A 461,373-nucleotide genomic window follows, 5' to 3' on the forward strand; every position below is an offset into this window, starting at 1 on the left:
ACTGAAGATTTCGCTGGATGTCACTGAGATTCGAGTTTTCTTCACCGTCTGATTCATGAACCAGCACCTGTGTCGACGCCTGGTAGGTCGGTGAAATGACCTTAAATTGCACAAAACCCATAATAAGGGTGACGCCGATTGTGATGAGCAGAATCAGCACGAATCTGTGTCTGACAATCGCATATAATTCTTTGAAACTCATATTCTCATTCATGTATTCATAGCCTTCAGCCTTCCCGCGGCTGGCTTCCCGCGCCCCTTTCTGTTAATGATTGGATTATAAAAGAAAACGTTATTATTTAAAAATTGCAAAATAAGCCAATAAGTTCTCTTTAGAGAACAAAATCATGATTTTCCTCTAATTTACTGCACTTCCCTTATTATTTTAAATTTTATAAAGAACGAAAAATTCCTTATAATGAACGAAATAACGACAGGAATAGAGGAGAATTTCATATTATGATTGGAAGAATTATCCGTTTGTACCGTAAAAGAAAAGGCTATTCTATTAATCAGCTGGCTGTTGAGTCAGGCGTATCCAAATCCTATTTAAGCAAGATTGAAAGAGGCGTTCACACGAATCCGTCCGTTCAATTTTTAAAAAAAGTTTCTGCCACACTGGAAGTTGAATTAACAGAATTATTTGACGCAGAAACAATGATGTATGAAAAAATCAGCGGCGGTGAAGAAGAATGGCGCGTACATTTAGTGCAAGCCGTACAAGCCGGGATGGAAAAGGAAGAATTGTTCACTTTTACGAACAGACTCAAGAAAGAACAGCCTGAAACTGCCTCTTACCGCAACCGCAAACTGACGGAATCCAATATAGAAGAATGGAAAGCGCTGATGGCGGAGGCAAGAGAAATCGGCTTGTCTGTCCATGAAGTCAAATCCTTTTTAAAAACAAAGGGAAGATGATGATCGGTTAAAGGGCTAACGTTCGCATCTATAGGGGAAATCTGTTTATAATGGGGGAAAAAGGGAGAGAACACAATGACTCATCAAATAGTAACGACTCAATACGGCAAAGTAAAAGGCACAACGGAAAACGGCGTACATAAGTGGAAAGGCATCCCCTATGCCAAGCCGCCTGTCGGACAATGGCGTTTTAAAGCACCTGAGCCGCCTGAAGTGTGGGAAGATGTGCTTGATGCCACAGCGTACGGCTCTATTTGCCCGCAGCCGTCTGATTTGCTGTCACTTTCGTATACTGAGCTGCCCCGCCAGTCCGAGGATTGCTTGTATGTCAATGTATTTGCGCCTGACACCCCAAGTAAAAATCTTCCTGTCATGGTGTGGATTCACGGAGGCGCTTTTTATCTAGGAGCGGGCAGTGAGCCATTGTATGACGGATCAAAACTTGCGGCACAGGGAGAAGTCATTGTCGTTACATTGAACTATCGGCTGGGGCCGTTTGGCTTTTTGCACTTGTCTTCATTTAATGAGGCGTATTCTGATAACCTTGGGCTTTTAGACCAAGCCGCCGCGCTGAAATGGGTGCGAGAGAATATTTCAGCGTTTGGCGGTGATCCCGATAACGTAACAGTATTTGGAGAATCCGCCGGCGGGATGAGCATTGCCGCGCTGCTTGCTATGCCTGCGGCAAAAGGCCTGTTCCAGAAAGCAATCATGGAAAGCGGCGCTTCTCGAACGATGACGAAAGAACAAGCGGCGAGCACCTCGGCAGCCTTTTTACAGGTCCTTGGGATTAACGAGGGCCAACTGGATAAATTGCATACGGTTTCTGCGGAAGATTTGCTAAAAGCGGCTGATCAGCTTCGGATTGCAGAAAAAGAAAATATCTTTCAGCTGTTCTTCCAGCCCGCCCTTGATCCGAAAACGCTGCCTGAAGAACCAGAAAAAGCGATCGCAGAAGGGGCTGCTTCCGGTATTCCGCTATTAATTGGAACAACCCGTGATGAAGGATATTTATTTTTCACCCCGGATTCAGACGTTCATTCTCAGGAAACGCTTGATGCAGCGCTCGAGTATTTACTAGGGAAGCCGCTGGCAGAGAAAGTTGCCGATTTGTATCCGCGTTCTCTGGAAAGCCAAATTCATATGATGACTGATTTATTATTTTGGCGCCCTGCCGTCGCCTATGCATCCGCACAGTCTCATTACGCCCCTGTCTGGATGTACAGGTTCGATTGGCACCCGAAGAAGCCGCCGTACAATAAAGCGTTTCACGCATTAGAGCTTCCTTTTGTCTTTGGAAATCTGGACGGATTGGAACGAATGGCAAAAGCGGAGATTACGGATGAGGTGAAACAGCTTTCTCACACGATACAATCAGCGTGGATCACGTTCGCCAAAACAGGAAACCCAAGCACCGAAGCTGTGAATTGGCCTGCGTATCATGAAGAAACGAGAGAGACGCTGATTTTAGACTCAGAGATTACGATCGAAAACGATCCCGAATCTGAAAAAAGGCAGAAGCTATTCCCTTCAAAAGGAGAATAAATATGGGGAAAACAGGATACATTGGTGCTGCCATTGTTGTGGCAGCTTGTATCATTATTTTGTCGGCCGTGGTATGTTTACGGGACACAGTCTATTACCAGCCTATGCGCTGGACTGGCATCATACTGTTTTTCGCGGGAATTGTGATGGTTCCCGCATACTCAGCAAAAAGAAAACCCGGAAAAGAGAAGTAATTCTCTTTTCCGGGTTTTTATGTTTATTATAATCTTCCCGCGCGAATATCGTCTGTCATTCCCTCATAAGGAGCCTTCGAAATCACTTCTTCGTTGTCGACTCCTTCATTTTTCAGAAATGTAATTTCCGCAAATTCAGGTACAACGTATTTTGGATACGTTTCATATTTTTCGCGGGATTCTTTCATCAAATCAATGTGGTCATTTTGGTAGCAAACCGTAATTTCAGGATGTTCATGCACCCATTTCGGGAAGAAAATAATGCCATGCATGCGTTTTTCATTTGGCATAAAGTTTAATGAAACATCCGTGCCAGTCGGCTCTGTCCAAGACACTTTATATACGCCTTCTGTCAGTTTGACAATATTCACTTCCTGATCTCGAACCCAGCGTCCGGCAACCATTCCGCTATGAATTCTATAATCAATTGTATGGTCGTTTTTAATATAAATCTCGTATTCCCATCCGTTTTCATACGTATAAATCATGTGGCTTCCGATAAAGTTTTCCATCTTACACACTCTCCTTAGTCTTTTACTGTACTTCATAAATGTCTAGTAGAACGTAATCAGGGGTTCTTTCTGCGGAACCGATAAACAAGCGGTCATGGAGCCATTGATAGACTTCACTGCCTGTTTCAAACGTCGGTACCGTACGAAAATAAACATGCTCCGGTTCAATAATTTCCCCGGCTGCCGCTTGTTTTCGAAACGGCTTGCTGACTTGCCGTATTCCATTGTTTTCAATGTAAATCAGTTCATGATCTGCTGTTTCAATCACATACCTGGCAGATAAATCTGTTCTGCCGTTAGCGCGAATCATTTGTGAATCGGCACCGCCCGGCAAAATACGTCCCTTTACTTCCCCGGTTATTGTTCCCGAACGAATCGGAATGAATCATCTCAGTCCCAGGCTTGTCTCACCAATCGTGATAGGCGGATCAACCTTGATTTCTAAAGAGGCGAATGGTTTTAAAACCGGCTTCTTCACGAGAACCACCTCACCTTCAGAAAAAATCATGTAACTATTTACATGTTCACTTTAACACCATTGCAGTTAACTGTCAAACAATAGGAACATAAAAAAACAAGGACTGTTTGAAGACAGTCCTTGTCTGAAGCTAGCTTTGATAAGCAAGATATGTGCTGACAGTGCTTTTGGCAAGACAGGCAGAGGAATCTATAATCGGAATCTCACTTTGAATATGATCTAACACCGCATTTAAATCCGTGCAGGCTGAAATGATGATGTCTGCATGCTGACTGATTTCTTCATATAGCGTCTGCCACAATGCTTGTGTATGCTGCATATGATTTGGCTGTTTGATTGCGGCGATAAGCTGGTTCACAGCCTGCTGCCAATGGTCCTTGTGAATAACTTCTTGTCCATTTCCCTTCAGAACTTTTTGGTAGATGGCGGATTGGATGGTTGGCTCTGTTCCTAAAACCACCGCTTTTTTTGCGGGATGCGGAATCTCTTTTATCGTTTCCTCAACAATATGCAACATAGGAACTGACAATGCCTGCTGAATCTCTTCATAGTAGACATGCGCCGTATTACAAGGCAGCGCAATGAAATCCACGCCTGTTTTCTCGAGCTTTACCGCTCCGTCGATAATCGCTTTTTTCATCTCGTCATGGTCAATTGGACGATCTGCATAGAAGGGCGTCGGGCATGAATAGATCATCATGTGCGGATAGTCAATATCGTTTGAAGCCCCATACAGCTTCTGACAGTAATCAATCACCTTATCAATAAACGGCGAGGTCGATTTCGGCCCCATTCCGGCTAATATTCCGATCATCAAATTCATTCCTTTCTACTTCGTACGGACCGCTTCTTCCTCTGAGCCATCCTCATAGAGGATAAAGCTTTTCGCAGCATCCTCACCTAATGTAAACTCGACTTCAACAGACAATGCTCGCAGAAAGAAACGGGTTTCCGAGGAAGGAAATAACTCCAGTCTCAGCTGTCCGGCGATCTCCAAATAAAGCCGTTCATTCTCGGTTGTCACCTGTGCAGCCGTCCCATCCTGCAACAGGTAGCTGCCAACATAGCGGCTGTATATCGCCGTATCAATTGCTTTTTTCTTTTTATCAGCAGGACGTTCCGGGACATCATATGGCTGGCCAAATAGAATATGTTCCGCCGCCTTCAGAATCGCTTGTTCATATTCAGTATCCTCTTCCTTATTACTCAAATAGATCAGCGTTTTACGATGATCGATATATCGGATCATCATCGTCGAATAGCCGGGCCATCCTCCGCTGTGGCTGACAATCCGCCCTTTTTCAGGACTGTTTTGCAGCACCCAGCCAAAGCCATAATCAATTGTTTCTCCATTGTTGAGGCGCACTGGAGAAAACGCAGATTCCTTAGAAGCCTTGCTGATGAAATCGTCCTGATATAAAGCCTGATCAAATCGAAACAAATCGCTTGTGACAGAGTTAACCGTCCCATCTCCCTGTATGCCATCGAGATACACAACATAGTTCGTTTCCTCCAGCTCATCAGGGAGGACGTATGTTTCGGAATGTACATCATACACATATCCATATGCATAATGATCAATTCGCTCAGGCGAAAGCCTCCTGTTATACACTCTTGTTTCATTCATGCCTGCCGGTAAAAAAATACTTGTTTTTATAAAATCCGCATAGCTCATGCCAGATGCTTTTTCAATGATAACCGCCAGCAGCACATACCCCGTATTGCTGTACATCCAGCCTTCATTCGGTTCAAAATAACCAGATAGCCCCTCATTCATCAGCATATCGACAATATCCTGATTCACCGCAATCTTGTGTGAATCCCAATTGGCAAAAAACCATCCCATATAATCAGGAAGCCCTGACGTATGGTTCAATAAATGCCGAATCGTTACGCCCTGATACGGAAAACCGGGCAGCCAGCGATCCACTTTATCCTCATAGCCAAGAATCCCCTTCTCCTCCAGCAAGATGATTCCCAATGCTGTAAAAGGCTTTGACAAAGACGCTAACTCAAACAAAGAGTTGGTTTTCAACGGGCGTTTTTCCGTCATTTCCGCATAGCCAAAAGAGTGGTGATATAAAATATCGCCACCCTCCGCAGCCAGAACCGTCCCGTTAAACTGATGTTTTTCGCCTAATGTCTCAAATAACGTCTGAAGATGCTTTCTTTTATTCTGCTTCATTCCTCCACCTCCCATATCTCTGTACGTTACTAACCTACTAACGTTTCAAATATTTTGAAAAATCCTTCAGTTAGAGATCCTTTTTAACCCATCACATATACCTGCCGTTCACTATTATTTAGTGAAATGAGATATTATGATATTTTCTGAATTGTGATTAAAAAGGCAACTTTATGCCCATGCAACAGAAACTATAAAAAATACAGAGAATGAAAAGAAACAGATAGATTTTTTAGTTCTTTAGGCCCGTAGTCTGCAAATCCTTTTATGATTTTCTATCAAACAAAAGAGGAAAATAGACCAGTTGCAATCCAAACGAGAGTCTAATAGAATGAGGTCGAAAAGTAAATCGCGCGGGTTTGTTACTGATAAAGCAGGCAAGACCTAAAATGTGTAAAGGGCAAAGTGTATACTTTGGCGTCACCCCTTACATATTTTAGGTCTTTTTTTATTGTGCGTAACTAACTTGCCATCTTCAAACAGGAGGGCTGGAAGAAGCAGACCGCTAACACAGTACATAAAAAAGGAGACATGAACGATGAACATCAAAAAGTTTGCAAAACAAGCAACAGTATTAACCTTTACTACCGCACTGCTGGCAGGAGGCGCAACTCAAGCGTTTGCGAAAGAAACGAACCAAAAGCCATATAAGGAAACATACGGCATTTCCCATATTACACGCCATGATATGCTGCAAATCCCTGAACAGCAAAAAAATGAAAAATATCAAGTTCCTGAATTCGATTCGTCCACAATTAAAAATATCTCTTCTGCAAAAGGCCTGGACGTTTGGGACAGCTGGCCATTACAAAACGCTGACGGCACTGTCGCAAACTATCACGGCTACCACATCGTCTTTGCATTAGCCGGAGATCCTAAAAATGCGGATGACACATCGATTTACATGTTCTATCAAAAAGTCGGCGAAACTTCTATTGACAGCTGGAAAAACGCTGGCCGCGTCTTTAAAGACAGCGACAAATTCGATGCAAATGATTCTATCCTAAAAGACCAAACACAAGAATGGTCAGGTTCAGCCACATTTACATCTGACGGAAAAATCCGTTTATTCTACACTGATTTCTCCGGTAAACATTACGGCAAACAAACACTGACAACTGCACAAGTTAACGTATCAGCATCAGACAGCTCTTTGAACATCAACGGTGTAGAGGATTATAAATCAATCTTTGACGGTGACGGAAAAACGTATCAAAATGTACAGCAGTTCATCGATGAAGGCAACTACAGCTCAGGCGACAACCATACGCTGAGAGATCCTCACTACGTAGAAGATAAAGGCCACAAATACTTAGTATTTGAAGCAAACACTGGAACTGAAGATGGCTACCAAGGCGAAGAATCTTTATTTAACAAAGCATACTATGGCAAAAGCACATCATTCTTCCGTCAAGAAAGTCAAAAACTTCTGCAAAGCGATAAAAAACGCACGGCTGAGTTAGCAAACGGCGCTCTCGGTATGATTGAGCTAAACGATGATTACACACTGAAAAAAGTGATGAAACCGCTGATTGCATCTAACACAGTAACAGATGAAATTGAACGCGCGAACGTCTTTAAAATGAACGGCAAATGGTACCTGTTCACTGACTCCCGCGGATCAAAAATGACGATTGACGGCATTACGTCTAACGATATTTACATGCTTGGTTATGTTTCTAATTCTTTAACTGGCCCATACAAGCCGCTGAACAAAACTGGCCTTGTGTTAAAAATGGATCTTGATCCTAACGATGTAACCTTTACTTACTCACACTTCGCTGTACCTCAAGCGAAAGGAAACAATGTCGTGATTACAAGCTATATGACAAACAGAGGATTCTACGCAGACAAACAATCAACGTTTGCGCCAAGCTTCCTGCTGAACATCAAAGGCAAGAAAACATCTGTTGTCAAAGACAGCATCCTTGAACAAGGACAATTAACAGTTAACAAATAAAAACGCAAAAGAAAATGCCGATATCCTATTGGCATTTTCTTTTATTTCTTATCAACATAAAGGTGAATCCCATATGAACTATATAAAAGCAGGCAAATGGCTAACCGTATTCCTAACCTTTTTAGGAATATTGCTGTTTATCGACTTATTTCCAAAAGAAGAACATGACCAAAAAACAAAATCAAAACAGAAGCCGGACTACCGGGCGGCATATCATTTTACGACGCCGGATAAATGGAAAAATGACCCTCAAAAACCGATCTATTTTGATGGCAAGTATCATTATTTCTATCTATATAACCGGGATTACCCAAAAGGCAACGGCACAGAATGGCGCCATGCCGTCTCAGAGGATTTGGTGCACTGGACCGATGAAGGCGTGGCGATTCCGAAATATACAAACCCGGACGGTGATATTTGGACCGGTTCCGTCGTGGTGGATAAAGAGAACACAGCCGGCTTCGGGAAAAATGCGCTTGTCGCGATTGTGACACAGCCCTCAGCCAAAGACAAAAAACAGGAACAATATTTGTGGTACAGCACAGATAAGGGAAAATCATTCAAATTCTACAGTGGCAACCCCGTTATGCCTAATCCGGGCACAGACGATTTCAGAGATCCGAAAGTCATATGGGATGACCAAGATAACAAATGGGTCATGGTCATGGCTGAAGGATCAAAAATCGGCTTTTATGAATCCGATAATCTTAAGGACTGGCATTACACAAGCGGATTCTTCCCAGAACAGGCGGGAATGGTGGAATGTCCCGACCTCTACATGATGCGGGCAAGCGACGGAACGAATAAGTGGGTTCTCGGTGCCAGCGCGAATGGCAAACCGTGGGGCAAACCAAATACGTACGCCTACTGGACCGGAAGCTTCGACGGAAAAGAATTCAAAGCGGATCAGACTGAAGCCCAATGGCTTGACTATGGCTTCGACTGGTATGGCGGTGTGACGTTCGAAGACAGCAAAAGCACAGATCCATTAGAAAAGCGGTATGCGCTTGCCTGGATGAACAATTGGGATTATGCCAACAACACCCCGACAATGAAGAACGGCTTTAACGGCACAGATTCTGTCATACGCGAACTCCGGCTGAAGGAGCAGGATGGAACATACAGCCTCGTCTCACAGCCGATTGAAGCTTTGGAGCAGCTGACTGTTTCAACTGACGAAATAGAGGATCAGGATGTGAACGGATCAAAAACATTGTCGATAACAGGTGATACGTACCAGCTTGATACGGATCTTTCTTGGTCAGAGCTAAAGAATGCAGGCGTCAGGCTCAGAGAATCAGAAGACCAAAAACGCCATATTGATGTCGGCATTTTCGCTGAAGGCGGCTATGCTTATGTCAATAGAGCAGCCACAAATCAGCCTGACAAAAGCAATACCTATGTCGAAAGCAAAGCTCCTTATGATGTAAACAAACGTAAGGTGCATTTGAAAATACTTGTCGATAAAACAACGATAGAAGTATTTGTTGGCGACGGGAAAACCGTTTTTTCAAATGAAGTCTTCCCAAAGCCTGAAGATAAAGGAATTACCCTTTATTCTGACGGCGGCACAGCCTCCTTCAAAAATATAACAGTGAAACACTTTGATTCGATTCATGAATAAAAACAGGGGCGGCGCAGGCTGCCCCTGTTTTTTTATTAGGAGCGGTATTCTCTGTTACATATTGGGCATTGTAAGGAATATAAGGCTGGTTTCAAAGGAGGAAGCGAATGTCTAAACAAGGAAATTTTCAAAAATCAATGTCGCTGTTTGATCTGATTTTGATTGGGATGGGAGCCATCTTTGGATCAGCGTGGCTGTTCGCTGTCAGTAATGTCGCTTCAAAAGCAGGGCCCTCCGGCGCTTTTTCCTGGATCCTCGGAGGAGCCATTATTTTGTTAATCGGGCTTGTATATGCGGAGCTCGGAGCCGCTCTGCCCCGTACCGGAGGCATCATTCGATACCCCGTTTATTCACATGGCCACCTTGTCGGCTACTTAATTTCGTTTGTCACGATTGTCGCTTATACAAGCTTGATTTCAATTGAAGTGACAGCTGTGCGCCAGTATGTGGCCTATTGGTTTCCCGGCCTGACCATTAAAGGGTCTGATTCGCCTACCATTTCCGGCTGGATCTTGCAGTTTGCCCTATTATGCTTGTTTTTCCTGCTGAATTATTGGAGCGTCAAAACCTTCGCTAAGGCGAATTTCATCATATCGATTTTTAAATATATTGTGCCGATTACCATCATTATTGTGCTGATCTTTCATTTTCAGCCGGAGAATTTATCCGTTCAAGGATTTGCACCGTTTGGATTTACAGGTATTCAGGCTGCCATCTCGACAGGCGGCGTCATGTTTGCGTATCTCGGCCTGCATCCGATTGTATCTGTAGCAGGTGAAGTCCAAAATCCAAAACGCAATATCCCGATCGCTTTAATCATTTGCATCATCGTTTCAACCATCATTTATACTGTTTTGCAGGTCACCTTTATTGGTGCAATCCCGACAGAAACACTGAAACATGGCTGGCCGGCAATTGGCCGGGAGTTCTCATTGCCGTTTAAGGATATTGCGGTCATGCTCGGGTTAGGCTGGCTTGCAACGCTTGTCATTTTAGACGCCATTCTGTCTCCCGGAGGAAACGGGAATATCTTTATGAATACGACATCCCGCCTTGTTTACGCCTGGGCGCGTAACGGCACATTATTTGGCATATTCTCAAAGGTCAATAAAGATACGGGGACACCCCGCGCTTCGCTTTGGCTTTCGTTTGCCCTGTCCATTTTCTGGACACTTCCCTTTCCTTCGTGGAACGCGCTCGTCAATGTCTGTTCAGTCGCGCTCATTCTTTCATATGCGATTGCACCCATTTCTTCAGCTGCGCTGAGGGTCAACGCGAAGGACTTAAACAGGCCGTTTTATTTAAAGGGAATGAGCATTATCGGGCCGCTTTCCTTTATATTTACAGCGTTTATCGTGTACTGGTCAGGATGGAAAACAGTCTCCTGGCTGCTCGGTTCACAACTCGTGATGTTTTTGATCTATCTCTGTTTCAGCAAATATACGCCTAAAGAAGATGTCAGCCTTGCTCAGCAGCTGAAATCAGCCTGGTGGCTTATCGGGTTTTATATTATGATGCTGATCTTTTCCTACATCGGTTCTTTCGGACATGGTTTAGGGATTATCAGCAATCCCGTCGACCTCATTTTAGTCGCGATCGGCTCACTTGCGATTTATTACTGGGCAAAGTATACCGGGCTCCCAAAAGCCGCCATTGATTATGATAAATAAAGAAGCAAGAGGTTTTCTTGCTTCTTTATTCTTTACAAACAAACATACACGCGATAAAATGAATGAGAGTCAGTCATTACTGGAGGTGTTCCTCATGCCAAAACAAACATCGGGTAAATACGAAAAAATATTGCAGGCGGCCATAGAAGTCATTTCTGAAAAAGGCCTCGACAAAGCTTCTATTTCTGATATTGTCAAAAAGGCCGGCACTGCCCAAGGAACATTCTATTTGTATTTTTCATCTAAAAATGCCCTCATACCGGCCATTGCAGAAAATCTCCTCACCCATACACTTGATCAAATCAAAGGTAGGCTCCATGGGGACGAGGATTTTTGGACCGTTTTAGATATATTAATTGATGAGACATTTCTCATTACAGAACGCCATAAGGATATTATTGTCCTCTGTTATTCCGGGCTTGCGATCGACCACTCCATGGAAAAATGGGAGACGATCTATCAGCCTTATTATTCCTGGCTTGAAAAAATCATCAACAAGGCCATTGCAAACCATGAGGTAACGGAAGGAATCAATTCAAAATGGACGGCCAGAACGATTATCAACTTGGTCGAGAATACTGCGGAACGATTCTATATCGGATTTGAACAAGATGAAAATGTTGAAGTGTATAAAAAGGAAATTTTCACTTTCTTAAAACGGAGCTTAGGTACTGCTTAAAAAATGACTGGGTAACACCGCTCATTTTTTAATGCCCTAAAAATGACTGACGTTCATTCATAAAATAGAGAGGTGTTTCATTTGAATTGGGTTCTTGTTTTTATTGCAGGGCTTTTAGAGGTTGTTTGGGCCTCTTCCCTCAAACATGCCGATTCGCTTTTGGATTGGATCATCATTTTTATCTTAATCGCGGTCAGCTTTATCCTGTTGATCCGCTCTTATCAAAAAATCCCGATGGCCGCGGCGTACACTGTGTTTGTGGGAATCGGAACCGTCGGAACATATCTGACTGGAATTGTTCTGGGCGAATCCTTCTCAGCAGCCCAAATGTTCTTTTTAGCTTTATTGCTGGCTGGCATTTTAGGAATGAAATTATTTACGAAAGAAAGCAAATCTCAGCCGGGAGGTGAAAAATAATGGCATGGTTTTTATTAGTGATTGCCGGCATAGAAGAAATTATAGCTGCCATTGCCATGAAATATATAGACGGAACAAGAAAAAAATGGCCGATCATTGTGATGACTGTTGGATTCGGCTTATCCTTTTACTGCCTGTCCCAAGCGATGATCGTCCTGCCTGCCGGAGTCGCATATGCCGTCTGGACTGGCATTGGAAGCATTGGTGTTTCGGCGGTCGGGCTCATCTGGTTTAAGGAGCGGTTTCAGCTTTCACAGGTGATTTCACTTTGCCTTATCCTAGCCGGCGTCATCGGCCTGCGTCTTACGTCATCTTCATAAAATCAAGGCATATACAGCTGTATATGCCTTTGCCATTAAGCTTCGTGATGTTTTTGAAGATGAAGCGGCGGCGGGATGAGCCAGCCTTTGTTTTTTAGCAGCCTTAAGTATTTTGCGCCGGTTGCCGCTTTCGACATATGAAATTGCCCAAACATCATGGCAATATCCTCACGAATCGATTGCCCCATCATTTTGCTGCATGTCACAAGACCTGCAGCATTTTCTGCTGCCGCGGAAGCCGCCACATCCGGATCGAGAAACCGTGCACCAGGCGGAATATCGTTAAGATCTGCTGTCGGCGGTTCAGGAGAAGCCGGCGGCAGCGCCACCCCGTTTTCTTTCAGGATCGTGCTGACCTGTTTGATTTCATCTTGGCATTTCTCAATAGACTCACGAAGCAGCTTCTTCAGGTCGTCATCACCGACATGATTCAATAGCATTTGGTAATTGCCGACCATTTTATTGCCCGCCATCACATAACTCCACAAGCCGAATACCTCACCGTAATGCATCGGTTCATCCTGCGGATTTCCGCTTAAAATACCCATGCTCATTCTCCTCCCATATTCAATATTGCACATTTCATAACGTGCCCAAGCGGAGGAACATTTATGTTTCAGCGGAAAAGATTTATGAAATGAAACAAAACAAAAAAGACAAGAGTGGCAAGTTGCCAAACCATTGTCTTTCCTGTTGTTTGATTGGACGCACTGAAGGGATTCGCACCCCGACAGACAAGATACCGGAAACCATTCAAGTGCTTTTTAGTATGAGTCATTGATTCTGTCTTTAATAAACTTTAACGAGATGGCGGGATGCTTTGCGGAAAACGAAATACATTTTCGGGGTCATATTTCGCCTTTATTTCTCGAAGCCGCGCAAAGTTTGCGCCATAATATTCTTTTCCGAAGTTTTCAATGTTTTGATCTGGAACATTAACATATGAACCTGCTACATATGGTTGCATCAGCTGACGCACTCTTTCAACTGATGCAAGATTTGAATCTTCTTGTGATTTATTTTTCCAACTAGCCGTCCATTCCGTATAAAATAATGGATGGCGCCAAAAAAAGGCAGTTTCGTCTTTAGGGACTCTGCTTATAGCACCACCCCAATTGATAAAAAAGAAATTGGCTTCTGTTCCAGTAGCATCTTCCAAAAATTTTCTCATGATTGAAATGGGTTCGTCAGACCAAAAATCATGACCCCATGCCGAGGAGAATTTAACACTCTGATCATTTCTGCCAGGGATGGGTTCGTCAGGGTCTAAGAAATCTATAGCATCTGGATAGTATAATGTTTTGATATCTGCTTCTGTTGGAGTTCCCGCATGTAATAAAGGTTTTAATAATCGAATCAATTCAGTTTTCGAACCGAGGAAAATTCCTTCTGCATGACACAAACCATTTATTTTGCTGTAAATTTCAAGGTAGCATCCTAATCGTTCATCTACAAACGGAGCCCATTTCTGCCAAGCTTTAAATACCGTTTCTAATTGTTCCCACGGCCAGATAATATTGAAGACGGTTGCAGTTTTAGGGGCACGATGAACTTTGAATGTATATTGGGTATTATATCCAAAGTTACCTCCTCCTCCGCCTCTAGAAGCCCATAGCAAATCCTCATTGTGAGATTGATCTGCGTGAATAATCCTTCCTTTTGCATCTACCGTTTTCAGCGCGAGAAGGTTATCACTTATAAGGCCAATCGATCGTGAGAGTACACCAAATCCGCCGCCCATCGTAATTCCCCCGATTCCAACTGTTGGGCTATCTCCAAACGGAGCCATAAAACCGTCTCGAGCTAATCCCTTTACAAGCGGGCCAACGGGAATACCAGTTTGAACGGTTGCAATAGCGTTTTCTTCATCTAAGAAAACTTTATTCATGTCACTCACATCAATAACAATTCCTCCACTTACTACTGAAAGGTTCTTATCTAAAGCATGGCGACCGCTTCTGACACGTAAGGGCACTTTATTCTCACGAGCCCATTTAATGGCATTACTTACATCGTATGAATTTTGCGCAAAAACAAAGACAAGAGGATAGACATCCACATAAGGGTTCCAATTCTTAATAGCCTCTGTATAGCCGGGGTCTCCTTTGAAGATTACACGCCCTGTCAACTGTGTTGATCCCATATATTATTTCACTCCCAAAGAAATTCGATTCAGATACTAAAATATGCAGGAGCTGGATAATCGCATAGACAAATGATCTACGAACTATAAATATAATACGCTAAGGCCTTTTTCGTCGGTGAGGTCTGCTGAGAAACATTTTTCAAACAATTTTGAGCAAACTTCCTGTCCAATCCTCCAACAAGCGTTTTTTCTTATCGTTTTTAGGAGCAGTGTCCAGTTTTTTTCGGAGTGAATATTCGTTTAGGCCAAAAGAAAAGAGAGATGAAGAAGTGTTTAGTACCAGAGGTATACATCCATACAACAGACTCTAGATCATCATATACTGAATGTATGTAGAAAGGAGACATCAGCTTTGGCAAAATATCGGATTATGACCTTTGACGGCGGCGGTACCTTAGGTGCTTTAAGTTTACAACTATTAAACAGATTGGCTAGGCAAAACCCGAAGTTAATTAGTCGAACCCATGTATTTTCGGGAAATTCAATCGGTTCATTTACTGCCCTTGCATTAGCAAGCGGAAGATCTCCGAGGGAAACACTTCAGTATTTTGAGGATGAAATCCTACCCGCATTCAGCATTTCCCGGCCAGGCGGACCTGTTTTCAACCAACAATTACCCTATTCCGGTTTTATTAAAGCGGTAAGAAATTTTTTCCCAGCAGATCTTCAACTTATAGATTTAAGAAAACGAATTGTTGTCCCATCATTCAAATTATACTCTCAAAAACTGGACCGTTGGACTCCTGTCTTATTTCACAATTTTCCCGGCTCTCCCTATTTAAATGAAAAAGTGAGTGATGTCATACTGCGGAGCAGCGGTGCTCCCGCGACGCAACGCGCCTATCAAAACTATGTGGACGGATATGTAGTAGCAACGAATCCCAGTACAGCCAGTATCGCGTTTGCAGTTGGTAAAGCCAACGTGCCATTGGATCAAATTGCGGTATTGTCCATCGGAACAGGTGAAGCCCCGACTCGGTTAAGAAGAGATACGAGGGGATGGGGAATGGTAAGTGCAGATAACATACGTCCCGAAAATCTGAAGAACCTTCCTCCAAATTGGGGAGTCCTTTTGGACAGGTCGCCTAATGAACCTTTACTGCCATTTCTTCAGATGATTGCTGGCGGTAATGGGTACTATGAATCCATGGTCAGTGCGAATCTTCTGGGAGATCGTTTTTTCCGGTTAGATCCGCGGATTCCGAACTTCTCCAAAACGGACCCTGCCGTCGTTCCCGCTGTCATTGAAATTGCGAACAAAACAAACTTACAGCCTGCGAATCAATTTATAGAGAAGAACTGGGGGAGCAAATAATTATTTATTTTAAATCAATTCTCGCTTATACAATTTTGTCCGAGAGAAGATTCTCAAAATAAATACAGGCAATGGGTAGAACCGGATTTTTTTAAAGGTTTGTTAATCACAAGCTAATAAGATGAATGAAAAAATCAATTCATACTTCTTCTTTTGAAAGTGAGGGTTCAAACTAAAGAATGTAATTGAAATGTTACTCTAAGGTATGCAATTCCCTTTTTCACACAAAAAAAGACAAGAGCGGCAAATCGCCAAACCCTTGTCTTTCCTGTTGTTCTATTGGACGCGCTCGGAGGGATTCGAACCCCCGACAGACGTGGTACCGGAAACCACCGCTCTATCCAACTGAGCTACGAGCGCATATAGACTGCGTTATGAGAACGTCAGCACAACTAATTATACGATAATTCCTTTCAAATAACAACCCTCTATTTCGAGAGGCCGTTTTTTAAATAGACAAAGCATCTTAATTGGCAATCTGACATACGATGGTTTGAACCCCTGTATTTTTGGGGAAAATGGGAAAAAGAGACGACTTTGCATATCAGGCCAGCTTTTTGTTTGACCTTTATTGACCAAAAATGTATCATGTAACTACATACTTACCTAAAAGGTGAAGGAGGAGCATTATGAATTTAATACCTACAGTCATTGAACAAACGAACCGCGGGGAAAGAGCGTATGACATTTATTCTCGTCTATTAAAGGATCGTATCATCATGCTTGGATCTGCGATTGATGACAACGTTGCGAACTCCATCGTGTCACAGCTTTTATTCTTAGCAGCAGAAGACCCTGAAAAAGAAATTTCTCTTTACATCAACAGCCCGGGCGGCTCTATTACAGCCGGTATGGCGATCTATGATACCATGCAGTTTATTAAGCCGAAGGTATCTACAATTTGTATCGGTATGGCTGCGTCAATGGGCGCGTTCCTGCTTGCAGCCGGCGAAAAAGGCAAACGCTATGCGCTTCCAAACAGTGAAGTCATGATTCACCAGCCTCTTGGCGGTGCGCAAGGTCAAGCGACAGAAATTGAAATTGCTGCGAAACGCATTCTCTTGCTTCGCGACAAATTAAACAAAGTCCTAGCTGAACGTACTGGCCAGCCGCTTGAAGTGATCGAACGCGACACAGACCGTGATAACTTCAAGTCTGCTGAAGAAGCGCTTGAATACGGCCTGATTGACAAAATTTTGACTCACACAGAAGACAAAAAGTAATAACACAACCTGCAAGAGCTGCGTCTCTTGCAGGTTTTTTTCATTTCAAGGAATTGACTCCCTTATTCTATACTGCTCCCATTCCTCATGTAACAGCTCAAGCGTCAAATCACTCGTCTGCCTCACAACCAGATCAGCACCAAGCATCGGCTGTCCTTGACCGACACCAACCGCAAACATCCCCGCAGATTTGATTGCAGAAATGCCTGCTTCTGCGTCTTCTATTGCCGCGCAATCAGCAGGGGAAACATCGAGCATCGCTGCAGCTGTTAAAAAGATGTCAGGATCAGGCTTCCCCTTCGCAAGAGTCGTCGGATCAACAATGGCATGAAAATCATCGATAATTGCCAAGCGTCTTAAAATCTTAGGAGCATTGCGACTTGAAGATGCTAACCCGATTTTTATATTTTCGTTTTTCAATTGACATAGAAGCCTGCCAATCCCCGGTAAAAGATCTTCCGGCGTCAATTTGCTGATCAGCATTTGATAATCGCGATTTTTCCGATGCATAAGCTCTTGTTTCTCCGCATTTGTATACTTTGTTTCCGCCCCGCCAAAGATCAATATGCTTTCAAGTGACTCTTCTCTGCTGATTCCTTTTAGCCTTTCATTCATGTCTCTGTCAAAAGGGATATCGATTTGTTCTGCGATGTGCTTCCAAGCGAGAAAATGATATTCAGCAGTATCTGTTATCACTCCGTCTAAATCAAAAATGACCGCTTTCATATACTAATGCCCATCACAGCTTCATAAGGTTTGAGGCTAATACTCTTTAAGTCAGCCCGCTCCTGCGGATAGTTTGAAATTAGCACTTTCCAACGCTCATGAATCAGTTCTGGAGGCGCTTCGAACAGAGCCTTTTCTTCCGATAAATTCACAACGACAAGAAGCTTTTCCCCTCGATATTCTCGAAGGTAAGAAAAGACCTGCGGATCATTCTCCTGCAACAGCTGATAATCGCCATATATCATAATCTTATATTGCTTTCGTAATTGAATGAGCTTCTGATAGTAAAAGAAAATCGAATCTTGATCTTCCAAAGACTCTTTCACATTGATATCTTGATAGCGGGAATTTACCGGTATCCACGGGTCTCCGGCTGTGAATCCCGCATGTTTTCCGGCATCCCACTGCATCGGTGTTCTCGCATGATCCCTTCCTTTTATCATCACGGCTTTGACAAACTCTTTTTCTGACATCGTTTTGTTTTCGACGACTAGTTCACGATATGCATTCTTTATTTCAAGATCATCATACATCTCCAGCGGCATATCGCTGTTGACCATGCCGATTTCTTCTCCCTGGTAAATAAACGGCGTTCCTTTCATGCCGTGCAGAACCGTTGCAAATGCCTTCGCACATTCCTTACGCAGTTTCCTGTCATTGCCCCAGCGGGAAATAACCCTCGGCTGGTCATGGTTCTCAAAATAAAGGGTATTCCAGCCGACATTCATTAACCCGGTCTGCCACCTTGTCATCGTCTTTTTTAAAGCAATCAAATCAAACGGCTTGATCTGCCATTTCCCATTTGGCGAGTTTTGTTCTTTATCAATATCCATATGTTCAAATGTAAAGATCATATTCAGCTCTTGCCTGCTTGCATCTGTGTACTTTTTCGCCTCTTCAATATCAGAGCCGTTTGCCTCTCCGACTGTCATGCAGTCGTAATGAGAAAGCACTTCCCTGTTCATCTCTTGAATAAACTCATGAAGACGTGGGCCGTTAGAGTGATAACGGCCGACAATATAGCTGCGGCTGTGATCCGTTTCGTAGTCCGGAAAATCGGTGTATTTAGAAATAGAGCCAATCACATCCATCCGCCAGCCGTCAACGCCTCTATCCATCCAGAATCTCATTACATCATAAACTTCCCGGCGAACGGCTTCGTTTTCCCAATTTAAATCAGGCTGTTTTTTCGAAAAGTAGTGCAAATAATACTGCCCTGTTCCTTCATCGTATGTCCACGCTGAGCCTGAAAAGATCGATCCCCAATTATTCGGCTCTGAGCCGTCCGGTTTAGGATCTTTCCAAAGATAATAATCCCGGTAAGGATTGTCCTTCGACTTGCGGCTTTCAGCAAACCAAGCATGCTCATCTGATGTGTGGTTCACGACCAAATCCATGACGATTTTCATTCCGCGTTTATGGACTTCATCAATCAGCTGAAACATATCTTCATTTGTCCCAAACTTTTCGTACATGTTTTTGTAATCGCTGATATCATATCCGTTGTCATCCTGCGGGGAATCAAATACCGGGGAGAGCCAGATGACATCCGCCCCGAGGTTTTTGATGTAATCCAGCTTTTGAATCACACCTTGCAAATCTCCGAATCCATCTCCATTGGCATCATAAAAACTGCGCGGGTAAATTTGATAAACGACAGCTTCTTTCCACCATTCACTCATTAGGCGTTCTCCTTTCACATCGTCCCTGTAGGACAACCGGTTCCTCATAAACGTTCATGTGCAGCGGCTCGCCTTTTACAAGCTCAAAAATAACGCGCTTTTCGTCAACCGTCACATTGATTAATCGATTTCGATAATTGATGTTGAATGAATATTCGTCCCATTCTTTCGGCAAAAACGGAGCAAATGACAGCGTCTCATTCGCGGTGCGCATGCCTGCAAAGCCATGAACGATTGCCAGCCAGCTACCCGTCATTGAAGTAATATGCAAGCCTTCTTCCGTATCATGATTGTAATTATCAAGATCAAGCCTTGCTGTGCGCTTATATAATTCGAGCGCTTTCTTTTCCAGCTTGAGTTCGGCTGCGAGAATCGCATGGACAGAGGGCGATAGGCTTGATTCATGAACAGTCATCGGCTCATAAAATTCAAAATTTCGCCGTTTTTCTTCCATTGTAAAACGGTCATTAAAAAGATAAATGCCTTGGAGAACATCTGCCTGCTTAATAAAATTGGAGCGGAGAATCTTGTCCCATGACCAATTCTGGTAAAGAGGCCGTTCCGCTGGATCTAATTCGTCAACTGTTTGCAGGTCTTTGTCCAAGAACGTGTCATGCTGAACGAAAATTTGCAGTTCTTCACTAAATGGATAGTACATGTGCTGGATGATTTCTCTCCAGACTTCCAATTCTACTTCCTGCACATCCAGATGGCGGCGTTTCTCCGCTGAGATACTTTCGAGACTTTGTAGAGTATACTCCAACGTCCAAGCCGCAATGACATTCGTATACCAATTGTTGTTAACGTTGTTTTCGTATTCATTCGGCCCTGTGACGCCATGGATCATATACTTATTTTTTCGTTTCGAGAAGTGAACACGGTCGGCCCAAAATCTGCTGACTGCCACAAGTACGTCTATCCCGTATTCTTCCATATAGTTACGGTCGCCTGTATAATTGATATAATTGTAGATCGCATAACAGATCGCGCCATTGCGGTGAATTTCTTCAAAGGTGATTTCCCATTCGTTGTGGCATTCATCACCTGTGAACGTCACCATCGGATAAAGTGCCCCCTTCATCCCCAATTTTGCAGCGTTTCGTTTGGCAGCCTCCAACTGATGATAGCGATACAAAAGCAGGTTTTTCGTCACCTCCGGCTCGGCTGTCGCCAAATACATCGGAACGGCGTACGCCTCAGTATCCCAATATGCGGCACCTCCATATTTCTCGCCAGTAAATCCTTTCGGCCCGATATTCAAACGGGCATCGCCCCCGTAATATGTCGAGAATAACTGAAAGATATTGTAGCGGATTCCTTGTTGAAGCTCCTCATCTCCTTTAATCTCAATGTCCGCTTTTGCCCATCTTTCCTTCCATCGATCAGTGTGCCTCCGTTTTGCATCTTCATAGCCGTTCTCTACCACATCCGCCAAAAGCTCCTTGGCTTTCGATAAAAGCTCTTCCTCCCGAAAATCACGGGAAGTCGTGACAATCACAAACTTTTTCAATGATGCCTTCGTTTGATAACTGTAGCGATTCTCGACATACATTTCAGTCGTTTTAAAGCTTTCATGGACAAAACCCTCCGTCTCGTTTGCCATTGCGGCTAATACCGTGAAGCGCGGTGTTCCAAATGGATTTTCGATCGTTTTTGCCGCTAAATGGCCGCTGTGAGAATCAGCACCTTTCGCTTCCTCCTGCCAAAACTGTTCTTGGTAGTTAGAATCTTCATTTGCCACATTTCCATCCAGGTAAGGAACAAGCGTAATGACAGCATCTCCCGTCAAGCACTCCGCTTCATAATGAATCGCACAGAGTTCTTTTACAGCAAGGCTAAGAAACCGCTCTGACCTGATTCTGACGGTTTTATCTTGAATGCGGACAACAGCGCTTCGCCGCAGAATCCCCTCTTTCATATTGAGTTCTACCTCAAATAATTCGATTGGGTTTTGATGGAGATCGATTTTTTCACCGTCAACATATAGGCCTATGCCCATAAAGTTCATCGCATTGATCACTTTTCCGAAATATTCTGGATACCCGTTTTTCCACCAGCCTACTCGCGTTTTGTCGGGGAACCACACGCCTGCAATATATGTGCCTTGGTGACTGTCGCCTGAATAGCCTTCTTCAAAATTCCCTCTGACCCCCATATAGCCATTGGCAAGAGACGTCAGGCTTTCCAGCAGCCGTGTATGCTCCTTATTAAATGTATTTGTTTTGATTTTCCATTCATCAATCTCAAATAACCGCTGATTTATCATCATTTCCTCCCGAATGTAAGTTTCCATTATCACGGCGGGTTTTGGTCAAATATCTAAATGCAAAAGAGATCATCAAAGTAACGCCACACGAATGGATCATCAATACAGTAATCAAATCAAAATGAACCATGCCGATAGCAGCTGCCGCAAATGCCGGCAGTGCTGATGCGCAAATCGCTATAGAGGCCGCTTCCTTGAATGATGCAATAGAGACCATGTTTGATATTTTTGTGATCCAGAGGCCACCTGCAAGAACAAACGTTAACAAAAGCTGGATCATAGAAACCACCGTATATGCCAGCATCATGATCATCGGCTTATACTGTGCCAACCACAATGTATCGATCAAGACCTCTACATCATGGACGTTTGGTTTCTCGAGCTTAACGTCCATTTTCGCATAGCCAACAGAAAACCCCGTTTCGTTTTGATCGGTGATCACCAGTTGATCAGGTTGAAATATGATGGCGTTTTCAAATCCAGTTACTTTCAATCGCCCATTTTCACCGCTTGTCTCATATTCATGCTTCATATCGACTGCCATCACATTCTGCCCATCTTCAATCCTCTCAGAGCTCTTCCCGCCTGTTAGTTTTCCGTTCCTGATTTGAAAACCCTGCAATTGATCAGCAAATTGATCATTAACTCCTTGAATCGCTGACGGCATGAAAGATGAAACGCTGAAGCGATCCATTTTCACAAACGAAACCGCTAACGGCGCCATTAAGCAGGCCGTTAAAAACAGAAAGAGAAAAGAGAGCTGCAGCCAGCTGAAGGTATTCCCATAGCGGCAAACACCTGATGGGGATGCAGCCGCCTTCAGGCAGCGGATGATAAAGCTTTTATTCTCCAGATTCTTCATTGGCATTACCCCTTTGTTCCGCCGGCTGTCAAACCGGACACAAAGTTCTTTTGGAGAAAAAAGAATAGAACGCATATCGGCAGTGCGGCTAGTATGGCACCGGCTGCAAATAGAGCTACTTTTTGCTGCTGCGGATTAGAAATAAAGGATTGTAATCCTACAGCGATGGTCAGCCTTTCCGGTGAGCGAAGCAGAAATTTCGTCAGCAAATAGTCGCCAAACGGTGCCATAAACGCCCAAAGCGCTTGTACCGCGAGCATTGGCTTAACAAGCGGTAGAACAATTGAAGCGAAAATCCTCAGATGTCCCGCTCCGTCAATTCGCGCGGCTTCATCAATTTCTCTCGGCACAGTATCAAAATAACCTTTCATCAGCCACGTGTTCATCGGAATTCCGCCGCCGATATAGATCGCTGTTAAAAACCAGTATTGATCGAGTGCGCCTATTAGCATCGCCAAGACATAAAAAGCAGTCAGCGCCGCCATTGTCGGCACCATTTGAATGATTAAAAAGAATATCAGGCTCTTTTTTCTGCCTGCAAACCGATAGCGGCTGTACGAGTACCCGGCAAGTGTCACAATCGTAACCTGCAAAACCATGACCGATAGCGCGATGACAAGTGTATTGCTGTACCAATTGAGATAAAGCGTTTCGTCAAATAGCCGCTTAAAATGATCCAATGTCCAAGAACCCGAAAAATCGAGCTGAAAAGCCGCCGAATTCCCCACACGGAAGGCTGATGATGCCGTAATCAGCAACGGATATATAATGACAATACTTAAAAGCGTCAAAAATAAATACGTACAGATTTTATTAAGCATTCTGGCAGTGCTCGCGTTCACCTACATAACCTCCTCATTGCCAAAAGCATTCGATTTTTTGAAAGCAATCAGTGAAATTCCAATGACAATGAAAGAAATTAACAGTGTCACAGCCGCCGCAACGGAATATTGGGGTGATGTGCCTGTTGTCAGTTTATAAATCCACGAAATTAAGATATCGGTCGATCCGGCCCCGGCTCCCGCACTGCCTGGCCCTCCCTCATTAAATAAATAGATGATCGAGAAATTATTGAAATTAAACGTATACTGAGTAATCATCACGGGTGCTGTGGCAAATAAAATCATCGGGAATGTAATATGCCGAAAACGCTGAATAAAAGTGGCCCCGTCAATCTTTGCCGCTTCATACAATTCACCTGGAATCGCCTGAAGCACTCCCGTTACCATGACATATATATATGGAAAGCCGAGCCACGTTTGAATCATAATGAGGGCTGTCTTTGTCCAGAAAGGATCGGTCTTCCACGCGATCGCAGGCAGCTCGACAAACGGCAGGTGATTGAATAATGGTATCACCTGTGCATTCACCGCTCCTATGCTGTCGTTAAACATGTTGGAAAAACTCATGATTGTAATAAACGCCGGAACAGCCCATGGAAATAAGAAAATCATTCGAAATATCCGCTTGCCTTTTATAAAATCCTGATTGACGAAAAGTGCCGTCACAATACCTAAAATGATTTGCAGCGTTGTTGCACAGATTGTCCAGATAACCGTCCAGCCCAGTACATTCACAAATGTTTCACGATAGGAGCCAAGGAAAAAAATATTTAAGAAATTTTTAAACCCGACCCAGTCAATCAGACGATTAGGCGGAATATGATAAAAATCATAGTTTGTTAATGCAACAAACAGAGTCACCAAAACCGGAAAAATAATCACAAACACCATCATGATATATGCCGGCAGTGTAAATAGATACGGAAAACCTTTATCGCCCGCATGACAGATCATATCCTTGGCTGTTGTATTGACTTCCAAACCCGCCGCTTTCATAGCGGCGGTCTTACGTGAATCATGAATATTAAAGATATAGAACATGAGGAAAATCATTGTCACGATCAATTGCAGCGTGCCTTCAATCAGCATAAACAGCGAGTGATCTTCACCGGGAACACTTCCCAATGTCATCAATCCGGTTAGCGCCTGTATACCGAAAACGCATAATTCAAAAGCAAACAAGCCTGTGATGGCAAGAAATAAGAGCCCCTTTGACAACTGCTGATTCGCAATCTGCCCAAGTCCTGGAATGATCGATAAAAGCCCTGCCTTTCGTTTTTGCTTTGTAAGTGTGTGATGTTTATTCATTTTTCCGCCCTCTATTCTTCCGGACGCTATCCCGCCGTTTTATTTCACATACTTTTCTTTAATATTTTCCTTTATGACGTTTACAGCATCATTCGCTGATGTTTGTGTCGATTTTTTTCCTGAAGCTGCATCAAAAATTAAACTTTCCGCTCCTGTCCATACTTCAGCCATTTCCGGAATATTTGGAGTCGGCGTTGCTGTTTCATATTGTTTAATCACAGCTGACGTCAGTTCATTCTTTTGCTCATCGGCTTTCTTCCTTGCAGCCGTGTTGGCCGGAACTTCGTTTGTATCCTCATAAAAAGCGTAAGCATTGGCATCATTTGCAGCATACTCAAGCCATTTTTCAGCCAGCTCGGGCTCTTTTGTATATTTCGAGGCAACCCAGCCCTTCCCGCCAGCAAAAGGGGCGTATTCTTCTCCATTTGGCAATGTCGGAATGGGAGCCGCTCCGTAGTTCAATTTAGCCTCTTTATAGTTGGCAGCTGACCAAGGACCGCCAATGATCGCAGCCGCTTTGCCTTCTAAAAACATCTGCTGAATAAAGTCGTCTGCGCTTGAATTGTCTTGCATTCCTTTCGGCCAATATGTCTCAAACCATTTCTCCGCATATTTCACCGCTTCTACAGCCCCTTTATTGTTCAGGCCGATGTCCCCGGAATCTGTGCCGTTTTTTCCAAACACATATCCGCCGTATCCAGCCAATAAGCCGTACGACATATAAAAGTCAGTCCATTTTGCTAAAAATCCGGTTGATTTTCCTTTTTCCGAAGCAAACGCGAATCGAGGATCTTCCGTTAACTTTTCAAGGTCTTTAAATGTTTTTGGCGCTGTTTTTAAAAGATCTTTGTTGTAATACAAAATAAGTGTCTCAATGACTAGCGGCATTCCGTACACTTTGCCGTCAACTGTCACCTGCTGCATTTCTTTATCACCAAAGCTTTTTGTGTTAGATGGCTTAATATCAAGTAAATGTCCTTGTTGTCCCAAACCGCCGATCCGGTCATATGCAGCAAGCATAACATCAGGCGCATTACCCGCCGGGCCATCAAGAGGAAGCGCTTCTAACTGTTCGAACATTTGCTTTTCAACAATTTTTACTGTGACATCATTTTCTTTTTCGAACTTTGTTTTTATGCTTTCAATGTATTCTTTATACGTTTCTTCGACAGACACAGTCAGCACCTTTTTGCCATCAGAGCTTGCTGGATTTTTTGAACTTGAGCAGGCGGCAAGGCCGATTGCCAGGAATGATGCCGCCAATATGGCGAACCCCTTTTTTAAAAGAACCATCTCTTTTCCTCCTTCTATTTACGAAACTATAACAATTGTATTGTCCTATAGAAAGCGGTTACAACAACTTTCGATTTGTTACCGATAACAGAATGTTATACAGGGGCGGCAGCACTCAAAATCAAAAATTCTCCCGGCTGAACGGCAATGACATCGTGATGCTGTAGCGGCTGCTCTGTCCATGCATCACAGATTTTCTTATTCCTATCAATATTCAACTCTCGTAAACTGACGTGTTGAACCACATTCCCTTGATTAAAGAAATAAATCAGTATTTTTTCATCAAGAGTCCGCGAAAAGCTAATGAAATCATTTTTGTCGTCCAGCAGATTCCACTCAAGATGTCCTTCAGTCAATAAAGTGTTTTCCTGCTTGCGTAAAGCAATTAACCGTTTCATAAATTGCAGCATGTCTTGGTTTTGCTTCTCTTTTTCCCAAACCATACATTTCCGGCATAATGGATCATTTTCGCCGTTCAGCCCGATTTCCGTTCCGTAATAAATGCATGGTGAGCCTGTCTGGGCAAACATAAAGGCCAGCAACGCGCGTGCTTTCTTCTCATCATTGCGGCATCTGGTCAAAAGGCGCTTTGTATCATGGCTATCCAGTAAATTAAACATCACCTCATTGGCCTGCTTCATTCCATTCATCAAATGTGCATTGACACGGTGAGCCATACGTGAAGCTGAGATCGTCTGGTCAGCAAAGTATTCAATCATAGGCTCTGTAAAAGGGTAATTCATCGCCGCATGAAATTCATCCCCTCTAAGCCAGGGTTCGGCAGAATGCCAGATCTCACCTAAAATATAAACATCAGGCTTTTCAGTAGATACAGCCTGCCTAAATGTCTTCCAAAAAACGTGATCCACTTCATTTGCGACATCCAAACGCCAGCCGTCAATGTCAAATTCGCGAATCCAGTACAAAGCAATATCAAGCAAATATTTCTGCACCTCGGGATTAGCCGTGTTTAGCTTCGGCATATCAGCTGTAAAAGCAAATCTGTCATAATTGTCGTCTGTGACGGGAAAAGAGTGAATATGGAACCAGTCCTTATAGCGGGATTGATCTCCGTTTTTGACGACATCCTGCCATTGCGGAGACGCGCTTCCTATATGGTTAAAAACCGCATCAAGCATAATTCTCATCCCCCGCTGATGCAGCTGGCTGACCAATGTACGAAAAAGCTCAGGATCCCCGAAATGCGGATCAATAGAAAAGTAATCCAGCGTGTCGTATTTATGATTAGAAGGCGCGGAAAAGATCGGTGTCAGATAAATGCCGTTCACCCCTAAATCCTCTAAATAATCAAGCTTGTCAACAATTCCTTGTAAATCCCCTCCAAAAAAATCATTGACGTCCGGGTCCTTGCTCCCCCACGGCAATGCATTCTTCGGTGACAAGTCTTCTCTTCCATTTGCAAAACGCTCCGGAAAAATTTGATACCAAACCGTTGACTTGACCCATTCAGGCGCTTGAAATGTATCAGCCTCGTGAACAAACGGAAATTTAAAGTAATAATGAATCGTTTCCAGTGTTTTTTCGTTATAAGGGCATACACCCGAACTTCCGAAAAAGATGTCTTCATGATCGTCTGTTACAACAAACGCATATTGTAAACGCCTAAATGGCGGCACCACTTCAGCAAACCAATAGTCATGCATTTCTGTAGCAGCAATTTTCCTCATCGGCTGCTCGTTTGCCGACCATTTGCCGTCGTTGTACTCATAGGGATCACCCCAAATGAATCGAATGTGATCTGCATCACCTTTTTTCGTCCGAATCTTGATATGCACAGTCCGCCCATCATAAGAATAAGCATCTGTGCTGAATGGCTGGTGATGAATCGCTGCATATTCCATCATGTTTCCCCCTTTGATTTCCGTTTTATTGAAGCCGGCTCATAGTTTGAAAGTATCATGATGAAATTGTGGGAACAATCCTTTTCACCCTGTTACCGATAACAGAATAAGGCGCTTACAGCGTTGATTCTCGTACAATTAACTCTGGTTCAAAAAATAGACTTCCTTGTGCAGCGCCGTCTTCATTCATTTTTTTCAGCAACATTTTCGCACAGGCTTCCCCCATTTCAACAACAGGCTGTCTGACCGTAGTCAAGCGCGGCGAGGAGATGCGATCAAGAAACACACCGTCATTCCCGGTAACCGCAACGTCTTCTGGAATTCGCTTTCCAAGGGATTGCGCCGCACGAATGACGCCGAGCGCGATTCGATCAGATGCGCAGACAAATGCGGCCTGATTGTCCATGGATTTCAGCAGTTCTCTTGCAAGGCATTCACTTTTCTTAGAACTGTTGTCGATCCGAAACATATTCGATTTTTTAAAGCTTTTATTCATCGCCCGTATATACCCCTGTTCTCTTGCACGTTCGAAAGGCTCATCTAAATCAATGCCAAAAAAGACAACTTCCCGCTCCCCCAGCCCCATAACATGGCGGGTTGCCATAAAAGTGCCTTTCTCGTTATTCACATCGATAAAGTCATAGCCCATTTCATTTTGTCCAAATACGACGAGCGGCTTCTCAAAAGCTTTTATTACACCTTCAAAATCGTTCTTTCTCAAGCCGGTGGCAATAATGCCGTCACATTGGCCAATATTAAGAGAATTTCTTGTCACAAGCTGGAGAGCATAGTGATTGCGATCCAGCTCCCTGCTGATTCCTGTCAGCAGGTTCATGTAATATGGTTCTGTCGTATCCATTTCCTCAAGTATCAATAGTTTCACAACCTGTGTTCTGTTTTGCACGAGCGCTCTCGCCGCATAATTAGGGATGTAATTCAGCTCTTTCATCGCAGAATGAACAAGCTTTTTCAATTCATCCGTCACCGTCTCAGGGTGATTGATCACTCGTGATACCGTCATTTTCGAAACATTTGCTTTTTTCGCCACATCTGACAATGTTGCCATTTTCATCCCCTCCTTATCTGTGCTTATTATCCAAACTAGTGATAAAGTCCTCTATTACTGCTAAATATACGATGCAGGCCAAAGAGAAATAAAAAAGAGATTTCCCTTAAGGAAACCTCACTTTGTTAAAAACACTCGATTTTTCATGGATTCATACGCTAGGTGGCAGACTCATTCTCTCCACTTCCATCAGAAAATCTCTTTTTTAAATTTCTGTCCACTTTTTTTCTAAAATCGGATAAGAATAATTTTGCATTTGCTCAATTAACTCATCCGGCCGTGACGAGCTGTGAATCAGTTTTAGGTGCGATTCGTTAGAAAACCCTTCTTGAATGCTGTATTTCACCATTTTCATCATTGGTTCAAAATATCCGTTTACATTGTACAGTCCAATTGGCTTTTGGTGGATGCCGATCTGTGCCCAGCACAGCACTTCAAATAATTCTTCATATGTACCGAAGCCGCCCGGCATCGAGATAAAGCCGTCCGCCAGCTCGCTCATTTTAGCCTTTCGTTCATGCATCCCGTTTACTTCAATCAGCTCAGTCAGATTCTGATGGACAACCTCCCCGCTGAACAAACCGCTCGGCATGACCCCGATTGCAGTTCCGCCGTTTTCCATAATCGCGTCAGCAATCGTGCCCATCAAGCCTACGCGGGAGCCCCCATAGACAAGGCCGATTCCCTGCTCAGCCATATACACGCCAAGCTCTGCCGCTTTTCTTTTATACGCTTCATTTCCCCCAGGGTTTGATCCCGCAAATACACAAATGGTTTTCATCTTGTCATCTCCGCATCTATATATCGTGTTAAACATTCAAAAACACACTATATATTGTCCCATCTTCATGTGATAATATCAATATGAAATACATAAAGAATGCAGGAGTGATGAGGTTGCAGCTGGCTGATGCAGAAAAATGGATGAAAGAGTTTTACGAAAAAAGAGGCTGGACAGAATACGGACCTTTTATTCGCGTCGGCTTTTTAATGGAGGAAGCCGGAGAACTGGCCCGGGCTGTCAGGGCGTATGAAATCGGCAGAGACCGGCCGGATGAGAAAGAATCGTCACGCGCTGAGCAAAAACAAGAATTGATTGAAGAAATGGGAGATGTCATCGGAAATATCGCCATTCTTGCTGATATGTATGGTGTCTCTTTAGAAGACGTCATGAAGGCCCACCAAGAAAAACTGACAAAACGATTTGAGCATGCATAAAAAAGCGGCCGCGATGGCCGCTTTTTTTAACCTGTGATTTCATCATGGTGATCAAAGAAATGCTGCTTTCCTATTTTGTGAAAAAGGCCTGTTTTATGCAGTAGCTCCTTCGGCTGCGATTGCAATCCTACAATCATCAGCTTTCCATTGTGGCGTTTAATTCGATTCATAATGTTCCCAAGCACCGCTTCAGCTGACGTATCCATATAGTGCACCTTATTCATGAGCAGAATAAGGGTTTTCGGTTTTTTCTGTACATGCTCCAGCAATGACGATTCAAGGGAATCAATTGATCCGAAAAACAGCGGCCCTTCTATGGCATACATGCTGACAGATGGATCTTCTCTCTTCGCCAGAACAGGATGCGTTTCCTGATTGTGGATGCGGGTCGCTTCGCTCATTCTTCTGATAAAGAACACGAATGCAAGCAGCAATCCGGTTGCCACACCGATGATTAAGTCAAACAGAACCGTAAGGGCGAAGGTCGCCGCCAAAATAAAGGAATCAGCATTTTTCAGTCTCAGCATGTTTGCGACTTCCTTGCGCTCACTCATATTCCATGCGACCACCATGAGAATCGGTGCCATACTGGCGAGCGGCACATGGGACGCATAAGGCGCAAATACAAGCAGGACAAGGAGAACGACTACGCCGTGAACGACGCCGGAAACTGGGGAAACCGCTCCGTTTTTTATATTGGTCGCCGTTCTCGCAATCGCTCCTGTAGCCGGGATTCCGCCAAACAGGGGCGCTGCCATATTCGCAATCCCCTGGCCGACAAGCTCCTTGTTGCTGTCATGCTTTGAGCCCTTCATGTTATCAGCGACCATTGCGGACAAAATCGACTCAAGTCCTCCAAGAAGCGCGATGACAAGCGCAGCCGGAAACAGCATAACCATTTTATCCAAAGTAAGCTCAGGAAACTGAAATTCCGGCAAATGGCGGGGGATTTCTCCATAAGTTGACCCGATCGTTGCCATGCGGTCAGGGAAAAAGACAACCGCGACCACTGTGGAAATAAGAAGCGCCAACAAAGCGCCCGGCACTTTAGGCATCACCTTGGCGGATACAAGCAAAATGACGAGCCCGATCACAGCTGTCAAAATGGCATACACGTTAAAGGTGCCGAGCTGCTGCACAATTTCAAACATGTTGTGATGAAAGTTCTCATGTTTTTCAACATTTCTCAATCCGAGAAAATTAGCGATTTGTTCCGTAAAGATCAGCACGGCAATTCCGGCTGTAAAACCGACGATAACGGGTTTGGGCACGAATTTCATTATTTTTCCGAGCTTAAACAGCCCAAACAGTACCAGCATCACTCCTGCCATAAACCCCGCAATCAGCAGATTTTCCAAGCCGTACTGCATGATAATGCCGAATAAAATCGGGACAAAGGCGCCCGTCGGACCGCCAATCTGATATTTTGATCCTCCAAACAAAGAAATACAAATCCCTGCTATAACAACAGTGTATAGCCCATATTCAGGCTCGACTCCCGAGGCAATGGCAAACGCCATTCCTAAAGGAATTGCCACGACACCTACTACGATACCTGCAATCAAGTCTTTCTGAAATTTCTGCAAATTGTATCCCTTGAATCTCCCTGAGAATCGCATATTTTGTTATAACCTCCCTTATGAGTGATTGTTTATAAGCTCAGTTTCATAACCGTTAATGACCACATCAAGTTTTCCTGTTTCAGGGTGAATGACAAGCCCGTGAACCGGCACTTTTTTCGGAAGCAGCGGATGGTTCTTAATCATGTTCACACTGTGGGAAACGCTTTCTTCCACGCTGTGAAAACCAGTCAGCCACGTTTTCAAATCGAGTCCGGCACTCGTCAGCAAATTCAGGCAGCTATCCTCCACCCCGCGTTCCTTTGCTTTCTCAAGAATCGAGGACGCATTCAGCCCTGACATTCCGCATTCATGATGGCCGACAATGCATACCTCTTCAGCCTGCAATTCATAAATCGCGACCAGTATGCTTCGCATCACGCTTCCAAATGGGTGAGAAACGATGGCTCCCGCGTTTTTTACAATTTTAGCATCACCGTTTTTAAGCCCCATTGCTTGCGGAAGAAGTTCTGTAAGCCTTGTATCCATACAGGTGACAATGACGAGCTTTTTCGAAGGAAACTTTGTCGTTTTGTACGGTTCATACTTCTTCTCACTGACAAACCGCTGATTGTGTTCCAAAATTGATGTTAAAGAAACCATTTGATTCATCTCCCATCCATATGATTTTGCAAGCCTTCTTACCCAGCTTACAGTAAGGAATTATAGCATAGGAATAAGCCAAGAAAAGGTTTTCAAAAAAAGACACTATAATTGGACTGTAGAATCAAAACATAAACATTTATATCTTTCAAAGATAATAAAATTTATATTTAATGCATCCTATAATCCGGCTGCAGTTCGTATATCGATGATTTGTCTGACAAAAAATATGGGTGAATTCTGATAATTAAAAAACTTTTTTAAGCAGATTTAGCTGTTCGATCTTCATTTTAAGTTCAAAAGAACCAGAAATTAAAAAAACGCAGCTATATTTTTAACATCTATTTATTTTCGATATAATGAATTAGACAACAGCCATAAAGGGGGAGCCTTGTTGAAACCATTTGTATTTATCACAAAACCGATTCCTGAAGAGATTGAAGCATTCATCGGTGAACATTGCCGTTATGAAGTATGGCAGGAGGATACGCTTCCGAGTGACGTGCTATTTGAAAAATTAAAAGAAGCGGAGGGGCTTTTAACATCAGGGACGTCCGGACCGTCAATCAATCGTGAGTTGCTGGAACACGCGCCTAAGCTCAAAGTGGTCAGCAACCAATCAGTAGGCTACGATAACTTCGATATAGAAGCAATGAAAGAAAGAGGAGTCGTCGGGACTCATACACCTTATACACTGGATGACACAGTTGCAGATCTGGCTTTTTCACTGATTCTGTCTTCCGCCAGACGTGTTGCCGAACTGGACCGTTTTGTCAGAGCAGGAAAATGGGGAACCGTGGAAGAGGAAGCGCTTTTCGGAATTGATGTTCATCATCAAACGTTAGGCATTATCGGCATGGGCAGAATTGGAGAACAAGCAGCGAGACGCGCCAAATTTGGTTTTGATATGGAAGTGCTTTATCATAACCGACATCGCAAACAAGAAACAGAAGACAGCATCGGCGTTAAGTATGCAGAGCTTGATACATTGCTGGAGCAATCTGATTTTATTCTTCTCATTACGCCGCTGACTGATGAAACCTATCACATGATAGGAGAACGCGAATTTAAGTTGATGAAGAATTCAGCAATTTTCGTCAATATTTCCCGGGGAAAGACAGTTGATGAAAAAGCACTGATTCGCGCTCTTCAGGAAGGCTGGATCAGGGGAGCCGGCTTAGATGTATACGAAAAAGAGCCTGTCACCCAAGATAATCCGCTCCTGCAGCTGGATAATGTCACGCTGCTTCCTCATATCGGTTCAGCAACAGCTAAAGTGCGCTTCAACATGTGCAAACAGGCCGCCGAAAATATGCTCGCAGCGATCCAAGGGCAAACACCGAAAAATCTTACAAGAGAATTTCAATAAATCAAAAATCCGGTCTGATAACAGACCGGATTTCATATTACATACGCTGAAGAACAGCACGCTTATAAATATGACGGGTGACGATATAATAAAGAGCCTGGAATACAAAATAAATGAAGATGACAATTACGGCCTCAAGAAATAAATTGGAATTCAGCATATTACTTAACGCTGCATACGCAAAGCCCGCGTGAATCGTACCTGCGATAAATGGGATGAAGAATAAAAATCCTATTTGCTTTCCAAGGATCGAGTGAATCTCTTTGTCCGTAACCCCTATCCTCTTTAACGCTAACACCTGCACTCCCGTATCTTCTATTTCCGTAAACATCCGCAAATACAGCATGCTTCCTTGCACGATAAAAAACAGCACGCTGACAAACAGACCAATAAACAGCATTAATGCAACTCCCTGCTTCACAATTTGATAACTAGGAGCACGTGTTTGAAAATCAGATGTATGTTCTTTCGGCACCATGTTTTCAAGCTTTTCAGAGACATCCACCGTCTCCTGCCAATGCTCAAGCTCATAACCTACCATTCTCATCTGTTCCTTCAGCGGCACATCCTGTGACAGACTGTCAAAGCTCTTTTCGCTGACAACCAATAAACGGCTGACTCCATCGACAGACATCAATATCCCTTTGTTTTGCTGCTTTTTCATGACATAGGAAAGGGTTTTTCCTGACTTCATATGAAATGCTGCTGTTTCCCCTTCTCCAAATGTGTCTTTCACCATCATTTGAAAAGAAACATTAATAAATGCTTCATTTTCTTGTAAATGAATAACTGGGAACCCTTTTTCCTTTGCGACTTGATTATAGACTTTTTCTGAAATCAGCAAAGCTTCAGCTTCCATCTTCTTATTTCCATACGGCAAGTCTGACTGAAAAGTGACAGGAATCCCTGTGGCATCCACCTTATACGTGATAACAGCATGAGCTTTTTTCAATGTATTCTCAGCCGTCTCAGGCTTCATGACCTGAAAGCGGGAAGCATCCTTTTCCACCCAGGAAACAGACTGAGGAATGCTTTGCTCCTCCTGCCTTTGTAAATCGGAATAAAACATATAGATGACACCTGTAGCTGTTAGTATGACCGCTGTAATGACAGAGGTTAAAAACAGCATGCGTGCATGATCCTTCAGCCTGAATATCATGTTGGAACGCACAATGATATTTGTGCCTTTGTAGAAGCTGTGTTTCTTTCGGTACAGCATGCGGAAAAATGCCACACTGCTTTGGGTAAAAAAGAAATACGTGCCAATTAACACTAAAATCAAAATTGGAAAAACCCGAAACATCATGTCAATTGCATTGGCTGTTGCAGATAGATAATAACCGCTGCCAAGACATAGCAAAGACAATACAGTGAGCCATTTCGAATAAACTGGCAAACTTTTCGGCTTTTTGGCTGATTTAATCAGTTCAATGATTTCCAGCTTCCGAATCCGTCCCAGTGATAAAATGAGCAGCGTCTGAAACAGGATGAGAAAGCCGGCAATTGTCATCACAAACGCTTTCGGCACAATGGCAAACGAAATCGGCACCTTCACGCTGAGCATCCATGTCATGATCATAAAAAACAGTTTTGAAAATAACAGGCCTGCTCCAATGCCGGCCGCAATCGCCGCAAGAGAAATAAGTGACTGCTCATAATAAATCATCTTGCGAAGCTGCTGCTTTGATGTGCCAAACAGTGTCAGCAGCCCAAACTCTTTCTTTCTTGCCTGCAAAAACGCTGAATTGGAATATGTGATGAAAAATATACAAAACACAATGATGACGACAAGAGCTGCGCTCAAGCATGTTTTGACAAGGCTTCCTCCATATATATTGTCTTCATTGACATCAGGATGAAAAATAAATGATGTGAAGACAAAAAACACCGAAACGGCAAACACACAGCTTAAAAAGTAGGCCACATACCGTTGCAGATTCCCAAGAATGTTTTTACGGGCGATAGTTCTCAAATTCATGAAAATCGCCTCCCAACACACTCAAGGTATCCAATATACTTTGATAAAACACCTGCCTGTTTGTTCCTCTGTGAATCTCTGAAAAGAAACGTCCGTCTTTAATAAAAACAATCCGTTTACAGAAACTTGCTGCTGTGGCATCATGCGTAACCAACAAAATCGTCGCTTCCTTTTCCTCATTCAGCTGAGCCAGTGTGTTCATCACTTGCTTTGCCGATTTTGAGTCGAGGTTTCCTGTCGGTTCATCGGCAAGAATGAGCGCCGGATTGTGAATAATCGCTCTGGCACAAGCTGCCCGCTGCTGCTGTCCGCCCGACACCTCATATGTGCGGTGATCGAGAATATGCTTTATTTGCAGCGTATCCGCCAGTTCATCCAATCGAGCTTCCATTTCTCTCAGCTTTACCTTATCCAATGCGAGCGGCAAGAGAATATTTTCACGAATCGTCAGCGTATCAAGCAGATTAAAATCCTGAAAGACGAAGCCGAGTTCTCTTCTGCGAAACAAAGCCAGCTCTTGGTCCTTTAACGTTTTCGGCTGAATGCCGTTGATCATCATCTCGCCCTGGGTCGGCTTATCAATGGTAGCCAGCAAATTCAAAAGCGTGGTTTTTCCGCTTCCCGACGGCCCCATAATCCCGACAAATTCTCCTTTTGACACACTGAGATCAAAGGCGCTGAGCGCTTGGTATGATATTGTTCCTTTATTTGAATAGTATGTTTTCGATAGGTTCGTTGTTTGCAACACGTTCATGTTCTGCTCCTCCTTTTTCTTTATTATAAAAAGGAAGTCAGCATCCTCCCATCGAACTTTCTTGCAATTCCGCTCCCCAATCTTACAATGCTGTCACATTCACGAGGGTGTCACTTGAAAACACGATGGTCATCACAGTGCCAGCCCCTTCTTTTGATTCCGCATACAGCTTATGGCCGAGACGGCTGCACACCTGTTTTGCTAAATAAAGGCCCATTCCAGTTGCCTCTTTCATGGTTCGTCCGTTTTCTCCGGTAAAAAACGCGTCAAAAATCCGCGGCAGATCCTGCGGCGGTATGCCGATTCCTTCGTCGGCAACCGACAAGCGCGTCTCATGTCCCTGTGTTTCAATCCGGATTGTAATAGGGTCTCCCACACCTTGCTTTGAATATTTTAAGGCGTTGAAAAGGATTTGCTCAACAACAAAGGAAAGCCACTTTTGATCACTGGAAATCTGAACGGCATTTGGCGGCACATGTAATGTTGGAAAAAGGCGCCGCTTGATAAACTGACGTTTTTCCTGATTGATCAGTGAACGAACCATTTCTGCCAAATCAAAGGTTTGCGGCTTTACATCAAATGCAAATTCCTCCAGCCGGGCCGTTTGCAGCATCATATCAAGACCGTGGCGAAATCTCTCATTCTCATCCTCCAGCTCCTCTAAAAACGTCGGAAAAGAGGATGAGGTTCCGTTTTTTCCTTCCTGAATCATTAAGGATATGACAGATACCGGTGTTTTCATATGGTGGACCCATTGGTTGGTGAAGGTGTAATGCTGTTTTTGCTGATTGATATATTGTGAGAGCCTGCTTTCGTATTGCTGCCCGAGTGCGTTGATCATCTTCGTCCAAAGCGCTTGCTCTCCTGTTCTTGGCTTTCTGGCTTTCAAAGACTGTCCGATGTCATTCGAAGAAGAGGCTTGTTCTGCAAGCTTTTTAACATATGTGAGAAAGGAAAATTGCCGAACATAATCAGCAGCAAAACCTGCGGCTAAAAGAGTACCGGGCAAAATCCATATGTACATCATATTTTCTTTGGAAGGTTCTGCGCCGCTCTCTACAATGCTTAAATACGCAATCAGCATGGCGGACCCTATCCCTAATAATGAAAATAGAATAATGGCTAAGCGGTCGATGAGATAAGTCTTTAACATTCCGCTTCATCCTTCCGATTGACTTGAAATTGATAACCTTGTCCTCTGATTGTGGAAATGCAATCTGTCAGTCCTGCATTCTCCAGTTTTCTCCGCAGCCGATTGACATTGACCGTTAACGTATTGTCATCGACAAAATCAACGTCATCCCATAACGCCTCCAATAGTTCATCACGAGAGACAATTTTTTTATGCTCCCTCACAAAAATCGAGAGAAGCTGGAATTCTTTTTGGGAAAACAAAATCCGGACGCTGTTCCATTCGGCCTCATTCTGATCAGGATAAATCGTCAGCCCGCCAAGCTCCACTATTCTAGATTCCTGCGGCAAAGAGGGCGAATATTCACCATATGTGCGGCGCAGGACGCTTTTGATTTTGGCCATCACTACCTCTAGATGGAACGGCTTTGTGATATAATCATCGCCGCCATTTTCAATCGCCATTACCTGATTCAGCTCATCGGTCCGTGCCGATATAAAGATAATCGGCGCATTGGAAATGGTACGGATTTGCCTGCACCAATAAAACCCGTCAAAAAAAGGCAGGTTGATATCAAGCAGCACAAGATCAGGCTTCATTTCTGCAAATTCCAATTTTATATCATTCAGCTGTTCAGCAATTTTCACTTCATATCCGTATTTTTGAAGATGACCGCCCAGCAAAGAAGCAATCCGCTCATCATCTTCCACAAGCAAAATCCGATACACGTTGATCCCCCTTATATGTACATCACGATGATTTTTCTAGAAGATTCCAAAATTATTATAGCATGTGCGGAATAGTAAATCGGTCTTTTTCTTTTTGTTATGATAGAATGATAAAGGTAAAATTTTCATAATAGGCAGGTGTCGTGATGAAGAAAATCATGCTGTTTCTGGCAATGACGTCAATTCTTTCAGCATGTCAGCCCAACTATACCGGGAAATACATAGAAATTGGGGATACACTAACTGACTATACCAAAGAGTGCTTTAAAGAGAATGAAATTCCTTATAAATACGAAAAGGGAAAACTGTATATCCCAGAAGACGCATTTGATACAGCAATCTACACTTGTTCATAAGAAAAAGCTTGCAGATAACCTGCAAGCTTTTCACGTTACAAAAAATGAGTATTTAATTTCTCTTCAAATCCTGAAGGGCCGATGTCGCTTTTTTGAATGTTACCGCCGTTTTCATAAATCGTAAAATGGCGCTCTGACATGACCATCCTTCCGCTCGGCGTCAGCTTTGAGGCAAGCAGGGATTTGTTAAAAGGAGATTTTTCATGAGAGTGAATGATGTCCTTCATGTTATCTAAATCACCGAGATCACTCTCTTCAAGGGTAAAGGCGTACCCAATTTGCCAGCCTTCTCCTTTGTCCATCAGCAGAACATAGCTGCCCTTTTCTGTCTCTTCCTTTTTGATTCGGAATGACCCGACTGGTGACTGTACCGTTTCTCCGGAAAGCGGTATCGGCTGGAGCGCCAGGTTGATGCCGAAGCCGATATCAACGAGGTAATCGCCGTTTTCCGCAGACAGCCATACAGCAGCATGCGTCCCTTCTAGTGCCCATCCCTCTTGATCGCCTGCATAAACCGTTCCTCGAATGAGCTTCACATGAAACCCGGCCTCACGCAAGACAAAATAAAGGAAACCATTTAGATCGTAGCATAGGCCGCCGTGCTGATCTTTGAGCAGACGTCGCCATAGCTCTTCTTTTGTGATCTTATAATTCTCTTTTGCAAGTACGGCACGGTTTTCGAATGGAAAACGGTATGCCATTGCTTTAAGAAAAAGGGGAAGATCGCCGAAGCTGACATGGTCTTTCTCCCAGCCGATTTTCTGAAAGCAGTCTTTTAGAAAGTCACTCATTTTTATCACCTAAACTTCTTCTTGAACGTAAGCAGCCAGCTTCTCCAGCGCCTCTTGTTCATCTTCTCCCTGGGCAATCAAGGTAACCTCAGTGCCTGTGCTTACCGCAAGGCTCATCAGCCCCATGATGCTTTTGGCGTTTACTTTTTTCCCATCCTTCTCAAGAAACACATCTGACGTAAACCGGTTTGCTTCTTGTACAAACAAAGCAGCAGGACGTGCTTGCAGTCCTGTCTTTAATCGAACTTCCACTTTCTGTTGAACCATAAGATCTCCCCTTTTCTTTACGGTTATTTTAAAGTGACGGTTTGCCCTGTCCGCAGCTGTTCTGCGATTTCGTCAAGTTTTCTCAGCCTGTGATTGATCCCTGATTTGCTGATTTTCCCGCTTGCTACCATTTCCCCTAGCTCTTTCAGCGTCACTTCCTGATAATCAATCCGCAGCTGCGCAATTTCCCGAAGTTTTTCAGGCAGCGCCTCCAGGCCGATTCTTTCATCGATGTATTTAATATTTTCCACCTGTCTCAGCGATGCGCCGATCGTTTTGTTTAAGTTGGCTGTTTCACAATTGACGAGGCGGTTGACCGAATTTCTCATGTCCCGAACGATTCTGACATCCTCAAATCGCAGAAGCGAATTGTGAGCGCCAATTACGTTCAGAAACTCTGTAATCTTTTCAGCCTCTTTTAAATAGGTAATATAGCCTTTTTTCCGTTCAAGCGTTTTGCTGTTTAACTGAAACTCATTTAACAGGTCACATAATGAATCGTTATGCTCCTTATAAAGAGAGAAGATTTCTAAATGATACGAGGAGGTTTCCGGGTTATTGACCGAACCTCCTGCCAAAAATGCTCCTCTCATATAAGAACGCTTGCAGCATCTCTTTTTGACCAGCTCTTTCGAAATACTTCGTTCAAACACAAAATTCTCCCCGAGTATTTTTAAATCCTCTAAGATCGCTTTTGCATTTTCTGAAAAACGCACAATATAGACGTTATTCTTTTTCAGCCGCATTTTCTTTCTGACCAGCAGCTCGACCGACACATCATATTGTTTTTTCAGCAATGTATAGATGCGGCGGGCAATCGCCGCGTTTTCGGTTTGAACATCGAGTACGAGATGGCGGTTTGTAAATGATAAAGCTCCATTCATCCGAATGAGTGCAGACAGCTCGGCATTAATGCAGCAGTCCTTCACTTCCAGATTCGTTAATTCTTTTTTTGTTTCTGATGCAAATGACATATAGCCACCTCATTTCAAGGCTTCATTCTTTCAGTAAATCAACAAGAAGAGAGGCCACTTTATGTGTATCGTGACGTATTACGTCATTTTTATACGTTACAATTTGATCTCTGATGACTTCAAGCCCCATCGCTTTCAGCTCTTCGATATCAAAATCAACAGGACGCGCCGATTCCATTTCGTACTTACGTTTTATTTCGTCGGGAATGTCTTCACTGTTCACTAATATCGTATCAATAAAACCACAGCCCATATGCTGATTGAGCGCTTTCACATGATCAGCAGCGGTGTAATGGAGCGTTTCGCCGGGCTGAGTCATCACGTTGCAAATGTATACTTTTTTCGCCGGCGCCTTTATCACTTCTTCCCCGATTTTTGGGACGAGCAAATTGGGAAGAATGCTGGTATAGAGGCTTCCCGGGCCGATAATAATCAAATCCGCTTCCCTGATTACGTCTATTGTTTCCGGCAGCGGATCAATCTGTTCAGGCGTGAGAAAAACACGCTTAATGCGCTGTCCGTATTCTGGGATCGTTGACTCGCCTGAGACCACGCGGCCATCTTCCATCTCAGCATGCAAAACGACACTGGCATTGGCAGCCGGCAAAACCTTTCCTCTTACATTCAGCACCTTGCTCATTTCTGTGACAGCGTGAAAAAAATCACCGGTTATATTTGTCATCGCTGCCAAAATCAAATTCCCGAGAGAATGGCCTGTTAAGTCATTCCCTTTATTGAAGCGGTGCTGAAAAAGATCTTCAACAAGCGGCTCCACATCGGATAAAGCGGCAAGCACATTTCTGATGTCTCCGGGAGGCGGAATTTTCAGTTCATTCCGCAGACGGCCAGAGCTCCCCCCATCATCGGCAACTGTTACAATGGCCGTGATGTCAACGGGTTTATGCTTTAGGCCCCGAAGCAATACAGAAAGACCTGTACCGCCGCCAAAGATTGCGATTTTCGGCTTTTGTCCCATCTTATTTCCGGCTTCTCTTTTCAATGTCCCGGTGAGTAACATGAGTATAGTAATCCTTTTTGAAATAATCAGCTAAATTCTCGGCTAATGTCACAGAGCGGTGCTGGCCCCCTGTGCAGCCGATCGCAATGACAACCTGGCTTTTTCCTTCTCTTTTGTAAGATGGAAGCATAAAGCTCAGCAGATCAATTAATTTCTCATTGAACTTTTGCGTTTCATTCCACTTCATGACGTAAGAGGAAACCTCTTTATCCTTGCCAGTCAGCGGCCGCATGCTTTCGATATAGTACGGATTCGGCAAAAATCTGACATCAAAGACGAGATCTGCATCAATTGGAATACCGTATTTAAAACCAAATGACATCACATTTACGGTAAATGTCTCTCCTTGGTTTGTCGCAAAGTGCTTCACGATTTTTTCACGCAAATCACGCGGCTTCATGTCAGACGTATCGTAAATGATTTGAGAGCGGCCTTTTAATTCCTCAAGCAGCTCTCGTTCTAGCGCGATGCCTTCAAGCGGCAGGCCAGTCGCTGCCAGCGGATGCGAGCGTCTCGTTTCTTTATATCTTGTGACGAGAATGGAATCCTTCGCGTCCAGGAATAAAATTCGCGGTGTGATCCACGGATTTTCGGCCATTTCATCCAGCGCTTCAATCAGCCGGTCAAAAAATTCGCGGCCGCGCAAATCCATCACGAGCGCAACTTTGCTCATTTTCGAATTTGATTCCTTCATCAGCTCTAAAAACTTCGGAAGCAATGAAGGCGGAAGATTATCGACGCAGAAATAGCCGAGATCTTCAAAGCTTTGGATCGCGACAGTTTTCCCCGCTCCCGACATTCCAGTTATAATGACAAGCTGAATATCATGTGATTCACTAACACTCATCTTTCTCCCCCCTGACTTGTCTTTCTATTTGATGTGCTGCGGGTCTAAACGATAACTGAGCAGCTCAAATTCCGGTGTATACGTAAATGTGCCGTGCAGCAGCCCTTGTCCCTTCATCATAAAATCAAGGATATGGCCGTCTCCAGGGGCCATAGGCAGGTTCTGAATGTCATTGACATCGTGCCACTGCAGTTTGCCTTCCTCTGATTCTGATACATTTTGTCCTGTATATGAATCAGCGACAAACGTAAACATCATCCACTCGGAGACAATGTGGTCACCGTCTTTAATAATAAAGGTAAAAACGCCTTTTAATTGAGGATTTATGATATAGATACCAGTCTCTTCTCTGTACTCTCTGATGACGGAGTCTCTGACTGATTCTCCGCTCTCCATCTTGCCTCCCGGCGCGACCCACCATCCGCGTCTCGGCTTTTGAAGCAGAAGAACTTTGTCATCCGTCTGAAGCACACAATTTGTCACTCTTTGCAAGTACGTCACCTAACCTTCGTCCTGTCATCGTCTCTTTATTATACCGCTTCAAGATGCCTCCCACAATGAAGAGACATTGACAATCTTTTCTTCTATTTTACAGCATATTCATTCCTTAATTCAGATGATTTTGCTGTAACTGGAATTCTCTTTTATTTATGGACAAAAAAAGGACACGGATAACTGGAGAATCCGTGCCAAAAAAGTGTATTCATTATAAAAAGGGGGTCAATTACTTTATTAATCATAACCGAAAAGCATTACACATGTGTTACAGCGGAATTAAAACCCAGTAACGTAATGTGAAACTCGTATGACAGCCCTTTTTATTTTAAGGTTTTCAGCGTTTCTTGGAGCTCTTCGACATAATGTTGTACGCTTTGTGCCGCAATGCTTCCGTCTCCTGTAGCCGTTACGATTTGGCGCAGTGATTTTTCGCGGATGTCTCCGGCAGCGAAAATCCCTTCAACCTTAGTTTCCATGCGGTCGTTTGTTTCGATATAGCCTTCTTCATTCGTAATGCCCAGGTTTTCAAACGGTTTAGACAGAGGAAGCATGCCGATGTAAATGAATACGCCGTCTGTTTTGAATTCACTTTCTTCACCGGTTACCGTATCGACAAGCGTTACGTTACCGACTTTGCCGTTTTCCTCATGAATTTCCTTCACAGTTTTGTTCCATAGGAAGTCAACTTTTTCATTATCAAATGCTCTCGCTTGAAGAATACTTTGAGCACGGAGTTTATCACGTCTGTGAACAATCGTTACTTTTGAAGCGAAACGAGTCAGATATACGCCTTCTTCAACCGCGGAATCTCCGCCGCCAACAACGACAAGTTCTTTGCCTTTAAAGAAAGCGCCGTCACATACTGCACAATAAGATACACCGCGTCCGCCCAATTCTTTTTCGCCAGGCACGCCGATTTTTTTATATTCCGCACCTGCAGCAATGATGACAGCACGGGCTTTATATTCCTTTGAACCAGCTTTGACTACTTTGTACTCTTTGCCGTCAATGACCTCTTTAATATCGCCATAAGCGTATTCAGCGCCGAATTTTTTCGCGTGTTCAAACATTTTGTTAGAAAGCTCAGGCCCAAGGATACTTTCGAATCCAGGATAGTTTTCTACATCTTCCGTATTGGCCATTTGTCCGCCAGGAATTCCTCTTTCAATCATTAATGTCGATAAATTCGCTCTTGATGTGTATACAGCGGCCGTCATCCCAGCAGGGCCCGCGCCGATTATAATCACGTCATAAATTTTTTCTTCTGACACACTATTCACTCCTTAAACCATCTTTTCAAGTTTGGGCTCTTTCTTATAAGATAAGAATCCCCATCAAACGTATTCCTTACCCATATCCTATAAAATCTCATGGTGATACGCTATTTTTTTGCTCAACACGATTAAATGTATTCGAAAAGGGTATATGTTAATAAAGAAAGAGCCTTCTGTTTATAGAAGGCCCTTGTCATATTTATTATTGAACAACACGTCTTACAACACCTTTAAATGCTGCTTTCCAGTAAGGATTGCTCATAGAGTCAACAGATACGCCATGAGATGTATTGTCGTTTAGGAAAGTACCGTTTCCTAAGTAGATTCCTACGTGTCCATTTGTTTTGTAAGTGTCAAAGAACACAAGGTCTCCGCGTTTCATTTCAGACGCGCTGACAGCTTGTCCTCTGCCAACTAACGTATCAGTTGTTGTTCCGCCTACAGGTCCAAGGTTAACACCTGCAGAAGCGTATGCCCAGCGTACGAATGATGAGCAGTCAAAAATACGGTTGTTGATATCAGACTGAGTGCGTCCGCCGCCAAACTTGTACGGAGATTGTCCTACAATGCTTGAACCAACGCTGATCGCGCCTTCAATTCCGCCAGAGTTGCTGATAACAGTGCCGCCTGAATTGCTGTTTGAGCCGCTGCTCTTCTTAGAAGATGAGCCGTTTGACGAACTGTTTGATGAACCGTTAGAAGAATTGTCTGAAGAATTGTCTGAAGAATCATCAGATGAGCTTGCTTTTGATGATTCAGTTGTCGCCGTTTGACTGTCATCTGTTTGTGTTTCATCAGATGCTTTTTGTGCTTCTTCCTGCTTTTTGATCAAAGCAGCCGCTGCTTCTTGTTCTTTTTTGATGCGTGCTTGTTCAGCTTCAGTATTTGCTTTTTGATTTGCAAGTTCAGACGCCTCTGATTTTAATTCAGAAATCGCTTTAGCCGTTTTCTTTTGGCTTGCTTTTGCTTCGTCGAAAAGCTTGTCTTTTTCATTAAGCTGTTTATCAAGGTCTTTTTGCATTGTTTCTAATTTAGCCAAGGCAGCTTGAACTTCTTTCAGCTTGTCATTCAAATCCGCTTCAGAATCTTCGAGCTTCGCTTTATCCTGCTCTTGCTGTTTGATTAAATCTTTGTCTGCGTCCACAATAGATGAAACCGCAGTCGCACGAGAGATAAAGTCACCAAAGCTTGTTGATCCTAAAAGAACATCTATGTATCCTTGAGATCCGCCGCTTTCCTGTAAAGAACGAACGCGTTTTTTCAGGATTTCATTGCGTTTTTCGATGCGTGCTTCAGTTTCTTTAATCTCTTTTTTCAGTTTTTTGATTTCTTCTTTTGTTTTATCGTTTTCTTCTTTTTTATCTTCAATCTTGTTGCTTGTATCAAGCGCCTTATCGTTAATGTCTTTCAGTTCTTTTTCAATCTTTGATTGATTTTCCTGAAGCTCGGTTAATTCTTTTTCCTTCGCTTCAATGCTGGAAGCAACCTCAGATTGCTTGCTTTCGATTTTTTGTTTCTTTTCATCTAATGTTTCCGCCGATGCAGTTTTACTTGTAAATGGGATCAAAAAACTGCTTGTCCCGATGACGGAAGCCAAACCAAGTGTAATTAAACTCTTTCTCACTTTTTATATCCTCCCTTTTACTGTGAACCTGTCCTCATTTGGAATCGTATTTTGAACATCAAGTTTCGTTCCTCATACTCTACGAGGAATGATGGTTGTTTATGGTTAATTATTCTGTGCATCTCTTATTCTGGTTGTATAGCGTTTATTTCACATCATATGTAAAAAACACTAATTCCTTATGTACGAGAATCATTATACCATCAAGTTTCGACAAATTAGCGATAAATTTTATTACATTTATGTTTCAAACAGATGTCAAGTCACACATCATTTGTCATTTTTCTTAAGCGTGTAAAAAAACTGTCGATATTATTTTCTTAATATAATCTATCTAACAAAAAAAGAGTCGATTAAATAAATCAACTCTTTAAAATTTACTATTCTAGAATATCATCAATATATTTCATATATTTCGTCAAAGTTGCCGGAGAGATGCCGAATCGGGCCGCTGTGTCTTTTTTCGTGTCTTGCTTGCCATGGGCTTCTTTCCAAATATAACAGATGGCTGCTGCCCAGCCTTTCTCATTCTTCAACGGAGCAGCTGCACGAATTTGCTGGATGACATGAAAAACCCAGCAGCTCATGACTTCTGTTTTCATCTCTTCTTTTTCAGCTTGCTCTAATAGTTTGACCGTTTGATAAGCGAAAAGTGCATCCTCTGAAACGTCAGCAGCCGCAGAATCTCCATTCAGAAGCAGCTTTACAAAATGAGTTTCAAAAGGAGCGGTAATTCTCTTTGAGCGTATCACCGCTTCAAGATGCTCTGTTTCTCCCTTTGTGCTGCTGATATAATAGGCTGCGAGTCGCTGCTCCACAGATGAAGGAAGAGCTTCCCTCCGCTCAATCCAAGGCGCCGGGCGGTCTTCGCCGGGATATTGCGACTCGACTTTTCTCCAGATCGTCTCGGCAAAGTCGGTATGTCCCGTAAAATAAGCAGAGCAGGAAAGCCAGTAAAAGAAGGTGTCGTCACCCTCAAAGCCGGTTTTATATAATGATTTGAGCCATTTATATCCGATCTCGTAGCGGCCGACAAGCGCCAAAGTAGCACCCAATTTATAACGCTGCTCCAATAGCATCGGATAGACATTGGAGAGCTGATCACTCAATTCCGCCACTTTTTCGTCTTCTCTTTCATAATAGTAGAAAACGAGAAGATTGCATAAGGCGTGAAGATTTCCTTCATTATGAGAAAGCACTTCATAAGCGGTTTGCTTCGCTTTTACAACGTTTCCTGAATAGAAATAGGCAAGCGCGAGATTGTTGTATGCTGACCAAAGCTCCGGATATTCAGTTGTGATTTCCTCAAGCGCCGCAACCGCTTCAGCAAGCTGGCCGCTTTCCAGCAATGACTTTGCCCGATCCTGTTTCACCAGCAGTTCATCCTGATCATACAACGAATCCTCAATGCCGTCGTCTCCTAAATCGAGCAAATCAAGCAGACTATCGTTTTCTTCGGCGAATTCACCATCCGGGTCCGCATCAGAATAAGCGGCCGCTTCTTTATAAGCTTCCTGGAAGAGCCCCAGATGGGCAAAGTTATTCGCTTTAAAGTAATGGCACTCCGGCATTTCGGCCTCCAGATTTGCCATGATATAGTCAAGAAGATCGTTCGACTCTTGATACTGGCCCATTTCCGAATAAATGACCGCAAGCTGTGAAAGCATCTCTGAATCCTCCGGCTCCAAATGAACCGCGCGCTGAATCAGTTTGCTTGCCCGTTTTAGATTGCGCTCTTTATACGCTTTCAAGCCTTTATGAAAAAAATATTGTCCATCTTGAAGCAGCTGGACAATTTGTGCGTGATTTTTATGTTCAGAAGTGTGTTTTCCCACAACTACCCTCCGTTTTATACAATATTACCGTCAGTAGTATACCATAAATCGTAAGCCCCTCAATAGTTCAAAAGGAAGGATTGGGAAAATCCCTCCTCTTTTTTATTGGCTGATTCGACCAAAATTTACCCGGCTTTGTTTTCTAAGTCCGCATTCATTTTCAGCTGCTGTTCAGCAAAATCCCGGTAAAGGCCATGGGAAGCCATTAACTCATGGTGTGTTCCACGACCGGTAATTTCCCCTTTTTCAACAAACAAAAGCTGGTCCGCATCTACAACGGTAGATAGGCGGTGAGCGATAACAATCGTTGTGCGGCCCTCCATCAGCACCTCCAGCGCCTGCTGAACTGATTTTTCAGATTGGCTGTCGAGACTTGAGGTAGCTTCATCGAGCATAAGAATGCTTGGGTTACGGAGAAGCGCTCTCGCAATCGCGATTCTTTGCCTTTGTCCGCCTGACAGCATAATGCCGCGTTCGCCCACTTCTGTATCAAACTGATTCGGCAGCTCCTTTATAAAATTGAGCGCATATGCCATCTCCGCGGCTTTTTCGATCTCAGCATCCGTCACATCTCGTTCTAACCCGTAGCAAATATTTTCTCTGATTGTCCCGGACATTAACGGGCTTTCCTGTGATACATACCCGATATGCTCCCTCCACGATTCAAGCGAGTAAGTATCGACCGGCTCGTCCCCCAGCCGAATGGTCCCTGCAGTCGGAGAATAAAAGCGTTCAAGCAGCTTAAACAGCGTCGTTTTTCCCCCGCCGCTCGGACCGACGATCGCTGTCACTTTCCCTGCTTCAATGACGGCGCTGACCTCTTTTAAGATCAGCTGATCAGGCTTATATCCAAAAGACACGCGATCAAGCTGGATAGGCAGATGTGCATTTTCAATTTGTTTTCCTGTCACTGTATCTTCCTCTTCCTCTGCCAAAATCTCAATCATTCGTTCTGTTGCACCGATTGATTTTTGCAGCTGTGTGAAAAACGTTGTAATCTGGCCCATCGGCATAATAATTTGAAACAAATATAAAATAAAAGCCACGAGCGCTCCGGCTGTGAGCTCGCCTGATGAGACCTGCATGCCGCCATATCCGATCACTGCGACAAGCGCTGCCATTAACACGAGTGAAATAAGCGGGCCGACAAGCGATTGAACCTTGGCTTCACGAACGCCAAGCTTAAATAATGAGGAAATCCCCATCTTCCCGCGCCCATATTCGACATCCTCCGCATTTGAAGCCTTAACAAGTCTGATTTCCGGGAGAATTTGATTAAGCAGGCCTGTAAAACGAGCCGTTTCATCTTGCGTTTCCCGTGAAATGGAGAACATTTTCCGTCCAATCGGCACCAAAATAAGAGCGGCCAGCGGAACGACCACTAACACAAGCAGTGTCAGCTTCCAGTTCATAATAAACAAGATTGTCAATGATCCAATGACAGAAATGATGCCTGTAATAAATCCGCTGATATGGGTTGTAATCAATTCTTTGACCACCATCGTATCGTTCGTTACACGGCTGACTGTTTCTCCGGAAGCATTTGTATCGAAATAAGAGACAGGCAGCTTAATTAATTTCTTCCATAATAACTCCCGCAGCCCGGAAATGATTTTTTGTCCATTATAGTTAAGCGCATAGGTGGCATAAGCGCTTAAACCCGCCTGAACGAAAAACACCAGCGCGATCAAACCGATTTGCGTGCCTGACAGATTTGACATAGAAAAACCATCGACAAGCTGCTTCGTTAATAATGGAATGAGCAGGCTGACCAGCGTGGTTACTACACTGAGGGCAAGCGCAAAGGCGAGCTTTCCATAAGAAGGATTGGTCCGTCTTACTAAGGCAAAAAAGGGTTTCAATTTACTTTTAGATTTTTGTTTCTTGGTTGGCATATATTTTCCTCCTGTTTCAGCGTTCAGAAAGGTGAAAAGTCATAGCAAAAGGATGATTTTTACTCTTTCTCAATCATATCAATGGAGAAAGACTTTTTCAGTATATTTTTGCCGTGATCAAAATAAAAATCTCCCACTCATTGTTTGAATAGGAGATTTTTGTGTTAGACATCTTTCACTGGCTTCTTTTTTCTGTAAGTCAATGTTACATCCTGCTGTCGCAGGTCTTCTATTATCATTTTGTACCGATCAACTTTTGCGGTATGTTCTTCTTTTATCATCTGAAGGGCAGCTTTTCGTTTTTCGCTATTAGACTCAAGCTCTTTTTTTATTTTTTTTACAATCAACCCTTTTTGCCCTTTGATTTCCTCTTTTAATGAAGACTCAAATTTCTTTGTCAGGCTGAGAAAGTCGTTGATCGGTTGATTGAGGGTGCCCGCTTTCCCCTTCATTTCATCTTGGGTAAGAAACATATAGGTCGTTGATACAATTTCTGTTTCACTTTCTGAAAATAAGGAAGTCACTCTTCATATTCCTCCTAAGACTGAAAATCAAATAACTGAGAAATCATTTCTTCTTTTTCAAACAGCTTTTCAATACTCTCGCGGATATTTTTGATAAAATCTCTTTTTTCTGTTGTCTGTTTTTTTAATTCAGCAACAATTCCATCATTTGCAGGAAGCGCACCTGTGTGGAATGATTCATGAACTGAGATTTTCTCCAATTTATCGAATGTGTGGCTGAAACCAGCTGCAAGCCGGAATTGAAGATCGAAGGCATAATGCGAAGGGTTTTCTTCCATATGATGAATAGCCGTGATGATCGCCTGCTTTTTGTCTATGAAGTCTTCATCGATTTCCTGACTGTAAACCTTCTGGTACTTAGAAATCGCATCTTCCATATCTTCAACGATTTTCATACCGTTTTGATAGATTCTGACAGCGGATGAGAGATTGACTTGAATCGTTTCTCCCGAGCCACTCTTCCCTGTAAAATAAATATCGGAGCCTTTATAGCTGAAGCCTTTTTCCTTTGACAAGGCGTTGAGCATTTGAACGATGCTGTGGCCGTCGACGATAAGTTTTAGTGCGTCTTTTGTTTCTGTGTCGAGTGTTTTCAATGAGGACAGAATTGATTTTACATAGTCCACTATTTCACCAACGTCTTTTAAAGCTTGCATAAATTGGCCATGTTTTAGATGGTCTATGAAATGTTCGTACCGTGACTCTATGCCTCGCATACTCGCATTAATATTCGTTAATTCTTTTTTGATGACTTTCTTTTGCGTTTCATCAATATAACCATTTTCAGCTAACTGATCTACGACCGGTCCGCTGTTTCTCAACAAGGTATGAAGAAAACCTAAAAACGACGGCAGTTCCTCTTTTATTCGGCCATACATTTGCTTAACATCATCAAAATGCTCATATAGGACACTTACTTTCTTTAAAGCGCCGTCTGTGTTTTTCACTTTTTCAATCAGGTCTATGTCTATCCCGCTGGCTGCCTTTATAAAACCGTTCAAGCCGTCTTTTTCATAGTCATCCTTATATTTTTGAAGGAATTTTTGAATTGACCTCACATCTTCGTCAGGAACCCCATCCATAATGTTTCGGATGCCTTTTACACTTGTATTTGTATCTGCCATCTTCACATCACCGAATGTAATAAAATCGGCCTTGCCGCTGACTCCATACAGCGGGTCATCTTTTGAGATGCGCTGAGTGATGTTTGTTGTTACGCCTTTGTCTTCATAATATTTTTGGATTTCTTTTTTTAACTTTTCTGGCGGGATGGAATCTATATCTTCATATTTATAACTAAATTTCCTAATAACATATCTATATAAACTTTCATCAGTTTCAAGTAATTGATCAATATTGACTTGAGCTCCATTTACCCCATAAACTTCATCATATTCTCCATCAATCAATTGCACCATAACTTGGTTATTATTTGCAAGTGAATGTCCTAAGGCGAATGTTTTTAAATCCTCAGAGTTACCTGCTGCTTTCTTTGCTTTGTTAGTAAACTCCTTTGTAGCCTCATACTGACTATGATCAATTCCTAAAAAAAGACCAAAAAAGTTATATGACCAATCCTTATTATCGGCACTACCTTCTGAAATAATCTGAAGCTGATCAATATGTTTTTTCTCATCTATTATATGGATTGCCGTTCCATCGTAACCTGATTCTCTGGTCGAACTTTGTATACTTGTATTCTGATTTACAAGTTCATTGGAGGTGTAAATTTCAATTTTCATATTCTCAGGAAGATCGTGGTGGGTTTCCTCTTTATAAATTCTGCGTATATCTGCTTCGAAATCCTTCTTAGCTTTCTTAACTTCACTCGCAATAGTTGAGGCAAACTTTTGTTTATAGTCATATTCTAAATCAATTAACCTTAACTTTACGTTCTCATTCTCAAATACATTTTTATTTCCCATCTTATTTCTCCTTTTTATCTATTAAAAAGGTGATAGAATTAATTAATTTCTCAACTTTATTTTTAGCCTTTTCTTCATCTAAGGAGCATGGTTGATTTTCATTTTTGCATCCAAGGGTAAAGGCGTATTCTACTCCTAGGTTATCTTCCTCTGTAGACTTAACATATCCAAAATAACTGTATGAATAATTATATTTTCTATCAATATCGTCAAAGATGTCTTTTTTCTTGGCAGTGTAAATATCCGTTTTCTTTTTGCTGCTTTTTTTGTATTCGCCTTTATAATCATTTTTTCCACTAACAATATCTAGCATTGTCTTAGGTTCATTCGCAAAACTTTCTTCTTTGTAATATGTTACATGGCCATCAAACATTACATTGGTGTCTTTATCATAACTATTAAATCCAATACTTTCTTTGTTTTTCCCGGTTAACGATGATCTTCTTGATAGATACTTTCCATCCTCCGGAAACAACATCCTAAACCCTTTCAGCTTAGATTCCAGCAAATAATATCCTGGTTCCTCTTCTTTTGTTGACACCATGTACTCTCTCGTTTTCTCGTCCTGAAACGCAGGTACTTGAGGCAGATCCTTGGGATCCATGTCTTTTGGTTTTACCGCTTCTGTTTTATTGTCATTTGTGCTGTTTTTATCATTGTCATTCATACTGCATCCTCCTGTCAGGGCAAGTAATAAGCTGAAGCAAATAAAGATGATCTTTTTCATTACGAACCTCCACGGGTTTTGTGAGAATAGTATTCTATTTTTATATCAAAAATAATTCTATTGACCTGGTTAAGAGATGATTATTTCATCCTTTTTCATGTTACATCATGGCGGAATTTGGATAAATAGGAAATGAGACTCGGTTTTGATCTCCTTTTATTAACTAATCATATATAACACCCAATATAAATCTAAATACCTATTACTTTTTTCACAAAACAAAAAGAGCCGTATCATCCGGCTCTTTACTCTTCAATCTCAGAATGGCGTTTTTTCAATACGTCAAGCACATCATCCAGCGGCAGGGATTGTTCTCTGAGCAGGACAAGCAGGTGATACAGCAGGTCTGCCGCTTCCCATTTGAGTTCCTCATGATCCCGGTTTTTCGCGGCGATGATGACTTCGGATGCTTCTTCTCCGACTTTTTTCAAAATCTTATCGACGCCTTCACGGAAGAGGTACGTGGTGTAAGCTCCTTCAGGCATTTCCGCTTGGCGTTCCGCGATCACCCGCTCCAGTTCGTTCATGATGCCGAATCGGTCCGCGGCCTGTTCTTCTGTTTGTTCCTTTGTAAAACAGCTGTAGCTGCCAGTGTGGCATGCCGGGCCTGACGGTTCTACGAGTACGAGCAGCGCGTCTTGATCGCAGTCATACCGGATACCTTTGACGGCTTGCGTGTTCCCTGAGGTTTCTCCTTTATGCCATAACGCTTGGCGTGAGCGGCTGTAAAACCATGTTTCCTTCGTTTCCAGCGTTTTTTCGTACGATTCCTTGTTCATATACGCAAGTGTCAGCACTTCTTTGCTTGCCGCATCCTGCACGATAGCAGGAATTAATCCGTCCTCGTTAAAACGCAGTTCATCTGCCTGTTTCATCTCACATTCACCCCGTACTCTTTCAAGTATGATTTCACTTCTTTAATCGATGTTTCTTTATAATGAAAAATTGAGGCGGCCAGCGCGGCGTCGGCTTCTCCTTTTGTAAAAGCCTCAAGCATATGCTGTGCGTTTCCCGCGCCTCCCGAAGCGATAACAGGGACGGGGACAGCTTCGGAAACAAGCTTTGTCAGCGTGTGGTCGAAACCTTTTTTCTCACCGTCGGAGTCCATGCTTGTCAGCAATATTTCTCCTGCCCCGCGTTTGACGCCTTCTTTTGCCCACGCGGTGACCTCCCAATCTGTTTTCTTTCTGCCGCCGTGCGTGTAGACCTTATATGTGTCAGATTCTTTGTCATACTTGGCATCAATGGCAAGTACGATGCATTGAGAACCGAAAAACTCGGCTCCTTCTGTAATCAGCTCAGGGCGGAGAACAGCTGCCGTGTTCACCGACACTTTGTCCGCTCCGGCACGCAGTATCGTTTTCATATCGCTGAGCTGATTGATGCCGCCGCCGACTGTAAACGGAATGGCAAGCTTCGCGGCAACCTGCTCCACAACGTCAACCATCGTCTTTCGTCCTTCGTGCGAGGCGGAGATATCAAGAAAAACAAGTTCATCCGCACCTTCCCGGTCGTACACTTCGGCGAGTTCAACTGGGTCACCGGCATCCTTCAATTCGAGAAATTGAATTCCTTTGACAACGCGTCCTTCTTTGACATCAAGGCATGGGATAATCCGTTTTGTGATCATTTGCGCTTCACCCTTTCAAGCGCCTCACTCAGCGTAAACTGATTGGTATACAGCGCTTTTCCGATGATCGCTCCAGAGACGCCGTCCGCCTCATTGCGGGCGAGAGCTTCGAGATCCGCGACGGAGCTGACTCCGCCGGAAGCGATCACCGATTTCCCCGTTTCCTTAGCAAGCTCGACCGTGCTTTTAACATTGGGGCCTGACAGCATTCCATCTGTCGCGATGTCAGTAAAAATAAAGACTTCCGCACCTTCATTGGCTAGCTCTTTGCCCAGTTCAGTTGCCTTAAGGGTTGATGTTTCAAGCCATCCCTCTGTTGAAACAAAACCGTTTCTCGCATCCAGTCCGATTGCAATTTTCTCGCCATATTGTTTCAGCATTTTTTTGACAAACGGAGGGTTAGAAACTGCTGAGCTTCCCAGGATCACCCGCTCGACTCCTGCTGATAAATATTCATAGACGTCATTTTCAGAACGGATCCCACCGCCGATTTCGACTTTCAGGTTCAGCTTTTGCGCAATCTCAATCACATGGCGGTCATTCACTCTTTTCCCTTCTTTGGCCCCGTCGAGATCAACGAGATGGATCCATTCGGCACCCTCTTTCTCAAATAACTCAGCCATGTCGTACGGTGAATCGCCATATATCGTTTCCTTATTATAATCCCCTTGAACAAGGCGAACACATTTGCCGTTTCTCATATCAATTGCCGGATATAATGTAAAAGCACTCATTTTTTCACCTTCTGTTCTGCTGCCATTTTCGTAAATTGGGTTAAAATAGACATACCGACCGTGCTGCTTTTTTCCGGATGAAATTGGGCGCCGAAGACGTTTCTTTTTCCGACTACAGCAGGCACTCGTACACCATAATCGGCGCTTGCCAGAAGCGCGTTCTCCTCCATCCCGTCAATGTAATAGGAATGAACGAAGTAAGCGTAGCCTTGTTCTGTTTTAGTCAGCAGCGGAGATTCATTATGAAAAGAAAGACGATTCCAGCCCATATGCGGAACCTTCAGCTTGTTTCCTTTTTCATCTTCTGCTTTCAGCCTGACTGCTTTTCCTTTTAACAGCCCGAGTCCTGAAGCGGTGCCGTTTTCTTCGCTTTCTTCAAATAAAAGCTGCATGCCGAGGCAGATCCCGAGAAGCAGCCTTCCCTCTGAGACCATATCGTGAATCAATTGATCAAGCTTCGTGTAGCCCAAATTGTCCATCGCGTCTCCAAATGAACCGACTCCCGGCAAAATGAAAGCATCAGCTTCTTTCAGCTCCTCCGGCTTTTCAGAAACAAAATACGGCACGCCGACACGTTCAAGCGCCTTTGAGACACTGTATAAATTCCCCATTCCGTAATCTATCACGCCGATCATTTACAGCATCCCTTTCGTTGACGGTATTCCTTTAACTCGCGGATCGATCGTTGTCGCTTCATCAAGCGCACGTCCCAGTGCTTTAAAAACGGCTTCAATCATGTGGTGGGTATTTGTTCCATAATGAACGATGACGTGCAGGTTCATTCGAGCTTCGAGCGCCAGCTTCCACAAAAATTCATGTACAAGCTCCGTATCGAAAGTTCCGACTTTAGCAGCCGGGAAATCAGCGCGCATTTCTAAGTGCGGCCGGTTGCTTAAATCAATCACAACTTGAGCAAGTGCCTCATCCATCGGCACAAACGCCGATCCGTAGCGTTTGATTCCTTTTTTATCGCCCAACGCTTCGAGCAGCGCCTGCCCTAAGCAGATGCCGATATCTTCAGTCGTGTGGTGATCATCTATATCAACATCGCCTTTTGCGTTAATGGAAAGATCAAATTGGCCGTGTTTCGTGAATAAATCCAACATATGTGTCATAAACGGCACATCTGTTTTAATATCCGCTTGTCCTCCGCCGTCTATTGTAAATGCCAGCTCAATATCTGTTTCGTTTGTTTTCCTGACGCGTTCCGCTTTTCTCATTTAGAAATCCTCCGTTCTCTCGCTTCAATTGATCTGGCATGGGCTTCTAACCCTTCCAGTCTGGCAAAAGCCGCGATGCTTTCGGCATGTTCTTCAAAGGCTGATTGACTGTAAGAAATAATGCTCGATTTCTTTTGAAAATCAGTTACGTTTAATGGACTTGAAAATCTGGCTGTTCCGTTTGTCGGAAGCACATGGTTCGGTCCGGCAAAATAATCACCGACAGGCTCAGGGCTGTATCTGCCTAAGAAAATTGCACCCGCATGTTTGATACTGCCAAGCAAAGCTTCCGGAGACTGTGTTATGATTTCTAAATGCTCTGGCGCGAGTGTATTGACAGTCTCAATCGCTTCTACCATTGTTTCCGCCACATATATACAACCGTAATCTCTCACTGAAGCTTCCGCTATTTCTCTTCGCGGCAAGGTTTCCAGCTGCTTATTCACCTCGGCTGAAACCGTCTCGGCCAGCGCCATGGAATCTGTGACAAACACACATGAGCTAAGCTTATCGTGTTCCGCCTGTGACAGCAGATCGGCTGCAATTTCGCTCGGAATCGCTGTTTCATCAGCCAGCACGACGATTTCACTCGGTCCGGCAATCATATCGATATCGACATCGCCGAACACTTCTCGTTTGGCAAGCGCGACATAAATGTTGCCCGGACCCGTGATTTTATCCACCGGCTCAATGGTTTCTGTTCCGTATGCTAACGCCGCAATCGCCTGAGCGCCGCCCATTTTGTAAATGTCTTTTATGCCCAGCTCGGCTGCAGCAACCAAAACTCCAGGAGACAGCAGACCGTCTTTTCCCGGAGGCGTGACGAGAACGATTCTTTCAACGCCCGCTACGAGCGCCGGAATCACATTCATCAAAACAGATGAAGGATATGCGGCCGTTCCCCCCGGCACATATACACCGGCGGAATCCAGCGCCGTCACTTTCTGCCCCAGCATTGTGCCGTCCTTTCTGTGATAAAACCAGGAGGATTGCAGCTGTCTTTCGTGATATTCCCTAATATTTTCGATTGCCTGCCTAATCACCTGAAGAAGACGTGAATCCAGTGAGGTGTATGCCTCCTCAAATTCTTCTTTTGTGACCAGCGGGCTGTCTATTTCGATGCAGTCAAATTTCGCCGTGTAGCTGCGAACCGCCTGATCACCGTTTGCTTTAACATCTTCAATAATGGACCGGACCGTCTTTCTTTGCTCTTCCGTTCCGGCATCGATGGAACGCTTGAGAGAAAGCCGTTCCGCTCCGCTGATGGTTTTGATCTTCATTTTGCCGTCTCTCCTTCCACAACGAGAGATAGGCGGGATGCCATTTCGTCAATCACATCGTCTTTCATGCGATAGCTTACCGGGTTGACAATAAAGCGAGAGGTAATGTCACAAATGTGCTCCGTTTCAACAAGCCCATTTTCTTTCAGCGTCTGTCCTGTGGAAACAATGTCCACTATCCGATCTGCAAGCCCAATGAGCGGAGCCAGTTCAATTGAACCGTTGAGCTTAATAATCTCGACTTGTTCTCCCTGCTCTCTGAAATAACTGGAAGCCACATTCGGATACTTTGTCGCGATTCTTGGCGCTACTCCGCTCCAGTCTGTATTCGGAAGTCCGGCGACAGCTAAGTGGCATTTGCTGATGTTTAAATCCAGTACCTCATACACATCGCGTTCCTCCTCCAGCATGACATCCTTGCCCGCAATTCCGACGTCTGCCACGCCATGCTCCACATACGTGGTTACGTCCATCGGCTTCGCTAATATAAACCGAAGATTTTCCTCCGGCACATCGATGATCAGTTTTCTCGAATCTTCAAACTCCTCAGGGAGCCTGTAGCCTGCCTGCCTCAGCAGCCCTGCCGCTTCTTCAAATATCCGGCCCTTTGGCATCGCCATTGTGAGTAACTTACCCATTTTGCTCTTCCTTTCTGGCACCGATAAAATAAGTGACGTTTGCAAAAGATTTTGTCATCTGGTCGATATTTTCTATTCCCGATAAATCTTGAAGAACCACTTTGTTCCCTTTCATGCGTTCTTCATTCGCATAAGCGATGGCTTGCGCCCGCTGCTCTTTGCTGAAAATAACAGCGTCTATTTCACAAGGTTCGTCCTTCATATGAAGGGCTTCAATCAGCCGGTCGATCCGAAGCCCGAAGCCTGTTGCCGGTGCAGGTGAATCAAAATGGCCCAGCAGCTTGTTGTAACGGCCGCCGCTTCCAATGACAAAACCGACATTCTCGGCGTACACTTCAAATAAAATCCCTGTGTAATAGCTCATGTGGCTGACCATATTCAGATCCAGGCGGACATTTTCCGTACATCCGTAATCCTCAAGAATGTCCCACAGCGCCTTCAGCTCATCAACCACGCTTTTTCCTTGCGCAGAATCGACGATTTCCTCGGCACGTCCGCATACTTCTATACCGCCCCGCAGTTCAAGGAGCTCAAGCAGCCTGCTTTTATCAATGGAGGAAAGCGGGAGAGACTTGACATGCTCTCTGTAGCCGACGTAGTTCTTTTCATATAAGAACCTCCGCAGCACATCAGCTCGTTCAACGTTTCCGAGCACCTCAACAAACAAAGCATCCGCAATGCCGGCATGGCCAATTGCAATTTTAAAGGATGCCAGCCCAGCGTTTTTTAATGCCCCGACGACTAAAGCAATGACCTCCGCATCCGCGCTCGTCGTGCCGTCACCGATTAACTCCACTCCGACCTGCTCGAACTCAGCCGGACGTCCGCCTTCACGCTCCTGAGCCCTGAATACATTTGCCGCATAGCCGACTCTTAGCGGATGACCGTGTTTCAGAAGCTTCGATGCCGCCACCCTTGCAATCGGCCCCGTCATATCCGGGCGAAGCACCAATGTCTTGCCGTCCTGATCAAGTAGCTTAAACAGCTGCTGCTCTTCAATTGCTGACTGGACGCCAACGGTATCGTAAAACTCCAGTGTCGGCGTTTCCATAAATTGATATCCCCATTTATCAATCAAATCGGTTAACGATCGTCTCACCTTTTTTTTCGTTTCGTATAAACCGGGCAGTGTATCTCTCATGCCGTGCGGTTTTTCAAACATAAACATCAACCCGAGCACCTCCGCTGTTATCTTATGAAGGAAAATTCCGAATCCTTTAGTTCGCTAATATGATAATATGTTAGCAGATGAAAGAATGAAAATCAACGCTTAACTTCAGTAAGGATATTTTTAGTTCAAATATCCTTCTCCTCATTATGAAAAAATCATGAATAATGTATTAAAGGTACGTAATATCTCAAATTCTTTATGTTTGGCATGCTATAATACAAATCAAATAGAGAACAAGGAGATAAAGATGAAAACACTGCGAACTCTATGTGTCCTGATGATTCTTTCAGGCGTTATTTTTTTCGGACTTAAAATAGATGCAAAAGATATAGATATTCCTTTTTTGAACAGCCTTAAAAAAGTGGTTTCTGATAGCGATACAGACTCAGCTGCGAATAGCAAAAAGGAGCTGAAGGGAAGCGCAAAACCGCTGGATGTCATCCTTTACAATCAAATGGACGCACCCCGGCTCTATAACGGCTGTGAAGTAACAAGCCTTGCGATGGTGCTGAATTATGCGGGATACGACGTGACAAAAAATACCCTGGCAAATCAGGTTGCCACAGTGCCTTTGACATACAGCAGCGGATTAAAGGGTGATCCGAATGACGGATTTGTCGGGGATATGGCGAATGGCCCTGGTCTCGGTGTCTACCATCGACCGATCTATCAGCTGGCGAAAACCTATGCGGGAGACAAAGTGTCTGATCTGACTGGAAAAAGTATTTCCGCTGTTTATCAGCAGCTTGAAAAAGGCAATCCAGTTTGGGTTATTACGACAGCCAACTTTACGCCAGTTGACAACATGCAGACATGGAAAACGCCAAACGGAACGATAGAAATTACGTACAGCGAACACAGCGTCGCCGTTACGGGATATGATGATAAATATGTGTATCTCAATGATCCGTATGGCTATAAAAACAGAAAAACCGATAGAACAAGCTTTGAAAAAGCGTGGAAACAAATGGGCAGCCAGGCCGTGGTTATTCAAAAGTAAACACCTGAAGCCTCACTATGCTCTATTCTGAGCAAATACGACAATATTCATGCTTTTTGTATCAATCGGTAAGATCGATTCATTTTCCATTTTTCACCCAAAATTGTCTTTACTTTCAGGCTGTCTGTTTTTATGATTAAAGCAGATTCAGCCTTGCCCCGATCTATGCGAGAGAAGCCGGTGCAAGTCGCTGACGCTTCTCTTGCAAAAAATGAAAGATATCCGGGGAGGATTTATCATTGAAAAAAATCGTGTCTATCCTATTTATGTTCGGTTTGGTTATGGGTTTCAGCCAGTTTCAGCCATCAACCGTTTTTGCAGCTGACAAAGTGGTGCACGAAACAATTATCGTACCAAAAAATACAACATATGACGGGAAAGGACAGCGGTTTGTGGCAGGGAAAGAATTAGGTGACGGAAGCCAGTCAGAAAACCAAGACCCTGTTTTTCGTGTGGAGGATGGAGCAACCCTGAAAAATGTGGTGCTTGGTGCACCTGCAGCTGATGGCGTGCACACTTATGGAAACGTTAACATTCAGAATGTGAAATGGGAAGATGTTGGTGAGGATGCGTTAACGGTGAAGAAGGAAGGAAAAGTGACGATCGACGGCGGTTCTGCTCAAAAAGCGTCAGATAAGATATTCCAAATCAATAAAGCCAGTACCTTCACAGTGAAAAATTTCACGGCGGATAATGGCGGGAAGTTCATTAGACAGCTTGGTGGTTCAACCTTCCACGTTGATGTGATCATCGACAAGTGCACCATCACAAACATGAAGGAAGCGATATTCCGGACGGACAGCAAAACAAGCACGGTCAGAATGACAAATACACGCTACTCTAATGTCGGTCAAAAATGGATTGGTGTTCAGCATATTTACGAAAACAACAACACTCAATTTTAACAAAAAAAGTCCGCTGATGTTATTCAGCGGACTTTTTCAATCTTTCTTGCATTTCTTCCTTCGTATAGATGATCCTCATCGGATTTCCGCCGACAAATGCCCCGTCAGGCACATCCTTATGGACAAGCGTTCCGGCGGACACAACTGCGCCATCTCCTATTTTCACCCCGGGCAGAATGGTCGTGTTGGCACCAATCATCACTTCGTCCCCGATCAGAACTTTGCCGATCCGGTATTCGTGAATCAAATACTCATGGGCCAGAATGGTCGTATTGTACCCGATGATTGTATTTGTTCCGACTGAGATCTTTTCCGGAAACATGATATCTGGCATCACCATGAGGGCAAAGGATGTCTGTTTTCCAACCTTCATCCGCAGAAATGTGCGGTACAGCCAGTTTTTCATCCCTATAAACGGCGTATATCTCGCAATTTGAATGACAATGAAATTTTTGACGACCTTTAAAAAAGGTACCGTTTGATAGACATGCCACAGTGAGTTGGCCCCCGAGACCGGATGACGATCTGTTTTTCTCACAGATTACTTCACTCCAACGATTTGTAATAGATCACTCATTTTCTCAAGCATAAAATCCGGCTCATGCTTCGCCAGCATTTCCGGCCCTTTAATCGTCCATGCGACTCCTGCCGTTTTTGTACCGGCGTTTTTCCCTGCCAGCACATCATGGTAATTATCACCGACCATAATGGCTTCCGCCGGCTCGCTTCCTAGCTGTTTCAGCGCTAACAGCACAGGCTCGGGATCAGGCTTTGCATTCGTCACATCATCAAGGGTGACAACTGTTTCAAAGAATTCGCCGATTCCCGTGAGCTTGAGGCCCATATTGACAGTATCTCTTAATTTTGTTGTCACAATTCCTAATGTAAAGCCGGCTTTTTTTAATGCATCCAGGGTCTCATATACCGTTTCATATTCAGTGACGAGTGAATCATGCATGTCATGATTGTACGCTCTGTACATAGCGATCATATCCTCGCATTTATCAGGGTCCATCGAAGAGAACGTATCAAAAAGAGACGGCCCGATAAATGCAAGGACATCTTCTCGTTTATACTTGCTCGGATAATAATGCTCCAGTGTATGCAAAAAGGACGCGATAATTAATTCATTCGTATTAATAAGCGTTCCGTCTAAATCAAACAGAATCGTCGTTACTTGTTTGTCACTCATATTGCTTCCTTTCCAACCGCTGAGGGTTTCCATTTTTTCCACGTGTGCGCAATAGCCATTGTCAGCAGAACTGCTGTGGTGACACGAATCAAAAGAAGCGGCCAGACCGGTATGCCAAGCGGAATAAAGACAAGTGTATCTTCCACGACCGCGTGGCAGGCAACGAGAAATATAAATGCCAATGTCATGTCCCGCTTGCTCACGCCGTCATCCTCGACAGCTTTGATCATGACACCCGCTCCGTAGGCCAGACCAATCGTCAGTCCCGTCACCATCGTCATAGACGTATTTTTATTCATGCCAAGCAGCTGCGTAAACGGCGACAGCCACCTGGAAAACCGATAAAGCCAGCCTAAATCTCTTAAAAACTGGATGATAATCATCAGCGGGATCACTATTGCCGCCAGCTGCAAAACACCAAGTCCGGCTTTCGTTAATGCTTCTGCCAACATTCCTAGCCAGCTGTCTGGCGCCGCGCTCTTCGCAGCGATAAAACCGTACTGCGCCGTTTCCTTTCCGCCATGCCAAATGAGGTTGATGACGATGGCTGACACAGCGGCCAAACCGATGCGCACGGCCAATATGACGCCAATTCTGATACCAACCTTTGCGGCAACTGTCGATTCGATAATCAAGTTATGACAGAAAGAAAGCATAACAGCTAAAATAAAGACTTCTTTCACAGATAAATCCAATGTTAAAATCCCGGCAATTCCCGCATACAGATTCAGCATATTTCCCAGTACAAGCGGAATGGCCGCTTCACCAGAAAGCCCGAAGAGACCCATTACCGGTGTGATCAGCCGTACAAGCCAATCCATGACAGGGGTATGCTGGAGCAAAGTGACCAATAGCGTTACCGGGAAAATCACTTTACCCAGCGTCCATGTTGTTTGAAAACCTGCTGCAAGACCGGCCAGAAAGATCTTCTTCATCCCTCATCCCCCTTTGTTGACGTCTACTCCGCGTACCGCTCCTTCGAGTATCCCTTGACGCGTCTGAAGATGATGGCTGCCACAGCCAAAACAATCAATACGATTGAAATCACCTGAGCGATGCGAAGTGAATCAGTCAGCATTAAGCTGTCAGTCCGCATTCCTTCAATAAAGTATCTTCCGATTGAATACCAAATGATATAGATCAAGAACATCTCGCCTCTACGCAAATTCGCTCTGCGCAGCAGCAGTAAAACAATGACGCCGACAAAGCTCCATAGTGATTCATATAAAAAAGTAGGATGATAATATTGCCCATTGATATACATTTGATTGATGATAAATTCAGGCAGGTGCAGGTTTTCTAAAAAGGCTCTGCTGACAGCCTCGCCGTGCGCTTCCTGATTCATGAAGTTCCCCCAGCGGCCGATCGCCTGGCCGAGCAAAATGCTGGGCGCGGCAATATCCGCAAGCTTCCAGAACGAAAGGTTTTTCACTCTCGAAAACACATAACCCGTTAAAATGGCGCCGATTAATCCGCCATGAATGGCAATGCCGCCCTTCCAAATCTTAATGATTTCTCCCGGATGTGCCGCATAATAGTCCCATTCAAAGGCAACATAATAAATTCGTGCGCAAATAATCGCAATTGGAATGGCAAACAGGACAAGATCAATAAACGTATCTTTCTGCAGCCCCCGTTTTTCACTTTCCCTCATCGCTATCCACAGCCCGAGCAAAGCGCCGAGACCGATAATGATTCCGTACCAGTGGACGGCTAACGGCCCCAGCTGAAATGCTATCGGATTGAGTGGTTCTATCGCTTCATTCATTTAACGCCAACTCCTATTCTTCTTGTTCACCGTCTTCAATGACGTCCGCCAGCTTGTTGGTAAATTGTTCAGCGGCATTCAGCCCCATCCGCTTCAATCTGAAGTTCATTGCTGCCACTTCGATGATGACTGCAAGATTTCGGCCTGGGCGGACGGGAATCGTCAGTTTTGTAATTTCTGTATCAATGATTTTCATGGTCTCTTCCTCAAGTCCGAGCCGGTCGTATTGCTTGCCCTGCTCCCAGAGTTCAAGATTCATGACAATCGTGATTCGTTTATTGCTTCTGACCGCGCCAGCGCCAAATAGCGTCATCACATTGATAATGCCAAGGCCCCTGATCTCAAGAAGGTGCTCAATTAATTCCGGAGCGTTTCCCACAAGAGTATCCTGATCCTCCTGCCGTATTTCAACGCAATCATCGGCAACAAGGCGATGCCCTCTTTTCACAAGCTCTAGCGCTGTTTCGCTTTTTCCGACGCCGCTTTTTCCTGTGATCAGCACGCCGACACCATATATATCGACAAGAACGCCATGAATTGCTGTGGTAGGCGCCAGCCTGCTCTCAAGGAAGTTGGTTAAACGGCTTGACAGTCTTGTCGTTTTCAGCGGCGATCTGAGGACAGGCACCCCATTTTTCTCGGAGGCGTCAATCAGCTCCTGCGGGATGGGCATATCTCTAGAAAGAATAATAGCTGGTGTTACATCAGTGCACAGAGAATCCATTCGCTGCTTTTTCTCCTCTTCAGGAAGCTGTTCAAAGAAAGAAAGCTCTGTTTTTCCGAGAAGCTGCACGCGCTCCCTCGGGTAATATGTAAAATATCCGGCAATTTCAATACCTGGTCTTGATAGGTCACTCATTGTAATCGGGCGGTTAATTCCTTCTTCTCCGCTGATTAATTCCAAATTGAACTGTTCCATTACGTCTTTTGTGCGAACCTTTGCCACGATATGTTCCTCCTGTTCCGGGCTGCCCCGAGCTTGCTCACAATACTTTCATTTTATCACTTTCGGGCTTGAACCTAAAACAGATTTTATAAAAGGGGGGAAAACACCTCAGCTGGTCTAGATCACTAGTCTGAAAAAGAGTAAAATAAAGGTATTCAAATTCCAGAAAGGCGGATCATCTATGGCAGAGAGTCTTCTTATCAAAGACATTGCGATCGTGACAGAAAATGAAGTAATCAAAAACGGCTATGTCGGAATCAATGACGGAAAAATCAGCACAGTTTCAACAGAACGGCCCAAGGAGCCATATTCAAAAGAGATTCAAGCACCTGCGGATTCCGTTTTGCTTCCCGGCATGATTGACATTCATATCCACGGCGGCTATGGCGCAGATACAATGGATGCTAGCTTTTCCACGCTCGACATCATGTCGTCAAGACTGCCCGAAGAAGGCACGACGAGCTTTTTAGCCACAACGATTACCCAAGAGCATGGGAACATTTCTCAAGCTTTGGTGAACGCAAGAGAGTGGAAAGCGGCTGAAGAGTCCTCTTTATTAGGTGCAGAACTGCTCGGCATTCATTTAGAGGGCCCCTTTGTTTCGCCTAAAAGAGCCGGAGCGCAGCCAAAGGAGTGGATTAGGCCTTCGGATGTTGAGCTTTTCAAAAAGTGGCAGCAGGAGGCGGGCGGACTGATCAAAATTGTTACACTTGCGCCGGAGGAGGATCAGCATTTTGAACTGATCCGCCATTTGAAAGACGAATCGATTATCGCATCCATGGGGCACACGGATGCCGATTCCGCATTGCTGTCGGATGCCGCAAAAGCAGGGGCGAGCCATATGACTCATCTGTACAACGCGATGAGCCCGTTTCATCACCGAGAGCCCGGAGTGATCGGAACGGCGCTGGCCCATGATGGGTTTGTGACAGAGCTTATCGCCGATGGCATTCACTCCCATCCTTTAGCTGCAAAGCTTGCTTTTTTGGCGAAAGGCAGCAGCAAGCTCATTTTAATTACCGATTCCATGAGGGCAAAAGGACTGAAAGACGGCGTATATGAGTTCGGCGGCCAAAGTGTGACGGTAAGAGGACGAACAGCACTTCTTTCAGACGGAACCCTTGCCGGTTCGATCCTCAAAATGAACGAAGGCGCACGGCATATGCGTGAGTTTACAAATTGCTCTTGGACGGATATAGCTAATATAACTTCTGAAAACGCGGCCAAACAGCTGGGCATCTTTGACCGAAAAGGCAGTGTGACTGTGGGAAAAGATGCAGATTTGGTGATTGTCAGCAGTGATTGCGAGGTGATTCTCACCATTTGCCGCGGAAACATTGCATTTATATCCAAGGAGGCTGACCAGATATGAAAGTAATGGAATGTCAAACGTATGAAGAGCTAAGCCAAATAGCAGCCAGAATAACGGCAGATACAATCAAAGAAAAACCTGATGCTGTTCTCGGTTTAGCGACGGGCGGCACACCGGAAGGCACGTATCGCCAGCTGATCCGCCTGCACCAAACTGAGAATCTCTCATTTCAAAACATCACTACAGTTAATTTGGATGAGTACGCCGGACTTTCAAGCGATGACCCGAACAGCTATCACTTCTATATGAACGACCGTTTTTTTCAGCATATCGACAGCAAGCCTAGCCGGCATTTTATTCCGAATGGAAATGCAGACGATTTGGAGGCCGAATGCAGACGGTATGAACAGCTAGTCGATTCCCTCGGCGACACTGACATTCAGCTTCTCGGCATCGGCCGAAACGGACACATCGGCTTTAACGAACCGGGAACGTCTTTCAAGTCGCGAACTCATGTTGTGACATTAAATGAGCAAACCCGCCAAGCGAATGCCAGATATTTTCCCTCCATAGACAGCGTGCCGAAAAAAGCACTGACAATGGGAATTCAAACGATACTCTCAAGCAAGCGCATTCTGCTGCTTATTTCTGGAAAAAGCAAAGCGGAAGCTGTTCGTAAGCTGTTAGAAGGAAACATAAGCGAAGATTTTCCCGCATCTGCTTTGCACCTGCATTCCGATGTTACGGTTTTGATTGATCGTGAAGCCGCGTCATTAAGACCTTGAAAGGAACATGCTGACTTATGAATATCAATAAACAATCGCCTATTCCGATTTACTATCAGATTATGGAGCAATTAAAAACCCAAATTAAGAACGGAGAGCTGCAGCCGGATATGCCTCTTCCTTCTGAGCGCGAATATGCCGAACAATTCGGGATCAGCCGGATGACAGTTCGCCAGGCGCTTTCTAATTTAGTTAATGAAGGCTTGCTCTATCGCCTGAAAGGGCGGGGCACCTTTGTCAGCAAGCCAAAAATGGAACAAGCACTTCAAGGGCTGACAAGCTTTACCGAGGATATGAAAAGCCGCGGGATGACACCGGGCAGCAGGCTCATTGATTATCAGCTTATTGATTCAACTGAGGAGCTCGCGGCTATATTAGGCTGCGGGCACCCCTCCTCTATCCATAAAATCACTCGGGTGCGGCTGGCAAATGATATTCCGATGGCGATTGAGTCCTCACATATTCCGTTTGAGCTTGCGGGTGAATTGAACGAATCGCATTTTCAGTCGTCGATCTATGATCATATTGAAAGGTACAACAGCATACCGATTTCCCGTGCAAAACAGGAGCTTGAGCCAAGCGCTGCCACCACGGAAGAAGCGAATATTCTTGGTATTCAAAAGGGAGCGCCTGTCCTATTAATTAAACGAACAACATATCTGCAGAACGGAACTGCTTTTGAGCATGCAAAATCCGTATACAGAGGCGACCGTTATACATTTGTCCACTATATGGATCGTCTTTCATAAAAAAAGCCTCCAACCCTTTTTAAGGATTGGAGACATGGCGAAAATCAAACTGGTCTGGTGCCGGACGATATGTTTCTTTTTTCGTCTTGAACTTCCAGATCGGTGATTTCGTTTTGCCGTTAAAACTGTCTTCCACTATAATGTACCAATAATAAACAGACTGCGGTTCAAGATGATCCCAGCGGAATTCAGCTGTGTCCCCGCTCTTCACTTGCTCCCGTTTTCCGAGCTCTTCATTGGTATATACGTTACATTCAAAATAATCGGTTTCCACCTTTTTGATTCTTGGCTTCAAATCAAGCGAAAGGGAAAATTCATCCTTGTTGCCATAGGTATCCGTATCATAGTAGTTCTTATCCTTTACATACGGAGAGTACGTCGATACGTGCACCATGTCATTGGCTTGGTCAAATTGAAGCAAACGCAAATACCCTTGGCCGCCTTCTGGCCCGCCCTGATAATCGGCCAGCATTTGATGCACAAGACGATCCGGTTTCCCATCACCATCATCATCCAGCTCATCTGTTTTTCTCATCGCACTATGATAATGCCCGCTCAACACCATCACGACATTCGGGTTCGGCTTTACGATTTCTTTGAATATTTTCTCTCCGATTGGGCTTCTGTTTCCGCTGACCAGCAAATACTCATGAAAAGCTAAAATGGCCATCCGGTCAGGATGCTTCTTCAGCACCTGATTCATCCACGCGATGTCTTCATCCGTAATGCCCCATCCCATGTACAGCATGATATAATCATTGCCGTTGCTAGAAATCAGGTCATAATGTCCGCGGTTATTTTTATAGGAACCGCCATAATGAAATTTTTTATCAAAACGATCGCTGCCAAAATATTTGCCAAACGCCCTGTAGGAGCCGTCCTTATGTCCGACATCGTGATTGCCGGCCAGCACGCCGTAAGGAATTCCGCTCTTATCCAGAACGGACATTGACCGATCAGCGTTTTTCCACTGTCTGATATCGGCGGAATCATCTACAATATCACCCGTGTGGAACACATATTTGATATTGAGCTGCTTTTGATTATCTTTTATCCATTCGGTCTGTTTATCAAAAATATGCGGATAGCTTTCGGCGTAATACTGTGTATCAGACATCCAGACAAATGTGTACATATCCTTCGCAGGAGGAATTTCATCCTGTACAATCACATTCATTTTCGACTCCCGTACAAAATCGGCGGCAATCACAGACGCTTTCAGCGTAAACGGTTTGTCATCCTTCGCGACGAAGCTGTCAACAGGCTGCCATTCGTTTGTCCGATAATTCCAAGCATACATCGTCACCTTTCTCCCCGGCAAAGAACTGCCCTTCCAGACTGATTCTGCCAGATCATTCTCATCAATTGATGGATCAACCGTCACTTCAAAGCGATGATAAGGGAAAAGCTCTTTGTTTTCTGTCGATACTGTTTTTCCATCAGCAGCTGATACCCGCTCCAATTCTTTATTCGTAAATGGGGTCTCCCTTTCCGGCACAAAGCTTTTCGGCGGTTCAGTCAGTGACGCGTGCTTAAATATTTTCACATGATTGCGCGCTGTATATTGAAATCCCCTATAAAAACCAACATCCATGGCATCATTCGTCGGATCTTTCACCCGTACAGAAAGCTTGGCCTTATGCGTGTCGGCTTCGCTGTCTATAACCTCCGGCTGGTCCGGATGCTCTCGTTCGGTTTTAAATATCCTCTCAATCACTGTTTTATTGCCCGCGAGATCCGTTGCTGTCACTTTTAGAGAATGTTTTCCCGGCAAAAGGTCAGAAGATGACGTATGATATGGGAGTGTAATGCTTTCTCCATCTAACGACGCCTCCGCTTCCTCAATTCTGCTCCATTTATCATACATATCCGCCTGCAGGATAAGGTTTCCTTTATACGTTTGCCCCTCGGTGATATTCGGCTCAATGTGAGGTCCTGAATTATCTACCCGTACAACCAGGCTGACATTTTCCTTCCCGTCGCTTGCTTGAATATGGTGAGCGCCTTCAGAAAGCTTTGATGTATCCCACTCCAGCAGCTGTGATGTAAATAGTCCGTCAGGCAGATTGAACTGAAATTGCCAGCTTTTATTCGAGCGCTGATTATCGCCAATAAAGAGTTCCTTCTCAGGAGACACCCTCTGATCTCTGATCACCGTTCCATCCGATAACACCAATCGGGCGTTTTTGACTAAGAAGTCATCACGGTTTTCAGCCGTATCAAACGGAGACACCTTCGAACCTGAACGTATCGTAATACGCTGCAGCTGCTTCCCTTTCCGAAGCAGTGTCTCTGGCAATGGAACAGAATAGGTGCGGTATTTATTTGTTGTATCATCGAACACCTTCAGCACTTTGCCTTCCATCGTTACCGCGTTTTTAAAATAAAGGTTCGTTTTCCTCGTATCGAATGCAAAATATACTTCTTTTTCCATCGCGGGCTCTGTCACTTGTTTTTTCCCGTCAATCCATAGCTTAATGCTGTCAGCTCGCCCTTCTGTCGTGGCTTTGAGAAATTGAGTTCCCGACAGCGTGTCTCTGTTTTCAATATTCATCCGCAGACCGTGCGCCTTGCTTGTTTGTTTAATATCAATCATTTTGACCGGCGTTCTCGCTTCATTGATCCCGTCCCCGGCCGCCACATAATACTCTAGCTGATCCTTCCCGATCAATTCAGGCGAATACACAATATAATGGAAGAGATTATCGTTGCGGTCTTTTTCAGCAAGAATTCGCTTAAACGGTTTGTTCTCATCCGTCCGGTAGTAAAAGGCCACTGTTTTCACTAGGCTTCGGTCCCGTATGTCAGCCCGCAGCTCAATGCTTTCAGCAGGGCGGACAGGCTTGCGGTCAGTCAAATCCTCAATGACCGGCTTTTCTTTATCGAGCTTGATTTTCCGTTTCTGGTCGGGCACCTGTGCCTGTAATACGGTTCCGGGAGACGGATTCTTTTCCCCGATTGAAATGTTCAGAAGTTCTGCTGTTCCGTTCAGTGGATACTTATAAAGCACTGATGACAGCCGGCGCAGCGCATGTTTCCGATAATGCGCAACCGAAATGTCCTTTCCTGTATTCGTTGATATCACAACGGCCCGCGGCCTCGTATTGGCCATACCCTCTGTCTCGTCTATCACCGCAAGATTTTTTCCTTCTTTTAGTTGTGTCTGATAATAACGATTGAAATCCGCTGACGTCAATTCTGGATGCCCGGCAGGCTTCAGCCAGACGACAAACGTTTCGCCGGATGGTATCAAGATCCTTTCATCAGGTCTCCAAATCAGATCGGAGTCAGGCCCTTCTTTTGGGTAGCGGTAACGGATATGGTAGTCTTTAAAATCAATCGTTCTGTCAGTCGTATTAAAAATCTCAATAAATTCATAACCGTCTGCGCGTCCTATATTCTTCGTATCAACCGCCAGCTCTGTGATCAGAAGCTCCGGAATATGGGCAAGGTCAGCCTGGTATCCTTCAAGCTTCAGTTTCTTCGTCTCCGACTCAACCCGCTGCTTCCCATTCGACATCACAATGTAATACTCAAGCTCGCTGTTCCAAATCAAACGTTTCGGAATTTGTGCCAAAAACTTGCGGACCGCTCCGGGGGTCGGGTCCATCGGCACCATTTTGTAGCCCAGCTCATTACTTTGTTTATAAAAAAGAAAGGCGGAAAATGCTTGATACGAATTATCGCGAACTTGAGCCTCAATCATTAGATTGCTTCTCATTTCAGCTTTCACATCAATTTGAGGAGGATTTTCAAGCAAGGGTATGTAATGAGGCGTTTGAAATAGTTCCTGCTGTACAACAGGAAAAGCTTTCGATTCATGATGGCCGCCAGACAAAACGGAAAGAAAAGACAGTAATATAGAAGCAATAACCGTGTATTTCCTCATCAAAGCACCTCCCTTTTCATGTATTTTGCGTCTGAACAGGGAAGCTTATGAGTTCATTTTTGTGCATAAAGAACAAAAAAACGTCTGTCTCTTGAAAATTCCACTATTACCCAGTAAACTAAGGATAGTTAACCAGTTAACAATTAAATCAGAGAGGCAAATTGATGGACAACAGCATTCATGATGAATTATTTCAAGCTATACAACAATTCGCATTAAAAAGGGATAAACGCGTCTGGCAAAAGGTGCAGATACCATCCATTGGCATATCCTCACAACATCACGATCACCTCAAAAAAGACTGGACTTTGACCCAGCTTCACATTGTTTCCTGCATACATACCAGCCAAAATGTGAACAACAGCTTCTTAGCATCCCGTTTACACATCTCAAAAGCCGCTGTTTCAAAAGCGGTTCATGCTTTGTTGAAACACAATATCATTACAGTGACAAAAAAGCCTGGCAACAAAAAAGAAATTTTTTATACGCTAACTGATAGCGGCAGAAAATTGGCGGCATTACATGAACAGCTTCATGAGAAAGCAAAGGAGCAATATAAACAGCTTTTCAATGAATTTTCAATTGATGATTTAAAAACAGTGACTGCGTTTTTCAACTTGTGGATCAAATATATGTAAAAAGAGTCTCACCCGCATGGGAGAGACCTTTGGAATTCTATTATGCCCCGTCAAACGCAACGAGAAGTGAAACAGGTCCGCGTGTATACAGACCGGACTCAGCATAACAAAAATCTTCCTCTAATCTGATATTCCGCATCTTATCCAGCACAATATTAGCTACAATTTCGATTTCGTTTTTGGCAAAAGCTGCTCCTACACAGTTATGAATGCCGGATCCGAAAGCGAGATGCCGGGCGGCGCCGCTAAAAGCGCTCTTGATACCAAGATCTTCCCGATGAATATTAAACACGTCAGGCTGTTCAAATGCTTCAGGGTCCCGGTTAGCCGCACCGATCATACAAAAAACAATCGTATCTTTTTTGATTTCCATACCGCCGACCACTGTATCTTGGGACAGCTGCCGCGGAATCAGCTGAACCGGCGGTTTATAACGCAATGTCTCCGCAATGGCTCTCGGAACTAACGAACGGTCAGCCAAAACATCATTCATCTGCTCAGGATTGTTGAGCAAATGGTAGATCATCAGTGCCAGCGTCTTATCAGCCGGTTCCGTTGCGGCTAACAGCACATTAAGAATCAGTGCGAGTATATCCTTGTCCGACAGCGCCATGCCTTCATATTCAGAAGTACATAGGATCGAAATTAAATCTGATCCCGGATTGACGCGACGTTCTTTAATGACCGGCATCAAGTATTGGGAAAGCTGTTCGCTGCACCATAACGAATGTGCCCGCGCTTCAGGAGATTGAGAGATACTCGTGATAAAATCGGCAACTCCGCTGTGCCACTCAGAGATTTTTTCATGGTCTCTTTTATCCAGCCCGAGCATGTCCATCGTGACGCACACCGCAAACGTCTTTCCAAAATCATTGACGAGATCACTTTTCCCTCTTTCAAGATAAGGCGCTAACAAGTTTTCTGCATTTTGTTTAATCAATGGAGACAGATGATCCAGTGCGTCACCGATAAAGCTTCTCACTACAATTCTTCTTTTGGCAGAGTGTTCTTTTCCATGCATTTGGGCCAGCACAGGGCCTCGCATGACTGGTTCGGCACGCTCAACAAGTGATTTCGTCGTGAAGATATCCGGATGCTGAAGGATATAGCGGACATCATGATAGCGGCTGATAAAATAACTGTCTATCGACTCTTCATAATGAACCGGATCTTCCTCCCGCAGTTGTGAAAAATAAGCATATGGATTGTTTTGAAATTGATCAGAAAGCACACTAAACAATTTAATCGATTGGCTCATGTTTTACTCCCCCTATCATCCTTCAGATGTGATCCGTTTCTCAGAAAGCATCTGCGCCATTTCCTGTACAATGAGATACCCTTGATTCGGCCGCATACAAATAGAAAATTCATGGTTACTGATCTTCTCACCCAGCTTCCACGGACGATGATAAGCAAGGAGTGTCTCTTCCACCTCTAAAATATCCGGAGCTCCGATAAAAAACGGCAGCTCAGCTATGACATATTCCACAGCCAAATTCAGCATATCCTCACTGACTTCTTCCATCATCAAACTGACGCCCCGCGCACGCCCGATTATCGCTTCACGAGACATGTCCAAACAAGCATGTCGAAAATGAGGCTGCTCAAAAAATGCATGTTCAACTTCTTGTCTCAACAGCTGGTAGGCTTTGTTATCTATAAAATCAGAAAATGTATGAATCGCCTTCGGATCCCCGCCATGAGCCACAAGGGCTCTTTCTGCAAATCTCCTGTTTCGTGATACCTCTTTCCTTACTTTTCGTTCAGCCTTTCCTCTCGGAGTTCCAAGCGCTTCTAGAAGATTAGCCGCCTCATGCCCTGCAAGTAAAACTGAAACGCTTTTAAATTGAGCTTTCGCCCATCCAATTAATCTGTAAATATAATCCTCTGAAAACCTGCTGTTAAATGGGCTGATCCCCACCAAAACATGCCTGCGCCGTTCAAATATTTCTCTGCAGTTTTCTGTTAATGCCTCAGCAATAAAATGCACAGACCTTCTTTCCGTTACCATTCCGGTCATCTCATTCACCCCTAAAACTTATCCCGCTTTAAGTCATCACCCTCAAATACAAGATGGAATAGCTAGAACAACTGAACAAGACGAATGGCAGGCATCACTTAAAGTTTCCAAATGTTTTTTAAGATTTTAATAATCATTTTCAATACCCATATCATGATAAATGTTTACTAGTAAACATTAGTCATTTTATCCCTTTTCCTTCCAAACGTCAATATGATCTGTGCCCAAATATTTGAAAATAAATGTAAACATCACATTTTCCACACACTTTTTACACGCATATTCAGCATGACATATCAACAAATAGTCTAAACACCAACAATTGACAACGAAAACAAGAAAAGATAAAATAAAATTGTTCACCAGTAAACGATTTGTTTTATTGTTTCATCGTAAACTATTATTCCTAAGAAAGAAGGTAGCCTATGTCTGATTTGACAAAACAGATGATATACGACATATACGTGAGACTGCTGCACCTTAATGAACAAAAAGCGAACACTTCACTTCAGCAATTTTTTAAGGAGGCCGCAGAAGAGGATGTAGCTGAAATTCCCAAAAATATGACAAGCATTCACGTCATTGACTGCATCGGCCAGCATGAACCCATTAATAATGCCGGAATTGCCAGAAAAATGAACTTATCGAAAGCGAATGTAACGAAAATCAGCACAAAACTGATCAAGGAAGAATTCATTAACAGCTATCAGCTGACAGATAACAAAAAAGAAGTTTATTTTAAATTAACCCGTAAAGGCAGACGGATTTTCGACTTACATGAGAAACTGCATAAAAAAAAGGAGCTGGCTTTTTACCAATTCCTCGATTCATTTTCACAAGAAGAACAAAAGGCTGTATTGAAGTTTCTAGAGCAGTTGACGTCAACACTTGAAGCAGAACAAACCGATGGGACTCCAGACAAACCTGTAAAGTAAACAAAAAGGCGGTGTACACTTTGGCTCATACAAAATCAAAGGCAGTATTGATCTTATACACTGTTTGCTTCAGTGCATTTTTTGCATCTTTAAGCCAGAACATTTATTCACCTATTCTTCCGATCATTAAAGAATCATTCCATGTTTCCACAGCTATGGTGAACCTGTCAGTCTCAGTTTTTATGATTGTGACAGCAATAATGCAAATTATATTAGGAGCGATCATTGATTTTAAAGGCGCTCGGATCGTCTTGATTACCGGTATTCTGGCAACGGCAGCAGCCAGCATCGGCTGTGCGGTGACTACTGACTTTACCTTGTTTCTGATATTCAGAATGATACAGGCAGCCGGTTCCGCAGCACTGCCTCTTATTGCTGCCACAACGATCGGACAGCTGTTTACAGGAAATGAACGCGGGAGTGCAATGGGAACGTATCAAATGCTCCTGTCTGTCGCACCGGCTATTGCTCCAGTTCTAGGAGGATTCATAGGCGGAGCAGCCGGATACGAAGGGATTTTTTGGATACTTGCGGCCATCTCTATCGTTTTGCTGGTGACAAACAGCATCACCTTTCCTAAAGATTCTCCAACTGAATCTATGCAGCAAGCCAAAGGCAATGTGTTCGCTCATTATAAATCAATATTTACAAATCGAACAGGGAACGTCATTTTGACTTTAAGTTTTGTTCTCTTTTTCATTTATTTTGCAGTAATTGTCTACCTCCCAATATTGCTGACAGAGCATTACCATATAGATGTGGGTATAGCAGGACTGTTATATTTGCCGCTGGCGCTGAGCACGATTGCAGGTACGTTTCTGTTTAAAAGAATACAGGCAAAAATCGGGCTGCACACCTTGTTTATCGGAAGCAATGTGATTGCCGCCTGCAGCATCATTTTATTTGCTGTTACACATTCCGTTTCTCTCGTTCTCATGGCTCTGACGCTGGCACTGTTTGGCATCTCGATGGGGGTTATTCCTCCCTTGTACTCTACAATGATTACTAATGAATTTGAGCACAACAGAGGGAGTGCAATCGGAATGTTTAACTTTATCCGATATACAGGCATGGCAGCAGGTCCGATGGTATCTGCCTACTTGCTCACAATGATGCCGTCTGCCATGTCCTTTAGCCTCCTAGGCCTTGGATTTGCCGCATTGAGCTTTTGCCTTCTTCCGCCAATGTTTTCGCCGCAGAAGCGCACGAAACAAAAAAAGCACCACATGTAAAAAAGCTGCCTTTGCGGGCAGCTTTTTTTATTTTTTTCTAAGCGGCTCTAAAATGCCTTTTTGAATCAGCAAATGGAAGACCGACAGGATAACGGATGCCCATATCGCTGTGCCGAAGCCGTCGATTTGAAAGCTGTCACCCATAATGGACGCGGTCATCATAAGCGTGATGGCGTTAATCACAAACAAGAAGAGTCCAAGCGTCACCATGGTGACCGGCAGTGTAAATATAATTAAAAGCGGTTTAATCAGCACGTTTAAGATCGATAAAATGAGGCTGGCGATAATCGCTGCCCCAATGCTGCTGATATGGATGGAGTCAATATATCCATCAATGACGATTAATAACAATGCATTGACTAAAATGCTGACTGCCCATTTTACCATGTCATTTCATATCCCTTTCTGACGGGACGATAAAAATCCAAATGATATAAATGAGCAAAACCGGCAAGACACTTGTCATAATGGCTAAGATGACAGTTATGACTCTGAGGAGTGATGCGTCCCAATTGAAATATTCCGCGAGACCTCCGATAACACCGGCGATTTTCTTATTTTTTTCTGAGCGATAAAGCTTATTCATTCGATCACCTCTGTGAGTACTTTAGTTTGATGGCGCCTGTTAGTGATTCTGAGAAGACGGTGATGTTTTGATCATGTGCCTGATTTGAAGTGAACATCATTTCTTTTTGAATCGTATCATTTTTTTCCTTCAGCATCTCTACATCCATTAATTCATGGGACAGCGTACCAAGATTGCTTTTCAGCTCTGCCTTCACTGCGAGATCGTCCGGAATTGCAAGCTCTACATTTCCAGTCGTTGTTTTTGCATAAATGGAGCGGCAGTCTGATTCTGTTACGTTAATCGCAATATTTCCGTTAAAGCTTTGAACGTCAATGGATTCGCTTTTCCCTCGGAGATCGATCAATCCGTTAATGGTTTCCGCTTCTATCGTACCGCAGCTGTGGCTTGCGAGCTTAATTTGCCCGTTGGCCGTTTCAGCTATGGCTTTTTCGGCTGTTAAATACGAGAACGACAGCACGCCGTTTGTCGTTTTCGCTGAGAACTCTTTTACATGTAAATGTTCCCCTCTGACTGGACCGTTAAACAGCTTCACCCGAATCTTATCATACTCCTTCTGAGGAATATACAAAGTGACATTCGTTTTCATCGTCTTTTTCTCAGTACGGATAAAAAACTTATTACCTTTGATTTCACATTCAATATGCTGAAGAAATGCGTGTCTCGCCGCATCCTGGCTGTCAGCGCGATATACCTTCGCCTGGCATTCCGCTCTGATATCGTCATCTTCCCAAGGGACGATATTTACGCTGCCATTGGCAATTTGCAGCTCAACACTGGAAAAGTCAGTATCTTTAAATTGAAAAATGTGCTGAACATCATACGCATGGCCAAAGTTTAAATCAAGGTCAACTTCCTTGACCTTTTTCACAGCAGAATCAATCCAGTCAAACAGCTTGGCTCCTAAAGACGGTTTGCCGCTTTCTTTTTTTGCCGTTGTAAATGGCTCTTCCTCGTCATGAACGTGAACTGAGAGCGCTGTGATTTTCTCTTCTTTTTCCTTGTAGTCGCTGTCAAGCTTTTCAATCAGTGTCAAAGCTTCTTGTGCTGTAAGCTTTCCTTCCTCAACAAGCTTAAGGATTCGTTCCTTTTCTTGCTTCATTACGATCTCCTCCCCATTGTCTACTTATGCTGCACGCAGGACCTTAATGCCCTGAATCACATTCCAAATGATAATGCCAATGACAACTAAGAAATAAATAACCGCTCCCCCGATGATTACAAATACAGGAAGCAAGCTGTCTCCATCAATCGCAACGGCTCCGCCAAGTAAAGCAATAAAAAGGAACAGCCAGCCGACAAACGGAACAATGTGAGAAATAAGAGAGCGTATCGCATGGCGTTTTGTTTCTTTCTCATTTACAACAAAATATGCGACAATCGGCACAATGATTGGCGCAATGAACACACTGAAATAACAAAGTGATGCAATAATAGCTTGATTACGGTTCAATTCATTCCACACTCCTATTGTGAATTGTCCATGACAAAAGATCAGGGACGTTTTACTTATTTATACGTTTAAAATCTCTTCAGGTTTCAAATTCATTCTTTAGACATGCTCCGATTTACGGAAATTGGATTTTAAAAAGTTTTAGAAGTAGAATCTTCCGGCTATACCGATTACAATATGTAAAAAGCTTACGGCAACCAAGGAGGCTGGACAAGCAATGGAGAAAGATCCCAGTGACTATACAGTAACACAAGAATCAGTGTTAAAGCTGATTCAGGAACAAAAAAGAATGAATCGTGAAATGATCACCGAGCTTGAGCAGATTCACGGACCCTTCCCGATCTCTCACGATATCCAATATATAAAAGTGCTGCTCGACAGCAGCAACACACATATTGTTCAAGATTTAATGAGTGTAAGTAAGCAGCTGTATAAGAAGACTTTGTAATTGCGGAAAACATATCATTCATTATAACTGAAACAAAGCTAAAGGTTAGATGACAATATCTTGCCTTTTTTGTTTTGAAAAAACAAGTGATTCCCTGGCTGTCACAAAATGATTGTAACAAAAAAAGCCTGCCGGCACATCCAGTTAATGGACTCTGTCGGCAAGCTGTAACTATCAGAAAGAGATAGCCGTTCAAAATTAACGTAACAATTGAAGCACGTTTTGCGGCTGTTGGTTTGCTTGAGCAAGCATCGCTTGAGAAGCTTGAGAAGGAATGTTGTTCTTTGTGAACTCGCTCATTTCTTTCGCCATGTCAACGTCACGGATACGGGACTCAGCAGCTGTCAGGTTTTCAGAAGAAGCACCAAGGTTGTTGATTGTGTGCTCTAGACGGTTTTGTACCGCACCAAGTTTAGCACGTTGGTTTGAGACATTGTTGATTGCAGTATCAATACTTTCAAGTTGTGTATCAAAAGGAGTATTAGCAAAATCTGTTACATTAAGTGCGTTTACTCCTAAAGCAGTTGATGACATGCTGTCAATGTTAACTGTAAGCTGCTGGCCAGCATTTGCTCCAATTTGGAAAGTGAAACCATCAGTTTCAGTACCATCTAATAACTTTTTGCCGTTGAATTCAGTACGATTTGAAATGCCATCAACTTCCTCAATAAGCGCATCCATTTCATCTTTAATTGCACCAAGATCTTCTGCTTGTTGTGTACCTGTGTTTCCTGCTTGAACAGTAAGTTCACTTCTAAACCTATTATGCCGTAAAGAAAAAGCTTGCCTGCTAAGCCCAAGGATGGACTTGCCGACAAGCTGTCCCCTCTTAACAGAGGGTTTTAAGATGTAGCTGTTTCTTTTGCTTTCAAGAGCGATTTCATGCGTGTTTTGTCACGTTCGATAACAGGCTTTAAATAACGGCCTGTATACGATTCTTCAACTTCAGTGATTTCCTCAGGCGTTCCAGACGCGACAATGGTTCCGCCTCCGGCTCCGCCTTCCGGGCCCAAATCCACAATGTAATCGGCCGTCTTAATGATATCAAGATTGTGCTCAATAACCAGTACAGTGTCTCCGTTGTCTACCAACCGTTGCAGCACGACAAGAAGCCTGGCGATATCGTCGACATGCAAACCTGTCGTCGGCTCATCTAAAATGTAGAGCGTACGTCCGGTTGAGCGTTTGTGCAGCTCTGACGCGAGCTTCACGCGCTGCGCTTCTCCGCCTGACAAGGTCGTCGCCGGCTGGCCGAGCGTAATATAACCTAAACCAACATCATAAAGGGTTTGGAGCTTGCGTTTGATTTTCGGGATATTTTCAAAGAAAGAAAGAGCATCTTCAACCGTCATATCAAGCACATCAGAGATGCTTTTTCCTTTGTACGTCACTTCAAGCGTTTCACGGTTATAGCGTTTGCCGTGACACACCTCGCATGGAACGTATACGTCAGGAAGGAAGTGCATTTCAATTTTAATAATCCCGTCTCCGCGGCAGGCTTCACATCGTCCGCCCTTCACGTTGAAGCTGAAACGGCCTTTTTTATAGCCGCGGACCTTCGCTTCATTTGTCTGCGCGAATACATCACGAATGTCATCAAATACACCGGTGTATGTCGCAGGGTTGGATCTCGGCGTTCTTCCGATTGGCGCCTGGTCAATGTCAATGACTTTATCTAAATGATCCAAACCTTTAATCTCTTTATGGCTGCCGGGCTTCGCTTTCGCTTTATGAAGCTTTTGCGCCAGCGCCTTATGCAAAATTTCATTAACGAGTGTACTCTTTCCTGAACCGGAAACACCTGTAACTGCTGTAAACGTCCCAAGCGGGAACTTGGCATTCACTTTTTTCAGGTTGTTTTCTGATGCACCTTTAATTTCAATGTAACGTCCGTCCGGCTTTCTTCTTTCAGGAGGCAATGGGATAAACTTTTTCCCTGATAAATAGCTGCCCGTTAATGAATTTGGATCTTCCATCACTTCTTCCGGCGTACCCGCAGATATCACCTGTCCGCCGTGAATGCCGGCTCCCGGTCCAATATCTATTAAATAATCTGCTGCCATCATCGTGTCCTCATCATGTTCGACAACAATCAGCGTGTTCCCGAGGTCTCTCATATTTTTCAGAGCGCTGATCAAGCGGTCGTTATCACGCTGATGCAGACCGATAGACGGCTCATCTAAAATATAAAGCACACCGGATAAACGCGAGCCAATTTGAGTCGCCAGCCTGATGCGCTGCGCCTCTCCTCCGGACAATGTACCCGCTGCCCTGCTCAATGTCAGGTAATCGAGGCCGACTTTGTCCAGAAAGCTTAAGCGCTCCACAATTTCGCGCAAAATCAAATTGGCGATCTGCATATCCTTCTCAGAAAGGGTAAGATCTTTAAAGAAGGCAAGTGCGTCGGCGACAGACAGCTCGGTAATTTTCCCAATGTGGCGGCCGTCAATCAGTACGGCAAGCGCCTCTTTCTTTAACCGATAGCCTTTGCACGTCGGACAAGACTTCTGAGACATATACTGCTCCATTTGCTCACGTATGAAATCGGAGCCTGTCTCCTTATAGCGTCTTTCAATGTTGCGCAATACGCCTTCAAATTGAATTTCACCTTCGCGGATTTGTCCAAAATCATTTTCATATCGGAAATAAATCAGGTCATCCCCGCTGCCGTACAGCACTTTATCCAGTTGATGCTTCGGCAAATCTTTGACCGGCACATCCATATCAATCCCGTAGTGGGTGCAGACTGCCTCAAGCAGCTGAGGATAATATTGTGAGCTGATCGGTGTCCAAGGGGCGACCGCATTCTCCTTCAATGACAAATCTTGATTGGGGATGACAAGATCGGCATCCACTTCAAGCTTCATTCCGAGACCGTCACACGTCGGACACGCCCCGAACGGACTGTTAAACGAAAACAGACGCGGCTCAAGCTCACCAATTGAAAATCCGCAGTGCGGACAGGCATGATGCTCGCTGAACATCAGCTCTTCCTCACCGATGACATCGATCATAACCCGTCCTTCACCTAAACGAAGCGCCGTTTCCAATGAATCTGACAGCCGGGCTGCCACGCCTTCTTTCACGACAATCCGGTCAATGACTACCTCAATGGAATGCTTCTTGTTCTTTTCTAATTCGATATCGTCGGAAAGCTCAGCCATCTCGCCGTCAATTCTGACTCTGACATAGCCTTGTTTCCTAATCTGTTCAAGCACTTTGACATGAGCGCCTTTTCGGCCCGAGACAATCGGCGCCAGCACCTGAAGCTTCGTCCGTTCCGGGTATTCCAGAATTCTGTCCACCATTTGCTCGATGGTCTGGGATGTAATCTCAATTCCGTGTTCCGGACAATGAGGCTTCCCTACTCTCGCATATAAAAGACGCAGATAATCATAAATCTCAGTTACCGTACCGACAGTAGACCTCGGATTGCGGCTCGTTGTTTTCTGATCAATGCTGATGGCGGGAGAGAGCCCCTCAATTGCATCCACATCCGGCTTATCCATTTGCCCTAAAAACTGGCGGGCATAGGCAGACAGCGACTCGACATACCGTCTCTGTCCTTCAGCATATATCGTGTCAAAGGCAAGGGAGGATTTACCTGATCCGGACAAACCCGTGACAACGACAAGCTGATCTCTCGGAATCGTTACATCTATATTTTTCAGGTTATGCGCCCTGGCTCCCTTCACCTCTATCCGATCCATAGCCATTTGTTCATCATCCTTCCGCTTTTAGCTCTAAAAGTAAATCGCGAAGCTCCGCGGCTCTCTCAAAGTCAAGCGCCTTGGCGGCTTCCTTCATTTCATGCTCCATCTGTTCAACGACTTTCTGGCGTTCTTTCTTCGTCATTTTCGACAGCTTCGGCGCGGCTTTTGTTTTGTATTCCGCTTTATCCTCAGCTGCTACTGTGGCACGAATGACATCGCGAATTTCTTTATTTATCGTTTTCGGCGTAATGCCGTGCTCTTCGTTAAACCGCTCCTGCTGCTCGCGGCGGCGTTTTGTTTCATTAATCGCAATTTCCATAGACTTCGTTATTTTATCGGCGTACATAATGACGCGGCCTTCCGCATTTCTCGCTGCCCGTCCGATGGTCTGGATCAGCGACCGCTCCGAACGAAGGAAACCTTCCTTATCCGCATCCAAAATCGCAACAAGGGATACTTCGGGAATGTCCAAACCTTCCCTCAGCAGGTTGATGCCGACAAGCACATCGTACTTGCCAAGGCGCAGGTCGCGGATAATTTCAATCCGTTCAAGCGTCTTGATCTCAGAATGCAGATAGTTTACTTTAATGCCGATTTCCTTTAAATAATCGGTCAGATCCTCTGACATCTTCTTCGTCAAAGTTGTCACAAGCACCCGTTCATTCCGCTCGATTCTTGCTTGAATTTCGCCGATCAAGTCGTCAATCTGACCTTCGATTGGACGGACGTCAATAAGCGGGTCAAGAAGCCCCGTCGGACGAATGATCTGTTCGACCATTTCATCTGTATGTTCAATCTCGTACGGCCCTGGTGTTGCTGATACATACACGATATTGTGCATATGCTTTTCAAATTCCTCAAAACGAAGCGGACGGTTATCAAGCGCTGATGGAAGCCGGAAGCCGTGATCCACGAGCACCTGTTTCCGCGCCTGGTCTCCGTTAAACATGCCGCGCACCTGAGGAATTGTCACATGCGACTCATCCACCACGATCATAAAATCGTCTGGGAAATAATCAAGAAGCGTATACGGCGTTGAACCTGGAGGCCGCAGAGTCAAATGTCTTGAATAGTTCTCGATGCCGGAGCAGAAACCCATTTCACGCATCATTTCAAGATCATATCTTGTCCGCTGCTCTAAACGCTGCGCTTCAAGGAGCTTTCCGTTTTCATGCATGACCTTCAGCTGCTCCTCAAGCTCCTTCTCGATATTTTGAATCGCCTTCTCCATTTTCTCGGCCCGCGTTACGAAGTGGGATGCCGGGAAAATCGCAACATGATCTCGGTCGCCGAGAATTTCTCCTGTCAGCGCATCTACTTCCCGAATCCGTTCGATTTCGTCACCGAAAAATTCAACTCTGACACAATGCTCATCACGGGATGCCGGAAAGATTTCCACTACATCCCCGCGCACACGAAATGTACCGCGCTGAAAGTCGATATCGTTGCGGGCATATTGGATGTCTACAAGTTTTCTGAGCAGCTCGTTGCGCTCAATTTCCATTTCAGTCCGCAGTGACACGACCATTTCCCGGTATTCCTCAGGCGAACCGAGGCCGTATATACAAGACACACTCGCAATAATAATGACATCTCTGCGCTCAAACAAAGCTGATGTGGCGGAGTGTCTCAGTTTATCAATTTCATCATTAATACTAGCGTCTTTCTCTATAAATGTATCCGTTTGAGGCACATACGCCTCCGGCTGATAATAATCATAGTAGCTGACAAAATACTCGACAGCATTGTTCGGAAAAAATTCCTTGAACTCACTGTAAAGCTGTCCAGCAAGGGTTTTGTTATGGGCAATCACGAGAGTCGGCTTATTGACTTCTTTAATCAAATTGGACACCGTAAATGTTTTCCCAGTTCCTGTTGCACCCAGCAGAGTCTGATGCTTCTTGCCCTCCTGAATTCCTTTCACAAGCTTTTCAATGGCTTTCGGCTGATCTCCCTGGGGCTGATATTTCGAGACTAACTCAAAGCGATCTTTCACAAAAATAAGCCTCCGTTTCTTTAACGAAATCTTCCTATAGATATAGTAACACAATGGAAAGCAAAATCACTAAAAATACGAACTAAAGTTCGGTGGTTTTTTATTTCCAGCTGTTTTTGTGTATAAAAAACCTGCTTTTAAAACGTAAAAGCAGGTATTCAGTCTTTATATTCATTATGTCCGATTTATTCTTCTTTTTTCTCTGCAGCTTTTTTGGCCATATACAGTCCGCCAGCCACAAGAGACACAACATCCAATCCTACAATAAAATACGTTTCTGTATAGCCTTTTAAATAAGAGGCAAACAGCAATGCAGCTGTTAAAGCGATCGCCACATAATGATTAAAGGTGACTCTAGTAAATAGAACAACAAGCATAAAAGGGAAAAACAATGCAAAAACGGCTTTTGTAATCAACAAAAACCCTCCTCAGGGATTCTTCATCTGATCTGATTATAGTAAAAAATGAAGAATCGGACAATCGTGCATTCGCTCCCTCTACTTACACCATACCCCTTTTCAGCCAAAATCAATCACCATATTTGCATTTTGGTGCCGGTCAAAACTTATTCCATGGTGCCGCTGTTCTAATCAGCGGCACTTTTTTTATTACATCATCAAGTCCGCCGCCAGATTCCGAGAATAAAAGAAAATAGGCATACAGTACCAGTACGGCCGCATTTTTCAGGATAATATAACCAACTTAACTATTCATTTTATTTAGGACTTTCTGCGTTTGACAGCATTTTCCTGAAAACCTACAATTAAATGATAGTGTTTACTATCATTTTTTAAACACAGGCTCCGCAATAAAAAGACTAGAGAGAAAAACAAAATGAATGAAGAAAAGAGGGGTTTCAAATATGTATTCTGTTTTATTTCGCCAGGCAGAAGAGTCCAGCCAGCTGGCTGGAGCAAAAGGAATGAATTTGATTAAATTGACCAAACACGGTCTTCCTGTTCCGGACGGGTTTATTATTCAAACGAATGCGCTCGCACGTTTTATGGAGGACAACCAGCTTCAAGAGACTAGTGAAAACGTCGAAGGCGGGATCATTTCCGGAACATTTTCGGATGAGCTGAAAGATGAGCTGACTAGTTCCTTTTATAAGCTTAGAGAATCATATCGATCCGTAGCCGTGCGTTCTTCGTCTGCTTCGGAAGATTTAGAAGGCGCCTCATTCGCGGGTCAATATGAAACCTACTTAAATATCAAAACAGAGGAAGAGTTTCTGGCTAAAGTGAAAGAATGCTGGGCCTCATTTTTTTCTGGGCGGGTCAGCAGCTATAAGAAAAAAATGAACAATCAAATCGCAGAGCCGTTAATGGGAATAGTCGTTCAGGGGCTGATCGATTCAGAAATGTCAGGTGTTATCTTCAGCCGCAACCCTGTTACCCATGATGATAGAGAGCTTTTAATCAGCGCCAGCTACGGGTTGGGTGAAGCTGTTGTTTCAGGAAATGTTACCCCAGACACGTTCATTGTTAATAAATCTTCGTTTGAGATTCAGAAAGAAATAGGTGCAAAGGAAATCTACATGGAGTCTGCGGCAGAAGGAATTGCTGAAAAAGAAACGAGTGAAGACATGCGCAGCCGTTTTTGCCTTACAGATGAACAAGTGATTGAATTGGCTGAAATCACAAAAAAAACCGAAGACCTGTACGGATATCCTGTTGATATAGAATTTGGAATTGCTGATCATCAAATATACCTTCTGCAAGCTCGCCCGATTACAACCATTGATCAGGACAAAAAAGCGGCAGAAGAAAAACGCAGCTTCATGATTACCGACACTGATATGAATGATTTCTGGCTTAACATGGAGTCTAATATTGAAGGTCCGGTGAGTCCGTTATTTTCATCCTTCATCGTGCCGGCATTGGAATATGGCTTGAAGAAGAGCATGCAAAAGTTTCCGATTGGTGTAGTTGTTGATGAAGTAAAACTTTATCGCGGACATATTTATTCCAAAAACCAAGGCGGACAGCAGCCTCCTTCTGAAGACTGCGGCAAAGAGCTTTTCCCGATTTTATCGGAGCATATGTATGACATCATCAATCACACATACCTCCCTTTTTACCGGACACTGGACCAGCTCGCACAAACTGAGCATACCGCAGAAAGCGCACTGGAAGCTTTTCAAAAACTAAAGGCCTTTTATCTCACGGCTTATGAAGAGCACTTTAATATCGTTTTCCCGCAAATCCTTTTAACAAACAAACTGCAAGCGATGTATCAGGACATTCAAGGAGAGTCCGAAAACGCTCATTTTTACGAGATGCTGACAGGAAAAATGAACAAATCACTGGAAACGGACCGTTGCTTATGGCTATTTTCTGTGGAAGTTCAGGAGAACCCGAACCTTCTGGCCATTTTTGAAAACAACAAGCCTGAACAGCTCCAGGAGAAATTGGAACAAACAGATGAGGGAAGACACTTCCTGAAGAACGTCCATGAATTCTTGCAAGAATACGGATGGAGATCTGTTAAAAGTCATGATCTGATTGAACAAATCTGGGTGGAAAATCCGTATTTCGCTCTGGCCAATATTCAAAATTATGTCCGTAATGGCTATCATTTTGACAATGAATTTCAGAAAACAAAAGAAAAACGAGAGAAATTATACAATGAATTCTTGGAAAGCATAGAAGATCCCGGTTTACGCACCGAATTTGACCGCTATTATCAATGGACACTGAACTCTGCAAATATAAAAGATGATCACCACTTTTATATTGACGCCATGCTGGATGCCAAGGCGAGAATCTTTCTGCTGAAGATAGGTGAATTGCTGGCGGAAAACGGTGTCATTCAAGATCGGGAGGACCTTTGGTTCTTATATGACGACGAAGTGGAACAAGCGCTTCTTCACCCTGTATCCCTGCAAGAAAAGGCTGAAAAACGCAGACAGATTTTTCATGAGTATGAGCTGGCCCAAGCCCCGGCCTACCTCGGCACCCCGACAAAAGAACAGCTCAAAGCAGCTGAAGAAATTGTCGGCGCTGTGATAGAGGATGAAAAAAACACAGAGAATCATATTTTTGGCATTGCGGCATCAAGCGGCATTGCGACAGGTCCGGTGAAAATCATTCGGGACGCCAATGAATTTTCTCAATTCGCGCCTGGAGACGTACTCGTTTGCAAGATGACCACACCGCTATGGACCAGCCTGTTTCAAGACGCCAAAGCGATTATTACAGACACAGGCGGCATTTTGTCTCACGCTGCGATTATTGCCCGTGAATACGGCATTCCAGCCGTTCTCGGCACACGCACGGCAACCGAAAGACTGCGAGACGGTGACATCATCACTGTTGACGGAAGCAGCGGCAAAATCACAGTTGTCAGCCGGTCCTGATGCGTCCCCCTCTTTCTTATACAAGCGGGGCGGGTGTATACTTGTCCTGCCAGTATATTCGTGAGGTGAAACGTATTGAGACCGACAAACAAGAGAATCCTTGATGCTGCCATGCAGCTGCTCGTCAAAAAAGGATATCGCGCAACGACTACAAAAGAAATTGCAGAAAAAGCAAATGTAAGTGAAGCGACGATTTTCAGGAACTTTAAAAACAAACAAGGACTAGTTGAGGCTTTGCTTTCTCAGCATTCTTCAAACAGAGGCAGCATTTTGGAACAAACAGAAGGGGATTTGTACAAAGACCTGCTTCATATCGGAACCTGTCTCTTGGAGGAGCTCGAACATAGAAAAGATATCATTAAAATCAGCTTTCGTGAACCGGCCATGTTTCAGGATGTCATTAACCACGTCACTGAATATCCCCAATCTATGAAACAGCTATTGGTTGATTATCTCAAAACGATGGGTGAGAAAGGGGTTATTCAGACAGGAAATGAAGCGGAACATGCCGACGTGTTCATGTCGATTATCTTCGGTTATTTCATTCACCGTCTCCACTTAGGAGACCGGGTCATATCAATGCCCCAGGAAAAAATGCTGGAGCATAGCACAGCTCTATTTGTCAAAGGAATTTCTGCTGATTAACTCCTTGGCATAATAAAAAGGAGGATCCCAATGAGCTCAAGAAAAGAATGGGCGCTGATCGTCTCGCTATTATTGGGGGCCATTCTGGTTCCCATTAACTCAACGATGATCGCGGTCGCGCTCTCATCTATTTCCCATACGTATAACGAGTCCATCGCAAGCATCACTTGGGTGGTTACCGTTTATTTAATCGTGATGGCAGTCACACAGCCGATTGCAGGAAAGCTCGGTGACATGTACGGCAATAAAACAATGTACTTATGGGGAGTCGGCCTTTTTCTAATCGCATCTCTAGGCTGCGCCCTTTCACCGAGTCTGCTCCTGTTAATTGTCTTTCGGGCATTGCAGGCTGTCGGCGGGGCATTGCTTACGCCAAACAGCATTGCCATTATCCGGCATGTTGTTTCTGAAAAACGCCTACCGAAAGTGTTTGGATTTTTCGGACTGGGCGCGGGACTTGGTGCAGCACTCGGGCCTTTTATCGGCTCTATACTGATTGACAGCTTCAGCTGGCATTCGATTTTTTGGGTCAACATCCCGTTCCTCGCCATTGCTTTATTTACGGCATTAACGATGTTTCCTCAATATAAAGAAAATAAATCTGACGCGCCGCTGGATATCATCGGCTCTCTCTTGCTTGCAGGCAGCATCGTTTCCATTATCCTGCTGACGAAAAATGAGGCTCCATGGGGATATACTGTATACAGTGTATTGATACTTCTTTTTGTTCCGCTTTTTTTCAGAAGAGAAAAACGTACCCAGCACCCCATCATTGACTTTGCACTGTTTAAAAGCTCAACCTTTACAAATGCGAATCTATCAGTCTTGTTAAGCAATTTGATGATGTATGCCGTCTTATTGATTATGCCGTTATTTATGACGAACCAATTTGGGCTTAATACATCTAACAGCGGGATGGCGCTTTCTGTATTTTCGATCTTCATGTCAGCCAGCAACTGGGTGGGCGCGCAGCTCCATCACAAATGGGGAGCCAAAAAAATCATTTTTCTTTCATTTGCCATGATGGCTGGTGCGAATCTATTATTTTTGCTGTTAAGCAGCTCGCATTCTGTCTTGTTCCTCATGCTCTCTCTTATCCTTGGCGGGCTCGCTTCCGGAGTCGGTCTGACCAGCATGCAGGTTTCATCCCTTGCCACAGTAGACCCCGGTATGTCAGGAGTGGCATCTGGGATTTTCTCGACCTTCCGTTATTTCGGAAGCATCATTTCATCAGCCTTAATTGGCCTGATTTCGGGATATCACACCCTATTTATGATTCTCTTTGCTGTATCCATCATCGGCGTTTTTGTTTCATTGGGCATCAAATCTGATGAAACGGCACGGATAGAAAAAAACTCAGCGTAACACAAAACAGCCCGGCATCGCATCATCCTGCGGTGCCGGGCTGCCTTTTATGATCCCGAAGCGACTGCTTCGTCTTCACGGTCATCCTTTACGAAGAGGATGCCCAATTCATGATGTTCTCCTTCATAAGAAGCTCGCTGGTCAAAACGAATTTCTCCATTCAAACCGATAATTTCAAGCTTTACATATGCACGGTTATGCTGAAGCGCTTCATAGAAATCAGAAACGTTCTTAACCGGTATGCCATTGACTTTCGTTATGATTTCCCCGATTTTCAATTCCAGATCCTCAGCCGGCGTATTGGGGATAATCCCAAGCACCATTAAGCCCTGATCCCTTTTCGAGAAATAAAACGGAGCCGCGTTATCATTCACTCTTTGCTTTATGGACAGAAAAATACGCCCTAACAAAGCGGTACAGACCGCTGCACCCGCAAGCGGCGTCCACAGTAAGCTCGCTGCACCGAGAACTGCGACGGCAAGACCGAGAATACAAACGCGTTTCGCTGTGATCCTTATACTCGTTTCAGGCAGCGATCCCTGTACCCTTTGTCCAAATCCGACAAAGTAAGGAATCCATAGAAAATGGAATGAGCCGCCGGGAACCGTAAACACGGGCCACCAGCTAAGGTGCGATTCTAAACCATTACCGGGCACGAGAAGGAACAGCGGCAAAAGCCAAACCCGGTTTGCCAGCTGCTGTCCGATCGGCAAACCGCGGCTGCTTACGACAAGTGCCGGTGATGTTCTCACATGCGCAGAACGATAAGCAACCGCTCCTTCAGTGATAATCAGCAAACCTAGAAACACAGCCACAGCCGGCCAAACAACTGCAAATCCTTGCGGAAATCTCTCCAGAAAGGGCTCCGCCTGATATATTTGCAGTCCAAAACCTATCAGCATACTCACACTGACGATATATGCAGCAGACATCCAGTTTGCGCGAAGAGTGAACGCTGCCGCTGCAGTGATAACGGCAATAATCGCAAGTAAACCGAGAGGAATCGATATTCCGAGTCCACCTAAAATAACTGACAAAAGAAGACCTGGAATCAGTCCCTTTGTATATGTAAATTTCAGATCATCATAAATATCTGCTATTCTTGTATGAAAGGTTTTTCGTTCCCGTTTGATTCTTACATAGCCGAAAGCCAAGGTTATGATGATAAAAAACCAGAAAAGCGGGTGTAAGAAGAACAAGCCCGCGCTTTTTAACAGTTCAATTCCCCATTGAACAGACACTATCTCTCACCGCCTCAAGCCAAACATGTTACTCATATTCTATCAAATATTAAATGGCTTGGATATCCTCAGGAGAGTTTATCTCTCTTGCGTCATCCACAGCGTGACATTCGATAGTGAAAAATCCTTTAAATAGTGGTTTACATCCACATCCAATAACCCGCTGATTAGATGCATCGACCTTTTTATATCTGTCAGATTAATTCCTAATCGCTTATGGTTTTTCATTAAGTAGTTAAAATAATGTTTGGCGCATTCCTCATTAATGTCATTTACTGATTCGACATTGGTGTAATTGACCAAATATCTGCTGAACAGCATAAGAAGACTTAGTGCTTTTGTAGCTGAAAATGTTACGTCTTGTGTTCTGTCTTTTAATTGTTCCACTAATTCATAATATTTTTTTTCACGCACAATACTTGCCCTCTTCAATTGTGAACCCCCATTTTCTTTATACAGATAAGCACGGGCCAGTATAAGCAGCAGTACTGGAGTGCTAACAAGCATTCTCGCTAACGTTACTCTTTAAATACCTGTCGTTCAGCTGCCATTAACCTGATTACTGTTCTTTTTAGAACCTTCTTATATTGTATGAAGTAAACAAAGACTAGGCAACTTGCAAAAGTTTCATTTTAAATGCATATTAACTCGTTAGAAAGTCTCTCTCATATATTGATATCGGGTAATAACAGTCCTTTATAAATGTTTATTTGTGAAAATTTTTTTAATTTCTTGTCAAAAACTCATTTTTTATGTGACTTATGATCCATAATCTCTTTAAGCACAAAGAAACAGGAGATGAAATACCATCTCCTTTAATTGACAAATAATGATTTCAATGCTGTTTGAAGCTGCAAATCATTTTTTTCATCTGATTTTTTCTTTTCTATCTGCTGATTTAATGTCTCTGCAGTGCGAGTGTCGATCACACCGGTTTTATTCAGCTTGTTTTGATCCTGAAAAGCCATAACCGCTTTTTTCATGTCTTTGCTGAAATAGCCATCCTCACGTCCCGGATCAAAGCTGAGACCTTTTAACAATACCTGCGCATGCTTGACGTCTTCATTGTTCATGTCCACTTTAAGCGGCTCTTTCAGCTGTAAGGGCCCGGCGGAAAAATAATCGGGCTGCTTAATCGCAATGGTCGGTTCAATTCCTTTCTTATGAATCCAGTTTCCATTTGGCGTCAGCCACTTGTAAAGCGTTAATTTGATGTTGCTGCCGTCCCCCATTGGCACAGCCTGTTGAACCGTTCCCTTTCCAAAAGACGTATCGCCTACAACATCATAATGGCCAGCTTCCTTTAATGCGCCGGCAAGAATTTCTGATGCAGAGGCACTTCCTTTATCCGTAATCACATTGACAGGGTACGCTTTTTTATGGGTCAATGTTGAAAAATAACGTTTTTTATCTCCATTGCGTTCAGCAATCTGAATATACGGCTGATCCTTTGTAACGAAATGCTTAAGAATTTCTTCCACACTTTGAAGATATCCACCCGGGTTGCCGCGTACATCAATGACAAGTCCTTCTATTTCTTTTTTCTCAAGCTCCCTCAGCGCTTTTGCAAAATCCTCTGCGGTGTGCTCAGAAAAAGTAGAGATGGCAATATATCCGACAGAATGCCCCTGTACTTTTTTCTCTGATGCAAAAACCGTTTCGAGCGGAATCTCAGCTCTCTTGATCCGGAATGACAACTGCTTCTTCGTTCCAGGCCGCTGAATCTTCATTGAAACGCTGGACCCTTTTTTTCCTCTTATTTTTAACACAGCGTGGTTTAAATCCTTGCCGGCCATCGATTCTCCATTGATGCTGATAATTTCATCATTAGGCTTCAACCCGGCTTTTTCCGCTGGCGATTTCTTGAATGGAGAAACAATAATAATTTTGCCGTCTTCCATTCCAACCTCAGCCCCGATGCCTTCAAATGAGGAATCAAGAGAATCAGAAAATTGCTTAGCTGTCTGCTTGTCCATGTAAACAGAATAAGGATCATTTAGCGTAGACAGCATTCCCTGGATGGCTCCCTCGAGCAGCTTTTCTCTATCTACTTTTTCTACGTACTCATTCGAAATTAACTCATACGCTTTTTCGATTTTGTCCATAGCTTTATCCCGTTCAGAGTCAGCTTGTGCCGTCGCGGGAACTGCTGCAGTCTGGGGCTTATCCATCTCAAGCAGGTTGATTCCCGCATATACACCGGCGCCTCCGAACAGCATGCTCCCTGCTGCTATCACAGCCATTATTTTTTGATTCATCCTTTACTCCTCCTGTATGCCAGACTGTCTTTACCAAAACCTAGAGATAGTATATGTAAAGGATGGAGATTTCATGTAATCATAGAAGAAAAAGAAGGCAAATGAAAAGCCGTCCCGAAAACGGAACGGCTTTTTCACTTTATACTCGCAGAAACTTGCGGATGGAAGTCAGACTTCCCCATACTCCAATTACTGCGCCGATTGCAATCAGCACTAGCGAAACTTGGAATACAAATGGATTATAAGGAAGAAGAGAGACAAATGATCCTTGAACCTTTGGAACGACCCATCCGATGACGTATTGGTAAGTGCTCAGCACCAGTGCAATCGGAATCACAGAACCGAATACGCCTAGCAGCAATCCTTCAAGGAAAAACGGCCAGCGGATAAACCAGTTTGTCGCGCCGACAAGCTTCATGATTTCAATTTCTTTTCTTCTTGCGAAAATTGTAATTTTAATGGTGTTGGAAATTAAGAACATCGCCGTAAATACCAGGCCGATAATTAACGCGATTCCGATGTTGCGGGAAACGCCGACCACTTTAAACAAACGGCTGACCTCTTCTTTTCCATAAGTGACTTTATAAACATGATCCATTTTTTCGATCTTTTTCGCCACGTTCGGCGTATCATGCGGATCTGTCGTTTTGACGACAAACGCATCATTAAGCGGGTTTTCCTGATCCTTCATTGTCAGGGATTTTCCGCTGTCACCAAAACTGTCAACCAGCTGGTCAAGCTCTTTTTCTTTAGATGAAAAAGTGACACTCTGAATGCCCTTCAGTTCCTTAATATCGTTCTGAAGCTTGTCCTGTGCCTTCTGATCTGCAGTCAGATCAATCAGCACTTTGATTTCGACTTGTTTTTCTGCATTCGTGGCCATGTTATTCAAATTCAGCATAATCACTAAAAACACGCCGACTAAAATCAGCGTAACGGTTACAGCACTAATGGATGCAAATGTCATCCATGTGTTTCTCCCGAGAGATTTAAAACTCTCACGCAAGTGGCGCCCGAGAATTTTAATCATATGAACCATACTCCCCTCTTGACTCATCACGCACAATGATACCATCTTCGATTGCAATGACACGTTTCTTCATGGTGTTTACGATTTCTTTATTATGTGTCGCCATCACGACTGTTGTCCCGCGGTTGTTAATTTCCTCCAGCGTCTTCATGACTTCCCAGGACGTATCCGGATCAAGGTTTCCTGTCGGTTCATCAGCAATGACAACATCAGGGTTGTTCACAATTGATCTGGCAATAGATACACGCTGCTGCTCCCCGCCTGAAAGCTGGTCAGGAAATTGTCGCGCTTTATGCTTCAGCTGCACGAGATCAAGCACTTCAAGCACCCGTTTCTTAATGACAGACGGCTGTTCTCCAATCACTTCAAGGGCAAATGCCACATTTTCAAAAACAGTAAGTTTCGGAAGAAGCTTGAAATCCTGAAAGACAACACCTATTTTGCGGCGCACGAAAGGAATCTCTTTTTCTTTAATTGTCGCGAGATCTTTATGATTGATTAAAATTTGTCCTTTTGTCGGTTTTTCTTCTCTGTAAATCATTTTAATAAAAGTAGATTTACCTGCTCCGCTCGGACCAACAACATACACAAACTCGCCGGGATGAATGGTAACAGAAATCCCATTGAGTGCTTTTACGCCGTTCGGATAGGCTTTATATACTTCCTTCATCTCTATCATGAAATCACCTAATCTTTTATATCATTTTATCTATCACACGGTCATACTCTTCGAATGCATTCGACAATTTATGACCCATTCATTTGTAAAAAGATGAAAAATCTGAAAGTTCCCTTTTTCAATACACTTCATTATACGTCAAATTTAGACATAATACTATTACAGTTTCTTTTCATTCATATTGTCAAGGCATAAAAACATCCTTGCCAGCACTCGGCAAGGATGTTTTTATCTTACTTTTTTTCTGACAGCCATTTGGCAATAACAGCGGCTTCGTTATCATCTACAAGCCCCTTTGGCATATTGCCGCGGCCGTTTTTAATAATGCTTTCAATTTTGTGTTCATCGTATTTGCCTCCGACCTCTTGGAGATTAGGCCCTGACACACCTTCTAAATCCTTGCCGTGGCAGCCTACGCAGCTTTGCTGATATAATTCTTCCCCTTCAGATGCAGTGGCTTCCGTCTTGCTGCCAGTGTCTGTCTTCTCTTCTTTTGCATCGTTTGATCCGCAGGCAGCCAACAGAACAGAAAGCGCAAATCCAATCATTAGTATCGATAACTTTGATTTCATGTTGAGAAGCACAACTCCTTTACGATCTCTTCCATATTATAACCTCGTTTAAGCGCGTTTGAAACCCTCGCCCAGCACCTCGCTCGCGTCTGCTACAATTACAAAAGCTGACTCATCAATCTGTTTGACGATTTGTTTCAATTTGGTGAATTCAGTTTGCCCAACCACGCACATTAAAATCGGACGGTCATCGTCAGTATATCCGCCGACTGCAGAAATTTTTGTCACGCCTCTGTCAATCTTCTGTAAGACAGCCTCCTTGACAGCCTGCTCCTGCTTTGTAATGATGAGCGCCATTTTTGAACGATTAAAGCCGACTTGCACAACATCAATGGTTTTGCTGGACACATAGACGCCAAGCATGGCATATAAGCCTTGCTCAATATTAAATACAATCATAGCCGTAACAACGATCATTCCGTCAATGATGGCGAGACACTTCCCCAATGACAGACCGGAGTACTTATGAATGATCTGTGCAGCCAAGGCTGTACCTCCCGTCGAACCTTTCCCTAAGTACACAATACCAATTCCGATACCTATCCCGACACCGCCAAAAATCGCCGCCAGGAGTTCATGATGAGTGGCGGGCTGAATATCCCTTGTCAGAAACACTACTAGCGGCAAAAACACAGAACCTGCAAGCGTCTTTAGTCCAAATTTCCCGCCGAGCAAAATGACGCCAGCAATAAATAAAGGGATATTAATAATCCACTGTACATACGCTGCTTCAAAACCATATGATTGTAAAATCGTACTGATCCCGCTGACCCCGCCGGCGGCAATCTTATTCGGAAGCAAAAATACATTAAAGGACACGGCCGTAATCGCTGCTCCTATCAATATGTATACATAATCCCGCAAAATCCACAATGTTTTATTCCGTACGTCCATCATATATCCTCCGTTTCTTCCAATGCTCTCCGATAGCATTTTAATCCTTCCCTGATTAGATGTAAATAACACCCAAATACAGTGGTAATATGCTAAAGCAGCAGTGAAATCAAGGATATAAGAAATAAAAAAACACACCCGTATGCATCAGGTGTGTTTTTCAGCTTATGAAAGCTTAGAACGCAGGTAGGCATCAATAAACGTATCAATGTCACCATCCATTACAGCTTGAACGTTCCCCATTTCTGTATTGGTCCGATGGTCTTTTACCATGGAATACGGATGGAATACATAAGAACGGATTTGGCTGCCCCAGCCGATTTCTTTTTGTTCACCGCGAATTTCATCCAGCTCTGCCTGCTGCTCTTCAATTCTGCGCTGATACAGCTTGGCCTTCAGCATTTTCATGGCTCTTTCACGGTTTTTAATTTGTGAGCGCTCCGTTTGGCATGTCACAACTACGTTCGTCGGCAAGTGAGTAATCCGAACGGCTGAATCCGTCGTATTGACGTGCTGTCCGCCCGCGCCGCTTGCACGGTACGTGTCAACTTTAATATCCTCCGTACGAATATCAATATCAATTTCATCGTTAAATTCAGGCATGACTTCACATGAAACGAAAGATGTGTGGCGGCGGCCTGATGAATCAAATGGTGAGATCCGCACAAGACGATGAACACCTTTTTCTGCTTTGAGATACCCGTAAGCGTTGTGTCCTTTGATGAGCAATGTCACTGACTTGATTCCCGCCTCGTCACCTGGAAGGTAATCGAGAGTCTCTACTTTAAAGCCGCGGCGCTCTCCCCATCTTGTATACATTCTAAGAAGCATAGAGCCCCAGTCCTGTGACTCTGTACCGCCAGCACCAGGGTGCAGTTCTAAAATCGCGTTATTTTTATCATACGGCTCGCTGAGAAGAAGCTGAAGCTCAAACTCATTGAACTCTTTTGTTAATGACTTTAGTTCTTTTTCAAGCTCAAGCTGGAGATCAGTGTCCGGCTCTTCTTTCAAAAGATCATGAGTCATTTGTAATTCTTCGTGGGATTCATTCAATTTTTTATACGAATTGACATAATCCTTTAAACCGTTTGCTTCATTTATAACCGTTTGAGCTTTTTGCTGATCATTCCAGAATTCCGGATCAGCCATTTGTTCATCTAGCTCAGCAATGCGGGCCTCCTTTGATTCGAGGTCAAAGAGACCCCCTAAAGTCCGCTAAACGAGAAGCCATATTTTCGAGCTCTGCTCTAATTTCTGATAATTCCATTTCATTCACCTCATTAAAAGATCCGCAGGCGCCTGCAGGCGCCGCGGTCAGTAAACTTGCCGGGGCGAACTATTCAGTACGGCCGCAGCAATTTTTATATTTTTTCCCGCTTCCGCAGTGGCATGGGGCATTTCGTCCGATATCAACCACTTTGCGAACCGGTGCTTTCTTTGCTTTTTTGTTATCGTCGCCTTCTTGCGGCTGATGAGCTGTTGTTTGACCTTGTACAACCTCTTCACGCTCCAGATTGTTTTCAATCTCAGCTTTCATCACAAATTTTGCGACTTCGTCCTCAATTGATTCAATCATATGCTCAAACATCGCAAAACCTTCCATTTGATACTCACGAAGCGGGTTCGTCTGCGCGTAAGCACGAAGGTGAATCCCTTGGCGGAGCTGATCCATCGCATCAATATGATCCATCCATTTAGAATCAACGGCACGAAGAACGATAACTTTTTCGAATTCGCGCATTTGCTCTTTGCCGAATTGCTCTTCCTTCTCATTATATTTTGTGATGATGCGATCCATAATGAGCTCAAGCATTTCATCCGGTTCTTTGCCGAAGATATCGCTCTTCTCAAGTGCACCTTCATCAAGATAAGTTGTGTTGATAAGATCAACTAGACCGTCAAGCTTCCACTCCTCAGGAAGCTCTTCTCTTGGCGTATAGGCTGCAATTGCGCGTTCGAGAGAAGACTTGATCATATTTTCAACGATTTCACGCAGGTTTTCAGAGTCAATGACTTCAAAGCGCTGCTTATAAATGACCTCACGCTGCTGGCGGAGAACATCATCATATTGCAGAAGCTGTTTACGCGAATCGAAGTTATTGCCTTCGACGCGTTTTTGAGACGATTCAACCGCGCGAGATACCATTTTGCTTTGGATTGGAGTAGAGTCGTCCATGCCGAAGCGGTCAAGCATCGCCATTGTCCGCTCAGCTCCGAATCTGCGCATCAATTCATCTTCCATAGAAAGATAAAATTGAGTAATCCCCGGGTCTCCCTGACGTCCGGAACGACCTCGAAGCTGATTGTCAATCCGGCGTGATTCATGTCGTTCTGTTCCGACTACAGCGAGCCCGCCAAGCTCTTTTACACCTTCGCCAAGCTTAATGTCCGTTCCGCGCCCCGCCATGTTAGTCGCAATCGTAACTGCGCCTTTTTGGCCGGCCTCTTCAATGATCTGCGCTTCACGTTCATGGTTTTTGGCATTTAACACTTGATGCGGAATTCCTTTGTTTTTAAGCAGCTTAGAAATCAATTCAGATGTTTCAACGGCAACCGTACCGACTAGAACAGGCTGTCCCGTCATGTAACGCTGTGCGACATCCTCCGCAACTGCCTTAAACTTTCCTTCCATCGTGCGGTAAATTAAATCCGGGCGGTCATCACGGACAACAGGCCTGTTGGTAGGGATCGTGACAACCTGCATGTTGTAGATGTTGCGGAATTCTTCTTCCTCTGTCTTAGCTGTACCCGTCATACCGGCAAGTTTTTCGTACATTCGGAAGTAGTTTTGGAACGTAATCGTCGCCAAGGTCATGCTTTCGTTTTGAATCTCAAGCCCTTCCTTTGCTTCAATCGCTTGGTGAAGCCCCTCACTGTAGCGGCGGCCTTTCATCAGACGTCCCGTGAAGGAATCAACAATAACAACCTGTCCGTCTTCCACTACATAGTCAACGTCCTTTTGCATCGCAACGTGAGCTTTTAAGGCCTGGTTGATATGGTGGTTGAGCGCGACATGCTTCACATCAAAGAGGTTATCGATGCCGAATGCTTTTTCCGCCTTCGTCATTCCTTCTTCAGTAAGCTGTACAGCTTTTGTTTTGATATCGTACGTGTAATCCTTCTCCGCTTTTAACGTGCGGACAAAAGCATTTGCCTGTACGTACAGCTTAGTGGATTTTGCAGCTTGTCCAGAAATGATAAGCGGTGTTCTTGCTTCATCAATTAAAATAGAGTCAACTTCATCTATTACCGCAAAATGAAGCGGGCGCTGAACCATCTGCTCTTTATAAAGAACCATATTGTCACGCAAATAGTCGAAGCCAAGCTCGTTGTTTGTGGAGTAAGTAATATCAGCGGCATAAGCTTCCCGTTTTTCGTCTTTTGACATTGAGTTTAAATTCAAACCGACAGTCAAACCGAGAAACTCGAAAATTTTCCCCATTTGCTCAGCGTCACGGCTTGCCAAGTATTCGTTGACAGTCACGACGTGTACGCCTTTACCGGTTAACGCATTTAAATAAACAGGCAGGGTAGACGTTAATGTTTTCCCTTCCCCTGTTTTCATTTCCGCTATATTTCCGTCATGAAGCGCCACGCCCCCCATGAGCTGGACTTTAAACGGAAACATGCCTGTTACGCGGCGTGAAGCTTCTCGAACAACAGCGAAAGCTTCAACAAGAAGATCATCCGTTGTCGCCCCTTTTTCAAGACGCTCTTTAAATTCAATTGTTTTATGTTTCAATGCGTCGTCAGAGAGATTTTCATAGTCTCCGCGAATCGCATCAATATCGTTAGCAATTTTTTCGTATCTATTCAGCGTACGTTTTGTTGGATCAAACATTTTATTTAAAATTCCAAGCATTTATAACGCTCCTCTATCATCACACGCCTATTTTAGAGGCATGTATAAATAATTTACTAGTCCATGTATACCTCTCATTATCATATCATACCTTTTGTTATTTCCAAAGAATTTGCAAATAAGAAAAACAAAAACCTTCCGCGGACATCACGGAAGGCTTCTCTTCATTATTCAGTCGGTTCAATTAAGCCATATTTCCCGTCATTTCTGCGGTACACGACATTTGTAAGGTTTGTTTCCGCATTTGTGAAAACAAAGAAATTATGGCCGAGCATATTCATTTGCAAGATCGCTTCTTCACTATCCATCGGCTTTAAATTAAAGCGTTTCTGACGGACGATGTCCAAGCTCTCCTCCTCTTCTATGTCATCCTGAACCGCAATATCTGTATCAGAGCCAAGACCGTTTGCCAATAAATATTTTGGAGAGCCCTGCTCACGGAATTTACGGTTTACTTTCGTTTTATGCTTACGGATTTGACGTTCCAGTTTGTTTGTTGCGAGATCAATTGCGTTGTACATATCCTCGTTATGCACCTCGGACCGAAGCGCCAGATCTGTCATCGGAATCGTAACCTCAACCTTAGACTCCTTGTCATTGTAAAACTTCAAGTTGACGTTCACATCAGCATCCACGCTATGGTCAAAATAGCGCTCCAGCTTGCCGATCTTCCTCTCGACATGATCCTTTAACGCGGGTGTCACTTCAATATTTTCTCCTCTGATGTTATAGTTCATCAAAGAACGCCTCCCTTTTATTAAGGATATGTATCTATTTCTCTTTTACCCTTTACAATTCCTGCTGAAACATAAATCTTTTGTGAAAATTCAGTGAACTTTGTCGAATTTTGTTTGTATTTGCTCTGTTATTGGCGGTTCGGAGGTATATGTATATGCTGATTGAACGAAACAAATACCTCACACACGCCTAATTGATTAAAAAGGGTTCCATACATTGATGAATAGACAGCATCCATTTTCTATAATGAATCAGAAAATGTTCCTTTAAATACTCACAGAACTCATGAGAGGGAAAAGAGAAAGAGACCAATTGATCAAACTCCGCAAAAATTTGGTCAAATGCTTTCACACAAATTTCAGCACACCGCGAATCCATAATGAAGAGAAGTGTTGAATGTGTTGAATCCAAATAAAAAAAGGCTTGGATCAGATCTTGGTAGATCCGATCCCCTTCTGTTTTTGATAAATTCTCTTCAGCCTCTATCAAATAACACAACCCCTCTTCGATGGTAAAAAGAAGATGATAATAAGCTGATAAAAGCGTATAATCTTCAATGCTCTTCAAGGCACTCACCTATTTACGCTTGTCATAATATGTGCCGTCAATCGTAATGTTGTTATAAGGGTTTAAATACGTCGTATGCATCACACGTTTTCTTTTCATCTGCTGAAGTTCTGTTGCGATTGACTGCTTCAGTCTTTCCATTTCCTTCACAATCAGCTGATCCCATGTCAAAATAAGTTTCATCTGCTTTCGCTCTTCTTCTGAAAGCGGCAGAGATATCTCCTGAATCAGTTCAGACCGTGTAGCCACAAAGTCTTCAATTTGCTTTAAAAGTTCATCGCTTTCCGGCGTATTTTGTATGTGTGACAGCATACTCTTCGTCTCAGTGTATAGTTGATCTATATTATTCATGCGATCCCGCCTGATCCGTGCCGGTCCTTCCGCTCACTTTGAATGGCTTGTTTCCAAGCATCGCGAAAATCTGTTACATAACCTTCAACCTCAGCCAGCATGCCCGTATCATTTTTGATATTTGCCTGTACCAATCTGCGATACATATAATCGTACATCGCACCCATAGAAGCGGAAAGCTCTATGTTACGGTTAAGTGTAAAATTTAATTCCTGAATAATATTTTGCGCTTTAATCAGATTTTCATTTTTACGTTCCATATCATCATTCTCAATGGCCTGAGCGGCAAGTCTTATAAATTTCAAACAGCCATTATACAGCATAAGCGTCAGCTCCCCGGGTGTAGCCGTATTCACTGAATTTTGCTGATAGGCTGTATATGGATTTTGGATCGCCATGTGTCATCCTCCAAATTACATTTATTGTACAAGAAGCTGTGATAAATAGGACGCTTGTTCGTTCATTTTTTGAATCGCAGAATCCATTGCACTGAATTTTGAATAATAGCGGTTTTCTATGGTATTCAATCTGTCCTGCATATCAGTTATTTCAGTACTTATCGAGTTTAAATTTTTTCCAATGGAATAGCTACTAGCTCCCATTGTCGAGTTCCCAGCTTTAGCTTCAATACTTTTCACAGTACTTCTAAGTGTATTAGTAATCCGCTTCATAATACCTTTATCGCTATAGTTACTATCATTTGTTCCACTTGTAAAAAGATTAGCAACTCCTTGAGGATCTTCTGCTATTTTTGCTTTCAATTTCTCTTCGTTAATCTCTAAGTGCCCTCGCAGTTGGTAAGCACTTGAAGTTGTGATGCCAAATTCAGTTAATTGATAGGTTTTCCCATCCGCATTCACTTGAGTATAAAAGTCAGTCCGCATTTGGTTCGTGCCAGTGCTGATGCTTGAATCGTTTCTCAGCAATCCGCTTTTCGCCTTCTCCTCCCAGAGCTCTACCTCTTTATCGGACATGGCTTCTTTTTGTTCACTCGTGAGTGGCGTATAGTCTCGGTATTTTTCTTCTTTCAGCTTTTCATTCAGGCTGTCAACCAGTTCATTGTATTTATCTACAAACTCTTTGATTTGGTTATAAATCCCATCAACATCAGTAGAAACAGATGTGGTAACAGGGCCTGTGGCTGCAGTTGTATTTTTAATCGAATAAGTAACACCATTCACCGTGAAATTGTTTGTCAGCTTCTCCATTTCAAAGCCGTTGATTGTGACTTTGGCATTTGTGCCTTCTTTGTAAGCAGTAAGCTTATTATCAGCATCCAAAGAAAAACCAAGCTGACCGGACATAAAGTCAGCTGTAGCAGAGTCTGCTGCCTGTATGCTTCCTCCTGCACCTGTTGCTTTAGAAGAAAACGCAATCGTTTCTACGTACTCTGTACCATTCCAAATTTTATCTTTAAATGCTGATACTCCTAGATCTGAGCTGTTAAGTTTAGAAATCACATTATCAATCGTATCGGCACTCGTCACACTAATGTTCACTGTTTTTGCTGTTGTTTCGCCAGGCGCAACAACGTTAAATGCCAAATTGTAATCGCCTTGTGTGTATCCCGTATAATTGTTTGCCTTATACGTTGCTGCAGTTGCCAAGCTCGCCACTTCAACAGTAGACGAAGAATTTGGCGCACTTACGCTTCCTGTAGCAGTTAACACAGACTCATTAGAGCTTGTCACAGTTTTGCTCTGATACGTGCTCGGATATGTCAACGTATTTTTAGACATATAATCTTGCAATTCTTTTATTTTTGAGTTTACTTCACGATAGCTGTCACGCTGCCATTCAAGAGTCTGCTTTTTTTGTGTCAGCTTATCAAGCGGCGCTCTTTCTGTCTGCATCAGCTTTGATACGATATCATCTATATCCATTCCTGACGCCAGACCTGTTATTCTTGTGACCATCTCAAACCACTCCTATTCTACTTTTTTTCATCTACAAATAACCCAAGAAATTCAGTCATAGCCGCATAAAAATCAAGCCACCGTTTTGGTGGAATTTCGCGGATCACTTCATTTGTAGAGTCCTCTATTACCTTTACATAGTATTCATTTAACTTGTCATGAAGCTCGAACTTCAGATGAACTTGCGAAGGTTCCAAAAGCTTGTTCATTTCCCCCACCATTTCAGCAAGATTGGTATATGAAACTTGATGAACAGGAACCTCGTTATCATTATCTTTCTGATTATGTATTTGAGTATCATAACGATCCCAAACAGGTTGTAACGTAGTGAGCCTTTCAATGTTCAATTGATCATCCCCTATGCCCCAATCTATCGTTTATATCGACTAAGTCGAGATAAGATTACACATATTTTTGGAAAAAAATCTTCTGTTTTAGATTTCTTGTATGGAAATACATTTATAAAAAGTTAGTGGAGAATCCGGTTATTATATCATGAGTTAGTGACAGGATGAGGAATGATTAGGAGATAGAAATTTAAATTAAAAGACCCTGGCAACGCCAAGGTCTTTTTTAAAATTAACGTAATAATTGAAGTACGTTTTGCGGCTGTTGGTTTGCTTGAGCAAGCATAGCTTGAGAAGCCTGAGAAAGAATGTTGTTCTTTGTGAATTCGCTCATCTCTTTAGCCATGTCAACGTCACGGATACGAGACTCAGCAGCTGTCAAGTTTTCACCAGAAGCGCTTAAGTTGTTAATTGTGTGCTCTAGACGATTTTGTACCGCACCAAGCTTAGCACGTTGAGAAGAAACTTGGTTGATCGCTTCATCAACAACTTTCAATTGAGCATCGAAACCGATATCAGCAGTATCTGCTGCATTATCTGCGAATTTTGTTACGTCAAGATCATTAACTGAATGAAGAGCTGCAATTGAACCATCAGCTTCTTTAATTCCAAGAGCGTCAGCACCCATATCCTCAATATTTACAGAGATTTGCTGTGTAGCATTTGCTCCGATTTGGAATACCAAGTTCTTTTGATTTGCAGGAGTAGCTGTGTCAACTTTGTAAGTGCCATCGAGCAATTTCTTACCATTGAATTCTGTACGATTTGAAATACCATCGATTTCATCTGTTAAAGCTGAAATTTCATCTTGAATAGATTGCAAATCAGTTGCTTTGTCCTGAGTTCCAGTGTTTCCAGCTTGAACAACTAGCTCACGAACACGTTGAAGGATCGCATGAGTTTCAGTTAATGCACCCTCAGCTGTTTGGATAAGAGAGATTCCGTCTTGAGAGTTTTTAGAAGCCATTTCAAGACCTCTGATTTGTCCTCTCATTTTTTCAGAGATCGCAAGACCTGCTGCGTCATCTCCCGCACGGTTGATGCGAAGACCTGAAGAAAGTTTCTCCATGTTCTTTTGGCTCGCACTGTTGTTTGAAGACAAACGGTTCAGTGTGTTAAGCGCTGCAATATTGTGGTTAATTCTCATTGTTTTGTTCCTCCCTGAATATGTTGTTAAGGCACGTCCTTGTGCCCTTATTTTGTAACTGGCTGAGTCTTTTGCGCCTCCTCCCGGCTACATCATTAATATCGGATTGTCTCTGATTTTGTTAATACAAAAATAAAAAAATCCTCACTTTTTTTGTGAGGATAATGCGGAGATCACATCGCTGGATAACGCTGCTGCACGGTTATTTTCTTCCTGAATGGTCAAGTAAATTTCTTTCCTGTGAATATCAATATGCTTTGGGGCGTCAATTCCAAGCTTCACTTGATCCCCTTCAACCGCAATCACTTTTACTTCAATATCAGCACCTATTTGAATCGCTTCGTTTATTTTCCGCGATAAAACTAGCATGATTCTCCTCCAATCGGATGCTTTGTCGTATATGAGGAGTCGTGTAAAACGACTTGCTTAGCCATCATGTTCTTGCGATTCACAATAATGGGAGCCAATAAATTCGCAGTAGACTTTTCAAATGGCTCTGCCATAGTCAATATTGTCATGACTTCTACGTCTTGAATATTATCGATATCCAAAAGTTCAGCAGTTGATTCATCAAGATCAAATTCATAATTCTTAAAAAAGATAAACGGACTTACGACGATAAACGCAAGATTTTCTGAAGTGACGGACTGCAGTGCCACGAATGGAGAGTCTTCTGAAAGCGGAAGTATGACGAACTGTTTTTCTTCTAAAAAGCCTGGAATCCCGCTTTCAAAAAGAATGATTTGTTCTTCTTTTATGTTCATTTGGCCATGGTACTTCGTATGAATGATCATTGTTCACGATCCTTTTCTTTTTACTTTTCGGGTGATTCTTTCGGGTATTCTACATCTATATTTAAATCAGGGTATTGAAGCATGTCAACCTTAACATTTCCTGGCGTATATTCAACAATTGGCTTATGCGGCTCAGCCTGAATAACAGGCTTTCGCGGCGTAATCTGCACATCAAGCTGTGACGGAGTATATTGTATTTTCACCCTCGAAAGAGAAGGAGCATAATTTTCGCCTAATTGAATTTGGTGCATTTCAGAGTTCCTCCTTGCTTGTGAAGCGATTGGGTTCCCCTTATTTTCAATCTTCATAAGCTCGTCGCCTTCTTCTGCAGTGCGTGCTATTCCCTCCATTACATCCTCATGCCCTTGTTGGGCGGCTTCTTCAATTCTCTTGAAAACATGCTTTCTGTCTAATTCTTCCCATGCTTGTGTCTGGTCAATCGTGAGTTTTCCAGGTGTCACCGATATTTCCATTTCCGCACTCGGCTGTTCGATCTCTAGATCAGCTTGAGGCTGCTCCATTTTTAAGCTGGCAGGCGTCGTTGTTAAACCAATTTTTCCTTGAACACTATGCATAATCAATCTGGGAATCTGCATCACTCTACCTCCTGAACTATAAAAAAAGCGAACTCCTAAGAGCCGCTTACTTTAAAAAGTCAATCAATGTAGGCTGAACAATTTGCGCATTAACGGCCAGAGTAGCCCTGTGCACACTTTGCTGCGCAATAAATTCAGTTATTACTTCTTCCAGTTCTACATCTTCATTGTCTGATAACACTTTGGTAGCTGTTTCTTCTTGCGCTGACAGTCTTGTATTAACCAGTTCAAGACGATTATATCTCGCTCCAAGATCAGATCGTTCAGCGCTCATGCCGTCAGAAAAATGATCAATATCATTTAAAACACTGTCCATGCCATCTAGCGAACCAGAATTTAGTGCTTTCTCAAAAGAATCAAGCATTTCAAATACATTCTGCCCGCTTTCAGAAGTGCCTCCAAAAGCTGACTTTGGATCTGAATTCACTTTCAATGACATATTATTTGATATATTGACTACGACATCAGCTGTATCAGAAATTGTATAAGTTCCGTCTCCGTTATCTGTAACCGGAGGCTTATCTGAATTTGTGCCATTAAAGATATATCTGCCGTTCACTTGTGTATTCGCAATATTTAAAAGCTGTTCCTTTAACTGCTTTACCTCTACGCCAATCGCTTGCCGCTCCGGCTCGCCGTTTGTATCATTTTGAGCTTCAACCGCTAATTCTCTGACCTTTGACAAGATGTCAATTCCTTCTGTAATGTTTGTTTCTGTGTTTTCGAGCCAGGTAAAGGCTTGAGAAGCATTGCTTTTGTACTGCTGCACTTGAGACAGTTGCGTATTATACTTTAAGCTTTTCATTGCTACTACAGGATCGTCGGAAGCTTTTGAGATTTTTTTTCCTGAAGAAATCTGCGACTGGAGTTTATCCAGCTTCGAGTAGCTTGAACCGATATATCTCAGTGAGTTTTGCTGTATCATGCCTTGTGTTACTCTCATGTGACTCTACCTACCTTCCTCCAACACCCATGCCGTTGATCACTTTATCAAGCAATTCGTCTTGTAAAGTCACCATTCTTGCAGCTGCATTGTATGCGTGTTGGAATTGAATCATATTCGTCATTTCTTCGTCTAAAGAAACTGCGCTCATTTGCTGACGGTTTATGTCAGCATCATTCAGCTGTGTTTCTGTATTAGACGCCAGTCGATTAGCCTCTTGAGCTTCGATCCCTAGCTCGCCAATCAGACCCGCATAATAATCTAAAACACTAGTTTCTTTACCGTTAATGGTTATTTTACCGGTTAAAACATTTGCTAATTTTGTAGCATTTGCGTTATCGTTGGCTGCGCCAGTCAGTGAGAAAGCAATGTTTGCGCCTTTTGAATCTATTATGCTGTCAGCCACTTTGATCTTGCCCGCCGCGCCCTTGGCAGGTTCAGTTTCACCGCCAGTAAAATCAAAAAAGTCTCCGCCTTGTTCACCGCTCTTGGTCACACCATTTCTGTGCACTTCATTGAAAGCTTTCGCGAATTCAAGCGCCATATTGTCAAGATCAGAAAGCATTTCCGGGTATACGCCCTTTTCTTGGCCATCTGCTGTTATATACCCATAAGACTCTATAAACCCTAAAAGGGATCCCTTGCTGCTAAAGGACTCCGCCTGTACAGCTGTATCCCCGATTGAAATACTTGATACTAACCCAGTTTCATTATCATAGTTGGCTGCAAGTTCTGAAACCTCGTAATTTTTACCGTCCAAAACAGTTCCTAGCGACTGTTTATTTTTATCAAGGATTTCAATTGATACAGTTCCTTCAGCAGATGCAAGTGCATTCCCGCCTGATTTGTTGTAGCTGACTTTGATATCAACCATTGAGGATAATTTATCGATCAGCAAATCTCGCTGGTCATATAAGCCATTCGGAAGAAGCCCGACCGGCTCTACTTGTGCAATTTGCTTATTTAAACTGTTTAACTGAGAAAGCAGAGAATTGACATCCAACACAGTTGTATTTAGCTCTGCTTTTAAATTCGATTGGACATTTGTAAGTGATTCAGAAATATAATTAAACGTTTCAGCTACAGCTTGTCCTTTTCGAGCAACAACAGAACGTGCACTTTCTTCATTTGTATTATTCGATAATTCCTGCAGGGAATTCCAAAACGAATTGAGCACACTGTTCAAGCCGCTGTCATCCGTTTCATTTAAAACGCCTTCCATTTGGGACAGCGCTTTTGCCTTCGTGTCATAGTATCCGGCACTGTTGTTTTGAAGACGGTATTGGTAGTCAAGAAAGATATCTCTTATTCTCTCAACTGATTTTCCTTGAACGCCCGTACCCATTTGTCCCGCTGTTTTTTCTGCATTTTTAGATACAGCAGGGAAATAGTCAGTTGCCTCCAATGAGACCCGCTGTCTTGTATAACCATCAGTATTGGCATTTGCCACGTTATTTGCAGTAGTGCTTAACGCTGCCTGCTGAGCGCTTAACGCCCGCCTTGCAGTTTCAAGCCCCATAAAGGTAGATGTCATTTTCTGAATTCCTTTCTGCTAAGCTTTTGAATCAAACAGTTTCATTTTGCTACTTTTCGGCAGCTCAGCTTTAATTGATTTGCTGTAATTGAAGTTATTTTCCTTAGGAACCAGCATATCGTACGAAATAGAGATGAATTGCAGCGCGTCTCTTGTCAGCTGCCTATTCATCTCATTTACTTTTTTCAGACGTCCGAGAACTTGAGAAAGAGATTCGTATAGTTGTTCCAGCTCTTCCTTTTCACTGCCTGAGGTTTTGGCGATACATGCGGAAATAGTATTATTTTCGCTATATCCGAGAAAGGCCGAAGTTGTTTTGATCCGGTCATCTTCTGTCTGCGTGATTGCTTGAATATATTTTTGCTCTTTTGTCAAAATGTTAGAAAGCTCTTTTGTTTTGCCGGCTTTGAGCGCTTCCGTCTTTTCTTCAGACAGCGTGAGCAGGTGCTCATGCAGAACGCAAAGTCGCTTCAATTGTTCAATAATTGCCTTCGCTGACATGGGCTTTCTCCTTTTTTATTGCTTTTTATAAAAATTAATCATATTTTTCGCAATATGATTTGCGTCTACTTTGTATGACCCGTTTTCAATTTGCGCTTTAAGCTGCGCAATTTTTTCCTGTCGTGAACCAGTGACTGCGTCGGATGCATGTTGCATTTCTTTAGCCTGTGATGAAATTTCAATTTTATCTTGAGGCTGTGCAACAGTTTTTTGCACCGCTTGCTTATCATAATTTTTTTGATATGGATTAACGGATTGTGTTCCAAATTGATTGATTTTCATAGGATTCCTCTCGCTTTCCGTTGCAGTCTTTAAACAATCTTAACCCTTTTATCGACTGCGTTTTCAGTTAGTTTAGGGAATCAGCTGTTTTTGGTATTATAGGCATAGTATGTGTCTTTTTTACTATTTTCTTTCTCGATTTTCAGAGCATCCTCGTGGTTCAAATGATCCATTTGATCCTTAATATCAGACTGGCAAGCCTTGCAGAACTTGCCTTCTCTAATCGATGTCCCGCACCTTTCACAAGGGTATGCCAAATTAGGAAGATGAGTGATCTGAATTCGCTTCTGCCTGATGAATTTCAATATCAGCTCTTCTTCCACACCTGTTTCCTCAGTTATCCGGCTCAAAGTTGATTGCCGGTTTTCCTGTTTTCTTAAAAATTTATAGACAGTCTCAAATGATTTTTCTTCTTCCTTAATACACGCCTGACATACGGTTTGCAGCTTTGTTTTTAAAAATAAAGCATTGCATTTCGGACAATTAGCCAGTTCTCCCATCTTTTTTTCTCCTTATTAGATAATATGCCTGTGTCAATTTCTAGTGATTATATCGGCATAAAAACAGAATCATTTAGCTTCTGATCAAGGTAAAAGATGACACTGAAGCGGCTTTTCCTTTTTCTAATAAGCAGCGGGCTGCGAAGTGCAAGGTGGCGCCTGTTGTATAAAGATCGTCTATTAAAATGATATTCATACCTTCTGCTGAATTATTTTTTGTATCAAAAATGCACTCTGACAGCAGGCGTTCTGTTTTCTTTTTCTTTGACTGTTTCTCATTATTCAGGCGAATGAGGGGATGGTGGGAAGGCCGGTCTAAACATTCTGCCAAGAGATGTGCCTGGTTAAATCCGCGCTCTTCTTCCCGTTCCTTGCTCAGCGGAATAGGTACAAGAACAAAATGCTTATCGGGGTAAACCTTAGAAAAGGTTGAAGAAAAATCACTTTTAAATGCATTTATGATTTCTGCATCTCCTCTAAATTTAAAACGGGAGAGCGTTTCTTTCATCATATCATTATATGTGTAAACTGAACGGTTTTGACGCAATAGCAAACTGTCTCTGATCCTTGTTCTCCACACCTCGCAATCCCTGCATACGGCATGAACAGATTGAGGTCTGCCGCACAGGGGGCAGATATGTCCTGTGATTTTCTTTAATTTGCTTCTGCAAGAATAACAAACCTTTTCATCAGGCTTTAGTAAAAAAAGGGCTCTCCATGTAACATCTTGAGAAAATTGCGAATCACATAATAAACAGATCAGTTTATGAATGCCTCCTCCTGCTTCGTTTGACATAAATCGCTTGGACTCTCTGAAACTACTGCAGCAGATTCAGCCAAAATGACAAGCATTGCTGTGTTTTTTTGTTTATCTACCAGCTCAGCTTTCGTATATGCGATCTTTTTAAAATCAGTAACGTAGGATGGACTCACTTTGTTTAAAGAAAGTGCCAATACATCGTTTTGGCATACTTGGCAAGTACAGGCCATATGAAGCTGGTCCATATATCGGTCGAGCAGTTCTTTCATTACGATTTCTTTTGAATTGACAAGCATTTTTACAGCTCCTCATCATCGGTTATATGAGTATACTGTACCACGTTTTCAAATAATGGCTAGTCTGTACATTCAACTTTTGCTGCCAATTCATTCATTTCTTTTATATGCTTTCTTGCATCGAGCATACTCTTTGTTTTGCCGAAGTGAAAGTAAATGACATCGCCGTCCGCATATTCTTTATGCCGGCCGGTTCTTCCTGCAATTTGAACAAGTGCGCTTTCCGTAAAGATAGACGATTCCGCTCCTAGTACACCCGTTTGCACCTTGGGGACTGTGACGCCTCTTTCCAGTATTGTTGTTGTGATTAATAGATCGAGCTGACCATCTCTGAATTGCTGCACTTTCTCCTTTCTATGCTTGTCTTCCGCGTGCACAGATGCGGTTCGGCAATGAACACCTTTAAAGCACGCAGCAGCCTTTTCCAGAATAGAAACGGAAGGAACGAATAAAAAAACAGGCCTCCCTTCTTTTACATGAAACTCTATCCATCTTTTCACCGCTGGCGGAATTTTATTTCGGTTTAATTTCTTCTTCCAGTTTCCACACCATACAAAGCGCGGTTCGGGTAAAGGTTTCCGGTGGTGTCTTGCGGGGATGCGAACTGAATGTAACTGTCCGTTCAGTGCTTTTCTTTTTAATTCTTTAGGAGGTGTTGCACTTAAATAAACGAGGGTGCTGTTTTTCTTTCTTGCTTTTTGAACAGCGAATTGAAGGGTTTGATCAGCAGAATATGGAAAAGCGTCAACTTCATCAATGATCATAACATCGATTGCATCTTTATATCGCAAAAGCTGATGCGTAGTGGAAATCATAAGCGGAGATAGCCGCCCTTTGTCATCGCTTCCTCCGTAAAGCGCTGAAATGTCAGCACCCTGAAAGGCAGCCTTGAGTCTTGGAGCAAGCTCTAATACAACATCGGTGCGAGGTGTTGCAATACATACACGCAGTCCTTGATTTAACGCTGATTCTATACCAGGAAACAGCATTTCTGTTTTGCCAGCGCCGCAAACCGCCCAGATGAGGAGCTCTTCTTTTTTTGATATTGCTTCAATTAAAACATTGGCGGCTTTTTGCTGTCCGCTTGAAAGCTTGCCATCCCATGTCAGCTTAATAGACTTCCAGTTTGATTCATTTTCCTCTTTCCATGAATATAAAGGAACCTCCTCACTCACTCTGCCCATCATGACACAGGAACGGCAATACAGCTTATTCTTTCCAGATGAGTGATAAAAAGAAAAATACCGCTGATCAGTTTGTCCGCACCTATTACATCTATATCTCCGTTTATTTATGGATATAGAATTTTCAGCAGTGATATATCCATTCTTGATATGCCATTCAATCATCTCATCGGAAAATGAGAGCTCAGTCCTGAGCAAATGACGGCTTCGAAGCGTCTGCTGCAATTCTTTTGAAAAGGAACTGTTTTTTTCAACTGGCACATTCACATAGCACGCCTCCTTTCGAAACAGTATGCCTGAATGAATATTTTCTGTCCAACTATTAAAATAAGAATATAAAAAAATCTCCGCTCTAAAAACGGAGATTTGGCCTTATTTAAAACACCAGCAAATTCCTAACGCACCTTCACCCAAATGAGTGCCGATTACCGCGCCAAAATAGCTGTTATAAAATTCAACATGAGGATATTTTGCAGAAAGCTCTTCAATGATTTTCGCTGCTTCTTCCTCTCGATTAGCGTGGATAACAGCAGCTCGCATAGGCAACCCTTTACTCGCATCTTCGTCTAAAAGCTCATAAATTCGCGAAATTGCTTTTTTACGTGTGCGAATCTTCTCAAAAGGCACAATTACCTTATTGTCAAAATGAAGGATAGGCTTTACCTTTAGAAGACTACCAATGAAGGCTTGGGCGCTGCTTAATCGCCCGCCGCGCTGAAGATGGGCTAAGTCATCTACCATAAAATAAGCTCGAACTGTTTTTTTCATTTCTTCCAGTTCTTTTATAATATCTTCCGGCGATGATGCTCCGTTTTTGATTAATTCAGCAGCTTTAAGGGCATAAAAGCCTTGAGCCAAGCAGCTGATCTCTGAGTCAAATGGATACACATCAATATTGTCGACCATCGAATCAGCCGCTGCTGCACTGCTGAATGTTCCGCTGATCCCGCTGGAAAGATGGATACTGATAACCGCATCATAAGACTTGCCAAGCTCTTCATACAACGCAACCAGCTCGCCGATTGGCGGCTGAGAAGTCGTCGGGAGCTCATTATGTTTTTTCACTTCTTCATAAAAGCTTTTCCAGTCCAACTCAATTTCTTCACGGTAAGTCTCCTCCCTAAAAACAACCTGGAGAGGGATCATATGTATCTGATGTTGTTCACGCATTTCTTTCGGAATATATGCCGTGCTGTCTGTTACGACTGCAATATTCATAGCTTCGATACCTGCCTTATTGCTTTATAACTCTATTGTAAGGGAAACGGCAGCCTAAAAAAAGACCTGCCTAGTAAAAGGCAAGTCTCCTATTATACTATCTCATTTCTACCCAGCCATTTTTAATGGCGACCACAACGGCTTGCGTCCGGTCGTTTACATTCATTTTTTGTAAAATATTGCTGACATGGTTTTTAACGGTTTTCTCACTGATAAACAATGATTCACCAATACCGCGGTTGCTTTTTCCGTCTGCAAGCATCTGCAGCACTTCACATTCCCGCCTAGTTAAAATATGTAATGGTCTGCGGATTTCAGGGTAAACCTCATGTTGAGGGTGTGCAGAAACTCCGCTTGTTGCAAGGCGGCGGAATTCGTTAACGAGGTTGTGAGTAACCTTCGGATGGAGGTAAGATCCGCCCTCAGCCACTACTTTAACCGCTTCAATTAATGTATCAGCATCCATCTCTTTCAGCAGATAACCTCTTGCACCTGTTTTCAGGGCATGTGTTACATAATTTTCGTCATCGTGAATTGATAGAATAATTACTTTAGATTCAGGATACAGCTCTACAAGCTGTTTTGTAGCTTCCACACCATTTACGTTTGGCATATTGATATCCATGATCACAACATCAGGATGATAGTGCTCAACAATACGAGCCGCTTCGTCCCCGTCATCACCTTCGGCTACCACTTCAAAGGTAGGTTCAAAATCCAATATCCGTTTAACACCTTCACGAAATAACTGATGGTCGTCGATAATAACAATGTTTACTTTAGTCACAAGCCACGCCTCCTTGTATTATTGTTCTATATACTCTAGCATTCGGTCAATATGCCTTTTGGCTCTATTTTACAAATCATAGTCAAAGAGATAACGGAACCTTAATCATAATAAATGTCCCAAGACCTATTTTCGAATCTATTGTCATCGTTCCTTCCAATAAATCTACTCTTTCTTTCATGCCCAGCAAGCCGAATGATTTGTTTTTCTTCTCTTTCGCTTCCTTCAGGTCGAACCCTTTACCGTTATCTTTTATCATTAAAATCACAAAATCCTTTGTGATCTCAACTTTGACTGTAATTTCTTCAGATTCAGAATGCTTTAGCGCATTAGACACAGCTTCCTGTGCGAGCCTGAAGAGCGCAACCTCAAACTGAGGCGCTAGCCTCTGATCCTCTGTTTCTCCAATGCACTGAAAATGTATTTTGACCTTCCCGTTATATTCCTCGGTTGTATATAGATATTTTCTTAAAGTTGGAATCAGGCCTAGGTCATCAAGGGCCATCGGTCTTAAATCATATATAATCCTTCTCACTTCGTAAAGGGCATTCCGAACATTTTGGCGGAGATTTTTAATTTCTTGGAATCCGTCCTCTGCGCCCCGGTCACGGAAAATCCGCTCGATTAATTCCGATCTCATCATAACATTCGCCAGCATTTGAGCGGGTCCGTCATGGATTTCTCTTGAGACTCTTTTTCGCTCTTCTTCCTGCGCCTCAATAATTCTTAAGCCGAAATCCTGTTTTGCCTGAGCATCAGCAAGAAGCAGTCCAACTTCGCGCAAATCCTGATTCAAGTAGTTGAGCACAACTGTAATTTGGCTTACTAATGATTCTGACCGCTCAATGATTTCCTGAAGCCCTAGCAATCTGCGCTCCAAATCGTCCCGCCGTTCGCGCAATTGCTTCTCACGCTGCTGGATCATCGTCAATTCTACCTGCAGCTTATGGGCTTTTTCATAAGCATTGCGGATTTCCTCTTCACTGAATCTATGAAAATTACGGCTGACCTCGGATAAACGGTTTCTCGCATGGCGAGTTTGCACTTCAAGTTTATCGCCAAGCTCAATCACTTCATACACCTGCTGTTTAATTTGTTTCAGTTCTTCGACCAGCTGTTCATACTGCTGGCGTGACTGCTCCCCGATTTGAAAAACCTCGTCCTTGCTCCCGTCAACGGTTTTCAGCATCTTCATCAAAATAGAATCCAGCACTTTGGAATCCATCTTTGTTTTATTCATAATTTCCCTCCGTCACGGCGTTGTCATATATTTTTATTATAAATGTAATTGATCTGCAAATTATGTCGAATTATAATGAAAGAATGCGTATATTCTAGAAAAAAACATTTTTATATACTATCTACTCTTTATGATACCAAAATACGCACAAAAATTCTAAAGACTGTACGAATTTGTATAGGCAGTCTTTTATGCTTAGCAGGAGGGTCAGCTAGCATGCTGCACAGCTATTTTACTGTGAAAGAAGCGGGAGAACACGAGATTGTTATAGAAAAATCGCGTTTTATCTGTCATTTAAGCCGTGTTTCTACCGAACAAGAGGCACAGGAATTTATACAGAAAATAAAGAAACAGCACTGGAATGCGACTCATAATTGCTCGGCTTATGTTATTGGCGAGAATGATCATATCCAAAAAGCCAATGATGACGGGGAACCAAGCGGTACAGCGGGAGTGCCGATGCTCGAGGTTTTAAAAAAACGCAGGCTGAAGGATACTTGCGCCGTCGTTACACGCTACTTCGGAGGCATTAAGCTTGGTGCTGGCGGATTAATTCGCGCTTATGGGAAATCAGTGTCTGAAGGATTAAATCATATAGGTGTTGTAGAACGGAAGCTTATGCGAATCATGCATACTTCTGCAGATTACACATGGCTTGGCAAGATTGAAAATGAATTAAGGGAGTCACAATTTCTGTTAAAGGAAATCCATTATTCAGAAAATGTTGAATTCGAAACATACGTGGAAGAAAAAGAAACCAACGCTTTTTCTGAATGGATGACAGAACTGACAAATGGAAAGAGTGATATTAAAGAGGGAGAGTTGACGTATCTTGAAAAAGCCGTCAATCACATAAAGGAGACTGAATAATGGCTGAACGCGTTAGAGTGCGTGTGCGAAAAAAGAAAAAGAGCAAACGTAGGAAAATTTTAAAAAGAATAATGTTATTGTTCGCCCTTGCACTATTGGTAGTTGTAGGGCTTGGCGGGTATAAACTTTATAAAACCATTAACGCTGCGGATGAATCGTACGATGCCCTATCCCGCGGGAATAAATCAAATCTTCGCAACGAAGTTGTAGACATGAAGAAAAAACCATTTTCTATTTTATTTATGGGAATAGAGGATTACGCGACTAAAGGACAAAAAGGGAGATCAGACTCTCTTATTGTTGTTACCCTGGATCCCAAAAATAAAACCATGAAAATGCTGAGCATTCCGCGTGACACACGTGTGCAATTAGCTGGTGACACAACGGGAAGCAAGACGAAGATCAATGCCGCTTACAGCAAAGGCGGTAAAGATGAAACAGTTGAAACTGTTGAAAACTTCTTGCAAATCCCGATCGATAAATATGTCACAGTTGATTTTGACGGATTTAAAGATGTGATTAATGAAGTCGGCGGTATTGATGTTGACGTGCCTTTCGATTTCGATGAAAAAAGTGATGTAGACGAAAGCAAACGGATTTACTTCAAAAAAGGCGAGATGCATTTGAACGGCGAAGAAGCCTTAGCATATGCCCGGATGAGAAAACAGGATAAACGCGGAGACTTTGGCCGTAATGACAGACAAAAACAAATCTTAAACGCGCTGATTGACCGCATGTCAAGTGCAAGCAACATTGCTAAAATTGATAAAATCGCAGAAAAAGCCAGCGAAAACGTTGAAACCAATATTCGCATTACTGAAGGTTTAGCGCTTCAGCAGATTTACAGCGGCTTTACCAGCAAAAAAATCGACACATTGAGCATTACAGGTTCTGATTTGTATTTAGGGCCTAACAACACATATTACTTTGAACCTGATGCTACAAATCTCGAGAAAGTCAGAAAAACGCTTCAAGAGCATTTAGATTATACTCCTGATACAAGCACTGGCACTTCCGGTACCGAAGACGGGACTGACAGCTCAAGCAGTTCTGGCAGCACTGGCAGCACTGGCACAACAACTGACGGGACGACGAACGGAAGCAGCTATTCGAATGACAGCAGCACAAGCTCAAACAACAGTACAACGAATTCAACAACTGATTCATCCTATTAAAAAATGCCCGGTCCTTTTAGAGGATCGGGCATTTTTGCGCAGAAAAAAACTCCGGCACATAAGCCGGAGTTTTTAATTCCTTTTCACCAGCCGTTTATAAAACTTTGTAAACGGCTTAAATTTTTCATTCACGAGTCCTGTCACTTCTGCTATGATTTGCATAAAAATAATCAAAATGAAGATAATAAACAAAGAAAGCCAAATTGTGGCACTTTTAAGTACAATCGCACTGATACTGAAAATAAATCCAATTAAATAAATAACTAAGACCGACATCCGATGTGAAAGGCCAAAGGCCATCAGTCTATGGTGAATATGCGACTTATCAGGCGCTGAAATCGGCTGTTTGTTTAATATTCTTCTGATGATAGCAAATGTTGTATCAAAAATCGGTACGCCTAATATAATAATCGGGATAACGATACTGAACAATGTGACACTTTTATACAGGCCTAATAATGAAAGAATCGAGATACTATACCCTAAAAACAGTGATCCCGTATCTCCCATAAAGATTTTTGCCGGATGGAAGTTGTAAAACAAAAACCCCAGCGTGCTGGCAATAACGACTAATGAGAGTGACAGAATGAGCACTTTTCCGCCGGATAGCGCCATGACAGCAATCGTTGACAGGCCGATAACAGAAAGACCGGCAGCAAGGCCATCCAATCCATCAATCAGGTTAATTGCGTTCGTGATGCCGACAATCCATAATACCGTCAGCGGATAAGCCATCCATCCTAACTCAAATCGTTCTGTTAAAAAAGGTACTGAGAAAAAGTCCATTTTTAAGCCAGTGCTTACAATCATAATGGCTACACCTAATTGAATCAAAAACTTAACTTTTGCACTTAATTGATATTTATCGTCAAGAATACCTAACACAATAATGATGAATGCTCCGACTGTAATTGCCGTCATCCTTGTTTCTGTGTAAATACCGGATGCAAGCACGCCTGCAACCACCCCGATAAATATGGCCAGCCCGCCCATGCGGGGCATGATTTTGTCATGTACTTTTCGATTGCTGGGCTGGTCAACTGCACCTATTTTAATCGCAATCCTTTTTACGATTGGGGTTATGATTAAAACTGTCAGCAGCGAGACAATAAACGCAACAACAATGCGAATCATGCGTTCGTCAAGCATAAAGAAGTCTCCTTTGGAATTAAATGAAGTCTTTATTTATATAGAGAACCGTTCCTTCCATTATACCTTCTCCTTAGTTATTATAACAAGCTTCATCAAAAAGAAACACGTATAATCAAAAAACGCGCATCCCAATTTATAGGACTACGCATGTTTTTGAATCCCTGTATATTTCATAATTTGTCTAAATAAGCAATTCCAATCTTGTGTCCGGGCGATGTTTCGGCGCATTTCTTTATAGGTCTCGTCTCCGTTTTGACCGAGAACTTTTTCACAAGCGGCTATAAAATCAATCGGATGATCGCCCTCTACATATTCGTATACATACGGCTTTTGCATTTTTGAGGTTGACGGAAGATTAGTGCCTACAACAGGTTTTCCTGCCGCTAAAAATTCAAATAGTTTCAGCGGAAACACAGCTTGATTATACGGTGATTGTTTATATGGCATAATGCCAATGTCGATAAGCTCCATATAATGAGGCACTTCTTTTGGATCTGCCGGACCGGTCCATATGACATTGGGAAGCCTCAGCAGCTCTTGAAACGAAACATCACCATTGGTGGCATCCGGGCCAACCCATAAAAATGTCCAATCAGGCTTTTGCAGTGCCGCTTCTTTAATCATTTTAAAATCGAGCTTCGGTTTAATCCCGCCAATAAAACCTAACACTATTCCTTCTCTCCCCTGCAGTATACTGCGATCGGGAGCTTGTTTATTTGCAGAAAACAGCTCATACTCCACACCGTTTTCCACAGTATGAACCTTTTCTCGTCCTGCAGTCAGTTTTTTGTCTACTTCCTTGTGAAGATAATCTGATGAACAGGTTATTGAATCTGCTCGTTGTATAATTCTCAGCTCTGCCGATTTAATGACTTTTCGCCGGAATTCAGACAGCAGATTTGATCGGCCGCTGATCGGCGCAGCCCATAGGTCACTGCAGTCATAAATGACCTGATCCCAAGAATACAGCGAAGACAGCAGCGGGAATCCGGGAAACGTGTACCATAAACAGCAGCGTTCACCGTTTGCAGAAGCAGGTGTAAGCTCATCGAGTAATGGGGAGAGCTTATGTCTGTAAAAGACATCTGTATATCGTCCGAAACGAAACATTTTTTTCTGCAGCAGGTCTTTGACAGCGAATTGCCTGATGCCAGAATGGACTTCCTGAAACTCTTTCCCTTGGGCACGCGGAGCCGGACATACCCAAATAACTTCCTTCGTTTCCTCCTGAGCAGCTAAAAATTCTGCCAGCCGGTGCCTTCTGTATCTCAATTGGTCTTTTCCCCATTCAGCAGTGGCAACGATGACATGAATGATTGCTTCTTTTGTTTCCACCTTCATCACCTTTTCTCTCTGTTTGCAGCTATAATCTTTTTTTCACCGCGTTTTTTGCATATTGAACAAAACACCATGTTGCTTTCATAAAATGAAGCCGTTCGATCTCCCTGTAGACAAACCACGTTTTTTTCGCAGCCTTCCATTTGTTGCTGGAAATTGAATTATTGACAAGCCGATATTCAGCCAGGCATTCATTCATTCCATAGGCAGTAAATCCTTTTTTTAAAAGAGACAGCCATGTGGCTAAGTCCTGTCTCGTTCTGATATTCGGCATTTGGATCTGTCCCGTTTGCTCCCTGTCAATCATCACCGTCAAGCAGCCGATAATTGTATTTTTCAGGGCGTCATCGTACGTCAGGCTTTCCGGCGCATGAATAAATTTATCGAGCGGGGTCCCGTCCTGCGCCATTAAGCTGTAGCCCGTGAAAGAGAACGCACAGGAGCGCTCCATCATAAACTCAAGCTGCTTTTCCAGTTTGTCTTTTTTCCATTTGTCATCACTGTCCAAAAATGCTACGTAGCGCCCTTGAGCGCGTTCCAACGCTTTGTTGCGAGCAACCGCAGCTCCGGAGTTCTCTTCCAGATACACCACATGAATTCTTTCGTCTATTTTTTCATACTGCTGTAAAATGTCGCGGGTCCCATCCGTTGAGCAATCATCCACGATAATCATTTCCCAATGAGGATGGCTCTGATCTAATACCGAATGAACCGTGTCTTCAATATAGTCACGCGCATTATAGGAAGGTGTAATGACAGATACGAGAGGTTTCCAATTGGTCATGATCACATCTCCATCGTATGATTTTAAAAGGATTCTCTGAAAAATTCAGGAATGACAACGAACATAAAGGCAATCGTAAGGCCAATCATAACGCCGAGAACTGCTTTCTTTTTCGGAGACATACCGCCGCCTGCTGTCTCACTTACGGTTTCGGAATCAGTAACACTTGCCGCTTTCAGGTTAAGCTGTGTGTTTTTGAGTTCATATAAAAATCTCTCTTTATCCACTTTGGAATCCTCGCTCACCGACTCGCCTTCAAGCGCGTCTATGCTGCTGCGGATGACGGCTTCTCTTTCTGCATACAGCTTTTGATCGTTTTTGAGGAAGGTGGAGGATATGGCGTTTAAGACAGATTCCGTTCTATCCTTATCCTCGTCACTATAGCTTAAAGTCAGTAACGATTTGGATTCCGTATTGATTGTAAGCTTCTCTTTGATCTCTGCTACATCTTCATCCTTTTCATCAGGAAGCGCCTCCTTCAAAAAGGAGTCGCTCTTTAATAGAAGCGGAATCTCTTCTGTGCTGTTATAAACCGGATGATCATAGCTCCCCACAGCCAAAGTATCTTCAGCTGTATAGCTCTTTTGATCAGCGATCTGTGACGGCAGGATATACCCCGCCGCACCTAATATAATTGGCACCGCTATGATCCAAATGATATTTTTTTTTATGCGACGGGCTATTCTTATCAATATATCGTTCATATAAGTCTCCCTGCTTTTTGTAGTCTGTTTATCTGTACATCGGCTCAGGCATTTGTCTGGATCGCCTTAACACATTCACGGCGGCGATGACGAGCGCCATAAACACCCAATGGAAAAATAAATTTGAAACAGAGCTTGGGCTGATACTTGATACCAGGAAACTGACCATAGCGGTAATAAGTCCTTCTGTGATCAGTTTTGACTGATTTTCTAATTTTCTTTCATAAAACTTGTAAAGCACCCATATGAGGTAGGCATAAACGGACAAATATCCCAGCATGATGAACAAACCAAAATTAGCAAGAATTTCAACAAGCCAGTTATGCACCTCTGCCACATTGTCAGTATCATATACAGCATAATGCTCAAGATAATAGGATACATTTCCTGCCCCGACTCCGAATCCGTATGAATCAAGGAAAAAATGCCAAGCGTTTTTCAGCAGATTTGCCCGAGCCACATTTGATGGAAGCCTGTCATGAAATGAATGCAGCGTCTGCGGGGCCAGAAACAGCTCCCAAAACTTTGAATAGATTTTGCTGGCGAAAAGAACTGCGAAAAGAGCAATTCCCGCCGCCGACAGCCATATAGCCATTCTCTTTAAAACAGGCGGCAATACAATGAAGATGTAGACAGCAATACCTGCAAAAATGCCCAGAAGGCTGGCTCTTGAACCAGTGGCAAAAATTAAATACAACGCACAGAGCGAGAGCACAAGGCCAATTGCCTTGATGTATCCATTCTTAATGTTTTTCATCATCGTGATGTAAAAAAAGAAGCTGATGGATAAAAAGGTCGCAAAGTCATTTTGATTAAAAAAGACCGATGTCGGATAATGCTGCTTGTACTCCGGTCCGCTGTACAATGTGGAACTCGCAAGATGATGGTGGGTGATATGATTGTAAAAACCAATGATCATCAGAAATACCGTCATCACCAGCCAAATGGCATAAACAATCATCAGCCGCTCCATTTTTTGCACGTACATGACAATAAGATAAATGAAGAAGATCCCCATTGCCAATAAGGCTAAATACTTGAGGCCAACTGTTACCGACTTGGCCCACAGCAGAGAAACAAGGCCATATATAAACCAAAAGGCGAAAAAGAGTAAAATCCCTTTTACTTGCAGCCCATGCCATCTTTCAATATGGGTTCGATTCCGAACCATGCCGAAAATATGAAGGCAACCCGCTGCAATGAGCAGAAGCCGGTAAAGGAACAAACTGAAAAATCCAAGATGAATGGCAAAAAATGCATTATTTAAAAAAGTGCAGGCGATCAAAATATAGATTACAGCCATAAAGAGCCGTTCTTTTGTTGTAAATGCGGTTGCAAGCGTCAGTAAAAACAGGCCAATTGCCAACACCGCAAGCACAGCAGCCATCTGCATGAAACCTATATCTTTATGGATGGCTCCCAGCAATAGGACGACTCCAAATATAGCAGCGGCCAGTAACGCTAGCGTATGGACCGCTGATCGTTTGATACTCACATGTTTAACCCCTTTCCTGATGTTTCAGGAGCCGGCGGCCGAGCCTAGCAGCCGGCAGCTTCAACCAAGTAACACTTTTTCTTTTTATAAATTGACGCTTCCCAAGTCTTTAGCCAATTCTTCAAGCGGCAAGCCCGGAAAATACTTGTCAGAGGGTTCCGTTCCCCGAACAGCGGGACGGCCGATAGAGTGATAAATGTATCCGGCTGCCTGCATCTCTTCAAGTGAAAATAAATTTCTGCCGTCAATGATGACTGGCTGTTTTAAGAGGGTTTTCACTTTTACAAGCTCCATTTCTTTCACTTCCGGCCAATCCGTTAAAATCAGGCATGCATCAGTGTCTTCCATCGCAGCATACACATCTGTGTAATACTCGACCTGTTCGCCAAGGATCGCTGAAGCTTCAGGAATAGCAATCGGATCGTATGCTTTTACATGGGCGCCCAGCTGCTGCAGCATTGGGATAATATCAAGCGCTGGAGCGGATCTCACATCGTTCGTATTCGGTTTGAAGGCTAATCCCAGGACTGAAATGGTTCTCCCTTTGACGCTTCCCATAACAGTCAAAAGTTTATCTACAATATGAACACGCTGCTTTTCGTTCGTTTCAATGACAGCTTCGATGAGCTTGAATGGATAGCCTGCCGATTTTGCGATTTGAAGCAGCGCGGTTGTATCCTTTGGAAAACATGAACCGCCGAATCCAATACCAGCTTTAAGGAACTTTCTGCCGATACGGCTGTCAAGACCAACACCATCAGCAACTTTTGAAACGTCTGCGCCGACTCGCTCACAAATGTTTGCGATATCGTTGATAAAGGAAATCTTTGTCGCCAGAAATGCATTCGCGGCGTATTTAATCATTTCTGCACTTTCTAGGTTTGTTTTAATGACAGGAGCATGGAATGGCTGATGAAGTTCCTCAATGATGGCAGCGGCTTTATGACTTGTTGAACCAATCACGGCACGCTCCATATTCATCGTGTCATGAATCGCTGACCCTTCCCGAAGGAATTCAGGGTTAGATACAACATCAAATGAGTATCTCCCCTTTGAGGCTTTTTGAACGATAGATTGCACCAGTTTCCCTGTTCCAACCGGGACTGTGCTTTTATTTACGATCACTTTGTAGCCGTTAAGATGCTCACCGATTGTTTTCGCCGCCGCTTTGACGTACGTTAAATCAGCTTCACCTGTTTTGGACATAGGCGTTCCGACTGCAATATAAATAATATCTGAGGCCCGAATGGCAGACGGGATATCGTTCGTAAAGGTCAGGCGCTGATCCAGCACATTTTTTTCAACTAAGTCTGCAAGCCCTGGTTCATAGATTGGGATTACCCCATTTTTCAGGCTTCTGATTTTTGATTCATCGATATCACAGCAAACAACTTTATTGCCGATCTCCGCAAAGCAAGTGCCTGATACGAGTCCTACATAACCTGTTCCAATGACAGCTATTTTTTTCACAGCGCTCAACCCTCTCCTGTAAAATGATCTTCCAATTTATAATGGTCGCAGTGTCTTACGATTAAACGGACGTTTTCGTGACCGTCTGATACTGATGATGCAAGGCCTTGGCGTTTTTTCCTGCGTCAAATTGAGCCTGCACGGTTTCATACAAGTCATCTGCTACTTCCGGCTTCCATATTTGCTCATGTTCGTACCGAGTGATCGCTTCCGCCAAGGCTTGAGCGGATTTCGGTTTAATCAGCAGATGTTGGTGCTTTCCGAATAAAGACGACACTCCGCCAACATCCGTACAAATAACAGGAACCCTTAGCGCCAGCGCCTCAATCACAACAGTCGGCATCCCCTCACTGTAAGAAGGAAGTACGAATAGATCTGCCGCAAGTAAATAGTCTCTTACCTGATGATTCGGGACTTGGCCTGTGACGATATGCCCCTTCTGCGTCAGCGTCGATTTTGCGGGACCATCCCCGACAAAGACTGCCTTAGGAGAGTCCTGCAGCGATTCGATCGCTTCAGACAGTTCAAAAATGCCTTTCTCTCTGACCAGCCGGCCGACATAGACAGCCAGACGCTGATCGAGCGGGAGTCCGAGTCTTTTTCTGATTTCCTCTTTCGTCTCCTCATTCCCCTGAAAACGGCTGAGCTGTATGCCGATTGGCAAAACCGAGCTGTCAAAGCCCGAAAGCTTTTTGGCTTCTTCCTGAAGCTTGTGGCTGACTGCTAAAACAACTGACGCAGAACCTACGGCACGCTTGAAGGCTTTAAACGCACCTTTGCTGTAATGCGGATAGACATTCACATCACTGCCATGCAAGGTCAGGACATAAGGAATTTGCGCTGACTCTGACACGACTGCCGCAGCCCCGCCCGATGGCATGGCAAAATGCGCATGGATCAGATCCGGATATAGGTCGCGCTGTTTCATTGTTTTTAAAACGGCTGATGCGATTCTCCGATGAGGCTGCGCCCACTTCAGCTGGCCGGGAACTGCCCGATAGAAAGGCCGGTAAACCGGTATCCCCTTTCTAATCTCATACTCCGGTCTGACATCCTTTTTTCGATATGTCTTTTTCAGCATGCGGACAGGTGCTGAATGAAAAGGCCGTGGGCATATCACAGTGATATCAAGCCCGAGTTTTTGCAGCTCTTGCACCTGTGTCTCATGAAACACACCCTCTCCGGGTTTCATACTGCTCGGATATACGCTTGTGATCCACAAAATCTTCATGACAAACGTCCTTTTCTTAGTAGTTTGCTTTTCGTTTGAGGGTACGCTTTTACCAAAAGAAAGAGATAGCACAGCGCCCCAGCCGCAACTGAAATGGCCAGCCGCATTTCTGCCTGCATACTGAAGTGTTCGGTACTGAGGCTTACACCAAACGCGATGATGCCCATCGCCGCAGTAATCAGAAATGGCTTCATAATCGACTGGAAATAAGCTGAAAGGTTAAGCTTGATGACATATGCCAAAAGCCAGCGCCCAATCAGGAAATTAACAACGCTGATAATGGCATACACCCATGCGACTGTCAGCAGGCTTCCCGTCTGTACAGCTGCAAACAGTGATAATCCGTACAGCAGCAGCACGCCGGAATCCCAATAAAACGCTAAGTCAGCTCTTCCTTTAGCCAGCAACACAGATCCATTTGGATTCATGAGCACTCTTAGTATTCCGACAATCGCAAGAACATTTAGGATCGGAACAGCAGCAAGCCATTTTTCTCCGAAAACCGCTGTGATAAAGGCGTCTGACACAGACACGAGCCCGATTAACAGCGGAAACGAAACAAGCGCCAGCATTTTTGTCATATTCAGAAAGCCTTCTCTGATCACGCTGTTTTCATATTTGTTTTTTGCGAAAATAGGGAATGCCACCCGTGTGACAATCGGATTGATCTTCAAAACCGGAATGGTGACAATCTGATAAGCGAGGTTATAAATCCCCAATGCTTCAGCACCAATAAACCGGCCGATCAAAATCATGTCGATATTTGCTCCCAGCCTGTTCACAAGACGGGATGAAAGCTGAAAGGCTCCAAAAGAAAAGAAATCCTTCATGCCTCTCAAATCAAAAACAAAAGCAGGATGCCACTTTTTTCGGTATACAGCCCAATATAAAATCCCTTTACTGGACTGCAGCAGGACTTGAGAAATCACGTACGCCAAAATCGCATCCATCATAAAAACCGCTATCGCTAAATATCCGAATGACAATACATTTGAAAAAATCTCTATTTTGCTTAACGTATTAAAATGCAGCTGCTTTTGCAGCATATACTGATATTGCTGTCCAATTGGCGCGATCAAAAACATAATCGCCAGAATCCGAACCAGAAACACCAGCTCTTCTCTTTGATAAAATCCCGCAATGACAGGACTGCTCACATATAAAAGAACAAACAGCAAAACGCCCGTCATAATGTTAAGCCAATACAATGTTGACAGCTGGCGCTCCGTCGCGTCGTCTCTCTGAATTAATGCTGCGCCAAAACCCATATCGAGCACAATCTGGGCGAAAACTGTAACCGTTGTGATCATGCCGACAAGCCCAAATTCTGTTAAGGTCATCATATTTCCAAGCAGGGCAAACTGAACAATTTGTATGATTGTAATACACATGGTTGAAATACTTGTCCACTTTGCACCGCTCATGATTTGTTTTGTAATACTTGGCATCATATTCCCTACTTCTTTTTAAGCTCAGATTGATGGTGAATAATGGAATCCCGTTTTATCTTGCACCATCACCCGTCCAAACTACTTTACAAGTTTTTAACATAATTTTTAATTCTAAAGTGAAAGTCAGATTGCGAATGTAATATAAATCAAATATCAGCTTTTCCTTCGGCGTCATATCGTAACCGCCGTTCACCTGAGCCCAGCCGCTCAATCCCGGTTTAACAGCCAGACGCTGTGTAAAGCCTGGAATCTCATTCTGGAATTTTTCCGTAAATACGGGCCGTTCCGGACGAGGGCCAATCATACTCATATCGCCTTTCAGCACATTAAACAGCTGAGGAAGCTCGTCAATTCTCGTTCTTCTGATAAAAGCTCCGATCCTTGTCACCCGCGGATCTTGCTTCTGTGCCCAAACCGCCCCAGACTTCTCGGCATCTATTTTCATGGAACGAAGCTTATAAAGCTTAAATGGCTTCCCGCCTTTCCCTACGCGTTCCTGCGTATAAATGGCAGGCCCCGGCGTCTCCAAACAAATCAAAATTGAAAATACCGCAATCATTGGCAGCGCAATCGCCAATCCAATGAGCGCAAACCAAATATCCATTACGCGCTTTATTGCCAAATAACGAGCCGTCTTTTCAGATAATGTAAAAGAATGTATTTGTTGAACTGAGAATTCACGACTCACATTCATGCTTTTCTCTGCACTCACTGACACACACCTCACGATTTGTTTGGGATGTTATGATGACCTATGCCAGTCAGTTTAGCAGACGGATGTTAATTGGATGTAAATGGTATGTTAAGAAGTGTGAATTACGTGTTTTTTCTGATAAATGTTGTTAATACTCTTTTACTATTTTATATACAAGTCCTATTTGTTTTAATCATTTCATATAAAAAAGAGACAAATCTGTGATTAGATTTGTCTCTTTCGATTATCTGTAATAAGATACTGTGCCGTCATGAATAGCTTGTGCAGCTTTATCTTTATAAACCGCTTGCTTCAATTTACTTGCATCTGATGCATTAGTGATAAAGGCAGTTTCAACTAAAACACTCGGCATTTTAGAATATTTAATAACATAGAAAGCAGCTGTTTTTACTCCCCGGTCTCTCGTTCCAAGATTAGCCGCTAACTTTGGTTGAATTTGTTCAGCCAGTCTCTTGCTATTTGCAGCTTGATATGTTGTATCGTAGTACGTCTCACTTCCATTTGGTGATGAGCTATCATTAGCATTTGCATGTATACTGAGAAATAAATCTGCTTGTGCAGAAGCTGCTTTATTTACTCTCTCCTGTAAAGAATAAAAAGTATCATTAGATCTTGACAGTACTGGAAGAGCACCTGAAGCATTTAGCTTTGTATTGACTCTTTTCGCTATATCAAGGTTGACTTCTTTCTCAAGGAGTCCATTGCCGATTGCTCCTGAATCTTGATCACCGTGACCCGGATCAATAAAGATTGTTTCACCTACAACTGGATTCTTTAGCTGATTAGCAACCTTTGTGCTTACGGCAGGAGTGTTTCCGATAATCATAAAGTTTGACATGTTTTTACTTCCAATAATTTTACGGGCTCCTGTAGATAAATTTTCACCATTTGTAAGAATAAGAGATTGCTTCTTCTTAGCTGCCAGTGTAGCTCCTGCAATAGAGTCAGGGTAGCTGAATCCATTGCTTACATATACGGTGCTTGTTGATAAATTAAGTTTTTGTACGATATTTGCAGCAAGCTCATATCTGTTTGAACCGCTAATTCTTGTAGGAGAAGGTAACTTGTTGTATACCGTATTGCTGATACTTCCAGTGCCTCCTACAACAACGGTACTCGAAATTCCCTTATCTTTTATCACAGACGTAGTCGCACTATTTATAGATGTTTTATTTGTAAAAAGAATTGGATACCCGTTTTTCGCTGCATAAGGGATGACGGCCGGAGCGTCTGCATATAAGAAGCCGTTCAAAATAACAGCTTTTGAAGTCGCACCCATCGCTTTTGCCACCCGTGCAGCCGTATCATAACGGTTGCTTCCTGCAATTCGTTTAATACTTATCCCCAAGCTTTTAATCTGGTTAGCAGTGTTAGAAGAAACAGCAGGTGTTCCGCCTACAATAATTACATTTTTAGTCTGCATCTCTTTCAATCTTGTTTTCGTTTCATATGAAAGCTTATCAGAATTAGTGTAAAGCAATGGCGCATTCTTCTGGTAAGCAAGAGGTGCTGCTGAAATAGCATCTGCATAGGAACTCCCACCAACAATTACAGCTGTACTTGCTGTTGAATACATTTGCTTTGATATTTGTACAGCAGTGCCGTATCTATTGCTTCCCCCAACTCTTTTCACTGAGTTATCGGCCAAAGCTGTTGGCACAAAAAGTATGAGCCCCAGAAAACACATTGTTAGGACTTTTATATAAGAACGCAATTGATTTCCTCCTTAAATGGCGTTATATCCTAAAATAATCAATAACTTGTCAGAGTTGTACCTGGATAGTAAAATTTCAAAATTGAACTATATGAATCTCCAGCTTCTGCTCTTGCTTTTGCTCCATATTGACTCATTCCGATCCCGTGACCATATCCTTTACCGCTGATTGTGTACTTTGAAGTATCTTTTTTTACAGTCACATAAGTACTTTTAAATACAGTCGCTCCAATCATTGTTCTTAACTCACTTGTTGGTACACTAATGGTTGTAATTTTGCTCAAGTTATAGGAGCCAGTACTGCTTTTAACAAAATACTTCACTTTCATCGATGCTGTTTTTGCACGCTGCCCTTGTGTCGTTCCACTAAAGCTTAAATCGTCAATACTTGCAATTTTGACAGAATCAGCGCTTGTTTCTTTATTTTTCAAGATCCAGTTCTTAACTCCGGAAAGTCTTGCAGAATCAGTTTCAGTCGCTGAAGACCACCAAGAAGAAGGCTTCGTTAAGTCCAAAGATTTCGTATCTAGCTGTTGTTTTGACAAAGTAAGCGTCCAGCCTATTTGAGGATCCTTTGTATCTTTTTTTGCAATCAAGTAAGGTACACTTGACGACCACACTTCATTACTAGCTTCTGTGTAACCACCATTACTGGAAGAATAAGCTGCAGTTATAAGAGATCCATTATATTTCAGAACTTTCCCCTTCGTTTGCTCTACCGCTTTATTGGTATTCGAATTCCAACTGTAGCCACCATAAACTTGAAAAGCGGTTGTATCAGGTACAGTAGTTCCTGTTTTTGTTATTGAGTAGGTTCTTGCAGCGACAGTCTGTGCTTTAAGAGCCTCAAGTGACCAGCTAGCAGGCATTTCATTCGGAATTACTCCTTTTAAGTAATCCTCAAATGGAATATTCTCATTTACCGGTCGGATATATTTAGTAGACTCAATAGAGAAATTAACCGTGCCAAGATACTGCTTTCCATCAAGACTAATTCTGTTTGAAGTAGAATAGTTTTCTGGTTTAATTCTTAGGGAGTTTCCGTAAGTTTTGATGTTTTCAAGGTTTAATTTTCCGCTGTTGATTTTTAGATTATAGGTGCCACCGTCAGCTAAATAAAATTCATCAGCAAGTGAATTCTCAACTTCAGCAGAAATTGAACTGGTACTTCCAATAAAGTCGTATGCATATGTGGCTTTATCTTTCGTTATACTTTTAGCCGCAGCCGGAACGCTATCTTGTTTAACAAATAAAATTTGGCTGTTTTTCTTCGAGGCAAGCGAAGCGCCTATCAATACGTCTGCATATTTTGTCCCGTTCGTCATTACGACTTTATCAGCCTTCAACTTTAGTTGCTTAATTATATTTGCCGTAAGTTCATATCTGGTTGATCCAGGAATCCTTTGCACAGTTGAAGTTTTTTTAATTTGGTTTTCTACACTATCACTGACGCTAAATGAACTGCCTATAATGATGACTTGTTTTGGCAAATCATAATCCGGAAGCTTGTCTTTCTCTGTAAGCAAAATAGGGTATCCGTGTGCTGCTGCATATGGAGCAATGGCTAAAGCGTCTTGAAATACTCTTCCGGTTACAACGATCGCTTTATCATAGCTGCCCATTTGCTTTGCAATATTTTCTGATAAGACATATCTATTTTTTCCGCTTATCCTTTTCACAGCGCCATATGATTTCAGCTTGTTTTCTACGTCTTTTGAAATGCTTCGCGCTCCCCCAATGATTAAAATATTATCAGGGTTAAACTTAGCAATTTGTCTTTCAGTAGTTTTTGTTAACGTGTCAGGCTGAGTAAATAAAACTGGTGCGTTCAGTTTTTTCGCCAATGGAATAACAGGCAATGCATCAATAAAAATATCTCGGTTCACCAATATCACTGTATTAGGATTTTTCCACTGGCTGTTGGATGCAAGAGTCGCAGTTTCGTATCGTGAAGCGCCTGCAAAACGATCCGTAACAGCAACATTATCTCCAGTTACTTTATAAAATCCTGTTGGCGATAGACTGATGCTAGATTTATTTCCAATATAATTTAACAATTTAACTGAGATGTTTGAGTCTGCTGCAAAAGAAACTGATGGAATCAATAATAAGATTGCAGCAAGTGAACACACTATCAATTGTTTGCAAGATTTCAAAATTTCAGGTTCCTCCCTATATCTTAGTTGGCACGTTCAATATCTTTTAACAGAAGCTGACCCTCATCATTTTTTTCATATGTAATCGTGACCTTATCTCCACTGTTAAACTTATCAAGATCACTTGTCGATTCTTCAGTGATATCAAGACTAACCGGCTCATTATCTACTGTTACTTCTATTGTATGAGTATCAGCTAACCCTACATAAGTACCTTCTTTTGTTTCAATGTTACTGTCTGGCGATACATCTTCACCTTGACTCTTTTGACTATTAACCCCGCAACCCGAAAGAAGCAATATAAAGAACAGTAAAGCAATAAATTTTTTCATTTTTTTCACCTCATTATATTTTATCGTCAACCTATTTTATATTTTAAAGAAAAATTAAGAAACAATGAAACTTTTTTTTATAAAAAACGACTATTTTAGGATTTCATTCTTGTATTAAATAGAGTTGTATTTATTGGAAATTTAACTCATAATGAAAGTAATTTAACAGACGAGGTGCAAAGGATGAGAAACGAACGCAGAAAAAAGAAAAAAACTTTATTACTGACAATTTTAACGATAATCGGACTTCTTGTACTCGGAACTGGCGGCTATGCATACTACTTATGGCATAAAGCAGCTTCAACCGTGGCAAGTATTCATGAAAGCATTGATAAATCTAAAAAGAGGGATAAAGAGGTCAGTATCAATAAAAAAGATCCTTTTTCCGTCTTAATCATGGGTGTGGATGAACGCGACGGCGATAAGGGCCGTGCCGATACGCTCATTTATATGACCGTTAACCCAAAAACGAATACAACCGACATGGTCAGCATTCCGCGTGACACGTATACAAAAATTATCGGAAAAGGCACAATGGATAAAATCAACCATTCATACGCTTTCGGCGGCACACAGATGACGGTAGACACTGTTGAGAACTTCCTCGATGTTCCGGTTGATTATTTTGTGAAAGTGAACATGGAAAGCTTTAGAGACGTTGTTGATACACTTGGCGGCATTACAGTTAACAGCACATTCGCGTTCAGTTATGACGGTTATTCGTTCGGCAAAGGAGAAATCACGCTGAACGGAAAAGAAGCGCTCGCTTATACCCGGATGAGAAAAGAAGATCCGAGAGGCGACTTCGGACGCCAGGACCGCCAGCGCCAAGTCATCCAAGGTATTATTAATAAAGGCGCTAATATTTCTTCCATCACGAAATTCGGAGATATGTTTAAAGTTGTTGAAAATAATGTGAAAACGAACTTGACCTTCGATAACATGTGGGATATCCAGTCCGATTACAAAGGTGCGCGGAAACATATTAAACAGCACGAACTAAAAGGTACAGGCACGAAAATCAATGGAATTTACTACTACCAAGCTGATGAAAGCGCCCTTTCCGATATTACAAAAGAGCTGAAGGAAAGCCTCGAAAAGTAAAACAAAAAGAAGCTTCGCACAATGTGCAAAGCTTCTTTTTTATTTGCCTGTAAATGAATCCGGTTGTTCTTTTCGATACCCGTAATGAAACAGCAATTCTTCCACAATCCGGCGGGAAGCCTCTCCATCTCCATACGGATTAGAAGCCTGGGACATTTTCTTGTACTCATCAGGATCAGTTAACAGCTGTTTTGCAAGCTGATAAATGTTTTCCTCATCCGTACCTGCAAGTTTCAGCGTTCCCGCTTCCACTCCTTCAGGCCGTTCCGTCGTATCACGCAGAACAAGAACCGGTTTCCCGAGAGATGGGGCTTCCTCCTGCACGCCGCCCGAATCGGTCAATATAAAATGCGATTTCGCTGCAAAGTTATGGAAATCGATCACCTCTAAAGGTTCAATCAGATGCACTCTGTCAGAATCACCAAAATGCTTATGAGCCGCTTCCCGGACAACAGGATTCAGGTGCACAGGGTAAACGACTTGTACATCTTCAAATTCCCCTACAATTCTGCGGATGGCCTTAAACATGTTTTCCATTGGCTCACCCAAATTTTCCCGGCGGTGAGCGGTCAAGAGAATCATTTTATCCTCACCCACCTGATCGAGAACAGGATGTGAGTAACCATCCCTAACCGTTGTGTTGAGTGCGTCAATCGCTGTATTGCCCGTTACAAAAATAGAGTCGGCCTTTTTGTTTTCTTTTAATAAATTGTCTTTCGCCTGGCCTGTCGGAGCAAAATGCAAATCAGCAATCGCCCCTGTCATCTGTCGATTGAGCTCTTCCGGAAACGGGGAATACTTATTCCCTGTACGGAGCCCCGCCTCCACATGACCGACAGCAATTTGATGGTAAAAAGCGGCTAGGCTTCCGGCAAACGTCGTCGTCGTATCACCATGGACAAGCACAATATCGGGTTTGATATCTTTAAACAACTCATCCAATCTTACAAGTGCGTTAGACGTAATCTCTGCCAGTGTCTGCCGCTCCTTCATAATGTTCAAATCGAAGTCAGGCTTGATGTGAAACGCATCTAACACCTGATCGAGCATCTGTCTGTGCTGTGCAGTTACCGTTACATAGGAATCTATTTCAGGATATTTTTTCAATTCAAGCACAAGCGGTGCCATCTTGATCGCTTCAGGCCTGGTCCCGAAAACGGTCATCACTTTTAGTTTTTTCATATTTGTCACCTGGTTTTCTGCTATAGTAAATAAATTCATACTACATATTCTACATGAAAATGCATCATTTTAAATCATTTCATTCTTGATTCAAATAAAATGATATAAGTTTTAATATTAAGGATAAAGCTTGTTTAAAAATGGTTTATCCGATATCATAAAAATGTGTAAAAACATATTGAAAAGGGTAAATAGAGAATAGTTTAACCATAAATTTTTTCGATCATAAGGAAGGTGCCTTTTAAATGAAAAAAGTACGTAAAGCCATAATTCCAGCAGCAGGCTTAGGAACACGTTTTCTTCCGGCTACGAAAGCAATGCCGAAAGAAATGCTTCCTATCGTTGATAAACCTACCATTCAATACATAATTGAAGAAGCTGTTGAAGCCGGTATTGAAGATATTATTATCGTAACAGGAAAAAGCAAGCGTGCGATTGAGGATCATTTTGATTACTCTCCTGAGCTTGAAAGAAACCTAGAAGAAAAAGGAAAAACTGAGCTGCTTGAAAAAGTGAAAAAGGCTTCTAACCTGGCTGACATTCACTATATCCGCCAAAAAGAACCTAAAGGTCTCGGACATGCTGTCTGGTGCGCACGCAACTTTATCGGCGATGAGCCGTTTGCGGTACTGCTTGGTGACGATATTGTTCAGGCTGAAACTCCAGGGTTGCGCCAATTAATGGATGAATATGAAAAAACACTTTCTTCTATTATCGGTGTTCAGCAGGTGCCCGAAGAAGAAACACACCGCTACGGCATTATTGACCCGCTGACAAGTGAAGGCCGCCGTTATCAGGTGAAAAACTTCGTTGAAAAACCGCCTAAAGGCACAGCACCTTCTAATCTTGCCATCTTAGGCCGTTACGTATTCACGCCTGAGATCTTCATGTATTTAGAAGAGCAGCAGGTTGGCGCCGGCGGAGAAATTCAGCTCACAGACGCCATTCAAAAGCTGAATGAAATTCAAAGAGTGTTTGCTTACGATTTTGAAGGCAAGCGTTATGATGTTGGTGAAAAGCTCGGCTTTATCACAACAACTCTTGAATTTGCGATGCAGGATAAAGAGCTTCGCGATCAGCTCGTTCCATTTATGGAAGGTTTACTAAACAAAGAAGAAATCTAAACAAAAAGGCTATTGGACATTCATCCAATAGCCTTTTTTTATTTCAACATCAAAGTCAATGTATGCTCTTCATTATCAACTGCGAAGACCTGATCAACGGCCTGCCGCAAAAATTAATAATCCCAGACAAACACACTGATTGTAGAGTTAAACAAACTAAATGAAAACATAAATACAAACATGCAGATTAAATAGTAAATATCTTGTATTCAATGCAAGCTAAGTAAACACCACTTGCTAAAAGAACAATGACTAAACAACCAGCATTACAAAATAATTAAATAAATTTGAAGCAATTACAACAGAAGGCAGTGAACTGTCGGAAAGTTCATTTTGGCTACCATATTAATCCCTTTAACTACGCTGTTGGATTTATCAAGAATTGTCGGGCTAATAGAAAACCACGGAATCAAACCAGCCAGCATTCAAACGATAAAAGGCACTTCTCCGATACCTGTTATGACCAGCTTACTGTTGCGCATCCCAAATACAAACCAGTACGCCATCATTAGAATAAGGGGATTTAAAACCTGCCATAATACACCAAAATAATTGATTTTTTGGATCTTTCGGTTAAAGAAATTTAAAAGTACCAGTGAATATTGTAACAAATGTTGAGTTTTTTTCACTTTTAAAAAGTAAAGAGAAGTCTCGCAGAACTTCTCCCAACATTTGAAGTGTCAATATAAAACAAACCAACCTCATTTAGCAACTTTATTATTATCTAATTCCAAAATAGCATTATAAATACGATTCCTATTATTTTTATCAGTATATGCAAAAAAGTTATCTACTCTTTTTCTATACTTATCTTCCATACGACTATTGTTTTTCATATAATAGATAACTTTATCCACTAAGCTATTATGATTTTCTAATACATCACCAAACCCCATTTTTTTATAATCATAATAATCAAGTTTAAAATGGTATGACTTTTCGTATTGATAATAAATAACAGGTTTTTTCTCATATGCAAAATCAAACGCAACAGATGAAAAATCAGTAATCATTATATTAGAAGAATTAAATAGCATTTGATAGCTGCTGTTATAGTCGGCAAACTCCACATAATCATGCTTTTCAAAGTCTACAATCTGTTGCTGAATATCTGGGTGAGGAAAAAAAGTTATTTTATAATTATTTTTCTTAGCAAATTCGATTAGCCGTTCATCATTAATCAAAGCATTATACCTAGAAAAATATTCACTATCTTTAAATTTCGGGTTGTACGGTCTTACTCCTTTTGCCTGATCTTTCGGTAATACAATATCTTTTCTCCAAGTCGGCATTATTAGAAGTTGCTTTTCTCCCTCACTCTTCTTAAGATTATCGTATCTCGGAAATCCACCCAACAAAATATTCTCTTTTTTATAGTTGTAATTCCCTTTCACAATAGACCGATATTCAGGTTTGGCAGAAGTGACTAATAATTTGATATTCTTGTTGTATTTGTTTAACCATTCAGAATGATCTGCCATTGTTATTCCGTGCTGTAAAAAGATAAACTCAAAGTTAAATAAATCTCTAAAATAAATCTCCATATTAAAAAATGGATTTACAACCCATATATCTGCATGTGTCGATATTACTTTGGAAGAGGATAAGGTTAAAATTTTATGTCTAAAAGATCTGTATGGTATGACCTTTCCATATTTTTTGATTCTGTCGTAATCCTTGCTATCTTTTTTTATTATAAAGTATTTTTTTACCCCATCATTCTTGTTGATTGCATATTTAAAGAGGTGCTCGGCATTATCATCAGCTTTGTCTTGTCTGTCTATGAATAACCATACTGGTTTTCTATTAAAAATAGTGAAAACATGGTGTACCATTCTTGCCATCAGTGCCTTCTTAATCGCTGATTTTCGTTTTTTTGATTTTTCCCCTGATTTATGTAGGGATTTTAAGAAACGAAACTCTTTTATAAATCTATTTTTAAAATTGTTTTTTTTGAACATTAATTTTTTATAATTATAATAAAAAATATAATCTTTTTTAGCCACATAAGTATTATATAAATCGTTTGACAAACCTGAATACTTGAAAAAACGAAGTTTTGTCAACTTCCTTTTTTTACCCTTAGTTATAAAAAACTCAATATGATGATTATCTGCTAGATGACCTTTGGGAATATCTATTGAAAAACCGGGATATTTTTTTATTACTTCTCCTAAACTTATATAATCATTATGCTGTCTTTTTATATTCTTTGCTTTTATTTTTGTTTCGCCAATTTTAGCATAAAACTTAAAACCTTTAGAATTAAACAGCGAGCTCCAAAAGCCTTCTATGTGAATGGAATCCTCATTTTCTTCTAAAATTTCAATAGTTAAAGTTTGATCCGATAATTTCGAAACAATTTTACCTTCTCTGTATAAATAATAATCCTGTTCAGTTTCTCTTTCATATACATACCTACTATAATTTTCACCGTGCTTTATTTTTAAAGCATGATATAAATAGAAATGGCTGACACTTTTTGTTTCAATGATGACATCGTCGTCAATATACGACAATACTTCTCGAATCAATGTTAAAAATTCACTGTATTCATTTTCGTCTAAAGGTGTTTCACTGATATCCTTAATCAATAATTTCCACTTCAAATCATGCATAACCATATATTGAAGAAATAAAGGTATTTTCTGTTCATGATTTTTTATAATATCGATTAAATTCTTTGAGAAAGTGATAAGTGAATGGTTAAACCAATTCTTATTTGCTTTAGCAGTCTGCATGGCAGATGATCCATCTTCTCTAACTCTATAATGGTATTTTGCCTCTTTAACCAGACCATACTTTTTCTTTTGCGATATGATTAAATTAACTAGTTTGGCATCTTCACCTATTTTACAATTTTCATCAAACCTGATATTTTTCAAGGCATCTTTTTTTATAAATGTAGAACAACAATGAGTTAATATATGATGCGGTTCTTTTTCTACATCCAAAATTCTTGTAGAAGAAAACTTATTATTTAGATTATGTTCTCCAGTTCTTCCTTCTGCAAAAAAAATAGGGATTGCTACAATATCAATTTCATTCTTATGTTCGTCAAAGAAGTTTAAAACATTTTCGAATGTTCCTTCTGAAACTAAATCATCCGGATCCAAAAATTGAATATATCTACCTTCAGCATACTTTAAACCATAATTTCGAGCACTGCTCACTCCGCCATTCTGTTTCTTTGCATAGACAATGTTATTGGGATATTTCTGAGCATATTCTTTACAAATGATTTCACTTTTATCGGGGCTATCATCATTCACCAGTATTAACTGAATATTCTCAAAACCAATAGTTTGGTTAATGATACTTTCTATAGCTTCAGTGAGATACAACTCAACATTATAAATCGGCATTATAACACTGAAATCATAGTTAAAACTTTTTTCGTTCATAAAAGATTACTCCTAACATAATGTTTATATGAATAAGAATTCGGGTAAATAAAATTAAGAAACAAGAGAGTACTAATTTTTGCAAAACAATTTTAATTTAGTAAAATGTATGAAAAGCATTCCTTACCTTTTTTTAAAAACCCTTGTAAGCAAACTTTTAAAAATGTTCACATGGTTAAGTTCTAAAGAATCATTTGGTGTTTTTAGTACAAAGTCAAATGCAAAGGCCCAAATCGGTATTTCGACAACAAAACCAGCATATCTAAAATCTCTTAATTTATATCCCCATACTTCAATTGTTTTTTTCAGTTCTTTTCGTTTGCATTTTTTTAATCTTTTAAAATATTTTATATATATTCTGTCATTTTCTTTCATCTCATAATACTGGTTAATAAAGTGCCCTGTTAATTCAAGTCTAAGCCCTTTTATTTTTGCCGAAGTAACAGTACATGAACTATGCAGTACTCTTTCTTTTTTTATATTTTCAAGAGCTTCTGTATTTTCTTTTAATAAGTGAAACATAAATTCTTTATAGTACATCGGCATATCTTGTTCTTTTATAAATTGCGGGTCAATAAATTTTAAAACTTTAATAAAATCATCAACAAAAACTCTTTGTTCTTGTTGATCTAAAACAGACTTATAAACATCTCTATAGTTCGGATATAAAAACAGTTTTATATGATATACAATTAAAAATTGCAAATAAGGCAAAACTATATCATATTTGTTGAATGAATCCATCAACAAAGTCATGTAACATTCATTCAACAAATATGTGTACCTTTTTTTGTTAAACCATGAACGATCAACTAAAGAATCCTGTTCTTTCCGTTTTCTATAAAAATACTTTCCTTCTGCAACTGCTCCGTATCTTTTTTCTTTCAGTAATAACTGGTTAAAAAAGATAGCGTCTTCCCAAAACTTTATAGATTCATCAAAAAGGACGGTACTAGTTAGTGTATGTCTTCTGTAAAAAGTGCCGCCAATATAAAAATGAATAGCTTTATAATCGTTGAGAATATTTATAACTCTTGTTCCTTTTTCAAATCTATTATTTAATTTATGTCCCCCTTCTTTTTCACCTGTGTAATAAACAGGTAATACCGCAATATTTACATGTTCGGAATCACAAAAAAAATCATAAACACTTTGCAGCGCATTTTGAGAGAATGCATCGTCAGAATCAAGAAAACCAATAAATTTAGATCTTTCGCTTACATTTGATAATCCACAATTTCTTGCAGCAGAAGGTCCAGAGTTTTCAATTTTCATGATTTTAATATTATTAGGATATAGATTTTTAAAGGATTCACAAATTTGAGGACTGCTGTCAACACTACCATCATCTATTAATATCAGTTCTATATTTTCCTTAAATCCAATTGACTGGTTAAGGACACTCTCTATTGAATATCTTAAATAATTTTCAGAATTATATATTGGTATAATTATAGAAAACATGTTTGTACCTCTTTATTTAGAAGTTAAAGGATCGTTTCAATTACTCTTTTAGAAGCCTTGCCTCTTCTAAATTACAAAATTTATTATAAAAATCCTCATAGTTATGATCTATATAAGGATTATGTAACAACTCTTTTACCGTATCTATAAGTTCTTCACTTGTTTGAAGCAAGTTTCCTGGCGTTTTTTGCTGAAAATTAAAGTAAAAACCTCTGATACAGTCTCTATAAGCCGGGAGATCATACACAAAAAATACAAGGTTTTTTTAAAAATTCATATTATCAAAAAAGACAGAAGAATAATCCATAATCAATAAATCACTAATTAAATATAAATCTCGAATATCTTTATTTAAAGAAACATCGTTCACAAAATATTTATATTTCCCTAATTAAATTGTTCTGAAACTGGATAATACCATTCTTACAAGAATAACCATAGAGTCTCCAAGGTTCCCTCTTCATTTCCTCTAATCAAATTAAAGTTAAATTTATACTGGCCAGCTTTCTTAAAATTCATTATCCCGCAAAGTTGGTGCATATAAAATTATTTTTCTTTAATTCCTTATTTGATAATGTAGAATTGGTAGGGGATTGTAGCTAAACTGTTTCCAGAATAGCTTTCAAATAAAATTAATTTATTGTTTCTTGGCAGAAGGACAAAAATTTTAAACAAAACTGAATAAACTCTAACTAGTAAACTTCTGCAATTGGTTATAATAAAAATTTCATCAGTGAACTCCTTAAAGAGTGAAGATTAATATTTACGCAAACAAGAAAAAAAGAAGCAACTGAATTTACTTCAAGCCTCTTTTAGTTAGTGCTTCTATAAACTAGCCATATCTTTTCTGATTTGGGTAGTTGAAATGCCTGCTATTCTTGTAAGGTAAATGGCCTCATAGTATTCCTTTGTAGACAATCGTACGATTAAGTAATCCCAGGTTCTTTTGCTCTTTCCAGTAGCTTCATATGTCCATAGTGAAATAAATCAAACATTCCGTACGTATCACTTTCTTCATTAGATAACATCACCTTCCAACCTTTTCCAACTTAGAAAAAACAAAAATCCTTAACTGATTGTTTATCATTTCGACATATTTTTTACGTTCCATTAATAATAAACAATAATAGCATATGTTCCTATAAAAGTTAAGGCTCTTTAAAAATGTAAATCATCAGCACTTTTTGACAATATCGTTGCATTGATGTGTATTTTTTACAGATCTGATATCTTATCTATACTCATTACAACAAGTTTTCTATTCCGGAAGAGTCAATTCTTTTTGTCGCGTTTTCAAGTGTAATGATTTTCTTTCTGCTGCGTCATTTATTTTGTACGCCCTCCTCATATTACTTCATCGTCAAAACGTGAAGGAATTGTAATACGTAGTTCCTAAAAATTTTCGTGGTAAAATTTAGTGAAGTCTTTATCAGGCTAAGGGACTTTATCTAAACTACGAATTACATATGGAGATATATAGATGAAAAGGAGGGTTGATATGATATAAACGAAAATCAATTAGATAAAGGAAAAACTGAACACTTCTGAAAAAAGTGATAAGTTTCTTTCACTATATCCTCCAAAAAGAACCTAAAGGTCTTGGACATGCTGTCTGGTTCGCGCCTAACTTTATCGGCGATGAGCCGTTTGCGTTTCTGCTTGGAGACGATATTGTTCAGGCTGACACACCAGGGTTGCGCCAATTAACGGATGAATATGAAAGAACACTTTCTTCTATTATCGGTGTTCAGCAAGTGCCTGAAGATGAAACACACTGTTATGGCATCATCGCCCCGCTGACAAGTGAAGGCCGCCGTTATCAGGTGAAAAACTTCATTGAAAAACCGCCTAAAGACACAGCACCTTCTAATCTTGCCATCTTAGGCCGTTACGTATTCACGCCTGAGATTTTCATGTATTTAGAGGAGCAGCAGGTTGGCGCCGGCGGAGAAATTCAGCTTACAGACGCCATTCAAAAACTGAATGAAATTCAAAGAGTGTTTGCTTACGATTTTGAAGGCAAGCGTTATGATGTTGGTGAAAAGCTCGGCTTCATCACAACAACTCTTGAATTTGCGATGCAGGATAAAGAGCTTCGCGATCAGCTCGTTCCATTTATGGAAGGTTTACTAAACAAAGAAGAAATCTAAACAAAAAGGCTATTGGACATTCATCCAATAGCCTTTTTTTATTTCAACATCAAAGTCAGTGTATGCTCTTCATTATCAACTGCAAAAACCTGATCATCTGTATTCACAAGAAAACGCTTCTTGCTGCTGTCATACAATACATCGCTATCACTTAAGGATAGTGACGCCGGGTTGATAGGAGAAATGTTATGAAAAATAAGCTCTGTTGCTTTATCATTCTCCAGTACATAACTGATTTTTTCATAATCAAAATTCAGCGTTTTTCTGCCGTCAGCCTTATTTCCTTCAGTATAACCATTCAATTTCGATTGAATGCTGGTGCTGCTGTCTCCTAGGAATTTCAGAAAGTATTCATAGGAAGATGCTGCGTTTTGCGAGACATAAGACGTAAATGCAGTGGCATGCAATTCAGCGTGTTTCATGTTAGTTGCAACAGCGCTCTGTTTCACATAATAAGAGTGCCCGTCAAACTTTATTTTCGCTGCTTGTTTGCCTTTTGCAGCTACCGTTACTTTTGTACCGAATGGCAGTGTAACGTCAGCCTTCTGTTTCAAACCCTGATCCTTATAAGCAGCCGCTTTTTCATTTGCTATAAACCCTTGCTTATTGATTGCAGTTAAGCGTTCCTCTGACTTGCCCTTTGCATCGCCATGATGGTTCTTCACTTCATTTTGCGGAATAGCGCCAAACGAAGCAATTGTACGAAGCGGGGCATTAAAGAACATCGTTCCCGCCATGAAGACAGTCAGAATAGACAAAATAGCAATTTGAATGGCATTGGCCAGTGATTTCGGCTTTTTCTTCTTTTTGCGGAAACGGGCAAACGCTTCAGGATCTTCTTTCTTCCTCTCTTCTGTCTGCTCTTTTTTATATGTCTCTTTTTCTTTTTTCGATAGCTTATTAAACCAGTCAATAAACGCTTTGTACTCTTTCACAACCGTTTTTGTTTCATCAAACATACGAAGCTCGCCATAGTGCATCCAAGCAACACGGTCACACATCTTTTCAATCTGACCGATTGAGTGGCTGACAAAGAAAATCGTTTTTCCTTGCTTTTTAAACTCATTTATTCTGTCTACACACTTCTGATAAAACGTTTGGTCCCCCACAGAAAGAGCTTCGTCAATAATTAAAATGTCAGGATCAATATGCACGGAGATCGCGAAACCGAGACGCGACTTCATCCCGCTGGAATAGTTTTTAACCGGCTGATTAATAAAATCGCCAATCTCGGCAAATTCAACGATGCTGTCATACATATCATCAATTTCTTTATTGGTTAACCCCATCATCAAACACTTGAGCCGGACATTGTCCCGGCCCGTTAATTGGTTATTCAAACCGGCAGCAATCGCAATCAGCGACGGCTGGCCGTTCATTTCAATTTCACCGCTGGTCGGCGGAATAATTTTAGCCAGCAGGTTAGACATGGTCGATTTTCCTGACCCGTTTATTCCTACAAAGCCGATTGTCTCCCCTTCATACACGTCAAAGGAGACATTCCGCACAGCAAAAAAACCATTATCCTTAGCCGGAAAAAACAATCCTTTAATCTTGTCCGATTGTTTTTTATACAAATGATACTGCTTTGAAACATTTCGAAACGAAACTTTTAGTTTCATCGTAAAATCTCCTTACGTATTAAAGAAAGTCAACAAACTTGTCTCTGAATTTCATATGCAGGATAGAACCTACTAACAATAAAAGGAATGTGAACAACCAAAAGTACAGCGTGTACTTCATGTCATGGAAAAACCATGCTCCATCTAAGAAGCTGTTCCGGAATCCTTCAATAATATAGAATAGTGGATTCAACTTCAGAACAGGCACTAATTCGGGGTGGCTTTGACCGAGTTTCGCATTAACATCCCAAAAAATTGGCAACAAGAAAAACAAAAGTCTTGTTACGGCCTGCAGCAAAAATTGATAATCTCTAATCAGCACACTGATCGTTGAGTTAAACAAACTAAACGAAAACATAAAAGCAATCATACAGATGAAGTAATAAATATATTGTAACCAATGCACACTCGGGAACACACCATTAACTAGGAGTACAATGATATAAATCACCATCATGATCATATAACTAAATAAGTTAGATGCAATTGCCACGGACGGTAGAGAACTAATCGGGAAGTTCATTTTAGCCACCATATTAATGCGCTTAAATACACTATTTGATCCATCAAGTATAGTTGGACTGATGAAAAACCATGGGATTAATCCTGCCAGCATCCAAATAATAAAAGGCACTTCGCCCGCTCCGGTTGTCACAGGACCGCCCTTTCTAATCCCCATACCAAATACGAACCAGTAGGCCAGCATTTGGATAAGCGGATTTAAGAACTGCCATAAGACACCTAAATAATTCATTTGATATTTAGACTTGGTTTCATAAGCCGCCAATCTTAAAATTAAAGGAAATGACGTTATTTGCTCTCTGAGTATACGCAACAAATCATTCATTTTTTATCTTCCTTAGACTTAATTGTTTTTGGGAATCTTTCTGTTTAAAATTTGAAAGCACCGCTGATTATTGTAACAGATCCTGCATTTTTTTTCACTTCTCAACAAGTATCTAAAAAGCTGCCGAAAAATCGACAGCTATACATTTTATAAAATAACCTAAATTATTCAGCTTTAAATACAGTATTAACAACCTTTTCAGATGAACGTCCTGACTCTAAATAGCAAAACTTATCATAGAAAGGACCAAAAGAAACCGGAAGCTTATAATCAGGCGATGAGATCTGCTTGATAGCCTCAATCGTTTCTTCAGTAGTTTTTACCAAAGGACCAGGAGCTTCTTTTTCAAAATCAAAGTAGAAACCACGCAACTTGTCCCGGTAGGTTTCGATGTCAGGGACAAAGAATAGCATTGGCCGTTTTAAATTTGCAAAATCAAAGAATACTGAAGAATAATCAGTAATCAGCAAATCAGAAACCATATACAATTCTCGAATATCCTCATAAGCAGAAAAATCATATGCAAATCCTTCAAAAGGACCTAAATCAAAATTCTCAGCTACCAGATAATGCATTCTTAAGATTACAATATATTCATTTCCAAGTTCTTGTCTAAGTTGATGCAAATCTAAATCGAGATCGAACTTATAACGCCCTTTTGCATAGAACTGATCATCTCTCCATGTAGGGGCATATAAAATAACCTTTTTATCACGAGGAATATTTAACCTACTCTTTATCAATGATATTGTTTCCTCATTATTATCATTATGAAGAAAATCATTTCTAGGATATCCAGATTCAATCATTGTCTTGTTAAACTGAAACGCCCGTGTAAAGATCTCAGTTGAATAACCATTTGGGGAAATCAAGTAATCCCAATTAGAAGCTTCCTTGATAAAATTCCTTTTATATTTTTTGGTGTTTGTACCAGGCATATGGACTTCTTCCATATCCATTGCAAGTCTTTTTAAAGGTGTGCCATGCCATGTTTGTAAATATGTTGTATGACTAGGTTTCGGAATCCATAATGGAAGCCGGCTGTTAACAACCCAATACTCAGCTCTTGCCATAGCGAAGAGCCATTTTAATGAGAGGCGATTAATGTAAGGAATTCCCTTTTCATCAAAAGGCGCTGAATATTGTTTATTTACACTCCAATACATTTTATACTCAGGGTGGTTTTCCCGCATATATTCGTAAATCGCTCTCGGATTACAACTGTATTGTTTCCCATTAAAACTTTCAAAAATGACTGTTTTCCTTTTAACTGGCATTCTGCTAGCCATCATGAATAGAGATTTGTATGTTTTAGTGATTAACTTGTTTCTCATTTTTGTGATCTTTTTTATTTTTGATACTAATCTCTTCTTCTTTCCTTTAATAAAGTATTTCATCCTTGTTTTCAGGCTATAGTCGTTTACTCTGATACCTAGAGTCTGCTTTTTCTTTTTCTTAAAGACTTCATAACGAACTGGTGCGTTGTTTGTTTTAATAATACTTACTAATCCTTTTAATTTGTTTTTTCGATCTCCTAAAACAAGAGCAGTGCTGTTGAACTGAATATCCGTTCCTTCATCGTCATTGCATATATACTCCATAAAAAGACGATAAACATAACGTTTTTCATTTGAGAAAGGAATTTCTTTCAAAGGCACTTTCACTTCAAAATCATACAGTTCCGGAACAAAACCATCTGCTCTCATGTTTTCCAGGCCATGTGTTTTTCTTTCTAGCTTGATTGGAAATTTTTCCTCAATAGGTGTTTCTCCACCCTTTTTTAAAATAAGGTTCAAGTTTTTTATCCGATATTGATTTTCGGAACTCAGGTACCCCGCATAACCTGTTATGCTTATTTCTTCAGAGCTAATCTCGATTTGATCAAATCTGATGATTTTGGCCTCTCTTTTCACCTTAATAGAAAAGTTGCCTTTATCAGTTGTATAAGGTAAAATCAAAAGTTCTGTGGTTTGATCGACATGAAAGGCGCGCTCAATTGAATTTACTTCAGCAGAAAGACGCTTCAAGAGTGGTTCCTGCTCCGCATCTTCATATTTTTTTCGAAATTCGACATAAAAATCATATGTTTGTCCCATTTCAACAGGCATAGGCAAAACATGAGCATTTATCTCAGTTTTATACTCTAATGAGCCAGTGTTTTGAAGCGGAAATTCAGATTCCGTTCCTGAACGTCTCTCTTTCAGCTTTAAAAATAACTGGTAATCCTCTAAAAATTGGTGTTCTGAATCAATTGAGATTAACAATTCAAGACTTCCTAAATTGTTTTTCAAGCTTTTCAAAATACATTTAATCACAGTGTTTTCAATCATTACTTTTTTCTGCTCCTCTGTATAAAAGCTCTTTCCTTTTTGCTTCCTTTTATTAGTGTCAACTACTAAGGACATTAACTCTCTTTTATTTCCGTGACCCTCCAAGAGAAATTGCCTTTAACTGTTGTATAGGGCTCTACTCTATAGCCATTATTAGTATCTATACTGTTTCCTGACAATTTTGTTTCTTCACTCGAAAGTCTTCGCATTGTTTTAATATGGCCATTTGCATTGAAAACAATATAAAAATCAATAACTTGGGTTTTATTAGCAGCTATCTTTTCAATATTTACATCTTTTTCGAGATCAATTACAAACAGTTGATCATTTTGTAAGTTTGTTGAAATAATTTCAGCCTTATTCTTTCTGTCCAAGCCCACTAAACGTATTTTTTTAATATCATTATGATCAAAATTCTCAATGTCAATTTCTATTTTAGTTTTATCAAAATCCTCAGTATAGGAACTAATAGAAGGATCTTTTTTTCCAACCTTTTTAGAGAACTTCTCTCTTTCTATTCGCACCTCAATCATCTGATTAAGAGCAAAAGCCCAATTTTCAATATAGTTGGGTCTTGAATATTTTTCAGCCATTTTAAAAGCTTGTTCTGAAAATTTTTGATGAGTACTTTCATCTTTCATCAAAGAGATAATAGCTTGACCCAATTTCTCTATATTATACTGTTCAATGACATATCCATTTGCTCCGTCAGTAACTAAGCTCCTTGCTCCGTAATCATAATCGTATGTTACAACTGGACATCCATTGCTCAGTGCCTCCATATTTGATAGACCGAACCCTTCAAAATGAGAGGTTGAAATGGTTAGCCAAGCTTTTTGAAACTCTGAGTCAGGGTTATCCGTATAGCCTTTCAAAAAGACATTGTTCTGCAGTTTGGTATCTTCAATTTCTTTTTTTATTTTTTCGAAATCTTCACCCGATCCGAATATATCAAGTTTTGCTTCAGGAATTTCTTTCACGACTAAACTAAATGCTTTTACTGCATGTATCAGATTTTTCATAGATGCAAGTCTTGAAATAATGACAGCTTTGTATTTTTCACTCGGCACATTCAATACAGCGGGATCAAGAGGCTTATCAATTGTATGCGGAGTAAAGAAAAACGTCTCTTGTTCCCCTGAAATCAATTTAAAATCTTCTAGCTGCTCCTCAGTTATAAAAAAGACAGCATCCAAATTATACATCTGACTAAATACTTCTTTATAGCGACCCTTAATTTGATATTTATTGCTGCCGTAATGCTTGTTATGAATAATTGCTCCATAATAGGAAGAAGGTGATTTTTTCACTTTAAAGACATGTTTGTCTTGCGGTCTGCTGTCCACTAAAAACAACTTAGGTTTATCATTTTGTTTTTGCAGATATTCTATCCAATATTGACGCAGTTCCGATTCATCTTTTACTTTTATCTCACCCTCAAGGGAGTACCAAATAATATGAGATAATTGAACATCTTTTTCTTCATTGTTCCATACATAGAGTTTGTCTAAATATACTTGATTTTGGTCATTAATATATTCCTGCAGATACATCTTGTTTAGCTGCACATCATAATGAGTAACGAGAACTAAGTTTCCGTTCTTCGTATATTCCTCTCTCTTTATGAGCTGGTTTTTATCATTCCAATAGTCGACGTACCGGATAGTTTCTCCATCTCCGTAGTAAACTACAGACATTTCATTGTTCTTCTTACCAAACAATCTCAACAGAGTTTTTGCAAATTTCCCCATTCCAACTTGCTTTTTTATCTGGTCAAGGCCTATCCTTTCTTCGTATGATCTTTTCCCATTTGTTCTAACACTTAAAAAATCATCGAATAGATTAATAACACTTGTGAATTTTTTATCAATCTTACCGTTGCTGTACAATTCATCAATTTTTGAAGACAACTCTAAATCAAAACGAAACGTTAAGAAAAAGGTGTTTTGGTTACACTCTTCTCCAAATAATTTTGAACGCAATAATAATGATTTCGTCAGACCGCCATAATTACTTGGCAGTCCACCAGAGATAAAATAATAATCCATGTCAGGAATTTGTTTTATATTAGATTCACTCACCGCATGTAAAGACAATTTTTTACTCCCTTTCGGCATCTAGAATATATGATCATTGAAATTTATATCTACCCGGATACTTTAGTCACAAAAATCAATGTAAGCATCAAAAAGTACTTCTTATTTCAATAAGAAGTACTTTAATTAGATATTGAACCAATGATATCAGGATCCTAAATTATAAACCAGCAATTTCCTCTTTGATCTTTGTTGTAGAGATGCCTTCTGTTCTTGGGAGGTAAACAACCTCACACTGATCTTTGAGAAAGTCAAATTTACCTTCCCAGTCATCCCCCATAACAAAAACATCAATATTATGATCAATAATATCTTGCTTTTTTTGCTCCCAATTCTTTTCAGGAATTACTTCGTCCACATATCGAATGGTTTCTAAAATTAATTTACGGTGCTCATAGCTGTGATAAGCTTTTTTTTGCTTTTGTAAATTGAATTCATCCGTTGAAATAGCAACAACTAAATAATCACCAAGCTGCTTTGCACGCTCAAGCAATTTAATGTGACCCCAATGCAGTAAATCAAAAGTTCCATATGTGATAACTTTTTTCATTTAAAGAAACGCTCCTTCCTAATGTTAAACACTATTAAAAACACTACTGACGTTAGCGATTAAATTCTAAAAACCTGTTTGTATTCCTTATATCGACATATTTCTCGTATGTCTTCACTGATCATTAATTATAGCATACCGCCTAAAAAAGGTTAAGTACTCATGAGGAGAAAAACATTCCAAAATATGTAATTACACTCAGACTCCATTGGCACCAAGGTCTGTTGTTCATTCGTTCATTCAATTGTAAAATTGGAAACATATTTAAATTTAATGTAAAGATAATGTTAATCCTTTGTTGAAGATTTATGTTAAAATATAAGGTAGCTTGATTTTGCTTTTAGAAACTCTCGGTTTTTAACTATATAAATAGAATCTTAAAGGAAGGAGGAGCCAGACATGCAAACAGAGACTATTCACAATATTCCTTATGTTAACAGTAACTTAACATCATTTATCGATTACCTAGAGAAACATTATATTGATCAAAAGATTGGTGCTGTCATTTCCACAGTCAACCCTGAAATTGCATTTGCAGCTATTAAAGATCGGGACTACTTTGATGTACTATCTTCTTCAAACTTCATTTTGCCTGATGGGATCGGTGTAGTCATGATGTCACGTTTGACTAACAACAGGCTTCAGTCCCGAATCGCAGGTTACGATGTTTTTAAAGAACTTCTGGGCGTTGCTAACAAAAAGAAAAAACGCATATTTCTGTACGGTGCGAAGAAAGATGTTATAAAAGGTGTTGTATCCAAAATTTCTTCTGAATACCCAAACATTAAAATCGCAGGTTATTCAGACGGTTATGTTCAAGATCGCACCCTAGTGGCAAAACAAATTGCAAGAGCAAATCCTGACATGGTATTCGTAGCTTTAGGGTATCCTCATCAAGAGAAATTCATTCATAACTACAGACACTTGTTCCCTAAAGCCGTATCTATAGGTCTAGGAGGAAGCTTTGATGTATTTAGCGGTAATGTCAAACGGGCCCCTTCCTGGATGATACGTTTAAATTTAGAATGGTTCTACCGGTTAATCTTGAATCCATGGCGATGGAAAAGAATGCTTAGCATCCCAAAATATGCTTTAACGGTTTTAAAAGAAGAAAAAAACAAAAAAACTTTCTATCCAAAGCCTGAAAAAGATCATACAAAACAGATTTAAAAACAAAACTTTCAAATAAATGGATGATAAAAATGAAAATAAGATCACTACTGGCGAATTGCTATTTGTATTTTTTATCAGCAATCGCCTTTTTTCTGCAATGGGTGAAACCTGAAAGCAAAGTGACCCTCCTGATCTCATTCGAAGCAAACGCAAAAGCGATTCTTGAGGAATATGAACAAGGACAATACTCTTATAAACTTAACATCCTGTATACCCAGCAGGCCTCTGCTATTGCCGAGAGCTTCCCGAATGTAGATGCATATTTATTACAAGAAAAAAACCCTATCCATCTCATTAAAGCTGTATACCTAATGTTTAACAGTAAAGTGATCATAACAGATAATTACTTTCTATTAACAAGTGTGTTAAATAAGCGGAAGCAAACGAAATGTATCCAAGTATGGCACGCAAATGGCTCACTCAAAAAATTTGGTTTGGAAGACATTACAAACATGCAACGGACGAAAACTGATATTAAAAGGTTCCAAAAAGTATACAGTTCGTATGATTATTTAACTGTTGGCTCAGAAGAGATGGCAAATATCTTCAAGAAATCATTTGGAATAAAGGATAACCAATTATTAAAAATAGGTGTACCTTTAACAGACCCTTATTACCGAGAAAACAAGAAAAAAATTTCAGATACTCTAAACATACAAAGAAAAAAAATAATCCTCTATGCACCGACGTTTAGAGATTATAATATGCAATCAATTCAATTGCCTTTTACAGAAGAACAATTAATTCATCAGTTAAAAGAAGAATATGTTTTATTTGTTAAGCTGCATCCCGCCATTCAGAACAATATTGATATTAAATATTCCAGTGATTATATTAAAGATGTTTCTAACTATGCCTTGTTTGATCTACTCATGGCTGCAGACATATTAATCACTGACTATTCTTCTGTTCCCTTTGAATTTTCGATTTTAAATAAACCCATTCTTTTTTATACTTACGATTTAAAACTTTATCAACAGAAGCGGGGATTGGTTGATAATTATCTTTCCATAATACCTGGAAGAGCCTGCTATGACAGTGAATCATTAATAAATGAAATTCAAACCCCATTTAATTATTCCAAAATAAAAGTTTTTTCCGATAGATGGAATAAGTATTCTGATGGGAATTCAAGCCAAAATTTATTGAATTTCATCGAAAATTTAATAAGCTAAATGATGACACTTGTTCAAAACAGAACAAGTGTTCTTTTTTCTATTGAATACCGAACGTATGTTTGCTTTAATGTAATTAGTTGCTTATGGCAGCAAATAATAATAGAGGTGGTAAATTTATGAGAAAAAAAGAACTGTTTGATTTCACCAACATCACGCCAAAATTATTTACTGAACTACGTGTAGCAGACAAAACCGTACTTCAATCATTCAATTTCGATGAGAAAAACCACCAAATTTATACAACCCAAGTCGCAAGTGGATTAGGAAAAGACAACACCCAAAGCTATCGCATAACTCGTCTATCTCTTGAAGGTTTACAATTAGACAGCATGCTGTTGAAACATGGAGGTCATGGTACAAATATTGGAATTGAAAACCGTAATGGCACCATTTATATTTGGTCTCTATACGATAAACCAAACGAAACAGATAAAAGTGAATTAGTTTGTTTCCCATATAAAGCAGGCGCGACTTTAGATGAAAATTCTAAAGAACTTCAGCGATTCTCGAATATGCCTTTCGATCATAGGGTTACACCTGCTCTTGATATGAAGAATAGACAGTTGGCAATTAGACAATACGATACAAAAAATAATAATAATAAACAGTGGGTGACAATCTTTAACCTGGACGATGCAATAGCAAATAAAAACAATCCTCTTTATACTATTAACATTCCTGACGAACTTCATTATTTACAAGGTTTCTTTTTAGATGACGGTTATTTATATTGGTATACAGGAGATACAAACAGCAAAAGCTATCCGAATCTCATAACTGTATTTGATTCCGATAATAAAATAGTGCTGCAAAAAGAAATTACTGTTGGCAAAGACTTGTCCACCAGATATGAGAATAACTTCCGTGAACCGGAAGGGATCTGTATGTACACCAATCCTGAAACTGGGGCAAAATCATTAATGGTGGGAATTACAAGTGGAAAAGAAGGAAATCGTATAAGCAGAATTTATGCATACCATTCTTATGAAAACTTCATGAATCATGTACCTATGCTTCGATCCCCTTTATTAAAAACCGTGGGGCACCAAGATACACCTCCAGAAAGATTTCAACCATTTATTCAAACCTTCATTTTAGAGTATAATGCTCAAAACAAAAAATGGATGGTTCCGACTTCAGGTTATTTACCATCTTACACATCAAATTTAGTCCGAAATATTACTATCAATGCAGATGGAAACTTGCAAGTCACATTAAATGAACGCTATATTAGTTTACTGCATCAATCGATAGAAGGAGATTTCCGCTTAAAACAAAAGGATATCCGAATGGGATCCTGGTATTTTGCCGGCGGAGAAAAATCAAATGTGCTTGAAATAGGTTTTATGAAAGGGAGTACAAAAATCAGACCCGATGATGCAGCCATCTCAAATGCTTCAAGAATGAGTATTTTTATGATTGTTGCGGACAAGATTGAGGTGTGATAATCAAATAGGCTGTAGCTATTTAATAGCTACAGCCTATTTGCAACTTTCTAAGTTTTTTATCGATATTCCGGAACATCAAAATAAAGTGTATAACCGTCCAGCAATGAATACAGGCTGTACATGCGGTTTACTTGTTTGTACGCCCAGCCGATGTCTGTTGCGTATTGATGTGTCGCTGTAGCTGACCATCTCATTTTGTACAGTGTGTCTTGATTGTAAGCTGTGTTGTGGATATACGATGAGCCTATGAATTTAGCTCCGCCGATAATGGCCGCTTCTGGTGTGAACCAGCCCTGCTCGTACGCATATTTGGCTCCGTAGTAATTCGGATTGCTGTCGTATGCTCCAATTCCATACATGTTGTATACGGTTTTTCCGTTATAGGTTAATCCATTGGCTAAAGCGGATGTCCCGTTTCCTGTTTCCAGAAGAGCGTGTGAGATTAAATACAGTTCGTTGATGCTATATTGATTGGCGGCATCGATAAATGCCTTTGCTCTCCCTGTCAGGATGCCTTTACCCGCAAGCACTTTCTGATTTACCTCAGTAACGCTGAGACCCGCTGTCTGTGACAGCTTGAGAAATTGGAAGTAGTATTTGCTGTCTCTGGAAAAGTTATTCGGATCCACGTATTGAACTACTTCATCACTGCTTGCGTTTCGCCAGCCCAAATTGATCTTAGCCCAGCCGTTTATCTGTCCGATGACTTTCACTTTATCGCCTTTTTTAAACTGGCCGATCACGTTTGTCGGGCTGACTTCCGGCGTTGACCGGATATTTAGTACATCAGCCGTAACAGTTGATGTTGCTGTATTAATGTACGTGAGCGATACGTAAGCCGCTCCGTCTGTTTGCGGACTTACTGTCATTTGTTTTTGGACCATATCACGAAGCGAGAGATTGTAGTTTGTTTTCATGATTTGCGGGCCGTTTTTGATCTTCACGATAGATGATGTCCATCCGTATAATTGTTTTAGCTTCGTTGATGCCGCAGCAGCTGTATCATTGCCTGTGAACTGCTCATTTACGCTGATTTTATAAAGCGTATTGCTTTTCGTTGTATAGCTCGGGGTTACACTTTTCGATTTAAGATAGGTTAACCCATTGTTCAATGCGGTTTTGCTGCTAAGCTGTGTTGTCACGATTTTGTATTGTGTATATGCAGTCTGGCCTGTTTTTGATGTTGTGACTGCGATATGATTTTGTTTGAAAAATGTTAAAACGCGGTCAATCTCTTCTTGGCTGATGATAGCTTCAGTTGTGATTTGATAGCTGCTCGCAGCTGTCTGACCGGTTTTCTGGCTTGCTACTGATATATGATTCGATTTGAAAAACGTGAGTGCCTGATTGACTTTCGTTTGATCAAGCAGAGATTCGGTTGTGATTTTAAACGTGTCAGCTATTTGTTTTTTGACGGATTTCGCAGAAGCACTTAGCTGATTTTTCTTTAATATGTTCAAACCCTTTGTGACTTTTGCTTGATCTGATGTTTCTTCTGAGATGAGCTGATATTGATTTTCTGCTGTTGATCCAGCTGCTGTTTTTGCAGCTTTTACTTTTTTCTGAGCAAAGAAGGCTGCTGCTTTGTTTGCTTGCTGCTCGCCTAAAATCTTTGCCGTCGTGATTTGATAAGCTGCAGACGTTGTCGTTTTTTTGACGCTGGATGACGTGTAATGCCATTTTTTCTTTTTAAAGAAAGTGTCTATTTTTTGGAGCTGCTGTTTTGTTATACCCTTCATATTCACGGTATATGATGTGCTTTTTCCAACCTGTTGATAACTGCCGGATACGCCAGTGTTTTTCTTGATTTGGCTGATGGCGTCCTTTACTGTACTCAGCCCTTTGAAATAAGCTGATTGGACATTGTATGACTCAACGGTTGTTTTTTGATTGATGGACTTGTAGCTGCCTGTGATGCCAGTGCTCTGTTTCAGCTGCTGCAATAGAGTTTTGGCATTGGCTTCACCTGAAATGGCGGCAGTTGTGAACGTATAATAGGCTTGCCCTTTCACTGTTTCCTTTAATGATGCCTGCAGCCCAGATTCCTTTTGGAAGGCGTTTTTGATCTGCGCTGCTCTGCTGTCTCCCACGATTGTGCCAGACTGAATGGTTGTGACAGACACCGTGTGTGTGATGGGCTGATACGAGCTTTTAATCCCCGTTTGCTTGGCCAGGCTCTGGATAAGCGCCTTGACTTTTGTCTCATCAGCAATGTCTGATGTCATGACGTTCATATAGGGCTGAGCTGCTCCGTAAGCTTTTACAGCGCCAGCCACTCCCGTCTCCTGTTTCAGCTTTGCTAGGATAGTGTTGGCCTGTTTTTCTCCGGAGATGGCACCTGACGAGATGGTGACATATGGCTGTTTGCTTCCAACAGGACTTGACGTTCCTGTAATTGATGTCTGTTTGGCGAGTCCGCTCAGTATTGCTTTCGCTTCTGATTCGCTATGAATGCCTGAGGCGGAAATTTGGTAGGTCGTTGTTGTGCCTGAAGCCTGATAGGATGCATCCCAGCCAGTATCTTTTTCCAGTTTGGCGACAGCTTGTGAGGCTTGGCTTTCTGTACTGAACGTATTCGACGGCTCTACTTTATATAGTGAGTAGTCGGTATACGCGGCTGCCTGGGCAGAACCAGACATGGCAAAAAAGGCAAGGGACGCGGCGGATAGAAGCATAGGTGCGATTAGTCTCTTTTTCATTCCTTCTCCTCTTTCTTATTCTATGAGTATATAAAACTAGTTTATTTATCGGCACGCGCATGCTTCATTTATAGGTGAATCACTTCCATTTTCTAATAAAAAAACTTAACCTCGAAGTGAGATTAAGTTTAAATATGAGACACGATAAGGGTACAAGTTCCTTTTATCGTAAAATCGGGCATTTGAGCCGGCAAAATAAAGTGATCACCTTTTTTGAGCGGACATGTTTTGTCCTCATACTTGAGCAAACCGCTTCCTTCTATCACGCTGCAAATCAGAAAGGATTCATCCTGAGCCATTTCAGCTTCGCCATTGATGTCCCATTTATAAACCGAAAAATATTCCCCTTGGACAAATGTTTTAATGGTTATTCCTTTTCTTGATTCTGTCGATTCATCTATATACCCGTCCACATGGGGAACCGTGGCGGCATTGACCGCTTTGGCAAAATGAAGCTCTCTCGGACTTCCGTTGCTATCAAGACGGTCATAATCGTACACCCGGTATGTGGCATCTGAATTTTGCTGAGTCTCTAAAACAAGGGCCCCCTTGCACAATGCGTGCAGCGTTCCGCTCGGCACATAATAGAAATCACCCGGTTTAATTTTGATTCTTCGCAGCAGGCCCTCCCAGTCACCGCTGTTGATCATTGTGACAAGTTCGGTTTTTGAGCGGGCCGTATGCCCGTAAATGATTTCTGCGTTTTCCTTACAGTCGATAATGTACCAGCATTCCGTCTTGCCGAGTTCTCCCTCTTCGTTTTCTCCGGCATAGTAATCATCAGGGTGAACTTTAATTGACGTATCTTCCTTCACATCCAGCAGCTTTGTCAGAAGCGGAAACCGATCCCCCTCTACGCCGCCGAATACTTCACGGTGCTCTTCCCAAAGCTCGATCAATGTCTTTCCTTTATACGGGCCATTTGCAACAGTGCTCGGTCCTTTTGGATGAGCGGAAATGGCCCAGCATTCCCCCGTTGATTCTGAAGGAATACTGTATCCAAATCTATCTCGTAAAGCGGTTCCGCCCCAGATTTTTTCTTTAAACACAGGCGTTAGAAAAATCGGTGATTGCGTCATGATCCGTACCCCTCCCCTGTAAATAACTGATCATCATTTTCCCGGTGCGCCCCTCTTACAAACGCCCGTATAAGCTGCCTTTTTCCTATGACAACATATGTACAAAGCATCATCTTTTCATTACCCCTTCAAAGAAAACGCTTCCTATCTATTATATCACGTCGAAAAGAAGCTTTGTTTCAGCCTTTTCCTCGATAAGAATAATTCTCCTTTTTTGATACAAATTAATAAAAACCGTCAATATGTTTAAGAAGGAGAGAAACTATGCAAATCGACTCTGATCTCCAGAACAATTTAGACACACTGAAAAAAACATTGGGACAAAACGACGATATGATGTTTTATACATTTGCTTTCGGAGATAGCAGACAAAAGGCGTGTTTACTGTATATTGACGGTCTGACAGAGAATAAAATGCTGGCGCAATACGTCATTTCTCCTTTACAAAAAGAGGCGTTGGCCCATAAGGAATGCTCGATTGAAGACTTATCCGCCTTTTTTTTCGGCTTTCACCACAGCGTTGTTTCTACAATGAAAGAAATAGAGCAGCTCGTTTTTTCAGGGCAAGCCATTTTGCTCGCTGATGGCTATCGCGGAGGATTAGCTTTCGACACAAAGTCAGTCGCAACACGCAGTCTTGATGAACCCTCCTCCGAAGTCGTGGAACGCGGCCCTAAAATAGGATTTATTGAAAAGCTGCGGACAAACACGGCGCTTTTGCGTGAACGGACGAGTGATCCTAATCTCGTCATCAAAGAAATGACACTCGGAAAAAGGACCAAAAAGAAAATCGCTGTCGCTTATATTCAGGATATCGCCCCAGATTATGTCGTCAAAGAAGTGTTTAAAAGGCTGAAATCAGTCAATATAGATAATTTGCCGGAATCGGGGACGCTTGAACAGCTGATTGAAGACGAACCATTTTCAATTTTCCCCACAATATTAAGCACAGAACGACCGGACCGGGTCGAAAGTTCTCTATTAGAAGGGCGAGTGTCCATATTAGTGGATGGTACGCCGTTTGCTTTGATTGTACCGGCTACGGTTGACGAATTTATTCATTCGCCCGATGATTACAGCCAGCGCTGGATCCCAATGTCACTTGTACGCCTTCTTCGTTATTCCAGCATCCTGATCACCATTTATTTGCCCGGTCTGTATATTTCTCTCGTTTCTTTTCACACCGGGCTATTGCCGACTAGAATGGCCATTTCCATTGCAGGCAGCAGGCTTAACGTACCATTCCCGCCTTTTGTAGAGGCCTTTATCATGATCTTTACGATCGAATTGATTCGAGAAGCCGGATTAAGGCTGCCTAAGCCGATTGGACAGACAATTGGCCTTATCGGCGGCGTTGTCATCGGACAGGCAGCTGTTCAGGCGCAAATTGTCAGTGCGCTTATGGTCATTGTCGTTTCTGTCACAGCACTGGCATCCTTTACCGTTCCTTCATACGCCTATAACTTTCCGCTGCGGATCATTCGGATCGGGGTTATGATAAGTGCAACAGCGCTTGGCATGTACGGCGTTATAATGGTTTATCTGTTTGTGATCGGCCATCTCATGCGCCTGAAAAGCTTTGGCCAGGATTACATTATCCCGATCATGGCGCAGCCTGGACAGGATTTGAAAGACACAGTCATCCGTATTCCCACGATGTTTTTAAAAAGAAGACCGACACGAAACGATCCCGAAGATAACATCAGACAAAGGTGATGGCTATGAGGAAATCAGAGCATAAACTGACATTTATGCAGACGCTCATTATGATCAGCAGCACATTGATTGGTGCCGGGGTGCTGACCCTTCCCCGCTCAGCCGCCGAAACCGGCAGTCCGAGCGGATGGCTAATGATACTGCTCCAGGGCGTTATTTTTATTATCATCGTTCTGCTTTTTTTGCCTTTTCTTCAAAAAAACAGCGGAAAAACTCTTTTTAAGCTCAACAGCATTGTAGCTGGAAAATTCATCGGCTTTCTATTGAATTTATATATCTGTCTATATTTCATTGGGATTGTTTGCTTTCAAGCTCGGATTTTGGGAGAGGTTGTCGGATTCTTTTTGTTGAAAAATACGCCAATGGCAGTTGTGGTGTTTATATTTCTTGCAGTTGCCATCTATCATGTAGGCGGAGGCGTTTATTCAATTGCAAAAGTATACGCTTATATTTTTCCTATAACCCTTATTATTTTTATGATGCTTCTGATGTTCAGCTTTCGCTTGTTCCAGCTTGATTTTATCCGGCCGGTATTTGAAGGAGGCTATCAAAGCTTTTTCTCTTTATTCCCAAAAACATTATTATATTTCTCCGGATTTGAAATCATTTTTTACCTGGTCCCCTTTATGAGAGATCCAAAGCAAGTGAAAAAGGCTGTTGCTCTGGGCATCGCGACTTCCACATTGTTCTACAGCATTACTTTGCTCATTGTGATTGGCTGTATGACTGTGGCTGAGGCAAAAACGGTGACATGGCCGACCATTTCCCTTATTCACGCATTAGAGGTTCCGGGTATTTTTATTGAACGATTTGATTTGTTCTTACAGCTGACCTGGACAGCCCAGCAATTTGCCTGTATGCTCGGATCCTTTAAAGGCGCCCATATCGGGTTAACGGAAATCTTTCATCTAAAAAATAAAAACAATGCATGGCTGCTGACTGCAATGCTGGCTGCGACGTTTTTCATAACGATGTATCCCAAGGACTTGAATGACGTGTTTTATTACGGGACGCTTCTTGGATATGCTTTCTTAATTGTGATTACAATTCCATTCTTCGTCTGGTTTTTAAGCTGGATACAGAAAAAAATAGGGAGGGGGCAGCTGCAATGAAAACAGCATCAAAATTCTCCGTCATGTTTTTTATGCTGCTGGCCCTCTGCGGCTGCTGGGATGTCAAAGATATCGAGCAACTATCCTTCGCCAGAGGGCTGGCGATCGATGAGACAAATGATCACCAGTACAAACTGACGTATCAAAATCTTCTTCCCCAAAGCGAAGACAGCCAAGCATCCGGAAAACCCGAATTTGTTAATGTAACGTCCCACGGGAAAACGATTCTGGAAGCAGTCAGTGATGTATCCATCAAGGACCCTCCTGTTTATAGCGATCATTTAAAAGTGATCCTTCTGGGAGAAAAACTGATGAGGAATCAAAATGTAGACCAAGTCCTCAACCACTTTATCCGGGATGATGAGCTGCGGCGAAGCAGCTATTTGATGGCAGCCAGAGGGAATGCAGCTGATGTTTTCACAAAAGGAAACCCCAATCAGCAGCAGCCGATGCCCTCCGAAAAACTGATTGATTTGACAACTCACAGCGGATATAACGGTAAGATTATGATACCGCTGCGCATCGGAAGAGCTTCTGTCTACTCTCAGAACGGGTACAGTTATCTTATTCAAGCCGTGAAAAACGAAAAGGGAAAAGCCAAGTATGACGGAGCAGGCATTATCAAAAGGGGCAGCAATAAACTCGTTGGGTTTCTTTCAGCTGATGAAACCCAAACACTGTCATGGGTCATGGGGACGATCCAAGGCGGTGTCATGCCGACGACAGATAAAGGACATCCGATTACGTTTGAAATTAAAAAGTCGAAAACGAAAATTAAGCCCGTCATTGAAAACGGAAAGCCTGTCTTTCATATTTCTGTTAAAACGAAGGGCATCCTGACAGAAGACCAAAACCCGAATGAAAACTCCTTTAGCAAAAGTTATTTGCACAGGCTGGAAAACATTTTTGAAAAAAAGCTTGAACGAGATGTAAAGCAGGTGATGGATAAACTGCAGCACGAGTATAAAACCGATCCGGTCTTTTTATCAGACCACATAAGGATTCAACACCCTGACTACTGGAATAAAGTAAAAGGGCATTGGGATGAAATATTTTCTGAGACTGATTTTAAGTACGATATTTCTTTTAAAATCATTAACTTTGGCACGGTGGGAAAGTAAGCAATCAAAAGGGTGCGCATGATCGCGCACCCTTTTTTATGTTCCGACAGTCTGCTGTTTTCCGGCCGCTCCTCCCTGTCCGTTTTTGTCCCGTAAATCCTGCTCAATTTCTTCAAGGCTTCTTCCCTTTGTCTCTGTCACTTTAAATCGGACAAATAAGAACGCCATGATACCGATCGCGGCATAAATCAGGAATAAATAACTGATTCCGATCGCTTCCATTAATATTGGATAGGTTAATGAAACAATCAGTGTCCCAACGTGCAACATTAAGGTCGAAACACCGGTCCCGATTCCTCTGACGTGAAGCGGGAACAATTCAGGAAGCATCACCCACACAACCGGTCCCCAGCTGACCGCAAAGACAACGATAAACACGCCTAAACAAATGACGGTCGTCCATGAGGCAGCCGGAGTGTTATCGAAAAAGAGATTTACTAAAGCGAGAACGATCAAGCTGATCACCATGCCCGCATTCCCGAATAGCAGTAACGGCTTTCTTCCAATCTTGTCGATGATTTTAATCGCTACTAATGTCATGAGAACATTGACTGTGCCGATTCCGACCGTGCCTAAAATCGAAGCGGAGTTTCCGAATCCGACGTTTGTAAAGGTCTTTGGCGCATAGTAGATGATCGTATTCGTTCCGATAAATTGCTGCAAAAAAGCGAGTCCCAAACCTGCAATAAGCGCTGGGCGCACCCATGGATCGAACAGCTCCTTCAGACCGCCTTCATCCTGCTTTTCCGCTTCTTTTATATCATGTATTTCCTGATCAATATCTTTTGTGCCACGCAATTTTTCAAGAATTTTCTTCGCTTTGCTTTCTTCGCCATTCGTGAACAGCCAGCGCGGGCTCTCCGGCATAAACAAAATGCCAATAAGCAAGAGCAATGACGGCACAGCAGCCAATCCAAGCATCCAGCGCCACGCTTCGGCATCGGCAAATATGTAATTGACAATGTAAGAAAGAAGGATGCCGACCGTGATCATCAGCTGATTCAGTGATGACAGCGCCCCGCGTTTATGTTTTGGCGCCAGTTCAGATAAATAAAGGGGTACGATTGTCGTCGATGTTCCGACTGCAAGTCCCAAAATGATGCGAAACAGCACCATGACTCCTGTATTTGGGGCCAGTGCCACACCAAGACCGCCTATACAAAACAGCAGCGCGGCTGCCATAATTGCTTTTTTTCTTCCGAAACGGTCAGTCAGCTTGCCGGCCGCTCCTGAGCCCAATATCGCCCCAACCAGCAAGGAGCTGACAACAAGACCTTCTGTAAACGCGTTTAAGCCTAACTCCTTTTTCATAAATAAAATAGCTCCGGAAATCACTCCGGTATCATAGCCATATAACGCGCCTCCAAGAGCTCCGAAAAAATAAAGCCATATATTTGACTGCTTTTTCATAAAGATGACTCCCTTTCTCCATCAGCTGCAATGACATTGTCTGTGGGATTTTTTTAGAAATCTTTTAGCCTCTTTTTCCGGCCATTAAACCTTTTTATTTTTCTGATCATAAGTTTTCCAATCATTTACTTGTATTTTTTTCAATGTCGCCGAAACATTTTACCTGCTGCGGCGTCCAATATAAGGTGATTCAGTACATTATCGTTATCAATTTTCAAAAACAAGAACTTATAAATATAGGAATATTTATCGAAAAATGTCTTTCGAGTAGTTGCCCCATGGCAAATAGAATGGTACGCTTCAAATATTAAAGAAACGTGAGGTATTGATATATGGAAGAACGATCACAGCGCAGAAAGAAAAAAAGAAAACTAAAAAAATGGGTGAAAGTTGTTGCCGGATTAATGGCTTTTTTAGTCATTGCGGCAGGCTCTGTCGGCGCCTATGCTTTTGTAAAGCTGAACAATGCTTCTAAGGAAGCTCATGTCAGCCTTGCACGCGGAGAACAATCTGTAAAACGGATCAAAGAATTTGATCCTGGAAAAGATTCTTTTTCTGTATTGCTCTTAGGAATTGATGCCAGGGAGAAAAACGGCGAGACCGTCGATCAGGCAAGAAGTGACGCGAATGTGCTGGTTACATTTAATCGGAAAGAAAAAACAGCTAAAATGCTGAGCATTCCGCGTGACGCCTATGTAAACATCCCAGGCCACGGGTATGATAAATTCACACATGCTCACGCTTACGGCGGCGTTGACTTAACTGTGAAAACAGTTGAAGAAATGCTGGATATTCCAGTCGATTATGTCGTAGAAAGCAATTTCACGGCTTTTGAAGACGTCGTAAACGAGTTAAATGGCGTCAAAGTAACTGTAAAAAGCGATAAAGTCATTCAGCAAATCAAAAAAGATACAAAAGGTAAAGTCGTTCTTCAAAAAGGAACACATACGCTTGATGGGGAAGAAGCGCTCGCTTACGTAAGAACACGTAAAGCGGACAGTGACCTTTTACGCGGGCAAAGACAAATGGAAGTGCTGAGCGCCATTATAGATAAATCAAAATCATTGAGCTCAATTCCGGCTTATGATGATATTGTGGATACGATGGGGCAAAATTTAAAAATGAACTTATCTCTTAAAGATGCCATCGGCCTGTTCCCGTTCATCACTTCATTGAAATCAGTTGAGTCTATTCAGCTGACGGGTTATGATTATGAACCTGCCGGAGTCTATTATTTCAAATTGAATCAGCAAAAGCTGCAGGAAGTTAAAAAAGAGCTGCAAAACGATTTAGGTGTATAATGAACGGGATGGCGATTACGCCATCCCGTTTTACATATTTCCTTGTTGAAAATTATCAAAGTAACGTTTAGCCTTAATTTATATGGATTATGTTTCACAGGCAAGCTGAACATACTACACGAAGCAGCTTCATTTTTAAGGAGGTTCCCCTACATATGAAATGTATTGCGATTGATCTAGACGGAACATTACTGAATAAAGAAAGCGTCATTTCTGCGGAAAACAGAGAGGCGATCAAGCGGGCCGTTGATGCCGGCATCCTCGTCACCATTTGCACGGGAAGAGCGACATTTGATGTAAAAGCGCTGCTGGATGACTTGGACATCCCTATCATTGCAGCTAATGGCGGTACGATCCACGACACGGGTTACCGTTTGATCAGCCGGACATTAATGGATCAGGAAGCCGGTAAAGCGATTGCTGATTACTTACTTTCAAAAAACATTTACTTTGAGGTATATACAGATGACCATCTGCTTTCTCCTTTTGACGGCGAAGCTAAGCTGCACGCGGAGCTTGACATTCTAAAGAGCGCAAACCCAAACGAGCAGACGGATGACTTGTGGCAAGGAGCCATGACTCAATTCAAACAGTTTGGCATTAAACCAATCCCTCATATCGAATCGGTTTTTGACGGCGGTGAAAACATTTATAAGCTTCTTTGCTTCTCCTTTGATATGGACAAGCTGAAACAAGCGAAGGAAGAACTGAAGCATCATAAAAAACTGGCGCAAACCTCTTCAGGAAAACATATTATCGAAATCCTGCCGGCCTCGTCAGGAAAAGGACGCGCGTTAACAAAGCTGGCTGACATATACGGAATTGAAACACAGGATATCTATGCGATCGGCGATAGTCCAAACGATTTGTCCATGTTTGAAGTCGCCGGACACCGTATCGCCATGGAAAATGCGATTGATGAATTAAAAGAAAAAAGCACCTTTGTCACAAAAAGCAATGACGAAAATGGTGTGGCCTACTTTATAGACCAGCTTCTTTCGGGGCAATATGCATAAAGAAAAGACTCCAGAGATTGGAGTCTTTTTCTTTTATTGCACCCGTATACTTCCTGCGTATTTATCCTTCCAATATGTGCTCGTGTTCATATTGGTAATGGTCACGCCGTTTGATAATGTGACATGAACAACTTGTCCGTTTCCGATATAGATGGAGGGATTTAAGCTTGTTGATTGAAAGAACACAATGTCTCCCGGCTTCAGGTCCGCCTTCTCAATCTTAGTTCCGGCATTGTACTGGCTTGTTGCGTATCGAGGCAGGGAAATACCGGCTGCTTTCTGGTATACATATTGGACAAATCCAGCTGTATCAAATCCCGTCTCAGGTGTTACTCCGCCCTGTTTGTAAGGCACTTCTCCGACATAAAGCGTCGCTTCGGAAACAATCGGATTTTCTTTCGGGATTGTCAGGTTGTCAAATCGGCGAATACCCGTCATCTTCGATTTCCAGTAATCCTCTGACAAATAGGAAATGGTTACTTTTTCTGACCGGCTTGCCTGAATGAACCTGCCTGCGCCCGCATAAATGCCTGCATGTGAAATTCCCGTTTTATACGTATTGCTGAAATAGACGACATCACCAGGCTTTATGTTCTGAGGGGCTACCTTCTCGCCCACTGCCCACTGCTGTTCGGCTGATCGCGGCAGATAAATGCCGAGTGCCTGTTGAAACACATATTGCACAAGCCCCGAGCAATCAAAGCCCTCTGACGGCGTGCTTCCGCCAAACACATATGGGACACCGATATATTTTTCGGCCTCCTGAACGACAGGAACATCAGCCGTTGCCGGATCGGCAGCGATTCGTCTCGCCCCGATATAAGTTCCGCTCCAATAGCTGCTTTTTTTGTAATTGGTGATGATAACCCCTTTTGACTGTGTACTGTGAACCATTTGGCCGTCTCCGATATAAAGGGCGTCATGTGTCGGAACAGTGCCGGTGCTTCCCTCTTTCTTGAAAAACAAAATATCACCCGGCTTCAGGTTTTCCGGTTTTACAGCTGTTCCGATTTTATACTGGTCGTTTACAGATCTCGGCAGATGAATATCAGCCTTACTGAACACATATTGTATCAATCCTGATGGATCGAAACCCTCTTTCGGCGTTTCCCCGCCATATTTATACTGATATCCAAGCAGGTTTTTTGCTTCGCTGACAATCAATTCTGATGATGTATCAGCTTCCGCAATCTCCGCTTTTGTCATAATTGGAACCAAAAAACAAATGATAACCGCCACAAGCAAAAACTTCTTCCAGTTTGCCAGTGTGTTCACTTTTATTATCTCCTCCTCTTTTTGCAGTTTTAACATCGGTATTTTTTTGAATATGTTAAGAGACTTTTTAATATTTTTACAGAATGAATATGCTGGGCAAATAAAAAGAGAGTGTCTCATCAGACACTCTCTTTTTTGAATTATTTATTGGCGTTTACCGGTTCTTCCTGCTGCTGGATTTTATTCATTTCCATATCAATCTTCTGTTTTTCCTGATCTGTCAGCTGATCATTGAATTTAAAAGCTGACATAAACATGAACACGATGGCTACGGCAACAAACGGCCAGATGGCTTTGACAAATTTCATCTTTATCACTCCGATTATTTAGATTTTAGTTTGTCACTATGATCAATATCAAACGTCAGTTTTCCGTCTTCTACTTTCCAAGCGAAATTAGAGTCTTTCGTCAGTTCGCGAATAATGGTTTTCTGTTTAAGGCTGTCTTTTTTCACAGGCGCAGGTGTCGCTTCATGGATATCGATCGGTGTCACTTCAAAGCGTCCTGTTCCATTTTTCTTCAGGTGATACTGAACCAGTGCACTGTCTCTTGTTCTCGTCCAGCCTTGGTCAAAGACAAAGTTGCCGAGGCTGTAGAAAATGACGGTTCCGTTATATACTTCAATCGGTTCTAAGACGTGCGGGTGATGGCCGACGATGATGTCAGCTCCCGCATCAGACATGGCTCTTGCAAGCTGGCGCTGGCGGTCATTTGGATCATTGTCATACTCTTGTCCCCAGTGTGACTGCACAACAACAATGTCCGCATGTTTTTTCGCTTCTGAAATCATAGGGATGAAGATTTCAGGATCTGCGGGCAGCACGCCCGGCGTATTCTTTTTAGCCGCGAAACCTTTCCCGGACACATCGGTAAAGCCAAGCGTCGCAATCGTTACCCCGTTGACTTTCTGGTACGAAATTTTCTTTTTCGCATCACTTAAGCTGTATCCCGCTCCAACGATATCAAGATTTTGCTTCGCAAATTCTCCAAGCGTATCTTTCATGCCCTGAACGCCGTAATCCATTGCGTGGTTGTTGGCGCTGTTGAGAACCGTGAAATTCATATCCTTCAAGACTTTCACTGATTCCTTATTCGTCTGCAGATGAATCTCTTTATCTGCTTGTTTATAATTCTTTTGATAGGTTACCGGGTTTTCAAAGTTTCCTGCTACATAATCCGAGGCTCTAAAGATCGGTTCAACATATTGAAAAATACTGTCTGCCCCTTTTTGCTCCGTTACTTTTTCAACATAGCGTCCCATCATAATATCGCCTACAAATGAGGCTGAGAGTACGTCGTCAGAATACGTTTTGACCTTCGGCGTTTCCGCTTTTCCCGCCCACATGAAAGCGAACATAAGGACAAAAACGATCGGAATGGCAATAAATACGTGCTTATTGGTTTTCTTTTTTTGCTGTTTTGTCAGCTTTAGCAGCTTTTCATGAAAGCTCAGTTCTTTTTTCATCGTTTGACACACCTTACATTAAATTAAGTAGTAAACAAACATGATAGCAAAGGTCGCTCCGCTCAATAGCAGCGTGCTTCCGAACGTAATGGTTAAACCTTGTTTCTGAATGGTATTGGCAATTAAACCTGGCACGATGATGCCGATTCCTCGAAATTCTGCGATTTCAAATGGTACAATCGGGTATAGAAAATCAAACGCGATTTTTAGGACGATCCCTGTTATCAGCATGGCAGCGAATTTTCTGCGTCCGTACAAAATCATAAATTTGGATAAACCGTATTTCACAATGACATACGTGAGCAAGCTCACTAGCAAAACAAGTAAAATAAAGACCGGCTGATTAAACACAAGTCCTAAATATCCCGGTACAACAAGTCCTGCCGGCACGATCCCTGTTTTTTCCGCAAAAATTAAACTGAGTAGTACACCTAAAATTAGTGCGATGTATAAATCTGATCCGAACATGTCTGCATTTCCCCCTAGCTTACGAGCTGCTTTACCTTGTATTCGTGGATTTTTTCAATTAAAGGCTCTGCGGCACCATGAATATTGCCGACGCCATATATGACACGGTTGTGCATTCTTTTCTTTAACAATTCCATAATTTCATCTGTTGACTTATACTCTAGATCATGCAGTTTGTCTGCAGGAATTTTGCCTTCTTCGTAGGCTTTTACGATCGGTTCTGTTGTTTCACCGATTAAGATCAGTTCACTTGCTTCAATATAAGGCAATACGTCATTTGCGAATTGCTGTGTCCGATCGACACGGTCTGCGCGGCAGTTCATGATGATGATCGGATCATCGGTCGGGTAACCGATTTCTTTTACACGTTTCCATATATTCAAAGTAGAAGAAGCGTCGTTTGCGGCAAACCCATTAACAAAGTGCCCAGGCTCGCTCGGACTGATCAGCGGAAGAATTCTCATTGCTCCCGGATCTGGCGGCGCATTCAGCATTCCCTTAAATGCTGTTTCTTCGTCAATGCCGAGTGCTTGAGCCACACCCAGCGCCAGAGAAGCGTTATCAGGGAATACCATGTATTCAAATTTACGTAAATACTCATCTGTAATTTTTGAGTTATCAGCAATGATGACTTTTGTGTTTCGTTCTTTTGCTTTTTGTTTAAAGAACTCGGTATATTCACTATCTGTAATGACAAGATGGCCATTATAAGGAATTGTAGCAGTAAACGCTTCTGCAATTTCATCAAGCGTCGGCCCCATGACATCCATATGGTCTTCCAAAACATTCACAATGACGCCGATATTGGCCTGCAGAAGTTCTTCCTGAAAGATGATTTGATAATCTGGGTTAACAGCCATGCATTCACTGACAATCGCGTTAGCCCCTCTTTCTACTGTTTCTCTCATGACTTCTTTTTGCTCTCCGATATTCGGCCCCTGAGGTTTCCGTTTAATCGGCTTTTCCTCCGGTGTGTCCCAGTAAATCATTCTTGCATCTGTTCCTGTTGTTTTTCCAACAGTCTTGTAACCGGCTTCTATTAATATTCCGGTTGTCAGCCTTGTCACAGTCGATTTTCCGCGGATGCCGTTAATATTCACCCGAACAGGGAGGGCATCAATGTTTTTCTGATGTCGTCGTTTTTCTAATATTCCGATGACCAGTATGACAGCACAGGCTATAATGAGTAACCACATTGCTTTTCGACATCTCCTTCTATATTGTTGTAAATTCATTCATCAGTATATAGAATCACTATGAATTCTCAATCGGCATTATGTAACATAATCTTCCCTAATCGACTAAGCCAAACTTCTCTTTTGAAAGAGATTTTATACCTACAAACTGTTTTCTATTTTTGGAAAACAGCAGGACTTATACCTTATCACTTTTTAAAAAAATCAAAGAGAATGCGCTTTCATTTTTCTCCTGATATCCTTCTGGACGTATAGTCACACCCTGCTGTTTGTATTTAATATGCATTTCAAATCAATCTTTTTTTCAGCCTTTGTTATCAAGCATTTCCTGCTATCATGCGTGTTTCCGGTTCTTATGAACACAAAATAATTTTATCCTGTTTCTTAAGGACAAGGTCATAATGTCATCCTTTCTGCATGGAATAAGCAATATGAGGCCCATTCCAAAATGACTAAGGAGGTTCGAGATGAAAACGCTAAACATACGAGTCCGAATTCTCTAACATAATTAAACATTTTCTGGGATGATAGTCTTTTCTGTTTCTCCCCATTTACAGGTCTAAACGCATGACTTTGAAACAATTTTAATAAAACTTAATATTTGTTCAAGAAATCTTCATCCATATTTGTGAAGACTTTGTCAAAAAAAGAGTGAAAACCTTAAATTTTTCAATTATATATACAATTTACAATTAGATTTCTTTTGATATTTTTATTGCTAACTTCGGATTGTTCATGATAATCTATCTATGTAAACGGTTACATAAACAAGGAGGAGCTGTTTTGGCTACAATTAAAGATGTCGCCGGAGCGGCGGGCGTTTCAGTTGCGACGGTTTCCCGCGTCCTGAATGATAACGGCTATGTACACGAAGAAACGCGAACGCGTGTCATAGCGGCGATGGCGAAGCTGAACTATTACCCGAATGAAGTCGCCAGATCTCTATATAAAAGAGAATCCCGACTGATCGGACTTTTGCTCCCGGATATCACAAACCCTTTCTTCCCCCAGCTTGCCCGCGGTGCGGAGGATGAATTGAACCGGGAAGGCTATCGCCTTATTTTCGGCAACAGTGACGAGGAATTGAAAAAAGAACTTGAATACCTTCAAACCTTTAAGCAAAATCATGTCGCAGGCATTATTGCCGCAACGAATTACCCGGATCTCGAGGAATACAGCGGCATGAATTATCCAGTTGTTTTTCTGGACAGAACGCTTGAAGGGGCTCCTTCTGTGTCCAGTGACGGCTATACAGGAGGAAAGTTAGCCGCCCAGGCTATCATTCACGGAAAAAGCCAGCGCATTACGCTCTTGAGAGGACCCGCTCACCTGCCGACCGCTCAAGACCGATTTAACGGCGCTTTGGAAATCTTAAAGCAGGCTGAAGTTGATTTTCAGGTCATTGAGACAGCTTCATTTTCAATTAAAGATGCACAATCGATGGCGAAGGAGCTGTTTGCCTCTTATCCAGCGACAGATGGTGTGATCGCGAGTAATGATATTCAAGCCGCTGCCGTTTTACATGAAGCATTGCGGCGCGGAAAAAACGTGCCGGAGGACATTCAAATTATCGGCTATGATGACATTCCGCAAAGCGGACTTCTGTTCCCGCCACTTTCTACAATTAAACAGCCCGCATATGATATGGGGAAAGAAGCTGCCAAACTGCTTTTGGGTATCATTAAAAAACAGCCGCTGGCAGAAACGGCAATTCAAATGCCTGTCACCTATATAGGAAGAAAGACGACAAGAAAGGAAGATTAAGATGCGTAATATTTGTGTGATTGGTAGCTGTTCTATGGATTTAGTGGTCACCTCGGACAAACGCCCAAAAGCCGGTGAAACGGTTCTTGGCACGTCATTTCAGACTGTGCCGGGCGGCAAAGGAGCAAATCAGGCCGTTGCCGCAGCCAGACTTGGGGCGCAAGTGTTTATGGTCGGCAAAGTTGGAGACGATCATTATGGAACAGCTATTTTGAATAATCTCAAAGCTAACGGCGTTCGCACTGATTATATGGAACCGGTTACACATACGGAAAGCGGAACCGCTCATATTGTGCTTGCTGAAGGCGACAACAGCATTGTCGTTGTCAAAGGCGCGAACGATGACATCACCCCAGCGTATGCGTTAAACGCGCTCGAACAGATTGAAAAGGTCGATATGGTGCTGATTCAGCAGGAAATCCCAGAAGAAACGGTTGATGAGGTGTGCAAATACTGCCATTCTCACGATATCCCGATCATACTAAACCCAGCACCGGCCCGCCCGCTCAAGCAGGAAACAATTGATCACGCTACCTATCTGACGCCGAATGAACACGAGGCTTCGATTTTATTCCCTGAGCTTACCATTTCCGAAGCTCTGGCGCTTTATCCGGCAAAGCTCTTTATTACGGAAGGAAAACAAGGCGTCCGCTATTCGGCTGGCAGCAAAGAGGTGCTCATCCCGTCCTTCCCTGTAGAACCCGTTGATACAACCGGAGCCGGTGATACGTTTAACGCAGCATTTGCCGTGGCCCTGGCTGAGGGAAAAGACATTGAAGCCGCATTGCGGTTTGCCAATCGTGCCGCTTCCCTTTCTGTCTGCTCCTTCGGTGCCCAAGGCGGAATGCCGACAAGAAATGAAGTAGAGGAGCTGCTGTCATGAAAAAACACGGTATACTGAACAGCCATCTTGCCAAGATTTTAGCCGACCTTGGCCACACTGATAAAATTGTCATCGCGGATGCCGGACTGCCGGTTCCTGACGGCGTTTTGAAAATTGATCTTTCACTGAAGCCGGGCCTTCCGGCTTTCCAAGATACAGCGGCAGTACTGGCTGAGGAAATGGCGGTCGAAAAAGTCATTGCTGCAGCTGAAATAAAAGCATCCAATCAGGAGAATGCGAAATTTCTAGAAAATCTTTTCTCTGAACAAGAGATTGAATACCTTTCTCACGAGGAGTTTAAGCTGCTGACAAAAGATGCAAAGGCAGTCATAAGAACAGGAGAATTCACACCATATGCCAACTGCATCCTGCAGGCAGGTGTACTTTTCTAGAAAGGAAGATGAAACATGCAGATTGAAATGAAAGACATTCATAAAACATTCGGAAAAAATCAGGTGCTGTCAGGCGTTTCCTTTCAGCTCATGCCTGGCGAGGTTCACGCATTAATGGGAGAAAACGGCGCCGGCAAGTCCACGCTTATGAACATTTTGACAGGCCTGCACAAAGCAGATAAAGGTCAAATCAGCATAAACGGAAACGAAACGTATTTTTCCAATCCGAAAGAAGCGGAACAGCATGGAATAGCCTTTATCCATCAGGAATTGAATATCTGGCCGGAAATGACCGTTCTTGAGAATCTATTTATCGGTAAAGAGATATCCTCCAAGCTGGGCGTTTTACAAACAAGAAAAATGAAAGCGCTAGCAAAAGAGCAATTTGACAAACTTTCCGTCTCTCTTTCTCTTGATCAAGAAGCCGGCGAATGTTCCGTCGGACAGCAGCAAATGATCGAAATTGCAAAAGCGCTTATGACAAATGCCGAGGTAATCATTATGGATGAACCGACCGCAGCGTTGACTGAACGTGAAATCAGCAAGCTCTTTGAGGTCATTACAGCGTTAAAAAAGAACGGCGTCTCCATTGTCTATATTTCGCATCGCATGGAAGAAATTTTTGCGATTTGCGACAGAATTACCATCATGCGTGACGGAAAAACGGTAGATACAACAAACATCTCAGAAACTGATTTTGATGAAGTCGTCAAAAAAATGGTCGGACGGGAGCTGACTGAACGATATCCAAAACGCACTCCTTCTCTCGGTGACAAAGTATTCGAGGTGAAAAATGCTTCCGTAAAAGGGAGTTTTGAGGACGTCAGCTTTTATGTGCGTTCCGGTGAGATCGTCGGTGTTTCAGGATTAATGGGAGCCGGCCGGACAGAAATGATGAGAGCGCTGTTCGGCGTTGACAGGCTGGACACGGGTGAGATATGGATCGCTGGGAAAAAAACGGCTATTAAGAACCCGCAGGAAGCCGTGAAAAAAGGTCTCGGCTTTATTACAGAGAATCGCAAGGATGAAGGGCTCCTGCTCGACACCTCGATCCGCGAAAATATTGCCCTGCCCAATCTGTCCAGCTTCTCACCAAAGGGTCTCATTGATCATAAGCGGGAGGCTGAATTTGTCGATCTGTTAATCAAGCGCCTCACTATCAAAACAGCATCACCGGAAACGCACGCACGCCATTTATCAGGAGGAAACCAGCAAAAAGTGGTGATAGCCAAGTGGATCGGCATCGGACCGAAAGTGCTTATCTTGGATGAGCCAACCAGAGGTGTGGATGTTGGCGCCAAACGAGAGATTTATACGCTGATGAATGAGCTGACCGAACGCGGTGTCGCTATCATCATGGTGTCATCAGAGCTTCCTGAAATTCTGGGAATGAGCGATCGGATTATCGTTGTCCATGAAGGCAGAATCAGCGGCGAAATCCATGCGCGAGAAGCAACACAAGAACGAATTATGACACTTGCCACGGGAGGGCGGTAATATGAAAACGGAACAACTGCAAACAGAACAAAAACGGATTCACTTCGACGGAGTCATGCAAAAACTCGGCCCGTTTCTTGGTTTATTTATTCTCGTTATCATTGTATCTATTTTAAATCCCAGCTTTCTTGAACCGCTGAATATTTTAAACCTGCTTCGCCAGGTCGCCATTAACGGATTAATCGCGTTCGGGATGACCTTTGTTATTTTGACAGGCGGCATTGATCTTTCTGTTGGCGCTATTCTTGCCCTGTCCAGTGCTTTAGTTGCGGGGATGATTGTGTCCGGTGTCGATCCGGTTCTCGCGATCATCCTTGGCTGTATCATTGGTGCCGTACTAGGCATGATCAACGGATTATTGATTACTAAAGGAAAAATGGCGCCCTTTATCGCCACGCTTGCGACCATGACTGTGTTTCGCGGACTGACGCTAGTGTATACAGATGGAAATCCGATTACCGGACTTGGCACAAACTACGGTTTTCAGATGTTCGGACGCGGTTACTTTTTAGGCATTCCTGTACCGGCAATTACGATGGTTCTTGCCTTTGTCATCCTTTGGGTGCTTCTTCATAAAACACCATTCGGACGCCGAACGTACGCTATCGGCGGCAACGAAAAAGCCGCGCTCATTTCAGGCATCAAAGTGACGCGCGTGAAAGTGATGATCTATTCTTTAGCCGGGCTTTTATCCGCTCTTGCAGGTGCCATATTGACTTCCCGCCTGCATTCGGCCCAGCCGACTGCGGGAGAATCGTACGAACTTGATGCTATCGCGGCAGTCGTCTTAGGAGGGACAAGTCTTTCCGGCGGCCGAGGACGCATTGTCGGCACGTTAATCGGGGTGCTGATCATCGGCACACTTAATAACGGACTTAATCTGCTTGGCGTCTCATCATTTTATCAGCTGGTTGTCAAAGGGATTGTTATCTTAATTGCGGTATTGTTAGACCGCAAGAAGTCAGCTTAGGAGGGTTTTACATGAAAAAGGCTGTATCCGTCATTTTAACGTTATCATTATTTTTGTTAACCGCCTGTTCGCTTGAGCCTCCCCAATGGGCAAAGCCATCAAACTCGGGGAACAAAAAGGAATTCACCATTGGCTTGTCCGTCTCAACGCTTAATAATCCTTTTTTTGTCTCATTAAAAAAGGGTATCGAAAAAGAAGCTAAAAAACGGGGAATGAAAGTCATCATTGTTGATGCACAAAATGATTCATCGAAACAGACGAGTGACGTGGAAGATTTAATTCAGCAAGGTGTTGATGCATTATTAATCAACCCGACTGATTCTTCGGCGATCTCAACGGCAGTAGAATCTGCAAACGCAGTCGGTGTGCCCGTCGTAACAATCGATCGATCTGCGGAACAAGGAAAAGTTGAAACCCTCGTTGCTTCCGATAATGTAAAAGGCGGTGAAATGGCCGCGGCGTTTATTGCCGACAAACTTGGAAAAGGAGCAAAGGTGGCAGAGCTTGAAGGCGTCCCCGGCGCATCTGCCACACGGGAACGCGGCTCAGGATTCCATAACATCGCAGACCAAAAGCTCCAAGTTGTCACAAAACAATCAGCTGACTTTGACCGCACGAAAGGCCTGACTGTCATGGAAAACCTGCTGCAGGGACATCCTGATATCCAAGCTGTTTTTGCTCACAACGATGAAATGGCGCTCGGTGCTCTCGAGGCAATTAACAGCTCGGGGAAAGACATATTGGTGATCGGTTTTGACGGCAATAAAGATGCGCTCGCTTCCATTAAAGACAGAAAGCTGTCAGCCACCGTCGCTCAGCAGCCTGAATTAATCGGTAAATTGGCTACAGAAGCAGCAGATGATATTTTGCACGGGAAAAAAGTGCAAAAAACAATATCCGCGCCTCTCAAACTAGAAACACAAAAATAATTGTCTGATGTTTAGGAACCTGCGATAACGTGAATAGAGATATAGAATGAATTATTTCTCTTACGTGAGGAGAGGAACGGCATGAACAAACCAACAAAACTATTTTCAACATTAGCACTTGCGGCTGGAATGACTGCGGCGGCTGCTGGCGGCGCTGGCACGATCCATGCTCAACAGCCAGAAACAACGGTAAGCATTGATGATTTATACAGTTATCCGATTGATTCTTATTTGGTATCAGCAGAGGCTCTAAATGTCAGAACGAAGCCTTCCGCATCAAGCCAGAAAGCCGATACGCTGCACTTAGGAGATAGCCTAAAGCTGATTTCCTTCTCAAATGCTGACTGGGCAAAGGTTAAGTATAAAAATGGAAAAACAGGATTTGTATCCACTCATTACATTGTTAAAGCAGCGACAACGGTAAAAACCAAAACAAAAACAAAAGTGTATACATCCGCTGACGGAAAGAGCATTAAGACTCTTCCAGCAGACACAAGCGTTTCTTTTTTAGGCTGGAGTAAAACGAATAAAGGCGGTTTTGATTTTGATTGGGTATTCGTTGATTACGGCGGTACGACAGGTTATATGAAAACAAAGGATTTACACATGACAAAATAACTGAGAGGGATTCCGCATAAATGCGGAATCCCTTTTATTATGAATTGATTTGTCACATTCCCAAGATATTTCTCAGGAAATATTGTCGTATGCTGTGTCGAAACCTTACATGATCATCGACATTTTTGTTCACGCTAAAAAGCGGAGGTGTAAATATGGATCAATTTGAAGCAGCATATGAATCGTATAAAGCCCGGCAAACAACTGCCGATCAAGAAAATGTTCCATCTGGAAAAGAAGAAATTATTGCGGTTAGAAGAAATGAGGAAGACAATATTATCGCAGTGAAAACCAATACAGGAAGAGAGCTCGACTACCCTACTGCGCTGTCAGAAGCAAAATCAGGAAAACTCGCTCATGTTGATGTCTTCCATAAATACGGGCGTGACATTTTGCGAAGTGAACCGGACGGCATCAAGGAAAATAACCTGTCTGAGCTGCCGGATTTTTAAACAAATACAGCCCTGCCGTATGTTGGACAGGGCTGTATTTTAAACAAAAGGCTGCTGGATGTATTCGGCTAACCGTTTTGCACTGTGAGAAATATCCTCTGCAGCTGCATAATTCACGCCATAGAACACATATGGAGGCAGATACTTCATGCCGATCAGATTACTCGTGGCCTGAAATGGTTTCAATAGCTCACTGATCGAGTAATGATTTGCTCCGCCCGCTTGATATTTTTCCGCTTCGCTCCCTGTTGATACAGCCAGCATCAGCTCCTTGCCATGCAAGGCATTTCCTTCTGAACCAAAAGCCCAGCCATAAGTCAGCACAAGATCCTGCCATTTTTTCAAGAGCGGCGGAGAGCTGTACCAATATAGCGGGAATTGAAAGACAATCCGATCGTATTCCTCGCACAGCTGCTGTTCCTTCGCAACATCTATCGCTTCATCCGGGTATTCCTTATAAAGATCCCGTACTGTGATATTGTCATGTTTACTCAATTCCTCAGCCCACGCCTTATTAACAACTGAGGTCTCCATATGAGGATGCACTGCCAAAACCAATATTTTCATCAGACCACACCTTTACTGTTTTGATGTTATTTTATCTAAAATCAGGAAAAGAGCCAAATAAAAAGAAAGCCCTGCTAAAAGGGGCTTTCTTTTTTTCTTTTATTCAGGGCTTCCTTCAGTTGTTTCGATATCTTTCGCAAAATCAGGGTTATCCAGATTCGCATTAAAGAAATCCGCTGTGTTCGGAAGTCTGAGATTCATGTTCATTTTTTGAGAAATCGTAACCGTGCAATCCTCAAGCACATAGTCAAAAACGTGTCCGCCTGAATTGCGTCCTTCGTCAATGAAGTGCAGGTGATAGCCAGAAACGGCGATTCCGTTTGCATAAGCTGGTGTCAAGAAACCTACAATCGTTCCTCTCACGTTGTCGAAGTTGAAAATCGGCTGTGTTTTGACCGCTTCAACCATTGGCACGTAAGGTTTTTCTTGAAGTTCTACTGTTCTTGTCTGCACCTTTTTAAACAATCCGTCAATGCGAATTGCATAAAATAAGTTTCTGCTTGGCAGCATGCTGTTGATCTCTTTTTCAAAGTCTTCGCGTGTCATTTTCGCATCAATTTTGTGCGTCATGTCCGGTGTAAAGAACGTAAATGAACAGAACGGTGAACGGTCTCCATTTTGGACCGGTGTCGCGGTTCCGTCTGAGCGAAGACGGTAAAATTCGCCGTCAAACCCAATCAGCTCTCCGTCAAGCTTGTTAAAGGTTCCGATACCGAAGTCTCCATATTTCGGAATCTCTGACAGTTCAAAATCTCCGTCATATACTCCGTCTAATAGAGAAGTCATTGTTGATACTTGATAAATCTGGCTCACAGGCTGATCTTTTTGACCACGGCTGAGCACTTGAATGTTGCTTTCTCGTTTCATATTTCCCTTCACTCCTTTTATTTAGTGCTGTTCATAAAACAGTGTCGTGATGCGCAGAGTGCTAGAGAGCTTTCGTTTTCATGAGTTCCCCGAATTCTTTCGGAAGCTTGTCACTTGCTAAATTAATGTTATCACTGTAGTCAACCGGGACATCGATGATGACAGGACCTTCAGCGTTCATGCCTTGACGCAGAACATCTGCCAGCTGGTCTGGTGATTCTACGCGCAAGCCAGTTGCTCCGAAGCTTTCCGCATATTTCACGATATCGATATTTCCGAAATCGACCGCAGATGTACGGTTATATTTTTTCAATTGCTGGAATGCAACCATGTCATATGTGCTGTCGTTCCATACAATGTGTACAATTGGTGCTTTTAGTCGAACTGCTGTCTCTAATTCCATTGCTGAGAATAAGAAACCGCCGTCACCAGAGACAGAAACCACTTTTTCTCCCGGTTTCACCAATGAAGCGCCGATTGCCCAAGGAAGCGCAACGCCGAGTGTTTGCATACCGTTACTGATCATTAATGTTAACGGCTCGTAGCTGCGGAAATAACGTGACATCCAAATGGCGTGCGAACCGATATCGCAAGTTACTGTAACATGATCATCGACTGCATTACGCAACTCTTTAACGATTTCAAGAGGGTGCGCTCTGTCTGATTTCCAATCTGCAGGCACCTGCTCACCTTCATGCATATATTGTTTTAAATCAGAAAGGATTTTCTGCTCACGCTCTGCAAATTCCACTTTCACAGCATCGTGTTCGATATGATTGATCGTGGACGGAATGTCACCGATCAATTCAAGATCAGGCTGGTAAGCATGATCAATGTCAGCGATAATCTCGTCTAAATGGATAATTGTCCGGTCTCCATTGATATTCCAGAATTTCGGATCATATTCAATCGGGTCATAGCCGATCGTCAGAACAACATCTGCCTGCTCTAGCAGTAAATCGCCAGGCTGGTTGCGGAACAAACCGATACGGCCAAAATATTGATCCTCTAAATCTCTAGAAAGGGTACCGGCAGCTTGATATGTTTCAACAAATGGAAGCTGAACCTTTTTCAAAAGCTTGCGAACCGCTTTAATTGCTTCCGGTCTTCCGCCTTTCATGCCGACCAAAACGACAGGAAGTTTTGCTGTTTGGATTTTTGCTATGGCCGCACTGATTGCATCATCTGCTGCAGGACCGAGTTTTGGCGCTGCAACAGCACGCACGTTTTTCGTATTTGTGACTTCATTCACAACATCTTGCGGAAAGCTCACAAAAGCGGCCCCAGCCTGCCCTGCTGACGCTATCCTAAATGCATTTGTAACAGCTTCCGGTATATTTTTTACATCTTGAACTTCTACACTGTATTTTGTAATCGGCTGGAATAGCGCCGCATTATCCAAAGATTGATGTGTCCGTTTTAAACGATCTGCACGGATCACGTTTCCAGCAAGCGCAACGACAGGGTCTCCTTCAGTGTTCGCTGTCAGCAGGCCTGTTGCCAAGTTAGAGGCACCCGGTCCTGATGTGACTAACACGACTCCCGGTTTTCCAGTTAAACGGCCGACTGCTTGGGCCATGAATGCTGCGTTTTGTTCGTGCCGGGCAACGATAATTTCAGGTCCTTTATCTTGTAAAGCGTCAAATACCGCATCAATTTTTGCACCTGGAATGCCAAATACATGTGTGACACCTTGCTCCACTAAGCAATCAACAACAAGCTCCGCCCCTCTGTTTTTCACAAGGGATTTTTGTTCTTTTGTTGCTTTTGTCAACACCCTCACTCCTTATTATGCATTTTAAACGTAAAATTTTAAATATCTTGTGATAAGTTTCACTATACACTCTTTGGAAATTGACCTCCAATATCGATTCGCCTTATGATTAATATGTAATACGAATTATTAACCTATGGAAAGGAATGCATATTGAATGGAGCTTCGCCATCTTCAATACTTTATCGCAGTAGCCGAAGAGCTTCATTTCGGAAAGGCTGCCCGGCGGCTGAACATGACGCAGCCTCCTCTCAGCCAGCAGATCAAACAGCTGGAGGAAGAAGTCGGAGTTACGCTTCTGAAAAGGACAAAACGATTTGTCGAGCTTACCGCAGCAGGAGAAATCTTTTTAAATCATTGCCGCATGGCATTGATGCAAATCGGACAAGGAATTGAACTGGCACAGCGGACGGCCCGCGGCGAGCAAGGCCTTCTCGTAATCGGTTTTGTCGGATCAGCTACATATGAATTTCTGCCGCCGATTGTCCGGGAATATCGTAAAAAATTCCCATCTGTGAAAATAGAACTGCGTGAAATATCCTCGTCTAGGCAGCAGGAGGAGCTACTAAAGGGCAACATTGATATTGGTATACTTCATCCTCCCTTACAGCATACAGCTTTACATATCGAAACCGCCCAAAGCAGCCCTTGTGTTTTAGCTTTGCCTAAGCAACACCCATTGACTTCTAAGGAATCAATTACGATTGAGGATTTAAGAGATGAACCAATTATTACTGTTGCTAAAGAAGCATGGCCTACTCTATACATGGATTTTATTCAGTTCTGTGAACAAGCGGGCTTCAGACCCAACATTGTCCAGGAAGCCACAGAATATCAAATGGTGATTGGTTTAGTCAGTGCCGGAATTGGTATGACATTTGTTCCTTCCTCGGCCAAAAAATTATTTAATTTGGATGTTACTTATCGAAAAATGGACCAAATACAGCTTAATGCAGAATGGGTTATCGCTTACCGCAAAGACAATCATAATCCGCTTATAAAGCATTTTATTCATATTTCAAATTGTCAGCAGACAAGAACTAAAGAGAGTGATGCAGGTACATGAACAATACTTGCAATCTCTTTTTTCTTTTGGGATTCTTATGGAATTTTTATTAATTTAATATAATCGCTTAGTACAACTTTATATCAGTATACGTATACATACAGTACAAATAGTTGGCAAGGACATCAGTAAGCGCAGGACATTAGTTTGATTTTAAAAATGAAAGATAGAGAGGTGAAGTAAATTATTGAGTTCACCGGCATATTCACATTGCTCGCTTTTTTCGTAACAATGATTTTTATTTTCTGGAGACCAAAAGGACTAAATGAAGCTATCCCCGCCACATTTGGCGCTTTAATGGTTTTATTGTGCGGAAGTGTGTCATTGGCAGACTTAGGGGAAATCGGAACAAAAGTCACGGGTGCATCGGTTACAATCCTTGCCACTATGATTATGGCCATTGCACTAGAAAGCTTTGGTTTCTTTTATTGGGTGGCTGCAAAACTGCTCCAACAATCCAAGGGTTCAGGCATCAAGCTTTTTTGGCTAACCAATTTGCTCTGCTTTCTCATGACCATTTTCCTTAATAATGATGGGAGCATTTTGATCACAACTCCAATCCTTTTGCTTGTACTAAAATATTTAGGTTTAAAAAAACATCAAAAAGCCCCATATTTATTAAGCGGTGTTTTAATAGCCACAGCCTCTAGCGCACCGATTGGCGTAAGTAATATTGTTAATTTAATTTCTCTCAAAATCATTGGAATGGATCTATATCTTCACACCGCCATGATGTTTGTCCCTAGTATGATGGGACTCATTTTTATGACTTGTCTACTGTTTATGTTCTTTTATAAACGTCTTCCCAAAAGCCTGCCAGATATACCGGGCCATTTTCAGTCTCTGCGGCATAGAAGGTACCATCCTCTTCATTCGCCATCAGCTCCTTTACCAGAACGAAATCAAACAAAAATCATGTTGTTTGTGCTTGCATTTGTTTTTCTCGTCAGAATGAGTCTATTTGCAGCATCATATACCGGTATTTCTGTTCCTCTAGTCGCTGTCATCGGATCTTTTATCCTGTTGAGCTGGAGATGGATTTATTTCAAAACCTCCCCAAGAGACTTGTTATATAAATCGCCTTGGCACATTTTTATATTCGCTTTTACTATGTATGTCTTAATTTATGGTCTGCATAATATTGGATTCACAGAGTTACTTGTGAGTTATTTTGAACCTGTGGTTTCTGGAAGCCTCGCCCATGCAACTTTCGCATCAGGTATCTCTACTTCAGTTTTTTCTAATCTCTTTAACAACCATCCAGCGTTAATGATCAGTACTTTTACCTTAACTGAAATGACCCTGAATCCTTCAACAACAAAAATCATCTACTTGGCAAATATTATCGGCAGTGATATCGGTTCATTATTATTACCTATGGGAACCTTAGCAACGCTTATTTGGATGCATATATTAAAACAGCATGATGAAAGTATTTCATGGGGCGAATATATAAAAACGACCATTATCATCATTCCGCTGACTGTTCTTTTTACGTTAACATGTTTATATTTTTGGATCAGTTGGTTATTTCTTTAGCACAGTATGAAACGAAAAACTGCCTTCTGCTTTTCAAGAGGGCAGTTTTGTATACACTAGGGAAGATGCATTGTCTTTAGATGATTTAACTTCCAAATGACTGGCTCTCCACTTGCGTTAATAAGCTCAATGATATTATTAGAGACACCCTTTAATAGTCCGACTTTTTCTGGCACCTCTCCCATATCAAATATGACCAATTCACCAATATTTTTTTTGATCTGCTCCTCAAAATTACGCACAAGAGGAACTTTGGAAGGCACGACCGGCAATTGTGAGTTGTCAAGAGTATACGGTGTTTGTTCAGTTGAATAAGGGGTAAACCATTTTAAATGATGCATAGATATAAAAAGTATTTTAAATACGGGTGAGAAAAATACAATATAATCGTTTAAAACATTTGTAACATATCCATGGATCGATCGACCCCCAGTTACATAAACTTCAATAAACTGGCCTTTGACCTTGTTTAATGTATTTCTATATGAAAAAGCTTGAGTTTCTGCCTCTATCATTGGATCTTCCGGATTGATCAAAAATGGCTTCTCAGTACTGGTCACTATTTTCGCCTTGTTTATTTGATGAAGATGCAACAAGGGAATATAAAGATAATTGCAGCCATCAAAAATAACAAAAATATCCTGTCCGATATCTATGAGGGTGCCGACAAACCTTGTATCTCCTGAAATGACAACCTCAACATCTGTGTTAAGGAATTGATTCAAACCTTTCACGATTCTCCTCCTTTAACTGAAAAAGGGCATCACTTTATCTGATGCTCCTCCATTATCTATTAAAATTTACGTTTCCAGTGATAGTCTATCGTTCTGACAATCGTTTCATAGCTATAATCTTCCTTTTGTTTTCCTGAACTTTTTATTGAACTTGAATAGCCTGGTGATCTTGATGATTGATAATCTGAAGATCTTGGTGATCGTTTAGATGATTTTGATGATTGATAATCTGAAGATTTTAATGATCGTTTAGATGATTTTGAAGAACTTTTTGAACGTGACGAACGGCCAGATTTGGATGATTGATAATCCGAAGATTTTAGTGATCGTTTAGATGATTTTGAAGAACTTTTTGAACGTGACGAACGACCAGATTTGGATGATTGATCATCTGAAGATTTTAGTGATCGTTTAGATGATTTTGATGAGCTATATGATTTTGAAGAAATGAACGAATTGCTGTCCTTATCATTATTGTCTTCCTGGTTTTGTTCATTTTTTTGATCCTCTTTTTTGTACGACCCTTTTGGACCTAAGCTGATGCTTTTTATGTGAAAAGGATAGATGCGAAGCACCTCTTGATTTTTCACTATAGTATAATGGCCGTCGGCATTATCTACAAGGATACCCTCAATGGCTTCCGGACCTCCACGATTAATTGAAACCCATTTATGAGTCAGACTCTTAAAAACCTCGCTTAAATCATCAGCTTCCAAAACTCCAACTGGCGTCTGCTCTTCTATTTTCAAATCAGGCTCGTGTTTACTTATACTTTTGATGTGATGGATATTAAAATACACTACCCCATCCTCATTTGTGTTTAACGCAGCGTAATCATCTCCCAGCCAGACCAATCTTCCTTTTTTAGATTCCGGACCCCCTTGGTTAAATTGAACTGATTGGTTTATTAAATGTCCGATTAAGCTATGAAAATCATCAGCATCGAGCATTTCCTCAGTCTCAATTGTTGTGGTGCTATTATTGGTATCCTCAGTAATACTTTTCACATGCTCCAACTGATAATAAATTATTTTTTTTTCAGCTTGTAAAGCTATATAATCTGATTTTACAGCTGTTAATTTTCCTTTTTTAGATTCCGGACCTCCACGATATACAGTAACAATTTTATCTTTCATTGAGTGCAAAAAGTTATAATACGATATTTCATTATTTGAATGATATTTCATTCTCCTCTTGCTCATTCAAATTCCTCCTAGTCACTTATACATAGATGATAAACATACTGCATATATACGTGTCACATTTATTTGTTGAACTAATTCAATAGCCTAATTGTCGCTTTTTCCGCGAATACCCATTTTCACGCATTCATAAAATACTTAAATGATCTTTGAGGTATTGTGAACGGTTTTTAATATACTCGCAGATCACATCCGGCTCACGGTCAAAACGCTCAATATCATTCTTTTTATACGGGTCCATGAGGACAAACGGCCTAATCCGTTCATACATCGCCATGATTTTCGGTTCCATATATTCTATTGTAAAAAGAGATTGGAGCGTTTTTTCTAACAGGCGCTTGTAGGACTTGCGAAACTCGGATTCATCCAATATCCGGGCGGTTAGTGTATTAAATCCTTGAATTCTTACATAATCGGCAGCCATCCGCTCTCCATGGATATCCCTGCCCCAAGTCGCATCATAATCCCAAGGAATCACCTCAAATAATCCGGTTTCCCCGCTTCTGTATAATGCGTAGTTGTGGACAAACCCGTCATAGTTCGAGGTGAATACAATACCAGCAAGCCAGCGCAAATACTTATCGACATCCACGTGTTTTGTCACTTCTGACTTAAACTGAGCTTTAGGGACCGTATTAATTTTAAAAATCATATCTTGTAAATAAAAATCATCTTCCTCAGTCCCTGTTTTCTTTTCATATCCAAGCTCCAGCGATGTTTTCGTTTCCCTTTCTAAATCGCTCATCAGAGAAAAGTTGGCATCATCATCCACCGCATAAAAAATCGCGCCATCAGCCAGCTTCCTTTTCGCCAAATAATATTCATCTACGGATTCAAGTTCAAGATAAACCCCTTCATTCTTCCCATTCATCTTTACAAACGCAAACTCTGCCTTTGGAGACAGTGTCCCTAGCTCCGAGAAAAAATCCAGAGACAATTTGTTTCTCATCAAGGAAGGGTCTTTATACTCCGCATTTAAGTGAATCTCTCGCGCGCCGCGGAATGTTTTCGGCTGATAAAAGGAAATATGGTATGACTTCTTTTTGAAGTCTCTGATATGTGATCCCCGATAAGCGATATCAATATCCAGCCTTTTTTGATTTACCTTCATCACAGCTGGCACCGGATCATCGTCCCATATATCCTTTTTTAATTCACGCAAGTCTTTTGGATGAACAAACAGCTGATAAAGCGGTAAATTGGATTGATTCTTCATCCATAATCCTCCTTACAAATTTTAGGCTTTTATTTTTATAAGATCTCAGCGGAACACTTATACACTTTTTAAAACCGCGCGTACTATGAGGGTAGTAAGGATCTTCATCCTTAACATATTTTTAAAAGGAGGATTTCAAATTGGGCCACTATTCCCATTCTGACATCGAAGAAGCGGTGAAATCCGCAAAAAAAGAAGGTTTAAAGGATTATTTATACCAAGAGCCTCATGGAAAAAAACGCAGTCATAAAAAGTCGCACCGCACTCACAAAAAATCTCGCAGCCATAAAAAATCATACTGCTCTCACAAAAAATCTCGCAGTCACAAAAAATCATTCTGTTCTCACAAAAAATCTCGCAGCCACAAAAAATCATACTGCTCTCACAAGAAATCTCGCAGCCACAAAAAATCGTACCGTTCTCACAAAAAATCTCGCAGCTATAAAAAATCTTACCGTTCTTACAAAAAATCTCGTAGCTATAAAAAATCTTGCCGTTCTTACAAAAAATCTCGCAGCTACAAAAAGTCTTACTGTTCTCACAAGAAAAAATCTCGCAGCTATAAGAAGTCATGCCGCACACACAAAAAATCTTATCGTTCCCATAAGAAATACTACAAAAAACCGCACCACCACTGCGACGACTACAAAAGACACGATGATTATGACAGCAAAAAAGAATACTGGAAAGACGGCAATTGCTGGGTAGTCAAAAAGAAATACAAATAATCTAAGTTTTCATTGTTTCAATAGGCTGCCGGCGGAGGTACGGAAGCCTATTTTTTTATTTGCCCTGTATTAGATATATGTCATGACATAACATATGCAACCCGCATCATTTGGTTTCCTTTAAACCATTTCGTTATAATCAAGGTATCCTAACGATAAAGGCGGTTGTTGCTATGTACATATTTCAAGCTGATCAGCTTAGTGCCAAAGACACATACAAGCTATTGTCAGGTACCGTTATTCCCCGCCCCATTGCATTTGTGACAACACTTTCTTCAGGAGGAGCGGTAAATGCCGCGCCTTTCAGTTTTTATAACGTCGTCAGCTCAGATCCTCCGCTTCTCAGTATTTCTGTTAACAGGACGGAAGGACGCCAAAAAGATACAGCACGAAACGCAGTGGAGAACGGAGAATTTGTCGTTCATGTCAGTGATGAAGCCATCATTGAAGATATCAATGAAACAGCTGCAAGCTTAAGGCCGGATGAAAGCGAGCTTACACGCACCTCGCTTCATCCTGTTGAAAGCAAAGCTGTTTCAGTTCCCGGCATTAAGGAAGCCCGCGTTCGCTTTGAGTGCAAATTAGAGCGGCATATTACCTTTGACAATGATCAAGGCATCACTACAGCAGATCTGCTCATCGGAAGAGTTGTCTGCTTCCACCTAGATGAAAAGGTGTATGATGCAGAAAAGGGATATATTTTAACGGATGAATTAAAGCCTGCCTCACGATTGGCGGGAAATCACTATGCCAAGCTGGGGGAAGAATTCACACTGATTCGTCCCAGCTGAAGAGAAGGACTATTTAAATAGAAGAAACTAGTCAAAAAGACCTTATGATTACAAAATATCGCCTGTAAATAACTGAAAAAATATCAAAAAAAAGAACACCCAGAGCAAGCTCGGGGTGTTCTTTTATGAAACGTTTTTCCTTTTTCTTCGTATAAAGGTAGATTAGGAGGAATTGGAATGACAAACTTTTGGATTTTAATGCTGATCGCTATTACCATCAGTCTCGCCTCTCAATTTTTTATAAAGAAAAAATACGGTATTGATAAATCCGGCTGGCGATATAAGCATGTCAGCAATACACACAAATGGATCGAAATCACTTTACTTATTTTGTTTGTGTTTTCACTCTCCTTTTTTCCAGTTGAATATTTGCTTCTTTTATTTTTTATTGTGATTGACTCAATACGTATTTTTATGGAGTGGCATTATAGACCTGAAGATAAACAGTATATGTACCACATTGTAGAGGTCTCCCTTATGTTTATGCTTTTGATTTATGTTTGTACCCTATAGTTATTTAAATCCCCACAGCCGCTCCGTCTCCCCGAGGATCGGCTCCGCCTTGGAGAAAGCCTTCTTCATCAACTTTGATTGCAGCCGCTTGTCCCATCAGCGGATCATAGTCACCGACAACCTCCACGAGATGCCCGCTGTCTTTCAGTTTTTGGATTGTTTTGTCTGTGAATCTGCCCTCGACTCTGAGACCTTCGTATTCCTCTCCCCACGTTCTGCCCCATACCCAGCGCGGTTCGCTGATTGCCTGCTGTGGATGCATTCCGTAGTCCAGCATTCGGGTAATGATGGCCGTCTGGGTCTGCGGCTGGCCTTCGCCGCCTTGTGTGCCGTACAGAATTTTTGGCTTTCCGCCTTTACAGACCATAGCCGGCATCAACGTATGGAAGGTGCGCTTTCTCGGTTCAAGCGTGTTGACATGATTTTCATCCAGTGAGAAAAACGATCCGCGGTTTTGCAGTAATATGCCTGTATCACCGGCAGTGACTGCCGAGCCAAATTCAAAGTACAGGCTTTGAATGAATGACACTGCGTTGCCATCCGCATCGATTACGGCCGCATATGCCGTATCACTTCCCACCGGCCTGCTTTCTGCCGGTATTGCGAGATAGCCGATTTCTTCTGCCAATTGTTTTGCATAACGTTTGTCCAAAAGCCTTTCAAGCGGAATGTCTGCAAACGCCGGATCAGTCAGGACGGCATCCCGATCTAGAAAACTCTTTTTCAATGCCTCCACAAGCACGTGATAATACTCAAATGAACCGTGTTCGATTTGGGTGAAATCATAGTTTTCCAAAATGTTCAGTGTTAATAAACCGGTAAATCCCTGAGAATTCGGCGGCGCCTGATACACACTGTATCCTCGATAATCACTTGATACAGGCGCTGCCCACTCACCCCGATGCGCTTTAAAATCATCGATTGTCATGTAACTGCCGTTATTCTGTAAATGTGAGACAATCCGCTGAGCGAGATCTCCTTCATAAAATGCGCTTCTTCCTTTTTCAGCAATCAAGTTCAGACTGTCTGCAAGCTCTTTTTGCACAAACCGCTCTCCCGGGACAGGTGCTTTGCCCCTTCTCGTGAAGATGTCAGCCGTGTAAGGCGTGGAAGCCAGCAGTTCAATATTCTTTTCTGTGTGACGACACTGATCAGCTGATACAGGAAACCCATTTTGGGCATAATCGCGTGCGGGCTCCAATACATCTGCAAGAGACAGACGCCCGTACTCCTTCAGGACCGCATCCCAGCTATCAACCATTCCCGGCACGGTAATAGCACTGTCAATTCCCCGCAGCGGAATCGCGCTTTTTCCCTTATATACATCTCTCGTTACGTTTTTTCCTGAACGGCCGCTGCCATTGTAGACTTTTACTGCCTTTGTTTCCTGGTGAAAGGTCAGCCAAAAGGAATCCCCGCCAAGTCCGGTCATATGCGGGTACACAACCGCAAGACAAGCACTCACCGCAACAGCGGCGTCAAACGCGTTGCCTCCCTTATCCAGTATGCGGTTTCCGGCTTGAGAAGCGAGATAATGCGGACTGACGACCATTTGCTTTGTACCGATGACAGATTTGTTCATCACAAGTCCCCTTTTTTAAGAAATTTTCTTCAGTATAGGGAGCCTGATTTTTCACATCTACTGATCCGGCAGAAAAACTGACGAACTTTCTTCTTTTCGCAAATAATAAGATATTTTCGCATTCATTTCGAAAACAAATGAAAAATTATTATTTCTATACGTAACTTTTATGATAAAATGATTGCTAAAAGGCTACGAAAGCAGGTGGAGCAATTGAGTCATGAATATCAAATCCCCAACCTTGTACTTGATGAGACTGATAAACAAATTCTCACGATTTTGCATGAAGAAGGCAGAATTTCTTATACGGATCTTGGCAAAAGAGTCGATTTGTCACGGGTCGCCGTTCAGGCCCGTATCAACCAATTAATTGAAGCCGGTGTTATTGAAAAATTCACCGCTGTCATCAATCCCGCTAAAATCGGCATCCATGTTTCCGTGTTTTTCAATGTCGAGGTAGAACCGCAATTTTTAGAAGAGGTCGCTCTTAAGCTTGAGGAAGAGCCTGCGGTCACCAGCCTTTATCACATGACAGGCCCGAGCAAGCTGCATATGCATGGGATCTTTACCAACGATCAAGAAATGGAAGAATTCTTAACAAAACGGCTGTATCCATTGCGAGGCGTCGTCAGTGTTGATTGCCAGATGCTGATCAAACGATACAAAAGCCGTATGGGAATGAAGCTGTAAAGGAGAGAAACAAATGAAAAACCATCCTTATCGGGATATGACGGCCGCAATGGTTCGCACCGGCATATTAGGGTTCGGCGGCGGACCTTCCGTGATTCCGCTGATCCGCCATGAAGCGGTCAATAAATATAAATGGATTGACGATGATGAATTCGGAGAAATATTAGCAATCGCTAATGCGCTTCCCGGACCGATTGCCACCAAAATGGCTGCTTATCTGGGCTTTAAGCTAAAAGGCACATTAGGTGCAATTGTGGCGATCCTCGCCCACATTCTGCCTACATGTCTTGCGATGGTGGGCTTGTTTGCGGCTGTAAATGTGTTAAGCCATTCAGCAATTGTTGCAGGTATGATTGGTGCCGTCACGCCGGTAATTGCGGTCATGCTCGGAATCATGGCGTACGAGTTTGGCCAAAAAGCGCTTAAAGGTTTCGGCTGGGTTACCGGCATCCTGTTTTTTATCATCGCTTTTATCGGCCTGCAAACTTTACAGATTAATCCCGGCCTGGTCATTATCATTTTCTTAGCTTACGGGGCGTTTCATTTTAAACTGAAAGACAAAATCACAAATAAACATTCAAAAGATAAAGGAATGTCAGCCTCATGATATCGATCTATTTATTTATGGCGTTTTTTATCGCAAACCTACTGGGATATGGCGGCGGACCTGCGTCTATCCCGCTAATGTTTGAAGAAGTCGTAAACAGATACAGCTGGCTCTCAAACGATCAATTCTCAAATATGCTCGCACTTGCGAACGCATTGCCGGGCCCGATCGCCACGAAAATCGCTGCGTATGTCGGCTACAGCGCAGGCGGGTGGCCCGGCTTCCTAATTGCCCTGATCGCAACCGTCGTACCGTCGGCGCTCGCATTGATCGTCCTGCTGCGCATCATCCAGCGCTTCCGCCAATCACCTGTCATCAAAGGCATGACGCTGTCCGTCCAGCCTGTCATCGCGGTCATGATGCTCATTCTTACCTGGCAAATCGGCGCAGACGGCATCAAAGCGATCGGCTGGGTCCAATCGATCGTGATTACGGGAATTTCGCTCCTTGCCATGACAAAATTCAAAATGCATCCGGCATTTTTGATTATTGCGGCGTTTTTATATGGGGGCCTTGTGATCCCTTATTTATAGAAAAAAGCACCTGGACAGGTGCTTTTTTATTTTAGCCCAGAAATGCCGTTTGATATGACAGCTGTTTCTTCTCCTGCGTCACTCTTGATCATGTGCTTGACTTGCAGCGTGGTTCCTGCCATTCTCACAGATTGCTTCAACTGGGACGAATTGGTTTCAACTTGTATCCAAACAGGAGGCTGGACCTTCCAAAATAAATAGAGTGCAAGAATCAGCAAGCCAGCAATGACCGACAGCAAAAACTTCATATCGCATCGCTTCTTTTCAGTAAGCGGCTCGCAGCGGACAGCGCCTGATGATCACGAAGAATATCGCCTGGACGATTGCCTTCTCCCAGCACATAGCCTTTAAAGGACATTCCCATAAAATGAAAAATATGTTCGAATTGCTGAATCAGCGGCAGCCCTTTTATTTTTGGATTGTCTCCGCCCACTGCTATTACATATGCCTGTTTCACTGACATTTGCTGTTTAAAATCAGGAAATCTCGGATCTCTCAACGTCTGTGACCAGCGATCAATAAACAGCTTTAATGTCCCTGACATGCCAAACCAATAAATTGGGGTGGCGAATATAAGAATATGGCACTGCAATATCCGTTCAATGATAGAATCGTAGTCATCTTGAACAGGACGAAAGCCGCCTTGGGCGTGACGCAGATCTTCAATTGGTTGAATTGGATATTTCTGCAAATAAATGTGCTCCGCATCGAATCCTTGAACAGCCTTCTCCGCAAGAACATCCGTATTTCCGCCAGACCGAGTTCCGCCGTTAATAACCGCAATTTTCATGATGCATCTGCTCCTTTGTTTACGAATGATTTTCTTCATCATATAATGGATTCATCAATCAATACAGATGATTATTTCGATTAATCCAATCGCTAAAACCGATTTAGAAAGGAAGAGAACAAGTGGAATTGAAGCAGCTGATCACCTTTATTACGGCGGCTGAACATGTAAACTTCACCCTAACCGCCAAAATGCTTAATTATGCACAATCAAGCGTTACCTCTCAGATCAAATCACTTGAAGAAGAAATCGGAACGCCTTTATTTGAACGGCTCGGCAAGCGGCTTATCTTGACAGAAGCAGGAAAAACGTTCAAATCTTATGCACAGAAGATCATTGCGTTAACAGAAGAAGCGAAAATGGCCACAAATCAAGTAAGAGAAACAACCGGAACCTTAAAAATCGGGGCGACGGAAAGCCAGTGCACATACCGCCTGCCCCCTATCATAAAAGAATTTAAACAGGCTTTTCCCCAAGTAAAGCTCATATTCAAACCATATATCTCCAATGAACAAGCGAAAGAACAGCTCTTACAGGGCCAGCTTGATATCACCTTCATCTTGGATGTAAACCGGATGGAAGACGCACTGCACGTTGAATCTTTGATTCAGGATGAGATCAAAATGGTGGCTGCTAATGACCATCCTTTTCCTGCGGATTTACCAGTAACATTGAAGGATCTTCAAAACGAAACTCTTCTGCTGACAGAGGACGGCTGCTCGTACCGCACGCTCTTTGAGAACAATTTGCATGACTCCGGTATCTATCCTAACAAATTGGAATTCGTCAGCATAGAAGCCATCAAACAATGCGTGATGGCCGGACTTGGGATTGGAATCTTGCCTGAAATGACAGTAAAAGATGATATTGCAGCAGGCCGGATGAAAGAACTCAATTGGCAGAGCGATTGCCCCGTTTTCACTCAATTAGCATGGCATAAGGACAAGTGGATGTCTGCGCCATTAAAGGCTTTTATCGATTTGACACGGAAAACATTCAAATAAAACCTCTCCACAAGGACGACAAGGTTTTTGAGACCAGGGCACACACATACAAAAAAAACACTTGATGACTTAGAGCCCCAAGTGTTACACGTGATTTTTCTGATAAAACGTTCGCAAAACATGCGTCTCAAGGTCAGCCAGGCGGACAGGGATCGGCAGCCTGCTTTCTTGATTGATCAAGCTCATCGTGATCTGATAGCTGCTGTCTAAATCAATATAATTACCGCAAGACAAGAAAATAGGCTTCACGTCCCGCCGCGTTCGCAGCGCCCGTCCATATACCTCGCCGTCAATGATAATATCGGTGTATGCGCCTACTTCAATTTCAGGCGTCACGAAATCGCAGCCTTTGATTTTGAGATAGGTTTTCGCTATCCCAATCGTCGGCTTGCCCAGAAAAAAAGCCGCATGGGTGGCAACGCCCATATGATTGTAATGCAGATATCCGTTGCCATCAAACAAGAAGACATCCGGCTCCGTCTCCAGCTTTTTCGCCGCCTCGATGATCAAGGGCAGCTCGCGAAACGCAAGAAAACCGGAAACATACGGCACGCTGATTCTCCCCATGCTGTGCACTTTTTCAATGACTTCTTTTGTATCAGCGTCAATTACGATAATACAGCACACTCCGTATGGTTCTCCATCCTGCTCCCAATAGGCCAGGTCGACGCCTGCGCAGGTGTTGATGGAGTCTGGATGGATCGTGGGGGATAGGTTGATACGATTTTTAAGGTTAAATTGCACTTGTAAAAAGTCTTGTTCCTTTTTCATATCAAATTTATGCACATCAAATACCTTCATAACGATTGCTCACTCTCGACCTAAATTAATGTGAGTCTCTCTTCTCGATTCTAGTATTTCAAAATGAGGACTATCTGTATCTATCTCGTACTTATTTAATAGATTGCCTTCTTCATCCCAATTCTTTTCAGAAATTAGTATGGAATGCTCATACTGTTGCTCACTTTTTTTCCTGCCATTTTCAAACCAAATTATGCTTATACCGTGCAATTGCCCATATCGGTATTCTTTTTCACTTTTTTTATTCCCGTTTTCATAAAATTCACATGTTAAACCATGGGCCAGACCATTCTTATATTTAGTAAAATAGATGATTTGACCATTTGGATATAATTCGTAAGCCAGCCCTGTAAACGGCTGGCCATTTTCGTCTTCAGGATTATCTAAAATCTCATCACTTACCGAAGAGAACCATAAATCCTCAAAGTCCACTCCCTTTTCTTTTATACTCTTCATATCATATTCATTTTCCATACTTTAAAGCCTCCGGTATATAATTTGTATTTTGAGTTATATATTCACAATGTGGACATCTAGGCATTGGGACACCTTCTGGCATCTTTTTATTTATTTTCCTAGCACTTACTACATATACCATTAAATCTTTTAAATCCGCATCAGGTCTTTGAAGTAACGCTTCATTTAGAGCATTAACTTCGGCATGAGAACCCGCCCCTGACGTCTTTATATAACCTTCTTTAAGTTCTGTAGGCATATTTACAATTCTATCATGAATAAGTGGATGTAGTACCTTAGGTGGCTTCCCATCTATATTGTTTATTCCAAAATAATAATTGCCTGTTTTTTTGTCCAATACACCAGCTACCGCAGGGCCTCTTTGTTTTTTAGTTAGACCAGAAGATTTAATTCTACTAAGTTCGTTTAGTACTTCTGCCCTTAGATTTATTCGATGGTGAAGATCTTCTTTAGACAATACACCATGCTTATTTCTTAAATATTGAAGCCTAGTTTGTTTTTCTTCAGTAGTCTTAGCAATATTGCTAATAAGGCTTTCATTACTCACTTTATTGACATATGGAGCATTTTTTTGGTACAACCGATCAAAGTAGTGTGCCAATCCTGCTCCACCAATAATAGTAATAGCTTCCAGCGCCCCTTGCTTCCGCTTCTCCTCAGACACTTTGTTTCCGAACATATCCCGGCCTGTGACAGCTTCTGAGAATCCGTTTGACGCAACAAGGCCGTATGCGCCCATTTCTGTCATTTTGAGAATGTCTAAGGATTTGCCTGTTTTGTAGGCGTCTAATGCGTGTTCAGCAGCGATAGCTGCTTTTCCGGTTTTGTAGATGGCTTTTCCGCCTTTGAAGGCCCGGCCTGCCCAGCCGACGACTGGTATGAATCCGGCAGCGGCCATAGCTCCTGCTGTCACACGCTCCGCGGTGGAGAGTTTTTCTCCGGTAACCGGATCAACGCCTTCGGTTGCTCTTTTATAATCATAATAGCCAGTGACTTCTCCAGTAAAGTTGCAAACTCCATCCCATGTTTTTTCGTACCACGGTTTGTTTGCTTCTTCCTCGGCTTTTTCCTGGAGCCGTCTTGCTTCTGCTTGCTGGGTTTTTGCATCGATATAGGTTGTTCCTTGATTTTCTACTTCAATGACGCTTTTGTAGACTTCATTGCTGTGGAAGGCTTTTTTGTCATAGTACATAGGGGATGCGCTCTTCCCATTGCTGGTGGCCTGCATGAGAACAGAATATTTGGTGAGCACTGCGTTGTCCAGAGATTCTAAATTTTGATATTCAGTGGTCAGGGATTCATCAAGCTTATCGACAGCTGTGATTGTATCACGTCTGATTTTTTGGGCATCGCCCATCTTATCTGCATAGTCGTCAAGCGTGTACATGTCGAGATCAATAATATCGCTGATGCCTGACAAAATAGAATCGATTTCTTCTTTATGAGCGGAGACAATCTCTGAGGCTTTCAGGTCTCCATTGGGCAGCTCATGATCCAAAAAAGAAGTTTCCACATATGAATCATTCAGTTCTTGATCTTTAATATCTCCTGAAATGCCGTTTAAAAACGCAATTTGAGCAGAGACAAGCGTCAGCCAGCTGTCTACGATTTCTGCCTGTCCCTGAAAAAAATCTTTAATATTGTCCGCGCCATTTCCTTTAAAATTATCGCCTAAATCGGCAACTCCCTGAAACGCTTTTTTCAGCGTATTCAGCTGCTCTTCAAGCGTCTCATATTGCTTTTTTCTGCTCTTCGCTTCTTCGATTAAAGATTTTGATTCAAATACTTTACTCATCGCACTGCCCTTTCTGTTCTATTTTACCGCTATCGCCTCGTCCTGCTCTTTGAGTGAATCTACGTTATCCTTTGTATCCTCGATATTTTTCTGTACCGCTTTTTTGTAATCTCCGAGCATGGTTTTGATGTTCTCCTCACGCTCATGGTATTTTTTCGTATAATCGAGGCTGTTTTTTCCGTTGGATCCTGCGGCGCCGATTGATACGTCAGCAAGCGCATCTTTGACAGAATCTAATGTTTTGATGACTGTGTCGTACTTCAGCTTAATTTCTGACATAAAAAAAGATCACCACCATTTTAGTTTACTAATTGTATTTCCGACTTCTTCCGCGAACTCTTCTCCCTTTTTAAGAAGATCTGCTGCACCATTTGCTATGAACAATTCCGATGCATATTTAGCTTTATCCCATTCAAGATCAAAAATTTTCCCGTTAATCGAAGCCATATACTCGTTATATTTATCATTCACAATCTTAGATGCTTCCGATTTCGCCTCTTCTCTTCCCTTGTCGAAATCATCGGCTTTTGTTCCCGTCCAATGCTTGCCCAATTCCGGTTTCACAATTTCTTTGATTTCAGTGATTGCCTCTTCTTGCAGTGTGTCTATGTCCTTTTTTGCTTTTTTCAGCTTTTCGATCTTGTCTTCCACGTCTGAAATTTTTCCGTTGAGCGAACTTTTGATATCCGCTAGCATACTTTCATAACCCATCTGAATCACCTCTTAATACTCAAAAAGTCGTATGGAGGGGCTGATGAAGATAGACTTTTCCATACTTTATTTCCATATATTATATTTTAAAATAGCCAGAAGGCGGCTTAAATAGGGTAAATGGCTTAATTTAGGCATATAACGCTCTTGAAATGTAGGTATTTGATCTTGTTTTTGTTCGTTATACAGCTAATAAAAGCGTTTTATAAAATGAAATCACCTAATGTCATAGTTATAAAGGCACTTGAAAGAGGCAGATGTTGTTGATCTGCCTCTTTCGGCGCTGAGCTTATTGTTCATGTTTATGTTCTTCATCTGGTCGGCCATGTCTGATTTTGTCATTTGGCTTCTATTATTCCCCCCTTCTGACCCTTTGGATCAAAAGCTTGTATTAGCTGCAGTCCCAGTTGTACAGAACGTTTGAAAAGTCTTTTTTCCTTAGATCTTCAGGTGTGATGAAAAAATTGGCGATGCCGACGTCTCCCCACATTGAATCGATATCATCGTCTGAATCAATTTGTAACAGCATGATGGTGTGTTCTTTATATGCGTATTCCCGGGGATCATGCTGGGTAAAAGAAGCGTATCCGCCAATTTTATGGCCAAATCCGTTTTCAGCCAGTTCATTATAAATGTCTTCTTCATCCTCGCCGAACTGACCAAAGAACTCCATTGTTTCCATGCCCGTATACTGCTCAAATTGAAAATCTGTAGGCAGCACCCATTCCGAAGATTTCACAGGCTCGACTGCCGCTTCTGATAAAATCGGAAAATCACATTCGCCTGTGCCAATAAATGAAAAATCAGAAACAAGCTCGTCATCGTTTTCTACGATATTTTCAAAATAGATCACTCTGAAATTCTTTTGTTCACATCGATCGTCAAAATTCAATCCATAGACGTCATCATGAACAGAAATGTAGAACTGCAGGATACCTGAAGAAGGGTAGCCGTCAAGCTGGGGAATGTGCGAGAAATTAATCTGCGCCAGAAGTTTCATCGGCTGTCCATTTTCGTCAGTCGGATATGTTTCATGCTTGGGGAAATAGGGATCACCGGCAATTTTGCTGTCATATCGTCCTGTTTTCCCCTTTCTCACATTCAGTTTCACGTATTCTTTCGCTGATTTCTCCAGCAAGTCGCGGTACGGTCTCATTTTTTCGGGCAGATGATTCATCAGATTCTCTCCTTTTCCGGCATCTCCAAGGTTTTATTTTCTGGTTTTCTTCTAATGTTTTTCAAACGAATGTTTAAAGAAGCCCTACTTCTGCATAATTTTCCAAACAATAGTTAAATAGTAGCAAATGTATTCAGCACCCCGCAATAGATGAAAAAAAGACTGGTGCGCAACCAGCCTTTCTTTTTCATCTATTGAATTGCACCTGACGGAACAACCGCCTTCCGTCCGACAGAATAATACTCCACTCCTGCAGCCAAAGCCTCATCCAATGTGTAGCAGTTTCTGCCGTCAAATATGAGCGGCGTTTCCATCAAATCCTGATAAGCCGCTAACGGGAATTGTTTAATGTCAGCCCAGTCGGTTAAAATCATGACGGCGTCAGACCCTTTGACAGCTTCCTCGATCGTCTCTTTATATTCAACAGCTTGCGGGAGAACATGCTTTGCATGGCTAACTGCAATGGGATCGTAGGCTCTGATACGGGCGTCGAGCGCAGCGAGACGGTCTGCAATAACAATTGACGGCGCTTCTCTCATATCGTCGGTATTCGGTTTAAATGACAGGCCTAAAAGGGCAATCGTTTTTCCCGTCACCCCACCGAGCCTGTTCAGCGCTTTATCAACCAGCATCGCCTGCTGATTGTTGTTGACTTTGATAACGGATTTCAGCAGTTCAAAATCATGCTCGACATTGCCGGCAATTTGCACGAGGGCGTTTGTGTCCTTTGGAAAACAAGAGCCGCCGTAGCCTATGCCCGCTTTTAAAAACTGGCTCCCGATCCGCTTATCCTGTCCCATCCCGTATGCGACTGCTTCAATATCGGCGCCGACCTTTTCACATATATTCGAAATTTCGTTTATAAAACTGATCTTAGTGGCCAGAAAAGCATTTGAGGCATATTTGATCATCTCGGCGCTTCTGATATCCGTTTGGTAAATCGGGATTTGAAACGGACGGAAGAGCTCCTCCAGCGTATTTGCTGTTTTCTCATCGGCCGTCCCGATCACGATCCTGTCACCATGAAAGGTATCATAGATCGCCGACCCCTCACGCAAAAATTCCGGATTGGATGCGACCGAAATACTGACAGGCTCCGCTAGATGTTCAGTAATCAGTCCATTAATCAAATCGTTTGTCCCAACGGGCACTGTGCTTTTCGTTACCACGACTGTATCTCGTTTGACATGCTTTGCGATGCGTTTGGCCGCATCTGTAATTTGCTCCAGATTGGCGTGCCCGTCGCTTTTCTGCGGTGTGCCGACCGCTATAAAAATGATGTCTGCCTGTGCCAAGCCTTTCTCATAGCTCGTTTCAAAGTTCAGCCGTCCATCAGCTGTATTTTTTCTCATCAGCTCTTCAAGACCTGGTTCAAATATGGGGGAAATGCCCTTTCTCATTTCATCAATCTTGTGAGCGTCAATATCAATGCAGGTTACATGATGTCCAATCTCAGAAAGAGAAACACCTGTCACAAGACCGACATAGCCTGTTCCGATGACTGTTATATTCATTGTTTCCCTCCAACAGTTAAATTGCTGCTTTGCAGCTTCCGTAATATCGTATGAGAACATCCTATCATGAATGCGAATGATCTCCCGCATAGCCTGTCGGGTACAGCCTGTACAGATTTCTGAAATGTGATTCAACCATACAATACACTATTATATCGCTCTCAAAAAGAAAGTGGTGAAATGAGAATCGGCTGTTAAAAAAAACCAAACAATTTTCTTCTTTTGACCGGCTGCGGAGGCTGTCTGAAGATGGTCTGATTCCGCAGGAGAAGCTCTGCATTTTCCGTCAGCATATAAGGAAGTTCCGAGCCGAATTCTTTCTCTAGAACATAAAGAGCCTCTTGAGTGTGAAAATTTCTCGTTTTCACATTATGGGCATCTGAGGCTACGAAATGGATCAAATTGGCTTCAACCAGCCGGAGAGAAAATGCTTTCAGCTGCTTGCCGAAGATCCCCGCAAGACTTCCTGAAGTAATCTGAGATGCTGCTCCTTTTTCCACAAGATGATACAGCAAGGACGGGTTTTCGCGAATTTCCCTGTTGCGTTCAGGATGGGCGATAACCGGAATATATCCTTTCAGCTGCAAATCATAAAAAAGCTGCTCCGCATATCGGGGAACGTGATCAAACGGAAACTCAATCAAGATGTATTTTGTATCATTCAGCGAAAGCAGCTGACGTTTGGCAAGGTCTTGTTCCACCTCGCCGTAGATTCTGATTTCCTGTCCCGGAAGCACATGTAAAGGAATGTCTTCTTTGATTAAACGTTTGTTTAACTGATCTGCTGCTTCTCTGACTGCGGCTGGCTCGTTTTTATACACACCGTTGTTATGATGAGGTGTCGCAATGATCGTCCGGATTCCCTGACGAACAGCTGCTCTTGCCATTTCTATGCTGTCGGCCGAATCACCTGCCCCGTCATCCATTGCGGGAAGAATGTGACAGTGAATATCGATCATGTCCTAGCCCCCTTTTTTCGCAAAAATAAATAACGGGCACGATGCACGTTATTTATTTTTGCATGAAATTGTCCTTGGTTCCGTAATATCCGTATTCAGAGTGCTTCGAAAGCTTTTTGCCGTTCATAATCGCCCCAAGGAGCTTGCTTTTGCACGTTGCAAGCGCCTCTTTCGCTTTTGCGGCTTGTTCTTTTTCTGTTTTCCCGCTTGAAATAACCAGAACAGAACCGTCTGCCACGTTGCCTAAAATCTGTGCATCTGCTACGGCAAGAATAGGCGGCGTATCAAAAATGACCATATCATATGCCGCACACGCTTCGTATGCAAGCTCCTTCATCCACTTCGAGGAGAGAAGCTCGGCCGGGTTTGGCGGGATCGGGCCGCTCGTCAGCACGTCAAGATGTTTTTCATTCGATGCTTGTACAGCCTGCTCCATAGAGCTTTTCTTTAATAAAACAGATGTTAAGCCAACCGTATTTTCAAGAAAAAAAGCCGTATGTACTGTTGGTTTTCGCAAATCAGCATCAATCAGGAGCACTTTTTTTCCCTGTTGGGCGAATACGACAGCCAGGTTGGCGGCCGTTGTTGATTTTCCTTCCCCCGGACAAGCCGATGTAATCATGACTGATTTCATTTGCCGGTCCACTGAAGCAAATTCTATATTCGTGCGAATCGTCCGATATTGTTCAGAGTTCAAGGATTTCGGCTCTGTCATTGCAATGACATTTCTCTGCATCCGCGAGCCTCTGTTTTTTCTAAGCGCCAAAATGTCCACTCCCCGTTTTTTCAGATTGGAAACCCTGTAAGGTCTTTGCTGTTTTCTGCTCATTCGCAATGGTGGAAACTGTCCCTAAAACAGGTATGTCCAGCAAGGATTCGAGCTGCTCTTCCGATTTGATCGTATTATCCAAATGCTCAAGCAGGAAGGCCAGTCCGATGCTTCCCGCCAATCCGGCCGCAAACGCGATGGCAATGTTTAGTAGCGGCTTTGGCGATACAGGGGACGGGTGTTCTGAAACCTCGGCTTTTGACAGAATGCTGACATTGTCAACATTCATAATGGATGTGATTTTGTCTTGAAAAACAGATGCTATAGTATTGGCAATATGAGCCGCTGTTTCCGCGTTTTCATCCCTGACTGATATGTTGACCACTTGGGAGTCCTGTTCGCTGGATACGGTAATTTTGTCATTCAGTTCTTGGGATGTCATCGACAGGCCCATTTCTTTAATGACTTCATCTAAGATGGCAGGGCTCTTAATGATGACATTGTACGTATTGATTAACTGAAGATTGGTTTGGACATCGTTAAATTGGACTTCTTTTCGTTCATTTTTCGATTGGTTGACCAGAATCTGAGTTGAATTTTCATAGATGGGTGTAAGTGCGAAGAAACTAATGAGTCCGCCGGCAGCAGTGGCAGCCGCGGTTACAATCATAATCAAAAGTATGCGTTTTGTTAACGTTGATAATATCTCTTTTAAGCTTGTAGATTCTCCCATGATACCTCCAAATCTCTTATAACATCCTTTTCCATCTACGATTATACAACGTTGAAACCGCATTTCTCCAGCTTTTCACGTGACATAATTCGACATTTTTTTACAATGCGTTATGTTAGTACTTTTTATGTAAGCGCTATATTTACTGTGTTGACAGTGCTGTCTCATTTTCTCTTATTCGGGCAGTCACGTTCTCTCGCATAAAAAAATCCCGCTAAAGGCGTGCGGGATTTTTATGTTGCATATCCATTTTTAATATGAGAAATCAAATTTTCAAGCATTTCCTTCGTCGTCATCTCAGATGACTGCTCACCAATTTCATGTGCATGCATCAAAATTTTCAGAAATTCTTCTTGATTCAATTTCTTTTCACTCATCTTTTTTTTCCTTTCAGCTTCCATTAAGTTGAAAACACGATTATTATATGATGCTGGTTATCAATTTGCAATCTCTAATACATCATTCGACACATCCTATTTTTTATGTCCTTTTTTAGGAAAAACTTTTTAAGGCCGATGTGTTGCGATATAATAGAGAAATTGGATCTTTTTATTACGTGACTCGGTTAGGAGCGATAATCATGCTTCAGAATATGATTTCCAAAGACGATGTGCTGGCATCTGCTGAACAGTTAAAAGAACTTCTTCCTTACAATGAGGAAAATGTTCAGCTGATCAAAAAAGCCCTTATTTTATATCGGCAGGATTCAGTCTATCGTTTACAAGCAGTGAGTCCGACGGAAGTTACGGCTTACGTGCAGGATGTTGTGCCTGTGCGGGTCACATTGAACTTGTTTGTCATAGTCAAAAGCGGCTGTTCATGTCCGTCCGGAAGAATCTGCCGCCATATGCTGGCTGTGTTTTTATATGTATATGCAATGTTCGAGCGAGTGGGTACTTTTACAGAGTATTGGCTGGAGAGGGAAAAGCTTGAGGAAAGCAAAGAGCTCGTCCGCCGCCAGTTTCAGGAAAAGGTGCTGCCTAATGAAGAATCACTTTCAAGCTGGCTTGCTTTTTTTGATTCAGAGTTTTCTCTCTGGCAGGCACGTACGCCAGAAGGCAGCCAAAACATGCAGGGCCTCTATTACGGCTACCTGTCCGCATTAAAAAAACATGCGCCGAACAAGCCGGAGCTGAAAAGCCTGTATCAGATTCATTCCGCGATTGCGGTTTGGCTTCGCATGTTCACATTGATTGAAGCGGGCAAGCTAAACCCCGAACAAGATTTTTATTCCCTCAATCCGTACGTTGAACAGCTGATGGATACAATCTACAGCTCTATTGATAAATTAAAAACGTACGCGCTGTCTTTTGCGCTTGATCCGTTTTTGGATAAAACACCGGATGTTATCCGGCATTTGCTGTTGAAAGAAGAAATTTTCCAATATGAACGCATCCGCGTCTTCGGTGAAATTTGGAGTGCGCTGCTGTCGCGGCCAAAATGGGTGGCACGCGAACAGGAGATATTGAAAAAAGAAGCAGGACGGCGTTTTTCTCCCGAATTGCAATTCGGGCGCCTGCATTTGGAATTCCTGCAAAAAAATGATGACGTTATTTTTGAGGAAGCGGATCAATTCCCGCCGGAAGCGCTCCCTTATACATTCCAATGGCTGAGTGAAATGACTGCCAAGAAGGACTGGAAACGGCTTAAAACATGGTACCAGCAAATTGAACCAATTGCGATGGGTTATACGAAGCTGGATAAGCCGTTTAAAGAGATTCGCGATGTGATCGGCGAGCTGTTCCTTCTGTTGAATGCCTATGTGCAGCAAACCAATGATCAAGCGCTGTTTGAGCGCTTTGCCGCGGGCTGTCTGCCGTATACGTTCACAGAATACAGCCATCATTTATATGAAAAAAAACGCTATGCCGAGTGGATTGAAATTCATAGCCTTGTCGGCTTTTCCATCAATGAAATGGATAAAATGATGCTCAAGGAAATTGCAGCGAGCGACCCTGAGGCGCTTATACCGGCTTACCATAGAGAAGTGGCTTTTTTCATTGATCAGAAGAACCGTAGCTCGTACAAGGAAGCCGCCCGGTATTTGAAAAAATTGCGCACCCTGTACAAAAAAGCGAAAAAGCAGAAGGTGTGGGAGCGGTATATTCAGCTGCTGAGCTCGCATTACAAGCGCCTGCGTGCGCTTCAAGAAGAACTGCAGAAAGGAAAGTTGATTGATGGCGAGTCTTAAAGAAATTCTCATCCACGTCGAACAAATGGAAGATGGGTCATTTACGCTCTCAGCCTTTGATGAGAATGAGCAGCCTCTTCCCTACAGCCATATGAAAAAGCATTTGTTCCAATGGCATGAATCCTCATTTTACGGAACCTTTCTAGAGGATGTCAGCTTCATCGGGACGACTGCTGTCCTTCTATCTCCATGGATGACTGTAGAGCTTCTCGGCAAAAACTCGTTCAACTCATTCAGCTCCGTGCAGCTTACAGAAGAAACGGAGCCGCTGATCGAGGCGGCATCGACCATCTATGAATTTATCGCGGACGGCGATTTTATGCCTGACTATGACGCATGGACAAACGGTGTTTTTCGCTGGAAGGACCGCGATAATATACTGGAAGGCTTTACTGCGGAATGGTTTTCCGCTGCCGTACAGGATTACATCCAGTACGACGATGACCTGCGGGAGAAATGGGAACATATCAAGGAAAAATCGCCTGCGGTTACGACATTCCGTGGCCATTTTCTTGATGAAGAGGATTTTCTGGAAGGCATTGGCTGGATTGACGATCAATCTCCATTTACTGTCGGCTTGCGCTTAAATGAACCGGACTTTGACGGAGACGAATGGAAGATCGAGATGTTTTTACGCGATAAAAAGAGCGGTGCTGTAGAATTCTTTGACGGACTGAAGAGCCTCAAAAAATCGTGGCAGGCGTACAGCGATAAAATCGCGCGTGAGCAGGACCGCTTTCACAGAACGGTTCCGTGGCTGTCGTTTGATTCCGGGACAACGCTGATCTCGGAGGAAGAAGCCTGGATCTTCCTGTCAGAAGCAAGTGAGACGCTTGTCGATATGGGGGTAGAAATCCTCCTGCCGTCCTGGTGGCAGATTGTCAGAGACAGCAACATGATGCTGAAAGCAAAGGTGTCTTCCTCCCCGCGCGGCGAGTCATTTGTCGGCATGAATGCACTGCTTGATTTCAACTGGCGGTTTGCGACAAATGGAATTGAACTGACTGAGGCTGAATTTAATGAGCTTGTCGCCAGCAACAGGCGCCTTGTTAATATCCGCGGGCAATGGGTTAAAATCGATCCGCAGTTTATCAAACAGATGAAACGCCTGATGGAAAAAGCAGAATCAGAGGGACTCCACATGTCTGATATTCTGGCGCGGGAGCTAATGGATCAGCAGGATGGCGGACTTGAGGATTCGGACCTGATTGATACATCTGCTTTTGCCGGCATTCAGTTTGATCTGTCTAAACAGCTCAGGTCACTGATTCGAAAGCTCACTGCCGCGGAAAACCTGCCGGAGCACAAAGTCAGTCCTTCTTTCAAAGGAACGCTCCGCCCTTATCAGAAATACGGCATGAACTGGCTGCTGTTTCTGCGGGAAAGCGGTTTTGGCGCCTGTCTGGCTGACGATATGGGGCTTGGGAAAACGATTCAAATGATCGCCTATTTCCTTCACGTGAAGGAAAGCGGCCGACAAAAAACGCCTCATTTGATTATTGCGCCGACATCCGTACTTGGCAACTGGCAGCGGGAGCTTCAAACCTTTGCCCCTGATCTGTCTGTCGCGCTCCATTATGGGCCGCGCCGGCCAAAGGGTGATGATTTCGCCGCGCATTATGAAAACGCAGACGTGGTGCTCACTTCATACGGTCTGTCACATGCCGATACTGAAGAGCTTTCTTCTGTGACATGGAACACGATCTGCCTTGATGAAGCGCAAAATATTAAAAACGCGCATACGAAGCAATCACGCGCAATCAGGAAGCTGAAGGGGCTTCACCATATCGCGCTGAGCGGCACGCCGATGGAAAACCGACTGACTGAGCTGTGGTCTATTTTTGACTTCATGAATAAAGGCTACCTCGGCAGTTTGACCGGCTTCCATAAACGCTATGTGCTGCCGATCGAAAAAGACCGGGACGAAAAGAGAATCGGACAGCTTCAGCAATTAATCCGGCCATTCCTTCTCCGCCGGACGAAACGGGATGAAGAGGTCGCGCTTAATCTTCCTGAGAAGCTGGAAGAAAAAGAATTTATCCCTCTGTCAGCCGAGCAGGCATCCCTTTATGAGCAGCTCGTCAAAGACACTTTTGACCATATGACATCCCTGACCGGCATGCAGCGAAAAGCGCTGATCCTCAGCATGCTTGGACGGCTCAAGCAAATATGCGATCATCCCGCGCTTTATTTAAAGGAAGAGCAAACCGAGCTGCTGGCCGGCAGATCAGTCAAGCTCGAAAAATTGCTGGAACTGATGACAGCGATCCGCGCCCAAAACGAAAGCTGCCTGATTTTCACGCAATACATTCAGATGGGGAACATGATGAAGCGGCTGCTTGAAAAAACGTTCGGGGAACCTGTGCAATTTTTAAATGGGAGTCTCTCCAAGCAAGAGCGGGATACACTCGTTGAGAAATTTCAAAGGAAAGAATATCCGACACTGATTCTTTCACTCAAAGCTGGAGGCACCGGACTTAATTTGACCGCCGCCAATCACGTCATCCATTATGACAGATGGTGGAACCCGGCGGTTGAAAATCAAGCGACTGACCGTGCATACCGCATAGGCCAGGAGCGCTTTGTCCACGTTCATAAAATGATTACGACAGGAACAATCGAAGAAAAAATTGATGTCATGCTTGAATCCAAGCAAACCCTGAACGATCAAATTATCCAAAGTGAAAACTGGATTACCGAGCTTTCCACACAGGAGCTCGAAGAATTGTTTACATTAAGCGCTACAGCGCAATAATCATGACTAAAAAAGCTGGCTCTAAAAGAGCCAGCTTTTTTCCGTTCATAGCCGTCACGCCGAATTTCCAAAAAATCCGTTACGCCGGTTATCAACAGGGTGCGCTTTTGTGGCAGCACATATACTTACAACAAATGTTTCATCATATGTGCGACACCGTGTTCGTCATTGGTTAAGGTGACAGCATCGGCTATCGATTTGATGTCTTCCCGGGCATTGCCCATCGCTACACCTTTTCCCGCAGCCTCCAGCATCGATTTGTCATTTAAACTGTCACCTACAGCAGCAGTTTCCTCGAGCGGAATATTCAGCTGTTTTGCAAGCCTCTTCAGCGCCTGCCCCTTGGAAGCTTTGCGGGAAGAAAGCTCAAAGTTGTGCTCAGCCGAACTGACAAGCGTCAAATCTTCGGCATGCTCATATCTTTTCCAGCCTGCCTCAAGCTTTTCTTTGAAGAAAGAAAAGCCGAGAATATTGTAAAAATCGATTGGCTCATCGGCTTCAAACAGCTCTTGAAAGGAGTTAATGTAAGCAAAGCCCGATTGGCTGTATTGCACCTCGGCCGCCTGCTTAAGGACAGAAAGATCCGCTTCCGGATTTGCGCTTCTGAATCTGTCGAGCTCAACATCAAGAAGTTCTCTGCCGTTTTGCGGCGTATAAATCGCTGAACCTGTGAATACCTCATAATAATAGTTTTCCGACTCAAGCCATGAGAGAATGTCATACGCCCGTTTCTTATCAATCGTTTCGTGATGATAAAGCCTGCCCTCGGGATCGTGAATGACGGCGCCGTTTGCACTGATGACCCATGTTTTGATCCCCAGCGGTTCAAAGATTGACATGACGTCAAAATGAGCGCGCCCAGTTGACACCACCACTTCAATGCCGTCCCGCTGCGCCTGCCGCAGTGCGTTTTCATTTTCCAAGCTTACCTGATGCTTGCTGTTGAGTAAGGTTCCATCTAAGTCAATCGCAATTAATTTCACGTTTGTCAGTCCTTTCCTTCATCCTGCTCTGTCACGAGAAGCTCAACGCCGTTTCGGTCAAGCAAGTCACAAAATGCCTGATTCGGCAGCCTGTCTGTAATCAAGAGGTCGATTTCATTCAGCTCCGCATACTGATAAAAACTGGTGCTGCCCAGCTTAGAATGGTCTGCAAGCGCAATTACCTGCTTTGCCTGCTGTATCATTTTCCGCTTCACCATGCCATCCTCTTCATGCGCAATTGTAATGCCATGTTCGGAAATGCCGACCACACCAATCAGCGCTTTATCAACATGGTAGCTTGAGAGCTTTTCAATCACAGAGGACCCGTACAGAAAGCGGTGCTCCTTTTCCAGCTTGCCTCCCAGCAGATAAATTTCAATTCCCTCTTTATCGGACAGCACATCCGCAAGATTAATCGAATTGGTGATTACGGTACAATCAACCGCATTCAAATGCTTTGCACATGCCTGAACAGTTGTAGAGGCGTCTAAAATCACCCGGTCTCCATCATGAATAAGCGATGCTGCAAGCCTGCCGATCTTATTTTTTTCCTCAGACACTGTTTTCAGGCGGCCGGAATAGCTTTGAATTTTCTGATGCACAGTCGGTAAAATGGCGCCGCCTCTTGTGCGGATGATGGCATTCTGTTCCTCAAGTTTCACAAGATCTCGTCGCGCTGTATCCCTTGACACTTGCAGGAGCGTACAGATCTGCTCCGTTGTAATTCGGTTATGCTGTTTTAAAAAATCCAAAATCGCTACTAATCTTTCTTCTTGGTACACGCCCTCATTCCTTTTCTCAGCAATCATTTATAAGTAATTATAAGTTTTTATTTGATTTTATTCAACATTAATAAGTGATTTTAAGTAAAAATGCGTCGAGAGAACCAATTTTTCCTAAGTAGGCAAAAAGAAAGAACCAGTCTGGTCGACTGGTCAATTTTGAGGGGATGATGCGAAGATCCGGATAATAGTGAATGGATAGATAACGGGAGGAGCAGGGGTGTCAATCAGCAGCTTTTTCCCGGGGTTTAGGGTCCATAAAACGAACAGTGTCAGCCAACACTTCTGTTACATACACGTTAACGCCTTCCTCGTTTTCATAGCTTCTTGTCTGAATCCGTCCGCTTACGCCGACGAGAGAACCTTTTTGGCAATACAACGCCGTGTTTTCAGCTGTTTTTCTCCAAAGTGTGCAATTGACGTAATCAGCTTCGATTTCACCTGAAGCATTCTTGAAGCTGCGGTTCACCGCGAGCGTAACATGTGCAACTGCCGCACCGGCGGAAGTGTAGCGAAGATCAGGATCTTTTGTAAGACGTCCGACAAGCATGACCTGATTGAACATGCGATTCCTCCTCTCCTTGCGGTTGTATGTATTGTAAATGATGCAACAAGAAAAGAAAAACGCTTAAAAATGGCTTTCAGCCTCTGTTTTTATCTTTCGTTTTCATTTTTCCTTCAGCTAAAAACATCTTTTGCTTTTTTCCTTTGAAGAAATATGTACTTTTTAAAAAACGGAAAAAGATTTGCTTTGTCAGCCAGTTTTGCGTATTCATGCGCACATAGGAAGAGCCATCCCACGCAAACCACTGAAAGCTCAATTTTTTTTCCGGCATTGACAGCTTGATTTTATACTGCTCCATGCCATCTTGTGTTTCGTATAAAAAACTTATTCTTCCTTTTTTGTTCAGATGAACCTCAAACACTTCTTTACGGCTTAACATATATGTTACTTCCTTTTGAATCAAATGACTTTCAGAAGGAACGCCGTCAATATAAATTTCTTTTAAACGAAATTGATTCATACCACATCTCTCCGTAATCCATAGTCAGTTACAGTATAATGAAAAAATAGAAATTATTAAATGTTTCGCTCATACAAAATTCTTTAGCCCCAACATTGCAGGATTTTTTCCTCGAAAACGTTTATGTTATAATGGAAGGCAAGAAAACTTTGGAAGTAATCGGGGTGAGAAGAAATGAAAACCTTTAAACTGGTTGACCTGAATGTGGAACGAGTGGACAAGGAAGAACAATCAATTGAACAGTTTCCCCTTATTGACGGACTGATTATAAATAAAGAAGACGGTGAAAATCACTGGCTGATTGAGGCGCTTGTACAGAAAGAACATCTGTCTTTTTTTGAACAGCTTCAAAACAGCCAATCTGAAGCCAAAGTATTTGTAACGATCACGAAAAAAAGCAATCGCCCCGCCCAGCTGACAGCAGCAGTGAAAAATATCGTCAAGCTGGAAGAAAGCATTCAGGTTTTACTCTACGGACAAATGGTCACAAGAAAACAGCAGGGCACTGAAACCATTCTCGAGTCCCTTGTAAAAGAGGGCTATACAGGAACAAAACTCATTGAGGCATTTAAGCAAAAATTATAAATATGAGGGGGCATGTTCCCCAAAACAGACTCAGAACCGAAGAGCATCACAATAGACATTTAGAATAGATATGTTCTGCATGAAAAAAGCTGCCGTTTTGAACGGCAGCTTTTCTCTTCGTGCTTTCACTCTTGCATATTTAATTTGTATGGCCAAAAGAATCAACCAATTCCCCTTTCACAACGAGGCGCCCTTCGGTTTTGACCGCCTTGTCACATGTGATTAACGTAATCTCCTTTTTGTTTGTCTCCTCAACTACATCTGCATCCATTTCCGATATGATGTCTTTCGATGTTACAGAATAGATATAATCCTTTTTAAAATCCGTGATGACAATTTGGGCACCTGTTTTTATGTTTTCCAGAGGTCCGAACAGAAGATTCTTTTGCTTCAAATGATGGCCCGCCAACGGATAATTTCCCTCACCCATTTTTTGATCCCGGCGCATTGTTGCCGCCCCTATCAAAAGATTTTCATTGGTTGTGCCTTTTACGATCGGAAGCTCCAGATCGACACTTTTAATTGTTATCCGCCGCCTTGATTGTGAAGTAAAAATAAGTATATTTCACGTGCTTTCGACGTTCTCCACTTGACTGGAATGCTTTAATGGCGATCCCGGCATCTGTAGCTTCAGGCTTTCCTTCAGAGGAATCAGAAATCTCAAACTCTATTTTCTCAGTGTTCAGCACATAACCGGCTGGCGCTTTCGTTTCAACAAAAGCGTATTGTCCCGGTGCAAGGCCTGAAGCTGTGACTTGATGATGCCGGATATGACTGGTTTCGAAGTCTGTATGAAAATTCGCGAACGATTCAGCATGGTTGATCTTCCGGTTCTGATCATTACAGCTGCCATTATCGGCCATGACAAATACAAGGCTTTTCATGCCGGAGCGAATGACATTTTGCAAAAACCCTATCATTACTCTGAATTTATGGCGCGTATTCAAAACCTGATAATGATGAAACATACAGCAAATCAAGCCACAAGAATGGAAATGGCGTTTCTCCAGTCGCAAATCAAGCCTCATTTTCTTTATAATGTATTAAACACGATTATTTCTCTCACTCATTTGGATATTGAAAAGGCCCGGGAGGTAACAGAGGAATTTACCAACTATTTAAGAATGAGTTTTGACTTTCAAAATACATCAGCCATCAGTTCCTTCAGACATGAGCTTTCGATTATCAATTCCTATCTTTCTATAGAAAAGACGCGATTCAGTAATCGGCTTGAGGTTCTTTTCGATATAGATGAAGACATTGACTTTATCCTTCCGCCTTTAATGATTCAGCCCTTGGTGGAAAATGCCGTTCTTCACGGTGTCAGCAAGAAAAGAGGCGGAGGATGGATCAAACTGACAGCTAAAAAACAAAGCAAAAATGAGTATCACATCAAAGTAGAGGATAACGGTCCCGGGATAACTCCGGAAAAACAAATAGATCTCTTATCAACGGATTTTGATCGCAGCGTCGGATTGAAAAATATCAATCAGCGGCTGAAACATTTTTGCGGAAGCGAGTTGATGATCAGCAGCACTCCGGATGCAGGCACCTCTGTCTCAATGCTCATTCATCTCGCTGAAACAACAGGAAGCCCTAAAGAACTGAAGGACACAGAACGAACCTAAACGAAAATTGAGATAAAAAAAGACGCCGTTTCTAACGGCATCTTTTTTATTCCGGCGACTTTGCTTGCTGCTTCAGCAGGTCTCTGATTTCTTTCAGCAGCTCCTCCTGCGCATCCACCGCTTCCTCCGCAGCCTCTTCTTCTGCTTCTTTTTTGCGCCTTAACCCATTCAAAGTCCGAATGACGATAAAAATGGAGAACGATATAATTAAGAAGTTCACAATCGTCTGTATAAAGCTGCCATATTTCACTACAGCATCGCCAAACGTAAACGACAGGCCTGAAAAGTCAAGCCCTCCCAGCAGCAAACCGACCAAAGGCATAATGATATCATTTACTAGAGATGTGACGATCTTTCCGAAAGCGCCGCCTATCACAACACCAATCGCAAGGTCTACGATATTCCCCCGCATGGCAAAGGCTTTAAATTCATTCCACATACAATCACCTGCTTTTCTATATTTGTAAAGAAAAAAAGACAAATGTGCCGCTGGCCATCTGCCTTTTTTCAATTATTCTCCGAGGGCAAAAGTCAGTTCTACTTCGCAAACGACTTCGCCATCAACTGTGGCAACGCCTTTTCCGCGCCCGATTGTGCCGCGGGCACGAATGATTTCAACCTCAAGGTGAAGCTGGTCACCAGGCTTGACTTGTTTTTTAAAGCGGCAGTTATCAATGCCTGCAAAAAAAGCCAGTCTGCCGCGGTTTTCTTCTTTAATCAACATCGCAACAGCTCCGACTTGAGCGAGTGCTTCTACGATTAATACGCCGGGCATAACCGGGTACTGAGGAAAATGTCCGTTAAAGAACTCTTCATTAGCGGTTACATTTTTATAGCCTTTTGCCCGTTTGCCCTCTTCAACTTCCGTAATCCGATCCACAAGCAAAAACGGATAACGGTGAGGAATAATTTCTTTAATTTGCTGAGTATCAAGCATTGTCTTGACATCTCCTTCATCTGCATTAGTATGTATAGCAATCATCAAAGATCCAATCTGTACATTTGAAAAGTATATTATGAATTAATCTCTTTTTCAACCGCGCTAAAATGTAACCAACTGTCAATGAGAGCCGTCAAAAGTTATGATATGATAATTATAGATTTTACCAATAGCAAAGAGGTAGGAAAATGATTTCGAAGTTTATTGAAAAAAGAATGCTAAACATGTTAGACGAGTGGTATTCCGCAATGAGCAAACGCAAAATGAATCACGTTTGCACACTGAAAGAGAAAATTGATCAGCACCTTCCAAAGATCAAAAAGAACACAAAACTTTGGATGCGTTATCAATTGTTTCAGGCCCGCCATCAGCTGCTTTTTGAAAACCAGAACGGACTCGATTCATTGTTCGATGGCCTATATGGCCTGGAAGACAAAATGGATGATGAATTGAAATATTATCTGTATTTTTTCTCTGGGTTATATGAGATGGTAAAAACAGCTCCGAAACATGCAGTACATCATTTTAAAAAAGCTGAACAGTACCTGGCCGCCATTCACAATACGTTTGAAGCCGCTGATTTATATTATCAAACCGCCGGCGCCTATTACTTGATGAAATCACCGCCGCTTTCCGTCCAATACGTCAAAAAAGCATTACACATCTATTTGCACCAATTCGGCTATATCAAAAAGGTAATCACCTGTAAACTTTTGCTCGCCGTGAATTATATTGATCAAGAACGCTATGAAAAAGCTGAACAGCTTTTCAAAGAAATCATTAAGAAAACCCAGCAACTACATGACGAAAACCTGCTATGCCACGCTTATTATAACCTTGGCTTTTTAAAAGCGACCGAGAAAAAAGACCAGGAAGCGCTTCTTTACTTTAGAAAAGTATTAAAGAATCAAGAATTTGAAATGAATTCACCAGTCTCATATCTTCATTGTGTGTACGAGTCTGTCAGAGCGCTTTTTAAAACAGGGAACATCACAGAAGCTAAAGCCGTCCTTCAAAAAGGAAAAGAATTATCTGAAAAGGTAGACATTCAAACCATTTATTTAAAATTAAAAACGCTTGAAGCCCTCTACACATCAGCCGAAGACCCTTATGAGCAGCTGCTCGAATATGTGCTTGAATTAGAAAAAATCGAGGCGTGGGTGGATTTAGAAGTGCTGTTAGAAGATATTACGGAATACTACAAAAAAAAGGACGATTTCGAAAAAGCCGCTTTTTTTATCATGCGCGGCTGATTGAAAAACGCCCATTTTCTTATTATCTGACTGAATTGATTAAACCGAGCATTTGATCTCCCATTGTGATCGTTCTGCTGTTCAGCTGATATGAACGCTGGGACGTGATCAAATCTGTCATTTGTTCTGAAATATCGACATTGGACATCTCAAGTGAGCCCTGCTGCATGCCGATGTTTTGTCTATTAGCGCCGTTCAGCTCTTCAAAAGCTGCCGCATTATCAATAGAGAAAAGGTTATTCCCTTCGGATTTCAGCTCTTGAGGGTTATTCACTTGGACAACGCCAAGATTAAACCGCTGAACCGCGTTTCCGTCAGATGCGGTTAAGGTGCCGTTCTTATTAATGGTGATATTCTTCATTGAGCTGTCGATGTTCACTGTATTGCCGTTCTCATCAAGTACGGGATACCCATTTCCAGTGACGAGCTGCAGCTGGTTGGCATTCGCAGCGGACGGCGTTACATACAGCGCCCCGTCCCTCGTATACTGGCGGTTTCCATTTACATTTACCTGAAGATACTGGTATGGAGACGTAAATGCGATATCCAGATCGCGATCGGTCTTCTGAATGCTTCCTTGATCAGAGACTAGGCGTGAACTCATCATCGCTCCGACGCCAAGGCGCAAGCCGGGCGGCGTTTTTCGGGCTTTTGCCACTTCCTCGTTTTTTTCATCAACCTGATCGAATTGCTGTCTGACAAGCTCAGAAAAATTCGTATCTTTTGCCTTATAGCCGGTTGTGTTGCTGTTTGAAAGGTTGCTGCTGATTGTGTCAATCTGCTGCTGCAGCTGGTTTAAGGTTGTTGATGCCGTTAGCATTGACCTGAGCATAGTTGATGTCCCCCGTTTTTTTCTTCCGTTTTCTTAAATTTTTCCAATTTCATTTGCTGCTTTATCCATACTTTTATCGTAAGCCTGAATAACCTTCTGATTCGCCTCAAACGATCTGTACGCTTCAGTCATTTCTGTATAGGCGCTTGTCACATCCACGTTTGAAAGCTCTGAGACGCCTTGTTTTAATGAATAGGCTACCTGATTATTTCCGGCTGCGCTTGGCAGATCATTACCGTCCGCCGTGCTGTACAAATCATTTCCGTCCCGTTTGAGATTGCGGACATCTTCCGCCATTCTGACATCAATCTGGCCGGCTGTGCGTCCGTTCGTTGTCACAGTACCGTTTTCAGACACAGTGAAATTCTCATTATCAACAGTGATTGGCTGGCGATCCGTCGATAAAATAGGGCGTCCGTTGATCGTCAGCTGATTGTTCTCATTTAGTGAAAATGTGCTGCTTTTTGAATAACGGATTCCATCCGCTGTTTGAACCGGATAAAAAAGAGCAGCTTTTTCATTGGTTTCCGCACTCATCGGAACTTGATTTTCGATCAATGCAATGTCTGTAGGCTGGTCTGTGGACTTCAGGCTTCCCTGTGTAAAGAGAGGCTTGAGCTCCTGCATATATACTCCGGTATTCACGGAACCGATTTCCGTCCTTGATGTCCCGGCCGGAGATTTTGATTCTATTCTGCTGAGCAGCATCTCAGGGAACGCGCGCATAGAGCCTTGATCAGCTTTATATCCTGATGTATTTGCGTTAGCAATATTATTTGAAAGCATTTCCGTTCTTCGCTGCTGGGCAATCATTGCGGATGTTGCTGTATATAATCCTTTTAACAAATTTCCCACCTCTAAAAATGGCATTTTTTCCAGTTGTCATATAGGAACGTTCGTTCTATAATAAAAACTCAGTATTTTATCCTATTATCGTCATTTAACATCTTTTCGTGAAGGCTTTTTCATAAAAAAACCTCATTCTTTTTCAGAATGAGGTTTGTGAAATCAGCTTAGTTTGCGTTTAGGAAGCTTGTCCATATTATCAAGCATGACACCTGTGCCGATGGCTACGCAATCCATAGGATTTTCAGCAACGAGGACCGGTACCTTCAGCTCTTCAGCAAGCAGCTGGTCAAGGCCGTTTAAGAGCGCGCCTCCGCCGGTAATAATAACGCCGCGGTCAATAATATCAGCAGAAAGTTCAGGCGGTGTTCTTTCGAGCACTTGTTTTGCAGCCTGAACAATAACAGCGACAGATTCACGAAGGGCTTCTTCAACTTCTTTACTGTTTACTGTAATTGTTCTTGGAAGACCGGAAACCATGTCCCGTCCGCGAATGGAAATTTCCTCGTGACGTGCGTCTGGGAAAACAGTTGCGACTTTAATCTTAATATCCTCCGCAGTACGTTCGCCGATCAGCAGCTTGTACTCGCGTTTGATATAATTTAAGATTTCCATGTCAAACTTGTCCCCAGCCATTTTAATAGAAGAGGAGGTGACAATATCGCCCATTGAAATAACCGCGATATCCGTCGTCCCGCCTCCGATGTCTACAACCATGTTACCGCTTGGCTGGAATATTTCCATACCCGCGCCGATAGCGGCAACTTTAGGTTCTTCTTCAAGGTACACATGTTTCCCGCCGCTTTTTTCTGCAGCTTCTTTAATTGCTTTTTGCTCAACGGATGTAATATTCGTCGGGCAGCAAATGAGCATGCGCGGCTTTGAGAACAGGCCTTTTACATTCAGCTTGTTAATAAAATGTTTCAGCATTGCTTCTGTTACTTCAAAGTCAGCAATAACTCCGTCTTTCAGCGGGCGAATCGCAACAATATTCCCAGGTGTACGTCCAACCATTCGTCTTGCCTCTTCGCCAACCGCCAGCACTTTGCCGCTGTTTTTATCAAGTGCAACAACGGAAGGTTCATTCAGAACAATTCCTTTACCTTTAACATGGATCAGTACATTTGCAGTACCGAGGTCAATACCAATATCCCTTGCAAACATCTATTTATATCCTCCTTGAAAATCTGTTTCACAGTAAATATCCACATTGTGCCCTAATTATATATATTATCATAAAATATAGAAAAAAAGTTGGAAGCACAATAAGTTCTTTACAAATTTTTGCGGATGTTTTATGAACGATTTCAAGAAGGCAATGCCAGGTGATTACGATTGCTGAACAGGCTCTCCTTCGAGAATTTCATCTTTTTTATATTTGAGCTTTGTCGCTTCTCCTCCTCTTAAATGCCTGATGGATTTATGATAATCGAGTATTTCTTTCACTTCGTTTGCCAAGTCGGGGTTAATTTCAGGCAGACGCTCTGTTAAATCCTTGTGTACTGTACTTTTGGAAACACCAAATTCCTTCGCAATGACACGAACGGTTTTCTTTGTCTCCACGATGTACTTCCCTATCTTGATTGTTCGCTCTTTGATGTAATCGTGCACACCACTCGACCTCCCTAAAATGGATGTGAGAAGTGTGAAATGAGATCCGTATTCTGTAAAGAGTCGTTCATTATGCCGCTTCTTCGTTGTATGGTTTTAAAAGTAAGTTTGTGAAATATGCCCACGATCCCTCACCTCAAACACTCTCTTTGTTAGGTTTGTAACAGTGTATTAGCATTCTTTTGGGAATATGCTAAAAACTCAATAAGGACAAGGGGTGAAACGAACTTTTTCAGATTCAGCAAACTATTTCGCGTCACTAAATTTTCATCTTTACAACTATTGATCGCTCCTGTAAAATGAAATAAGCAATTAGTTACTTAGGTAAGTTTTTTAGAAGGAGACCGACATGTCCTACGTCAACAGACACCTCATTCATCAAATCAACCAAAGCGCCCGCCTGATTGCCAAGAAAGCCAATGAACAGCTAGAGCCATTCGGCCTTTATTCATCTCAATGGTCAGTTTTATATTGTTTGCGTACGATCGGACCAATGACTCAAAAAGAGATTTGGTCCTATTTAAATGTGGAAGCGCCGACTGTGACTCGGACGATCAAACGCCTGGAGGAGAACGGCTGGGTTCAGAGACGGCAAGGTGAAGACAAACGGGAAAAACTTGTTGTCCTCACAAAAGAAGCCGAGAAAAAATACGAAGAAATCAATGTGAAAATGTTGAAATTCGAGGAAGAGCTGCTTGCAGATTTCCGGGATGAAGATAAAGAAGCTTTTTCTCATTTATTCCGCATGTTTTTACAACAATGAAAATAAGGAAGTGACATACATTTGAAAAAAGCGGATGCGATATGGACCAAGGATTTTATTATGGTCCTGCTTGTCAATTTATTTGTGTTTGTGTTCTTTTATACATTTTTAACTGTATTGCCGATCTATACACTGCAAGAGCTTGGCGGCACAGAATCACAAGGCGGGCTTTTAATCAGCCTGTTCCTTCTGTCTGCGATCATTACACGGCCTTTCTCCGGAGCCATCGTTGAGCGTTTCGGGAAGAAAAGAATGGCGATTGTATCAATGGCGCTCTTCGCCCTATCATCTTTTCTGTATATGCCGATTCATAACTTTTCCCTGCTGCTCGGATTGCGGTTCTTCCAAGGGATTTGGTTCAGCATTTTAACGACTGTTACAGGTGCAATTGCCGCTGATATTATTCCAGCCAAACGGCGCGGTGAAGGGCTTGGATACTTTGCCATGTCTATGAACCTCGCTATGGCGATCGGGCCTTTCCTTGGCCTGAATTTGATGAGAGTGGTAAGCTTTCCTGTATTCTTTACAGCCTTTGCGCTGTTTATGGTTGCGGGCTTACTTGTTTCGTTCTTGATAAAAGTGCCGCAAAGTAAGGACAGCGGCACGACTGTATTCCGTTTTGCGTTCTCGGATATGTTTGAAAAGGGCGCACTCAAAATTGCGACGGTCGGTTTGTTTATTTCTTTCTGTTATTCAACAGTCACATCATATCTGTCTGTATTCGCCAAATCAGTTGACCTTTCGGATATCAGCGGATATTTCTTTGTTTGTTTTGCGGTGACAATGATGATTGCACGCCCGTTCACAGGGAAATTGTTCGACAAAGTCGGACCGGGCATTGTCATTTATCCATCAATCCTGATTTTCTCTGTCGGACTCTGCATGCTGTCCTTCACACATAGCGGCTTAATGCTTCTGCTTTCAGGGGCGGTTATCGGTCTTGGCTACGGATCAATCGTTCCTTGCATGCAAACATTGGCGATTCAGAAATCTCCGGCTCACCGCTCCGGTTTTGCGACGGCAACGTTCTTTACCTTCTTTGACAGCGGAATTGCTGTAGGATCGTATGTATTCGGATTGTTTGTAGCATCTGCCGGCTTCTCTGCCATTTATTTAACAGCGGGGCTGTTCGTTTTAATTGCTCTGCTTCTCTACACGTGGAGCCAGAAAAAACCTGCAGAGGCTGAAGGAAAAGTGTCTATTGCAGAATAACTTGTCAGACTGCCGGGAAATCCCGGCAGTCTTTTTTCCATTAAAACACGGCGCCCTCTCGGTTGAACGAGAGAACGCCGCTTATAGCAATTATTCAATGACAGGCCGCGCAGGTGAATCAGGATCTAACGAAAAATCATAGGACGCTTCATCACGAAACATCGGATCGGCATATATGGATTGTTGATCGTTTTTTGTTGCTTTTCGATACGAAGAAAATGAATCATATTCTTTCTTTTTCCACATCCATATGCCGTCTTGATCCGCTTCCTTGTGGTACACGTTATGATTGACCGTATTACCTTCGTTTTCTGTAAAGTCGTTTCCGATAAATAATCTGGAATCACCGGCCGTCAATATATTCTTTTCAATTGTGTTGTTTTTCGTATCGTACTGCAGCAGCAGCTGTCCGCCGTACAGTCCCTTTGTGTCATTCCGGTACATAATATTGCGGGCAATCAGAGAATTGCTGGTGCCGCCCCGCTTTTTGTCATATCCTCCGATTGAAATACCGGTGTACGCATTGTTGTACACTTTGTTGTCTGTGATCTGAATGGCATTTGCATACTTTCCTTTGTGTTCAGACGTTGCTTCAATCCCAATATCGTTATCGTAAACTGTGTTGTTCTTAATTTCGATATCGTGTCCTCCATCGACATAAATCCCGCCCGCTGAGTATTCATCTCCATAAGCAGGATTGCCGTAAGTCGAGTTTTGATAAACTGTATTGTTTTCTACGACTCCGTTTCGCACGTAATCGTTTTTATCCGCGGTTCCCTCATAACCAATTAGATCAATCCCGATGTTATTATTGTTGCGGACCACATTGCCTGCAACTGTGAAGCCGTCGATATTACCGTTCAGCACAACTGCTTCACTCGCTCCAAGCGTCAGTTTCTCAACTGTATTGTCCTCGATTCGGATGTCTTTCATGCTGCCAGTCCCATAAACTGCGATTCCGTGAGCATTTCCTTCATCCGCTGTTGTCTTAATCCCCCGGATGTGATTATCCTTAATGGCGATATGACTGCTGGACCCTGATACATAAATCCCTATAGCAGTTGCTTCCTCAGATGAAACAGAAAGATCTTGAATTGTTAAACCGCTGATGGCAATGTCATGTTTATCGTGAATACGAATAAGCGGTGTTTCATATTCAGCGTTCGCAACGGATTCACCGCTAATCACGACGTTTTCATTTTCATAGTTTCGGAATGTGATAGGCTTTCCGTCCGTACCGCTGTGCTTTACATCAAGGGTCTCATGATACGTGCCCTCCCGAATCATGACAGTTGTGCCGGCAGCAGCCTTCTCAGATGCGTGTGCCAATGTACGAAACGGCTTTTCTTTTGTTCCTTCATTTTGATCACTGCCATTTGGCGAAACATACAGATAATCCCCAGATCCTTCCTCATTCGCTTTTGTCTTATCATAAACGAAAGCGAGGATGACAGACGTTAAAACACCCGCCAAAAGAATAAAATACCATTTTCTCATTTTCGATTCCCATTTCGTTTTAGAATAGATTTCTAAAACCATTATAAATGTTCTATTTATGGAAAACCATTTCAAAAATATGAAAATATACCGTCTAAATAGATCTTATTCAGCCTGGCGGACCTGCGCATGTTCAACTGTTTCAATTGCCAATGATGCAGGCGGGTGAACACGCATCAGAACAATGTAGAAAAGAAAGGAAATCAGCACACCTACAAACCAAGAAATATCGTATAAGCTCTTCAATACAGGAACATACATGCCAATCAGCGAAATCAGCGCTCCTAACATTGTGGCTGCAAACGCACGGTAATTGTAGCCCTTCCAATACACATACCGTCCTGTTTCGGAATACAGGTCATCTACCGAGAGCTCACGTTTGCGAATGATAAAATAGTCGGCCATCATCACGCCTGCCACCGGTCCAAGCATGCCGCCTATTAAGCCAAGAAACGCATACACGCTTGTCGCGCTCTCCATCAGCTTCCACGGAACCGTAAATAAAGCGAGCAACGCTGTGATAAAGCTGCCACGTTTGAAATTGATATATTTCGGCAGGGCATTCGCTATATCATAAGCGGGTGATACGATATTCGCCGCGACATTTACAGAGATCGTGGCGATGCAGAGTGTGATCACGGACAAGACGATGACATAAGGGTTATCAAACCGCGCCAAAATATCGACAACATCCCAAATCGGCTCTCCGAACGCGACCTGCGAGCCGGAGGTCACCGTAATACTTGCGAATGCGAACAGCGCAAACGTTCCCGGCAAACCGTAAAATTGTCCTTTGATTTGCTCTTTTTGTGTTTCAGCAAACCGTGTAAAATCAGGTATATTTAAGATCAATGTCGCCCAGATGCCGATGATGCCAGTAACTCCGGCAGCAAACGGCCAGAATGTTTCTGAAAACGTATGAAACTTTCCTGGTTGAGAGTATATCGGGCCCAATCCTCCAGCAATATCAACGGCCCACCATACCATGCCGCCAAATACCAGATACACTAAAGGCCCTGCCCACACCTCAAAACGTTTAATCGACTCCATGCCGTGATGCAATACGAGTAAATGAATGGCCCAAAAGAATACAAAGGAAAGCAAACCGGACAAGTGAATGCCGAGAATGTTCCACTCGCCGCCAATTTCTCCCCAACCTGGCCACATATTCAAAAGCAAAATGTTCAGTGCCGTGCTACCCGCAAAGGTCTGGATGCCAAGCCACATGATAGCTGTAAACGCCCTTAGAAGCGCGGGGATATTCGCGCCGTATATCCCGTAAGAAGCCCGAATGATCACTGGAAACGGCAGCCCGTATTTTGTCCCCGCATGGCCGTTTAAGGCAAGAGCGCCAAATAGGATAAGTGATGCCGTAATAATGATCGCCAGCACCTGCCAAGGCGAAAGGCCGATCGCAATTAATCCTCCCACGGTCGCGTAGGTCGGTATGTTATGTATACATCCCATCCAAATGGAGGCAAAGTTCATTGCTTTCCACGTCCGTTTTTCCTGTCCCAAAGGCACCAGATCTTCATTGCTCAGCCTGTTGGATTGCTGCTGACTCTCTTTTAATTTCATAGCCGGCTCCCCTTTCCATATTGTCTATATGTCGTCACACGTTATGTTTTTTGACATTAGATGTCACTTAATATAACTGAAGAGTCAGACAATAACACTGGCTATGATATACAATTTTCCCGTTTGTATTTGAACAGCTTAAACAAGAAAAAGAGACAGACCTCAGAGCCCGTCTCTTTCTTAAGATGCAGTTTTCATTAATGCAGCAAATCTCACAGCCATTAACAGGCTTGCTCCGCCCGCTATAATCATAATGATTCCCATCATATCAAAATGGGCTGCCGTGATTTCTTTACCAAAAAGAATGCCAAGGATCACCGAAGACAAAATCGATCCTAGGTAACGGCAGGTTTGAAACAGGCCTGAAGTCGTTCCTACCATGTTGGAAGGACTCGTTTCCAGCATCGCTGCCTGAAGCGCGACATTGCCCAGTCCGTAGCCTATACCCAAGAGCGACAGAATGAGGCCTTTACCGATGGTCTGGACATTGATAAAAAAGATGGTTAAGAGCACGGCTCCAGCCGTCATCAAAAGCGCTCCCGCAAAGATCGGCTTGACGACACCAGATCGGTCGATCCATTTGCCGGTTAGAGGTGACACAACGATGCTCATTCCAGACATAAACAGCATAAACAGGCCGCTCGTTTGAACAGAAAGATGCATTTCATCCTGAAAGTAACTTGGCAAACCAAAAAATAAACAATAGAAGAAAACATTCAATAAAATAAACTGAACATACACGGCTGACAGGTTTCGCTGTGTTTTAAACAGACGGACATCAATAAACGGCTTATCCGTTTTCAGCTCGCGCCAGACAAACGCACAGAGCAGAAGCAAGCCAAGCACACCTTCAACCGCATGCGGCGACGTGCTGAACGACAGCAAAAAGGATAGAAGGAAAATGATTCCCCCGGCAAATAAAACAATTCCAAGAATATCGAGCTGCCGAATAATGGTTTTGATTCCTGCCCCTTTTTTCTGATCTTTCGGGAACATATACAGGCCCAATAAGAAGCTGAGGATAATAAACGGCAAATTAACGATAAAGATCGCCGGCCAGCCTCCCCATACAATCAAAAACCCGCCGGCTGTCGGCCCCAGCGCCGTCATGGCGGACGCAAAAATAGAGAGTACAGCCAAGGCTGAAGCTTGGCGCTCATGAATATGATTCCGAATCAAGCCGACACCTGACGGATAAATCGCACTGCTCCCCACCGATTGAAACAGCCGCATGACCAATAATGTCATAAACGTCGGCGCAAACGGCGCCCCGATGGCAGAAACCGCAACAAGAATAAGCCCGAATAAAAACAAGCGTTTCCGCCCAATCAAATCACCGAGCTTTCCCGTTACGGGCTGCGCTACGGCACTCGCCAAGTAAAACGAGGAAATCAGCCAGGAAACCGTTGTAAACGAGAGGTGAAACTCATGCTGGATGCTATGGAGCGCAAGAGAGATCATAGACGAGTTCAGCGGATTCAGCATTGTTCCCGAAGCCACAGCTGTTAAAAAAACAGCTCGGCTTTTTTTCGATAACATCATTTCACTTGTTCCAGAAACTCTTCCGTTGTCCGCGATTTACCGATTCTCGGGAAAATAAAGCGCAGTGTGGCTTCATGCTCTTCATCGCTAAATGTGGACATGGCATCTGTAATAAAAATCTGCTGATAGCCAAGCTGAAATGCCTCCCGTGCTGTGCTTTCCACCCCGATATTCGTTGCGATGCCGCACAATACAATCGTATCAATGCCGCGACGTCTCAGCTGCAAGTCTAAATCTGTGCCAAAAAAAGCACCCCATTGCCGTTTTGTCACAGTATAATCGCCATCCTGCACACCGATTTCCGGAACAAATTCGGCCCAGTCCGCCGGCATTTCCCCTGAACCTCCCTGCGCAGGCTCATCCGTTTGCGGCTTCAGGGCGTCCGCTCCATCATGAAAGGCTACATTTACAAAGCTGATGAACCCGTTATGTTTCCGAAATTCATCTACGAGCTTTTTCGCGTTCGGGACAACCTGGCCGCTTTGATCAATCGGCACAATCCCCTTTTGTAAATCAATGATAACCAATGCTGTTTTTTGAAAATCAATGTTGAGTGTATTCATCATACGTCTCCTCCTGATACTGTTAGTGTTTCTCACATTGCATATTTTACTCTTCACACTGCCTAAGTTCTTTTATGATGCTTGTGAAATTCTCAGAAGGAACGTTTTCTCATGATTTTTCTTTTATGTAGTAGTAACAGGTTGTGCATACGAACAAACCGGCAAGCACTGTAATCATAAGGGGCGTCATCGCTTCATCACCTGCCTGCTGTCTATCGGTTCCTGCCTGAAAATGCCCATGAATTTGCGGCGGTCCATCCAAAGCAGGATAAGACACATAACCATTAATATCGTGCTAAGATCCTGCACGCCAATATCAAAACAATAGTTAATCAAGACGATGTTCACAATAATGGGCATAAAAATAACCGCCCCTAATGCAGCCGTTCGCGGAATCAGTAATAAAACAGCTGCCAGGATTTCACCAAAACCTATAAACAGTTCATAGACATGAGAATAACCGAAAAATGTCCACACGATCGTAAACCCCTTCCCGGCAGCCGCCTCGATTTCAGGCGTCACCTCGCCAAACTGGCCAATTACCACTTTCGCCAGACCGTACACGAAAAAATTAAAGGCTAAAAACAATCGGAACGTCGCGGGAATCGACTTGCGTACCGCTTTCCTCAGCCTGCCGCCTTTCTTCATCATACATCCCCCTCAGTGTATTATTTGATATAGTACACTTAATACAGTATAGAGTATTCTAATTAATGTCAATTCCCTTTTCAGCTCATATGAATAGCTTCTTTTATAGATACAAAGTCTTATATCGTAAAAAATGCCGTTCTCCTTTCTTTCCGTCCCTCGATAACATTCCTTAAAAACCATGTCAGGAAATCTTACATGAAAATGTTTTATCATTCTTTTTTCTCTATAATGAAGAAATATAATAATTGCTTTTTATTCTGAAAGATACGGAGGAATGAGACATGCAAATGGGCGATACAGTTTTTATGTTCTTTTGCGCTTTACTCGTGTGGCTGATGACCCCGGGATTAGCGTTATTTTATGGAGGAATGGTAAAGAGCAAAAATGTGCTGAGCACTGCCATGCACAGTTTCTCTTCCATTGCCATCGTTTCCATCGTTTGGGTGCTGTTCGGATATACACTTGCCTTCGCACCAGGCAATTCAATCATCGGCGGGCTGGAGTGGGCCGGCCTCAAAGGGGTCGGATTTGATCCGGGAGATTACAGCGATACCATCCCCCACTCGTTATTTATGATGTTCCAAATGACGTTCGCCGTTCTGACTACAGCGATTATTTCCGGGGCCTTCGCAGAGCGGATGCGATTCGGCGCTTTTCTTTTATTCTCGGTTTTATGGGCCTCTTTGGTTTACACACCCGTAGCGCACTGGGTATGGGGCGGCGGCTGGATCGGCCAGCTTGGAGCGCTCGATTTTGCTGGCGGCAATGTTGTTCATATTTCCTCCGGTGTGGCAGGACTTGTTCTTGCCATTGTGCTCGGCAAACGGAAAGACGGTACAGCGTCTTCTCCGCATAACCTCATTTACACCTTCTTAGGAGGAGCTTTGATTTGGTTCGGCTGGTTCGGCTTTAACGTCGGCAGCGCTTTGACTTTAGATGGTGTAGCCATGTACGCGTTCATCAACACAAACACCGCGGCTGCAGCCGGGATCGCCGGCTGGATCTTAGTAGAATGGATCATTAACAAAAAACCGACAATGCTCGGAGCGGTATCTGGGGCAATCGCCGGGCTTGTCGCCATTACGCCGGCTGCCGGATTTGTCACACCGTTCGCTTCCATTATTATCGGCATCATCGGCGGAGCTGTTTGTTTCTGGGGAGTATTCTCGCTTAAAAAGAAATTCGGATACGACGACGCGCTTGACGCCTTTGGCCTGCACGGGATCGGCGGCACATGGGGCGGAATCGCAACAGGATTATTCGCAACAACCTCTGTTAACTCAGCGGGCGCAGATGGGTTATTTTACGGTGATGCAAGCTTAATCTGGAAACAAATCGTCGCCATCGCCGCCACTTATGTTTTTGTATTTATTGTCACTTTCGTTATTATTAAAATTGTAAGCCTCTTCCTTCCCCTTCGCGCAACTGAAGAAGAAGAGTCACTTGGGCTTGACTTAACGATGCACGGGGAAAAAGCATATCAAGATTCTATGTGAGGAGTGACGCTATGAGCGGTCAAATGTTCAAGGTAGAAATTGTAACGCGTCCGGCAAATTTTGAAAAGCTGAAGCAGGAACTCGGAAAAATCGGAGTGACCTCTCTGACTTTCTCCAATGTACACGGCTGCGGCCTTCAAAAAGCACATACGGAGCTCTATCGAGGGGTAAAAATAGAAAGCAATGTATACGAGCGTTTAAAAATAGAAATTGTGGTCAGCAAGGTTCCTGTTGATCAAGTGACAGAGACCGCTAAAAGGGTGCTGAAAACGGGATCACCAGGTGACGGTAAAATATTTGTCTATGAAATCAGCAATACGATCAACATCCGCACAGGCGAAGAAGGACCTGAAGCACTTTAATATCGGTACGAGATTCGGACACTCCGGATCTCTTTTTTTGTGCACAGAATCCCCCCAGAAACCGCGATTCCTCTTCGAATTCTCTTCAAGCGCCGTTATTTCAGACAATCTCTATTTTTATTTGAAACTTTTCATGAGTAAGATTAGTCTACTAAATATAAAAATGTAAAAGGTGATTATTTGAACTACGAAATTTTTAAAGCAATCCATGGACTATCTCATCACAATTCAGTTCTCGATTCCATTATGGTCTTCATCACGGAATATGCCATTGTCGCCTATGCCCTTATCCTATTGGCAATCTGGCTGTTTGGGAACACACAAAGCAGAAAACATGTGCTATACGCAGGCATCACAGGAATTGCAGGCCTTGTGATCAACTATTTGATTACGCTTGTTTATTTCGAACCGCGCCCGTTCGTTGCGCATACAGTGCATACACTGATTCCGCATGCTGCGGATGCTTCATTTCCAAGTGACCATACGACAGGTGCATTAGCGATTTCTATTGCGATGCTTTTCAGAAACCGCAAAATCGGCTGGCCGCTTGTCATTTTTGGGCTTTTGACAGGCTTTTCGAGAATTTGGGTGGGACATCACTATCCGGTAGATGTATTGGGCAGCCTCGTTGTCGCCATCATTATCGGGTTCCTTTTCTTTAGATTTTCAGATCTGCTTCGCCCGTTCGTCGATTTGGTCGTGAGGATCTACGAAGCCATTATCAATAAACTGACGAAAAAACCAACCGATCAAAATTTCTAAGAAAGACAAAAGCCGGCGTCTGAAATCAAGACAGCCGGCTTTAATATTTCTCATACATCTCTTGTTTTCTTCGCTTCGCCAACACATATAAACCATAAAACAACCCAATTCCAACAGCATCGATGAGCACATCCCGGATACAACCATTCCTGCTGAAGAAGAGCTGAAGAACTTCTGTGAAAAAAGCAAACGCAAATGAGCCGGCTGCAGCTGATCTTATGCTGCCCCGCTGTTTCCACAGCAAATATGTCAGCACAAAGAAGGAAAACGCGTGTCCGATTTTTTGAATAAACGCTTCAGGTACAGTAAGCTCAGTAAAATCCATAACTAAAAATTGAGACAGATCAGGGTGCGGCTGAAAATGAAAAGCCACCGTTTGCGATACGACCATGCCGCTGAAGCTTTCCGTACAGACAGAAAGCAGGATAAAAAAGATCCAGCCTGCGAGCAATAGGCGGTTCATGACATAACCTCCTTTATAACGTACGTGCCTACATGTAACTACATAGACGGTAAAACAAAGCAAAAAGTAACAGAAAAAAACGCCCATCACAAGGATAGACGTTTTCTTCATTAAGACTGTTCAGTGTCTTCTGTTGTGCTGCTTTCTTTAGAACCAGATTTGTCAGTTGAATCATCCTTTTTCTCACCGGATTTTTCTTCTGTTCCTTTTTCAGTTGATCCGTCCTTTTTCTCGGAAGATTGCTGAATGGATTCTTCTGTTTCTTGGGTGGCAGCTTTTTCAATAGAAGAAACTGGTTTGTCCATAAAGTTTAACGGATTCATTGCAACCCCATCTTTACGGATTTCAAAGTGCACGTGGTTTCCGCTGTCTTCACTGTAAAGGTTCTTGCCAGATTTTCCGATCACTTGATTTTGTTTTACTTTGTCACCTTGCTCTACGCTTACTTCGGAAAGAGATTGATACACAGTCGATAAACCGTCGGCATGTTCTACTTCCACAACATATCCCAGCACTGGATCTTTTTCAGCTTTAACAACCGTACCGCTCAGAGAAGCAGAGACATCGAAATCTTTTCCGTCTTTCTCAGCTAAGTCAATTCCTTTGCTTAGGCTGTACGTGTTATTATAGGTAACGAGTGCTGCTTCTTTCTCTTCTTTTGCGGCATCGGTTTCATAGAACTTTTTCACAACAGAAACGTTTTCAGAATCAACAACCGGCATTGCGACATTTTCCATTGACTTTCCTACTTCAACTGCATCGTCGTTGTTGTCATATGCGGAGTTTCCGCCGTTATCAGCCAACTGATCCTTTACCTCATCATTTGATACTGATTGATACCAAAGGACAGCTGTTAAAATGACGGCCGCACTGACTAAGTAAATTGCAGGGAACACCCAGCGTTTACGAAAAAACTGCTGAAGTTTTTTGACTTGAGAAGTTTTCTTTTCTTCCTCTCTCATTGTTTCATCACCTCAGCAACATTCTGAACACTTTTCTGAAAATATATACAACCTATCCAAAAAAACTTTTTTAGATGTAGTTTGCACAGACTGAACGAAAATATGTATTTTTTTGAGAGGAGTGCCAAAAACGTATGAACATGACATTGCGTCTTGCTGAACATAGAGACTTGGAGGCTGTTGTGGCGATTTATAATTCAACGATTGCTTCTCGAATGGTAACAGCCGATACCGAACCGGTAACTCCTGAAGACCGGATGGAATGGTTTTCGGGACATACAGAGTCACGTCCGCTCTATGTGGCCGAGGATGAAAACGGAAACGTCGCTGCCTGGATCAGCTTTGAAACATTTTATGGAAGGCCAGCCTATAATAAAACAGCGGAAGTCAGCATATACATTGACGAAGCATGCCGCGGCAAAGGTGTTGGATCATATTTGCTTCAAGAAGCGCTCCGCATTGCCCCGAATCTTGGCATCCGCTCACTTATGGCCTTCATTTTCGGGCATAATAAACCAAGCCTGAAGCTGTTTGAAAAGCACGGGTTTGCAGAATGGGGACTATTCCCCGGCATCGCCGAAATGGACGGGAAAAGATACGATTTAAAAATTTTAGGGAGAGAGCTTTCATGATTAGTCTGGATAAAGATGAAAACGAAATTGAACATCATAATGAAGAAAATAGCCTTGTTGAACAGGAGACTGCACCTGTTGGACAGGAGAGCCGCCAGCTGAGCGCCTCCGCTGTCAAGTCGCTATCCGACATTGCCAAGTGGGGCAAAATTTCTGGCATCTTGTTAATCATTATGGGATCGCTTGTCACTCTGTCTGTTTTGATGACAGTGATTGGCGCCATCCCGGGCGTACTGCTCATTATTTCAGGCGTATTTTTGATGCGCTCAGCAAAAGCAGCCGCGGAAGCCGAAGGAAATCTAACCGGCAGCGCTGGCGAAAGCATGCTTGAAAATTACGGGACATTTATAAAAATGCAGCTGTTTTATGCAGCATCCAGTATCGTTACTGTCCTGATCGGGATCATTGTAGCCATTTTCGTGCTGGTGGTAATCGGCATTGCTGCTTTTGAGAACACGCCTTCGTATGATGATCCGGATTCTTATTATTATGAGGATGATCCGGTGTTTGAATAATGATGAGACAGGACAGGGCATGAGTTCCATATAAACGGAACCATGCCTATTTTATTTGACTATTCAAAGCAGGCCGGCGTAAACACCAAATCCTGAAGCAAGCATACAATAGACATCTCTAGTAGAGGAAATCAACAAAGCAACGCTGTTACCCAGAAATGAATATCAAAAAAACGGATGAAGTCGGAATCAATCCGAAACCGCACTTTTTATTTCGGGTGTCTGCATGCAAAAAAACACACCCGGATCGTCTGGAAAATCTCAACAATCCGGGTGCAGATCTTCTTTAATACATTTTTTTGCGTCTGTCTTCCTCAGTCAAAAATTCAACAAAACTCCGCATCGCAAAAGGCTCTTCCTTTATTTGTCGTGCGTAGGAGCTTTTCCGCTCTTCTGAAAGGATTTCGCTCTTTTTGATCCTGTTCAGCATATAGATGTGAACCGTTTTTTGGATTTGTTTATGCTGATAGCCTGCCTCTTTAAAAAATGCGAGCCCGAGCGCCGCCAAAAGGGCGAATATGCCTGCGCTGATCAGGGACTCCCTGTCAGCTGAAGCATGAAATAGAAAAGCAGCTAAATTAAAGAGAGAGAATGCAGCAAGCGGAATAGCAAGAAAACGGTAAATGACGGTTTTTTTCATGAAAGGCTGTACGGCCTTTTGAATTTTTTGCATTTCTGTTTTGATGAACCCCGGCATTTGTTCGACTCTGTAAAAGTTCATATAATCCTCCCCCTTTATTTGATGTTTCAAGCTTCACGAACGTTATCATATGTGTTTATTTTAACGCAGGTGCAAGCTGGTTTTAAAGAAATCTGCCCGTATTTTTCACGAAGAATCTGGATCGCCGCTCTTTATTCTTTTAAAATGTGAGTGTTATAATTTGTAATGGGAATCAGATCACTGTTATTCATGGAATACTAATGGCAATCTTCTTGATAAATATGAATGAGCGGGGTTACAAAGTGAGTATTTCTTCCATCCTTTTATCACTTTTTTTCATTTTAAATATTCTTTTGGCCATCATTGTCATCTTCAAAGAACGGCGCGATGCCAGTGCATCTTGGGCGTGGCTGCTTGTTCTTTTCTTTATTCCCGTTTTAGGCTTTATTTTATACTTATTATTCGGCCATAATCTCAGACGCAAGCATTTGTTTCAATGGGAAGACCGGAAAAAGATTGGAATTGAAAGGCTGCTGAAGCATCAGCTTGAAGATTTAGAAACCAAGCAATTTCAGTTTAACAACCGGGCAACCTTTGATAACAAAGATTTAATTTATATGCTGATTATGAATAACCATGCTGTGTTTACAGAGGATAATTCAGTTGACGTCATTACAGATGGACGGGATAAATTTCAGCGGCTGCTGAGTGACATTTCAAAGGCTAAGGATCATATCCATTTACAGTATTATATTTATAAAGGCGATGAATTAGGCAAAAAATTGCGGGACGCTCTCATCCAAAAGGCGAAAGAAGGTGTTCAGGTCAGAGTGCTTTATGATGAACTCGGGTCCAGAACGCTGAGAAAAAAGTTTTTTAAAGAGCTTCGCGAGGCTGGCGGGCATGTGGAGGTCTTTTTCCCGTCAAAGCTCAGGCCGATTAACCTGCGGCTGAATTACCGGAACCATCGAAAGCTTGTGATCATAGACGGTATGACCGGTTATGTCGGAGGCTTTAACGTCGGAGATGAGTATCTAGGGCTTAATCCGAAATTCGGTTATTGGCGGGATACGCATATCCGGCTGCAAGGAACGGCCGTGCACGCCATCCAAACACGATTCATCCTTGACTGGAACCAAGCTTCTCATCACCATACGCTGACATATATTCCAAATCACTTTCCTGATTACGGCCCAAAAGGCAACGTCGGGATGCAGATTGTCACAAGCGGCCCTGATTCGGAATGGGAACAAATTAAAAATGGCTACATCAAAATGATTTCGAACGCCAAGCGTTCCATTTTGATACAAACACCTTATTTTATCCCAGATGCAAGCCTGCTGGATGCTTTAAGGATCGCTTGCCTTTCGGGCATTGACGTTAACATTATGATTCCGAACAAGCCCGATCACGCCTTTGTATACTGGGCGACACTTTCGTATATCGGCGATCTGCTGAAAGCCGGAGCCACTGTCTATATTTACGATAACGGCTTTATTCACGCGAAAACCATCGTGGTGGATGACGAAATCGCTTCAGTCGGCACAGCGAACATTGATGTCCGAAGCTTCAGGCTGAATTTTGAGGTTAATGCATTTATTTACGATATCACCATTGCTAAAAAACTGGTTTCAACTTTTAAAGAAGATTTGCTAGTATCCAGAAAATTCACCTATGAGGAGTATCTGCAGCGCCCGTTGTGGATTCGAATAAAAGAATCCGTCTCGCGGCTGTTGTCGCCGATCTTATAAGATGCGTAAACCCCCGGCCTTTACGGCCGGGGGTTTTCCTGATGGTCACAGTAAATGATGATTGCCTCCCGCAAAAAAGCGGCAAGACCTTCTCCATATTGATTGATTGAATCGGTAAATCGCTCGTCAGTGATATACACTTCCCCGAGTCCTCTGAAAATGTCGAGTGTGCAATCGTAATGATATTGGCAAATATGATCGCGAAATGCCCCCACAGCGGCCTGAATCTCTGCATCATCGGGCCCATGCTTCATTCGCGCCGCAATTCGTCTGTAAATCGAATCAAATTCAGCCATGATCGTGCGCCAATCATCTGCCGAGTATGCAGATGTCCTTTTCTCTGTTTCTTCTGCGATTTCCTTTCCATACAGCTTTCTGACTTCATCAGCGTATGTCTGCTGGTGCTCTTCAATGTCTTTCATGCTTAATCCGGCAAATAAATCCCTCTTATTCATCGTTTCCCCTCCATCAACGGACAAAAGCGTCCTGTCAATTGTTTGAATCATCTCATCCATTCTTTGTTTTTTCTTCATCAATATCTCCTTTTGCGACTGAAGTGCCGCTTTCCGGTCAAAATTCGGATGATCCAGCATCTCTTTAATCTCATCCAGACGAAACCCGATTTCCTTGAAAAATAAAATCTGTTGCAGTCTTTCCAGGTCTGCGTCACTGTACAAACGATACCCAGCATCAGTAAGCGCTGAAGGATTCAGAAGCTCAATATTGTCATAGTGATGAAGCGTCCGAATGCTAACGCCTGATATCTCCGCCACTTGTTTAACTTGATATTTCATACATAACACCTCCTCTTTTTTATCGTAAACAATCACGCAACGTTAGGGTCAATCCCCAAAATGTTATTTTCTATATACAAAACTTCTCACAAATAGTGTATAAAAGAAAAGTGAGTATTTTTTTGTAAAGGGGAGCCAGTATACATGAATCCTGAAACAATGAACAAAACCCTCATCAGCATTTCGAAATGGGGAAAAGCTACAGGCATTTTATTTATTATTATGGGCGCAATTACCGCGCTTTCAGGCGCGTTCTTTTTTCTAATCGGTGCCGTGCCAGGCGTACTGCAAATTATTTCCGGTATCTTTTTGATGAGGTCAGCTAGGGAAGCAGGCCAAATGGCTGAACACAATAGCGGACAGTCTGAAGACTTAATGCTGGAGAATTACGCGAAATTCGTAAAGATGCAAGGGATTTATTTGATCGTAAGCATTGCTGTATCCATTCTTGCGATTATCGCCTTCTTCATCTTTTTAATGCTTGGGATTGCTGACGGCCTTTTCAGCGATACGTACAGCACTTATTAATGAGAAAAACCCGGAGCTGGCTCCGGGTTTTTTATTATTCCGCTTCGCTTACCACTGTGAAGCGTTCATTTTTGTGTTCGGGATGTTCAAGCTCGTCCAACACGGCAATGGCATAATCTGCATAGCTGATATAGCTGTCTCCTTTTGCATTTACGATGACATTGTCTTTTCCTTTTTGGTAAGAGCCAGTCCGTTTTCCTGCTGGATCAAAAAATGCCGCAGGACTGAGGAACGTCCAGGAAATGGAGTCTGTCTGCTGCAAATCTTTCAGGTTCTCGCCTTGATTTGATGCAGTTGGCAAATATTCTTTCGGAAATTCCGGCGTATCCATTAAACGGGTTGTTTTGGCTTCATCAACAAACAGGCTTCCCGCTCCGCCAACAACAAGCAATCTTGTGTGCTTCGCGTCCTTTAAAATGCTGATGAGTGCTCTTCCTGCTTCAACATGAAGATGTTCTTGGCCGGGTGCTGCTCCAAAAGCGTTTACGACCGCGTCGAAAGGCTTGATGTCTTCCGCAGTCAGTTCAAACACATCTTTTTCCAAAATCGCTACGTCTTGCTCCTGCACTTTTGAAGCGTTTCTGACGATGGCTGTCACTTCATGGCCTCTTTTTTTCGCTTCTTTCAAAATCTCGTTTCCCGCTTTCCCGCTTGCGCCTATAATACCAATTTTCATTTTTCATTTCCTCCTTATTTGTAACAATTTTAGTTACATGTTAGCGGTGAGAAGTCATCCCTTTTGATTAAAAGAGATGATTCATAACATCTTTTAATGACTTGCTTGCCAGTTCATTTTCCATCGCTCTTTGCACACTTTCAAACGTTTCATCCAGAGCGTTCTGAATTTTTTTCCCTACCGGACATTTCGGATTCGGGTTTTCATGAACCGCAAAGAGTTCTTCTTGCTTTTGGACAGCCCGGTACACTTCTAAAAGAGAAATATCAGCAGGATCTTTTTTGAGGCTTGCACCCGGCACCCCGGCGCGTGATGTGAGAATATCAGCTTTTTTCAGCAGGCTGATCATTCTTCGCACAACTACCGGATTCGTGTTGACACTGTCTGCAATGATTTCTGAAGATGTTTTTTCATCCATCGAGATGAGGGATAAAATATGAATGGCAACAGCAAGACGGCTGTTAATCATGTTTTTTCACCACCGTTGTAACTATAATAGTTACATTTGATTCGTTTGTCAACATCTAATATACACTAAATACATGGGTTTTGTGCACCGTTTTTAGTCAATAGAACGGCCGGATGCACTCCGGCCGCGTCTTATCAAAATAAGAAATATCTTTGTCCAAGTGGGACATAATCGACAGGCTGGCAAGACAATTCCTCCCCGTCAGCAAAGACCTGATAGGTTTTTGGATCAATCTCAATCTTCGGCAAAGCCGAATTCAGCTTCATATCCAGCTTGCTCAGCTTTCTGATATTTTTGACTGGAGAAATCCTTTTTTCCAGCCCTAAGCTTTCCGCCACACCACGCTCTATGCTTGCCTGAGACATAAATGTAATCGAGGTTGAGCGGTTGGCTTTTCCGTAAGACGCATACATTTGGCGCATGAAAACCGGTTCAGGAGTCGGGATGGACGCGTTCGGATCTCCCATTTGCGCACGTGCAATCATGCCGCCCTTTAAGACCAGTTCCGGTTTCACGCCGAAAAATACCGGGTCCCACAGAACGAGATCAGCAAGCTTCCCTTTTTCCACCGAGCCGACCTCATGGCTGAGCCCGTGCGTAATTGCCGGATTAATCGTGTATTTGGCAATGTACCGTTTTGCGCGCACATTGTCATTCCCGTTTTCACCGGCAAGAGCGCCGCGCTGTTTTTTCATTTTATCGGCTACCTGCCATGTTCGGATGATCACTTCACCGACCCGCCCCATCGCTTGGGAATCCGATGATGTCATGCTGATCGCACCTATATCATGGAGAATATCCTCCGCGGCAATCGTCGCCGCCCTGATTCTGGAATGGCTGAATGCCACATCTTCAGGCACTTTCGCATCTAAATGGTGGCAGACCATCATCATGTCAAGATGCTCATCCATCGTATTAACGGTATAAGGAATGGTTGGCGTTGTAGATGACGGCAGAATGTTCGCGTAAGAGGCGAGCTTCATAATATCCGGAGCGTGACCGCCGCCTGCCCCTTCAATGTGATAAGTATGAATAACCCGGTCCCCGATCGCGTCGAGCGTGTTTTCCAAAAAGCCCGCTTCGTTAATCGTATCGGTATGGATGGCAACTTGAATATCAGCCTCGTCCACGACTTCCATACACGTTTTAATGGCGCTTGGCGTCGTTCCCCAGTCTTCATGGAGCTTAAGACCGATGGCGCCTGCTTCCACCTGCTCGATCAGCGGCGCTTTATCGGATGCATTCCCTTTTCCTAAGAAGCCGACATTGATCGGAAACTCCTCGGCCGCTTCCAGCATCCTCGCCATATACCACGCCCCGGACGTACATGTTGTCGCTTTGCTTCCTGTAGCGGGTCCTGTTCCGCCTCCCAAAAGGGTCGTCACACCTGAAGAAAGCGCAACTTCCATCTGCTGAGGACAAATAAAATGAATGTGCGTGTCCACTCCCCCGGCTGTTAAAATTTTGCCTTCACCGGAAATCACCTCTGTCCCCGCTCCGATGACCATGTGCGGATCGACTCCATCCATGATATCAGGATTTCCGCTTTTTCCGACACCGACAATCCGGCCGTCTTTCACACCGACATCCGCTTTGACAATGCCTGTGTAATCCAATAGCACGACGTTGGTGATAACCAAATCCAAAGCGCCGTCCTTCCCTGTGATTCTGCCGTTTTGGCCCATGCCGTCTCGGATAGTTTTTCCGCCGCCAAAGATCATTTCTTCACCGTATACTGTGAAATCCTTTTCGACTTCGATCCATAAATCCGTGTCGCCCAATCTGATTTTATCGCCCGTTGTCGGGCCAAACAGTTCCGCATATTCCTCCCGTGACATTTTCATCGGATTACACCCTCCATCCAGCCGGCTTGTTTTAAGTTGGCCAACGTTTTTTCTTTGCCGCGTTCATCGATAAACGTGTCGGCCATTCCGTTCAGCCCTCTAATTGTCTTGCGTCCTCTGATTTCCACTAGTGAGACCGTTTTCTGCTCTCCCGGCTCAAAACGGACCGACGTGCCTGATGGAACATCAAGACGCATGCCGATCGCCAGCTCACGGTCAAATAATAAAGCCCCGTTGGCCTCCGCAAAATGAAAATGCGAACCGACTTGAATGGAGCGTGATCCGGTGTTTTTTACCGTTACCTCCCGTATCTCACGGCCTTCATTAATCGTAATGGTTCCCTCAGCAATTTGAAATGCTCCCGGCTTCATGACTTCACCTCCGCAGAAATTGGCTGATGTACCGTAACAAGCTTTACACCATCCGGAAATGTGGCCTCCACCTGAATGCTGTCCAGCATCTCAGGCACACCCTCCATCACATCTTTTTCCGTTAATACATGGCGGCCGGCTTCCATCAGCTCTGCTACTCCCTTCCCATCACGTGCGCCTTCCATAATAAAGCAGGTGATATAAGCAGCAGCCTCAGGATAGTTCAGCAGAACGCCCCGCGCCTTTCGCTGTTTGGCTAATTCCCCCGCTGCAAAAATGAGCAATTTCTCTTGTTCAACTGGTGTCAGTTTCATCTGTAGTCCTCCTTCTTTTGTCATATAAAGCAGATGCGGCTACTACGAATTTGCGGAACAGTCAGGCGGGACATCACCTCCCTTTCTTCGAGAATGGGGGTCATACGGTAAGATGCCTTTCAAAGCGGCATGCCGTTTCTTCATCAGCCTTGCCATGGTCAACAACCGTTCCCCTGTCGATCACGGAAAGATCAGATTAACGCGTTTTCCAGACTGCGCTCGACTAAGATAACAAATGTCTTTTTTTCTGGAAATTTCTATAATAACTTGTCTGACTAGTTCGACAATTAAAATCTGAATTCCTTCCAATTGTTTATTAAGTAAAATATTTTTCAGATTTACCATCAGCGCTCTGGTGATTGCAAGCTGCTGCTGTTGACCGCCTTTTCGTTTTGAACAAACGTTTGATTAAAACAAATAGCCCCCTCTGTTTAGCCGGAGTCGGCCTAATACAGCGACAATCTGCCCCGGGCGAAGCTAAGGCTGTGCAAAACCATCGATTGATCATAACCAGACGTTACATTCCTGATGGCAGCCCGTTGTTTTGCTCCGCAACCGGAAGCATGGCATGGAGGCCAGTCTGAGGCGCCGACCTCCACGATACCGAGAACCCGACTATTGCCATTAACTCCGCATCATGGACGGTCACTTCGCTGATCGCCACCGTTCCTCTTAATGAGTGAAGAATTCCGGCCTTCACTGAATCCCCGCTTGTGTCGATATCAACTGTTTTCTCGCACTCCCGTGGCTTCCGACACTTTCTTCGGTGCAGTACATTCCGTCATCAAAACCCCTTTGTTTGATTTCTTCAAATGATGTTATAAAAGTTTACAACTTATGTCATCATTATATAGAAGAGGCCTATTAATTCAAAGAATATTTAAAAAATTTAGTTACCTTGACCAAATCAGCTTCTTTTTTTGTTATATTTATTCACATCAGAAAAAGCGAAAAAAAAAAGACAAGAAACATTTCGTTTCCTGCCTCTTCCGTACGATTAATCTTTATCTGAAAATTTATCCTTGGCTTTCCCGATATCCTTTTGGATTTCGCCTTTTGCCTTATCTTTTTTGCCTTCAGCCTGCATGTCCGTTCTGTCAGCCATATCTCCGACTTTATCCTTCACTTCTCCTTTGGCTTTATTGAAGCCGCCCTTCATTTTGTCTTTTACACTATCGTTACCCATGTTAATTCTCCCCTCTCAATTATGTGTGTACTTGTTAACTTCCCGATCTGAGAGGCAATAAACATTCTAATGTTATTTATCGATTTCGTAGCGCTCTCCGTAACGGAGCACCTTGTATATCGCCAGCCCGTCTGATGACTTTTTCTCCGAATATCGGACCGGCAGCAGGGCAAAAAACACATAATACGTAGAAAAATAGACAAACTGATAGAAAAACACATTCGGCTTTAATACACTGTGTATAATCAGCAGATTGATTGCAAAAATCGTGATGAGGTTAAACAAGCAGCCCCCTGCATACACGAGTGCATTTGAGAATCGATTGTCAATTTTCAACTCCCCGTACCGGCAAAAAGAATCGATAAAATAAATCGTTCTGAACCGTATGGGTCCAATTTTAAGCAGCGTTTTTCCCATGCCTATATCCAACGATCCCTTTCCGCCAAAAATAAAAGCCATAAAGCTGTGCCCTGAAACATGTATAATCTGTACAAGCGGCAGAACAATGAGGAAAGACCACAGAAACTTCACCATATCATTAAAACCAAACATTGAATTCCCCCTCACATGCATATCTGCATCCCAAAACGGCTTTTGTTCAAAAAACAGTGCTGTAGCGATTTTTCCTGTTCTCCCCGGAAATAAACGTTCCGATGCTCCCCTTTTTTTGCATAAAAAAAAACCATCTGCCAGCAGATGGTTTTGTCTCATACTTCATATAAACAATCGTTCCTTTGAATCATCTCTCTCATGCTGACCGCTTTTTCATAAAAATACACCGCTTCTTTATATTGTTCGCGATGACTGAAATAAGAGGCAGCATCTAAAGCAAATTCTTCAATATATACATACAGGCCCTTTTCTTCCATATAATCAAATACTTCTTGAATCATATTCAAATTGACAGATTCCACATATAATGCCTGCAGAAATTTATATTTTGCCAGACTGAAGAAGTCGTTTCGTTTTTGGGCAATGGCAATCCCTTTTTCATAGTACCGTATCGCGGCTTCGCTATCTTGTTTTTTGAAAAGAACGCGAGTCAGGCTGAAGAGCGCTTTTGGAAGCTGTTCCAGCTGATAATCCTCGAAGACAGGAAGCGCTTTTTCAAAGTATTCGGCGGCCTGATCCAGCTCCCCCTTGTCATCATAGCAATTACCAATATTATAAAGGGCTGATCCGATCAAACGGGGCTGTCCTTCCAATAAAGCAAGGCGATACGCGTCATCTAAATGTTCAAGCGCTTTTTCATAATTTCTGTAGTCAATGTAGTTTCCTGATATGACGAAATGGCATTGAATTCTTCTGACTCTGTAAAAATCGTGAGCCTTATACGTCTCCAGCGCCTGTACGGCATGGTTCATGGAAAAGTGCGTCTGCTTCATAATATAAAAGACTTCCGCCACTTTAAAATGAAATTCCGCTCTTTCAATTTCATCTTCTACAAACGCAAGCATCTTCTCAGCTTTCCGATAAAAGGATATAGCCGAGATGTAATTGTTCTGTTCAAATTCGTACATTCCTCTAAACAAGTGAAAATAATACTCAGATAATCCGGAGATGCTGTCCTGATTGCTTTCCAGCGTTTTGATCAATTCACGATATTGAAGCTGAGATTCCTCGTGCAGGTCAGGCTTTACATAATCCAGCATAATTTGGTGCCGGTAGCTGATCAGCTGATAATACAGGAGAAGCAGCTGATCCTCTTCCATCTGTTCGATATCTAGATCAATTTCTTCTTTCAGTTTTACGGCATCAGCCACTTGAAATGCTAAAATGTGCTTATACCACTTATTGATTTTCACTCCTACTTGAGATGACGGGATCTCGTACGCGGCCATGCCCCTCCAACCCTTTCTATTTTCTAATTGGTTATATTTTATCATAATGTATGGCTTTGGAATTAAATTTTCTTACAATGATTCCTTCTTTATGCCTATCCTTATATATTTCGGTTTTTCTACGTATTTTTTGCACTCGGATTCTAATAAAAAAGCTTACCGGACAGTGCCGATAAGCTTTTGACTTCAAATTAACCGCCAATATAAGACATTTCCACTTTCTTTTTGCCAGATGCTTTTGATAGCGTACGATCGACTGAATACTGATCGATCCGATTTTTCCATACTGTCCCGATCATTTCTGATAGTTCGTCATCACTTAATTCCTGGCGAACCGGAGCTCTGAGGTCAAATCCGCTTGAAGCGAATAAGCAGGTAAACAGCTCTCCTCTCGCAGAAAGACGGGCTCTGTTGCAAGATCCGCAGAATGCATCAGATACAGATGATATGACGCCAATTTCTCCGGAGCCGTCCAAGTAGCGGAATCTGGAAGCCACTTCGCCTATATAATTAGGCGCTATCGGCTCAACCGGCATGTGTTTATTGATCAAATCTATGATTTCCGCCTTTGTCATGACGTCTTTCTTTTCCCATTGGTTGGTGTTGCCTACGTCCATAAATTCAATGAATCTCAGGATATGCCCTTTTTCTTTAAAATAACGGGCCATAGGCAGTATATCTTTTTCATTGACGCCCTTTTGAACGACCATATTGATTTTAACACCGAGCCCCGCTTGCTTCGCCGCTTCAATGCCTTCCAGCACCTTGCTGACAGAAACACCGCGCCCGTTTATCTTCTTAAAACGCTCGTCTTCTAAAGAATCAAGGCTGATCGTAACCCTTTTCAGCCCAGCCTCCTTGAGCCTCTTAGCATAAACAGGCAGCAGTGATCCGTTTGTCGTCATCGCGATGTCACGAATACCCGGTATGCGGGCCAGTTTTTTGATTAATTCCGGCATATCCTTTCTCATGAGGGGCTCTCCGCCGGTCAAGCGGATTTTTTCAACGCCAAATCTTGTGACAAACAATGTCGCAAGCCGTTCCAGCTCCTCAAATGAAAGCAGCTCCTCTTTCTTTAAAAAAGGATAATCCGGGCCGAATAATTCGGCGGGCATACAGTACGTGCATCGGAAGTTGCAGCGGTCTGTAACAGAAATGCGAAGGTCTCTCAGCGGTCTGTTTCTTTTATCCAACATCTGACGCGACTCTGTAATCATAGCTACAGCCCCTTCCTACTCCCTGATTCTCTCAGGGTGTGTATATACATTAAATGATCCGTTTCTGACAAATCCAATCGCTGTGATATTCAATTCTTCAGCCATTTGAATCGCAAGCTCCGTCGGGGCCGATTTGGAAATGACAATCGACACGCCGATTTTGGCCGCTTTTAACAGGACCTCTGATGAGATTCTGCCGCTGAACACAATCAGTTTGTCGCGTACGGACATCCCGTTTAGAAGGCAGTGTCCGTATAGTTTATCAAGTGCGTTGTGCCGACCGATATCTGTGCGCATCAACAGAAGCTTCTCTGTGTCGCAAAGCGCCGCATTATGGACGCCTCCCGTATCCTGAAACGTCCCGCTCCCTTGCTGCATGTCTTTCATAAGCGCCAGACATGCCTCAGGCGATATCTTGATTTGGCTGACAGCCGTCTTGGCTGTTTTGACATCCTGCTGAAAATAAAAATGACGGCCCTTTCCGCAGCATGAGCCGATCACCCGTTTCGTATAATCCTTTTGATCCAATGTCTCAGGGTGAACGAGGTCGACATATACAAAACCGAGACTTTCATCTATTGTAAACCTTTTAATTTCTTTTTGAAATCGTATAACACCCTCTGATGCGAGAAATCCGATGACAAGCTCTTCGATATGCTCAGGCGTACAAACGAGCGTCACAAATTCACTGCCATTCAGTATCACTGTCAAAGGGAATTCCGTCACCATCCGGTCTTCTACTTTGCTTATTTCCCCTTGTTCATAGCGCCATACATCCCTGACCGCAGTTACTTTATCGTTCAATGTCTCTTCCCCTCCGCAATGTTCCTGCCTTTATATTTTTTCACACTCCTCGGATTTTGTCGAATTCTGAGACACAAAAAGAGCCCTCTATATAAAGGGCTTTTACAGGATGTGATGACGGCGGTGTTTAGGCAGGACGCCTAAGCATTTAGCCGCCGTTCCTTTTATAACACGTGAGCACCAATGTGCATTGACAACGAACGCGGGGTTTGTCGACACGCTGAGACACCTCTGTATAAAGGACTCTATGTTTGATTATGCTGATTCTTTTTCAGAACCGTAAACAGCACAATAGCTGCGATCAAGGTGAGAATGCTGACAAAAAAGAAGGCTGCCAGTTTTAGAAGAACACCAAGCAATATAAATGCAACGGTGGCTATAAGAAAAATCATTCCGAATAATTTCATATGTTCAACCCCTTTTTAGGGTATCATTCCCGCCCAAACTGTTTTTAAACCAATAAAAAAGGCGCCTGGGGGAGCGCCTGATCTTTAGGTTCCTTACTCAGTAAATTTTTGTGCTTCTTTTTCCCAAGCCTGTTCGAACTCATCCGCACTGTTCGCTGAAATATATTCTCCGCCGCCAGCGACAGCTGCTTGTTTCATCTCTTCATTACCCTTGACATCAAAGTTGAAGCCAATGATGTTTACAATCGTATCCACATTTGATGCACGGAGCTTTTCGATTTCCGCCGCAGGGTCTCCGCCGCACGTTTCTTCACCGTCAGTGATTAAATACACCACGTTTTTCCCGTCTGCGTCAAATGCTTCAAATTCTTTTCTTGTGTCTGCAAGTGCTTTGGCAATCGGTGTCCATCCAGTCGGCTTGAGCTCACTCAATGAATTGTCAAACAGAGACCCTTCATATGGATGAAGGCCGTAAATGGTTTCCGTCGTACTGCACGAAAGGGCTTTACCGGACAGTTTATTGTTCCCTGCATGCCCGAAAACGCGAAGCATAAGATTTGTATCCTTTGGAAGAAGTTCGGCAAAAGATTTTACTGATTTTTTGGCAATGTCTATTTTGCGCTCTCCTCCTGTTTTTTGAACCATGCTTCCGCTTCCGTCAAACAAAACAGCTACATTTGTATCAGCCTGTTTCTCAGCGGCAAAAGACGGGGAGGCAATGGAAACAGTCAACAATCCAATGATACCGGCAGCCAGCAATTTTTTCATATGATTACTTCCTTTCTTTTTCATATTTTCCAACTATATGTTGGATTCTTCTTTATGCTAGAATACGAAAATGCAAAAAGATATAGGACATGCTGCCTTTTGTGCTGCTTTCACGATCTGTCCAAAATCGCTTGAAATGCCGTTCATTTTTAGCCATTTCCGCCCAGAAAGCATAAACAGCTTGTGTGATCATTCATTCTTTTTTCGCCTTGATTATGACAGAAAAACGGAAATCTGCTACTATGCTACAGGCAGACAGCTAATTAGTTTTGAAGTTTTTGTTACATACAAAAAGAGGCTGACCATCACCAGCCTCTTTTTTCTTATTTAGATAACATTAGTGATTGCTGAGTGAAAATTTTCTCAACATCTTTTTGGGTATAAGCCGGGAAGTATTCACCGCCGCCTACTTTCGCAATTGCGTTCAGCTGGCCTTTGTATCCCTCTTTATAATCAAAGCCGATCACATTAACAGTGATATTGTCTTTTTGCAGTTCCTTTGCTGTTTTAATCGGGTTTCCTCCGCACGTTTCCTCACCGTCTGTCAACAGATACACCACTTTTTCCCCTTTTGCATCAAGCTGGTCAAAAGAAGATTTCGCCTCGTTCAGCGCTTTGGCAATTGGCGTCCAGCCAGTCGGCCCAATTGTATTGAGAGAATTGAGGAAGCTTTGCTCGTTAAAGCTTTGGAAGCCGTATACGTTGCGAATGGCTTCACATGACTGAACTTTTCCGGAATTTTTATTGTTTCCTTCAGAGCCAAACACGCTCATTTTCACCTGAGTTCCTTCTGGCAATGAGCTCGCAAACTTTGAAATTTCTTTTTTGGCTGAATTAAATTTAGATACACCATCTATTCTTTTCGCCATACTTCCGCTGGCATCAAGCAAGACCGCCACGTTCGCCGGCGCTTTAGCCTCCGTTTCTGTCTTTTCAGCTGCAAAAGCAGGTGAAGTTAATCCAAAAAGCAATCCTGTCATCATGATCAGTGAAAATCTTTTCTTCATGTTCGTACCCCTTTACCAATTTGTTTCTGCGTGCAGATGTTCAACGCTGAACATAATCTATCGTAATCAACAAAAACCGAGAAATAAATAGGGCGGGCTTCCCCATTGCTGTTGTTTACTTTTGCATAGAAACCTATGTTTTTATTAGTGATTTCCACCTAACGCCCCTATGAAAAGAGAAGATTGTCCGCCTTTCGGCTTTCGTTATATGAGTCTGTCGAAGTCTGTCGACAAATGTGGATGACTTTACCACAATCTCAAAGCCTGAAATCAGGAAAAAAGGACTGATCCTTAAAGACGGTCAGAAGCTCCTCTAAACCGTTTCAGCTACTCTTAGATAAAAGATATTCAGGAACAGAAAAAGACGCCCAATGAGCGTCTTTTTCTACTTTTTCGCCATATATTTATTCAAAAACGCATCTGCCTCAGAAATTTGTGTGCCTTGGTAATAGTACTTTACAATGTCATCAACCGTTTTGCCTTCTTTGGCCATAAAATTCGCTCCGTATTGGCTCATCCCCACACCGTGGCCAAATCCTCTCGTCGTGACTGTAATTGTGTCTCCATTTCGCTTCCATTCAAAATCGGCGGAGTTGAGACCCAACTTTTCACGTATGTCTCTTCCTTTCAGCGTCTTGCCGTTAATGACGGCAGTTGCGACCTGGTGGCCCGGTGTCTCGCCGGTAATCTTCCCTACTGCGCTAGATCCATCCAGCTTGACGCCAAGCTTTTGCTGAAATTCTGCCGCTGTAAAGGTTTTCGTTGCCTTATATTTCGGAGACTTTTTATCCCATGGGCTTTTGACGCTTTTTAAATATGGGATAGCACTTGTCCAATAAGCTTCTGCATTCTCTGTGTAGCCGTTGCTTGTGGAGAAAAAGGATGCTTCAATCGGCTGGTTGTTGTACGTTAAGATTTTGCCTTGCGTACTGGCTACCGCATCTGTGATTTTCTTCAGTTTTGTCTCATAGCTTGTGCCCCACTGTTTTTTCAGCTCCGCTTTGCTTTTATACACCTGGAACATCTGTGTATCATCCACCAGTGAGCCTTTAGGAGCTTCTACCGCTGAATTTGACACCATCAGTCTGACAATAAATGTTCTGGCGGCAAGCGCCTGGGCTTTCAGCGCTTCAGGTTTAAAGGTTGCCGGCATTTCGGAGGCGACGACTCCAATCACATACTCTTCAAGCGGAATGTTTTCTACGGATTGATTTGCGGTTCGATAGACGGGAATAGAAACAGGTGATGCTTTCAATGTTTCTGCTCCTTTCGATGCTGGTTTCGTGCTGACTGCTGTCTTTTCTGATTCTACGCTGGCCCCCGCTTCCTTATTATGCTGGAATGGTATAACCAAGAGTGTGGGAACCAAGAGAATCAATGCACATAGTACGGATAGTGTGATTGCGAATTGTTTCATATTCAGCTGCCTCCTGCTCGGGATTCGACTCTAGTCTAGTCTATGGGCAGGGACAAGCTAATATGACTCTCGTTTTGGACAGAAACTTTATTTGTCATTTACGTATTCTTTTTTGCTATTTTGCGCATAATGATGATAATACACAAAAAATAAAAAACCAGTATGCCAGAGTGACATACTGATTTTCAAGTAAGTTTATGCATTTAAGTCAGAAACGACTTCTTTATTCTCTTGCTCAGAAGCAGACTCATCATTTACACGTTCGATGTCTGCGCCCAGAGCGGCAAGCTTCTGATGGAAATCAACGTAACCGCGGTCTAAGTGCTTCAATTCAGTAACACGTGTGTGACCTTCAGCCACTAACCCCGCAAGAATCAGCGCTGCACCTGCACGCAAATCAGTCGCTGCAACTTCAGCTCCCTGAAGCTGTACAGGACCGTTAATGATGACAGAACGTCCTTCAATCTTGATATCACCATTCATACGGCGGAATTCTTCCGCATGCATAAAACGGTTTTCAAAAACGGTTTCTGTAATCATGCTTGTGCCGCTTGCACGAAGCAGAAGCGCCATCATTTGTGACTGCATATCAGTCGGGAAGCCCGGGTGAGGCATTGTTTTGATGTCAATCGGTTTAAGCTCTTTCGGGCCGATGACACGCAGACCTTCACCTTCATCCTTAATTGTTACACCCATCTCTTCCATTTTTGCAATTAAAGAGGTGAGGTGCTCAGGAACCGCTCCTTTTACTAATACGTTTCCTTCAGTGATTGCAGCAGCAACCATAAATGTGCCCGCTTCAATACGGTCAGGAATAATATGGTGTTTTACGCCGTGAAGCTTTTCGACTCCTTCAATTTTGATGGTGCCGGTGCCAGCTCCGCGGATTTTTCCGCCCATGCCGTTGATATAGTTTGCTAAATCAACGATTTCGGGTTCTTTTGCCACGTTTTCCAGCGTTGTTGTTCCTTCAGCTAGAGCGGCTGCCATAATCAGGTTCTCTGTAGCTCCTACACTTGGGAAGTCCAGATAAATTTTTGCGCCTTGCAGTCGGCCTTTTACTTCAGCTTCAATGAAGCCATTACCGACTTTGATTTCTGCGCCCATTGCTTCAAAACCTTTTAAATGCTGATCAATCGGTCTGGAACCAATTGCGCATCCGCCCGGAAGTGCAACTCTTGCATGACCTGTACGCGCAAGAAGCGGCCCCATGACAAGCACAGACGCACGCATTTTACGAACATATTCAAAAGGTGCTTCAGTTTGCAAAGCGTATGAAGCATTTACAGTCACTTCATTATTTTCAAAATGCACATCTGCTCCTAAATGACGCAACACTTCGTTAATTGTATATACATCGGAGAGCGTAGGTACATCACAAATTACGCTTTTTTCTTCACTTGCTAATAAAGATGCAGCGATAACAGGTAAAACGGCATTTTTAGCGCCTTCAACTTTGACTGTGCCGTTTAACTTCTGACCGCCGCGGACGATGATTTTTTCCAAGGTATTCCCCTCCGCGTCCCTAAATTCTCTATATTAATATTCAGTCGTAACGATTGGTGTGCCAACCGTAACGGTATGTTTTCCGCCCATTCCTGCACTTCTAAGTGCAATTTGCAAATTCATTTTATGTTTCGAGGTCATAATGTACTCTTCCCACTCATCTGTAAACGCAGAAATAGAAACGAAATTTGGCTCAACTACATGTTCTACTGATCTTGCTTGAAATTCATTTAATAACTGATTTGCTTTTTTTTGCAAAACAATATTCATATTATCATCTAAGTGACCATTTAGACAAGTAAAAATAACTACTTTTTCTTGGAATATCCCAAGTGTCTCCCGTTCAAACTGTTCATATGTATCATTCCAGCTATCCGGTGTCTCTAGACTCATTTGCTCATATAATAAATACGAAGTTGGATTGTGTTTTTTGAGGGTTGTGACAAGCTGCAGTCTAAAAGAAGTACGATTTTTTTTGTCAGTATATGTGCCAATTGCCTTTATCATTTTATCTTCCCGTGCAATCACCCAATCATATTGACGATACTCTTGTTTTAAACGTTGCACTTTTTGATAAAATTCTTTTTCGGTCAGTGACAAGTTTTGTTTTGCATGCAATGTCCACTTATCTATTGACACATCTTGACGTTCCATCCCCTCTGCCATCTGTGCTAACGGCGTTAATTCACTCGCATGAATGGTATGGAAAACAGCAATGACGAAGCTTAACATGACGGAAATGATAATAGCGTGGCTTACTTGTTTTTTCTTCATGTTCATCTCTCCCCCTTATCCCCAGTTTTACCGGAGGCAAGAGGCGCCATACGTAAAAATCTTCGTCAAAACTCGAGCTATTCGCTTCAACCCGCTTCTCCCAACCATTTAATAATGTTCAAAACCTATTAAAATAGATAGGGAAGCTGCTGTGAATAATTGAGGTAATCTAAAAAGAAATTGGCAACGGCCGTTCCAATGGCGATTGTCAGCAAAATCATCAGGAGTCTTGCCTGCACGACTTTGCCTTTTTTGATTAACGGATCTATATTGACGGCTTGCAACGCCCACCAAGTCACTGCTATAAAAATCAGGTGAACGACAATGCCGATTGCAGCCTGCTGTCCCAATACACTCATCTATTACACTCCTTTCTCTGCGTTCATACCCTTTCTTATTATATAAGAAGCACAGATAAAGATGATACATTTTATACAGAACGGAATAATCAGCCAAATCTAGGGCTAATCCCCGCTTAAAGTGCGATTCTTTTACATGGTATACTTTATTGGAAAGGAGCTGGCAAATGTGAATCATTCTTTTTTTCAGCCTGAAAAGCAATATGGTGAGGACCTGCCAATTTTTGATCAGGAATGGGAAGCAATTGCATTCTATTATGATTATAGACAGTCACAGATTGAAGAACTGAATGAATTGTGTCAGTTTTTTAACATTTCTCTTACCTATACGAGAGAAAGCCTTGAAGAGCTTGAAAACCTCTATTTTCAAAGTATACAAGAACTTTTGCTTGCTGATTGGAATCTTCCTATTGAAGAATTCGAGAAAATGATCAGTGTTTATCTTATAGATTGTGTGATTGCCCGCCATGAAGATGCTGAATGGGTTGTAAAACCTTATCCCTATAAAGACGGCGCTTATACACTTGGCTTTAGAAGACATCGCAAATCGTGGCATACAATGAATGCCTGTGATGGTTTATACCTGCGTCCAAAAGAGGATCGCCCGTTGCTGTCGCTGTTTGATTCTCTTGTGCGTTCATAAAAAAATCCTTCTCATAAAGAGAAGGATTTTTTCTTATTTCCCTGCTACATCCAATCTGTTCAAAGCCCGCTGTAACGCAAGCTCAGCCCGACGAATGTCAGTATCATCTGATTGAGAATTCAAACGCTCCTGCGCCCGCTGGCGTGCAGCTTCAGCGCGCTCTTTATCGATGCCTTCCGCTGTCTCGGCAGCCTGGGCAAGGATGGTGACATGATCAGGACGGACTTCTACAAAACCGCCGCTGACGGCAACCATTTCAGTCTGCCCGTCTTTTTTCAGACGGACAGCGCCGATTTTAAGAGGAGCCACGGTTGGAATATGGCCTGGCAAAATACCGAGATCGCCGCTTTCGGCTCTCACACTCACCATTTCGATATCCGCATCGTATACTGGGCCGTCGGGAGTAACGATATTGACTTTAACGGTCTTCATGCTTTTACCCTCCTAGGACCAGATTAAACTTCTACACCCATTTCTTTTGCTTTCTCAACAACTTCTTCGATACGGCCTACAAGACGGAATGCATCTTCTGGAAGATGGTCATATTTACCGGCTAAGATTTCTTTGAAGCCTTGTACCGTCTCTTTTACAGGCACGTAAGAACCTTTTTGTCCAGTGAACTGTTCAGCCACGTGGAAGTTCTGAGAAAGGAAGAACTGGATACGACGTGCGCGGTGAACGACAAGTTTGTCTTCCTCGCCTAATTCATCCATACCGAGAATCGCAATGATATCCTGAAGCTCTTTGTAACGCTGAAGCGTTGACTGTACTTCACGCGCAACCGCATAGTGCTCTTCTCCAACAATTTCAGGAGCAAGGGCGCGTGATGTAGATGCCAACGGATCAACCGCAGGGTAAATACCCATTTCAGTTAATTTACGCTCAAGGTTTGTTGTCGCATCCAAGTGAGCGAACGTTGTCGCCGGCGCCGGGTCAGTGTAGTCATCGGCAGGCACGTAGATCGCCTGGATAGATGTAACTGATCCAACGTTCGTAGACGTGATACGCTCTTGGAGCTGACCCATCTCAGTTGCAAGCGTCGGCTGATAACCAACCGCTGAAGGCATACGGCCAAGAAGGGCTGAAACCTCTGAACCCGCTTGTGTGAAACGGAAAATGTTATCGATGAAGAACAGTACGTCCTGTCCTTGTACATCACGGAAGTGCTCAGCCATTGTAAGGCCTGTCAAAGCAACACGCATACGTGCGCCCGGCGGCTCGTTCATTTGTCCGAATACCATGGCTGTTTTGTTGATTACGCCAGAGTCACTCATTTCGTAGAAAAGGTCGTTCCCTTCACGAGTACGCTCTCCTACGCCGGCGAATACAGAGATACCGCCGTGCTCTTGCGCGATGTTGTTGATTAATTCCTGGATTAATACGGTTTTACCTACACCGGCACCACCGAACAATCCGATTTTACCGCCCTTAATGTAAGGAGCAAGCAAATCAACAACTTTAATACCTGTTTCAAGAATTTCAACTTCTGTTGAAAGCTGATCGAATGAAGGCGCCTGTCTGTGAATCGGATCCTTTTTCGCATCCGCAGGAACCGGCTCATTCAAATCAATATTTTCTCCGAGAACGTTAAATACACGTCCAAGTGTTACATCACCAACCGGTACTGAGATTGGCGCTCCTGTATCTACAGCTTCCATACCGCGCTGAACACCATCTGTAGATGCCATTGCGATTGTACGGACTGTATCATCACCTAAATGAAGAGCGACCTCAAGCGTTAAATCAATACCTACTTCGTTTTCACTTGCAGCTGGCTGTGAAATTTTAATCGCATTATAAATTTCAGGCAAGTGACCGTCTTCAAAACGCACGTCGACGACCGGTCCTAATACCTGGCTAACGCGTCCTTTCTTCATCGCTATCCCTCCTGACAAAATCTTTCTATTCTAAAGCGGCTGCTCCGCCGACAATTTCCGTAATTTCTTGTGTGATGGCTGCTTGGCGAGCGCGGTTGTAAGAAAGCGAAAGTGAATCGATAAGTTCCTTCGCGTTGTCTGTCGCGTTTTTCATCGCCGTCATTCTTGCAGCGTGCTCACTTGCTTTACTGTCAAGAAGCGCACCGAAGATTAAGCTTTCTGCATATTGAGGAAGCAAAACCTCCAGAACCTCCTCTTCAGATGGTTCAAATTCATAAGACGCCGTTCTTTTTCCGCCGCCGCTGCCCAAATCAGATAACGGCAGAAGTTTTTTCTCCGTTACTTCTTGAGTAATGGCGCTGACAAAATGGTTATAAACAAGGTGCAATTCATCAAACGCACCGTCTATAAACATTTGAATCGTTTGACGGGCAAGATCTTTAATTTCTGTAAACGTTACTTCATCTCCAAGTCCTGTTAACTCGGAAATGATCGGAATCTCCCGTTTCTTAAAGAAATCACGGCCCACTCTTCCGATGGCAATCACCGCATACTCATCCTTAGACTGATGACGTTCTTGCATGGCCTGATAAGCACTCCGTAAAACCGAACTGTTAAAAGCGCCGGCAAGACCGCGGTCAGACGTAATGACAAGGTATGCCGTTTTTTTCACTTCTCTGCTGAGAAGCATCGGGTGCTTCACGTTGCCGGAAACTCTTCCGACGTTTGACACAACCTCTTGGATTTTATCCATATATGGCACAAATGATTTTGCATTGTTTTCAGCACGATTCAGCTTAGCCGCAGATACCATCTGCATGGCTTTTGTAATCTGACTTGTTTTTTTCGTTGACGTGATCCTTGACTTAATATCGCGTAATGAGGCCAAAGATTTCACCACCTTTTCTCTTCATCTGCGTAAAAAGAGAGAAAAAGAGAACCTTTTTCTCTCATCAGCATTCGAGTTAGTTGCTTGGTGCAAATGTGCGTTTGAAGCCTTCGATTGCAGCTTTGAAGTCTTCATCAGCAGGAAGGTTTCCTGTTTTCGCAATTCCGTCAAGCAGGTCTTTATGGTTTTGGTCAAGGTACATGTAGTACTCTTCTTCAAAACGTCTGATATCCGCCACAGGAATATCATCGAGATATCCTTTTGTCAGCGCATAAAGAATAGCTACTTGCTTTTCAACCGGAAGCGGCTTGTTCAGATCCTGCTTCAGCACTTCAACTGTACGCGCACCGCGGTTCAGTTTTGCCTGAGTCGCTTGGTCGAGGTCAGAACCGAATTGAGCGAATGCTTCCAGCTCACGGTATGACGCAAGGTCAAGACGCAAAGTACCTGATACTTTTTTCATCGCTTTGATTTGCGCTGAGCCGCCGACACGGGATACAGACAATCCGGCATTGATCGCTGGACGTACGCCTGAGAAGAACAAATCAGATTGCAGGAAGATCTGTCCGTCGGTGATGGAAATGACGTTCGTCGGAATATAAGCAGAGATATCTCCGGCTTGTGTTTCTACGAACGGCAGAGCTGTAATTGATCCTGCGCCTTTCGCGTCGCTAAGCTTTGCTGCACGCTCAAGCAGACGGGAATGAAGATAGAATACATCCCCAGGGAACGCTTCACGGCCTGGCGGACGGCGAAGAAGCAAGGACAGCTCACGGTAAGCGGCCGCTTGTTTAGAAAGATCATCGTATACAACAAGAACGTGCTTGCCGTTGTACATAAATTCTTCTGCCATTGTAACCCCAGCATACGGTGCCAGGTACAGAAGCGGTGCCGGCTGTGACGCAGACGCCGTTACAACAATTGTATAATCAAGCGCGCCGTGTTTACGCAATGTTTCTACTACGCCGCGGACTGTTGATTCTTTTTGGCCGATCGCAACATATACACAGATCATGTCTTGGTCTTTTTGGTTCAGGATCGCATCGATCGCAACAGATGTTTTACCTGTTTGACGGTCACCGATGATCAGCTCACGCTGGCCGCGGCCGATTGGAATCAGTGCATCGATCGCTTTGATACCGGTTTGAAGCGGTTCATGAACGGATTTACGGTCCATAACGCCTGGTGCAGGGCTTTCGATCGGACGAGTTTTGCTTGTCAGAATCGGGCCTAGTCCGTCAACCGGCTGGCCTAGCGGGTTTACAATACGGCCGATTAACTCTTCACCAACAGGAACCTCCATGATGCGGCCTGTTCTTTTTACTTCGTCTCCCTCACGGATCTCACTGAAAGGTCCTAAGATGACGATACCTACGTTTGATTCCTCAAGGTTTTGAGCCATACCCAAAACACCGTTTGAAAATTCGACAAGTTCACCGGCCATACAGTTGTCAAGGCCGTGCACACGTGCAATACCGTCACCGACTTGGATGACTGTACCTACGTCTTGAACTTCAATATCAGATTGATAATTTTGTATTTGCTGTTTTATCAGCGTGCTAATCTCTTCAGCTTTGATGCTCACTTAGGTTTCACCCCTTCTATCGATTTTCCCCGGCTAATTGACGTTCAATGCGCTGAAGCTTCCCGCTTACGCTGCCGTCATAAATCCGGTTTCCAATGCGGACTTTAATACCGCCTATTAAATCCGTCTGCACTTCATTTCTGATTCTCAGTGAAGCGACTCCGGCTTTTTTTGCAAACACTTGTGATAATGGTAACATTTCTGCATCCGTCAGCGGTTTCACTGAATATACGATTGCGTCTTCTGTTTGACGGGCCACATTTGCGAGTTTGATAAACTCATCTGTGAGCTCAGGGACAATCGCGGCACGATGGCGGTCAATCAAAAGAAAAATCGTATTGAGTACGGACTGTGACAAAGAGCCAAATGCATTTTGAATCAGCTCTTTTTTCTTCGCAGCCGGCACCTTCGGATGGTTCAACACATCATTAAGCGCTTTTTCATTTTGAAATACTTGTTTTACAACAATTAGCTCTTCTTCTACTTGATTCAGCTGAGCGGACTCATTGGCTATATCAAAAAGAGCTGATGCATATCGTTTAGAGACAGCTGATCCACTCATCGGCTTTCTCCTACCTCTTTAAGATAGTCCTGGATCAATTTCTCTTGCGCTTGTTCATCCAGTTCTTTTTCGATCACTTTCGACGCAATCATGACAGAAAGAGACGCTACTTGCTCACGGAGAGCAGAAACCGCCTGTTCCTTTTCCTTCACGATTTCAGTTCTTGCTGCTTCTTTCAGACGTTCAGATTCTGCACGTGCAGCCTGAATAATCTCTTCTTTTTGCTTCTCTCCCAGTTTCTTTGCGTTTTCGATAAGAGTTTGGGATTCCTGTCTTGCTTCTTTTAAAAGAACGCGCTGCTCTTCAATCAGCTGCTGCGCTTCTTTATTTTTTTCTTCAGCAGACGTAATTTCTCCAGCGATGTGGTCTTCACGCTGTTTCATTATGTTTAATAGCGGCCCTAAAGCGTATTTCTTCAGAAGCGCTAATAAGATTAACATAGCTAACAGTTGGAACAGGATATCTCCGCCGTTAAACGACAATCCTAGTTCAAGTGGTAATTGAGACATCTACTACGGCAACTCCCTTCTGCAGGTTTTTCTTTGCTGATCCAGCAGCCGCACTTGTCTCTTTTCAGCCGGCAAGGCGGGATGCTTATCAGACATAAAGCAATGGCGAAGGTTCTCTTGGAATGATCTTCGCCATTTTTAGTTCATATAAGGCTTTTATGCTTAGCCAAAGAACGCTAAGAATGCGATAACGACAGCGATAATAGGAAGGGCTTCAACTAATGCGATACCCATGAACATAAGAGTTCTCAGTTCTTTACCTGCTTCCGGCTGACGGGCAATCCCCTCTACCGTACGTGAAACAATCAAACCGTTACCAATACCTGCACCAAGTGCGCCTAAACCAATTGCAATCGCAGCTGCTATTAAATTCATGAAAAAGTTCCTCCTTTAAAATGTTATCCGTTTGGATATAATGTTTTAATGATCATGACTGATTTTATGAGACATGTACACCATCGTCAGCATTGTAAAGATAAATGCCTGGATAGCACCAATAAATAAACTGAATGCTTGCCATGCCAGCATCGGCAGAATGGCACCGATTGTACCGACAAGACCGAGAGCCACGCTTTGCGAATAATGGCTTGTTGCTAATCCCGCAAGCAGGCCGAGAAGAATCTCACCGGCGAAGATGTTACCATACAGCCGCAAACCTAGAGTCAGCGTATTCGCAAACTCTTCGATGATTTTCATCGGGAGCATGAATGGAACAGGTCTTAAATAGTCTTTGGAATATTCCTTGAGCCCTTTCATCTTCACACCATAGTAGTGGGTTAAAGCAACAACCATCACGGCTAGCGTTAATGTAATGGCAGGATCGGCTGTCGGAGACTTCCACCAGAGCTCATGTCCGATTGTAATAGAGAACGGCAGCCCCAGCATATTCGACACAAATATGTACATCAGCAATGTGACACCAAGTGCCAAGAAGTTAGCCCCTGTTTTTAAATCCATTGTACTGCCAATAATATTGCGGACGAAATCAACAATCCATTCCATAAAGTTCTGGGCTTTTCCGGGACGGATCGAAAGCGTTCTTGTCGTCAATATAGCAATCAATAAAACAATCACACTCGCCACAGTAATCATCAGAATGTTTGTCAGATTAAAAGTAAGACCTAGAAATTCTATAGTTCTGTAACCATGATTCAAAGGGTTTTCACCTCTCTTCCATTGATGAACGTTTAAGCTGGATAAAGGAATCTATCATAATGACAGGGTATATTGTCATTAATCCAATAACTGTACTTGCCATATGAAAGTATTCGGGATTTTTATAGGCAACAGCCACAGCAAGAATCGCATTGCACCACCGCGCTGCGCTCCCGAGAGATCGTATGGACTTTCCTTTCTCTACAGCTCTGTCAAAAGCATTCATTCTTCTGACGAGCAGTAAAAAATTAAACAAACTGAAAACAGTTCCCAGAATAAGGCCTAAAAAAACGGTTTTATACGCTGTTAAACCATAACCCAGTACATACACTGCCAAAATGAACAATAAATATTTGCGTTGTCTGCTAAATGTAAGCTTGGGATCGTCCATCAATTATCTGTCTCCTGATGAAAAAATAATGTATAGCTTGGATACGGCAAAAATCAGCGGTTAACCCTTAGTAGAAGACCTTTTTTGACCGGCAAAACGGGCCTGTTCGAAAAAATCATTCATCCGCAAGCCTTGCAGGGATGCTGTTTCATTCGCTTAAATAAATCCTCATAATACGGGTTTGCTGAGAGGATTTACATTGAGGATGAGGACTATAATGAAAGCTATGAAAACCTTCTCATAATACCCTCGTTTAGCATACAATAGCCCCTAACATGTGTCAATCTGTTTAAAGTTAAAAAACTTTTTATACTTTACGTCTCCACAGAATGTTCACATTTTCACCTATAATTGTATACAGATTCACCGAATAGCAAAAAACTGGATAAAAAAATGAAACCCCCTTTTGGGGATTTCATTTTTTATTTTGTTCCAAACATGCGGTCACCCGCATCTCCGAGACCTGGAACAATATATCCTTTTTCATTTAATTTTTCATCTAGCGCCGCAATGTAAATATCAACGTCCGAATGATGCTTCTGCAATTCTTCCACACCCTCCGGCGCTGCTACAAGACACATGAAACGGATATTTTTCGCACCGCGTTTTTTAAGGCTGTGAATGGCTTCAACTGCGGAACCGCCTGTAGCGAGCATCGGGTCAACCACGATGAATTCACGCTCTTCCACATCAGAAGGAAGCTTGACATAGTATTCCACGGGTTTTAAGGTTTCTGGATCACGGTAAAGGCCGACATGTCCCACTTTTGCCGCAGGAATCAGCTTTAAAATGCCGTCAACCATTCCCAATCCTGCTCTGAGGATAGGAACCACTCCGAGTTTTTTCCCTGAGATGACTTTCGATTTCGCAGCCTGAACCGGTGTATTGATATCCACTTCTTCCAGAGGAAGATCGCGGGTAATTTCAAATGCCATGAGTGTAGCCACTTCATCTACTAACTCTCTAAAATCCTTCGTACCTGTATTTTCATTCCGTATATATGTCAGCTTGTGCTGAATTAAAGGATGATCAAATACATAAACCTTTCCCATACTGTGTTTCAGCTCCTTTTTTATTGTCCCATCAACAATTACACACTTCTATTGATTCTACAAAAAAAGACATTGAGTTTCAAGAACATCGTCAAAAAACCCGCCGGGCATAAGCCCAAGCGGGTTTTAGGATCTTAATAATCTAATTCTTTATATAAAGGAAATTTATCAGTCAGAGCAGCTACACGCTGTCTTGCTTCTTCAAGTTTTCCTTCATCTTCGTGGTTTTTCAATGCAAGCGCAATGATAGCACCGACTTCTTCTAATGCGTCTCCGTCAAAACCGCGGCTGGTTACAGCAGCTGTACCAAGACGGATGCCGCTTGTTACGAAAGGTTTTTCAGGATCATATGGAATCGCGTTTTTGTTAGACGTAATACCAATTTCATCAAGTACATGCTCCGCAACCTTACCAGTCAGTCCGAGCGAACGAAGGTCAACAAGGATAAGGTGGTTGTCTGTTCCGCCTGAAACGAGCTGGATGCCCTCTTTCGTTAAGGCTTCAGCCAGACGTTTCGCGTTTGAAATGACGTTTTGTGCATATGTTTTGAAATCGTCCTGCAATACTTCACCGAATGAAACAGCTTTTGCGGCAATAACGTGCATCAGAGGGCCGCCTTGAATTCCAGGGAAGATCGATTTATCAATTTTCTTGCCAAACTCTTCACGGCAAAGGATCATACCGCCGCGAGGACCGCGAAGTGTTTTATGTGTTGTTGTTGTAACGAAATCAGCGTAAGGAACCGGGTTTGGATGAAGGCCTGCCGCAACAAGTCCTGCGATATGTGCCATATCCACCATGAAGTAAGCGCCGACTTCATCAGCAATTTCACGGAATTTCTTAAAGTCGATTGTACGAGGATACGCACTTGCTCCTGCTACGATAAGCTTCGGTTTATGAGCGAGGGCTTTTTCACGCACGTCATCGTAATCAATATATTGAGTTTCTTTATCTACGCCGTACTCAACAAAGTTATATTGAACACCGCTGAAGTTGACTGGGCTTCCGTGTGTTAAATGGCCGCCGTGGGAGAGGTTCATCCCAAGTACAGTATCGCCTTGCTCCAAAATCGTGAAGTACACTGCCATGTTTGCTTGTGCGCCTGAATGAGGCTGAACGTTTACATGCTCCGCTCCAAAGATTTCCTTCGCGCGGTCACGGGCGATATCTTCAACGACATCGACGTGCTCGCATCCGCCGTAGTAGCGTTTGCCCGGATATCCTTCTGCGTACTTATTTGTCAAAACAGATCCTTGTGCTTCCATAACCGCTTCACTTACAAAGTTCTCAGAAGCAATCAATTCGATCTTAGTCTGTTGGCGTTCACGCTCATTTTTAATGGCGTTAAACACTTGTTCGTCTTGCGCAGGTAAATGTTTCATCAGCGAGATCCTCTCCTATCCGTATCCTGTTCTTTGTTTTTACCATCACTATTGTACATGGTTTTTAAGGCCGATGTAAAAGATTATTTTTAAAAAATCTAAATTTTTATTGGTAAAAACGAATATTAATAACTTAAATTTAATTTAAAGTTCGGAATTTATTTCACTATCTTAAAATAAAAGAAAAGACTGGCTATGCAGTCCTTTCATTCGCACTCATAAACCGCCCGCACTCCGCCGATTAGTTTCGGCCGTGTACGCGCCAATGTCACATGAGCTGAACCGAGGCTGTTTTGAGAGACACGCACAGGGACAGCCACCGGTTTCAGATGCATGCCGATAAACGTATCGCCTATATCAATTCCGGCGTCAGCCTGAATGGTTTCAACAAGAACAGGAGACTTCATCTGCTTAAACGCATAAGACGCCATCGCTCCGCCCGCTTTTGGAACGGGCACGGCAGAAACGGTTGGAAGCCTGAACAGCTTGGCTGTTTCTGCTTCGACGACAAGCGCTCTGTTTAAATGCTCGCAGCATTGAAACGCCAGATGGATTCCCGTTTTTTCCCGGAGCTCAGCAAGTCCGCTGTAGATGCTTTCAGCGATATCTACACTGCCCGATGTGCCGATCCGGCTGCCGGCCACTTCGCTCGTGCTGCATCCAAGGACGAAGAGCTGATCTTGTTTCAATTCCGCTTGGTCCTGAAACTCAGACAGCATCGTCTTCCACGTTTGTTTCAACTCATTCATTAAACAGCACCCCTACAGGTTTTTCTCTTCATAATCGGAGATTTTTCCAATACGCGTTTGGTGTCTTCCCCCGGTAAACTCAGTAGTCAGCCAGATTTTTGCGATTTCCCGAGCCAAACCAGGTCCGATCACCCGTTCACCCATCGCAAGGATGTTTGTGTCATTATGCTCCCTCGTCGCCTTCGCGCTGAAGGTATCGTGCGCCAGCGCGCAGCGAATCCCTTTTACTTTATTAGCGGAAATGCTCATGCCGATGCCTGTCCCGCAAATTAAAATGCCTCTGTCAACTTCGCCGCTAACCACTTTTTCGGCCACCGGAAAAGCATAATCCGGATAATCGACAGAGCCGCTGCCGCAGTCACAGCCCATATCAATATATTCAATTTGCAATTCGTCCATTAACTCTTTGATTTCATTTCGAATGTGAACGCCGCCATGATCCGATGCAATGGCTACTTTCATCTGCTTTTCCTCCCAGCGTGTGTGATGCGGCCCGCCCGCTTTATTGACCGCGCAGCCTGTCCGCTCTTTGATTCACACCATATGATGTGCTTTTCACTATATTCTACTCCTTCACGCAGGATTTGCAAATGACCTGTTTGCAGATTTTCTGACAACTTATCTACGGTCTTTTTTCAGCTGTTTTGCCAGCTGCCGAAGAAGCTCTTCAAGCTCATCTCGCGTTTGTTTATAGATGTCAATTGAGCCGCCGAACGGATCGAGGACATCACCATGGCTGCCTGTGACATATTCTTTTAACGTAAACACTTTATCACGATAACGTCCAAATTGGCTGGCAATGATCTGTTTGTGCTGATGGGTCATAGCCAGAACCAAATCAGCCGATTCCATAAGTTCTTCAGTTAATGGAGAAGACACATGATTAAGGGCAATGTGTTTTTCAAACAGCGCTTCGACTGCATGAGGCGTCGCTTTCCCATTAGGTGAAGCAAACACGCCTGCCGAGCGGACATTGACATTCAGCCCTTCCCTTTCTGCAATTGATTTAAAAAGCGCCTCAGCCATTGGGCTGCGGCACGTATTTCCAGTACAGACAAAAATAATATCCATGTCAGTCACCCCTTATTTTTCTCTATTATATATGAAGAAAAAAGAAACGGCGACTTCGTTTCTTTTATTGGTATATTAAATTGGCAAAAGCAGCTTTAATCCAAACACGATTAATATGATGCCCCCGAGCGCTTCGCTGTATGTGCCAAGCCATGACTGCACTTGTTTTCCGACCAGCAGGCCCAGCCATGTCAACATCATGCTGAACAGCCCGAACAGGGTAATTGTGAGGAGCGGATGCGAGCCGTATATCCCCAAGCTCAAGCCGACGGAAAAGCTGTCAAGGCTGACGCCGATGGCAAACAGCAATAAGCCCGGCCCTGCCGGTGACATGAATCGTTCTTCTGACTGTTTAAAAGAGGCCATAAGCATTTGAACCCCAAGAACAAAAAGCAGCGCCCCACCGATATAAACCGCTAACACGCCGAGGAGCCCTGACAGCATGTTACCGGCCGCCATCCCTGCGAGAGGCATGATGACGTGAAAGAGGCCGATGATGAAACCAATATAGAATATCTGCTTCTTTCTAAGTTTGACCATGCCCATTCCAAGGCCGACAGAAAAAGCATCCATCCCTAAAGCAAACGCCATGATGCTTAATGTAATCAGTTCGCCTATAAACAAATCCGACATACATAAATAACCCCCTTGGACACGCCCCGCTTTTTTAGCCTATGCGTGTCCAAAAAGGGTTAGAACATCTGACTGCTTTCAGCGAATCACTCTTCCTCCGGCGGCTTTCATCAGCCTGTTCATAATAGCAAGACCGACACCTGTATCCGGAAAGGATTCCGCTATAATGAAATCCACCTTATTCTCATCAAAGCTGCGCAAAGCATCATACAGCCCTGCCGCAACAGTCTCAAGCTGAGCCCGTCTTCCGCAGCTCTTCACATAATCAGCGGAATAAACGCCCGCTTTTTCTTCTGTCGTCAGGACACCGACCCGTCTTCCACCCTGTTGATATTCTTGAATGAGGTGCTGAATGCGCTCTGGGCTGCCTTCGCAAATGGCAAGAGGCGCTGTCGGCGCATAATGTGTATATTTCATCCCTGGAGAAATCGGCTTCTCGTTTTGGTCGCTGAGCCCTTTATCCACATGGATCGGCCCGATCACCGCTTCAATTTGTTCCTTCGTAATGCCGCCAGGACGCAAGAGAACAGGGATGTCGTCCGCACATGAAAGCACAGTTGATTCGACCCCGATTCCGGTAGGGCCTCCATCCACAATACCGGCTATGCGGCCATCCAAGTCGTGAGCCACATGCTCCGCTTTTGTGGGACTTGGCTTGCCTGATAGATTGGCGCTCGGTGCTGCAATCGGCAGTCCCGATTCGCGAATCAATGCAAGGGCAAGCGGATGATCCGGCATTCTAATGGCAACCGTTTCAAGACCTGCCGTTACACGAGGTGAAAGCGCATCAGGTTTGCAAGGCAGAATGAGCGTAAGTGCTCCCGGCCAAAACCGTTTCATCAATGTTTTCGCCTTTTCCGGCGCCGGGCCCGTTAAATCCTCAAGCTGGCTGATATCCGCAATGTGGACAATCAGGGGATTATCGCTCGGCCGCCCTTTCGCCTCATATATTTTTTTGACGGCATCCGTATTTTTTGCGTTTGCGCCTAGGCCATATACTGTTTCTGTCGGAAAGGCAACGACCTCATTTTCTCGGAGCAAAGCGGCTGCTTGTGCAATTTGTGGATCATTTGTGGATAACTCGTCAGTTACATCCACAAACCATCTTTTCGTTTTCATTTCTGACCAAACTCCTTATTCACAACAATAAAACGATTGTTTTACGCGTGTAATCCTTTTGAAAGTATAAAAGATGTCCTGTAATAAAACAAGCGTTATCCACAAATTGTGGACAACGCTAATAAAGAAGTGGATAAGTATGTGTATAAACTGCACTTATCCAGACGCTTTTTTCATCAAAACGGCTCCTTCTGTTTGCCGCGATTCACAGAAGTGATCAGAAGAAAACAGCTCCTCCGGTACACTCTCAGCTCTTTCAAAACCCATGGCCGTCAGAAAGTCCGCAGAGGAATGCTGATTTGCTACTAGGTACACGGTTTTGATCTGATGCTTTTCGCACAGCACCTCCATGCTTTGAAAAAGCGTGACGATGTGGCCTTGGTGAAGCTTGTCCGATATGACAAGTGATCGCAGCAGCCCCTGGTCACAGCTTATTTTTTCAATACCGAGGCATCCGGCAATGTTTTTCTCACTGTCCTCCAGCATAAGAAATTGAGTGAAGCCTTCTTTCACGCCTTCATAGCTGGTTTTTGCCTGTTTTAAAAATGCCTCGAGCACATCTCCGTCTTTTTCCCTTGCCACCCGCAGTTGATAAAACATCCGTTCACCCCGTTTTTGCGTTCTTTCTTCCAATCTATGAGGCAAATCTATTTTTAGACCAGATGATTAGGAAAAAAGGTCGGAAATCCATTCGACTAAAAAGAATTTCACTTCTGTGCCGTCTTCTTTTTCTTCGTTCTCTTCTTTTTTGGCTTTTTCCGCTTTAGCGGTTACGTCCTCAAGCACTTTTTCAGTCTGCTTTTTTGAGGCTTCTTTATCTTCTTGTTCTTTGACGGCTTCCCCGTTAGAAAAATCAAGAAAGCAGAGGGGCGGGAACAGCACACACCACCAGTTGGCGCCGTCTCCGTTTCCAAGCGTAATCAAAATCGCTTCATACTCACCAGCGGGATATACCATGTTGCCGTAAAGCTTTGTCGGAAACGAGATTTTGTCAAAATCAACGGATATCGACTGATTCGCTCCTTCTTTCTCCATTGTTTCCTTTGCAATTGCTTTGATTTCAGGCAGCTTTGAACGAATCACGCGACGCGCTTCTTCAATAGAAGTAATATCCTTTACCCAAGTTGTGATTTCTTTATTCACCGCGTCTCTTATATGACGTTTTAATTGCTGGTCTTGATCACTATCGCTGTTTGCCAGTATTCTCAAACGAATCGCCTGATCAGGTATGACCACCGGCTGATTTTCCGATTTTTGTGCCGTCTCTTCTTTTGCCAGCCCTACGAGCGCTCCGGATAATAAAAGAAAGATATATATACAAATGATTACTGTTTTTTTCATCGGTCCCCACCGTTCCTCTCCGTGCTTTGTTTCTAGCCCTATTATGGACAAGGAGAGCCTGGGATAAACGTGCAGGGTGAAAAAAATCTAGCAAGCTGTTAATCTTATTTATGGTACGATAGTGTTTTAGGAGGTTTAAGATGAAATACAATTATACAGTGCTGTTATCAGCATTCACGATGTCCGTTCTTTATTCAGTAATTTATATTCATTCATTTATCATTGCCGCTCTCATCACAATGGCATTTTATTTTCTGTTTCCTTATTTGATCTTCGCACTGCCGCTTCAAATCATGATGAATAAAAAGCCGAAACGTTTCAGCCCTTTGTATCTGCTGTATTACCTTGCCGCTGCTTTTATTGCCAACGCGATCATTTTCGGCATGCTTCAGCCTTCGGGACAATCTCTGTTTCAAAATACAGCCTTTTATCTTTTCGCTGTATTAACAGCTCTTATCTATTGGATATGGGATTCTGTTTTACTGCAAAAAAAGGAAGCCTAAGAGGCTTCCTTTTTTATTAAAACAAAATCGTCAGTAAATAACATAGAATGGAAGGTATCGCCGCAACAAAGAAAGCGGCCGCCATTTTCATGCGAGATGTACGGCCTTCTTTGGTTTCTGAATGGTAGTTTGCCCGCTGATCGCTTCCGCTTACAGCCAAACCCGATGTAATGATCGCGAGCCCCACTAAAACGAGAGACGCAACGCCAAAAATCGCTTCATATGAAAGAGCCTGCGGAAAAATGGTGCCAATCATGCTCTCAATCGCAATGAGCAGGATTCCTGCTGTCAGGGCCTTTTTCATGTTTACATCCCCTTTGCTGGTGTTAAACAGCTTGATCCATTCACTCGCCAGCAAGCTGCTTATTTATTTTTATGAATCAGAGCGCATATGGTTCTGTCTTTTCCATTAATATCTTTCAGCACTTCCACTTCCGCCCCCTTAAACGCCTTGAGGATCAGGTCTTTGACCGCCGCTCCCTGTTTCCAGCCGATTTCAAAAACGACAAATACTTTATCCTTCATAACAAGCGGAATGTCTTCCATAAACCGCTTATAAAATTTCAGCCCGTCTCCGCCATCGGTGAGTGCGTGCAGCGGCTCATGAAAACGGACAATTTCCGATAAATCAGCCATTTCTTCCTCTGAAATATATGGCGGGTTTGAGACAATGATATCCGCTTTTTTTCCCGCCTTAATAAAAGGCTCAAGCAGATCGCCCTGATAAAAGCGCACATTCGCTCCGAGTTTTTCTGCATTGGCAGAGGCGACTTGCAGCGCCTCTTTCGAAATATCGACCGCCGACACAGAAAAGCTTTGGTTTTCAAGCGCAAGCGTGACGGCTATTGCGCCGCTCCCTGTACCAACGTCAACAACTTCGAGCTTGCCGTCTTCAGAAAAAACACTCCGATATTTTTCAAGCAAATGAAAGACAACTTCTTCAGTTTCCGGCCGCGGGATCAGCACATCATCATTCACCATAAATTCCCGTCCATAAAAAAACTCTTTTCCTATAATGTATTGAACCGGCACGCCCTCTTTATGCATCTCAACGTGACGCTTAAAGCGATACAGTTCGTCTTCACCAATCGGTTCCTGTAAGCTTGCGAGCAGCTTGCTTCTCTCCATTCCGGTATCATAAAGCAATAGGAGCTCGGCCGCATTTTCTTCTCTTCCCGCTTCGGTTAAATAAGAAGAAGCCCATTTCAGGGCTTCGAATATCGTCTTCATCTTAACCTTCCGACTGCTGAAGCTTGCTTGCCTGATCTTCAACAATCAGCGCTTCAACCACTTCGTCAAGTTTTCCTTCAAGAATCTGATCAAGCTTTTGAATCGTCAAACCGATTCTGTGATCCGTCACACGGTTTTGCGGGAAGTTGTATGTGCGGATACGTTCAGAGCGGTCACCAGATCCGACTGCTGATTTCCGTGTTTGATCATATTCAGCCTGGGCTTCCTGCTGAAATTTATCATAGATTCTGGCACGGAGAACCTTCATTGCTTTTTCTTTGTTCTTAATTTGAGATTTTTCATCCTGGCATGATACAACAACACCTGTCGGCAAGTGAGTCAGACGAACCGCAGACATTGTTGTGTTAACGCTTTGTCCGCCCGGTCCGCTTGAAGCAAATGTATCGACACGGATATCCTTCTCATGGATGTCGACCTCTACCTCTTCTGCCTCAGGAAGACATGCCACTGTTGCAGTGGATGTATGGATGCGTCCGCCTGATTCTGTTTCCGGAACACGCTGTACGCGGTGGGCGCCGTTTTCATATTTGAGTTTAGAATACGCGCCGCTTCCTGTAATCATAAAGATGATCTCTTTGTAGCCGCCCGTTCCGGTTACATTCGCTTCCATGACCTCTGTTTTCCAGCCCTGAAGCTCAGCATAACGGGAATACATTCTGTACAGATTGCCCGCGAATAAAGCGGCTTCCTCGCCTCCCGCAGCCCCGCGGATCTCCATGATAACGTTTTTGTCGTCATTAGGATCTTTCGGGATCAGGAGCACCTTCAGCCGTTCTGACAGTGTTTCCGTTTCCTTCTGAAGTTCAGAAATCTCTTCCTTCACCATGTCGCGCATCTCAGCATCCAGCTTCTCTTCAAGCATCGCTTTTGCATCAGCCAGCTGTTCTGACGCATCTCTGTATTGTCTATATACGTCAACTGTTTCTTGTATATCAGATTGCTCTTTTGAATATTCTCTTAGCTTTTTCGGATCGTTGACTACTTCTGGATCGCTCAAAAGCTCATTTAATTTCTCGTATCGTTCTTCAATTGATTTTAAACGGTCTAACACGGTCTTCACCTCTGTTTTCCTGTGCGTAACATTCTCATTATAGTATAGTGATTAACCCCAGTCAAAAGCATTTCAATCCCAGCTGGAAAAGCTCCCTCTGCTATACTGGAATTCGAGGAGGGATGATGTTGCTGAAATCCATACATCATATTGCAATCATATGTTCAGATTACGAAAAGTCGAAAGCTTTCTACGTACATAAGCTTGGTTTTCAGGTGATTCAAGAAACGTACCGCGAAGAGCGCGGCTCCTATAAGCTTGATTTGTCGCTTAACGGCTCGTATGTCATTGAGCTGTTCTCGTTTCCCGATCCGCCCGAACGACAAACCCGGCCTGAAGCCGCAGGCCTGCGCCACCTCGCCTTTACAGTCGGCAGCTTGGATAAAGCTGTTCAAGAGCTTCATGAAAAAGGAATCGAAACAGAGCCAATCAGAACAGATCCGCTGACCGGCAAGCGTTTCACCTTCTTTTTTGATCCTGACCAGCTTCCATTAGAACTGTATGAACAATAACAGTTTTTGAAGAAAAAAAGGAGATACCCACTTTCTTTGCCGAATCTTTTCTTGTTTTGTCTAACGGGAAGGGAACCGCATTCTATGGTCGAATACCTAGCTTAAAAGGAGGTATGGGATCATGAATACAAATATGGTAGCAAGTGAACTCGGCGTCTCCGCAAAGACGGTGCAGCGGTGGGTGAAGCAGCTGAATCTTCCGGCCGAACGCAATGAGCTCGGACACTATTCGTTCACGGCAGAAGACGTGAAGGTTCTAAAATCCGTTCAAAAACAAATCTCTGAAGGCACGGCGATTCAGGATATTCATCTGCCGAAAAGCGCTAAAAAGCGCACAGGCTTCCTTGTCCAAAAAACAAGTAGCGACACAGAACGAAGAATCGAGCAGCTTGAACAAAAGCTGGACACCCTTTTACAGCAAAGGCAGGACGAAAGCGAATTGATGGCAAGGATGTCGGAACTGGAACGCCAGCTGAAACAAAAAGCCGATGAAGGTGTATCTTACCAGCTGCTTCAGCACCGCAGAGAAATCGATGATATTCTTGCAGATCTGCAATCACTGACCTCACAAATGAAAGAATTCACCGCTCATTCGATCCCCGAGACTGCTGCTGCTTCTGAAAAAACCAAAACAAGAAAAAAACCGCTGCTGTCACTGTTCAAATTTCAAACCTAAAGCAAAAAGCTCCCTTAAAGGGAGCTTTTTTTGTTACGCAGTAAGCGCGATAATGATTGGAAGTGAAATCAATGACAGAATCGCACTGACCACAAACGCAGTTGCAGTTTCTTCTTCTTGTTTCTCGAAACGAGTCGCAATCATGGCTGCAACGGCAGAACCAGGGAATGCAACAAGAAGGATTGCTTTTGTTGTTTGGTCAGCTGGAAGTCCGATAGCAAGAGCAATCAGGAACATTAACGCAGGCTGAACCGCAACTTTTAGTAACGCAATACCGATAGCCGGCATACTGAGTTTAATTTTACGAATACCAACGGTAACACCAACAGCGAAGAGAGCAACACCAGATGTTGTGCTTCCAAGCTGATCAAGCATTTTAACACCCAGCTCAGGAAGAGTGAAATTGAAAACCAGCACCAAGATCATACTGATTAACGGAGCAGCTGCAAGCGGCTCACAAAGACCATGCAGGATTGATTTTCCTGTCATCTTCCAGAAGCTGTCGCCACTCTCTTCGTTTTTCTTAGAAGACTCACCAACAGTAGCGATAATGATCGCGAGCGGATCAAGAATCGCGTTAACCACGATACCTGTGACCGCGATCGGAATCGCAACTTCATTCGCTCCGAATAAGCTTCCCAATACCGGGATACCCATAAATGCGAATGTCGGCTGTGCAGAGTTCAAAGAAAATACAGATGAGTTCGTTAAATCATACTTGAATATAAATCTGCAAACCAAAAGAATGATGATATAGAAACCAACAATCCCAATAATTAAAGAAATCATTAAAGGTACTTGTGATAAAAATTCACTTCTGGAAGTTGTCAAAATACCAGCGATAAAGTGAGCTGGAAGTGCGTATTTCGTTACTAACGTACTTACCCCTTTTGCCGACTTGGCATCATAACTTCCAAAATGTCCTGCAAACCAACCCAGCACGATAACAAAGAAGATCGGCGCCAGGAGGATTAAGATATCTAAGATGCTCAAAATATTCTCCTCCAAATCCTATGTCCGTATACTTTAGCTTTACAAAAAGCTTTCCCTCGGACAGAAAAATTTACTCGCTAATTATTTCGCGATGACTTTTTTGTATTCAGGTGTCCACATTGCATCAAGTACCGCTTGTTTCACATCTTCAGGCTGACGATTTGCCACGCCGTCTTTAATTGCTGCTTCAGCAACGGCAATCGCAACTTGGATAGAAACCTCTTGAAGCTTATCAATGCTTGGAAGCAATCCTGCTCCAGGTGTTTCAAGATCAACCATTTCAGCAATCGCATCAGCAGTTGCAGCAAACATAGCAGGTGTAATGATACGCGCTTCAGCTACAATTGAACCAAGTCCAAGACCAGGGAACGCGAATGCGTTGTTAGATTGTCCGATTTCATAAGAAACACCGTTGTATTCTACATTGTCAAATGGGCTTCCTGTTGCAATAAGCACTTTTCCGTCAGTCCATTTGAACAGATCTTCAGGAACAGCTTCAGCAAGGTGAGTCGGGTTAGACATCGGCATGATAACCGGACGGTCTACGTGAGATGCCATTTCTTTTACAATTTCCTCTGTGAATGCACCTGAAACCCCTGAAGTACCAATCAAGATTGTTGGTTTCGCTTGACGAACAACTTCATCGAATGGAATTTGACCTTTTTCATCGCGCTTCCAGTCTTTCACTTCATCCGCATTGCGAAGGTAAGGTTTTTGGAAATCAAGGATGCCTTCGATGTCTTCAGTCAGCAAGCCTCTGTAATCAAGTGTGTAGAAACGTTTGTTAGCTTCTTCTTCAGATAATCCGGCTAGCACCATTGTGTCACGGATTTGGTCAGCAATACCGATACCAGCAGAACCAGCACCGAAGATAACAACACGCTGATCTTTAATAGAAGCGCCGGTTTTCTTCATAGCGGCAAGCACACCTGCAAGTGTAATCGCGCCAGTACCTTGAATATCATCATTAAATGTCAGGATTTCATGATTGTATTTTTTCATGATGTTGCGTGCATTTTTGTTGCCAAGGTCTTCCCAGTGAAGAAGCGCTTTAGGGAAGAATTTCAATGCAGCTTTTACATAAGCGTCAATGAAAGCTTCGTAGCGTTCACCTTGAACACGTTCATGCTTGTTACCAATATATAAAGGATCGTTTAGAAGTTTTTCGTTGTTCGTACCGACATCAAGCACAACCGGGATAACACGGCTAGGGTCAATACCAGCTGCAGCAGTGTAGACAGCCAATTTACCGATTGCAATATTAATACCGCCTACACCCCAGTCACCGATACCGAGAATGCTTTCGGAGTCAGTAGCAACGATAAGATCAATATCGCCTGCTGTCGCATGAAGGTTTTCAAACGCTTTTTCAATACCGTCAATGTTATCGATTGACAAGTAGATTCCTTGAGGTCTTCTATATTCATGGCTGTATTCCTGAATCGCTTCACCAACTGTTGGCGTGTACACAACAGGAAGCATTTCGCGAAGATGGTTTTTCAGCAATTTATAGAAAAGAACTTCGTTACGGTTTGCAAGATCACTTAAGTAAACATTTTGACGAAGGCGGTCAGGCTGCGCTTGGAATTGCTCGTACGCGCGTTGTGCTTGTTGATCAAGAGAAAGTACAGTTGGCGGCAGAAGCCCTTCTAAGCCGAGTTCTTGTCTTTCTTCTAGTGAAAAAGCAACGCCTTTATTTAAAGTAGGAATAGATAAAACTTCTTTTCCTCTAAGAGTTGTTTCTAAGTGGCCTTCTTTCGTTTTTTTTATGTTATTCAAGCAAATCTCCTTCTTTCTTGAAATAGTTAACCAAGTTAAGTAATAACCCATCTAAAATATGACCGATCATGATCTTTATGCGACTTTGTGACAATTATTCGAACAATGTCTCAAAACTATTTACATTACGTAAGCTATTGTATGCCTGTCAAAATCAAAATTCAAGAGAAGAAAATTACTTAATTTTTTAATATACTTATTTAAATTTTTTAATTGAATATTATCAGAATATAAAAAAAACACCGGTGTTTTTAGCCGGTGCATTCTATCTTTATACCCATGTTTTGGACTATTTTTTAGATTTACCTGGGACTTCGTGATGATGTCTGCATCTTGCTTCATATGATTCAGCTGCACCAACCAAAATGACCGGATCATCGTAAGAAGCAGGTTTGCCGTCAATGAGGCGCTGTGTTCTGCTCGCCGGTGATCCGCAAACAGAACAGACGGCTTGCAGCTTTGTCACACTTTCCGCAATCGCCATGATATTCGGGACGACACCGAACGGCTCTCCCCTAAAATCCATATCAAGGCCTGCTGCTATCACACGGTAGCCTTTATCGGCAAGAGATGATAAAACCTCAACAATTTCCTGATCAAAAAACTGCACTTCATCAACCGCAACCACATCTGTACTTTCACTGATGTGATCCCAAATGTCCGCAGCAGACGAAATGGCATAGCTCGTCATCGATGTTCCATTATGGGAGACAACAGCAGCTTCGCTGTATCGGTTATCAATTACAGGCTTAAATACCCTGACTTCCTGCTTGGCATAAGTTGCTCTCTTCACTCTTCTGATCAGCTCTTCAGATTTCCCCGAGAACATGCTGCCGCAAATCAGCTCAAGCCACCCGCTTTGTTTCATTATGTACATAGGCTTCGCTCCCCTCTCTCTGCCAGCTGTGTTTTAGACAATATAAAAAACAGGCAAGACTGCTGCTTGCCTGTTGAGAAATCTATTATTACTTAAGACCGTATTTTTTGTTAAAGCGATCAACACGACCATCAGCAGAAGCGAATTTTTGACGGCCAGTGTAGAATGGGTGGCATTCAGAGCAAATCTCAACGCGTACCTCTTCTTTTACTGAGCCTGTTTCAAATTCATTTCCGCAAGCGCATTTAACTGTTGCTTTTTTGAAATTAGGATGAATTCCTGCTTTCATTGTATCCATCTCCTTCCGCCCTGAATCCCGTGTGGAAACAGAGTTATTATTTCGGAGCATTGTCCGAAACGCATATGAGAAAATTATATCAGTGATTTACTTCTTTTGCAAATACAATTTACCTTCTTGCAGATGATAGATTTGCCTGTTTCCATTCTTGATTGAGAATATCGAAAAATTCCTGGTTTGTTTTGGTTTTTTTCATTTTTCTCATGAACTTTTCTGCGAAATCAGGTGAATCAGACATCGTTTTGCGGATAGACCATAAACGATCAAGATGCTCTTTAGGCACAAGCAGCTCTTCTTTGCGCGTTCCTGAACGGCGGATATCGATGGCAGGGAAGATGCGGCGCTCGGCAAGAGAGCGGTCAAGATGGAGCTCCATGTTGCCTGTTCCCTTGAATTCTTCATAAATGACATCATCCATACGTGAACCTGTATCGACCAGAGCCGTAGCAAGGATGGTTAAGCTGCCGCCCTCTTCGATATTTCTCGCAGCCCCAAAGAAGCGTTTCGGACGGTGGAACGCCGCTGGGTCAATCCCCCCGGAAAGCGTTCTTCCACTTGGCGGAATCACTAAGTTGTAGGCGCGGGCAAGACGTGTGATGCTGTCCATCAGGATAATGACGTCTTTTTTGTGTTCCACGAGACGCATCGCACGTTCAAGCACAAGCTCGGCCACTTTGATATGGTTTTCCGGCACTTCATCAAACGTTGAGCTGACGACATCCCCAGCTACAGAGCGCTCGATATCGGTTACTTCCTCAGGTCTTTCGTCAATTAAAAGCACGATCAGCTCTGCTTCAGGCTGGTTCGCTGTAATGCTGTTGGCAATTTCCTTCAGCAACATCGTTTTTCCGGCTTTCGGCGGCGCAACAATCAATCCGCGCTGCCCAAATCCAACCGGCGCCATCATGTCCATAATTCTTGTAGACAAGAAGTTCGGCTTTGTTTCAAGCACCATTTGACGATCCGGATAAAGTGGCGTAAGAGCCGGGAAATGCACACGCTCTTTTGCAGATTCGGGATCATCCCCATTTACTGCTTCAACGTGCAAAAGTCCATAGTAACGCTCATTTTCTTTTGGCGGGCGAACCTTGCCAGATACTTTGTCTCCGTTCCGCAAATCGAAACGGCGGATTTGTGAAGCTGAGATGTAAATGTCTTCTGAGCTTGGAGAGTAGTTGATCGGTCTCAGGAATCCGAAACCTTCAGACTGGATGATCTCGAGAACGCCTTCCATAAACAGCAGATCTTCCTGTTCTGCATTCGCTTTCAGAATGGCGAAAATGAGTTCTTTTTTTGTCAGTTTGCTGTAATAGGAGATTTTATAATGTCTTGCAAGTTCATAAAGCTCTTTCAATTTCATATTTTCCAAAGAGGAAATAGATACGTCTTTCATAAAAACACCACGCTTTTCATAGTCAATATCTTACTCTGAACATGTCATCTGCTGCTTTTGCACAACATCCGCCAAAGCACATTCTTTTTTTAACATAAAGGAACTTCTATCGGTAACACTTCCACCCATGATCGGCGCTTTTGTTAAAAGGATTGTCTTAATGAGTTTTGAAGGAAGCGAGGACAAAAACATGAGAAGATCAATACTTATATCGTCTGTATGCGGTAGAAATTGAAACTTTCCTAGTGCTTAAAAGAAGGTATTACGCAGTAAAATTCGCAGCACTCTTTATTTTTACCTTATTTCAAAAAATTATTCAACTGAAATAAGGTTTTGACACGGAATTGATAGAGTTGACGCTTTTCTGCAAAAGTTAAAGCGGGCTCACACCCGCTTTTTCTGTTTGTTATGGACGGATTACAAGATTTGGTTTCTTTTTCAAGCTGTGTCTGCCGTCAACGAAACGAACAGTGCCCGATTTTGCACGGATAACTAAGCTTTCAGTTGTACCGACAGAGCCTTTGAATTGAACTCCTTTTAACAGCTCGCCGTCAGTAACCCCTGTAGCTGCAAAAATCGCGTCATCACCCTTCACAAGGTCTTCCATGCGAAGCACTTTGCTTAAATCAAGGCCCATTTTGTGACAGCGAGTGATTTCTTCTTCGCTTTGCGGAAGAAGTTTACCAATGATTTCTCCGCCGAGTGCTTTTAGCGCAACAGCGGAAAGCACACCCTCAGGAGCGCCGCCTGATCCGAACAGGATATCAACGCCCGTGTGGTCGAAAGCCGTGTTGATGGCGCCTGCGACATCGCCGTCATTGATCAATTTGATTCTGGCGCCGGCCTCACGAAGCTCGGAAATGATTTTTGCGTGTCTTTCACGGTTTAAAATTGTGGCAACGACGTCCTCAACGTCCTTGTTTTTCGCTTTTGCCACCGCTTTAAGGTTGTCAATGACAGGTGCTTCGATGTCAATGCAGCCCACCGCTTCCGGACCGACTGCGATTTTTTGCATATACATGTCAGGAGCATTCAGAAGCGTGCCATGGTCTGCGACCGCGATAACCGTCAGCGCGTTCCAGCCGCCGCTTGCTAAGATGTTTGTGCCTTCAAGAGGGTCAACTGCGACATCAACGCGAGGGCCGTACCCGTTTCCGAGTTTTTCCCCGATATACAGCATTGGCGCTTCGTCCATTTCCCCTTCACCGATTACAACGGTCCCTTTCATCGGCACTGTATCAAAAACGTCTCTCATTGCACTTGTTGCCGCTTCATCAGCCTCATCTTTTTTTCCCCGGCCCATCCATCTTGCTGATGCCAATGCCGCAGCTTCTGTCACACGTACCAATTCCATTGATAAACTTCTTTCCATTTCAACACGATCTCCTCTCACAAGAAACCATTATGAATTTTGAAGCTGTTCTATTTCTTCGTCAGTCATTCTTTCACGCCAAATTGTCGCTCCAAGCCCCTCAAGCTTCTTCTCAAGGCTGCTGTATCCTCGGTCAATATGCTCCAGTCCCGTAATTTCCGTGACGCCATCAGCCATCAGTCCGGCTACCACCAAGCAGGCTCCGGCACGCAGATCACTCGCCTTCACTTTTGCGCCTTGAAGCTCGACAGGACCTGTGATGATGGCAGATCTGCCTTCTACTTTCATATTGGCACCCATTCGTCTCAGCTCATCAATGTGCTTGAATCTTGCCGAGTAGATGGTGTCTGTGACGACACTCGTCCCTTTCGCCCTTGTCAGGAGCGCCGTCATCGGCTGCTGTAAATCAGTCGGAAACCCCGGGTATACGAGGGTTTTGACGTCAACCGGCTTTAAGTTCTTCTGCCCGCCGACAATGAGGAGCTGGTCGTCGCTTGTTTCGATATGATAGCCCATTTCTCTCAGCTTTGCCGTTAACGACTCAAGATGAGTAGGGATGACGTTATCGATAATGACTTCCTTGCCCATTGCAGCCCCTGCAATCATAAATGTCCCGGCTTCAATTCTGTCCGGAATGATCGTATGCTTGCAGCCGTGCAGTTCCTTCACGCCGTCGATTCGAATCACATTGGTGCCCGCACCTTTGATTTTGGCGCCCATGCTGGTAAGCAATGTCGCGACGTCAATGATCTCAGGCTCCTTGGCAGCGTTTTCGATGATCGTTTTCCCTTCTGCCAAAACAGCGGCGAGCATAATGTTAATCGTTGCCCCAACGCTTACGACATCTAAATAAATCCGTGCGCCTCTCAGCCTTTCAGCTCGCAAATAAATGGCGCCTTGTTCATTGGTTACTTCAGCTCCGAGTGCTTCAAAGCCTTTGATATGCTGATCAATCGGACGGGGCCCTAAGTGACAGCCGCCAGGCAATCCAATGACCGCCTGCTTGAAGCGGCCGAGCATCGCCCCCATTAAATAATATGACGCGCGAAGCTTTTTTACTTTCCCGTTAGGAAGCGGCATGCTGATCATCGACGTAGGGTCAACAACCATTTCCCCATTCTCAAAATGCACGTTGCCGCCGATTTCCTTTAACAGGTCACGCAGCGTTTCAATATCTGAAATCTCTGGAAGCCCTTCAATTGTCACCTCGGAATTTGCCAAAATGGTTGCAGGTATTAACGCAACAGCGCTGTTTTTAGCGCCGCTGATATGTACTGTACCGTTTAACGAGTCACCGCCGGCAATATTCAACTTTTCCATGATAGTCTCCTTCCATAAGAAGATAGCTGCGGAGCTAAATAAAATGTCATTTTATTCTGTCTCTGCAAATAAAGCTCATGTCCAAAATCTAGCCAATTCGAAGAGAAAGAATACAACACATTGTAAAATATCAGGAAGAAAATAGCGAAGCTTTGGGGGGTACAGGTTTCAAAAGATGCACAGAGACCCGCCGGCTCGAGAGACATCGTCGTCATCCGGCAAAAGCAGTACGCATACCCTTCATTCCGATATCAGCTTCTGCAGCCCAATGATTCCTTCTCTGTAAAGCGGCGTCAGCATCTGAAGATCCGCTGTATCAGGTCGGTGAAATACAAAGGCCGCGGCAAACAGGCATAAAGCTGTTTGCCGCCCCTTTCATTATTTGTTCCAGTCTGCCAGGAATTGTTCGATTCCTTTGTCTGTTAACGGGTGTTTAGTGAGCGCATGAATGACTTTCAGCGGCATTGTGCCGATATGAGCCCCTCTAAGAGCAGCTTCTGTCACGTGCTGCGGATGGCGGATTGACGCTGCAATGATTTGCGTGTCAAGGCCGTGAATGTCAAAAATCTGTTTAACTTCTGAAATCAGGTCAAGCCCGTTGTGGCCGATGTCATCTAAACGTCCCAGGAATGGAGATACATATGTTGCCCCCGCTCTGGCAGCAAGAAGCGCCTGGTTGGCATTGAAGATCAATGTAACGTTTGTTTTGATGCCTAAGTCAGTAAGTGCTCTTACCGCTTTTAAACCGTCAGACGTCATTGGGATTTTCACCGTAATGTTCGGAGCGATCTTCGCCAGTTCTTTTCCTTCCTCGATCATTTCCTCAGCTTTCAAAGAAATAACCTCTGCGCTTACAGACCCTTTCACGACGTCTGTGATCTCGCGAAGACGGTCGTGGAATGATACGTTAGCTTCCTTTGCTACTAAACTAGGATTCGTCGTTACACCGGCGAGAATTCCTAATTCATTCGCTTCTCTAATTTCATCGATATTGGCTGTATCAACAAAGAATAACATTTTCAAAAAGCCTCCCTGATTAAGAAATTTTCTGAACTGCGAATATGATTGCGCTTTCTAAAGATAGACGGAAAACCGCCTGTCAAGCTGTCAGGCGGCTATAAAAAGTTCCAATTGAATTAAGCTTGGTTTGAAGAACCAAATTCACGCATTTTACCGATAACTGTTTCTTTGATCGCTTCACGAGCTGGTCCAAGGTATTTACGTGGATCGTACTCGTCAGGCTTAGCTGCCAATGTTTCGCGAACAGCTTTTGCAGAAGAAATTTGGTTTTCAGTATTCACGTTGATTTTAGCTGTACCAAGTGAAATTGATTTTTTGATGTCAGCAGTCGGAATTCCAGTACCGCCGTGAAGAACTAGCGGAAGGCCAGTTGATTTTCCGATCTCTTCCATTTCTTTGAAGCCAAGGTTTGGCTCACCTTTGTAAGGGCCGTGAACAGAACCTAATGCAGGTGCAAGGCAGTCGATGCCAGTGCGCTCAACAAGCTCTTGGCACTCTTTAGGATCAGCGTAGATTACGCCTTCAGCGATAACGTCATCTTCTTGTCCGCCTACTGTTCCAAGCTCAGCTTCTACAGATACTCCGTGGAAATGAGCAAGCTCAACAACTTTAGCAGTTGTTGCTACGTTTTCTTCAAATGGATGGTGAGAAGCGTCGATCATTACAGATGTGAAACCTGCATGAATCGCTTTCGCACAAGATTCAAAGCTTGAACCGTGGTCTAAGTGAATCGCAACAGGAACTGTCACTTTGTACTCTTCCATAAGTGCTTTTACCATAGCAACGACTGTTTTGAAGCCGCCCATGTAGCGTCCCGCACCTTCGGAAACACCAAGGATCACTGGAGATTTTTCTTCTTCAGCTGCTTGTAAAATCGCTTGAGTAAACTCAAGGTTGTTTAAGTTAAATTGTCCTACAGCGTACCCTTTTTCTTTAGCTGTATTCAACATTTCCGTCATAGAAACTAAAGGCATGTCGAATGTCCTCCTTATGTAGCCTGATTGTCTTCTAGCGAAAAAAGCTTTCCACCCTAGCATGACCCATATATTGCTGTCATATGTAAATACTCAGATCGCTTTTTCTCCATAACTAGGATACCAACTTTTCGACAAATCGGCAACATAATGACATGATTCATTTGTTTCTTCTTTTTGTCAGTTAGACTTCAGGGGCAGATATTTTTTGACGGCGTCTCTGATTTCGTCGATGTCAAACGGCTTGGCAAAGTGCGTCAGAGCGCCCAATTCCTTCGATTCCTGGATCATGTCGAGCTCTCCGTATGCCGTCATGATAATGACCCGGATGTTTTCGTCAATGACCTTCATCCGTTTTAAGATTTCGATTCCGTCCATGCCGGGAATTTTCATGTCCAACAGCACAAGGTCGGGCCGTTCTTTTGTCACAATGTCAAGCGCCTGCAGGCCGTTCGCAGCCTGAAACGTCTGGTAGCCTTCTTTATTGAACACTTCATTTAGCAAAATACGAATGCCGTATTGATCATCAACGATTAAAATTTTTTCATTCATCATTTTACACCCCAATATTATGATTTTCGTCAAAAGTAAGCAGTATTGTATGTATTCTGTTTGATTTTCCTATTTCCTTTAATTATAATAGTCTACTTTACGACATTTTCTGAGCATTTTCTCTTTTGTTGTATACTGATATTGTACGTTATAAAGGAGGATTCACTTATGTTGAAAATATTCACGACGCAGTTAACAGGTATTTTTTCCCGCATTCAGGATAAGGAATCTGACGCGATTGAAGATGGGGCGCGGCTGCTTGCTCAAGCGGTGATCAGCGGGCATTCCATTTATTTATACGGAGCGAATGAGCTTCAGGGCGTCTTTTATGAGGCCACCGAAAGCAAAGAACCCTTCCCATCTGTCAAAGCCTTTCCAGAAAACGCTGAGGAAGTGACAGAAAGCGACAGGGTGCTGATGTTTTGCTCAGGGACGGGCACAGCCGAAGAACAGGAGCTCGCAAAAGAGCTTTATGAAAAAGGTGCGGGAGTCGTATGCGTATCGCCCGCAGCCAAAGACAGTGCGGGAATAGAACAGTATTGTGATGTGCATATTGATTCTAAATTAAAAATGCCGCTTGTTCCCGATGAAGACGGCACCCGTTACGGGTTTCCCTCTTTAATGACAGCACTGTATGTCTATCACGCTTTATCGTTTACACTAAAAGAAATTCTGCAAGAGTATGCATAATATCTTATTGTACATGCTGGAACTTGCCGGAAACAAATAAAAAAGACTTGCCCGCTTTTGACAAACGGCAAGTCTTTTTTATTACTTCTGATTTGCAGCTTCGACAGACGCTCCGATAAAGCCTTTGAATAGAGGCTGAGGTCTTGTCGGTCTTGACTTGAACTCTGGGTGGAACTGAGAAGCCACGAACCAAGGGTGGTCTTTCAGCTCGATGATTTCAACAAGGCGTCCATCAGGGCTTGTGCCTGAGAATACGAAGCCTTGCTCTTCCATTTGCTGTCTGAATTCATTGTTAAACTCATAGCGGTGGCGGTGGCGCTCGTACACCACTTCATCCTGATACACTTCAAAGGCTTTCGTGCCTTCTTCAAGCTTACAAGGGTAAAGGCCGAGACGAAGCGTTCCCCCAAGATCCTCAACATCCTTTTGTTCAGGAAGAAGATCAATGATCGGGTATTGAGTTGACGGATCAATTTCCGCTGAGTGAGCGCCTTTTAAGCCCAATACGTTTCGTGCGTATTCAATAGACGCCACCTGCATGCCCAAGCAAATGCCCAAGAACGGAATGTTGTTTTCGCGCGCGTATTTTGTCGCGACGATTTTCCCTTCAACACCGCGGTCTCCGAATCCGCCCGGCACAATGATGCCGTCTGTTCCGCTTGTGAGTTCTGCGATATTGTTTTCTGTCACTTCTTCCGCGTTGATCCACTTCACTTTTACATCTGTGTCAAACGCATAGCCCGCATGGCGGAGAGACTCGACAACAGAAATGTATGCGTCAGGAAGCTCAACGTATTTGCCGACAAGGCCGATTGTAATCGTTTGAGACAGGTTGCTGACTTTGTTAACAAGCTCTTTCCACTCGGACATTTCCGCTTCTTTGCATGCCAATTTCATGTGCTCGCAAACAAGCTTATCAAGCCCTTGTTTTTGAAGCTCCAGCGGAATGGAGTAAAGGTTGTCCGCATCTTCACATTCAATAACCGCTTTTGTATCGATGTCGCAGAAAAGCGCGATTTTATCTTTCATATCTTGAGAAATCGGCATTTCTGTACGAACGACGATGATGTTTGGCTGAATGCCCAAGCTGCGCAATTCTTTTACGCTGTGCTGTGTCGGTTTTGTTTTTAATTCGCCAGCAGCTTTAATGTAAGGCACGAGCGTACAGTGGATGTACATTACGTTTTCACGGCCGATGTCGCTCTTCATTTGGCGGATCGCTTCAAGGAATGGCAGTGATTCGATGTCTCCGACAGTACCGCCGATTTCTGTAATGACAACATCTGCGTTTGTCTCTTTCCCTGCGCGGTAAACACGGTCTTTCAATTCGTTTGTGATGTGCGGAATGACCTGTACGGTTCCTCCAAGGTAATCTCCGCGGCGTTCTTTTTTAAGAACTGTTGAATAGATTTTACCTGTTGTCACGTTGCTGAATTTATTCAGGTTAATGTCGATAAAACGCTCATAGTGACCAAGGTCCAAGTCTGTTTCAGCGCCGTCATCCGTTACGAATACTTCACCGTGCTGGTACGGGCTCATTGTTCCCGGGTCAACGTTGATGTATGGATCGAATTTTTGAATCGTCACGTTCAGTCCGCGGTTTTTCAGCAAACGCCCTAATGAAGCTGCTACAATACCCTTTCCAAGTGAGGATACAACTCCCCCGGTTACAAAAATATATTTCGTCATTTCGTTTGCTCCTCTCTTCGCTCTTAGCTACATTTTTAAAATGTACTATTTTATAAAAAATCATTTAGCCTTTTAAATGATTTATAAGAAAAATGAGGGGTGAAAATAAGAAAGCTCCCTTTCAATTTCTTGAAAGGGAGCATAACGTACTATGTTCTCTCTTCGTTTTTGAAGAGCCCAAAATACATACTACATAGTTCGACTATGAAAGTCAAGATCGTTTTGAAGATGAAATCTGATACTATTTAATTTCCTCTTCTTCATCATCATAGTCTTCATCATCTTCATCAATAATATCTTCTTCGATCTCAAGATCATCGTCGTCTTCATCAAGATCTTCTTCGTCAAAATCGTCGGCTTCAAGATCGAGTTCTTCCTCAACTTCATCCAAATCAAGGTCGTCTTCGTCGATCTCTTCAAACTCGTCAAGATCAAGATCTTCTTCGACTGCTTTCTTCGCTTTTTTCTTTTTCGCCTTGACTGTCGGCTGAGTTTCTTCATCAAGCTGATCATAAGGATACCAGCTGCGAAGCCCCCACGTCTGGTCAGAAAGCGCCAGGAAGCGGCCGTCAATGTTTAAATCTGTATAAAATTGAGCAATGCGGTCTCCAAGCTCTTCTTTTTTCACGCCGAGCAAAGATGCGATTTCATTTAAAAGCTCCTGAAAAGGAACTGGTTTTTTATGTTCTTCAAATAATTCGTGAGCGATTTCAACTAAAGCCATTTCCTTTAGCTCTTCCTGTGAATATTGTTTGATACCCAAGGTCGGACACTCCCTTTCTATTACTTATATGTATCTGTTTTATCAATAATGAAAGCGATTTTGTATCGTTCTTATACAAACCATACCTCTCATTATAAACAAAATAAAACAGAATATGCTACCCTTAACAGCGTTAATTTAAATAATTTTACAAGAGTGATCCGACTGAGAGATGTTTTCCGTTAATCCGCGAGCATTCTGGAGATGACCAGTCTTTGAATTTCTTGAGTGCCTTCATAGATTTGCGTGATTTTTGCATCACGCATATAGCGTTCTACCGGATAATCTTTTGTATAGCCGTAGCCGCCGAAAATCTGCACGGCTTCGGTCGTTACCTTCATCGCCGTATCCCCAGCCATCAGTTTGGACATGGCGGAAGCTTTTCCATATGGAAGGCCCGATGATTCTAACCATGCAGCCTGATAGGTCAGTAGCCTTGAAGCTTCTATCATTGTCGCCATATCCGCGAGTTTAAAAGCGATGCCCTGCTGCTCGGCGATCGATTTTCCGAATTGCTTTCGCTCTTTTGCATATTGAAGCGCCGCATCAAGCGCTCCTTGGGCGATGCCTACAGCTTGTGCAGCTATGCCGTTTCTGCCTCCGTCAAGCGTCTTCATCGCGATTTTGAAGCCTTCTCCTTCTTCTCCGAGACGCTTTGATGCGGGCACTACACAATCTTCGAACATGATTTCCGTTGTCGGTGAAGAACGGATGCCCAGCTTCTTTTCTTTCTTGCCTGTAAAAAATCCTTCAAAATCCTTTTCTACTATAAAAGCGGTAACGCCTTTTTTCTTTTTCTCGGGATCGGTGACGGCAAAAACAATGTAAATATCAGCAACGCCGCCGTTTGTGATAAACACTTTGGAACCATTTAACACATAGTCATCGCCGATTCGTTCAGCAGTTGTTTTCATGCTGCCGGCGTCAGAGCCAGACCCTGCTTCGGTCAAAGCGAATGCGCCGATTTTCTCTCCGAGAGCCAGCTGTGTTAAGTACTCTGTCTTCTGTTCCTCTGTCCCAAAGGCAAACAGCGGCCAGCTGCAAAGAGAGATATGGGCGGAAAGCGTCACACCGGTGGAGGCGCACACTTTTGACAGCTCTTCCACCGCGATGACGTAGGCTAAATAGTCACTTCCAATTCCGCCGTAATCTTCAGGCCATGGAATTCCCGTCAGGCCCAGATTTGCCATTTCCCGAAACAGCTCGCGATCGAAGCGTTCTTGTTCGTCCCGTTCAGCCGCTGTCGGGGCCACCTCATGCTTCGCAAAATCGCGCACCAATTTTCGTATCATCTCATGTTCTTCTGATAATGAAAAATTCATTGCTTCTCCCCCATTTTCAGATCAGCGCCTAAAACGGATTGAGCCAGAAGCTCGACGACGTCGTACGTTTTGACTTGGTCTTCGGCTTCCTTCGCCTTTGTGCCGTCCCCAAGCATCGTGAGACAATACGGACAGCCAGAACTGATCACCGATGGGTTGACTGCGAGCGCTTGCTCTGTCCTGGCGACGTTAATCCTGTTGCCTGTTTCTTCCTCCATCCACATTAATCCCCCGCCGGCTCCGCAGCACATGCCGGTTTCCCGGCTTCTCTCCATTTCAACAAGCTGCACGCCCGGAATGGCTTTCAAAATCTCTCTCGGCGGATCATAGACTTCATTGTACCGGCCCAAATAGCACGAATCATGGAAGGTAATCGTCTCATGAAGCGGGTGCTGCGGTCTTAATTTTCCGTTTTTCACAAGCTCGGCCAGCACTTCTGTATGATGATAAACCTCGCCTTCAAATCCGAAATCCGGATATTCGTTTTTAAATAAATTGTATGCATGGGGATCGATCGTAACGATTTTTTTGACATCATTTTTTTCAAATTCAGAAATATTCTTCTCAGCCAGCTCTTGGAACAAAAATTCATTTCCGAGGCGGCGCGGCGTGTCTCCTGAATTTTTTTCTTTATTGCCGAGAATCGCGAAGGACACGCCCGCGTGATTGAGCAGCTTGGCAAAGGAAATTGCGATTTTCTGGCTTCTGTTGTCGTAAGACCCCATGGAGCCTACCCAGAAAAGGTACTCAAATTCTTTTCCTTCTTTTTTCATTTCTTTTACAGTCGGAATCTCAGCATCCGGCGCCTCGTCACGCCAATTTTCACGTTCCTTGCGGTTGAGTCCCCACGGATTCCCTTGCCGCTCAATACTTGTCATTGCGCGCTGGGCGTCACTGTCCATTTTTCCTTCTGTCAGTACGAGGTAGCGGCGGAGGTCGATGATTTTATCCACGTGCTCATTCATGACCGGGCATTGATCCTCACAGTTCCGGCAAGTGGTGCATGCCCAAATTTCTTCCTCTGTGATGACGTCGCCGATCAAGCTTGGATTGTAATCAAGCGCCGCTGCGGCTTCCTGCGATCCGCTGCCCGCTGACGCCGCAGCCAGCTGATTGCCTCTCGTATGCCGAAACGCTGCTGCGGGCACCCATGGGGAGCGCGAGGTGACGGCAGCGCCTTTTTCCGTGAGATGGTCTCTGAGACGCAAAATCAAGTCCATCGGAGAAAGCATTTTTCCGGTGCCTGTTGCAGGACACATATTGGTACAGCGGCCGCACTCGACACACGCGTATAGATCAAGCAGCTGAGACTGTCTGAAATCCTCAATTTTTCCCGCTCCGTAGCTTTCTTTCGTTTCGTCGGTAAAATCAATTTTTTCAAGTTTTCCGGCAGATTCCATTCGATTGAAAAAGACGTTTGCCGGGCCGGCGATTAAATGGGCATGCTTTGACTGAGGCACGTACACTAAAAAGCTAAGCAAGAATAGGAGATGGATCCACCATGCGATATAGAAAATCACCGCCGCGCCTGTTTTCCCGACACCGCTAAGCATAAACGCAATACCTGAGGCAATTGGCTCGCTCCAAGAAAGCCCATGCTCATGCCAAATCAGATTCATCCCGTTCCCAAGCAGAACGGTCAGCATTAATCCTCCGATAAAAATGAGAACGAGTCCGGCTTTGAAACCGCGTTTCAGCCTCACGAGCTTTTCGATATAACGTCTGTAGAATGCCCACCCAACAGCAATTAAAATGAGAAACGTAACAATTTCCTGAAAAAAGGTGAAGGCGGGATAGACCGGGCCAAGCGACAGATTCCGGCCGGGAGCCAGTCCTTTGATGATAAAGTCAATTGCTCCGAACTGAACCAATATAAATCCGTAGAAAAACATGACGTGAATGATTCCGCTTTTCTTGTCCTTGAGCAGTTTTTTCTGTCCGAATACATTCACCCATATGGCGTGAAGCCGTTCCTTGAACCGTTGATCAAATTGTTCTTTCTGGCCGAGCTTGATGTAGGCCAGTCTCGTTTTGACCAAGTAAACAAACAAATAGACAGCGTAAGCGGTTACAATCAGAAATAATAATGCATTTGCGATGAGAAAGCCGCTCATTCCAATTCCCCCTTTTTACTGATAAAGACCGCGATCCCCTACCCCCGAATCTGTATAAGATTATCTTTATGATAAATAATGAATGAGTGTTCAGTCAATAATTAAATTCCTGCTGTTCGGGCACACTACCTTTACTACGGAAAGGAGTGCCGGTATGAAGGTATTTATCGTGATTATGATCATTGTCGTTATTTTCTTTGCCTTGATTCTGCTTGATATCTTCATGGGCCGTGCCGGATACAGAAAAAAGGCGTACGAGCCTGTTTTTTCAAAAAAGAAGAGTGACATCGAATTGATCCACTGCGGCGCTGATCTCGTTGAGCGGATGATGAATGATATTCGCCAGGCCGCCTCTTCTGTTCACATGATGTTTTTTATTATGAAAAATGATGAGGTCAGCCACAATATGTATACCTTGCTGAAAACAAAAGCCCAAGCTGGCGTATCCGTTTATTTGCTTCTGGATTGGGCGGGCTGCCGGGCAATTAAAAAAACGGCGCTTCAGACGATGAAAAATGCCGGCGTCCATGTCCATGTGATGAATCGTCCCCGTTTTCCTTTTTTCTTTTTTCACATGCAAAAACGGAATCACCGGAAGATTACGGTGATAGACGGAAAAATCGGTTATATCGGCGGGTTTAATATCGCCGAAGAATATCTTGGAAAGAAGGCGAAGTTCGGCAATTGGGAGGATTATCATCTGCGCATGATCGGAGAAGGCGTACATGATCTTCAAACGCTTTTTGCTTCTGATCTAAAACGAAATACCGGAATCGAACTGGGTTCGGATGTTTGGCCAAAGCTTCAGCAAGGGACTATTTCTCACAAGATCTATGCGACCGACGGTTATTCCCTTGAAAACATATACTTGGCCAACATTGCCCAAGCGAAGAATCGCCTTACGGTTTGCACGCCTTATTACATTCCATCAAAACCGCTTCAAGAGGCCCTTATTAACGCAAGAAAAAACGGCGTATCCGTGAGAATCATTGTACCGATGAAATCAGACCATCCGCTGGTACGAGAAGCGGCTTTTACGTATTATTCGGAGCTCTTGGATGCCGGCTGTCTTATTTATCGTTATTATCAAGGGTTTTATCATGTAAAAGCCCTCATCATAGACGACCATCTCAGCATTATCGGAACAGCCAACTTCGATAAACGGAGCCTGTTCTTAAATGAAGAGGTGAATGTTGAAATTGATGACGAAGCGTTTACAAGTGAAGTCTATGCCACAATTGAGGAGGATATGAAAAAGTCGGAGCTGCTGACGATGGAGGATTTCAGCAAGCGCACATTCAGGCAGCGCCCGGCGGAATGGCTCGGCAGGGCATTATCTTATTTCTTATAAAGGAGAGTTCCTATGATTTTCAGATTCGGGTTCGTTTCAAATGCGATGAGCCTTTGGGATGCGTCTCCCGCTAAAACATTGACATTCGCGCGTTATTCAAAGCTTTCAAAGACTGAAAGAAAAGAAGCGCTTCTGACTGTGACAAAAGCCAATTTGCGCAATACGATGAGAACCCTTCACTATATCATCGGCCACGGCATTCCTTTGTACCGTTTTTCCAGTTCGATTGTGCCGCTGGCTACGCATCCCGACGTGATGTGGGATTTTGTAACACCGTTTCAAAAAGAGTTTCGGGAGATTGGAGAGCTTGTTAAAACCCATCAACTGCGAACAAGCTTTCATCCAAATCAATTCACTCTGTTTACGAGCCCGAAGGAATCCGTCACAAAAAATGCGGTAACAGATATGGCGTATCACTACCGCATGCTTGAGGCCATGGGCATTGCTGATCGCTCCGTTATCAACATTCATATTGGCGGCGCTTACGGAAATAAAGACACCGCCACTGCACAATTTCATCAAAATATAAAACAGCTGCCGCAGGAGATCAAAGAGCGGATGACACTTGAAAATGATGATAAAACATATACAACGGAAGAAACGCTTCAGGTCTGTGAGCAGGAGGATGTTCCGTTTGTCTTTGACTTTCATCATTTTTACGCCAATCCAGACGATCACGCCGACCTGAATGTAGCACTGCCCCGCATGATCAAAACGTGGGAGCGGATCGGCCTTCAGCCAAAGGTTCACTTGTCTTCCCCAAAATCGGAGCAAGCGATACGCAGCCACGCCGATTATGTTGACGCCAACTTTTTGCTGCCACTGTTGGAACGCTTTAGGCAATGGGGAACTAATATTGATTTCATGATTGAAGCAAAGCAGAAAGACAAGGCGCTTCTCCGCTTGATGGATGAATTAAGCTCCATCCGCGGTGTCAAACGCATCGGGGGCGGTGCGCTGCAATGGAAGTCATAAATGTGCAAAAATAGGTTTACGACTTGTCAGCTTTGGGAACTTAGGCTATATAAGACAACAATCGATGGAGGAGAAAGATCATGAAAAATATCAAGTCTCTGAAAGTAGCCGCACAGGCCTTTACTTTAAGAAATTTGATTCATCTTTATAAAATGTGCCATTCCGGAAGCCACGAGGTTTATATTTATTCAAAGAAAACGATGTGCAAAATCAAAAGCTTAATTGAGCTTGAAACGTTCCGCATGGCTCATAATGAAAAGGAATATCTGATCGTAGTTGAAGGAACAAAAGCATCACAGCTCATTGAAAAATTCCAAAATCTTATCGAGCCTGCTGAGAGAGAAGCGCTCTAACTTACATACAAAAAAGGATAGACATCTGTCTATCCTTTTTCTTATGCTCTTACATAATGGAGCTGAACCGCTTGTCCAAATTGTTTTGTCCCTTTTAACCGCAGTTTTGTTTCATTTGTTAGTTCGTGAAACAGCGGGATGCCGCTTCCTAAAACGACGGGAATAACAGTGATGATGAATTCGTCGATGGCATCTTCTTTCATAAAGTCATTCACAAGCTCTGCCCCGCCAGCTATCCAGATGTTTGAGCCTTTTTCCTGTTTCAAACGGGCAGTGAAGGCTCTGGCTCCCTCATTGATAAACGTCACATGTTCATCTTGATAACTGTCGGGCGATCCTGTAAAAACATAGCAGGTTTTATCCTGATACGGGAAAACCGGTGTTAGCACTTTAACGTGCTCATATGTGCTCCGCCCTAAAATGACTGTATCAACAGTCTGATAAAAATCACTGTAGCCGTTGTCACCTTCACCTTCAAATTCATCCAGCCAATCGATGCTTCCATCTTCTTTTGCGATCATCCCGTCCAATGAAACAGCAATGTACAGCACAGTTTTTCTTTCCATGTTCTCCTCCTATCGATGCACCATTTGCCCGAATTGCGCTTGATGCAGCCTGCTGTATAGGCCTCCGGCTTCGATCAGGTCTTGATGACGGCCTTGTTCTTCAATACCGTTGTTTGTGACGACTACAATTCTGTCCGCGTCTTTGATTGTTGCCAGCCTGTGGGCGATGACAAGCGTCGTGCGCCCCTCAGACAACTCTTGAAGCGCCTTTTGGATCGCCGCTTCCGTCTCTGTATCAAGGGCTGAGGTGGCTTCGTCGAGAATCAAGATCGACGGATTTTTCAAGAACATCCTTGCAATTGACAGACGCTGTTTTTGCCCGCCGGAAAGCTTCACGCCGCGTTCGCCAATCATAGTATCCAACCCATCGGGCATGTTATGGACGAGCTCTTCCAGATGCGCCTGCTTCACAGCTTGCCAAATGTCTTCTTCTGATGCGCCTAGTCGGCCGTAGGCGATATTTTCTCTAAGCGTGCCCGAGAATAAGAAAACGTCCTGCTGCACGACGCCAATCTGCCCGCGCAACGAAGAAAGCGTCATGTCTTTTATACTGATGCCGTCAATCGTAATGTCGCCCTCCGATGCTTCATAAAAACGCGGAAGCAGACTGCAAAGCGTTGATTTCCCAGCACCTGACGGACCGACGAACGCCACCGTTTCCCCCGCTTGAATGGATAGGTTGATGTCATTGAGGACATTGTGATGGTCATCATAGCCAAACGAAACATGTTTATAGCGGATATTGCCCTTCAGGCCGGAAACATCTTTCGAATCAGGTGAGTCCTGAATATCCGGCTCTGTCTCCATGAGCTCCATATAGCTTTTGAAACCCGCGATCCCCCTCGGATACATTTCGATAATGGCATTAATTTTGTCAATAGGCCTGAACAGCACATTCGTCAAGAGTACAAACGCCACAAATTCCCCGTACGATAAGGAGCCGCGAATGACAAACCACGTCCCGCACAAAAGGACAAACAGCGTGACAAACCGGGTCAGCATATAGCTGATTGAACCGTTTTTCGCCATGATTTTGTAGGAAGAAAGCTTTGTGACACGAAAACGCTGGTTGTTGACGGCGAAGCGTTCTTTTTCAAATGCTTCATTTCCGAACGCCTGCACAAGCCGGATGCCGCCGATGTTATTTTCTACACGCGCGCTGAAGTCTCCGATATCCTTGTTCAGCGTGGTAAATGCTTTGGTCATTTTTTTGTTGAAATAAAGCGCTAGCCAAATGACGATCGGCATAATGATAAACGTTAATAAAGCAAGCTGCCAGTTAATAAACAGCATCACTCCGAACGCCCCGAGAATGGTCATGACCGCAATGAATAAGTCTTCCGGTCCGTGATGGGCGACTTCACCGATATACATTAAATCGTTCGTGAGCTTCGACATCAGCGTTCCCGTCTTGTTGTTGTCGTAAAATTTGAACGAGAGCTTTTGCAAATGGTCAAAAAGCGACTTTCTCATATCAGTCTCAATATTGATACCAAGCATGTGTCCCCAGTAGGTCACGATATACTGAAGAGCCGAGCTGAGCGCGTACACCGCAAATAACCCGATTGAGGTCGCGATGATCAGTCCCCAGTCCCTGCCCGGCAGCAAGGTATTAATAAAATAATTGACGATCAAAGGAAAACTCAGCTCCATTAAACCTCCCGCGATCGCTGAGAAAAAGTCGAGAAAGAACAACGTTTTATATGGTTTATAATATGAAAAAAATTGCCGCAGCACCCTATCTTCCCCCAATGTATAAATAACTGATAATATTTCTCAATTATACTATACACGGGCTGTTTTGAAAGATCAGATTTCTTTTTTCTTACAGAACACCTGAAAACAGGCGGGCAAACGACTCTTTTGTCCGGTCAGCCACACCTCTTTTATAAAAGCCGACAGGGCTGAGCTTTTCACTTTCCTGCATATCCTCTTCAAAATGGGCCTCAAGGGTTCGGATCGCTTCGGCATCCGTGAAGAACACATTCACTTCAAAGTTGAGCTGAAAGCTGCGCATGTCCATATTCGCGGTACCGACGGAGGCGAGATCGCCATCAATGATCATGACTTTTTGATGCATGAAGCCTTTTTGGTAGGAGTACACTTCAATGCCCTCAAGGAGCAGCTCCGGGAAATAGGACCTCGACGCGTATTGGGTCAAAAAGCTGTCGTTCTTCTCCGGCACCATAACCCTTACCTCTACCCCCTTTGTCGCCGCTGCTTTTAGCGCCGTGCGAATGGATTCATTGGGGACAAAATAGGGCGTGGCGATCCATATTGATTTCTGCGCTGAAGAAATCATTTCATAATAAAGGTCGCTCATGCTTTCCTTCATGTCAGGGCCTGTCGCGACAATTTGATAAATGCCTCCTCCTTCCACGGGAACCGGGGTATTGTACTCCTCTTGATCAATTAGCACTTCATTGGAGACATATTCCCAATCCAGCATAAAGATAGCGTGGAGCGTTTGCACAATTTCCCCCTCAAGCCGCAGGTGTGTATCTCTCCAAAATCCGATGTACGGATCTCTGCTGATATATTCCTTCCCGACATTTAATCCACCCACAAAACCGGTTTTCCCATCGATGATCACGATTTTCCGGTGATTTCTGAAATTCAGCTTCTGGTTGAAAAACCCGTATTTCAGCGGAGAAAACGGGACGATGTCCACCCCCGCTTGTTTCATTCTCATAATATCTCTTCTTGCCAGCTTCATGCTTCCTGCCGCATCGTATAAAAACCTCACCTCGACACCCTGGCGCGCTTTCTCCATCATAATATCCATCATGCCGCGTCCGAGCATGTCTGATTTAAACATGTAGTATTCAATATGTATGTAAGATTCCGCTTTTCTCATTGCTTTGAAAATGTCCGGGAAGGTTTCTTCGCCGTTTTTCAGCACTTTGATGTTGCTTTTCGTATTGATATTCATATGGGCAGCCCTGATGGAATATGTAAAGAACCTCTCTTGATTGTCCTTCAGCCCTGTCACTTCGGGCGTTTCCTCCTTGTCAAACAGCTTCCTGAGCTTTTCCCTGTTGTACATTCGTTTTGTCTTAAACAGCTTTCCCTTTACATAAAGCTGTCCCGAAAACAGATAAAACACGTAGCCGACGATTGGAAAAAAGACAAGAATATGGATCCATAGCAGCGTGTGCTGCGAGGTGCGGTTTTCAAGAATTAATGAATAGATGCTGAACAAAATAATGCTTATATAGCAAAGCAATCCTCCGTAAAACTCAAGTCTGGAAACCGGAAAAAACCAAATGACATATGCCCCGATGAGCATCATATATAAAAAGAAAAATTCCAGTCTCCTTTTCAGCATCCTGATTCTCTCCAATCTGATTCAATTACCTCTGTATTACCTCTTTTTTCTAATCGATAAACCTTGTAAGTAAAAAACCTCTCCGCCAAAGGAGGAGAGGTTTAGAGAAAACTAACTGTCACGGAATTCATCCGCATCGTTTCTGCAGAAATAAAGCAAGACTATTGGCAACGCCGAGTGACAACATGAGCGGCAAGCTGAACCCGCTCAGCACTCCGGCAAGCGCCGAAAAGAAGGCGGCGCTGTGACTGCAAATACGGTGGATAGAGTAAATTTGATACCCATTCTGATGAGAGAAAATATATAAAACGGGAAATTGATCAGAAAGATATAAGGAGTTAGTCAGGCTGAATCATAATCTGGCTGTTCCGCCGGTTTAAAATGAGTAAAATCCTTGATGTTATTTCCATATACAAACATAACAGGATTCCCGGCAGCCCAGCCATTACCTTGGCAGAAAAAACCCCCTCTTGCAAGGGGGATTTTCACGAGCGTTTCCGATATACAACGTAGCTGCGGGTCAGATACTTGAGCGGCAGACTGAACACATGAACCAATCTCGTAAACGGCCACAGGATAAAAACGACGTATCCTATCACAATATGAAACTTAAACCATAGCGGGACACTCTCCATCAAAGAGGCGTCAGGCCTGAACAAAACGATTTCCCTGAACCAGGGCCCGACTGTGGTCCGGTAATCAAATCCTTTCGAATCAATGTTGAGAAACGTGGCCGCAACGCCTGACAGCATCATGAACAGCAGCAGGAGGAGCGTAAGGATATCGGATGGCGAGCTCGTTTTGCGGATTCTTTTGTCAAACAGCCTTCTGTACGTCAGGATGACAAGTCCGGTACATGCCGCAATGCCCGCCGGCAAGCCAGCGCCAATCGCCATTTTGTGATACATATGCTCTGAAATGCCAAGGGAAGCATACACGCCTTCTGGGATCAGAATCCCCATGACATGCCCGCCGACAACGCACAGCAGTCCCCAGTGAAAAAGTGTGCTGCCAGCCGCAAGTTTTTTCTTTTCTAACAGCTCGCTTGATTTCGCCGTCCAGCCAAATTGGTCATGCTGGTAGCGGTAAATATGGCCGCCGATAAAGATTGTCAATACAATGTATGGCATAATACCCCAGAGGATCTGCCCGCTCATGCCTGAACAGCCCCTTCAACGCTTTCACCTACGCCGATGTTTTCAAGCGCGGCCAGCAGCACGTGCAGCAGTTCAGCGTATATACTGTCATTTTTTTCGAGACGGGATGCCAGCTCCCTCACATTGGACAGATATTTCTCAAACACGCTTCTCGCTGCTTCAATTTCTGCAGCCGCAGCAAATTCCAGCATCAGCGGCAGATAATCAGGCAGCTCTTTCTCTGTCGGCAGGAAACCGGATTGCTCGTATGTGTTTTTTAAATGCAGCAATTCAACGCCGCGTTCCCTTTGCTCGCCCGAGTTAAAGTAGGTGACATACATATTTGTTTTTTTCCCAAAGTCGAATGTATAGACATAGTGTTCAATCAGAGCTTCCGGTGAAAAGCTGGCTGACGCCTCGAAAAAGTGCAGCAGCTTCTCCCGGATTTGCCGGTTGCTGATTTCATGGATAAGAGCCTTCCAATCGGGAATCTCGGCTCTCCACTCTTCATCCGGATAAGAGAGAAGAGTGGAAAGAGCGGAGAACGTAATTTGCCGGTCTGTGGTGTTCATCTTGTTACACCTCATTTATCAAAAGTTAGAAACAGGAGCCGGGGCCGCCTGAAAATGATAAGCCGCAGCTCCCTTGTTCAGCATATAAATCTGAAACTTCTTCTCGATGACTGCTCGGTATCACAAAGCGGTCATCATATTTGGCAATCGCAAGCAGCCGATACATATCTTCAATTTGCTGTTCTGTTAAGCCGACACTGGAGATTAGTTCCGGGTCGATTGATTTATTCGTCTGGATCGCTCTCATATACTGGCGCATGACAGACATTTTCTTTAACGTTGACCGAATATGATCCGTATCACCGGCTGTTAACAGCTGCGCCAAATAATCTATCGGGATTCTCATTTGGTCGATAGCCGGAAAAATATCTTCTGCGGATTGCCGGCTGCCTTTTCCTTCAAAGAGATTCATAATCGGACTGAGCGGTGGAATGTACCACACCATTGGCAGCGTGCGGTACTCTGGATGAAGCGGCAGCGCAATCTTCCAGTCAATGATCATTTTATAGATCGGCGATTGCTGCGCAGCCTCTATCCATTCAGCCGGAATGCCTTGTTCTTTTGCCAGCTTGGCAACCTCAGGATCATTTGGATCAAGAAAAATGTCCAATTGTGAATGGTAGAGATCCTTTTCATTTTCAACAGATGCCGCTTCCTCCACTTTGTCCGCGTCATACAGCATGACGCCGAGGTAGCGGATTCTGCCAACACACGTCTCAGAGCAGATGGTTGGCAGTCCCGCCTCCAAACGCGGAAAGCAGAGTGTGCATTTTTCCGCTTTGTTCGTTTGCCAGTTAAAATAGACTTTTTTATAAGGACAGGATGAGACGCAATATCTCCATGAACGGCATGCATTTTGATCCACAAGCACAATGCCGTCCTCCTCGCGTTTGTACATGGCGCCGGATGGACAGGAGGAGACGCACGCCGGGTTGATGCAGTGCTCGCAAATACGGGGCAAATACATCATAAAAACCTCATCGAATTCTGTTTTGATCGATTCCTCCATCTTTTGTACATTGGGATCTTCAAGTCCCGTTATGTGGCCGCCCGCGAGATCATCCTCCCAGTTCGGACCCCATTCGATATTCATGAAATCCCCCGTCAAGGACGATTTCGGGCGTGCTACTGGCTGGTGTTTTTTCTGCGGGCTGTTCGTTAATGTTTCATAATCATAGTTCCAGGGCTCATAGTAATCATCAATCGACGGCTGATTCGGATTATAGAAAAGGCCTGCAAGCCGATTGGTTTTCGAGCCCGATTTCAGCTCGAGCTTTCCTTTTTTCAATGTCCAGCCGCCTTTATATTTATCCTGGTCCTCCCATTGCTTCGGGTAGCCGATGCCCGGCTTTGTTTCTACATTATTGAAGTACATATATTCCGCACCGGAACGGTTTGTCCACGTGTTTTTGCAGGTGACGCTGCACGTGTGGCAGCCGATGCATTTATCCAAGTTCATGACCATACCGATTTGCGCTTTAATCTTCAAGCCAATCGACCTCCTTCAGCTTGCGGATGACGACGTTCAGGTCGCGCTGATTCCCCGTTGGACCGTAATAATTAAAGCCGTAGCTGAGCTGGGCATAGCCCCCGATCATCTGGGTCGGCTTGACGTGAATCCTTGTCGGGCTGTTATGGGTGCCTCCGCGGTTATTCGTTAGCTTTGTGCCTGGCACGTTGATGTGGCGGTCCTGGGCATGGTGCATAAACGCCATTCCTTTAGGAATCCGATGAGACAAAACGGCTCTCGCGACGACAACACCGTTTCGGTTAAAGCATTCAATCCAATCGTTGTCTTTGATATCCGTGTCCTCTGCATCATCTTTATTCATCCACACGGTCGGCCCGCCGCGGAACAGCGTCAGCATCGGCAGAGAATCAAAATACATGCTGTGGACAGACCATTTATTATGCGGCGTCAAATAATTGAGGACGATTTCTTTTCCCTCTTGATCAGGCCGCTTGCTCAGAAACGGGCGATGCTGGAGGATCGGTTTGAATGTCGCCATCGTTTCACCGAATTCCATCATCAGTTCATGATCGACATAATAGGATTGTCTGCCTGTCAGCGTCCGCCACGGAATTAATTTTTCAACATTTGTTGTAAACGGCGAATACCTGCGCCCTCCTTTTTCAGAGCCGGAAAACGCCGGAGACGTGATCACCGTTTTCGGCTGGGCTGTAATTTGTTCGAACGTAAAGCATTCTTCCTCGCGTTCTTCCGCCAGGTCTTTCAGCTTCAGGTTCGTGATGTTTTCAAGTGATTCCCATGCTTTGACGGCGACCTTTCCATTCGAAGTGGATGATAGGGTTAAAATCGCTTCTGCTGCCTGCTTTGCTTCACTTATATTCGGACATCCCTTTGCGACACTGTCCGAGGTGATTTCTCCCAATCTCTGTTTGAGTGATTCATATTCATCGGCTATTGACCAGCTCATCCCTTTTGTTCCGCTCGGCTTTAAAGCAACGTTCGGACCAAGTGCAGTCATTTTATGAAAAATGTGTTTGTAATCCCGTTCAACGACTTGGATGTTCGGCATCGTTTTTCCCGGAATGGCTTCACATTCGCCTTTGCTCCAGTCATTGATTTTGCCGAATGGCTGGGCCAATTCCTGCATGGTGTCGTGGAGGAGCGGTGTCGCAACCACTTCTTTCACGGGCTCCATATCGACTTCTTCTGCCAGATCGGAAACGGCTTTTGACAGCGCCTTGAAAATATCCCAGTCTGACTTCGATTCCCACGGAGCCGAGATCGCCGGAGCAAATGGATGAATGAACGGGTGCATATCTGTGCTGCTGAGATCGTGTTTTTCATACCATGTCGCCGCCGGCAGCACGATATCGGAATACAGCGCCGTACCGGCCATTCGGAAGTCAAGATTGATTAACAAGTCGAGCTTTCCTTCCGGCGCCTGCTCCCGCCATTTGATTTCTTCAGGGCGGATGCTGTCGCTATCGTCATTCATTAAACCGTTCGTCGTCCCCAGCAAATGCTTGAGAAAATATTCATGCCCTTTTCCTGAGCTTGAGATCAGATTTGCCCGCCATACGAAGAGATTTCTTGGAAAATTCACTTCATTATCAGGATCTTCAATCGCGAATTTCAGTTTTTTCTCTTGGAGCTGTGAGGCCACGTACGCACCAACGTCTTCAGGTGTTGCTGCCCCTGCTTTTTCAGCTTCTTTATACAGATCGATGCCATTTTGATTGAAAGTCGGGTAAGACGGAAGCCACCCCAGCCGCGCGGCCAGCACATTGTAATCAGCGTGGTGCTTGTAGCGGGATGACGCAGCAATCGGTGATGCCAAATCACTGATCGGCTGGTCCTCATAACGCCACTGATCTGTCGCAAAGTAGAAAAATGAGGTGCCGTTTTGCAGCTTAGGCACGCCCTCCCAGTCCTTTGCAGTTGCAATCGTCTGCCACCCTTCAGCAGGTCGGAGCTTTTCCTGCCCCACGTAATGGGCCCAGCCTCCGCCGTTTACGCCTTGGGCGCCTACAAGTAAAACAAGATTTAACACCGCTCGGTAGATCGTGTCGGAGTTGAACCAGTGGTTAATGCCGGCCCCTACGATAATCATGGACCGGCCGTCTGTATCGATCGCATTTTGGGCAAACTCTCTGGCAATCTTAACGACAGCTTCTTTTTTGATTCCTGTCATTTGTTCCTGCCAGGCAGGCGTAAACGGCTCAGGATCATCATAGGAGACAGCCGATCGTTCGCCGATACCCCGGTTCACGCCGTAGTTAGCCAGTATCAAGTCAAACACGGTCGTGATGTACGTTTCTTCACTGTTCAGGTTCATTTTTTTAATAGGAAGATCCCGCTCGAGCACTTTGTTTCCGTCATTTGAAAAATACGGGATGCGCACCGTGCCGATTTCATCCTCTATTCCGAGCACAGAAAGACGGGGTTCAATCGCTTCTCCTGTTTCTTCATCAATCATATGCAGGTTCCATTTCTGCTTCCCGTCCCAGCGGGAACCCATTGTCCCCTGCGGTATGGCAAATGCGCCTGTCTGTTCATTCCAGACCGCGGGCTTCCACTGATCATGCTTTGTCTGCCGCCCGATGTCCTTCGCATGCAGAAACCGGCCCGCTGTGTATACGCCATTTTCTTTTGATAAGGTGACGAGGAATGGAAAATCCGTGTATTGCTTCGCGTATTCCATGAAACGTTCCGTCTCTTGATTCACGTAAAATTCCTGCAGAATGACGTGACCCATTGCCATCGCAAGCGCACCGTCAGTCCCTTGGCGGATACTGAGCCAGTCATCCGCGAACTTTGAGGACTCCGCAAAATCGGGACTGATTGAAATCACCTTGGCGCCTTTATAGCGGGCCTCCGCCAAAAAATGCGCATCAGGCGTTCTCGTTAGCGGAACGTTGGAGCCCCATGTGATGATATAGCCTGAATTGTACCAATCACTGCTTTCCGGAACGTCCGTCTGGTCGCCCCAAATTTGCGGGGACGCCGGCGGGAGATCCGCATACCAGTCATAAAAACTGAGCATTGGGCCGCCGATTAAAGACATGAATCGCGAACCTGACGCGTGGCTGATCATGGACATCGCCGGGATCGGAGAAAAACCGACATTCCGGTCAGGCCCGTATTTCATCACTGTATACAGCAGAGAGGCTGAAATCAGCTTCAGCACTTCCGGCCATTCCGCGCGGACAAAGCCGCCTTTCCCTCTCGCCTGTTTATAGGACTTCGCTTTTTCAGGATTTTCGACGATCGATTTCCAGGCTTCCAATGGATTTTGATGTTCTTGCAGTGCCTCCCGCCATAAATTAATCAGTACACCGCGCACGTATGGATATTTCACACGCAGCGGGCTGTAGATATACCATGAAAAACTGGCCCCCCGCGGGCAGCCTCTCGGTTCAAAATCAGGCATATCCGGGCCTGTTGATGGATAATTCAAATTTTGCCCTTCCCACGTGACAATTCCGTTTTTCACATAAATATTCCAGCTGCAAGACCCTGTACAGTTAACGCCGTGGGTGGAGCGAACGACTTTGTCGTACTGCCATCTGTTTCTGTATACATTCTCCCAATCGCGATCTTCGCGGGTGGTTTGGCTATGTTTATTTGAATGGTGTTCGATAGGAGAGAAATAATTCAATCTCCTAAACAACGGACTCCTTTTCTTTTTCTTCATGAGAGTTCACTCCTTCCGAGTCAGGTGATGCTAATTTCACTATAAACAGAGACAGCGTGTTTCCTTGTGAACTATGTCACACACTCTGCTTTTTTCACAAAATGTTCACACAAAGGAGAAGGAAGGCTGAGTTCAGGCAGGACGCTTGGGTCATTAGCTGCCTTTCATTCAAAGATCAAAAAAAACCGGCTCTATTTAAGAACCGGGCTCGGCGTTTTCATCCTGTGATGTATGCAGATACCGCAAAAATAATTGATAGGAACAAAAAACATTTTGCTGAAGCATAGCCAAAAAGTTCATTTGCAGCTGCGGATGATAAGACATCATTTTCTTAAATATGTAATATGGGATGTTGAGAATCAGAATGTCTGAAGTGGCATTGACTGAGATAAAGGGCGATAAATAAAGCCCGCCTTTTTCATCAATCGGAAACACATCGCCTTTTTCCCACAGCGCAACGGTTTTCGACCCTTCAGGGAGCCTTGTGTCCATAAAACGGACACTGCCTTTTAATACAATATAAACAGATTGAGAATGAAGAAAAGATGGAGACTGATCACATGAACCGCGGATAAACGTGCCGTTTTTCAGCAAGGTTTCGACAATGGATAGAGGCACTTCATTAAACATAGGAAGTTGTTTCAGAAATAATAAATAGTCACACTGATTCATAGGAAAACCTCCTGTGCTAAGGATAGCTTTAGTGTAGCTCGACTGAGCCTGTACAGCAGTGATGTATTTCACAGCCTGTATGATGAATGTCACTTATCAGGAGGGTGAATGCATTTATAATGAAAGAAAAAAGGAGGATTTCGATGAAGGCGCTGATTCCGAAGCAGCACGGGGCGTGGGCGATGCTGCTGATCCCATTTTTACTCGGCATGGTCAAGGGAGGCCCCGTTATTTGGCATATTCCGCTCTTCCTTGGTTGGCTTTTCCTATACTTAGCGGTTTATCCCGTTACGCTTGCCTTAAAAAAGAAACAAAGCAAACCATATCAAAAGTGGATGTGTTATTACGGTTTTCCCGCCTGCTGCTTTTTGATGATCTCGGTCTTTCATAAGCCGCCTCTCATCTGGGTGGGCGTTTCTTTACTGCCGCTGTTTCTCATACATATGTATTTTGCCCGCAGAAAAAACGAACGAGCCTTATTGAATGATGTTGCAGGTGTCTTGTTCTTTTGTTCGGGCGGGTTTGCGAGCTGCTGGCTGGGGATGGGAACCCTTGACGGCTGGGCTTGGTTTATTTTCTTGCAGTCTGCTTTATTTTTTATCGGGAGTTCCTTTTATGTGAAATCGGTGATCCGCGAGAGAAAAAACAGGGCATTTGCATACTGGTCATGGGGATATCACCTGCTGCTCCCCTTTTTATCCGCTCTTTTCGGAGCAGGATGGGCGTTTCTCGCTTTTATCCCGAGCAGCTTGCGGGCATGGTTTTTTCATGGAAGGGATTGGCCCGTAAAAACGATTGGCATTCTTGAAATCGTGAATGCCTGCTTCTTTCTTGCCGTCATGTGCCTGTTTATCACAAGGTAAAAAAACAAGGACACCGCTGTCCTTGTTTTTTTCAGTCAATATTGCAAATCTCCAGCGGGCAATTTTCACACTCAATCTCACATCGTAAATAGTCCCGCTTGTGCAAAATAATTTTTCCGGATTCGTCTATCGAAATAACCCCTTTTTTGCGGAGATCTCCGAGCATACGATTGACGCTTTCCCGTGCAGCCGCGCAAAACTTTGCCAAATCCTGATTTGTCAGGACAATGTTAATCAGAATGCCGTCGCTTCGCTCCACTCCGTAGCTGTTTGATAAGCGGATAAGGGTAGAATAGAGCGCCCCCTTTTTGCCATGAAGAAGCAGATCCCTGATTTTGGACTGAATCTTCCGGAGGTGCGTGCTCATCCATTTCATGAACTCAAATGTCAAAGCGCCGTTTTGGATTAATTCTTTTTCCAGCTTATTTTTATTAATGACGAGCACCTCGCCATCCTCTAGTACTTTTGCACTGAGCATATACCTTGGTTCTTCAGTGAAAAGTGTTAATTCTCCGACGATATCATGCTTTTGGCAGATTCTAAGCGTCAGGTCTTTTCCGTCAGATGTCAGCTTGCCGATTTCAATGAGTCCTGATTGAATCAGATAAAGCTCTTCTGCATCCATTCCTTCCCGAAACAAATACGTGTGTTTTTCCATTTTTCTTTTCGTGCTGATCGATTCCAGCAATTCATACAGATCGCTGGATATAAGATCACTATCAGATGGTCGAACAGAGAGAAAATTCATGAGCTCACCTCGAAGAAAGTCACGTTGTGTGTTTATTGTAACGTGAATTGATTTGTACCCATCGAGAAAAAACTAACAATCTTGTGAATGCCCCAGTGTTAGTTGATGCTCTGGCTGTTTCTCTCCGTGTGTGTTTTCATTCTTTCCTGCCAATACATCCATATGACAAGGACAAAACTGGCTAACGCCACCTCTGAAAGCGCCATAAACCCGATCGCGTACTGGCCTGTTGCCTGAAATACACTCGCCAATATGAGCGGAGGAAAAAAGCCGCCTAAACCGCCCATGGCAGACACAATCCCATTGGCAATCCCCGCTTGCTTCGAAAAATAGAAAGGCACCAGTTTAAAAACAGTTCCGTTTCCTATGCCTGAGCAGACGGCCACGGTTAATGATCCAAACGTATAAAGGCCGATTGTCGGCGAGAACGATAGGATAATGCCTGATAATGTAAGCCCGGCAAAAACAAACATCAAGATGCGGAGCGGGCTCATTTTATCAGCCAGGAATCCGCCCGCAGGCCTGAGCAGCGTAGAAACCGCAATAAAGCCAGCCGTCCGCAAGCCGGCATCTGCAGGATTCAGCCCAAAATGCTCCACCAGAAAGTTCGGCAGATAGATAGTGAAGGCGACAAAGGCACCGAACGTAATAAAATAAAACAGGCTCAGAAACCATAGCACATGATTTCGGTAAACAGCTTTGATTTGAGTCTTAACAGAAACTTTGACCTTCTTCTCATGCCTGTCGCCAAACAATACGTGCAGTAAGGCAAAGACAGCCAGCAAAATCAGATACATTTGCACGGTTGATTTCCACCCGACGGCTTGAGCGATAACCGGCGCTGCAAATGTCGTAACGGCTGTCCCGATATTTCCTGCACCGTAAATCCCATTGACGACACCGTGCTTTTCTTTCGGATAATATTTCGGGAGGGAGGTCACCCCAATGGAAAACACCGCTCCCCCGATCCCTAAGAAAAAGCCGCCTGCGATTAAATCAAACAGAGAATCCGCGATACTGATCCAAAATACAGGAAATAAAAGCAGGATGAAGCTGACCATAAACATGAGCCGCGCGCCAAACCTGTTCGTTAAATACCCTAAAGGAATGCGGAGAAGCGACCCGAGGATCACAGGAATCGCGGTCACTAAAGAAATCTCACCCTTGCTTAAATGAATATCTAATGTGATTTGGGAAATGAGTGATGAAATCAGCACCCAAACCATAAACCCTGCCACCAAGCTTAATGACTGTAACGATAATTGAATGTGTTGACGGTTGATCATTTGGCTTGCCCCTTTCAATGATTCAATAATCAGTCTTATCATACAAAAACTAGCCAAACAGGATTGTGAATTACATCACACGTTTTTCTCATAAAAAAAGGACAAAGCCCGAAGACTTTGTCCTTTTGATCGTGATTACATTTTTTCCGGAGCCGATACGCCGATCAGCTGAAGCGCATTGTTCAGCGTAATTTGCGTTGCCTTCATTAAAGCCAGGCGCGCGCGGCTTTTCTCTTCATTTTCAGGGTCGATGACTTTCTCTGCGTTGTAGAAGCTGTGCAGAGCAGAAGCCAGATCATAAATATAGTTAGTGACACGGTGCGGAATTCGTTTTTCCGCTGCTTCCGCCACTGCCTCTGGGAAGCCGCCGATCGTTTTCAGCAGATCGTATTCTTTTTCTGATTGAATATGGCTGAAATCAAGATCTGCCGCCGGTTTAAGCCCCTGCTCTTCCCCTTGGCGAAGCATGCTGCAAATACGGGCATGCGCGTATTGTGCATAATACACAGGGTTTTCGTTAGATGTTGATACAGCAAGATCTAAGTCAAAATCCATATGGGTGTCTGCACTTCGCATTGCAAAGAAGTAACGCACGGCATCCAAGCCGACTTCTTCAATCAGGTCACGCATCGTTACGGCTTTACCGGTCCGTTTGCTCATTTTCATTTTCTCGCCGTTTTTGTAAAGGTGAACGAGCTGAATGATTTCTACTTCAAGCGTTCCTTTTTCATAGCCCAGCGCTTCGATTGCCGCTTTCATACGCGGGATGTAGCCGTGGTGATCGGCGCCCCAAACGTTGATCAGCTTATCAAAGCCGCGGTCAAGCTTGTCCTTATGATACGCGATATCAGGAAGAAGGTACGTGTACGTGCCGTCCTTCTTGATCAATACGCGGTCTTTATCATCGCCGAAAGTCGTGGAACGGAACCAAGTCGCGCCGTCTTCTTCATAGACGTGGCCTTTTTCGCGGAGCGCTTCAAGCGCCTTGTCGATTTTTCCATTTTGGTACAGTGAAGTTTCTGAATACCACACATCAAACGGCACACGGAAGTTTTCCAAGTCCTTGCGAAGCTTTTCCAGCTCGTATTTCAGGCCGTATTCACGGAAAAACGCGAGGCGTTCACTTTCCTCTTCGTTAACGAAACGATCACCGTATTCCTCAGCGAGACGCTTTCCGATCGCAATGATATCCTCACCGCGGTAGCCATCCTCCGGCATCGGTTTTTCCAATCCGAGTGCTTCAAAGTAACGGACTTCAACAGAAAGCGCCAGATTGTTGATTTGGTTTCCCGCATCGTTAATGTAGTATTCGCGGCTTACATCGTAACCCGCTTTTGAAAGCACGTTGCACAAGGAATCGCCGACAGCCGCCCCGCGCGCATGCCCGAGGTGAAGGTCTCCCGTCGGATTCGCTGATACGAATTCTACCTGAACTCGTTCACCGTTTCCGATGTTCGTTTCCCCGTATGCTTCCCCTGCTTCCAGTACAGACGGAATCAGCTTTGTTAAATATTGATTGTTCATATAGAAATTGATAAAACCCGGGCCGGCGATATCCAGTTTTTCAATCGAAGCCTTCCCTTTATCAAAATGGGCGACAATCTCTTCAGCGATTTGACGCGGCGCTTTTTTTGCCACTCTTGCCAACTGCATCGCCATATTCGTTGAGTAGTCGCCGTGTGTTTTATCTTTCGGTGTTTCTAAAACAACATTGGGAATCTGGCTTTCTTCAGCCAGTCCCGCTTTCAGAACGGCCGCTTTGATTTCTTCTTTCAGCACGTCCTTCATTTGTTCCGCAATGTTCATGCGTGAGTTCCTCCCTCATACGTGATCGTCATATTATGTAAATGCTCCTGCTCGTCTCCGACATGCATGTCATATGCGATGCTGATACGGCCTTTTTCTTCATCGAGATCAGATTGAATCGATTTTGTGCTTGTTTTCAGCTCAAGCTCACCAAATGACATTTTATATTTAGCAATTGTGGAAGCTCCCGTTACGAAACGCTGATTCATTTTGACAGCGCCTGACCTCATGACCAGGACTTCGCCTTCGCTTACTTTCACAATCGTTTTGACTTTGCCTAAGTCGTGTTCTTCATAATAAGATAGATACACTTTATTTTGTTTTACATAGTAAAATCCGGTGGTGCGGAATTCGATGACTTCTTGGTTTCCGTCATCCTCGATCACAGACTTCACATGGAGTGTTATCGGTGTCTCTTGCTTCATTCTGACACGTCCTTTTCATCATTCCACTTTGACTTGAATAGTATAATCATTCGGTTTGTAAACTTCAACTGCTTCTATCTTACCATCATTGCTCATCAGATTTGAAGATAAACCTCATAAAAAGCATTTCCTTATATAGAAGAGAAAATCATATCACTAATTACCTTTAGGAAATGTTACATTTTTCCGAAATCTATCATTTCCTTTTCACATTTTTTTCAAAATATATGTATTGAATTAGTAATTTGATAGTTTTAAGATAAAAGTACAACATAGATCTGCTAGAAAAACAAAAAAAGGGAGGATTCAATTATGAAAAAAGCTGTCATTGTAGAAAACAAAGGTTGTGCAACATGCTCGATCGGAGCCGCTTGTCTAGTGGACGGTCCTATCCCTGATTTTGAAATTGCCGGTGCAACAGGTCTATTCGGTCTATGGGGGTAAGGATCTCCCAAAAGGGCATAGTCATTCTACTATGCCCTTTTTAAGTAAATTACAATTTTTAACTAAAATCTACCTCTTGGATATACATACACAACCGTTTTTCATTTGAATCATATGTATAGGGGATGGTATTTTGTTTATAGAGCAGATGTTTCCATTTATTAATGAAAGTGTAAGAGTTCACCAGCTTCCTGAGGGCGGCGTGTTAGAAATCGACTACTTGCGCGATAATGTCTCCATTTCTGACTTTGAGTATTTGGATCTCAACAAAACGGCTTACGAGCTCTGCATGCGCATGGATGGCCAAAAAACAGCTGAGCAGATTTTAGCTGAGCAATGTGCAGTGTATGATGAATCACCGGAAGACCATAAAGATTGGTATTACGACATGCTCAACATGCTCCAGAACAAGCAGGTTATTCAGCTTGGAAACCGGGCCAGCCGCCATACAATCACCACGAGCGGAAGCAATGAATTTCCGATGCCCCTGCACGCCACCTTTGAACTGACGCACCGCTGTAATTTGAAATGCGCCCACTGTTATTTGGAAAGCTCACCTGAAGCGCTCGGCACCGTGTCGATTGAGCAATTCAAAAAAACGGCTGATATGCTGTTTGATAACGGTGTATTGACATGCGAAATCACAGGTGGAGAAATTTTTGTCCATCCAAACGCCAATGAGATTCTTGACTATGTGTGTAAAAAGTTCAAAAAAGTCGCTGTCTTAACAAACGGAACACTCATGCGAAAAGAGAGCCTGGAGCTTTTGAAGACTTACAAGCAAAAAATCATCGTCGGCATTTCTCTAGATAGTGTCAATTCCGAGGTCCATGACTCCTTTAGAGGGAGAAAAGGCTCTTTTGCCCAAACTTGTAAAACGATAAAATTGTTGAGTGACCACGGTATATTTGTCAGAGTCGCTATGTCTGTCTTCGAAAAAAACATGTGGGAAATCCACGATATGGCCCAAAAGGTTCGGGATCTCGGGGCGAAGGCGTTTTCTTACAATTGGGTTGACGATTTCGGAAGAGGCAGGGATATTGTCCATCCAACGAAAGACGCCGAGCAGCACCGCAAGTTTATGGAATACGAGCAACATGTGATTGATGAGTTTAAAGATCTGATTCCGATTATTCCCTATGAGAGAAAACGCGCGGCAAATTGCGGCGCTGGCTGGAAGTCCATTGTGATCAGTCCGTTCGGCGAAGTACGTCCTTGCGCCCTCTTTCCAAAGGAATTTTCATTGGGAAATATTTTTCATGATTCCTATGAAAGCATCTTTAACTCCCCTCTCGTCCATAAACTGTGGCAAGCGCAAGCGCCGCGGTTCAGCGAACATTGCATGAAAGACAAATGCCCGTTCAGCGGCTATTGCGGAGGCTGTTACTTAAAAGGGCTGAACTCTAACAAATATCACCGGAAAAACATTTGCTCTTGGGCGAAAAATGAACAATTAGAAGACGTGGTCCAGCTTATTTAGGAGGGAAACGATTTGTCACCAGCACAAAGAAGAATTTTACTGTATATCCTTTCATTTATCTTTGTCATCGGCGCAGTCGTCTATTTTGTCAAAAGCGATTATCTGTTTACGCTGATTTTCATTGCCATTGCCATTCTGTTCGGGATGCGCGCGCGGAAGGCTGACTCGCGATGAGCATTTTGGATATACACGATGTATCCGTTTGGTATGAACGGGACAACGTCATCTTAGAACAAGTGGATTTACATTTAGAAAAAGGCGCCGTTTACGGGTTACTTGGGGTAAACGGCGCCGGAAAAACGACACTGATTAATACGCTGACAGGCGTGAACCGCAATTTCAGCGGGCGTTTTACACTGTGCGGAATTGAAGCGGAGGCCGGCATGCCGCAGAAAACATCAGATCAGCTGAAGACTCACCGTTACTTCGCCGCCGATTATCCGCTGCTATTTACAGAAATTACGGCGAAGGACTATGTGTCTTTCGTCCATTCGCTTTATCAAAAGGATTTTTCAGAGCAGCAGTTTGCCAGTTTGGCCGAGGCCTTTCATTTTTCGAAATACATCAATAGGAGAATTTCGGAGCTGTCCTTGGGGAACAGGCAAAAGGTTGTATTGATGACAGGCTTATTGCTGCGCGCTCCCCTGTTTATTTTGGATGAGCCGCTCGTCGGTTTGGATGTGGAATCGATAGAGGTCTTTTATCAGAAAATGCGTGAGTACTGTGAAGCAGGCGGAACCATTTTGTTTTCTTCTCATCTGCTCGATGTCGTGCAAAGATTTTGTGATTATGCGGCTATTCTTCACAACAAACAGATCCAAAAGGTCATTCCGATTGGAGAGGAGACCGATCTGCGGCGGGAATTTTTCGAGGTGATCGGCCATGAATAACATAATCCCTATCATGTCTTTGCTGTTCAAACAGCTTTACAGCCGGCAAGGGAAAAAGGACGCCATCCGCATTGCCGCAGGCCTTGTCATTCTGGCCGTGTTTGAAATCGGGCTGATCCGCCAGGCCGGCATTGATGAATCGGTGTTGCGCAAAACGTATATCATACTCGCGCTTCTTTTGATGAACACATATATGGTGTTTCTTTCCGTGACATCACAATGGAAGGAATCTTATATGAAGCTGAGCTGCCTGCTGCCGATTTCTTCACGGAGCTTTTGGCTCGCCCAGAGTGTCGTTTTGTTTGTCGATACCTGTTTGAGAAGAACTTTATTCTTTTTTATTTTACCGCTGTTCTTATTTGGAAACGGAACGCTGTCAGGGGCGCAAACATTGTTTTGGCTCGGCAGGTTTTCGTTTTTTACCGTTTACTCCATTATTTTCGGAGTTGTGCTAAGCAACCACTTCGTCAAAAAGAAGAACTTGATGTTTCTGCTGCATGCGGCGATATTCGCCTGTGTATGTATCAGCGCCGCTTTGATGCCGGCCGCCACGATTCCGCTTTGCGCGGTTCATATCCTGTGGGCGGTGGTCATTGACTTTCCTGTCTTTCTGCAGGCGCCTCCGCAGCAGGGCAAGATGCATTCATTTATGCGGCGATCTGAATTTTCGTTTTACAAAAGAGAATGGAACCGATTTATCTCTTCTAAAGCGATGCTGTTAAATTACGCGGTAATGGCGGTATTCAGCGGCTTCTTTTCGTTCCAGATGATGAACACCGGCATCTTCAATCAGCAAGTGATTTATATCGTGATTTCCGCGCTTTTGCTCATCTGCTCGCCGATCGCCCTTTTGTATTCGATTGAAAAAAATGACCGGATGCTGCTCATCACGCTTCCGATCAAGCGAAAAACGATGTTTTGGGCGAAATATCGCTTTTATTCAGGCCTATTGGCAGGCGGATTTCTCCTTGTCGTGATGATTGTGGGTTTCATCAGCGGCCGTTCGATTTCAGTTCTCACTTTTTTGCAGTGCATTGAGTTGCTGCTGGCGGGAGCGTATATCAGGTTAACTGCGGATGAAAAAAGGCCCTCCTTCAGCTGGCAGACGGAGCAGCAGCTATGGAGCGGTTTCTCAAAATATCGGTCTTATCTGTTTTGTCTTCCCCTATTCTTAGCCATATTAGCCGGCACCGCTGTATCCTTGGCGGTCATTCCGATAGCCGGTCTGGTCATAGTCTATTACCTGCAAAAACAGGATGGTGGTTTCTTTGATACAAGCAAAAGAGAACGGCTTGGAAGTTAACCTGCTGAAGACTCATCAATTTTCAACTATTTCAATCGCCGCGAGCTTTCTGAAACCGATCGAAAGCGCGGCGGAACCTGAGGAAGAAACGATTTATTTTTACGGCGCCGCCGCATACCTGAAGGAGCAAATCATTGACGCTTTTGGTTATGCTGCCGGCAGCCGTTTCATGTACTCAGCGAATCTCTTTTTTGATCAGCAGCTGAAAACCTGCGGGACCCGTTTGATTCACCCATTATATAACGGGAATCTTCATGTTGACGCCCTGATGAAAACTTTTGCAGACTTGTCTTTCCCTTCTTCTCTTTCATTCGAAGCATTTGAAAAGGCCAGGAATGAGCTGCTGCTGAAAATCGAAAAGAAATTCACTGATCCCTTCTCCTACTCGGCGGCTCGCTTGGCTGAGGAGGTCTTCGGAAACCCGATGTACGGCACAGGCATGTTTGGCCGGAGAGACAGGATAAAGGCGATTCATCCTAAACGGTTTCTCGACGCAACGGACTTTATCGTTGATTTAGTGTCCCAGCAAAAACAGCTGAACATATTGGGACAAGTACAAGCATGTGATGTTCGGGGACATGCCCCGCAAACGTCCGCTGTAACGTCCGGAAGAATACCCGTAAACCGGCATGTTTTTGAAACAGAGACACGCAGCGCTGCAGGTCCTTCCGTCTTGACACTCGGATTTGACTGCGGAGAGATGAAAGATGCCAGCGATTATATCAAAATACAGCTAATAGACGGATTACTGGGAAAGTACGGCCATTCCGCTTTATTCAAGCACTTCAGAGAGAAGGATCTGGCAGTCTATCACGTTATCACCCGTTACGATGTCATGAACAATTTGCTGCTTGTTTCAATATGTACAGATCAGCTTCATGAGAAAGACATTCCCCCGCGCGTTTTGGAAGCTGTCTCAGCTTTTCATACAGATGAGCGGGAACTAGAACAGGCAAAGCAGTTTTTACGCAATGAATTGCTGCTGCAATTCGATTCTCCCGAAGGTCTATTGGCCTATATGGGGGTCCTGCGCCGCTTCTCCTGCACGAAAGAAGCCTTGCTGGATGGCATCTCAGCGGTTACATGCCGTGATGTATTGCAATTCATAGCGACCATCAATTATATCGGAGCTCATGTAGTAAGGGGATGAAGAGATGGAAAAGAAAGCCTTTTTTCAACAGCTGGATGAACGAACCGATATCAGATACACAGACAGCGGACTAAAAATATTCAGATTGAAATTCCCCCGCGCCCACCTGCGGCTGTGCAATGTAAAAATCGATTTTGGAAGCCGGGATGTATGTATACGGGCAGAATCCGGTGATACACTGCTTCCGTATGGCACAGCACATTTTTTAGAGCATCTTCTCTTCTGGCATAACGGCCGCAATCTGTACAGTGATTTTTTTGCGCATGGCGCGCTTTTAAACGCATTCACTACCTACACCGATACCAATTTCATGTTTACCTCATTACCGGATCGGCTCAGACAAACGATTCCCATCCTGCTTGATGCTTTATGGAACCACTCATTTGACAAGAAGATTGTCGCTCAGGAAAAAGCTGTGATTACAAGCGAAATTCAAACAGCACACCTTAACCATCAGCTCTCATATCATTATCAGCTGATCAGCATGCTTTCTCCCTCCTCACCAGCTGCCGTTTTCCCCGCAGGCAGAATCGAAGATATTGAGGCGCTGGACATCAGTGATTTACAAAAAGCCTATAAGGCTGCCTACCAAGCCCATCGGATGACGCTGTTTTTGATTGGGGGCTCAGAAAATACAGAAACGCTTTTGCCTCCTCACCTCCAGCTGGAAAAGCGTCCGGATTATCATGCTGAAAGAAAAATCATCCCGGCATGCCCTCCAGTCCTCTCACAAAAAATGATGCTGGGTGATGAGGAGCGGATGGAAGATACCTGGACCGGATTACAGATCGGCGCACTTCCCGGGCAAAACGATCTGTTGTCGATAAAGCTTTATTGGGATATCGCGGCTCGTATTCTATTTCAATTAGATTCACCGTTTTTTCAAGAGATTCAGCAAACGTACCGCCTGGAAATCGATCGCTTGTCAGCCGAGACTTATATATATGAGGATGGCGGTTTCTTGATCCTTCACAGTCAAGGGACCCATTCTTCAGCTTATATCGATGTGGCTTCATACTATGTCACACAGAAGAAAGAACAGGTTGCCGCCTGGCTTCAATACGGCAAGGACTCTTTGACAGACGCGATCATTTATGACAGCGATTATGTGCGTAAATGCTTCGAGTGGGCAGCCGAGTGTGACAGGTGCGATTGCTCGTTTCTTGACATGTACCACATCATTCAAGATATGGATGCGCAGGTTTTCTTGTCTCTCATTGATGCAATGGCATCTTCTAACAAAGCGATCATTCACGTTTCTCAGAAAGAGGCGATCAGACAATGAAACAAAGCACTGTCTTTACCCTTTTATTGCTGCTTATAGGTATGGCGGCTTATTCCTTCGGCTGGGTTCAGGCCGTTGCCGAAGCCGCCGCCCAATATGTACAGATGATCAACAATGATGCTGTGCGGCTCGGACTGCTGGCTTGTACCGCTGCCCTCCTGATGCTGCCTGCTTTTCTCTATCTTCACTATGTCACCCAATCCGTGAAAAACATGACAGCAGCTTTTCAGAAACTCACACAGTCTCATCAAAGCTGCTGTGACTTTCAGCAACACAACTTGTGCAGCCGATATGCAGAAGACGTCAAATCGCTGCGTGACAGCTATAAAAACGTCCGCCAAACATACGTGATGGCTGCCGTGTTGTGCCAAGTCATCATATTCGGCTGCATGTTCGAAATCGTTAAAGCCGTCCCTTTCCGCCTTCATACGCCCCCTGCCTTTTCAATGGGACTTGCGATGCTACTGATCCTGTATTTATTGTTTTGCATGCGAACGTATTTGCGGCAGCTTTTCCGGCACGGCAGCCTGTTCAGAAAAGTGTTTGCGGGAGCACTGGCAGCAGCCGGGATTTGGTGGATGCTCAGTTTCTCTATAAGTGAACTGCTGTTTCTGATTATCCTGGCTGCCATTCAGCAAATCGGATCATTTATTTATAAACGATTCTCTTATCACAGCACCGCTTCTCTTGATCTATAAAATAGCTACATCGCAATCGCAGACGGACCCGCGCCAACCGGAATCACCGTCACGGCTGTATAATCACTTGTGCGGTACACGGTCACAGCATTGTCGTTGGGCTGTGCCGCATAAATATACTGTTTGTCCGGCGTTACGGCGAGGTCAAAGGCGCCGGGGAGAGACACGTTTGCAATGATCCTCTGTCTGGCCGTATTAACTACGTATAAGTTATTAATGAGAAACGGTTCACTATATGGCTCTAGAAAATAAGCTCTAGTACTATCGAGAGAAAATACAATCGTCCTCAGCGTTTCAAATAAACGGCTGAAGTCCCCTCCCCTGCTTAATGGTGACAAACTAATCTCCGTTACACCTTTCGGCCACAGCTCACCATTCAATACGTACGCAAAATTTCCAGCGTAAGGAGTTGTAATTAAACTGGGAAATTCAAATGTATCTATGATACTTTCTACCAACTGCCCAGTATTTACATCATATTTATCAACCGACCAACTGCTTCCATTAGCGGTATAGACATACTGTCCATTCGGATCAAGAGCAAAGTCTAAAGCGCCGGGTATCGGAATGACATCAATGACCGATTGAGAGGCCGTGTTAATCACATATATAGATCCGGCGGCCATCACGTATGCGAACTCATCTGTTGGATCAAATTCGATTTTTCTCGGCCCTCCTCCAACAGTAATGGTATTTATGATGGTTAATGTTTTATTATCAATCACTGAGACAAGGTTGGTATTTCCATGGAGGACATACGTGAATGCTTTATCGAAAGTAACGCCTAGATTAGTTGGCACGTCAGAAAAAGGGATTGTTTTTACAACAGTGTTTAAATCTGCATCAATAACCGAAACCGTGCTGTCTCCAGTATTGGCAGTAAACACATACGATTGAGGGTCTGGTGATGGCGGTAAAACAAGTGTCCCGGCCACCGTAAGCGGACTGCCGTAGAAAGGCGGTACAATGAGCAGATCTTCCACTGTTATTTGACTGAAATCAGGACAGCGGCCAGACTGTGCTGCATAATAAACAACTTGATCAATCTCTTCAGTATGAATCACAGAAACAGCCCCGTCTCCTTGTCCATATTGATTTCGTACAGGCGACACACTGACAAGAAGCGTAATGGTCCCTTGTACTCTCACAGCATATCGAACACCGATATCTTCTGGTTCCGGCCCAGTCTGGATTAAGCAAGGCTCACTGATACAGGACAAATTGTCTGTACTCCATGTAACAGCCGCTGACGCTTCGGCCGTATCAACCTTGAAGCCCTCAGGGAAATCTATCGGCACTTGAAACGGCGCTTCCCGGCTAATTTCCTCATCACAAAAACAGAAACAATTTTCCTGTAAAGCAGAAAGATCATTCTTTTTCATGATTTCACGTCCTTTTAGAAATGCACAACATGCAGCGGTTAAATCGTAATGGCACCCGGTGAAACCCCAAGAGATATCACAGTTTCCTCAGAATAATCATCTGTGTTGTAAACAATGATGCTCTGCTCTATAAAACGAGTTGCATACAGAAAATCGCCATTCGGGGTAAACGCATAGTCTGTTGCTGATTGCGGAACATTTCCTATAACGCCTGCTCCATTTGGACTGACAGAATATAAATTGCCAGTGAAGCCGTCATATAAATACACCTCTGCTCCACTCGTAAACATTCGATATTCCCCTTCATACTCCAGCTCTTGGGTGCTGCTGATGGTAAACGTATTTAAATCAATAACCGTCAAATAATTAAAAAAGAATTCTTGTTCTAATACATAGGCATACCGCTCCGGCCAATTTGTTTCTATGGTTGATACGATAAGCTCTCGTTCAATTGTTCCTGTGACTTCACCGGTAGTTAGGTCCACTTTTTGCACTATTCCAAAATTCAGAACATAGGCGAATAACCCATTGGGATCGATTGCAACATCATATCCTTCCACAGGAATCGACCTATCCACAGTTAACGTATCAATTCCAATCACATAAACCGCAGTACCGGTGAAAACATAAGCAAACTCATGATTAGGGATAAATCTAATCAATCGAGGCGGCTGATCCAGCAATATAGTTGCTGTCACTGTTAATGTGTCATAATCGATGACAGAAATCACATTATTGTTGGGATGTAAGACAAACACAGCGCTTTTATCTGGCGTAATTTCAATACCTGCCGGATTGTACGGAAGAGCAATCGTTGTCACAACAGTATCGGTGTTTGTATCAATCACAGAAACTGATTGATCATTTGGATTCGCTGTAAACGCGTAGACGGGTTCCGGCTCCGGTACAAGCACAATTGTCCCCGTCACCGATAAAGGACTGCCGTAAAACGGCGGAACAACAACAAGGTTCTCAATCGTGATGTCACTGATATCCGGGCAATCATCCGATTCATCGGAATAATAGACGACTTGATCGATTTCTGCATTGTGAATGACGGAAACAGCCCCGTCCCCTTGTCCATATTGATTTCGGACAGGTGAGACACTGACGAGTAGCGTAACGGTTCCCTGCAGGCGCACTGCAAATTGAACACCGACCTCATCAGGCTCAGGCCCCGTTTGAATTAAGCAACGGTCACTGACACAAGAAAGGCTGTCTGCATTCCACGTCACGTTTGCAACAGCTTCAGCCGGATCAACGACAAACCCTTCAGGTAATTCAATCGGTGCTTGAAACATGGCTTCTCGGCTTGCTTCTCCCTCACAAAAACATAAGCACTCTTCTTGTTCTGCTCCTGCTTTTTCTTTAAAGGAAAGCTTGTTTTTTCTCATTCCTTCACTTCCTTTTCAGACATACACTGCTCACGCAGATATAACAGAATATGGAAGGGTAACGTGTTTGCTTGTACAAATTGCTGAGGGTAAACGCTTCTTTTTGAAAATATATCTCCAAACATGCGGTGTAACGAAAGAAAAAATTGCGGTTTTTTTGCGCTTCTCACAAGAATGTTGATGATAAAATATGACATATATAGAATTATGAAGGGAGGGATTTGCAAACGTGACAGGTGTCATATCTTCTTCTTCCATCGGAGAAAAGATTAACGAATGGTATATGTACATACGCCGATTCAGCATACCCGATGCAGAATATTTGCGACGAGAAATCAAGCAAGAGCTGGATCAAATGGAAGAAGATCAAGACCTTCATTTGTACTATTCACTGATGGAGTTTCGGCACAACCTAATGCTTGAGTACCTTGAACCGTTAGAAAAAATGAGGATTGAGGAACAGCCGAGACTGTCTGATCTGCTGCTTGAGATTGATAAAAAACAGGCTCGTTTAACTGGTCTGCTTGAGTACTATTTTAACTTCTTCAGAGGCATGTACGAGCTGGACCAGCGGGAATATCTGTCGGCTATTAAATTTTTCAAAAAGGCCGAAAGCAAGCTGATATTCGTTAAGGATCGGATAGAGAAAGCTGAGTTTTTCTTTAAGATGTCTGAATCTTATTACTATATGAAACAAACGTATTTTTCAATGGACTATGCACGGCAAGCATATGAAATATACAAAGAACATGAAGCTTATAATATAAGATTGCTGCAGTGTCATTCTTTATTTGCCACCAATTTTTTAGATTTAAAACAGTATGAGGATGCCATCTCACATTTTCAAAAAGCTTATTCTATGGCAGAAGCTGAAAAGCAGCCCCAATTAATGGGGAGAACTTTGTACAATATCGGGCTTTGTAAAAACAGCCAAAGCCAATATGAGGATGCCATACCTTATTTCAAAAGAGCAATAGCTGTTTTTGAAGAATCAAATATTCTTCCTTCCTTACCTCAAGCGTATTTTTTAATTACACAGATCCATTATAAATTAGGAAAAATAGATAAAGCTCATGAATATCATAGTAAGGGAATGGCTTATTCACAAAAGGCCGGAGATGTAATATATTTATCAGAGTTTGAATTTTTGAAATCTTTATACTTATCAGGCCCGGATGAAGAAGCAATTCAAGGATTTTTTGATTTTCTCGAAAGTAAAATGTTGTATGCTGATCTTGAAGATTTCGCTATTGATGTGGCAAAATATTATCATGAACGTAAAAATTTTCAAAAAGCTTCTGCTTATTTTTTGAAGGTGGAACAAGTAAGGCAACTTATTCAAGGAGGAGTGAGTTTGTATGAAATTGAAGTCTAAACTATTACTCTCTTGTCTGGCTCTAAGCACTGTGTTCGTGGCAACAACTATTGCAAATGCACCTACACACCAAATTGAAGTTGCACAACGAGGAATGATTTAACCGCCGTCCATCGGCGGTTTTTTCGTCCCCTCTTTACCAAAGTCTCCCAATCCATGCTATGATCTTTTCAATAATCTTGAAGAGAGTGGAAATGCAGCATGTCTCTAAAAAGTGTGAGAACCCACTTTACTCAATGGAATCGAGAAAATGATGTGACGGAGTTCGAAACGTCGAGTGCGACAGTTGAACAGGCAGCTGAGACAATCGGCGTAAGCCTGTCTAGAATCGCCAAGTCCCTGTCCTTCAGAGGGGAAGGAGATCAGGTGATTCTGATTGTGGCAGCCGGCGATGCCAAGATCGACAACAAAAAGTCCAGGCAAACATTTGGCTTTAAAGCAAGAATGCTCTCTCCTAATGAGGTGCTGGAGCAGACAGGCCATGAAATTGGAGGAGTTTGCCCATTTGGATTGGCTCATGATCCTGAGGTTTATCTTGATGTATCGCTGAAACGGTTTCAGACTGTTTTCCCCGCATGCGGCAGCAGAAACTCCGCTATTGAATTAACACCGAAAGAATTATCCGAATTTTCTTTCTCAAAAGTGTGGATTGATGTTTGTAAAGACTGGGAATAAAAAAACATCCAGACATCGTCTGGATGTTTACTTATTTCACAAACCCAAGCAGCATTTCACGGATGATTTTGCTGGCTGTGTTTGCCGTTTGCTCTGAGTGGTCATACACCGGTGCGACTTCCACTAAATCAGCGCCCTTTACGTTTACCTCTGAACGCGCGATTTCATGGACGGATGCAAGCAGTTCTTTAGACGTGATGCCGCCGGCGTCAACCGTTCCTGTACCCGGTGCGTGTGCAGGGTCTAATACGTCAATGTCAATTGTGACATAAACCGGACGGCCCGCCAGCTTCGGAAGCACCTCTTTCAGCGGTTCAAGCACTTCAAATTTTGAGATGTGCATGCCGTTTTCCTTCGCCCATTCAAACTCTTCTTTCATGCCGGAACGGATTCCGAATGAATACACATTGTGCGGTCCGATCAATTCTGCCGCCTTACGGATCGGCGTGGAGTGAGAAAGCGGTTCTCCCTCATAATCAACACGAAGATCTGTATGTGCGTCAAAATGGATGATCGCAAGGTCTGGGTATTTCTTGTACATCGCTTTAATGACAGGCCATGACACGAGGTGCTCCCCGCCCATACCCATTGGGAACTTCCCTTTTTCTAAAATGCTGTCCACGTACTCTTCAATCATATCCAGGCTTCGCTGCGGATTTCCGAACGGCAGCGGAATGTCGCCGGCGTCAAAGAAGTTCAAGTCAGCCAGATCGCGGTCTAAATATGGGCTGTATTCCTCAAGGCCGATTGACACCTCACGGATTCTGCTTGGACCAAAGCGTGAGCCCGGGCGATAGCTGACTGTCCAGTCCATCGGCATGCCGTAAAGAATGGCGTCCGCCTCTTCCCACTCGGGACGGCTCGCGATAAATACTTTTCCTGAATAAGCTTCATCAAATCTCATCTATAATACCCTCGCTTTCCTGTAAAAAAGCGCAAGATTCGCTCCTGCGCCATACCTTCATTATTTAATCAGGTCACTCACAAATTTCGGCAGAACAAACGCCGCTTTATGAATATCTTTTGTGTAATATTTCGTCTCAATATCGAAGAAACGGCTGTCTTCCACTGCAAGCGGATCATATTTTTTCGAGCCAATTGTAAATGTCCACAAACCGCTCGGATATGTCGGAATGTTCGCCGTATACAGCTTCGTAATCGGGAAGATTTCCTTCACGTCGCGCTGTACATTTGTGATTAATTCCGGTGTAAACCATGGGTTGTCCGTCTGCGCAACGAAAATACCGTCTTCTTTCAGCGCTTTTGCGATTCCTGCGTAGAATCCTTTTGTAAACAGGTTTACAGCCGGTCCGACTGGTTCAGTCGAATCTACCATGATGACGTCATATTGATTTTCAGATTTTGCAATGTGCATAAATCCGTCATCTACCTGCACGTCAACGCGCGGATCATCCAGTTTGCCTGCGATAGAAGGAAGGAACTTTTTAGAGTATTCGATAACCTTGCCGTCAATATCTACAAGTGTCGCTTTTTTCACGCTTGGGTGCTTCAGGATTTCTCTGATAACGCCGCCGTCACCGCCGCCGACTACGAGAACGTGCTCCGGATTTGGGTGCGTGAATAATGGGACATGCGCCACCATTTCGTGATAAACGAATTCGTCTTTTTCAGATGTCATCACCATGCCGTCCAAAAAAAGCATGTTGCCGAACTCTTCTGTTTCCACCATTTCTAAATGCTGAAACTCCGTTTGTTCTGTATGTAACGTCTTGTTAACCTTCATCGTAATGCCAAAGTTTTTCGTCTGCTTCTCTGTGTACCAAAGTTCGCTCAATTGTCATCTCCCTTTCGAGGCTGTATTCATTTATTGTAAGCGTCTTATCAGCTTTTATTCTCGGTTGAAATCTCATTTTCACCTAAGGAAAAAGTATAGAGGATGGCGGGGAAAAAGTAAAGATGCGTCCTGTTCTGCGATGTTTAAAAACGATCTTTTTTTCTCATAATAGTAGAAACATAAAAAAAGGGGGAACCCGTTGTGGATGCAATGACAAATAAACGGCTGAGACTGACGCTGAAAACCGTTCGCGCCTTTATCTTTTTAGGGGCTTTTGCGGCCTTGGCGGCAGCTGCTGTGTTTATGACTGTCATTTTGATAGCCAAATACCAGGGCGCTCCCTCGGTGCAAGTGCCGCAATCCACGATTTTGTACGCGAGTGACGGCTCAAAGCTCGGGGAAACGAACTACGGCGAAAAGCGCTATTGGGTCCCCTTAAAGGACATGAATCCGACGATCGTAAAAGCGACAGTGGCGATTGAAGACCAGAATTTCTACGATCATCACGGCTTTGATTATAAACGCATGGCCGGCGCGGCGCTTGCTGACCTGAAAGCATTTGCCAAGGTTCAGGGTGCAAGCACCATCACCCAGCAATATGCGAGAAACTTATACCTTGAACACGACAAAACGTGGAAACGGAAATGGAATGAGGCGTTCTACACGATCCGTCTGGAACAAAACTATTCTAAGGACGAGATATTAGAAGGCTATTTAAATACGATTTACTACGGCCACGGCGCCTACGGCATTGAAGCAGCTTCCCGCCTGTATTTCGGCAAGCATGCCAAAAACCTGACGGATGCGGAGGCGGCGCTTTTGGCAGGAATCCCGAAAGGCCCTTCCGGCTATTCACCGTATGTCAATGAGACGAAGGCCAAGGAACGCCAGAAAACGATTGTGCGGATGATGGAAAAGCAGCAGATGATCAGCCAAAAGAAAGCGGATGAATTGATCAAGGAACCTCTTTCCTATCAGCCTTTGAATAAACAAGTTTCCAAGAGAAAGGCTCCTTATTTCTACGACAATGCGATGAGAGAGCTGGAAAAAAAGCTCGGCATGACACGGGAGCAAATTGAAACGAGCGGGTTAAACGTCTATACAACGGTAGATAAACGGATGCAGCGCATCGCCGAGGAGACCATTACCGAAACGGTTAACGCGGGCTCTGACATTCAAGTCGGGTTTTCAGCCATTGATCCCCGCACCGGAAACGTTCTCGCCCTTGTCGGCGGCAGGGATTATCAAAAAAGCCCGTTTGACCGGACGACACAGGCGAAGCGCCAGCCTGCTTCGACGATCAAGCCGTTGCTGTACTATAAAGCGATTCAGAGCGGATTTACGCCAGTCACTTTGATGAAAAGCGAAGAAACCGAGTTTCAAATTGATGCAAAGGGAGAAACCTATTCTCCAAGCAACTATAACGGATACTATGCCAACAAGCCGATTACGCTTCTGCAGGCGCTGGCGCTTTCCGACAATATTTACGCTGTGAAAACGCATCTTTTTCTCGGCACGAACAAACTTGTAAAGACGGCAAAGGAATTCGGCATTACCGCCCATCTTCAAGCACTGCCGTCCCTGGCACTCGGCACCGAACCCGTACGTCCGATTGAGATGGTCAACGCCTATGCCATGCTCGCAAATGGCGGAAAGAAAATCGAACCGACTTTTATTTCAAGAGTAACGGACGCAGCCGGCCACGTGCTGTACGAAAACCCGAATCAGCATAAACAGGTGCTTGATGAAAAAGCCGCTTTTGTCACAGCGAGTATGATGACAGGCATGTTTGATATCGATTTAAATGGATATACGTCGGTTACGGGGCGAACGATAGCCAACCGCCTGACAAGAACGTATGCCGGAAAATCAGGAACCACCAGCGCAGACAGCTGGATGATCGGCTTCAATCCGAAGCTGGCCGCCGGTGTTTGGACCGGCTATGACAAAAACAGCACCATCGACTCGGTCGAAGAAAAAAGCTATGCTAAAACCATTTGGGCGGACTTCATGGAGGACGCGCTCAAAGGCGAACCGGAAACCGCGTTCAAGCCGCCAAAAGGCGTAACCGGTGTGTACATTGATCCGGAAACAGGCTACTCATCAGGTCCCGGCTGCGCCGCTAAGCATTACACATATTTTGTGAAAGGGACAGAACCCGCAAACGTGTGCTACGGGGCAGAACCCGCAAAACAAACAAAAGACCGGCTTCCATCCAAAGAAAAGCCCGCTTCCGAGAAAAAGTGGTGGGACAAATGGCTGGGGCGACATCATTGAAAATAACCCGGCTCCTCGGAGGCCGGGTTATTCGTATGGTTCCTTCATAATCGATGGAAGAATGTTAGACAATCGAGCTGAACAATCAGTTTTGGGATAAAGTGGTGAATTTCTCATTTCTTCGGCGCTGGCTTTCATCTCCCAGTCGCCGACTCATATCCCCCTAAAAATGAAAAACCCCGAGTCTTGTTTCGGCTCGGGATTTTCCATGTCCTATTTCTGTATCACCAGTTTACTCAATGTTTACGAAAAATATCTCAAATACTTTAAAAGTTCACAAAAAATTCATAAATTAATTGTTTTCTGGAAGCAGGCTCGTTTTTAACTCATCTGAGGAACGGTCCCATAGGCCCTGATCATGCTTTTTCAGAAATTCGCCTAGTACACGCTTCGAGCTGTCGTCCATTTTATCAACGATGATTTTCCGTTTCATGGATTTATCCATCAGATTCACATGCTCAGGCAGTGACTTGTAGCCTCTTCTGATGCTTCTGTCGACCGTCATTTCACAGGCTGTCACACCAGCGTAATAAGGCCCCTCTTCTTTTCTGTCAATCGTTACCCACACAAGCCAGTATGGTTTTCCGTTCGGCACTTCTTCTTTATTCGGGAGAAATTTAATTCCTTTTTCAACGGTGCTGCGGGCATGCATAGCGCCGATGTCTACGAACGCTTCTTTTTCCTCTACATCAACGAATACGGGAGAAATGTTATCAAGGCTGAGTGCCCCTACGCCAAAACCGCCGTGTCCGTCTGTCGGATCACTTTTGATAATATTAAACCCGATTGATTTTTTCTTTTTTTCTTCCATGAAGTTCTACCTCCTACAAAAGCGGTTGAAATATCGCTGAAAACAGCTTTAAAATCGAATCTCTTCCTGCATTGAGCATCGGCCACAGCACGTAAGATCCTAGCGGTGTCACAAACAGCACCAAAAATACGATAAAGCCGTAGCTCTCCGCCTGCGTCATTTTGGCACGCACGCCCGGCGGAACGAGATCTTCTATAATTCGATAGCCATCGAGCGGAGGAAGCGGCAGCAGATTAAATAAAAACAAGACAAGATTCAGCTGTATCCAAATAGAAAAAAACTGATCCAGCCCCGTGCTGAACGCCGCAAGCATTTCCATTCCGTACGCATGCATCAACACTAACAAAAAGAAACCAATAAACGCAAGAATCAGGTTACTGACGGGCCCGGCTATAGATACGAGCACACCAGCAAGCCGGGGTTTCTTAAAGAAACGGCGATTCACGGGAATGGGGCGCGCCCACCCGAATCCGGCCACCAGAATCAAAATGGTTCCGAACGGATCAAGGTGTTTAATGGGATTCAGCGTCAGTCTTCCTTGTTTTTTCGCCGTATCGTCACCGAATTTGTATGCGACATAAGCGTGGGCAAGCTCGTGCATCGTAAACGACACAATTAGCGTGATGACGAGGTATGGCATTAAAGATAACGGATAATATAAAAAACGGTCCAAGTGAGATATCCCTCTTTCTCAAAATGCAAGAATTTACTTTATTCAGTATACTATAAGAAGCCTCTTTTTCTAAAGAGAGGAAACGAGATAAAGGAGGATTCAGCACCCATGCCATACGTAACTGTCAAAATGCTCGAAGGCCGTACAGACGAGCAAAAACGCAATCTTGTCGAGAAAGTAACAGAAGCCGTAAAGGAAACAACCGGTGCTTCTGAAGAAAAAATTGTTGTCTTTATAGAAGAAATGAGAAAAGACCATTATGCCGTCGCAGGCAAACGCCTGAGCGATATGGAATAATCTCTATAAAGCCGGCGCTTCGCGCACCGGCTTTTATTATCCCTATTGAGCCAGCTTCGCAATAATCGCCAAGAACGTCTTTTTCTCTTCGGCTGTTAAACGTTCAAACATGCCATCAATCAGCTGCTGGCGGTTTTCGATCATTTGTTCAGCCGCTCCCCGGCCCGATTCAGAAAGAGTAATCCATACAGTGCGGCGGTCATTGTTATTTCTGGATCTCTCAATAAACCCTTCCTGCTCTAAATGATTCAGAGCTGTGGTCGTGGCAGAGGGAGACAGTGTGACCTCCTTCAAAATATCCTTTATGGTGCAGCTCCCATGTCTGTATATGATCCGCAGAATAAACCCTCTTACATTATTCACGTGTTTCGGAACGGTGGCTTCATCTAATTGCTTCGTGCTTTTCAAATACTTTGTAAGTGCGTGATCCAGCAAATTTGCTTCCAGTTTGTCATGGTCCATGTCAATTTCCCCATTTCGAGATGCATTCATAACATACGAACGATATGATTTACTTATTATTTTACTGATTCCGAATAGGGAAAGTCAAAAAAGCAAAATGTGAATTCACAGCTTTTATCCTACATGCCTCGATTTTCCACCTGTTTCACAAGTTTATCTTTAAAAGTTTGGAAAGGAACGTGTTCATTCTGCTGATGTCCGAATCGGCGGACGTTTACCGCATTCTCCTGCTCCTCATGATCTCCAAGCACCAGCACGTACGGAATTTTTTGCACCTGCGATTCTCTGATTTTATAGCCGAGCTTCTCATTGCGCTCATCAATGCCGGCTCTTATCCCCGCCTGCTTCAGCTCCGCCTGCACTTTTCTGCAATAGTCTAAGTGAACGTGCGAAACCGGTATGATTTGAACCTGGATCGGTGCGAGCCAGACTGGAAAAGCCCCACCGTAATGCTCGATCAAAATGCCGAAGAAACGGTCGATTGAGCCGAAAACCGCTCTGTGGATGACAACGGGACGAACCTTCTCATTGAGTTCGTTGATATATGTTAAATCAAATTTTTCCGGCATTTGAAAATCAAGCTGAATTGTCGCGCATTGGTGGCTCCGTTTCAGGGCATCTTTTATATGGAAATCAATTTTCGGCCCGTAAAACGCCCCATCGCCTTCATTGATCTCATAAGAGAGGCCAAGCTCCTCAAGGACGCGTGCTAAGGCACGTTCCGACGCTTCCCAAAGGCTGTCATCGCCTAATGAATCCTCCGGGCGAGTCGAAAGCTCAACAGAATACTCGAAACCAAATGTCCGATATACCTCATCAATCAGCCGAATCGCTTCTTTGATCTCACTCTCAATCTGATCCTCCCGAACGAAAATATGGGCGTCATCCTGACAGAACGTCCGAACGCGAAGCATTCCGTTTAAAGCGCCGCTGTATTCATGGCGGTGCACCTGTCCGAATTCCGCCATGCGAATCGGCAGATCCCGATAAGAATACAGGCTGTTTTTAAAGATGAGCATGTGGCCGGGGCAATTCATCGGCTTCATTGCGAATCTTGTATCATCCACTTCTGAAAAGTACATATTGTCGCGATAATGGTCCCAATGGCCTGACTGCTCCCATAACCGCTGATTCATCATAAACGGCGTACGCACCTCATCGTAGCCGGCATTTGTTTGCAGCTCACGCGAGAAGCGCTCCAGCTCATTGCGGACAATCTGCCCTTTCGGCAAATAAAACGGCATCCCCGGCGCTTCTTCAGAAAACATAAACAGCCCTAACTGTTTGCCGAGCTTGCGATGGTCTCGTTTTGCCGCTTCTTCTAGCATATGCAGGTGCGCATCCAAATCTTTTTTCTTTTGAAACGCAACCCCGTACACCCGCTGCAGGACTTCATTTTTGCTGTCTCCGCGCCAATAAGCGCCTGATACTCTTGTCAGTTTGAACGCCTTGATCATCCCTGTAGAAGGAAGATGCGGCCCTCGGCACAGGTCAACGAATTCCCCTTGCTGGTACAGTGTGATATCCTCCCCGCGCGGAATATCCTTTAAAATCTCAAGCTTGAGCCGCTCGTCTTTTTGTGCAAACAGCTCTTCAGCTTCTTCGTAAGAAACCTCTATACGTTTGATTTCAAGGTTCTCATTTATTATGTTTTTCATTTCTTTTTCGATGGCCTCTAAGTCTCCTGATGCCAAGCTTTTCCCCAGCTTCATGTCATAGTAGAAGCCGTCTAAAATCACAGGCCCTACCCCCAATGACACTTCGCCGTACAGCCGTTTTACTGCTTGGGCCAGCACGTGCGCTGTTGTGTGGCGAAGCACCTGCAAGCCTTCTTGTGAATCGAGTGTGACAATCGAAAGCTCAGCATCCTCCTCCAGCTTGAAACTGAGATCAACAAGCTTGCCGTTGACCTGACCTGCGGCCGCCTTCTTTTGCAGACTGGAACTGATCGAACCAGCCGCTTCTTTGATTGTGATGCCTTTCGGATATTCCTGGATCTGTCCGTCCGGAAGCTGAATGTGTACATGTTTGCTCATTTTAGAACACTCCTTATTCATTGTTGTATATAAAAAAACACACCCGTCCCGCAGATAGGGACGAGTGTGTGATTAACCCGTGGTTCCACCCAAGTTCCCGACAAATACTATGTTGTCGGCTCGGTGCTGTAACGCAGCATAGACGGCATTGGTTACTTCAGTTCCCCAATGCTGCTCCAAGGCGGTAAATGATATTCCTAAGCTGGGAAGCTCTCACCTTTCCTTCCCTCTCTGAAAACCGTAACTATCATTCATGTCCTTTTCATCGCATGTATTCAATTCATAAAAAAACACACCCGTCCCACAGATAGGGACGAGTGTGTGATTAACCCGTGGTTCCACCCAAGTTCCCGACAAATACTATGTTGTCGGCTCGGTGCTGTAACGCAGCATAGACGGCATTGGTTACTTCAGTTCCCCAATGCTGCTCCAAGGCGGTAAATGATATTCCTAAGCTGGGAAGCTCTCACCTTTCCTTCCCTCTCTGAAAACCGTAACTATCATTCATGTCCTTTTCTTCGCATGTATTCAATTCAAATAAAAAAACACACCCATCCCTCTAAAAGGGACGAATGTGTTGATCATCCGTGGTTCCACCCAAATTCCCGATCAATTACACATGATGATCGGCTTAAAGATGCTGTAACGCAGCATGACGGTATCAGATACTTGTTTTCCCTGATACGGCTCAAAGGCGGTAAGCTGCTTTCCCTGCGTTAGGAAGATCTCAGCTGTCCTTCCCTCTCTGGAAACCGTAAAAAGCATCTCGTGTCCTTATCAGTGCCTGTTGTTTCAATAATTTTTTATATCTTACTATATATTCCCACAAAGCGCAATCAGTGATTTACATTTTTTCTGACGCGGCAGTCCCGTTATGGGCAGCCAGAAACAGCCATACAAGCAATGCAGCGAGGCTGTATGCCGCTCCCATCATCAAAAACGCAAACCCGGCACCAGCATACCAAGTGGCGGACAGATGAATGATCACCCCGGTTATCGCTACGCCGACCAAGGCTCCGATTTGCCGGTTTGCATTTAACGCCGCACCGGCGATATTCGTATGTCTTTGCCCGGCAGCCTGCATGATCACAGTTGTCATGGCAGGAACTGTAATACCGGTACAGAGGTTCATAACAGACATCAACACCGCCAGCTGCCAATAAGGAAAATCCGGAGAAATCAGCACAAACAACAGCAATGCAATGATACAGCTGACCGCCATTGATACAAACATAAGCTGACCGGCTTCAAACCGATTCGCCAGACGGGCAAACAGCAGATTGCCGATCACGAAGACCGCCATCATCGGCAGCAGCTCCACTCCAGCCATAAAGGAACTTGCCCCTCCTGCTTCCTGCAAAAAAAGGCTGAGCATAAACATGCCGCCAAAAAGGGCGAAATTCAGCAAAAACCCGATAAATTGGGCAGCTGAGAAGCGGCCGTTTTTGTATAAGGACGCCGGCAGGATGGGTGTTTTTGCAGAAATTTCCCGCAGCAAAAACAGCACAAATGCCAAAACCGCTGCAGTAAATGCTACAAGAATCACTGGCGAGCGCCAGCCCGCTGAAGGCCCCTGTATCAAAGCATAGGAAAGAAACCCGAGAGCCATCATGCCAAGCAGATGCCCGATGATGTTCACGCGGCTGCTTTTCCCAGGAACGCGGCTGAGGATTCGGTAAGCTGAAATGAGCGCAGCAGCCCCTATTGGCACATTGATCAGAAAAATACTCTGCCAGCCCGCCAACTGTACCAGCACGCCCCCGATAAAAGGCCCAAGGGCTGAAGCGGCGGAAACAAGCGCGGCCCACAGTCCAAACATTCTCGCCCGCGCCCGCTCATCAAGGTAAGAGGCAGCCAAAAGGCTGAGTGAGCTTGGCATAAACAAAGCTGCCCCAATTCCCTGTATGAGACGTCCGGCAATCAGCATCTGCCCATTTATAGATGCAGCGCATAGACAGGAGGCCATAACAAAAACGGCTAGACCCAAGATATAGATCGTCTTCGAGCCGAAACGGTCAGCCAAGGCTCCGCCCGCCAGCAGAAGCGACGCAAAAGTAAGAATGTACCCGTCCACAACCCACGTTACACCTGAAAGTGACATTGAAAGAGTGTTTTTCATATCAGCCATCGCCACATTCACAACGGTCACATCAAGAGTTGCCATGAGGAAACCAAGTGCGAGCACGATCAGCACGGATATGCCTGTTGATGATGTTGATTCTTGTATAGACCCGCTATTTTTCATTACAATTGCCCTTTCACTTGCTTGATTACCCAATCATCTATTTTTTCAAGATCATACAATTCCCCGACTCTGTCCATAACATGCTGCAAGGATTCTTCTCTCATAAGATTGGACCATTTATCCTCGATTTCCGCCATGACTGTCTCCAGCACACAGTGACTTTCACCCTCAAATACAGATTGCAGCAAGCCTTTCCCCTGATACATCGAACCTCTGCCTTCGACCGCTTGATAAACATCATAAAGCGTAATGTCAGCCAAAGGCTTCGTCAGGGTAAAACCGCCCTTCGTCCCTGGTAAGGATTCTGCCAAACCGGCTTGAACCAATGTTCTCATCAGCTTCTTCAAGTAAGACGGAGACACGCGCAATCGCTGGCTTATAGCCTCTGACGTCAAAGAAGCCTGTACCGGCAGCCGTGACAGTAACAGCAGCACAGAAACCGCCTGCTCCATTCCTGATTTCATTTTCATCCTATTCACTCCTGATTCATTATGGATAACTATTATCCATAATGAATCTCTTAGCAGCTTTTGTCAATAAAAAAAGCAAAAGAAACGGATCATTTCTTTTGCTTGGTATGGTTAACAAATCTGCTTCAGTTCCTCTATGTATTGAAGCGCTTCGTCATATTCTTCATTTGTATATTTTTGCTTGCTTTTGATGGTAAAGACTTTTTCTTTCTTTTCCTCATCCTCAAGCCCGTCAAAGTAAAGGATCGTGGAAACCAGCTCTAAAAACCGTGATGAACGGCTGTTTACACTGTCGATATAGCCTTTCATATCCGGCATGTCCAGATCAGCATGGTCTAAAAATGCGGAGCCTGTCTCAGTCAGCGAATACCGGTATTGAAAGTAGCCGCCCTTTTTTTCCTTCACCTCATGCAGAAATCCAAGGTTGCACAGCTCTTCAATCTGGAGCGTCAGTTCCTCTGAATATGGTCCGTAAAAGTGAAAATCATATTTCTCATAGAAAGGAAACTGCATTTTCTTGGCGATATAAATCATTTTCTGCAGCTTCTTTCGCCCGATGATTTCTCCAGAATCCGAGAACACCTTCATCAGTTTTGCATGTTCTTTCAACAAATTCCCGACATCTCCTTTTTCCTTCTTTCCAATTTCTATGTCAGTCCCAGCAGCTGCCGGATTTTCATTTTCGCTTCCGGATGTTTAGTGCCGTCACAAATCAAGTCCTTTGGATAGTACAGCTTGTGGTCCGTCCGCCGTTTACCTGAGATGGATTCCACAATAGCCGACTGTCTGGACAGCTCTTTAATTTGGCCGTTTTGCGTCAAGAGATGGATCGGCAGACGCTCCTCTTCCTCTCCTGGTCGGTAAAAATCGTATGGCAGATCTGATGAAGAATCAACGACCAAATAATAGCTCGGATCGATCCCCGCCTCTTTGAACAATGAAGTCAGCTCAAAATAAGCCGACATTTCTTCATTCGGATTGAATTCAACGTATTGGAAAAGCTGGCGGTTAATGAATCTGCGGCACAAGTCGGATAAAATCGCGTCTTCTTCATCCTCCCAGGCCTGGAAGTAATACAAAATAATAGATTCATCCAGCTTTACATAATCCTCCAGTGTCAATTTTCCTTCAAAAATAGAATAGAAATGAACCGGAGCGTGAGTGAAGACATAGCCTTCATCGTGCAGCTGCTTCGCCCTGTGAAGAATCTTCGTTAAAATGACCTCTGCACTTCTAGTCACAGGATGGAAGTAGACCTGCCAGTACATTTGGTAACGGCTCATGATATAGTCTTCGACAGCGTGCATTCCGCTTTCTTTAATGACGATCTGATCCTCGCGCGGCCGCATCACCCGAAGAATCCGCTCCATATCAAAATGGCCGTAGCTGACGCCCGTATAATATGCGTCGCGCTGGAGGTAATCCATGCGGTCTGCGTCAATCTGACTCGAAATCAGGCTGACCACTTGCTTGTTTTTATATGTTTTGGCAATGACTTCAGCAACATCCTGAGGGAAACCCGGGCTCACCTTTCTGAGCACCTGATTAACCTCCGTGTCTCCCAAAATGATACCTCTTGTAAAATCCTCGTGGTCAAGGTGAAAGACCTTTTCAAATGAATGCGAGAACGGCCCGTGCCCGAGGTCATGAAGCAGCGCCGCGGCCAAACAGAGTTCGCGCTCACTGTCATCCCATTCAGGGCGGCCTTTAAAGACGTCATCAACCATTCTTCTGACAATTTCATAGACACCGAGAGAATGGTTGAACCGGCTGTGCTCAGCCCCATGGAACGTCAAATAGGTCGTTCCGAGCTGCTTAATTCTGCGGAGACGCTGAAATTCACGGGTTCCGATCAAATCCCATATCAGCTTGTCCCGAACATGAACATAGCGGTGCACCGGATCTTTAAACACTTTTTCTTCTGATAATTTTCCATTTGGATACGCCATCGTCATTCCCTCTTTTTTTTAGCCGTGTTTCTATTATATCGACTCTATTCTTTGAAAACATCCTTGAATTTGCCCGGCGATTTGTTCCATCTTCATGAAAAACACATCTTGTGAAGCAAAAAAGCCTGACCTGAGGGCCGAGGCTAAGAAAAAATATGTTTTTACTTTTTTATTTTCTTTTTTACTTTGTCAATCAGCTCATCCTCTGTCGGAGCTGACAGCGGGCGATTGTTCACAAAAGCAAATGATTTTTTCCGTCCGGGCCCGCAATAAGATTGGCATCCTACCTCAACCTTTGCGTCCGGGTCCACTTCTTTCAAACGCGGCAGCAATGTTTTGATATTAGTGGCTTGGCAATCATCACACACTCGAAATTCATTAGCCATGACGTACGCTTCCCTTCATTTCTATGTTCATCTATGTGAATAACCTAAAATCACGTTTCAAAAAAAATCACATCACACTTCATTTTACAAGGATTCGACTGTTCCTGCAAGCCGCTCCATCCTTCGTATCTCCTATTCTTTCAGCCAATTTGTATAAATATTTTCCAACCTGGACATTCTAATACCATGAAAAGAAAAATGGGAGTTGAGATAAATGACAAAACAGCGACAAGACGCTTGGTCAGAGGAAAACGATCTGCTTTTAGCCGAAACAGTGCTTCGGCATGTGAGGGAGGGCAGCACTCAGCTGAACGCCTTTGAAGAAGTCGGCGATAAATTAAACCGGACATCCGCAGCCTGCGGATTCAGATGGAACGCAGTGGTCCGCCATCAATATGAAAAAGCGCTTCAGCTTGCGAAGAAACAACGAAAACAGCGGATGAGAGCGCTCGGAAACGGGCAGCCCGCGAAAAAAAGATTATTATATCAGCCTCCTGCCGTTGATCCTGAAATCATTCAAGAAACCGCTGCAGAAGAGCCGGTTAAAACGGAAACACCATCTGTCGAAAATGAGCAACCTTTAATGTCTGGCGAACACATGCCTTTTGTTGATGAAAGCTTTAAGGAAGAGTTAGCTAGTCTATCACACTTATTGTCTCCTCAAACGCCTGCAGCTGCGCCTGAGATGACGATGAATGATGTGATCCGCTTCCTGCAGAATTACGAAGGCAATCACGAGCAATCATCAGCATTAAAAATGGAAAACGAGCGTTTAAAGAAAGAAAATCAGGAATTGCAAAACAAAACAGAGCAGCTAGAGGCAGAAGTTCAAAAGCTTGAAAAAGACCAAAAAACGATCCAAGAAGATTATGAAACCTTGGTGAAAATTATGAACAGAGCCAGAAAGCTAGTTTTATTTGAAGAAGATGAACATGCCTCTCCGTCCTTCAAAATGGACCGGAACGGCAATTTAGAAAAATTAGCGGAATGACATAGAAAAATCCCAAAACGGGCAGCTGTTTTGGGATTTTCGCCATGTGCAAAATCCCCTTTTCTATTGAGAAAAGAGAATTTCCTCATTTTGCAGCCGGATCAGCTATTCTTGTAAAATGAGGCCAAGCTTATGTGAATCTATTAAGACATGTGAGCTGCCTCGGCCGTTTTTTGTTTCCGAGGCGCAGCAGAAATGACCAAAAGCCCCAGCATCATAAGCGCAATGCCCAGCCACGAGGAAGGCGAAAGCATTTCCCCTATGAAAAACACGCCAAGCAATGAAGCCGTCAGCGGTTCAGCTAAAGACAGCGTGACCGCCGCCGAGGCCGGAACCCCGGTAAGCCCTTTCGCAAACAAAAAGTATGCGGCACATGTTGCAATTAACCCGATGTAAAGGCTTGTTCCCAGTCCTCTAGGGGTCAATATCCACGAGATATCTAACTGCCATAATAGCGGCGTCAGCAAGATGGCGCTGATCATGAATACAACGGCGGAGGTCGCTCGCGGAGGCTGGGTTTTCATCATCGCTTTACTGATGAGCGTATAGCCTGCAAAAGAAGCACCCGCTCCAAGCGCCATAAGAACACCAGCCACATCAATCCGAACATTGGAACTGTCGGAAAACAGAAGCCAGCAACCCGCTAAAGCCAGCACAGTCGCAATCCACCAGGAGTTTCGCGGGCGTTTCTTCAATACAGCCCATTCGAGGGTCCCGGCAATGATAGGCGCACTGCCGATGGCAATCACAGTTCCCACTGCAATTCCCGTTTCTTTAACCGCTGTGAAAAACAGCGGCTGGTAACACGCCATACAAACAGCGGCTAAAAATACGAGCGGCCATGCCCAATTTTTCACGTGAAGCTCCCGGCTGATCCAAACCGCAAGCAGCATGGCGCTTCCTCCTATTAATAACCTGAACGCTCCAAATGCCAGCGGTGTGGCGCTTTCTGGAGCCAATGCCTGAACGGTTCCCGTGGTCCCCCAGAAAAAAGCCGCAATCAATACAAAAAGGCTGTAAATATTCCCCTTCATCTGCCTCTCCCCTTTAATATGGATGCTGATGTCATTTTATCGTTTTTCTTTTTGTCGTGGTTATCTGTATGTAAGAAGGACTTATCTGAAAATAAGATTATTGAGGTAAAATGCCGCTTGAGATAAAAAATGCATGCCGGCATATACAGCCGGCATGCGAAGAACGTTCACCCAAATACCTTTGCATTCCGCTCAGCCATCCGGACGAGGTTTTTCTCAAATTCCATTTCCTCATCAATGGACAGTCCAGCTGAATAAAGATGGGTGCTTAACGCTTTTAATTCCGTCAATAAAGCGAACATTAAGTCTTGTACGGAGATGTCTTTTTGAAGAAGCTCACTTAAGGACGCCATCGTTTCCGGACGTATTTCCGGATAGACGCCTTTTTTATCGTTTTGTTTGTCTTTCAGCGCCGCTTGATAGAATCGTCTGATCAAGTCGGCCCTTTCACTGCCGCTTTTATCTGCACAGAGATAAATTTGAACAGCGACTCCGCCGCGAACGCGTCTCTGAGAGATGCCGGCGAACTTTTTGCCATTTATACTGAGGTCATAGCTGCCGGGACAATAAGACCCTTCAATTTCATAGGCTTCGATCTTTGCGTTGTACGGTCTCAGCATTCGTCTCATCAGCTCGACCATCGCTTCATATCCTTTGTCTATATCGATGCCTTTCTTTTCGTCCTCGAATATGAGAGAGATATTTAAAACACCGTCATCCAATACGACGGCAAGACCGCCGGAATTGCGTACGATCACACGGTATCCTTCGCTCTCCAGCAAGGAGATACCATCCTGCAAAAACGGGAGGCGTGTATCCTGTATTCCAAGGACAATTGTATCGTGGTGCACCCATGAGCGCGCTGTCGCCGGCGACACGCCTTTTCCGACGGACATGCATAGCGTATCATCCATTGCGAAGGATTGCTTCGCATCAAATAAAGGGCCGAGACTGGATTGGTCAATGACTCTCCATTTCGGCTGCATCAGTAAATCAATCGGTTGGTTTGCCATCTATGTAAAACCCTTTCATGTTAGGCTTATTGAACGAAAACTATTATATCATTTCAGCAGCTGTGATTGATAATTGCTTTTCAGCATCGTAATAAAAATTTCTTTATTTTTTGTATTCTCCATGAGAGGAGAATGAATGTAAGACAGCTTGCGCTTTAACGAGAAATTATTAATATGCAGAATTGAAATTTCGCGGTGGATCAAATCCTTACGCAGCACGCTTCTGGATAGAACCGAAAGTCCCATGCCGTTAATCACCGCTTCCTTTACACCTTGATTGCTGCTGATGGTAAACATTGATTTCGGCCGAAGTCCATTTGAACTGAGTACATGATCGAGATATTCTCTCGTCCCGGAGCCTTTCTCTCTTGTCACCCACGCTTCGTTCTGCAAATCGCTGATCGAAATCTCTTTCCGCCCGGCGAGCGGATGCTGATTTGGAGCGGCAATGCACATTTCATCCTCCATGAACGGTTCAATTTCCAGCTCATTCTCGTTTGTATGTCCTTCAATCAGCCCGATATCAGCCTGAAGCATCCGCACACGCTCGCTGACCTCCTCTGTATTGCCAATCATGACATCTAGATTCAGCTCTGGATACAGCTTTTGCAGCTGGGCCAATAGCGGCGGAAGAATATACTCACCGATTGTAAAGCTTGCAGCTATTTTCAATTCACCCTTCACATAGTGATGATGCGCATAGATTTCAGCCTTGGCTTGTTCGTAGAGAAACACCATTTGCTTTGCTCTTTGATATAAAATGTCTCCTGTCGGCGTTGTCGTAAAGTGTTTTGGCGACCTGTTCAGAAGAGCCGTTTGAAATTCTTTCTCAAGATTTTTGATATGCAGACTGACGCTGGGCTGGGAGATCATCAGCTTTTCCGCCGCTTTTGTGAAGTTTTTTTCTTCTACCACCGCTATAAACGTTTTCAGCACGTCGTAATACAAAAACCCCACCCCTGTCATTAATGAAATATATGGTTATGATTAGTTTTCTTTATTGTACTCATATCATCCGTCTTGGTAAAGAAGGGCTATACAGAAGCGCAAAAAAGGCAGCCCTCGGTCGAGAGCTGCCATTGTCTTCAATTTTATTACAGTGCTTGCGCCGCTGTAATTAATGCGAGATTGTAAACATCTTCAGCGTTACATCCTCTTGAAAGGTCGTTTACAGGCATATTTAAACCTTGCAGGATTGGTCCTACCGCTTCAAAGTTGCCCAAACGCTGAGCGATTTTATAGCCGATGTTTCCTGCTTCAAGACTTGGGAATACGAATACGTTAGCGTCCCCTTTGATCTCGGAATCCGGCGCTTTTTTCTCAGCTACAGATGGAACAAATGCAGCATCAAATTGGAATTCGCCGTCAAGTGTCAGTTCAGGCGCTTTTTCTTTCGCGATTTTCACTGCATCCGCTACTTTTTCTGTTTCATCAGATTTTGCTGAGCCTTTTGTAGAGAAGCTGAGCATTGCCACGCGAGGCTCAATGTCGAACATTTTTGCCGTATTGGCACTTTCGATCGCAATCTCGGCAAGATCTTGGCTGTCAGGTGCAATGTTGATCGCGCAATCTGCGAATACGTATTGCTCTTCTCCGCGAGCCATGATGAACACGCCTGAAGTCTTTTTCACGCCTTCTTTTGTTTTGATGATTTGAAGAGCCGGGCGGACAGTGTCAGCAGTTGAGTGAGCAGCTCCGCTTACAAGTCCGTCTGCAAGTCCTTTATACACCAGCATTGTACCGAAGTAGTTCTCGTCTAATAATGCTTTACGAGCCTGTTCTTCAGTCGCTTTGCCTTTGCGGCGTTCTACGAATGCTTGTACAAGGTCTTCCATGCCTTCATATGTATGAGGATCATAAATCTTAACGCCGCCCAGCGTAAGGTTCAATTCTTTTGCTTTTGCTTGGATCTCATTTTCATTGCCGATCACAATCGGATTCAGCACTTTGTTTCCTGCAAGCTTGCTGACCGCTTCTAAAATACGCTCGTCTAAGCCTTCAGGAAATACAATTTTAACGTCTTTTCCAGCTACTTTTTCTTGCACTGTTGAAAATAAATCTGCCACAATAAAACCTCCTCAAAAAGTTACAAAAACGCTTTCTTTTACTAGCATACTCTTCTTCCAATCAAATTCAAACAGCCAACTTTCATTATAGCGCTTTCATAAAAAAATCTTATTTTTCTAACTAATTTAAGTGACTCAATCTTCCCTTATAGGTTCTTCTATTTTGATGGAGTTATACGGAAGGGATGTTCAAGGTTTCTCCACAGTAGAATCGGATAAACTATGGTATAGTGAAGGCAATCATGAAAAGATAATGGGAGTGAAGATAAATGAGTGAACAGCAAATGACGAATGAAGCGGCAAAAACGCTTGACGGCTGGTATGCGCTTCATGATTTCCGCACAATGGATTGGGCTTCCTGGAAGCTTCTGTCCAGTGATGAGCGCCAATCTATCATACATGAATTCACCGGGTTGCTTGAAAAATGGGGCGTAGCCCAAAAAGAAGGAAAAGGATCGCAAACTCTTTACAGCATCGTCGGCCAAAAAGCTGATTTTATGCTGATGATCCTTCGTCCTACAATGGAAGAATTAAATCAAATTGAGCTTGAATTCAACAAATCAAGACTTGCTGAGTTCACCATTCCGGCATACTCCTACGTATCAGTGGTAGAGCTGAGCAACTACTTGGCAAGCGGTGACGGCGATCCTTATGAAAATCCGCATGTGCGCGCTCGCCTTTACCCTGAACTGCCGGAATCTAAATATGTATGCTTCTATCCAATGGATAAAAGAAGATCTGGCAACGACAACTGGTATATGCTTTCAATGGAAGAACGCAGAAACTTGATGAGAAGCCACGGTTTAATCGGCCGCAGCTATGCGGGCAAAGTCAAACAGATCATCACCGGCTCTGTCGGCTTTGACGATTACGAGTGGGGCGTTACATTATTTAGCGATGATGTCCTTCAATTCAAGAAGCTAGTGTACGAAATGCGTTTTGACGAAGTCAGCGCTCGCTATGGCGAATTTGGTTCATTCTTTGTCGGCAATCACCTTTCGCTTGATACACTTCCTCAATTCTTATATGTATAATATCCCCTCCCGCCCTATCCGGCGGGAGTTTTTCAATTCTCCTTTATCAGAATTTAAATAAAATTTGCTATTTTCTTCGTTTTTTCTTACGATGTAGATAATAATCCATTTTTTTCAAAGGGGTGCAGTTATTTGTCAAAACGAACCGCATTTGTTATGGGAGCCAGTCAAGGGATCGGGAAAGCAATCGCTCTGAAATTAGCAGACCAGCACTTTTCCCTCGTCATTAATTCGCGAAATTTGGATAATATTGAATCTGTCAAAGAAGACATTTTGGCCAAGCATCCTGAGGCGAGCGTCATTGTCCTTGCGGGCGATATGTCTGACCAGCATACGAGAGCGGGCATTTTTCAGAAAATCGAATCTCAATGCGGACGGCTTGATGTTCTGATTAATAATATCCCGGGCGGCGCGCCTGACACATTTGATAACTGCAATATAGAGGATATGACGGCCACGTTCACTCAAAAGACCGTTGCCTATATTGACGCAATCAAGCGTGCTTCCTCACTGATGAAACAAAACGAGTTTGGCAGAATCATCAACATTGTCGGAAATCTGTGGAAAGAACCCGGCGCCAACATGTTCACAAACAGTATGATGAATGCCGCTTTAATTAACGCCAGTAAAAATATTTCCATCCAGCTTGCTCCTCACAACATTACTGTCAACTGTCTGAATCCTGGTTTTATCGCTACAGACCGTTATCATCAATTTGTGGAAAATGTGATGAAAAAGAACAGCATATCCAAACAGAAAGCAGAAGAACAGATTGCTTCCGGGATTCCGATGAAACGGGTCGGATCAGCCGAAGAAACCGCAGCGCTCGCCGCATTTCTTGCCTCTGAGGAAGCCTCCTACATCACGGGACAGCAAATTTCCGCTGACGGCGGCAGCATGAAAAGCATATAAAAACATCCCGCTTTTTAGCGGGATGTTTCTTGTAATGACCCGAACGGCAGGTTCAGCTTTTGAATCCGCGTGACAAATTCCCGCAGATCCTCCTGCTTCGACACCATTGAGATTCTGACATGCCTTTTTCCGTTGCTTCCAAAAATTTCGCCCGGTGTGACTACGACATGGGCATGCTCCAGCAAGTAATCGGAAAATTGGTGAGATGTCTCAAACGTATTCGGAATTTCAGCCCATACGTAAAAGGTTCCTTTTGGCTTTTCCATCTTCCAGCCCAGTTCCTTTTCACAAAGCGCCGTAAAAAAGTCAATTCGTTCCTTATAAATTCGTTTCAACGATTCCGTATGCTCCGGATCTCCAGAAAGCGCCGCACTCGCTGCCTGCTGCAGCCCGCCGAACATGCCGACAAATACATGATCCTGAAATTCATTGACGGCCTGAATGATTTTTTCGTTCCCAACCGCAAACGCCATTCTCCAGCCGGCCATGTTAAATGTTTTTGAAAATGAATAAAGCTCTGCTCCGACAGTTTTGGCATCCTCTGCCTCAAGAAAGCTGGCCGGTTTTTGATCGAATTCAAACGCCCCGTATGCAAAATCATGAATCAAATGGATGTTATGCTCTTTCGCAAAAGCAGCAGCTTTTGCATAAAAAGCCGCATCAGCCACAGCTCCAGTGGGGTTGTTCGGATAGTTTAAAAACATAAGCTTCGCTTTTTCCAGCACGGCTGGATCAATCTTTTCAAAATCCGGCAGATAGCCATTTTCTTCATACAGCGGCATTTCGTAAAGCTCAGCTCGCGCCATCGTAATCCCTGATAAATATTCAGGATAGCCTGGATTCGGGACTAAAGCGATGTCTCCCGGATTGAGCAGGCATTGTGTCAGCACATACAATCCGGCTTTCCCGCCTCCGAAAAGCGCGACTTCCGTTTCAGGATTGATTGTCACTCCGTATTCCCTTTTATAGAAAGCGGCGATCGCTTCCTTTAAAAAAGGATAGCCCCTGAAAGGGCCGTATCCATGAAACGAAGGATTCAGAGAAGCCTCCCGCAAAGCCTCGACAATATGCGGCGGAGTGGGAAGGTCAGGGTTCCCCTGTCCGAGATTAATGATATGGGCTCCCGTTTTTTCCATTTCCTTTACCTTTTGAAAAACGAGAGAAAACTCCTGCCTTGGAAGTGTCTTGATGACATCGGACGGTGTTATTTCCATCTAAAAGACTCCTTTTTGCTCCGTTTTGTTATCCCGTTCCAAAAACGATTTGTTGACGAGCTTCGTATGCAAAAACAAACCGCATACGATCACGACAATCAGCCCCATAATGACCGGAGCGCTTAGGATGTTAATGAACATTGAACCAATAGAAATGCATAATCCGATAGACGCTTCGGCCACTGAAAAAATGCGCCCTTGAATCTGGTTTGCCGCATTTTCCTGAACCTTCACTTTTGCAAGCACTTCCCCGTATTCCATCGCGATGAAAAAGAGGATCGCCGCGATGACAGAAACAGCGAATATCGGTGTGAATAAAAACAGCGCCAGCGAGACAATGGATAAAACGGTAAAGTACGTCAGGCCTCTATTGTTGTTAAAGCCCCATTTGCTGACAAGCGCCGCTCCGATAAAGCCGCCGAAGCCGATGCAGAACGTGAGAATAAAGTTGCCGATTTCCCCGTCACCCAGAAAGCGGCTGACAATCGGAAAATAGCTGTACACAACTCCCCACAGCAAAGCCATTGTAATCATCGTAAACATGGCGTTTAATACGAATGAATTGGTTTTGATTTCCTTGAGTCCTTCCTTAAAAGACTGAAAGGCCTCTTTAATGTTTTCAGATTGAATCGGCACAAATTGCAGCTTGATGCGGCTGATAAAAAATGCCGAAACCAAGTATGTCACACCGTTAAAGGCAACAGCCAGCTCTACAGATCCGCCTAACAGAAAGAGCCCTCCGGCAGCCGCCCCGACGATAATGGAGATGGTTGTCGCTTTTGCAAATAACGTGTTGATGCTTTTAATATCTGATTCCAAGGACGACATGACAGCGAGACGGGCGGGATTAAAAAACACGCCGCTTCCATAAGTAATAAACAGCAGGGCCAGAAAAATCAGCGGATACTCGCCTTTTGGAAGAAATGTGAGCCCCAAAAAGATGATGCCTCTGATGATATCCGTCCACAGCATGATCTTAATTCTGTCTAACCGGTCGACCAGAACACCCAAAAACGGCTGAAACACCATCGGAATGCTTCTGACCACGATGACCCCGGACGTCACCCAATAATCGTGATAATATGTAGACAAAATGAGCAGGGCAGGGAGAACACAATAGTCTCCCATGAACGATAGCGCCTGCCCGTAAAGCAAGTATTTAGAGTTGGGTTTCAGCTGTTTCATACTGGCAGCACATACTTTGCCGTCAGCTTCGCATGCTGCTGAATTTGTCTGATTGATTCAGCCACATCCTGTGAATTACTGCCTTTCAGTTCAAATGCAGCAATGGAATTGAAAGCTTCAAACAATGTCAAATCAACTGAAGTGCCTGGTGCTGCGGCCGAAAAAGAAACGATTTCAGTATCCCCTTTTAAAAGCCCGTCCGGAATATCGATCGCTTCAATGACCAAATCCTCAGCAGTTTCAGGAATTTGGCCATTTTGTTTGAAATGCTGCGGGTACAAATGGCAGTCGGCAACATAATAAGGCTCTTGATCCAATAATCCGTCCGGCAGATCGGCGTCTTTTCCGAAACAGAGGACATCTAATAATAATTGCGCCATATCAAGGCCAAAGACCTTTTTAATATTGGGGATCATATTCCAGCCGGCAAATCTGGCTGCCGACTCTATTAAACCCGGTTCTCTGTTTTTCATTAGCTTGATCTCTGTATGTGTTGCGCAATTTTGCAGTCCAAGCCCTTCATTTGCCTTTTTGGCAGCTTCGACAATTTTCTTTTTTGCCTCTTCATCCAGAATGGACGGCGTAATGTGGGATGTCTCTGTAAACCCGATTTGCGGCGTTTTATCATGAATGGCGATCGGGAAATACTCACCGTCAGCCATGATGCCTTCTATACTGATATAGTCGGAGTACCCTTCTGTTTGATACCAGTCTCCGTACTCACCCTGTAAAAATTCTTCAGCGATAAACGGCGCTTCAAACGTAACCGCCTTTGGCACGTTAATTGATTTCAGATAGTCATTGACTCTGTTAAATTCATCTTCTGCCGTCTCAGTGTCCGTAATCAGCGTTACACCGATAGAACTCGCTAAGTATGTAGGCTTTAAGATAAGAGGTGTGCCGATCTCTTCAAGAGCAGCACGGAAATCTTCAAGAGTTGTGACTCGTTTGTTTTTGATCGATTTGACTCCGGCCTTATTAAAAGCGTCCCTCATTTTATTTTTATCTCTGGCATTTTCGGCTGCCTGCACGCCGGCACCTCTCAAGCCCAGACGTTCACAGGCTTTCGCCATCGGAGCAATGAATAATTCATTGTTTGTTGTGATGGCATCCGCCCCAAACATTTCGGCAACCTTGACGATTTGCTCGACGACCTCTTCCTCAGGCTTGTTATGATCTTCATGCGCCCAATAAATGGAATCAGGGTGTTCAAAATCAGCTAAACTCTTAAAATAGTCTTTATCTTTTATGACCGCGACCGAGTATTTTTCAATCAATGCTGCATGGGAGGCTGTAATTGCAAAAGGTCTTGGAATAAAGCTGACCAGGTTATATTTTTCAGCAGCGCTTTTATAAAACATGTGCGGCGGGCAGCCTCCAAGATCAGCGATGACCAATACTGTTTTTCTCTCCATATGTAAAACACTCCTTCTCTATTGTGCGGTGTATCCTCCGTCTGCGGTGATGGCGCTTCCGGTCATATAGCTTGATAAATCCGAGGCTAAAAACAGCATCACATTTGCGATTTCTTCAGGTTTCCCAAGCCTCAGCAGCGGATTTACCTTCGCTTTTTCTTTTTTAATCTCTTCAAGTGTGCCTTCATTATTTTCAAGGAATGATTTTTCATTCAGCGGTGTGTCGATGATCCCCGGGCATACGCAGTTCACCCGAATTTGATGTTTCGCATAATCAACGGCCATTGATTTAGTCAGCTGCAAAACCCCGCCTTTGCTGGCGTTATAAGCAGGAATATCAGGCCATGCCACGAGTCCGCCGACAGAGCACGTATTAATGATGTTGCCCTTGCCGGCGGCCAGCATATGCTTGAGTGCATGTTTGCTCATTAAAAACATGCCGGTCAAATTGACTTGCAGCACCTTGTTCCAATCGCTGAGCTCCATCTCGTGAATAGGCGCCACGATTTCGATGCCTGCATTATTAATCAAGACATCGAGCCCGCCAAATGTATGAACCGCCGATTCAACTGCGTGCTGGCAGGCAGCTTCGTCTGTGATGTCCGTTTGCACAAAGTGCAGCCTGTCATTATTTTCTTTTCGTACCATTGCTTCTCCTTGCGCTTCATCAATATCCGCCACAACCACATTGGCCTGCTGGCCCAAAAAAGCCTGAACCGCAGCATAACCAATGCCTGATGCGCCTCCTGTGATGAGGACGGTTTTATCGGTGAGGTTCATGATCATTCATCCGCCTTCATTTTTTTTGCTTTTGCCCTGTTATAGCGCGGCGGGAAGAAGATATTAATCGATTTTGATTCTTTTTCTGAACGGTTGATGGCACCATGATCTTCGCGAGGCTCACAGAAATAGGCTGTGCCGAATTTCATCTCGACTGTGCAGCCTTCGACCGTCATGTCATAGCCGCCGCCGATGCAGATGCCTATTTGTTCATTCCGATGTTTATGGAAAGGCATTTCTCCGCCATTTCCAGGGATTTTGGCAAGCATAATTTCTACCCAATCCTCAACAAAGAACGTGACTTCCATGCCCGGCAGCAGGTCTCTTGTTTTGAAAATATCCAAAAAGTAGTCCTCAGGACTTGTATATGTTTCATCAGCTTTCAGCCGCTTGATATCAATAGCAATCACTTCTTGGTCTGTGTCGTTTCTTGCCCCGTGAGGCACATGCGGCGGCGCGATATAGGCAGATTCCAAGGCTGTCATTTTTCTTGTCACATCTCCGACAGTCATCATCAGCTCGCCAGAAACGACCATGCCGATTTGGACCTCCTTATGCTGATGGGGTTCAACATTGGTATGCGGCGGGACGTAAGACATTAATACTTCAGTATCCCCTCGTACGGTTGAATACTGCCTCACTCCGTTTTCCCATTCAATTAATTTCGGTGTCGGGAAATAAAGCTCCTGCATATCTTCTTTAGTTTTCATCATCAACGTCTCCTTTTCCAAATAATGACCAGCTCATTGGAATGCTTTTGAATGTTTTTACAAAGGTTAGCCCGTACTTTTGCCGTGCAAGCTCATTGGTTAAGGCAATGTCATACAAACCTTCTTTTACTTTTCTTGCGGCTTGACTGGTTGAATTGACTAGTTTGAAACGAACATCTTTGCGGGTAAAATATTTTATTAAATTAATAGGTGAAGGATGTGAAACAATAACAGATGTATCAAGCATATCGTCTCTGAATTCAAAATCAGGACGAACAGCCAGGCCGTACATCGGTGTATCGCACCTGAAGATCTGCAATAGCTGCAAATCCGGCCTCATGTAGAAATGCTTAATGCCATCGTAAGCATGTGGGACGATGGTATATTCCAGCGGGCTTTGGAGCGTCCTTTCGATGCACGATTCAAAAGTATCATGCAAGGACAATTTACTGTTCAGCCCTTGTAGAAGAGTAAAATTGGAAATGAAATGCTTTGCTGCGTACTCACTGCTTGTCCCCTCAGGGCCGAGCGTGTTGACTGTAATGAGTTTGGATAGTGAATCAGTTCTTTTTTTTGTCTGAATGCTATTATCCAATATAATCATGAGCACCAACCAATCTTTTAAAATTTTAAGTAAATTTTATCCAGTGGAAATTGAACTGTCAATGTTTTTTGAAAATATTGATAATTATTCCCATACAAACAAAAAAACCCTTTAAAAAGGGTTTTTAATTATAGGAATTTAGAAACTTTGTTTATTGAGATAAGGACTGATCGGCCTTCTGCTCAAGTTTGCCGTACTTTTTATATGCGAATACACTGAGCACAAATCCGAGGACTGTGATGGCGGCGCAAATCAATCCGACAGCTGCATAGCCGTATGCCACATATACGGGTCCCATTAAAGCAGAACCTAATGTCACGGCCAGATTCGAGGCGAGACTGTAAAACACCATGACTTTTCCTCGATGACGCTCTGAGCAGTCACTCAAAATGGTGCTGAGCAGCGTCACCGTCAAACTTTGCATTAATCCCCAAATAAATAGGCTGGCGATTAACAGAAACATAGACGCCGGCGCATATGGTAAACACGCCAGCAGAACGCTGATGACCCCCAGCGCAATCAAAAGGGAGCGCATTTTTCCGATGCGGTCGGCTATCTTTCCTGTAATCACACTCATGGAAAACCCGATTCCATAAATCATGATAAATAAGCCCGCAGCCGTGTTTCCTCCGGTAAAAACGTCCTGAAGATAGGTGCCTAAAAAGGAATACATACCGTAAAAACCAATCATATTACAAAAGGTTATTGTGATATAAACAGGTACACGAGGGACTTTCAGCGCATCCCGGAATGTTCCTGCGGGCTCTTCTATTTCTTCCTTGCCGCTGTTTTTATGTTGGGCATGGCGGCGCATTTCAAGGAGAATCAGCAGAACAACTAAAACACCCATCAGGGCGAAAATCCAAAACGTCCATCTCCAATGCAGGACGCCGCCGATAAATGATCCGAGCGGCACTCCGAAAATCAGCGCCAGCGACCAGCTTGAAACGATCAGTCCCATCACCTTGCCCCGGTATGTATAAGGAACACGATCACCGACAACTGCGTAAGCGGTCGGAACAAACGCTCCCGCAGCCAATCCCGAAAGCGCCCGGCCTAAAAAGAAGAAAAAAATATTTTGAGCTAAAGCGCATATCACCGTTCCTATGATAAAAATCATAAGCCCGGCCAATAAGCTCAGTTCTCTGGAGTATTTATCGCCTAATGGAACCAAAAGCGGCGCACCGATAAAAATCATAACGCCGTAAATACTGATAGATAACGCAAGGACGCTGACATCTGAGCTGAAGGCTTTTGCTAAATCCGGCAGCAGCGGTGAGATCACAAGCTCTTCAGATCCGGCTGCAAATACCCCCATCGTTAAAGCCAGTGCCAACAATAACGGAAAATGATGTTTTGTTTTGATGTCATTGTTTTGATTGCTGTTCATTCTTTCTCAAACACCTCTTCCATAATCTTCTTATCATAAAGTTGTATTATAGTTTAGCATTGTTTTTTCTCTATTTACAATTCGAACGAAATATTTATAAGTTTTATTATTTTCATTTAAATCCCATTATATATTTCTATATTTCATTCTAAAAATACATGAGGATGTAACACGTAAAAAAAGCTCTCCGGCCTCCCGGAGAGCTTTTTCTATTGCGCCTCTGTCTGCTTTTTTTCAATCGTTTCATGATTTATACGCTTTTTGATGCTTAGATGATAGTATGCATAACAGAAAATAATGATCGGCACACCGCAGTATAAGCCAATTCTTTGATCCGGAATGAAAATAAGGCTGATCAACACGCAGCCATATAAACAAAATCCGAGAATCGGGACTAGCGGATAAAGCGGCGTTCTGAACTCCAGATCATTCACATTTCCGCCTTCTGCCAGGAAACGCCTGCGAAAGAAAAATTGCGACGCACAAATGGACATCCACGCGACAACTGTCACCATGCCCGAGATTGAGATACACCATAAATACACTGTTTCTGCAGCCATGACACTTGTCAGCAGCGAACAGCCTGAAATGCCTAGCGTAATCAGCAGGGCATTCATCGGCACGCCTTTTTTTGTCAGTCTGGTGAGAAAGGAGGGACCCATTTGATTTGATGAAAGTGACCACATCATACGCGACGCCGCATACAATCCCGAATTAGCAACAGATAAAATGGCCGTTAAGATGACAAAGTTCATGATATCTGCCGAAAATGGGATGCCGATTTGATCGAGTACTGCTACAAACGGGCTTTCAATCACCCCCGCCGTTTTGTACGGAAGGATGGCAACCAAGACGAACATAGCGAGCACAAAGAAAAACAGCGTGCGCCAAATAACATTTCGAATGGACTTTGGCAGTGTTTTTTCCGGGCTTTCACTTTCCCCTGCCGCAATGCCGACAAGCTCCGTTCCCTGGAACGAGAAGTTTACCATGACCAGCGTAAACATAACGGCCAGCACCCCATTAGGGAAAAGCCCTCTATCAGTCATAAAGTTAGACAAAAAGGGTGTCTCCTGTCCGCCTTTAAAGTCAATCAAGCCAAACACAGCGGCTCCGCCAATCACAATAAATAATATGATCGCCGCCACTTTGATGCTTGAAAACCAAAATTCCATTTCCGCAAAGCTTCTGACAGAGAGCGCATTAATCAAAAAGATGACGATGCCGAACACGAGGCACCATATCCAGATCGGAACGGAGGGCAGCCACCTTTGCATCAAAATGCCTGCTGACGTCAGCTCTAACCCTACTGTATTGGCCCAGCTGAACCAATACAGCCAGCCAATCATAAAGCCTGTCGACTGTCCCAGAAATTTAGTGGCGTAGGCCTGAAACGATCCGGCCACCGGCATGGCAACAGCCAATTCTCCTAAACAAAGCATGACGAGATACATTAAAAATCCGCCGATGATATACGCGGCAATGGCGCCGAGCGGTCCCGCCTGGCTAATGGTAAAGCCAGAGCCTAGAAACAGCCCAGTGCCAATCACCCCTCCCAAAGCAATCATAAACAAATGCCTGCTTTTCATGCTGCGCTGCAATTCATTTTTATGATTCTGCATCATCCTTCCCCCTTTGGTTCTTTTGCCGTGATGGTCATCCGGTAGCTTTGCAAAAGATGAACGGTGGTTTGCTGTATGAGGAGAGGCAATACATGAAATGTGTACGGTTTATAGACTCGTTCTGTCCATTTATGGCCGTCTTTTCCGTACACGCCCATATTAATGGATGGAATATTCAGCTTGCGTATGTCTTTGAACGGAATGGTCCCAATCATATTCCACCCAGGGAAGTTCCTGATAAAAGAATCAATTTCGCCATCGGTTTCGTGCAGTGATAAAAAACTGCCGTCTGCCAAGTAGGGGAAAAACTTTTTGAAGACAAATGTTTCGCCTGTCGATTCAGCGGTTTTGTCAGCCGCTTCTTTAATCACATGCTGCAAAAGCTGATCTCTTGCGCTATCTTCTTTCAAATAGTTATGCGGCAGGTAAGGAGGTGCGTAAAATAGAATGACTTTTGCGCCTTGATCGGGGTCAAGCTTTTGAAGCTCTTCGATTGCCTGAAAGCATCTCATGCGAAGTTCAAGGTGCTCGTTGGCTTTGAATGTCTGCTCGATACACTGCTCGGGATCTATTCCCCGGTTTCTCAGCTTTTCTAAGTATTGCTCCAGGCTATACACTTGAATGCCCCATGATAAATGTTTCTTTGGCAGGTTGGCTCTTTTTACATATTCTTCGTAATAATCTGATAATTTTTGTTCTGTCTCCCGGCATGCTTCCTCAGTGACTTCAATAAGCAAATCCATCATTTCTTTTGCTGTTCTTTCATAAATAAAACAATTGAAATACAAGCTGGTGCTGACAGCCGTTTGCACATTATAGGATTCCTTGTTATCACGCTGATACAAACAGGATGGGGGCAGAACCAACTCCCCTTCAACCTTTTCTGCCAGATGGATGTTATTGTGGAGACGGCTTGTGATTTCAGATGAAATGAAATTTGGGTCAATCCCTGCCAGTGTATCGCCAACATGGACTTCACGCCCGTAAATGTAAAAGCAAGGCAACAGTTTTCCCGCGGCTCCGGTATAGATATATCTTGTCTGATCACCATCGTAAAGCGGGGTAATAAAATCCGTATTAATAGCAGCCAAATAGTGAAGCTGTTTTTCTTTTTTTAGCCGGTTCAGCTCTGAAATGCTGGCGAGAATGCCCGAATGCTGGCTCTCCTCATCGGGATTGGCCATAAACAATACATTTCCCGGCAACGTCTCAAGGTTCTCCGAAAAATGCAGGAGATTGGCTAAATGCACGGCGATGCCGCTTTGCATATCGACAGATCCTCTTCCGAACATCCACTCGCCTGATTTGGCATCCCGCTGAACATCCTGATCGAACTCATAGCGGCTGAAATACTCGGCCAATTTCTCACAATCAAAAGCGATATCCTTTAAAGGGCCGAAATCTTCAATTCCAACTGTATCCAGATGGGCATGGTAAATGACTGTATTTCGGCTTTCTCCATGTCCTTTAATAAACGCAAAAATATTTTTGCGTTTGTATGGGTCATTGGGAATGGCCTGTTCCCACACATGACTGGGGTTTTCCTGAAAATAAGGATAGCTCGTGATCACTTCTTTGATGAAATCTGCTTTTGTCCCTTCTCCAACGGTGCCGTTCACGCTGCTGAGGCTGACCAGAGATGCTGTCAGCGCCTCCACTCTTTCAGCCGGATTCATGTGACTGATTTTTGTATACTGCATAAATTGTCCTCCTGATCAAAAAGTTGAAATCGTGCGATCCGCTAAAGAATCGCACGATTTTATTTCTCTCAAATCAAAAAGCTTCGGACGTTGTTTTGGCTTGCATATGAAGAATTAAGTAATCGGGACCGCCTGCTTTTGAGTCTGTTCCTGACATATTAAAACCGCCGAACGGCTGATAGCCGACAATTGCTCCGGTACATCCTCTGTTAAAATATAGGTTTCCGACATGGAAATCCTCGCGCGCCCGTTCAATGTGCGCACGGTTTTTCGTCAGAAGCGCACCTGTTAATCCGTATTCCGTGTTATTGGCAATCTCCAGCATATGATCGAAATCACGCGCTTTGCAAATCGCAACAACCGGGCCGAAAATTTCTTCCTGCATCAAGCGGGCGTTTTCATCAACATCTGCAAAGATCGTCGGCTGAATAAAGTAGCCTTTTGAATCATCGCCTTCTCCGCCGGCCAATAGCTTGCCTTCAGATTTGCCGATTTCAATGTATTTCATCACTTTGTTGTAGGATGCTTCATGAATCACGGGACCCATATACGTATCAGGATCTTCTGGATTGCCGACAGTCAGCGTTTTGGTCAGCGCCACAGCTTTTTCCACCACTTCATCATACACATCCTGATGAATGACCGCGCGGGAGCCCGCAGAACACTTCTGTCCTGAATATCCAAATGCTGAATACACGATAGAGGATGCAGCAAGGTCAAGATCAGCGTCCTTGTCGACAAGCACTGTGTCTTTTCCGCCCATTTCTGCAATTACCCGTTTGAGCCATTTTTGGCCCGGCTGCACTTTGGCAGCTCGCTCATAAATCCGGCAGCCGACTGCACGGGAACCTGTAAATGAGACAAACCGTGTCTTCGGATGCTCAACTAAGAAATCACCGATCTCCGCACCATCTCCCGGAATGTAATTCAGAACGCCGTTTGGCAGACCCGCTTCCTCCATGACCTCGACAAATTTTGCTGCCACTACCGGGGCTGCGTCAGCCGGTTTTAAGAGAATCGTATTTCCTGTCACAATCGCTGCCACCGCTGTTCCCGCCATAATCGCGAGCGGGAAGTTAAATGGAGAAATGACGATGCCGACGCCAAGCGCTTCGTAATGATATTGATTGACCTCGCCAGCACGGCTCTTCACCGGAGCCCCTTCCTTGAGCTTTAACATTTGGCGCGCGTAGAACTCTAAAAAGTCTATCGCTTCAGCCGTGTCCGCATCTGCTTCCTTCCACGGTTTTCCTGCTTCCTTCACAAGATAGCTTGAAAATTCATGCTTTCTTCTGCGCAAAATAGCCGCTGCCTTAAAGAGAATATTTGCGCGGTGCTCCGGTCTTTGTTTTTTCCAGGAATCAAATGCCTGCAATGCGGCTTGCATCGCTTTTTCAGCAAGCTCTTGATCCGCTGTAGACGCGTACCCAATGATCTCTTCTTTATTTGCCGGGTTAATAGAAATGATTTTGCGGTCCGTTTCAATTTTTTCTCCATTTATGACAAGCGGATAATGCTTGCCGAGCTGAGTGTTTACAAAGGCCAATGACTCCCCAAATGCAGTTTTATTCTTTGCTTCCGTAAAATCGGTAAATGGTTCGTGCGCGTATGTGACTGTCATATGTAGTCCCCCTCGTGTTATGAAATATATCTTCGCATATGAATAAAAATGCAAGAATCATGCCATTTTCTTGTCTTTTGCTGAAAAAACTTGTTGAATCGAACAGAAATTTGTCTAACAGGTGATCACCTTTCTCTTTTTCCGATCTTGAACGCAAATTTATTTTGCGTTTTTTGCTCTTTACGCAAAAAACAAATGCAAAATTATTTTGCGGAGGCTTCTCAAATTAGACCCATCCGCGGAAACGCGATGCTTCTGCCGATTTTCTGATGCCCGTCATGTAAGCCGCCAAACGCATATCCACTTTATGTGTTGCCGCTGTTTGATAAATTGTTTCGAACGAGCTGACCATGACGCTTCTCAGTTTTTCTGCAACCTCTTCTTCCGACCAATAATATCCTTGGTTGTTTTGCACCCATTCAAAATAAGAAACCGTGACGCCGCCGGCACTCGCTAGGATATCCGGCACAAGCAGCACGCCTCTTTCATTCAGGATCTTAGTGGCATCAATGGTTGTCGGGCCGTTCGCCGCTTCAACGACGATTGACGCCTGAATGTTATGTGCGTTTTTGGCTGTGATTTGATTGGAGATCGCGGCAGGCACTAAAATATCGCAATCCTTTTCAAGCAGCTCCTCATTTGTGATGACGTCAGTAAATAAATTGGTGACCATACCAAAGCTGTCCCGTTTATCGAGCAAATAAGGGATATCAAGGCCGTCTGGGTTGTAGAGCCCGCCATTGGCATCAGAAATCCCGATCACCTTCGCGCCCGCATCGTGCATGAATTTGGCCAGGAAGCTACCCGCGTTTCCAAAGCCCTGTATGATGATGCGCGCGTTTTGCAGCTTGATCCCTTTTTTCTTCACCGCCTCTTCAATACAAATCGTGACGCCCTGTGCCGTCGCTGTTTCCCGTCCTTGCGATCCTCCCAAAACAAGCGGTTTACCTGTAATAAAGCCCGGAGAATCGAATTCCCGCAGCCGGCTGTACTCATCCATCATCCACGCCATAATCTGCGAATTGGTGTACACATCGGGAGCTGGAATATCCTTTGTCGGACCGACGATCTGGCTGATGGCACGGACATACCCCCTGCTCAGCCTTTCCAGTTCTCCAAATGACATTGTCCGCGGATCACAAATAATACCGCCCTTCCCGCCGCCGTAAGGAAGATTGGCAATCCCGCATTTGAGCGTCATCCAAATGGATAATGCCTTTACTTCCTCTTCATTAACTTCTGGATGGAAGCGAACGCCCCCCTTTGTCGGACCGACAGCATCATTGTGCTGTGACCGGTAGCCTGTGAACACTTTGACGCTCCCATTGTCCATTTTGACCGGAATGCGGACAGTGAGCATTCTCTGCGGCTCTTTCATGAGTTCATACATATCTCCCGGATAACCCAGCTTCCGAAGGGCTTCCTTAATGATTGTTTGGGTAGACAGAAATAAGTTAAGAGCTTCTTTTTCTTCATCTTTCGAGACTTGCTTTGCTGACATCTTTTTCACCTCATTGTTTTTTTGGCCGGCTGTAATGTAAGCGCTTTAAAAAATCAGCCCGCCAATTCCTTTCTTCATTGGATTCACCCTTATCATCATGCAAGATCCGTACCAGCTTTTGAATCCACAAAAAAAGAGACTGAAAACATCTCAGTCTCTGACTACAAATCTATCGATTAACGGGGATCAATCACCAGCTGCGTTTCAGCATAAAAACTGCCGATTCCCAAACCGTTTACTACATCGCCTTTAATCGTGTAAGTGCCTGCGCGAGGAAGAGTTTTACGCACCATGACAAGGTCAAATTCGGATGCGCCTAACAAATCAAGCGTAAGCGGGAGTCTGACTGTTTTTCCATCGTTTAAAATCTGTGTTTCTTTCAGTGTTCTTCCATTCACTGAATCTCTTGTCGTAGCATGAAACCCGTCAGGAAATTGAAATTCTACCGCTCCAAGAGAAAGCACCGCATTTGGTTTATATGTCACTTCAATATCAGAAATGGTCCACTCTTTCGTGCTGTTAACTGTTTTTGCCTCGATTGATGCAGACTGTGCATGAGCTTGGCCCGAAGGAAGTAAGATTGATAGTAAAACAGCTGAACTGATGAATAATGAAGATACGAATGAAGTTCTTTTTAGCATGACATTTCCCCCTAATTGATTGTTGAAATTTGGCCAGAGCGTCCTCTGCAGAAAAAGCGCTTTTTCATAATTCGCGAATTACCAGTTCTTTTTCTTAAAAATTAATCTATCATCATTTTCCATGGAAGTAAATGTTTTTTAAGGAATATTAACACTTGGAATTCAATGAGAATTCCTTCCTGTTTATACAAGGTTCAAATGGACGATTTCCCTCTCTTTTTCTAGTAACATCTGCCTGACATTTTATATCTTTTATCCTATTTTAAAAAAGGGCAAAAAAAGTCGAAGATGCCTCTGCTCTTCGATTGATCACGTTCCTATTTTTATCTGAATTCAGTGTTCCAGTTAAAACCGATCGTCTCATCATCCCACGGAATTCTTTTTTCATCAGGCTGATCCGGGTTATACGACATGGTGGTAAAATAGATAATTGTCAGCGGCGTCTCTCCCAGCACTCTATATCCGTGAGCCACCCCTTTTGGGATTAATAACAGCATCGGGTTGTCTTCGCCCATATAATAGACGTCCGTTTCTCCTTTTGTCTTTGAATCCTCTCGAAGATCGTATAGGACAACCTGAGCGTGGCCGGTTGGGAAGAACCAGAGATCATCCTGCTTCTCATGATAATGAAATGCCTTAATCACACCCGGATAGCTTTTCGACCAAGAGGCCTGCCCAAAATGCTCAAGGAGATTCTCATCGTCCCGGACCAGCTCAGCAAAAAAGCCTCTGTCATCGCTATGCTTCATCAATTTTTTCACCTTGACTCCATCAATCACACGCACTGCTCCTTTCCTGCAAATACTCTCGTAACGCTTCCCGCCAGTGGCGGGGGCGGATGCCGGCTTCTTCAATAGCCCGATGGCTCAGCACAGAGTATGCCGGACGGGGCGTTTTGTTCCCGTATTCCTCTGTCGTTACAGACAAAATGGCTGTTTCCAGCCCGCTTTCTTCCATAATTGCCGTCGCAAACTCATACCAGCTGCATATGCCTGAATTGCTGACATGATAGATGCCCGGCGGATGGCTGAACAGCTTGATGACCGCTTCTGCTAAATCCTTCGTATAAGTCGGCGAACCAATTTGATCGCTGACAACCCGAAGCTCTTGTTTCGTTTCAGCAAGTTTCAGCATGGTTTCAACGAAATTACTGCCGCCATGTCCGTACACCCACGATGTCCTGATGATCGTGCTGTCTTTTGTCGTTAATCGTATCAGTTCTTCTCCGAGCCTTTTGCTTTTGCCATAAATGGTTTTCGGATCGAGGGGATCGTCTTCCCTATATGGCTGGGTTCCTTTCCCATTGAATACATAGTCCGTGCTGATATGAACATATTGAGCTCCGATGCGGGTTGACTCAAGCGCTGTATAATAAGCGCCGATTCCGTTAATCAAGTACGCTTTATCAAGCTCTTTCTCGCATTGATCAACCGACGTAAACGCGGCGCTATTGACCACGATATCCGGCTGATAATGGCCAAACGAATGCCGTACTGAGCGCTGGTCAGCAATGTTCATCATCTTCTTTGTTAACGCAATGACCTCATATCCGGCTTGCTTCAGCTGGCGGCATAGTTCCAAGCCAAGCTGTCCTCCCGCCCCAGTCACCAATACCTTTGTCAATCAGATCACCTTCTCATCGGTCATTGTCTGTATACCACTGAATCGTACGCGCAATGCCTTCTTCAAACGTCACTTCCTGCCGCCAGCCCAGTTCGTTTTTCAGCTTTGATGCATTGATCGCATAGCGCCGGTCATGCCCTTTTCGGTCTTCCACGTGGGCGAACAATTCCTCACAGCCCAGATGCTTCAAAATGACACTCGCCAGCTCTTTATTCGTGCGTTCATTTCCGCCGCCGATGTTATACACCTCGCCGTCGGTCCCTTTTTCTAAAATCAGCTTGATCGCGCGGCAATGATCCTCCGCAAACAGCCAGTCTCGGATCTGGAGTCCATCGCCATACAGCGGAACAGGCAGGCCCTGCTTCGCATGACGGATAATCGTCGGAATCATTTTTTCGCTGTGCTGATAAGGTCCGTAATTGTTGCTGCATCGTGTAATGATGGCCGGAAGCTTGTGGGTTTTCACATAAGACAACACGAGCAAATCAGAGCTTGCTTTGCTGGCTGAGTATGGGTTATTAGGAGAAAGCGGCGTCGTTTCTGTAAACGCGGGATCATCCGCTTTTAAATCCCCGTATACCTCATCTGTTGAAATATGAATCAGCTTCTTGGCTTTTCCTTTCAAGACCGCTTCCGCCAATCGGTATGTCCCCATGACATTTGTGGTGATAAACGGCTCCGCTTGGGAAATGCTTCTGTCCACATGCGATTCTGCTGCGAAGTGAATGACGCCATCGTAGGTCTCGTCAAAAGCGCGGTCGATATCCTCCTGAACGCTGATGTCCCCTTTTACAAAGCGAAAACGGCTGTTTTGCTTTAATTTTTCCATTTCCTCCGGGTGGCTGGCGTACGTCAGTTTATCTAAAACGGTAATGCGCGCATCCGTTTCCCTCAGCATGAGCTTTGTAAACGTGAGCCCGATGAAGCCGGCCCCGCCTGTAATTAAATATGATTTTGCCATCACTTTTCGTCCTGTCCTTTCCGTAAAGCCTGGTGTACAAGCTGGGAAGCGAGATAAAGCGATTCGTGAGTTCCGGCATCTACCCACCAGCCTGATAACACATCATACGTAAGCTGGCTGTTTTCGATGTATAGATTATTCACATCGGTGATTTCCAGCTCGCCGCGCTTTGATGGTGATATTTGTTCAATATATGAAAACACCTCTGCATCATACATATAAATGCCGGTAACACAAAGGTTGGTCGGTGGCTGTTCGGGCTTTTCGATGATGGAACGAATCCGCTTGTTTTTCTCATCAATCTCAGCAATCCCGAAACGTTCCGGGTCATCAACTTCTTTCAGAAGCACTTTTGCTCCTTTCCCCTGCTGTTCAAAGCGTTCTGTATAAGGCTTTAATGAATCTTCAAATATATTATCACCTAATAATAAAATGAAAGACTCTTTTTTCGTAAAGCGCTTTGCATAAGACAGCCCATCCGAAATGCCCGATGCTGCCGGCTGTACTTGATAAGTGATAGTAACGCCAAGCTCTTCCCCGTTCCCAAGCAGTTTGTAAAATTGCGGCATATGCTCCTTTTGGCTGATGAGTAAAATGTCTTTTATTCCGGCTTCCTGCAGCTTCATAATCGACCAGTATATCATCGGATACGGGCCTACAGGAAGCAAATGCTTGTTGACGGCTTTCGTTAAGGGCATAAGGCGTGAGCCGTTTCCTCCGGCTAAAATAACACCTTTCACATTAACACTTCCTTACATGCATTTTTATATCTCTTGTTCATATAAATCTTGAAGAATAGCTGTTACCCGTATAATGCCTTTGCCATCCACGAGCGGCCTTCCTCCCTTGTGCAAAGAAAGGCGAAGAGGATAGCTGCTCATAATGCGTGACATCTGATAGATGAGTGTTTCATCCGGTACAAGCTCACCCAATCCAAGATCAAGAGCGGCGCCTTGGTCAGCAAATGTTTTGGCTGTAGCCGTTTGATGCTCAACCTGAGAAAGAACAAGGCACGGCACGCCGATGCAAATGGCTTCATATAGAGAGATGCCGCCAGCGACAATGGCTGCGTCCGCTTGTTTCATCAAACCTGCCATATCATTTGTCTGTTCGATCATCTTGTACTGCGGCTTCTTTTCGATCCGCCTTCGGACTGCCTCTTGATGCGGTGAAGCGCTCCCCATCACAAACATCATGTTTTTGTCTTTTATGTCGGGGACTTGATCAGCGGCAGCCAGCACTTTAAAAATAAGCTGCTTCGGATCACTTCCTCCTAATGCAACAAGGATATTGCGGCAGTCTTTCTTAAGTGTGTAATCCTCTCTTGCGGCCTGAAAGGCGGGGTGAAGAATAAGATAGTCCGGACCTTCATAGATGCGTGTGTTTCCCTGAACGTACACCCTGCTTCTGATGTCACCGTAAATTCCGTTAATGACTGCGTCACTATATTGAATCGATTTACCGTTTTTCTCTTCAAAAAGAACAATTTTCGCATCTGTCTCCGTCTTTATTTTCTTTAACAGCTCTGCAGGCGCGCCTAGAATATCAAACAAAAGCAAATCAAGCTTCTTGCTTTTTATTTCCCGGAGAATAAATTCGTGCTGCTGCAGCTCCGGCTTTACGATGACCTGCCAATGCTCTTCATGAAGAAACGCTTCAGAATCCTGATTCGTATAAAACGTAATCAAGCATCGCTGTTTGAGCCCCTCCGCAAGCCTCTTCATCCGGACAACATGGCCCATTCCCTTTTCATAGCCGCCGTCTGCGAAGATCCCAACATGCATGGCTAGTCAGCCTCTCGTTCGGTTGCCGCATCGGGGTTCCGGTTCAGAAGGGTGATAAGCTCTGAGGCGGATACATCGGGGCGCTCGCCTGCTTTTTGATAGAGGGCCTTTATCGATTCATAGTCTTCCTTTGTATCAATGGTCAGCCGATATTGAGGGGCGCGAAATCGTTCCGGCGCCTCTAAAAACTGAACACGATAAAGAGCTGGATGATTCCTTATATATAACGTGACATGCTCCTGATATTGATCCTCCAAAGCCTGAATACGGCTGATGTCAATTAACAGGTTGGCGTTGACCACTTCGCCGCAAATCCCTAATGGGGCATTCAGGATATACGTATAATCCGAGCCTTGATCAAAATGCGCCTGAATCATTACATCGAGCAGCTCAGGATCGACAAACGGATTATCACCTGTTAACCGGATGATGACTGACGGTTTAACAGCTTCTATGACCTTCACAAACCTATCGAGGACACGTTCTTCGCTCCCGCGGAAAACACGAAAGCCTTGTTTGATACAGTGCGCCTCTAATATGTCGTCAGTTTCTTTGTCAGACGTGGCGATGACAAGATTATCCCGATCCTTTTGGTAAAACGCGCTTTGCCGGACACGGTGAACGAGAATATCAAGTAAACGATTCGATCCGAGCGGCCGAAGCACTTTTCCCGGAAGCCTTGTTGAACCCATTCTTGCTTGAATGATAAAGAGAATATCATTCATGAAACGGGCTGTCCTTCAGTAAAATGTCATCCCAGACAATGCCTGTGTCGGCTGGAATGTCTCTTACAGCCCGAACACCGCTGGTCAGCAGTTCAAAAAATCTCGGGTGCAGCCCCTGCGGCTTTTGTCCGGGCCGAAGCACTGCGATATTGTCTTCACTAAAGGCTTCACCTTTTTGAATCGGAGCTGTTGTAAAAATGCCTCTGTATGCAAAGTTTCTGATTTCTCCTTCGATGGCGGTCGTTGTTTTGTATGAACTGCCAAGCAGTTTTTCAGAGACCGGCTTTGTGATCCCCTGTTTCAGCTCAGCTTCCGTTTTCCTGATGCCATCGACCATTTCTTTCAATTCATCCGGATTTAATGCAAACGAGTGGTCAGCACCCGGCAGATTTTTATCGATCGTAAAATGCTTTTCTATCAGTTTTGCTCCGAGCCGAACCGCGGCACACGGCGCTTCTGTCGGATGCTCGCTATGATCGGAGAAGCCGATTACCGCCTCAGGAAAAGCGGCGGCAAGCATCGGAATGACGCTGAGGTTGCTGTACTCCGGCGGTGCTGGGTATTTCGCCACACAATGCATTATGGCAATTTGATTGTTTCCCTCTGCCCTGATGGTGCGCCAAGCTTCGTGAACATCAGAGATTTCAGCTCCGGCTGTCGAGAAAATCATCGGCCTGTTCAGCCGGGCGACATATTTAAGCAGCGGGAGATGGTTAATTTCATAGGATGCGATTTTAAAAGCGCTCGGCGAGGTAGACTGAAGCAGATCAGCTGACCCCTCGTCACATACCGTACTTAAAAAGATCACCTGCTTTTCGCGGCAGTAATCCAATAGCGGTAAAATCCACTCAGCAGGCATTTCCATAGATTGAACCAAAGAAAAAATAGAGACGTCCTTGCCCGCTGCCGTCTTGTACAAACCAGGATCTTTCTGGTACATCCTATCAGCTTGGAACATTTGAAATTTCACGGCATCCGCTCCCGCTTCCGCCGCGGCGTCTATCAGCGCAAAAGCCTGATCAAGCTTCCCGTCATGATTAATCCCCGCCTCAGCAATAATAAAAACAGGAGCGTCTTTGCCTACAGTTTTATTCGCGATCTGAAACGCTGCCATTATTTCGCCTCCTTGCCCGGCCAAATATGATAATAGTAATACGATTGTTCAGCGGTGAAGCCCATTCGTTCATAAAGGCGGATCGCCCTTACATTGTGAAGCTGCGTCCCCGCTGTTACCGTTCTATGCTTCTGGGTCTCCGGTTGTTCTATGAGATTCGCCAATAAATGAAACGCAATACGTTTCCCTTCAAATCCCGGCTTTACAGCCATCAAATCGAGAATGCACTCATCATCTCTTGATAAGCCCTGAAGATAGCCGATGACCTCGCCATTGTGTTTAGCGACAATATTGACCGCCGCCCTTCCATTCAGATTGTTTCGTGTCCACTCCTGAAATATTTCGTTTGCTGCATCGCGGCTGAGATGAGGATCCTGAAAATATCTGCTTTTTGTAAACGAGTCTCGGGCCAGCTCACATATCGCTTCTGTGTCTCCGGGCTCAGGCGGGCCCAGTTCAAAAAATGGCGGTGTTTTGTCATAAAAAGACGGAGGCATCGCCAGCTTCAGCAAACTCCCGACAAAGTAAGAGGATGGCTGCTGTTGTATCACATGCGCGGCTCCGATATCTTCAGCCGGAACACGGACAAAGATAAAATCCGTTTCATCCATTTGGCGTACAGTATAAAAAGCTTCAAACAGCCTCTTTAGCTGCCCGGTACTATTTGCCGCAAGAAGTTTGACGTTCATGACTTTCTTCTGAAGCACCTTGCTTTCCCACAAAGAATCTTCGTAAAGCAATACGCCTTGGAGCCTGCTGTTTTCAAAAAGGCCGAGGGAAAATTGATACGGAACATCCAATGTAAGCTTTCTGCTTTGGAGAAATTCCTCAATTGCCTCTTTGGAGACATTTTCTTTTACCGTATACACTTAATCAGCCCCTTTTACGATATCCCGCACAGCTTCAATGACATCATCTACATCATCGTCAGACATTGATGGATAGAGCGGGAGAGAAAGGGTTCGTTTATAGTAATTCATGGCATTCGGAAAGTCCGCTTCCTTATATCCAAATTGCTTTTGATAATACGGATGAATGTGTACTGGAATAAAATGAACGCTAGTGCCGATATTGTATTCATCCTTTAAAGCCGTAATCATTTCGCTGCGCGTAACCCCGGCCTTTTTTTCATCAACTTGCAGAACATATAGATGCCAGGCGTGCCTGCCGTCATCATGGACAAACGGCGTGATCAGCCCAGGAATCTGCTGAAAAGCGGTTTGATAGCGGCCGGCAATCTCTTCTCTCCGTTTCTGCATATCATCCAGCCGTTTCAGCTGATGAAGTCCGAGGGCCGCCTGCAAATCAAACATATTCATCTTATAGCCGGGCGATTCGACTTCATAGTACCAGCTGCCATTTGAAGAATAACGGTTCCATGCGGCTTTACTCATGCCGTGAAGGCTTAGCACCCGTATCTTATCGGCAAGCTCCTCATCATCAGTCGTCAGCATGCCGCCTTCCCCTGTCGCGAGGTTTTTGGTGGCGTAAAAGCTGAATGCCGTTGCATCCCCGATAGAACCGATCATTCTTTGCTTATAAGTCGTATATACCGCATGTGCCGCATCCTCCAGCACGAATAAACCATGATTTTGGGCAACAGCCAATATTGCATCCATATCGCAGGACTGCCCGCCAAAGTGGACGGGCACAACTGCTTTCGTTCGCGGTGTGACGGCCGCCTCAAGCTTTACCGGGTCAATATTGAGCGTGTTTTCGTCAATATCCGCAAACACAGGCGTCGCTCCCGTATGAATAATCGTATTGGCGGTCGAGCTGAACGTAAGCGGAGAGGTAATGACCTCGTCCCCGGGCCCAATCCCTTTTGCTTTCAAAGCCAAAAATAAAGCTGCGGTACATGAATTCACCGCCACGGCGTGCTTCGCCCCGACAAACGCGGCAAACTCTTTTTCAAACTGCTGAACCTTCGGGCCTTTAGAGAGCCATCCCGATTCAAGCGTTTCTGTAACCTCCTGAATTTCTTCCTTACCGATTAACGGCAATGAGTAAGGGAGAAAATGATTTCTCTTTTGCACCATTTCTTTGCGCTCCTATCATTTTATTCAGTATCTTCCCGCCTGTAATCAACCCCTGTTTTGGCTTTCAGTTCCGCAAATAAAGCATTTGTTGATTCTGCCACCGGATAATTAGCCGCTATGAATGCCAGGCGCGCCTCTTCTGCTTTTTGATGCACGTCGGGACTTCGAAGAACCTCAACCAAGGTGTGCGCCAGTTCATCCGGCTGGTCAAACATAAAATCGCCAAGAGACTCATAATACGGATACGAGCGATTTCCGGACGATTTTCCTATCAGCACAGGCTTTTGAAACAGCATGGCTTCAAGACCGACTGTCGAGGTTTGCGTCACTGCGGCATCAACATACGGCAGCAAATCATAAAGCTCCAGCTCCTTTTTGATGACTCTGCATGCTTGATGTTTTTTCGCCGCCTCGTGATACAGATCAAGCTTGTTTTTTCCGATTTCCCACGGGTGGGGTTTGATAATGATTTGCAGCTGCTTCTGATCAGAAAGCCCCTGCAGCACACCGGAATAAAAGTCTTCTGAAAAGGGCTGAGTGGCAATGAGCACAATTTTTTTAGTCGGCTGAAAAGCAAGTTTTCGATAGAATATGGACATATCCATAGGCGTTCTGTTAAAAATCTGATCGAAGCGGGGATGTCCCGTTACGAGAATCTGCTCGGGTTTACAGCCTTTTCGTATGAACCACTCTGCTTCATACGCACCAAAAACAGCTTGATAGGTTGTAAAAACAGGAATGAAGGCTTCATCTCCCATCAATGCGCCATGCTGAAGACAAATGCTGACGGCCCCTTTTCTTTGACACATGAGAGCGAGCACCCTGCTGTAAATGTCTTCTGCCGTTCCGACAATAACAGCTGAAATCTTTTCCTGTTCAAACAGCGCATCAACTGTATCAATGGCCTCTATAAATAAAGGAATATCTTTGAAAAGCCGGTCGCGAAACGCTTGATCACCAAATGCCGGGTGATCATCATAAGGGGCGAGAAGCGAACAGGCTGTTTCGAGATACTGCTTCGAATCGCCTTTTTGGCATGAATCCGCAATCTCCCGCTTGCTAATTACAGGCAGATCACAATAATGCGGCAAACTCCATCTGGCCAAAACAGCCGTTTTTTCAGGATCAAATTGATAGTAATTTTCGTTTGAAAAACGCAGGTAATCAAAGTGCAAAATGACTTTCCCTTTAACAGGTTCGTCATTTGTTTTAACGATGTTTTGGATTCTTTCTTCAAAAAACGGCTGAATCTGTCCCTCATCGATATGCTGATCCACCGATCCGAATAATTCCGGTTCTTCTTCCATCATCACCCTCAGTTCAGGGCTGATGTATTGATAAAAATTACTGATAAGCCCAAGCGGAATCCCTTTGTAGCGAAGTTTGTCAAAAAGCTCCACGTACTTCCGGTACAGCACCCAATAATTGCTTAAATAGGCCGACAAGCTCTCACCCCATTCCAAGCTTTTTTAATGATTCACGCAGCTCTCGGCAATTTCGCTGCGGAGGAAGGTTCCTGACAAATTCATTTTTTTCTAATTCAAACAGCTGAAAGTGAATCGATTGGTCGGTAATATAATTCAGGTCCAGCTCCTCATCCAGTGGGTAAAACGGATAAAAATGATTGACTCTCCAAAAGAACCGGGCATCTCCTATACGGTAAAACGCCGGGCTTTCATCCCAATAGGAGCCAAACTTCTCCTTTACCTTCTCAAGCACCGAATACCTGTGCATCACCGAGCAATGATCAATTGCGCACGGCGCGTTCCATGTCACTTGAGCGGCAGGCCTGACAGTTTCTTTTACAATGTCACGATTCTCGTTTAAATGATAGGTTTTGGAGGCTGAGTAAATCACAGCCTTTTCAGGATGGGTATCGAGCTCCCGCACCATTTTCAGGAGGCGGTCCGGCATATAGATGTTGTCATCCGTCGCATAGGTGATATATTCACCCTCCGCCATCTCAATCGCCTGATTGATCAGTGCCGCGTATCTCGTTTTTTCTGTTCTTTCCTTCACTCCAGATATATCGCTTTGATAAAAACGCACTCGGTTATCATTCAAAAAAGGACGGATTACATTCAGCGTCTCTTCATTGGAGTTGTCATCCATAATAAACAATTCAAAATCTGAAAACGTTTGTGAGAGTATGCTAGAAATGGACTTTGCCACATAATCGCTTTTGTTATAGCTCGTCATAATGACTGATACTTTAGGCAAATCCTACACCTCCTTCTTGGAACTTCACACCTGAAACTATCGTTATCTTATGTTGCTTATGCTCAAGTTGCGCTAGGGATACAAACCAATATGCGAAAAGTTTGTGTATGTTTCTGAAAAACAGCGGCTGCCCAGAGCGAAATCTGATCGGTCCGCTGTTCTTTTTCAGCATAATCCAAGCATCAGCCTCATAAGGTGAAAGAGATAAAAATCGCACCAGCGACTAAGATCGTTTTCCATCGGAGGTGAGTCATCGCGGAGCGTTCACCTATACATCCAGAACATGTTTTGAATGGTTTTCATAAAAAGGAGGAACGATATGAAACCGAAAAAAAATCAATATCAGCAAATGCAGGCATTTGATAATATGCAGGGGTATCAGCCTCAGTTTGGCGCCAACCCGTACCCGCAGCAAGGCCAAGGCTCACAAATGCAGACAATGGGGATGCAGCCAATGATGCCAATGCAGCAGGGACAGCAAGGACAACAAGGACAGCAGGGATTTGGATTCCCGGGCCAGCAGCAGGGCGGCGGTTTTCAAATTCCATCGGGGCCTACACCGTCAGGACCGGGCCAAAGCGTTCCCGGCATGCTGCCTGTTGAGGAATCTTACATCGAGAATATTTTGCGCCTGAATCGGGGAAAAACGGCCACCATTTATATGACATTTGAAAACAGCAAGGAATGGGGCTCGAAGATTTTTCGCGGCGTCATCGAAGCTGCGGGCCGGGATCACATTATTATCAGCGACCCGAAATCAGGAACACGCTACCTGCTCCTGACAATCTACCTCGATTACATTACATTTGATGAAGAAATTGCTTATACGTATCCATATTCCATGGCGTCCTATTCGCCAAGATAAGAAAAAAGCCAATCACTCATATGATGAGGATTGGCTTTTTTGTTTATAGATATTTGACGGCTGCGACAACGATCATAATCCAAGAAATAATAAACGCCACACCGCCGAGCGGGGTGATCGCTCCAAGAATGGAGATTTGCGTCACACTTAGAATATATAAGCTTCCGGAAAACAGCACAATTCCCGCAAACATCAGCCAGCCGGCTGTCGTGACACTGCCTATGCCGGATAATTTATCAGCCAGAAACGCGACAACGAATAACCCAAGGGCGTGATACATATGATACTGCACGCCTGTGTGCCAAACCTGAAGATACTTATCAGGTATTTTCCCTTCTAATCCGTGAGCGCCGAATGCTCCGAGTCCCACGGCAAGCAGGGCGTTAATGGCCCCTAATATGATAAAAACTTTCATCTATCTCTCCCGCCTTTTCGTTAAACTCATATCATTTATCTTATCGCACCTGCACCAAAATTCAATGTTTGTTCTCCGTTGACACGAGATTGTCGGATTTTCTCCTGCGCCAAAGCTGGAACTGGTCAGCTGCTATTGCAGCAAGCGTCCCTAATACGAGCCCGTTGCTTAATAGAGAAATAAATACCGGATGCAATCCCTTTAACGCAGTTTCAGGAACAAACATGATACCGACCCCTGTCAGCAGTGAGATACCGATGATAGACCTCACCCTTTTTGATTCTTCTTTCTCATATGAATCAAATTCGGCAAAGGCCAGACCGCCCATTGCGGAGAACACAACAAAATTCACCGCAAATCCAACGGGTGACGGCAGGCTCGCAAACGTATTCATAAAAAACGGGATCACGCTGATCACGATAACCAGAATACTGCCGAGCATAAACGGTTTTTTAGAAGGCATCTTGGTCGTTTCAATAAAACCTGCGGCTCCCGAAATCGGAACAGGCGCAATAGCTCCCGTCAAACCGCTAAGCAGATGGCTGAATGAAGCTGCAAAACCGGCATGGCGTTCATGATGCTTTCCATCAGGCTGTTTGCTGAATTTTTTCATGGCGATGTCCACGACCTTCATGCTCGCCAGCATATTCACGATCAGCAAGATGGTAATAAAAATAGAAGTGATGATCAGGCCGCTGTTAAATAACGGGGTCCCAAAAGGAAACAGGGAAGGCAGCTGAAACAGCCGGTCCGGCATTTCAATCGGCTTTGCGGCTCCGGCAGCCGCAAACAGCACCCACCCGCCGAACAAGGCTAATAAAATAGAATATTGCTTAAAAAACATGATGTTCGAATTTGTCATTATAAAAGCGGCAGCGATCACAACAAGCGCCAGGCCAAATACAAGACCGTCCACCCCGTCCTGTCGATAACCGATTCCGAGAATTCCTTTTATAATGGGCTGACTCAGCTGCATGACAAGAAGCAATAAATAGACGCCCGTTACAACCGGAGTAAACAATTTTGCAAGTCTGTCAATGACCTTGAAAACACTTAACAAAAAGAAACATACAGCGCTTACAAGAAGAGCTCCCTGCAAACCCCGCAGTGTGTCTCCATATGTCGCAAACACAGTTCCCGTCAGCCCTGCGTAAATCGTATACACTCCCCACCACAAGCCGGCTGGGCTTTCATTGATCGGCAGTCTGTGGCCTTTCAAACACTGAATGACGGCGGCAATTCCCAGTACAAAAAAAGTGCTTTGAATCAATCTTGCAGAATCTGAGTGATCCAGATGAAACGACTGGGCAACCGCCACCGGAACAACAATCGCCGCAGCAATAATAAACGCTGTCCATTGCAGCGCGCCAAGAACCAATTTCACGTAAGCTCAACCTCTCTCTTTAAAAATCAAATAAAGACTCTCCGTTTCCATCCTCTTCCTGCTTCTCTTTTTCTTGCTTTCGATATTTGTTTAATCCCGCGCTCCCCATCATTTTTTCCATCATCAGCTGGTCTGTCGATGGCGGCGCGGCGGGACTTGGCGTAACGCTCGGCTGTATGCGGGGCGCGCTCGCGTTCTCCGGCTGATCAAGCACGACATCACACAGAGAACGGACAACCGCTACATAACGCTTCAGCTCCTCATCCCGTTCAGCCGTTTTTGCTTTTTTTAGCTCTTCTTCCATCTTTTGAATCAAAGCAGATATATGAATGTTCATGAAGCACCCTCCAAAAAAATAAATGTTGTCTTCCTGCATTTTATCAAATTCCTGCTGAAAACGCAGATATGAGTTTGTTATTTTTTCTGACAAACCTTGCGCGATTGACAAGCAGAAGAGATTTTTCACATAATAAATCACCATACCTTACAAAAAGGAGAAACGGAATGAACAGCATCCCCTCTATCATCAGCAAGCATAAAGCCTATTTTGCGGCGGGACATACGAGACCGCTTGAATCGAGACTGAACATTTTGCGAAAGCTGAAACAAGCCGTCAGAACTCATGAAGCCGATCTCATAGCCGCTCTCTACCAGGATCTCCATAAATCCGAGCAAGAAGCATACTCAACAGAAATCGGAATCGTCTTGGAGGAAATCAGCTTTGTCATGAAACGGCTGAGAAAATGGTCCAAGCCGAAACGAGTCAAAACGCCGTTGACTCATCTAGGCTCCAAAAGCATCATCATCCCTGAGCCGTATGGAACCGTTTTGGTGATTGCGCCTTGGAACTATCCCTTGCAGCTGGCGCTTTCTCCGTTGATTGGCGCCATTGCGGCGGGGAACACGGTCGTTCTCAAGCCATCAGAATATACGCCGGCTGTTTCTGCTATTCTTTCCAAACTCATCAGCAGCGTTTTTCCAACTGATTATGTCGCTATGGCAGAAGGCGGGCCCGATGTCAGCACAGCATTATTACAGCAGCCCTTTGACTACATTTTCTTTACCGGCAGTGTAGCTGTAGGAAAAATCGTCATGGAGGCCGCCGCCAAACAATTAATTCCCGTAACCTTGGAGCTCGGCGGCAAAAGTCCCTGCATCGTCCATAAAGATGCTGACATTCAGCTTGCCGCCAAACGCATCGTCTTCGGGAAATTTACAAATGCGGGACAAACCTGCATCGCACCGGATTATTTATTTGTCCACGAGGACATCAAAACGAAGCTCACAGAAGAAATGAAGCGTGCGATCAGAGAATTTTACGGCCCTCAGCCGGAACGGAATCCACAGTACGGCAAAATCGTCAGTGAGCGCCACTATCAGCGGCTGCTCAGCTTTCTGAATGATGGCATCCCGCTCACAGGCGGACAATCTGATCCCAATCATCACAAAATTGCGCCGACCATTCTCGAACAAGTGAGAGATGACTCTCCAGTGATGCAGGAGGAGATTTTCGGGCCGATTCTTCCGCTCTTTACATACCGCAATATCGGGGAAGTCATTGAGAAAGTCCAATCGCGCCCTAAGCCGCTCGCCCTGTATCTCTTCACCACAAACAAAGAAATTGAGCGCGCTGTTTTAGGAAATCTGTCGTTTGGCGGGGGCTGTGTCAATGATACGTTAATGCATGTTGCGACGCCGTATTTGCCATTCGGCGGCGTCGGGGAAAGCGGCATCGGCAGCTATCACGGGTTTGACAGTTTTAACACATTCACGCACAAAAAAAGCGTCGTCAAACAAACGAACCGTTTCGACTTCGCATTTCGTTATCCTTCCTCCAAAAACGGGCTGCGAATGATTCGAAAAATACTCAAATAAAAAAGCGCAGATCACCTGCGCTTTTTACAAATCCTTAATACACCAATCAATCGGCGCCTCTCCCATTTTCTCCAAATAGGCATTCGCCCGGGAAAACGGTCTGCTCCCGAAAAATCCGTTTCTCGCAGAAAACGGGCTGGGATGCGTCGATTCAATGATAAAATGCTTGGAGGTGTCGATCCGTTCTTTTTTCATTTGAGCATGCCGTCCCCACAAAATAAAGATAACCGGCCGCTCTCTTTCACTCAGCACGTCAATAATTCGGTCCGTCAGTCGCTCCCAGCCTTTTCCCTTATGGGAATTCGCCTGTCCGCGCCTTACTGTCAGCACAGTATTCAGCAAAAGAACGCCTTGCTTTGCCCAGCTCACAAGCGACCCGTGATTCGGGATGCTGCACCCGATGTCCTGCTGCAGCTCAAGAAAGATATTTTTTAACGAAGGCGGCTGCTTTACACCGGGCTTGACAGAGAAGCTTAAACCTTGAGCCTGTCCCGGCCCGTGATACGGATCTTGACCCAAAATGACGACCTTGACATCATCATATGATGTATAATGCAGCGCGTTGAAAATATCCCGGCTGTCCGGATAAATCGTTTGCTCCGCGTATTCCCTCTTCAGCATCTCTCTGAGCTCTTGATAATACGGTTTCTCAAACTCTTCCTTTAGCTGATTCCACCAGCTGTCTTGTAAAAGCTGTTTCAAGATTCAGGCCTCCTTACGAACGATGAAGTCTGGAATAGACAGGCTCGCCATCCCAAACCATTTCACTTTTTGCTTCCCGCCTCTTCATCTCAGGCTCTTCAAGCAGGACGGCAAAGTTTTTCGTCGGCAGCTCCCCGAGTCCGTGCTTTTCACTTAAACGATCCAAATATTGCTTCCGCTTGGCGCCAAGGTCAGCAGACTGATTGTCTCCCGCGTCACTGAAGGCATAAATCACGCTGGCGCAAGGGACACGCTTCACCCGGTAATCCTTGGCCGCGCGCAAATAAAAATCCCAGTCCCAGTAATTGTGCACATCAGCATCGAAATACCCGATTTCATCATGCAGAAAACGTCTGTACATGCTGCCCGACGGCACGTATGTAGAAAACACTCTCATATCCTCATAGTCAGCGGTATAAGCAAACAATTTCCGTGACACTGGATACCTTGTTCCGTTTTTCTCTTCAAACGAAACTATTTCCGCATCAGAATGAACGAAGTCTGCCGTTTCTATTTCCTTTGCCATTTTCTCGATATGCCCTGGCGTAAAGAAATCATCGTCATCACACAGCATAATGCAATCCCCAGACGCCTCTTTTACACCGGCATTTCTCGCAGCCACATGCCCCGAGTTCTTTTCTAAATTGATGACAGCAATCGGCAGCTCCGGATAAAGTGCTTTGACCGGCACGACCGATTCCCCGGCATCATTCACAATAATAATTTCATACGGCATCAAGGTCTGGCGGGAAATCGACTCCAAAAGCTCACACAAAGCCGGAATCCGATTATAGGTCACAATTACGATAGAAATCTTCATGATGCTCTCCTTCTCATTTTCATAGTCATGTACTATTAAAACATATATTGGACGGGAGATCAGTGGGAATATCCTACTGAAACGGCATACTACAATGATAGAAACAGCAAAGTGGCTCCGATCAGAAGCACCATGATCAGCATCAGATCTCCAAAGACATGAAAGATATCTTTCATGCGGACGCCATTCGGAAGGATAAGACGCCACAGCTTAGATTGATAGACCGGCAGCAGCACCAGTGCATAAGAAAGACACAAAAATGTAAAAGCCGGCGGCACAAAAGCACAGCCTGCATCGTCCCAATTCATCATGATGTCTTTCATACTAGATCCATCCAATAAAAACAAAGATATCATGAGGGCTAGCAACACAAAGGACCCCAATTGAACCTCAAACAGGCGCATTTTCTGGTTATATGCAAATCGGACCGCCCAAAACCAGACATAAGCATATGAACATAGCAGCGTAAGAATGGCACCTGCTGTAAAGACGACATCAGGCAGCCGATCAAGCAGAAAAACAAAAGGCAAGCTGGCTGCCATAGCCAAGAGCATGCAGCCACCAGTAAACAAAAATACTGCCCCATGAGCTACAAAACCATATAAACAAGAGCTAATCCTCACGACATACACCTCCTTTACATAGAAATTCTATGTATATACCTAAAAAATCAGACAAGCTGACGCCTGCCAATATAACAGCCCATTCGGCCAAATAACGGAAATAACAGCGTTGCAAAAGCACAAGTTCCAACAAACCAAGGTGTCAACAAGGATTGAAACAGCGCAGCAGGAATTACATTGAATAGAAAAACAAGCATAAAAATGACGTTTGGCACCATTGAGATCAGAATCGTATGTAGAACAAGCTTTTCTCCGCGTTTTCCAAACTCCTTCACGCCTTGATACCCAATCAGCACCCAGTAGATCATATATGCAGCTAAGATCAGCCAAACAGAAACAGAAATGCCTTTCCATACTGCTTGAACAAACGGTGATTCAAGCCATACATGCATTATTGTAATCGCAATGCCGACAGCGAATAGGGCACTGTTACAGAAAAGATGGAACATCAAAAACGCACGAAACGTTACTGGCTGTATTTTCTTAAACGAAGAAACAATGTCAGTTGGTGTTCCAAACGCCTGCAATAAAGTCTGCATAGCTTCCTCCTCACTCTTTCCTTCCTGAAAAGAGCGAAACAGATGATGTTCAATATGGCTCTCAATCTCTTCTATCATCGCCTCACCCTCAGGAAGCCCTTTAAGCCCGCTTTTGATTTCGGATACATATGTTTCTTTATCCATTTTGTCCGCTCCACTTCAGTATTCGGTCCATCATGGCTGAAAATACGCTCCATTCCTTCGTGCGTTCCGCCAGCACTTCTTTGCCCTCGTCTGTAATCCGGTAATATTTGCGGTCCGGTCCTTTCTCCTGCTTCTCCCAGTAGGAAGAAATATACCCTTGGCGTTCAAGCTTGTGAAGAGAAGGATACAAGGTCCCTTCTTTCATCTGCAGTTCATTTCCGCTGCGGCTTCCCATTTCTTTTACAAGCTCATAGCCGTACATCGGCCGCTCGTTCAGAAGCGTCAATACCAATATAACCGTGCTTCCCTTAACCAGCTCACGATTTAACATCTCAAAACCCCTACCTAGTTTTCTTATGTAGCATTTTACGAAAGCCCGTTGAGATTGTCAAATGATTCCTATAGATCTTCTATATTGTGATACAGAGAAAATCTAACTATAATGAAAGACAAAACATGATGGAGGTTCAAGACATGTCTATGCATAAAGCACTCACCATTGCCGGCTCAGATTCCAGCGGCGGTGCTGGGATTCAAGCTGATTTAAAAACATTTCAAGAAAAAAACGTATACGGGATGACCGCCTTAACGGTGATCGTTGCGATGGACCCAAACAACAGCTGGAACCATCAGGTATTCCCGATCGATACTGATACAATCCGCGCCCAGCTTGCAACAATTACGGACGGCATCGGCGTGGACGCCATGAAAACAGGAATGCTGCCAACCGTTGACATTATCGAGCTTGCGGCAAAAACGATCAAAGAAAAACAATTAAAAAATGTGGTAATTGACCCGGTTATGGTTTGCAAAGGTGCTAATGAAGTCCTTTATCCGGAGCACGCCCAAGCCCTGCGTGAGCAATTGGCTCCGCTAGCCACTGTCATTACGCCAAACTTGTTTGAAGCCAGCCAGCTCAGCGGCATGGATGAACTAAAAACAGTTGACGATATGATCGAAGCCGCGAAAAAAATTCACGCACTCGGCGCTCAATATGTCGTCATTACAGGCGGAGGCAAACTCAAACACGAGAAAGCCGTTGATGTTCTCTATGACGGAGAAACAGCGGAAGTCCTTGAAAGCGAAATGATCGATACGCCTTATACACATGGCGCAGGCTGTACATTCTCAGCAGCCGTGACAGCGGAGCTTGCCAAAGGTGCGGAAGTCAAAGAAGCCATTTACGCAGCGAAAGAATTCATCACAGCGGCCATTAAAGAATCCTTCCCGCTAAACCAGTATGTTGGTCCTACGAAGCATTCTGCACTGCGCCTGAATCAACAATCATAAAAAAAGGGGCTGCCTTACAGAGAGGCAGCCCTTTTTAAATCACCGAAGACTTTTCACAGAAAAAACTGCCGATCCCATCGGCAGCCTGTTTATTTGATTTTTAAATTGTTTGCAGATTTCCTCAAAAATGTTTCTATCGACTGAACAAAAAGTGCATATTCCTTCATTTGTTCATATGCCCGCGTGAGAATTTCCGCCGTTTCACTGTGCGGCGTTGTTCCGCCAAGCATTTTTTTCAGCTGAAGCAGCACATCCTTATATTCTTCTCGCTTATCTTCAACTTGGTTAGCAGCCTTTTCCAAACATTCCGGTGTTATCTTCTGTTCATGTATATTCAAGAAAACAACTCCTTTTACAGAAAAAAATAGTAGGTTATCGTTGAAGAATAGCACAGATGGCTCAGATTTCACATAAGAAAATAGAAGGATTTTCTACATAAGTGTCCAAATTCCGACATTCATTTCAGATTTCCCGGTCGCACTGGCTGTTACTTCATGATTTCCCGGGAAAGGAAAATATCTTGCACTAAAGACCTCTTCTCCGTTATTGATAAAGATTTCCACAGATGACGCGTCGAGAAACATGTGTACGGTATGCAAATCCTTGATGCGGCAATGTCTCGCTTCTGTTCTTTTTCCGTCAAAGCTCTTTCGTTCCAGCGTAACAATCCCCTCGTCTTTATGGAAGGAAAACGTAGCCGTTCCGCGGATACTGATTGAAAAGCCAGACTCCGTATGAATGTCTTCCAGTAGAATCTCAGTTCTTTCAGGTTTTTCCACTGGAAGCGCACCAGATGATCCATGCATGTTGATGTGTATTTTTTTCTCATTTCTGCGCATGGCTTTTAGCTCAGGCAGCGGCTGCTGAATCAGCTTCTGTCCTGAAAGCGTCAGCTGTCTCGGCAGCGTCATGCAGTGAATCCAGTGGCAGTCAATGGTCGGATGGGACCCTTCATCCTGATCAGGCACCGCCATCCATGCAAATAAAATCCGCCTTCCCTGATCGTCTTCAAGTGTTTGCGGCGCGTAAAAATCAAAACCTTGATCAAGCTCCGTAAATTCACCATGCTTCAGTTCAGGCTTGTTATAATCGAGGCGGCCGACAAAATAACCTGATTGATATACGTTCTGATAACGGAAACCGTCAGCCTCAAGCCCTTGAGGCGAAACAATCAGCACATCCGATCCTTGAAGGGAAAACAAATCAGGGCATTCCCACATGTATCCAAAATCGTCCAGCCCGTTGAAGCCCGCGCCGGTTATCGGGCCAAGAAATCTCCACTCTGTCAGGTTATCAGAAGCAAACAACACAGCCTGCCCTTTCAAATTCTCTGTTTGCGCACCAATCACCATATACCATGTGCCTTCATGCTCCCATACCTTCGGATCGCGAAAATGCGCCGTATATCCTTCCGGAAGGCGGGCGACGACACCCTTTTTCTCAAAGGACAGCCCGTCGTCAGAAACAGCAAGGCATTGATACGTTTCCCGATTTCCATCCTGATCCCTGACATTTCCTGTGTAAAAAAGATAGAGCCGATCGTCTTTCGTGACAGCGCTGCCCGAGTAGCAGCCGTTTTTATCAAACCAATCACTCGGAGCCAGCGCAATCTCTTCCCGCTTCCAATTCACAACATCCTGTGTCGTATAATGCCCCCAAAATTTTGCGCCGTGCCCCGTCTGAAACGGCTGCCACTGAAAGAATACATGATAGCTGCCCTTCCAATAAATCACGCCATTCGGGTCATTCAGCAGCCCAACCGGCGGCATGATATGAAAATGCTGGCGGTGCGGATCGCTGTTAGCGATGGGCTCTTTTTTCTCCACTTCTTCATAAGCCCGGCGACGAAGCTCCTGGTCATGTGCTGTCATTTTTTCCTCTCCTCATCCTCATTAATCTTCATGACAAATGCTGCAATGAACGCTGACACTGCCGCAATCGCCATGCCAATCAGATAGTGAATCAAGTTGCTGAAGCCAAACGGAGCCGCAATGGCGATCATCGGAATTCCCGTTAACCCGTAAGCGTTTGCAGCTACATGTGTAAAGACGACATATGCCCCACCCAATGCGCCTCCGATCATCGCGGCGATAAACGGTTTTCGGTAGCGCAGATTGACTCCGAATATGACGGGCTCAGTAATGCCGAGAAAAGCGGAAAATGCTGCCGGAAGCGCGATTTCTTTTGTCTTTGCCTTTTTCGCCATAAAGAAGACGGCAAGACCTGCCCCGCCCTGTGCGACATTCGCCATTGACCAGATCGGCAGCAAGTAGTTTTTGCCTATATCTGCAATTAGCCCTGCCTCAATCGCATGGAAGCTGTGATGAACGCCTGTCAGCACGATGAGTGAATACGTGCCCCCGAAAATCAGACCTGCGACAAAACCGGCATGGTCATATACATAAGTTAAAGCAACCGTAATGCCGGAGCCAAGCGCTCTGCCTAGAGGGCCAATCGCGATAAAAGCAACAAACCCGGTGACAATCACAGTAACAAATGGTGTAACAAGCAAATCCACCGCATGTGGAACCACTTTTCTCGTCCATTTCTCTACCTTGCTCATCACATACACCGCAAGCAGGACAGGGATAACAGTTCCCTGGTAGCCGAGAAGAGCGATATCAAATCCGAAAAGATGCATGTAATCAGGTGTCGCTTCCGCCAATCCCCATGGATTTAAAAGATTCGGATGAATCATGATTCCCCCGATGACCGCTCCCAAGTATGGATTGCTGCCAAACTCTTTTGAAGCGCTGACCCCGATTAGAATCGGCAAGAAAATGAATGCTGCACTTGAAAACATATCAAGCAGCTGCAAAAGCGCAGAATCCTTGCTCATCCAATGAAACGCATTGATCATACCCAGCAATCCCATTAATAGGCCGCTGGCTACAATAGCTGGGATGATTGGAACAAAAATATTAGAAAGCGTTTTCGCAAATCTCGCAGCGGGATTCAGCTTTTCTTTTGCCGCATCCTGATGATTGACGTGTTCTTCACGCTCGATATCAGCTTCTTTAGAAAAGGCATCGAATACTTTATTCACAAGGCCTGTTCCGAAAATGATCTGGTACTGGCCAGAGCTGCTGAAAGCCCCTTTAACGCCATCAAGCTCTTCTACTTGTGCTTGATCTATCTTTGATTCATCTTTCATCACTAAACGCAGTCTTGTTGCACAATGAGCCGCGCTGATAATATTTTCTTTCCCTCCGAGAAGCTCAATGAGGCGTTTTGCAGTCTCTTTGTAATCCATCTATTTCTCCCCCTTTTATTTAAACAAAAAAGACCTAAAATTCGCCAACGAATAAAGGACACAGCGATCCTTTTTCATTTACGCAAATTTTAGGTCTTGCCTGCTTTACCAGTCACAATCCCGCTTATTCAGATTAAGAATACGCTTTCATCATAAATCATGATAGCGTTTTCGTCAACTATTTTTTTAGTTAAATAGTTTGATATAACATGTAGACAAAAATTCGTAAAAATTAATTGTGAAATACTTCACAATATCGTGCTATACTATGCTCAATCATGAAAGAAAGCAGGAAAAGACAATGGAAACTCAAGCATTACAAAAGGTTGAACAGTATGCTTTGAAAAAACAAAACATATTCGCTTCAAGCAAAATCCGTTATGTGCTTCGGTCCATTTTGGCCAGTATATTTATTGGTTTTGGCATTACAGCCGCAAGCAAAACAGGCAGCTATTTCTTTATGGCTGATTCTCCGTTTGCCTTTCCGGCAGCCGCTGTCACTTTCGGGGCCGCTATTCTGATGATTGCTTACGGAGGCGGAGATTTATTTACCGGCAACACCTTTTATTTCACCTATACCGCGCTCCGGAAAAAAATCAGCTGGCGCGACACCCTATACTTGTGGATGTCAAGCTATGCCGGCAATTTAATCGGCGCCATTCTGTTTGCCATCCTGATCAGCGCGACGGGACTTTTTGAGGAGCCTTCTGTTCATTCCTTTTTGATTCATTTGGCAGAGCACAAAATGGAGCCGCCGGCTTCCGAATTGTTTTTCAGAGGAATGCTGTGCAATTGGCTTGTGTGCCTCGCCTTTTTCATTCCAATGTCTCTCAAAGGGGAAGGAGCAAAGCTTTTTACCATGATGCTTTTCGTTTTCTGCTTCTTTATTTCCGGCTTTGAACACAGCATTGCCAATATGTGCACATTCGCCATCTCGCTTTTGATCGAGCACCCTGATACAGTGACACTGATGGGAGCAGTCAGAAACTTAATCCCCGTTACGCTCGGCAATCTGACCGCGGGAATAGTTATGATGGGCTGGATGTACTACACACTGAATCCTGATCAATAAAAAAACTTCCAGAGATCACTCCCTGCAAGTCAAAGCGGTTATTCCGAGAGATCTTGAAGACGCTGGACATGCAGCGTGATATAGCCGGCCTCGGATTCCGGCAAATGTAATTGATATTCATTTTTCAAAAACTCCGCCAGCTCCAGCGCACATTGATAGGCGAATGAATACTTTTTTTGGATGAAATAAAGCATCTCCTCGTCCATACGATGGAGCGCTTCATTTGATTCCAACCGGCTGACCGCGTATCGCAAATGCGTGACAAGGCGTTGATAGGAAATGCTGTTTTCATCCACCTTTCGATTAAAGTATTGTTTTATTTTCTCTATCATTTCTTTGATCATGGTCGTATGCTTCAGCGCTGAATACATGCTCTCCGCATCCATCTTCGCCGTATGGATGTGAAGGGCAATATAACCCGCTTCATCTTCAGGCAGAGACACGCCCAATGTCTCTTTTACATGTCCGATCGCCCACAGGCCGATCTCATATTCTTTTTTATAGAGCGCCTTTATCTCATGCAGCAATTTATTCTGCACAAGCAGCCCATTTTGAATCCTTTCGATCGCAAAGGACAAATGGTCGGAAAGCGCGATATGAATGTGATCGCTCAGCGGCGCCGCGAGCTCTCCTTCCGCATAGCTGATGATATCCTCAGCTATTTCTATATGCTCCTCCGGCAGTGTTTGCAGGATTTGTTTGAACTTTTCATTCTCGTCGCGCACGACAAAGATCTTTTCCACTTTATTCATAGGGATGAGATCATTTTTCTTTTTTTGAAAAGCGATTCCCGGTCCCATCACGATTTTTTCCTGATCATCCTCTTTTATTAAAGCCGCATTGTTGTTTAATACTTTATAGATTTTCAAGAGGTTATCTCTCCCGCCAATTTGCTTTTGACTGGGATTTTACCTCCTTTTGACCGCCATGTAAAGATGCGGGCCCGCTCTCTCCTGCTTTGGCGATTCCTTGAAGGCTTGCAAACATCTTCTTTTATAAAGCGCGGCGGCTTTCGCTTTCTGCTTTTCTTCCTCATTCACAGCCATCCGCCATTCATAAAACGAAACGAGTCCTGCGGCCTGCACAGCCGCCTTTCTTTGGTATGTACGCTGAGCCGAATAGACCGCGGCAGCCGCAGTTTTTCTGTCCGGCGTCACCCAGTTCATCAAAAAGACCATCCACACCCGTAAAGATACAAGCAAACGTTTCATAGAAAAACATCCCTCCGCTTCTTTTTGGCAGGCAGCCTTTTTAGCAGCCCGTTTTCTCAGCCGCAGCCCGCAAGAAAAGACGGCCGATTTCTTTTCTCGCAAACTAGCGGCTCTAGCAAAACTCATGACTCTATGATAGACCGTGGAAAGAGAATTCTTTGTCACAATATGAGTGAAAAAACCAACTAGTTTTTAGAAGTTTTGTTGAAAGCTGAAAGAATTGAAATGAAAATTGGAGAACCGCTTTGAAAACTTTATACACAAGTTATCCCAAAGATAAGAACAACTTAATCACAAGAGATATCCACATGTCCACAAACTCTATCTATATTTTGTATACGAACGTATATTCCTAACTATATATATACACAGGTTTATTCACTTATACACAGGGTTCTGTGTATAACTCCTTCGTTATACACAAACAAAATCCAATAAATGGTCCAAATGACACAAGGATTTTTTTGAATTTTCAAGAAATATATACTAGATCTTTCACATTTTTTCTAAATACAAAGGGGGAAACACATTGAAAAAGGGGATCATTCGCTTTCTGCTTGTAAGTTTCGTCTTATTTTTTGCGTTATCCACAGGCATTACGGGCGTTCAGGCAGCTCCGGCTTCTTCAAAAACGTCGGCTGATCTGGAAAAAGCCGAGGTATTCGGTGATATCGATATGACGACAAGCAAAAAAACAACCGTTATAGTGGAATTAAAAGAAAAATCCTTGGCAGAAGCGAAGGAAGCGGGAGAAAGCCAATCGAAAAGCAAGCTGAAAACCGCTCGCACCAAAGCAAAAAACAAAGCAATCAAAGCAGTGAAAAACGGAAAAGTAAACCGGGAATATGAGCAGGTATTCTCAGGCTTCTCTATGAAGCTTCCAGCTAATGAGATTCCAAAACTTCTAGCGGTAAAAGACGTTAAGGCAGTGTACCCGAACGTCACATATAAAACAGACAATATGAAGGATAAAGACGTCACAATCTCCGAAGACGCCGTATCTCCGCAAATGGATGACAGTGCGCCTTATATCGGAGCAAACGATGCATGGGATTTAGGCTACACAGGAAAAGGCATCAAGGTGGCGATTATTGACACTGGGGTTGAATACAATCACCCAGATCTGAAGAAAAACTTTGGACAATATAAAGGATACGATTTTGTGGACAATGATTACGATCCAAAAGAAACACCAACCGGCGATCCGAGGGGCGAGGCAACTGACCATGGCACACACGTAGCCGGAACTGTGGCTGCAAACGGAACGATTAAAGGCGTAGCGCCTGATGCCACACTTCTTGCTTATCGTGTGTTAGGGCCTGGCGGAAGCGGCACAACGGAAAACGTCATCGCGGGCGTGGAACGTGCAGTGCAGGACGGGGCAGATGTGATGAACCTGTCTCTCGGAAACTCTTTAAACAACCCGGACTGGGCGACAAGCACAGCGCTTGACTGGGCCATGTCAGAAGGCGTTGTCGCTGTTACCTCAAACGGCAACAGCGGACCGAACGGCTGGACAGTCGGATCGCCGGGCACATCAAGAGAAGCGATTTCTGTCGGTGCGACTCAGCTGCCGCTCAATGAATACGCCGTCACTTTCGGCTCCTACTCTTCAGCAAAAGTGATGGGCTACAACAAAGAGGACGACGTCAAAGCGCTCAATAACAAAGAAGTTGAGCTTGTCGAAGCGGGAATCGGCGAAGCAAAGGATTTTGAAGGGAAAGACCTGACAGGCAAAGTCGCCGTTGTCAAACGAGGCAGCATTGCATTTGTGGATAAAGCGGATAACGCTAAAAAAGCCGGTGCAATCGGCATGGTTGTGTATAACAACCTCTCTGGAGAAATTGAAGCCAATGTGCCAGGCATGTCTGTCCCAACGATTAAGCTTTCATTAGAAGACGGCGAAAAACTCGTCAGCGCCCTGAAAGCTGGTGAGACAAAAACAACATTCAAGTTGACGGTCTCAAAAGCGCTCGGTGAACAAGTCGCTGATTTCTCATCACGCGGCCCTGTTATGGATACGTGGATGATTAAGCCTGATATTTCCGCGCCAGGGGTCAATATCGTGAGCACGATCCCAACACACGATCCTGACCATCCATACGGCTACGGATCAAAACAAGGAACAAGCATGGCATCGCCTCATATTGCCGGAGCGGTTGCCGTTATTAAACAAGCCAAACCAAAGTGGAGCGTTGAACAGATTAAAGCCGCCATCATGAATACCGCTGTCACTTTAAAGGATAGCGATGGGGAAGTATATCCGCATAACGCTCAAGGCGCAGGCAGCGCAAGAATTATGAACGCAATCAAAGCCGATTCGCTCGTCTCACCTGGAAGCTATTCATACGGCACGTTCTTGAAGGAAAACGGAAACGAAACAAAAAATGAAACGTTTACGATTGAAAATCAATCTTCCATTAGAAAGTCATACACACTTGAATACTCATTTAATGGCAGCGGCATTTCCACATCCGGCACAAGCCGTGTTGTGATTCCGGCACATCAAACCGGGAAAGCCACTGCAAAAGTAAAGGTCAATACGAAGAAAACAAAAGCTGGCACCTATGAAGGAACGGTTATCGTCAGAGAAGGCGGAAAAACGGTCGCTAAGGTACCTACATTGCTGATTGTGAAAGAGCCCGATTATCCGAGAGTCACATCTGTCTCTGTCAGCGAAGGGTCTGTACAAGGTACCTATCAAATTGAAACCTACCTTCCTGCGGGAGCGGAAGAGCTGGCGTTCCTCGTCTATGACAGCAACCTTGATTTCGCAGGCCAAGCCGGCATTTATAAAAACCAAGATAAAGGTTACCAGTACTTTGACTGGGACGGCACGATTAATGGCGGAACCAAACTTCCGGCCGGAGAGTATTACTTGCTCGCATATGCCGCGAACAAAGGCAAGTCAAGCCAGGTTTTGACCGAAGAACCTTTCACTGTTGAATAAGAAAAAGCCCTGCCGATTCGGCAGGGCTTTTTAAAGATCAGTCAGCAAACGCCTCCTGCAATAAGCGATACGATCGGAGCTTATCTTCAAAATGATGCGTGATGGTCACCACCATGATTTCCTCTGTTTCATACGCGTTACTCAAAGCTAACAGCCGCTCCTTAACCTGTTCTTTCGTACCAACAATCATTCGATTTCGATTATCAGCAATTCGTCTCTGTTCATAAGGAGAATACGTATTTTTCCGAACAGCTTCATACGAAGGAACTCCCTCTAAAGGAATACCCTGCTCTCCCGCCAAAAGTGTAAAATCAAGCACAGCCCCAAGCTCCTCTGCCTTCTCCTCCGTGTCAGCACAAAGAACAAAAACAGCAACTGCCGCTCGAGGCGTATCTCCTAACACAGACGGTTTGAATCGCCTCTTATACTGTCTGACAGTACCCTCTCCGCCCTCTCCATTGATAAAATGGGCAAACATATAGCCAGCGCCAGATTCAGCTGCGAGCAGCGCGCTTTCTCCAGATGAGCCGAGCAGCCACACATCCGGAGCCGTTGAAATATGCGGCGCAGCGGTCAGATTCGGAAAACGGTGTTTGTCATCCGCCAAATCATGCAAATACATGGTCAGCTCCTTAATTTGCTGCGGATACTGATCAGCATTGCGCTTACCACCGTCATTCAGCGCCCATGATGCAATCGGCATTCCCCCCGGTGCTCTGCCAAGCCCCAGGTCAATTCTTCCTGGTGTCAGCCCCTCCAGAACACGAAAGTTTTCAGCTACTTTATAAGCACTGTAATGCGGCAGCATGACTCCTCCTGATCCAACACGAATTCGCTTTGTTTTCGCTGCTATATGACTGATTAGCACCTCAGGACTGGACCCTGCCAGCCGTTTTGAAAAGTGATGCTCAGAAACCCAAAATCTCTTATATCCAAGGTCCTCAGCAGCTTGGGCAAGCGCAACGGTTTGCTGTAAGGCCGTTTCTGCATTGCTGCCCTCTGATACTGGAGATTGATCTAATATACTTAATGAAACCATCCCTACCACCTCATCCTCATCGTATCACTGATCCCCTATTTTTTCTCCAAAGCCGCTCACACTGCTTATCAGTGTCCCCTATCATTCGCCATTTATTTGTGAAAGCATGTCCCTATTTGTCGGAATATGTTACACGTGAAACATAAAAACCCCTCCAGACGGAGAGGTTTGCTTTAGTTTTTATTAAAGCCCTTTTCTTTCACGTAGTCATTTAAATACGTACGCGGCTTTTGCTTCATAAAGTTCAGTATTTGATCGGACCACGTTTCTTCCCGCTTCCCGTTTGTTCTTTCTCTATAGTAATCAGAAATGGTTTTGTCATACGTATTCATAGTATGACGGAAATCGTCTGTGTTCACATTATACGTATTTTCATGATAAACGGCCTGCTTTGGCAATCTCGGTTTTTTGCCGGAAAGGTTCGCAGGATGGCCTACTGCCAGTCCGAAAAGCGGGAGCACATGGTCAGGCGTTTGCAGCACCTCTGTCACCTTGTCCAATTCATTCCGAATGCCGCCGATATAGCAAATGCCAAGCCCCATGGATTCAGCGGCAATGCTCATATTTTGCGCTGCCAGCGCCGCATCAATCAAGCTAACCATAAACATTTCTGTATTCTCGAGCAGCTCAGAAATATGTTCACCTTTTTCCTCAGCCAGTTGTTGATGGCGGTACAAATCCGCACAAAATACAAAAAAGTGTCCGTTCTTCTCAACGTAAGGCTGATTCCCAGCAAGCACGGACAGCTCACGTTTTTTCTCAGGATCAGAAACCCCGATAATCGAATATGCCTGCACATAGCTGGATGTAGACGCAGCCTGCGCACTTTTCACTAATGTATCAATTTCTTCAGCTGTCAAAAGCTGATCAGTAAAAGACCGGATTGACCGATGATTCAAAATGGTTTCGATTGTGTTATTCATCACAAAAACCTCCTTATCACTTTTTATCATATCCGAAAAAAAGTGATCTCAAAAGTGAAATGCTCTGCACAAAAAAAGACAGCCTCTGTAAAGGCTGTCTGCATATCAAGAATTAAAAAGATAACTTCTGTATTTCGTCAGCTGCACACTTGCATTATATACAATCCCAAATCCGATTAACGTGGAAAGTGTCGAGCTTCCCCCATAGCTGACAAACAGCAGCGGAATCCCGGTAACAGGCATAATGCCAATGTTCATTCCGATATTCTGGAATGTGTGGATCACAATTAACGCCGTATAGCCAACGCAAAAGAAAGAAGCGAAACGGTTAAACGGATGTATTTTGTCTATCAGAACAACAAGCCTGTAGATTAAAAAGAAGAACATGATGACAACAATTGCACAGCCTATAAAGCCAAATGACTCACCTATTATAGAAAAGATAAAGTCAGTCGTACTCTCTGGAACATAAACCTTCAAATTAGAAATACCATTACCTAAAATACCACCAGATCCTATTGCCATGATGGCCTGGTCAACTTGCCAGCTGTCATTTGAATCTTCCTGTGTCTCATTTGAAGCAGACACCCAAGAAGTGACCCGCTTAATTTGATAATCCTGTATTCCAACTGATTTAGCAACGTCAGGAAAGTTTATCATTACTAATAAAATTAATGAAATGAGTAAGATACCTGAACCAGCTATGATCGCAATCAATTTCCAATTTATCCCTGACATAAAAACCATTACAAGAACGATAAACATACATATTCCCGCAGTCCCAGCATCCTGCATCAGGATAAGACCTACAGGAATAACTGCGACACCCGCAATCTTTAATAACAAGTGGATATCATCCCTAAGCGTCCGAACTCCTTTAGGATTTGCTTTTCCAATAACTGAAGCAAGCATCATAATCAAACCAACCTTCATAAACTCTGACGGCTGTATTGTTATTCTACCGATCCTAAACCAACTTTTTGCCCCTTTAATAACAGGTGCAATAGACTCGGGACTGATTTTAAGAATAATCAAAGATAAAATACCAATGATAAAAATATATAAACTTAACTTTTCAAGCTGTTCTAAATCAAAGTACAAAAGAACTGTAATGGCTACAGCCCCCAAAAGATAAAACACAATTTGCTGAATCCAATCCGTGTTCCCATACTGCCCAAACTGACCGGCAGCATATATTGATACTACGCTTATAATAAAAAACACACCAAATATAAAAATCAAATCCCCCTGGTAAAAGGGGCTTTGCTGTTTCTTATATCGACTCATTCTATCCCGCCTTACATTTTCATCGGAAAATCACTAATGTTTATTATACATGAACCACGTTCAAGATGACACGTGAAGCTCGCTTCCTTTTATGTTTTTTCAGCATTTGCGGCGCTTTTTCAGCTACACGAAATATGACGTATCATAAACCGAAATGTTTCGATTGACACAAAACTTTTCAAATGAAAAAAACGCCATACCAATAGAATTTGTTAAAAAACGAATGCGATAATGTGTTATGTTCCCAAATAATGTGATACCTCATATAGAAATAGCTAAAAATTCAGAGCCCCATGCCCATACATTCTCCTAGCACATTAAACGAAAAAATAAGACGATAGATCCAGTCCATTTCTGCAAAAACACGTATCAATTTCTGGAAAACATGGTATAATAATTGTAACAGAATGTTCAAAAAACAATCACAAAACAGACACAACTCAGTTCCTCTATTTCATTTTTGTAAACGTTATCACAAAATGAAAGGAGACGGGTATGATGGACATGTTTTTTGCTTACTTATTGGTTGCCAGCGCAACGCCTCTCTTTATTTGGCTTGATAACAAAAAAGTCGCACTCTCAGCTATTCCGCCAATCATTTTAATGTGGGTATTCTTCTTCTTTTACGCAACAGAAAGCCTTTCTCCACTTGGACACACTCTCATGATTATCTTGTTTGCCGTTAACGTCATTGTCGCTCATATCGCCGCATTTATCATTTACGGCCTTCCGTATCTTCGCAGAAAGCGAAGCAGCTGAAGACAGCAAAAAACCCTCTTCCACTGAAGAGGGTTTTTTGTATTATTCGTTATGGCCTGAATGCTCTGAGTGTTCAGCGCCTCCAGGAGGATTTCCGTCCATATGGTCACCATGGTGATAGTGAGCCGCGAAAATCCAGATGGATCCAAGTACGATAACGATCGCGCCAAAGAATCCGAACAGCGTGTTTCCGACTTGGATCGTGCCGTTTTCGCTCTCTGTCATATGCATGAACATGAGAAGCTGCAGCGCCGCCTGAATGAAGGCGAAGCCGAAGATAATCCAAAGTTTTGCTGATGAGCTCAGGTCAGTATACACTGCAACCCATAGAGCCAGCAGGGTCAAAACGATAGACAGGATAAAACCTACAATGTGTTTCCATGGAAAGTGACTGTGTTCAGCAGATTTGTTTGCCATTTTACAGACCCCCCAATCCCATGAGATAGACACCTGTAAAGATGAAAATCCATACAACATCTAAGAAGTGCCAGTACAAGCTTGAGATAAAGATTTTAGATGAAGTTTGCGGAGTTAAGCCGCGTTTCTTCAACTGAATCAGAATTCCTGTGATCCAGAAAATCCCGATTGTTACGTGAGTTCCGTGAGTTCCAAGTAAAACAAAGAATCCAGACCAGAACGCACTTGTACTGAGAGCCGCTCCTTCATGTACATAGTGAACAAACTCGTTGATCTCGCATCCGACGAAGCCGGCACCGAGAAGAAGAGTGATAATTGTCCAAATGACTACGCCTTTTAAACTTCCGCGGCGCATTTCATGAACAGCGATCCCGCAGGTAAAGCTGCTGATCAGCAGCAAGAACGTCATAATCATTACCAGATTGACTTCAAATAGTTCGTCTGGCAAGACACCTCCAGCTGTTCTGTTTTTAAGAACGAAGAAGGTTGCAAATAGTGTTGAGAACAACACAATTTCTGCCCCTAAAAAGATCCAAAACCCGAGAATATTAAGTCTGCCGGTTTCAGATTGATATTCCATAGGCGCGTTAGAATTGCCGTGTTCTGCATGTTCCATAACTCACGCCTCCTTATTCGGAAATCTTTCTTTCCGTCTCTTTTATTTCATCAACACTAATGTAGTAGCCGTTGTCGTATTCGAATGAACGCAGAACCATGCAGAGCAGGACTCCGATCAATCCGACTACGCCCATCCAGTACCATTCAAAGACAAGTCCAAAGCCTGCGAGACCGAAGGCAACAGACATAAAGAACGGTCTGCCTGAGTTGCTTGGCATATGGATTTTCTTGAATTTGCTTTCAGGGTATAATTCAGTTTTTTCTTCTTTCATATGCAGGAATGCATCTTGAGATTTGACTTCAGGAAGCACCGCAAAGTTGTAATGCGGCGGAATCGCAGAAGAAGTCGCCCAATCAAGCGTACGTCCCACACCCCATGAATCTCCGCTGATTTCACGAGTAGAGTAACGGAAGCTGTAGTAGATGTTATAGCAAAGGATTAAGAATCCTACACCCATCATGAAAGCTCCGACTGTTGAGATAAAGTTCAATGTTGTCCAGCCGTCATTCGGTCCGTATGTGTAAATACGGCGCGGCATGCCTTGAAGCCCCAAGAAATATTGCGGGAAGAAACAAATATTGAACCCGATCATAAAGATCCAGAAGAACCATTTTCCGATTCTTTCGTTCAGCTTGTGGCCGAACATTTTTGGATACCAGAAAATAAATCCGGCGAAACAAGCAAATACAGTACCCGCAATCAGCACATAGTGGAAGTGAGATACAAGGAAGTACGTATTATGGTATTGATAATCCGCTGCTGCCATCGCAAGCATAACCCCTGTAACCCCGCCGATAACGAAGTTAGGAATGAACGCAAGCGCCCACAGCATAGGTGTTGTAAAGCTGATTCGGCCTTTATACATTGTAAAGAGCCAGTTAAAGATTTTAACCCCGGTTGGGATTGAGATTGCCATTGTCGTAATTGAGAAGAATGAGTTAACGGACGCACTGTTCCCCATTGTGAAGAAGTGGTGAGTCCAAACTAAGAAACTCAATACAGAGATGGCGATAATAGAACCAACCATCGCTTTGTAACCAAACAATTGTTTTCTTGCAAAGCTTGAGATGATTTCTGAGAAAATACCAAACGCCGGAAGAATAACGATATATACTTCAGGATGTCCCCAAATCCAGAACAAGTTAGCCCAAAGCATCGGCATACCGCCTGCTTCCAATGTGAAAAAGTGAGCGCCGAACAAACGATCAAATGATAAAAGTGCTAATGCTACTGTAAGTACAGGGAACGCAAACACGATAATAACCATTGTGATCAGTGTTGTCCATGTGAACATCGGCATACGCATTAATGTCATGCCTTTTGTTCTCATTTTTAAGATTGTTACCATAAAGTTGATCCCTGTCATCAGGGTACCGATACCGGCAATCTGAAGTCCGAGGAGGTAGTAGTTCTCACCCGGCCCAGGGCTCATGTCGTTACTTGCAAGCGGCATATAACTCGTCCAGCCTGCGTTCGGAGAACCTCCGATAACGAAAGAAATATTGAAAAGCATCGCCCCTACAAAGAACGTCCAGAAGCTCAGGTTGTTCAAGTAAGGGAACGCAACGTCGCGGGCACCGATTTGAAGAGGCACAACAACGTTGATAAGACCGATTAAGAACGGCATCGCCATGAAGATGATCATGATTGTACCGTGAGTTGTAAAAATTTCATTATAGTGGTTTGAGTCTAAAAAACTGTTATTCGGAAGCGCTAGCTGGGCACGCATCATCAGACCGTCGACACCGCCACGGAATAACATAATTACAGCAGATATAATATACATGATTCCGAGTTTTTTATGGTCAACAGTAGTTATCCATTCAGACCACAGCCATTTCCACTTTTTGAAGTAAGTCAGAACAAAAATAATGGCAATGGTTGAAAGCGCAATGGAAACTTGTGCGCCCAGAATTAATGGGTCACCAGTTACGAAAAATTCGTCCCATTTGAATTTCATGCAGGCTTCCTCCTTTCCTGATCAATATCATTCTTCTGTATCATCAGACTTCTTAAATTCGTTTTTCTTTACGTTTTCAAACGGATCTGTTTTAGAATGCGGTGAAACGGCTTGATAGCCAAGGCGTTTGCGCGCCTCCATCGCGTACTCAGCGTCTTGTCCGTGATCAACGTATTTCAAGTGAGTAGAAGAGAACGTTAATTCGTCCACATTTTCAGGAAGCATCAATTCATCATACTTCTCTTTTGTCAGCTTAGGAGCCTCGTTCTGAGTCTTTTTCACCCAGCTGTTAAAGTCTTTTTCTGTGACTGCATTCACATCAAACTCTTGGTCTGCAAAATGTTCACCTGTGAAGTTCGCGTTGCGGCCTTCGTAAGTACCCACTTTGTCAGCCTGTAAGTATTGATCCATCAGCATTCCTGCCATCGCATATTTTTGCCCTCCAAGCTGAGGAATCCATAGCGAAGCCATTGAATCTGCAGATGAGATTTTGAACAAGATCGGGCGGTCGACAGGAATGTTTAAGTAGTTGACCGTTTCAATATCCTGTTCAGGGTAGCTAAATACCCATTTCCAGTCTACCGAAGTAGCATAAACAACAAGAGGCTCTTTGTCTTTTGTTGCTTCAGGAGCTTTTTCTAACGAATATATCGTCTGTACTGTTGGCACAGAAAGTGCAATGACGATTAAAATTGGGATCACTGTCCAGACTACTTCTAAAAACGTGTTACCGTGAATTTCTGGGTTATAAGATCCATTATCTTTGCCTTTACGGTCGCGGTATTTTACTAAAATAATGGTAAATAGAACAAAGACGACCCCGACGATAAACAGCATAAATCCGATAGATAACAGGATTAAATCACTTTGCTGTTCAGCTACAGGTCCTTTCGGATCTAGTACTGAAGCATTGCTGCATCCCCCAAGGACGAAAACCACAGTTAACAGCGCTAATACAAGCAACGGTTTTAATGCTCTGAACAAGAAGATCACCATCCTTCCTATTGATGTAATAAATCTGAAGTGCATACTTCCTCAAAATCTTTTCTCTACTTTGTTATGCTATCAAAAACTTCACTTATTAGCTTTATTTTTTTATAAACTTCATCCCATTTTCGCTTAAATGTCATAAAATCGACAAAAATTGCTCCAACTTTATTCACATCTATCGCTTAAGATGAAAAGTTTCTAGTTATTTCCGCATATAAAGTAAAGAAAGATGATGAAGAACTAATTCTGACAAATTAAGGTTTACCACAATAAAAAACTTAGGTCAATCAAAAATTTCATTTTGTTAAACTTTCTAGATAGGAATTATTTTTTCCTCGTCTAGCATCTTTTCACACGGTTACCATTTTAACGCATCAAATATTGAAAGAAAAGGCGCAATGAAGAGCCAATATGCTCTGAATTGTCCGTATTTTTTTATGAGAGCATCCAGTTGTTTATCTTATACAAAAAAGAGGAATGATATAAGCAAATAAATAAAAAATAGGATGTGTTGCATGATGAGTTTTCTTATTTCACTTATCGTCGCTATTATTATCGGATGGCTTGGAAGCCTGTTTGTAAAAGGAGATATGCCCGGAGGAATTATCGGGTCTATGATCGCAGGTCTTATAGGCGCCTGGATCGGACACGGGCTGCTTGGAACATGGGGGCCGCACCTAGCCGGATTTGCCATTATTCCAGCGGTAATCGGCGCAGCCATTGTTGTCTTTCTAGTAAGCCTGTTAACCAGAAAAAGAGGATAAAAGCAGCAGCACCCGAAGCGTCAGCGCTTTGGGTGTTTGTTTTGCCATAAAAATCGAAAAAGCCTCAACCCTAGCGGTTGAGGCTTTTGACTGGTTTGGCGCCCAACTGATCGATGAACCTTCTGAAGGCCTGTTTTCCCTCTGCTGTCTGCTTAAATACACCGGCGTGTTCAAGGATGCGCGCGAATACATGTCCCAGCTCTTCTTTTATGACTAGATCTACGTTCTCTTTTGTTATGGTTCTTTTTTCCATCGTCCGAAGAGCCCACTCACTATGCTTTGCAGTGAGCGGATTTTGTTCTAAGGCTGTTTTCGGATCAGCAGAACATAGCGCCGCTGCCGTTTCTTTCATTTCCTCCTGTAAGCGGCCAGGCAATATCGCCAATCCCATGACCTCAATCAGGCCGATATTTTCTTTTTTAATATGGTGGACTTCTTGATGAGGATGAAATATTCCTAATGGATGCTCCTCATCCGTCCGGTTGTTCCTCAGTACGATATCGAGTTCGTACAAGTCTCCCCTGCGCCGCGCAATCGGTGTGACCGTATTATGGGGCGTATCGCCTGTATAGGCGGCAATGCCGGCTTTTTCATCGGAATACGTCTGCCACGTGCGGAAGATATGGTCAGCAGCTTCGGCGACATGACCCGGTTCGTCTCCTTGGAGCCTGAGCACAGACATCGGCCACTTCACTAAGCCCAGCGACACGCCGGGATAATCATTTAATTCATAAACGTCTTCCGCTTCTGCACGTGCCATTGGAAAATCATGCGCGCCGCCTTGGAAATGATCATGGCTTAGGATGCTGCCGCCGACAATCGGCAGATCCGCGTTTGAACCGATAAAATAATGCGGATATTGGCCAAGAAATGACAGCAGCCTTTCAAATGTTTTTTTGCTGATCTCCATCGGTTCATGTTCACCTTTTAAGACAATGCAGTGCTCCGGATAATAGACATATGGCGAGAATTGCAGGAACCATTGTTCGTCCTCAAGGATGACCGGAATGATTCTGTGATTTTGCCGGGCTGGATGATTCACGCTTCCCTCGAAGCCGACATTTTCTTTACACAGCAAACACATCGGATAATTTGTCTGTTCCTGCTCTTTTGCAGCCGCAATCGCTTTCGGGTCCTTTTCAGGCTTTGATAGGTTAATGGTCATTTCCAGCTCGCCATATTCGGTCGGCACCGTCCAATGAACATTTTTGGCGATTCTGTCAGTCCGTATATAATAGACATCCTCTGAATATTGATAGAATTCCTTTGTCGCCTGTTTTGGGCCGTATAATGCTTTTGTCTCTTCAAATTTGCGAATGACCTCGGACGGGGCAGGCACAAAACAGCCCATCAGCTTTGCGCTGAGCAGGTCACGGTACGTATCTGTATCCGCTTCCATTCGGCCGGTTTCGGCAGCCCATTTATAGATGGGAGCTAGCAAGTCCGGCAGGCTTTGTGACTGCTTGATGCTGGTGCTGGAGTTCGGCTCGGGATGTGTGATGCCCAGCGCTTCATAAAGACGGTTTCTCGTATATTCCCGATCCCAGATCGAAATCAATTTTCGTTCCAGGCCATACTCAAGCAGCTGTTCCAGATGTTCAATAATACTCATATGTCACTCCCCCTTTAGTTCTCTCGCTCCCTCTCCGATATCCGCGACATAAAAGTCCGCTCGGAGCCCTGTTTTTTCTTGATATCTGTCTCCAACCTTCTGAATAAAATCATCAACGAACTCATCTTTTACAATGCTGATGGTGCAGCCGCCAAAGCCTGCTCCCGTCATTCTTGATCCAATTACACCTTCGTGATCCCATGCCGCAAACACAAGCTCATCAAGTTCAGGGCATGTTACTTCATAGTCATCCTTCAATGAAAGGTGGGATTCCTTCATTAACTGCCCGATTTCATCTATATTGTTCTCTTTGAACATATGGGCCGTCTTAATAGCACGATGATTTTCGTATACAGCGTGCTTTGCCCGGCGTCTGTTCGTTTCATTTTGGATCAGGCTGGAATGCGCATCGAAATCAGAAGGCTTGATGTCGCCCAGTGCGGCAATATCGAGGCCTTTTTTCAGATCAAGCAATGCATCATTGCATTCTTGGCGTCTCGTATTATAGCTGGAGTCAGCCAATGTCCTTTTTTTGTTCGTGTTCGCGATGACCAGCGCGAGGCCTGAGACATTGAGTTTGCTATATTCATAGTCAAGCGTGTCACAGTTCAGCAGCATCGCATGATGTTTTTTCCCCATTCCAATTGCAAATTGGTCCATAATTCCGCAATTGACGCCGATAAAATGGTTTTCCGCATGCTGCGCCATTTTCACAAGCTCAAGCGCATCTACTTCAGGATGAAAATAACTTTGGAGCACGACCCCCATCAGCAGTTCAATAGAAGCGGAAGACGACAGTCCCGCCCCGTTTGGAATATTCCCTGAAAATACAATGTCAAAGCCATGGGGAACTGCATATCCCCTCTGTTGAAATTCATAAATCACGCCTTTTGGGTAGTTCGCCCAGTCGTCTTCTTTTTGATAGCGAATGTCGTCAAGGCTGCATTCCTTGATGCCTGCGTTTCTAAAGTTATCTGAATACATCCGGACAAGCCCGTCGTTTCTTTCTGCAACAGCAGCATATGTACCCATTGTCAGCGCGCACGGAAAGACATGCCCGCCGTTATAGTCTGTATGTTCTCCAATCAGATTCACTCTTCCAGGTGCGAAAAAAAACCGTAACCCCTCTTTTTCTCCGAATACACTTGCAAATATCCCCTTTAGCTCTTCCCGCATGTGCAATCACCTTTCTGGTTTTTATTTTTTATTCCCCTTATTTCTTCATAGAAAACGGCAGATCATATGCTGCAGTCCTCTCATACCCCTTCTTCTTTTGTTTTTTTAAAGACGAGCCATTTGCTCGCAACATAGTTGACGACAACAATGACCGCGTTGTCGAGTATTTTGGCCAAGGTTTCATTTGTATTGAACTGGCCGACAAGAATGATCATCATGCCTAAATCTATGCCGAGAGACAGGACCCGAACGCTGAAAAAAGCAGTGAGCTCTTTCAGCAGGCTCTGCAGATCATGTGTTTTTTGCTGAAACACATATAATTTATTTGTTATGTAAGCAAACAGCACGGACAAAATCCAAGCGGCAACAGTGGCGGCTTTGTAATCCACATTCATGATCTCTACCAATATATAAAAGCTGGCGATATTCACAATGGTTGTGAAAACCCCCATAATGATATACATAATTATTTCTCTATACTTCACTGATGTTCCTCGCTTTCTGAAAAACTTTTCAAAATTCTTGGCCTCTCGTGCTCTCTGTCTAAAGTAAAAAATACCGAGAGTGCGTCTAAAAAGCTGCGGAAGGTGGCTGGCTGGCCCAATACATATGATTGTTTGATGATTCCGTCGAGGACTGCACATATTATTTTAGCCGTATATTCAGGATCAATACAGGCGTCAATCAGCTTTCTCTCCTTCAGCCACTTAATATATAACACATTTTCTTCCACCCACAATTCGTACAGCCGGACATAGGCCTTGCATTTCTTTAAGACTTTATATGTCGGCATGTTCATGGCAAACGAGGTGATGTCCCACGACGGCTTATTTATGTAATAGGAATAAAGCAGTTCTGCAGCGTGTTTTGCAGCCTCGTCCAATGTCAGCGATTTCACTGACTCCCGCTCCATTTGATCAAGATACCCTATAATGATCTTTTTTTTCATCTGACGTTTTTCGAGAAGGTACAGCAGAAAATCGTCCTTGCTGACAAAATGAACATAAAATGCTCCTTTGCTGTACCCGGCGGCTCTGCTGATATCTTCTACAGAAACCGGATCATACGCTCGGTCAATCAACAAATTCACGCCAGCGTCTATAAAACTTTCAAATGTTGCTTCTCTTTTAATTTGAAATTTGTTTTTTTTCATATTTTTCTCCTGGCGGTAATGATTACCCTTATCTTACACCGGATCAATCTTTAGCGGTATTTATTTCTTTAAACGGTTATGCTATTCGGTTTCCCAGGGGTCATTTTTAATAGGCTAAATGATTTATTTTCATTTACATACTATCCAGTCAGTATTTAATTGTTTATTATTATAAATAAGGTCCATTGGTTATATTAGTCATTTTTTTAGGGAATAGGTAGGTGGTTTTTCCTTCAGTTTGTGAACACCGAGCAACTATGTGTGAAATTTGTTGTACTCGCCTCCATCATCGCGCTGGCTTGTCTTTTATTGCCCGCATGTTGCAGGAAAACATTTTATACAATTGGAGGTTACTATGAAAACTCATGTTAAAAAAGATTTGGACAAAGGTTGGCATATGTTAATTCAAGAAGCTAGATCCATTGGATTAGGCATTCATGATGTGAGGCAGTTTTTAGAATCTGAGACAGCATCAAGAAAGAAAAACCACAAAAAAACCGTCCGGCAAGACTAGTCCGAACAGGCGGATCTATTTACCTCTGGCTTTTCTATCACCTGATCTGAGTTTTCACCATATCCTCTATTCAAAAGCAAATCGCTGCGCTGAGCTTGAGGACAAACGGTGTGTCAGCTAACTACGACAGACAGCCGGTGATGCGATCACCTCTTGGCACATGCATTGTCATAAAGAGGTGATGCGAACATGATAACCGTGCTCTGGTAAACAGCAGCTTTGCTGAGAACAAGCTGCATTCGGTGAGGTTTTGAAAGCAAACTCGTTTATACACGGCCGAGCTTGAAAACCTTCGCCTGTCTTTAGACCACTGTGTTCACCTCTTCACGACTTCCTTCTTTTTTCATCCTCCAGCTATTGTACAACGCATAAATCGGACTTTCAGTACATACCTATTGGTGTACCTTTTTGCTTACGTTTAGCGAATAAAAGGAGGAAAGCCATGTACAAAGCTGATTATAAACAGATTGCTGCAACGCCGTCTTTTCAAGCTTTTTTAAAGCAGAAACGCGCTTTTATTGTTCCTTCTGCGATTTTCTTTTTTGTTTTTTATTTTTCACTCCCTGTTTTGACATCTTATTTCACCTTTTTGAATGCACCGGCCATTGGAGCTGTTTCATGGGCTTGGCTGTTCGCCATCGCCCAATTCGCTATGACCTGGATACTGAGTACTGTGTATTCCCGGAGAGCCGCCCATTTCGATAAGTATGTAAGCGCTTTAAAAGAGGATCTGAAGGGTGAACAGACATGAATATGACTGCTTTTTTATTATTTTTGGCGATTGTTGGCCTGACGCTTATTATCACGTATTTTGCCGCGAAGCGGACGAAAACGACGAGTGAGTTTTATACGGCGGGCGGCGGGCTCACCGGCGTTCAGAATGGACTGGCAATTGCCGGTGACTACATGTCTGCCGCCTCGTTTCTCGGGATTGCCGGAATGATTGCGTTATATGGATTTGATGGCTTCTTTTACAGCATCGGTTTTCTGGTGGCTTATCTCGTTGTCTTGTACATCGTGGCGGAGCCGCTTCGGAATCTTGGAAAGTACACGATGGCAGACATGATTGCCGCTCGCTTTAAAGAAAAGAAAATCCGCGGTGTCGCGGCTCTCAATACCATTGCCATCTCTACTTTTTATATGATCGCCCAGCTCGTGGGGGCGGGCGCGCTGATCAAACTGCTTCTAGGGCTGGATTATACCGCGGCTGTCCTCATCGTCGGAGTGCTGATGACCATTTATGTCGTGTTTGGCGGCATGATCGCGACAAGCTGGGTTCAAATTATTAAAGCTGTTTTGCTGATGGCCGGCACACTCGTGATTTCGATTATCGTGTTTTCGAAATTCGGCTTTAGCCTTAATACCATGTTTGAACAGATGAAAACGGCTACTCCGCTTGGCGCTGATTTTTTGAACCCCGGAAATAAATACAAGGTGCCGCTTGAGACCTTGTCGTTAAACTTGGCACTCGTGCTGGGAACCGCCGGGCTTCCGCATATATTGATCCGGTTTTATACCGTTAAGGATGCCAAGACGGCCCGTACATCCGTTGTGTCAGCGACATGGATTATCGGTGTGTTTTACATTATGACGGTATTTCTCGGCTTTGGTGCCGCGGCATTTGTCGGTTTTGACGCGATTACGGCGGCTGATCAAGCGGGAAATATGGCGGCTCCGCTTTTAGCAAAAGCGCTCGGAGGAGACTTTCTGTTCGCGTTTGTATCAGCCATCGCCTTTGCCACCATTTTGGCTGTCGTGACAGGGTTGGTGCTGTCTGCCGCCTCAGCATTTGCCCATGATATTTACAGCCAGATCATCAGAAAGGGAGAAGCAACTGAAAAAGAACAAATGAAAGCGGCCAGATGGGCTTCTGTCGCCGTGTCAGTGCTCTCGATTCTCCTTGCGATTTTTGCACAATCCTTAAATGTGGCGTTCCTTGTTGCACTCGCGTTTGCGGTAGCCGCCAGCGCAAACCTTCCGCTGATTGTGTTTACAGTCTTCTGGAAACGATTCAATGCCTCAGGCGCTTTATGGGGCAGCCTGACAGGCCTGATCAGCGCGCTTGTGCTGGTATCGATGAGCCCTAGTGTGTGGGACCCGGCCGGAGGTGCTATTTTTACCGGTGATCCGCTCATTCCGCTATCTAATCCAGGAATTATTTCCATCCCGCTCGGCTTTCTCGGCGCGTGGCTCGGAACGGTGCTGTCGTCTGATAAAACAATTGATGAAGATACGTTTGCAGAAATTCAGGTGAAGGCGCATACTGGCGTCCATATGGAACAGGAATAAAAAAAGCTCTCTTTATCGAGAGCTTTTTCCTTACTTTTTCTTCTGCTCGTCAGAAATCGCTTTTTCAAATACATCCTTGCCGGCAGCACCCGGAATTACAGTGTCACCGATAATAAAGGTTGGAACGGCTGTGATGTCAGCCTCTTCATAGGCGTGCTTCAAGGCTTGGCGCTGCACGTCCTGATATGTTCTTGTTTCCAGTGCTGATTTGAATGATGCACCGTCTAATCCCACTTCCTCGGCGAGCTTCGTCAAGATGTCAATATCGCCGATATTTTGGTCCTCCTGGAAAAATGCCTGAAAGACACGGGTGTTGTATTCATGTCCTTTATTGTATTCCTTCGCAAAATGGAAGCCTTCAAACGCGAGGTCTGTATACGGATGGGGCGAGACGTTTGGAAAATTGATCTCGACTCCTAATTTCTCCGCCATTGGCTGAATTGATGTCTGCCACATGTACTGTTTAGAAGGATCATTGACCGGATCAAGCTGAGGAGATGGGCTTGGGCGCAGTTCAAACGGCATCCACTCGACTTCAACATCCTTTCCTTTTATCGCTTCTTCAAAAGCGGCTTTTCCAACAAAACAAAATGGGCAGACGTAATCTGAATAAACTTTAATGTGTACTGTCATGATAATCTCCTTTCATACTAAATTGATTTTAAACTGTAACAATTAAAGTTACAACTGTTTTTTAATAAAGAAGCCGATTTAGGCTTCTTTCAGATTGATGACAAAATCCTAAAAAGTTTTAGGATTTTGTCATCCTTTCAGCGTGATTGAAAACCCTTGAAGTCTAGGAAAGCCGAGCATTGGAGCGGAGCGAATGCTCTAATTCGTGAGCACCAACGCACAGGCTTGACAACGAATGCGAGGGTTTGTCGACACGCTGAAAGAAGCCTGTAAAGGCTTCTTTTATGATTCCAGCAAACGCTGGGCAATATATTCTCCTTTTTTGCAGCCGCCTGGGCATGCGTATAAAGCAGAACCGATTGTTTGTGTATATTCGTTTAACGCATCCTTTGCTGAAAGAGCCTTCAGCATCGGGATAAACTGATTGTCGGGATTTTTTTGAAAACTGATAAACAGGAGACCTGCATCCATATAGCCGGTTTTCGGATCAAGTCCTTCTGTGTAAGAGAAAGCTCTTCGCAAAATTTGTTTCCCAGTAGATTTCGCTAGACTGACGTGTGAATTAGACGGAATTTGATTCAGCTTCACGGGATCTGTTTCCTTTTTCTGCCCAAAAGGCGCCCCCGAGCTTTTTCTGCGGCCGAAGGTATCCTCTTGGTCCTTGAGGGAAGAGCGGTCCCATACCTCAAGGAACATTTTGATTTTCCGAAAAGCCATATAGGTGCCGCCCGTCATCCAGTCAGGCTCACCAGACTGAATCCACACGATCGAGTTCATCAACGTGTCATCCTTCGTGCTCTGGTTGCCTGTTCCATCTTTAAACCCGAAGAGGTTGCGCGGTGTTTCACCATTTTTTCCACCGCTTAAAAAGCCTTTGTTCACAAAACGGACCTCACAAGTGCCGACCGCTTGATTTAGCAGGTTACGCAGCGCGTGAAACGCCACTTGCTCGTCGTCTGCACACACTTGAATGCAGATGTCCCCGCCTCCCTGCTTTTCATCCAGGTTGTCATTGGGCATCGCTGGAAGAGCGGCTAGGTGCTTCGGTTTTTTGCTTTTCAGTCCGAAGCGGTCCTTTCCGTCTTTTTCAAAAAAGCCAGGCCCGAATCCGAATGTGACCGTTAAGTTGGAAGGGGATAAATCAGCAGACTCACCTGTATCCTGCGGCGGCAGATACTGATTTCTCTGCTCCGCTGACATTTTCTTGCCAGACGTCAGCATCTGTGTGAGACTTGTCCAGTTTCTAAATAACGTAATGATGTCGCTTTTGTCTTTTGCTGTTACATCCAGTGCAGCAAAATAGACATACGTCTGATGGGCAGTTGTGATTCCGGCCTGATGCTTTCCGTAAAACGGAACAATCTGCTCCTCCTCTTTTTCATCCTTTTTCGATGGCTTAGCCGCAGTCTGAACAAGCGGAGCGAGACCGCCGAGACCGCTGGCACCGATCGCAACGGCTGCCCCCGCCATCGCTCCCCATTTTAAAATGTCCCGTCTGTGAATTTGTTCTGGCTTTTTCTGTTCATCGCTCATGATGTTACAAAACTCCTTTTATAGCACATTCGCAATCTTCGACATGGTTTCAGAAAGAGTCGTCAGCTTAGTGCTCAGCTCTCTGATTTGCTTTTCACTTAATTTATCATAAGACGTATAGGACTGATCATTTGTTTTGTATTTTGCCATTAAAACTTCAAATTCGCTGAACTCCGTATCCAGTTTTTCCGTCAAGTCGGAGTGATCTTTTACAAGCGCGCTTTTCACTGTTTGATAAACGGCTTCGGAGCCTTCCACATTTGCCATAAGGTCAACTAAATCAATTCGTGAGTAGCGCTCTTCTTCTCCCGTGATTTTCGAAATTCCGGCTTCGTTCAGAAGCTCCATCGCGCCTGCAACAATTTGTTCAGGTGTTAATTTCAGTGATTGAATTGAACCGTCAAGCTCTTTTACATCCTTGAGAAGCTGGTCAGCTGTTGCCTTTTCCCCGGAAATATCTTGATCCTTCCAAATGGCCTTCTCAAGCTTATGGAAGCCTGTCCATTTGTCTCCTTCTTCAACATCGTTTTCTCGTGCGTCAATTTTCGGATCAAGATCTCCGAGGCTTTCAGCGATCGGTTCGATTCGCTCGTAATAAACACGCGCTTTCGCATATAACGTTTTGGACTTTTCGATATCGCCGGATTTCACAGCACCCGTAAATGCTTCAGTCGCTTTGACAAGCTGGTCACTCTGCTCTTTGACATAGCCTTTATACTCATCCGCTGCTTTTGCCAGCTGATCGCTAGCCTTTTTGCCGCTCTTCTTCGCTTCTGTCAGGTCTTCTAAGGATGCTTTCAATGACTCGGATTCTGTCTTGATTTTTCCTGCATCCGGTTTGTCTTTTTGCGCTTCTGTGTAGATTGGCTGAAGATGCTTTTCGATTTCTGTATATTCGAATGGATAGTCGCTGCGAATATCGTTTTCAAAGGAAAGCCAGTAGCTGTTTAACTCTTTCCCCTTCTTTTCAATCTCTTTTTGGTCTCCTTTTTCCACTGAGTCATTCAGCTTAGAAATGATGGTTTCCATTTTATTTACGGATGCGGTGATTTCTTTAGTGACCCCGCTTTTTTCAGATGAAGCTTTTTCTTTGGTTGAAGATGTGTCATTGGCTCCGCAGCCTGCGCACAGCGCAAGGATGCATCCGGCTGATACAGCGATTTTTGTGAAATTCATTTTGTCAGTTCCTTTCCGTTTGTAAAATGTTTTGCCGCTTCTGAAACAAGCGCAATCAGTAAAAAGAGTAAAATCAACATTTGCGGAATCGTGCTGTACACAGACGGATAAATTCCTAGCACCGATACAGACGGCAGCCAGCTTTCTGCATCAGACGGAAGAATGCCCGCCAGTTGAAGGCTGTGAACGCCGGTTCCGAGAAATTTCACGCACATATACAGGACAACCGCCATTGATAGAAGAAAAAACGGCTTCAATGGAATGCGCATTCCGAGCTTGATCATCAGAACACCGACGATGACGAGAACGATAAGCCCTGCGGCAGTTCCGCCGATCAGTTCAGTGAGCGGGAGCTTCCCGACAAGCCCGATGAAAAAGATGACCGTTTCGAGACCTTCTCTTACAACTGCCAGAAATGCAATGAGCGCAAAGGAAAGCAGGCTTCGTTTTTTTAGTGCCTGTGACTTCTGGATATTGATTTTTTCTCTCCATTTATCCATTGAGGCGTTTCTGTGCAGCCACACCCCGACATACAAAAGCATGACAGCGGACAGTACGCCGGTAACGCCGCCAAGCAAGAAATTGTTTTCTCCGAATACACTGGAGGAGAACAGAACCGTGACACCGATGCCGGCTGCTAAGGAAACAGCCATGCCGGCGGACGCCCCGCCCCAGATCCATGTCGAGGAACGCGTAACCCGCGCTTTTTTTGTCATGGTTAATAGCGCTCCGATGACAAGGAGGGCCTCCATTCCTTCACGAACCGGGATCAGCGCCGCATCCCACCAGCTGTAGCTGCTTGAAGCGATCGGCTCGAGCAATTGAATCATTTCGTCAATTTGCTTTGATACCTTTTCAGGATGGCTGCCGATCTCCGCCTTCATCAGCGCCAGATTTTCCTCCGATGTCGTATAGGCTTCTTTCGATTGGGACACGACATCTCCCTCAACAGCGAGCCAGGATGTAACTAAATTGTCGATTGCGGATGACGCTTCATCCAATTGTTTTTTTTCTATGAACTGTTTTGTGTCTTTCAAGCTTTGTATATAGGCTGTTAAGGACGCCCTTGATTGACCTGAGGATGTCTTTTTCAGCACGACAGCCTGCTGATAGGTTTCTAAATGAGACGCAAGCTCTTCAAGCTGTGTTTTGAGCTTACGTGCGTCTTGATTGATAAAAGAAAGAGAAATCATCGCGATATTCGCGTCCATTTCACTGTGAGAAGAAAGGTTTTCTTTCTTAATAGAAGGTTCTTCTTTTTTCCACTTCGCCTTGAAGGTGTCAAACGTTTGTTGTGCCGAATCCATATCCCCGTCTTTTACGGATTTGATCATTTGCTTGTTTAATTGAATTAATGCGGCGATCGGATCATCTTCCGCATGTGCCGCAGAACCGAAAACCATCAACAAGCTGAATAGAATAAGTGCCAGCCCCCGAGCCATCATGTTCCTCCTATAATTGAAAATGATTATCATTGTATAACATAATCATAGCCAGTTCCTGTCCTTTGTCAATTAAAATTTGAAGGTCTGAAAACCTTGATGGACAGCAAAAAAGCTGTCCTTTTACAGAACAGCCCTTTGAAGGAAAATGAACGATTATCTTCCTGTTTTATACGTTTGAATTTCCTCACGAAACTTGCGTGCAGCACTCTCAGGATCCTCCGCCTGACTGATGGCGCTGATCATACTGACGCCATCGGCCCCCGCTTGGATAACAGGTGCGGCATTATCTATTGTGATTCCGCCGATGCCGACAATTGGAATGCTGATGCCTTGGCGGCGCACTGCTTCGATAAGAGATACACCCTGTACCGCTCTCGTATCTTTTTTCGTTTCAGTCGGATAGATCGGCCCAAGCCCGACATAATCCGCTCCGTCTTCTTCGGCTTGCTTCACCTCAGACATCGTATGGGCAGAAACGCCGAGAATCATATCACCTATGGCAGCTCTTACCTCTTTCGCATTTGCGTCTTCCTGGCCGATGTGGATACCATCAGCTTTCAGATTCAGAGCCAATTCCACATCATCATTGACAATGAACGGAACACCAGCTTCACGGCAAGCTGCCTGCGCTTTTTCAGCAAATTTAATCCGAGCCTCTCCTGTCAGCGCATCCCCGCCTTTTTCACGGAACTGGTACAGGGTGGCACCGCCTTTTAACGCTTTTTGTACAACTGTAACAGGATCGGCTTTCGTATTGTTTGACCCCATAATGAAGTATACAGATAATAACTCTTTCATCATTTCCCGAGAAATACGAGTCATGAGACAGTCACCCTTTCTATAGTCGCCCATTCTTGGACGTCTTGTTCAGTAACAGTTGAAAGCTTGTTCAGCAATTCAATCTGAAAGCTTCCAGGGCCTTTGTCAGCCGTCTGCTGTGCGGCAAGCTGAGCGGCGACCCCATACGAAGAAATGGCCGCAATAGCAGCAAACAATGGATTTTCTTCCACAGCGCAAAACGCACCGACGACGGAAGTCAGCAGGCAACCGGCGCCTGTCACTTTTGTCAGCAGCTTGTGGCCGTTATGAAGGGTGTATACATGTGACGTGTCGGCTATGACATCAACTTCACCAGTTATCGCAATGACCGTGTTTAGCTTTTGTGCCGCCTGCTGAGCCAGCCGGATGATGTCGCCTCCACCTTCACCCGCATCAACACCTTTGATCAGCCAATCGGTCACGCCGACGGTATGGGCAATTTCCGCCGCATTTCCTCTGATTGCAGCAAGGCGCACCTCACGAATGATGTCACGTGCCGATTCAGTGCGGAACGGTGTTGCTCCGGCACCGACAGGATCAAGAATGACGGGAACGCCATGTTCATTAGCTGATTTTCCCGCGATGATCATCGCTTCGACTGACTCCTTGCTCAGTGTTCCGATATTTAAAACGAGTGCACCCGCAATTTTCGCCATATCGGCGACCTCTTCTTTTGCGTACGCCATAACGGGCGATGCGCCGAGCGCGAGCAGGCCGTTTGCTGTGAAATTCGTTACGACATTGTTGGTTATGCTATGCACCAGTGGGCTATGCCGGCGGACAGCCGTAAGACATTTTGCTGCTGATTGTGCATCCATATTTGCATCATCCTTTACTATCTTTTTTCGGGTCCCATAAATACGATTTCGTATGTTCGAGCCAAGCTCTGGCGGCAAACGACAAGTACCTGTCCTTTCTCCAAATAATGGCGAGGTGCCAAGGGATGACCGGATCGACAAGCGGAATGACTTTCACTTTTTCCGGGTCAAGGCCGCGGCAGATCCGTTCCGGCAAAAGCCCGATCCCAAGGTTGGCGGATACCATCTCACTAATAAAATCCCATTGTGATGTTTCATAAATGATATGGGGCCGGAACCCAGCCTTGATACATTCCGTCATAATTCGGTTGTGCAGGACAAAATCCTCTCTGAAGAAAATAAAAGGCTCGTCCTTCAACTCACGCAGCTGACATTCTTTCTCATCAGCCAGCCGGTGGGAAGGGTGAACGACAAGCATTAAGGTTTCTTTTACGATTGTAAACGAATGAAAGATATCTTCGTTTGCGGGAAGGACCACAACGCCGATATCAAGAGAGCCGTCCCCGACACCTTCTTGGACTTTTATAGAACCGTCTTCGACTAGCTGAAAGGTGACATTCGGATAGTTTTCACGGAAATCGCCGAGCACTCTGGGGAAAAACCCCGATCCGATCATCGGCGGCAGTCCAATCCGTACGTGCCCTTTCTTGACTTCCATAATATCATTTAATTCTGACGTCAGGTTTTGAAATGATTTAATGATTTCCTGCGCCTGCACATACATGCTATGACCGGCATCAGTCAGTTCCACCTGCCTGCCGTTTCGGTAAAACAGTTCAATTCCGAGCTCTTCTTCTAAATTTTTGATCATTTTTGATATCGTCGGCTGAGAAACATAAAGGGATTGGGAAGCCTTCGTAAAACTTTTTAAACGGGCGACTTCCAAGAAATATGTTAAATGGCGGATATCCATGCGCTTCACCCTTTCTATAGACAAAAGGAATACTTCTTATTCTTAATATATATTTTACCTATAGAGAGACCTTATGTACAATAAGTATATAAGGGAGGCATCAATATGAAAAAACTGTTGCTAACCGTTATTCAAATCGCTCTGTTATTTATATTTGCTCGGCTGATTAATTGGGTGACAGCCCTTCTTCATATAAATATTCCCGGCAGTATAATAGGGATTGTGATTCTTTTCACATTATTGCACTTTAACATTATCAAGCTTGAATGGATCGAGCTTGGTGCAGCGTGGCTTCTCGGGGAGCTGCTTTTATTTTTTATCCCGTCTGCCGTCGGAGTGATTGAATACGGAGACATTATGTCGAAATTTGGTGTCAGCATTCTGCTTGTTGTCATCATCAGCACGTTTGTCGTGATGGTGTCTACAGGAACGCTTACACAACTCATCGCAAAGAGAAAGGAGAAAAAGCATACGTGTTCATCGGAATTGTAAGTTTGTTTTTAACGGTTTTGGTGTATTTAGGAGCAAAAAAGGTATATCAACGCTTTCCGCGTGTTTATACGTCGCCGCTATTGGTGACGCCCGCTGTATTAGTCGGTCTGCTGCTGCTGGTGAATGTCCCGTACGAGTCCTATAATCTCGGCGGCGGATTGCTGACCGATATGCTACAGCCGGCCACCGTGGCATTCGCGATCCCGTTATATAAATATTTCCCTGTTTTAAAGAAATACGCAGTGGAAATTATTTTGAATGTGGCCGTCGGTTCATGCATCGCGATTATTTCTACCGCTCTTATTGCGAAATGGCTTCACCTCGGCACCGGCTTAATTGACAGCCTCGTCCCAAGATCAGTGACAACGCCGATCGCGATGAACGTATCTGAAATGATCGGCGGTATGCCTGCCGTCACAGCCGTGTTTGTGATTTTAACCGCTTTGCTCGGCACAGTGATCGGCCCGATGGTCATCCGTTATTTCCGCATTGATAACGAAATTGCGCGGGGCGTGCTGCTTGGCACAAGCGCGCACGGAGCGGGAACGTCAAAGGCATTTGAGCTCAGCTCTGTGTCCGGCACGATTTCCAGCGTGTCGATGATCTTAGCTGCGATTATGACGCTTTGCGCGGCGCCGTTTTTGCTTTCATTTATGTAAAAAACTGTCCTCTCGAGGGCAGTTTTTTTTATGTGCTTCCCCTTATTGAAAAGCTGGCGAATTCCAATATAATGTATTTGTGGATACCAAAGGAGGCACCCTGATGCACAACTTGCAGGTGAGGCGGCATTATGCCGCGTTAAAAGGATTTTATTTGTTTGCTTTTCTCGGTACGGGCAGCATAATTCCCTTACTCAGTATGTATTTAACGAAGGAACAGCATTTAAGCGGATCACAGGTCGGCTTGATCATGTCACTGGGCCCGATTGTGATGATTTTCTTTCAGCCGTTTTGGGGCATGCTGAGCGACTATACGCAAAAAACGAAAGGCCTGCTGGCGGTTTGCACATCAATCACAGGCATCATTGGATTAGCCTATATTGCATTTGACAGTTTCCCTCTGTTTATTTTGATTGCGGCCTGTTTTGCAGCCTTTCAAAGCACGATTATTCCACTTTCGGACAGCATTTCACTAAGGTACACACAAGAAACAAACGGCAACTACGGCGGAATCCGCCTGTTTGGTTCTCTCGGCTTCGGTGTCGCGGTGTTTGCCATGGGACAGGTGACGAACCAGCTGTACCCCATTCACGTGATCTTTATCTTTGGCTGTGCCTTTCTGTGCATTGCTGCCATATTGGCTTCACAAGTGCCCGGCCAGCAGAAAACAACAAAGGTCAATATCCGCAAAGGATTCCGGGAGCTTATCAGCAACAAAACTTTCCTCATCTTTATGATCATCACCTTTACGACATTTGCTCCAAACTTAGCGAACAATACGTATTTCAGTCTTTTTCTGGACAAAAGCGGCGCGTCACTTTCCGCTATCGGCATTTTATTTTTCATCGGTGTCATTTCAGAAATTCCATTTATGAGATTCGCCCAAACATTTATAGATAAAATGGGGCTGCTCAACGTCATTATGCTGTCAGGCGGAGTCTCATTATTCAGGTGGGCGCTCTATTTCACGGCGCCTTCACTATGGATCATTTATGCGACGGTCTTTCTTCAGGGAGTGGCCATCGGTTTATTTATCCCGGCGGCGCTTCAATATGTGAAAAAGATTACCCCAAGACACGTTGAAGCGACGGCGCTGACCATGTACGCCGCCATTGGCAACGGGTTCGGCAACTGGTTCTGCACATTTGCAGGCGGGTACATTTTTGACTACGTGTCGATCTTCGCAGTCTACTTGCTTTTTGGCATTCTGAGCATAGCAGGCTTTGGCCTGACATTATATTTAATGAAGGCTGAAAAAAACAAACATACACTTCATCAGCCGGCTGTTACTTTTAAACCATAATGACTATAATGAACAAAAGAAAGGATGTGCGTTATGAACGGGCAAGAGCGAAACAGCATTTCGAAAGGGTTGCAGGTTGATATTGTATTGAAAGCAGATCAAAAAACAGGAAAACTGACGAGAGGGACAGTGAAGGATATTTTGACGAAATCAAACTTTCATCCGCATGGCATTAAAGTCCGTCTTGAAGATGGCCGCATCGGCCGCGACCAGCAGATCGTTTCTACATAAAAAAAAGCTGCCCCTGAACAGGGCAGCTTTTTCATTATTTTTTCTGCAGAAGGACCACTTTCAGGTAGTTGCCTTCCGGAAATGCCGAAATCGTTTTGAAATCCTCCGGCAGCGTAAATTCCTCAATGATCGTGTAGCGTTCATTTGTTTCTTTAAAGGCGGCATCAATAAAGCCTTTGAACTTCTTCATGCCAAAGGCGCTGCTGTTTGTAGAGGCAACAATGACACCCTTGTCAGCAGTGATGGCGATCGTTTCCTTCAGCAGGTTTTTATAATCCTTGGCCGCGCTGAAGGTGCGTTTTTTTGTGCGCGCAAAGGAAGGCGGATCTAGAATAATCAGATCAAAGCGCAAATCCTTTTTTGCAGCATATGAAAAATAGTTAAAAACGTCCATCACTTTAATGTCGTGCGCTTCGTAATCCAGCTTGTTCACGCTGAATTGCTCGATCGTTTTGGCAAGACTTCGATTTGCCACGTCGACGCTTGTTGTTTTCTCCGCTCCGCCAAGCGCCGCCGCCACGGAGAATGCACCCGTATAAGAAAACGTATTTAAAACGGTTTTCCCTTTTGCATAGCGGTCTCTGATCGCCTTGCGCACATGTCTCTGATCCAAAAAGATGCCCGTCATGGCGCCTTCATTCAGATCCACCGCGTATTGAATGCCATTCTCTTGGATGATGATCGGGAACTCGCCCCTTCTCCCTTTCACGAAGTCATCATCTTCAACGTATTGTCCAGCCGTGTCGAAGCGTTTCTTCTCGTAAATCGCTTTATAATCAAGATCCATCTCATCCAATGCGGAAATCAGCATGTCTTTAAAGGTGTAAATTCCCTTGCTGTACCATTGAATCAGCAGGTAGCCGTCATAATAGTCGATGGTGACGCCGCCGACACCGTCACCCTCACCGTTGAACAGGCGGAAAGCTGTTGTATCTTGAGCCTCAAATAGTTTGGCGCGCGCTTGGGCCGCTTTTGTTAATTTGCTGAGAAAAAATGCTTGGTCAATCTGTTCATGTTTATTGCGGGTAAGCGTCCAGCCAACCCCTTTGTTTTGCAGGCCGTAATAGCCCCGCGCGAGAAACTCGCCGCCGCTCTCAGACACGATATCAACGAGGTCTCCTTCTTTCATGTGCCCCGCACTCCCTGCGAGAGCTTCTTTTTCAATAAGGGGATAGCCTTTTTTTATTTTGGCAGCGTGTGCTTTTTTTAGGGTGAGTAGCTTCATATATGTCGTCCTCTTTCCGTTTGCTTTCTCTTATGGTACCACAAAACGCCAAGATGTCTGCATTGACAGAAAGGAAAGGTTTTTCTACGATAGACAAAAAGAGTTACGAGGAGGAGCAGCATGGCAAAACGAATTGACCATACAGGCATCATGGTAAGAGATATTAACGCGTCCATCACATTTTATGAAGAGGTACTAGGCATGAAATTGAAGGATCGCATCACTCACACGAACGGTGTAATCGAGCTTGCTTTTCTTGGCTTTGAAGACGGCCCGGAAACAGAAATTGAACTGATTCAAGGCTACAGCAGCGAGCTTCCCGCTGAAGGAAAAGTGCACCACATTGCCCTGCTGACGGATGACATCGCGGCTGAATATACAAAAGCGGAAAAAATGAACGCAAAATTTATCGACGAGGAGATCACAACACTTCCAAACGGATACCGTTATTTCTATATCGAAGGCCCTGACGGTGAGTGGATTGAGTTCTTTCAGCGGTAAAAATAAAGAACGTACATTTTGTGATGTACGTTCTTTTTTATCTATACCAACTGATATACGTTGACTCATCGCAAATCATAGCTTCCCAGCCCATACGCTCAACCAATTCATGGATGTTTTTATCTTTGGCTAAAAAGACATTAATGAATGAGTCATATACACTCATAAACACAAAATCCATTTTCTCATCAGTTAAAACGAGCTCTGTTGCGGCTTCATCAAGAACCGTCCGCAAGTTGGCTTCAGTTATGTCCAAAACGCCGCGGTTTTCCACAATCGGTTCTGCGTAATAAAACCGATTGGATCCGTTCGCACCTAATACCTTTACCAAACTCGGAATATGAAAATTTGAAATATGATCCTCACTGGGATAATAGAGGTCTCCATTTATGTTTTCATGTAACACCTCAGCCAAATCCTCTCTCGCGAACTCGTCCCTTAAAGCGCCTATCGACGTCATTAAAGCCAGCGCCAGCTCAGCATGTGTTTGAAAGCCGCAAGAAGACATAACCTTCTTCCAGGAAACAGCCTTGCCTATTCCTCTTATTTCATTATCGTTTGGATAAATATGTTCATAATCATTTTTTCTTTTTGCATTCTCCCATCCTTCAGGCATTTGGATAAAAGGAGAAAAGATAAGAGCAGCAGATGAGTATTCAACTGGTACTTGTTGTAAGATTGGTGATTCGTCATCTAACCATATATAATCTAGCATGCGCACCTCCTTTACATATTCTAACATTCCTTTCGTTTGAAAGAGATGATCAGCCCTATGACAGGCTGATCATCTATCACATCACATTTTTATCCCCAGATTCAACCGCACTCTCTTCCCGCCATTTTTGATGATCCCATATTCTGAAAAACGGATAGTAGATAGCACAGGTGATCAGCAGATTTACCAGCTGCATAACTGCGCCCGACACCTTTCCGCCTGTCGCCAGGTAACCTGATATGAGCGGCGGCATCGTCCATGGCACCGCGATTCCGGCCGGTCTTGCCACCAGCCCGGTGCTCATGCCGATATAAGTCGCGGTAATCGTGAGGAGCGGTGCGATGATAAATGGGACAATAAGGAGGGGATTCATGACAATCGGCATGCCGAAAATGATCGGCTCGTTGATATTAAATAGCGCAGGGCCGATTCCTAATCGTCCAAGCTGCTTCATTTGTTTGCTGCGGGAGCGCACAAGCATCGTCAGGACAAGCGCCAGCGTCGCCCCGCTTCCGCCGACATTGATCCAAATTTGAAAAAACTGAGTCGTAAAAATACTCGGCAGCGCCTCGCCTGCTTGGAAGGCGAGACGGTTGGCATCCATCGCGCCGTACCAAATCGGCGCCATGATTCCGCCAATGATGGAAGCCCCGTGAATCCCGCACGACCAAAGCAGCATCTGCACAAATTCAGCGATCAGGCTTCCGCCGAGACTGCCGCCAAGGATGGAAAGCGGTGTGCCAAGCAGGTCTCCTACGACATTGTGCAGACTCTGAAAAGGTGTCATTTCAATCAGAAGACGCGCCAGCCATACGAGAAGCACAATGATAAAGCCGGGAATCAGCGCGACAAATGATTTGCTTACCGCAGGCGGCACACCGTCTGGCATTTTGAAGACGATATTTTTTTGAATAATGTACCGATAGATTTCGGTTGAAAACAAGGCGATCAGCATGGCGACAAATAAGCCCTTGCTGCCGAGCAGCGTGATCGGGATTCCGCCCCCTACCATGATGGACTCCGTTGAGCCATGCGGTGTAAACGGCACCTCAAACGGTGTTGCCAGCAGAAATGCGGCAATTGAAATCGCTCCGGCAGAAAGGGCATCGACACCATAGCTTTCTGCCAGCCGATAGGCGATCCCAAAAGCGGCAATCATCGCCATAATATCAAACGAAGCGTTAACAGGATATCCGAGCTTATCGGCCCACTCGTTCCCAAACACACTCGCCATGAAATCAGCATACCCCGGAATCGGCAAGCTCGTTAAAATCAAGAAGACAGACCCGATAATAATCAGCGGCATGGTCAGGATAATTCCGTCACGCAAAGCGCTGAGATGCCGCTGCCCGGCAATTTTCCCGGCGACAGGCATTATTTTTTCCTCCATCACCCGAGTGAATGTGCTCATCTTAAAAACCCCCTTTTCTCATTGCTTTGTGAACAACCTCCGCAATGTTTTCTTTATCTTATTTTGAAAACGCTTACAAATTCATTTGGAAAATTTCCTCTTCATGCGGAAAAAATCTGCATTTTGCTAAACAACCCTGCCCATGAAAAATTTTTTCCTTCTTACTATTAATCTCTCTTTTTTTCTCCGATATATATATCAAACATCATAGAAAAAGGAGATGAATCATGAAAAACATGTCTTGCAAACTTGTTGTATCAGTCACTCTGTTTTTCAGTTTTCTCACCATAGGCCCTCTCGCTCATGCGCAAAACAGCAGCGAGAAAGAGGTTATTGTGGTTTATAAAAACAAGGCCGGAAAGGAAACCATCCTGGACAGTGATGCTGATGTTGAACAGCAGTATAAGCATCTTCCCGCGGTAGCGGTCACAGCAGACCAGGAGACAGTAAAAGAATTAAAGCAGGATCCTGATATTTTGTATGTAGAAAACAACGTATCATTTACCGCAGCAGACAGCACGGATTTCAAAGTGCTGTCAGACGGCACTGACACCTCTGACAACTTTGAGCAATGGAACCTTGAGCCCATTCAGGTGAAACAGGCTTGGAAGGCAGGACTGACAGGAAAAAATATCAAAATTGCCGTCATTGACAGCGGGATCTCCCCCCACGATGACCTGTCGATTGCCGGCGGGTATTCAGCTGTCAGTTATACCTCTTCTTACAAAGATGATAACGGCCACGGAACACATGTCGCAGGGATTATCGGAGCCAAGCATAACGGCTACGGAATTGACGGCATCGCACCGGAAGCACAAATATACGCGGTTAAAGCGCTTGATCAGAACGGCTCGGGGGATCTTCAAAGTCTTCTCCAAGGAATTGACTGGTCGATCGCAAACAGGATGGACATCGTCAATATGAGCCTTGGCACGACGTCAGACAGCAAAATCCTTCATGACGCCGTGAACAAAGCATATGAACAAGGTGTTCTGCTTGTTGCCGCAAGCGGTAACGACGGAAACGGCAAGCCAGTGAATTATCCGGCGGCATACAGCAGTGTCGTTGCGGTTTCAGCAACAAACGAAAAGAATCAGCTTGCCTCCTTTTCAACAACTGGAGATGAAGTTGAATTTTCAGCACCGGGGACAAACATCACAAGCACTTACTTAAACCAGTATTATGCAACGGGAAGCGGAACATCCCAAGCGACACCGCACGCCGCTGCCATGTTTGCCTTGTTAAAACAGCGTGATCCTGCCGAGACAAACGTCCAGCTTCGCGAGGAAATGCGGAAAAACATCGTTGATCTTGGTACCGCAGGCCGCGATCAGCAATTTGGCTACGGCTTAATCCAGTATAAAGCACAGGCAACAGATTCAGCGTACGCGGCAGCAGAGCAAGCGGTGAAAAAAGCGGAACAAACAAAAGCACAAATCGATATCAACAAAGCGCGAGAACTCATCAGCCAGCTGCCGAACTCCGACGCCAAAACTGCCCTGCACAAAAGACTGGATAAAGTACAGTCATACAGAAATGTAAAAGATGCGAAAGACAAAGTCGCAAAGGCAGAAAAATATAAAACACAGCAAACCGTTGACACAGCACAAACTGCCATCAACAAGCTGCCAAACGGAACAGACAAAAAGAACCTTCAAAAACGCTTAGACCAAGTAAAACGATACATCGCGTCAAAGCAAGCGAAAGACAAAGTTGCGAAAGCGGAAAAAAGCAAAAAGAAAACAGATGTGGACAGCGCACAATCAGCAATTGGCAAGCTGCCTGCAAGTTCAGAAAAAACGTCCCTGCAGAAACGCCTTAACAAAGTGAAGAGCACCAATTTGAAGACGGCACAGCAATCCGTATCTGCGGCTGAAAAGAAATCAACTGATGCAAATGCGGCAAAAGCACAATCAGCCGTCAATCAGCTTCAAGCAGGCAAGGACAAAACGGCATTGCAAAAACGGTTAGACAAAGTGAAGAAAAAGGTGGCGGCGGCTGAAGCAAAAAAAGTGGAAACTGCAAAGGCAAAAGTGAAGAAAGCGGAAAAAGACAAAACAAAGAAATCAAAGACATCCGCTCAGTCTGCAGTGAATCAATTAAAAGCATCCAATGAAAAAACAAAGCTGCAAAAACGGCTGAACGCCGTCAAACCGAAAAAGTAACCAAAAACCTTTAAGATTTGCATTCCAAGTCTTAAAGGTTTTTTTCATTCTAAGAACACCACACACAACCTTTTTCCCATCCATTGTACAGGCTTTTCATACTATTGCTATACAGCCATGAACAGCATAAAATGAACGTTATTACAGTTATCACCACATATGGCGGGATTGTGACTGGGCAGGCAGGCAAGACCCAATGATGCAAAGGGAGTATTAATGCCTAAAAAACAGGGCATTTTAACTCTTCTTTTCGTGTTGGGCTCATAACGGCGCCTTGGACAACCCCCTATTCTCATGCTCCGTCGTCGACGCGGGCATTTTTGTCATTTTCAGCCGGTATTTCTCACTTTTTTCATTTTGATTGTCAACTTTTCATTTGATACGATGAACAAGCCGACTTTTCTTCAGCAAAGGAGGTTTTAATTGCTTGCATAAAGAGATTGCAAAAGAATTACTGCTGCTCGCAGGAGGAAAAAACAATATTATCAGCATCAGCCATTGTACGACCCGTCTTCGTTTTGATGTAAAGGACGAGACGAAAATTGATATACATGCCATTGAGAACCTGCAAGGTGTGCAGGGCACCTTTTTCCGCTATGGGCTTTTCCAGATTATCTTCGGAGCAGGCGTCGTCAACAAAATATATAAAGAAGTCGTTCATGTATGGGAGACCGCGCCTTCTGAAGAGCCTGTCCACCAGAAAAAAGCCAGCCGGAAGCTGAACCCTGCCGCAGCTTTTGCGAAAACACTGTCCGATATTTTTGTGCCGATTATTCCGGCAATAACAGCAAGCGGCCTGCTCATGGGGCTGATCGGCATGATTAAGGTGTTTCATTGGTTCGCTGCCGGCAGCCCATGGATTAAAATGCTCGACCTCGTGTCCAGCACAGCCTTTATTTTACTGCCGATTTTAGTCGGCTTCAGTGCTGCACGGCAATTTGGCAGCAACCCATACCTAGGGGCAGTGATTGCAGGGCTTTTGACGCATCCTGATCTGCTGGACCCGTCTATGCTCGGCAGCAAAACCCCGTCTTCTTTAGACATATGGGGGCTTCATATCCCAATGATGGGCTATCAGGGTTCCATGATACCGATTCTTCTTTCCGTTTTTGTCATGAGCAAAATTGAGAAGCTATTAAAATCGATTGTGCCGAAGTCGCTTGATGTCGTGATCATTCCCTTTATTACGGTCATGGTGACAGGGTGCCTCGCGCTGATTGTGATGAATCCCGCCGCGTCCATCATCGGCCAGATCATGACACAATCGATCGTCTATATTTATGATCACGCCGGCATTGCTGCCGGAGCTCTTTTCGGCGGCATCTACTCCACCATCGTCCTATCTGGATTGCATCATAGCTTTTATGCAATTGAGGCAACGCTGCTTGCTAATCCGCATGTCGGTGTCAACTTTTTAGTGCCGATATGGTCGATGGCGAATGTGGCCCAAGGCGGAGCGGGGCTTGCGGTATTCCTCAAAACGAAACAATCAAGCCTGAAGAAAATTGCGCTCCCCGCTTCTCTGACCGCGTTTTTAGGCATTGTTGAGCCGATTGTATTCGGGGTAAATCTCAAATTGATCCGTCCCTTTATCGGAGCAGCCATCGGCGGTGCTATTGGCGGAGCATACGTGGTTGCGGTACAAGTTGTGGCAAATTCCTACGGACTGACAGGCATTCCGATGATTTCAATCGTGCTGCCGTTTGGCGCCGCTAATTTTGTTCATTATATGATCGGTTTCTTGATCGCAGCCGTCTCTGCTTTTATAGCTACATTGTTTCTCGGGTTTAAAGAAGAGACAGAATAACTGGATTTATTCGATTTCATTCATAAAACGGGGGATGAAAGGACAAAAAAGCTATGAAAATTAAAAGAATCTTAAATCATAATGCTATCGTCGTAAAGGATCAAAATGAAGAGAAGATTCTCTTGGGTGCAGGAATTGCGTTTAACAAAAAGAAGAATGATATTGTCGATCCGTCAAAAATAGAAAAAACCTTTATCAGAAAAGATACACCTGACTATAAGCAGTTCGAAGAGATTTTAGAAACATTGCCTGAAGACCACATTCAGATTTCTGAGCAAATTATCTCTCATGCCGAAAAAGAGCTGAACATCAAAATCAACGAGCGCATTCATGTCGCTTTTTCAGACCATCTTTCTTTTGCAATTGAACGCCTGAGCAATGGGATGGTTATCAAAAATCCGCTGCTGAATGAAATCAAAGTCCTTTATCCAAAGGAGTTCCAGATCGGCTTATGGGCCAGAGCACTGATTAAAGATAAACTGGGGATTCACATTCCTGATGATGAAATCGGCAATATCGCCATGCATATCCACACAGCAAGAAACAATGCCGGCGATATGACACAAACGCTTGATATTACAACAATGATCCGTGATATTATCGAGATTATCGAAATTCAACTGTCTATTAATATCGTTGAAGATACCATCTCTTATGAAAGGCTCGTGACCCATCTCCGCTTTGCCATTCAGCATATCAAAGCAGGCGAATCCATTTACGAGCTGGACGCAGAAATGATTGACATCATTAAAGAGAAGTTTAAGGATGCCTTCCTGTGTGCCCTAAGCATCGGCACCTTTGTGAAGAAGGAATACGGCTTTGAGTTTCCTGAAAAAGAATTGTGCTACATCGCCATGCATATTCAGCGGTTCTACCAACGGTCAGTCGCACGCTGAGACAAACAAAAAACGCTTTTGATCATCTCAAAAGCGTTTTTTTATCTGATTTATTGGTTGATCGCCGGATTCCCAATCGTATTCCACTTCGTATAGGACATGTAATGGAAATACTCATCGCGATACGGATGTTTTGTATTGGAGTTCCAAGGCTTTTCTCCGCCGCAGAAGTGCACGATTGCCGGGTTTTCTCTTGTTTCATTATATTGCTTCCGCCCTAACAGAGTCGATGGGGTTTTCAGCTTTAACATGATATAGGTTTGAGCGTTCCAGCGCGGATGAAGTTCATACCACTGATCATACAAGATCGCATTCAGTGCATCTTGGTCATGCAGCACAAGAAAGTCTTCGTCTGGGTGTTCATTGATAAAGTTGATGACTTTTTCTGTGATGTTTTGCTTTCTCCAAGACTCAAAATCAATAATCATGATACCTGAGTTAAAATACTTCCCTGTATCAGTGACGTTCATTTCTTTCAGGCGTTCATGCTGCCCCGCATCCTCAACAGCGGCTACGGTGTATGGCGCAATGTCTAAGTCCCATAGCTTAGAAATATCCTCTAGGACAAGCGCATCACAATCGATGTAAATCATTCGTTTGATGCTTTCATCCTTAATTAAGTCGGGAATCGAAATGCGGTAATACGCGGCTTTTGTAATATGGCTGCTCTCAACCGCATGTTCATACATGTTGGTATCCACTTCTAAAAACTCAATCGGCACTCCGAATTTCAAAGTGGTTTCTTCCAGTCTTTTTTTGTTATCAGGCTTAATTCCGCCATCAATGACGTATAATTTTACCTCTCTCTCCTGATCCATGTTAGTCAATAAAGAAACGAACATCCCACCTAAATGACGAGCATAATTATCATCTGCGCATGATACGATATGCATGATTTCATCTTTCCTCAATGGTATTCATCTCCCTTTTTGTTGTACAAGTTACATACCCTTTTTCAAAAAAATAAACACGTTCTCCGACATTTTTTTAAACAGAATGTGTGATACAACAAAAAAGGTGTCATTTTTTGAAGATGCGATAAAGCCAATAAAGAATGAAAAAGCTTGCGATTGTGATGGCTTCAGCCGAGACGATATACCACGGCCATGGCCCGAGAACATCTAAGAGAGAGGAACCGCCCGGTTTTTTCGTCAAATACATATAATTCGCGCCAAGCCAGCGATCAATCAGAAAAATACAGACGCCGTACACATTAACAAGCAGGACTGTCACCCATAACGAGCGCTGGCCCATTCTGTAGGTGCCAATCACAGCCATCAGCAGACAGGATAAAAACACAGACCCGTGAGAAATAAAAAAGAGGATATATCGGATATGCGGAAATGAAAACATACCGAGGTCAGGAGTGGCAAGAGCCTGAATCGAACTGCCGATGCCGACAAAAAACAAAAACACAAACAGCTTTCTGCTTTTTGTCACTAACATAATAGCTGACAAATACACCGACAGGTCACTAAGCTGGAGAGGCAATGAAGTGCGCACCGACCACCTGTCCGTGGCGACCATCCATATTTGATAGCCGATTTGCGAACCAAGCAAAAGAAACACAAACAGAGAACGCAAAAACCGGCTGGCCCTCGGCTGCTTGACCTCATCTTGGAACAAAAACAACAGAATGGCCAAAAGGGAGATAATCGCTAACGTCACTACATGCTCTGTCGAAAACAGATGAAACGGATCATGCTTATAGTCGGATTGAACATATTTTTGCAAAACTGCACCCCCGTTTTCGGGTTTTTGTTTATTTTGGCGTTGTTTGGGCTTTTTTTATTCAACCGATATATGGGCTTGAAGTTCACACCAGACTCTGTTAAAATTCGTTTCATAGCTAATGATTCTGATAATTTAAGGCAGGCCTAAAAAATGGAACGTTCACATCAACATCAGCAGCTTCGGAAGGAAGAACACGATACACTTTCTAAGCTCAAACAAATGCCCGTCGAGTCACTCAACCTGGAAGCCATTTCGATCGCTACGAATCTGTATCGGTCTGCACAAAGGCTCCGTGTCAAAATGGAGACTGAGGTTCTTTCTACCTATAACCTTTCTTGGACCGCTTTCTCCATTCTTTATGATCTATGGGTATGGGGAGCGCTCGAAACGAGAAAAATCGCTGAGCTGTCAGGGATATCTACAGCTACAGCAAGCAACGTGATCAAAACGCTCGAAAAAAAGAGTTTTTGCCGTAAAAGCATCGACACAAGAGATCGGCGACTCGTGTTTGTCTCAATCACCGATTCCGGCAAACAAGCGATCGAAGAACTCTACCCGGAGTTTCACAAAGGGGAAACAGAGCTCATTGCGGGAATGACGAAGGACGAACAGAAAATATTGACAGGGCTGCTTAGAAAGGTAGCTGACAATCTTCATACAACATAAGCTTTGACGGGAATCCAGTAGCGGTTTGTCTCCCTGTTTCAGAGAGCCGGCGGTAGGTGCGAGCCGGCGCACAGGCAAACGTGAATTACCTCCCCAAGCTTTCTTTGTGAACCTTAGTAGCAAAGAACGGGAAACCGTTATTCGAATGAGCGGAAGACAATGTCTTCAACCAGGGTGGTACCGCGTGCATTGAGCCACGTCCCTTATTGGGATGGGCTCTTTTTTGTGTTTGTAAAAAAGGAGGAAAAATGATGAGAACATTTGAGCAGCTCACAGCGTCACAACAAAAAGAGGTAGAAAGACAGCTTCAGCTATACATGACAGGCGCCCACGAAGTCATACCGCCGGAGGAATTAAAGGCAAAGCTCGTGAAATCAATTTCCACGGGCACGCCGCTTAAAATTAAGCTCGGATTAGATCCGTCTGCACCGGATGTACATTTGGGCCATACGGTTGTGTTAAATAAGCTTCGCCAATTTCAAGAAAACGGCCACATTGTCCAGCTGTTAATTGGGGATTTCACAGGAAAAATTGGTGATCCGACCGGAAAATCGGCAGCCAGAAAGCAACTGACTGATGAAGAAGTTCAGCACAATGCCAAAACCTACTTTGAGCAATTCGGAAAAGTGCTTGATCCAGAAAAAGTCGAGCTTCACTATAACTCAAAATGGCTGAAAACATTGAATCTAGAAGATGTCATTGAATTAGCAGGGAAAATAACGGTAGCCCGCCTGATGGAGCGCGACGACTTTGAAGAACGCATCGCCATGCAAAAACCAATCTCACTGCATGAATTCTTTTACCCATTGATGCAGGGCTATGATTCTGTCGTTCTCGAAAGTGATATTGAATTAGGCGGAACGGATCAGCATTTCAATGTCCTCATGGGACGGCATTTCCAAGAACGATACAACAAAGAAAAACAAGTCGTCATCCTTATGCCGCTCTTGGAAGGCTTGGATGGCGTCGAGAAAATGTCGAAGTCGAAACACAACTACATTGGCATTAACGAACATCCAAACGACATGTACGGAAAAACGATGTCACTGCCCGACAGCCTGATGAAAAAGTACATCCACTTGGCGACAGACTTAGAGCTTGAAGAGAAAAAACAGCTCGTAAAAGACTTAGAAACCGGCGCCGTTCATCCGCGTGATGCCAAAATGCTTTTAGCCAGAACAATCGTCCGAATGTATCACGGAGAGAAAGCAGCAGAAGCTGCCGAACACTCGTTTAAAACAGTCTTTCAGGAAAACAGCCTGCCGGAAGATATACCGGCCGTAAACTGGAAAGGCGAAAAAACGATAGCGATGATTGATCTGCTCGTCAAGCTAAAGCTCCTCTCTTCGAAGAGCGAGGCGCGCCGCATGATTCAAAACGGAGGTGTACGCATCGACGGAGAGAAAGTAACAGATGTTCACGCCAAAGCAGAGATAAGAGAGAATATGATCATCCAAGTCGGCAAACGCAAGTTTTTAAAGCTCCAATAATCTGATATTCCGAAACGCTTATGACCCTTCATTCATAAGCGTTTTTTTGCAGGTATAAAGCACTGTCTTTTCAAAAACGCTCTCCATCTTGCAGGAAACTCCTTTAGCATCCCGAAATATTCCCCAACCATACATTTAGGGGAGGTTTATTTTTGATGAAAAAGCTTTTGACTGTCATGACGATGGCTGTTTTAACTGCCGGCACACTGCTCTTGCCGGCACAGAGTGTCACCCCTGCCGCGCACGCTGTACAAATATCAAATAGCGAGCGCGAGCTTCCATTCAAAGCAAAACATGCGTACTCTACCATTTCTCAGCTAAGTGAAGCAATCGGCCCCAGAATAGCCGGAACTGCAGCTGAAAAAAAGAGTGCCCTATTGATCGCCTCATCAATGAGAAAATTAAAGCTTGATGTGAAGGTTCAACGATTCAACATTCCTGACCGGCTTGAGGGTACACTGTCTTCAGCAGGACGCGATATTCTTCTCCAAGCGGCGTCGGGCTCAGCTCCGACTGAGGAACAAGGGCTGACGGCCCCGCTTTACAATGCGGGATTGGGCTATCAAAAGGACTTTACCGCTGACGCCAAGGGCAAAATCGCCTTGATTTCCAGAGGAGACCTGACTTATTACGAGAAAGCCAAAAATGCCGAAGCCGCCGGAGCGAAAGCTGTCATCATTTATAACAACAAAGAAAGCCTCGTGCCTATGACGCCAAACCTGTCGGGAAATAAAGTCGGCATTCCGGTCGTCGGCATTAAGAAAGAAGACGGCGAAGCACTTACCCAGCAAAAAGAAGCCACCTTAAAACTAAAAGCATTCACAAACCAAACCTCCCAGAATATCATCGGAATCAAAAAACCAAAGAACATCAAACATCCAGACATTGTGTACGTGACCGCCCATTACGACAGTGTTCCTTTTTCGCCCGGAGCAAATGACAACGGCTCAGGTACCTCTGTTATGCTGGAGATGGCGCGTGTCTTAAAAAGCGTTCCATCTGATAAAGAAATCCGCTTTATCGCTTTCGGCGCCGAAGAGCTCGGCCTGCTCGGCTCCTCTCACTATGTAGATCATCTATCGGAAAAAGAGCTGAAACGAAGCGAAGTGAACTTCAACTTAGATATGGTAGGCACAAGCTGGGAAAAAGCGTCTGAGCTGTATGTCAACACATTGGATGGCCAATCTAACTATGTTTGGGAATCCAGCCGTACGGCTGCTGAAAAAATTGGGTTTGACAGCCTGTCTCTGACACAGGGAGGATCATCTGATCATGTGCCATTCCACGAAGCCGGCATTGATTCCGCTAACTTTATTTGGGGAGACCCGGAAACAGAAGAAGTTGAGCCGTGGTATCATACCCCTGAAGACTCGATCGAACATATCAGCAAAGAACGCCTCCAGCAAGCAGGCGATCTTGTGACAGCCGCTGTCTATGAGGCTGTGAAAAAAGAGAAGAAACCGAAAACCATTAAGAAACAAATGAAGGCGAAAGCATCTGACATTTTTGAAGATATCAAATAAAAAAAGACGGCACTTGGGTGCCGTCTTTTTTAATCCACTTCTTTCTTAATCCCCAGCATTTTCTCATCTAGGTAATGGGCAATCTCCGCGGCTTCTTTCAGCTCATCTGTTAATTGCTTAGGAACGTCATTGTTCAATTTATAATAAATTTTATGTTCAAGGCTCGCCCAGAAATCCATCGCGATTGTCCGGATTTGAATTTCTGCTTTGACGTATTCCACACGGTTCGTTAAATTCACAGGCATCTCAATGATTAAATGCAGGCTTCGATAGCCATTCGGTTTGGGTGTCTGGATATAATCCTTTACCTTTACGATTCTCAAATCTTCATGCTGCTTCAACACATTCACGACATTATAAATGTCAGAAATAAAGGAACAGATGATGCGCACGCCGGCAATGTCGTGAATATGCTCCTTCATTTCCTTCGTCGTAATCTCACAGCCCTTTCTCATTAACTTATTCACGATGCTTTCAAAGCTTTTTACACGGGATTTTGTATGTTCAATCGGGTTGTGTCCGTGAATGAGGTTATATTCCTGGCTGATAATTGAGAACTTTGTATCGAGCGCATCTAGCGCAAATTTATAAACTAATAACTCATTTTTCCAATCTTCCATTACTGTTTTTAAATCGTCCATATGTGTTACAGATAAATCCATGTTCGTCATCTCCTTTAACGGAACTTTATCCGCTGTCCATGTACTAGACGTCCCTGTCTGCTGCAAGGTTCTATGAATTTTTTTACAAAATGCGGTCGATTGTAACAAAAAAAGACCGCATGAAACGAGCGGTCTTTTTTATTATCGGAAATAGCTGATCAATAATCCGATCGAGAGCAGGAATCCGAAAAATGTATTTGTTTGGGCTGTTGATTTCATTGCGACAATCATATTCATCGGCATTTCGTTCTGGACGAAGCCCTTCACTGCCTGAACCGGCTTAGGCACGCTCAAAAAGACGACAAACAGCCATGGGCTTGCGGCACCGGTAATAACCAAGCCGACAACCCAGATATAAGCGACGGCAAACGACGCAGCTAACAGAGTAACAGCTCCCTTATGCCCCATCAAAATCGCCAATGTTTTGCGTCCGCCTTTTTTGTCCTCTTCAATATCACGAATGTTGTTCGACAGGTTAATCGCGCCGACAAGAATCGCAATCGGGATGGAAATCAAAATGCTCTGCATATTGATCTTATCTGTCTGAATGAAAAACGAAATCAGCACAAACACCGAACCCATGCAAATGCCTGAGAATAATTCACCGAACGGCGTGTACGCAATCGGCAGCGGCCCGCCTGTATACAGGTAGCCGATCGCCATGCCGACAAGGCCGATCAGCGCAAGCCACCAGCTGCTGCTGGCACAAATATAGACACCGAGCAAAATGGCAATCCCGTATGAGGCAAGAGCTAATTGCAAAATCGTTTTAGGCTTCATTCCGTGGCGTACAATGGCCCCTCCGATTCCGACTGATTCTGCTGTATCTAATCCGCGTTTAAAATCATAGTATTCATTAAATAAGTTCGTCGCGATCTGGATCCATAGGCAAGAAAACAGCATAGCCAAAAACAGCAGCAGATCAACCTTCACATAAAACATCGCCAAAACGGTTCCGAGCAGCACAGGCACAAACGATGCGGTTAACGTATGAGGACGGGTTAACTGCCAAAGGATCTGCCCCATGCTTTCTTTTTGCGGCGCTGTCTGACCCTCACCCTTATTTGTTTGGTTCATCTTCCTCTTCCTTTCTATTAAAAGGCTTACTTTTTTTCAGCCGGCAGCTTAATAAAAAACTCCTTTTGCTTCCTTATCTATCATAATGACTTCTCCCTTATTTCACAAGATACCGCAAGAAGGCGTTTTCTTTCTTATTATACGCTTCTCGCCCTGATTTCATTAGGTTTCTGCTTTCACTTGAACGAACAGGTACAGAAAAATTTTTTTAAGTACATTACACTTTTTAAAAGTTAAAAAGATCTTTTGACTCCAGGTATCTTTTCCTTTATTATGAATCAGCTCGAAACATTCCATTCTTGCCCTTGCAGGTATAAAGATTCATTTTCAAAAACATACGCCGATATATTAATTTGAGGGAGATTAGGGAAAAAATGAAACTTTTTGAGCATCTGATCGTCAAATAATCATGTGATTGTCGAAAAAACGGGAAGGGAATTTTTGATATGCTGCAATTAATGAAACAGCTGTATGAAAAACCCGCTGTCAAGTGGACATGTCATACAGGCTTTTATTTGATGATACTGCTTGTTTTGTTTTTTATGTATGGTTTTCACACCGCGAATACCGGTTCATATATTTATAACGATTTCTAATTGGAGAGAGAATAACTATGAAACTTTTACATGCTATTCAAACACATGCGGAAACTTATCCGCAAACCGATGCCTTCCGCTCTCAAGGCCAGTCGCTCACGTATCAGGAATTATGGGAGCAGTCTGACCGCGCGGCTGCCGCGATCCAAAAACGCATTTCTGGGGAAAAGAAATCTCCTATCCTTGTGTACGGCCACATGGAGCCGCACATGATCGTTTCCTTCTTGGGAAGTGTCAAAGCGGGACATCCTTATATTCCGGTTGACCTGTCTATTCCGTCCGAACGGATTGCGAAAATTATCGAAAGCTCTGGAGCAGAATTGCTGATCCATGCAGCAGGACTCTCAATTGATGCAGTCGGCCAGCAGATTCAGACAGTTTCTGCGGAAGAACTGCTGGAAAACGAAGGCGGCTCTGTCAGCCAAGATCAATGGGTCAAAGAACACGAAACGTTTTATATCATTTACACTTCCGGGAGCACAGGAAATCCGAAAGGCGTGCAGATTTCCGCTGCGAACCTTCAAAGCTTCACAGACTGGATTTGTGCAGACTTTCCAGTCAGCGGAGGAAAAATATTTTTAAACCAAGCGCCGTTCTCATTTGATTTGTCTGTCATGGACCTATATCCGTGCCTTCAATCAGGCGGGACTTTACATTGCGTGACAAAGGATGCTGTGAATAAGCCGAAAGTCTTATTTGAAGAGCTGAAGAAGTCCGGGCTGAATGTGTGGACATCAACACCTTCCTTTGTGCAAATGTGCCTGATGGATCCGGGTTTTTCACAGGATCTGCTGCCTCATGCGGACACATTTATGTTTTGCGGAGAGGTTCTTCCGGTTTCTGTGGCCAAAGCGCTGCTTGAGCGTTTTCCGAAAGCGAAGATTTTTAATACGTACGGCCCGACTGAAGCGACAGTGGCTGTCACATCGGTTGAAATTACGAATGACGTCATCAGCCGCAGCGAATCGCTTCCAGTGGGCTTCGCCAAACCAGATATGAACATTTTCATTATGGATGAAGAGGGACAGCCGCTTCCTGAGGGAGAAAAAGGAGAAATCGTCATTGCAGGGCCGAGTGTAAGCCGAGGCTACCTTGGTGAGCCAGAGCTGACGGAAAAAGCGTTTTTCTCTCATGAAGGCCAGTGGGCATACCGAACTGGCGATGCCGGCTTTATTCAAGACGGTCAGATTTTCTGCCAAGGACGTTTGGATTTTCAGATTAAACTTCACGGCTATCGAATGGAGCTGGAGGAAATCGAGTTCCATGTCAGACAGTCACAGTACGTTCGTTCTGCTGTCGTGATTCCTTATCAGCCAAACGGAACAGTTGAGTATCTGATCGCTGCTATTGTGCCTGAGGAGCATGAGTTCGAGAAGGAATTCCAGCTGACAAGCGCTATTAAAAAAGAGCTTGCCGCTTCTCTTCCGGCATATATGATCCCGAGAAAATTTATCTATCAGGATCACATTCAAATGACGGCTAACGGCAAAATTGACCGAAAACGCATTGGCGAAGAGGTTCTTGTATGACGCCTTACAGCTCGTTTTTATTCTTTATACTGCTTGGCATTCTTCTTCTGCCGACGATCATTCTCGGCTTAAACGGAAAAAGATTTCAAGCATACAACATGTTCATATCTATCATTATATTGGCTTTAATTTTTTCGCACGACTTACACGGGGTCATCGCGCTGTGCCTGTTTACAATATGGCAGGTGCTCCTGATCAGCGGCTATCTGGCATACCGGCAGAAAGCGAACAGCGGCTTTGTCTTTTGCGGAGCTGTTATCGCGTCTATTCTGCCTTTATTTCTGTCAAAAATATGGCCGTTTCTTTCACACCCGCAGCCGCATCATCCGCCGCATAACCTGATCAGCTTTTTAGGGATTTCATATTTAACCTTTAAAGGCGTTCAGCTGATTATGGAAGCAAGAGACGGACTGCTGAAAGAACAGCTGCCATTGCACCGTCTGCTGTATTTCATCCTGTTTTTCCCGACGATTTCCTCCGGCCCGATCGACAGATACCGCCGGTTCGTCAAGGATGAACAGAAGGCTTGGACGAAAGAAGAATACGCCGACCTGCTGTATACGGGAATCCATAAAATCTTCATCGGTTTCCTGTATAAATTTATTATCGGCTACGCGATCAATACGTACTTCATCATGAATCTTCCCGCAATCACGCACAATAAGATTCTTGGGAACCTGCTGTACATGTACGGCTACAGCATGTATTTATTCTTTGATTTCGCCGGCTACACGATGTTTGCCGTCGGGGTCAGCTACATTATGGGCATTAAATCACCAGAAAACTTTAATAAACCGTTTATCAGTAAAAATATTAAAGATTTCTGGAATCGCTGGCATATGTCTCTGTCATTTTGGTTCAGAGATTATGTGTTTATGAGATTCGTATTTTGGATGACTAAGAAAAAGTGGATCAAAAACCGTATGGCCGTCTCAAACATCGGGTATTTCCTGCTGTTTATGCTGATGGGGGTTTGGCACGGGCTCGCGCCGCAATATATCATTTACGGCCTCTATCACGCCGTTCTGATGACGTGTTACAACTTTTTCGAGAAGTGGAATAAGAAATATAAATGGCTGCCGTCCAACCGCTGGACAACCATTCTCGCTATTGTGATCACATTCCATTTCGTTTGCTTCGGGTTTTATATTTTCTCAGGAAAACCATTTCATCACCACCATTAAAGGAGATTAGAAAGCTATGGATTTTAAACAAGAGGTATTAGACGTTTTAGCAGAGGTTTGCCAGGATGACATCGTAAAGGAAAATCCTGATATTGAAATTTTTGAAGAAGGTTTGCTTGATTCTTTTGGAACAGTAGAATTGCTGCTTGCGATTGAAAACCGTTTTGATATTTTAGTGCCGATCACTGAATTTGACCGGGACGTTTGGAATACACCTAACAACATTGTAAATCAGCTGTCTGAGTTGAAATAATGAAAAAGCGTTTTTTCGGTCCAATTATTTTGGCGTTTATTCTATTCGCAGGCGCCATCGCAATTCCATCTTCATGGCTGACAGGCTTCATCACCGATAAGCGTGTGAAAGAGTCAGCAACAGCCTTGAATCCGAGTATGTTTCAAGGGCTATATTTACAAGATCAGATGCTCAAAGATCCGACATATCTTCCGATTTACGGGTCTTCTGAGCTTTCTCGGCTGGACGAGTTCCACCCATCTAATTATTTTCAGGTAAACAATGAGGGATTCACGCCATACCTTGTCGGCAAAGGCGGATCCCAGTCATTGATTCATTCTTTAAACTTCGCTGCCCACATGGATCAGCTGAAGGGCAAAAAAATCGTATTCATCGTGTCTCCGCAATGGTTTATTAAGCGCGGGTCTGATGAACAGCATTTCGCGCCGAACTATTCTGCGCTGCAAGGGCTTGATTTGGCATTTAACGATCAGATCGATCCTGAAATTAAAAAGAAAATGATGAAACGCATGCTTCGCTTTAAGGCTGTGCAAAACGATGCCATTCTTTCTGAGCTGTACAAAGCAATGGTAAACGGTCAGACGTGGAAAGTGAACGCGCTGAAGCCGGCGGCGAAAGTGTATTACAGCATGCTGGAAAAGAAAGATCTGTATTATTCAACGACAGAATCATCCGGGCCAAAGCGCTATATCTCGCAGTCAGTAAAGGATAAGTCATGGTCTGAATTGAATAAACTAGCGGATCAATCGGGCAAACGCCACTCCGGTTCTAACGATTTTCACATCGACAACCCTGTCTATAAAAAGCTGAAGCCGAAAGTGCCTAAGCTGAAAGGGAAAAACAAAGGAAGATCGTATGCGGTGTCACCGGAATATGGCGACTTTGAAATGATGCTCGATATCCTGAAGGATGCGGGCGCAGAGCCTATGTTTGTCACCATTCCTGTTAACGGGAAATGGTACGATTACACGGGCTTCCCGAAAAAAGGACGCACTGACTATTACAAAAAGGTAAATAAACAAATCAGAGCGAAGGGCTTCCAGGTTGCTGATTTCTCAGGGCATGAATATGACCCGTATTTCATGAAAGACACCATTCACATCGGCTGGAAAGGCTGGGTGTATGTCGATAAAGCAATTGACGAATTTTATAAAACCGGAAAAGTCACTTCATCCTGAGCATCTCATAGGACGCGGCTGCATATTTCCTGCTAAGATTTGTAATAGTAAAGGAATCACAGCCAACTTAATTAAGAGGTGTTACATCCAATGAAGATGACAAATAATACGGTTTTAATCACAGGGGGTTCTGCTGGCATCGGGCTTGAACTGGCCAAGCGCCTGCTGGAACTTGGCAATGAAGTTATCATTTGCGGACGCAGCGAAGCACGTCTTGCAGAAGCGAAGCAGCAGCTCCCAAACATCCATACAAAGCAATGTGATGTTGCAGACCGTTCGCAGCGGGAAGCATTGTATGAATGGGCTTTAAAGGAATATCCGAACTTGAATGTTCTCGTCAACAACGCCGGCATTCAAAAGGAAATTGACTTTAAAAAAGGGACAGAGGAGCTTTTTGTGGACGGTGATGAAATTGAACTTAATTTCCAAGCGCCTGTCCATTTATCCGCCCTTTTCACACCTCATTTGATGAAGCAGCCCGAGGCGGCAATCGTTCAGGTCACATCCGGGCTTGCGTTTAACCCGTTAGCTGTTTATCCGGTGTACTGCGCAACAAAAGCGGCACTTCACTCGTTCTCGCTTACGCTCAGACACCAGCTCCGCGACACGAGCGTGGAAGTGATTGAAATGGCACCGCCTATGGTGGACACGGGCTTAAACCAAAAATCACGCGATAAACAAGGCCTGACGTACCGGGGCATTTCATCTGAAGAATATGTTCAATATTTCTTGGACGGCTTGAAGGAAGGCAAACAGGAGATTACAAATGAACGTGTTGAAGGTCTTCGGGATGCCACTCGCGCCGATTATGACAGGTTATTCGAGCAAATGAACACGCAGGAGAATTAATTTCTCCTGCTTTTTTCATATGAATTTCTTACAAATTTGAGCAAACCTATTGCGATTATTTGTTGAAGGTATACAATAGAATATAATTATTTTCAAATAAGTTTGATAATATAAACAATTTAACAGCAGGGAGATTGACCATGACTAAACAAACAATTCGCGTTGAATTGACATCAACAAAAAAACCGAAACCAGACCCAAATCAGCTTTCGTTCGGAAGAGTGTTTACAGACCACATGTTTGTAATGGACTATGCCGCAGATAAAGGTTGGTACGATCCAAGAATCATTCCTTATCAACCCTTATCAATGGATCCGGCTGCAATGGTCTATCACTACGGCCAAACCGTGTTTGAAGGGTTAAAGGCTTACGTGTCAGAGGATGACCATGTTCTGCTTTTCAGACCGGAAAAAAATATGGAACGCCTGAATCAATCAAACGACCGCCTCTGCATCCCGCAAATTGATGAAGAACAGGTTCTTGAAGGCTTAAAGCAGCTTGTCGCAATTGATAAAGACTGGATTCCAAATGCGGAGGGCACGTCCCTTTACATCCGTCCGTTCATCATCGCAACCGAGCCTTTCCTTGGTGTTGCGGCATCTCATACGTATAAGCTCTTGATCATTCTTTCTCCGGTCGGCTCTTATTACAAAGAAGGCATTAAGCCGGTCAAAATCGCTGTTGAAAGTGAATTTGTCCGTGCGGTAAAAGGCGGAACAGGAAATGCCAAAACCGCAGGAAACTATGCTTCAAGCTTAAAAGCGCAGCAGGTAGCCGAAGAGAAAGGATTTTCTCAAGTACTCTGGCTGGACGGCATTGAGAAGAAATACATCGAAGAAGTCGGAAGCATGAACATCTTCTTCAAAATCAACGGTGAAATCGTAACACCGATGCTGAACGGGAGCATCCTGGAAGGCATTACGCGCAATTCAGTCATCGCCTTGCTTAAGCATTGGGGCCTTCAAGTTTCAGAACGAAAAATTGCGATCGATGAGGTCATCCAAGCCCATAAAGACGGCATCCTGGAAGAAGCCTTCGGAACAGGTACAGCAGCTGTTATTTCCCCAGTCGGCGAGCTGATCTGGCAGGATGAAACACTTTCGATCAACAACGGTGAAACAGGAGAAATCGCAAAAAAACTATATGACACGATTACAGGCATTCAAAAAGGCGCTGTCGCAGACGAATTCGGATGGACGACCGAAGTCGCAGCGCTGACTGAAAGCAAGTAAGAAAAAAGCCGGCCCATTACAGGCCGGCTTTTTTTACGCTTCAATTTTGTTGAAAAACTGCGGCAGATACGCTTTGTGCGCCTCTAGCATTTCGTCTAAAATCTGTTTGGCCACAGTATCGGACGGGACAAGCGGGTTAATCGTCATGGCAAGGAGCGCAGTTTGATAGTCACCTGTAACTGCCGCTTCTGCCGCGACACGTTCAAAGGATTTGATTTGCTGGACAAGGCCGCGGACAGACACCGGCAAGTCGCCGACAGCAATTGGCTTAGGGCCGGTTTTCGTCATCACACAGTTCACTTCAACTGCGGAATCGTCTGGAATACTCGCTATTGCACCATTATTGATCGTGTTCACCGGCTGAATGTCATGTTTATCATTATAAATGGAGCTGATTAAGTTACATGCTGCATCACTGTAGTAAGCTCCGCCCCGTTTTTCCAGCTGCGGCGGTTTGATCGCAAGGTTTGGATCTTTATAAAGCTCGAACAGCTCTTTTTCGACCTTCTGTACGACTTCAGCGCGGGTGCCCTCCGTTTGTGATGCTTCCAGTTCGTGCTCCAGCATCTCTTTTGTTTTAAAATAGTAACGGTGATAGCCGCAAGGGATGACATTGAGCGCTTTTAAGAAATCCGGTTCCCATTCGGCGCCTGAGATATTTTTCATCGTCATCGCGTTTTTCGGGTCGCCCATCGCCTCGATGACTTGCTCCTTCACACTTACGCCGTCCAAGAAAACATCCAGCCCGAATACCATATGGTTCAGTCCGGCAAATTGGACTTCTACGCGGTCCACATCTACATCAAGCGCTTTGGCTACGCCCATTTTGATGCCGATTGGAACATTGCAAAGACCGACGACTTTCTTCAGGTTGGAGTAGCGAAGCAAGGCTTCTGTTACCATGCCGGCAGGGTTTGTGAAGTTAACAAGCCAAGCGTTCGGGCAAAGCTCTTCTATGTCCTTTGCGATCTCAAGGATGACCGGAATTGTGCGCAATCCTTTAAACAGACCTCCCGGGCCGTTTGTTTCCTGGCCTATCACTCCGTATTTTAGCGGAATGCGCTCATCCTTTGCTCTTGCCTGCAAAAGTCCGACGCGGAATTGGGTCGTGACAAAGTCTGCGTCTTTCAGCGCCTTTCTCCGGTCGAGCGTAAGATGAATGTCAATCGGGACGCCAGCTTTTTCAACCATCCGTTTGGCGAGTGTGCCGACAATATTCAGCTTTTCTTCGCCCTCGGGGATATCGACAAGCCATAATTCACGGACAGGCAGCTCATCATACCGTTTAATGAACCCCTCCACTAGCTCGGGCGTATAGCTTGAACCTCCGCCAATCGTTACAATCTTCAATCCTTTTGTCATATGCTTGCTCCCCTTTGCTCGGTGATTTTTTCATATAACTCAATGATCTCTGCAGCCATATCCTTCACTGTCATTGCATTCATTAAATGATCCTGTGCATGAACCATCAGAAGCGTCATTTCCGTCTTTTCTCCGCCCGCTTCATTTTGGATCAGCTCTGTCTGATAATGATGGGCTTTTGACAATTCTTCAGCAGCGTCTTGAAGCTTTTTCCGCGCTTCTTCTGCGTCACCGCTTTTCGCAGCGGCAATGGCCTCCATTGCGGAGCTCCTACCGTTTCCTCCGTGAAGGATGATTTGAAAAATGATTTGTTCCATTTCCTCATTCACGCGATTCACTTCCTTTCTCTACAGAGCCGCTTCTTTGTCATCTGTTGCTGCAGGCGTTTGGACCAGCTCCAGATCGTTTTCTTCTTTCAGCTTCTGCTTATCCCACATTCTGAAGAATGGATAGTAGACAACAAAGGACACGGCAATATTAATGGCTTGCATGACCGCGCCTGAGACTTTTCCTCCTGTCGCCAAGTAGCCTGAAAAGATCGGCGGCATGGTCCACGGCACTGCGATACCCGCCGGTTTGGCGACAAGGCCGGTGCTCATTCCGATGTACGTGAGTGTCACTGTGACAAGCGGCGTGATGATAAACGGAAGTAAGAGCATTGGGTTCATGACGATCGGCATTCCGAATATAATCGGTTCGTTAATATTGAAGATGGCCGGGCCGACCGCAAGCTTCCCGAGCTGCTTCATTTGTTTGCTTCGGGCGCGCAGGAACATCGTGACAACCAGTGCCAATGTGGCGCCGCTTCCGCCAATATTGACCCAGATATCGAAAAATTGCTGGGTGAAAATCTTAGGAAGCTCCTCACCGGCTTGGAATGCGATCCGGTTGGCATCCATTGCGCCGTACCAAATCGGTGCCATGACGCCGCCAACAATGTTTGCACCGTGAAGGCCGCAGGCCCATAAAAGCATTTTGACGGCTTCGGCGACAAGGCTTCCTCCAAGGCTTCCTCCCAGAATGGAAAGCGGAGTCCCCAATAAAACGCTTACAATATTATGAAGGCTTTCAAACGGTGTCGCTTCAACAATCAGCCGGGCTGCCCAAATTAGGAAGATGACGGCAAAGCCGGGGATTAACGCGACAAATGACTTGCTTACCGCCGGCGGGACACCGTCCGGCATTTTGAAGACTAAATTGCGCTGGATAATAAGGCGGTAAATCTCTGTGGACACCATTGCGATAATCATGGCGACAAATAAGCCTTTGCTTCCCATGAGCGAAAGCGGAATCCCGCCGCCAACCATGATTTCTTTCGTCGCGCCATCCGGCATAAACGGCACTTGATAAGGTGTTGCTAATAAAAATGCCGCAAGGGAAATGGCTCCGGCCGACAAGGCATCAACACCGTATTTCTCGGCGAGCCGGTAGGCAATGCCGAACGCGGCGACAAGACCCATAATTTCAAAGGTCGCGTCGACTGGGTAGGCCAGTTTTTCAGACCAGGAGCTGCCAAACGTTTTTGCCATAAACTCAGCGTATCCCGGGATCGGGAGGTTGCCAATGATGAGGAAAAAGGAACCGATGATAATCAGGGGCATCGTGAGGATGATACCATCACGCAGCGCCTGCAAATGACGCTGTCCCGCAATTCTTCCCGCTATAGGCATGACCTTTTCTTCTAAGATCTGATTGACTTTATTCACATAGCCCGCCCCTCTCTATGACACATGTCCAAGCTGTTCAGCTGATTTCAGCACTTCCGCCCCATTGCACGTTCCATAATGGACGGTATTAATGACGTCTACCGGAACCCCCTTTGACTCTCCTAATTTTTTGAGCTGCGGAAGCATGTAACGGACTTGCGGACCGAGAAGCAATACATCCGCTTTATCGATATGATTTTGTACAGAATCGCCTGAAACTGCCCAAATGGTATAGTCTTTTCCCTGTTCCTGCGCACTTTTTTCCATCTTGCTCACCAGTAAGCTAGTAGACATGCCTGCTGCACAAACGAGTAATATATTCATGTAAAAGACCCCCTAGAGTTTGATCAATTTTGTAATGTCCTGCTGTTGCTATCATCATATTATGAAATCGCTTTCATAAACACTCAGGGTTTTTCCGCAGGCAACGGAAAAAAGGTATATACAGGCTGTCAGCTCAGCATTTTTTGGTCAAACACATCCGAAAGCTCTTGATATGAACGGCATTTGATCAGCTGGTTCATCGCCGCCGGGTCATCCAAAATGCTGCCAAGCAGTTTATACATGCTTTGTAAATCCGCTTTGTTCTCCTTTTCGACACAAAGCAGACAGACAAATTGAACTCGCTGACTCTCCCAATCGATCGGTTTTTTGAGCGTACAAACGGCCCAAAACGTTGTTTTCGTCTGCGGAACAAGCGGGTGCGGGATGGCAACAAGATTGCCAAAACACGTTGGCGACATGTCTTCTCTTTCAAAAATGGAATCTATGATTTCTTCATCGGCAAAGCCGCATTCGACCACTTTCTGCCCTAAAAATTGAATCACTTCTTCTTTTGAGCGCAGATCCTCCTGAAAAAAAACGAGTTCTTTTTTTAGGTAGCGATTGGCTTTTTCCTTTTCATCACTCAGAATAGATTCTATTTTTGTAAAGTCAGTTCCGCCTAAGATGGTGTTAACCTTCAGTACTGGTACAGGGAGCTCTTTTTTAATCGGAATGGTGCTGATGACAAAATCAATTGATTCGTAGGACATTTGATCAAGACTATAATACTCAGCCGTTCCAAGAATATCGAGCCGCTTGCCGAAATGGGAACGCAGTTTTTCGCGCAGAAGCTGGGCGCTTCCGGCTCCCGATGCGCATACAATGATACAGCGTTTCGGCGGGCTTTCTGTTTTTTTTCGTTCAATCGCGGCGCCAAAGTGGAGAGCCAAATATCCAATTTCGTTTTCATGAATCTCAATACCCGTTTGTTCCTTTATCACGATTCCGGCAATGATCCCGGCTTCAAAAGCGAGTGGATAATGTTCCTTGATCGCTGCCAGCATCGGATTTCGAAGATTCATGCCGTATCGGTTGCGGCTGATCGCCGGCTTCATATGCAGTGCCAAGCCGATTTTCAGCTCTTTGTCATGCAGGATGCCAAGCTTCAGTTCACGATCAACAGCTTTGATCATGGCAAGTGTCAGCTGATCGGTTTCCTCTTCTATTGAAAATGTGTCCTCTCCGCATTGTGATTGTGTCATTCGTTTTGTGCCAAGGAGATGCATGGTGATGTAGGCCGTCTCGTCTTTCGGAAACGTAACGGAAAGCTTTGATTCCAGCTCTTTTACGATGGCTTCTGCAGCCTGGTACTCCTTTTGATGCAGGATATGATCCATATCTTTCGGGAAAAGAGAAACATAGTTTTCCGTTCTGATCCGTTTACAGGCGATAGCGATATGGATAATGAGGTTATTCAGTCCCATGTTGGACAGAGGGATGCGGTCGTTTTTCATTTTTTTCAAGATGGCGGAACGGATGATCTCAATTTCTTCTTTTGGCAAAATATCAGCCTTTTCATTTAAAACATCTATCTCCGTTTCTCTTTCATCAACAATGTACTCCGCCATGCAGTACCTCATCTGCACCTCGTCCCCGCGCAGCTTGAAGCCGTAATTCGGACGTGTTTCCATGACGATGCGGTAAGGCAGCAGACGTTTCTTTACTTCCTTTAAATCCGTTTGGAGTGTAGATTTTGAGATAAATAGTTCTTCAGCAAGTTCATCGAGCTTGAGATAATGGTCCGCCAGCAGCAGACGTTTCATAAGATAGGCCATTCTCTCCTCCGGCAATACCGGCAGGCCCTTTTTTTGCTGAAATTCATCTTGCAGCAGTGTTCTGAATACTTGCTCGTCATCAATGCGGAGCTTGTAGCCGGAGCCTCTTACAGATTGTACAAAGGCACCGTGGCCGCTTAGCACACCTTGAAGTTCCTTTATATCATTGCGGACTGTCCGCGTCGTTACGTTTAATTGCGCGGCAAAAAACGAACTTGTCACCGGGGCTTCAGCCGCCATCAGCAAGCGCAGAATATCACGTAGTCGCCCATGAAGCATGAGAAAAACCTCCTAACTAGTAGATGCAGGGATTCAGTGAATAGGCAGAAAGGATGATGAAGGGATGCGAAATGTATATAAATTCTATAATGTAGAGAATGGCAAGTCAATGAACATCCGGAGGACTAGAGGGAAAACTGACCTATAAAAAAACAGCCGGGATCAGCCGGCTGTTCTAGATGCGGACATATTCTTTTGTTTAGACGCCTTGCGGTCCTTCATGATTTTTCGAACAATCGGGTAAATGACCGGCGCCCATTTGATAACGGTTTTGATCATCTTTTTCAAAGCTCCGATTCTCCCTTCTTTTTTCTCAACCATTCCCCTGATTGCCTCTTCCTTAAACATGCTAACGCGACACGTACCTGTTTCCCGTCACCCAGAAACGCCATGGATAATCGCGTGCCTCCCCGCTGTTGTCAATGCCGATGCGCGGGCCGGTTGAAATTGCTTCCGGTGTGTACCCGCTTTCGATGTAAAGCGGCTGTTCCGTGATCCAGCGTCCGTAGTCATTCATCGTGACGCCAAGCGCTTTCGTCAGCTTTCCTGGTCCGTTTGTCCATTCCCTCGGACTCCTGCCCGGCCTTCTCTCCTCCATTAACAGCTGGCCTTCATGCGGCTCAATCGCCCTGATTAATACTGCTTGCGGGACATCCTCTTCCGCCGCAACGACATTCAGCAATGTATGGGTGTGCATCACGTATGTATATACCCGCCCAGCTTCTGCAAACATGATCTCAGTCCGCTTCGTCCGGCGGTTGTTAAAGCTGTGGGCCGCTCTGTCTCCAGCCCCCATATAGGCCTCTGTTTCCACAATATAGCCTGACGCTGTGCCTTCGTCTGTTTCTTTTACAAGAAGGCAGCCCAGAAGCGATGGGGCAAGCTCAAGAGCGGTTTTTTGATAAAACGTGATGGGCAGCGGATTTTTTTCTCTCGTCACGAATCGACCTCTCCTTTTACCGATTTTTGTACATTGTACCATTCCCGAAGCAGATCAAAAAAAACGGCTGTTTTAAAATCTTTCCATTCAGGGAATATTGTTACCGTTCAAAAAAGGAGGGCCAACCATTGAAAGATGATCATCAAAACAAGCAGCACCAATCAAATGCCCAAGGGAGCGAGGAAGCGTTTTCTCATAAGACATCCGGGAAAAACGAGTCAGAGGATACCTTAACGAATAGGCAGGGGCATCCTGTTACTGACAACCAGAATGTGAGAACCGTCGGGAATAGAGGGCCTACAACACTTGAGAACTATGATTTTCTCGAAAAGATCAGCCACTTCGACCGGGAACGCATCCCAGAGCGGGTTGTTCATGCCAGGGGAGCAGGTGCACATGGATATTTTGAAGCGTACGGAAGCTTCGGAGACGAACCGATTTCAACATACACAAGGGCCAAGCTCTTTCAGGAAAAAGGCAAGAAAACACCGGCATTTGTCCGTTTTTCAACTGTGAATCATGGAAAACACTCGCCTGAAACATTGAGAGACCCGCGCGGTTTTGCTGTAAAGCTATATACAGAAGACGGAAACTGGGATTTGGTCGGAAACAACCTGAAAATCTTTTTTATCCGCGACCCGCTGAAATTTCCGGATCTTGTACACGCATTTCAGCCTGATCCAGTGACAAACATCCAGGATGGTGAACGTATCTTCGATTTCATTTCTCAATCTCCTGAAGCGACACACATGATCACCTTCTTGTTTTCGCCTTGGGGCATTCCGGCCAACTACCGGCAAATGCAGGGTTCAGGCGTACATGCCTATAAATGGGTGAATGAGGAGGGCAAGGCCGTTCTCGTGAAATACCATTTTGAACCGAAGCAGGGCATCCGCAACCTGACACAGAAGGAAGCAGAAGAGATTCAAGGGAAAAACTTTAACCATGCCACACAGGATCTATATGACGCGATTGAAAATGGCGATTATCCAGAGTGGGAAGTATATGCTCAAATCATGAGCGATGATGAGCATCCTGAACTGGACTTTGATCCTCTTGATCCAACAAAACTGTGGTATAAAGACGATTTCCCATGGAAACCGATCGGCAAATTGGTTCTGAACAAAAATCCGGAAAACTACCATGCGGAAGTGGAGCAAGCTTCATTTGGAACGGGAGTGCTTGTCGACGGGCTTGATTTTTCAGACGACAAATTGCTCCAGGGGCGTACGTTTGCCTACTCTGATACGCAGCGCTACCGTGTAGGCGCAAATTACCTGCAGCTTCCGATCAACTCGCCGAAAAAGCATGTCGCCACCAACCAGGAAGGCGGGCAAATGCAATATCGGGTCGATAGAGCAGAAGGACAAAACCCGCACGTCAACTACGAGCCATCCATTATGGGCGGGCTGAAGGAAGCGAAGCAAGACGGAAAAGACCATACGCCGCATGTCGAAGGTGATGTAAAGCGTGAAGCGATTGACAGAACAAACAACTTCGGACAGGCTGGAGAAACGTACCGGAGATTTACTGAATTTGAGCGGAACGAATTGATTACGAATTTGGTGAATACGCTTTCTACGTGCCGAAAAGAAATTCAGGATCAAATGATTGAGAATTTCACAAAAGCTGATCCTGACTACGGAAAACGCGTAGCAGAAGGGCTAAAAAAGGTCTCCGAAAACAACAGCAACGGGCCGATCGGCACAACTGAAACGGAACAGGCTGCAAAGCAGGCTGAACAGGAGAGTCATCCGTCTGATCCGTATTAACAACAGCGAACAGGGCTTTTTTAGAAGCCCTGTTTTTTTATTTTTCTATTGAAACGCTTTCAATAATTGTGTTGTACTTGGAAGGAAAGGGGTGGAGAGATACGATGGAATTACAGCAGGACTTGATTCCTCAGAAAAAAACAATCGGCGCTTTAGATCACGCCGTTTTTTTATGCATGGTATTTTGTTTCTGGTTTTCAGGCTATATTTACGTTCCTGTATTCAGTCTGTATTTGGAGGATCTGCACTTTTCATATGGCGCAATCGGCATCATTCTCGGCAGCTACGGGGTCACGCAAATCCTTCTGCGATTCCCGCTCGGCCTTTTGTCAGACATCCTGTTTTCCTTGCGCAAGCAATTGTTAATTGCCGGGTTCGGCTTTTCCGTCCTCAGCAGCCTGCTTTTTCTGATGTTTGATTCTTTCTTCTTCGTGCTGGCCGCCCGGCTTTTCGCGGGAATCACTGCTTCTACGTGGGTGATGGCGACCATTTTATACGCACATTATTTCAACAATGGCAATGCATCAAAAGCAATGGGCATCATGCAGTTTTTTACCGTCATGCCTCAGTTTGCCAGCATTGTGTTCTGCGGGCTCGCCGCAGCCCATTTAGGGAGGCAGGTTCCTTTTTGGATGGCGCTGGCAGCTTCTGCCGCAGGTCTGGTGATCTGCTGCTTTATTCAGGATCCGTCTGCTCCTCCCGCAAACCGTGGCACCATTCGTGTCAATCAGTACATCAAAGATACATTGCGGCTGCCAAAGCTGAAGCTTTTCACCATCCTGTCTATGACGGCCCATGCCGTATTATTTATCACAGTGTTTGGTTTTACGCCGCTTTACATGAATCAGCTCGGAATGGGCGACGCGGAGCTTCTTTGGGTGATGAGCGCCTTTTTCCTCCCACACGCAGCCGCCACATTAAGCTTTGTGTTTCTGCGCTTTACAAGCCGTATCGCTTACTTCGTGATGCTCATTAGTTTCGCTGTCACCGGGGTCTGTTTGCTATACGTTCCTTTTTCAGCTGCATTGTTCACGGTTTGCATCACACACGCCTGTATCGGACTGGCGCTCGGCTTCGTTTTTCCTCTGCTGCTAAGCCATGTCGTCGAAATCAGTTCTGCCCGTTTAAAAATGTCAGTGATGGGGTTTTATCAATCATTTTATGCGCTAGGCATCTTCCTCGGGCCCCTTCTTGCCGGAAAAATCGCACAGCTTGTCGGGCTTGCGGGAGTTTTTTATGGAGCCGGGTCTCTGGCATTTGCCGCCTTTTTTGTGATGCTCGCGCAAAAACGTAACATGATCAATTAATAGCTTTCATACCGCCGGAAGCGCCACACAGAAAACACGGCCAGAAGCATGATGCACAGAATGGAGAAAGTGAGTGACCATCCGAAAAAATCTGCCCGCTCTCCATGAAGAAGGATATGCTCCGCCTGCTTGCAAATCTCAGCCGGAAGCCACTTCGCACCATCTGGAAATAATGAAACAGCAAAGGAAACGGCTGCTGTGAGCCCGATCCCGCAAGCCGCAGCTGCTCCGACAGACCGGAATATCGTACTTCCGGCAAGGCCGGCGGTCACAATAAATATCACCCAAAGCGCGTAAAGGCCAAGGCTTGCGGCAAAGCGGCTGAATGATGCGTCCTCAAACAGCAGCCGGACGTAATAGTAAGCAAGCCCGTATCCAGCTGCAAACGACATAATGCCGATCACGCTTTGGATGAGCCATTTACTCACGATATAATGGGCTGCCGTCACAGGCCGCGACATAATCAGCGCTGTTACCCCTTGATTTCTTTCATTGGCTACACTGCCCATCACGCTAAAGATGACCAGAGCCATGCCAAGCGTGTTGAATTGAGAAAGCGTGCTGACCATCACTTCAGACCCGGAGGGCATCGTAAAACTGATTTTCATGCCGTCAGGAAGGTTCCCTCCATGTGCGATGATTTCCGGCATATAATAAATGGTCAGCGGCTGTGTCAGCCCGACGATCATCATCGCAATCGGCAGCCAAATCAGCTTGCCGCTTTTCCATCCTTCCAGCCACTCCTTCTGCAATAGCGCCATCATCACCTTCATGCGTGCACCACCTTTAGATAGACGTCTTCTAGAGACTCCGTTTTCTGTTCAAAGCGGGTGACGGTCAATCCCTTTCGGATACAGTCACTTAATAATGACCGGCCAGCGTGTATATCAGGCAGCTCGAAAACCGCTTGGGACGGATTCTTATAGACAATAGCTGAGACGTAAGGCTTCTCTTCAAGCCAACCTTCCAGCTTCTCTTTCACTGAAAGGGTAAAAACGTTCGTTTGCTGCTGTTGTTTCAGCTCCTGTAACTCGCCTTTCCATGAAATCTCACCGTTTTTCATAATCACCACTTGATCACACACCTGTTCTGCATCGTGCAAAACATGTGTAGAAAACAGAACGGCCATATGCTTTTTCAGCTCCCGCATCATGTCCAGCACCTCGAACCGTCCTGTCGGATCAAGCGCAGACACCGGTTCATCCAATATCAAAAACTTCGGTTTATGGAGCAGTGCCTGTGCCAGACCGAGTCTTTGTTTCATGCCTCCTGAATAGCCCCCGATCCTTTTGTGCGCCGCTTCGTGCAAACCGACAAATTCCAGCATCTCGCCGATTTTCTCTTGGCATTTTCTCTTCGAAAGGCCGGACAGTCTCCCCGCAAATGTCAAAAATTCATTTGCGGTCATCCACGAATAAAAAGCAGGATACTGCGGGAGGTACCCAATCAAACGCCGATCCAGCTTTTTCTCTCCTAACAGCTTTATGGTTCCAGAGGTTGGCGAAAGCAGTCCGGCCAGCATTTGCAGAGTCGTGGTTTTGCCGGCTCCATTAGGTCCTAATAGTGCGACACACTCATTTTCATTCACGTGAAAACTGACATTCTTTACAGCTTCATGGTGCCTGTACGATTTGCATAATGATTCAATAGACAGCATATCGGCTTACCTTTGCTTTCTGCCGACGGTGAAAAATAAAATCGGCCCGATAATATTGATACATACGATGATTGCAGCCCACATCCACTTTGGCCCGTTCGTCCGCTCTTCTTTTATACAGCTGATAAGGGCAAACACCGCCAAAGCCAGCTGTAATACAATCAGCGGCAAAATCATTTCCCAAGAAATATTCATTGCTTGATCCCCCTTTTCTTCCGATCCGGCCTAATGACAAAAAAGTAATAACAAATCAGAGGCATCGGTGCTTGAATCAATCCGACAATCCCCCAAACCCATGCCATGTGATTACGTTTTTTCGCATCAATAAATAAAAAGATTCCCTGCGCCAATACGATGAGACAAGCCGCAACCGTTATGATAATTTCTGTTTGTGTCATCCGCGTTTCACCTCGCATTCGCCGAGATGCCTTTTTTTCTCAGCCGCAATCAAAATCGGCAGCACCGCAAGCACACAAACCTGAAGCACAATAAACACAGCAGGAGCTTGAGTGAAAGCTAAGATTGCAGCACTCACAACCATCAGCGCGCAGAATACAAATAAAATGATCTCTTGAAGAAGTTTTTTTCTGTATTCAGCTTTCATTTGTGACAGCTGGTGAAGCAGTTCTTTTTGATTCGGTATAGAGGGATTGGCTGTTTGATCAATTTTTTTCCATTCTGACTTTAAATGATCAGAAAGCTTTTCTTTATTCATCATCCCACTCCTTTCTGATTTGCTGGAGCCCTTTATGAACTCTGGACTTTACAGTGCCTTCTTTGATTTGAAGCATCACCCCGATTTCAGCGTAGGTATAGCCGTAGTAATGCCTTAATAAAACCGGTGTGCGCAGTTTAGGGTCCAGCTTTGAAAACAGATCGAGCGTTTCGCTCCACTCTGCCCCTTTCGCCGACACGTCCCACTTGATCTTGCGGATTGTTTCCTCCGTAACTGTCTGATTCCGTTTCCATTCTCTCTTTCTCTTTTTCTGGTGATCGAGATAGAGCCGCGATGCAATGGAGATCAGCCATGTGGAGAATTTTGAACGGCCCTGAAAGCTTCTTAAATGGATGTACCCTTTCAGAAAGGTTTCCTGAACAAGTTCCTCGCTGAGATCGGGGTGAAGGGAAAGCTTTAACAAGTATTTATATAAGAAAGAATAGTGATAGTGGAAAAGGGCTGTAAACGCCTCGTCGTTTCCCTCTTTCGCCTGCTGGATCAGCCGCTGTTCTTCTTGTGTATCCAATGACCGTGATCCCCCCTTTTTTGTTTTTCTGCCTTATGAGACGACACCGGATTCAAAAGCGTTCATCTTTTTTACAATTCTTTTCAGCCATTGACAGATCAGGCTTCCCGGCCGTTTGGCTGCATATCCTTATTTGTAAACCCCCTTATAGTCTGTTAAGCTATGACTTTATGTCGATTTCAAAAAAACATCCAATATGGAGGACGATGCATTGAAAGTAGAAAGGCGAACGATTGAATATATTCCGAATGAAGAAAGACATGGTAAAGCGAAAGATTTATTTCCCGTATGGTTCGGGGCTAATATGCATATCACCACGTTAGTGACCGGCACGATTCCCGTTGCAATGGGACTTAATCTGTTTTGGAGTGTTGCCGCTATTATTTGCGGAACCTTAATCGGTGCCATATTTATGGCTTCTCATTCCGCGCAAGGCCCTCAGCTAGGCATCCCGCAAATGATTCAAAGCCGTGCCCAATTCGGCGTAATCGGAGCGATTCTTCCCCTCTTCTTAGTCATGTTTATCTACCTTGGTTTCTTCGCAAGCAGCACGATTCTGGCGGCCGGAACCTTAAGCAGCTTTGTTCCCATCCCGGGATCATGGAGCATTATAGGCTTAAGTGCCGTATGTTTTTTACTCACCATTTTCGGCCATGATTTGATTCACAAAATGCAAAAAATCCTTTCTTGGACCTCTTTTGCTGTATTTTTTGCTGCAACGATTCTCATTTTTCAATTGCCGATTCCGGCAGGCAGCTGGATACCCGGAGCGATTGATCTGCCAATTTTCCTAGTGGCAGTCAGCGCAGTTGCGACGTGGCAGCTTGCCTACGCGCCGTATGTTGCCGATTATTCAAGATATCTGCCAGTTAAAACACCGGCTTCAAAAACATTTTGGTACAGCTATGCAGGTACATCTGTCAGCTCCATCTGGATGATGCTGCTCGGCGCATTGCTGACAACCTCACTTCCTGACTTTACGGCAAACTCAGGCAGCCAGATTGTCCAATTGTTCGGTCCCTTCTCGTTTATTATGCTGATCATTGTGCTATTTGGGCAAATGGCAATCAATGTTTTTAACCTGTATGGGGCTTTCATGTCCACGACAACAACGCTGGAGCCGTTTCTGAAATTAAAAGTCACGCCCAAAGTCAGAATCATCATGATCCTGGGTGTCACGCTTGTCGGCACAGTCTTAAGCCTACTGGGACAGAGCAATTTTATGGAACTGTTTTTGAATTTTATCTTTTTCATCAGTTATTTCTTAATTCCGTGGACGGCAATCAATTTAGTCGATTACTACTTCGTCCGCCACGGAAAGTATCAAGTCAAAGCCATGTTCGACGTAAACGGGCCTTATGGAAAGGTCAATTGGATCACCACAATTGCGTTCGTTCTGTCTATCTTGCTGGAAATTCCGTTTATCAACACAAGCTTTTACATCGGACCGCTTGCCAAAATGTTTGGCGGCGGAGACATCGCATGGATTATCGGCTTGGCCGTGCCTTCTGTGCTTTACTATGTATTAATGAAACCGCGTCTGAAAAAACGGGCGGGGTATCAAGAAAAGCTGTCTTCTCTCTGAAGACAGCTTTTTTATCATTCAAATCGTTTCCACACGCGGGGCAGGATGTCAGATAGCTCATGAGCGAGCAACGTATGAGCGGAGTGCTCGTCCGTCCAGAGCTCGGCGCACGCACCATGCAAATAGACCGCGTTTAATACGGCGTGCTTTGGATCTTCATGGCAGCAGAGCATCCCCAATATCATGCCCGTCAGCGTGTCACCGGTTCCGCCCTTGGCGAGCGCCCCGTTTCCGGTTGGATTGAGCCAGCAGTCTCCATCAGGAAACGCGATGACGGTTTGGTTTCCTTTTAACACAATGACAGTCTGCAGCTGAGCCGCCCATTCCTTTGCATATTCCGCTCTTTTTTTCTGCAATTCGTTCACGGGCACCCCTGTCATTCGGAAAAACTCGCCCGGGTGCGGCGTGAGGATGACGGGGCCCTCCCGTTTCGGATATGTGCGCTTCGCCAGCGCTCCGGCATCCAAAATAACAGGACAATCAGCCGTAAGCACATGATCGACTGCCTGCTGTACGCTTTCCGTTTGCGGAAGGCCCGGTCCGATGGCAATGGCCCGGTACGTCTCTTCAAGCTGAGCATCCGCCGCCTTTTTCCAGCCGTCACGCCAATAGGTCGCCTCGGGCAAAACAGGAACAATTAGCGGGATTACGTTTTCTGATGTACCGATGACAAGCTTGCCGAGACCGCTCCGCATGGCCCCAAGCCCTGCAAGCAGCGCTGCTCCCGGCATGTCGTCACTTCCAGCCAGCAGCAAAGCCGTACCGTACGTGCCTTTATGGCTCTCCGCATCTCTTTCAGGAAGCGTGGCCCTTACATGCTCTTCCGTCCAAAATGGAACATTCATCTCTATCCCTCCTCTGCTTTCTTTTCCTATTTTTCCTGTCCCTTTTCTTTTTCAAACAAAAAAGACAGCCTTTTAGGGCTGTCTTTTATTTTACAGGAACATCAAGGTGATACAGGCGGCGATATCGTTCGTTTGCCGCCAGCAGCTCCTCATGGGTTCCTTCCATTTCTGTTTTGCCGTTTTCGAGAAATACGATTTTATCGGCTGCTTCCACTCCCGCGAGATGGTGTGTAATCCATAAAATCGTTTTTCCTTTCAGCACCTCAAACACCGTTTCCATCAATTCACGTTCGGTAATAGGATCGAGGCCGACTGTTGGCTCATCGAGGATGATGATCGGTGTATCCTGCAGCAAAATCCTCGCAAGTGCGATCCGCTGGCGCTCTCCACCGGAAAAACGGATGCCGGTTTCTTGTACAGAGGTATGATATCCGTCAGGCAATGACTCAATGTAGTCATGCAGCTTGACCTGCTTTGCGGCGCGGCGCACATCCTCGTCGCTTGCTTCTCCGTTTCCGAGCCTGATGTTGTTCAAAATGCTTGTATCAAACAGGTGCGGTTTTTGATTTAACACGGCCACCGCATCCGCAATCTGATCCTTTAACAGCGCTGTCTCCACTCCGTTTAACGTCACAGAACCGGAGTCCGGTTTCAAGGCGCCTTCGATTAATGCAAGCGATGTTGATTTCCCAGAGCCGCTTCGGCCGAGCAGCGCCATTTTTTCTCCTTGGCGCAGCGTAAAGGAAAAGTTGTGCAGCACTTGGCTGCTGTTGTCATAAGAAAACGTCACATCACGAAAGGCCAAGGTGACATCTTGAAGATCGAGAATTTGATCCCCTGATTCAGTTTGTGACGCCTCCGGCTGAGGAGCCACATTGTTCATGCGTCTGATAGAATCCTGATAGCCCGGCACTTCGCCTAAGGCATCCGAAAGCGGCAAAAAGGCTTCCGTCAACGGAAACACCACTAGCACAAAAGCGGCAATCATCGTTTTAGCGAGCTCGCCGTCCGCTTGCTGTCCCGCTGTCCAAAACAGCATCAGCAAAATAAGGCCAGCGACAAGGCATTGCGCAGCAAAGTCCCGCCATCTTGTAAAGCGTTGTTTTTTCCGTTCAAGCTCAAACCAATCACGTTCCTCTTTTTCATAAGCATCAATAAAAGCATGCCGGCGTCCGCTGAACATCCAGTCGCTGACACCCATCACAGCATCTGTCAGACGGCTGTACAGCACATTCCGTCCGCTTTTCAGCTTCGCATTCTTCGCTCTCGTCACGAGCAAAGACACAACCGGAAACAATACAACAAGAACAAACAAATACAGCGCAAGCAATATGGCAAACGGCCAAGAGAAGAAGCCGAGCGCTATCACTGACACAGCATACAGGAGCAAGGCTGAGATCGCAGGAAAAATCGTTTTTAAGAAAGCATCCTGCAAATGCTCAATATCCTCAGACAAAATGCCGAGCATATCCCCCGTGCGAAAACGGGAACGCAGCATCAAAGCACCCGGCTCAAGCATATTGTAAAGGCGGACGCGCATGTCAGATACGATTTTCAAAATGATGTGATGGCCGACGAGCCGTTCCACATATCGCGACACAGAGCGCGCAATCCCAAAGGTGCGCACAGCGACAATCGGCACATAAATGAGCAGAATGTTTTCCGGCCTTGTCGCCGCTTTAGAAATCAAAAAACCTGAGGTGAACATGAGAAAAGCAGCAGAAAAAATCGTCACCGCACCCAAAAAGATAACCAGAACGAACAGGCGGGCATTTTGCTTGATATACGGCAAAATCCATTCTTCTTTCTTCATGCTCTTTCCCCCAGTTGTGCCTTCACGAGTTTGGTATACACACCGTTTTTCTCCAGCAGTTCATTGTGAGTCCCAATTTCCGCAACCCTGCCCCCGTCAAGCACGATAATTTCGTCCATATCGAGCATCCAGTGAAGGCGGTGAGTCGCGAGAAAGACGAGCTTATCCTCAAATAAATCCAGCATCGTTTCTTTTATTTCATATTCTGTTTCGATATCAAGATGGGCGGTCGGCTCATCCAGCAGCAGGATCGGACGGTTTCCCAAAAAGGCGCGGGCCAGCGCGACACGCTGTGCCTGGCCGCCGCTGAGCGCCCGGCCGCCTTCCCCGATCCGCCCCTCTAATCCGTCAGGAAGGTTGTTCACCAGCTCCGTCAGTCCCGCTGAGGCAGCAGCACGTGTTGTATCCTCTGCCGAAGCGCTTGGATGGTAGAAGCGAATGTTGTTGCCAAGCGTATCATCAAAAATGTACGGATGCTGGGGAATGTAAAGAAGGTTCTTCTGCCAGCTGCCGTCCTGCAAATGGGACCGGCTTGTACCATTAACCTCAATCATCCCGCCATCCGGCTCTAAAAATCCGCCGAGAATATCAATTAATGTTGATTTTCCGGCGCCGCTTGCACCGATAATGCCGATTTTTTTCTTGCCTTTGAATGAGAGATGAATATCAGACACCGAACGGCCGACTGACACGCCTGACAGCTTCAGCTCATCCTGATCGGACCAAGCTTCGAGCTGAAGCGGCGTCTCTTCTTTAAAACCAGGCTGCGACAAAATCTCTTGAATGGTTTTTCCTGCTTCCTGGCCGTTCAGCGTTGCATGATAATCATTCCCCACTTCCCGCACCGGCAAAAAATACTCAGGCGCCAGAATAAGCGCCGTTAAAGCAGGGCCAAGCAAAATATCGCCGTCAATGAGGCGCAGGCCCAGAAATACTGCGACTGTCGCCACCGACAGCATCGTGAAAAAATCGAGGGCGAATGATGACAAAAACGCCACCCGGAGTGTGCTCATCGTTGCCTTGCGATACCGCTCACTCACATAGAAAATATTTTTGCTGTGTGACTTGCTCAAACCTAGGAAACGCAATGTCTCCAGCCCGCGAAGAGAATCAACAAAATGATTGGAAAGTCTCTGATAGGATTTCCACTGACGATCCGCTTTTCTCTGCGCGACAAGGCCGAGGAGAATCATAAAGATGATCAGAATCGGCATAGCAGCGACTAAAATGATGGCTGATGTCCGATCCTGAAAAAACACATAAATGACAACTGCCGCAGGCACAATCGCCATGCTGACCATTTTCGGCAGAAACAGCTCCAGGTAGCGGCGGAACTGGCTGATGCCTTCCATCGCCAGCGTCACCATTTGCCCCGTCCCCTCTTTCTTTGCAAAGCGGGGGCCTAATCGGAACAGCTGATCAAGAAAACTTTTCCTCAAATCTGCTCCTGTCCGGGCGGCGTATTGATAGACGATTTTCTGTCGCGCCACCGTCATCCCGTGCCGGGCGATAAAAGCGATGAGGAAAAAGCCGATCACCGGTAAAAGGGAGGTAATGCCCTTCCCGTTGAACAGTCCGGTTACGGCCTCACTCAGCCACTCTGCCTGCATAATAATGGCGGCTGTCTGAATCAACGTTAAACAAGTAATCAAGGTGAGAATCCGCTTCATTCCTTTATATCGAAACAGGTCTTTTCCCATTAATAAGTCATAGGCTCCTTATGGCTGACGCGCTTCCGGAAGACATAATAGCTCCAGATCTGGCTGCCGATGACGAACGGCAATAGCGTTAATGCTGCAATTGACATGACTTTAAGCGAATAATCTCCAGAAGAAGCGTTAGCTACTGTTAAATCGTATGCGCTATGAAGCGAGCTGACCATTACACGAGGGAATAGGGAAATAAAGATCATTCCCACGGTCAGCGCCAGACCAGCGCCTGTCATCCCAAATGTCCAGCCGTCTTTTTTCTTACGAATAAATACAGCCGCGAGCATAAAGCAGATGACAATCAAAACAGCGAGCGGAATGGTAATCTCGCCGCGGCGTGTAAACATGTCTGTCTGATACGCAGAAAGGGCCGCGAAGGCAAGAACCGCTACAAAAACAACACCCATTATCTTTTGCGCCATTTTCCGGGCGCGGTTTTGCAAATCACCAATCGTACGCAGCGTGATAAACATTAATCCATGCTGGAAGCAAAGAAGCGTTACCGTCACACCGCCAAGTATAGAATATACATTGATATAATCAGATACATGTGCGTGAATGTTCATGTCGGCATCAATCGGCATCCCGCGGAATAATGTCGTGAACAGCACACCAAGCACAAACGGAGGAATTAGACTGCCGAAAAAAACGACCCAGTCCCAAACCTTTACCCATTTTAAATGATCCACCTTGCCGCGGAACTCAAACGCGACCCCGCGGCCCATTAACGCAAGCAGCACTATGACAAACGGAATGTAATAACCGCTCAGCATCGTTGCATACCAGTTTGGGAATGCCGCGAAAATGGCGCCTGCGCCAGTCAAAAGCCACACTTCATTCGCGTCCCAGAACGGCCCGATCGTGTTGATCAGCACTCTGCGTTCTAATTCATTATGGCCAAGAAAACGGGTCGCCATGCCGACCCCGAAATCAAAGCCTTCCAAAAAGAAGAATCCTACAAACAATACAGCAACGAGTATAAACCAAAGATCATGAAGAGATGCCATGGTATACCTCCTGACTAAATGGATCTGTTGATACAGGCACATCATGATGATTATCATGCTCCGCACCTTTTTTAATCTCACGGATAAACAAGAAGACAAGCAGTGCACCAAGAATCATGTACATCACACCGAATGCGATGATTGAGAATAACAAGGAACCCGCTGTTACGTTAGGCGACACAGATTGAGCGGTTGTCATTAACCCCATAACCGTCCAAGGCTGACGTCCGATTTCTGTCATAATCCAGCCCGCGGAGTTTGCAAGAAACGGGAAGGAAATCAACGCGATCATGATGCGCAAATACCATTTGCTGTTTTCAAGCTTTTTACGGCGGTTTAACCAAAGGCCGCCTAACGCAGCAAGAATCATGACAACACCTGCTCCTACCATGATGCGGAAGCTCCAGAATGTCGTTTTCACTGGCGGAATGTAGTCGCCTTTTCCGTATATTTTTTCGTACTCAGCCTGAAGGGTTTTCATCCCTTTGACACTTCCGCTGAATTTCTGATAAGCCAAGTAGCTCAAGGCATAAGGAACTTTGATTTCATTTGAGCTTTTTTCATTTTTTGTATCGATCGTCGCAAAAGCGGTCCAAGCAGCAGGGTCACCGCTGTCTTCCCATAGGCCTTCACTGGCAGCCATTTTCATCGGCTGTGATTCCATCAAGTGCTCAGCCTGCATGTGTCCGCTAAGGCCGACGCCAAGACCGGCACAAAGACCGACGATCATTGCGAGTTTAAAAGATTGCTTAAAGAACGGCACTTCTTTTTTCTTCAGCAGTTTAAAAGCACTCACTCCGGCAATAAAGAAAGCTCCAGTGGCAAGCGCACCGAAAATAACGTGCGGGAATTCAACCCAAAGCTGAGGGTTTGTAATCAACGCGCCAAAATCATTCATTTCCGCGCGGCCGTTTTTGATCGTAAAGCCGACCGGCTCCTGCATAAAGGAGTTTGCTGTTAAAATCCAGAAAGATGACATGATCGTTCCGAATGATACGAGCCATATGCAGAGCGCGTGAATTTTCTTCGGCAGGCGGTCCCAGCCAAAAATCCATAATCCGATAAAAATAGATTCCATGAAAAACGCCAATAATGCTTCAATCGCAAGCGGAGCGCCAAATACATCTCCGACAAAACGGGAGTAATCTGACCAGTTCAGTCCAAACTGGAATTCTTGCAAAATCCCCGTTACAACACCGACTGCGAAATTTATTAAGAATAAGTGTCCCCAAAACTTTGCCATTTTGAGATACAGCTCATTTTTCTTTACAAGATAAAGAGTCTCCATCAACGCAACCATAAACACAAGCCCGATAGACATCGGCACAAACAAGAAGTGAAACAACGTTGTTGATGCAAATTGTATGCGGGCTAATACCAATTCACTCATGCTTTCTCCTCCATTTCCGGTTAAAACTGTTAATTTGCTCACTACTTCACAAATAGAACCGAGACTTTGATCAGTAATTCACAAAATAGACGAAAAAAATATTGCTCAATATTTCACAAATGTGTCAAAAAGTCATCCAATATGATGCAAGATTGCCAGACTGACCAAATGACACAATCTCTGACTGGTTCATATTAAGTACTTTACAACGATTCATTTCAAAAATAAAGCCTAAAATACCTAAAAAGTCCCGCACTATGTGACGGATTTTTGTCTATTTTGTTGCTTATTTATGTCGGCTGCTAGGATAAATGACCCTTTATTATCGTACATCAACACATCGTTCCTTGCGAACAAAATGCTTGCCCCCGCCCCAGCACTCGAGTCTCAGCATTCCGTCTTAAACCGATTTTAGTCAGAATGCCTCTTTTCATTTGAACCGGTAAGAGGAGAAAAGTTGAATAGTAAATTTTTAATATATTAATAATTTCAATTTTTTAGTATACTTAACATAGTGAACAATTTCACTGCATCAAGAATAGGGGAGGTTTTTCAATGGGAGAGCTTCAAACACACATGCAATTGCAAACGGATACAATTCACGAAGGGGTTCGAAAAGAGAATTGGTTTGCGAAAGCCATGAATATAAAAGTAGGCATCATACCGCTTCCTGTGTATGCCTTGCTGTTTATATTAATCACTGTTTTTGTTATGCATCACGATGTAAAAAGTGACATTTTGACATCCATTGCCGTCATGGCGTTTTTCGGGTTTACCTTTGCCCAAATCGGCAAATCGATACCGATTGTTCGTTCTATCGGCGGCCCGGCCATCCTAGCTACTTTTATTCCGTCCGCTGTCGTGTACTATCACCTGCTGCCTAATGATATCGTCAAATCCACCACAGAATTTACAGAAAACTCAAACTTTCTATATTTGTTTATCGCCGGTATTGTCGTCGGAAGCATTCTCGGCATGAAAAGAGAAACACTCGTAAAAGCATTCATGAAAATCTTTATTCCGCTTATTGTCGGTTCTGTCACAGCCGCTATTGTCGGACTGGCTGTCGGGACATTGCTCGGACTCGGATTTCAGCATACCCTGCTGTACATTGTCATTCCGATCATGGCTGGAGGAGTCGGAGAAGGCGCTATCCCGCTGTCCATCGGATATTCTGACATCATGCCCATTTCTCAAGGGGAAGCGTTTGCACTTGTTCTGCCATCGATTATGCTGGGCAGCTTGTGCGCGATTATTCTAGCGGGATTGCTGAACCGAATCGGAAAGAAAAAACCGGAATGGACAGGCAACGGCAAAGTGGACCGCTCCGAAGAAGAGTCCCCTGCGCTGGAGGAATCTCAAAGCGGACAGCAAATGTTCAACCTTTCTTTATTTGCGTCAGGCGGTATCCTTGCTGTTTCTTTATACTTAGTCGGCATGCTCGCTCACGATTTTTTCGGTTTTCCGGCACCCGTTGCCATGCTGTTACTGGCTGTTCTAATCAAGCTGTTCAGATTGGTGCCTGCCTCAATTGAAAATGGCGCGTTTGGAGTGTCCCGCTTCTTTTCAACAGCTGTGACCTACCCGCTTCTCTTTGCGATTGGGGTATCCATGACGCCGTGGGACAAGCTTGTCGCCGCTTTTAACCTCAGCAATATTATCACGATTCTGTCTGTCGTTGTGACCATGATGGCCGTTGGCTTCTTCACTGGAAAATGGCTGAACATGTATCCGATTGAAACCGCCATTATTAATGCATGCCATTCTGGGCAAGGCGGCACGGGTGACGTTGCCATTTTAAGCGCCGCTGAAAGGCTTGAGCTAATGCCTTTCGCCCAGGTGTCTACCCGCATCGGGGGCGCGATTACAGTATCCTTAACCTTATTGCTGCTGCACCAGTTTTATTGATCCCCGCAAGCAAGTTCTTCGTCAAACGAAAGAGCTTGCTTTTTTGCATGTCCATGTTTTTGCAAGTTCCCATCCCATGCTATAGTAATAGTTGGAAATACTAGATAGAAAGGAATCTGGCATGCCTATGGGAACTCATCTATTTCTCTTTATGCTTCTCGGGCTGGGATTTTATTTGATATCAGCCCTAGCTGCAAAACTCATTCCGGCCATAGACTTCTGGATTGATATTGTTCTATGGGTCGGCGCTGCGGCTTACATCTTCTCTCATCTCTCATTCATGGACGGCATTGTCTCACTCGCGACAATGTTCTACTGCTATTGGACCGCAATGGATCTCATTGTTTCAGAGCGTGTGGAAAAACCTTCGGGAGACTGGCAGGAAATCGAGCTTGCCAAAAACAAAACACGCCTCCTGTCAGACATTACGCTGACCGCCATTGTGTTTGCAGGGGCTGTCATTTTTTTCATCTATGGACCTGACACAAGCCCTCTCAAATATGTGATCCTTCTCGGAATGATCTCCGGCGGAGGGGCACTTGTGAAGCGAATACTGAATGTTTTTAGCGTAAAGGTTTTTTATTCAGCAGCCTTAGAAAAATTGCATATCAGCTCACACTATGAAACCCGTACATACCCGCTTTCCGATTTGAAGAACATTCAGCTTGAATCAACAGCAGATCTCTTAAAGCTCCATCCGCTTCTGACGATGTATTCATCCCGTTTAGATTTGACAACAAGCTTTCAGCAAGTCATTAAACTGTCTCTTCCCGGCGAAACACTGTTTCTGACGGTGAAGGAACCGCAAAAATGGAAAACAATTCTTCAGGAATACACAGATGCAGAAAACAATGTGGACAATGTGATTTCTGTTTTGCCGTTTTATCATCGAAAAAATGTGAAGCGGCTGCTCGGTAAGCTTTATTTTGCCGCCAGCGTAAAAGGGGTATCCGCTTACGCCTTATTGGTGCTCGCGTTATACGCATTACACGCCTCTCCATGGGTCATGGCTGTTGCCGTAATCCTATATTGGGTATTCAACATGTATATGTCAGACCGTGTGTTGCGGGCGGCGATGGACGCCAAGTCTTGTCATCATCCGCATGTACAGGCCGCGGCCGATAAGATTTTCAGATCGGCCGGCATTTCCCATGTCCGCATATACGAAACGGAGAGTGATGATTACAACGGAATGGCAGTAGGCATGAATGTCGGGAGGTCAATGGTCATCCTGACAAGCGCCACACTAACACTTCCACAGCGTGTCATTGAAGGCATTCTGGCCCATGAGGCGATTCATATCAAAAAACGTGACGTTCTGTCATCACAGCTTTTGCGTTTTCTATATCTTGGAGCTGTCGTGGGGATTTTCCTCTTGTTTGAGCAGCATATCACCCATCCCGAGGCCCACAAAATTGCGCTTTGGGCTTTCATTATGGCAATCATTATCCTATTCCAGCTCTATCAATCCTTTTGTTCACAATGGATGGAGGTGCGTGCTGACAACCTTGGCGCATCATTGCTGGACGGCGGTTACAAACAAATGGCTGAAGCCTTGAGAATCTTGGCGGTTCGGCAAGATGAGGATATACAGAAACAAAGTGCCTATAGCTCTGAAGCAGGTGAAGACGAGCTTCAAATTGATTCTCTCACCCGTGATAAAAGCTGGTTTTTCAGATTGATTGATTTTCAGTTCGCTCCTCATCCTCCTATGTATTGGCGTGTCGGCACTTTATTGTCAAACAAAGGACATGGGGTGCTAAAGCGCTGGCTCAGAGACCGACTGAAAGAATCGATCACTTTGAAATGAAACCGGTCAGCGTTTCATCCGTATAACAGATATGGTGAAAAAAGGGAGTGACGCGAAGTGATTGTGATCATCTTATTGTTTATATCTATTATTGTTTTTCTTTCAGTCATTCAGCCGCAGCCCTCGAAAAACAAAAGCCGCCAGCAGGCGGACAGCGGGTATTTCGGTTATTCAGATCATAGCTCACACCATGATGGATGCAGCAGTGACGGAGGTTTCAGCGATTCCGGCTGTGGCGGCGGAGGGGGCGGCGATTAAACGCCGCCTTTTTTTATTTCATTGATTCGATGTACGCACCAAAAGCCGAGCCTGACATGCCTGGGGACACGCGCACACGATGGAGGGCATACATTCCCTGGTCTCTCGAAGCCGCGCCCGGTTCTGTCGTCACGCCCATTTGATAGCCTGTTTTTTCAGCGGCCTTCAGCGTCTCCTCATTGTAGCGCCCTACCGGATAGCTGATGATGGTGGTTTGCTGATGAAACATGTTGTCGAACAGCTTTTTCGAATCAGCCATCTCACTTTGCTGCTGTTGAGGCGTTAATCCGTTCAGCTCAAGGTGGTCAATCGTATGGCTTTCAATCGATATGCCGTGCTGTGCCATTTCCTTCATTTGTTCCTCTGTCAGATGGTGCTTATGTCCGATCGATTTGCCGATCATAAAAATCGTTGCCTTCATCCCGTACTTTTTCAGCACCGGATACGCATCTTGATAATTGTCGGTGTACCCGTCATCAAATGTGATCAGCACGCACTTCTCACTCGGTTTTTTATCCTGCGTCAGCATGAGAGATGCCTCTTTCGGCGTTAATGTCTGATAGCCGTTATCATGAAGCCACTTCATATGCGCCTCGAATTCTTTCTTTGGCACACGGAGGCTGTTTCCTGAAGAAATGCTGTGGTACATCAAAATCGGCAGCTTTGCCGGTTTCTCTGTTTTGATCCATGCGGATGTATCGTCTTCTTTTTTCTGAACTTGTACTGCCTTTTTTTCCGGTTTCTTTTGTTCCGCTTTTGGCATCGGCTGCTCTGCATTCGCCTCTTGATCAGCACAAGCCGCAAGAGCCAAACAGCTGCCCAAAAGAAAGATGCTTAAAAACAATCGTTTCATCGTTCTCCTGCTTTCTGTCTATTTCTTCCTCCTTTTTCATCGGTTTGATTCTGAGATTTTCAATAGCAAAAAACCGGACATGTCTCCATGTCCGGTTTTTTTGATCTTATCGGATTCTCACTTCTGTCTCACTGTCAAAGAAATGGCCTTTATTCATATCAAATGCAACCGTCAGCTCATCGCCCGATTGAATATCGAGGCGGGCGTCGATCCGCGCAATAAAGTCTTGGTTGTCTATCTGCGAATAAATCATAATTTCAGAACCGAGCAGCTCTGCAACATTAATTTTCGCCTTAATCGAAGAGTTCTTATATGATTCCACGACAATCAATTCATCATGTATATCCTCAGGACGGATGCCGAAGATGACCTCTTTGCCGATGTAGCCTTTTTCACGCAGCACTTTCATTTTTCCTTCCGGGACGGTTAATGCCGCAGAACCGATTTTGATTAAGCCATCCGTGAGCTTTCCTTTGAAAAAATTCATCGCCGGTGATCCGATAAACCCGCCGACAAAGACGTTTTCAGGGAATTCATATACATCCTTCGGCGTCCCGATCTGCTGAATTTTCCCATCTTTCATGACTACAATCCGTGTCGCCATTGTCAGCGCTTCTGTCTGGTCATGCGTCACATAAATCGTTGTAGTCTGCAATCTCTGGTGGAGCTTAATGATTTCCGCCCGCATTTGCACCCTCAGCTTCGCGTCCAGGTTTGACAAAGGCTCATCCATCAGGAACACCTTTGCATCCCGCACGATTGCCCGGCCCAGCGCAACCCGCTGTCTCTGTCCGCCTGACAGCGCTTTCGGTTTACGGTGCAAATATTCCTCAAGCCCGAGAATTTTAGCGGCTTCTTCGACTCTTTTTTTGATTTCAGGCTTCGGCATTTTCCGAAGCTTGAGCCCGAACGCGATATTATCGTAGACCGTCATATGCGGATAAAGCGCGTAGTTCTGAAATACCATCGCGATATCCCTGTCCTTTGGCGCTACATCATTGACCCGTTTTCCTTCAATATAAAAATCACCTTTCGAAATTTCTTCAAGTCCTGCGACCATTCGCAGCGTCGTTGATTTCCCGCAGCCGGACGGGCCGACGAATACGATAAATTCCTTATCGGCAATATGAAGGTTAAAGTCATCAACCGCCGGTTCCTTCTGATCATAAAATTTATAAATGTGCTCCATCCGCAATTCAGCCATCTAACATCCCCCTTTGTTATTGTAAACGCTTTCTTATATTGAGTGTAACAGCAATTCCCTCTCGCTAAAATGGGCAGCGTTCATAAAATCACCCAGCCATTTTTCGTGCATATTTCCAATTTATTCTGAACTTTCATTTTGCAGGCAGATAAAATAGGCAAGAAGCGCGCCTTTGTACGATTTGATATCTATCCCTGACCGCTCAATAAATTTATCAATCCGATATTGCAGGCTGTTGCGATGCAGATGCAGCTTTTTCGCTGTTAATGTGACGTTTGAGTTGTTTTCAATAAACAGCTTAATGGTCTTCCTTAGCTCAGATTCACTTCCAAATAAAAGCTCAGCTTCTTCAGAGAGCAGTGTTTCCAGTTTTTCTTTTTCTGTTTCTAATAATAGAAAAGGAAAGATCATCTCAAAGGTCACACTCTGCACCTGAGGCAGCCGTTTTTCAGCAAACAGGAAATACGCCTGTTCACGAGCGTAATGTTTTCGCAGACACTCATCCGGCTCGTAAAATCTTCCGGCGTAAAAACGGACACTGAAGTAGAAATCACTTTCAAGAACCTTAGCGAGCGATTCCAGTTCGTCCTTCTCCGCCGCCGCTTCACTTTCCTGCTCGACAATCACACCTCTGTCCTCATGGATCCACACAATCACAAAAGACACCGGCCAAAAATGGCGAACCGCTTCCGTAAAGGACGTCCTTTCTATTTTGCCGAATAAATGAAAGTGAACAAATCTCGTCCGTTTCTTTATATACGCCGGCAATTCCCCTCTGGAAAAAAGGAACGAAAACCACTTGTTTTCCTCAGGTGATTTCATAGACAGTTGATTGCCCTCATCCGCAGGCGTCAAAAATGACTGCAGCACCAATACTTCTTTTTCACTGATCTCTGTTTTCGGAATGGAGATATATCTCTGATTGCTCTCATCAAAAAAACATAGACAGCCTTCCCTTATGCAAAGCTCCTCAGACACAATCGAACCGGGATAAATAGCCAGCAGCGATTTCATAGAGTCTCCTCTCTTATGTAAGGATCTGTATATTCAGTATAAGGCGAAACACACATGTTCTCCACTAAAAAAGAGTATATCCGGTATAGATAGACGAGAAACTGAAAGGGAAACCTCATTCGTTTACATATTGGCTTCAGCGGAAATAGAAGAAGACATGCAGGACCAAAGGAGGGTCATCTTATGAGTTTCGAAACGTTAAACAAAAGTTTTATCAACGGAAAATGGACTGGGGGAGAAAGCGGACGTACGGAGGACATTTTGAATCCGTATGACCAGTCTGTGATCACAACAGCATCTTTGGCAACGGGCAAACAGCTTGAGGATGCGTTTGACATTGCACAGAAAGCCCAAAAAGAGTGGGCCAAGAGCACGACGGAAGACCGAAAAGCCGTGCTGCAAAAAGCGCGCGGCTATTTACACGAAAACCGTGATGACATCATTATGATGATCGCCCGCGAAACTGGCGGAACGATCATTAAATCAACAATCGAGCTGGAACAAACGATTGCGATTTTAGATGAAGCCATGACGTATACTGGTGAATTAGGCGGCGTCAAAGAGGTGCCATCCGACATTGAAGGGAAAACCAATAAGATTTACCGCCTTCCGCTAGGTGTCATTTCATCGATTTCTCCATTTAATTTCCCAATGAATCTATCCATGAGATCCATTGCGCCCGCAATTGCGCTGGGTAACAGCGTTGTTCACAAGCCTGATATCCAAACTGCTATTTCCGGCGGGACCATCATTGCGAAAGCGTTTGAACACGCCGGTCTTCCTGCCGGTGTCCTTAACGTCATGCTGACGGATGTAAAGGAAATCGGGGACGGCATGCTCACCAATCCAATCCCGAGATTAATCAGCTTTACAGGGTCAACAGCAGTCGGGCGCCACATCGGTGAAATCGCCGGTCGCGCCTTCAAACGAATGGCACTTGAGCTCGGCGGCAACAATCCATTTGCCGTTCTTTCAGATGCGGATGTCGATCGTGCTGTGGATGCCGCGATTTTCGGAAAATTTATTCACCAGGGACAAATCTGTATGATTATCAACAGGATCATCGTTCATCAAGATGTATACGATGAGTTTGTAGAAAAATTCACCGCCCGTGTCAAACAGCTTCCGTACGGCGATCAAACCGATCCGAAAACCGTTGTCGGCCCGCTGATCAACGAGCGCCAAATCGAGAAAGCGCTGGAGATCATTGAGCAGGCAAAGACAGACGGCATTGAGCTTGCGGTTGAAGGAAAACGCGTCGGAAACGTGCTGACGCCGTACGTCTTTGTCGGTGCGGACAACAACAGCAAAATTGCCCAAACGGAGCTGTTTGCCCCAATCGCAACCATTATTAAAGCTGGCAGCGACCAGGAAGCGATTGACATGGCAAATGATACTGAATACGGCCTCAGCTCTGCGGTTTTCACTTCTGATTTAGAAAAAGGCGAAAAGTTCGCCCTGCAAATTGACAGCGGCATGACCCATGTCAACGACCAGTCCGTCAATGATTCGCCGAATATTGCCTTTGGCGGAAACAAAGCAAGCGGTGTCGGCCGTTTCGGCAATCCGTGGGTCGTCGAGGAATTTACCGTGACGAAATGGATTTCGATACAGAAGCAATACCGCAAATATCCGTTCTAAATGAAAAAATCCCTCTGTTTCAAGTACAGAGGGATTTTTCTTTATTTAGATATATCCACAAACCCTTCGCCAAACACATCGCGTACGTCATGTACGATCACAAACGCTTTTTTGTCGCAGCTTCTAATGATTTTTTTCAGCATAGACAGCTCCTGTTTGTTAATGACGATATACAAAATCTCTTTTGACTGGCCCGTATAATTTCCCTTCCCTGATAAAATCGTCACGCCCCGATCCATCAAGGTATTTACCTGCTCTGCAATCTCACTCTTATTTTCTGAAATGACCGTAATGGCTTTTTTCGTATTCAAACCTTCAATAATGAAGTCCATCACTTTGGTACCGATATACAGCATCACGATCGTAAACATCATTTTTTCTGCACCAATAATAAAATAAGAGCTAAATACTACGATTAAATCAAAAAACAAGAGTGCATAGCTGATATTCCAGTCTAAATATTTATTAGCAATTCTGGCCAGAATCGCGGAACCGGCCGTCGTCCCGCCGACCCGGATAATCATGCCGATCCCGACTCCGGCAAATACACCTGCGAAAATCGTATTAATGATCAATTCATCAGACGGAATGCTCCACCCATGTGTCAGATGAAGAAAAAGCGAATTTGCCGCAACCGCAATGATCGTATAAACCGTTGTTTTTCCATCAAGAAACTTGTAGCCGATTAAAAGCAAAAACGCATTTAAGATAAAGTTCGTGACACCAGGAGACCATTGAAACAGATAATACAAAATCAGCGTAATCCCAGTGACTCCGCCTTCCCCAAGATCATTGGGAATCGCAAATAAATTAACCGCAAGCGCGAAGAAAAAAGCGCCAATCACAAGCATAAGTACATCCAGCATTCTCTTTTTCATCACGAAAACACTCCTTTTCATTGTTCTGTTCTAGCAAATAAAAAAACCCAGGAGAACGCTCTCGAAAAAGAGCAGAAACTCCTGGGCTTTTATCCCACCGTGTCATAACAGCCAAGCTGCTATGTGTTTTCTCTCGGTCACAGTCCAATTTGCATTGCGGAACCCTAGAAAACCACTGTTTTTATCATATCCTTTTCACTTTCCAATATTAGCATTATAAGGGACGGTTCGAATTGGTTCAAGGGGTATTTGCGGAGTTTTCATCAGATAAGCTGGAAAAAAATACGATTTATCTATTAAAAAAGAACAGATATAACCGATAAGAAAAAAAGCATATATTTTACAAGCGAATGTAACTATAAATGATAATAATTATAAGAAATTCATAATTTTATATTGACTAAGAGAAATAATATAGGCATTATAGTACATATGTTTCGTACATTTTATTACATAGGAGGAAATATAATGGCAGGAAAACTAGTACCCTGTAAAGCTTGCGGTCAAGAAATTGCAAAGGGTGTAAAAAAATGTCCTAACTGCGGTAAGGATCAACGTAACTTTTTTATGCGACATAAAATCATTACGTTTATTCTCGCAGTTGTTGTCATCATTATTATCGGTAATATGATTGGCGGCGGAGGCGGCTCAGAAGCCACTTCCAAAACATCAAGCAGCAGCAAAGCAGAAACTGAAAAAACATACAATATCGGTGATACCGTAAAAACTGAAAAAACTGAAGTGACGGTTACGAAGGTAGAGGACAGAGATACTGTCGGTACTCAATATGTTGAAAAGAAAGCATCTGAGGGAGGTACAATTGTAGCTGTTCAATATACAATTAAAAACGTATCTAAAAAGCCGATTAGCTCTTTTTCAATTCCAACTGTTAAATTAGTTGATGCTGATGGTACTTCTTATGATTCTGATATTGATGCTTCTGTAAACTATGCAACTGAGACAAAAGTTGATAACTCTAAAATTTTGAGTGATCTAAATCCTAATATTAAAGTAACAGGTGTAAAAGCATTTGAAGTTGACAAGGAAGCTTATGCAAAAGGCACTTGGAAACTAAAATTCAGTAATGATGTTATTGTGAAAATCAAATAACAGCTAACAAGGGTGCCTGTTTAGGCACCCTTGTTCTTTAAAAAAGGCCTTCTCAATTGAGAAGGCCTCCATTCTTATTCCGCACTCTTATACCCATTCACATTAGAAGACTGCCATCTCCAGGAATCAGCACACATTTCCTCAAGGCCGCGTTTCGCTTCCCAGCCTAGTTCTCGCTTGGCTTTCGCAGGATCTGCAAAGCATGTGGCGATGTCTCCCGGACGGCGGTCCGCAAAACGGTATGGAACCTCTTTCCCTGACACTTTTTCAAAGGCTTTGACCATTTCCAGCACGCTGTAGCCTGTGCCTGTTCCAAGGTTGTATGCATCGGCTCCTGTAGAGTTCAATACTTTTTCCAGCGCCTTGACGTGGCCTTCTGCGAGATCAACGACGTGAATATAATCGCGTACGCCTGTCCCGTCTTTTGTCGGATAGTCATTTCCGAATACGCTTAATTGCTCGAGCTTCCCGACTGCTACCTGTGCCACATACGGCATAAGGTTATTTGGGATTCCGTTCGGGTCTTCACCGATCCGTCCGCTTGGATGCGCGCCGAACGGGTTAAAGTAACGAAGCAGCGCAACGCTCCACTCATTGTCGGCTGTATGCAAATCACGCAATATTTGTTCAAGCATGAGCTTCGTCTGCCCATAAGGATTTGTCGCGCCTAATGGAAAGTCTTCCGTAATCGGCGATGTTTCCGGAACGCCGTATACTGTCGCAGATGAACTGAATACGATTTTCTTGACGCCGTATTTCTCCATGGCCTCGCATAAAATAAACGTTCCTGTCAAATTGTTATGATAATATTTGAGGGGAATCGCCACAGATTCGCCGACTGCTTTTAACCCTGCAAAATGAATCACAGCTTCGATTTCATTTTCAGCAAAAACGGAATCTACCGCTTCCCGGTCCAATAAATCCGCTTCGTAGAACGTTAAATCTTTTCCTGTAATCTCCTTGACACGGTTCAGCGCTTCAGCTGAACTGTTGGACAGATTATCAAGAACAACAATCTCGTAGCCGCTGTTCAATAGTTCAACACATGTGTGGCTGCCAATGTAACCGGCACCGCCAGTAACAAGTATTGCCATGATGTAAACCCTCCTAAAAAA

General features: G+C 44.0%; 460 protein-coding genes, 1 tRNA gene, 8 pseudogenes, 1 riboswitch and 4 other annotated features (1 of these 474 only partly in view). Of the genes and pseudogenes, 134 read left to right on the forward strand and 335 right to left on the reverse strand.

Annotated elements, in window-relative coordinates:
• Positions 1–214 carry the 5' portion of a YveK family protein gene (locus NST22_RS17975; RefSeq protein ID WP_003228247.1) on the reverse strand. 491 nt of this gene lie to the left of the window's left edge, so only the first 214 of its 705 coding nucleotides appear in the window; its start codon is at positions 212–214; the stop codon falls past the left edge of the window.
• Positions 215–459: 245 nt separating this feature from the next.
• On the opposite strand from NST22_RS17975, the gene slrR reads away from it, so the two are divergent.
• The 3 genes from slrR (at position 460) to NST22_RS17990 (ending at position 2,657) form a co-directional block, all read left to right on the forward strand.
• Positions 460–918: a transcriptional regulator SlrR gene (gene slrR, locus NST22_RS17980; protein WP_003242589.1), complete on the forward strand. Its 459-nt coding sequence runs from the start codon at positions 460–462 to the stop codon at positions 916–918.
• Between the two features lie 75 nt (positions 919–993).
• The gene (gene pnbA, locus NST22_RS17985) at positions 994–2,463 is read left to right on the forward strand and encodes a para-nitrobenzyl esterase (RefSeq protein WP_003243926.1); all 1,470 of its coding nucleotides are present in this window, start codon (positions 994–996) and stop codon (positions 2,461–2,463) included.
• 2 nt (positions 2,464–2,465) lie between these two features.
• Positions 2,466–2,657: a hypothetical protein gene (locus tag NST22_RS17990; protein WP_003228241.1), complete on the forward strand. Its 192-nt coding sequence runs from the start codon at positions 2,466–2,468 to the stop codon at positions 2,655–2,657.
• Between the two features lie 26 nt (positions 2,658–2,683).
• Here the strand turns inward: NST22_RS17990 and padC are convergent, their stop codons facing one another.
• From padC to NST22_RS18010, 4 genes and pseudogenes are all read right to left on the reverse strand, one after another.
• Positions 2,684–3,169, reverse strand: a complete 486-nt coding sequence (gene padC, locus NST22_RS17995; protein WP_003243190.1) for a phenolic acid decarboxylase — start codon at positions 3,167–3,169, stop codon at positions 2,684–2,686.
• Between the two features lie 22 nt (positions 3,170–3,191).
• A pseudogene (locus NST22_RS18000) lies at positions 3,192–3,647 on the reverse strand (DUF3237 domain-containing protein).
• 130 nt (positions 3,648–3,777) lie between these two features.
• Positions 3,778–4,461, reverse strand: coding sequence for a broad specificity amino-acid racemase RacX (gene racX / locus NST22_RS18005; protein ID WP_003244427.1), 684 nt, complete (start codon positions 4,459–4,461; stop codon positions 3,778–3,780).
• Positions 4,462–4,476: 15 nt separating this feature from the next.
• Positions 4,477–5,832, reverse strand: a complete 1,356-nt coding sequence (locus tag NST22_RS18010) for a serine hydrolase (RefSeq protein ID WP_003243737.1) — start codon at positions 5,830–5,832, stop codon at positions 4,477–4,479.
• Positions 5,833–6,370: 538 nt separating this feature from the next.
• On the opposite strand from NST22_RS18010, the gene sacB reads away from it, so the two are divergent.
• From sacB to NST22_RS18040, 6 genes are all read left to right on the forward strand, one after another.
• Entirely contained in the window at positions 6,371–7,792 is a 1,422-nt protein-coding gene (gene sacB / locus NST22_RS18015; RefSeq protein ID WP_001022105.1) for a levansucrase, read from the forward strand.
• A gap of 73 nt (positions 7,793–7,865) precedes the next feature.
• Positions 7,866–9,416 carry a 2,6-beta-fructan 6-levanbiohydrolase gene (gene levB / locus NST22_RS18020; RefSeq protein ID WP_003243729.1) on the forward strand — a complete coding sequence of 517 codons (1,551 nt, stop codon included), beginning with the start codon at positions 7,866–7,868 and terminating at the stop codon, positions 9,414–9,416.
• Between the two features lie 107 nt (positions 9,417–9,523).
• Positions 9,524–11,086, forward strand: coding sequence for an aspartate/proton symporter AspP (aspP, locus tag NST22_RS18025; RefSeq protein WP_003228228.1), 1,563 nt, complete (start codon positions 9,524–9,526; stop codon positions 11,084–11,086).
• A 94-nt stretch (positions 11,087–11,180) separates the two neighbouring features.
• Positions 11,181–11,765 (forward strand): TetR family transcriptional regulator, encoded by a 585-nt coding sequence (locus NST22_RS18030; RefSeq protein WP_003244443.1) that lies wholly within the window; start codon positions 11,181–11,183, stop codon positions 11,763–11,765.
• Between the two features lie 81 nt (positions 11,766–11,846).
• Positions 11,847–12,182 (forward strand): SMR family transporter, encoded by a 336-nt coding sequence (locus NST22_RS18035; protein ID WP_003242480.1) that lies wholly within the window; start codon positions 11,847–11,849, stop codon positions 12,180–12,182.
• A complete protein-coding gene (locus tag NST22_RS18040) occupies positions 12,182–12,502 on the forward strand; it encodes a QacE family quaternary ammonium compound efflux SMR transporter (RefSeq protein ID WP_003228222.1) in 321 nt (106 codons plus the stop codon). Before NST22_RS18035 ends, NST22_RS18040 begins: the two co-directional genes overlap by 1 nt.
• 35 nt (positions 12,503–12,537) lie before the next feature.
• Here the strand turns inward: NST22_RS18040 and NST22_RS18045 are convergent, their stop codons facing one another.
• The gene (locus NST22_RS18045) at positions 12,538–13,050 is read right to left on the reverse strand and encodes a DUF3231 family protein (RefSeq protein ID WP_003243249.1); all 513 of its coding nucleotides are present in this window, start codon (positions 13,048–13,050) and stop codon (positions 12,538–12,540) included.
• A 251-nt stretch (positions 13,051–13,301) separates the two neighbouring features.
• The gene (locus tag NST22_RS18050) at positions 13,302–14,645 is read right to left on the reverse strand and encodes an FAD-binding oxidoreductase (protein ID WP_003228217.1); all 1,344 of its coding nucleotides are present in this window, start codon (positions 14,643–14,645) and stop codon (positions 13,302–13,304) included.
• A 355-nt stretch (positions 14,646–15,000) separates the two neighbouring features.
• On the opposite strand from NST22_RS18050, the gene cotR reads away from it, so the two are divergent.
• Complete coding sequence (cotR, locus tag NST22_RS18055) at positions 15,001–15,963, forward strand: sporulation hydrolase CotR (protein WP_003243674.1); 963 nt, start codon at positions 15,001–15,003, stop codon at positions 15,961–15,963.
• Between the two features lie 284 nt (positions 15,964–16,247).
• Here the strand turns inward: cotR and NST22_RS18060 are convergent.
• Positions 16,248–16,323: transfer RNA gene (locus tag NST22_RS18060), tRNA-Arg, on the reverse strand.
• A 269-nt stretch (positions 16,324–16,592) separates the two neighbouring features.
• On the opposite strand from NST22_RS18060, the gene clpP reads away from it, so the two are divergent.
• Positions 16,593–17,186 carry an ATP-dependent Clp endopeptidase proteolytic subunit ClpP gene (clpP, locus tag NST22_RS18065; protein ID WP_003228214.1) on the forward strand — a complete coding sequence of 198 codons (594 nt, stop codon included), beginning with the start codon at positions 16,593–16,595 and terminating at the stop codon, positions 17,184–17,186.
• Between the two features lie 45 nt (positions 17,187–17,231).
• On the opposite strand, the gene pgmB is transcribed toward clpP, so the two are convergent.
• From pgmB to NST22_RS18115, 10 genes are all read right to left on the reverse strand, one after another.
• Positions 17,232–17,912, reverse strand: a complete 681-nt coding sequence (gene pgmB, locus NST22_RS18070; RefSeq protein ID WP_003228210.1) for a beta-phosphoglucomutase — start codon at positions 17,910–17,912, stop codon at positions 17,232–17,234.
• Positions 17,909–19,594 carry an oligo-1,6-glucosidase gene (gene malL, locus NST22_RS18075; protein ID WP_003243333.1) on the reverse strand — a complete coding sequence of 562 codons (1,686 nt, stop codon included), beginning with the start codon at positions 19,592–19,594 and terminating at the stop codon, positions 17,909–17,911. The genes pgmB and malL overlap by 4 nt, the downstream gene beginning before the upstream one ends.
• Complete coding sequence (gene mdxK / locus NST22_RS18080; protein WP_003243769.1) at positions 19,587–21,860, reverse strand: maltose phosphorylase; 2,274 nt, start codon at positions 21,858–21,860, stop codon at positions 19,587–19,589. The genes malL and mdxK overlap by 8 nt, the downstream gene beginning before the upstream one ends.
• Positions 21,838–22,722, reverse strand: a complete 885-nt coding sequence (locus tag NST22_RS18085) for a DUF1189 family protein (protein ID WP_003243870.1) — start codon at positions 22,720–22,722, stop codon at positions 21,838–21,840. Before NST22_RS18085 ends, mdxK begins: the two co-directional genes overlap by 23 nt.
• Positions 22,723–22,727: 5 nt before the next feature.
• A complete protein-coding gene (gene mdxG / locus NST22_RS18090) occupies positions 22,728–23,564 on the reverse strand; it encodes a maltodextrin ABC transporter permease MdxG (RefSeq protein WP_003242930.1) in 837 nt (278 codons plus the stop codon).
• A complete protein-coding gene (mdxF, locus tag NST22_RS18095) occupies positions 23,565–24,872 on the reverse strand; it encodes a maltodextrin ABC transporter permease MdxF (protein WP_003243114.1) in 1,308 nt (435 codons plus the stop codon).
• Positions 24,873–24,911: 39 nt separating this feature from the next.
• Positions 24,912–26,165: a maltodextrin ABC transporter substrate-binding protein MdxE gene (gene mdxE, locus NST22_RS18100; protein WP_003243721.1), complete on the reverse strand. Its 1,254-nt coding sequence runs from the start codon at positions 26,163–26,165 to the stop codon at positions 24,912–24,914.
• A 95-nt stretch (positions 26,166–26,260) separates the two neighbouring features.
• Positions 26,261–28,030: a maltogenic alpha-amylase gene (gene mdxD, locus NST22_RS18105; protein WP_010886619.1), complete on the reverse strand. Its 1,770-nt coding sequence runs from the start codon at positions 28,028–28,030 to the stop codon at positions 26,261–26,263.
• Positions 28,031–28,142: 112 nt separating this feature from the next.
• On the reverse strand, positions 28,143–29,093 hold the full coding sequence (locus NST22_RS18110) for a substrate-binding domain-containing protein (protein ID WP_003242739.1): 951 nt from the start codon (positions 29,091–29,093) through the stop codon (positions 28,143–28,145).
• A gap of 205 nt (positions 29,094–29,298) precedes the next feature.
• Complete coding sequence (locus NST22_RS18115) at positions 29,299–29,874, reverse strand: TIGR00730 family Rossman fold protein (protein WP_003228180.1); 576 nt, start codon at positions 29,872–29,874, stop codon at positions 29,299–29,301.
• A 116-nt stretch (positions 29,875–29,990) separates the two neighbouring features.
• On the opposite strand from NST22_RS18115, the gene NST22_RS18120 reads away from it, so the two are divergent.
• Positions 29,991–30,311 (forward strand): MazG-like family protein, encoded by a 321-nt coding sequence (locus NST22_RS18120; protein ID WP_003242570.1) that lies wholly within the window; start codon positions 29,991–29,993, stop codon positions 30,309–30,311.
• 26 nt (positions 30,312–30,337) lie between these two features.
• On the opposite strand, the gene NST22_RS18125 is transcribed toward NST22_RS18120, so the two are convergent.
• Together NST22_RS18125 and NST22_RS18130 are read right to left on the reverse strand one after the other, a co-directional pair.
• Positions 30,338–31,930, reverse strand: coding sequence for a SulP family inorganic anion transporter (locus tag NST22_RS18125; protein ID WP_003244488.1), 1,593 nt, complete (start codon positions 31,928–31,930; stop codon positions 30,338–30,340).
• Positions 31,931–31,948: 18 nt separating this feature from the next.
• Complete coding sequence (locus tag NST22_RS18130) at positions 31,949–32,542, reverse strand: carbonic anhydrase (RefSeq protein WP_010886620.1); 594 nt, start codon at positions 32,540–32,542, stop codon at positions 31,949–31,951.
• Positions 32,543–32,924: 382 nt separating this feature from the next.
• On the opposite strand from NST22_RS18130, the gene NST22_RS18135 reads away from it, so the two are divergent.
• Positions 32,925–33,902 carry a bifunctional glyoxylate/hydroxypyruvate reductase B gene (locus NST22_RS18135; RefSeq protein WP_010886621.1) on the forward strand — a complete coding sequence of 326 codons (978 nt, stop codon included), beginning with the start codon at positions 32,925–32,927 and terminating at the stop codon, positions 33,900–33,902.
• Between the two features lie 37 nt (positions 33,903–33,939).
• Here the strand turns inward: NST22_RS18135 and psdB are convergent, their stop codons facing one another.
• From psdB to psdR, 4 genes are all read right to left on the reverse strand, one after another.
• Positions 33,940–35,880, reverse strand: coding sequence for a lantibiotic ABC transporter permease PsdB (gene psdB, locus NST22_RS18140; protein WP_003243432.1), 1,941 nt, complete (start codon positions 35,878–35,880; stop codon positions 33,940–33,942).
• On the reverse strand, positions 35,855–36,634 hold the full coding sequence (gene psdA / locus NST22_RS18145; RefSeq protein WP_003228167.1) for a lantibiotic ABC transporter ATP-binding protein PsdA: 780 nt from the start codon (positions 36,632–36,634) through the stop codon (positions 35,855–35,857). Before psdA ends, psdB begins: the two co-directional genes overlap by 26 nt.
• Positions 36,635–36,716: 82 nt before the next feature.
• A complete protein-coding gene (psdS, locus tag NST22_RS18150; protein WP_003242699.1) occupies positions 36,717–37,787 on the reverse strand; it encodes a two-component sensor histidine kinase PsdS in 1,071 nt (356 codons plus the stop codon).
• Positions 37,781–38,494: a two-component system response regulator PsdR gene (psdR, locus tag NST22_RS18155; RefSeq protein WP_003244535.1), complete on the reverse strand. Its 714-nt coding sequence runs from the start codon at positions 38,492–38,494 to the stop codon at positions 37,781–37,783. Before psdR ends, psdS begins: the two co-directional genes overlap by 7 nt.
• 146 nt (positions 38,495–38,640) lie before the next feature.
• Between psdR and NST22_RS18160 the strand changes: the two genes are divergently transcribed.
• A complete protein-coding gene (locus tag NST22_RS18160; protein ID WP_003243327.1) occupies positions 38,641–38,850 on the forward strand; it encodes a lipoprotein in 210 nt (69 codons plus the stop codon).
• Positions 38,851–38,885: 35 nt separating this feature from the next.
• Here NST22_RS18160 and NST22_RS18165 read toward each other — a convergent pair whose 3' ends face one another.
• From NST22_RS18165 to NST22_RS18265, 21 genes are all read right to left on the reverse strand, one after another.
• Entirely contained in the window at positions 38,886–39,650 is a 765-nt protein-coding gene (locus NST22_RS18165) for an arylamine N-acetyltransferase (protein ID WP_009968228.1), read from the reverse strand.
• Positions 39,651–39,908: an HPr family phosphocarrier protein gene (locus NST22_RS18170; RefSeq protein WP_003219835.1), complete on the reverse strand. Its 258-nt coding sequence runs from the start codon at positions 39,906–39,908 to the stop codon at positions 39,651–39,653.
• A 23-nt stretch (positions 39,909–39,931) separates the two neighbouring features.
• Entirely contained in the window at positions 39,932–40,882 is a 951-nt protein-coding gene (whiA, locus tag NST22_RS18175) for a DNA-binding protein WhiA (protein WP_003243775.1), read from the reverse strand.
• Positions 40,883–40,904: 22 nt separating this feature from the next.
• Positions 40,905–41,858, reverse strand: a complete 954-nt coding sequence (gene mgfK / locus NST22_RS18180) for a gluconeogenesis morphogenetic factor (RefSeq protein WP_003244450.1) — start codon at positions 41,856–41,858, stop codon at positions 40,905–40,907.
• Between the two features lies 1 nt (position 41,859).
• The gene (gene rapZ / locus NST22_RS18185; RefSeq protein WP_003243903.1) at positions 41,860–42,747 is read right to left on the reverse strand and encodes an RNase adapter RapZ; all 888 of its coding nucleotides are present in this window, start codon (positions 42,745–42,747) and stop codon (positions 41,860–41,862) included.
• A gap of 24 nt (positions 42,748–42,771) precedes the next feature.
• Positions 42,772–43,248 (reverse strand): 8-oxo-dGTP diphosphatase, encoded by a 477-nt coding sequence (locus NST22_RS18190; protein WP_010886622.1) that lies wholly within the window; start codon positions 43,246–43,248, stop codon positions 42,772–42,774.
• A 317-nt stretch (positions 43,249–43,565) separates the two neighbouring features.
• Positions 43,566–44,516: a thioredoxin-disulfide reductase gene (trxB, locus tag NST22_RS18195; RefSeq protein ID WP_003243021.1), complete on the reverse strand. Its 951-nt coding sequence runs from the start codon at positions 44,514–44,516 to the stop codon at positions 43,566–43,568.
• Positions 44,517–44,721: 205 nt separating this feature from the next.
• Positions 44,722–46,143, reverse strand: a complete 1,422-nt coding sequence (cwlO, locus tag NST22_RS18200) for a peptidoglycan DL-endopeptidase CwlO (RefSeq protein WP_009968231.1) — start codon at positions 46,141–46,143, stop codon at positions 44,722–44,724.
• A 380-nt stretch (positions 46,144–46,523) separates the two neighbouring features.
• The gene (locus tag NST22_RS18205) at positions 46,524–47,978 is read right to left on the reverse strand and encodes a tetratricopeptide repeat protein (RefSeq protein WP_003242799.1); all 1,455 of its coding nucleotides are present in this window, start codon (positions 47,976–47,978) and stop codon (positions 46,524–46,526) included.
• 125 nt (positions 47,979–48,103) lie between these two features.
• Positions 48,104–49,873 carry a multidrug resistance ABC transporter ATP-binding protein/permease BmrA gene (bmrA, locus tag NST22_RS18210; protein ID WP_003243345.1) on the reverse strand — a complete coding sequence of 590 codons (1,770 nt, stop codon included), beginning with the start codon at positions 49,871–49,873 and terminating at the stop codon, positions 48,104–48,106.
• A gap of 164 nt (positions 49,874–50,037) precedes the next feature.
• Positions 50,038–50,397 (reverse strand): hypothetical protein, encoded by a 360-nt coding sequence (locus tag NST22_RS18215; RefSeq protein WP_003228131.1) that lies wholly within the window; start codon positions 50,395–50,397, stop codon positions 50,038–50,040.
• A 14-nt stretch (positions 50,398–50,411) separates the two neighbouring features.
• Positions 50,412–52,322 carry a DUF6792 domain-containing protein gene (locus tag NST22_RS18220; protein ID WP_003242583.1) on the reverse strand — a complete coding sequence of 637 codons (1,911 nt, stop codon included), beginning with the start codon at positions 52,320–52,322 and terminating at the stop codon, positions 50,412–50,414.
• Between the two features lies 1 nt (position 52,323).
• Positions 52,324–53,049 carry a lipoprotein gene (locus NST22_RS18225; RefSeq protein ID WP_003244157.1) on the reverse strand — a complete coding sequence of 242 codons (726 nt, stop codon included), beginning with the start codon at positions 53,047–53,049 and terminating at the stop codon, positions 52,324–52,326.
• A 245-nt stretch (positions 53,050–53,294) separates the two neighbouring features.
• Positions 53,295–53,924, reverse strand: coding sequence for a bifunctional phosphoribosyl-AMP cyclohydrolase/phosphoribosyl-ATP diphosphatase HisIE (gene hisIE / locus NST22_RS18230; protein ID WP_003243045.1), 630 nt, complete (start codon positions 53,922–53,924; stop codon positions 53,295–53,297).
• Positions 53,921–54,679, reverse strand: a complete 759-nt coding sequence (gene hisF, locus NST22_RS18235) for an imidazole glycerol phosphate synthase subunit HisF (protein ID WP_003244585.1) — start codon at positions 54,677–54,679, stop codon at positions 53,921–53,923. Before hisF ends, hisIE begins: the two co-directional genes overlap by 4 nt.
• Positions 54,676–55,413, reverse strand: coding sequence for a 1-(5-phosphoribosyl)-5-[(5-phosphoribosylamino)methylideneamino]imidazole-4-carboxamide isomerase (gene hisA / locus NST22_RS18240; RefSeq protein WP_003242559.1), 738 nt, complete (start codon positions 55,411–55,413; stop codon positions 54,676–54,678). The genes hisF and hisA overlap by 4 nt, the downstream gene beginning before the upstream one ends.
• Complete coding sequence (gene hisH / locus NST22_RS18245) at positions 55,410–56,048, reverse strand: imidazole glycerol phosphate synthase subunit HisH (protein WP_003244267.1); 639 nt, start codon at positions 56,046–56,048, stop codon at positions 55,410–55,412. The genes hisA and hisH overlap by 4 nt, the downstream gene beginning before the upstream one ends.
• Complete coding sequence (gene hisB, locus NST22_RS18250; RefSeq protein WP_003243389.1) at positions 56,049–56,633, reverse strand: imidazoleglycerol-phosphate dehydratase HisB; 585 nt, start codon at positions 56,631–56,633, stop codon at positions 56,049–56,051.
• Positions 56,630–57,913, reverse strand: a complete 1,284-nt coding sequence (hisD, locus tag NST22_RS18255) for a histidinol dehydrogenase (protein WP_003243286.1) — start codon at positions 57,911–57,913, stop codon at positions 56,630–56,632. The genes hisB and hisD overlap by 4 nt, the downstream gene beginning before the upstream one ends.
• Positions 57,910–58,551, reverse strand: coding sequence for an ATP phosphoribosyltransferase (gene hisG, locus NST22_RS18260; RefSeq protein ID WP_009968235.1), 642 nt, complete (start codon positions 58,549–58,551; stop codon positions 57,910–57,912). Before hisG ends, hisD begins: the two co-directional genes overlap by 4 nt.
• The gene (locus NST22_RS18265) at positions 58,544–59,719 is read right to left on the reverse strand and encodes an ATP phosphoribosyltransferase regulatory subunit (protein ID WP_003244441.1); all 1,176 of its coding nucleotides are present in this window, start codon (positions 59,717–59,719) and stop codon (positions 58,544–58,546) included. Before NST22_RS18265 ends, hisG begins: the two co-directional genes overlap by 8 nt.
• 250 nt (positions 59,720–59,969) lie before the next feature.
• Between NST22_RS18265 and NST22_RS18270 the strand changes: the two genes are divergently transcribed.
• Together NST22_RS18270 and pelC are read left to right on the forward strand one after the other, a co-directional pair.
• A complete protein-coding gene (locus NST22_RS18270; RefSeq protein ID WP_003243552.1) occupies positions 59,970–60,722 on the forward strand; it encodes a C39 family peptidase in 753 nt (250 codons plus the stop codon).
• Positions 60,723–60,961: 239 nt separating this feature from the next.
• Positions 60,962–61,627, forward strand: coding sequence for a pectate/pectin lyase PelC (gene pelC / locus NST22_RS18275; RefSeq protein WP_003242578.1), 666 nt, complete (start codon positions 60,962–60,964; stop codon positions 61,625–61,627).
• 19 nt (positions 61,628–61,646) lie between these two features.
• Here pelC and hprF read toward each other — a convergent pair whose 3' ends face one another.
• The 5 genes from hprF to hprK are packed head-to-tail and all read right to left on the reverse strand — an operon-like array spanning position 61,647 to position 65,533.
• Positions 61,647–62,165, reverse strand: coding sequence for a heptaprenylglyceryl phosphate O-acetyltransferase (gene hprF, locus NST22_RS18280; RefSeq protein WP_003244270.1), 519 nt, complete (start codon positions 62,163–62,165; stop codon positions 61,647–61,649).
• 3 nt (positions 62,166–62,168) lie between these two features.
• Positions 62,169–62,819, reverse strand: a complete 651-nt coding sequence (ppaX, locus tag NST22_RS18285) for a pyrophosphatase PpaX (RefSeq protein ID WP_003242685.1) — start codon at positions 62,817–62,819, stop codon at positions 62,169–62,171.
• On the reverse strand, positions 62,816–63,754 hold the full coding sequence (locus NST22_RS18290; protein WP_003243723.1) for a nucleoside recognition domain-containing protein: 939 nt from the start codon (positions 63,752–63,754) through the stop codon (positions 62,816–62,818). The genes ppaX and NST22_RS18290 overlap by 4 nt, the downstream gene beginning before the upstream one ends.
• Positions 63,755–63,777: 23 nt before the next feature.
• Entirely contained in the window at positions 63,778–64,587 is an 810-nt protein-coding gene (lgt, locus tag NST22_RS18295; RefSeq protein WP_003242661.1) for a prolipoprotein diacylglyceryl transferase, read from the reverse strand.
• A 13-nt stretch (positions 64,588–64,600) separates the two neighbouring features.
• Entirely contained in the window at positions 64,601–65,533 is a 933-nt protein-coding gene (gene hprK / locus NST22_RS18300; protein WP_003228097.1) for an HPr(Ser) kinase/phosphatase, read from the reverse strand.
• Positions 65,534–65,714: 181 nt separating this feature from the next.
• Between hprK and nagA the strand changes: the two genes are divergently transcribed.
• From nagA to nagR, 3 genes are read left to right on the forward strand one after another with little or no spacing between them, the layout of a single operon-like run.
• On the forward strand, positions 65,715–66,905 hold the full coding sequence (gene nagA, locus NST22_RS18305; protein ID WP_003243413.1) for an N-acetylglucosamine-6-phosphate deacetylase: 1,191 nt from the start codon (positions 65,715–65,717) through the stop codon (positions 66,903–66,905).
• Positions 66,902–67,630 (forward strand): glucosamine-6-phosphate deaminase, encoded by a 729-nt coding sequence (gene nagB, locus NST22_RS18310; protein WP_003228092.1) that lies wholly within the window; start codon positions 66,902–66,904, stop codon positions 67,628–67,630. Before nagA ends, nagB begins: the two co-directional genes overlap by 4 nt.
• A gap of 17 nt (positions 67,631–67,647) precedes the next feature.
• Positions 67,648–68,379: an N-acetylglucosamine utilization transcriptional regulator NagR gene (nagR, locus tag NST22_RS18315; RefSeq protein ID WP_003228089.1), complete on the forward strand. Its 732-nt coding sequence runs from the start codon at positions 67,648–67,650 to the stop codon at positions 68,377–68,379.
• A gap of 19 nt (positions 68,380–68,398) precedes the next feature.
• Here nagR and NST22_RS18320 read toward each other — a convergent pair whose 3' ends face one another.
• Complete coding sequence (locus NST22_RS18320; RefSeq protein WP_003228085.1) at positions 68,399–72,268, reverse strand: metallophosphoesterase; 3,870 nt, start codon at positions 72,266–72,268, stop codon at positions 68,399–68,401.
• Positions 72,269–72,432: 164 nt separating this feature from the next.
• Here NST22_RS18320 and NST22_RS18325 point away from each other — a divergent pair, with 164 nt between their 5' ends.
• Positions 72,433–72,906, forward strand: coding sequence for a MarR family transcriptional regulator (locus NST22_RS18325; protein ID WP_003228083.1), 474 nt, complete (start codon positions 72,433–72,435; stop codon positions 72,904–72,906).
• Between the two features lie 40 nt (positions 72,907–72,946).
• On the opposite strand, the gene cypX is transcribed toward NST22_RS18325, so the two are convergent.
• Both cypX and pchC read right to left on the reverse strand, forming a co-directional pair.
• A complete protein-coding gene (gene cypX / locus NST22_RS18330) occupies positions 72,947–74,164 on the reverse strand; it encodes a pulcherriminic acid synthase (RefSeq protein WP_003244436.1) in 1,218 nt (405 codons plus the stop codon).
• A 15-nt stretch (positions 74,165–74,179) separates the two neighbouring features.
• Positions 74,180–74,926 (reverse strand): cyclo(L-leucyl-L-leucyl) synthase, encoded by a 747-nt coding sequence (gene pchC, locus NST22_RS18335; protein WP_003242712.1) that lies wholly within the window; start codon positions 74,924–74,926, stop codon positions 74,180–74,182.
• A gap of 425 nt (positions 74,927–75,351) precedes the next feature.
• Between pchC and pchR the strand changes: the two genes are divergently transcribed.
• Together pchR and NST22_RS18345 are read left to right on the forward strand one after the other, a co-directional pair.
• Positions 75,352–75,861, forward strand: a complete 510-nt coding sequence (gene pchR / locus NST22_RS18340; protein ID WP_003228073.1) for a pulcherriminic acid biosynthesis transcriptional regulator PchR — start codon at positions 75,352–75,354, stop codon at positions 75,859–75,861.
• 20 nt (positions 75,862–75,881) lie between these two features.
• On the forward strand, positions 75,882–77,093 hold the full coding sequence (locus NST22_RS18345) for an MFS transporter (protein ID WP_003228068.1): 1,212 nt from the start codon (positions 75,882–75,884) through the stop codon (positions 77,091–77,093).
• A gap of 27 nt (positions 77,094–77,120) precedes the next feature.
• Here NST22_RS18345 and NST22_RS18350 read toward each other — a convergent pair whose 3' ends face one another.
• The 4 genes from NST22_RS18350 to yvlA are packed head-to-tail and all read right to left on the reverse strand — an operon-like array spanning position 77,121 to position 79,132.
• Complete coding sequence (locus NST22_RS18350) at positions 77,121–77,480, reverse strand: phage holin family protein (RefSeq protein ID WP_003228066.1); 360 nt, start codon at positions 77,478–77,480, stop codon at positions 77,121–77,123.
• A 1-nt stretch (position 77,481) separates the two neighbouring features.
• Entirely contained in the window at positions 77,482–77,679 is a 198-nt protein-coding gene (locus NST22_RS18355; RefSeq protein ID WP_003228065.1) for a PspC domain-containing protein, read from the reverse strand.
• 4 nt (positions 77,680–77,683) lie between these two features.
• Positions 77,684–78,781 (reverse strand): DUF4097 family beta strand repeat-containing protein, encoded by a 1,098-nt coding sequence (locus NST22_RS18360; protein WP_003228061.1) that lies wholly within the window; start codon positions 78,779–78,781, stop codon positions 77,684–77,686.
• A 24-nt stretch (positions 78,782–78,805) separates the two neighbouring features.
• Positions 78,806–79,132, reverse strand: a complete 327-nt coding sequence (gene yvlA / locus NST22_RS18365) for a protein YvlA (protein WP_003244375.1) — start codon at positions 79,130–79,132, stop codon at positions 78,806–78,808.
• 217 nt (positions 79,133–79,349) lie between these two features.
• Here yvlA and NST22_RS18370 point away from each other — a divergent pair, with 217 nt between their 5' ends.
• A complete protein-coding gene (locus NST22_RS18370) occupies positions 79,350–79,580 on the forward strand; it encodes a hypothetical protein (RefSeq protein WP_003228059.1) in 231 nt (76 codons plus the stop codon).
• A 198-nt stretch (positions 79,581–79,778) separates the two neighbouring features.
• Here the strand turns inward: NST22_RS18370 and NST22_RS18375 are convergent.
• The 4 genes and pseudogenes from NST22_RS18375 to NST22_RS18390 all read right to left on the reverse strand — a co-directional run.
• Positions 79,779–80,342, reverse strand: a pseudogene (locus NST22_RS18375) (flagellin); the annotation flags it as partial.
• An 80-nt stretch (positions 80,343–80,422) separates the two neighbouring features.
• Positions 80,423–83,296 (reverse strand): excinuclease ABC subunit UvrA, encoded by a 2,874-nt coding sequence (gene uvrA / locus NST22_RS18380; RefSeq protein WP_003228057.1) that lies wholly within the window; start codon positions 83,294–83,296, stop codon positions 80,423–80,425.
• 7 nt (positions 83,297–83,303) lie between these two features.
• Positions 83,304–85,289 (reverse strand): excinuclease ABC subunit UvrB, encoded by a 1,986-nt coding sequence (uvrB, locus tag NST22_RS18385; RefSeq protein WP_003243787.1) that lies wholly within the window; start codon positions 85,287–85,289, stop codon positions 83,304–83,306.
• A gap of 185 nt (positions 85,290–85,474) precedes the next feature.
• Entirely contained in the window at positions 85,475–85,705 is a 231-nt protein-coding gene (locus NST22_RS18390) for a CsbA family protein (RefSeq protein ID WP_003228053.1), read from the reverse strand.
• 446 nt (positions 85,706–86,151) lie between these two features.
• On the opposite strand from NST22_RS18390, the gene NST22_RS18395 reads away from it, so the two are divergent.
• The 3 genes from NST22_RS18395 to NST22_RS18405 all read left to right on the forward strand — a co-directional run bounded on the left by NST22_RS18395 (position 86,152) and on the right by NST22_RS18405 (position 90,657).
• Positions 86,152–88,647 (forward strand): PEP/pyruvate-binding domain-containing protein, encoded by a 2,496-nt coding sequence (locus tag NST22_RS18395; protein WP_003243243.1) that lies wholly within the window; start codon positions 86,152–86,154, stop codon positions 88,645–88,647.
• 75 nt (positions 88,648–88,722) lie between these two features.
• Positions 88,723–89,292 carry a TetR/AcrR family transcriptional regulator gene (locus NST22_RS18400; protein WP_003244088.1) on the forward strand — a complete coding sequence of 190 codons (570 nt, stop codon included), beginning with the start codon at positions 88,723–88,725 and terminating at the stop codon, positions 89,290–89,292.
• 30 nt (positions 89,293–89,322) lie between these two features.
• Positions 89,323–90,657: an MFS transporter gene (locus NST22_RS18405; protein WP_003242625.1), complete on the forward strand. Its 1,335-nt coding sequence runs from the start codon at positions 89,323–89,325 to the stop codon at positions 90,655–90,657.
• 47 nt (positions 90,658–90,704) lie between these two features.
• Here NST22_RS18405 and minJ read toward each other — a convergent pair whose 3' ends face one another.
• The 30 genes from minJ to degS form a co-directional block, all read right to left on the reverse strand.
• Positions 90,705–91,898, reverse strand: a complete 1,194-nt coding sequence (gene minJ, locus NST22_RS18410) for a cell division topological determinant MinJ (RefSeq protein ID WP_003242631.1) — start codon at positions 91,896–91,898, stop codon at positions 90,705–90,707.
• Between the two features lie 78 nt (positions 91,899–91,976).
• Positions 91,977–92,330 (reverse strand): swarming motility protein SwrAA, encoded by a 354-nt coding sequence (gene swrA, locus NST22_RS18415; protein WP_015251121.1) that lies wholly within the window; start codon positions 92,328–92,330, stop codon positions 91,977–91,979.
• 383 nt (positions 92,331–92,713) lie between these two features.
• Positions 92,714–94,156, reverse strand: a complete 1,443-nt coding sequence (gene ctpB / locus NST22_RS18420; protein ID WP_003228041.1) for a carboxy-terminal processing protease CtpB — start codon at positions 94,154–94,156, stop codon at positions 92,714–92,716.
• 139 nt (positions 94,157–94,295) lie between these two features.
• Positions 94,296–95,186 carry a permease-like cell division protein FtsX gene (gene ftsX / locus NST22_RS18425; RefSeq protein ID WP_009968247.1) on the reverse strand — a complete coding sequence of 297 codons (891 nt, stop codon included), beginning with the start codon at positions 95,184–95,186 and terminating at the stop codon, positions 94,296–94,298.
• Positions 95,179–95,865 carry a cell division ATP-binding protein FtsE gene (gene ftsE / locus NST22_RS18430; protein ID WP_003228039.1) on the reverse strand — a complete coding sequence of 229 codons (687 nt, stop codon included), beginning with the start codon at positions 95,863–95,865 and terminating at the stop codon, positions 95,179–95,181. Before ftsE ends, ftsX begins: the two co-directional genes overlap by 8 nt.
• A 233-nt stretch (positions 95,866–96,098) precedes the next feature.
• Positions 96,099–96,437, reverse strand: coding sequence for a cytochrome c551 (gene cccB / locus NST22_RS18435; protein ID WP_003242725.1), 339 nt, complete (start codon positions 96,435–96,437; stop codon positions 96,099–96,101).
• A gap of 48 nt (positions 96,438–96,485) precedes the next feature.
• On the reverse strand, positions 96,486–97,331 hold the full coding sequence (locus NST22_RS18440; protein WP_003242677.1) for a YitT family protein: 846 nt from the start codon (positions 97,329–97,331) through the stop codon (positions 96,486–96,488).
• Positions 97,332–97,496: 165 nt separating this feature from the next.
• Positions 97,497–98,598 (reverse strand): peptide chain release factor 2 gene (gene prfB / locus NST22_RS18445; protein ID WP_010886623.1). Its coding sequence is split into 2 segments (ribosomal slippage): positions 97,497–98,525 and positions 98,527–98,598, totalling 1,101 coding nucleotides; the frame shifts between segments, so codons are not numbered across the junction.
• Between the two features lie 69 nt (positions 98,599–98,667).
• Entirely contained in the window at positions 98,668–101,193 is a 2,526-nt protein-coding gene (secA, locus tag NST22_RS18450) for a preprotein translocase subunit SecA (RefSeq protein ID WP_003228033.1), read from the reverse strand.
• Between the two features lie 167 nt (positions 101,194–101,360).
• Entirely contained in the window at positions 101,361–101,930 is a 570-nt protein-coding gene (hpf, locus tag NST22_RS18455; RefSeq protein WP_003228031.1) for a ribosome hibernation promotion factor, read from the reverse strand.
• A gap of 190 nt (positions 101,931–102,120) precedes the next feature.
• On the reverse strand, positions 102,121–102,498 hold the full coding sequence (locus NST22_RS18460; RefSeq protein ID WP_003244377.1) for a hypothetical protein: 378 nt from the start codon (positions 102,496–102,498) through the stop codon (positions 102,121–102,123).
• A 9-nt stretch (positions 102,499–102,507) separates the two neighbouring features.
• A complete protein-coding gene (gene fliT, locus NST22_RS18465) occupies positions 102,508–102,849 on the reverse strand; it encodes a flagella biosynthesis regulatory protein FliT (protein ID WP_003242603.1) in 342 nt (113 codons plus the stop codon).
• Positions 102,846–103,247, reverse strand: a complete 402-nt coding sequence (gene fliS, locus NST22_RS18470) for a flagellar export chaperone FliS (RefSeq protein ID WP_003243747.1) — start codon at positions 103,245–103,247, stop codon at positions 102,846–102,848. Before fliS ends, fliT begins: the two co-directional genes overlap by 4 nt.
• Positions 103,248–103,268: 21 nt before the next feature.
• A complete protein-coding gene (locus NST22_RS18475) occupies positions 103,269–104,765 on the reverse strand; it encodes a flagellar hook-associated protein 2 (RefSeq protein ID WP_003242960.1) in 1,497 nt (498 codons plus the stop codon).
• 17 nt (positions 104,766–104,782) lie between these two features.
• Complete coding sequence (gene flaG / locus NST22_RS18480) at positions 104,783–105,112, reverse strand: flagellar protein FlaG (RefSeq protein ID WP_009968250.1); 330 nt, start codon at positions 105,110–105,112, stop codon at positions 104,783–104,785.
• A 232-nt stretch (positions 105,113–105,344) separates the two neighbouring features.
• Complete coding sequence (gene hag / locus NST22_RS18485; protein WP_003228021.1) at positions 105,345–106,259, reverse strand: flagellin Hag; 915 nt, start codon at positions 106,257–106,259, stop codon at positions 105,345–105,347.
• Between the two features lie 144 nt (positions 106,260–106,403).
• Positions 106,404–106,628 carry a carbon storage regulator CsrA gene (gene csrA / locus NST22_RS18490; RefSeq protein ID WP_003219727.1) on the reverse strand — a complete coding sequence of 75 codons (225 nt, stop codon included), beginning with the start codon at positions 106,626–106,628 and terminating at the stop codon, positions 106,404–106,406.
• Entirely contained in the window at positions 106,622–107,053 is a 432-nt protein-coding gene (gene fliW / locus NST22_RS18495) for a flagellar assembly protein FliW (protein ID WP_003228007.1), read from the reverse strand. The genes csrA and fliW overlap by 7 nt, the downstream gene beginning before the upstream one ends.
• Positions 107,054–107,073: 20 nt before the next feature.
• On the reverse strand, positions 107,074–107,649 hold the full coding sequence (locus NST22_RS18500) for a DUF6470 family protein (protein ID WP_003243053.1): 576 nt from the start codon (positions 107,647–107,649) through the stop codon (positions 107,074–107,076).
• Between the two features lie 46 nt (positions 107,650–107,695).
• Positions 107,696–108,592 carry a flagellar hook-associated protein FlgL gene (gene flgL, locus NST22_RS18505; RefSeq protein WP_003228004.1) on the reverse strand — a complete coding sequence of 299 codons (897 nt, stop codon included), beginning with the start codon at positions 108,590–108,592 and terminating at the stop codon, positions 107,696–107,698.
• Positions 108,593–108,602: 10 nt separating this feature from the next.
• Positions 108,603–110,126 carry a flagellar hook-associated protein FlgK gene (flgK, locus tag NST22_RS18510; RefSeq protein ID WP_003228001.1) on the reverse strand — a complete coding sequence of 508 codons (1,524 nt, stop codon included), beginning with the start codon at positions 110,124–110,126 and terminating at the stop codon, positions 108,603–108,605.
• 18 nt (positions 110,127–110,144) lie between these two features.
• The gene (flgN, locus tag NST22_RS18515; RefSeq protein ID WP_003227999.1) at positions 110,145–110,627 is read right to left on the reverse strand and encodes a flagellar protein FlgN; all 483 of its coding nucleotides are present in this window, start codon (positions 110,625–110,627) and stop codon (positions 110,145–110,147) included.
• Between the two features lie 15 nt (positions 110,628–110,642).
• Positions 110,643–110,909: a flagellar biosynthesis anti-sigma factor FlgM gene (flgM, locus tag NST22_RS18520; protein WP_003227997.1), complete on the reverse strand. Its 267-nt coding sequence runs from the start codon at positions 110,907–110,909 to the stop codon at positions 110,643–110,645.
• 80 nt (positions 110,910–110,989) lie between these two features.
• Positions 110,990–111,409 (reverse strand): TIGR03826 family flagellar region protein, encoded by a 420-nt coding sequence (locus NST22_RS18525; protein WP_003227995.1) that lies wholly within the window; start codon positions 111,407–111,409, stop codon positions 110,990–110,992.
• A 73-nt stretch (positions 111,410–111,482) separates the two neighbouring features.
• Entirely contained in the window at positions 111,483–112,205 is a 723-nt protein-coding gene (gene comFC / locus NST22_RS18530; RefSeq protein WP_003227991.1) for a comF operon protein ComFC, read from the reverse strand.
• A complete protein-coding gene (gene comFB, locus NST22_RS18535) occupies positions 112,169–112,465 on the reverse strand; it encodes a late competence protein ComFB (RefSeq protein WP_003227989.1) in 297 nt (98 codons plus the stop codon). Before comFB ends, comFC begins: the two co-directional genes overlap by 37 nt.
• Before the next feature lie 59 nt (positions 112,466–112,524).
• Positions 112,525–113,916, reverse strand: coding sequence for an ATP-dependent helicase ComFA (comFA, locus tag NST22_RS18540; RefSeq protein WP_003243962.1), 1,392 nt, complete (start codon positions 113,914–113,916; stop codon positions 112,525–112,527).
• A gap of 105 nt (positions 113,917–114,021) precedes the next feature.
• Positions 114,022–114,867: a DegV family protein gene (locus tag NST22_RS18545; RefSeq protein ID WP_003244125.1), complete on the reverse strand. Its 846-nt coding sequence runs from the start codon at positions 114,865–114,867 to the stop codon at positions 114,022–114,024.
• Positions 114,868–114,964: 97 nt separating this feature from the next.
• Positions 114,965–115,654 (reverse strand): two-component system response regulator DegU, encoded by a 690-nt coding sequence (degU, locus tag NST22_RS18550; protein WP_003219701.1) that lies wholly within the window; start codon positions 115,652–115,654, stop codon positions 114,965–114,967.
• 82 nt (positions 115,655–115,736) lie between these two features.
• Complete coding sequence (degS, locus tag NST22_RS18555) at positions 115,737–116,894, reverse strand: two-component sensor histidine kinase DegS (RefSeq protein ID WP_003227983.1); 1,158 nt, start codon at positions 116,892–116,894, stop codon at positions 115,737–115,739.
• A 216-nt stretch (positions 116,895–117,110) separates the two neighbouring features.
• Here degS and NST22_RS18560 point away from each other — a divergent pair, with 216 nt between their 5' ends.
• Positions 117,111–117,764 carry a YigZ family protein gene (locus NST22_RS18560; protein WP_003227979.1) on the forward strand — a complete coding sequence of 218 codons (654 nt, stop codon included), beginning with the start codon at positions 117,111–117,113 and terminating at the stop codon, positions 117,762–117,764.
• The gene (gene tagV / locus NST22_RS18565) at positions 117,764–118,939 is read left to right on the forward strand and encodes a polyisoprenyl-teichoic acid--peptidoglycan teichoic acid transferase TagV (RefSeq protein WP_003244117.1); all 1,176 of its coding nucleotides are present in this window, start codon (positions 117,764–117,766) and stop codon (positions 118,937–118,939) included. The genes NST22_RS18560 and tagV overlap by 1 nt, the downstream gene beginning before the upstream one ends.
• Positions 118,940–119,011: 72 nt before the next feature.
• Here tagV and NST22_RS18570 read toward each other — a convergent pair whose 3' ends face one another.
• The 12 genes from NST22_RS18570 to lytA form a co-directional block, all read right to left on the reverse strand.
• Positions 119,012–120,088: an MraY family glycosyltransferase gene (locus NST22_RS18570; RefSeq protein WP_003227975.1), complete on the reverse strand. Its 1,077-nt coding sequence runs from the start codon at positions 120,086–120,088 to the stop codon at positions 119,012–119,014.
• Between the two features lie 144 nt (positions 120,089–120,232).
• Entirely contained in the window at positions 120,233–121,426 is a 1,194-nt protein-coding gene (locus tag NST22_RS18575) for a glycosyltransferase family 1 protein (protein WP_003243252.1), read from the reverse strand.
• A 28-nt stretch (positions 121,427–121,454) separates the two neighbouring features.
• Positions 121,455–122,213 carry a glycosyltransferase family 2 protein gene (locus NST22_RS18580; RefSeq protein ID WP_003242619.1) on the reverse strand — a complete coding sequence of 253 codons (759 nt, stop codon included), beginning with the start codon at positions 122,211–122,213 and terminating at the stop codon, positions 121,455–121,457.
• Between the two features lie 23 nt (positions 122,214–122,236).
• Positions 122,237–122,917 carry a Wzz/FepE/Etk N-terminal domain-containing protein gene (locus NST22_RS18585; protein WP_003243110.1) on the reverse strand — a complete coding sequence of 227 codons (681 nt, stop codon included), beginning with the start codon at positions 122,915–122,917 and terminating at the stop codon, positions 122,237–122,239.
• 28 nt (positions 122,918–122,945) lie between these two features.
• On the reverse strand, positions 122,946–124,412 hold the full coding sequence (tuaE, locus tag NST22_RS18590; protein ID WP_010886625.1) for a teichuronic acid biosynthesis protein TuaE: 1,467 nt from the start codon (positions 124,410–124,412) through the stop codon (positions 122,946–122,948).
• Between the two features lie 84 nt (positions 124,413–124,496).
• Positions 124,497–125,882: a UDP-glucose 6-dehydrogenase TuaD gene (tuaD, locus tag NST22_RS18595; RefSeq protein WP_003242596.1), complete on the reverse strand. Its 1,386-nt coding sequence runs from the start codon at positions 125,880–125,882 to the stop codon at positions 124,497–124,499.
• A gap of 61 nt (positions 125,883–125,943) precedes the next feature.
• Positions 125,944–127,113 (reverse strand): glycosyltransferase family 4 protein, encoded by a 1,170-nt coding sequence (locus NST22_RS18600; protein WP_003242807.1) that lies wholly within the window; start codon positions 127,111–127,113, stop codon positions 125,944–125,946.
• Positions 127,110–128,561: an MOP flippase family protein gene (locus NST22_RS18605; protein ID WP_003244371.1), complete on the reverse strand. Its 1,452-nt coding sequence runs from the start codon at positions 128,559–128,561 to the stop codon at positions 127,110–127,112. Before NST22_RS18605 ends, NST22_RS18600 begins: the two co-directional genes overlap by 4 nt.
• A 55-nt stretch (positions 128,562–128,616) precedes the next feature.
• Positions 128,617–129,276, reverse strand: a complete 660-nt coding sequence (locus NST22_RS18610; protein WP_003242561.1) for a sugar transferase — start codon at positions 129,274–129,276, stop codon at positions 128,617–128,619.
• A 226-nt stretch (positions 129,277–129,502) separates the two neighbouring features.
• Positions 129,503–130,993 (reverse strand): N-acetylmuramoyl-L-alanine amidase LytC, encoded by a 1,491-nt coding sequence (gene lytC, locus NST22_RS18615; RefSeq protein WP_003242758.1) that lies wholly within the window; start codon positions 130,991–130,993, stop codon positions 129,503–129,505.
• 38 nt (positions 130,994–131,031) lie between these two features.
• Positions 131,032–133,149, reverse strand: a complete 2,118-nt coding sequence (locus NST22_RS18620) for a SpoIID/LytB domain-containing protein (RefSeq protein ID WP_003243620.1) — start codon at positions 133,147–133,149, stop codon at positions 131,032–131,034.
• Positions 133,150–133,172: 23 nt separating this feature from the next.
• A complete protein-coding gene (gene lytA, locus NST22_RS18625) occupies positions 133,173–133,481 on the reverse strand; it encodes a membrane-bound protein LytA (RefSeq protein ID WP_003242772.1) in 309 nt (102 codons plus the stop codon).
• Positions 133,482–133,664: 183 nt separating this feature from the next.
• Between lytA and lytR the strand changes: the two genes are divergently transcribed.
• Positions 133,665–134,585, forward strand: a complete 921-nt coding sequence (lytR, locus tag NST22_RS18630) for a transcription antiterminator LytR (RefSeq protein ID WP_003227949.1) — start codon at positions 133,665–133,667, stop codon at positions 134,583–134,585.
• A 39-nt stretch (positions 134,586–134,624) separates the two neighbouring features.
• On the opposite strand, the gene wecB is transcribed toward lytR, so the two are convergent.
• Positions 134,625–135,767 (reverse strand): UDP-N-acetylglucosamine 2-epimerase (non-hydrolyzing), encoded by a 1,143-nt coding sequence (wecB, locus tag NST22_RS18635; RefSeq protein WP_003243178.1) that lies wholly within the window; start codon positions 135,765–135,767, stop codon positions 134,625–134,627.
• Between the two features lie 245 nt (positions 135,768–136,012).
• Here wecB and galU point away from each other — a divergent pair, with 245 nt between their 5' ends.
• Both galU and NST22_RS18645 read left to right on the forward strand, forming a co-directional pair.
• A complete protein-coding gene (gene galU, locus NST22_RS18640; RefSeq protein ID WP_003227944.1) occupies positions 136,013–136,891 on the forward strand; it encodes a UTP--glucose-1-phosphate uridylyltransferase GalU in 879 nt (292 codons plus the stop codon).
• Positions 136,892–137,224: 333 nt separating this feature from the next.
• Positions 137,225–137,443, forward strand: a complete 219-nt coding sequence (locus NST22_RS18645) for a hypothetical protein (protein WP_119123078.1) — start codon at positions 137,225–137,227, stop codon at positions 137,441–137,443.
• 149 nt (positions 137,444–137,592) lie between these two features.
• Here the strand turns inward: NST22_RS18645 and ggaB are convergent, their stop codons facing one another.
• The 4 genes and pseudogenes from ggaB to NST22_RS18665 form a co-directional block, all read right to left on the reverse strand.
• Positions 137,593–140,295, reverse strand: coding sequence for a poly(glucosyl N-acetylgalactosamine 1-phosphate) glucosyltransferase (gene ggaB / locus NST22_RS18650; protein ID WP_003227939.1), 2,703 nt, complete (start codon positions 140,293–140,295; stop codon positions 137,593–137,595).
• Positions 140,296–140,418: 123 nt separating this feature from the next.
• On the reverse strand, positions 140,419–141,759 hold the full coding sequence (locus NST22_RS18655; protein WP_009968267.1) for a glycosyltransferase family 2 protein: 1,341 nt from the start codon (positions 141,757–141,759) through the stop codon (positions 140,419–140,421).
• Positions 141,760–141,799: 40 nt separating this feature from the next.
• Positions 141,800–142,129, reverse strand: a pseudogene (locus tag NST22_RS18660) (CDP-glycerol glycerophosphotransferase family protein).
• Between the two features lie 455 nt (positions 142,130–142,584).
• Positions 142,585–142,787, reverse strand: a pseudogene (locus NST22_RS18665) (adenylyltransferase/cytidyltransferase family protein).
• 493 nt (positions 142,788–143,280) lie between these two features.
• Here NST22_RS18665 and NST22_RS18670 point away from each other — a divergent pair.
• Positions 143,281–143,909, forward strand: a pseudogene (locus NST22_RS18670) (UTP--glucose-1-phosphate uridylyltransferase); the annotation flags it as partial.
• A 38-nt stretch (positions 143,910–143,947) separates the two neighbouring features.
• On the opposite strand, the gene tagH reads toward NST22_RS18670, so the two are convergent.
• The 5 genes from tagH to tagD form a co-directional block, all read right to left on the reverse strand.
• Positions 143,948–145,531: a teichoic acids export ABC transporter ATP-binding subunit TagH gene (gene tagH / locus NST22_RS18675; protein WP_003227930.1), complete on the reverse strand. Its 1,584-nt coding sequence runs from the start codon at positions 145,529–145,531 to the stop codon at positions 143,948–143,950.
• Positions 145,532–145,550: 19 nt separating this feature from the next.
• A complete protein-coding gene (tagG, locus tag NST22_RS18680; RefSeq protein ID WP_003227928.1) occupies positions 145,551–146,378 on the reverse strand; it encodes a teichoic acids export ABC transporter permease subunit TagG in 828 nt (275 codons plus the stop codon).
• Positions 146,379–146,542: 164 nt separating this feature from the next.
• Entirely contained in the window at positions 146,543–148,783 is a 2,241-nt protein-coding gene (gene tagF / locus NST22_RS18685; RefSeq protein ID WP_003243463.1) for a teichoic acid poly(glycerol phosphate) polymerase, read from the reverse strand.
• Entirely contained in the window at positions 148,783–150,804 is a 2,022-nt protein-coding gene (tagE, locus tag NST22_RS18690; protein ID WP_003243517.1) for a poly(glycerol-phosphate) alpha-glucosyltransferase, read from the reverse strand. The genes tagF and tagE overlap by 1 nt, the downstream gene beginning before the upstream one ends.
• A 160-nt stretch (positions 150,805–150,964) precedes the next feature.
• Entirely contained in the window at positions 150,965–151,354 is a 390-nt protein-coding gene (gene tagD, locus NST22_RS18695; RefSeq protein ID WP_003227921.1) for a glycerol-3-phosphate cytidylyltransferase, read from the reverse strand.
• A gap of 399 nt (positions 151,355–151,753) precedes the next feature.
• On the opposite strand from tagD, the gene tagA reads away from it, so the two are divergent.
• The 3 genes from tagA (at position 151,754) to NST22_RS18710 (ending at position 155,150) form a co-directional block, all read left to right on the forward strand.
• Positions 151,754–152,524 carry an N-acetylglucosaminyldiphosphoundecaprenol N-acetyl-beta-D- mannosaminyltransferase gene (gene tagA, locus NST22_RS18700; protein WP_003227919.1) on the forward strand — a complete coding sequence of 257 codons (771 nt, stop codon included), beginning with the start codon at positions 151,754–151,756 and terminating at the stop codon, positions 152,522–152,524.
• A gap of 32 nt (positions 152,525–152,556) precedes the next feature.
• Entirely contained in the window at positions 152,557–153,702 is a 1,146-nt protein-coding gene (gene tagB / locus NST22_RS18705; RefSeq protein ID WP_009968271.1) for a teichoic acid glycerol-phosphate primase, read from the forward strand.
• Positions 153,703–153,821: 119 nt separating this feature from the next.
• The gene (locus tag NST22_RS18710; RefSeq protein ID WP_003243411.1) at positions 153,822–155,150 is read left to right on the forward strand and encodes a major teichoic acid biosynthesis protein C; all 1,329 of its coding nucleotides are present in this window, start codon (positions 153,822–153,824) and stop codon (positions 155,148–155,150) included.
• 59 nt (positions 155,151–155,209) lie between these two features.
• Here NST22_RS18710 and lytD read toward each other — a convergent pair whose 3' ends face one another.
• Positions 155,210–157,852, reverse strand: a complete 2,643-nt coding sequence (gene lytD / locus NST22_RS18715) for a beta-N-acetylglucosaminidase LytD (protein ID WP_003243594.1) — start codon at positions 157,850–157,852, stop codon at positions 155,210–155,212.
• A gap of 128 nt (positions 157,853–157,980) precedes the next feature.
• Positions 157,981–158,931 (reverse strand): mannose-6-phosphate isomerase, class I, encoded by a 951-nt coding sequence (gene manA, locus NST22_RS18720; RefSeq protein WP_003244253.1) that lies wholly within the window; start codon positions 158,929–158,931, stop codon positions 157,981–157,983.
• Positions 158,932–159,195: 264 nt separating this feature from the next.
• Here manA and gerBA point away from each other — a divergent pair, with 264 nt between their 5' ends.
• From gerBA to gerBC, 3 genes are read left to right on the forward strand one after another with little or no spacing between them, the layout of a single operon-like run.
• Positions 159,196–160,647 carry a spore germination protein GerBA gene (gerBA, locus tag NST22_RS18725; protein WP_003243291.1) on the forward strand — a complete coding sequence of 484 codons (1,452 nt, stop codon included), beginning with the start codon at positions 159,196–159,198 and terminating at the stop codon, positions 160,645–160,647.
• A 5-nt stretch (positions 160,648–160,652) separates the two neighbouring features.
• Entirely contained in the window at positions 160,653–161,759 is a 1,107-nt protein-coding gene (gene gerBB, locus NST22_RS18730) for a spore germination protein GerBB (RefSeq protein ID WP_003244581.1), read from the forward strand.
• Positions 161,756–162,880 carry a spore germination protein GerBC gene (gerBC, locus tag NST22_RS18735; RefSeq protein ID WP_003242990.1) on the forward strand — a complete coding sequence of 375 codons (1,125 nt, stop codon included), beginning with the start codon at positions 161,756–161,758 and terminating at the stop codon, positions 162,878–162,880. Before gerBB ends, gerBC begins: the two co-directional genes overlap by 4 nt.
• A gap of 36 nt (positions 162,881–162,916) precedes the next feature.
• Here gerBC and NST22_RS18740 read toward each other — a convergent pair whose 3' ends face one another.
• A complete protein-coding gene (locus NST22_RS18740; RefSeq protein WP_003243731.1) occupies positions 162,917–164,290 on the reverse strand; it encodes a sugar porter family MFS transporter in 1,374 nt (457 codons plus the stop codon).
• A 332-nt stretch (positions 164,291–164,622) separates the two neighbouring features.
• On the opposite strand from NST22_RS18740, the gene tagT reads away from it, so the two are divergent.
• Complete coding sequence (gene tagT, locus NST22_RS18745; protein ID WP_003243404.1) at positions 164,623–165,591, forward strand: polyisoprenyl-teichoic acid--peptidoglycan teichoic acid transferase TagT; 969 nt, start codon at positions 164,623–164,625, stop codon at positions 165,589–165,591.
• A gap of 155 nt (positions 165,592–165,746) precedes the next feature.
• Complete coding sequence (ywtE, locus tag NST22_RS18750; protein ID WP_003244395.1) at positions 165,747–166,607, forward strand: 5-amino-6-(5-phospho-D-ribitylamino)uracil phosphatase YwtE; 861 nt, start codon at positions 165,747–165,749, stop codon at positions 166,605–166,607.
• 33 nt (positions 166,608–166,640) lie between these two features.
• Here ywtE and pgdS read toward each other — a convergent pair whose 3' ends face one another.
• From pgdS to pgsB, 5 genes are all read right to left on the reverse strand, one after another.
• Positions 166,641–167,882 carry a gamma-DL-glutamyl hydrolase gene (gene pgdS / locus NST22_RS18755; protein WP_003242751.1) on the reverse strand — a complete coding sequence of 414 codons (1,242 nt, stop codon included), beginning with the start codon at positions 167,880–167,882 and terminating at the stop codon, positions 166,641–166,643.
• A 140-nt stretch (positions 167,883–168,022) separates the two neighbouring features.
• Positions 168,023–168,190, reverse strand: coding sequence for an extrachromosomal elements maintenance protein EdmS (edmS, locus tag NST22_RS18760; protein ID WP_003227896.1), 168 nt, complete (start codon positions 168,188–168,190; stop codon positions 168,023–168,025).
• A gap of 14 nt (positions 168,191–168,204) precedes the next feature.
• Entirely contained in the window at positions 168,205–169,347 is a 1,143-nt protein-coding gene (gene pgsA / locus NST22_RS18765; protein WP_003243306.1) for a capsular polyglutamate synthetase PgsA, read from the reverse strand.
• 18 nt (positions 169,348–169,365) lie between these two features.
• Positions 169,366–169,815: a poly-gamma-glutamate biosynthesis protein PgsC gene (pgsC, locus tag NST22_RS18770; protein WP_003227889.1), complete on the reverse strand. Its 450-nt coding sequence runs from the start codon at positions 169,813–169,815 to the stop codon at positions 169,366–169,368.
• A 14-nt stretch (positions 169,816–169,829) separates the two neighbouring features.
• Positions 169,830–171,011 carry a poly-gamma-glutamate synthase PgsB gene (gene pgsB, locus NST22_RS18775; protein ID WP_003227883.1) on the reverse strand — a complete coding sequence of 394 codons (1,182 nt, stop codon included), beginning with the start codon at positions 171,009–171,011 and terminating at the stop codon, positions 169,830–169,832.
• A gap of 783 nt (positions 171,012–171,794) precedes the next feature.
• Between pgsB and NST22_RS18780 the strand changes: the two genes are divergently transcribed.
• From NST22_RS18780 to NST22_RS18815, 8 genes are all read left to right on the forward strand, one after another.
• The gene (locus tag NST22_RS18780) at positions 171,795–172,775 is read left to right on the forward strand and encodes a LacI family DNA-binding transcriptional regulator (protein WP_003243647.1); all 981 of its coding nucleotides are present in this window, start codon (positions 171,795–171,797) and stop codon (positions 172,773–172,775) included.
• 1 nt (position 172,776) lies between these two features.
• A complete protein-coding gene (gene rbsK / locus NST22_RS18785; protein WP_009968280.1) occupies positions 172,777–173,658 on the forward strand; it encodes a ribokinase in 882 nt (293 codons plus the stop codon).
• Entirely contained in the window at positions 173,655–174,050 is a 396-nt protein-coding gene (rbsD, locus tag NST22_RS18790) for a D-ribose pyranase (RefSeq protein ID WP_003244175.1), read from the forward strand. The genes rbsK and rbsD overlap by 4 nt, the downstream gene beginning before the upstream one ends.
• A gap of 15 nt (positions 174,051–174,065) precedes the next feature.
• Positions 174,066–175,547 carry a ribose ABC transporter ATP-binding protein RbsA gene (gene rbsA, locus NST22_RS18795; protein ID WP_003244379.1) on the forward strand — a complete coding sequence of 494 codons (1,482 nt, stop codon included), beginning with the start codon at positions 174,066–174,068 and terminating at the stop codon, positions 175,545–175,547.
• Between the two features lies 1 nt (position 175,548).
• Positions 175,549–176,517 carry a ribose ABC transporter permease RbsC gene (rbsC, locus tag NST22_RS18800; RefSeq protein ID WP_009968282.1) on the forward strand — a complete coding sequence of 323 codons (969 nt, stop codon included), beginning with the start codon at positions 175,549–175,551 and terminating at the stop codon, positions 176,515–176,517.
• A gap of 11 nt (positions 176,518–176,528) precedes the next feature.
• Positions 176,529–177,446 carry a ribose ABC transporter substrate-binding protein RbsB gene (gene rbsB / locus NST22_RS18805; protein ID WP_003242760.1) on the forward strand — a complete coding sequence of 306 codons (918 nt, stop codon included), beginning with the start codon at positions 176,529–176,531 and terminating at the stop codon, positions 177,444–177,446.
• Positions 177,447–177,527: 81 nt separating this feature from the next.
• On the forward strand, positions 177,528–178,064 hold the full coding sequence (locus NST22_RS18810; RefSeq protein WP_003243596.1) for an SH3 domain-containing protein: 537 nt from the start codon (positions 177,528–177,530) through the stop codon (positions 178,062–178,064).
• A 155-nt stretch (positions 178,065–178,219) separates the two neighbouring features.
• Positions 178,220–178,516, forward strand: a complete 297-nt coding sequence (locus NST22_RS18815; protein ID WP_003243460.1) for a DUF3892 domain-containing protein — start codon at positions 178,220–178,222, stop codon at positions 178,514–178,516.
• A 39-nt stretch (positions 178,517–178,555) separates the two neighbouring features.
• Here the strand turns inward: NST22_RS18815 and NST22_RS18820 are convergent, their stop codons facing one another.
• From NST22_RS18820 to alsS, 3 genes are all read right to left on the reverse strand, one after another.
• Entirely contained in the window at positions 178,556–179,083 is a 528-nt protein-coding gene (locus tag NST22_RS18820; protein WP_003242788.1) for an NAD(P)H-dependent oxidoreductase, read from the reverse strand.
• A gap of 99 nt (positions 179,084–179,182) precedes the next feature.
• Positions 179,183–179,950 (reverse strand): acetolactate decarboxylase, encoded by a 768-nt coding sequence (gene budA, locus NST22_RS18825; RefSeq protein ID WP_003244457.1) that lies wholly within the window; start codon positions 179,948–179,950, stop codon positions 179,183–179,185.
• 61 nt (positions 179,951–180,011) lie between these two features.
• On the reverse strand, positions 180,012–181,724 hold the full coding sequence (alsS, locus tag NST22_RS18830) for an acetolactate synthase AlsS (RefSeq protein WP_003244057.1): 1,713 nt from the start codon (positions 181,722–181,724) through the stop codon (positions 180,012–180,014).
• Between the two features lie 157 nt (positions 181,725–181,881).
• Between alsS and alsR the strand changes: the two genes are divergently transcribed.
• Together alsR and NST22_RS18840 are read left to right on the forward strand one after the other, a co-directional pair.
• Positions 181,882–182,790, forward strand: a complete 909-nt coding sequence (gene alsR / locus NST22_RS18835) for an acetoin biosynthesis transcriptional regulator AlsR (protein WP_003227859.1) — start codon at positions 181,882–181,884, stop codon at positions 182,788–182,790.
• Between the two features lie 210 nt (positions 182,791–183,000).
• On the forward strand, positions 183,001–184,329 hold the full coding sequence (locus NST22_RS18840; protein WP_010886626.1) for an arsenic transporter: 1,329 nt from the start codon (positions 183,001–183,003) through the stop codon (positions 184,327–184,329).
• 56 nt (positions 184,330–184,385) lie between these two features.
• Here NST22_RS18840 and NST22_RS18845 read toward each other — a convergent pair whose 3' ends face one another.
• The 3 genes from NST22_RS18845 to cotH all read right to left on the reverse strand — a co-directional run bounded on the left by NST22_RS18845 (position 184,386) and on the right by cotH (position 187,481).
• Entirely contained in the window at positions 184,386–185,063 is a 678-nt protein-coding gene (locus NST22_RS18845) for a DUF2642 domain-containing protein (RefSeq protein ID WP_003242695.1), read from the reverse strand.
• A 59-nt stretch (positions 185,064–185,122) separates the two neighbouring features.
• Positions 185,123–186,265, reverse strand: a complete 1,143-nt coding sequence (cotB, locus tag NST22_RS18850) for a spore coat protein CotB (RefSeq protein ID WP_003242882.1) — start codon at positions 186,263–186,265, stop codon at positions 185,123–185,125.
• A 127-nt stretch (positions 186,266–186,392) separates the two neighbouring features.
• Positions 186,393–187,481, reverse strand: coding sequence for a spore coat protein CotH (cotH, locus tag NST22_RS18855; RefSeq protein ID WP_003227854.1), 1,089 nt, complete (start codon positions 187,479–187,481; stop codon positions 186,393–186,395).
• Positions 187,482–187,621: 140 nt separating this feature from the next.
• Here cotH and cotG point away from each other — a divergent pair, with 140 nt between their 5' ends.
• From cotG to NST22_RS18870, 3 genes are all read left to right on the forward strand, one after another.
• Positions 187,622–188,209 carry a spore coat protein CotG gene (gene cotG, locus NST22_RS18860; protein WP_010886627.1) on the forward strand — a complete coding sequence of 196 codons (588 nt, stop codon included), beginning with the start codon at positions 187,622–187,624 and terminating at the stop codon, positions 188,207–188,209.
• 173 nt (positions 188,210–188,382) lie between these two features.
• Positions 188,383–189,000, forward strand: a complete 618-nt coding sequence (locus tag NST22_RS18865) for a flavin reductase family protein (protein WP_003227852.1) — start codon at positions 188,383–188,385, stop codon at positions 188,998–189,000.
• Positions 189,001–189,177: 177 nt separating this feature from the next.
• Complete coding sequence (locus NST22_RS18870) at positions 189,178–189,513, forward strand: DUF4181 domain-containing protein (RefSeq protein WP_003227850.1); 336 nt, start codon at positions 189,178–189,180, stop codon at positions 189,511–189,513.
• 4 nt (positions 189,514–189,517) lie between these two features.
• On the opposite strand, the gene ggt is transcribed toward NST22_RS18870, so the two are convergent.
• Positions 189,518–191,095: a gamma-glutamyltransferase gene (gene ggt, locus NST22_RS18875; RefSeq protein ID WP_003227847.1), complete on the reverse strand. Its 1,578-nt coding sequence runs from the start codon at positions 191,093–191,095 to the stop codon at positions 189,518–189,520.
• A 213-nt stretch (positions 191,096–191,308) separates the two neighbouring features.
• On the opposite strand from ggt, the gene chrS reads away from it, so the two are divergent.
• The 3 genes from chrS to chrA are packed head-to-tail and all read left to right on the forward strand — an operon-like array spanning position 191,309 to position 192,925.
• On the forward strand, positions 191,309–191,785 hold the full coding sequence (gene chrS / locus NST22_RS18880; protein WP_003242900.1) for a chromate efflux transcriptional regulator ChrS: 477 nt from the start codon (positions 191,309–191,311) through the stop codon (positions 191,783–191,785).
• A 13-nt stretch (positions 191,786–191,798) separates the two neighbouring features.
• A complete protein-coding gene (chrB, locus tag NST22_RS18885; protein WP_003227843.1) occupies positions 191,799–192,392 on the forward strand; it encodes a chromate efflux transporter subunit ChrB in 594 nt (197 codons plus the stop codon).
• A complete protein-coding gene (gene chrA / locus NST22_RS18890; protein WP_003227840.1) occupies positions 192,389–192,925 on the forward strand; it encodes a chromate resistance efflux protein ChrA in 537 nt (178 codons plus the stop codon). The genes chrB and chrA overlap by 4 nt, the downstream gene beginning before the upstream one ends.
• A gap of 26 nt (positions 192,926–192,951) precedes the next feature.
• On the opposite strand, the gene NST22_RS18895 is transcribed toward chrA, so the two are convergent.
• Together NST22_RS18895 and NST22_RS18900 are read right to left on the reverse strand one after the other, a co-directional pair.
• Complete coding sequence (locus tag NST22_RS18895) at positions 192,952–193,173, reverse strand: hypothetical protein (protein ID WP_003243378.1); 222 nt, start codon at positions 193,171–193,173, stop codon at positions 192,952–192,954.
• A complete protein-coding gene (locus NST22_RS18900) occupies positions 193,170–193,715 on the reverse strand; it encodes a flavodoxin family protein (protein WP_003242945.1) in 546 nt (181 codons plus the stop codon). The genes NST22_RS18895 and NST22_RS18900 overlap by 4 nt, the downstream gene beginning before the upstream one ends.
• Positions 193,716–193,837: 122 nt before the next feature.
• On the opposite strand from NST22_RS18900, the gene NST22_RS18905 reads away from it, so the two are divergent.
• A complete protein-coding gene (locus NST22_RS18905) occupies positions 193,838–194,719 on the forward strand; it encodes a LysR family transcriptional regulator (RefSeq protein ID WP_003243262.1) in 882 nt (293 codons plus the stop codon).
• An 84-nt stretch (positions 194,720–194,803) separates the two neighbouring features.
• Here the strand turns inward: NST22_RS18905 and NST22_RS18910 are convergent, their stop codons facing one another.
• The 12 genes from NST22_RS18910 to NST22_RS18965 all read right to left on the reverse strand — a co-directional run bounded on the left by NST22_RS18910 (position 194,804) and on the right by NST22_RS18965 (position 204,032).
• Complete coding sequence (locus tag NST22_RS18910) at positions 194,804–195,520, reverse strand: endonuclease V (RefSeq protein WP_003243213.1); 717 nt, start codon at positions 195,518–195,520, stop codon at positions 194,804–194,806.
• Positions 195,521–195,529: 9 nt separating this feature from the next.
• Positions 195,530–195,994 carry a toxin-antitoxin system YwqK family antitoxin gene (locus tag NST22_RS18915; protein ID WP_003243602.1) on the reverse strand — a complete coding sequence of 155 codons (465 nt, stop codon included), beginning with the start codon at positions 195,992–195,994 and terminating at the stop codon, positions 195,530–195,532.
• Positions 195,984–197,792, reverse strand: coding sequence for an LXG family T7SS effector putative deaminase YwqJ (gene ywqJ / locus NST22_RS18920; protein ID WP_003243987.1), 1,809 nt, complete (start codon positions 197,790–197,792; stop codon positions 195,984–195,986). Before ywqJ ends, NST22_RS18915 begins: the two co-directional genes overlap by 11 nt.
• 18 nt (positions 197,793–197,810) lie before the next feature.
• Entirely contained in the window at positions 197,811–198,071 is a 261-nt protein-coding gene (locus tag NST22_RS18925) for a YwqI/YxiC family protein (RefSeq protein ID WP_003221757.1), read from the reverse strand.
• A gap of 9 nt (positions 198,072–198,080) precedes the next feature.
• Entirely contained in the window at positions 198,081–198,503 is a 423-nt protein-coding gene (locus NST22_RS18930; RefSeq protein WP_003242741.1) for a DUF5082 family protein, read from the reverse strand.
• A 216-nt stretch (positions 198,504–198,719) separates the two neighbouring features.
• On the reverse strand, positions 198,720–198,845 hold the full coding sequence (locus tag NST22_RS18935) for a hypothetical protein (RefSeq protein ID WP_119123079.1): 126 nt from the start codon (positions 198,843–198,845) through the stop codon (positions 198,720–198,722).
• Between the two features lie 49 nt (positions 198,846–198,894).
• Entirely contained in the window at positions 198,895–199,680 is a 786-nt protein-coding gene (locus NST22_RS18940; RefSeq protein ID WP_003244223.1) for a YwqG family protein, read from the reverse strand.
• Between the two features lie 191 nt (positions 199,681–199,871).
• Positions 199,872–201,194 carry a UDP-glucose 6-dehydrogenase UglF gene (uglF, locus tag NST22_RS18945; RefSeq protein WP_003243223.1) on the reverse strand — a complete coding sequence of 441 codons (1,323 nt, stop codon included), beginning with the start codon at positions 201,192–201,194 and terminating at the stop codon, positions 199,872–199,874.
• A 194-nt stretch (positions 201,195–201,388) separates the two neighbouring features.
• Entirely contained in the window at positions 201,389–202,153 is a 765-nt protein-coding gene (locus NST22_RS18950) for a tyrosine-protein phosphatase (protein ID WP_003227815.1), read from the reverse strand.
• Between the two features lie 52 nt (positions 202,154–202,205).
• Positions 202,206–202,919: a tyrosine-protein kinase PtkA gene (gene ptkA, locus NST22_RS18955; protein ID WP_003244182.1), complete on the reverse strand. Its 714-nt coding sequence runs from the start codon at positions 202,917–202,919 to the stop codon at positions 202,206–202,208.
• Entirely contained in the window at positions 202,909–203,655 is a 747-nt protein-coding gene (tkmA, locus tag NST22_RS18960; protein ID WP_003227811.1) for a protein-tyrosine kinase activator TkmA, read from the reverse strand. Before tkmA ends, ptkA begins: the two co-directional genes overlap by 11 nt.
• A gap of 233 nt (positions 203,656–203,888) precedes the next feature.
• Complete coding sequence (locus NST22_RS18965; protein ID WP_003242876.1) at positions 203,889–204,032, reverse strand: hypothetical protein; 144 nt, start codon at positions 204,030–204,032, stop codon at positions 203,889–203,891.
• Positions 204,033–204,235: 203 nt separating this feature from the next.
• Here NST22_RS18965 and NST22_RS18970 point away from each other — a divergent pair, with 203 nt between their 5' ends.
• Positions 204,236–205,846 carry an SWIM zinc finger family protein gene (locus NST22_RS18970; protein ID WP_003227806.1) on the forward strand — a complete coding sequence of 537 codons (1,611 nt, stop codon included), beginning with the start codon at positions 204,236–204,238 and terminating at the stop codon, positions 205,844–205,846.
• A complete protein-coding gene (locus NST22_RS18975) occupies positions 205,833–208,601 on the forward strand; it encodes a DEAD/DEAH box helicase (RefSeq protein ID WP_003227803.1) in 2,769 nt (922 codons plus the stop codon). Before NST22_RS18970 ends, NST22_RS18975 begins: the two co-directional genes overlap by 14 nt.
• A gap of 125 nt (positions 208,602–208,726) precedes the next feature.
• Here NST22_RS18975 and ywpJ read toward each other — a convergent pair whose 3' ends face one another.
• From ywpJ to ywpG, 4 genes are all read right to left on the reverse strand, one after another.
• A complete protein-coding gene (ywpJ, locus tag NST22_RS18980) occupies positions 208,727–209,584 on the reverse strand; it encodes a phosphatase YwpJ (RefSeq protein ID WP_003242946.1) in 858 nt (285 codons plus the stop codon).
• 5 nt (positions 209,585–209,589) lie between these two features.
• Positions 209,590–210,366 carry a transcriptional regulator GlcR gene (glcR, locus tag NST22_RS18985; protein ID WP_003244075.1) on the reverse strand — a complete coding sequence of 259 codons (777 nt, stop codon included), beginning with the start codon at positions 210,364–210,366 and terminating at the stop codon, positions 209,590–209,592.
• A gap of 223 nt (positions 210,367–210,589) precedes the next feature.
• Complete coding sequence (gene ssbB, locus NST22_RS18990) at positions 210,590–210,931, reverse strand: single-stranded DNA-binding protein SsbB (RefSeq protein WP_003227798.1); 342 nt, start codon at positions 210,929–210,931, stop codon at positions 210,590–210,592.
• A 76-nt stretch (positions 210,932–211,007) separates the two neighbouring features.
• The gene (ywpG, locus tag NST22_RS18995) at positions 211,008–211,391 is read right to left on the reverse strand and encodes a DynA interaction protein YwpG (protein WP_003227796.1); all 384 of its coding nucleotides are present in this window, start codon (positions 211,389–211,391) and stop codon (positions 211,008–211,010) included.
• A gap of 174 nt (positions 211,392–211,565) precedes the next feature.
• Between ywpG and NST22_RS19000 the strand changes: the two genes are divergently transcribed.
• Positions 211,566–211,976 (forward strand): YwpF-like family protein, encoded by a 411-nt coding sequence (locus NST22_RS19000; protein ID WP_003227794.1) that lies wholly within the window; start codon positions 211,566–211,568, stop codon positions 211,974–211,976.
• Positions 211,977–212,115: 139 nt separating this feature from the next.
• On the opposite strand, the pseudogene NST22_RS19005 reads toward NST22_RS19000, so the two are convergent.
• A pseudogene (locus NST22_RS19005) lies at positions 212,116–212,508 on the reverse strand (class A sortase); the annotation flags it as partial.
• 259 nt (positions 212,509–212,767) lie between these two features.
• Between NST22_RS19005 and NST22_RS19010 the strand changes: the two are divergent.
• Positions 212,768–213,604 (forward strand): histidine kinase, encoded by an 837-nt coding sequence (locus tag NST22_RS19010; protein WP_003227787.1) that lies wholly within the window; start codon positions 212,768–212,770, stop codon positions 213,602–213,604.
• 46 nt (positions 213,605–213,650) lie between these two features.
• Here the strand turns inward: NST22_RS19010 and mscL are convergent, their stop codons facing one another.
• Together mscL and fabZ are read right to left on the reverse strand one after the other, a co-directional pair.
• Complete coding sequence (gene mscL / locus NST22_RS19015; protein WP_003242893.1) at positions 213,651–214,043, reverse strand: large conductance mechanosensitive channel protein MscL; 393 nt, start codon at positions 214,041–214,043, stop codon at positions 213,651–213,653.
• 72 nt (positions 214,044–214,115) lie between these two features.
• Positions 214,116–214,541, reverse strand: a complete 426-nt coding sequence (gene fabZ / locus NST22_RS19020) for a 3-hydroxyacyl-ACP dehydratase FabZ (RefSeq protein WP_003221796.1) — start codon at positions 214,539–214,541, stop codon at positions 214,116–214,118.
• 191 nt (positions 214,542–214,732) lie between these two features.
• Here fabZ and rapD point away from each other — a divergent pair, with 191 nt between their 5' ends.
• Positions 214,733–215,797 carry an aspartate phosphatase RapD gene (gene rapD, locus NST22_RS19025; RefSeq protein WP_003227782.1) on the forward strand — a complete coding sequence of 355 codons (1,065 nt, stop codon included), beginning with the start codon at positions 214,733–214,735 and terminating at the stop codon, positions 215,795–215,797.
• Positions 215,798–215,819: 22 nt separating this feature from the next.
• Here rapD and flhP read toward each other — a convergent pair whose 3' ends face one another.
• From flhP to NST22_RS19050, 5 genes are all read right to left on the reverse strand, one after another.
• Positions 215,820–216,629 (reverse strand): flagellar hook-basal body complex protein FlhP, encoded by an 810-nt coding sequence (flhP, locus tag NST22_RS19030; RefSeq protein WP_003244381.1) that lies wholly within the window; start codon positions 216,627–216,629, stop codon positions 215,820–215,822.
• Positions 216,630–216,662: 33 nt separating this feature from the next.
• On the reverse strand, positions 216,663–217,475 hold the full coding sequence (gene flhO / locus NST22_RS19035) for a flagellar hook-basal body complex protein FlhO (RefSeq protein ID WP_003244097.1): 813 nt from the start codon (positions 217,473–217,475) through the stop codon (positions 216,663–216,665).
• Between the two features lie 162 nt (positions 217,476–217,637).
• Positions 217,638–218,639, reverse strand: coding sequence for a cell shape-determining protein Mbl (mbl, locus tag NST22_RS19040; protein WP_003227776.1), 1,002 nt, complete (start codon positions 218,637–218,639; stop codon positions 217,638–217,640).
• Positions 218,640–218,804: 165 nt separating this feature from the next.
• Entirely contained in the window at positions 218,805–219,086 is a 282-nt protein-coding gene (spoIIID, locus tag NST22_RS19045; RefSeq protein WP_003221804.1) for a sporulation transcriptional regulator SpoIIID, read from the reverse strand.
• Between the two features lie 14 nt (positions 219,087–219,100).
• The gene (locus NST22_RS19050; protein WP_010886628.1) at positions 219,101–219,211 is read right to left on the reverse strand and encodes a protein usd; all 111 of its coding nucleotides are present in this window, start codon (positions 219,209–219,211) and stop codon (positions 219,101–219,103) included.
• A gap of 224 nt (positions 219,212–219,435) precedes the next feature.
• Here NST22_RS19050 and NST22_RS19055 point away from each other — a divergent pair, with 224 nt between their 5' ends.
• Together NST22_RS19055 and NST22_RS19060 are read left to right on the forward strand one after the other, a co-directional pair.
• Positions 219,436–219,849: a MarR family transcriptional regulator gene (locus NST22_RS19055; protein WP_003227771.1), complete on the forward strand. Its 414-nt coding sequence runs from the start codon at positions 219,436–219,438 to the stop codon at positions 219,847–219,849.
• A gap of 21 nt (positions 219,850–219,870) precedes the next feature.
• Positions 219,871–221,061, forward strand: a complete 1,191-nt coding sequence (locus tag NST22_RS19060; protein WP_003227769.1) for an MFS transporter — start codon at positions 219,871–219,873, stop codon at positions 221,059–221,061.
• A 90-nt stretch (positions 221,062–221,151) separates the two neighbouring features.
• Here NST22_RS19060 and NST22_RS19065 read toward each other — a convergent pair whose 3' ends face one another.
• The 5 genes from NST22_RS19065 to NST22_RS19085 all read right to left on the reverse strand — a co-directional run bounded on the left by NST22_RS19065 (position 221,152) and on the right by NST22_RS19085 (position 226,892).
• A complete protein-coding gene (locus NST22_RS19065; protein WP_003243080.1) occupies positions 221,152–222,558 on the reverse strand; it encodes a right-handed parallel beta-helix repeat-containing protein in 1,407 nt (468 codons plus the stop codon).
• A 105-nt stretch (positions 222,559–222,663) separates the two neighbouring features.
• Positions 222,664–224,136 (reverse strand): allantoin permease, encoded by a 1,473-nt coding sequence (gene pucI / locus NST22_RS19070; RefSeq protein ID WP_003243156.1) that lies wholly within the window; start codon positions 224,134–224,136, stop codon positions 222,664–222,666.
• 180 nt (positions 224,137–224,316) lie between these two features.
• Positions 224,317–225,675 carry an MFS transporter gene (locus tag NST22_RS19075; RefSeq protein ID WP_003243939.1) on the reverse strand — a complete coding sequence of 453 codons (1,359 nt, stop codon included), beginning with the start codon at positions 225,673–225,675 and terminating at the stop codon, positions 224,317–224,319.
• Positions 225,675–226,244 (reverse strand): hydrolase, encoded by a 570-nt coding sequence (locus NST22_RS19080; RefSeq protein WP_003227761.1) that lies wholly within the window; start codon positions 226,242–226,244, stop codon positions 225,675–225,677. The genes NST22_RS19075 and NST22_RS19080 overlap by 1 nt, the downstream gene beginning before the upstream one ends.
• Positions 226,245–226,427: 183 nt before the next feature.
• Positions 226,428–226,892, reverse strand: coding sequence for a hypothetical protein (locus tag NST22_RS19085; protein ID WP_003227759.1), 465 nt, complete (start codon positions 226,890–226,892; stop codon positions 226,428–226,430).
• Positions 226,893–227,173: 281 nt separating this feature from the next.
• Between NST22_RS19085 and amtB the strand changes: the two genes are divergently transcribed.
• The 3 genes from amtB to bcrC all read left to right on the forward strand — a co-directional run bounded on the left by amtB (position 227,174) and on the right by bcrC (position 229,512).
• Positions 227,174–228,388, forward strand: coding sequence for an ammonium transporter AmtB (gene amtB, locus NST22_RS19090; protein ID WP_003227757.1), 1,215 nt, complete (start codon positions 227,174–227,176; stop codon positions 228,386–228,388).
• Positions 228,389–228,399: 11 nt separating this feature from the next.
• Positions 228,400–228,750 (forward strand): P-II family nitrogen regulator, encoded by a 351-nt coding sequence (locus NST22_RS19095; protein WP_003221829.1) that lies wholly within the window; start codon positions 228,400–228,402, stop codon positions 228,748–228,750.
• A 180-nt stretch (positions 228,751–228,930) separates the two neighbouring features.
• Positions 228,931–229,512: an undecaprenyl-diphosphate phosphatase BcrC gene (bcrC, locus tag NST22_RS19100; RefSeq protein WP_003243362.1), complete on the forward strand. Its 582-nt coding sequence runs from the start codon at positions 228,931–228,933 to the stop codon at positions 229,510–229,512.
• Positions 229,513–229,552: 40 nt separating this feature from the next.
• On the opposite strand, the gene NST22_RS19105 is transcribed toward bcrC, so the two are convergent.
• Positions 229,553–229,975 (reverse strand): VanZ family protein, encoded by a 423-nt coding sequence (locus tag NST22_RS19105; RefSeq protein WP_003227753.1) that lies wholly within the window; start codon positions 229,973–229,975, stop codon positions 229,553–229,555.
• Between the two features lie 110 nt (positions 229,976–230,085).
• Positions 230,086–230,937 (reverse strand): stage II sporulation protein spoIIQ, encoded by an 852-nt coding sequence (spoIIQ, locus tag NST22_RS19110; protein WP_003227751.1) that lies wholly within the window; start codon positions 230,935–230,937, stop codon positions 230,086–230,088.
• Positions 230,938–231,077: 140 nt separating this feature from the next.
• Between spoIIQ and NST22_RS19115 the strand changes: the two genes are divergently transcribed.
• The 3 genes from NST22_RS19115 to NST22_RS19125 all read left to right on the forward strand — a co-directional run bounded on the left by NST22_RS19115 (position 231,078) and on the right by NST22_RS19125 (position 232,374).
• Positions 231,078–231,569: a GNAT family N-acetyltransferase gene (locus NST22_RS19115; RefSeq protein ID WP_010886629.1), complete on the forward strand. Its 492-nt coding sequence runs from the start codon at positions 231,078–231,080 to the stop codon at positions 231,567–231,569.
• Positions 231,566–232,084: a DUF5362 family protein gene (locus tag NST22_RS19120; protein ID WP_003227749.1), complete on the forward strand. Its 519-nt coding sequence runs from the start codon at positions 231,566–231,568 to the stop codon at positions 232,082–232,084. The genes NST22_RS19115 and NST22_RS19120 overlap by 4 nt, the downstream gene beginning before the upstream one ends.
• 158 nt (positions 232,085–232,242) lie before the next feature.
• Entirely contained in the window at positions 232,243–232,374 is a 132-nt protein-coding gene (locus NST22_RS19125) for a hypothetical protein (RefSeq protein ID WP_003227748.1), read from the forward strand.
• On the opposite strand, the gene NST22_RS19130 is transcribed toward NST22_RS19125, so the two are convergent.
• Positions 232,371–232,805, reverse strand: a complete 435-nt coding sequence (locus NST22_RS19130) for a DUF5392 family protein (protein WP_003244359.1) — start codon at positions 232,803–232,805, stop codon at positions 232,371–232,373. The two genes, NST22_RS19125 and NST22_RS19130, sit on opposite strands and share 4 nt — an antisense overlap.
• A 242-nt stretch (positions 232,806–233,047) precedes the next feature.
• On the opposite strand from NST22_RS19130, the gene cls (NST22_RS19135) reads away from it, so the two are divergent.
• Complete coding sequence (cls, locus tag NST22_RS19135) at positions 233,048–234,496, forward strand: cardiolipin synthase (RefSeq protein WP_003243311.1); 1,449 nt, start codon at positions 233,048–233,050, stop codon at positions 234,494–234,496.
• Between the two features lie 20 nt (positions 234,497–234,516).
• Here the strand turns inward: cls (NST22_RS19135) and mta are convergent, their stop codons facing one another.
• Complete coding sequence (gene mta, locus NST22_RS19140) at positions 234,517–235,290, reverse strand: transcriptional activator Mta (protein ID WP_003242936.1); 774 nt, start codon at positions 235,288–235,290, stop codon at positions 234,517–234,519.
• 144 nt (positions 235,291–235,434) lie between these two features.
• Here mta and NST22_RS19145 point away from each other — a divergent pair, with 144 nt between their 5' ends.
• Complete coding sequence (locus NST22_RS19145; RefSeq protein WP_003227738.1) at positions 235,435–235,818, forward strand: DUF5362 family protein; 384 nt, start codon at positions 235,435–235,437, stop codon at positions 235,816–235,818.
• Positions 235,819–235,852: 34 nt separating this feature from the next.
• Here NST22_RS19145 and NST22_RS19150 read toward each other — a convergent pair whose 3' ends face one another.
• The 20 genes and pseudogenes from NST22_RS19150 to NST22_RS19245 all read right to left on the reverse strand — a co-directional run bounded on the left by NST22_RS19150 (position 235,853) and on the right by NST22_RS19245 (position 250,778).
• Positions 235,853–236,494: an NAD(P)-dependent oxidoreductase gene (locus NST22_RS19150; protein WP_003227736.1), complete on the reverse strand. Its 642-nt coding sequence runs from the start codon at positions 236,492–236,494 to the stop codon at positions 235,853–235,855.
• Positions 236,495–236,561: 67 nt separating this feature from the next.
• A complete protein-coding gene (locus NST22_RS19155) occupies positions 236,562–236,963 on the reverse strand; it encodes an Rrf2 family transcriptional regulator (protein WP_003227734.1) in 402 nt (133 codons plus the stop codon).
• A gap of 134 nt (positions 236,964–237,097) precedes the next feature.
• Positions 237,098–238,807: an urease subunit alpha gene (ureC, locus tag NST22_RS19160; RefSeq protein ID WP_003243090.1), complete on the reverse strand. Its 1,710-nt coding sequence runs from the start codon at positions 238,805–238,807 to the stop codon at positions 237,098–237,100.
• Complete coding sequence (gene ureB / locus NST22_RS19165) at positions 238,804–239,178, reverse strand: urease subunit beta (RefSeq protein ID WP_003227726.1); 375 nt, start codon at positions 239,176–239,178, stop codon at positions 238,804–238,806. Before ureB ends, ureC begins: the two co-directional genes overlap by 4 nt.
• The gene (gene ureA, locus NST22_RS19170) at positions 239,175–239,492 is read right to left on the reverse strand and encodes an urease subunit gamma (RefSeq protein ID WP_003227724.1); all 318 of its coding nucleotides are present in this window, start codon (positions 239,490–239,492) and stop codon (positions 239,175–239,177) included. Before ureA ends, ureB begins: the two co-directional genes overlap by 4 nt.
• Before the next feature lie 180 nt (positions 239,493–239,672).
• Positions 239,673–239,837 (reverse strand): hypothetical protein, encoded by a 165-nt coding sequence (locus tag NST22_RS19175; RefSeq protein WP_015649919.1) that lies wholly within the window; start codon positions 239,835–239,837, stop codon positions 239,673–239,675.
• Between the two features lie 271 nt (positions 239,838–240,108).
• A pseudogene (locus NST22_RS19180) lies at positions 240,109–240,277 on the reverse strand (urea ABC transporter substrate-binding protein); the annotation flags it as partial.
• A 212-nt stretch (positions 240,278–240,489) separates the two neighbouring features.
• Positions 240,490–240,678 carry a stress response protein CsbD gene (gene csbD / locus NST22_RS19185; RefSeq protein ID WP_003227718.1) on the reverse strand — a complete coding sequence of 63 codons (189 nt, stop codon included), beginning with the start codon at positions 240,676–240,678 and terminating at the stop codon, positions 240,490–240,492.
• Between the two features lie 72 nt (positions 240,679–240,750).
• Complete coding sequence (locus NST22_RS19190) at positions 240,751–241,230, reverse strand: hypothetical protein (RefSeq protein ID WP_003244390.1); 480 nt, start codon at positions 241,228–241,230, stop codon at positions 240,751–240,753.
• A gap of 155 nt (positions 241,231–241,385) precedes the next feature.
• Positions 241,386–242,519: a response regulator aspartate phosphatase RapB gene (gene rapB, locus NST22_RS19195; RefSeq protein ID WP_003227715.1), complete on the reverse strand. Its 1,134-nt coding sequence runs from the start codon at positions 242,517–242,519 to the stop codon at positions 241,386–241,388.
• A 191-nt stretch (positions 242,520–242,710) separates the two neighbouring features.
• The gene (gene moaA, locus NST22_RS19200; RefSeq protein ID WP_003243488.1) at positions 242,711–243,736 is read right to left on the reverse strand and encodes a GTP 3',8-cyclase MoaA; all 1,026 of its coding nucleotides are present in this window, start codon (positions 243,734–243,736) and stop codon (positions 242,711–242,713) included.
• A gap of 15 nt (positions 243,737–243,751) precedes the next feature.
• On the reverse strand, positions 243,752–244,540 hold the full coding sequence (fdhD, locus tag NST22_RS19205) for a formate dehydrogenase accessory sulfurtransferase FdhD (protein ID WP_003227709.1): 789 nt from the start codon (positions 244,538–244,540) through the stop codon (positions 243,752–243,754).
• A 245-nt stretch (positions 244,541–244,785) separates the two neighbouring features.
• Complete coding sequence (locus tag NST22_RS19210) at positions 244,786–244,947, reverse strand: hypothetical protein (protein ID WP_003227706.1); 162 nt, start codon at positions 244,945–244,947, stop codon at positions 244,786–244,788.
• 93 nt (positions 244,948–245,040) lie between these two features.
• Positions 245,041–245,715: a VWA domain-containing protein gene (locus NST22_RS19215; RefSeq protein WP_003243553.1), complete on the reverse strand. Its 675-nt coding sequence runs from the start codon at positions 245,713–245,715 to the stop codon at positions 245,041–245,043.
• Positions 245,716–245,767: 52 nt separating this feature from the next.
• On the reverse strand, positions 245,768–245,908 hold the full coding sequence (locus tag NST22_RS19220; protein ID WP_003227702.1) for a hypothetical protein: 141 nt from the start codon (positions 245,906–245,908) through the stop codon (positions 245,768–245,770).
• Positions 245,909–246,038: 130 nt separating this feature from the next.
• Positions 246,039–246,722: a VWA domain-containing protein gene (locus NST22_RS19225; RefSeq protein WP_003227700.1), complete on the reverse strand. Its 684-nt coding sequence runs from the start codon at positions 246,720–246,722 to the stop codon at positions 246,039–246,041.
• Positions 246,723–247,107: 385 nt separating this feature from the next.
• Entirely contained in the window at positions 247,108–248,139 is a 1,032-nt protein-coding gene (spoIID, locus tag NST22_RS19230; protein ID WP_003243408.1) for a stage II sporulation protein D, read from the reverse strand.
• Positions 248,140–248,334: 195 nt separating this feature from the next.
• Positions 248,335–249,645 carry a UDP-N-acetylglucosamine 1-carboxyvinyltransferase gene (murA, locus tag NST22_RS19235; RefSeq protein WP_003227695.1) on the reverse strand — a complete coding sequence of 437 codons (1,311 nt, stop codon included), beginning with the start codon at positions 249,643–249,645 and terminating at the stop codon, positions 248,335–248,337.
• Positions 249,646–249,678: 33 nt separating this feature from the next.
• A complete protein-coding gene (locus tag NST22_RS19240) occupies positions 249,679–250,419 on the reverse strand; it encodes a YwmB family TATA-box binding protein (RefSeq protein ID WP_003244344.1) in 741 nt (246 codons plus the stop codon).
• A 128-nt stretch (positions 250,420–250,547) separates the two neighbouring features.
• Entirely contained in the window at positions 250,548–250,778 is a 231-nt protein-coding gene (locus tag NST22_RS19245) for a DUF1146 family protein (RefSeq protein WP_003227691.1), read from the reverse strand.
• Positions 250,779–250,947: 169 nt separating this feature from the next.
• On the opposite strand from NST22_RS19245, the gene NST22_RS19250 reads away from it, so the two are divergent.
• Positions 250,948–251,421, forward strand: coding sequence for a hypothetical protein (locus NST22_RS19250; protein WP_003243900.1), 474 nt, complete (start codon positions 250,948–250,950; stop codon positions 251,419–251,421).
• 33 nt (positions 251,422–251,454) lie between these two features.
• Here the strand turns inward: NST22_RS19250 and NST22_RS19255 are convergent, their stop codons facing one another.
• From NST22_RS19255 to spoIIR, 18 genes are all read right to left on the reverse strand, one after another.
• Complete coding sequence (locus tag NST22_RS19255) at positions 251,455–251,853, reverse strand: F0F1 ATP synthase subunit epsilon (protein ID WP_003227688.1); 399 nt, start codon at positions 251,851–251,853, stop codon at positions 251,455–251,457.
• Positions 251,854–251,876: 23 nt separating this feature from the next.
• Positions 251,877–253,298 (reverse strand): F0F1 ATP synthase subunit beta, encoded by a 1,422-nt coding sequence (gene atpD, locus NST22_RS19260; RefSeq protein ID WP_003227686.1) that lies wholly within the window; start codon positions 253,296–253,298, stop codon positions 251,877–251,879.
• A gap of 25 nt (positions 253,299–253,323) precedes the next feature.
• Positions 253,324–254,187 (reverse strand): ATP synthase F1 subunit gamma, encoded by an 864-nt coding sequence (gene atpG, locus NST22_RS19265; protein ID WP_003244388.1) that lies wholly within the window; start codon positions 254,185–254,187, stop codon positions 253,324–253,326.
• A gap of 76 nt (positions 254,188–254,263) precedes the next feature.
• The gene (gene atpA / locus NST22_RS19270) at positions 254,264–255,772 is read right to left on the reverse strand and encodes a F0F1 ATP synthase subunit alpha (RefSeq protein ID WP_003243657.1); all 1,509 of its coding nucleotides are present in this window, start codon (positions 255,770–255,772) and stop codon (positions 254,264–254,266) included.
• A gap of 16 nt (positions 255,773–255,788) precedes the next feature.
• The gene (locus NST22_RS19275) at positions 255,789–256,334 is read right to left on the reverse strand and encodes a F0F1 ATP synthase subunit delta (protein ID WP_003243176.1); all 546 of its coding nucleotides are present in this window, start codon (positions 256,332–256,334) and stop codon (positions 255,789–255,791) included.
• Positions 256,331–256,843: a F0F1 ATP synthase subunit B gene (gene atpF, locus NST22_RS19280; RefSeq protein WP_003244051.1), complete on the reverse strand. Its 513-nt coding sequence runs from the start codon at positions 256,841–256,843 to the stop codon at positions 256,331–256,333. Before atpF ends, NST22_RS19275 begins: the two co-directional genes overlap by 4 nt.
• Positions 256,844–257,005: 162 nt before the next feature.
• Entirely contained in the window at positions 257,006–257,218 is a 213-nt protein-coding gene (gene atpE / locus NST22_RS19285; protein ID WP_003151167.1) for a F0F1 ATP synthase subunit C, read from the reverse strand.
• Positions 257,219–257,263: 45 nt separating this feature from the next.
• The gene (gene atpB, locus NST22_RS19290) at positions 257,264–257,998 is read right to left on the reverse strand and encodes a F0F1 ATP synthase subunit A (RefSeq protein WP_003242621.1); all 735 of its coding nucleotides are present in this window, start codon (positions 257,996–257,998) and stop codon (positions 257,264–257,266) included.
• 7 nt (positions 257,999–258,005) lie between these two features.
• On the reverse strand, positions 258,006–258,389 hold the full coding sequence (atpI, locus tag NST22_RS19295; protein ID WP_003243159.1) for an ATP synthase subunit I: 384 nt from the start codon (positions 258,387–258,389) through the stop codon (positions 258,006–258,008).
• A gap of 422 nt (positions 258,390–258,811) precedes the next feature.
• Positions 258,812–259,441 (reverse strand): uracil phosphoribosyltransferase, encoded by a 630-nt coding sequence (upp, locus tag NST22_RS19300; protein WP_003227670.1) that lies wholly within the window; start codon positions 259,439–259,441, stop codon positions 258,812–258,814.
• 134 nt (positions 259,442–259,575) lie between these two features.
• Positions 259,576–260,823 (reverse strand): serine hydroxymethyltransferase, encoded by a 1,248-nt coding sequence (glyA, locus tag NST22_RS19305; RefSeq protein WP_003227669.1) that lies wholly within the window; start codon positions 260,821–260,823, stop codon positions 259,576–259,578.
• Positions 260,824–261,029: 206 nt separating this feature from the next.
• Positions 261,030–261,572: a TIGR01440 family protein gene (locus NST22_RS19310; RefSeq protein WP_003227667.1), complete on the reverse strand. Its 543-nt coding sequence runs from the start codon at positions 261,570–261,572 to the stop codon at positions 261,030–261,032.
• A 12-nt stretch (positions 261,573–261,584) separates the two neighbouring features.
• Positions 261,585–262,034, reverse strand: coding sequence for a ribose 5-phosphate isomerase B (gene rpiB, locus NST22_RS19315; RefSeq protein WP_003221910.1), 450 nt, complete (start codon positions 262,032–262,034; stop codon positions 261,585–261,587).
• Between the two features lie 156 nt (positions 262,035–262,190).
• Positions 262,191–262,643: a protein arginine phosphatase PrpB gene (gene prpB, locus NST22_RS19320; RefSeq protein WP_003227664.1), complete on the reverse strand. Its 453-nt coding sequence runs from the start codon at positions 262,641–262,643 to the stop codon at positions 262,191–262,193.
• A gap of 75 nt (positions 262,644–262,718) precedes the next feature.
• The gene (locus NST22_RS19325; RefSeq protein ID WP_003227661.1) at positions 262,719–263,276 is read right to left on the reverse strand and encodes a manganese efflux pump MntP family protein; all 558 of its coding nucleotides are present in this window, start codon (positions 263,274–263,276) and stop codon (positions 262,719–262,721) included.
• Between the two features lie 78 nt (positions 263,277–263,354).
• Positions 263,355–264,395 carry an L-threonylcarbamoyladenylate synthase gene (locus NST22_RS19330; RefSeq protein WP_003227659.1) on the reverse strand — a complete coding sequence of 347 codons (1,041 nt, stop codon included), beginning with the start codon at positions 264,393–264,395 and terminating at the stop codon, positions 263,355–263,357.
• 156 nt (positions 264,396–264,551) lie between these two features.
• On the reverse strand, positions 264,552–264,995 hold the full coding sequence (locus tag NST22_RS19335) for a hypothetical protein (RefSeq protein WP_003244265.1): 444 nt from the start codon (positions 264,993–264,995) through the stop codon (positions 264,552–264,554).
• 66 nt (positions 264,996–265,061) lie between these two features.
• A complete protein-coding gene (spoIIR, locus tag NST22_RS19340) occupies positions 265,062–265,736 on the reverse strand; it encodes a stage II sporulation protein R (RefSeq protein WP_003227654.1) in 675 nt (224 codons plus the stop codon).
• A 140-nt stretch (positions 265,737–265,876) separates the two neighbouring features.
• Here spoIIR and NST22_RS19345 point away from each other — a divergent pair, with 140 nt between their 5' ends.
• Positions 265,877–266,239, forward strand: coding sequence for a UPF0715 family protein (locus NST22_RS19345; protein WP_003227651.1), 363 nt, complete (start codon positions 265,877–265,879; stop codon positions 266,237–266,239).
• 16 nt (positions 266,240–266,255) lie between these two features.
• On the opposite strand, the gene NST22_RS19350 is transcribed toward NST22_RS19345, so the two are convergent.
• Genes NST22_RS19350 through prfA form a run of 3 tightly spaced genes read right to left on the reverse strand, consistent with a single transcriptional unit; the run spans position 266,256 to position 268,541 of the window.
• The gene (locus NST22_RS19350; RefSeq protein WP_003244050.1) at positions 266,256–266,543 is read right to left on the reverse strand and encodes a DUF5316 family protein; all 288 of its coding nucleotides are present in this window, start codon (positions 266,541–266,543) and stop codon (positions 266,256–266,258) included.
• A gap of 59 nt (positions 266,544–266,602) precedes the next feature.
• Positions 266,603–267,469, reverse strand: coding sequence for a peptide chain release factor N(5)-glutamine methyltransferase (gene prmC / locus NST22_RS19355; protein WP_003227647.1), 867 nt, complete (start codon positions 267,467–267,469; stop codon positions 266,603–266,605).
• A 1-nt stretch (position 267,470) separates the two neighbouring features.
• Positions 267,471–268,541: a peptide chain release factor 1 gene (gene prfA / locus NST22_RS19360; RefSeq protein WP_003227645.1), complete on the reverse strand. Its 1,071-nt coding sequence runs from the start codon at positions 268,539–268,541 to the stop codon at positions 267,471–267,473.
• A 125-nt stretch (positions 268,542–268,666) separates the two neighbouring features.
• Here prfA and NST22_RS19365 point away from each other — a divergent pair, with 125 nt between their 5' ends.
• Positions 268,667–269,053, forward strand: coding sequence for a VOC family protein (locus NST22_RS19365; RefSeq protein WP_003227644.1), 387 nt, complete (start codon positions 268,667–268,669; stop codon positions 269,051–269,053).
• 121 nt (positions 269,054–269,174) lie between these two features.
• The gene (gene racA / locus NST22_RS19370; RefSeq protein WP_003227642.1) at positions 269,175–269,729 is read left to right on the forward strand and encodes a chromosome-anchoring protein RacA; all 555 of its coding nucleotides are present in this window, start codon (positions 269,175–269,177) and stop codon (positions 269,727–269,729) included.
• Between the two features lie 33 nt (positions 269,730–269,762).
• On the opposite strand, the gene NST22_RS19375 is transcribed toward racA, so the two are convergent.
• The 11 genes from NST22_RS19375 to spo0F form a co-directional block, all read right to left on the reverse strand.
• Positions 269,763–270,722 carry an AEC family transporter gene (locus NST22_RS19375; RefSeq protein WP_003242497.1) on the reverse strand — a complete coding sequence of 320 codons (960 nt, stop codon included), beginning with the start codon at positions 270,720–270,722 and terminating at the stop codon, positions 269,763–269,765.
• A gap of 81 nt (positions 270,723–270,803) precedes the next feature.
• Entirely contained in the window at positions 270,804–272,501 is a 1,698-nt protein-coding gene (gene malS / locus NST22_RS19380; RefSeq protein ID WP_003244309.1) for an oxaloacetate-decarboxylating malate dehydrogenase, read from the reverse strand.
• A gap of 289 nt (positions 272,502–272,790) precedes the next feature.
• Entirely contained in the window at positions 272,791–273,378 is a 588-nt protein-coding gene (locus NST22_RS19385) for a thymidine kinase (RefSeq protein WP_003243018.1), read from the reverse strand.
• A gap of 88 nt (positions 273,379–273,466) precedes the next feature.
• The gene (gene rpmE / locus NST22_RS19390; protein ID WP_003151132.1) at positions 273,467–273,667 is read right to left on the reverse strand and encodes a 50S ribosomal protein L31; all 201 of its coding nucleotides are present in this window, start codon (positions 273,665–273,667) and stop codon (positions 273,467–273,469) included.
• Positions 273,668–273,785: 118 nt separating this feature from the next.
• Positions 273,786–275,069: a transcription termination factor Rho gene (gene rho, locus NST22_RS19395; RefSeq protein WP_003221939.1), complete on the reverse strand. Its 1,284-nt coding sequence runs from the start codon at positions 275,067–275,069 to the stop codon at positions 273,786–273,788.
• Positions 275,070–275,099: 30 nt separating this feature from the next.
• Positions 275,100–275,261: a hypothetical protein gene (locus tag NST22_RS19400; RefSeq protein ID WP_003227632.1), complete on the reverse strand. Its 162-nt coding sequence runs from the start codon at positions 275,259–275,261 to the stop codon at positions 275,100–275,102.
• A gap of 214 nt (positions 275,262–275,475) precedes the next feature.
• On the reverse strand, positions 275,476–276,441 hold the full coding sequence (glpX, locus tag NST22_RS19405; protein WP_003242962.1) for a class II fructose-bisphosphatase: 966 nt from the start codon (positions 276,439–276,441) through the stop codon (positions 275,476–275,478).
• Between the two features lie 30 nt (positions 276,442–276,471).
• On the reverse strand, positions 276,472–277,761 hold the full coding sequence (locus tag NST22_RS19410; RefSeq protein WP_003227628.1) for a UDP-N-acetylglucosamine 1-carboxyvinyltransferase: 1,290 nt from the start codon (positions 277,759–277,761) through the stop codon (positions 276,472–276,474).
• A 378-nt stretch (positions 277,762–278,139) separates the two neighbouring features.
• Positions 278,140–278,778: a fructose-6-phosphate aldolase gene (gene fsa / locus NST22_RS19415; RefSeq protein WP_003227626.1), complete on the reverse strand. Its 639-nt coding sequence runs from the start codon at positions 278,776–278,778 to the stop codon at positions 278,140–278,142.
• A 119-nt stretch (positions 278,779–278,897) separates the two neighbouring features.
• Positions 278,898–279,755, reverse strand: coding sequence for a class II fructose-bisphosphate aldolase (locus tag NST22_RS19420; RefSeq protein ID WP_003243339.1), 858 nt, complete (start codon positions 279,753–279,755; stop codon positions 278,898–278,900).
• Positions 279,756–279,935: 180 nt separating this feature from the next.
• On the reverse strand, positions 279,936–280,310 hold the full coding sequence (gene spo0F / locus NST22_RS19425; RefSeq protein WP_003227621.1) for a sporulation initiation phosphotransferase Spo0F: 375 nt from the start codon (positions 280,308–280,310) through the stop codon (positions 279,936–279,938).
• 165 nt (positions 280,311–280,475) lie between these two features.
• Here spo0F and NST22_RS19430 point away from each other — a divergent pair, with 165 nt between their 5' ends.
• On the forward strand, positions 280,476–280,997 hold the full coding sequence (locus NST22_RS19430; RefSeq protein WP_003242809.1) for a DUF2529 domain-containing protein: 522 nt from the start codon (positions 280,476–280,478) through the stop codon (positions 280,995–280,997).
• A gap of 81 nt (positions 280,998–281,078) precedes the next feature.
• On the opposite strand, the gene pyrG is transcribed toward NST22_RS19430, so the two are convergent.
• The 4 genes from pyrG to NST22_RS19450 form a co-directional block, all read right to left on the reverse strand.
• Positions 281,079–282,686: a CTP synthase (glutamine hydrolyzing) gene (gene pyrG, locus NST22_RS19435; RefSeq protein ID WP_003227612.1), complete on the reverse strand. Its 1,608-nt coding sequence runs from the start codon at positions 282,684–282,686 to the stop codon at positions 281,079–281,081.
• Positions 282,687–282,927: 241 nt separating this feature from the next.
• Positions 282,928–283,449 (reverse strand): DNA-directed RNA polymerase subunit delta, encoded by a 522-nt coding sequence (gene rpoE, locus NST22_RS19440; protein ID WP_003243661.1) that lies wholly within the window; start codon positions 283,447–283,449, stop codon positions 282,928–282,930.
• A 182-nt stretch (positions 283,450–283,631) separates the two neighbouring features.
• Entirely contained in the window at positions 283,632–284,771 is a 1,140-nt protein-coding gene (gene acdA, locus NST22_RS19445; RefSeq protein ID WP_003242719.1) for an acyl-CoA dehydrogenase AcdA, read from the reverse strand.
• Complete coding sequence (locus NST22_RS19450) at positions 284,768–286,885, reverse strand: heterodisulfide reductase-related iron-sulfur binding cluster (RefSeq protein WP_003244084.1); 2,118 nt, start codon at positions 286,883–286,885, stop codon at positions 284,768–284,770. Before NST22_RS19450 ends, acdA begins: the two co-directional genes overlap by 4 nt.
• Before the next feature lie 154 nt (positions 286,886–287,039).
• Between NST22_RS19450 and cls (NST22_RS19455) the strand changes: the two genes are divergently transcribed.
• The 3 genes from cls (NST22_RS19455) (at position 287,040) to NST22_RS19465 (ending at position 289,564) form a co-directional block, all read left to right on the forward strand.
• The gene (cls, locus tag NST22_RS19455) at positions 287,040–288,236 is read left to right on the forward strand and encodes a cardiolipin synthase (RefSeq protein WP_003227602.1); all 1,197 of its coding nucleotides are present in this window, start codon (positions 287,040–287,042) and stop codon (positions 288,234–288,236) included.
• 12 nt (positions 288,237–288,248) lie between these two features.
• Entirely contained in the window at positions 288,249–289,211 is a 963-nt protein-coding gene (gene uvsE, locus NST22_RS19460; RefSeq protein WP_003227599.1) for a UV DNA damage repair endonuclease UvsE, read from the forward strand.
• An 80-nt stretch (positions 289,212–289,291) separates the two neighbouring features.
• Complete coding sequence (locus tag NST22_RS19465) at positions 289,292–289,564, forward strand: hypothetical protein (protein WP_003227597.1); 273 nt, start codon at positions 289,292–289,294, stop codon at positions 289,562–289,564.
• Between the two features lie 41 nt (positions 289,565–289,605).
• Here the strand turns inward: NST22_RS19465 and NST22_RS19470 are convergent, their stop codons facing one another.
• The 9 genes and pseudogenes from NST22_RS19470 to arfM form a co-directional block, all read right to left on the reverse strand.
• Entirely contained in the window at positions 289,606–290,130 is a 525-nt protein-coding gene (locus NST22_RS19470) for a dihydrofolate reductase family protein (RefSeq protein ID WP_003227595.1), read from the reverse strand.
• 9 nt (positions 290,131–290,139) lie between these two features.
• Positions 290,140–291,867, reverse strand: coding sequence for an ABC transporter ATP-binding protein (locus NST22_RS19475; RefSeq protein ID WP_339232942.1), 1,728 nt, complete (start codon positions 291,865–291,867; stop codon positions 290,140–290,142).
• An 88-nt stretch (positions 291,868–291,955) separates the two neighbouring features.
• Entirely contained in the window at positions 291,956–293,458 is a 1,503-nt protein-coding gene (cls, locus tag NST22_RS19480; protein WP_003242612.1) for a cardiolipin synthase, read from the reverse strand.
• A gap of 130 nt (positions 293,459–293,588) precedes the next feature.
• Positions 293,589–293,785, reverse strand: a pseudogene (locus NST22_RS19485) (YitT family protein); the annotation flags it as partial.
• A gap of 158 nt (positions 293,786–293,943) precedes the next feature.
• Positions 293,944–294,615 carry a respiratory nitrate reductase subunit gamma gene (gene narI, locus NST22_RS19490; protein ID WP_003242665.1) on the reverse strand — a complete coding sequence of 224 codons (672 nt, stop codon included), beginning with the start codon at positions 294,613–294,615 and terminating at the stop codon, positions 293,944–293,946.
• Positions 294,612–295,166, reverse strand: coding sequence for a nitrate reductase molybdenum cofactor assembly chaperone (narJ, locus tag NST22_RS19495; protein ID WP_063694950.1), 555 nt, complete (start codon positions 295,164–295,166; stop codon positions 294,612–294,614). Before narJ ends, narI begins: the two co-directional genes overlap by 4 nt.
• Positions 295,167–295,191: 25 nt before the next feature.
• Positions 295,192–296,655 carry a nitrate reductase subunit beta gene (gene narH / locus NST22_RS19500; protein ID WP_038427984.1) on the reverse strand — a complete coding sequence of 488 codons (1,464 nt, stop codon included), beginning with the start codon at positions 296,653–296,655 and terminating at the stop codon, positions 295,192–295,194.
• Entirely contained in the window at positions 296,645–300,331 is a 3,687-nt protein-coding gene (locus tag NST22_RS19505) for a nitrate reductase subunit alpha (RefSeq protein ID WP_063694948.1), read from the reverse strand. Before NST22_RS19505 ends, narH begins: the two co-directional genes overlap by 11 nt.
• Positions 300,332–300,526: 195 nt before the next feature.
• Positions 300,527–301,003 carry a Crp/Fnr family transcriptional regulator ArfM gene (gene arfM, locus NST22_RS19510; RefSeq protein ID WP_003243032.1) on the reverse strand — a complete coding sequence of 159 codons (477 nt, stop codon included), beginning with the start codon at positions 301,001–301,003 and terminating at the stop codon, positions 300,527–300,529.
• A 143-nt stretch (positions 301,004–301,146) separates the two neighbouring features.
• Between arfM and NST22_RS19515 the strand changes: the two genes are divergently transcribed.
• Positions 301,147–301,866, forward strand: coding sequence for a YwiC-like family protein (locus NST22_RS19515; protein WP_014481214.1), 720 nt, complete (start codon positions 301,147–301,149; stop codon positions 301,864–301,866).
• A gap of 31 nt (positions 301,867–301,897) precedes the next feature.
• Here the strand turns inward: NST22_RS19515 and fnr are convergent, their stop codons facing one another.
• The 4 genes from fnr to NST22_RS19535 all read right to left on the reverse strand — a co-directional run bounded on the left by fnr (position 301,898) and on the right by NST22_RS19535 (position 306,131).
• Positions 301,898–302,614: a fumarate/nitrate reduction transcriptional regulator Fnr gene (gene fnr, locus NST22_RS19520; RefSeq protein ID WP_003243241.1), complete on the reverse strand. Its 717-nt coding sequence runs from the start codon at positions 302,612–302,614 to the stop codon at positions 301,898–301,900.
• Between the two features lie 98 nt (positions 302,615–302,712).
• A complete protein-coding gene (gene narK / locus NST22_RS19525; RefSeq protein WP_010886631.1) occupies positions 302,713–303,900 on the reverse strand; it encodes a nitrate transporter NarK in 1,188 nt (395 codons plus the stop codon).
• Positions 303,901–304,035: 135 nt separating this feature from the next.
• Positions 304,036–305,706 (reverse strand): arginine--tRNA ligase, encoded by a 1,671-nt coding sequence (gene argS / locus NST22_RS19530; RefSeq protein WP_003227570.1) that lies wholly within the window; start codon positions 305,704–305,706, stop codon positions 304,036–304,038.
• Positions 305,703–306,131 carry a DUF1934 domain-containing protein gene (locus NST22_RS19535; protein WP_003243604.1) on the reverse strand — a complete coding sequence of 143 codons (429 nt, stop codon included), beginning with the start codon at positions 306,129–306,131 and terminating at the stop codon, positions 305,703–305,705. Before NST22_RS19535 ends, argS begins: the two co-directional genes overlap by 4 nt.
• A gap of 312 nt (positions 306,132–306,443) precedes the next feature.
• Here NST22_RS19535 and sboA point away from each other — a divergent pair, with 312 nt between their 5' ends.
• Genes sboA through albG form a run of 9 tightly spaced genes read left to right on the forward strand, consistent with a single transcriptional unit; the run spans position 306,444 to position 313,381 of the window.
• Complete coding sequence (sboA, locus tag NST22_RS19540) at positions 306,444–306,575, forward strand: subtilosin A (RefSeq protein ID WP_003222002.1); 132 nt, start codon at positions 306,444–306,446, stop codon at positions 306,573–306,575.
• Positions 306,532–306,684, forward strand: coding sequence for a bacteriocin-like protein SboX (sboX, locus tag NST22_RS19545; protein WP_010886632.1), 153 nt, complete (start codon positions 306,532–306,534; stop codon positions 306,682–306,684). The genes sboA and sboX overlap by 44 nt, the downstream gene beginning before the upstream one ends.
• Positions 306,685–306,708: 24 nt before the next feature.
• Positions 306,709–308,055: a subtilosin maturase AlbA gene (albA, locus tag NST22_RS19550; RefSeq protein ID WP_003242599.1), complete on the forward strand. Its 1,347-nt coding sequence runs from the start codon at positions 306,709–306,711 to the stop codon at positions 308,053–308,055.
• Positions 308,056–308,067: 12 nt separating this feature from the next.
• Positions 308,068–308,229 (forward strand): antilisterial bacteriocin subtilosin biosynthesis protein AlbB, encoded by a 162-nt coding sequence (gene albB / locus NST22_RS19555; RefSeq protein ID WP_003222006.1) that lies wholly within the window; start codon positions 308,068–308,070, stop codon positions 308,227–308,229.
• On the forward strand, positions 308,226–308,945 hold the full coding sequence (locus tag NST22_RS19560) for an ABC transporter ATP-binding protein (RefSeq protein WP_003227564.1): 720 nt from the start codon (positions 308,226–308,228) through the stop codon (positions 308,943–308,945). Before albB ends, NST22_RS19560 begins: the two co-directional genes overlap by 4 nt.
• The gene (gene albD, locus NST22_RS19565) at positions 308,938–310,248 is read left to right on the forward strand and encodes an antilisterial bacteriocin subtilosin biosynthesis protein AlbD (RefSeq protein ID WP_003243158.1); all 1,311 of its coding nucleotides are present in this window, start codon (positions 308,938–308,940) and stop codon (positions 310,246–310,248) included. The genes NST22_RS19560 and albD overlap by 8 nt, the downstream gene beginning before the upstream one ends.
• The gene (gene albE, locus NST22_RS19570; RefSeq protein ID WP_010886633.1) at positions 310,238–311,398 is read left to right on the forward strand and encodes an antilisterial bacteriocin subtilosin biosynthesis protein AlbE; all 1,161 of its coding nucleotides are present in this window, start codon (positions 310,238–310,240) and stop codon (positions 311,396–311,398) included. Before albD ends, albE begins: the two co-directional genes overlap by 11 nt.
• Before the next feature lie 4 nt (positions 311,399–311,402).
• Positions 311,403–312,683: a pitrilysin family protein gene (locus NST22_RS19575; protein WP_003242974.1), complete on the forward strand. Its 1,281-nt coding sequence runs from the start codon at positions 311,403–311,405 to the stop codon at positions 312,681–312,683.
• A complete protein-coding gene (gene albG / locus NST22_RS19580) occupies positions 312,680–313,381 on the forward strand; it encodes an antilisterial bacteriocin subtilosin biosynthesis protein AlbG (RefSeq protein ID WP_003243391.1) in 702 nt (233 codons plus the stop codon). The genes NST22_RS19575 and albG overlap by 4 nt, the downstream gene beginning before the upstream one ends.
• 5 nt (positions 313,382–313,386) lie before the next feature.
• Here albG and NST22_RS19585 read toward each other — a convergent pair whose 3' ends face one another.
• Genes NST22_RS19585 through NST22_RS19595 form a run of 3 tightly spaced genes read right to left on the reverse strand, consistent with a single transcriptional unit; the run spans position 313,387 to position 316,384 of the window.
• A complete protein-coding gene (locus tag NST22_RS19585; protein WP_003244415.1) occupies positions 313,387–314,763 on the reverse strand; it encodes a YncE family protein in 1,377 nt (458 codons plus the stop codon).
• 38 nt (positions 314,764–314,801) lie between these two features.
• Positions 314,802–316,157: a YncE family protein gene (locus tag NST22_RS19590; protein ID WP_003227552.1), complete on the reverse strand. Its 1,356-nt coding sequence runs from the start codon at positions 316,155–316,157 to the stop codon at positions 314,802–314,804.
• Positions 316,154–316,384, reverse strand: coding sequence for a hypothetical protein (locus NST22_RS19595; protein ID WP_009968328.1), 231 nt, complete (start codon positions 316,382–316,384; stop codon positions 316,154–316,156). The genes NST22_RS19590 and NST22_RS19595 overlap by 4 nt, the downstream gene beginning before the upstream one ends.
• A 2-nt stretch (positions 316,385–316,386) precedes the next feature.
• Here NST22_RS19595 and rapF point away from each other — a divergent pair, with 2 nt between their 5' ends.
• From rapF to NST22_RS19610, 3 genes are all read left to right on the forward strand, one after another.
• Entirely contained in the window at positions 316,387–317,532 is a 1,146-nt protein-coding gene (gene rapF / locus NST22_RS19600) for a response regulator aspartate phosphatase RapF (RefSeq protein ID WP_003227549.1), read from the forward strand.
• Positions 317,516–317,635, forward strand: coding sequence for a phosphatase RapF inhibitor PhrF (gene phrF, locus NST22_RS19605; RefSeq protein WP_009968329.1), 120 nt, complete (start codon positions 317,516–317,518; stop codon positions 317,633–317,635). Before rapF ends, phrF begins: the two co-directional genes overlap by 17 nt.
• Before the next feature lie 98 nt (positions 317,636–317,733).
• Positions 317,734–318,207, forward strand: coding sequence for a YbaK/EbsC family protein (locus NST22_RS19610; protein ID WP_003227547.1), 474 nt, complete (start codon positions 317,734–317,736; stop codon positions 318,205–318,207).
• Between the two features lie 31 nt (positions 318,208–318,238).
• Here NST22_RS19610 and speB read toward each other — a convergent pair whose 3' ends face one another.
• Both speB and speE read right to left on the reverse strand, forming a co-directional pair.
• Positions 318,239–319,111: an agmatinase gene (speB, locus tag NST22_RS19615; protein ID WP_003227545.1), complete on the reverse strand. Its 873-nt coding sequence runs from the start codon at positions 319,109–319,111 to the stop codon at positions 318,239–318,241.
• A 60-nt stretch (positions 319,112–319,171) separates the two neighbouring features.
• Positions 319,172–320,002, reverse strand: coding sequence for a spermidine synthase (speE, locus tag NST22_RS19620; protein WP_003227543.1), 831 nt, complete (start codon positions 320,000–320,002; stop codon positions 319,172–319,174).
• Between the two features lie 201 nt (positions 320,003–320,203).
• Between speE and NST22_RS19625 the strand changes: the two genes are divergently transcribed.
• Complete coding sequence (locus NST22_RS19625) at positions 320,204–322,279, forward strand: transglycosylase domain-containing protein (protein ID WP_003227540.1); 2,076 nt, start codon at positions 320,204–320,206, stop codon at positions 322,277–322,279.
• Between the two features lie 292 nt (positions 322,280–322,571).
• On the opposite strand, the gene NST22_RS19630 is transcribed toward NST22_RS19625, so the two are convergent.
• Positions 322,572–323,090 carry a YwhD family protein gene (locus tag NST22_RS19630; RefSeq protein WP_003244446.1) on the reverse strand — a complete coding sequence of 173 codons (519 nt, stop codon included), beginning with the start codon at positions 323,088–323,090 and terminating at the stop codon, positions 322,572–322,574.
• Between the two features lie 13 nt (positions 323,091–323,103).
• Entirely contained in the window at positions 323,104–323,763 is a 660-nt protein-coding gene (locus NST22_RS19635) for a site-2 protease family protein (RefSeq protein WP_003243167.1), read from the reverse strand.
• A gap of 108 nt (positions 323,764–323,871) precedes the next feature.
• Here NST22_RS19635 and NST22_RS19640 point away from each other — a divergent pair, with 108 nt between their 5' ends.
• A complete protein-coding gene (locus NST22_RS19640) occupies positions 323,872–324,060 on the forward strand; it encodes a 2-hydroxymuconate tautomerase (RefSeq protein WP_003222038.1) in 189 nt (62 codons plus the stop codon).
• 42 nt (positions 324,061–324,102) lie between these two features.
• Here NST22_RS19640 and NST22_RS19645 read toward each other — a convergent pair whose 3' ends face one another.
• From NST22_RS19645 to NST22_RS19675, 7 genes are all read right to left on the reverse strand, one after another.
• Positions 324,103–324,522 (reverse strand): MarR family transcriptional regulator, encoded by a 420-nt coding sequence (locus NST22_RS19645; protein WP_003242889.1) that lies wholly within the window; start codon positions 324,520–324,522, stop codon positions 324,103–324,105.
• Between the two features lie 119 nt (positions 324,523–324,641).
• Positions 324,642–326,558, reverse strand: coding sequence for a threonine--tRNA ligase (gene thrS / locus NST22_RS19650; protein ID WP_003243399.1), 1,917 nt, complete (start codon positions 326,556–326,558; stop codon positions 324,642–324,644).
• Between the two features lie 53 nt (positions 326,559–326,611).
• Positions 326,612–326,833 (reverse strand) — a binding site (T-box leader).
• 31 nt (positions 326,834–326,864) lie between these two features.
• Positions 326,865–327,086, reverse strand: a binding site (T-box leader).
• Between the two features lie 33 nt (positions 327,087–327,119).
• Positions 327,120–327,348: a binding site (T-box leader), on the reverse strand.
• A gap of 54 nt (positions 327,349–327,402) precedes the next feature.
• Positions 327,403–328,803, reverse strand: coding sequence for an MFS transporter (locus NST22_RS19655; RefSeq protein ID WP_003243441.1), 1,401 nt, complete (start codon positions 328,801–328,803; stop codon positions 327,403–327,405).
• Entirely contained in the window at positions 328,803–329,273 is a 471-nt protein-coding gene (locus NST22_RS19660) for an Rrf2 family transcriptional regulator (protein ID WP_003243988.1), read from the reverse strand. The genes NST22_RS19655 and NST22_RS19660 overlap by 1 nt, the downstream gene beginning before the upstream one ends.
• A gap of 111 nt (positions 329,274–329,384) precedes the next feature.
• Positions 329,385–329,885 carry a YwgA family protein gene (locus tag NST22_RS19665; protein ID WP_003227524.1) on the reverse strand — a complete coding sequence of 167 codons (501 nt, stop codon included), beginning with the start codon at positions 329,883–329,885 and terminating at the stop codon, positions 329,385–329,387.
• Between the two features lie 35 nt (positions 329,886–329,920).
• Complete coding sequence (locus NST22_RS19670; protein WP_003243873.1) at positions 329,921–331,222, reverse strand: HD domain-containing protein; 1,302 nt, start codon at positions 331,220–331,222, stop codon at positions 329,921–329,923.
• A 161-nt stretch (positions 331,223–331,383) separates the two neighbouring features.
• A complete protein-coding gene (locus tag NST22_RS19675; RefSeq protein WP_003222050.1) occupies positions 331,384–331,608 on the reverse strand; it encodes a DUF1450 domain-containing protein in 225 nt (74 codons plus the stop codon).
• Positions 331,609–331,822: 214 nt separating this feature from the next.
• On the opposite strand from NST22_RS19675, the gene rsfA reads away from it, so the two are divergent.
• Entirely contained in the window at positions 331,823–332,599 is a 777-nt protein-coding gene (gene rsfA, locus NST22_RS19680) for a prespore-specific transcription regulator RsfA (RefSeq protein ID WP_003243464.1), read from the forward strand.
• 143 nt (positions 332,600–332,742) lie between these two features.
• On the opposite strand, the gene NST22_RS19685 is transcribed toward rsfA, so the two are convergent.
• From NST22_RS19685 to pta, 4 genes are all read right to left on the reverse strand, one after another.
• The gene (locus tag NST22_RS19685; RefSeq protein ID WP_003242581.1) at positions 332,743–333,633 is read right to left on the reverse strand and encodes a carboxylate/amino acid/amine transporter; all 891 of its coding nucleotides are present in this window, start codon (positions 333,631–333,633) and stop codon (positions 332,743–332,745) included.
• A gap of 167 nt (positions 333,634–333,800) precedes the next feature.
• Entirely contained in the window at positions 333,801–334,646 is an 846-nt protein-coding gene (gene ywfL, locus NST22_RS19690; RefSeq protein WP_003227511.1) for an octanoyl-[GcvH]:protein N-octanoyltransferase, read from the reverse strand.
• Between the two features lie 48 nt (positions 334,647–334,694).
• Positions 334,695–335,594 carry a cysJI operon transcriptional regulator CysL gene (cysL, locus tag NST22_RS19695; RefSeq protein WP_003243173.1) on the reverse strand — a complete coding sequence of 300 codons (900 nt, stop codon included), beginning with the start codon at positions 335,592–335,594 and terminating at the stop codon, positions 334,695–334,697.
• Between the two features lie 146 nt (positions 335,595–335,740).
• A complete protein-coding gene (gene pta, locus NST22_RS19700; protein WP_003243393.1) occupies positions 335,741–336,712 on the reverse strand; it encodes a phosphate acetyltransferase in 972 nt (323 codons plus the stop codon).
• A gap of 269 nt (positions 336,713–336,981) precedes the next feature.
• Here pta and hemQ point away from each other — a divergent pair, with 269 nt between their 5' ends.
• Together hemQ and bacG are read left to right on the forward strand one after the other, a co-directional pair.
• Positions 336,982–337,746, forward strand: coding sequence for a hydrogen peroxide-dependent heme synthase (gene hemQ / locus NST22_RS19705; RefSeq protein WP_003242896.1), 765 nt, complete (start codon positions 336,982–336,984; stop codon positions 337,744–337,746).
• 132 nt (positions 337,747–337,878) lie between these two features.
• A complete protein-coding gene (gene bacG / locus NST22_RS19710; protein ID WP_003244095.1) occupies positions 337,879–338,658 on the forward strand; it encodes an NADPH-dependent reductase BacG in 780 nt (259 codons plus the stop codon).
• 14 nt (positions 338,659–338,672) lie between these two features.
• Here the strand turns inward: bacG and bacF are convergent, their stop codons facing one another.
• From bacF to spsA, 23 genes are all read right to left on the reverse strand, one after another.
• Positions 338,673–339,872 (reverse strand): transaminase BacF, encoded by a 1,200-nt coding sequence (bacF, locus tag NST22_RS19715; protein ID WP_003242568.1) that lies wholly within the window; start codon positions 339,870–339,872, stop codon positions 338,673–338,675.
• Positions 339,873–341,057: a bacilysin exporter BacE gene (gene bacE / locus NST22_RS19720; RefSeq protein WP_003244502.1), complete on the reverse strand. Its 1,185-nt coding sequence runs from the start codon at positions 341,055–341,057 to the stop codon at positions 339,873–339,875.
• The gene (gene bacD, locus NST22_RS19725; protein WP_003242921.1) at positions 341,054–342,472 is read right to left on the reverse strand and encodes an alanine--anticapsin ligase; all 1,419 of its coding nucleotides are present in this window, start codon (positions 342,470–342,472) and stop codon (positions 341,054–341,056) included. Before bacD ends, bacE begins: the two co-directional genes overlap by 4 nt.
• 18 nt (positions 342,473–342,490) lie before the next feature.
• Complete coding sequence (gene bacC / locus NST22_RS19730; protein ID WP_003243359.1) at positions 342,491–343,252, reverse strand: dihydroanticapsin 7-dehydrogenase; 762 nt, start codon at positions 343,250–343,252, stop codon at positions 342,491–342,493.
• Positions 343,253–343,254: 2 nt separating this feature from the next.
• Positions 343,255–343,962 (reverse strand): 3-((4R)-4-hydroxycyclohexa-1,5-dien-1-yl)-2-oxopropanoate isomerase, encoded by a 708-nt coding sequence (bacB, locus tag NST22_RS19735; protein ID WP_003244300.1) that lies wholly within the window; start codon positions 343,960–343,962, stop codon positions 343,255–343,257.
• Positions 343,952–344,566, reverse strand: coding sequence for a prephenate decarboxylase (gene bacA / locus NST22_RS19740; RefSeq protein ID WP_009968341.1), 615 nt, complete (start codon positions 344,564–344,566; stop codon positions 343,952–343,954). The genes bacB and bacA overlap by 11 nt, the downstream gene beginning before the upstream one ends.
• Before the next feature lie 151 nt (positions 344,567–344,717).
• Positions 344,718–345,956, reverse strand: coding sequence for an MFS transporter (locus NST22_RS19745; protein WP_003242790.1), 1,239 nt, complete (start codon positions 345,954–345,956; stop codon positions 344,718–344,720).
• A 209-nt stretch (positions 345,957–346,165) separates the two neighbouring features.
• Complete coding sequence (locus NST22_RS19750; protein ID WP_003244348.1) at positions 346,166–347,578, reverse strand: amino acid permease; 1,413 nt, start codon at positions 347,576–347,578, stop codon at positions 346,166–346,168.
• The gene (locus NST22_RS19755; RefSeq protein ID WP_003227487.1) at positions 347,578–349,278 is read right to left on the reverse strand and encodes a M20/M25/M40 family metallo-hydrolase; all 1,701 of its coding nucleotides are present in this window, start codon (positions 349,276–349,278) and stop codon (positions 347,578–347,580) included. The genes NST22_RS19750 and NST22_RS19755 overlap by 1 nt, the downstream gene beginning before the upstream one ends.
• A gap of 73 nt (positions 349,279–349,351) precedes the next feature.
• Complete coding sequence (pruA, locus tag NST22_RS19760; protein WP_003243454.1) at positions 349,352–350,899, reverse strand: L-glutamate gamma-semialdehyde dehydrogenase; 1,548 nt, start codon at positions 350,897–350,899, stop codon at positions 349,352–349,354.
• A gap of 226 nt (positions 350,900–351,125) precedes the next feature.
• Positions 351,126–352,400, reverse strand: coding sequence for a glutamate dehydrogenase (gene rocG / locus NST22_RS19765; protein WP_003227482.1), 1,275 nt, complete (start codon positions 352,398–352,400; stop codon positions 351,126–351,128).
• A 176-nt stretch (positions 352,401–352,576) separates the two neighbouring features.
• Complete coding sequence (gene bslB / locus NST22_RS19770) at positions 352,577–353,041, reverse strand: biofilm surface layer hydrophobin BslB (RefSeq protein WP_003242493.1); 465 nt, start codon at positions 353,039–353,041, stop codon at positions 352,577–352,579.
• Positions 353,042–353,364: 323 nt separating this feature from the next.
• Positions 353,365–353,820, reverse strand: a complete 456-nt coding sequence (locus tag NST22_RS19775; protein ID WP_003242881.1) for a dTDP-4-dehydrorhamnose 3,5-epimerase family protein — start codon at positions 353,818–353,820, stop codon at positions 353,365–353,367.
• A complete protein-coding gene (rfbD, locus tag NST22_RS19780) occupies positions 353,813–354,664 on the reverse strand; it encodes a dTDP-4-dehydrorhamnose reductase (protein WP_003242585.1) in 852 nt (283 codons plus the stop codon). The genes NST22_RS19775 and rfbD overlap by 8 nt, the downstream gene beginning before the upstream one ends.
• A 13-nt stretch (positions 354,665–354,677) precedes the next feature.
• Positions 354,678–355,625, reverse strand: a complete 948-nt coding sequence (gene rfbB, locus NST22_RS19785) for a dTDP-glucose 4,6-dehydratase (RefSeq protein WP_003244201.1) — start codon at positions 355,623–355,625, stop codon at positions 354,678–354,680.
• Positions 355,625–356,365: a sugar phosphate nucleotidyltransferase gene (locus NST22_RS19790; RefSeq protein WP_003243368.1), complete on the reverse strand. Its 741-nt coding sequence runs from the start codon at positions 356,363–356,365 to the stop codon at positions 355,625–355,627. The genes rfbB and NST22_RS19790 overlap by 1 nt, the downstream gene beginning before the upstream one ends.
• Positions 356,366–356,389: 24 nt before the next feature.
• Entirely contained in the window at positions 356,390–357,409 is a 1,020-nt protein-coding gene (locus tag NST22_RS19795) for a PseG/SpsG family protein (protein WP_003244190.1), read from the reverse strand.
• Between the two features lie 2 nt (positions 357,410–357,411).
• Positions 357,412–358,134, reverse strand: a complete 723-nt coding sequence (locus tag NST22_RS19800) for a spore coat polysaccharide biosynthesis protein SpsF (RefSeq protein ID WP_003243421.1) — start codon at positions 358,132–358,134, stop codon at positions 357,412–357,414.
• Complete coding sequence (locus NST22_RS19805) at positions 358,127–359,248, reverse strand: N-acetylneuraminate synthase family protein (protein WP_003243135.1); 1,122 nt, start codon at positions 359,246–359,248, stop codon at positions 358,127–358,129. The genes NST22_RS19800 and NST22_RS19805 overlap by 8 nt, the downstream gene beginning before the upstream one ends.
• Complete coding sequence (locus tag NST22_RS19810) at positions 359,248–360,117, reverse strand: GNAT family N-acetyltransferase (protein ID WP_003243179.1); 870 nt, start codon at positions 360,115–360,117, stop codon at positions 359,248–359,250. Before NST22_RS19810 ends, NST22_RS19805 begins: the two co-directional genes overlap by 1 nt.
• A complete protein-coding gene (locus tag NST22_RS19815) occupies positions 360,118–361,287 on the reverse strand; it encodes a DegT/DnrJ/EryC1/StrS family aminotransferase (protein ID WP_003243878.1) in 1,170 nt (389 codons plus the stop codon).
• Between the two features lie 20 nt (positions 361,288–361,307).
• On the reverse strand, positions 361,308–362,732 hold the full coding sequence (locus tag NST22_RS19820; protein WP_003243510.1) for a CDP-glycerol glycerophosphotransferase family protein: 1,425 nt from the start codon (positions 362,730–362,732) through the stop codon (positions 361,308–361,310).
• Positions 362,733–362,736: 4 nt separating this feature from the next.
• On the reverse strand, positions 362,737–363,507 hold the full coding sequence (gene spsA, locus NST22_RS19825) for a spore coat dTDP-glycosyltransferase SpsA (protein ID WP_003244383.1): 771 nt from the start codon (positions 363,505–363,507) through the stop codon (positions 362,737–362,739).
• Between the two features lie 319 nt (positions 363,508–363,826).
• Between spsA and gerQ the strand changes: the two genes are divergently transcribed.
• Positions 363,827–364,372 carry a spore coat protein GerQ gene (gene gerQ / locus NST22_RS19830; protein ID WP_003227448.1) on the forward strand — a complete coding sequence of 182 codons (546 nt, stop codon included), beginning with the start codon at positions 363,827–363,829 and terminating at the stop codon, positions 364,370–364,372.
• A 43-nt stretch (positions 364,373–364,415) separates the two neighbouring features.
• On the opposite strand, the gene NST22_RS19835 is transcribed toward gerQ, so the two are convergent.
• From NST22_RS19835 to NST22_RS19845, 3 genes are all read right to left on the reverse strand, one after another.
• Positions 364,416–364,787 (reverse strand): DUF423 domain-containing protein, encoded by a 372-nt coding sequence (locus tag NST22_RS19835; RefSeq protein WP_003227446.1) that lies wholly within the window; start codon positions 364,785–364,787, stop codon positions 364,416–364,418.
• Between the two features lie 61 nt (positions 364,788–364,848).
• Entirely contained in the window at positions 364,849–366,171 is a 1,323-nt protein-coding gene (locus NST22_RS19840) for a purine/pyrimidine permease (protein ID WP_010886635.1), read from the reverse strand.
• 19 nt (positions 366,172–366,190) lie between these two features.
• Positions 366,191–366,508 (reverse strand): YwdI family protein, encoded by a 318-nt coding sequence (locus NST22_RS19845; protein ID WP_003243806.1) that lies wholly within the window; start codon positions 366,506–366,508, stop codon positions 366,191–366,193.
• Between the two features lie 167 nt (positions 366,509–366,675).
• On the opposite strand from NST22_RS19845, the gene NST22_RS19850 reads away from it, so the two are divergent.
• Entirely contained in the window at positions 366,676–368,046 is a 1,371-nt protein-coding gene (locus NST22_RS19850) for an aldehyde dehydrogenase (protein ID WP_003227441.1), read from the forward strand.
• A gap of 24 nt (positions 368,047–368,070) precedes the next feature.
• On the opposite strand, the gene NST22_RS19855 is transcribed toward NST22_RS19850, so the two are convergent.
• The 5 genes from NST22_RS19855 to NST22_RS19875 form a co-directional block, all read right to left on the reverse strand.
• Complete coding sequence (locus tag NST22_RS19855; protein WP_003242965.1) at positions 368,071–368,748, reverse strand: uracil-DNA glycosylase; 678 nt, start codon at positions 368,746–368,748, stop codon at positions 368,071–368,073.
• Positions 368,749–368,761: 13 nt separating this feature from the next.
• The gene (locus tag NST22_RS19860; RefSeq protein WP_003242519.1) at positions 368,762–369,568 is read right to left on the reverse strand and encodes a glycosyltransferase family 2 protein; all 807 of its coding nucleotides are present in this window, start codon (positions 369,566–369,568) and stop codon (positions 368,762–368,764) included.
• An 89-nt stretch (positions 369,569–369,657) separates the two neighbouring features.
• The gene (locus NST22_RS19865) at positions 369,658–370,191 is read right to left on the reverse strand and encodes a hypothetical protein (RefSeq protein ID WP_009968358.1); all 534 of its coding nucleotides are present in this window, start codon (positions 370,189–370,191) and stop codon (positions 369,658–369,660) included.
• Between the two features lie 47 nt (positions 370,192–370,238).
• A complete protein-coding gene (locus NST22_RS19870) occupies positions 370,239–370,874 on the reverse strand; it encodes a permease prefix domain 1-containing protein (protein WP_003227434.1) in 636 nt (211 codons plus the stop codon).
• Entirely contained in the window at positions 370,867–371,205 is a 339-nt protein-coding gene (locus NST22_RS19875; protein ID WP_003227432.1) for a PadR family transcriptional regulator, read from the reverse strand. Before NST22_RS19875 ends, NST22_RS19870 begins: the two co-directional genes overlap by 8 nt.
• A 143-nt stretch (positions 371,206–371,348) precedes the next feature.
• On the opposite strand from NST22_RS19875, the gene NST22_RS19880 reads away from it, so the two are divergent.
• Positions 371,349–372,164, forward strand: a complete 816-nt coding sequence (locus tag NST22_RS19880; protein ID WP_003242645.1) for a bifunctional hydroxymethylpyrimidine kinase/phosphomethylpyrimidine kinase — start codon at positions 371,349–371,351, stop codon at positions 372,162–372,164.
• An 89-nt stretch (positions 372,165–372,253) separates the two neighbouring features.
• Here NST22_RS19880 and NST22_RS19885 read toward each other — a convergent pair whose 3' ends face one another.
• The 3 genes from NST22_RS19885 to scrA all read right to left on the reverse strand — a co-directional run bounded on the left by NST22_RS19885 (position 372,254) and on the right by scrA (position 375,417).
• Positions 372,254–372,502, reverse strand: a complete 249-nt coding sequence (locus tag NST22_RS19885; RefSeq protein ID WP_003243437.1) for a hypothetical protein — start codon at positions 372,500–372,502, stop codon at positions 372,254–372,256.
• A gap of 93 nt (positions 372,503–372,595) precedes the next feature.
• Positions 372,596–374,035 (reverse strand): sucrose-6-phosphate hydrolase, encoded by a 1,440-nt coding sequence (sacA, locus tag NST22_RS19890; RefSeq protein ID WP_003227428.1) that lies wholly within the window; start codon positions 374,033–374,035, stop codon positions 372,596–372,598.
• Complete coding sequence (scrA, locus tag NST22_RS19895) at positions 374,032–375,417, reverse strand: PTS system sucrose transporter subunit IIBC (RefSeq protein ID WP_003227426.1); 1,386 nt, start codon at positions 375,415–375,417, stop codon at positions 374,032–374,034. Before scrA ends, sacA begins: the two co-directional genes overlap by 4 nt.
• 301 nt (positions 375,418–375,718) lie before the next feature.
• Here scrA and NST22_RS19900 point away from each other — a divergent pair, with 301 nt between their 5' ends.
• A complete protein-coding gene (locus tag NST22_RS19900) occupies positions 375,719–376,489 on the forward strand; it encodes a formate/nitrite transporter family protein (RefSeq protein WP_003243563.1) in 771 nt (256 codons plus the stop codon).
• 38 nt (positions 376,490–376,527) lie between these two features.
• Here the strand turns inward: NST22_RS19900 and sacT are convergent, their stop codons facing one another.
• A complete protein-coding gene (gene sacT, locus NST22_RS19905) occupies positions 376,528–377,358 on the reverse strand; it encodes a sac operon transcriptional antiterminator SacT (protein ID WP_003243088.1) in 831 nt (276 codons plus the stop codon).
• A gap of 39 nt (positions 377,359–377,397) precedes the next feature.
• A complete protein-coding gene (locus tag NST22_RS19910) occupies positions 377,398–377,700 on the reverse strand; it encodes a hypothetical protein (protein ID WP_003222155.1) in 303 nt (100 codons plus the stop codon).
• Positions 377,701–378,229: 529 nt separating this feature from the next.
• Here NST22_RS19910 and vpr point away from each other — a divergent pair.
• Complete coding sequence (gene vpr, locus NST22_RS19915; protein WP_003227419.1) at positions 378,230–380,650, forward strand: serine protease Vpr; 2,421 nt, start codon at positions 378,230–378,232, stop codon at positions 380,648–380,650.
• 37 nt (positions 380,651–380,687) lie between these two features.
• Here the strand turns inward: vpr and NST22_RS19920 are convergent, their stop codons facing one another.
• From NST22_RS19920 to rodA, 3 genes are all read right to left on the reverse strand, one after another.
• The gene (locus NST22_RS19920; protein ID WP_003244349.1) at positions 380,688–381,689 is read right to left on the reverse strand and encodes an LLM class flavin-dependent oxidoreductase; all 1,002 of its coding nucleotides are present in this window, start codon (positions 381,687–381,689) and stop codon (positions 380,688–380,690) included.
• A gap of 173 nt (positions 381,690–381,862) precedes the next feature.
• Entirely contained in the window at positions 381,863–382,612 is a 750-nt protein-coding gene (gene nfsA / locus NST22_RS19925) for an oxygen-insensitive NADPH nitroreductase (RefSeq protein WP_003244098.1), read from the reverse strand.
• Between the two features lie 105 nt (positions 382,613–382,717).
• Positions 382,718–383,899 carry a cell shape-determining peptidoglycan glycosyltransferase RodA gene (gene rodA, locus NST22_RS19930; protein WP_003227413.1) on the reverse strand — a complete coding sequence of 394 codons (1,182 nt, stop codon included), beginning with the start codon at positions 383,897–383,899 and terminating at the stop codon, positions 382,718–382,720.
• A 495-nt stretch (positions 383,900–384,394) separates the two neighbouring features.
• Between rodA and ywcE the strand changes: the two genes are divergently transcribed.
• A complete protein-coding gene (gene ywcE, locus NST22_RS19935; RefSeq protein ID WP_003227411.1) occupies positions 384,395–384,658 on the forward strand; it encodes a spore morphogenesis/germination protein YwcE in 264 nt (87 codons plus the stop codon).
• A 42-nt stretch (positions 384,659–384,700) separates the two neighbouring features.
• Here ywcE and qoxD read toward each other — a convergent pair whose 3' ends face one another.
• From qoxD to qoxA, 4 genes are read right to left on the reverse strand one after another with little or no spacing between them, the layout of a single operon-like run.
• A complete protein-coding gene (gene qoxD / locus NST22_RS19940) occupies positions 384,701–385,075 on the reverse strand; it encodes a cytochrome aa3 quinol oxidase subunit IV (RefSeq protein WP_003227410.1) in 375 nt (124 codons plus the stop codon).
• Between the two features lies 1 nt (position 385,076).
• Complete coding sequence (qoxC, locus tag NST22_RS19945; protein WP_003227409.1) at positions 385,077–385,691, reverse strand: cytochrome aa3 quinol oxidase subunit III; 615 nt, start codon at positions 385,689–385,691, stop codon at positions 385,077–385,079.
• Positions 385,692–385,704: 13 nt separating this feature from the next.
• Positions 385,705–387,654: a cytochrome aa3 quinol oxidase subunit I gene (gene qoxB / locus NST22_RS19950; RefSeq protein WP_003227407.1), complete on the reverse strand. Its 1,950-nt coding sequence runs from the start codon at positions 387,652–387,654 to the stop codon at positions 385,705–385,707.
• A gap of 27 nt (positions 387,655–387,681) precedes the next feature.
• A complete protein-coding gene (gene qoxA, locus NST22_RS19955; RefSeq protein WP_010886637.1) occupies positions 387,682–388,647 on the reverse strand; it encodes a cytochrome aa3 quinol oxidase subunit II in 966 nt (321 codons plus the stop codon).
• Positions 388,648–389,162: 515 nt separating this feature from the next.
• Here qoxA and NST22_RS19960 point away from each other — a divergent pair.
• On the forward strand, positions 389,163–389,408 hold the full coding sequence (locus NST22_RS19960) for a GlsB/YeaQ/YmgE family stress response membrane protein (protein ID WP_009968363.1): 246 nt from the start codon (positions 389,163–389,165) through the stop codon (positions 389,406–389,408).
• A gap of 70 nt (positions 389,409–389,478) precedes the next feature.
• Here the strand turns inward: NST22_RS19960 and galT are convergent, their stop codons facing one another.
• From galT to slrC, 4 genes are all read right to left on the reverse strand, one after another.
• On the reverse strand, positions 389,479–391,020 hold the full coding sequence (galT, locus tag NST22_RS19965) for a UDP-glucose--hexose-1-phosphate uridylyltransferase (protein WP_003227402.1): 1,542 nt from the start codon (positions 391,018–391,020) through the stop codon (positions 389,479–389,481).
• Positions 391,021–391,023: 3 nt separating this feature from the next.
• On the reverse strand, positions 391,024–392,196 hold the full coding sequence (locus tag NST22_RS19970; RefSeq protein ID WP_003227400.1) for a galactokinase: 1,173 nt from the start codon (positions 392,194–392,196) through the stop codon (positions 391,024–391,026).
• Positions 392,197–392,276: 80 nt separating this feature from the next.
• Positions 392,277–392,660, reverse strand: coding sequence for a GtrA family protein (locus tag NST22_RS19975; RefSeq protein WP_003227398.1), 384 nt, complete (start codon positions 392,658–392,660; stop codon positions 392,277–392,279).
• 17 nt (positions 392,661–392,677) lie between these two features.
• Positions 392,678–393,349 (reverse strand): transcriptional regulator SlrC, encoded by a 672-nt coding sequence (slrC, locus tag NST22_RS19980; RefSeq protein WP_003227396.1) that lies wholly within the window; start codon positions 393,347–393,349, stop codon positions 392,678–392,680.
• 355 nt (positions 393,350–393,704) lie between these two features.
• On the opposite strand from slrC, the gene slrA reads away from it, so the two are divergent.
• The 3 genes from slrA to NST22_RS19995 all read left to right on the forward strand — a co-directional run bounded on the left by slrA (position 393,705) and on the right by NST22_RS19995 (position 396,152).
• A complete protein-coding gene (gene slrA, locus NST22_RS19985; protein WP_003243648.1) occupies positions 393,705–393,863 on the forward strand; it encodes a transcriptional regulator SlrA in 159 nt (52 codons plus the stop codon).
• 442 nt (positions 393,864–394,305) lie between these two features.
• Complete coding sequence (locus NST22_RS19990; RefSeq protein ID WP_003227392.1) at positions 394,306–394,614, forward strand: DUF485 domain-containing protein; 309 nt, start codon at positions 394,306–394,308, stop codon at positions 394,612–394,614.
• Entirely contained in the window at positions 394,611–396,152 is a 1,542-nt protein-coding gene (locus NST22_RS19995) for a cation acetate symporter (protein ID WP_003227390.1), read from the forward strand. Before NST22_RS19990 ends, NST22_RS19995 begins: the two co-directional genes overlap by 4 nt.
• A 30-nt stretch (positions 396,153–396,182) precedes the next feature.
• On the opposite strand, the gene NST22_RS20000 is transcribed toward NST22_RS19995, so the two are convergent.
• The 7 genes from NST22_RS20000 to NST22_RS20030 all read right to left on the reverse strand — a co-directional run bounded on the left by NST22_RS20000 (position 396,183) and on the right by NST22_RS20030 (position 403,489).
• Positions 396,183–396,785, reverse strand: coding sequence for a DsbA family protein (locus tag NST22_RS20000; protein ID WP_003242591.1), 603 nt, complete (start codon positions 396,783–396,785; stop codon positions 396,183–396,185).
• Positions 396,786–397,067: 282 nt separating this feature from the next.
• Positions 397,068–398,318, reverse strand: coding sequence for an iron uptake transporter deferrochelatase/peroxidase subunit (gene efeB / locus NST22_RS20005; protein ID WP_003243445.1), 1,251 nt, complete (start codon positions 398,316–398,318; stop codon positions 397,068–397,070).
• An 18-nt stretch (positions 398,319–398,336) separates the two neighbouring features.
• On the reverse strand, positions 398,337–399,494 hold the full coding sequence (efeM, locus tag NST22_RS20010) for an iron uptake system lipoprotein EfeM (RefSeq protein WP_003243208.1): 1,158 nt from the start codon (positions 399,492–399,494) through the stop codon (positions 398,337–398,339).
• A complete protein-coding gene (gene efeU, locus NST22_RS20015; RefSeq protein ID WP_003243918.1) occupies positions 399,491–400,936 on the reverse strand; it encodes a ferrous ion permease EfeU in 1,446 nt (481 codons plus the stop codon). The genes efeM and efeU overlap by 4 nt, the downstream gene beginning before the upstream one ends.
• 156 nt (positions 400,937–401,092) lie before the next feature.
• Positions 401,093–401,761 (reverse strand): thiamine phosphate synthase, encoded by a 669-nt coding sequence (gene thiE, locus NST22_RS20020; RefSeq protein ID WP_003244128.1) that lies wholly within the window; start codon positions 401,759–401,761, stop codon positions 401,093–401,095.
• A complete protein-coding gene (gene thiM / locus NST22_RS20025) occupies positions 401,758–402,576 on the reverse strand; it encodes a hydroxyethylthiazole kinase (protein WP_003244274.1) in 819 nt (272 codons plus the stop codon). The genes thiE and thiM overlap by 4 nt, the downstream gene beginning before the upstream one ends.
• A 7-nt stretch (positions 402,577–402,583) precedes the next feature.
• Positions 402,584–403,489 (reverse strand): LysR family transcriptional regulator, encoded by a 906-nt coding sequence (locus NST22_RS20030; protein WP_003227377.1) that lies wholly within the window; start codon positions 403,487–403,489, stop codon positions 402,584–402,586.
• A gap of 105 nt (positions 403,490–403,594) precedes the next feature.
• Between NST22_RS20030 and NST22_RS20035 the strand changes: the two genes are divergently transcribed.
• The 4 genes from NST22_RS20035 to NST22_RS20050 all read left to right on the forward strand — a co-directional run bounded on the left by NST22_RS20035 (position 403,595) and on the right by NST22_RS20050 (position 406,174).
• Positions 403,595–403,981 (forward strand): CidA/LrgA family holin-like protein, encoded by a 387-nt coding sequence (locus NST22_RS20035; protein ID WP_003227375.1) that lies wholly within the window; start codon positions 403,595–403,597, stop codon positions 403,979–403,981.
• A complete protein-coding gene (locus NST22_RS20040; protein ID WP_003227371.1) occupies positions 403,963–404,640 on the forward strand; it encodes a CidB/LrgB family autolysis modulator in 678 nt (225 codons plus the stop codon). Before NST22_RS20035 ends, NST22_RS20040 begins: the two co-directional genes overlap by 19 nt.
• A gap of 103 nt (positions 404,641–404,743) precedes the next feature.
• Positions 404,744–405,943 (forward strand): major facilitator superfamily domain-containing protein 6, encoded by a 1,200-nt coding sequence (locus NST22_RS20045; protein ID WP_003242781.1) that lies wholly within the window; start codon positions 404,744–404,746, stop codon positions 405,941–405,943.
• 33 nt (positions 405,944–405,976) lie between these two features.
• Positions 405,977–406,174 carry a YwbE family protein gene (locus tag NST22_RS20050; RefSeq protein WP_003243869.1) on the forward strand — a complete coding sequence of 66 codons (198 nt, stop codon included), beginning with the start codon at positions 405,977–405,979 and terminating at the stop codon, positions 406,172–406,174.
• A 34-nt stretch (positions 406,175–406,208) separates the two neighbouring features.
• Here the strand turns inward: NST22_RS20050 and NST22_RS20055 are convergent, their stop codons facing one another.
• Positions 406,209–407,399: a class I SAM-dependent rRNA methyltransferase gene (locus NST22_RS20055; protein WP_003244593.1), complete on the reverse strand. Its 1,191-nt coding sequence runs from the start codon at positions 407,397–407,399 to the stop codon at positions 406,209–406,211.
• A gap of 120 nt (positions 407,400–407,519) precedes the next feature.
• On the opposite strand from NST22_RS20055, the gene glxA reads away from it, so the two are divergent.
• The gene (gene glxA / locus NST22_RS20060) at positions 407,520–407,900 is read left to right on the forward strand and encodes a glyoxalase GlxA (protein WP_003243380.1); all 381 of its coding nucleotides are present in this window, start codon (positions 407,520–407,522) and stop codon (positions 407,898–407,900) included.
• Between the two features lie 37 nt (positions 407,901–407,937).
• Here glxA and NST22_RS20065 read toward each other — a convergent pair whose 3' ends face one another.
• Positions 407,938–408,615 (reverse strand): DUF2711 domain-containing protein, encoded by a 678-nt coding sequence (locus tag NST22_RS20065; RefSeq protein ID WP_003242887.1) that lies wholly within the window; start codon positions 408,613–408,615, stop codon positions 407,938–407,940.
• 76 nt (positions 408,616–408,691) lie between these two features.
• Positions 408,692–410,026: a PTS cellobiose transporter subunit IIC gene (gene celB / locus NST22_RS20070; RefSeq protein WP_003242539.1), complete on the reverse strand. Its 1,335-nt coding sequence runs from the start codon at positions 410,024–410,026 to the stop codon at positions 408,692–408,694.
• Between the two features lie 227 nt (positions 410,027–410,253).
• Between celB and epr the strand changes: the two genes are divergently transcribed.
• From epr to sacY, 3 genes are all read left to right on the forward strand, one after another.
• On the forward strand, positions 410,254–412,191 hold the full coding sequence (gene epr / locus NST22_RS20075) for a minor protease Epr (RefSeq protein WP_003243950.1): 1,938 nt from the start codon (positions 410,254–410,256) through the stop codon (positions 412,189–412,191).
• Between the two features lie 427 nt (positions 412,192–412,618).
• Positions 412,619–413,998 (forward strand): SacY negative regulator SacX, encoded by a 1,380-nt coding sequence (gene sacX, locus NST22_RS20080; protein WP_003243800.1) that lies wholly within the window; start codon positions 412,619–412,621, stop codon positions 413,996–413,998.
• A 53-nt stretch (positions 413,999–414,051) separates the two neighbouring features.
• The gene (gene sacY, locus NST22_RS20085; RefSeq protein WP_003244589.1) at positions 414,052–414,894 is read left to right on the forward strand and encodes a transcription antiterminator SacY; all 843 of its coding nucleotides are present in this window, start codon (positions 414,052–414,054) and stop codon (positions 414,892–414,894) included.
• 50 nt (positions 414,895–414,944) lie between these two features.
• Here the strand turns inward: sacY and NST22_RS20090 are convergent, their stop codons facing one another.
• Together NST22_RS20090 and NST22_RS20095 are read right to left on the reverse strand one after the other, a co-directional pair.
• On the reverse strand, positions 414,945–415,805 hold the full coding sequence (locus NST22_RS20090; RefSeq protein WP_003242748.1) for a glycosyltransferase family 8 protein: 861 nt from the start codon (positions 415,803–415,805) through the stop codon (positions 414,945–414,947).
• 109 nt (positions 415,806–415,914) lie between these two features.
• The gene (locus NST22_RS20095; RefSeq protein ID WP_003242863.1) at positions 415,915–416,628 is read right to left on the reverse strand and encodes a TIGR02206 family membrane protein; all 714 of its coding nucleotides are present in this window, start codon (positions 416,626–416,628) and stop codon (positions 415,915–415,917) included.
• Positions 416,629–416,778: 150 nt separating this feature from the next.
• On the opposite strand from NST22_RS20095, the gene ywaE reads away from it, so the two are divergent.
• From ywaE to ywaD, 3 genes are all read left to right on the forward strand, one after another.
• Complete coding sequence (gene ywaE, locus NST22_RS20100; RefSeq protein WP_003243598.1) at positions 416,779–417,294, forward strand: tyrZ transcriptional regulator YwaE; 516 nt, start codon at positions 416,779–416,781, stop codon at positions 417,292–417,294.
• Positions 417,289–417,501, forward strand: a binding site (T-box leader). Its footprint overlaps the gene before it by 6 nt.
• Positions 417,502–417,542: 41 nt before the next feature.
• A complete protein-coding gene (gene tyrS / locus NST22_RS20105; protein ID WP_010886638.1) occupies positions 417,543–418,784 on the forward strand; it encodes a tyrosine--tRNA ligase in 1,242 nt (413 codons plus the stop codon).
• A gap of 155 nt (positions 418,785–418,939) precedes the next feature.
• Complete coding sequence (gene ywaD / locus NST22_RS20110) at positions 418,940–420,307, forward strand: aminopeptidase YwaD (RefSeq protein ID WP_003242515.1); 1,368 nt, start codon at positions 418,940–418,942, stop codon at positions 420,305–420,307.
• 29 nt (positions 420,308–420,336) lie between these two features.
• Here ywaD and ywaC read toward each other — a convergent pair whose 3' ends face one another.
• From ywaC to NST22_RS20125, 3 genes are all read right to left on the reverse strand, one after another.
• Positions 420,337–420,969 (reverse strand): GTP pyrophosphokinase YwaC, encoded by a 633-nt coding sequence (ywaC, locus tag NST22_RS20115; protein WP_003244564.1) that lies wholly within the window; start codon positions 420,967–420,969, stop codon positions 420,337–420,339.
• A gap of 141 nt (positions 420,970–421,110) precedes the next feature.
• Complete coding sequence (locus NST22_RS20120) at positions 421,111–422,046, reverse strand: 1,4-dihydroxy-2-naphthoate polyprenyltransferase (protein ID WP_009968370.1); 936 nt, start codon at positions 422,044–422,046, stop codon at positions 421,111–421,113.
• A 162-nt stretch (positions 422,047–422,208) separates the two neighbouring features.
• Positions 422,209–422,343: a hypothetical protein gene (locus NST22_RS20125; protein WP_003227332.1), complete on the reverse strand. Its 135-nt coding sequence runs from the start codon at positions 422,341–422,343 to the stop codon at positions 422,209–422,211.
• Between the two features lie 149 nt (positions 422,344–422,492).
• Between NST22_RS20125 and NST22_RS20130 the strand changes: the two genes are divergently transcribed.
• The 7 genes from NST22_RS20130 to NST22_RS20160 all read left to right on the forward strand — a co-directional run bounded on the left by NST22_RS20130 (position 422,493) and on the right by NST22_RS20160 (position 428,867).
• Entirely contained in the window at positions 422,493–422,642 is a 150-nt protein-coding gene (locus NST22_RS20130) for a teichoic acid D-Ala incorporation-associated protein DltX (protein ID WP_003227330.1), read from the forward strand.
• 17 nt (positions 422,643–422,659) lie between these two features.
• The gene (gene dltA, locus NST22_RS20135; RefSeq protein ID WP_003242511.1) at positions 422,660–424,171 is read left to right on the forward strand and encodes a D-alanine--poly(phosphoribitol) ligase subunit DltA; all 1,512 of its coding nucleotides are present in this window, start codon (positions 422,660–422,662) and stop codon (positions 424,169–424,171) included.
• On the forward strand, positions 424,168–425,355 hold the full coding sequence (gene dltB / locus NST22_RS20140) for a D-alanyl-lipoteichoic acid biosynthesis protein DltB (protein ID WP_003227327.1): 1,188 nt from the start codon (positions 424,168–424,170) through the stop codon (positions 425,353–425,355). Before dltA ends, dltB begins: the two co-directional genes overlap by 4 nt.
• A gap of 16 nt (positions 425,356–425,371) precedes the next feature.
• Positions 425,372–425,608, forward strand: a complete 237-nt coding sequence (dltC, locus tag NST22_RS20145; RefSeq protein WP_003227325.1) for a D-alanine--poly(phosphoribitol) ligase subunit DltC — start codon at positions 425,372–425,374, stop codon at positions 425,606–425,608.
• Positions 425,608–426,786: a D-alanyl-lipoteichoic acid biosynthesis protein DltD gene (gene dltD, locus NST22_RS20150; RefSeq protein WP_003227323.1), complete on the forward strand. Its 1,179-nt coding sequence runs from the start codon at positions 425,608–425,610 to the stop codon at positions 426,784–426,786. Before dltC ends, dltD begins: the two co-directional genes overlap by 1 nt.
• Positions 426,787–426,876: 90 nt before the next feature.
• The gene (locus tag NST22_RS20155) at positions 426,877–427,635 is read left to right on the forward strand and encodes an SDR family oxidoreductase (protein ID WP_003242574.1); all 759 of its coding nucleotides are present in this window, start codon (positions 426,877–426,879) and stop codon (positions 427,633–427,635) included.
• Between the two features lie 140 nt (positions 427,636–427,775).
• Positions 427,776–428,867: a branched-chain amino acid aminotransferase gene (locus NST22_RS20160; RefSeq protein WP_003244231.1), complete on the forward strand. Its 1,092-nt coding sequence runs from the start codon at positions 427,776–427,778 to the stop codon at positions 428,865–428,867.
• A 33-nt stretch (positions 428,868–428,900) separates the two neighbouring features.
• Here the strand turns inward: NST22_RS20160 and licH are convergent, their stop codons facing one another.
• The 7 genes from licH to NST22_RS20195 form a co-directional block, all read right to left on the reverse strand.
• Positions 428,901–430,229 carry a 6-phospho-beta-glucosidase LicH gene (gene licH, locus NST22_RS20165; RefSeq protein ID WP_003244285.1) on the reverse strand — a complete coding sequence of 443 codons (1,329 nt, stop codon included), beginning with the start codon at positions 430,227–430,229 and terminating at the stop codon, positions 428,901–428,903.
• Complete coding sequence (gene licA / locus NST22_RS20170) at positions 430,226–430,558, reverse strand: PTS lichenan transporter subunit IIA (protein WP_003227313.1); 333 nt, start codon at positions 430,556–430,558, stop codon at positions 430,226–430,228. Before licA ends, licH begins: the two co-directional genes overlap by 4 nt.
• 18 nt (positions 430,559–430,576) lie before the next feature.
• Complete coding sequence (gene licC, locus NST22_RS20175) at positions 430,577–431,935, reverse strand: PTS lichenan transporter subunit IIC (RefSeq protein WP_003243273.1); 1,359 nt, start codon at positions 431,933–431,935, stop codon at positions 430,577–430,579.
• A gap of 15 nt (positions 431,936–431,950) precedes the next feature.
• The gene (licB, locus tag NST22_RS20180; protein WP_003218755.1) at positions 431,951–432,259 is read right to left on the reverse strand and encodes a PTS lichenan transporter subunit IIB; all 309 of its coding nucleotides are present in this window, start codon (positions 432,257–432,259) and stop codon (positions 431,951–431,953) included.
• Positions 432,260–432,387: 128 nt separating this feature from the next.
• Entirely contained in the window at positions 432,388–434,313 is a 1,926-nt protein-coding gene (gene licR / locus NST22_RS20185) for a transcriptional regulator LicR (RefSeq protein ID WP_003243034.1), read from the reverse strand.
• Positions 434,314–434,475: 162 nt separating this feature from the next.
• The gene (locus NST22_RS20190; RefSeq protein WP_009968374.1) at positions 434,476–434,634 is read right to left on the reverse strand and encodes a hypothetical protein; all 159 of its coding nucleotides are present in this window, start codon (positions 434,632–434,634) and stop codon (positions 434,476–434,478) included.
• Positions 434,635–434,662: 28 nt separating this feature from the next.
• Complete coding sequence (locus NST22_RS20195) at positions 434,663–435,253, reverse strand: DNA-3-methyladenine glycosylase (RefSeq protein WP_003227303.1); 591 nt, start codon at positions 435,251–435,253, stop codon at positions 434,663–434,665.
• Between the two features lie 128 nt (positions 435,254–435,381).
• Between NST22_RS20195 and katX the strand changes: the two genes are divergently transcribed.
• Both katX and NST22_RS20205 read left to right on the forward strand, forming a co-directional pair.
• Positions 435,382–437,025, forward strand: a complete 1,644-nt coding sequence (katX, locus tag NST22_RS20200) for a catalase KatX (protein ID WP_003243042.1) — start codon at positions 435,382–435,384, stop codon at positions 437,023–437,025.
• A 104-nt stretch (positions 437,026–437,129) separates the two neighbouring features.
• Complete coding sequence (locus tag NST22_RS20205) at positions 437,130–438,332, forward strand: MFS transporter (protein WP_015250907.1); 1,203 nt, start codon at positions 437,130–437,132, stop codon at positions 438,330–438,332.
• Here the strand turns inward: NST22_RS20205 and NST22_RS20210 are convergent.
• The 6 genes from NST22_RS20210 to sigY are packed head-to-tail and all read right to left on the reverse strand — an operon-like array spanning position 438,329 to position 441,233.
• Positions 438,329–439,105 carry an ABC transporter permease subunit gene (locus NST22_RS20210; protein WP_003243335.1) on the reverse strand — a complete coding sequence of 259 codons (777 nt, stop codon included), beginning with the start codon at positions 439,103–439,105 and terminating at the stop codon, positions 438,329–438,331. The genes NST22_RS20205 and NST22_RS20210 overlap by 4 nt on opposite strands.
• Positions 439,102–439,989, reverse strand: coding sequence for an ABC transporter ATP-binding protein (locus tag NST22_RS20215; protein ID WP_003244494.1), 888 nt, complete (start codon positions 439,987–439,989; stop codon positions 439,102–439,104). The genes NST22_RS20210 and NST22_RS20215 overlap by 4 nt, the downstream gene beginning before the upstream one ends.
• Positions 439,990–439,995: 6 nt before the next feature.
• On the reverse strand, positions 439,996–440,184 hold the full coding sequence (gene yxlE / locus NST22_RS20220) for a sigma Y negative regulator YxlE (protein WP_003227293.1): 189 nt from the start codon (positions 440,182–440,184) through the stop codon (positions 439,996–439,998).
• A complete protein-coding gene (yxlD, locus tag NST22_RS20225) occupies positions 440,181–440,387 on the reverse strand; it encodes a sigma Y negative regulator YxlD (RefSeq protein WP_003242917.1) in 207 nt (68 codons plus the stop codon). The genes yxlE and yxlD overlap by 4 nt, the downstream gene beginning before the upstream one ends.
• Positions 440,384–440,704 (reverse strand): YxlC family protein, encoded by a 321-nt coding sequence (locus NST22_RS20230; protein WP_003227289.1) that lies wholly within the window; start codon positions 440,702–440,704, stop codon positions 440,384–440,386. The genes yxlD and NST22_RS20230 overlap by 4 nt, the downstream gene beginning before the upstream one ends.
• The gene (sigY, locus tag NST22_RS20235) at positions 440,697–441,233 is read right to left on the reverse strand and encodes an RNA polymerase sigma factor SigY (protein WP_003243678.1); all 537 of its coding nucleotides are present in this window, start codon (positions 441,231–441,233) and stop codon (positions 440,697–440,699) included. Before sigY ends, NST22_RS20230 begins: the two co-directional genes overlap by 8 nt.
• A gap of 211 nt (positions 441,234–441,444) precedes the next feature.
• Between sigY and NST22_RS20240 the strand changes: the two genes are divergently transcribed.
• Positions 441,445–442,818, forward strand: coding sequence for a cytosine permease (locus NST22_RS20240; RefSeq protein ID WP_003244111.1), 1,374 nt, complete (start codon positions 441,445–441,447; stop codon positions 442,816–442,818).
• A 14-nt stretch (positions 442,819–442,832) separates the two neighbouring features.
• Here the strand turns inward: NST22_RS20240 and NST22_RS20245 are convergent, their stop codons facing one another.
• The 5 genes from NST22_RS20245 to cydA form a co-directional block, all read right to left on the reverse strand.
• Positions 442,833–443,663: an NAD(P)H-hydrate dehydratase gene (locus NST22_RS20245; protein ID WP_003244033.1), complete on the reverse strand. Its 831-nt coding sequence runs from the start codon at positions 443,661–443,663 to the stop codon at positions 442,833–442,835.
• Between the two features lie 85 nt (positions 443,664–443,748).
• Positions 443,749–445,476 carry a thiol reductant ABC exporter subunit CydC gene (cydC, locus tag NST22_RS20250; protein ID WP_003244401.1) on the reverse strand — a complete coding sequence of 576 codons (1,728 nt, stop codon included), beginning with the start codon at positions 445,474–445,476 and terminating at the stop codon, positions 443,749–443,751.
• Positions 445,473–447,176 (reverse strand): thiol reductant ABC exporter subunit CydD, encoded by a 1,704-nt coding sequence (gene cydD, locus NST22_RS20255; protein ID WP_003244017.1) that lies wholly within the window; start codon positions 447,174–447,176, stop codon positions 445,473–445,475. The genes cydC and cydD overlap by 4 nt, the downstream gene beginning before the upstream one ends.
• Positions 447,176–448,192 carry a cytochrome d ubiquinol oxidase subunit II gene (cydB, locus tag NST22_RS20260; protein WP_003244559.1) on the reverse strand — a complete coding sequence of 339 codons (1,017 nt, stop codon included), beginning with the start codon at positions 448,190–448,192 and terminating at the stop codon, positions 447,176–447,178. Before cydB ends, cydD begins: the two co-directional genes overlap by 1 nt.
• Positions 448,176–449,582: a cytochrome ubiquinol oxidase subunit I gene (gene cydA / locus NST22_RS20265; RefSeq protein WP_003243795.1), complete on the reverse strand. Its 1,407-nt coding sequence runs from the start codon at positions 449,580–449,582 to the stop codon at positions 448,176–448,178. The genes cydB and cydA overlap by 17 nt, the downstream gene beginning before the upstream one ends.
• Before the next feature lie 555 nt (positions 449,583–450,137).
• Here cydA and cimH point away from each other — a divergent pair.
• The 3 genes from cimH to NST22_RS20280 all read left to right on the forward strand — a co-directional run bounded on the left by cimH (position 450,138) and on the right by NST22_RS20280 (position 453,558).
• Positions 450,138–451,490 carry a citrate/malate transporter CimH gene (gene cimH, locus NST22_RS20270; protein ID WP_003227271.1) on the forward strand — a complete coding sequence of 451 codons (1,353 nt, stop codon included), beginning with the start codon at positions 450,138–450,140 and terminating at the stop codon, positions 451,488–451,490.
• A 121-nt stretch (positions 451,491–451,611) separates the two neighbouring features.
• Positions 451,612–453,300, forward strand: a complete 1,689-nt coding sequence (locus tag NST22_RS20275; RefSeq protein ID WP_010886639.1) for a M56 family metallopeptidase — start codon at positions 451,612–451,614, stop codon at positions 453,298–453,300.
• Positions 453,301–453,357: 57 nt separating this feature from the next.
• Positions 453,358–453,558 carry a hypothetical protein gene (locus NST22_RS20280; RefSeq protein WP_003243758.1) on the forward strand — a complete coding sequence of 67 codons (201 nt, stop codon included), beginning with the start codon at positions 453,358–453,360 and terminating at the stop codon, positions 453,556–453,558.
• Between the two features lie 13 nt (positions 453,559–453,571).
• Here the strand turns inward: NST22_RS20280 and NST22_RS20285 are convergent, their stop codons facing one another.
• From NST22_RS20285 to NST22_RS20295, 3 genes are all read right to left on the reverse strand, one after another.
• Entirely contained in the window at positions 453,572–454,411 is an 840-nt protein-coding gene (locus NST22_RS20285) for a polysaccharide deacetylase family protein (RefSeq protein ID WP_003244194.1), read from the reverse strand.
• A 106-nt stretch (positions 454,412–454,517) separates the two neighbouring features.
• Entirely contained in the window at positions 454,518–455,615 is a 1,098-nt protein-coding gene (gene msmX, locus NST22_RS20290; protein ID WP_003242648.1) for a maltodextrin ABC transporter ATP-binding protein MsmX, read from the reverse strand.
• A 120-nt stretch (positions 455,616–455,735) separates the two neighbouring features.
• Positions 455,736–456,629: a PucR family transcriptional regulator gene (locus NST22_RS20295; RefSeq protein ID WP_003242549.1), complete on the reverse strand. Its 894-nt coding sequence runs from the start codon at positions 456,627–456,629 to the stop codon at positions 455,736–455,738.
• Positions 456,630–456,812: 183 nt separating this feature from the next.
• Between NST22_RS20295 and NST22_RS20300 the strand changes: the two genes are divergently transcribed.
• A complete protein-coding gene (locus NST22_RS20300; protein WP_003243062.1) occupies positions 456,813–458,270 on the forward strand; it encodes an aldehyde dehydrogenase family protein in 1,458 nt (485 codons plus the stop codon).
• Between the two features lie 41 nt (positions 458,271–458,311).
• On the opposite strand, the gene NST22_RS20305 is transcribed toward NST22_RS20300, so the two are convergent.
• Entirely contained in the window at positions 458,312–459,148 is an 837-nt protein-coding gene (locus tag NST22_RS20305) for a YitT family protein (RefSeq protein WP_003242615.1), read from the reverse strand.
• A 76-nt stretch (positions 459,149–459,224) separates the two neighbouring features.
• Positions 459,225–459,327: riboswitch (guanidine-I (ykkC/yxkD leader) on the reverse strand.
• A 388-nt stretch (positions 459,328–459,715) separates the two neighbouring features.
• Between NST22_RS20305 and NST22_RS20310 the strand changes: the two genes are divergently transcribed.
• The gene (locus NST22_RS20310; RefSeq protein WP_119123080.1) at positions 459,716–460,258 is read left to right on the forward strand and encodes a DUF4352 domain-containing protein; all 543 of its coding nucleotides are present in this window, start codon (positions 459,716–459,718) and stop codon (positions 460,256–460,258) included.
• A 74-nt stretch (positions 460,259–460,332) separates the two neighbouring features.
• On the opposite strand, the gene galE is transcribed toward NST22_RS20310, so the two are convergent.
• Positions 460,333–461,352 (reverse strand): UDP-glucose 4-epimerase GalE, encoded by a 1,020-nt coding sequence (galE, locus tag NST22_RS20315; protein ID WP_003244356.1) that lies wholly within the window; start codon positions 461,350–461,352, stop codon positions 460,333–460,335.
• Positions 461,353–461,373 lie beyond the last annotated feature (21 nt).

Source organism: Bacillus sp. PS237 (assembly GCF_037963345.1).
Taxonomy (GTDB): domain Bacteria; phylum Bacillota; class Bacilli; order Bacillales; family Bacillaceae; genus Bacillus; species Bacillus subtilis.

Bases quoted from the DNA above. Each gene is read 5' to 3' on its own strand.
- slrR (WP_003242589.1), top strand. From the start codon at position 460: ATGATTGGAAGAATTATCCGTTTGTACCGTAAAAGAAAAGGCTATTCT.
- pnbA (WP_003243926.1), top strand. From the start codon at position 994: ATGACTCATCAAATAGTAACGACTCAATACGGCAAAGTAAAAGGCACA.
- NST22_RS17990 (WP_003228241.1), top strand. From the start codon at position 2,466: ATGGGGAAAACAGGATACATTGGTGCTGCCATTGTTGTGGCAGCTTGT.
- padC (WP_003243190.1), bottom strand. From the start codon at position 3,169: ATGGAAAACTTTATCGGAAGCCACATGATTTATACGTATGAAAACGGA.
- racX (WP_003244427.1), bottom strand. From the start codon at position 4,461: ATGATCGGAATATTAGCCGGAATGGGGCCGAAATCGACCTCGCCGTTT.
- NST22_RS18010 (WP_003243737.1), bottom strand. From the start codon at position 5,832: ATGAAGCAGAATAAAAGAAAGCATCTTCAGACGTTATTTGAGACATTA.
- sacB (WP_001022105.1), top strand. From the start codon at position 6,371: ATGAACATCAAAAAGTTTGCAAAACAAGCAACAGTATTAACCTTTACT.
- levB (WP_003243729.1), top strand. From the start codon at position 7,866: ATGAACTATATAAAAGCAGGCAAATGGCTAACCGTATTCCTAACCTTT.
- aspP (WP_003228228.1), top strand. From the start codon at position 9,524: ATGTCTAAACAAGGAAATTTTCAAAAATCAATGTCGCTGTTTGATCTG.
- NST22_RS18030 (WP_003244443.1), top strand. From the start codon at position 11,181: ATGCCAAAACAAACATCGGGTAAATACGAAAAAATATTGCAGGCGGCC.
- NST22_RS18040 (WP_003228222.1), top strand. From the start codon at position 12,182: ATGGCATGGTTTTTATTAGTGATTGCCGGCATAGAAGAAATTATAGCT.
- NST22_RS18045 (WP_003243249.1), bottom strand. From the start codon at position 13,050: ATGGGTATTTTAAGCGGAAATCCGCAGGATGAACCGATGCATTACGGT.
- NST22_RS18050 (WP_003228217.1), bottom strand. From the start codon at position 14,645: ATGGGATCAACACAGTTGACAGGGCGTGTAATCTTCAAAGGAGACCCC.
- clpP (WP_003228214.1), top strand. From the start codon at position 16,593: ATGAATTTAATACCTACAGTCATTGAACAAACGAACCGCGGGGAAAGA.
- pgmB (WP_003228210.1), bottom strand. From the start codon at position 17,912: ATGAAAGCGGTCATTTTTGATTTAGACGGAGTGATAACAGATACTGCT.
- malL (WP_003243333.1), bottom strand. From the start codon at position 19,594: ATGAGTGAATGGTGGAAAGAAGCTGTCGTTTATCAAATTTACCCGCGC.
- mdxK (WP_003243769.1), bottom strand. From the start codon at position 21,860: ATGATAAATCAGCGGTTATTTGAGATTGATGAATGGAAAATCAAAACA.
- NST22_RS18085 (WP_003243870.1), bottom strand. From the start codon at position 22,722: ATGAAGAATCTGGAGAATAAAAGCTTTATCATCCGCTGCCTGAAGGCG.
- mdxF (WP_003243114.1), bottom strand. From the start codon at position 24,872: ATGAATAAACATCACACACTTACAAAGCAAAAACGAAAGGCAGGGCTT.
- mdxE (WP_003243721.1), bottom strand. From the start codon at position 26,165: ATGGTTCTTTTAAAAAAGGGGTTCGCCATATTGGCGGCATCATTCCTG.
- mdxD (WP_010886619.1), bottom strand. From the start codon at position 28,030: ATGATGGAATATGCAGCGATTCATCACCAGCCATTCAGCACAGATGCT.
- NST22_RS18110 (WP_003242739.1), bottom strand. From the start codon at position 29,093: ATGGCAACATTGTCAGATGTGGCGAAAAAAGCAAATGTTTCGAAAATG.
- NST22_RS18115 (WP_003228180.1), bottom strand. From the start codon at position 29,874: ATGAAAACCATTTGTGTATTTGCGGGATCAAACCCTGGGGGAAATGAA.
- NST22_RS18125 (WP_003244488.1), bottom strand. From the start codon at position 31,930: ATGCGATTCTCAGGGAGATTCAAGGGATACAATTTGCAGAAATTTCAG.
- NST22_RS18130 (WP_010886620.1), bottom strand. From the start codon at position 32,542: ATGAATCAAATGGTTTCTTTAACATCAATTTTGGAACACAATCAGCGG.
- psdB (WP_003243432.1), bottom strand. From the start codon at position 35,880: ATGAATTTGAGAACTATCGCCCGTAAAAACATTCTTGGGAATCTGCAA.
- psdA (WP_003228167.1), bottom strand. From the start codon at position 36,634: ATGAACGTGTTGCAAACAACGAACCTATCGAAAACATACTATTCAAAT.
- psdS (WP_003242699.1), bottom strand. From the start codon at position 37,787: ATGTTAAAGACTTATCTCATCGACCGCTTAGCCATTATTCTATTTTCA.
- NST22_RS18160 (WP_003243327.1), top strand. From the start codon at position 38,641: ATGAAGAAAATCATGCTGTTTCTGGCAATGACGTCAATTCTTTCAGCA.
- NST22_RS18170 (WP_003219835.1), bottom strand. From the start codon at position 39,908: ATGGTTCAACAGAAAGTGGAAGTTCGATTAAAGACAGGACTGCAAGCA.
- whiA (WP_003243775.1), bottom strand. From the start codon at position 40,882: ATGTCATTTGCATCAGAAACAAAAAAAGAATTAACGAATCTGGAAGTG.
- mgfK (WP_003244450.1), bottom strand. From the start codon at position 41,858: ATGGGACAAAAGCCGAAAATCGCAATCTTTGGCGGCGGTACAGGTCTT.
- rapZ (WP_003243903.1), bottom strand. From the start codon at position 42,747: ATGAGTGTTAGTGAATCACATGATATTCAGCTTGTCATTATAACTGGA.
- bmrA (WP_003243345.1), bottom strand. From the start codon at position 49,873: ATGCCAACCAAGAAACAAAAATCTAAAAGTAAATTGAAACCCTTTTTT.
- NST22_RS18220 (WP_003242583.1), bottom strand. From the start codon at position 52,322: ATGGGAAATAAAAATGTATTTGAGAATGAGAACGTAAAGTTAAGGTTA.
- NST22_RS18225 (WP_003244157.1), bottom strand. From the start codon at position 53,049: ATGAAAAAGATCATCTTTATTTGCTTCAGCTTATTACTTGCCCTGACA.
- hisIE (WP_003243045.1), bottom strand. From the start codon at position 53,924: ATGAAACAGGCAGATGAACTGCGTTTTAACGAGGACGGATTAATTCCT.
- hisF (WP_003244585.1), bottom strand. From the start codon at position 54,679: ATGATCACAAAACGGATTATCCCATGCCTTGATGTCAAAGAAGGACGC.
- hisA (WP_003242559.1), bottom strand. From the start codon at position 55,413: ATGAGTGCTTTTACATTATATCCGGCAATTGATATGAGAAACGGCAAA.
- hisH (WP_003244267.1), bottom strand. From the start codon at position 56,048: ATGATCGGCGTGATAGATTACGGAATGGGGAATTTATACAGTGTCTCA.
- hisB (WP_003243389.1), bottom strand. From the start codon at position 56,633: ATGAGAAAAGCGGAACGCGTCAGGAAAACAAACGAAACAGATATTGAG.
- hisD (WP_003243286.1), bottom strand. From the start codon at position 57,913: ATGAAGATCAAAACCATCAGCGGAGCGGAACGGCTTTCTCTCAAGCGT.
- hisG (WP_009968235.1), bottom strand. From the start codon at position 58,551: ATGGGTAAGTTACTCACAATGGCGATGCCAAAGGGCCGGATATTTGAA.
- NST22_RS18265 (WP_003244441.1), bottom strand. From the start codon at position 59,719: ATGTTTATGTTTGAAAAACCGCACGGCATGAGAGATACACTGCCCGGT.
- NST22_RS18270 (WP_003243552.1), top strand. From the start codon at position 59,970: ATGAAAACACTGCGAACTCTATGTGTCCTGATGATTCTTTCAGGCGTT.
- ppaX (WP_003242685.1), bottom strand. From the start codon at position 62,819: ATGAGTGACAAACAAGTAACGACGATTCTGTTTGATTTAGACGGAACG.
- NST22_RS18290 (WP_003243723.1), bottom strand. From the start codon at position 63,754: ATGAAGAAGATCTTTCTGGCCGGTCTTGCAGCAGGTTTTCAAACAACA.
- lgt (WP_003242661.1), bottom strand. From the start codon at position 64,587: ATGAATGAAGCGATAGAACCACTCAATCCGATAGCATTTCAGCTGGGG.
- nagA (WP_003243413.1), top strand. From the start codon at position 65,715: ATGGCAGAGAGTCTTCTTATCAAAGACATTGCGATCGTGACAGAAAAT.
- nagB (WP_003228092.1), top strand. From the start codon at position 66,902: ATGAAAGTAATGGAATGTCAAACGTATGAAGAGCTAAGCCAAATAGCA.
- nagR (WP_003228089.1), top strand. From the start codon at position 67,648: ATGAATATCAATAAACAATCGCCTATTCCGATTTACTATCAGATTATG.
- NST22_RS18320 (WP_003228085.1), bottom strand. From the start codon at position 72,268: ATGAGGAAATACACGGTTATTGCTTCTATATTACTGTCTTTTCTTTCC.
- NST22_RS18325 (WP_003228083.1), top strand. From the start codon at position 72,433: ATGGACAACAGCATTCATGATGAATTATTTCAAGCTATACAACAATTC.
- cypX (WP_003244436.1), bottom strand. From the start codon at position 74,164: ATGAGCCAATCGATTAAATTGTTTAGTGTGCTTTCTGATCAATTTCAA.
- pchC (WP_003242712.1), bottom strand. From the start codon at position 74,926: ATGACCGGAATGGTAACGGAAAGAAGGTCTGTGCATTTTATTGCTGAG.
- pchR (WP_003228073.1), top strand. From the start codon at position 75,352: ATGTCTGATTTGACAAAACAGATGATATACGACATATACGTGAGACTG.
- NST22_RS18350 (WP_003228066.1), bottom strand. From the start codon at position 77,480: ATGGTAAAATGGGCAGTCAGCATTTTAGTCAATGCATTGTTATTAATC.
- NST22_RS18355 (WP_003228065.1), bottom strand. From the start codon at position 77,679: ATGAATAAGCTTTATCGCTCAGAAAAAAATAAGAAAATCGCCGGTGTT.
- NST22_RS18360 (WP_003228061.1), bottom strand. From the start codon at position 78,781: ATGAAGCAAGAAAAGGAACGAATCCTTAAGCTTGTTGAGGAAGGAAAG.
- NST22_RS18370 (WP_003228059.1), top strand. From the start codon at position 79,350: ATGGAGAAAGATCCCAGTGACTATACAGTAACACAAGAATCAGTGTTA.
- uvrA (WP_003228057.1), bottom strand. From the start codon at position 83,296: ATGGCTATGGATCGGATAGAGGTGAAGGGAGCCAGGGCGCATAACCTG.
- NST22_RS18395 (WP_003243243.1), top strand. From the start codon at position 86,152: ATGTATTCTGTTTTATTTCGCCAGGCAGAAGAGTCCAGCCAGCTGGCT.
- NST22_RS18405 (WP_003242625.1), top strand. From the start codon at position 89,323: ATGAGCTCAAGAAAAGAATGGGCGCTGATCGTCTCGCTATTATTGGGG.
- ctpB (WP_003228041.1), bottom strand. From the start codon at position 94,156: ATGAATCAAAAAATAATGGCTGTGATAGCAGCAGGGAGCATGCTGTTC.
- ftsX (WP_009968247.1), bottom strand. From the start codon at position 95,186: ATGATTAAAATTCTCGGGCGCCACTTGCGTGAGAGTTTTAAATCTCTC.
- ftsE (WP_003228039.1), bottom strand. From the start codon at position 95,865: ATGATAGAGATGAAGGAAGTATATAAAGCCTATCCGAACGGCGTAAAA.
- cccB (WP_003242725.1), bottom strand. From the start codon at position 96,437: ATGAAATCAAAGTTATCGATACTAATGATTGGATTTGCGCTTTCTGTT.
- NST22_RS18440 (WP_003242677.1), bottom strand. From the start codon at position 97,331: ATGGACGTACGGAATAAAACATTGTGGATTTTGCGGGATTATGTATAC.
- secA (WP_003228033.1), bottom strand. From the start codon at position 101,193: ATGCTTGGAATTTTAAATAAAATGTTTGATCCAACAAAACGTACGCTG.
- hpf (WP_003228031.1), bottom strand. From the start codon at position 101,930: ATGAACTATAACATCAGAGGAGAAAATATTGAAGTGACACCCGCGTTA.
- fliT (WP_003242603.1), bottom strand. From the start codon at position 102,849: ATGAATAATATAGATCAACTATACACTGAGACGAAGAGTATGCTGTCA.
- fliS (WP_003243747.1), bottom strand. From the start codon at position 103,247: ATGGCGATCCAAAATCCATATACAGCCTATCAGCAAAATTCAGTGAAT.
- NST22_RS18475 (WP_003242960.1), bottom strand. From the start codon at position 104,765: ATGGTCACAAGAATAACAGGTCTGGCGTCAGGAATGGATATAGATGAT.
- hag (WP_003228021.1), bottom strand. From the start codon at position 106,259: ATGAGAATTAACCACAATATTGCAGCGCTTAACACACTGAACCGTTTG.
- csrA (WP_003219727.1), bottom strand. From the start codon at position 106,628: ATGCTAGTTTTATCGCGGAAAATAAACGAAGCGATTCAAATAGGTGCT.
- fliW (WP_003228007.1), bottom strand. From the start codon at position 107,053: ATGATCATTCATACGAAGTACCATGGCCAAATGAACATAAAAGAAGAA.
- NST22_RS18500 (WP_003243053.1), bottom strand. From the start codon at position 107,649: ATGCAGATTCCCAGATTGATTATGCATAGTGTTCAAGGAAAAATTGGT.
- flgL (WP_003228004.1), bottom strand. From the start codon at position 108,592: ATGAGAGTAACACAAGGCATGATACAGCAAAACTCACTGAGATATATC.
- flgK (WP_003228001.1), bottom strand. From the start codon at position 110,126: ATGACATCTACCTTTATGGGGCTTGAAACTGCAAGGCGGGCGTTAAGC.
- flgN (WP_003227999.1), bottom strand. From the start codon at position 110,627: ATGTCAGCGAAGGCAATTATTGAACAATTGAAGCGACTTTGCGTTCTG.
- flgM (WP_003227997.1), bottom strand. From the start codon at position 110,909: ATGAAAATCAATCAATTTGGAACACAATCCGTTAATCCATATCAAAAA.
- NST22_RS18525 (WP_003227995.1), bottom strand. From the start codon at position 111,409: ATGGGAGAACTGGCTAATTGTCCGAAATGCAATGCTTTATTTTTAAAA.
- comFC (WP_003227991.1), bottom strand. From the start codon at position 112,205: ATGTCAAACGAAGCAGGAGGAGGCATTCATAAACTGATCTGTTTATTA.
- comFB (WP_003227989.1), bottom strand. From the start codon at position 112,465: ATGCTTGTCAATTCAAAAGAAATCGTAATGAAAGAACTGCTCGACCGA.
- NST22_RS18545 (WP_003244125.1), bottom strand. From the start codon at position 114,867: ATGAATATTGCAGTCGTAACAGACAGCACGGCATATATTCCGAAAGAA.
- degS (WP_003227983.1), bottom strand. From the start codon at position 116,894: ATGAATAAAACAAAGATGGATTCCAAAGTGCTGGATTCTATTTTGATG.
- NST22_RS18560 (WP_003227979.1), top strand. From the start codon at position 117,111: ATGCTGCACAGCTATTTTACTGTGAAAGAAGCGGGAGAACACGAGATT.
- tagV (WP_003244117.1), top strand. From the start codon at position 117,764: ATGGCTGAACGCGTTAGAGTGCGTGTGCGAAAAAAGAAAAAGAGCAAA.
- NST22_RS18570 (WP_003227975.1), bottom strand. From the start codon at position 120,088: ATGCTTGACGAACGCATGATTCGCATTGTTGTTGCGTTTATTGTCTCG.
- NST22_RS18580 (WP_003242619.1), bottom strand. From the start codon at position 122,213: ATGACCAATTGGAAACCTCTCGTATCTGTCATTACACCTTCCTATAAT.
- NST22_RS18585 (WP_003243110.1), bottom strand. From the start codon at position 122,917: ATGAACGATATATTGATAAGAATAGCCCGTCGCATAAAAAAAAATATC.
- NST22_RS18600 (WP_003242807.1), bottom strand. From the start codon at position 127,113: ATGAAGATTTTGTGGATCACAAGCGTATATCCGAGCAGTATGAAACCC.
- NST22_RS18605 (WP_003244371.1), bottom strand. From the start codon at position 128,561: ATGCCAAGTATTACAAAACAAATCATGAGCGGTGCAAAGTGGACAAGT.
- lytA (WP_003242772.1), bottom strand. From the start codon at position 133,481: ATGAAAAAATTTATTGCTTTACTGTTCTTTATATTGCTTCTTTCGGGT.
- lytR (WP_003227949.1), top strand. From the start codon at position 133,665: ATGAGAAACGAACGCAGAAAAAAGAAAAAAACTTTATTACTGACAATT.
- wecB (WP_003243178.1), bottom strand. From the start codon at position 135,767: ATGAAAAAACTAAAAGTGATGACCGTTTTCGGGACCAGGCCTGAAGCG.
- galU (WP_003227944.1), top strand. From the start codon at position 136,013: ATGAAAAAAGTACGTAAAGCCATAATTCCAGCAGCAGGCTTAGGAACA.
- ggaB (WP_003227939.1), bottom strand. From the start codon at position 140,295: ATGAACGAAAAAAGTTTTAACTATGATTTCAGTGTTATAATGCCGATT.
- NST22_RS18655 (WP_009968267.1), bottom strand. From the start codon at position 141,759: ATGTTTTCTATAATTATACCAATATATAATTCTGAAAATTATTTAAGA.
- tagH (WP_003227930.1), bottom strand. From the start codon at position 145,531: ATGAAACTAAAAGTTTCGTTTCGAAATGTTTCAAAGCAGTATCATTTG.
- tagG (WP_003227928.1), bottom strand. From the start codon at position 146,378: ATGAATGATTTGTTGCGTATACTCAGAGAGCAAATAACGTCATTTCCT.
- tagF (WP_003243463.1), bottom strand. From the start codon at position 148,783: ATGTCCTTAGTAGTTGACACTAATAAAAGGAAGCAAAAAGGAAAGAGC.
- tagD (WP_003227921.1), bottom strand. From the start codon at position 151,354: ATGAAAAAAGTTATCACATATGGAACTTTTGATTTACTGCATTGGGGT.
- tagA (WP_003227919.1), top strand. From the start codon at position 151,754: ATGCAAACAGAGACTATTCACAATATTCCTTATGTTAACAGTAACTTA.
- tagB (WP_009968271.1), top strand. From the start codon at position 152,557: ATGAAAATAAGATCACTACTGGCGAATTGCTATTTGTATTTTTTATCA.
- NST22_RS18710 (WP_003243411.1), top strand. From the start codon at position 153,822: ATGAGAAAAAAAGAACTGTTTGATTTCACCAACATCACGCCAAAATTA.
- lytD (WP_003243594.1), bottom strand. From the start codon at position 157,852: ATGAAAAAGAGACTAATCGCACCTATGCTTCTATCCGCCGCGTCCCTT.
- manA (WP_003244253.1), bottom strand. From the start codon at position 158,931: ATGACGCAATCACCGATTTTTCTAACGCCTGTGTTTAAAGAAAAAATC.
- gerBA (WP_003243291.1), top strand. From the start codon at position 159,196: ATGCAAATCGACTCTGATCTCCAGAACAATTTAGACACACTGAAAAAA.
- gerBB (WP_003244581.1), top strand. From the start codon at position 160,653: ATGAGGAAATCAGAGCATAAACTGACATTTATGCAGACGCTCATTATG.
- gerBC (WP_003242990.1), top strand. From the start codon at position 161,756: ATGAAAACAGCATCAAAATTCTCCGTCATGTTTTTTATGCTGCTGGCC.
- NST22_RS18740 (WP_003243731.1), bottom strand. From the start codon at position 164,290: ATGAAAAAGCAGTCAAATATATGGCTTTATTTTTTCGGAGCTCTTGGA.
- tagT (WP_003243404.1), top strand. From the start codon at position 164,623: ATGGAAGAACGATCACAGCGCAGAAAGAAAAAAAGAAAACTAAAAAAA.
- ywtE (WP_003244395.1), top strand. From the start codon at position 165,747: ATGAAATGTATTGCGATTGATCTAGACGGAACATTACTGAATAAAGAA.
- edmS (WP_003227896.1), bottom strand. From the start codon at position 168,190: ATGAAATTTGTCAAAGCCATCTGGCCGTTTGTTGCCGTAGCCATCGTG.
- pgsA (WP_003243306.1), bottom strand. From the start codon at position 169,347: ATGAAAAAAGAACTGAGCTTTCATGAAAAGCTGCTAAAGCTGACAAAA.
- pgsC (WP_003227889.1), bottom strand. From the start codon at position 169,815: ATGTTCGGATCAGATTTATACATCGCACTAATTTTAGGTGTACTACTC.
- pgsB (WP_003227883.1), bottom strand. From the start codon at position 171,011: ATGTGGTTACTCATTATAGCCTGTGCTGTCATACTGGTCATCGGAATA.
- rbsK (WP_009968280.1), top strand. From the start codon at position 172,777: ATGCGTAATATTTGTGTGATTGGTAGCTGTTCTATGGATTTAGTGGTC.
- rbsD (WP_003244175.1), top strand. From the start codon at position 173,655: ATGAAAAAACACGGTATACTGAACAGCCATCTTGCCAAGATTTTAGCC.
- rbsA (WP_003244379.1), top strand. From the start codon at position 174,066: ATGCAGATTGAAATGAAAGACATTCATAAAACATTCGGAAAAAATCAG.
- rbsC (WP_009968282.1), top strand. From the start codon at position 175,549: ATGAAAACGGAACAACTGCAAACAGAACAAAAACGGATTCACTTCGAC.
- rbsB (WP_003242760.1), top strand. From the start codon at position 176,529: ATGAAAAAGGCTGTATCCGTCATTTTAACGTTATCATTATTTTTGTTA.
- NST22_RS18810 (WP_003243596.1), top strand. From the start codon at position 177,528: ATGAACAAACCAACAAAACTATTTTCAACATTAGCACTTGCGGCTGGA.
- NST22_RS18815 (WP_003243460.1), top strand. From the start codon at position 178,220: ATGGATCAATTTGAAGCAGCATATGAATCGTATAAAGCCCGGCAAACA.
- NST22_RS18820 (WP_003242788.1), bottom strand. From the start codon at position 179,083: ATGAAAATATTGGTTTTGGCAGTGCATCCTCATATGGAGACCTCAGTT.
- budA (WP_003244457.1), bottom strand. From the start codon at position 179,950: ATGAAACGAGAAAGCAACATTCAAGTGCTCAGCCGTGGTCAAAAAGAT.
- alsR (WP_003227859.1), top strand. From the start codon at position 181,882: ATGGAGCTTCGCCATCTTCAATACTTTATCGCAGTAGCCGAAGAGCTT.
- cotB (WP_003242882.1), bottom strand. From the start codon at position 186,265: ATGAGCAAGAGGAGAATGAAATATCATTCAAATAATGAAATATCGTAT.
- cotH (WP_003227854.1), bottom strand. From the start codon at position 187,481: ATGAAGAATCAATCCAATTTACCGCTTTATCAGCTGTTTGTTCATCCA.
- NST22_RS18865 (WP_003227852.1), top strand. From the start codon at position 188,383: ATGTACATATTTCAAGCTGATCAGCTTAGTGCCAAAGACACATACAAG.
- NST22_RS18870 (WP_003227850.1), top strand. From the start codon at position 189,178: ATGACAAACTTTTGGATTTTAATGCTGATCGCTATTACCATCAGTCTC.
- ggt (WP_003227847.1), bottom strand. From the start codon at position 191,095: ATGAACAAATCTGTCATCGGTACAAAGCAAATGGTCGTCAGTCCGCAT.
- chrB (WP_003227843.1), top strand. From the start codon at position 191,799: ATGAAAAACCATCCTTATCGGGATATGACGGCCGCAATGGTTCGCACC.
- chrA (WP_003227840.1), top strand. From the start codon at position 192,389: ATGATATCGATCTATTTATTTATGGCGTTTTTTATCGCAAACCTACTG.
- NST22_RS18895 (WP_003243378.1), bottom strand. From the start codon at position 193,173: ATGAAGTTTTTGCTGTCGGTCATTGCTGGCTTGCTGATTCTTGCACTC.
- NST22_RS18900 (WP_003242945.1), bottom strand. From the start codon at position 193,715: ATGAAAATTGCGGTTATTAACGGCGGAACTCGGTCTGGCGGAAATACG.
- NST22_RS18910 (WP_003243213.1), bottom strand. From the start codon at position 195,520: ATGAAGGTATTTGATGTGCATAAATTTGATATGAAAAAGGAACAAGAC.
- NST22_RS18915 (WP_003243602.1), bottom strand. From the start codon at position 195,994: ATGGAAAATGAATATGATATGAAGAGTATAAAAGAAAAGGGAGTGGAC.
- ywqJ (WP_003243987.1), bottom strand. From the start codon at position 197,792: ATGAGTAAAGTATTTGAATCAAAATCTTTAATCGAAGAAGCGAAGAGC.
- NST22_RS18925 (WP_003221757.1), bottom strand. From the start codon at position 198,071: ATGTCAGAAATTAAGCTGAAGTACGACACAGTCATCAAAACATTAGAT.
- NST22_RS18930 (WP_003242741.1), bottom strand. From the start codon at position 198,503: ATGGGTTATGAAAGTATGCTAGCGGATATCAAAAGTTCGCTCAACGGA.
- NST22_RS18935 (WP_119123079.1), bottom strand. From the start codon at position 198,845: ATGACAAAATCAGACATGGCCGACCAGATGAAGAACATAAACATGAAC.
- NST22_RS18940 (WP_003244223.1), bottom strand. From the start codon at position 199,680: ATGAATCATCTGCCCGAAAAAATGAGACCGTACCGCGACTTGCTGGAG.
- uglF (WP_003243223.1), bottom strand. From the start codon at position 201,194: ATGAATATAACAGTCATCGGAACAGGCTATGTCGGTCTTGTGACAGGT.
- NST22_RS18950 (WP_003227815.1), bottom strand. From the start codon at position 202,153: ATGATCGATATTCACTGTCACATTCTTCCCGCAATGGATGACGGGGCA.
- tkmA (WP_003227811.1), bottom strand. From the start codon at position 203,655: ATGGGAGAATCTACAAGCTTAAAAGAGATATTATCAACGTTAACAAAA.
- NST22_RS18965 (WP_003242876.1), bottom strand. From the start codon at position 204,032: ATGAGTGAAAAGAAATTGAATCAAGAAGAATTTCTGAAAATTTTGATG.
- NST22_RS18970 (WP_003227806.1), top strand. From the start codon at position 204,236: ATGCTTCAGAATATGATTTCCAAAGACGATGTGCTGGCATCTGCTGAA.
- NST22_RS18975 (WP_003227803.1), top strand. From the start codon at position 205,833: ATGGCGAGTCTTAAAGAAATTCTCATCCACGTCGAACAAATGGAAGAT.
- ssbB (WP_003227798.1), bottom strand. From the start codon at position 210,931: ATGTTCAATCAGGTCATGCTTGTCGGACGTCTTACAAAAGATCCTGAT.
- ywpG (WP_003227796.1), bottom strand. From the start codon at position 211,391: ATGAATCAATTTCGTTTAAAAGAAATTTATATTGACGGCGTTCCTTCT.
- NST22_RS19000 (WP_003227794.1), top strand. From the start codon at position 211,566: ATGAAAACCTTTAAACTGGTTGACCTGAATGTGGAACGAGTGGACAAG.
- NST22_RS19010 (WP_003227787.1), top strand. From the start codon at position 212,768: ATGAAAATTCGCGAACGATTCAGCATGGTTGATCTTCCGGTTCTGATC.
- mscL (WP_003242893.1), bottom strand. From the start codon at position 214,043: ATGTGGAATGAATTTAAAGCCTTTGCCATGCGGGGGAATATCGTAGAC.
- fabZ (WP_003221796.1), bottom strand. From the start codon at position 214,541: ATGCTTGATACTCAGCAAATTAAAGAAATTATTCCTCACCGTTATCCG.
- rapD (WP_003227782.1), top strand. From the start codon at position 214,733: ATGATTTCGAAGTTTATTGAAAAAAGAATGCTAAACATGTTAGACGAG.
- flhP (WP_003244381.1), bottom strand. From the start codon at position 216,629: ATGCTCAGGTCAATGCTAACGGCATCAACAACCTTAAACCAGCTGCAG.
- mbl (WP_003227776.1), bottom strand. From the start codon at position 218,639: ATGTTTGCAAGGGATATTGGTATTGACCTCGGTACTGCAAATGTACTG.
- NST22_RS19055 (WP_003227771.1), top strand. From the start codon at position 219,436: ATGTCCTACGTCAACAGACACCTCATTCATCAAATCAACCAAAGCGCC.
- NST22_RS19065 (WP_003243080.1), bottom strand. From the start codon at position 222,558: ATGAGAAAATGGTATTTTATTCTTTTGGCGGGTGTTTTAACGTCTGTC.
- pucI (WP_003243156.1), bottom strand. From the start codon at position 224,136: ATGAAATTAAAAGAGAGTCAGCAGCAATCCAACAGGCTGAGCAATGAA.
- NST22_RS19075 (WP_003243939.1), bottom strand. From the start codon at position 225,675: ATGTTATCGAAAAAAAGCCGAGCTGTTTTTTTAACAGCTGTGGCTTCG.
- NST22_RS19080 (WP_003227761.1), bottom strand. From the start codon at position 226,244: ATGATGAATACACTCAACATTGATTTTCAAAAAACAGCATTGGTTATC.
- NST22_RS19085 (WP_003227759.1), bottom strand. From the start codon at position 226,892: ATGATGAAGAAAGGCGGCAGGCTGAGGAAAGCGGTACGCAAGTCGATT.
- amtB (WP_003227757.1), top strand. From the start codon at position 227,174: ATGCAAATGGGCGATACAGTTTTTATGTTCTTTTGCGCTTTACTCGTG.
- NST22_RS19095 (WP_003221829.1), top strand. From the start codon at position 228,400: ATGAGCGGTCAAATGTTCAAGGTAGAAATTGTAACGCGTCCGGCAAAT.
- NST22_RS19105 (WP_003227753.1), bottom strand. From the start codon at position 229,975: ATGAACCGCCTATTGCTCGCAGGCTGGATCTTTTTTATCCTGCTTTCT.
- spoIIQ (WP_003227751.1), bottom strand. From the start codon at position 230,937: ATGAGAGAGGAAGAAAAGAAAACTTCTCAAGTCAAAAAACTTCAGCAG.
- NST22_RS19115 (WP_010886629.1), top strand. From the start codon at position 231,078: ATGACATTGCGTCTTGCTGAACATAGAGACTTGGAGGCTGTTGTGGCG.
- NST22_RS19120 (WP_003227749.1), top strand. From the start codon at position 231,566: ATGATTAGTCTGGATAAAGATGAAAACGAAATTGAACATCATAATGAA.
- NST22_RS19125 (WP_003227748.1), top strand. From the start codon at position 232,243: ATGAATATCAAAAAAACGGATGAAGTCGGAATCAATCCGAAACCGCAC.
- NST22_RS19130 (WP_003244359.1), bottom strand. From the start codon at position 232,805: ATGAACTTTTACAGAGTCGAACAAATGCCGGGGTTCATCAAAACAGAA.
- mta (WP_003242936.1), bottom strand. From the start codon at position 235,290: ATGAAATATCAAGTTAAACAAGTGGCGGAGATATCAGGCGTTAGCATT.
- NST22_RS19145 (WP_003227738.1), top strand. From the start codon at position 235,435: ATGAATCCTGAAACAATGAACAAAACCCTCATCAGCATTTCGAAATGG.
- NST22_RS19150 (WP_003227736.1), bottom strand. From the start codon at position 236,494: ATGAAAATTGGTATTATAGGCGCAAGCGGGAAAGCGGGAAACGAGATT.
- NST22_RS19155 (WP_003227734.1), bottom strand. From the start codon at position 236,963: ATGATTAACAGCCGTCTTGCTGTTGCCATTCATATTTTATCCCTCATC.
- ureC (WP_003243090.1), bottom strand. From the start codon at position 238,807: ATGAAAATGTCACGGGAGGAATATGCGGAACTGTTTGGCCCGACAACG.
- ureB (WP_003227726.1), bottom strand. From the start codon at position 239,178: ATGAAGCCGGGAGCATTTCAAATTGCTGAGGGAACCATTACGATTAAT.
- ureA (WP_003227724.1), bottom strand. From the start codon at position 239,492: ATGAAACTGACACCAGTTGAACAAGAGAAATTGCTCATTTTTGCAGCG.
- NST22_RS19175 (WP_015649919.1), bottom strand. From the start codon at position 239,837: ATGGTAAATCTGAAAAATATTTTACTTAATAAACAATTGGAAGGAATT.
- csbD (WP_003227718.1), bottom strand. From the start codon at position 240,678: ATGGGTAACGATAGTGTAAAAGACAAAATGAAGGGCGGCTTCAATAAA.
- NST22_RS19190 (WP_003244390.1), bottom strand. From the start codon at position 241,230: ATGTTTGGTTTTAATGATATGGTGAAGTTTCTGTGGTCTTTCCTCATT.
- rapB (WP_003227715.1), bottom strand. From the start codon at position 242,519: ATGGCCGCGTACGAGATCCCGTCATCTCAAGTAGGAGTGAAAATCAAT.
- moaA (WP_003243488.1), bottom strand. From the start codon at position 243,736: ATGATTACAGAGTCGCGTCAGATGTTGGATAAAAGAAACAGACCGCTG.
- NST22_RS19210 (WP_003227706.1), bottom strand. From the start codon at position 244,947: ATGAAATTATTCGGAATGATTTTTCTTATAGCCACCGTTGCATTTATA.
- NST22_RS19215 (WP_003243553.1), bottom strand. From the start codon at position 245,715: ATGAAAAAATTGCTGGCTGCCGGTATCATTGGATTGTTGACTGTTTCC.
- NST22_RS19220 (WP_003227702.1), bottom strand. From the start codon at position 245,908: ATGATCACACAAGCTGTTTATGCTTTCTGGGCGGAAATGGCTAAAAAT.
- NST22_RS19225 (WP_003227700.1), bottom strand. From the start codon at position 246,722: ATGAAGAAAAGATTTTCACTGATCATGATGACAGGATTGCTTTTTGGA.
- spoIID (WP_003243408.1), bottom strand. From the start codon at position 248,139: ATGAAACAATTCGCAATCACACTATCCGTACTATGTGCATTGATTCTC.
- NST22_RS19240 (WP_003244344.1), bottom strand. From the start codon at position 250,419: ATGAAGAAAAAACAAGTAAGCCACGCTATTATCATTTCCGTCATGTTA.
- NST22_RS19245 (WP_003227691.1), bottom strand. From the start codon at position 250,778: ATGAGTGTATTGGGACAGCAGGCTGCAATCGGCATTGTCGTTCACCTG.
- NST22_RS19255 (WP_003227688.1), bottom strand. From the start codon at position 251,853: ATGAAGACCGTTAAAGTCAATATCGTTACTCCCGACGGCCCAGTATAC.
- atpD (WP_003227686.1), bottom strand. From the start codon at position 253,298: ATGAAGAAAGGACGCGTTAGCCAGGTATTAGGACCGGTCGTCGACGTG.
- NST22_RS19275 (WP_003243176.1), bottom strand. From the start codon at position 256,334: ATGAGTGGATCAGCTGTCTCTAAACGATATGCATCAGCTCTTTTTGAT.
- atpF (WP_003244051.1), bottom strand. From the start codon at position 256,843: ATGTCTCAATTACCACTTGAACTAGGATTGTCGTTTAACGGCGGAGAT.
- atpE (WP_003151167.1), bottom strand. From the start codon at position 257,218: ATGAATTTAATAGCAGCTGCGATTGCAATTGGTTTAGGCGCACTTGGT.
- atpI (WP_003243159.1), bottom strand. From the start codon at position 258,389: ATGGACGATCCCAAGCTTACATTTAGCAGACAACGCAAATATTTATTG.
- upp (WP_003227670.1), bottom strand. From the start codon at position 259,441: ATGGGAAAGGTTTATGTATTTGATCATCCTTTAATTCAGCACAAGCTG.
- glyA (WP_003227669.1), bottom strand. From the start codon at position 260,823: ATGAAACATTTACCTGCGCAAGACGAACAAGTGTTTAACGCCATTAAA.
- NST22_RS19310 (WP_003227667.1), bottom strand. From the start codon at position 261,572: ATGAATGAGTTGAAACAAACGTGGAAGACGATGCTGTCTGAGTTTCAG.
- rpiB (WP_003221910.1), bottom strand. From the start codon at position 262,034: ATGAAAGTAGCCATTGCATCGGATCATGGCGGCGTTCACATTCGAAAT.
- prpB (WP_003227664.1), bottom strand. From the start codon at position 262,643: ATGGATATTATTTTTGTCTGTACTGGAAATACGTGCCGCAGCCCAATG.
- NST22_RS19325 (WP_003227661.1), bottom strand. From the start codon at position 263,276: ATGTCGGATTTGTTTATAGGCGAACTGATTACATTAAGCATCATGGCG.
- NST22_RS19330 (WP_003227659.1), bottom strand. From the start codon at position 264,395: ATGAAAACGAAAAGATGGTTTGTGGATGTAACTGACGAGTTATCCACA.
- NST22_RS19335 (WP_003244265.1), bottom strand. From the start codon at position 264,995: ATGTTTTATCAACTGCGGGTGGCAAGGGAAAAAGACGGAGATGTGCTC.
- spoIIR (WP_003227654.1), bottom strand. From the start codon at position 265,736: ATGAAAAAAACAGTAATCATTTGTATATATATCTTTCTTTTATTATCC.
- NST22_RS19345 (WP_003227651.1), top strand. From the start codon at position 265,877: ATGAAATACAATTATACAGTGCTGTTATCAGCATTCACGATGTCCGTT.
- NST22_RS19350 (WP_003244050.1), bottom strand. From the start codon at position 266,543: ATGAAAAAGGCCCTGACAGCAGGAATCCTGCTCATTGCGATTGAGAGC.
- prmC (WP_003227647.1), bottom strand. From the start codon at position 267,469: ATGAAGACGATATTCGAAGCCCTGAAATGGGCTTCTTCTTATTTAACC.
- NST22_RS19365 (WP_003227644.1), top strand. From the start codon at position 268,667: ATGTTGCTGAAATCCATACATCATATTGCAATCATATGTTCAGATTAC.
- racA (WP_003227642.1), top strand. From the start codon at position 269,175: ATGAATACAAATATGGTAGCAAGTGAACTCGGCGTCTCCGCAAAGACG.
- NST22_RS19385 (WP_003243018.1), bottom strand. From the start codon at position 273,378: ATGTACATAATGAAACAAAGCGGGTGGCTTGAGCTGATTTGCGGCAGC.
- rpmE (WP_003151132.1), bottom strand. From the start codon at position 273,667: ATGAAAGCAGGAATTCATCCTAATTTCAAAAAAGCAACAGTTAAATGC.
- rho (WP_003221939.1), bottom strand. From the start codon at position 275,069: ATGAAAGACGTATCTATTTCCTCTTTGGAAAATATGAAATTGAAAGAG.
- NST22_RS19400 (WP_003227632.1), bottom strand. From the start codon at position 275,261: ATGTTTTTGTCCTCGCTTCCTTCAAAACTCATTAAGACAATCCTTTTA.
- glpX (WP_003242962.1), bottom strand. From the start codon at position 276,441: ATGGAAAGAAGTTTATCAATGGAATTGGTACGTGTGACAGAAGCTGCG.
- NST22_RS19410 (WP_003227628.1), bottom strand. From the start codon at position 277,761: ATGGAAAAGTTGAATATTGCCGGCGGTGACTCGTTAAACGGTACAGTA.
- fsa (WP_003227626.1), bottom strand. From the start codon at position 278,778: ATGTTATTCTTTGTTGATACAGCCAATATCGATGAAATTAGAGAAGCG.
- NST22_RS19420 (WP_003243339.1), bottom strand. From the start codon at position 279,755: ATGCCTTTAGTTTCTATGACGGAAATGTTGAATACAGCTAAAGAAAAA.
- spo0F (WP_003227621.1), bottom strand. From the start codon at position 280,310: ATGATGAATGAAAAAATTTTAATCGTTGATGATCAATACGGCATTCGT.
- NST22_RS19430 (WP_003242809.1), top strand. From the start codon at position 280,476: ATGTTGAAAATATTCACGACGCAGTTAACAGGTATTTTTTCCCGCATT.
- pyrG (WP_003227612.1), bottom strand. From the start codon at position 282,686: ATGACGAAATATATTTTTGTAACCGGGGGAGTTGTATCCTCACTTGGA.
- acdA (WP_003242719.1), bottom strand. From the start codon at position 284,771: ATGAATTTTTCATTATCAGAAGAACATGAGATGATACGAAAATTGGTG.
- NST22_RS19450 (WP_003244084.1), bottom strand. From the start codon at position 286,885: ATGAGCGGCTTTCTCATCGCAAATGCATTATTATTTCTGATTGTAACC.
- cls (WP_003227602.1), top strand. From the start codon at position 287,040: ATGAAGGTATTTATCGTGATTATGATCATTGTCGTTATTTTCTTTGCC.
- uvsE (WP_003227599.1), top strand. From the start codon at position 288,249: ATGATTTTCAGATTCGGGTTCGTTTCAAATGCGATGAGCCTTTGGGAT.
- NST22_RS19465 (WP_003227597.1), top strand. From the start codon at position 289,292: ATGAAAAATATCAAGTCTCTGAAAGTAGCCGCACAGGCCTTTACTTTA.
- NST22_RS19470 (WP_003227595.1), bottom strand. From the start codon at position 290,130: ATGGAAAGAAAAACTGTGCTGTACATTGCTGTTTCATTGGACGGGATG.
- cls (WP_003242612.1), bottom strand. From the start codon at position 293,458: ATGCTGAAAAGGAGACTGGAATTTTTCTTTTTATATATGATGCTCATC.
- narI (WP_003242665.1), bottom strand. From the start codon at position 294,615: ATGAGCGGGCAGATCCTCTGGGGTATTATGCCATACATTGTATTGACA.
- narJ (WP_063694950.1), bottom strand. From the start codon at position 295,166: ATGAACACCACAGACCGGCAAATTACGTTCTCCGCTCTTTCCACTCTT.
- NST22_RS19505 (WP_063694948.1), bottom strand. From the start codon at position 300,331: ATGAAGAAAAAGAAAAGGAGTCCGTTGTTTAGGAGATTGAATTATTTC.
- arfM (WP_003243032.1), bottom strand. From the start codon at position 301,003: ATGAATCAGTGTGACTATTTATTATTTCTGAAACAACTTCCTATGTTT.
- NST22_RS19515 (WP_014481214.1), top strand. From the start codon at position 301,147: ATGAAGGCGCTGATTCCGAAGCAGCACGGGGCGTGGGCGATGCTGCTG.
- fnr (WP_003243241.1), bottom strand. From the start codon at position 302,614: ATGAATTTTCTCTCTGTTCGACCATCTGATAGTGATCTTATATCCAGC.
- narK (WP_010886631.1), bottom strand. From the start codon at position 303,900: ATGATCAACCGTCAACACATTCAATTATCGTTACAGTCATTAAGCTTG.
- argS (WP_003227570.1), bottom strand. From the start codon at position 305,706: ATGAACATTGCGGAACAAATGAAGGACGTGCTGAAAGAAGAAATCAAA.
- NST22_RS19535 (WP_003243604.1), bottom strand. From the start codon at position 306,131: ATGAAGCAAGAGACACCGATAACACTCCATGTGAAGTCTGTGATCGAG.
- sboA (WP_003222002.1), top strand. From the start codon at position 306,444: ATGAAAAAAGCTGTCATTGTAGAAAACAAAGGTTGTGCAACATGCTCG.
- NST22_RS19560 (WP_003227564.1), top strand. From the start codon at position 308,226: ATGAGCATTTTGGATATACACGATGTATCCGTTTGGTATGAACGGGAC.
- albD (WP_003243158.1), top strand. From the start codon at position 308,938: ATGAATAACATAATCCCTATCATGTCTTTGCTGTTCAAACAGCTTTAC.
- NST22_RS19575 (WP_003242974.1), top strand. From the start codon at position 311,403: ATGGAAAAGAAAGCCTTTTTTCAACAGCTGGATGAACGAACCGATATC.
- albG (WP_003243391.1), top strand. From the start codon at position 312,680: ATGAAACAAAGCACTGTCTTTACCCTTTTATTGCTGCTTATAGGTATG.
- NST22_RS19585 (WP_003244415.1), bottom strand. From the start codon at position 314,763: ATGAAAAAGAATGATCTTTCTGCTTTACAGGAAAATTGTTTCTGTTTT.
- NST22_RS19590 (WP_003227552.1), bottom strand. From the start codon at position 316,157: ATGAGAAAAAACAAGCTTTCCTTTAAAGAAAAAGCAGGAGCAGAACAA.
- phrF (WP_009968329.1), top strand. From the start codon at position 317,516: ATGAAATTGAAGTCTAAACTATTACTCTCTTGTCTGGCTCTAAGCACT.
- NST22_RS19610 (WP_003227547.1), top strand. From the start codon at position 317,734: ATGTCTCTAAAAAGTGTGAGAACCCACTTTACTCAATGGAATCGAGAA.
- speB (WP_003227545.1), bottom strand. From the start codon at position 319,111: ATGAGATTTGATGAAGCTTATTCAGGAAAAGTATTTATCGCGAGCCGT.
- NST22_RS19630 (WP_003244446.1), bottom strand. From the start codon at position 323,090: ATGGAAGAAAAAAAGAAAAAATCAATCGGGTTTAATATTATCAAAAGT.
- NST22_RS19640 (WP_003222038.1), top strand. From the start codon at position 323,872: ATGCCATACGTAACTGTCAAAATGCTCGAAGGCCGTACAGACGAGCAA.
- NST22_RS19645 (WP_003242889.1), bottom strand. From the start codon at position 324,522: ATGGACCATGACAAACTGGAAGCAAATTTGCTGGATCACGCACTTACA.
- thrS (WP_003243399.1), bottom strand. From the start codon at position 326,558: ATGAGCAAACATGTACACATTCAGCTTCCGGACGGACAGATCCAGGAA.
- NST22_RS19655 (WP_003243441.1), bottom strand. From the start codon at position 328,803: ATGAAAAATAGCGGGTCTATACAAGAATCAACATCATCAACAGGCATA.
- NST22_RS19660 (WP_003243988.1), bottom strand. From the start codon at position 329,273: ATGAAAATGAAATCAGGAATGGAGCAGGCGGTTTCTGTGCTGCTGTTA.
- NST22_RS19670 (WP_003243873.1), bottom strand. From the start codon at position 331,222: ATGGCGTATCCAAATGGAAAATTATCAGAAGAAAAAGTGTTTAAAGAT.
- NST22_RS19675 (WP_003222050.1), bottom strand. From the start codon at position 331,608: ATGGCTAATGAATTTCGAGTGTGTGATGATTGCCAAGCCACTAATATC.
- rsfA (WP_003243464.1), top strand. From the start codon at position 331,823: ATGACAAAACAGCGACAAGACGCTTGGTCAGAGGAAAACGATCTGCTT.
- NST22_RS19685 (WP_003242581.1), bottom strand. From the start codon at position 333,633: ATGAAGGGGAATATTTACAGCCTTTTTGTATTGATTGCGGCTTTTTTC.
- ywfL (WP_003227511.1), bottom strand. From the start codon at position 334,646: ATGGCAAACCAACCGATTGATTTACTGATGCAGCCGAAATGGAGAGTC.
- hemQ (WP_003242896.1), top strand. From the start codon at position 336,982: ATGAGTGAACAGCAAATGACGAATGAAGCGGCAAAAACGCTTGACGGC.
- bacF (WP_003242568.1), bottom strand. From the start codon at position 339,872: ATGGAAATAACACCGTCCGATGTCATCAAGACACTTCCAAGGCAGGAG.
- bacE (WP_003244502.1), bottom strand. From the start codon at position 341,057: ATGAAACAGCTGAAACCCAACTCTAAATACTTGCTTTACGGGCAGGCG.
- bacD (WP_003242921.1), bottom strand. From the start codon at position 342,472: ATGGAGAGAAAAACAGTATTGGTCATCGCTGATCTTGGAGGCTGCCCG.
- bacC (WP_003243359.1), bottom strand. From the start codon at position 343,252: ATGAACCTCACCGATAAAACCGTCCTCATCACAGGAGGCGCATCAGGC.
- bacB (WP_003244300.1), bottom strand. From the start codon at position 343,962: ATGAAAACTAAAGAAGATATGCAGGAGCTTTATTTCCCGACACCGAAA.
- bacA (WP_009968341.1), bottom strand. From the start codon at position 344,566: ATGATTATATTGGATAATAGCATTCAGACAAAAAAAAGAACTGATTCA.
- NST22_RS19745 (WP_003242790.1), bottom strand. From the start codon at position 345,956: ATGAACAGCAATCAAAACAATGACATCAAAACAAAACATCATTTTCCG.
- NST22_RS19750 (WP_003244348.1), bottom strand. From the start codon at position 347,578: ATGCAGAATCATAAAAATGAATTGCAGCGCAGCATGAAAAGCAGGCAT.
- NST22_RS19755 (WP_003227487.1), bottom strand. From the start codon at position 349,278: ATGCAGTATACAAAAATCAGTCACATGAATCCGGCTGAAAGAGTGGAG.
- pruA (WP_003243454.1), bottom strand. From the start codon at position 350,899: ATGACAGTCACATACGCGCACGAACCATTTACCGATTTTACGGAAGCA.
- rocG (WP_003227482.1), bottom strand. From the start codon at position 352,400: ATGTCAGCAAAGCAAGTCTCGAAAGATGAAGAAAAAGAAGCTCTTAAC.
- bslB (WP_003242493.1), bottom strand. From the start codon at position 353,041: ATGCTAAAAAGAACTTCATTCGTATCTTCATTATTCATCAGTTCAGCT.
- rfbB (WP_003244201.1), bottom strand. From the start codon at position 355,625: ATGGCAAAATCATATTTAATTACAGGCGGGGCCGGCTTCATCGGGCTC.
- NST22_RS19795 (WP_003244190.1), bottom strand. From the start codon at position 357,409: ATGCATGTTGGGATCTTCGCAGACGGCGGCTATGAAAAGGGAATGGGC.
- NST22_RS19800 (WP_003243421.1), bottom strand. From the start codon at position 358,134: ATGAATGATATTCTCTTTATCATTCAAGCAAGAATGGGTTCAACAAGG.
- NST22_RS19805 (WP_003243135.1), bottom strand. From the start codon at position 359,248: ATGGCAGCGTTTCAGATCGCGAATAAAACTGTAGGCAAAGACGCTCCT.
- NST22_RS19815 (WP_003243878.1), bottom strand. From the start codon at position 361,287: ATGGTGCAAAAGAGAAATCATTTTCTCCCTTACTCATTGCCGTTAATC.
- gerQ (WP_003227448.1), top strand. From the start codon at position 363,827: ATGAAACCGAAAAAAAATCAATATCAGCAAATGCAGGCATTTGATAAT.
- NST22_RS19835 (WP_003227446.1), bottom strand. From the start codon at position 364,787: ATGAAAGTTTTTATCATATTAGGGGCCATTAACGCCCTGCTTGCCGTG.
- NST22_RS19845 (WP_003243806.1), bottom strand. From the start codon at position 366,508: ATGAACATTCATATATCTGCTTTGATTCAAAAGATGGAAGAAGAGCTA.
- NST22_RS19850 (WP_003227441.1), top strand. From the start codon at position 366,676: ATGAACAGCATCCCCTCTATCATCAGCAAGCATAAAGCCTATTTTGCG.
- NST22_RS19860 (WP_003242519.1), bottom strand. From the start codon at position 369,568: ATGAAGATTTCTATCGTAATTGTGACCTATAATCGGATTCCGGCTTTG.
- NST22_RS19870 (WP_003227434.1), bottom strand. From the start codon at position 370,874: ATGGATAAAGAAACATATGTATCCGAAATCAAAAGCGGGCTTAAAGGG.
- NST22_RS19875 (WP_003227432.1), bottom strand. From the start codon at position 371,205: ATGTTAAATCGTGAGCTGGTTAAGGGAAGCACGGTTATATTGGTATTG.
- NST22_RS19880 (WP_003242645.1), top strand. From the start codon at position 371,349: ATGTCTATGCATAAAGCACTCACCATTGCCGGCTCAGATTCCAGCGGC.
- sacA (WP_003227428.1), bottom strand. From the start codon at position 374,035: ATGACAGCACATGACCAGGAGCTTCGTCGCCGGGCTTATGAAGAAGTG.
- scrA (WP_003227426.1), bottom strand. From the start codon at position 375,417: ATGGATTACAAAGAGACTGCAAAACGCCTCATTGAGCTTCTCGGAGGG.
- NST22_RS19900 (WP_003243563.1), top strand. From the start codon at position 375,719: ATGGAAACTCAAGCATTACAAAAGGTTGAACAGTATGCTTTGAAAAAA.
- NST22_RS19910 (WP_003222155.1), bottom strand. From the start codon at position 377,700: ATGAAACGTTTGCTTGTATCTTTACGGGTGTGGATGGTCTTTTTGATG.
- NST22_RS19920 (WP_003244349.1), bottom strand. From the start codon at position 381,689: ATGGTTTCATTAAGTATATTAGATCAATCTCCAGTATCAGAGGGCAGC.
- nfsA (WP_003244098.1), bottom strand. From the start codon at position 382,612: ATGAATAACACAATCGAAACCATTTTGAATCATCGGTCAATCCGGTCT.
- rodA (WP_003227413.1), bottom strand. From the start codon at position 383,899: ATGAGTCGATATAAGAAACAGCAAAGCCCCTTTTACCAGGGGGATTTG.
- ywcE (WP_003227411.1), top strand. From the start codon at position 384,395: ATGATGGACATGTTTTTTGCTTACTTATTGGTTGCCAGCGCAACGCCT.
- qoxD (WP_003227410.1), bottom strand. From the start codon at position 385,075: ATGGCAAACAAATCTGCTGAACACAGTCACTTTCCATGGAAACACATT.
- qoxC (WP_003227409.1), bottom strand. From the start codon at position 385,691: ATGGAACATGCAGAACACGGCAATTCTAACGCGCCTATGGAATATCAA.
- qoxB (WP_003227407.1), bottom strand. From the start codon at position 387,654: ATGAAATTCAAATGGGACGAATTTTTCGTAACTGGTGACCCATTAATT.
- NST22_RS19960 (WP_009968363.1), top strand. From the start codon at position 389,163: ATGAGTTTTCTTATTTCACTTATCGTCGCTATTATTATCGGATGGCTT.
- galT (WP_003227402.1), bottom strand. From the start codon at position 391,020: ATGAGTATTATTGAACATCTGGAACAGCTGCTTGAGTATGGCCTGGAA.
- NST22_RS19970 (WP_003227400.1), bottom strand. From the start codon at position 392,196: ATGCGGGAAGAGCTAAAGGGGATATTTGCAAGTGTATTCGGAGAAAAA.
- NST22_RS19975 (WP_003227398.1), bottom strand. From the start codon at position 392,660: ATGTATATCATTATGGGGGTTTTCACAACCATTGTGAATATCGCCAGC.
- slrC (WP_003227396.1), bottom strand. From the start codon at position 393,349: ATGAAAAAAAACAAATTTCAAATTAAAAGAGAAGCAACATTTGAAAGT.
- slrA (WP_003243648.1), top strand. From the start codon at position 393,705: ATGAAAACTCATGTTAAAAAAGATTTGGACAAAGGTTGGCATATGTTA.
- NST22_RS19990 (WP_003227392.1), top strand. From the start codon at position 394,306: ATGTACAAAGCTGATTATAAACAGATTGCTGCAACGCCGTCTTTTCAA.
- NST22_RS19995 (WP_003227390.1), top strand. From the start codon at position 394,611: ATGAATATGACTGCTTTTTTATTATTTTTGGCGATTGTTGGCCTGACG.
- NST22_RS20000 (WP_003242591.1), bottom strand. From the start codon at position 396,785: ATGACAGTACACATTAAAGTTTATTCAGATTACGTCTGCCCATTTTGT.
- efeB (WP_003243445.1), bottom strand. From the start codon at position 398,318: ATGAGCGATGAACAGAAAAAGCCAGAACAAATTCACAGACGGGACATT.
- efeM (WP_003243208.1), bottom strand. From the start codon at position 399,494: ATGAATTTCACAAAAATCGCTGTATCAGCCGGATGCATCCTTGCGCTG.
- efeU (WP_003243918.1), bottom strand. From the start codon at position 400,936: ATGGCTCGGGGGCTGGCACTTATTCTATTCAGCTTGTTGATGGTTTTC.
- thiE (WP_003244128.1), bottom strand. From the start codon at position 401,761: ATGACTCGTATTTCTCGGGAAATGATGAAAGAGTTATTATCTGTATAC.
- thiM (WP_003244274.1), bottom strand. From the start codon at position 402,576: ATGGATGCACAATCAGCAGCAAAATGTCTTACGGCTGTCCGCCGGCAT.
- NST22_RS20030 (WP_003227377.1), bottom strand. From the start codon at position 403,489: ATGGATATCCGCCATTTAACATATTTCTTGGAAGTCGCCCGTTTAAAA.
- NST22_RS20035 (WP_003227375.1), top strand. From the start codon at position 403,595: ATGAAAAAACTGTTGCTAACCGTTATTCAAATCGCTCTGTTATTTATA.
- NST22_RS20045 (WP_003242781.1), top strand. From the start codon at position 404,744: ATGCACAACTTGCAGGTGAGGCGGCATTATGCCGCGTTAAAAGGATTT.
- NST22_RS20050 (WP_003243869.1), top strand. From the start codon at position 405,977: ATGAACGGGCAAGAGCGAAACAGCATTTCGAAAGGGTTGCAGGTTGAT.
- NST22_RS20055 (WP_003244593.1), bottom strand. From the start codon at position 407,399: ATGAAGCTACTCACCCTAAAAAAAGCACACGCTGCCAAAATAAAAAAA.
- glxA (WP_003243380.1), top strand. From the start codon at position 407,520: ATGGCAAAACGAATTGACCATACAGGCATCATGGTAAGAGATATTAAC.
- NST22_RS20065 (WP_003242887.1), bottom strand. From the start codon at position 408,615: ATGCTAGATTATATATGGTTAGATGACGAATCACCAATCTTACAACAA.
- celB (WP_003242539.1), bottom strand. From the start codon at position 410,026: ATGAGCACATTCACTCGGGTGATGGAGGAAAAAATAATGCCTGTCGCC.
- epr (WP_003243950.1), top strand. From the start codon at position 410,254: ATGAAAAACATGTCTTGCAAACTTGTTGTATCAGTCACTCTGTTTTTC.
- sacY (WP_003244589.1), top strand. From the start codon at position 414,052: ATGAAAATTAAAAGAATCTTAAATCATAATGCTATCGTCGTAAAGGAT.
- ywaE (WP_003243598.1), top strand. From the start codon at position 416,779: ATGGAACGTTCACATCAACATCAGCAGCTTCGGAAGGAAGAACACGAT.
- tyrS (WP_010886638.1), top strand. From the start codon at position 417,543: ATGATGAGAACATTTGAGCAGCTCACAGCGTCACAACAAAAAGAGGTA.
- ywaD (WP_003242515.1), top strand. From the start codon at position 418,940: ATGAAAAAGCTTTTGACTGTCATGACGATGGCTGTTTTAACTGCCGGC.
- ywaC (WP_003244564.1), bottom strand. From the start codon at position 420,969: ATGGATTTATCTGTAACACATATGGACGATTTAAAAACAGTAATGGAA.
- NST22_RS20120 (WP_009968370.1), bottom strand. From the start codon at position 422,046: ATGAACCAAACAAATAAGGGTGAGGGTCAGACAGCGCCGCAAAAAGAA.
- NST22_RS20125 (WP_003227332.1), bottom strand. From the start codon at position 422,343: ATGGAATGTTTCGAGCTGATTCATAATAAAGGAAAAGATACCTGGAGT.
- NST22_RS20130 (WP_003227330.1), top strand. From the start codon at position 422,493: ATGCTGCAATTAATGAAACAGCTGTATGAAAAACCCGCTGTCAAGTGG.
- dltA (WP_003242511.1), top strand. From the start codon at position 422,660: ATGAAACTTTTACATGCTATTCAAACACATGCGGAAACTTATCCGCAA.
- dltB (WP_003227327.1), top strand. From the start codon at position 424,168: ATGACGCCTTACAGCTCGTTTTTATTCTTTATACTGCTTGGCATTCTT.
- dltC (WP_003227325.1), top strand. From the start codon at position 425,372: ATGGATTTTAAACAAGAGGTATTAGACGTTTTAGCAGAGGTTTGCCAG.
- dltD (WP_003227323.1), top strand. From the start codon at position 425,608: ATGAAAAAGCGTTTTTTCGGTCCAATTATTTTGGCGTTTATTCTATTC.
- NST22_RS20155 (WP_003242574.1), top strand. From the start codon at position 426,877: ATGAAGATGACAAATAATACGGTTTTAATCACAGGGGGTTCTGCTGGC.
- NST22_RS20160 (WP_003244231.1), top strand. From the start codon at position 427,776: ATGACTAAACAAACAATTCGCGTTGAATTGACATCAACAAAAAAACCG.
- licH (WP_003244285.1), bottom strand. From the start codon at position 430,229: ATGACAAAAGGATTGAAGATTGTAACGATTGGCGGAGGTTCAAGCTAT.
- licB (WP_003218755.1), bottom strand. From the start codon at position 432,259: ATGAATATATTACTCGTTTGTGCAGCAGGCATGTCTACTAGCTTACTG.
- licR (WP_003243034.1), bottom strand. From the start codon at position 434,313: ATGCTTCATGGGCGACTACGTGATATTCTGCGCTTGCTGATGGCGGCT.
- NST22_RS20190 (WP_009968374.1), bottom strand. From the start codon at position 434,634: ATGGTTGAGAAAAAAGAAGGGAGAATCGGAGCTTTGAAAAAGATGATC.
- NST22_RS20205 (WP_015250907.1), top strand. From the start codon at position 437,130: ATGGAATTACAGCAGGACTTGATTCCTCAGAAAAAAACAATCGGCGCT.
- NST22_RS20210 (WP_003243335.1), bottom strand. From the start codon at position 439,105: ATGAAGGTGATGATGGCGCTATTGCAGAAGGAGTGGCTGGAAGGATGG.
- NST22_RS20215 (WP_003244494.1), bottom strand. From the start codon at position 439,989: ATGCTGTCTATTGAATCATTATGCAAATCGTACAGGCACCATGAAGCT.
- yxlE (WP_003227293.1), bottom strand. From the start codon at position 440,184: ATGAATATTTCTTGGGAAATGATTTTGCCGCTGATTGTATTACAGCTG.
- yxlD (WP_003242917.1), bottom strand. From the start codon at position 440,387: ATGACACAAACAGAAATTATCATAACGGTTGCGGCTTGTCTCATCGTA.
- NST22_RS20230 (WP_003227289.1), bottom strand. From the start codon at position 440,704: ATGAATAAAGAAAAGCTTTCTGATCATTTAAAGTCAGAATGGAAAAAA.
- NST22_RS20245 (WP_003244033.1), bottom strand. From the start codon at position 443,663: ATGAATGTTCCATTTTGGACGGAAGAGCATGTAAGGGCCACGCTTCCT.
- cydC (WP_003244401.1), bottom strand. From the start codon at position 445,476: ATGAAGAAAGAAGAATGGATTTTGCCGTATATCAAGCAAAATGCCCGC.
- cydD (WP_003244017.1), bottom strand. From the start codon at position 447,176: ATGGGAAAAGACCTGTTTCGATATAAAGGAATGAAGCGGATTCTCACC.
- cydB (WP_003244559.1), bottom strand. From the start codon at position 448,192: ATGGCATCTCTTCATGATCTTTGGTTTATACTCGTTGCTGTATTGTTT.
- cydA (WP_003243795.1), bottom strand. From the start codon at position 449,582: ATGAGTGAATTGGTATTAGCCCGCATACAATTTGCATCAACAACGTTG.
- cimH (WP_003227271.1), top strand. From the start codon at position 450,138: ATGGGAGAGCTTCAAACACACATGCAATTGCAAACGGATACAATTCAC.
- NST22_RS20275 (WP_010886639.1), top strand. From the start codon at position 451,612: ATGCCTATGGGAACTCATCTATTTCTCTTTATGCTTCTCGGGCTGGGA.
- NST22_RS20285 (WP_003244194.1), bottom strand. From the start codon at position 454,411: ATGAAACGATTGTTTTTAAGCATCTTTCTTTTGGGCAGCTGTTTGGCT.
- msmX (WP_003242648.1), bottom strand. From the start codon at position 455,615: ATGGCTGAATTGCGGATGGAGCACATTTATAAATTTTATGATCAGAAG.
- NST22_RS20295 (WP_003242549.1), bottom strand. From the start codon at position 456,629: ATGAAATCGCTGCTGGCTATTTATCCCGGTTCGATTGTGTCTGAGGAG.
- NST22_RS20300 (WP_003243062.1), top strand. From the start codon at position 456,813: ATGAGTTTCGAAACGTTAAACAAAAGTTTTATCAACGGAAAATGGACT.
- NST22_RS20305 (WP_003242615.1), bottom strand. From the start codon at position 459,148: ATGAAAAAGAGAATGCTGGATGTACTTATGCTTGTGATTGGCGCTTTT.
- NST22_RS20310 (WP_119123080.1), top strand. From the start codon at position 459,716: ATGCGACATAAAATCATTACGTTTATTCTCGCAGTTGTTGTCATCATT.
- galE (WP_003244356.1), bottom strand. From the start codon at position 461,352: ATGGCAATACTTGTTACTGGCGGTGCCGGTTACATTGGCAGCCACACA.